At 34.6% G+C, this 461373-nt stretch carries 402 protein-coding genes, 2 tRNA genes, 2 pseudogenes and 2 riboswitches (2 of these 408 cut by a window edge); of the genes and pseudogenes, 139 read left to right on the forward strand and 267 right to left on the reverse strand.

The genetic code is table 11. The features are described from left to right. The 9 genes from CLV73_RS07170 to CLV73_RS18890 form a co-directional block, all read right to left on the reverse strand. Positions 1 to 113 carry the 5' end (the start) of a hypothetical protein gene (locus tag CLV73_RS07170; RefSeq protein ID WP_100376158.1) on the reverse strand. It extends 121 nt beyond the left edge of the window, so the window shows 113 of its 234 coding nt (coding positions 1-113); its start codon is at positions 111 to 113; its stop codon lies off the left edge, out of view. A 301-nt stretch (positions 114 to 414) separates the two neighbouring features. Continuing rightward, on the reverse strand, positions 415 to 1263 hold the full coding sequence (locus CLV73_RS07175) for a hypothetical protein (protein WP_100376159.1): 849 nt from the start codon (positions 1261 to 1263) through the stop codon (positions 415 to 417). Between the two features lie 395 nt (positions 1264 to 1658). Next, positions 1659 to 2519, reverse strand: coding sequence for a hypothetical protein (locus tag CLV73_RS07180; RefSeq protein ID WP_100376160.1), 861 nt, complete (start codon positions 2517 to 2519; stop codon positions 1659 to 1661). A 271-nt stretch (positions 2520 to 2790) separates the two neighbouring features. Continuing rightward, positions 2791 to 3201, reverse strand: a complete 411-nt coding sequence (locus CLV73_RS07185) for a 5-fold beta-flower protein (protein WP_100376161.1) — start codon at positions 3199 to 3201, stop codon at positions 2791 to 2793. A 125-nt stretch (positions 3202 to 3326) separates the two neighbouring features. Continuing rightward, positions 3327 to 4448 (reverse strand): hypothetical protein, encoded by a 1122-nt coding sequence (locus CLV73_RS07190; protein ID WP_100376162.1) that lies wholly within the window; start codon positions 4446 to 4448, stop codon positions 3327 to 3329. Beyond that, positions 4445 to 8479: a phage tail protein gene (locus tag CLV73_RS07195; protein WP_100376163.1), complete on the reverse strand. Its 4035-nt coding sequence runs from the start codon at positions 8477 to 8479 to the stop codon at positions 4445 to 4447. Before CLV73_RS07195 ends, CLV73_RS07190 begins: the two co-directional genes overlap by 4 nt. A 405-nt stretch (positions 8480 to 8884) precedes the next feature. After that, complete coding sequence (locus CLV73_RS07200; protein WP_100376164.1) at positions 8885 to 9262, reverse strand: hypothetical protein; 378 nt, start codon at positions 9260 to 9262, stop codon at positions 8885 to 8887. 45 nt (positions 9263 to 9307) lie between these two features. Further along, positions 9308 to 9469 carry a hypothetical protein gene (locus tag CLV73_RS07205; RefSeq protein WP_157798747.1) on the reverse strand — a complete coding sequence of 54 codons (162 nt, stop codon included), beginning with the start codon at positions 9467 to 9469 and terminating at the stop codon, positions 9308 to 9310. A 296-nt stretch (positions 9470 to 9765) separates the two neighbouring features. Then, positions 9766 to 9924, reverse strand: coding sequence for a hypothetical protein (locus CLV73_RS18890; RefSeq protein ID WP_157798748.1), 159 nt, complete (start codon positions 9922 to 9924; stop codon positions 9766 to 9768). Positions 9925 to 10710: 786 nt separating this feature from the next. On the opposite strand from CLV73_RS18890, the gene CLV73_RS07210 reads away from it, so the two are divergent. Next, positions 10711 to 11373 carry a S24 family peptidase gene (locus CLV73_RS07210; protein ID WP_100376166.1) on the forward strand — a complete coding sequence of 221 codons (663 nt, stop codon included), beginning with the start codon at positions 10711 to 10713 and terminating at the stop codon, positions 11371 to 11373. A 44-nt stretch (positions 11374 to 11417) separates the two neighbouring features. Here the strand turns inward: CLV73_RS07210 and CLV73_RS07215 are convergent, their stop codons facing one another. The 17 genes from CLV73_RS07215 to CLV73_RS07290 all read right to left on the reverse strand — a co-directional run bounded on the left by CLV73_RS07215 (position 11418) and on the right by CLV73_RS07290 (position 34814). Further along, positions 11418 to 12347, reverse strand: coding sequence for a hypothetical protein (locus tag CLV73_RS07215; RefSeq protein WP_100376167.1), 930 nt, complete (start codon positions 12345 to 12347; stop codon positions 11418 to 11420). Between the two features lie 94 nt (positions 12348 to 12441). Beyond that, positions 12442 to 15108 (reverse strand): PKD domain-containing protein, encoded by a 2667-nt coding sequence (locus CLV73_RS07220; protein ID WP_157798749.1) that lies wholly within the window; start codon positions 15106 to 15108, stop codon positions 12442 to 12444. Positions 15109 to 15207: 99 nt separating this feature from the next. Continuing rightward, on the reverse strand, positions 15208 to 18192 hold the full coding sequence (locus tag CLV73_RS07225; RefSeq protein WP_100376169.1) for a PKD domain-containing protein: 2985 nt from the start codon (positions 18190 to 18192) through the stop codon (positions 15208 to 15210). A 13-nt stretch (positions 18193 to 18205) separates the two neighbouring features. Continuing rightward, positions 18206 to 21031 carry a hypothetical protein gene (locus CLV73_RS07230; RefSeq protein WP_100376170.1) on the reverse strand — a complete coding sequence of 942 codons (2826 nt, stop codon included), beginning with the start codon at positions 21029 to 21031 and terminating at the stop codon, positions 18206 to 18208. Between the two features lie 24 nt (positions 21032 to 21055). Then, the gene (locus tag CLV73_RS07235; protein WP_100376171.1) at positions 21056 to 24109 is read right to left on the reverse strand and encodes a baseplate J/gp47 family protein; all 3054 of its coding nucleotides are present in this window, start codon (positions 24107 to 24109) and stop codon (positions 21056 to 21058) included. 84 nt (positions 24110 to 24193) lie between these two features. Next, positions 24194 to 24607, reverse strand: a complete 414-nt coding sequence (locus CLV73_RS07240) for a GPW/gp25 family protein (RefSeq protein ID WP_100376172.1) — start codon at positions 24605 to 24607, stop codon at positions 24194 to 24196. Between the two features lie 126 nt (positions 24608 to 24733). Then, positions 24734 to 25024: a PAAR domain-containing protein gene (locus CLV73_RS07245; RefSeq protein ID WP_228424277.1), complete on the reverse strand. Its 291-nt coding sequence runs from the start codon at positions 25022 to 25024 to the stop codon at positions 24734 to 24736. A gap of 2 nt (positions 25025 to 25026) precedes the next feature. Further along, a complete protein-coding gene (gene vgrG, locus CLV73_RS07250) occupies positions 25027 to 26772 on the reverse strand; it encodes a type VI secretion system tip protein VgrG (protein WP_100376174.1) in 1746 nt (581 codons plus the stop codon). Position 26773: 1 nt separating this feature from the next. Next, a complete protein-coding gene (locus tag CLV73_RS07255) occupies positions 26774 to 27508 on the reverse strand; it encodes a CIS tube protein (protein ID WP_100376175.1) in 735 nt (244 codons plus the stop codon). After that, complete coding sequence (locus CLV73_RS18995; protein WP_169925741.1) at positions 27508 to 27669, reverse strand: DUF5908 family protein; 162 nt, start codon at positions 27667 to 27669, stop codon at positions 27508 to 27510. The genes CLV73_RS07255 and CLV73_RS18995 overlap by 1 nt, the downstream gene beginning before the upstream one ends. Positions 27670 to 27869: 200 nt before the next feature. Beyond that, positions 27870 to 28337, reverse strand: a complete 468-nt coding sequence (locus CLV73_RS07260; RefSeq protein ID WP_100376176.1) for a phage tail protein — start codon at positions 28335 to 28337, stop codon at positions 27870 to 27872. Positions 28338 to 28339: 2 nt separating this feature from the next. Beyond that, a complete protein-coding gene (locus CLV73_RS07265) occupies positions 28340 to 28771 on the reverse strand; it encodes a phage tail protein (protein WP_100376177.1) in 432 nt (143 codons plus the stop codon). 32 nt (positions 28772 to 28803) lie between these two features. Further along, positions 28804 to 30180 carry a phage tail sheath family protein gene (locus CLV73_RS07270; protein WP_100376178.1) on the reverse strand — a complete coding sequence of 459 codons (1377 nt, stop codon included), beginning with the start codon at positions 30178 to 30180 and terminating at the stop codon, positions 28804 to 28806. Between the two features lie 22 nt (positions 30181 to 30202). Further along, positions 30203 to 30634: a phage tail protein gene (locus CLV73_RS07275; protein ID WP_100376177.1), complete on the reverse strand. Its 432-nt coding sequence runs from the start codon at positions 30632 to 30634 to the stop codon at positions 30203 to 30205. Between the two features lie 32 nt (positions 30635 to 30666). Further along, a complete protein-coding gene (locus tag CLV73_RS19115; protein ID WP_100376179.1) occupies positions 30667 to 32388 on the reverse strand; it encodes a phage tail sheath family protein in 1722 nt (573 codons plus the stop codon). Between the two features lie 79 nt (positions 32389 to 32467). Beyond that, positions 32468 to 34186 (reverse strand): phage tail sheath family protein, encoded by a 1719-nt coding sequence (locus CLV73_RS07285; RefSeq protein ID WP_100376180.1) that lies wholly within the window; start codon positions 34184 to 34186, stop codon positions 32468 to 32470. 46 nt (positions 34187 to 34232) lie between these two features. Further along, a complete protein-coding gene (locus CLV73_RS07290) occupies positions 34233 to 34814 on the reverse strand; it encodes a DUF4255 domain-containing protein (protein WP_100376181.1) in 582 nt (193 codons plus the stop codon). Positions 34815 to 35350: 536 nt separating this feature from the next. Here CLV73_RS07290 and CLV73_RS07295 point away from each other — a divergent pair. The 9 genes from CLV73_RS07295 (at position 35351) to CLV73_RS07335 (ending at position 47207) form a co-directional block, all read left to right on the forward strand. Continuing rightward, positions 35351 to 35671 carry a hypothetical protein gene (locus CLV73_RS07295; RefSeq protein ID WP_100376182.1) on the forward strand — a complete coding sequence of 107 codons (321 nt, stop codon included), beginning with the start codon at positions 35351 to 35353 and terminating at the stop codon, positions 35669 to 35671. Positions 35672 to 35715: 44 nt separating this feature from the next. After that, positions 35716 to 37158 carry a contractile injection system tape measure protein gene (locus tag CLV73_RS07300; protein ID WP_100376183.1) on the forward strand — a complete coding sequence of 481 codons (1443 nt, stop codon included), beginning with the start codon at positions 35716 to 35718 and terminating at the stop codon, positions 37156 to 37158. A 313-nt stretch (positions 37159 to 37471) separates the two neighbouring features. Next, the gene (locus CLV73_RS07305; RefSeq protein WP_100376184.1) at positions 37472 to 41452 is read left to right on the forward strand and encodes a hypothetical protein; all 3981 of its coding nucleotides are present in this window, start codon (positions 37472 to 37474) and stop codon (positions 41450 to 41452) included. Next, positions 41442 to 41861, forward strand: a complete 420-nt coding sequence (locus CLV73_RS07310) for a hypothetical protein (RefSeq protein WP_100376185.1) — start codon at positions 41442 to 41444, stop codon at positions 41859 to 41861. Before CLV73_RS07305 ends, CLV73_RS07310 begins: the two co-directional genes overlap by 11 nt. Further along, complete coding sequence (locus CLV73_RS07315; protein ID WP_100376186.1) at positions 41858 to 42223, forward strand: hypothetical protein; 366 nt, start codon at positions 41858 to 41860, stop codon at positions 42221 to 42223. Before CLV73_RS07310 ends, CLV73_RS07315 begins: the two co-directional genes overlap by 4 nt. A gap of 252 nt (positions 42224 to 42475) precedes the next feature. After that, a complete protein-coding gene (locus tag CLV73_RS07320; RefSeq protein WP_100376187.1) occupies positions 42476 to 44881 on the forward strand; it encodes a hypothetical protein in 2406 nt (801 codons plus the stop codon). Positions 44882 to 45321: 440 nt separating this feature from the next. Then, the gene (locus CLV73_RS07325; protein WP_228424279.1) at positions 45322 to 45876 is read left to right on the forward strand and encodes a hypothetical protein; all 555 of its coding nucleotides are present in this window, start codon (positions 45322 to 45324) and stop codon (positions 45874 to 45876) included. Between the two features lie 75 nt (positions 45877 to 45951). Beyond that, the gene (locus CLV73_RS07330; RefSeq protein WP_100376188.1) at positions 45952 to 46647 is read left to right on the forward strand and encodes an ABC transporter ATP-binding protein; all 696 of its coding nucleotides are present in this window, start codon (positions 45952 to 45954) and stop codon (positions 46645 to 46647) included. A gap of 128 nt (positions 46648 to 46775) precedes the next feature. Further along, on the forward strand, positions 46776 to 47207 hold the full coding sequence (locus CLV73_RS07335; RefSeq protein ID WP_100376189.1) for a hypothetical protein: 432 nt from the start codon (positions 46776 to 46778) through the stop codon (positions 47205 to 47207). Between the two features lie 37 nt (positions 47208 to 47244). Here CLV73_RS07335 and CLV73_RS07340 read toward each other — a convergent pair whose 3' ends face one another. From CLV73_RS07340 to CLV73_RS07430, 19 genes and pseudogenes are all read right to left on the reverse strand, one after another. Beyond that, positions 47245 to 48045 carry a patatin-like phospholipase family protein gene (locus CLV73_RS07340; protein ID WP_100376190.1) on the reverse strand — a complete coding sequence of 267 codons (801 nt, stop codon included), beginning with the start codon at positions 48043 to 48045 and terminating at the stop codon, positions 47245 to 47247. Between the two features lie 125 nt (positions 48046 to 48170). Further along, a complete protein-coding gene (gene lpdA, locus CLV73_RS07345) occupies positions 48171 to 49559 on the reverse strand; it encodes a dihydrolipoyl dehydrogenase (RefSeq protein ID WP_100376191.1) in 1389 nt (462 codons plus the stop codon). A 227-nt stretch (positions 49560 to 49786) separates the two neighbouring features. After that, on the reverse strand, positions 49787 to 50047 hold the full coding sequence (locus CLV73_RS07350; protein WP_100376192.1) for a hypothetical protein: 261 nt from the start codon (positions 50045 to 50047) through the stop codon (positions 49787 to 49789). A 111-nt stretch (positions 50048 to 50158) separates the two neighbouring features. Then, entirely contained in the window at positions 50159 to 52822 is a 2664-nt protein-coding gene (locus CLV73_RS07355; RefSeq protein WP_100376193.1) for a beta-glucosidase, read from the reverse strand. Between the two features lie 257 nt (positions 52823 to 53079). Next, positions 53080 to 54522, reverse strand: coding sequence for an alpha-L-fucosidase (locus tag CLV73_RS07360; RefSeq protein ID WP_100376194.1), 1443 nt, complete (start codon positions 54520 to 54522; stop codon positions 53080 to 53082). A 125-nt stretch (positions 54523 to 54647) separates the two neighbouring features. Further along, positions 54648 to 55505: pseudogene (locus CLV73_RS07365) on the reverse strand (TIGR01777 family oxidoreductase); the annotation flags it as partial. A 185-nt stretch (positions 55506 to 55690) separates the two neighbouring features. Next, positions 55691 to 56395 (reverse strand): YqjF family protein, encoded by a 705-nt coding sequence (locus CLV73_RS07370; protein WP_100376195.1) that lies wholly within the window; start codon positions 56393 to 56395, stop codon positions 55691 to 55693. A gap of 111 nt (positions 56396 to 56506) precedes the next feature. Next, positions 56507 to 56983: an SRPBCC family protein gene (locus CLV73_RS07375; RefSeq protein ID WP_100376196.1), complete on the reverse strand. Its 477-nt coding sequence runs from the start codon at positions 56981 to 56983 to the stop codon at positions 56507 to 56509. A 71-nt stretch (positions 56984 to 57054) separates the two neighbouring features. After that, a complete protein-coding gene (locus CLV73_RS07380) occupies positions 57055 to 57867 on the reverse strand; it encodes a thiol-disulfide oxidoreductase DCC family protein (protein ID WP_157798750.1) in 813 nt (270 codons plus the stop codon). A gap of 11 nt (positions 57868 to 57878) precedes the next feature. Next, positions 57879 to 58241, reverse strand: a complete 363-nt coding sequence (locus CLV73_RS07385; protein WP_100376198.1) for a hypothetical protein — start codon at positions 58239 to 58241, stop codon at positions 57879 to 57881. Positions 58242 to 58278: 37 nt separating this feature from the next. Further along, the gene (locus tag CLV73_RS07390; protein ID WP_157798751.1) at positions 58279 to 58620 is read right to left on the reverse strand and encodes a hypothetical protein; all 342 of its coding nucleotides are present in this window, start codon (positions 58618 to 58620) and stop codon (positions 58279 to 58281) included. A gap of 80 nt (positions 58621 to 58700) precedes the next feature. Continuing rightward, positions 58701 to 59105, reverse strand: a complete 405-nt coding sequence (locus CLV73_RS07395) for a hypothetical protein (protein WP_100376200.1) — start codon at positions 59103 to 59105, stop codon at positions 58701 to 58703. A 7-nt stretch (positions 59106 to 59112) separates the two neighbouring features. Then, the gene (locus CLV73_RS07400) at positions 59113 to 59457 is read right to left on the reverse strand and encodes a hypothetical protein (protein WP_100376201.1); all 345 of its coding nucleotides are present in this window, start codon (positions 59455 to 59457) and stop codon (positions 59113 to 59115) included. 51 nt (positions 59458 to 59508) lie between these two features. Next, positions 59509 to 59889, reverse strand: coding sequence for a hypothetical protein (locus CLV73_RS07405; RefSeq protein ID WP_100376202.1), 381 nt, complete (start codon positions 59887 to 59889; stop codon positions 59509 to 59511). 79 nt (positions 59890 to 59968) lie between these two features. Further along, a complete protein-coding gene (locus CLV73_RS07410; RefSeq protein ID WP_100376203.1) occupies positions 59969 to 60469 on the reverse strand; it encodes a GbsR/MarR family transcriptional regulator in 501 nt (166 codons plus the stop codon). A gap of 152 nt (positions 60470 to 60621) precedes the next feature. Next, positions 60622 to 65139 carry a TonB-dependent receptor plug domain-containing protein gene (locus CLV73_RS07415; RefSeq protein WP_100376204.1) on the reverse strand — a complete coding sequence of 1506 codons (4518 nt, stop codon included), beginning with the start codon at positions 65137 to 65139 and terminating at the stop codon, positions 60622 to 60624. A 40-nt stretch (positions 65140 to 65179) separates the two neighbouring features. Next, positions 65180 to 67945 carry a TonB-dependent receptor gene (locus CLV73_RS07420; protein ID WP_100376205.1) on the reverse strand — a complete coding sequence of 922 codons (2766 nt, stop codon included), beginning with the start codon at positions 67943 to 67945 and terminating at the stop codon, positions 65180 to 65182. Positions 67946 to 68020: 75 nt separating this feature from the next. After that, positions 68021 to 70375, reverse strand: a complete 2355-nt coding sequence (locus CLV73_RS07425) for a TonB-dependent receptor plug domain-containing protein (RefSeq protein ID WP_100376206.1) — start codon at positions 70373 to 70375, stop codon at positions 68021 to 68023. 12 nt (positions 70376 to 70387) lie between these two features. Continuing rightward, the gene (locus CLV73_RS07430; protein WP_100376207.1) at positions 70388 to 70906 is read right to left on the reverse strand and encodes an RNA polymerase sigma factor; all 519 of its coding nucleotides are present in this window, start codon (positions 70904 to 70906) and stop codon (positions 70388 to 70390) included. A 236-nt stretch (positions 70907 to 71142) separates the two neighbouring features. On the opposite strand from CLV73_RS07430, the gene CLV73_RS07435 reads away from it, so the two are divergent. Continuing rightward, the gene (locus CLV73_RS07435; RefSeq protein WP_100376208.1) at positions 71143 to 72345 is read left to right on the forward strand and encodes a C1 family peptidase; all 1203 of its coding nucleotides are present in this window, start codon (positions 71143 to 71145) and stop codon (positions 72343 to 72345) included. Positions 72346 to 72476: 131 nt separating this feature from the next. After that, positions 72477 to 72638, forward strand: coding sequence for a bacteriocin-like protein (locus CLV73_RS18895; protein ID WP_157798752.1), 162 nt, complete (start codon positions 72477 to 72479; stop codon positions 72636 to 72638). A 182-nt stretch (positions 72639 to 72820) separates the two neighbouring features. Here CLV73_RS18895 and CLV73_RS07440 read toward each other — a convergent pair whose 3' ends face one another. Beyond that, positions 72821 to 73882: an NADH:flavin oxidoreductase gene (locus tag CLV73_RS07440; RefSeq protein ID WP_100376209.1), complete on the reverse strand. Its 1062-nt coding sequence runs from the start codon at positions 73880 to 73882 to the stop codon at positions 72821 to 72823. 122 nt (positions 73883 to 74004) lie between these two features. Between CLV73_RS07440 and CLV73_RS07445 the strand changes: the two genes are divergently transcribed. Beyond that, complete coding sequence (locus tag CLV73_RS07445; RefSeq protein ID WP_100376210.1) at positions 74005 to 74394, forward strand: winged helix-turn-helix transcriptional regulator; 390 nt, start codon at positions 74005 to 74007, stop codon at positions 74392 to 74394. Positions 74395 to 74406: 12 nt separating this feature from the next. On the opposite strand, the gene CLV73_RS07450 is transcribed toward CLV73_RS07445, so the two are convergent. The 12 genes from CLV73_RS07450 to CLV73_RS07510 all read right to left on the reverse strand — a co-directional run bounded on the left by CLV73_RS07450 (position 74407) and on the right by CLV73_RS07510 (position 88067). Further along, positions 74407 to 75693 carry a hypothetical protein gene (locus CLV73_RS07450; RefSeq protein WP_100376211.1) on the reverse strand — a complete coding sequence of 429 codons (1287 nt, stop codon included), beginning with the start codon at positions 75691 to 75693 and terminating at the stop codon, positions 74407 to 74409. A 118-nt stretch (positions 75694 to 75811) separates the two neighbouring features. Further along, positions 75812 to 78244 carry an alpha-ketoacid dehydrogenase subunit alpha/beta gene (locus CLV73_RS07455; protein ID WP_100376212.1) on the reverse strand — a complete coding sequence of 811 codons (2433 nt, stop codon included), beginning with the start codon at positions 78242 to 78244 and terminating at the stop codon, positions 75812 to 75814. Positions 78245 to 78675: 431 nt separating this feature from the next. After that, positions 78676 to 79653 (reverse strand): polyprenyl synthetase family protein, encoded by a 978-nt coding sequence (locus CLV73_RS07465; protein ID WP_100377014.1) that lies wholly within the window; start codon positions 79651 to 79653, stop codon positions 78676 to 78678. Positions 79654 to 79726: 73 nt separating this feature from the next. Beyond that, positions 79727 to 80635 carry a hypothetical protein gene (locus CLV73_RS07470; RefSeq protein WP_100376214.1) on the reverse strand — a complete coding sequence of 303 codons (909 nt, stop codon included), beginning with the start codon at positions 80633 to 80635 and terminating at the stop codon, positions 79727 to 79729. 73 nt (positions 80636 to 80708) lie between these two features. Further along, on the reverse strand, positions 80709 to 81650 hold the full coding sequence (locus CLV73_RS07475) for a sterol desaturase family protein (protein WP_100376215.1): 942 nt from the start codon (positions 81648 to 81650) through the stop codon (positions 80709 to 80711). A gap of 76 nt (positions 81651 to 81726) precedes the next feature. Further along, a complete protein-coding gene (gene rlmN, locus CLV73_RS07480) occupies positions 81727 to 82761 on the reverse strand; it encodes a 23S rRNA (adenine(2503)-C(2))-methyltransferase RlmN (RefSeq protein WP_100376216.1) in 1035 nt (344 codons plus the stop codon). Positions 82762 to 82802: 41 nt separating this feature from the next. Then, positions 82803 to 83150 (reverse strand): four helix bundle protein, encoded by a 348-nt coding sequence (locus CLV73_RS07485; RefSeq protein WP_100376217.1) that lies wholly within the window; start codon positions 83148 to 83150, stop codon positions 82803 to 82805. 48 nt (positions 83151 to 83198) lie between these two features. Continuing rightward, a complete protein-coding gene (gene queA, locus CLV73_RS07490) occupies positions 83199 to 84248 on the reverse strand; it encodes a tRNA preQ1(34) S-adenosylmethionine ribosyltransferase-isomerase QueA (protein WP_100376218.1) in 1050 nt (349 codons plus the stop codon). Positions 84249 to 84383: 135 nt separating this feature from the next. After that, positions 84384 to 84872, reverse strand: coding sequence for a DNA-deoxyinosine glycosylase (locus CLV73_RS07495; protein WP_100376219.1), 489 nt, complete (start codon positions 84870 to 84872; stop codon positions 84384 to 84386). Between the two features lie 166 nt (positions 84873 to 85038). Further along, entirely contained in the window at positions 85039 to 87033 is a 1995-nt protein-coding gene (locus tag CLV73_RS07500) for a S9 family peptidase (RefSeq protein ID WP_100376220.1), read from the reverse strand. A 189-nt stretch (positions 87034 to 87222) separates the two neighbouring features. After that, positions 87223 to 87567, reverse strand: coding sequence for a phage holin family protein (locus CLV73_RS07505; protein ID WP_100376221.1), 345 nt, complete (start codon positions 87565 to 87567; stop codon positions 87223 to 87225). Positions 87568 to 87644: 77 nt separating this feature from the next. Then, on the reverse strand, positions 87645 to 88067 hold the full coding sequence (locus CLV73_RS07510) for a PaaI family thioesterase (protein WP_100376222.1): 423 nt from the start codon (positions 88065 to 88067) through the stop codon (positions 87645 to 87647). A gap of 117 nt (positions 88068 to 88184) precedes the next feature. Between CLV73_RS07510 and CLV73_RS07515 the strand changes: the two genes are divergently transcribed. Together CLV73_RS07515 and CLV73_RS07520 are read left to right on the forward strand one after the other, a co-directional pair. Further along, the gene (locus CLV73_RS07515) at positions 88185 to 88937 is read left to right on the forward strand and encodes a helix-turn-helix domain-containing protein (protein ID WP_100376223.1); all 753 of its coding nucleotides are present in this window, start codon (positions 88185 to 88187) and stop codon (positions 88935 to 88937) included. A 24-nt stretch (positions 88938 to 88961) separates the two neighbouring features. After that, entirely contained in the window at positions 88962 to 90128 is a 1167-nt protein-coding gene (locus CLV73_RS07520; protein WP_100376224.1) for an FAD-dependent oxidoreductase, read from the forward strand. Positions 90129 to 90181: 53 nt separating this feature from the next. On the opposite strand, the gene CLV73_RS07525 is transcribed toward CLV73_RS07520, so the two are convergent. The 5 genes from CLV73_RS07525 to CLV73_RS07545 form a co-directional block, all read right to left on the reverse strand. Beyond that, entirely contained in the window at positions 90182 to 92305 is a 2124-nt protein-coding gene (locus CLV73_RS07525) for a type IA DNA topoisomerase (protein ID WP_100376225.1), read from the reverse strand. Between the two features lie 262 nt (positions 92306 to 92567). Next, positions 92568 to 94019 (reverse strand): serine hydrolase, encoded by a 1452-nt coding sequence (locus CLV73_RS07530; RefSeq protein WP_100376226.1) that lies wholly within the window; start codon positions 94017 to 94019, stop codon positions 92568 to 92570. A gap of 302 nt (positions 94020 to 94321) precedes the next feature. After that, positions 94322 to 95068, reverse strand: coding sequence for a metallophosphoesterase (locus tag CLV73_RS07535; RefSeq protein WP_100376227.1), 747 nt, complete (start codon positions 95066 to 95068; stop codon positions 94322 to 94324). Positions 95069 to 95133: 65 nt separating this feature from the next. Then, positions 95134 to 95877 (reverse strand): pirin family protein, encoded by a 744-nt coding sequence (locus CLV73_RS07540; protein ID WP_228424340.1) that lies wholly within the window; start codon positions 95875 to 95877, stop codon positions 95134 to 95136. 322 nt (positions 95878 to 96199) lie between these two features. Next, on the reverse strand, positions 96200 to 96496 hold the full coding sequence (locus tag CLV73_RS07545) for a GNAT family N-acetyltransferase (protein WP_100376228.1): 297 nt from the start codon (positions 96494 to 96496) through the stop codon (positions 96200 to 96202). A 416-nt stretch (positions 96497 to 96912) separates the two neighbouring features. Between CLV73_RS07545 and CLV73_RS07550 the strand changes: the two genes are divergently transcribed. The 4 genes from CLV73_RS07550 to CLV73_RS07565 all read left to right on the forward strand — a co-directional run bounded on the left by CLV73_RS07550 (position 96913) and on the right by CLV73_RS07565 (position 102148). Continuing rightward, the gene (locus CLV73_RS07550; protein ID WP_100376229.1) at positions 96913 to 97941 is read left to right on the forward strand and encodes a methionine ABC transporter ATP-binding protein; all 1029 of its coding nucleotides are present in this window, start codon (positions 96913 to 96915) and stop codon (positions 97939 to 97941) included. Next, complete coding sequence (gene metI / locus CLV73_RS07555; protein ID WP_100376230.1) at positions 97934 to 98590, forward strand: methionine ABC transporter permease MetI; 657 nt, start codon at positions 97934 to 97936, stop codon at positions 98588 to 98590. Before CLV73_RS07550 ends, metI begins: the two co-directional genes overlap by 8 nt. A gap of 203 nt (positions 98591 to 98793) precedes the next feature. Further along, positions 98794 to 99606 carry a methionine ABC transporter substrate-binding lipoprotein MetQ gene (gene metQ, locus CLV73_RS07560; protein WP_100376231.1) on the forward strand — a complete coding sequence of 271 codons (813 nt, stop codon included), beginning with the start codon at positions 98794 to 98796 and terminating at the stop codon, positions 99604 to 99606. Between the two features lie 280 nt (positions 99607 to 99886). Continuing rightward, positions 99887 to 102148: a glycoside hydrolase family 3 C-terminal domain-containing protein gene (locus CLV73_RS07565; RefSeq protein ID WP_100376232.1), complete on the forward strand. Its 2262-nt coding sequence runs from the start codon at positions 99887 to 99889 to the stop codon at positions 102146 to 102148. 50 nt (positions 102149 to 102198) lie between these two features. Here the strand turns inward: CLV73_RS07565 and CLV73_RS07570 are convergent, their stop codons facing one another. Both CLV73_RS07570 and CLV73_RS07575 read right to left on the reverse strand, forming a co-directional pair. Next, positions 102199 to 102984, reverse strand: coding sequence for a hypothetical protein (locus tag CLV73_RS07570; RefSeq protein ID WP_100376233.1), 786 nt, complete (start codon positions 102982 to 102984; stop codon positions 102199 to 102201). Between the two features lie 59 nt (positions 102985 to 103043). Next, positions 103044 to 104546 (reverse strand): carbon-nitrogen hydrolase family protein, encoded by a 1503-nt coding sequence (locus CLV73_RS07575; protein WP_100376234.1) that lies wholly within the window; start codon positions 104544 to 104546, stop codon positions 103044 to 103046. A gap of 172 nt (positions 104547 to 104718) precedes the next feature. On the opposite strand from CLV73_RS07575, the gene CLV73_RS07580 reads away from it, so the two are divergent. From CLV73_RS07580 to CLV73_RS07595, 4 genes are all read left to right on the forward strand, one after another. Beyond that, positions 104719 to 105261: a helix-turn-helix domain-containing protein gene (locus CLV73_RS07580; protein ID WP_100376235.1), complete on the forward strand. Its 543-nt coding sequence runs from the start codon at positions 104719 to 104721 to the stop codon at positions 105259 to 105261. Between the two features lie 86 nt (positions 105262 to 105347). After that, on the forward strand, positions 105348 to 106259 hold the full coding sequence (locus CLV73_RS07585) for a hypothetical protein (RefSeq protein ID WP_100377016.1): 912 nt from the start codon (positions 105348 to 105350) through the stop codon (positions 106257 to 106259). A gap of 175 nt (positions 106260 to 106434) precedes the next feature. Continuing rightward, positions 106435 to 107406, forward strand: coding sequence for an SDR family oxidoreductase (locus CLV73_RS07590; protein WP_100376236.1), 972 nt, complete (start codon positions 106435 to 106437; stop codon positions 107404 to 107406). Between the two features lie 150 nt (positions 107407 to 107556). After that, a complete protein-coding gene (locus CLV73_RS07595; RefSeq protein ID WP_100376237.1) occupies positions 107557 to 108351 on the forward strand; it encodes a helix-turn-helix domain-containing protein in 795 nt (264 codons plus the stop codon). Between the two features lie 118 nt (positions 108352 to 108469). On the opposite strand, the gene mnmE is transcribed toward CLV73_RS07595, so the two are convergent. Together mnmE and CLV73_RS07605 are read right to left on the reverse strand one after the other, a co-directional pair. Then, complete coding sequence (gene mnmE, locus CLV73_RS07600) at positions 108470 to 109855, reverse strand: tRNA uridine-5-carboxymethylaminomethyl(34) synthesis GTPase MnmE (protein WP_100376238.1); 1386 nt, start codon at positions 109853 to 109855, stop codon at positions 108470 to 108472. A 313-nt stretch (positions 109856 to 110168) separates the two neighbouring features. Next, on the reverse strand, positions 110169 to 111938 hold the full coding sequence (locus tag CLV73_RS07605; protein WP_100376239.1) for an aminopeptidase P family protein: 1770 nt from the start codon (positions 111936 to 111938) through the stop codon (positions 110169 to 110171). 158 nt (positions 111939 to 112096) lie between these two features. Between CLV73_RS07605 and CLV73_RS07610 the strand changes: the two genes are divergently transcribed. The 7 genes from CLV73_RS07610 (at position 112097) to CLV73_RS07640 (ending at position 117681) form a co-directional block, all read left to right on the forward strand. Then, positions 112097 to 112534, forward strand: coding sequence for a DUF6526 family protein (locus CLV73_RS07610; RefSeq protein WP_100376240.1), 438 nt, complete (start codon positions 112097 to 112099; stop codon positions 112532 to 112534). A gap of 26 nt (positions 112535 to 112560) precedes the next feature. Continuing rightward, positions 112561 to 112728: a phosphatidate cytidylyltransferase gene (locus CLV73_RS07615; RefSeq protein WP_100376241.1), complete on the forward strand. Its 168-nt coding sequence runs from the start codon at positions 112561 to 112563 to the stop codon at positions 112726 to 112728. An 11-nt stretch (positions 112729 to 112739) separates the two neighbouring features. Then, positions 112740 to 113843, forward strand: a complete 1104-nt coding sequence (locus tag CLV73_RS07620; protein ID WP_100376242.1) for a DNA topoisomerase IB — start codon at positions 112740 to 112742, stop codon at positions 113841 to 113843. 80 nt (positions 113844 to 113923) lie between these two features. Continuing rightward, positions 113924 to 115549, forward strand: a complete 1626-nt coding sequence (pruA, locus tag CLV73_RS07625; RefSeq protein ID WP_100376243.1) for an L-glutamate gamma-semialdehyde dehydrogenase — start codon at positions 113924 to 113926, stop codon at positions 115547 to 115549. Positions 115550 to 115799: 250 nt separating this feature from the next. Next, positions 115800 to 115982 (forward strand): cytochrome C551, encoded by a 183-nt coding sequence (locus tag CLV73_RS07630; RefSeq protein ID WP_100376244.1) that lies wholly within the window; start codon positions 115800 to 115802, stop codon positions 115980 to 115982. A gap of 143 nt (positions 115983 to 116125) precedes the next feature. After that, on the forward strand, positions 116126 to 116341 hold the full coding sequence (locus CLV73_RS07635; protein WP_100376245.1) for a hypothetical protein: 216 nt from the start codon (positions 116126 to 116128) through the stop codon (positions 116339 to 116341). Positions 116342 to 116520: 179 nt separating this feature from the next. Then, on the forward strand, positions 116521 to 117681 hold the full coding sequence (locus CLV73_RS07640) for a thioredoxin fold domain-containing protein (RefSeq protein WP_100376246.1): 1161 nt from the start codon (positions 116521 to 116523) through the stop codon (positions 117679 to 117681). A gap of 62 nt (positions 117682 to 117743) precedes the next feature. Here CLV73_RS07640 and CLV73_RS07645 read toward each other — a convergent pair whose 3' ends face one another. Next, positions 117744 to 118766: a 3-oxoacyl-ACP synthase III family protein gene (locus CLV73_RS07645; RefSeq protein WP_100376247.1), complete on the reverse strand. Its 1023-nt coding sequence runs from the start codon at positions 118764 to 118766 to the stop codon at positions 117744 to 117746. 72 nt (positions 118767 to 118838) lie between these two features. Between CLV73_RS07645 and CLV73_RS07650 the strand changes: the two genes are divergently transcribed. From CLV73_RS07650 to CLV73_RS07675, 6 genes are all read left to right on the forward strand, one after another. Further along, positions 118839 to 119738 (forward strand): magnesium transporter CorA family protein, encoded by a 900-nt coding sequence (locus tag CLV73_RS07650; protein ID WP_100376248.1) that lies wholly within the window; start codon positions 118839 to 118841, stop codon positions 119736 to 119738. 198 nt (positions 119739 to 119936) lie between these two features. Continuing rightward, positions 119937 to 121523, forward strand: coding sequence for a patatin-like phospholipase family protein (locus CLV73_RS07655; protein WP_100376249.1), 1587 nt, complete (start codon positions 119937 to 119939; stop codon positions 121521 to 121523). A 26-nt stretch (positions 121524 to 121549) separates the two neighbouring features. Then, entirely contained in the window at positions 121550 to 122053 is a 504-nt protein-coding gene (locus CLV73_RS07660; RefSeq protein ID WP_100376250.1) for a DUF2199 domain-containing protein, read from the forward strand. Positions 122054 to 122172: 119 nt separating this feature from the next. Further along, positions 122173 to 122517 (forward strand): hypothetical protein, encoded by a 345-nt coding sequence (locus CLV73_RS07665; protein WP_157798753.1) that lies wholly within the window; start codon positions 122173 to 122175, stop codon positions 122515 to 122517. Then, positions 122510 to 122938: a hypothetical protein gene (locus tag CLV73_RS07670; protein WP_157798754.1), complete on the forward strand. Its 429-nt coding sequence runs from the start codon at positions 122510 to 122512 to the stop codon at positions 122936 to 122938. Before CLV73_RS07665 ends, CLV73_RS07670 begins: the two co-directional genes overlap by 8 nt. 46 nt (positions 122939 to 122984) lie before the next feature. Beyond that, a complete protein-coding gene (locus CLV73_RS07675) occupies positions 122985 to 123491 on the forward strand; it encodes a hypothetical protein (RefSeq protein WP_100376253.1) in 507 nt (168 codons plus the stop codon). Between the two features lie 395 nt (positions 123492 to 123886). Here CLV73_RS07675 and CLV73_RS07680 read toward each other — a convergent pair whose 3' ends face one another. From CLV73_RS07680 to CLV73_RS07715, 8 genes are all read right to left on the reverse strand, one after another. After that, the gene (locus CLV73_RS07680; RefSeq protein WP_100376254.1) at positions 123887 to 124438 is read right to left on the reverse strand and encodes a DNA-3-methyladenine glycosylase I; all 552 of its coding nucleotides are present in this window, start codon (positions 124436 to 124438) and stop codon (positions 123887 to 123889) included. A 184-nt stretch (positions 124439 to 124622) separates the two neighbouring features. Then, the gene (locus tag CLV73_RS19120; RefSeq protein ID WP_157798755.1) at positions 124623 to 124865 is read right to left on the reverse strand and encodes a hypothetical protein; all 243 of its coding nucleotides are present in this window, start codon (positions 124863 to 124865) and stop codon (positions 124623 to 124625) included. Between the two features lie 221 nt (positions 124866 to 125086). Further along, on the reverse strand, positions 125087 to 125986 hold the full coding sequence (locus CLV73_RS07690; RefSeq protein WP_100376256.1) for an EamA family transporter: 900 nt from the start codon (positions 125984 to 125986) through the stop codon (positions 125087 to 125089). 158 nt (positions 125987 to 126144) lie between these two features. Beyond that, positions 126145 to 127719: a DHA2 family efflux MFS transporter permease subunit gene (locus CLV73_RS07695; protein ID WP_100376257.1), complete on the reverse strand. Its 1575-nt coding sequence runs from the start codon at positions 127717 to 127719 to the stop codon at positions 126145 to 126147. Between the two features lie 189 nt (positions 127720 to 127908). Next, positions 127909 to 129012, reverse strand: coding sequence for an HlyD family secretion protein (locus CLV73_RS07700; RefSeq protein ID WP_100376258.1), 1104 nt, complete (start codon positions 129010 to 129012; stop codon positions 127909 to 127911). A gap of 18 nt (positions 129013 to 129030) precedes the next feature. Next, positions 129031 to 130350 (reverse strand): TolC family protein, encoded by a 1320-nt coding sequence (locus CLV73_RS07705; protein ID WP_100376259.1) that lies wholly within the window; start codon positions 130348 to 130350, stop codon positions 129031 to 129033. Next, a complete protein-coding gene (locus CLV73_RS07710; protein WP_100376260.1) occupies positions 130334 to 130960 on the reverse strand; it encodes a TetR/AcrR family transcriptional regulator in 627 nt (208 codons plus the stop codon). The genes CLV73_RS07705 and CLV73_RS07710 overlap by 17 nt, the downstream gene beginning before the upstream one ends. Before the next feature lie 261 nt (positions 130961 to 131221). Further along, positions 131222 to 132340, reverse strand: coding sequence for a DNA polymerase III subunit (locus CLV73_RS07715; protein WP_100376261.1), 1119 nt, complete (start codon positions 132338 to 132340; stop codon positions 131222 to 131224). A gap of 222 nt (positions 132341 to 132562) precedes the next feature. Between CLV73_RS07715 and CLV73_RS07720 the strand changes: the two genes are divergently transcribed. From CLV73_RS07720 to CLV73_RS07730, 3 genes are read left to right on the forward strand one after another with little or no spacing between them, the layout of a single operon-like run. Continuing rightward, positions 132563 to 133885 carry a hypothetical protein gene (locus tag CLV73_RS07720; protein WP_100376262.1) on the forward strand — a complete coding sequence of 441 codons (1323 nt, stop codon included), beginning with the start codon at positions 132563 to 132565 and terminating at the stop codon, positions 133883 to 133885. 3 nt (positions 133886 to 133888) lie between these two features. Next, positions 133889 to 134479: an LPS export ABC transporter periplasmic protein LptC gene (lptC, locus tag CLV73_RS07725; protein WP_100376263.1), complete on the forward strand. Its 591-nt coding sequence runs from the start codon at positions 133889 to 133891 to the stop codon at positions 134477 to 134479. Between the two features lie 9 nt (positions 134480 to 134488). Beyond that, entirely contained in the window at positions 134489 to 135532 is a 1044-nt protein-coding gene (locus tag CLV73_RS07730) for an anhydro-N-acetylmuramic acid kinase (RefSeq protein WP_100376264.1), read from the forward strand. A gap of 30 nt (positions 135533 to 135562) precedes the next feature. On the opposite strand, the gene CLV73_RS07735 is transcribed toward CLV73_RS07730, so the two are convergent. Beyond that, positions 135563 to 135952 carry an orotate phosphoribosyltransferase gene (locus tag CLV73_RS07735; RefSeq protein WP_100376265.1) on the reverse strand — a complete coding sequence of 130 codons (390 nt, stop codon included), beginning with the start codon at positions 135950 to 135952 and terminating at the stop codon, positions 135563 to 135565. A gap of 36 nt (positions 135953 to 135988) precedes the next feature. On the opposite strand from CLV73_RS07735, the gene CLV73_RS07740 reads away from it, so the two are divergent. Next, entirely contained in the window at positions 135989 to 136597 is a 609-nt protein-coding gene (locus CLV73_RS07740) for an NUDIX hydrolase (RefSeq protein WP_100376266.1), read from the forward strand. Positions 136598 to 136674: 77 nt separating this feature from the next. On the opposite strand, the gene CLV73_RS07745 is transcribed toward CLV73_RS07740, so the two are convergent. Together CLV73_RS07745 and gldJ are read right to left on the reverse strand one after the other, a co-directional pair. Next, entirely contained in the window at positions 136675 to 137946 is a 1272-nt protein-coding gene (locus CLV73_RS07745; RefSeq protein WP_100376267.1) for a UDP-N-acetylmuramoyl-tripeptide--D-alanyl-D-alanine ligase, read from the reverse strand. 63 nt (positions 137947 to 138009) lie between these two features. Beyond that, positions 138010 to 139611, reverse strand: coding sequence for a gliding motility lipoprotein GldJ (gene gldJ / locus CLV73_RS07750; RefSeq protein WP_100376268.1), 1602 nt, complete (start codon positions 139609 to 139611; stop codon positions 138010 to 138012). A 163-nt stretch (positions 139612 to 139774) separates the two neighbouring features. On the opposite strand from gldJ, the gene porU reads away from it, so the two are divergent. From porU to CLV73_RS07765, 3 genes are all read left to right on the forward strand, one after another. Continuing rightward, positions 139775 to 143671: a type IX secretion system sortase PorU gene (gene porU, locus CLV73_RS07755; protein ID WP_100376269.1), complete on the forward strand. Its 3897-nt coding sequence runs from the start codon at positions 139775 to 139777 to the stop codon at positions 143669 to 143671. 61 nt (positions 143672 to 143732) lie between these two features. Then, on the forward strand, positions 143733 to 144896 hold the full coding sequence (porV, locus tag CLV73_RS07760) for a type IX secretion system outer membrane channel protein PorV (RefSeq protein ID WP_100376270.1): 1164 nt from the start codon (positions 143733 to 143735) through the stop codon (positions 144894 to 144896). Between the two features lie 76 nt (positions 144897 to 144972). After that, positions 144973 to 147255: an FUSC family protein gene (locus tag CLV73_RS07765; protein WP_100376271.1), complete on the forward strand. Its 2283-nt coding sequence runs from the start codon at positions 144973 to 144975 to the stop codon at positions 147253 to 147255. On the opposite strand, the gene CLV73_RS07770 is transcribed toward CLV73_RS07765, so the two are convergent. Further along, a complete protein-coding gene (locus CLV73_RS07770; protein ID WP_100376272.1) occupies positions 147236 to 147850 on the reverse strand; it encodes a 4'-phosphopantetheinyl transferase family protein in 615 nt (204 codons plus the stop codon). The genes CLV73_RS07765 and CLV73_RS07770 overlap by 20 nt on opposite strands. A 237-nt stretch (positions 147851 to 148087) precedes the next feature. Between CLV73_RS07770 and ahcY the strand changes: the two genes are divergently transcribed. After that, positions 148088 to 149401 carry an adenosylhomocysteinase gene (gene ahcY, locus CLV73_RS07775; protein WP_100376273.1) on the forward strand — a complete coding sequence of 438 codons (1314 nt, stop codon included), beginning with the start codon at positions 148088 to 148090 and terminating at the stop codon, positions 149399 to 149401. A gap of 116 nt (positions 149402 to 149517) precedes the next feature. Next, positions 149518 to 149910 carry an inner membrane protein YiaA gene (yiaA, locus tag CLV73_RS07780; RefSeq protein ID WP_039367415.1) on the forward strand — a complete coding sequence of 131 codons (393 nt, stop codon included), beginning with the start codon at positions 149518 to 149520 and terminating at the stop codon, positions 149908 to 149910. A gap of 38 nt (positions 149911 to 149948) precedes the next feature. Here the strand turns inward: yiaA and purE are convergent, their stop codons facing one another. Next, a complete protein-coding gene (gene purE, locus CLV73_RS07785; protein ID WP_100376274.1) occupies positions 149949 to 150452 on the reverse strand; it encodes a 5-(carboxyamino)imidazole ribonucleotide mutase in 504 nt (167 codons plus the stop codon). 159 nt (positions 150453 to 150611) lie between these two features. On the opposite strand from purE, the gene CLV73_RS07790 reads away from it, so the two are divergent. Then, positions 150612 to 151526: a DMT family transporter gene (locus tag CLV73_RS07790; protein WP_100376275.1), complete on the forward strand. Its 915-nt coding sequence runs from the start codon at positions 150612 to 150614 to the stop codon at positions 151524 to 151526. Positions 151527 to 151621: 95 nt separating this feature from the next. On the opposite strand, the gene CLV73_RS07795 is transcribed toward CLV73_RS07790, so the two are convergent. Beyond that, the gene (locus tag CLV73_RS07795) at positions 151622 to 152734 is read right to left on the reverse strand and encodes a 5-(carboxyamino)imidazole ribonucleotide synthase (protein WP_100376276.1); all 1113 of its coding nucleotides are present in this window, start codon (positions 152732 to 152734) and stop codon (positions 151622 to 151624) included. 135 nt (positions 152735 to 152869) lie between these two features. Then, complete coding sequence (locus tag CLV73_RS07800; RefSeq protein ID WP_228424281.1) at positions 152870 to 153430, reverse strand: DUF1543 domain-containing protein; 561 nt, start codon at positions 153428 to 153430, stop codon at positions 152870 to 152872. A gap of 72 nt (positions 153431 to 153502) precedes the next feature. Here CLV73_RS07800 and CLV73_RS07805 point away from each other — a divergent pair, with 72 nt between their 5' ends. Both CLV73_RS07805 and CLV73_RS07810 read left to right on the forward strand, forming a co-directional pair. After that, positions 153503 to 154333, forward strand: coding sequence for a sulfite exporter TauE/SafE family protein (locus CLV73_RS07805; RefSeq protein WP_100376277.1), 831 nt, complete (start codon positions 153503 to 153505; stop codon positions 154331 to 154333). Beyond that, positions 154330 to 154713, forward strand: a complete 384-nt coding sequence (locus CLV73_RS07810) for a DUF1634 domain-containing protein (protein ID WP_100376278.1) — start codon at positions 154330 to 154332, stop codon at positions 154711 to 154713. The genes CLV73_RS07805 and CLV73_RS07810 overlap by 4 nt, the downstream gene beginning before the upstream one ends. Positions 154714 to 154716: 3 nt before the next feature. Here CLV73_RS07810 and gloA2 read toward each other — a convergent pair whose 3' ends face one another. Further along, positions 154717 to 155094, reverse strand: coding sequence for an SMU1112c/YaeR family gloxylase I-like metalloprotein (gene gloA2, locus CLV73_RS07815; RefSeq protein ID WP_100376279.1), 378 nt, complete (start codon positions 155092 to 155094; stop codon positions 154717 to 154719). A 1-nt stretch (position 155095) separates the two neighbouring features. Then, positions 155096 to 155539 carry a nuclear transport factor 2 family protein gene (locus CLV73_RS07820; RefSeq protein ID WP_100376280.1) on the reverse strand — a complete coding sequence of 148 codons (444 nt, stop codon included), beginning with the start codon at positions 155537 to 155539 and terminating at the stop codon, positions 155096 to 155098. A gap of 135 nt (positions 155540 to 155674) precedes the next feature. Between CLV73_RS07820 and CLV73_RS07825 the strand changes: the two genes are divergently transcribed. Next, on the forward strand, positions 155675 to 156760 hold the full coding sequence (locus CLV73_RS07825; RefSeq protein WP_100376281.1) for an endonuclease/exonuclease/phosphatase family protein: 1086 nt from the start codon (positions 155675 to 155677) through the stop codon (positions 156758 to 156760). A gap of 82 nt (positions 156761 to 156842) precedes the next feature. On the opposite strand, the gene CLV73_RS07830 is transcribed toward CLV73_RS07825, so the two are convergent. From CLV73_RS07830 to CLV73_RS07855, 6 genes are all read right to left on the reverse strand, one after another. Next, the gene (locus CLV73_RS07830; protein ID WP_100377018.1) at positions 156843 to 157895 is read right to left on the reverse strand and encodes a diphosphomevalonate/mevalonate 3,5-bisphosphate decarboxylase family protein; all 1053 of its coding nucleotides are present in this window, start codon (positions 157893 to 157895) and stop codon (positions 156843 to 156845) included. A gap of 58 nt (positions 157896 to 157953) precedes the next feature. After that, on the reverse strand, positions 157954 to 159723 hold the full coding sequence (locus CLV73_RS07835; RefSeq protein ID WP_100376282.1) for an AMP-dependent synthetase/ligase: 1770 nt from the start codon (positions 159721 to 159723) through the stop codon (positions 157954 to 157956). Beyond that, entirely contained in the window at positions 159720 to 160736 is a 1017-nt protein-coding gene (locus tag CLV73_RS07840; RefSeq protein ID WP_100376283.1) for an NAD-dependent epimerase/dehydratase family protein, read from the reverse strand. Before CLV73_RS07840 ends, CLV73_RS07835 begins: the two co-directional genes overlap by 4 nt. Before the next feature lie 393 nt (positions 160737 to 161129). Further along, a complete protein-coding gene (locus CLV73_RS07845; RefSeq protein WP_100376284.1) occupies positions 161130 to 161909 on the reverse strand; it encodes an alpha/beta fold hydrolase in 780 nt (259 codons plus the stop codon). A gap of 49 nt (positions 161910 to 161958) precedes the next feature. Continuing rightward, a complete protein-coding gene (locus CLV73_RS07850) occupies positions 161959 to 162684 on the reverse strand; it encodes a pyridoxine 5'-phosphate synthase (protein WP_100376285.1) in 726 nt (241 codons plus the stop codon). A gap of 10 nt (positions 162685 to 162694) precedes the next feature. Continuing rightward, positions 162695 to 163963: a mechanosensitive ion channel family protein gene (locus CLV73_RS07855; RefSeq protein ID WP_100377019.1), complete on the reverse strand. Its 1269-nt coding sequence runs from the start codon at positions 163961 to 163963 to the stop codon at positions 162695 to 162697. 262 nt (positions 163964 to 164225) lie between these two features. Here CLV73_RS07855 and CLV73_RS07860 point away from each other — a divergent pair, with 262 nt between their 5' ends. From CLV73_RS07860 to CLV73_RS07870, 3 genes are all read left to right on the forward strand, one after another. Further along, the gene (locus CLV73_RS07860; RefSeq protein ID WP_100376286.1) at positions 164226 to 165413 is read left to right on the forward strand and encodes a carboxypeptidase regulatory-like domain-containing protein; all 1188 of its coding nucleotides are present in this window, start codon (positions 164226 to 164228) and stop codon (positions 165411 to 165413) included. Between the two features lie 87 nt (positions 165414 to 165500). After that, a complete protein-coding gene (locus CLV73_RS07865) occupies positions 165501 to 165992 on the forward strand; it encodes a DUF456 domain-containing protein (protein WP_100376287.1) in 492 nt (163 codons plus the stop codon). A 10-nt stretch (positions 165993 to 166002) separates the two neighbouring features. Next, positions 166003 to 166500 carry a hypothetical protein gene (locus tag CLV73_RS07870; protein WP_100376288.1) on the forward strand — a complete coding sequence of 166 codons (498 nt, stop codon included), beginning with the start codon at positions 166003 to 166005 and terminating at the stop codon, positions 166498 to 166500. Here CLV73_RS07870 and CLV73_RS07875 read toward each other — a convergent pair. Both CLV73_RS07875 and CLV73_RS07880 read right to left on the reverse strand, forming a co-directional pair. Next, complete coding sequence (locus CLV73_RS07875; protein WP_100376289.1) at positions 166487 to 167128, reverse strand: uracil-DNA glycosylase; 642 nt, start codon at positions 167126 to 167128, stop codon at positions 166487 to 166489. The genes CLV73_RS07870 and CLV73_RS07875 overlap by 14 nt on opposite strands. 158 nt (positions 167129 to 167286) lie before the next feature. Further along, complete coding sequence (locus tag CLV73_RS07880; protein ID WP_100376290.1) at positions 167287 to 167787, reverse strand: GNAT family N-acetyltransferase; 501 nt, start codon at positions 167785 to 167787, stop codon at positions 167287 to 167289. A 59-nt stretch (positions 167788 to 167846) separates the two neighbouring features. On the opposite strand from CLV73_RS07880, the gene CLV73_RS07885 reads away from it, so the two are divergent. Together CLV73_RS07885 and CLV73_RS07890 are read left to right on the forward strand one after the other, a co-directional pair. After that, positions 167847 to 169994: an endonuclease MutS2 gene (locus tag CLV73_RS07885; RefSeq protein ID WP_100376291.1), complete on the forward strand. Its 2148-nt coding sequence runs from the start codon at positions 167847 to 167849 to the stop codon at positions 169992 to 169994. A 6-nt stretch (positions 169995 to 170000) separates the two neighbouring features. Continuing rightward, complete coding sequence (locus CLV73_RS07890) at positions 170001 to 170492, forward strand: YcxB family protein (protein ID WP_100376292.1); 492 nt, start codon at positions 170001 to 170003, stop codon at positions 170490 to 170492. Between the two features lie 49 nt (positions 170493 to 170541). Here CLV73_RS07890 and CLV73_RS07895 read toward each other — a convergent pair whose 3' ends face one another. Continuing rightward, on the reverse strand, positions 170542 to 172104 hold the full coding sequence (locus CLV73_RS07895; RefSeq protein ID WP_100376293.1) for a T9SS type A sorting domain-containing protein: 1563 nt from the start codon (positions 172102 to 172104) through the stop codon (positions 170542 to 170544). Between the two features lie 478 nt (positions 172105 to 172582). Between CLV73_RS07895 and CLV73_RS07905 the strand changes: the two genes are divergently transcribed. The 3 genes from CLV73_RS07905 to CLV73_RS07915 all read left to right on the forward strand — a co-directional run bounded on the left by CLV73_RS07905 (position 172583) and on the right by CLV73_RS07915 (position 174802). Beyond that, on the forward strand, positions 172583 to 173245 hold the full coding sequence (locus CLV73_RS07905) for an ATP-binding cassette domain-containing protein (RefSeq protein ID WP_100376295.1): 663 nt from the start codon (positions 172583 to 172585) through the stop codon (positions 173243 to 173245). A 33-nt stretch (positions 173246 to 173278) separates the two neighbouring features. Next, on the forward strand, positions 173279 to 174076 hold the full coding sequence (locus tag CLV73_RS07910) for a hypothetical protein (protein WP_100376296.1): 798 nt from the start codon (positions 173279 to 173281) through the stop codon (positions 174074 to 174076). 45 nt (positions 174077 to 174121) lie between these two features. Further along, positions 174122 to 174302: riboswitch (cobalamin riboswitch) on the forward strand. Positions 174303 to 174418: 116 nt separating this feature from the next. After that, positions 174419 to 174802 carry an acyl-CoA thioesterase gene (locus tag CLV73_RS07915; RefSeq protein WP_072952759.1) on the forward strand — a complete coding sequence of 128 codons (384 nt, stop codon included), beginning with the start codon at positions 174419 to 174421 and terminating at the stop codon, positions 174800 to 174802. Between the two features lie 132 nt (positions 174803 to 174934). On the opposite strand, the gene CLV73_RS07920 is transcribed toward CLV73_RS07915, so the two are convergent. Then, complete coding sequence (locus tag CLV73_RS07920) at positions 174935 to 175525, reverse strand: HD domain-containing protein (RefSeq protein WP_100376297.1); 591 nt, start codon at positions 175523 to 175525, stop codon at positions 174935 to 174937. Positions 175526 to 175838: 313 nt separating this feature from the next. Here CLV73_RS07920 and CLV73_RS07925 point away from each other — a divergent pair, with 313 nt between their 5' ends. From CLV73_RS07925 to CLV73_RS07960, 8 genes are all read left to right on the forward strand, one after another. Then, a complete protein-coding gene (locus CLV73_RS07925; RefSeq protein WP_029295092.1) occupies positions 175839 to 176168 on the forward strand; it encodes a PadR family transcriptional regulator in 330 nt (109 codons plus the stop codon). Between the two features lie 11 nt (positions 176169 to 176179). Continuing rightward, entirely contained in the window at positions 176180 to 177901 is a 1722-nt protein-coding gene (locus CLV73_RS07930) for a PspC domain-containing protein (protein WP_100376298.1), read from the forward strand. A 315-nt stretch (positions 177902 to 178216) separates the two neighbouring features. After that, positions 178217 to 178813, forward strand: coding sequence for a 1-acyl-sn-glycerol-3-phosphate acyltransferase (locus CLV73_RS07935; RefSeq protein WP_100376299.1), 597 nt, complete (start codon positions 178217 to 178219; stop codon positions 178811 to 178813). Between the two features lie 45 nt (positions 178814 to 178858). Further along, positions 178859 to 179290: a PaaI family thioesterase gene (locus CLV73_RS07940; protein ID WP_100376300.1), complete on the forward strand. Its 432-nt coding sequence runs from the start codon at positions 178859 to 178861 to the stop codon at positions 179288 to 179290. Positions 179291 to 179403: 113 nt separating this feature from the next. Further along, positions 179404 to 180477: a hypothetical protein gene (locus tag CLV73_RS07945; RefSeq protein WP_157798756.1), complete on the forward strand. Its 1074-nt coding sequence runs from the start codon at positions 179404 to 179406 to the stop codon at positions 180475 to 180477. 4 nt (positions 180478 to 180481) lie between these two features. Then, complete coding sequence (locus tag CLV73_RS07950) at positions 180482 to 181576, forward strand: RNA polymerase sigma factor (protein ID WP_100376302.1); 1095 nt, start codon at positions 180482 to 180484, stop codon at positions 181574 to 181576. A gap of 12 nt (positions 181577 to 181588) precedes the next feature. Continuing rightward, the gene (locus CLV73_RS07955; RefSeq protein ID WP_100376303.1) at positions 181589 to 182482 is read left to right on the forward strand and encodes a hypothetical protein; all 894 of its coding nucleotides are present in this window, start codon (positions 181589 to 181591) and stop codon (positions 182480 to 182482) included. A 20-nt stretch (positions 182483 to 182502) separates the two neighbouring features. Next, complete coding sequence (locus CLV73_RS07960; RefSeq protein WP_100376304.1) at positions 182503 to 183471, forward strand: chorismate-binding protein; 969 nt, start codon at positions 182503 to 182505, stop codon at positions 183469 to 183471. A 151-nt stretch (positions 183472 to 183622) separates the two neighbouring features. On the opposite strand, the gene CLV73_RS07965 is transcribed toward CLV73_RS07960, so the two are convergent. The 10 genes from CLV73_RS07965 to CLV73_RS08010 all read right to left on the reverse strand — a co-directional run bounded on the left by CLV73_RS07965 (position 183623) and on the right by CLV73_RS08010 (position 192498). After that, positions 183623 to 183817 carry a hypothetical protein gene (locus CLV73_RS07965; protein WP_100376305.1) on the reverse strand — a complete coding sequence of 65 codons (195 nt, stop codon included), beginning with the start codon at positions 183815 to 183817 and terminating at the stop codon, positions 183623 to 183625. 5 nt (positions 183818 to 183822) lie between these two features. Continuing rightward, positions 183823 to 184425, reverse strand: coding sequence for a MarC family protein (locus CLV73_RS07970; protein WP_100376306.1), 603 nt, complete (start codon positions 184423 to 184425; stop codon positions 183823 to 183825). Positions 184426 to 184468: 43 nt separating this feature from the next. Next, on the reverse strand, positions 184469 to 186211 hold the full coding sequence (locus CLV73_RS07975) for a BatD family protein (RefSeq protein ID WP_100376307.1): 1743 nt from the start codon (positions 186209 to 186211) through the stop codon (positions 184469 to 184471). Further along, positions 186211 to 186954, reverse strand: coding sequence for a tetratricopeptide repeat protein (locus CLV73_RS07980; RefSeq protein WP_100376308.1), 744 nt, complete (start codon positions 186952 to 186954; stop codon positions 186211 to 186213). Before CLV73_RS07980 ends, CLV73_RS07975 begins: the two co-directional genes overlap by 1 nt. A gap of 98 nt (positions 186955 to 187052) precedes the next feature. After that, positions 187053 to 188060 (reverse strand): vWA domain-containing protein, encoded by a 1008-nt coding sequence (locus CLV73_RS07985; protein WP_100376309.1) that lies wholly within the window; start codon positions 188058 to 188060, stop codon positions 187053 to 187055. Beyond that, positions 188060 to 189052 carry a VWA domain-containing protein gene (locus CLV73_RS07990; protein ID WP_100376310.1) on the reverse strand — a complete coding sequence of 331 codons (993 nt, stop codon included), beginning with the start codon at positions 189050 to 189052 and terminating at the stop codon, positions 188060 to 188062. Before CLV73_RS07990 ends, CLV73_RS07985 begins: the two co-directional genes overlap by 1 nt. Next, positions 189045 to 189941: a BatD family protein gene (locus tag CLV73_RS07995; protein ID WP_100376311.1), complete on the reverse strand. Its 897-nt coding sequence runs from the start codon at positions 189939 to 189941 to the stop codon at positions 189045 to 189047. Before CLV73_RS07995 ends, CLV73_RS07990 begins: the two co-directional genes overlap by 8 nt. Positions 189942 to 190062: 121 nt before the next feature. Then, entirely contained in the window at positions 190063 to 190926 is an 864-nt protein-coding gene (locus CLV73_RS08000; protein ID WP_100376312.1) for a DUF58 domain-containing protein, read from the reverse strand. A gap of 109 nt (positions 190927 to 191035) precedes the next feature. Next, positions 191036 to 191494 (reverse strand): GNAT family N-acetyltransferase, encoded by a 459-nt coding sequence (locus tag CLV73_RS08005; RefSeq protein WP_100376313.1) that lies wholly within the window; start codon positions 191492 to 191494, stop codon positions 191036 to 191038. Further along, positions 191494 to 192498, reverse strand: a complete 1005-nt coding sequence (locus tag CLV73_RS08010) for an AAA family ATPase (RefSeq protein ID WP_100376314.1) — start codon at positions 192496 to 192498, stop codon at positions 191494 to 191496. The genes CLV73_RS08005 and CLV73_RS08010 overlap by 1 nt, the downstream gene beginning before the upstream one ends. 251 nt (positions 192499 to 192749) lie before the next feature. Between CLV73_RS08010 and CLV73_RS08015 the strand changes: the two genes are divergently transcribed. The 7 genes from CLV73_RS08015 to CLV73_RS08045 all read left to right on the forward strand — a co-directional run bounded on the left by CLV73_RS08015 (position 192750) and on the right by CLV73_RS08045 (position 199797). Next, positions 192750 to 193220 carry a DinB family protein gene (locus CLV73_RS08015; RefSeq protein WP_100376315.1) on the forward strand — a complete coding sequence of 157 codons (471 nt, stop codon included), beginning with the start codon at positions 192750 to 192752 and terminating at the stop codon, positions 193218 to 193220. 35 nt (positions 193221 to 193255) lie between these two features. Beyond that, the gene (locus tag CLV73_RS08020; RefSeq protein WP_100376316.1) at positions 193256 to 193648 is read left to right on the forward strand and encodes a four helix bundle protein; all 393 of its coding nucleotides are present in this window, start codon (positions 193256 to 193258) and stop codon (positions 193646 to 193648) included. 91 nt (positions 193649 to 193739) lie between these two features. Beyond that, on the forward strand, positions 193740 to 194483 hold the full coding sequence (gene rlmB / locus CLV73_RS08025; RefSeq protein WP_100376317.1) for a 23S rRNA (guanosine(2251)-2'-O)-methyltransferase RlmB: 744 nt from the start codon (positions 193740 to 193742) through the stop codon (positions 194481 to 194483). A 27-nt stretch (positions 194484 to 194510) separates the two neighbouring features. Beyond that, positions 194511 to 195563 carry a DUF6263 family protein gene (locus CLV73_RS08030; RefSeq protein ID WP_100376318.1) on the forward strand — a complete coding sequence of 351 codons (1053 nt, stop codon included), beginning with the start codon at positions 194511 to 194513 and terminating at the stop codon, positions 195561 to 195563. 71 nt (positions 195564 to 195634) lie between these two features. Continuing rightward, positions 195635 to 195865, forward strand: coding sequence for a hypothetical protein (locus CLV73_RS08035; protein ID WP_100376319.1), 231 nt, complete (start codon positions 195635 to 195637; stop codon positions 195863 to 195865). Positions 195866 to 195897: 32 nt separating this feature from the next. After that, positions 195898 to 198432, forward strand: a complete 2535-nt coding sequence (locus CLV73_RS08040; RefSeq protein ID WP_100376320.1) for a hypothetical protein — start codon at positions 195898 to 195900, stop codon at positions 198430 to 198432. A 6-nt stretch (positions 198433 to 198438) separates the two neighbouring features. Further along, complete coding sequence (locus CLV73_RS08045; RefSeq protein WP_100376321.1) at positions 198439 to 199797, forward strand: glycosyltransferase family protein; 1359 nt, start codon at positions 198439 to 198441, stop codon at positions 199795 to 199797. A 50-nt stretch (positions 199798 to 199847) separates the two neighbouring features. Here the strand turns inward: CLV73_RS08045 and CLV73_RS08050 are convergent, their stop codons facing one another. After that, the gene (locus tag CLV73_RS08050) at positions 199848 to 200486 is read right to left on the reverse strand and encodes a hypothetical protein (protein WP_100377020.1); all 639 of its coding nucleotides are present in this window, start codon (positions 200484 to 200486) and stop codon (positions 199848 to 199850) included. Positions 200487 to 200622: 136 nt separating this feature from the next. On the opposite strand from CLV73_RS08050, the gene CLV73_RS08055 reads away from it, so the two are divergent. Continuing rightward, positions 200623 to 201588: a YpdA family putative bacillithiol disulfide reductase gene (locus CLV73_RS08055; protein ID WP_100376322.1), complete on the forward strand. Its 966-nt coding sequence runs from the start codon at positions 200623 to 200625 to the stop codon at positions 201586 to 201588. A gap of 72 nt (positions 201589 to 201660) precedes the next feature. Here CLV73_RS08055 and CLV73_RS08060 read toward each other — a convergent pair whose 3' ends face one another. The 4 genes from CLV73_RS08060 to fbp all read right to left on the reverse strand — a co-directional run bounded on the left by CLV73_RS08060 (position 201661) and on the right by fbp (position 207024). Beyond that, positions 201661 to 202839 carry an MFS transporter gene (locus tag CLV73_RS08060; RefSeq protein WP_100377021.1) on the reverse strand — a complete coding sequence of 393 codons (1179 nt, stop codon included), beginning with the start codon at positions 202837 to 202839 and terminating at the stop codon, positions 201661 to 201663. A 153-nt stretch (positions 202840 to 202992) separates the two neighbouring features. After that, complete coding sequence (locus CLV73_RS08065) at positions 202993 to 204666, reverse strand: glutamine--tRNA ligase/YqeY domain fusion protein (RefSeq protein WP_100376323.1); 1674 nt, start codon at positions 204664 to 204666, stop codon at positions 202993 to 202995. 322 nt (positions 204667 to 204988) lie between these two features. Then, complete coding sequence (menC, locus tag CLV73_RS08070) at positions 204989 to 206008, reverse strand: o-succinylbenzoate synthase (RefSeq protein ID WP_100376324.1); 1020 nt, start codon at positions 206006 to 206008, stop codon at positions 204989 to 204991. After that, positions 206008 to 207024 (reverse strand): class 1 fructose-bisphosphatase, encoded by a 1017-nt coding sequence (gene fbp / locus CLV73_RS08075; protein WP_100376325.1) that lies wholly within the window; start codon positions 207022 to 207024, stop codon positions 206008 to 206010. The genes menC and fbp overlap by 1 nt, the downstream gene beginning before the upstream one ends. A gap of 314 nt (positions 207025 to 207338) precedes the next feature. On the opposite strand from fbp, the gene CLV73_RS08080 reads away from it, so the two are divergent. The 3 genes from CLV73_RS08080 (at position 207339) to CLV73_RS08090 (ending at position 210623) form a co-directional block, all read left to right on the forward strand. Continuing rightward, complete coding sequence (locus CLV73_RS08080) at positions 207339 to 208577, forward strand: aspartate kinase (protein ID WP_100376326.1); 1239 nt, start codon at positions 207339 to 207341, stop codon at positions 208575 to 208577. Positions 208578 to 208599: 22 nt separating this feature from the next. Then, complete coding sequence (locus tag CLV73_RS08085) at positions 208600 to 210441, forward strand: lysophospholipid acyltransferase family protein (RefSeq protein ID WP_100376327.1); 1842 nt, start codon at positions 208600 to 208602, stop codon at positions 210439 to 210441. Positions 210442 to 210550: 109 nt separating this feature from the next. After that, positions 210551 to 210623, forward strand: a tRNA-Phe gene (locus CLV73_RS08090). A 125-nt stretch (positions 210624 to 210748) separates the two neighbouring features. Here the strand turns inward: CLV73_RS08090 and CLV73_RS08095 are convergent. The 9 genes from CLV73_RS08095 to CLV73_RS08135 form a co-directional block, all read right to left on the reverse strand. After that, positions 210749 to 211915, reverse strand: coding sequence for a hypothetical protein (locus CLV73_RS08095; RefSeq protein ID WP_100376328.1), 1167 nt, complete (start codon positions 211913 to 211915; stop codon positions 210749 to 210751). Between the two features lie 59 nt (positions 211916 to 211974). Beyond that, entirely contained in the window at positions 211975 to 212259 is a 285-nt protein-coding gene (locus tag CLV73_RS08100) for a hypothetical protein (RefSeq protein ID WP_100376329.1), read from the reverse strand. A gap of 236 nt (positions 212260 to 212495) precedes the next feature. Further along, complete coding sequence (locus CLV73_RS08105) at positions 212496 to 213689, reverse strand: hypothetical protein (protein ID WP_100376330.1); 1194 nt, start codon at positions 213687 to 213689, stop codon at positions 212496 to 212498. Between the two features lie 52 nt (positions 213690 to 213741). Next, entirely contained in the window at positions 213742 to 214962 is a 1221-nt protein-coding gene (locus tag CLV73_RS08110) for a hypothetical protein (RefSeq protein WP_100376331.1), read from the reverse strand. 11 nt (positions 214963 to 214973) lie between these two features. Then, on the reverse strand, positions 214974 to 219269 hold the full coding sequence (locus CLV73_RS08115) for a hypothetical protein (RefSeq protein WP_100376332.1): 4296 nt from the start codon (positions 219267 to 219269) through the stop codon (positions 214974 to 214976). Between the two features lie 17 nt (positions 219270 to 219286). Continuing rightward, positions 219287 to 220081 (reverse strand): hypothetical protein, encoded by a 795-nt coding sequence (locus tag CLV73_RS08120; RefSeq protein WP_100376333.1) that lies wholly within the window; start codon positions 220079 to 220081, stop codon positions 219287 to 219289. Between the two features lie 34 nt (positions 220082 to 220115). After that, positions 220116 to 220598, reverse strand: a complete 483-nt coding sequence (locus tag CLV73_RS08125) for a hypothetical protein (RefSeq protein ID WP_157798757.1) — start codon at positions 220596 to 220598, stop codon at positions 220116 to 220118. Between the two features lie 38 nt (positions 220599 to 220636). Continuing rightward, a complete protein-coding gene (locus CLV73_RS08130; RefSeq protein ID WP_100376335.1) occupies positions 220637 to 221995 on the reverse strand; it encodes a DUF3289 family protein in 1359 nt (452 codons plus the stop codon). 1 nt (position 221996) lies between these two features. Beyond that, positions 221997 to 223877: a type VI secretion system Vgr family protein gene (locus CLV73_RS08135; protein WP_100376336.1), complete on the reverse strand. Its 1881-nt coding sequence runs from the start codon at positions 223875 to 223877 to the stop codon at positions 221997 to 221999. 293 nt (positions 223878 to 224170) lie between these two features. On the opposite strand from CLV73_RS08135, the gene CLV73_RS08140 reads away from it, so the two are divergent. From CLV73_RS08140 to CLV73_RS08155, 4 genes are all read left to right on the forward strand, one after another. Next, a tRNA-Phe gene (locus CLV73_RS08140) sits at positions 224171 to 224243 on the forward strand. A 98-nt stretch (positions 224244 to 224341) separates the two neighbouring features. Continuing rightward, entirely contained in the window at positions 224342 to 225517 is a 1176-nt protein-coding gene (locus CLV73_RS08145; protein ID WP_100376337.1) for a thioredoxin family protein, read from the forward strand. An 8-nt stretch (positions 225518 to 225525) separates the two neighbouring features. Continuing rightward, positions 225526 to 226176 (forward strand): DUF3575 domain-containing protein, encoded by a 651-nt coding sequence (locus tag CLV73_RS08150; RefSeq protein WP_100376338.1) that lies wholly within the window; start codon positions 225526 to 225528, stop codon positions 226174 to 226176. Between the two features lie 6 nt (positions 226177 to 226182). After that, positions 226183 to 226389, forward strand: a complete 207-nt coding sequence (locus CLV73_RS08155; RefSeq protein WP_100376339.1) for a hypothetical protein — start codon at positions 226183 to 226185, stop codon at positions 226387 to 226389. 42 nt (positions 226390 to 226431) lie between these two features. On the opposite strand, the gene CLV73_RS08160 is transcribed toward CLV73_RS08155, so the two are convergent. Beyond that, entirely contained in the window at positions 226432 to 227622 is a 1191-nt protein-coding gene (locus CLV73_RS08160; protein ID WP_100377022.1) for an exo-beta-N-acetylmuramidase NamZ family protein, read from the reverse strand. Positions 227623 to 227626: 4 nt separating this feature from the next. Here CLV73_RS08160 and CLV73_RS08165 point away from each other — a divergent pair, with 4 nt between their 5' ends. Beyond that, positions 227627 to 228856, forward strand: a complete 1230-nt coding sequence (locus tag CLV73_RS08165) for an ABC transporter permease (RefSeq protein WP_100376340.1) — start codon at positions 227627 to 227629, stop codon at positions 228854 to 228856. A 67-nt stretch (positions 228857 to 228923) separates the two neighbouring features. Further along, entirely contained in the window at positions 228924 to 229907 is a 984-nt protein-coding gene (locus tag CLV73_RS08170; protein ID WP_100376341.1) for a PLP-dependent cysteine synthase family protein, read from the forward strand. Between the two features lie 55 nt (positions 229908 to 229962). On the opposite strand, the gene CLV73_RS08175 is transcribed toward CLV73_RS08170, so the two are convergent. The 3 genes from CLV73_RS08175 to CLV73_RS08185 form a co-directional block, all read right to left on the reverse strand. Then, positions 229963 to 230490: a hypothetical protein gene (locus CLV73_RS08175; protein ID WP_100376342.1), complete on the reverse strand. Its 528-nt coding sequence runs from the start codon at positions 230488 to 230490 to the stop codon at positions 229963 to 229965. 70 nt (positions 230491 to 230560) lie between these two features. Next, a complete protein-coding gene (locus CLV73_RS08180; RefSeq protein ID WP_100376343.1) occupies positions 230561 to 230863 on the reverse strand; it encodes a chaperone modulator CbpM in 303 nt (100 codons plus the stop codon). 3 nt (positions 230864 to 230866) lie between these two features. Then, positions 230867 to 231802, reverse strand: a complete 936-nt coding sequence (locus CLV73_RS08185) for a DnaJ C-terminal domain-containing protein (RefSeq protein ID WP_100376344.1) — start codon at positions 231800 to 231802, stop codon at positions 230867 to 230869. A gap of 93 nt (positions 231803 to 231895) precedes the next feature. Between CLV73_RS08185 and CLV73_RS08190 the strand changes: the two genes are divergently transcribed. Further along, positions 231896 to 233095: a dicarboxylate/amino acid:cation symporter gene (locus CLV73_RS08190; RefSeq protein WP_100376345.1), complete on the forward strand. Its 1200-nt coding sequence runs from the start codon at positions 231896 to 231898 to the stop codon at positions 233093 to 233095. A 68-nt stretch (positions 233096 to 233163) separates the two neighbouring features. Then, positions 233164 to 233637: a hypothetical protein gene (locus CLV73_RS08195; protein ID WP_157798758.1), complete on the forward strand. Its 474-nt coding sequence runs from the start codon at positions 233164 to 233166 to the stop codon at positions 233635 to 233637. Here the strand turns inward: CLV73_RS08195 and CLV73_RS08200 are convergent, their stop codons facing one another. From CLV73_RS08200 to CLV73_RS08215, 4 genes are all read right to left on the reverse strand, one after another. Then, positions 233638 to 234021 carry a DUF779 domain-containing protein gene (locus CLV73_RS08200; RefSeq protein ID WP_100376347.1) on the reverse strand — a complete coding sequence of 128 codons (384 nt, stop codon included), beginning with the start codon at positions 234019 to 234021 and terminating at the stop codon, positions 233638 to 233640. It abuts the gene before it with no gap. Positions 234022 to 234070: 49 nt separating this feature from the next. Continuing rightward, positions 234071 to 234715, reverse strand: a complete 645-nt coding sequence (locus CLV73_RS08205; protein WP_228424285.1) for a GNAT family N-acetyltransferase — start codon at positions 234713 to 234715, stop codon at positions 234071 to 234073. Positions 234716 to 234926: 211 nt separating this feature from the next. Further along, entirely contained in the window at positions 234927 to 235961 is a 1035-nt protein-coding gene (gene adhP, locus CLV73_RS08210) for an alcohol dehydrogenase AdhP (protein ID WP_100376349.1), read from the reverse strand. A 352-nt stretch (positions 235962 to 236313) separates the two neighbouring features. After that, positions 236314 to 237843, reverse strand: coding sequence for an aldehyde dehydrogenase family protein (locus CLV73_RS08215; RefSeq protein WP_100376350.1), 1530 nt, complete (start codon positions 237841 to 237843; stop codon positions 236314 to 236316). A 181-nt stretch (positions 237844 to 238024) separates the two neighbouring features. Between CLV73_RS08215 and CLV73_RS08220 the strand changes: the two genes are divergently transcribed. Beyond that, positions 238025 to 238948, forward strand: a complete 924-nt coding sequence (locus tag CLV73_RS08220; RefSeq protein WP_100376351.1) for an AraC family transcriptional regulator — start codon at positions 238025 to 238027, stop codon at positions 238946 to 238948. A gap of 39 nt (positions 238949 to 238987) precedes the next feature. On the opposite strand, the gene CLV73_RS08225 is transcribed toward CLV73_RS08220, so the two are convergent. The 11 genes from CLV73_RS08225 to CLV73_RS08275 form a co-directional block, all read right to left on the reverse strand. Continuing rightward, a complete protein-coding gene (locus tag CLV73_RS08225; protein WP_100376352.1) occupies positions 238988 to 240316 on the reverse strand; it encodes a hydroxymethylglutaryl-CoA synthase family protein in 1329 nt (442 codons plus the stop codon). A gap of 216 nt (positions 240317 to 240532) precedes the next feature. Next, complete coding sequence (locus CLV73_RS08230) at positions 240533 to 241369, reverse strand: T9SS type A sorting domain-containing protein (protein ID WP_100376353.1); 837 nt, start codon at positions 241367 to 241369, stop codon at positions 240533 to 240535. A 183-nt stretch (positions 241370 to 241552) separates the two neighbouring features. Further along, positions 241553 to 244066 (reverse strand): M1 family metallopeptidase, encoded by a 2514-nt coding sequence (locus tag CLV73_RS08235; RefSeq protein ID WP_100376354.1) that lies wholly within the window; start codon positions 244064 to 244066, stop codon positions 241553 to 241555. Positions 244067 to 244118: 52 nt separating this feature from the next. Then, complete coding sequence (locus CLV73_RS08240; protein ID WP_100376355.1) at positions 244119 to 245438, reverse strand: serine hydrolase domain-containing protein; 1320 nt, start codon at positions 245436 to 245438, stop codon at positions 244119 to 244121. A gap of 110 nt (positions 245439 to 245548) precedes the next feature. Continuing rightward, the gene (locus CLV73_RS08245; protein ID WP_100376356.1) at positions 245549 to 246343 is read right to left on the reverse strand and encodes a thymidylate synthase; all 795 of its coding nucleotides are present in this window, start codon (positions 246341 to 246343) and stop codon (positions 245549 to 245551) included. A gap of 164 nt (positions 246344 to 246507) precedes the next feature. Then, on the reverse strand, positions 246508 to 247257 hold the full coding sequence (locus CLV73_RS08250) for an SDR family NAD(P)-dependent oxidoreductase (RefSeq protein WP_100376357.1): 750 nt from the start codon (positions 247255 to 247257) through the stop codon (positions 246508 to 246510). A 216-nt stretch (positions 247258 to 247473) separates the two neighbouring features. Further along, entirely contained in the window at positions 247474 to 247914 is a 441-nt protein-coding gene (locus CLV73_RS08255; protein ID WP_100376358.1) for a hypothetical protein, read from the reverse strand. 98 nt (positions 247915 to 248012) lie between these two features. Next, on the reverse strand, positions 248013 to 249362 hold the full coding sequence (locus CLV73_RS08260; protein WP_100376359.1) for an alpha-amylase family glycosyl hydrolase: 1350 nt from the start codon (positions 249360 to 249362) through the stop codon (positions 248013 to 248015). Between the two features lie 149 nt (positions 249363 to 249511). After that, positions 249512 to 250108 carry an IS1096 element passenger TnpR family protein gene (locus tag CLV73_RS08265; RefSeq protein ID WP_100377023.1) on the reverse strand — a complete coding sequence of 199 codons (597 nt, stop codon included), beginning with the start codon at positions 250106 to 250108 and terminating at the stop codon, positions 249512 to 249514. Positions 250109 to 250240: 132 nt separating this feature from the next. Beyond that, positions 250241 to 251272: a sensor histidine kinase gene (locus tag CLV73_RS08270; RefSeq protein WP_100376360.1), complete on the reverse strand. Its 1032-nt coding sequence runs from the start codon at positions 251270 to 251272 to the stop codon at positions 250241 to 250243. 44 nt (positions 251273 to 251316) lie between these two features. Continuing rightward, the gene (locus CLV73_RS08275; protein WP_100376361.1) at positions 251317 to 251994 is read right to left on the reverse strand and encodes a response regulator transcription factor; all 678 of its coding nucleotides are present in this window, start codon (positions 251992 to 251994) and stop codon (positions 251317 to 251319) included. A gap of 185 nt (positions 251995 to 252179) precedes the next feature. Between CLV73_RS08275 and CLV73_RS08280 the strand changes: the two genes are divergently transcribed. Both CLV73_RS08280 and CLV73_RS08285 read left to right on the forward strand, forming a co-directional pair. Then, positions 252180 to 254648, forward strand: coding sequence for a TonB-dependent receptor domain-containing protein (locus tag CLV73_RS08280; protein WP_100376362.1), 2469 nt, complete (start codon positions 252180 to 252182; stop codon positions 254646 to 254648). A gap of 23 nt (positions 254649 to 254671) precedes the next feature. Beyond that, positions 254672 to 255883 carry a hypothetical protein gene (locus CLV73_RS08285; protein WP_100376363.1) on the forward strand — a complete coding sequence of 404 codons (1212 nt, stop codon included), beginning with the start codon at positions 254672 to 254674 and terminating at the stop codon, positions 255881 to 255883. A 112-nt stretch (positions 255884 to 255995) separates the two neighbouring features. On the opposite strand, the gene CLV73_RS08290 is transcribed toward CLV73_RS08285, so the two are convergent. From CLV73_RS08290 to CLV73_RS08330, 8 genes are all read right to left on the reverse strand, one after another. Continuing rightward, positions 255996 to 257234: an amidohydrolase gene (locus tag CLV73_RS08290; RefSeq protein ID WP_100376364.1), complete on the reverse strand. Its 1239-nt coding sequence runs from the start codon at positions 257232 to 257234 to the stop codon at positions 255996 to 255998. A 77-nt stretch (positions 257235 to 257311) separates the two neighbouring features. Continuing rightward, entirely contained in the window at positions 257312 to 258157 is an 846-nt protein-coding gene (locus tag CLV73_RS08295) for a helix-turn-helix domain-containing protein (RefSeq protein ID WP_100376365.1), read from the reverse strand. A gap of 52 nt (positions 258158 to 258209) precedes the next feature. Continuing rightward, positions 258210 to 259541, reverse strand: a complete 1332-nt coding sequence (locus tag CLV73_RS08300; RefSeq protein ID WP_100376366.1) for an amidohydrolase — start codon at positions 259539 to 259541, stop codon at positions 258210 to 258212. 349 nt (positions 259542 to 259890) lie between these two features. Then, positions 259891 to 260442 (reverse strand): hypothetical protein, encoded by a 552-nt coding sequence (locus CLV73_RS08310; protein ID WP_157798759.1) that lies wholly within the window; start codon positions 260440 to 260442, stop codon positions 259891 to 259893. A 30-nt stretch (positions 260443 to 260472) separates the two neighbouring features. Beyond that, on the reverse strand, positions 260473 to 260838 hold the full coding sequence (locus CLV73_RS08315) for a hypothetical protein (RefSeq protein WP_100376369.1): 366 nt from the start codon (positions 260836 to 260838) through the stop codon (positions 260473 to 260475). A 446-nt stretch (positions 260839 to 261284) separates the two neighbouring features. Next, positions 261285 to 262571: a glutamate-1-semialdehyde 2,1-aminomutase gene (gene hemL / locus CLV73_RS08320; RefSeq protein WP_100376370.1), complete on the reverse strand. Its 1287-nt coding sequence runs from the start codon at positions 262569 to 262571 to the stop codon at positions 261285 to 261287. Between the two features lie 84 nt (positions 262572 to 262655). Further along, complete coding sequence (locus CLV73_RS08325) at positions 262656 to 263714, reverse strand: glucosaminidase domain-containing protein (protein ID WP_100376371.1); 1059 nt, start codon at positions 263712 to 263714, stop codon at positions 262656 to 262658. Positions 263715 to 263729: 15 nt separating this feature from the next. Then, positions 263730 to 264632 carry a 1-aminocyclopropane-1-carboxylate deaminase/D-cysteine desulfhydrase gene (locus CLV73_RS08330; protein ID WP_100376372.1) on the reverse strand — a complete coding sequence of 301 codons (903 nt, stop codon included), beginning with the start codon at positions 264630 to 264632 and terminating at the stop codon, positions 263730 to 263732. 73 nt (positions 264633 to 264705) lie between these two features. Here CLV73_RS08330 and CLV73_RS08335 point away from each other — a divergent pair, with 73 nt between their 5' ends. After that, complete coding sequence (locus CLV73_RS08335; protein ID WP_100376373.1) at positions 264706 to 265317, forward strand: hypothetical protein; 612 nt, start codon at positions 264706 to 264708, stop codon at positions 265315 to 265317. Positions 265318 to 265322: 5 nt separating this feature from the next. Here the strand turns inward: CLV73_RS08335 and CLV73_RS19125 are convergent, their stop codons facing one another. Next, positions 265323 to 265649: a hypothetical protein gene (locus tag CLV73_RS19125; RefSeq protein WP_100376374.1), complete on the reverse strand. Its 327-nt coding sequence runs from the start codon at positions 265647 to 265649 to the stop codon at positions 265323 to 265325. A gap of 40 nt (positions 265650 to 265689) precedes the next feature. Here CLV73_RS19125 and CLV73_RS08345 point away from each other — a divergent pair, with 40 nt between their 5' ends. Together CLV73_RS08345 and CLV73_RS08350 are read left to right on the forward strand one after the other, a co-directional pair. Continuing rightward, positions 265690 to 265872 carry a DUF5522 domain-containing protein gene (locus tag CLV73_RS08345; RefSeq protein WP_066441318.1) on the forward strand — a complete coding sequence of 61 codons (183 nt, stop codon included), beginning with the start codon at positions 265690 to 265692 and terminating at the stop codon, positions 265870 to 265872. A 1-nt stretch (position 265873) separates the two neighbouring features. Further along, positions 265874 to 266401, forward strand: a complete 528-nt coding sequence (locus tag CLV73_RS08350; protein WP_100376375.1) for a DUF4136 domain-containing protein — start codon at positions 265874 to 265876, stop codon at positions 266399 to 266401. A 114-nt stretch (positions 266402 to 266515) separates the two neighbouring features. On the opposite strand, the gene CLV73_RS08355 is transcribed toward CLV73_RS08350, so the two are convergent. Beyond that, on the reverse strand, positions 266516 to 267331 hold the full coding sequence (locus CLV73_RS08355; RefSeq protein WP_100376376.1) for a T9SS type A sorting domain-containing protein: 816 nt from the start codon (positions 267329 to 267331) through the stop codon (positions 266516 to 266518). A 184-nt stretch (positions 267332 to 267515) separates the two neighbouring features. Here CLV73_RS08355 and CLV73_RS08360 point away from each other — a divergent pair, with 184 nt between their 5' ends. Continuing rightward, positions 267516 to 269312: an endonuclease gene (locus CLV73_RS08360; RefSeq protein WP_100376377.1), complete on the forward strand. Its 1797-nt coding sequence runs from the start codon at positions 267516 to 267518 to the stop codon at positions 269310 to 269312. 95 nt (positions 269313 to 269407) lie between these two features. Here CLV73_RS08360 and tssD read toward each other — a convergent pair whose 3' ends face one another. The 4 genes from tssD to namA all read right to left on the reverse strand — a co-directional run bounded on the left by tssD (position 269408) and on the right by namA (position 271779). Then, a complete protein-coding gene (gene tssD / locus CLV73_RS08365) occupies positions 269408 to 269812 on the reverse strand; it encodes a type VI secretion system tube protein TssD (protein WP_185116762.1) in 405 nt (134 codons plus the stop codon). A 242-nt stretch (positions 269813 to 270054) separates the two neighbouring features. Then, a complete protein-coding gene (locus CLV73_RS08370; RefSeq protein WP_100376379.1) occupies positions 270055 to 270387 on the reverse strand; it encodes a CCC motif membrane protein in 333 nt (110 codons plus the stop codon). A 22-nt stretch (positions 270388 to 270409) separates the two neighbouring features. Beyond that, the gene (locus CLV73_RS08375) at positions 270410 to 270700 is read right to left on the reverse strand and encodes a DUF2752 domain-containing protein (RefSeq protein WP_100376380.1); all 291 of its coding nucleotides are present in this window, start codon (positions 270698 to 270700) and stop codon (positions 270410 to 270412) included. A 26-nt stretch (positions 270701 to 270726) separates the two neighbouring features. Beyond that, the gene (namA, locus tag CLV73_RS08380) at positions 270727 to 271779 is read right to left on the reverse strand and encodes an NADPH dehydrogenase NamA (protein WP_100376381.1); all 1053 of its coding nucleotides are present in this window, start codon (positions 271777 to 271779) and stop codon (positions 270727 to 270729) included. 102 nt (positions 271780 to 271881) lie between these two features. On the opposite strand from namA, the gene cdd reads away from it, so the two are divergent. Beyond that, positions 271882 to 272364, forward strand: coding sequence for a cytidine deaminase (gene cdd / locus CLV73_RS08385; RefSeq protein ID WP_100377024.1), 483 nt, complete (start codon positions 271882 to 271884; stop codon positions 272362 to 272364). Positions 272365 to 272409: 45 nt separating this feature from the next. Here the strand turns inward: cdd and CLV73_RS18905 are convergent, their stop codons facing one another. After that, entirely contained in the window at positions 272410 to 272580 is a 171-nt protein-coding gene (locus CLV73_RS18905) for a hypothetical protein (protein ID WP_157798760.1), read from the reverse strand. A 65-nt stretch (positions 272581 to 272645) separates the two neighbouring features. Then, a riboswitch (cobalamin riboswitch) is annotated at positions 272646 to 272822 on the forward strand. Between the two features lie 30 nt (positions 272823 to 272852). Between CLV73_RS18905 and CLV73_RS08390 the strand changes: the two genes are divergently transcribed. Further along, entirely contained in the window at positions 272853 to 274682 is a 1830-nt protein-coding gene (locus tag CLV73_RS08390) for a TonB-dependent receptor plug domain-containing protein (RefSeq protein WP_100376382.1), read from the forward strand. Positions 274683 to 274697: 15 nt separating this feature from the next. Continuing rightward, positions 274698 to 275762 carry a hypothetical protein gene (locus tag CLV73_RS08395; RefSeq protein ID WP_100376383.1) on the forward strand — a complete coding sequence of 355 codons (1065 nt, stop codon included), beginning with the start codon at positions 274698 to 274700 and terminating at the stop codon, positions 275760 to 275762. 151 nt (positions 275763 to 275913) lie between these two features. Here the strand turns inward: CLV73_RS08395 and CLV73_RS08400 are convergent, their stop codons facing one another. Beyond that, positions 275914 to 277335 (reverse strand): CCA tRNA nucleotidyltransferase, encoded by a 1422-nt coding sequence (locus CLV73_RS08400; RefSeq protein WP_100376384.1) that lies wholly within the window; start codon positions 277333 to 277335, stop codon positions 275914 to 275916. Positions 277336 to 277467: 132 nt separating this feature from the next. On the opposite strand from CLV73_RS08400, the gene CLV73_RS08405 reads away from it, so the two are divergent. Continuing rightward, on the forward strand, positions 277468 to 278442 hold the full coding sequence (locus CLV73_RS08405) for a hypothetical protein (RefSeq protein ID WP_100376385.1): 975 nt from the start codon (positions 277468 to 277470) through the stop codon (positions 278440 to 278442). 34 nt (positions 278443 to 278476) lie between these two features. Here CLV73_RS08405 and CLV73_RS08410 read toward each other — a convergent pair whose 3' ends face one another. The 8 genes from CLV73_RS08410 to gldB form a co-directional block, all read right to left on the reverse strand. Beyond that, positions 278477 to 279025, reverse strand: a complete 549-nt coding sequence (locus CLV73_RS08410; protein ID WP_100376386.1) for an L-threonylcarbamoyladenylate synthase — start codon at positions 279023 to 279025, stop codon at positions 278477 to 278479. 209 nt (positions 279026 to 279234) lie between these two features. Beyond that, positions 279235 to 279660 carry an IS200/IS605 family transposase gene (gene tnpA / locus CLV73_RS08415; RefSeq protein WP_100376387.1) on the reverse strand — a complete coding sequence of 142 codons (426 nt, stop codon included), beginning with the start codon at positions 279658 to 279660 and terminating at the stop codon, positions 279235 to 279237. 124 nt (positions 279661 to 279784) lie between these two features. Then, positions 279785 to 280288, reverse strand: coding sequence for a DinB family protein (locus CLV73_RS08420; protein ID WP_100376388.1), 504 nt, complete (start codon positions 280286 to 280288; stop codon positions 279785 to 279787). A gap of 70 nt (positions 280289 to 280358) precedes the next feature. Next, a complete protein-coding gene (locus CLV73_RS08425; protein ID WP_100376389.1) occupies positions 280359 to 280805 on the reverse strand; it encodes a GNAT family N-acetyltransferase in 447 nt (148 codons plus the stop codon). Positions 280806 to 280810: 5 nt separating this feature from the next. Then, positions 280811 to 281290, reverse strand: coding sequence for a nuclear transport factor 2 family protein (locus CLV73_RS08430; RefSeq protein ID WP_100376390.1), 480 nt, complete (start codon positions 281288 to 281290; stop codon positions 280811 to 280813). A 100-nt stretch (positions 281291 to 281390) separates the two neighbouring features. Continuing rightward, positions 281391 to 282530: a cystathionine gamma-synthase gene (locus tag CLV73_RS08435; protein ID WP_100376391.1), complete on the reverse strand. Its 1140-nt coding sequence runs from the start codon at positions 282528 to 282530 to the stop codon at positions 281391 to 281393. 121 nt (positions 282531 to 282651) lie between these two features. Continuing rightward, positions 282652 to 282978 carry a gliding motility protein GldC gene (gene gldC, locus CLV73_RS08440; RefSeq protein WP_100376392.1) on the reverse strand — a complete coding sequence of 109 codons (327 nt, stop codon included), beginning with the start codon at positions 282976 to 282978 and terminating at the stop codon, positions 282652 to 282654. A gap of 25 nt (positions 282979 to 283003) precedes the next feature. Continuing rightward, positions 283004 to 283981: a gliding motility lipoprotein GldB gene (gene gldB / locus CLV73_RS08445; protein ID WP_100376393.1), complete on the reverse strand. Its 978-nt coding sequence runs from the start codon at positions 283979 to 283981 to the stop codon at positions 283004 to 283006. Positions 283982 to 284173: 192 nt separating this feature from the next. Here gldB and nadE point away from each other — a divergent pair, with 192 nt between their 5' ends. Genes nadE through CLV73_RS08460 form a run of 3 tightly spaced genes read left to right on the forward strand, consistent with a single transcriptional unit; the run spans position 284174 to position 285843 of the window. Further along, the gene (gene nadE, locus CLV73_RS08450) at positions 284174 to 284968 is read left to right on the forward strand and encodes an NAD(+) synthase (RefSeq protein WP_100376394.1); all 795 of its coding nucleotides are present in this window, start codon (positions 284174 to 284176) and stop codon (positions 284966 to 284968) included. A 52-nt stretch (positions 284969 to 285020) separates the two neighbouring features. Continuing rightward, the gene (locus CLV73_RS08455) at positions 285021 to 285524 is read left to right on the forward strand and encodes a ribonuclease domain-containing protein (RefSeq protein ID WP_100376395.1); all 504 of its coding nucleotides are present in this window, start codon (positions 285021 to 285023) and stop codon (positions 285522 to 285524) included. A gap of 19 nt (positions 285525 to 285543) precedes the next feature. Then, positions 285544 to 285843 (forward strand): barstar family protein, encoded by a 300-nt coding sequence (locus CLV73_RS08460; protein ID WP_100376396.1) that lies wholly within the window; start codon positions 285544 to 285546, stop codon positions 285841 to 285843. Positions 285844 to 285923: 80 nt separating this feature from the next. On the opposite strand, the gene CLV73_RS08465 is transcribed toward CLV73_RS08460, so the two are convergent. After that, positions 285924 to 287237, reverse strand: coding sequence for a T9SS type A sorting domain-containing protein (locus CLV73_RS08465; RefSeq protein WP_100376397.1), 1314 nt, complete (start codon positions 287235 to 287237; stop codon positions 285924 to 285926). 212 nt (positions 287238 to 287449) lie between these two features. On the opposite strand from CLV73_RS08465, the gene CLV73_RS08470 reads away from it, so the two are divergent. Further along, positions 287450 to 289039: a helix-turn-helix domain-containing protein gene (locus CLV73_RS08470; RefSeq protein WP_228424287.1), complete on the forward strand. Its 1590-nt coding sequence runs from the start codon at positions 287450 to 287452 to the stop codon at positions 289037 to 289039. Further along, complete coding sequence (locus CLV73_RS08475; RefSeq protein WP_100376398.1) at positions 289036 to 290166, forward strand: tetratricopeptide repeat protein; 1131 nt, start codon at positions 289036 to 289038, stop codon at positions 290164 to 290166. The genes CLV73_RS08470 and CLV73_RS08475 overlap by 4 nt, the downstream gene beginning before the upstream one ends. A 52-nt stretch (positions 290167 to 290218) precedes the next feature. Here the strand turns inward: CLV73_RS08475 and pafA are convergent, their stop codons facing one another. Continuing rightward, the gene (gene pafA / locus CLV73_RS08480) at positions 290219 to 291865 is read right to left on the reverse strand and encodes an alkaline phosphatase PafA (RefSeq protein ID WP_100376399.1); all 1647 of its coding nucleotides are present in this window, start codon (positions 291863 to 291865) and stop codon (positions 290219 to 290221) included. Positions 291866 to 291993: 128 nt separating this feature from the next. On the opposite strand from pafA, the gene CLV73_RS08485 reads away from it, so the two are divergent. Next, positions 291994 to 292533: a GNAT family N-acetyltransferase gene (locus CLV73_RS08485; protein WP_100376400.1), complete on the forward strand. Its 540-nt coding sequence runs from the start codon at positions 291994 to 291996 to the stop codon at positions 292531 to 292533. 231 nt (positions 292534 to 292764) lie between these two features. On the opposite strand, the gene CLV73_RS08490 is transcribed toward CLV73_RS08485, so the two are convergent. Beyond that, positions 292765 to 293640 carry a helix-turn-helix domain-containing protein gene (locus CLV73_RS08490; RefSeq protein ID WP_100376401.1) on the reverse strand — a complete coding sequence of 292 codons (876 nt, stop codon included), beginning with the start codon at positions 293638 to 293640 and terminating at the stop codon, positions 292765 to 292767. A 214-nt stretch (positions 293641 to 293854) separates the two neighbouring features. Then, entirely contained in the window at positions 293855 to 294781 is a 927-nt protein-coding gene (locus CLV73_RS08495; protein WP_100376402.1) for a malate dehydrogenase, read from the reverse strand. 381 nt (positions 294782 to 295162) lie between these two features. Between CLV73_RS08495 and CLV73_RS08500 the strand changes: the two genes are divergently transcribed. Genes CLV73_RS08500 through CLV73_RS08525 form a run of 6 tightly spaced genes read left to right on the forward strand, consistent with a single transcriptional unit; the run spans position 295163 to position 302232 of the window. Next, positions 295163 to 296212, forward strand: a complete 1050-nt coding sequence (locus tag CLV73_RS08500; RefSeq protein ID WP_100376403.1) for a linear amide C-N hydrolase — start codon at positions 295163 to 295165, stop codon at positions 296210 to 296212. Positions 296213 to 296245: 33 nt separating this feature from the next. Further along, positions 296246 to 297400, forward strand: coding sequence for a porin (locus CLV73_RS08505; protein WP_100376404.1), 1155 nt, complete (start codon positions 296246 to 296248; stop codon positions 297398 to 297400). A gap of 17 nt (positions 297401 to 297417) precedes the next feature. Continuing rightward, the gene (locus CLV73_RS08510) at positions 297418 to 298848 is read left to right on the forward strand and encodes an anion permease (protein ID WP_100376405.1); all 1431 of its coding nucleotides are present in this window, start codon (positions 297418 to 297420) and stop codon (positions 298846 to 298848) included. Between the two features lie 16 nt (positions 298849 to 298864). Next, a complete protein-coding gene (locus CLV73_RS08515) occupies positions 298865 to 299521 on the forward strand; it encodes a succinate dehydrogenase cytochrome b subunit (RefSeq protein WP_100376406.1) in 657 nt (218 codons plus the stop codon). A gap of 11 nt (positions 299522 to 299532) precedes the next feature. Beyond that, complete coding sequence (locus CLV73_RS08520) at positions 299533 to 301449, forward strand: fumarate reductase/succinate dehydrogenase flavoprotein subunit (protein WP_100376407.1); 1917 nt, start codon at positions 299533 to 299535, stop codon at positions 301447 to 301449. A 33-nt stretch (positions 301450 to 301482) separates the two neighbouring features. Continuing rightward, positions 301483 to 302232, forward strand: coding sequence for a succinate dehydrogenase/fumarate reductase iron-sulfur subunit (locus CLV73_RS08525; RefSeq protein ID WP_100376408.1), 750 nt, complete (start codon positions 301483 to 301485; stop codon positions 302230 to 302232). A gap of 65 nt (positions 302233 to 302297) precedes the next feature. Here CLV73_RS08525 and CLV73_RS08530 read toward each other — a convergent pair whose 3' ends face one another. Both CLV73_RS08530 and CLV73_RS08535 read right to left on the reverse strand, forming a co-directional pair. After that, positions 302298 to 305054, reverse strand: coding sequence for a T9SS type A sorting domain-containing protein (locus tag CLV73_RS08530; protein ID WP_169925742.1), 2757 nt, complete (start codon positions 305052 to 305054; stop codon positions 302298 to 302300). Between the two features lie 713 nt (positions 305055 to 305767). Then, positions 305768 to 306781: a nucleoid-associated protein gene (locus CLV73_RS08535; RefSeq protein WP_100376410.1), complete on the reverse strand. Its 1014-nt coding sequence runs from the start codon at positions 306779 to 306781 to the stop codon at positions 305768 to 305770. 456 nt (positions 306782 to 307237) lie between these two features. On the opposite strand from CLV73_RS08535, the gene CLV73_RS08540 reads away from it, so the two are divergent. Continuing rightward, positions 307238 to 307591, forward strand: a complete 354-nt coding sequence (locus CLV73_RS08540; RefSeq protein WP_228424289.1) for a DUF7674 family protein — start codon at positions 307238 to 307240, stop codon at positions 307589 to 307591. Between the two features lie 50 nt (positions 307592 to 307641). On the opposite strand, the gene CLV73_RS08545 is transcribed toward CLV73_RS08540, so the two are convergent. The 10 genes from CLV73_RS08545 to CLV73_RS08590 all read right to left on the reverse strand — a co-directional run bounded on the left by CLV73_RS08545 (position 307642) and on the right by CLV73_RS08590 (position 320912). Continuing rightward, positions 307642 to 308157 (reverse strand): thioredoxin family protein, encoded by a 516-nt coding sequence (locus tag CLV73_RS08545; protein ID WP_100376412.1) that lies wholly within the window; start codon positions 308155 to 308157, stop codon positions 307642 to 307644. 269 nt (positions 308158 to 308426) lie between these two features. Then, positions 308427 to 309944 carry a RagB/SusD family nutrient uptake outer membrane protein gene (locus tag CLV73_RS08550; protein ID WP_100376413.1) on the reverse strand — a complete coding sequence of 506 codons (1518 nt, stop codon included), beginning with the start codon at positions 309942 to 309944 and terminating at the stop codon, positions 308427 to 308429. A gap of 10 nt (positions 309945 to 309954) precedes the next feature. Continuing rightward, positions 309955 to 312864: a SusC/RagA family TonB-linked outer membrane protein gene (locus tag CLV73_RS08555; protein ID WP_100376414.1), complete on the reverse strand. Its 2910-nt coding sequence runs from the start codon at positions 312862 to 312864 to the stop codon at positions 309955 to 309957. A 279-nt stretch (positions 312865 to 313143) separates the two neighbouring features. Beyond that, the gene (locus CLV73_RS08560; protein ID WP_100376415.1) at positions 313144 to 315345 is read right to left on the reverse strand and encodes a peptidase domain-containing ABC transporter; all 2202 of its coding nucleotides are present in this window, start codon (positions 315343 to 315345) and stop codon (positions 313144 to 313146) included. Positions 315346 to 315418: 73 nt separating this feature from the next. Continuing rightward, a complete protein-coding gene (locus CLV73_RS08565) occupies positions 315419 to 315904 on the reverse strand; it encodes a GIN domain-containing protein (RefSeq protein ID WP_157798761.1) in 486 nt (161 codons plus the stop codon). A gap of 61 nt (positions 315905 to 315965) precedes the next feature. Then, positions 315966 to 316715 (reverse strand): hypothetical protein, encoded by a 750-nt coding sequence (locus tag CLV73_RS08570; protein ID WP_169925731.1) that lies wholly within the window; start codon positions 316713 to 316715, stop codon positions 315966 to 315968. Further along, on the reverse strand, positions 316702 to 318057 hold the full coding sequence (locus CLV73_RS08575; RefSeq protein WP_169925743.1) for a radical SAM/SPASM domain-containing protein: 1356 nt from the start codon (positions 318055 to 318057) through the stop codon (positions 316702 to 316704). Before CLV73_RS08575 ends, CLV73_RS08570 begins: the two co-directional genes overlap by 14 nt. Positions 318058 to 318128: 71 nt before the next feature. Further along, positions 318129 to 318275 (reverse strand): hypothetical protein, encoded by a 147-nt coding sequence (locus CLV73_RS18910; RefSeq protein WP_157798762.1) that lies wholly within the window; start codon positions 318273 to 318275, stop codon positions 318129 to 318131. A 218-nt stretch (positions 318276 to 318493) separates the two neighbouring features. After that, positions 318494 to 320605 carry an outer membrane beta-barrel protein gene (locus tag CLV73_RS08585; RefSeq protein ID WP_100376420.1) on the reverse strand — a complete coding sequence of 704 codons (2112 nt, stop codon included), beginning with the start codon at positions 320603 to 320605 and terminating at the stop codon, positions 318494 to 318496. Between the two features lie 70 nt (positions 320606 to 320675). Beyond that, positions 320676 to 320912 (reverse strand): hypothetical protein, encoded by a 237-nt coding sequence (locus CLV73_RS08590; protein WP_100376421.1) that lies wholly within the window; start codon positions 320910 to 320912, stop codon positions 320676 to 320678. Between the two features lie 463 nt (positions 320913 to 321375). On the opposite strand from CLV73_RS08590, the gene CLV73_RS08595 reads away from it, so the two are divergent. Further along, positions 321376 to 322920 carry an AraC family transcriptional regulator gene (locus CLV73_RS08595; RefSeq protein WP_228424291.1) on the forward strand — a complete coding sequence of 515 codons (1545 nt, stop codon included), beginning with the start codon at positions 321376 to 321378 and terminating at the stop codon, positions 322918 to 322920. A gap of 133 nt (positions 322921 to 323053) precedes the next feature. Here the strand turns inward: CLV73_RS08595 and dnaK are convergent, their stop codons facing one another. Next, positions 323054 to 324946, reverse strand: a complete 1893-nt coding sequence (gene dnaK / locus CLV73_RS08600; RefSeq protein ID WP_100376423.1) for a molecular chaperone DnaK — start codon at positions 324944 to 324946, stop codon at positions 323054 to 323056. A 244-nt stretch (positions 324947 to 325190) separates the two neighbouring features. Here dnaK and ppk1 point away from each other — a divergent pair, with 244 nt between their 5' ends. The 5 genes from ppk1 to CLV73_RS08620 all read left to right on the forward strand — a co-directional run bounded on the left by ppk1 (position 325191) and on the right by CLV73_RS08620 (position 332576). Next, complete coding sequence (ppk1, locus tag CLV73_RS08605) at positions 325191 to 327263, forward strand: polyphosphate kinase 1 (protein ID WP_100376424.1); 2073 nt, start codon at positions 325191 to 325193, stop codon at positions 327261 to 327263. 93 nt (positions 327264 to 327356) lie between these two features. Further along, positions 327357 to 328238, forward strand: coding sequence for a Ppx/GppA phosphatase family protein (locus tag CLV73_RS08610; protein WP_100376425.1), 882 nt, complete (start codon positions 327357 to 327359; stop codon positions 328236 to 328238). A gap of 313 nt (positions 328239 to 328551) precedes the next feature. Next, the gene (locus CLV73_RS08615) at positions 328552 to 329205 is read left to right on the forward strand and encodes an NAD-dependent epimerase/dehydratase family protein (RefSeq protein ID WP_100376426.1); all 654 of its coding nucleotides are present in this window, start codon (positions 328552 to 328554) and stop codon (positions 329203 to 329205) included. Next, the gene (locus tag CLV73_RS18915; protein WP_157798763.1) at positions 329202 to 329354 is read left to right on the forward strand and encodes a hypothetical protein; all 153 of its coding nucleotides are present in this window, start codon (positions 329202 to 329204) and stop codon (positions 329352 to 329354) included. The genes CLV73_RS08615 and CLV73_RS18915 overlap by 4 nt, the downstream gene beginning before the upstream one ends. 180 nt (positions 329355 to 329534) lie before the next feature. Beyond that, on the forward strand, positions 329535 to 332576 hold the full coding sequence (locus CLV73_RS08620; RefSeq protein ID WP_100376427.1) for a choice-of-anchor I family protein: 3042 nt from the start codon (positions 329535 to 329537) through the stop codon (positions 332574 to 332576). Positions 332577 to 332699: 123 nt separating this feature from the next. On the opposite strand, the gene CLV73_RS08625 is transcribed toward CLV73_RS08620, so the two are convergent. After that, a complete protein-coding gene (locus CLV73_RS08625) occupies positions 332700 to 332948 on the reverse strand; it encodes a NifU family protein (RefSeq protein ID WP_100376428.1) in 249 nt (82 codons plus the stop codon). An 18-nt stretch (positions 332949 to 332966) separates the two neighbouring features. Next, positions 332967 to 334070 carry an Mrp/NBP35 family ATP-binding protein gene (locus tag CLV73_RS08630; RefSeq protein ID WP_100376429.1) on the reverse strand — a complete coding sequence of 368 codons (1104 nt, stop codon included), beginning with the start codon at positions 334068 to 334070 and terminating at the stop codon, positions 332967 to 332969. Between the two features lie 130 nt (positions 334071 to 334200). On the opposite strand from CLV73_RS08630, the gene CLV73_RS08635 reads away from it, so the two are divergent. Further along, positions 334201 to 337011, forward strand: a complete 2811-nt coding sequence (locus tag CLV73_RS08635; protein WP_100376430.1) for a GH92 family glycosyl hydrolase — start codon at positions 334201 to 334203, stop codon at positions 337009 to 337011. Positions 337012 to 337239: 228 nt separating this feature from the next. After that, a complete protein-coding gene (locus tag CLV73_RS08640; RefSeq protein ID WP_100376431.1) occupies positions 337240 to 340392 on the forward strand; it encodes an AsmA family protein in 3153 nt (1050 codons plus the stop codon). 44 nt (positions 340393 to 340436) lie between these two features. Here the strand turns inward: CLV73_RS08640 and CLV73_RS08645 are convergent, their stop codons facing one another. Then, a complete protein-coding gene (locus tag CLV73_RS08645) occupies positions 340437 to 341672 on the reverse strand; it encodes an OmpP1/FadL family transporter (RefSeq protein WP_100376432.1) in 1236 nt (411 codons plus the stop codon). Between the two features lie 10 nt (positions 341673 to 341682). Then, a complete protein-coding gene (locus CLV73_RS08650; RefSeq protein ID WP_100376433.1) occupies positions 341683 to 343026 on the reverse strand; it encodes a DUF4270 family protein in 1344 nt (447 codons plus the stop codon). Between the two features lie 227 nt (positions 343027 to 343253). Between CLV73_RS08650 and CLV73_RS08655 the strand changes: the two genes are divergently transcribed. The 4 genes from CLV73_RS08655 (at position 343254) to CLV73_RS08670 (ending at position 346377) form a co-directional block, all read left to right on the forward strand. Next, on the forward strand, positions 343254 to 344234 hold the full coding sequence (locus tag CLV73_RS08655) for a Kelch repeat-containing protein (RefSeq protein ID WP_100376434.1): 981 nt from the start codon (positions 343254 to 343256) through the stop codon (positions 344232 to 344234). Next, positions 344221 to 344529: a DUF4907 domain-containing protein gene (locus CLV73_RS08660; RefSeq protein ID WP_157798764.1), complete on the forward strand. Its 309-nt coding sequence runs from the start codon at positions 344221 to 344223 to the stop codon at positions 344527 to 344529. Before CLV73_RS08655 ends, CLV73_RS08660 begins: the two co-directional genes overlap by 14 nt. A 346-nt stretch (positions 344530 to 344875) precedes the next feature. Next, positions 344876 to 345664, forward strand: coding sequence for a sensor histidine kinase (locus tag CLV73_RS08665; RefSeq protein ID WP_157798765.1), 789 nt, complete (start codon positions 344876 to 344878; stop codon positions 345662 to 345664). 2 nt (positions 345665 to 345666) lie between these two features. Continuing rightward, the gene (locus tag CLV73_RS08670; RefSeq protein WP_100376437.1) at positions 345667 to 346377 is read left to right on the forward strand and encodes a LytR/AlgR family response regulator transcription factor; all 711 of its coding nucleotides are present in this window, start codon (positions 345667 to 345669) and stop codon (positions 346375 to 346377) included. Positions 346378 to 346403: 26 nt separating this feature from the next. On the opposite strand, the gene CLV73_RS08675 is transcribed toward CLV73_RS08670, so the two are convergent. From CLV73_RS08675 to CLV73_RS08685, 3 genes are read right to left on the reverse strand one after another with little or no spacing between them, the layout of a single operon-like run. Further along, complete coding sequence (locus CLV73_RS08675; RefSeq protein ID WP_100376438.1) at positions 346404 to 347150, reverse strand: phytanoyl-CoA dioxygenase family protein; 747 nt, start codon at positions 347148 to 347150, stop codon at positions 346404 to 346406. After that, the gene (locus tag CLV73_RS08680) at positions 347137 to 347685 is read right to left on the reverse strand and encodes a hypothetical protein (protein ID WP_100376439.1); all 549 of its coding nucleotides are present in this window, start codon (positions 347683 to 347685) and stop codon (positions 347137 to 347139) included. Before CLV73_RS08680 ends, CLV73_RS08675 begins: the two co-directional genes overlap by 14 nt. A gap of 28 nt (positions 347686 to 347713) precedes the next feature. Further along, positions 347714 to 348964 carry a dicarboxylate/amino acid:cation symporter gene (locus tag CLV73_RS08685; protein WP_100376440.1) on the reverse strand — a complete coding sequence of 417 codons (1251 nt, stop codon included), beginning with the start codon at positions 348962 to 348964 and terminating at the stop codon, positions 347714 to 347716. Positions 348965 to 349188: 224 nt separating this feature from the next. On the opposite strand from CLV73_RS08685, the gene CLV73_RS08690 reads away from it, so the two are divergent. The 4 genes from CLV73_RS08690 (at position 349189) to CLV73_RS08705 (ending at position 354932) form a co-directional block, all read left to right on the forward strand. Next, on the forward strand, positions 349189 to 349677 hold the full coding sequence (locus CLV73_RS08690) for a BON domain-containing protein (RefSeq protein ID WP_100376441.1): 489 nt from the start codon (positions 349189 to 349191) through the stop codon (positions 349675 to 349677). 5 nt (positions 349678 to 349682) lie between these two features. Beyond that, the gene (locus CLV73_RS08695) at positions 349683 to 350102 is read left to right on the forward strand and encodes an SH3 domain-containing protein (protein ID WP_100376442.1); all 420 of its coding nucleotides are present in this window, start codon (positions 349683 to 349685) and stop codon (positions 350100 to 350102) included. Between the two features lie 86 nt (positions 350103 to 350188). Next, a complete protein-coding gene (locus tag CLV73_RS08700; protein WP_100376443.1) occupies positions 350189 to 352894 on the forward strand; it encodes a TonB-dependent receptor in 2706 nt (901 codons plus the stop codon). Between the two features lie 181 nt (positions 352895 to 353075). Continuing rightward, positions 353076 to 354932 carry a CocE/NonD family hydrolase gene (locus CLV73_RS08705; protein WP_100376444.1) on the forward strand — a complete coding sequence of 619 codons (1857 nt, stop codon included), beginning with the start codon at positions 353076 to 353078 and terminating at the stop codon, positions 354930 to 354932. Positions 354933 to 355178: 246 nt separating this feature from the next. On the opposite strand, the gene CLV73_RS08710 is transcribed toward CLV73_RS08705, so the two are convergent. From CLV73_RS08710 to speB, 3 genes are all read right to left on the reverse strand, one after another. Then, positions 355179 to 355787: an alpha-ketoglutarate-dependent dioxygenase AlkB family protein gene (locus tag CLV73_RS08710; RefSeq protein ID WP_169925761.1), complete on the reverse strand. Its 609-nt coding sequence runs from the start codon at positions 355785 to 355787 to the stop codon at positions 355179 to 355181. A gap of 305 nt (positions 355788 to 356092) precedes the next feature. Continuing rightward, complete coding sequence (locus CLV73_RS08715; RefSeq protein WP_100376446.1) at positions 356093 to 356941, reverse strand: bifunctional helix-turn-helix domain-containing protein/methylated-DNA--[protein]-cysteine S-methyltransferase; 849 nt, start codon at positions 356939 to 356941, stop codon at positions 356093 to 356095. A 66-nt stretch (positions 356942 to 357007) separates the two neighbouring features. Beyond that, positions 357008 to 357865: an agmatinase gene (gene speB / locus CLV73_RS08720; protein ID WP_100376447.1), complete on the reverse strand. Its 858-nt coding sequence runs from the start codon at positions 357863 to 357865 to the stop codon at positions 357008 to 357010. 356 nt (positions 357866 to 358221) lie between these two features. Here speB and CLV73_RS08730 point away from each other — a divergent pair, with 356 nt between their 5' ends. Continuing rightward, complete coding sequence (locus CLV73_RS08730) at positions 358222 to 358881, forward strand: HAD family hydrolase (protein WP_100376449.1); 660 nt, start codon at positions 358222 to 358224, stop codon at positions 358879 to 358881. Between the two features lie 133 nt (positions 358882 to 359014). Here CLV73_RS08730 and CLV73_RS08735 read toward each other — a convergent pair whose 3' ends face one another. The 6 genes from CLV73_RS08735 to CLV73_RS08765 form a co-directional block, all read right to left on the reverse strand. After that, positions 359015 to 360409, reverse strand: coding sequence for a type III PLP-dependent enzyme domain-containing protein (locus tag CLV73_RS08735; RefSeq protein ID WP_100376450.1), 1395 nt, complete (start codon positions 360407 to 360409; stop codon positions 359015 to 359017). Between the two features lie 111 nt (positions 360410 to 360520). Then, on the reverse strand, positions 360521 to 361396 hold the full coding sequence (locus CLV73_RS08740) for a tyrosine-protein phosphatase (protein ID WP_100376451.1): 876 nt from the start codon (positions 361394 to 361396) through the stop codon (positions 360521 to 360523). 3 nt (positions 361397 to 361399) lie between these two features. Then, complete coding sequence (locus tag CLV73_RS08745) at positions 361400 to 362029, reverse strand: thiamine diphosphokinase (RefSeq protein ID WP_100376452.1); 630 nt, start codon at positions 362027 to 362029, stop codon at positions 361400 to 361402. Continuing rightward, on the reverse strand, positions 362019 to 362651 hold the full coding sequence (locus CLV73_RS08750) for a tetratricopeptide repeat protein (protein WP_157798766.1): 633 nt from the start codon (positions 362649 to 362651) through the stop codon (positions 362019 to 362021). Before CLV73_RS08750 ends, CLV73_RS08745 begins: the two co-directional genes overlap by 11 nt. A gap of 1 nt (position 362652) precedes the next feature. Beyond that, entirely contained in the window at positions 362653 to 363222 is a 570-nt protein-coding gene (locus CLV73_RS08755; protein WP_100376454.1) for a cob(I)yrinic acid a,c-diamide adenosyltransferase, read from the reverse strand. Between the two features lie 439 nt (positions 363223 to 363661). Continuing rightward, positions 363662 to 364246, reverse strand: a complete 585-nt coding sequence (locus CLV73_RS08765) for a hypothetical protein (RefSeq protein ID WP_100376456.1) — start codon at positions 364244 to 364246, stop codon at positions 363662 to 363664. 180 nt (positions 364247 to 364426) lie between these two features. Here CLV73_RS08765 and CLV73_RS08770 point away from each other — a divergent pair, with 180 nt between their 5' ends. Then, positions 364427 to 364918 (forward strand): DinB family protein, encoded by a 492-nt coding sequence (locus CLV73_RS08770; protein WP_100376457.1) that lies wholly within the window; start codon positions 364427 to 364429, stop codon positions 364916 to 364918. 205 nt (positions 364919 to 365123) lie between these two features. Here the strand turns inward: CLV73_RS08770 and CLV73_RS08775 are convergent, their stop codons facing one another. The 4 genes and pseudogenes from CLV73_RS08775 to lptB form a co-directional block, all read right to left on the reverse strand. After that, a complete protein-coding gene (locus tag CLV73_RS08775) occupies positions 365124 to 366080 on the reverse strand; it encodes a helix-turn-helix transcriptional regulator (protein ID WP_100376458.1) in 957 nt (318 codons plus the stop codon). A gap of 38 nt (positions 366081 to 366118) precedes the next feature. Further along, positions 366119 to 367846, reverse strand: a complete 1728-nt coding sequence (locus CLV73_RS08780) for an ABC transporter ATP-binding protein (RefSeq protein WP_100377026.1) — start codon at positions 367844 to 367846, stop codon at positions 366119 to 366121. A 174-nt stretch (positions 367847 to 368020) separates the two neighbouring features. Then, the gene (locus CLV73_RS08785) at positions 368021 to 368335 is read right to left on the reverse strand and encodes a hypothetical protein (RefSeq protein WP_100376459.1); all 315 of its coding nucleotides are present in this window, start codon (positions 368333 to 368335) and stop codon (positions 368021 to 368023) included. A 325-nt stretch (positions 368336 to 368660) separates the two neighbouring features. Next, positions 368661 to 369386, reverse strand: a pseudogene (lptB, locus tag CLV73_RS08790) (LPS export ABC transporter ATP-binding protein); the annotation flags it as partial. A gap of 132 nt (positions 369387 to 369518) precedes the next feature. Here lptB and CLV73_RS08795 point away from each other — a divergent pair. Beyond that, positions 369519 to 370247, forward strand: a complete 729-nt coding sequence (locus CLV73_RS08795; protein ID WP_100376461.1) for a hypothetical protein — start codon at positions 369519 to 369521, stop codon at positions 370245 to 370247. Between the two features lie 63 nt (positions 370248 to 370310). On the opposite strand, the gene hemB is transcribed toward CLV73_RS08795, so the two are convergent. Further along, the gene (gene hemB, locus CLV73_RS08800) at positions 370311 to 371300 is read right to left on the reverse strand and encodes a porphobilinogen synthase (protein WP_100376462.1); all 990 of its coding nucleotides are present in this window, start codon (positions 371298 to 371300) and stop codon (positions 370311 to 370313) included. A 120-nt stretch (positions 371301 to 371420) separates the two neighbouring features. Here hemB and CLV73_RS08805 point away from each other — a divergent pair, with 120 nt between their 5' ends. From CLV73_RS08805 to CLV73_RS08815, 3 genes are all read left to right on the forward strand, one after another. Further along, complete coding sequence (locus CLV73_RS08805) at positions 371421 to 371771, forward strand: T9SS type A sorting domain-containing protein (RefSeq protein ID WP_100376463.1); 351 nt, start codon at positions 371421 to 371423, stop codon at positions 371769 to 371771. A 107-nt stretch (positions 371772 to 371878) separates the two neighbouring features. Next, positions 371879 to 372790 carry an ABC transporter ATP-binding protein gene (locus CLV73_RS08810; protein WP_100376464.1) on the forward strand — a complete coding sequence of 304 codons (912 nt, stop codon included), beginning with the start codon at positions 371879 to 371881 and terminating at the stop codon, positions 372788 to 372790. A 4-nt stretch (positions 372791 to 372794) separates the two neighbouring features. Beyond that, a complete protein-coding gene (locus CLV73_RS08815; RefSeq protein ID WP_100376465.1) occupies positions 372795 to 374105 on the forward strand; it encodes an ABC transporter permease in 1311 nt (436 codons plus the stop codon). Positions 374106 to 374185: 80 nt separating this feature from the next. Here the strand turns inward: CLV73_RS08815 and CLV73_RS08820 are convergent, their stop codons facing one another. The 8 genes from CLV73_RS08820 to CLV73_RS08855 form a co-directional block, all read right to left on the reverse strand. Continuing rightward, the gene (locus tag CLV73_RS08820; protein ID WP_100376466.1) at positions 374186 to 374830 is read right to left on the reverse strand and encodes a porin family protein; all 645 of its coding nucleotides are present in this window, start codon (positions 374828 to 374830) and stop codon (positions 374186 to 374188) included. Positions 374831 to 374960: 130 nt separating this feature from the next. Continuing rightward, complete coding sequence (sucD, locus tag CLV73_RS08825; RefSeq protein ID WP_100376467.1) at positions 374961 to 375833, reverse strand: succinate--CoA ligase subunit alpha; 873 nt, start codon at positions 375831 to 375833, stop codon at positions 374961 to 374963. Between the two features lie 90 nt (positions 375834 to 375923). Then, complete coding sequence (locus CLV73_RS08830) at positions 375924 to 376826, reverse strand: UDP-3-O-(3-hydroxymyristoyl)glucosamine N-acyltransferase (protein WP_100376468.1); 903 nt, start codon at positions 376824 to 376826, stop codon at positions 375924 to 375926. Positions 376827 to 376899: 73 nt separating this feature from the next. Beyond that, a complete protein-coding gene (gene efp, locus CLV73_RS08835) occupies positions 376900 to 377466 on the reverse strand; it encodes an elongation factor P (protein WP_027379799.1) in 567 nt (188 codons plus the stop codon). Positions 377467 to 377495: 29 nt separating this feature from the next. After that, positions 377496 to 378287: an acyl-ACP--UDP-N-acetylglucosamine O-acyltransferase gene (lpxA, locus tag CLV73_RS08840; protein WP_100376469.1), complete on the reverse strand. Its 792-nt coding sequence runs from the start codon at positions 378285 to 378287 to the stop codon at positions 377496 to 377498. Then, positions 378288 to 379685 carry a bifunctional UDP-3-O-[3-hydroxymyristoyl] N-acetylglucosamine deacetylase/3-hydroxyacyl-ACP dehydratase gene (locus CLV73_RS08845; protein WP_100376470.1) on the reverse strand — a complete coding sequence of 466 codons (1398 nt, stop codon included), beginning with the start codon at positions 379683 to 379685 and terminating at the stop codon, positions 378288 to 378290. It lies immediately after the preceding gene. After that, positions 379678 to 380709: a UDP-3-O-(3-hydroxymyristoyl)glucosamine N-acyltransferase gene (lpxD, locus tag CLV73_RS08850; RefSeq protein ID WP_100376471.1), complete on the reverse strand. Its 1032-nt coding sequence runs from the start codon at positions 380707 to 380709 to the stop codon at positions 379678 to 379680. The genes CLV73_RS08845 and lpxD overlap by 8 nt, the downstream gene beginning before the upstream one ends. 87 nt (positions 380710 to 380796) lie before the next feature. Continuing rightward, complete coding sequence (locus CLV73_RS08855) at positions 380797 to 382008, reverse strand: HD domain-containing protein (protein ID WP_100376472.1); 1212 nt, start codon at positions 382006 to 382008, stop codon at positions 380797 to 380799. Positions 382009 to 382320: 312 nt separating this feature from the next. Here CLV73_RS08855 and porX point away from each other — a divergent pair, with 312 nt between their 5' ends. The 3 genes from porX to CLV73_RS08870 all read left to right on the forward strand — a co-directional run bounded on the left by porX (position 382321) and on the right by CLV73_RS08870 (position 385146). Then, positions 382321 to 383865 carry a T9SS response regulator signal transducer PorX gene (gene porX, locus CLV73_RS08860; RefSeq protein WP_100376473.1) on the forward strand — a complete coding sequence of 515 codons (1545 nt, stop codon included), beginning with the start codon at positions 382321 to 382323 and terminating at the stop codon, positions 383863 to 383865. A 34-nt stretch (positions 383866 to 383899) separates the two neighbouring features. Next, positions 383900 to 384319 (forward strand): MliC family protein, encoded by a 420-nt coding sequence (locus CLV73_RS08865; protein WP_100376474.1) that lies wholly within the window; start codon positions 383900 to 383902, stop codon positions 384317 to 384319. Positions 384320 to 384381: 62 nt separating this feature from the next. Further along, positions 384382 to 385146, forward strand: coding sequence for an exodeoxyribonuclease III (locus tag CLV73_RS08870; protein WP_100376475.1), 765 nt, complete (start codon positions 384382 to 384384; stop codon positions 385144 to 385146). A gap of 90 nt (positions 385147 to 385236) precedes the next feature. Here CLV73_RS08870 and CLV73_RS08875 read toward each other — a convergent pair whose 3' ends face one another. From CLV73_RS08875 to CLV73_RS08980, 22 genes are all read right to left on the reverse strand, one after another. Continuing rightward, complete coding sequence (locus tag CLV73_RS08875) at positions 385237 to 385608, reverse strand: septal ring lytic transglycosylase RlpA family protein (protein ID WP_100376476.1); 372 nt, start codon at positions 385606 to 385608, stop codon at positions 385237 to 385239. Positions 385609 to 385933: 325 nt separating this feature from the next. Then, positions 385934 to 387235 carry a 30S ribosomal protein S12 methylthiotransferase RimO gene (gene rimO, locus CLV73_RS08880; RefSeq protein ID WP_100376477.1) on the reverse strand — a complete coding sequence of 434 codons (1302 nt, stop codon included), beginning with the start codon at positions 387233 to 387235 and terminating at the stop codon, positions 385934 to 385936. Between the two features lie 107 nt (positions 387236 to 387342). After that, a complete protein-coding gene (locus CLV73_RS08885; protein ID WP_100376478.1) occupies positions 387343 to 388728 on the reverse strand; it encodes an exopolysaccharide biosynthesis polyprenyl glycosylphosphotransferase in 1386 nt (461 codons plus the stop codon). A 95-nt stretch (positions 388729 to 388823) separates the two neighbouring features. Further along, on the reverse strand, positions 388824 to 389369 hold the full coding sequence (gene rfbC, locus CLV73_RS08890) for a dTDP-4-dehydrorhamnose 3,5-epimerase (RefSeq protein WP_100376479.1): 546 nt from the start codon (positions 389367 to 389369) through the stop codon (positions 388824 to 388826). A gap of 146 nt (positions 389370 to 389515) precedes the next feature. Then, the gene (locus tag CLV73_RS08895; RefSeq protein WP_100376480.1) at positions 389516 to 390640 is read right to left on the reverse strand and encodes a glycosyltransferase; all 1125 of its coding nucleotides are present in this window, start codon (positions 390638 to 390640) and stop codon (positions 389516 to 389518) included. Between the two features lie 12 nt (positions 390641 to 390652). Beyond that, positions 390653 to 391927: a GH39 family glycosyl hydrolase gene (locus CLV73_RS08900; RefSeq protein WP_157798768.1), complete on the reverse strand. Its 1275-nt coding sequence runs from the start codon at positions 391925 to 391927 to the stop codon at positions 390653 to 390655. A 52-nt stretch (positions 391928 to 391979) separates the two neighbouring features. Beyond that, positions 391980 to 392717 (reverse strand): glycosyltransferase, encoded by a 738-nt coding sequence (locus tag CLV73_RS08905; RefSeq protein ID WP_100376482.1) that lies wholly within the window; start codon positions 392715 to 392717, stop codon positions 391980 to 391982. Further along, a complete protein-coding gene (locus tag CLV73_RS08910) occupies positions 392714 to 393865 on the reverse strand; it encodes a glycosyltransferase family 4 protein (RefSeq protein WP_100376483.1) in 1152 nt (383 codons plus the stop codon). The genes CLV73_RS08905 and CLV73_RS08910 overlap by 4 nt, the downstream gene beginning before the upstream one ends. Positions 393866 to 393892: 27 nt before the next feature. Next, positions 393893 to 394978, reverse strand: a complete 1086-nt coding sequence (locus CLV73_RS08915) for an EpsG family protein (RefSeq protein WP_157798769.1) — start codon at positions 394976 to 394978, stop codon at positions 393893 to 393895. 207 nt (positions 394979 to 395185) lie between these two features. Then, positions 395186 to 396103, reverse strand: a complete 918-nt coding sequence (locus CLV73_RS08920) for a glycosyltransferase family 2 protein (protein ID WP_100376485.1) — start codon at positions 396101 to 396103, stop codon at positions 395186 to 395188. Continuing rightward, positions 396100 to 397236 (reverse strand): NAD-dependent epimerase/dehydratase family protein, encoded by a 1137-nt coding sequence (locus CLV73_RS08925; protein WP_100376486.1) that lies wholly within the window; start codon positions 397234 to 397236, stop codon positions 396100 to 396102. Before CLV73_RS08925 ends, CLV73_RS08920 begins: the two co-directional genes overlap by 4 nt. Beyond that, positions 397236 to 397817, reverse strand: coding sequence for an acyltransferase (locus tag CLV73_RS08930; protein WP_100376487.1), 582 nt, complete (start codon positions 397815 to 397817; stop codon positions 397236 to 397238). Before CLV73_RS08930 ends, CLV73_RS08925 begins: the two co-directional genes overlap by 1 nt. After that, entirely contained in the window at positions 397817 to 398389 is a 573-nt protein-coding gene (locus tag CLV73_RS08935) for a CatB-related O-acetyltransferase (RefSeq protein ID WP_157798770.1), read from the reverse strand. The genes CLV73_RS08930 and CLV73_RS08935 overlap by 1 nt, the downstream gene beginning before the upstream one ends. A 110-nt stretch (positions 398390 to 398499) precedes the next feature. Then, complete coding sequence (locus tag CLV73_RS08940; protein WP_100376489.1) at positions 398500 to 399981, reverse strand: lipopolysaccharide biosynthesis protein; 1482 nt, start codon at positions 399979 to 399981, stop codon at positions 398500 to 398502. A gap of 73 nt (positions 399982 to 400054) precedes the next feature. Further along, positions 400055 to 402406, reverse strand: a complete 2352-nt coding sequence (locus tag CLV73_RS08945; RefSeq protein WP_100376490.1) for a GumC family protein — start codon at positions 402404 to 402406, stop codon at positions 400055 to 400057. Between the two features lie 185 nt (positions 402407 to 402591). Then, entirely contained in the window at positions 402592 to 403218 is a 627-nt protein-coding gene (locus CLV73_RS08950; protein WP_100376491.1) for a DUF3575 domain-containing protein, read from the reverse strand. Between the two features lie 30 nt (positions 403219 to 403248). Further along, on the reverse strand, positions 403249 to 403821 hold the full coding sequence (locus CLV73_RS08955; protein ID WP_228424293.1) for a sugar transferase: 573 nt from the start codon (positions 403819 to 403821) through the stop codon (positions 403249 to 403251). Positions 403822 to 403923: 102 nt separating this feature from the next. Beyond that, positions 403924 to 406689: a COG1470 family protein gene (locus tag CLV73_RS08960; RefSeq protein WP_157798771.1), complete on the reverse strand. Its 2766-nt coding sequence runs from the start codon at positions 406687 to 406689 to the stop codon at positions 403924 to 403926. Positions 406690 to 406743: 54 nt separating this feature from the next. Further along, the gene (locus CLV73_RS08965) at positions 406744 to 407646 is read right to left on the reverse strand and encodes a hypothetical protein (protein ID WP_228424295.1); all 903 of its coding nucleotides are present in this window, start codon (positions 407644 to 407646) and stop codon (positions 406744 to 406746) included. A 112-nt stretch (positions 407647 to 407758) separates the two neighbouring features. Continuing rightward, positions 407759 to 408562, reverse strand: a complete 804-nt coding sequence (locus CLV73_RS08970) for a fimbrial biogenesis chaperone (protein WP_100376494.1) — start codon at positions 408560 to 408562, stop codon at positions 407759 to 407761. A gap of 80 nt (positions 408563 to 408642) precedes the next feature. Continuing rightward, entirely contained in the window at positions 408643 to 409176 is a 534-nt protein-coding gene (locus tag CLV73_RS08975; protein WP_100376495.1) for a hypothetical protein, read from the reverse strand. Positions 409177 to 409490: 314 nt separating this feature from the next. Next, a complete protein-coding gene (locus CLV73_RS08980) occupies positions 409491 to 409913 on the reverse strand; it encodes a hypothetical protein (protein WP_157798772.1) in 423 nt (140 codons plus the stop codon). 248 nt (positions 409914 to 410161) lie between these two features. Here CLV73_RS08980 and CLV73_RS08985 point away from each other — a divergent pair, with 248 nt between their 5' ends. After that, the gene (locus CLV73_RS08985; RefSeq protein WP_228424297.1) at positions 410162 to 411376 is read left to right on the forward strand and encodes a YaiO family outer membrane beta-barrel protein; all 1215 of its coding nucleotides are present in this window, start codon (positions 410162 to 410164) and stop codon (positions 411374 to 411376) included. On the opposite strand, the gene CLV73_RS08990 is transcribed toward CLV73_RS08985, so the two are convergent. From CLV73_RS08990 to CLV73_RS09145, 32 genes are all read right to left on the reverse strand, one after another. After that, positions 411373 to 414813 carry a sulfatase-like hydrolase/transferase gene (locus tag CLV73_RS08990; protein ID WP_100376497.1) on the reverse strand — a complete coding sequence of 1147 codons (3441 nt, stop codon included), beginning with the start codon at positions 414811 to 414813 and terminating at the stop codon, positions 411373 to 411375. The two genes, CLV73_RS08985 and CLV73_RS08990, sit on opposite strands and share 4 nt — an antisense overlap. Then, positions 414810 to 415883 carry a HEAT repeat domain-containing protein gene (locus tag CLV73_RS08995; protein WP_157798773.1) on the reverse strand — a complete coding sequence of 358 codons (1074 nt, stop codon included), beginning with the start codon at positions 415881 to 415883 and terminating at the stop codon, positions 414810 to 414812. The genes CLV73_RS08990 and CLV73_RS08995 overlap by 4 nt, the downstream gene beginning before the upstream one ends. A 5-nt stretch (positions 415884 to 415888) precedes the next feature. Continuing rightward, positions 415889 to 416245 (reverse strand): response regulator transcription factor, encoded by a 357-nt coding sequence (locus CLV73_RS09000; RefSeq protein WP_100376499.1) that lies wholly within the window; start codon positions 416243 to 416245, stop codon positions 415889 to 415891. A gap of 20 nt (positions 416246 to 416265) precedes the next feature. Next, positions 416266 to 420180: a response regulator gene (locus tag CLV73_RS09005; protein ID WP_100376500.1), complete on the reverse strand. Its 3915-nt coding sequence runs from the start codon at positions 420178 to 420180 to the stop codon at positions 416266 to 416268. Between the two features lie 234 nt (positions 420181 to 420414). Continuing rightward, a complete protein-coding gene (locus CLV73_RS09010) occupies positions 420415 to 421548 on the reverse strand; it encodes an aminotransferase class I/II-fold pyridoxal phosphate-dependent enzyme (protein ID WP_100376501.1) in 1134 nt (377 codons plus the stop codon). Between the two features lie 48 nt (positions 421549 to 421596). Continuing rightward, entirely contained in the window at positions 421597 to 422148 is a 552-nt protein-coding gene (locus tag CLV73_RS09015; RefSeq protein WP_100376502.1) for a sugar transferase, read from the reverse strand. Positions 422149 to 422183: 35 nt separating this feature from the next. Then, positions 422184 to 423098 carry an NAD-dependent epimerase/dehydratase family protein gene (locus CLV73_RS09020; protein ID WP_100376503.1) on the reverse strand — a complete coding sequence of 305 codons (915 nt, stop codon included), beginning with the start codon at positions 423096 to 423098 and terminating at the stop codon, positions 422184 to 422186. 79 nt (positions 423099 to 423177) lie between these two features. Further along, complete coding sequence (locus tag CLV73_RS09025; protein WP_100376504.1) at positions 423178 to 424311, reverse strand: glycosyltransferase; 1134 nt, start codon at positions 424309 to 424311, stop codon at positions 423178 to 423180. Beyond that, entirely contained in the window at positions 424308 to 425396 is a 1089-nt protein-coding gene (locus tag CLV73_RS09030; RefSeq protein ID WP_100376505.1) for a glycosyltransferase family 4 protein, read from the reverse strand. The genes CLV73_RS09025 and CLV73_RS09030 overlap by 4 nt, the downstream gene beginning before the upstream one ends. 22 nt (positions 425397 to 425418) lie before the next feature. After that, positions 425419 to 426498: an EpsG family protein gene (locus CLV73_RS09035; RefSeq protein WP_100376506.1), complete on the reverse strand. Its 1080-nt coding sequence runs from the start codon at positions 426496 to 426498 to the stop codon at positions 425419 to 425421. 4 nt (positions 426499 to 426502) lie between these two features. Further along, positions 426503 to 427285, reverse strand: coding sequence for a glycosyltransferase family 2 protein (locus CLV73_RS09040; protein ID WP_100376507.1), 783 nt, complete (start codon positions 427283 to 427285; stop codon positions 426503 to 426505). Positions 427286 to 427439: 154 nt separating this feature from the next. After that, complete coding sequence (locus tag CLV73_RS09045; protein WP_100376508.1) at positions 427440 to 428666, reverse strand: glycosyltransferase family 2 protein; 1227 nt, start codon at positions 428664 to 428666, stop codon at positions 427440 to 427442. A gap of 4 nt (positions 428667 to 428670) precedes the next feature. Further along, on the reverse strand, positions 428671 to 430167 hold the full coding sequence (locus CLV73_RS09050) for an oligosaccharide flippase family protein (protein ID WP_100376509.1): 1497 nt from the start codon (positions 430165 to 430167) through the stop codon (positions 428671 to 428673). A 1-nt stretch (position 430168) separates the two neighbouring features. After that, positions 430169 to 430672 carry an acyltransferase gene (locus tag CLV73_RS09055; protein WP_100376510.1) on the reverse strand — a complete coding sequence of 168 codons (504 nt, stop codon included), beginning with the start codon at positions 430670 to 430672 and terminating at the stop codon, positions 430169 to 430171. Positions 430673 to 430678: 6 nt separating this feature from the next. Continuing rightward, entirely contained in the window at positions 430679 to 431185 is a 507-nt protein-coding gene (locus CLV73_RS09060) for a GNAT family N-acetyltransferase (protein ID WP_100376511.1), read from the reverse strand. Between the two features lie 2 nt (positions 431186 to 431187). Then, on the reverse strand, positions 431188 to 432249 hold the full coding sequence (locus CLV73_RS09065; RefSeq protein WP_100376512.1) for a DegT/DnrJ/EryC1/StrS family aminotransferase: 1062 nt from the start codon (positions 432247 to 432249) through the stop codon (positions 431188 to 431190). Continuing rightward, complete coding sequence (locus CLV73_RS09070) at positions 432249 to 433337, reverse strand: DegT/DnrJ/EryC1/StrS family aminotransferase (RefSeq protein ID WP_100376513.1); 1089 nt, start codon at positions 433335 to 433337, stop codon at positions 432249 to 432251. Before CLV73_RS09070 ends, CLV73_RS09065 begins: the two co-directional genes overlap by 1 nt. 6 nt (positions 433338 to 433343) lie before the next feature. Beyond that, on the reverse strand, positions 433344 to 434366 hold the full coding sequence (locus CLV73_RS09075; protein WP_100376514.1) for a polysaccharide biosynthesis protein: 1023 nt from the start codon (positions 434364 to 434366) through the stop codon (positions 433344 to 433346). A gap of 191 nt (positions 434367 to 434557) precedes the next feature. Next, complete coding sequence (locus CLV73_RS09080) at positions 434558 to 435550, reverse strand: mannose-1-phosphate guanylyltransferase (RefSeq protein ID WP_100376515.1); 993 nt, start codon at positions 435548 to 435550, stop codon at positions 434558 to 434560. A gap of 76 nt (positions 435551 to 435626) precedes the next feature. Then, entirely contained in the window at positions 435627 to 435971 is a 345-nt protein-coding gene (locus tag CLV73_RS09085; protein WP_100376516.1) for a phosphomannose isomerase type II C-terminal cupin domain, read from the reverse strand. Between the two features lie 74 nt (positions 435972 to 436045). After that, a complete protein-coding gene (locus CLV73_RS09090; RefSeq protein WP_100376517.1) occupies positions 436046 to 437422 on the reverse strand; it encodes a nucleotide sugar dehydrogenase in 1377 nt (458 codons plus the stop codon). 82 nt (positions 437423 to 437504) lie between these two features. Further along, a complete protein-coding gene (locus tag CLV73_RS09095) occupies positions 437505 to 439877 on the reverse strand; it encodes a GumC family protein (protein ID WP_228424299.1) in 2373 nt (790 codons plus the stop codon). 24 nt (positions 439878 to 439901) lie between these two features. Then, complete coding sequence (locus CLV73_RS09100; protein ID WP_100376519.1) at positions 439902 to 440711, reverse strand: polysaccharide biosynthesis/export family protein; 810 nt, start codon at positions 440709 to 440711, stop codon at positions 439902 to 439904. A 123-nt stretch (positions 440712 to 440834) separates the two neighbouring features. Next, positions 440835 to 442790, reverse strand: coding sequence for a polysaccharide biosynthesis protein (locus CLV73_RS09105; RefSeq protein WP_100376520.1), 1956 nt, complete (start codon positions 442788 to 442790; stop codon positions 440835 to 440837). A gap of 243 nt (positions 442791 to 443033) precedes the next feature. Then, positions 443034 to 443270, reverse strand: a complete 237-nt coding sequence (locus CLV73_RS09110) for a hypothetical protein (RefSeq protein ID WP_100376521.1) — start codon at positions 443268 to 443270, stop codon at positions 443034 to 443036. Between the two features lie 8 nt (positions 443271 to 443278). After that, positions 443279 to 446239: a beta strand repeat-containing protein gene (locus CLV73_RS09115; protein WP_100376522.1), complete on the reverse strand. Its 2961-nt coding sequence runs from the start codon at positions 446237 to 446239 to the stop codon at positions 443279 to 443281. 74 nt (positions 446240 to 446313) lie between these two features. Next, positions 446314 to 446775 (reverse strand): regulatory protein RecX, encoded by a 462-nt coding sequence (locus CLV73_RS09120; RefSeq protein ID WP_185116763.1) that lies wholly within the window; start codon positions 446773 to 446775, stop codon positions 446314 to 446316. Positions 446776 to 446839: 64 nt separating this feature from the next. Beyond that, complete coding sequence (glyA, locus tag CLV73_RS09125; RefSeq protein ID WP_100376523.1) at positions 446840 to 448105, reverse strand: serine hydroxymethyltransferase; 1266 nt, start codon at positions 448103 to 448105, stop codon at positions 446840 to 446842. 106 nt (positions 448106 to 448211) lie between these two features. Beyond that, positions 448212 to 448628 (reverse strand): arsenate reductase ArsC, encoded by a 417-nt coding sequence (locus CLV73_RS09130; protein WP_100376524.1) that lies wholly within the window; start codon positions 448626 to 448628, stop codon positions 448212 to 448214. A gap of 132 nt (positions 448629 to 448760) precedes the next feature. Beyond that, positions 448761 to 449234 carry a DUF6428 family protein gene (locus CLV73_RS09135; RefSeq protein ID WP_100376525.1) on the reverse strand — a complete coding sequence of 158 codons (474 nt, stop codon included), beginning with the start codon at positions 449232 to 449234 and terminating at the stop codon, positions 448761 to 448763. A 59-nt stretch (positions 449235 to 449293) separates the two neighbouring features. Beyond that, positions 449294 to 449620 carry an ArsR/SmtB family transcription factor gene (locus tag CLV73_RS09140; protein WP_100376526.1) on the reverse strand — a complete coding sequence of 109 codons (327 nt, stop codon included), beginning with the start codon at positions 449618 to 449620 and terminating at the stop codon, positions 449294 to 449296. Positions 449621 to 449756: 136 nt separating this feature from the next. Beyond that, complete coding sequence (locus CLV73_RS09145; protein ID WP_100376527.1) at positions 449757 to 450656, reverse strand: NAD(P)/FAD-dependent oxidoreductase; 900 nt, start codon at positions 450654 to 450656, stop codon at positions 449757 to 449759. Positions 450657 to 450740: 84 nt separating this feature from the next. Here CLV73_RS09145 and CLV73_RS09150 point away from each other — a divergent pair, with 84 nt between their 5' ends. Further along, complete coding sequence (locus CLV73_RS09150) at positions 450741 to 451115, forward strand: Fur family transcriptional regulator (protein WP_100376528.1); 375 nt, start codon at positions 450741 to 450743, stop codon at positions 451113 to 451115. 30 nt (positions 451116 to 451145) lie between these two features. Here the strand turns inward: CLV73_RS09150 and CLV73_RS09155 are convergent, their stop codons facing one another. The 5 genes from CLV73_RS09155 to CLV73_RS09175 form a co-directional block, all read right to left on the reverse strand. Further along, positions 451146 to 452672, reverse strand: coding sequence for a glycosyltransferase family 39 protein (locus CLV73_RS09155; RefSeq protein WP_100376529.1), 1527 nt, complete (start codon positions 452670 to 452672; stop codon positions 451146 to 451148). A gap of 130 nt (positions 452673 to 452802) precedes the next feature. Further along, positions 452803 to 454005: an efflux RND transporter periplasmic adaptor subunit gene (locus tag CLV73_RS09160; RefSeq protein ID WP_185116764.1), complete on the reverse strand. Its 1203-nt coding sequence runs from the start codon at positions 454003 to 454005 to the stop codon at positions 452803 to 452805. Between the two features lie 81 nt (positions 454006 to 454086). Then, a complete protein-coding gene (locus tag CLV73_RS09165) occupies positions 454087 to 455355 on the reverse strand; it encodes an ABC transporter permease (RefSeq protein WP_185116765.1) in 1269 nt (422 codons plus the stop codon). Between the two features lie 51 nt (positions 455356 to 455406). Further along, the gene (locus CLV73_RS09170; protein ID WP_100376531.1) at positions 455407 to 456636 is read right to left on the reverse strand and encodes an ABC transporter permease; all 1230 of its coding nucleotides are present in this window, start codon (positions 456634 to 456636) and stop codon (positions 455407 to 455409) included. A gap of 86 nt (positions 456637 to 456722) precedes the next feature. Then, positions 456723 to 457412, reverse strand: a complete 690-nt coding sequence (locus CLV73_RS09175) for an ABC transporter ATP-binding protein (RefSeq protein WP_100376532.1) — start codon at positions 457410 to 457412, stop codon at positions 456723 to 456725. Between the two features lie 430 nt (positions 457413 to 457842). Here CLV73_RS09175 and CLV73_RS09180 point away from each other — a divergent pair, with 430 nt between their 5' ends. From CLV73_RS09180 to CLV73_RS09195, 4 genes are all read left to right on the forward strand, one after another. Next, a complete protein-coding gene (locus CLV73_RS09180) occupies positions 457843 to 458817 on the forward strand; it encodes a ribonucleotide-diphosphate reductase subunit beta (RefSeq protein ID WP_100376533.1) in 975 nt (324 codons plus the stop codon). A gap of 129 nt (positions 458818 to 458946) precedes the next feature. Then, positions 458947 to 459234, forward strand: a complete 288-nt coding sequence (locus CLV73_RS09185; RefSeq protein ID WP_100376534.1) for a hypothetical protein — start codon at positions 458947 to 458949, stop codon at positions 459232 to 459234. 49 nt (positions 459235 to 459283) lie between these two features. Continuing rightward, on the forward strand, positions 459284 to 460951 hold the full coding sequence (locus CLV73_RS09190; protein ID WP_262496332.1) for a ribonucleoside-diphosphate reductase subunit alpha: 1668 nt from the start codon (positions 459284 to 459286) through the stop codon (positions 460949 to 460951). Positions 460952 to 461077: 126 nt separating this feature from the next. Beyond that, a protein-coding gene (locus CLV73_RS09195) for a hypothetical protein (RefSeq protein ID WP_100376536.1) crosses the window boundary here: on the forward strand, positions 461078 to 461373 show its 5' portion. 163 nt of this gene lie beyond the right edge of the window; the window shows 296 of its 459 coding nt (coding positions 1-296); it begins with the start codon at positions 461078 to 461080; its stop codon lies off the right edge, out of view.

Genomic DNA, 461373 nt, shown 5'->3' on the forward strand with positions numbered 1-461373 from the left:
ATTGGAATTTTTGTGCTTTTGTGCCTAAAAGAAGAAAATGTTTGCTTAAATTCTTCTGCTGTAGGCATATCGCCGGTTTGAAACCAACTTAATATTGTTTCTAAATCTGTCATGGTATTGAAAATTTTATTTTAATGAAAATTGATGATCTGAGTATGTTTACAGATTGAAAACGACCATCCGTATTTGCTGTGGTGATTTTATTTTTTGAAATATTTTCATCAATCACAAGAGAATATTTTTACTGATTCATTAGATCATTGGTTAACTGAACACCAGTATGTTTTGTGTAAATTTAAAAATGCAGCTTCGTAAAAAATTTTCTTTTAATAGCTTTTTGAAGCATAATACATATTTTAAACTGAAGATCACATTGTATTATACAGCACATTTTATGATTTATGGTTTCTCCGTTTACTGATAATCGCATTCTATTCTAATATTTCTGATTTGTTTGGCTTCACCATTCCCCCAGACTTCCTTATTATCCTGTCCTGCCAATAAGGAGGCTGTTATTAAAAGCTGATCATTATCTGCATTGTAAACCCTACATTCTATATTCCGATCGATTTTCTGAAGGTCTGCCTTATAATAGAAATACAAATTATCCCACATATCGTAATGATCTGTAACAATATCTCTACCTCTATATATATCAGTCCAAATGCCTGCTTGTGCTCTATACTGAATAGCTTCTTCTGTTTTATTAACAAACTTAATACTTGTATTTACGATGTTAATTTGTTGGTCCATAGGGTATTTATTTATACCACACATAAACCCTACTCCATTATAAGTTCCAAATTCAAGTCCGTCAGGAATTGTAGGCAGGTTATTTCCAAATAGTCTCTCAAAAGGGAGGAAATCTACAGAACAGGTAAAATGATAATATTCGTTTATCCCCAATCCTTCTGCCGGGAATTCTTTTGTTTTAAAGATAAAAGGTACCTTGCCAAAGATCTTTAACTTTTCACTACCGTTAGAAGTATTCTTCAACTCTATTACCAGATCCTCCGCACCTTCTGAGCTCATAACTATAGAAAATTTTTGATCTCCAACATCGATAACAGAATATTCAATATATCCACTATCCAAAGCTTCCAATCTATTAGCAATATTTACAATATCTCTATAACTAAGGGCATCCGCTTTATGCCTTAAAGAATCTATCAACTCCGCAAACTGAATTTGTGTGGGATATTTACCTGTTTCAAAATAGGTTTTTAATTCCTCCCTTTCGGTTAATTTATTTATTTCTTCCATAATCTTTTGTATTCTGTTTATTTTTAGAGCCCAAATAACTAACTTATTATCTGATATTTAAACTTTTAAAAATCCATTTTTGGGCATTGGAATCTTATCAGCTGCTACTGTTTAAGAAAGTCTCTTTTATCGGAATTCTACTTTTAAGAGGTCAATCTCACTCTTAAAAAAATGATTGAGGTGTTATGAATTAGTTATAAATTGATTATCTGAAGTCGTCATACGATCTCCAGATAACTTTATAGTAATAGGATTTGGCTTGTCATTTAATGGTTCAAAATTCTTTCTTTTTTTCTTATTATAAAAGTTTTTTGACTTCACTATTCTGTAGTTGCAGTAGCTCCTGAAATTTTAATCTATAATTATGCGCAATTATTTTTAAAACATTTTGCTTATTATTTTTCTCCTACATGATAGCTGCATTCAATTCTTATATTTCTGATTTCTCTCAAGTATTGACTACCGCCCCAAGAGTTGCTGCTTTGTCCTGCCAAAAGAGAGGTAGTCGATAAAAGCTTATTATTATCTGCATCATAGATTTCGCAGTTTACAGACTGACTGCTTCCACTAAGGTCTGCATCATAATAGAAGAATAAATAATCCCAAAGGTCATAATGATCGGTGACTGTATCTTCTGCTTTAAATCCATCACCCCAGTATTGTGATTCTATTCTGTACCGGATAGGTATCTCTGTATTATTATTGAACCTAACATCTGTGTTTATAATATTGATTTGTTTTCCAAAATCTCGTGTGTAAATTCCCACAGACATCTTTTTGTCACTCAGTACTCCAAGCTCAAATCCATCTGGAATTGTTTGAAGGTTATTTCCAAACAGCCTGGTAATCGTATAAGTGCGATCAAGCTGGTATTCTAGATTATAATATTCGTTTACATTTAGTTTTCCACCTAAAAACTCTTTTACTCTAATCGTGTAAGGCGCACTTCCGAACAAATATCTTCTTTCAAAGTCTCCTAAAGTTTCTTCAAAAGTGATTATTTGATCTTCTTCATCCTCTGAACTGATAACAATCGGTAATTTTAACCCCTTAACATTACTTGCAAAATAGTAAATAAATGTGTTCTCAATGGCTTCCAAACTATTGGCAAGGGTTACCAGTTCTCTATTCGTTAGGATATCTTCTTTAAGTCTCAAAAGATCTATCAGATCCGAAAATTGACTTTGTGTGGGATATTTGCCTGTTTCAAAATAGGTTTTTAATTTGTCTCGGGTGGTTAATTTGTTTTTTTCCATATGCTTTACTATTTCTGACTGTTTTTTTAATATAATCGTCTTTATTTAAAGCTCAAAATTCATTCTTTTTTCTTTCTTATTAAAGCTTTTTACCTTCCCGATCCTGTAGTTGCAGTAACTAGAATAAACCGCCGGAAGCAACTATCTAATTCACGCCCAAATATTTTATATAAATTCACATTTATCCAAAAACAAAAGGCTCGGATTTTACAATCCGAGCCTTTTGTTTTGACTTATAATTAATGAGAAACCTTCTCTCAATATTCTGATATTAATCTAGCTTAAAGAAGAAAAAAGCTATCGCTGCCCATTCTTTTTTAACTCCTCTTGCATAACCAATCGTACTATGACTGCTGTTTTCGACCGTTCCATCATCTTTGATATAACCAATAGTTGAATGACTGCTGTTTTCTACTGTCCCATCTTTTTTAACATAACCAACAGTAGAATGACTCTTGTTTTCAATCGTACCATCACTTTTGATGTAGCCAATTGTACTGTGGCTTTTATTCTCTATCGTACCATCAGTTTTGATATAGCCTACTGTAGAATGGCTGCTGTTTTCAATTGTTCCATCGCTTTTGATGTAACCTGTTGTATTATGGCTTCCTGATTCTATAGTTTGGGCGCTTATGAAGGAAAAACTGAATAAAAAGGTGCAAATGAATAGTGTTTTTTTCATTATTTGTAAATTTTCGGGGTGTTATTATAACTTTTCAATGTTATCTAAAGATAGTGAGTTTTATTGAATACAAAAAAGCGAAATTTCTATTTCTAGAAATTTCGCTTTTAATTTTAATAAGCTGGTTAAATTTTGTCTTTATAGTGATTATAAAATTCTAATTGATCTATTAAAACCTCATTAATCTCTGTCCAGCCATGCTTTTCAGATAAGTCAATGGCAGCTTTCCACGCATTCATATTTGGCTGACCAAAATTTACACCACCCCAGTATCCCGCACTCACTAAAGCATCCCATGCCATAAGAGGATCGTTTAATTCTTCATCTATAGCTTTAGCAGCTTTTATATGAGCGTCTCCATCGTAAGTGTTTTTATTTTTACTAAGAATTTGACCTACTTCATACAGTGGATGATTCTTCATTTTTGAAAAATAACTTAACTCAGGATTAAATTTACTTATTATTGTATCTAATTGAAAATTAGATGACGTTGTATAAGGAATAAAACCAAAATCAAATTCTACCGGGTCAAAACCATGTGATTGAATAAAACTATGCCAAAATTGGTTTTCTTTTTTTTCAGTCTCTATATCAATTAAATTATATGCTCTTTGTCCGATAGCATTACAAGCTCTTGTATTCCATATACCGTAATTATTTATTTCAAATTCAGGAAGATAGGAATTATCTTTTATCATCAAATTCATTAACTCAACATATTTTTTCTGTTCTGGAGTATCATAATAATGATTCCAAAAATCTAAATATATTTTGGTATAAAATTCCGAGGGATTTTCCAAATATTTTAATTTATCATCATTATGTAGATATTCTTTTAGAAATTCTAATGAATCTAAGCTATTTGTATATTGTCTAAGCGGTAATGAAAGTTCTTCAAGTAATTGCCAATCATCTAAAATATATTGGACAAAATCTGAAGTATCCAACATTTTCAACTGTCTCATCGGCAAAAAATTTGCTAAATTATTAGAAAAAAGAGAGTGATCCCATCTACTTCTTAAATAAACAGGAGATTCTAATATTTTTTTATTAGGTGATAATTTAATAGCATAGCTATCATATGTTTCAAAAGAAAATGGTGCTACATACCATTGCCCAACTTGTAATATTTTGGTATAAAGTTTAGCTTCTTCTTGATGGCTAAATTCAACTCCTACAATTGTATTTAATTTTTCTTTGCCTTTATACAGTTCTTTTAGATCTTGGTGTATTTTATTTAGTCTCATAAATTAATTTTTTTAATGATATGATTTCTCCAAATTACATTGGCAATTTCTTTTAATTTATCTAATGCTTTTGGATGTTCAGATTTATCTCCATCGTTATCACTTTTGCTAAGAGCCGTAGCTACAGTCTGGAGACCTACAGTTAAAGCACTTTCATAACTTTTTTCTGCAATATCATTTATTGTTTTAAGAATTTCTCTCTTATACGACTTCAATTCCTCTCTATATTCTCTAGTTGTACTTGCGTCGGTAAATTTATTAAATAATTCTTGAATTTTCTCAGCAATATCTTTTGAAATTACATCAAACGCACCAGCTTTATTACCTGGCGATTTTATAATAAAACTACCTTTATTTTCTACTACAAAACTATCCAAATCAATATTACCTCTCTTTAACAAAAGATGCGCCTCTTTAATATAATTATCCCAATGTGATTTTCTCATTTGGGCTCGTTTTGTTTTTTTTGTACCATCATAGCCCATAATTACAATTTCTTTATTTTCCATGGAATATTTTTCCAAATCTTGGATAACATCCTTTTGTAACTCTTTACTATGAACCGCCTCATCAGACTCTCTATGGGTATCTTTATGCAATAAAATTGCTGATAAATTATTTCCATGGTTAGGGAAGTTGACTGCTATATCAGCTTCTCTTTGTAGAAGCTTCTCAGCTATATCCTGAAAGTCTTTAACCTCTTTAGATTTTTCTTCTTTATTTATTTTTTTTCCAATACGTCCATAAAACTTTTCTATTCTATCCATAAATTTATTTTCTGGAACATGATGTGATTCTCTATCCTTCCCCTTTAACGGATGCTTTCCGACAGCCAATTCACCAAAAGATTCTTTTTTGATATCAATTTTCACTGTTACTCCCTTTGGATTTACTTCTCCTTCAAAATGTATTGTTTTCAAATTTTCATTTTCTCCGTCAATAACCATCTTAAGAGACTTCATATCATATTGCTCTTTTATTTCCGGAAGTTTTTTTCTTATTTTTTCGGCATCTTGAGTATTTTTTGCATATTCTTTTGCTTCATTCAATCCATCTCTTAAGTCTTTTTCTTTTTCAGCTGTAGTACGCTTATCTTCTACTTTTTTCTCCTTCTTATCTTTCTTGCCGCCAAAACCAATTTTCCCAAACAATCCTTTAGCTTTAACTTTCACAAAATTCCAGAACTTCACAATCGCATTCTCAATACGCTGGCGTATTTTTCTGATAACGCCCAATACTTTATCTGCCAATCCTCCAATTCCTAATAAGGAAGCTAAAAAGCCAATCAGTACAGGAACCGCTCTGCCCAATGCATTTTCTATCGACTTGGCTACAGCGCCTACATTTCCGCTGGCAATAGCTTTGATGCTATCACTAAAAGCCTTTACCAATTCCATAATTTGTGCTGCTCGCTGGATGAAGAATTTCACCACATCAATAATTGCCATTGCCGCTTTTATAAATGCTCCAACCGGAGTCAATAAGCCCATTACCCATTTGATTCCTGCCTGGATCACCTGCGTTTGAACAATATCCATAATAGTATCCATCACCGTAGCTTTAAGATCGGCAAACTGGTCTTTCAAATATTCCCAAAGTCCGGCAGCACCCTCTTTACGGACAACCTGTACTATTTCAAGACCTTTTTCTGAAGCAGTCTCAAGAACTTTCATTACAGGTTCACCTATTACTCTGGCTCCAATTGATCTGATTCCTCCCCATGTTAAACCAAGAACCTGTGTGGTAATGGAGAAAATTCCTTTTAACGAGAATACATCTTCCGGCATTGTTAAAGAAATACCTTTCATTGCCCCGGTTAACCATCCAAAGAAGCCTGTTTTAAGGTGAGTCCAGATATTGGCTCCGAAATTGGTAAATCCTTGGGAAACTCCGGCAATAAGGTTTCTGAAGAATCCTATCGGATCCATGATAATCGATTGAATCGCACTGATAACCCCTGACAATAAATTGGTAAGCGTATTTTTGATTTCAATAATGATAGCAAACACGCTGTTCTTAAGCACATCAAGAACCTGATTAACCAATCCGCTATTTTGCGCTTTTAAATCTGCAATTCGGGTATCGATACTTGCAATATTATCAGCATACTTCTTAGCCAACACATCGATTAAGGCATCTTTTTTATTGTTTACGCTTTCTTCCAGTGCATTAAATTTGGCTTGAATTTCTGTAATCGCATCTTTCCCAATTTTCCTCAAGCTTGGCGATAAACTGTTTACATAGGTCTGAACGTCCTTTTTCCCCTTAGCAATTCTGGTTTTGGCCGCGTTAAGCTGATTGGTAACATGGCCTGCAATATCATCGATATATTTATCCATTGTTTTAATGTACAGAGCCTTACCGCTTACAAAGTATTTATTGACTTCAGGCGGTAAACCGACAACTTGGTCTTTCACCCATTTACCAGCCAAACCTAAAAGACCATATTTCGCATATGCATCTCCGTAACGTTTCTTTTTATAAGCCTTCATTCCTTCATTAACATGAACTTCAAATGCTTTTTTAGCATCCACACTACCTCTTGCAAATTTATCCGCAACCGTTTTATCCAAACTATTTAAAATGGAATTCACGTCCGTTTTAGAACTTTGATAAATACTATTGATATGATCTGCAATTTCTTTTCGTTTTTGGCTGTCTTTTCCGGAAGTTTGCTTTTGCTCGCCATGTACATTGCCCAGTCCGCCTTTTCTTACATCATGCATTCCACTAATATGACTTGCCGCTTGTGCCTGTGCATCAGTACGGGTTTTTGACAATTCCTTATTTTCTTTGTCTCTAAACTGTTGAGTTGCTTCAACACTTTGGGTTTTGGCTTTATTCTTTTGTGCCAAAGCATCTGTAAATGTAGGTTCATTCGATTTTGCAAGCATATTGTCAGTCACCCCATTCGCTTGCATTTCATTATCGATACTTGCTGTTTGTTCCTTAATAGGCTGTTCTACACTTTCTACATTTCTTTTCACAGGCATTGCTTTCGCTGCATTTGGTATCCCTGGAGCTTTACCAATGTTCGGTGTCGGCATTTTGGCAACGGCACGAGTTGGCTGAGCGTTAGTATTCGGCTGTGCAGAAGTTGCAGAAGCAATATCATTAGATGCTATATTCTTCTCTTTTTTAACATCTCCCACCGCTTTCTGATTAACCTCATCTATATTGTTATGCTTTTCAAACTCATCTGCTTGTTCTTCATTTTCCGGAAGTGTAATATTCTCTATTTTTTCAGTCAACTGCGCTTTAAAATCTTTTTTGCTGAACATCCCTGCTTTCTGCTCGTCCATTGTGTTCACCTGACTCGCCTGTGCCATACTTTGGCGTTCGTTGGAAGGTGATGGCGCTGCAGCCTGTGCATCGTTGCTTGCTTTTTGTGATGGCTCGTGTTGTTTCTGCAACTTGGCCGTATTAGCTATATTTCCGCTTAATGCTGTAAATTCAGGATTACTATTTGCATTTGGCGATACTTTTTCAATTTCGCCTGCTTCAGCTTTGTCAGGATTAACTGCCTGAGACTGGTTTGCATCCGATTTAATTGGAGTATCTTTTTTATCTACTGGTTTTACTGCCGGATTTGTTTCTTCAATTTTTTTACTTTGTTGATGAACCATTACCTGTTCTTCCAACATCTTTGGTAAATACGTTCCGGATTTAAGATCATTATAATTCTGCGCCTGATTTGTATTTAATGTGGTTAAATAGTCTTTTTCGGTCTCTTTTGTATCAGGATGGTTGATATCTCCTGTTTGAGTCAAACTTTCCTGATGTTTTTTATGCATCATTTGCGAGCCTTGGTCATAGATCGTTTGCGAACCATGAACAGCCATTACATTACTATTAAGATTAAACTGATTCGGATTTGCCGATCCAGCTATACCTTTTAAATCTCCAGAATTTTGCTTCTTTGCATTGGTTATTTCCACCTCAGATAGAGGTACCACCGATTCTTGCTGCCTTTGCTTTCGGCTTGGACTTTGGTGGGCATTGTCTTTTTCTACAGGAGTTGCTGCTTTCATTGACTTAGTTTTTTAATTTCATATTGATTTTTTGAAGGCATACAAAACGCAATTAATACAATTGCGTTTTATACTACCTGTTGAATGTGAAAATCTGACCGCGTGAGGGTAGATTTTTTAAAGAATGTAAGTAATCGGAAGTGGCATTTGGCTGGTGATGAGAAACAGGTAATGCTGGAACCACTTCAAGTTTTTCTCTTGTTATCTATTTTCGAGTTTTCAGTTTTTCTAGTTCAAATTTGACTCTTTTCCGGAAGAATTCATTAATTTTTAAGTGATGGATTCTGTAGTTGCAGTAAAGAGTTTTTCATGATTGTTTTACTTTAATGACTTTGTTTTCGCAAGCACTTTCAAATTATCGTTTTCGGGTATGAACTGCCTTCAATATCATTATTTACTTATTTTTTATTGAGCCGGATTATCTGTATTTTCTTCTTTGTCAGCTTGTCTTTCTGTATTTACGCCATATCGGTTTTCAATAAAAAGGTTCACTGCTTTATCAATCCAATTGGGCAGGTTTGTTGTTATCATTTTCAGAAATTTATCATAACCATAGCCGAGTACAAACAGTACGCCTGTTGAATACCATTTATCGTGCAGCTCAGCTCTGTTCATTAGATAACTCATGGTAAAGCCGACAATTATCACGATCAACAATGTGATAAAGTGTTCCCATGGCTGTTTTTTCTCTTTGTTTTGTATAGAGACCAATACTCTTAGTAATCCGCCTGAAAATGCAATTGCCGTTCCTATTAACAGGGCTTTTATACTATCCAGATTCATCCTTTTTATATATTATTAATTAAAGATTTTGATTTTTTCATACTTCTAAATATCCTGATCCAGTATGTACATATCATCTAAAAATCTTTTACTTTTTCGAATATTTCCATTTTTATTTACATAAGCCAGCTCATCAATAAGATCATAAATGTCCTTCGCTGGCTTTTCTTGTTTTTCCTTATTTTTTTTCTTTTTTTTCTTTTTCATGGTTCTAAAATTTTTGTATGAACAATTCTTTTTGTCTTTGTAAGATTGATTTTTTTTCATCATCTGGTTAGACGGCTTCTGCTTTCCGGTTCATATTGCACCCGAAACAACAGGCCTTAAAAGCAGAAACCGTTTTTACCTTAGTATTTACCTATAAACTTAAATTTGAGAGGTATCGAACAGCCCATTATGATGTATGGGTTAGTTATGAGAATAACTTTGAGTCCTTTTACCTTTTTTAGAATGTATAATTACAAGATCTAATTTCTGAGTATATTGTTCAGCAAGGCTGAACTTTATGCCTGAAGAATAATATTATATATTGTTCTTTCGGATAAAAACAACATTTCTGTTAACTCTGTGACAATCACTTTCATCTGTTTGTTTTGATTACGTTTTACATATTCAATAACAAAATCTTTTCTTTTTTCTACTAATTCTTTGCTACGTTTCATTTTGGTTAGGAGTTTTATATATTAATGTTTTATTTTGTTTACATTTTTATTCTTTAATTAAGTCAATAAGAGTCCCCAAAGACAATATTTAAGTCTTTGAAAGGGTGTCTAATCAGGTATTAATTTTGATTTTAAGAAGTTGATATCATGTATTTTTCGATAGAAACAACACACCAACTTATTACTGTTACTTGTAGTAAATGACTTCCTTATGTTTACAAATAATCGATATTTTGTTAACATTAAGCATCATTACTTAATTTGTTTAAAAGAGCTCAACATTTAATTTATTTTATCCTTAGATATTTTAACAATTTTACTGCTAATAGTAATTCATTGATCATGTTATTCTAAACAGCAGTTTTACGTTCCTGGTTTAAGCCCAGCATCTTATTTAGTCATATAAAAGCGCATTTTTATCAACAAAAAACATTTAAAAATGCACAAAATTCACATAAAACCCCTCTTTAAAAATGCAATTTTTACACTTAAATAGGTTAAAAAATTTCTTATTTATTTAATTTATGCTATAAAAAGCTAAAAAAACAAGATCCGGATATAAGATACCTGCAACATAAACCAATTATCAAATCCCTGTAAAAAATCGCAAACAACTATAAACAGGACATTTAAAAATCAAATAAATATTAAATTATAAATATAATTTGTATATTTGTGCTGTACCATTTTAACAGCGAAACAAATATACGAACATTGTTCGTTTTTCAAAATAAAAAACGAATTTTTTACGTATTTATTTTTAAAAGTAACCCTAAACATATCAAAATGAACTATTTAGAATTCAAAGAAATCAGGAAGAAGCTAAACATGAAGCAGGCTGATATAGCAAAATCCATAGGAGTTGGTACTAGAGCTGTACAATATTGGGAAAAAGGCGAACGAAAAATACCAGAAACAACTGCTTATTTTGTGACCAATCTACTTCAGGAACAACAAAAGAAATTAAATAACAGTGCCTCGCCCGTTGTTTTTTCAGATTTAAAAATCATGAATGTTCCTCTTGCGAATCAATATGCACAGGCTGGTTATTTACATAACTTTGCAGATGAAGAATACATCGAGAGCTTACCTACTATTCCTTTTACGGATGATGTGGAGCACCGAGGCGAGTACATGTGTTTTGAAGTAAAAGGGGACAGCATGGATAACGGATCCTACGAAAGCTATCTTGAAGGTGACATTATATTATGCAGAAATATAAGACAGGATTATTGGCTGAGTAAGCTACATTATGATAAATGGGATTTTGTGATCGTCCACAAAGAAAAAGGAATCTTGGTAAAACGAATCATCAACCATGATGTTGAGAAAGGCATTATTACTCTTCATTCTTTAAATGAATATTATGAAGATTTTGAAATCCACCTGAAAGATGTTGCCAAGCTTTTCAATATTATAAGTACGAGACGTAAAAATAATAGAAGATAGAGTGAATAAAATCCTCAAAAAAATTGAGGATTTTTATTTAGTCTTTAATTAACTTCACAGTGGTATATTGATGAAACACCAATGATCCGACCATCTTTTTCTACCTCATAGATTTTATTTTCATTATCATTTGCAAATCTCACCCATCTGATTCCATTTTCATTGAATCCTACACTTACTCCACCTGTATCAAAACTACTTAAGTATGGGGGCAATGCAGGGGTTGTACCATCAGTCAAATAAATAAAACTTCCCACTTGCGGAGTAACTGTATTAAGATTGATAGTTTTGAGTAATGTGCTTCCTGTCAAACAAATTTTAGCATCTGTGTAAACTGGGTCTTCAAATTTTCCCGATACACAATATGCATCGAAAGTATAAGGAGCTTTTTGCATAGACCATCTTCCGGACGTAAACTTAACCACATTAGACCAACCAGAAACACCTGAAATCCCTACAGATTTAAAGAAACAATGCTTTCTTACCCTAATGTATAATTCTCTTGAATAAGTATAATTTCCATTATTCATAAAAACATTTTCGATTGGAGTATAATCAAAGTCTATTTTCATCTGAATAATATTGTTGAAGTACTGATCTGTTGCTATCTGATATTCCGGTGTAGCAAGATCCGTAGGGTCAACAAAATAATCCATTACGATCTGGCCATTGTTTTTTATTTCTATTTCATTAATCTGTGGTTCTTTACAGGATAATGAACTACAATTTCCTATTGTAAAGGAGCCCGTTTTGGTAGCAAGAACTCCGCCAGCGGACAATTCTACTGTCAAATCGTAATCACCAGGAGTCTGAATGACAGGAAGCTCTACCACACTATTGGGATCTATATTACTTATAACTGTCGGATTTCCAGATCCCTGAATTCCGTACGACACAGTTGCAGCCGTATTTGTTACTGGCACGGAAGATGTATAATCTATTCCAAATGAAATTTTGCATTCTGCTGTTGCCATTATTTTATTTTTATTGTTATTATATTTTTATTGATGCATAAGAGGTGATTTTAATTTAAATTTCATAATCACCCCTTTTAAATGCAGTATCTTATCATTCATACACATTTACTTCTACTTCCTGAGTAGCAAATGCTCCGCTATCAGCATCAACAACCGTAAGCTTGAATTTATATGTTTCAATACGAAAATCTGTTACCAATAGATCTGGTTTAGTTATTCCGGAAAGCGTTACTACCGGACCATAGGTCTGAACCCATGAATAAAGAGGCGTTTGCACTCCCGGATTTTCCCCTTTTAATGTAAAGGAATTACCTTGGGACAGATAAAATTCCTGCGGACTTTTTAGATTAAGCTTAATAACAGGAGGAATACTCTCGCAACATTGGACACCTCCTGTGAAGTCAATATTATTTATTACAACAGAAGGAGCAACAGGAAAATCATACCAATTGTTGATATTTATGCTTTGAGAGCATCCGCTTCCGCCCACATTTATTCTTATTGTCGGAATTTTTGCAGGAGACAGATTATAAAAAGTATAGCTTACCAATCCTTTTGCATCCGGATTCTGGGTAACCCAACCGCCATTATCCAGGAAATCCCAACTATACGTATAGTCTGCAAAATTTTGCCCGTTTTTTCCTGAAACTTTAAGGATTATGGTTGTTGCATTAGAACCGGCTTCCGGATAATAAACAGAATCTACAACGATATTTACATCTGGCTGTGAAGTAACTTTTATATTGCAAGTGGTAGGTTTCCCGTTTACAGTAAAGGTAATTTCCTGACCATATAATTCAGGACTTACTACCTGGGGATCAAAGAAATACAATCCGTTTCTTACTGTTACACCTCCGTTTAATTTAGCATCCACAACAGCTTTTACTATTCCATTCGTAGGGAACACCGTAAAAGGTATAGGTTCAGATTTGGCACAGATAACCGTATTCGGTAAACTCAATTTAATTACAGATTTCGGAGTACAACATATATATGGCAGTGAAAAATCTGCAATAACTGTTGAATCTCTTCCAATAGTTTCATAAACCATTACAAAGGTACCTCCTCGCTCTACACCTCGTTTATGTTCCAATCCCGGATGTTCTTCTACATAATCATTGAAATACGCTTTAAACAGATCTTTATTATCTACCAATTCTTCCAGAGACAAAACCATAACATCAAATCCCAGCTGCTGCTTATCCCTGATTTCTTTTATTTGTTGAAGAGCATCCTCATAAAACATTCCCTGATGACCTTCAATATTATAAAATGAATTTTTATCTATATTAAAATTTAAAGGACTATCAGGCATTTGTGTATTGGGTGAAAAGAAATCAATAGCATACCCTAAATTATCTGCAGCCGATCGATTGCTTGTTTTATCAAAATTCCAGGCTTTTAGCAATTCTCCTGTAACCTGATAGTAGAAAGGAACTGCTTTATTACTTAAAGGATTTAATTTTTGTGATGGAATAATTTTAATTCTTGCTTCTTCCTCATAACTAATTGAAAACCTAACATTCTGTGCCTGCTGAACGAAACGACTGATTAGCATTTTAACTCTTTCCATTGCTTTTTCATCATCTAAAACAGGAGAATTATAAAACTGATGCCTAAACGAATCTAGATGGATATTTGATGTTAATTTCCCTAGCAAAACGTGTTTAGGAAAAGAATCTAAATCCGGAAAGCCTTTAGTAAAAGATTTGGGAAGCAACTTTATAATTTCAGAATAGGTATCCATTACATCTTTCACAACATCATAAGCATACTGAAAACCAAAACGTTGAACAAAAAACTCCTGCAATCTATTTTTAAAAGATGCATGATCTGCACCCTGAACTCCTATTATTTCTGAGATTTTATTGATTTTATCAAATACAAACTCACCATAATTAATTTTTTCCAAAGCAGCAACATACAGCTCCTTTACGTCTGAAGAAGTAAATTGCGTTTCCACTCCTTTTTCTAAAATAAGCCGCTCTACAATCACCCGTTCTTGCTTTTCAGCCTTCAATATTTTATCTATAAACAAAGGATGAGGATGGATAAGATCTTTTATTTTTTTCGGAATTGTACCATCTATATCAGGTAATGGCAACAGGTTATCTCCAATAATATTATTAATTCCTGCCGCCGAAGTAAGCAATACTTTAAGGTTACGAATTTGTTGAACTCCATGGTTATCACAATCCACTCCTCTACAAGGCTTAACTTCTTTTTCGTAATTTTCTAAATACAGCAACAGGTATTTGTCATCCAAATCTGAAAGGTTACTGATGGGCTGAAAGTCCGAATTAGCTTCCTGGGCCGTTGCCAATTCCCACAGCTCAACCTGGCTTCCTCTGCCGTTGTTCACATGAAATGCAGGATAGTGTACTTTGAAATTATCATATATTTTAAAATGGGTATATTTTTTATTTTCTATCTTGATGGTTTTCAAATCACTTACGTACAATTCTTCACTTACCACACTCGTATTATTCAGGGTCAGTAAATCTCCATCAGTAGTGAGCGCCACTCCCTGAGAAAGCTGTATACCGCTCAACAGCCTATTTGAATACGTAAGACTGGGCTTGAGACCACATACCACACCCACTCCCTGCAACATTACCCTGGATAAACGGTCCTGGTCTTCAAAAAAATCCAAAAACTCGTTGAACTGGGTATACTCTATATATTGTCCTTTGCTGAATTTGCGGTATTGAGTCGATATATTACGTAGAGATGATATATCACTTAATTGATTATTCATTATTATTAATTTTTTAATGATTTATTAAAGTCTTTTAGTAAACTTCACAGGCAGAGTGACTGCCCATGAAGTTATACACTTACTCCTTTTCAGAATTTCTTATCTTGTTACTCCCGTACAAGGATTTATTTCTAAGAAGTTACCATTCGGATAACCTGAGTAAATAGGTGTTGTAGCATTTGCCAGGAAAATCTGAGTAAAGGCAACACCTGTATGACAATAATCTAATGCACATTCAAGAGAGAACTTCACAAAACCATCTGGTGATAGCAACGCGATTTGCTGTGCTTCCGCCTGTGTTATAACAATTGTATTTTGTCTGCTAAACCCACTTGTTGCATTTGTAGGATAATAATTTTTTGCATCTTGGCTTCCCAACGTATTACTTAAATGGATATTCCCTTTGATAATTCCTCTTGGATCATTGTAAGGAGTTGCACCCTGAATTAAAATACCGTTTCCTTTTAAATTAAAACTAGCATCATTACAAGTGTGTCCCGGATCTATACCATCTCTATAAAGAATCACCACCTTCATTCCATTTAAACACACAACCGTCATTTGCCCTTTTAATTTTAATGGAGCTACAGCAACTGTTTTACTACAGCCATTTCCGTTAGTTACAGTAAGCGTTGGATTGAATACATCCTCCTGCCCTGCAACAAGATTGTATTTATGCTGAACAATTCCATTACCTGGTAAAGCACTTAAAGATAACGGTGCTGTTCCGTCCCCAAAGTTAAATACATAAGTAAGTCCTGTACTGCCACTAGGAACACTCACATGGAAATCTACCGTAGCATCCGGATCTGACGTATCTACTCCGTAGCTTATATTTCCTGCAGTTACAGATACGTTTGGTTGTTCGTAGACAACCAATTGTGCCTCAACCTCATCATCATTAACCGTGAAAGTAATGGTCTGTCCGAAATACGCTGCATTCACCAGAGAAGGATCTAAGAAGCTCTGACCTCCGGATTGTGTAATTGCCGGTATCTGAGTACCATTTACAAAAGCTTTCACCTGACCATCTAACGGAACAGTCGTAATAGCCATCGGAGCATCGTTTTGACATAATTTGCTTTCCGGTAGTGCCAGGAATACAGGATCTTTTTTAGAACAGCACAAGTAAGGCAATGAGAAATCGGCTAAAACCTGATTGTTTGTTTCTGATTCATAAATTAAAACAAAAGTTCCCCCCGGCTCTACACCAGCCACATGCTCTAAACCTGACTTTCTCTCTAAAAATTCGCTTAAAAGCTCACTTACAACATCGTCTTTTTTAGGATCCTGTCTTACAACGGTAACACTTTCGGATGATGTTTCTTTTGCGAATTCAACCTGATTCAGCAATCTTAATTTATCGTCTAACTTGGAGATGTTTAGTAAACTTTGTGAACTAATTTTCTGATTACTAATATCACTGGAAATGGATAGCAATTGCTTTCTAAGATCTTCTATTGATACTGTTTTTTCTTTCACCGGCACTTCTTCACCAGGTTTTTCCCCTTTTTGCAATACCAATGCAATAACATCAAAAGCCAATCCATATTTTGTTTTAAGATCGTTGATGTTTTGTAATGCTGTTTTATATGGCAACCCGAGATGCCCCTCAATTCTATAGAAATCATTGTCATCAATATTATAATTCAACGGATTCTGAACAAAGTCGTCTCCCGCTAAATTGGCTGTATGATAACTTAAATTATAGGCTTCTCTATCAGTTTTTGTTTTTTCATAATTCCACTGAACCAATAGTGGCTTATCAACACGATAATAATACGGTATTGCTTTATTCCCCAATCTTACATATAGATTAGAAGGAATAATTTTAACAGGCCCTATGAATGATTGAAATCCATTAATTTTCTGTACAAAACGATTGGAAAGCATTATAACTCTTTCGTAGTTCTCATCATCATTTGTAGTTACAGGTGAATTATAAAAACTGTGACGGAAAGGAGTATGATCTCCTAATTCCAACCTTGCACCGACAGGACCTAACATGAGATGCTTAGGGAATGATGCTATACTCGGGCAGCAATCAACATCCAGATGCAATATCAATTCTTTTATTTCGTTGTATGTATCGATTAAATCTTTCAGCAAGTCATATCTGTATTGATATTCATCTAATACCCCTGCCGTTTTAGGATACATTAAAGAATTCAATTTGCTAAACAATGATTCACCTCCTAAATTAACACTTATATTAAAAGTTTTCGCAATGGCACCAAAACCATCAGTCAGATCCGTAACAGTTCCAATAGCATTTTGAAATCTTGATTTTAAATCGGATGCTTTTGTAATGCTCGGATCTAAAATAACTCTTTTAGCTTCTATTTTAGGTAAGTGATCAAAAAGTTCTTCGTAAGTATTGTGAAGTTTATAAAGGGTATCTTTTGCATCACCTTTATCCATAAGATCAACCACAGACTGCGAATCCGCCAGAAGCACTCTAAGATTGGATACCTGCTCTGCTCCCGTATTGTCACAGTCAGCGTCCTGACATGGTGTCTCTTCATTGGAATAGCTTTCCAAATACAGAATAATAATTTTATCATATATATTCTGAATGGTTCCGAATAGCTTAAAATCTGCTGCATTAGCGCCTCCTGCTATCAGCTCGCTATATTCTTCTTCAGTGATCAGCTCTATAAGAGGTATTTGCTGACCGCCAATACGGAAATGCTCATATCTGACGACATCCGTATAATCTCTATAGTATTTATATCTTACATCGCTGAAGTCGATTAAAACTTCTGATGCATTCGCTCCTTTTTTACGCAGCGTTATCAGATCTCCGTCTGTAGTAACTCCGGCTCCCTGTGCAATTAGAATAGTCTGAAGGAAAGGATCATCTAATCCTGCTTTTCCCACCATATCAATTTCAGTCGGCAACAGCAGATTCGTGTATTCTGATTTAAAACCACATACCACTCCTACACCACTCAATCGTGTTCGTGACAGCCTGTCCTGATCCTCGAAATAATCGATAAATTCATTGAGTTGCCCCTCGGTTAGTACCTGATTTTCGTTGAACTTCCTATATTGGGTTGTTACATTATCTAATTTAGTATTCATTGTTTGTCAATTTTTATATGTTTGATTGTCCTAATATGATTTTTCCGTCTAAATCGTCATCATCTTCCATTGCACAGTCCAAAAGTCTTCCCGGTCGGTAAATATTGTTCAGATTGGTAAGAGCAATCAATAAATCATGAATGCTGTTTCCAAGATTAGCAGTATTGTTTTTCGACTTATCTGAAAGGTATTTTTTAAAGGCAACTTCAAATTCCGCAAGGTCATTCTGAGCCGCTTCTTTTTCGCTCAGCCGATCTCCTACCCAGCAAATTTTTGCCAGAACATGGGCCGGAATTTCTTGTCTGATAACTGTTTCTGCATAGCGTCTAAAATCAGGATCCTGAAAACGATAAGCAAAACCCGGAAGTACTACACTTACTCGATAGGAATAAGGATCGAAAACATCTGTTTCGCAGTCTTCTTCACACGAAGACATGAACGCTTCCGAATATTCCACCGATTCCGTTGCTGAATCTTCGGTTTCAATATCGTACATCACTTTGAAGGTTTCTTCTATCGACATACAACCAATGCCACCCACGATTTTATAATCTTTAGCCGTTGGTTTAAGCAATAAATGCTCGACAAGAAAAATTCCCTCTTCGGTAAAGTCATATTTAAAATATCTTACAATCTCCCTGATTCCATCTTTCAACTCTTGCAGCGTGGAATAAGGATTGGTCATTTTATGAGTGGCAATCACATTTTTCTCAACGGTATCATCTACAATTTCAAAATAGTAGTTACCTCCTGCCGAAACACGGATTTTAATATTTCCAATCAGACAGTAATCATCCTGGCAGTTTTTTAGTTTTTCTATGGTATCTGGATCATCTTCATCCAATTTCTTCAATGCATTTTCCAGATCTTCCTGATCGATCTGAATCGTTTGATAAATTGCTTCATTAAGATTCTTGGTTGCAGCATACTCAATCTGATAAGTATTGACAGATGATAAGATAATATTGCTCTCTGCATCTTTTATTTTCCAGGTATAGCTTGCCTTCCCTTCACTATTTTCTGTTTTGATAATCGAAACTGGTGATTGGGATAAGCTCCTTTGCTGATAATTTTTAATTCCCAACAAACGGGCTATTCTTTTCTGTACCCCGGAAATATTATCTGTATTCCAAAGATCTGAATCTGCAAACAGGATATAATTATAGCCTAATCCGCGGTCTTTACTTAATGATTTGTATTCACTCAGGAATTTTTCTTTGTTGCTCAGTACAATTTCATCGGTAGATTTTCCGTATAATGATTTCATTAAGAAAGTATAGTCACTGAATGTTTCAGCAAAACGGGAAATCAAATGATCCAAAACTTCATTTCGGCGTTCTACACTATTATCCAGCTCCTCATACAGGGAATCTGTAAGTTCATCATCATTTTCAGGATAGTTAGGAACCAATTCATCAAAACCTTTAATATTTTTAAGAGCCTGTGTAAAGAATGTTCTTTTTAAACCACCATTAATACTCAATACTTCTTTCACTTTTTCAAGATGTTTGAAGTAACCGGCAAGTATCTGATCAAAAAACAATAAATATCCTTTTAGCTGCTTTGCCAAAGCTTCTCTTTCGGGAGTCTTATTCCCTATAATCCCTGATATTCCTACTCCGTAAGTATCCGGAAATTCATTTAAAATAGTAGCATAGCTGGCAATATCATAGGATGTTCCCTGTGGTAAAGCCAATTCTTTATTTAATCTGGCATTATCTCTCAGTACTTCTTCTTCTCTTTTAAGAGTTTCTAAATAATCCTGAACTTTTTTGTCATTGATATTTAAAGGAAGAGAACCTTTACTGTAGCTGAATGAACTTAGCTCACACAATTCCGGTTTTCTGCCTTTTTCAATACAGATCAGCCAATCGTTGGTCTGCTTGATCACATTATCACAGCCTGCAATAGAGATTTCATGGATTTCTTTAACCCCATCAATTTTCATAATTTCACTGATGATATCGGAAACACGGACTTCTCTTCTCAACTGGCTGTTTTTAAGTTCTTCAGTATCAATAAAACCATTATCCAAAAGCGGTCCTTCAAAAATCTGATCCGTAGTCAGCCCTTTTTCCAGCATTTGTTTTAATGAATAAAAATGAACTTCCGGAGATAAGTAATTGTTGATTGTTCGTATTACTTTGGCATGTACCAGCTCTTCATCAGCTTTGTTTACCAGTCCGATACGGGCACATACAGCGACTTTTTGGGTTTCAACTTCTTTAATTTCGGCTAAATCTTCGCAAAGACTTCTATTGGCGTGATAGCGATCTAATATCTGAGTTTTGATATTAGATTTTTCGCATCCTGTACCTACTTGATCAATATCTTCAGCATAATCCACATACAGATCATATAGCCCTTTTATATTGAAGTACTGTGTCTTTTCCCCAATAGGCTCGAAGTCTATCTGCCCTGTTTTACAATCCACATACAATGTTTCATTTTTAGGGACCAGCCAACAGTTGCGGATGGGTCTTTTATGACCCGCTACTGAACTGATATCTATAAATAGTTTTCTGTAATCAAGCTCGTTAAGAGGTCTGGAAGGCAAAATTTCTGTAGCTTTTAGAAACTGCGTATGAATATCTTTGTTTACATCTTCGGATGCTAAGATATCTTCCATATTCAGATTCATTCTCATCCCAAGATCTGTTATGGCATAGCTCAACACTTCTAAAGTGGTAATACCGGGATCGTGGGAGTTATAATCTGTCCAAAGTTTTCCTCCCAGTTCTTCTATGTATTCAATACCTGTTCTGCGTAGAAAATGAAAATCGGTCTGATCTCCGGTTTCTATATTTTTTGATATACTAATGTGCTTATTTTCTGACATAATTATGTTCTCTTCTTTTTATTATTAAATACATACCTGATCTGTAATCGTAATATTATGCTGTTTAGCAGATACCAGGATAGATTTCGGATCCACTTCGATCAGAGATTGTCTTTGCAAAACATTATTCACCAGTATTTTGATCTCATCGATATAATCCACATAGTACAGCTGCTCCAGGTAGCTTACCAACTGATTGACATTTAATTCTACATTAAAATCAATGTCCTTTGAGTCTGTAAAAGCCCAGGGAGAGATATATTTTTTAATATCTTCATCCAATTGTCTGATATAGAACGTTTCATCGTATTGTTCGAAGAATTTAACCCTTGCTTCTATTTTGGCTTCTTTATAATTAGGATTGATTACCTGAGCAGTAACATGCATCGTATTTAATTCATTTACATAATTTTGAATTCTGTTCAGACTGGCTCTACTCACTCTTGGCTGGTAGATATCAAAAGCATTTTTATTTTTAATGTTCGGTACTACCATCAGGGTAACATGGCCGGGAGCCATATATGAAGTTTCAGAAGTATGGTTTAAGCATTTTACCTTAAAAACTTCCGGGAATTCCTGCAATACTAAACTTTCATAATCCCATTGCGTAATTGCTCTGTGTTTATGTCTCAGCCGTTCACTTACACGTCTGTAAAACTCCGCATCTGCTTCCTTGTATTTACCATCGAATGAATTATAAGGCTGGTTAACCGATTTTACCTGAGGTACTCTGGTAATAAGCTTCTTGATGGTATTCGCTTCTAATCCGTTATTTAAGTGGGACAAATCATTATCCTGATTCTGGAATGTTGCCAAAACAGCCTGACTATATATTCCCTGAACTTTACATACGGCATCATAGCTCCTTCTTGATTTAGCCCTGATCCAGACTAATCCATCGGTGAATCTTGTGTGGCTGGTATTGATATCTTTAGGAATTTTAAACTTTACAATACCTGATTCCAAGAACTTTCTCGTTTCGTTTTTCAGCATACTTTGTGAAAGGTCGATCCATGTATTGCCGGACAGGATATGCCATTCGATGAACTCTTTTTCATCGAAAGTATCCACTAAAGGGTTTTCACTTCCTTCCAGCATCTGGATCAGCAGGGAAACGGTAGTTTGCGGTACCGCTTCGAGGCCAATGTACAATTCGCCTCCATTTTCATGTACGGGAACAATGCTTTTCGTTTCAGTTTCTTTTTCATATTGCCCGAATACGTCTTCGTGGTACAACTGTACCCCTTTGCTTTTGGCAGCTTTTCCGTTTGAATCTTTATCTAAATAAGAATATGCAATTTCTCGTGCACTGTAGCTCAGTTCGATATCTTCCGCGAAAGGAATATATGGTTCGTTCGGAACAAGTTTATTTTTACCGGGATCGCTGGATAATGCCAATGTGTATAATTTAGGGTACACATCCTGTAATGCCGACTGGTTGAGCGTCAATCTGATTGCCTCGCTCGTTCCGGGATCCGTACTGGTGTTTAGAATGGAAAATTGTGTTTGATAACCGTTTTCCATTTTTCTGAACAGTTCAATATTATTGCCTTTCTCGCGCCACACCTCTTTTTCCAATATTGCTGTATCTGCGGTGAAATAAGCATCTGAACGAACAACCGACGGGCCTTCCAACGATTCAAATTGTTTTACACTGATGTTTTGATTCGGCTGAATTACATACCCCCTGTATAAATTGGTTATTGAATCCGGTGTATTTTTCCAGTTGATGATGATCGCTGCATTTTCCCATTTTTTGGAAAACATTTCAGGATATTTGATGTAAAAATTAGATCCTTTAACCGGTTGTGCGGTGAACGGATAATACGGTTTTTCAGCATTTAGTGAGCTGCTGTCGTTTTCGATCTGAAGAGATCTTACACCTTTTACATCTACAGCTACTTCTACATTTTTCACCGACTTTTCCGCAAGAGCTTCGTAAATATCGTAATACTGTGGTCCTTCGATCATGAATCTTACCACAGGGAAATCCGTCTGAAAAGTTTGTAACAAAACATCCTGATTGTATTTTACCACGGCAGGAGCCTCTTTCGTTAATGTAAAAGAAAGCACCAGCTGGTCTGCGCTTTTTCTTATACATCGTAAGGGCATTCCGGAGAGCCATTCTTTTTCTCCGCTGCACAGGACTTTAATATTGTTTTCAATATCTCCGGCTGATAAACCCTGAAATTTCTGTGCTGAATTTTTATTAAAGTCTATGGTAAGCGTTACTGTTCGTTCACCTTCGTTCAATTCAAATAATGAAGATGCCACCGAAAAGCCCAGTTTAGCTGTTGGAAGCTCTTTATAAATAGACTTACCTGAAATTGTTTCATCAGAATTATATCCAAACGGCCACCAATAGTTGCTGTCTTCCGGCAATTTATCACCCAGACCATCGGCTGTGTCGGCAACCGGAGCCATTTTCAGTTCTCCTTTTTCAACGTCGTTTAAGAAACTTTTGAGCTCGACTACTTTTGCCTGATTGGCGATAAGCTCTTCGCCTGTTTTGTAAATACGTTTTTTTCCGTTCGCATCTTTATCACCATCCAGCAATGTACCGCTTGGTATTCTTTCCTGAATTGCTTTTTTGGCCAATTCAAAAATCACATAGACTTTGTCTTCTTTGGCATCATTTTTTTCAATCTGAAGAATTTCGTTATAATAGAAATCCAGATGTCTTTTTGTTAAATTATTGAAGGCTTTTTTTGAGAAATCCAATAATTTTAAAAAACAAACAAATAAAGTGAGGTGAGGCGTTAAATTACTGTCTTGTTCAAACTGGGAAATAAGGTCTGCAACCTGTTTTTTCATACTTTTATACTCAACACTCTCTCTACGTGGTATAGTATCAGTATCATCATCACCCAAGAAAAAGTTTCCCCAGTTTCCTTTTGGTGTTGTATTATCATCTTTATCAAAATATTTTACACGCTTCGCAAAATTGTTTGCAAATAATAGCCAATCAAACAAATCGAAATCGTGTAATTCAAGATTGCCAGGATCTAATTCTGCTAAAAAGCGCTGCATTTGTGATTTTCCTTCACGATAATGTGAAAATGTATCTGTTTTTTTCATTTGTTTATATTTATCTTTCTATGGTCAGATGCAATACTTATTGTAATGTTGGTAGTATTCAAAATGGCTACAGACATCCCGTAATCAGTAAATTTCAGTAGCTTCCTCTTTATAAAAAGGAAAAACAATATTGCTTCTTGTATTCGTATTTCTTACTTCGTAGTCAATTTTTATCAACACTTCGCCTTCAAGTTCTTGCTGGGTATCAATATCAATACTTAAAATGTTGATTCTAGGTTCGTGATATAAAATCGCACGTTCGATGATTCCTTTCATCTGTGTAATAAGCGTTAAATCTAACGGCTTAAAGAGCATTTCCTGCAAATCACATCCATAGTCCGGAAACATTACCCGTTCCCCAGGACGTGTTGACAATAAAATAATAAGGCTATTATTGATGTCTTCCACATCGGTGGTCATTGCCAGTTTTCCTTCAGTTTCATTAAACTCAGGCGGAAAGCTCCAGCCTATTCCTAAAAAATCTGTATTTATTTTCATACGTTATTTTGTATTATATTTAGTTGTAACATCTTGCATCTGTAGCATAGAGTTTGGTTTGTTCTAACCGTTTTATTATTGATGTTTATTTAAATGGCGTTATTATCATATAAAACCTTTCTCTTATTATCCGCCTATTAAAACAGTAGTTTCACCTGCGCTTATTACGCCTCCATGAGCAGTGGAATCCCCCATTCTTGCGGCAGGTTTTCCGCCTATCAAAACACTTGAAGAACCTGATGCAATAGTATCTATGGGACCTGTACACACTGCTTTATCTCCTACTCTGGCTGCGGGTTTTCCACCGATAAGCACGGTAGGTTCTCCTGCAGGGATAATGGGTCCGCCTACATGCGGAACATTTCCTGTCACCATAGGACAGGTATGCATATCTGTAATTCTTGCTGCCGGTTTCATGATTAATTGATTTTTACCTGAGATCCTTTTACAACAGTCACCGCACCTGATTTAAGTTCAGAACCTGAGCTTCCCTCTGCTTTTAACTGAGCACTTGCTTTGATATTGATATTAGTTCCTTCCATCTTGATATCGCCTTTTGCTTTCATCTTGATGTCTTTCCCACTTTCTATACTAATGCCGTCTTTATTAAGCGTAATTATATTGGAATGTTCATCTTCTATTTTAATGATGTCTGCATCTTCATCCAGGATCACTTTTTTTCCTTTTGGTGTTTCAAGGGTGTAAGAGATTTTGTCGTCATTAAAGATCATTTTCATTTCGCTTCGGGTAACAAATCCTTTTTCGTTGTTCTCATCAGAAGCTACAAGCGGAGCGGGTTTTGTGCTGCTGTTCAGCATTCCCAGTACCACTGCATCATTAGGATCATCATTAATAAAACCGATAATGACCTCATCCCCGATTTCCGGTCTGAAAAATGATCCTCTGTTTTCTCCGGCATCAAGAGTGGCTACTCTTGCCCAAATTCCCTCTTCTTCGTTATTAATAATGGGTATTTGTACTAAAATTCTGTCTTCCCCATCCGGATCCGATTCTAACTGTGATACAACACCGATATGCAATCCGCTTATGGAAGGAATAATTCCTGAGCCCGGCATTTCGCTTATATCATAAGTTTCTGAAAACCATGTTGGAGAAAGCCCAAACTGAGCATCTACCAACCAGTTTCCATCGGCTATTTCATGACGGACACCTGTAACGTATATTTTCCCGTTAAATCGGTTCCCTACTCCCTGGAGCGTTAATGAAACTCCCGGTTTTACTGATGGAATTCCCTGGAATTTTACCCTTCCTCGTGTTTTTGCTAATTGTTGGAAAGTTGCTTTAGCATCACTCCAATCTTGTAGTTCGTTTTGAGTAAGATTTCCGCCGTGTTTAAGCTGAAGATCTTCAATTCCGAAAACTTTCGCTAAATCTCCGGATGAAAGATTTCCGTTCAGGTTAATAGCCGGATCCTGAGCTTCCACTTCTGTCAGTTCCTGATCGGTATAGCTCCAGGTTTTAGCTGTAATTTTGTTGAATTGATCTCTTGCGTCAATTTCACCATCAAACTCATGTACAGAAGATCCGTAAACAACGGTTTCCACTTCTTTTCCACTAAAATCAGGTTTCGCTACTTTCACCGTTCCATCTTCAACAAAACATAATTTACCGTTTGCCTGTGCTCTGGTTAACATAAAATCCCAATCAGAAGCTTGATACTGAACCAATTCTTTATGTGAATTTGAAGTCGCTTCAACATCGGCAGTGGCACCGCTGTTACCAATCAATTCTTCAATGATATCACTGTCTTTGCTGTCGTAGAAATATTTGCTTTTTCTTCCTAAAGTCATTTTTACAGCTTTATCTTTGCATTCGATAATCAGGTAAGAAGAGCCACTTCTGACTTTTATATTATGTTTTACAACAACTCCTTTAAAAATGGTTTCTTCTTCAGAGTGATATCCTGCTGTAATTTCGATTTCTTTTCCGGGTATTAACAGTTCTTCATTACTTAGCTTGAAATCCTGTTCTGGTACGCTTCCATCTAAAATAACGATACGAGCATAAGGGATTCTGTTGACTTCTTTTTCTACAACAATGCTTTTAACTCCGTATTTACCAGGCAATTCGGTACCTCCGGACATCACCTTAAAAGTTATTAAATCGGAAGTCCTTGCTGTTTGTATGTATCCGCTATTGTTCATTTTATGATGTTTTTTCTATAGGTGGAAAGTAGAGCTCGCTCCCGGGTTTTAACTGTCTGAAATTGATAAGGCCATTTATTTTAGCGACTTCCAGATAGTATTTAGAATCTCCGTAAATTCTTTCGGTCATTAGAGGAAGTGTATCTCCGTCTTGTACAGTTCTTTTATGGGTAAGGTCTGGAGAAGTTGTTTTTGCAATTTTTGCGGCAAGTTCTTTACTAATTGATCCGCCGAAATTTGCTTTTCCGATAGCTCTTAAAGGAGTCCCATCATTATTAAATAATTTATAATCTATTGTAAATTCGTTAAGGATTCCCTTAAATTCAAATTTTCCCCAAATAATGATGACATTATACGGTTTATGAATTGTACCATCATATTGTCCAGTTGCTTCATAGAAGTCATACAACTGCTGGGTAACAGATGTTTTACTGAAAGGATCTTTTTTTCCTAAACCTTCTTTTATCTTATTTATAAGCTTATTACCAGGGTTATCTTTTACTACTCCTGTACCGTCGAATAAAAATTCCAATTGTAAAGACGGAGCGGAAGTCTTATCAAATTTTTGTTCACCATCACTTGCTCCGCTTGCCTGTTCCTTATTAAAATCGTTTTTACGTGTAAAAGAAAACCCAGTTGGATTAATAAGGGCTTTAAAAGCCCCTCTGGTTTTTATTTTTTTATAACTAGAATCCTCGTAAGAATCTATTTTTACTTTCATAATTTCTCCTCCCATTATCTTTCTTTTTTACGTTTTTCAATATTTGACATTTGTTCTACACTTTCACTAATTGCCCGCATAATTTTTGCTTCATCAACTGATGTTGCATTTGTTGTTGCTGCTGCTTTTTCATCCACATTTATTTTAATGTGAAGCTCTTTTATTTCTATTGGCATTTCGTTTGTTTTTTTATCAATTATTAATATCCAAAAACACTAATAACCAATGATTTAACATATTTATTTTAAAAAATCTAAGCACATGAAAAGTGCGTTCAGTCTTACTATAGACCAATCTCTTGTTATTTATCTGAAAAATTTTGCTGAATGTTATCTGAAAACTAACACACTTCCCGTGCTTAGATTAGATTTAGAAATTACAAGCCTAAGCTTGCTAATGATGAGGGTATTGTGAAATATCTGTATTTCAGTTCTATGGTTTCAATAGCAAGTTTGCTTTCTTCTGCGTTGAATTCTGAAACTTCCCATTTTACAGGATATGCTCCAACTACATTCCAAACCATTAAAGGTGCTGTAGATTGTAGACCTCCTGAAAGGGTAATGATCAGATCTCTTGGTTCGAACTCGAAGTTTTCCATCGCATTTCTGCACCAGCTGATCAATCCGGAACTTACGATCAATCCACGTTTAAGAACTAAATTAGGATATTTTGGTCTCAAAGGAAGCTGATGAGTAAATCTGTTTTCGCCTCCTTCGGCATATTCTTCAGTTGGAATTTCTGTTGATAAACCGGAGATCGATTGAAATCTGGAGTCAATACCCTCTGTTGTCGAGATCCCATTAACAATAAAAGAGAAACTGGTTGGAGGATATAAAAGAGCCATGATTAGTTATTTTCGATAGTTAATCCTTCGTGTGCAATTTCCAGTGTCTCAATGGCAACTTCATTTCCTTCTGCTTTCAGATCTGTTGAATTCACTTTAAGAACGAATGCATTTTTTACTTTCCAGGTTACTGCAGGCTCTCCATTCTCATCCAAAAGAGAAATTGTAATGGATCTTCTCTCTACTGTATTGAGCTGAATCGTCTGAAACCATTCAAAAAATTCATTATCTCCTTTGAAAGTCCCTCTCTTTAACGTAAGGTTGCTGTAAGTTTTCAATCCCGGCATTTTAATCTTGCTGAAATCAGGACTTGCTCCGTGTCTGTATTCAATCAAAGCAGCTTCCGCATTTAATCCCGATACTTCCTGGAATCCTACTTTTGTTCCGCCCCAATCTACTTCAAAGGCAAACTTTACTAATGGATATGTACTCATAATGTATGTATATTTATTGTTATTAATTTATTTTATGCTTCCTGTAATTTGTGTGAAAAACGAAGGACAATAAATTCAGCCGGACGTACTGCTGCCATACCGATTTCGATGTTCATTTTTCCTTCCAGGATATCCTGAGCTGACATGGTTTTGTTTAAACCTACACTTACGTAATACGCTTCTTCAGGCTTACTTCCTGCCAAAGCTCCGTCCTGCCACTGCTGATTCAGGAAATTCTCGATCATAGTCTGTACACGGATCCATGTATTGGCTGTATTCGGCTCGAAAACGAAACGTTCTGTAGCTTTTTTCACAGATTCTTCCACCATGTTGAAGAAACGACGTACGGAGATATATCTCCATTCATTGCTGTTTCCGTCTAAGGTTCTTGCTCCCCAAACCAAGGTTCCTTTTCCTGTGAACGTTCTGATCGCGTTGATTGATTTTCCAGCAGTTGGATCTACGTTAAGACTTTCCTGGTCTTCGTGAGAAATTTTTACGGTAGGAGCTACTACATAATTAAGCCCAACATTAGCTGGAGCTTTAAATACTCCGGAAGTACTGTCTACTTTAGCATATACTCCTGCCATTGCAGATGATGGGGCTAATACTAATTTTTTAGACTCAATTAATTTTTTAGCTTGGTTGTAGAAATCTGAGTTTGTTGTTTTTAACCATGCTAAATTATCTTGATTTACAGGCATTGTAACATTTACAAGAGTTCCTGAATTATCTTTTTCTTTATAGCTAGCTATTTTAACAGATTTATCTTCAAAGCCATAGTTTAAAACTGTCTCTAATTTTGGGTAATAAGCTGCTCCATATTTTAAACGCTCACCACTTGGTCCAGAACTAGGACCCGCAGTTCTAAATGTAGAAACATCTCCAAGAACATCCATAATAACGAATCTGTCTTTCAAATCTTCTGCCTGATCTAAAGCCAGATTATACAATTGATAAGCATCTGCCGCAGCTAAAGCTTCAGCATCCGGGAAAATAATAAGAGTTGGCTCGTCTTCTTTTTCCAATGTATCAAGACTTGCTTTTAAATCAGGCTGTTTCGCTACTCCATCTGATGGGTATAATCCTGCAGAAACGATATAACATGGTCCGCCACCGTTTGCAAAATACATTTGCATAGCATAGTACATTTTGAAAGTACCGAATTTATTTCCGTAAGTTGCAGTGACAACAGTATCCTCAATTGAAATAGAGATTTCTCCACCTTCATCTTTTGCTTTTCCGAAAATTGTTTCGTACTCTAACATAGAAGAGATTCTTGTCGGTTCATTTTTTGGCCCTTGTGTTGTATATCCAATAAAAGCAGGAATAGCCGTTTCTACTTGTGCTACAGAGGGTGGGAATTTTGCAATTTCCTCTACGTAGACTCCAGGTGTTTTGTAATTCATTTTTTTTAATTTAAAGTTAATATTAGTTATTTTCGATAGTTAATCCTTCGTGTGCAATTTCCAGTGTTTCAATTGCAACTTCATTACCTTCTGCTTTCAGATCTGTTGAATTCACTTTAAGAACGAATGCATTTTTTACTTTCCAGGTTACTGCAGGCTCTCCATTCTCATCCAAAAGAGAGATTGTAATGGATCTTCTTTCTACCGTATTCAATTGAATTGTCTGGAACCATTCAAAAAATTCGTTATCTCCTTTGAAAGTCCCTCTCTTCAATGTAAGGTTGCTGTAAGTTTTCAATCCCGGCATTTTAATCTTGCTGAAATCAGGGCTTGCTCCGTGTCTGTATTCAATTAAAGCAGCTTCGGCATTTAATCCACTCACTTCCTGAAATCCTACTTTTGTTCCGCCCCAATCTACTTCAAAGGCAAACTTTACTAATGGATATGTACTCATAATGTATGTATATTTATTGTTATTAATTTATTTTATGCTTCCTGTAATTTGTGTGAAAAACGTAACACAATAAATTCAGCCGGACGCACTGCTGCCATACCGATTTCGATGTTCATTCTTCCTTCCAGGATATCCTGTGCAGACATGGTTTTGTTTAAACCTACACTTACATAGTAAGCTTCTTCAGGCTTGCTTCCTGCCAATGCTCCGTCCTGCCACTGCTGGTTCAGGAAATTCTCGATCATAGTCTGTACACGGATCCATGTATTGGCTGTATTCGGCTCAAAAACGAAACGCTCCGTTGCTTTTTTCACAGATTCTTCCACCATGTTGAAGAAACGACGTACGGAGATATATCTCCATTCATTGCTATTTCCGTCCAAGGTTCTTGCTCCCCAAACCAAGTTTCCTTTTCCTGTGAATGATCTGATAGCGTTAATTGATTTTCCAGCAATTGGATCTATATTAAGCGCATCTTGTTGTCTGTTAGAAATTTTTTCTGTTGGTGCTTCTACAAAATTAAGTCCTAAGTTAGCGGGTGATTTCCATACTCCGGAAGTACTGTCTACTTTAGCATACACTCCTGCCATTGTTGATGATGGAGCCAATACTACTTTTTTAGACTCGATTGCTCTTTTAGCCTGATTATAGAAGTCAGAGCTGATTGATTTCAGTCCTGCTAAAGTTGAGATACCGAATGCACCTGTAACCAAAACATCAGCCTCGTTAAAATCATAACTCAAAACTGTTTTTAATTTTGGATGATAAGCTGCACCATATTTTAAGCCTGCAGCAATTACTTTACTTCTAAAATTAACTTCATCATCTCCAAGAACATCCAAGATGACAAATCTGTCTTTCATGAGTTCTGCCTGATTCAAAGCAGTGTTATAGACAGAGTAAGCCTTAGTAATATCAACCTCATCAATTTCATCAAGATCTAAAGCATAATTAGCAGAAGCTTCGGCATTATTTGTAGCCGTATTAAAAACGGTATTAAAAACAGCAGCGGCAGCCTGAACAGCATTTTTAACACTACCAACAGTAGCATTTGAAGCCGCAGCAGCAATCTCTGCAGCATCCGCAACAGCCTGAGCCGCCTTATTAGCCGCAATCTCAGTAAGATTATTAACATCAGTAACAGGATAATCATCAACTTTAGCAACAGCAGCATCTACGGCTTCTGCTACAGTTCCGCCTTCGACAGCTTCAGCAACAGATATGGCTGCTGCTTTAGCAACAGTTGCTATATTCTCATTACCTTCTGCCACACCTGCAGCAGCCTGAGCAGCTGTAACGTCGGCAAGAGTCGGCACTAAGCCTTGAAGATCAGGGAAAACGATAAGAGTAGGCTCGTCTTCTTTCTTTAATAATTCCAAGCCTTTTAATAAAGTTTTATCTGATGTAGCAGATTCTACCAGAACAGGGTCTGTATAATCTCCTACTGATACAATATAACAAGGACCTCCTCCATTTGCAAAATACATTTGCATAGCATAATACATTTTGAAGTCGCTGACTTTGGTTTGTGTTGCCGTTGCAACGCCATCTTTGAAAGCTACAGCAAAAGCTTCAGGGTTTGCTTTTCCAAAAAGAGCTTCGTACTCCAACATAGAAGAAATTCTTGTCGGTTTGTGTTGCTCTCCTACTTCTGTATACCCGATAAAAGCAGGAATAGCAGTTTCAACTTGCGCTACGGAAGGCGGAAATGTCTCCTTCTCCTCCACATAGACTCCAGGGGTTTTGTAATTCATTTGTTAAAAATTTTAAATTAATATTAATTATTCCTCGAAGTACACCTTCGAATGTTCATTCATAGCTGAATGTTGAGAATTATTGTAATTGGTGTGAAAAGTTCAGTACGATAAACTCAGCCGGGCGTACTAATGCTATTTTGACAGTTACGTCCATTGTTTTAGGCTCATCTTTATTGCCATGTACTTCAACATGGTAAGCTTCTTTCGGAATACTTCCTGCTAAGGCACCATCCAGCCATTGTTGGTTCAGAAAATTCTCCAGCATTGTCTTTGCCCGTAACCATGTATAGGATATATTAGGCTGATCAATGAACTGTTTAAGAGCTTCCTTTATTGATTGTTCAACCATATCATAATATCGACGCACATGCACATATTTCCATTCGTTATCTTCCTCTTCGTTTTTATCTTTTCCATCCAGTGTTCGTGCTCCCCAAACCAAAATCCCTTTTCCTGTAAAGTTTTTGATCGCATTGATCGATTTCCCGGTATCATGGATGTTTAAATCTGACTGTTCTTCTTCAGAAACTTTTTCTGTCGGAGCAATTACATAATTAAGACTTACGTTTGCAGGAGCTTTCCATACTCCTCGTACACTGTCTACCCTACCATATACTCCTGCCATTGCTGATGATGGTGGCAAAACAATATGTAAGGATCTTATTTCGGTTTTTATCTGATTATAAAGTTCTGAATTGGATGATTCTAAATTTTTAAGTGTTATTCCGTCTGCAGCTCCTTTTTTGTCTTTTACATTGAGAATTGCAGCTTTTAACGCATCAAATTCTCCACTAAAGACCGGTGCATTTTCATCTAAATCATCAGGGACCATAAAATCGTCTATTGTTCCATCATATATAGCGTCTAGTACAATTTTGGCTTCTTCAATTGCTTCCGTTAAAACAGCTTTTGTATCAGGAATTTCTCCATGTGTATTATCGGCTGAGTCATTAATTTCTTCTGCAATTGCAACACCCTGACCTAACAAGTCTGCAAGAACAAATGCATTTGCTGATCCGCTTGAGATTTCTTCACTTGCCAGTCTTTTTAATTCTTCTAAAGCAGCAATTTCGCCCGAATAAAAATCGGCACTGGTTTGTCCTTCATTTTGTAAACCTATATGGGTAATAGGGGTTTCATTCTCATCAAAAGTATAATTCAATATGGTTTTTAAATGAGGGAAATAAGCGGCTGCATAGCTGGATGAGGTTACTTTATCTCTAAAATACTCAATCGTATTAAGATCTCCCGATGTCGTTGTAGAATCTCCGTAATAGGTATCCAGAATGACAAATCTGTTTTTTACCCGTTCTGCCTGAGCTATTGCTTCATTATAAAGAGTATAAAATTCCTCCTGATTTTTTAATGATATGGCATCAGGAAAAACAAGAAGTGTCGGTTCATTTGAATTTTCAATCTTATCTAAACCTGTTTTTAAGTCGGTATATTGTACTTCTGCTGATGTATAATTCTCTACTGAAACAATATAACATGGTCCGCCACCATTCGCAAAATACATCTGTAATGAATAGTACATTAAAAACTGTACCGGAGGTGCCACAATAGTTACTCCTTTACCTTCTACATCTTTTAACTGAATACTTTCTTGTTTGGCTTTTCCAAAATATTCTTCATATTGCAAAAAAGAACTGATTTTGTACGGCTTATTGTAGCCGACAGTTGCAAAGTCTGTATACCCAATAAATGCAGGTATAGCTGTATCGGCTAATGTAACTGAATAAGGAAGTCTTGTAATTTCTTCAACTGAAACACCTGGTGCTTTTAGATTTAACATGTCTTGAAAATTTAAATTGATGGTTATTTGTTTTTATTTTTTATGATTAATCGACTTTAATACTTTCTATATTTACTTTATCAATTAACTTAACAGGAACTTCGTCTACGGCCTCTATTTTTATCACACTGATCTTGTATAAAACAGAAGGCATCACTTTTCCTCCGAGTAATCCCCAGATATAACTTAGCTGATCAAAAGGAACAGGGTGCAGTTCTATCCTGAACCTGAAATTTTTTTCCACATCAGAATCAACATATTCCAATACATTGTTTGTCTGGAAAATCTCGATGACTTTTGATATGTTTGTCAAAGCTTTGTCATAGGCAGTTCTGTTCGCGGAGATCATCAGGTATAAGTTCAAATAAGCCGGAGGATTCTGCTTTTTCATGTCATACACAGGAGGATTTCCGCTTATTGTTTTTCTGGTGTACCAAGATTTGTTCTTCAATGTTGATTCTTCCTCGACGTTTAGTAGGGTAATTACTACTTTATTATCAAGCTCTGAGGTGTCATCATCATGTTTTGCGATGTCATCAACAACTGCGATTTCGCCGTCATCATCCATCAAGCCTTTTAACGGATCATTCAGCTTATTTTTTAAAATCGTCAATACTTCTTTAATCATAATTTTGTTCTTTGTTATTATGGTGCAAACATACAATAGCCCCCGTCCAAAAGACAAATATTTTGAGGGGTCAAACCTGTCTTTGCAGTAAATATTATTTCCAATATTTTTGAAAAAAATTAGAATTAAATTAAGCAAAATACTGAAAACCAAATATTTAAAAATAAATAAAATAAATATTAGCTTCAAATAATCTAATTTTAGTGAAATACAGCTTCCCTATTGAAGTTAAATTTTATCATTTCAAGACAAGCATATCTCTACACCTATGGCAATAATTTAATTGTCATTTTTTGTTTTTTGAAATCAATATATATTACCAATGATTTTGCTTCAAAATTAAGTGTCATTTGAAGTACTCGTTCTCAAAATATGTTTGAATATTTCCTTAATCAGAAGGACCTTTAAATTATGACCTGTGCATTAATACTTTATTTTATCTTTTACTGCAAAGACTGAATAGACAGACCTCATAATTCGTAAAAGGATTTTTCTTCCTCTAATTTTGACCCCAATAATTTTAAAACTTTAATCACATGAATATCAAAAAACTTTTTAGCAAGCGTAATGAAATTATTGGCGGTCATTTCAATGAACTCCGGTCAAAAATGGGTATGGCCAATCAGGATGAAGAATTTATTTTTTCCGTAAGAGAAGAAATCTGTAATCAGTGTCCTTTGAAAAGTGGTAATAATTGCAACGCCATGAAATGGATGAATCCGGAGACTCTGGAAGTTTCAGATTCTTCAAAAGACGGATTTATAAGAGGTTGCGGATGCAGACTGAGCGCAAAACAAAGATCAAAACTGAGTCTTTGTCCTGCAGGATTTTGGGGAGGTGAATTTGATAAAAAATAAGCAATTCAGTATTTATAAATATTGTATAATTAAACCCATTTGATGTGAAGCAGGATCATATAATTCAGAGAGTTTTTGTCGAAATTGCAGTCAACAACAAAGAAAAAGCACTGAATATCAAAGAAGATATTAACAGCTTTTTGTCTGTTGATGTTTTTCCACAAATAGAAAAGTATATCAATGCTTTAGAATATAAATTAGAGGGCTATACCTTACAAATTCCCCGGTTAGAACTGGATCTGAATGTAAAAAGCAGTTCATTAAATGCCGAATTAAAAGATAAAATTGTTCAGCTCTTTGAAGAAAAACTGTCAGAAATGACCGGGCCTATTGAAATTTTAAATCAAGAAGCAGAAAACGATTCAAAAGCTTATTGGATCAGCAATCAGGAGAAGATGGTTAAGACTTTCATCTATTTTTTAGAGAAAGGAGATATGCCCTGGTGGAATCCTGATAAAAAAGGTTTTTCTTTTTTGGAACCTGAGGTTTTTGATGCCATGATTCACTCTACTAATTTTGAAAAGAGCATAATAAATGTTCTGCCAAAACAATATGTTCAAAATCGAATAATCAATCAGCTTTCAAACGAGCAGATTGCACAGTTATGTCTGATAATTTTAAAAAATAGGGAATTAAAAATCAACTTAGAATCCGATATCATCAACTATATATCAAAGCTGGATCATACAAACAGATTGATTATTTGGAGTCTGATATTAAATGTAGTATCAGAATATCTGACCTCATCAAATAACAGCCTTCAGGATTATATTGTACAGCAAATATCAAAGTTAGAAGCGGCTGATTTTTTACAGATAAAAACCAACCGTCAGAATCTAAAATCCATCATTAAAATTTTCCCTTTTATTAAAGAAAGTGAAATTATTGAAAGCATAAAAAATAATGTAATAAACAATCCTGAAAACAAGGAAAACCCGATTGGGACAATTAATGAAGAAGACAAAACAATCCACGAAGATTTAAACCCGAACGAAGGACAGTATATTCAAAATGCGGGACTTATTATGCTACATCCTTTCCTCAAAATCTTTTTTGAACATTGTAATCTTATTCATCCGAAAACCCAGCAACTTACAGATCCCGAATTATGCGCCCATTTATTACATTACATCGCTACCGGAAAAACAAACGCTCCGGAATATGAGATGGTTTTTGAAAAATTCTTATGCAATATCCCAATGAATCAAAGCATTAACAGGCATATTAAGCTTTCGCGTAAACATAAAACACAGGTTAAAAATTTAATAGAAAGTGTTCAGCAAAACTGGAAACCGATGAAAAAATCATCTATAGCATTATTACAAAATGAATTTTTTCAACGTTCGGGCAAATTAGTGGTTACCGACCATGATTACACCCTCACAGTAGAACGAAAAACACAGGATATTTTACTTGATAAACTTGCCTGGGGAATAAGCCTTGTAAAACTGCCGTGGAAAGAAAATTTCATGTTTGTAAACTGGTAATAGACACTTTTTCTCAAATACTTCAAAGCTGATTTTGAATCAGGAACGATGTCTTTACTATTGAAGTATAACCAACTTACCAGCTTGAACTTTGAATCTGTAAATCAAAAAAGTAAGAAGAAAAGCCAGAAATAGCTTAGCACAGCCTGTTTCTCCTAATAAAACTGAACACTACTCCCGGCTACTCAGATTCTAAAAAAAATCCATCATCACAATCTGTTTTTCACATTCAACAGGTAGTATAAAACGCAATTAGATTAATTGCGTTTTGTATGCCTTTAAAAAATCAATATGAAATTAAAAAACTAAGTCAATGAAAGCAGCAATTCCTGTAGAAAAAGACAATGCTCACCAAAGCCCAAGCAGAAAGCAAAGGCAGCAAGAATCGGTGGTGCCTCTATCTGAGGTGGAAATAACTAACGTAAAGGCACAAAATCCTAAAACATCATTCATTAAACCTGGATCATCGAACACGGATAATAACCGTCTCAGTATCAATGGCGGTATTGCATCAGTTCATGGTTCACAAACTATTTATGATCAAGGTTCAGAAATAATGTATGGAAGGCTTCAGGAGAGTTTGTCTCAAACTGGCGATATCAATCATCCTGATACAAAAGCGACCGAAAAAAATTATATAGCAAGTTTAAATGTCAATCAGGCACATAATTATAATGACGTTAAATCTGGTACGTATCTTCCGCAGACGGTACAAGAGCAAGCAGTAGTTCATCAGGAAAACAAAAAAAATCAAGAAGCAAAGCAAAAGCCGATTAGTAAAGGTAATGCTGATGTATCTTTAGCTGATTTGTCAGCTACTCCGGCTACACAACTGGCTGATCATTTTAATACTGTACAGAATAATAGTACTTCACTTTTAAATAGTCAGTCTGAAAAAGCAACAGGAAAGCTTCCGAAAGTGAATGCTAAGACAGGTAGCGCTTTTCCAGGATCTAAAGCAAAAAGTAAATCCGGCGCAGGTAAAACGGTAGCAAAATCAAGTAAAAAAACAGTTAAATCTGCTGGGCAAAAATCGAAGCTAAAAGAAATTTCGTTTCCGCAGAACGAACCGTTGAAAAAAACAAGCTACTCTTTCAATACAACTGGAAATAAAAATGGTGAACTGGAAAAACAGGCAACACAACAGTTTAGAGCTGTTAGTCTAGATACTTCGTCAATTCCTACAACAATGCAGCAAAACGCAAATGTAGATCTTACAGGTGAAGCAGATACAGAGCATTTAGCAATCGAACAGAAAGATGTAGCACAAGATTTAAGCATCAAAAAAAATCAGGCAGCAAAAGATATCCATAAGGATCATGGTGAAAACAGTATTATTAAGAAGCCAAAAGATGAAATACTGAAACCTTCTCGTAAAATAAAATCCAAAGCCATTAAGAAGCAACCGCTTGATGTACTAAAGCTGGAAGGTATTGATGAAGCAAATATCAATGCTCAGTTTGATCCCATTATTCAATCAAAAATAGGTGCGGAAAATGAAAAATATGAGGCCGCAGAATTAGAGCATAACCAGAAAGTGCTTGAACATGAAAAAGCTGCCGAAACACAGATTGGTATCGAAAAAGACCAGTCTCAGGAAAAGCAGAGGAAATCGGTAAAAGATGCACAGGCAGATGTGCACAATTCAAGAGTTGAGTGGCAAAATGCACTTAATAAAACAGAAACTGATTTTGCAAAAAAATCCGGCGACCAGGCTAAAGCTACTCTTGGAAATATAAAGACAGAAAAGAGTAAAGGGGAAGAACAGGCGCAAAAACACATTAATAAAGCCAATGAAGATGCATTAAAAGAGAAAAAAGAAGCTGATAGAAAAGCGGCAGAGAAAAAATCAGAAATGGAGGGAAAAAGCGGAGGTTTCTTTGGTTGGCTGGCTGATAAAGTTTCGGATTTTATCAATGCGCTTAAAGATGCTTTAAATGTTGTTTTCACGGCACTCAGAAAAGCTGTAAAAGCCATTTTCGAAGCGGCTAAAAAATTAGTTTTAGACGCATTAGAAATAGCCCGAAAGGCGATAGTAGGGTTTATTAAAGGATTTGCTTCGTTGTTGAAAGGATTCTTAGACATTGCTTTGGCCGCATTTCCCGGTATCAGAGACCGATTGAAAGCCAAAATTGATAAATACGTGGCTGCTGCCGAAAAATTCGTAAACCAGACTTTTGAAGCCTTTAAAAAGGCGGTTGTTGCAGCAATTGACTTCCTTGCAGATGTAGTGGATACATTACTGGGAACGTTACAGGCAGTATATAATTTTGCACTTGATGCAATTAATACTATTGCTTCAGGAATAATTAAAATGCTTGAATTTATACTTGATATAGAAAAGCAATACAATCTTTTCAAAAATTTAATTACCGGAATTCAAGAAATTTGGAATAATCCTAAGATTTTAGAAAATTATGTTATTGGTTTTATAGCTCCGTTTATAGATAAAATACCCGGAGAAGCGAACAATCAGTTTAAAAAATTCTTTGCTCAATCCGGAGTTTCATTTGCAAAACATATCACAGGAGTCTGGACTCATCTGCAACCCATTTTAGCCTATATGTCAGGCAACTGGTGGAGCGAAATGAAAAAGATGATCTGGTATTTAGTTTGGCCTTTTGCTGAAGGGGGACCTGTTTATACAGAAGCTCCAAAATTATGGACACTTATCCCGGAGATATGGAATAATGTCACTAATAATAATTTTAGCAAAGCTGTGGATGGCGGACTAGCTTGGATGCAGGCTTTAAATAATGTTGTTGGTGCATTCTCTGGTTGGATAACTATTGGAAGTGTTTTAATTGGGGGTATTATTGGAGCATTTTTTGGCGGAGTTGGAGCAATACCAGGAATAATGGCCGGATTAGAATTTGCAATAGCATTAGGTGAAGGCTTATTAATATCAATGTTAGCAACAGAAGGCAGTATTATAACAAAAGCTGTTTTTGATATACTAACTGTTGATGATGATGGTGTAGAAGGAGAGGCTATTAAAAAGAAAAGAGAAAATAATGAAAGCGGGCAAGATGGTGAAGCATCTAAAGATGACAATTCAATGGTCAATTACGAAAGTAATGATGTTGAAACCGGTCATGATCGCTTACAATATGCTTATCAACGTATTGCCAACAGTGGTTTTGCATTGGCTATAATTGGTGTATTCATGGCTTTAGGGGCTTTAGCGACCCAAATAGTTAAAGCGTTAAAACCTAAATTCTCACCCAAATTTGCTAATTTTAAAGCAAAGATTAAAAATACTAAAGCAGGAAAGGCTTACAGTAAATTCAAAGGAAAAATTATTGAGAAAGGGAATAATGATTATCGCCCTGAGTGGATGAAGGAGAAAGGAAAATCTAGTATTCGCGAAGAAGATGTAAAACCTATTCAAACCGAACATGGAAGATCTTATGGACAGGCAAAAACCCATGAAGGACATACAGTTACCATTACTGAAAGAGGAGAAATATATATTTGTGCTTCGCCTTGTGCACCCATTCGTGAAAAATATGTGTTGGAATTGGAAGATAATCCTGAACTAATGCATCAAATTGAAGAGCTAGAAGCGGATACTATGCTAACCGATCAGGAAAAAGCAGATTGGATTGCGGAAGAAATAGAACCAAAACTTTCGAAGATAAGAAAAGAGAATAATGCTAAAATAGAAAATGACCTTAGCAAAGCTACCAAAACTTCACGATTTAGTCCTAAAGGTACAGTTCGGAAAATACGAGATAGAGAAGTCATTCAATCAGAAGACATTAGCCCAGCTGGAAAGCTGCCTATTGGGAAGTCAAGAATTGGAGAAGTTAAAGAGATTAAATTTACACAATCTTCAGTTAATAATGAGACAGGTGATTATTTTGTACTCGGAAATGCTTACTATCTGTCTATCGGTAAACCAGTGCCAGTAAAAGATATTAATGTCTTCTATAATTTAGTAGAAGACATGGAAGGTCTTATCACTGCAGATAACCGTCGATTAGTTGCAAATAAGATTGCAGGAAGAGAAACTATAAGATTTCAATATTTGAATCCTGAAGAACTTATGACCAAACATGCCTTTAAAATGACAACATTAACTAAAGGAACTGATATAGATATATTTGTTTATTTGGATAAGAATGGTAAATTTGTTAAAAAGCCTAAGCCAAGAACTCCAGAAGCTAGGACGGTTATATTTGAAACATGGAAATTAATTGAGCAAAAAGATGGGAGTTTGATAATTAAAAATCAACAAGGAAGAATAGTGCCTTTAGAAGAAATAAAAAATTATTTACCGAATGAAAAATAAAATATTAGAGAGATTTAACAATATAATATTAGATAGTTATTGGATAAGAGTTGTTGATGATCATGAAGATCCGACGTATTATTTAATTGATATAAGAGTTGTAAGTGAGGGCAATTTAAAATCCTACTATTTTTATGGTTTAGCTGAAATGTATCAAAAAAACATACATATTCAGGAACAAAAAAATTATTTAATAATTAATGAAACAAGCAACTGGTCTGAGATATTTATTGATAAAAATAAAAAGGAAATCTCTGCATCTCTGAATATTAATGAGGAACTTTTGAAGCATTATATATTTCAAATAGGAGAAATCGAATTCAATATACTTGCAGAGGGGTACAATATTGATGATAATTTTAGAGAAATGTTTAGAGAGCAGGAAAAAATCAAAAATTTAGTATCATGATAGCAAAACCATTATTTCCTCATTTATCAGAAGGAAGCATAATGTATAGATATAAAGCCATAGAATATTTTAATTCATCAAAAAAAGTATTTACCACCGTGAATATGTATGATGAAGAAAAGAGAAAATCTATAGTAGCGGGATTTCTATTTACTGGAGTGGAAGAAGTGAGCCAAAAATTAAAGACAGAGAATATGCTTAGAGAATTTGGTCTAGAAAACAACCCTATGTTTGAATTTATTTTTTGCTCAAACATTGATAAAGAATTAAAAACATATATATTAGCTATTGGTGTTGCAGTTCTGATAATAAAAGCGAAAAAAGTTGAATTAATTACTGAAGGTATCTATTATATGGGATAACAAATAATTAATATTTAAACTTCAAAGAGGCTGTTCGAAAAGTTCGGATAGTCTCTTTTATGAATTTAACGATATCTATATTAATTAAGTCACTACCATTTTTTACTACTTATAAAAGGTCAAAGTTTACTTATTTAAAGTAACGCTTTCCCGTTATTATTGTTAAAATCTCCTAATTTTTGAAATTAGAAAACTTTAAAGTCTTTAATTGAGTAATTTAGCATTGGATTAAAAAATGTGTTAAGATTTTCTATGAAAAACATCTTCTTTTTATTGCTTGTTTCAGTGGTACAACCTGCATTGGCACAAACCAAACTGGAAAAAGCAATTACCAGTCTTGAAAATAATTACGAACAGGAAAAAGTATACATCCTTACCGACAAATCACAATATGCAGCTGGTGACCAGATATGGTTCAAAAGTTTTGTTTTTGATGGTTACAATCGTTCTGCACTGTCTACTACTTTATTTGTTGAATTATATGATGCTGATAAAAAATTAATAGACTGGAAAACGGTACTTCTCACGAATGGTGAAGGCAGCGGAGACTTTAAACTTAAGGAAGATCTTCCTGAGCAAATTTATTTTGTAAGAGCCTATACGCCTTACATGACCAATTTTAACGAAGATTTTCAGATCGTTAAAACGATTCCGGTTTACAATCCCAGTTCTACTAAAACATTAGAAATTGCAAAAAGTACAGACTGGTCTGCAAAAGCTTTCCCGGAAGGAAGAACTTTCATTAATGGAGTACCTACAAAATTTGCCGTAAGATTATCCAGCAATACTTCTTTACCGGAAAACTGGAGCGGAAAAGTAATAGATACACAAAATCCGAGTGTACCTGTAACTAACTTTACATCTTTTGATAAAAATGTTGCCTCATTTACAATAACTCCGGCTTCAGGAAAAAAATATCAGGCTATCATTCAGGATAATGCAGGAAAAAAGCAAACCATAGATTTACCTGAGGTCGTAAACAGTGGTGTTAGTCTGCAAGTTTCCAGCTCTAAAGATGGAATTAAATACAGTTTAAAAGGGATCAATTTAAAGCAACAGCTTCAAAATTATAAAATTGTAGGAACCATCAACAATCATTTGGCATATAGAGCTAATATCAATCAGCTAATTAATGAAGCTTCAAGTCTTATTCCTACCAAAATAAGCAACGGAGCCAACGGTATTTTACAATTAGCCATTTTCGATGAGCAAGATAATCTAGTTGCTCAAAGGCTTTGCTTTATCAAGCCTAATAATTTAAAGATTGAAAAGGCAGATATTATTAGTAAGAATTTAAAAACCACGCCAAGATCTTTCAACAGTATTGATCTTTCCCCGGAATCATATTTTAAAAACTACACCGTTTTGGTAAGCGAAAACGATGGCAACAATACACCGGAAGAAGAGAATCTTCTGAGCGGCCTGTGGTTGACGGGAGATTTTACTTCAAAAATAGACAGTCCCGCGCAATATTTCTCCAGCAATGCCAATAGTGAAGCTTTAGACGCTTTGCTTATTTCTGAAAACTGGAACAAATTTGACTGGAATTCTGTTCTTAACGGATCTGTGCCATCCATTAAAAATAATTCTCAAAAATTTCTTTCTTATAGGGTAAAACCTCTTAAAAACAACGCCATGCTGAAAGACACCAATGTGACTTTAGCATTAAAACTAGGGAAGAATGAACCTACTGTTAATTTATTTAAAACGGATCAGAACGGATATGTCTATCTGGATAATCTCAGCTTTGATGAGCCTTTGAGTGTTTCATTATTTGTAAATGCAGAAAAAGATAAAGAATCAAGTACGGATAACTTATTCGTCACCGTAGAACCACTGGTAGTTCCTACACCATTTAAAGGCAACTTTCCAACCACAAAATACAGACTGGTAACAGCAGCAGCAAACAGAAAACTTTCCACAACAATTTCCAGAGCCATCAATACACAGAAGAATATTAAAAAGACTGAGAATGTTGATGTACAAATTGAAGAAGTAAAATTAGTAGGAAAGAAAAAAGATCCCAAAGAAGAATTGGATAAACAACTTTCTACCGGGATGTTCAGTTCTATAAATTCTACTATATTCGATTTCGTAAATGAAGACCAGCATGTTGGAGGATCCAACAATATTTTTGACTGGCTGCAGGGAAGAGCGGCCGGTTTAACATTTCAACGGGACAATTCAGGAGTGAATGTACCCTATATTCGTGGCAGTCAGGCAAAACTCTATTTAGATGAAGTTCAAACCGATCCCAGTATGATTGCAAGTCTCCCCGTAACCAATATTGCTATGGTGAAAATTATTAAAGGAGCCGGATTAATAGGTGATGCCGTATTAATCTATACCCTGAAAGGAAATATGAAATCCAAAAGCAATGAAAGTGAAAAAGCAACACAAAATAATAATCTGGCCATAGTAAAAGGATACGATAAACCTTCGGAATTCCCTATTGAAATGATTGATAATGATTCTCCGGCTAAAATTGAAAATGATACCCGAGAAACATTGTACTGGAATCCTAATTTGTTTGACAGTGATTATGTTCCTCCAAGAATTAAGTTTTTCAATAATGACTCTGCAAAACAATATAAAATGCTTATCATAAGCTTTGATGAAGACGATAACCTTCTTTATGATCAGGAAATTTTAAAATAAAGCTAAACGGCATTACTTTCAAGATAGTAATGCCGTTTTAATTTTATAATCAGTAATTATTAATTCTATTTTGATGTTTTCACTCCCTGAGGTAATATTTTTCTTTGATTTCAAAATCACTGATAACGATCTCCGGTCCATTACAAGATGAAATATATTGCAAGAACTCATCATTACGGAGGAAATACACAAATGTTATCCAACTTTATAAACAGTAATCTGCAATGATTTCGTTAAATCATCTATCAACAAAACAGGAGTTTTGAAAAATAAAGTATTTAAAATCAACTACAAATGTTTTGATTGCAATAACCTAGCATTCTTTCCAATAGCAATATTAAAAAAAGTACTATTTTTGTGAGGAATTATAAATGTTGTCTAATAGCAGATTTATTATTACATTAGACATACCAATTTATGAAATATTAAAATTCACCCAAATGAAAAAATTAATTCTACTCCTTACTTGTTCGTTCGGTATTTCAGTTTTTTCGCAAATTAAAGTACTAAAAAACGAGACTTTAGTAGAAATTGGAAAAGATAATTCTGTAGGTTTATTCAAAAAAGACGATAAATTCACTATTAATTATCAGGACCTCAATACGAGTAATCTCAATACATTCAGATCATTTTCATTTTTAGATGTCAATGGGGATGTAGAAGGTCTCTATAAATTAATTACCGGTGGCCTTATCGATCAACCAACAGGAAACATTACCCTGGAGCTTCCTAATGACATTATTGAGCTGCACTATGAAAAAAACTACGGCCAGCCTACCGTTCAGTTTATTCAGTACATCAATAAAAACAGGAAATATGTAGGGAAATCCCAATTCTTAAATAAGAAACAGGTTGATAAGATCTTTGGTATAGGAACAGCCAAATCGGCATTGTACAAACCTGTTGCAAAGAACAATCTGACCCCTGTAAATCCAATGCCTGCTCCCGAAACGGCAAAACCGGCAACCACAAAAGGAAAGAAATCAAAAAAATAATCAATAATACTTAACTCATTCTCTTAGGATGAGTTTTTTATTTTTATTTTTGTAAAAAAAGATTCTCATCAGATTATGTCCCTTCAAATAACTCAATTAACAAAAAAGTTTGCAGAACAAACTGCGCTTAACAATATTAATATTTCAATTGATAAAAATGAGATCATTGGTCTTCTGGGCCCAAACGGTGCCGGGAAATCAACACTTATGAAATCCATTGTCGGTGCACTTACCATAGATGAGGGTGAGATTATTTTTAACGGGAAAAACATTACAGAAAACGAAATAGAAAGCAAGAGAAAAATTGGCTTTTTACCAGAGAACAATCCACTTTACCTGGAAATGTATGTGAAGGAATATCTGCAATTTGTAGCCAATATTCATAAAATTCCTACATCAAGAGTAGATGAGGTGATTGATTTAGTAGGAATTACACCGGAAAAATCTAAAAAAATAGGACAACTTTCTAAAGGATACAAACAAAGAGTAGGTCTTGCGCAGGCCATCATTCATCAACCGGATTTATTGATCCTGGATGAGCCGACCAACGGTCTTGATCCCAACCAAATCATCGAGATCAGAAATGTGGTAAAAGAAATCGGTCAGCAAAAAACAGTTTTACTTTCTACCCACATCATGCAGGAAGTTGAAGCACTTTGTTCCCGTGTAATCCTTATCCATAAAGGAAATATTCTTCAGGATTGTCCTATTGAAGAGTTTAAAGGTAAGTTTGAAAGCCTTGAAGAAGCTTTTGCAAGCTATACTGCATAAAAAGAAGAACGCCCGAAAATTTCGGGCGTTCTTCTTTTCTTTAACAATTAGCCATAAAATATTCTTGTAAAAAGAACTTTAATTAGCTTTAATTTGATAAATTTAACATCACCAATAAAATATTAAAAATGATCAAAAAACTTTTATTTACAGCACTTTGTATTGCTCAGTGTTCATTATTTACAGCACATACAATCCATGAGAATCCTGTTTCAAAAGAAAATTATAAACAGGAAAAAGTACCAAAATCAGTTATTATTAAAACAAAAAAGTTCAAGCTGAAAATAGATAAGCAACCCAACGGGAAATATCTTTATCAATCTTGGGCAGCGACCGGAAAAGTAACTTCAAAACCGAGTATGATTATTTCTGACGGAGAGTTGATCCCTGACGGAACCGGAGGAAACTATTATTATGAATTTAACAATAATGGCTATACTTATCAGGTCTGGAGAAATTATTTAACCGATTCGCCTAAAAAAGCACCTTATACTCTTGTTGTGACTGATCAAAACGGAAAAACAATCGTCAATCAGGATGGACAAATCGTAAAAAATTAAAATAAAAACTCTCACTATTTATGTGAGAGTTTTGTTTTTATGTACCTGCTGGTTTTATTTTCAAATAAAAATTACTTTCATCAAAACTTTCTTTGGCCGCATTATAGCCTATATTGAAAATCTGCTCAAGGCGGTCTTTTTTTCTTTCAAAGGTTCCGAAACTGGATAATTTTTGAGAGGAAATGAACCAGTCACAATACTCGAATTTTACTTTTTCAATTCTGTAAGAAAGAAGATCATAAGAACGTGAAACAATAGCTTTTATCGACTTCAAATCATTGATTTTAATATCATGAGGCGGAGAGACAAAAACCCCGATCAGTCTGTCGCAATCATCGCGGATAATATCAGCAGGAAAGTTATTAAGAACTCCTCCATCACAAAACATTTCTTCCTCCAAAATATAGGGTGTCGTAATTCCCGGAATAGAACAGGACGCTATAATGGCGTCGGTAACCAGAAAATCATCATCAAAGATCTTTTCAGTTCCGGAAACCAACTCTGTGGCCACAATCTTGACCTGTTTCTCCAAATCCCCAATTTTCATATCCCGAAAAATTGGTTTCAGATAATTGTTAAAAATAACGGAAGAAACCAGCCCCGGCTGATTGAACGTAAAATGTTTCCAGTTGAAAAAGTATACCGATTGAAAAAAATCAAGGATTTCTTCCGGTGTTTTCCCTACTGCATAAAGGCATCCCACAATAGAACCTGCACTACAACATGCCAAAATATCTACATCAATATTTTTTTCAAGCAAAAATTTTAAAACTCCTGCATGAGCAATACCTTTGGTACCACCACCCGATAAAACCAATCCTGTTTTTTCAAAGTTCATTGAATAAATTTAAGAAAACATCGTTACACAATGTATTTAATAATCTAAATATTTTGTTAATTTTTCGGAAAATAAAAAACCACAGAAGAATCTGCGGTTTTAATATTTAAAATAATAATCTCAGATTAAATGTGGATCACTTCTCCGTAAGCAGCAGCAGCAGCTTCCATAATAGCTTCAGAAACTGTCGGGTGCGGGTGAATAGACTTAATGATTTCGTGACCTGTAGTTTCTAATTTTCTAGCCACAACAGCCTCAGCAACCATATCTGTAACTCCTTCTCCGATCATGTGGCAACCTAACCACTCACCGTATTTAGCATCGAAAATCACTTTGATGAAACCATCCGTATTTCCGTTCGCCGTAGCTTTTCCACTTGCAGAAAGAGGGAATTTACCCACTTTGATTTCATATCCTTTTTCTTTAGCCTGTTTTTCAGTAAGACCAACAGAAGCCACTTCAGGATGACAGTACGTACATCCAGGAATATTGCCGTAGTCGATTTTCTCAACGTGCATTCCTTTGATTTTCTCAACACAAGTAATCCCTTCAGCAGAAGCAACGTGTGCTAAAGCCTGAGTCGGGATGATATCTCCGATTGCATAGTATCCAGGAACTGAAGTTTCGTACCATTCGTTGACCAAAACTCTTCCTTTATCCGTCTGGATTCCCACTTCCTCAAGACCGATGTTCTCGATATTTGCAGCGATTCCAACAGCAGATAATAAGATGTCTGCCTCAAGAACGATATTTCCTTTCGCAGTTTTTACAGTAGCTTTTACACCTTCTCCACTTGTATCAACACTTTCTACAGAAGCATTCGTCATGATTTCGATACCTGATTTTTTCAAAGACTTCTCTAAGTGTTTAGAAATTTCCTCATCCTCAACAGGAACGATGTTTGGCATAAATTCAACAACAGTTACTTTCGTACCCATTGTGTTATAGAAATCAGCAAATTCTACTCCGATAGCTCCGGAACCTACAACAATCATAGATTTCGGTTGCACAGGAAGAGATAACGCCTGTCTGTATCCAATTACTTTTTTACCATCCTGAGGTAAGTTCGGTAATTCTCTTGAACGGGCTCCTGTTGCGATAATGATGTGAGTCCCTGTATATTCAGTTACTTTTCCTTCTTTATCTGTAACAGAAACTTTTTTACCTTTCTGCACTTTAGCCGTCCCTAAAATAACGTCGATTTTATTCTTTTTCATCAGGAATTCAATCCCTTTGCTCATTTTGTTGGCAACACCACGGCTTCTCTGAATTACGTTCGGAAATTCAAAACTTCCTTCCACTTTGTTCAAACCATAATCTTCAGCATGGTTAATATAATGAAAAACCTGAGCCGACTTCAACAAAGCTTTAGTTGGAATACATCCCCAGTTAAGGCAAATCCCCCCTAAATTTTCTTTCTCGATAATTGCAGTTTTGAAACCCAATTGTGCCGCTCTAATTGCAGTAACATATCCACCAGGACCACTTCCGATGACAATAATATCGTAATTCATTAGCTTAAAATTTTTATGCGAATTTAAGGAAAAATATTGGATGAAGCACGTTTCTGAAAATTCGTGAAGCAATGCATAGTAAATGTTGTTTCTTTTAATTTAAACTAAAAAAGAGAACACGAAAGCATTCTCTTTTTAATAAATTTTATTTTACTTTAAAAATTTCATAAAATCGAATCTACAACAATAAGTTTCTTCAATTTTAATATTTTTGAAATTATTTGATATTACATCTTTTTAAGTAATCGCTTCTGTTCCTGATATTTTTGATTTAAAGCTTTTAGCTGATCCCTTTTCATTTGCTTGGTCGCCAATGGATGATTCAAAATTGCCTTTTTTTCCTGATTATATCTCTTATCAAGTTCTTTCGATTTTATAGCGATCAGCTCGCTTTTCGAAGGATGCGGTGGTACAGGCGGATGTTGTTGCGCAAACGCACTTGTTGATAAACCTATCAATAAAATCGTTGATATAAAAAACTTTTTCATGACATTTACTTTTTATGAATGGTTTTAATTAAATAACAATCTTCAATTAAATTCATTCGAATTCAATGTAAATATTACATATATCGTACCACAATTATTTTTGCTAATAATTTATTCAACATCAACATTTTGTTTTAGAGGCAGGTTCTTAGATGAATTTCCAACAAAAACCCTGTATGTTCCCTTTTCAATAACCCAGTTCATTGTTGAATCTAAAAACTGTAGTTCCTTCACAGGAACTTCAATTGAAATTTGTTTTGATTCTCCCGGCTTTAACTCTACTTTTTTAAAACCTTTCAACTCAATGATCGGTCTTGAAACCGAAGCTAACAAATCTTTGACATACAGCTGAACAACTTCACTTCCTGCTTTTGAACCTGTATTTTTCACATTGACTTTTGCAATAATAATGTCATTTTCAGCAAATTTTGTTTTATTTAACTGTAAATCAGAAATTTCAAAAGTCGTATAATTTAATCCAAAACCAAAAGGATATAAAGGTTCTCCACTTAAATCGTAGTAATCATTTCCTCTCCCCGTCGGATGATGATTGTACGTCAAAGGCAGTTGTCCTTCTTCAATAGGAAAAGTGACCGGCAATTTTCCCGAAGGATTTTCTGCACCGAAAAGCACTTTTGCCACAGCATTTCCACCCTCTTCTCCAGGATACCAAGCATCCAAAATCGCACCGACCTTATCTTTCCAATCCGTAGTTTTTATGGCGGAACCTCCTATTAAAACAACGGTTGTCGGTTTATTTAATTTTGAAACTTCCTGAATAAATTTTTCCTGATTTCCCGGAAGACTCAAAGAGGAACGGTCCTGAAATTCTCCCTCATGAATTCCGGCTGTAACGATGATGTAATCCGCATGTTGAGCGAGTTTTAATGCTTCATCAAAATCTTTCTGATAGTCGTTTAAACCATAATTCCAGATCAGTTCGATATTGGCTTCTCCCCTGTTTTCGTGGAATTCTACAGCAATATCATATTTCTGACCTTTTGTAAAATCAATATCAACTGTTTTGGTTGAATAACTCAATTTTTCCCAATTATCAATCAATAATTTGCCATTTATATATAATCTGAAACCGTCATTTCCCCTTAAACCCAACTTATATTTTCCGGAATTAGGAGCTTCCAGTTTTCCTTTCCAGCGAATACTGTAATTGTCGGGCTGCAGCTTATCCGGATTTGGAGAGTACAATGTCCATTTAAAATTTAATTGCTCGTCCCGTTTTTCAAATGCCGGATTTCCTTTTAAATCAGAATTGGAAAAATAATTTCCTTTCAGTCCTTTTTGATTTTCGGAAGACAAAAATTCTGCCGGAACTGTTGTAAAATTTTTCAGATTCCAATCAATTCCTTTTGAGTAATTGACTTCTATATTTTTGTTTTTAACGAAATTTTTAATTCCATCCAAAATACTCACCTTTTTATTTCCTGGCCCTGAATAACCGCCCAATCTTGCATCGACAGCATCTGTTCCAACCACCAAAATCTTTTTATAATTTTCAGAAATCGGAAGTGTTTGATTATTGTTTTGGAGCAAAACAAAAGATTCAATCGCCGCTTTTTCCGCTAAAGGCTTGTGATTGATTTTCTTTAATTCATCAATATCTTTACTGGAAACATAGGGCTTTTCAAACAAACCGAGCTCAAATTTTGCTCTCAAGACCCGTGCTACTGCATCATCAATTCTCTCCTTTGGAATTCGTCCATCCAAAAACGGCGGAATAAATAACTTATAATGCTGATATTCGGTCTGGAAAATCACATCAAGACCAGCATTTATGGCCTGTGCGGAAGCATCATCGTAATCTTTTGCCGTAAAATGCAAAACGTTTGCTCCACCAACTGCACTTGCATCGCTGATGACAAAACCTTTAAAATTCCATTCTTTTTTTAATTTTTCAGTCAATAACCAATGATTTGCCGTTGAAGGTTTTCCATCCAACAGATTATAAGAAGTCATTACAGATCGGCTTTTTCCTTGCTGAAAGGCTTTTTGAAAGGGAATCAAATGAGTTTCTTCTAAATATCTTTTACTCCAATGAATCGGATATGAATCTCTCCCACCTTCACCAACATTTGCTAAAAAATGTTTCGGAGTCGTAATAATTCCCTGATTTTCAAAAGAACTGACGAAATTCACACCCATCACAGAAGTTAGAAAAGGATCTTCGCCGTACGTTTCTTCTGTTCTTCCCCATCGAACATCACTTGCCAAATTCACAACCGGCGTCAAAATCTGACGGATTCCTCTTAATTTCGATTCTTTGGCAATTGCTGTGGAAACCTCCTTCATCAACTCAGGATTGAATGTCGCCGATAAACCGATCGCCTGCGGAAAAGCTGTCGCGCCTTCCCGCATCAATCCGTGCAAAGCTTCATCAAAAGGGATAATCGGAATTCCCAATCGCGACTCTTCCACGAAATATTTCTGAATGGCATTTATTTTTTTCACCAATCTTTCCGCATCTTCATTTGCATTGTATTTCAGCAATTGTCCGGCAACTCCGCCACCCTGATTCCCTGCACTTACCTGCAAACCAAAAATTCCGTGAGCATATTGCCCTTTCGGAACATGATCCAAATCTCCGGGAATCATGAAGCATTGCCAGAATTTTTCTTCTGGAGTCATGCGTTTTAACAAATCCTGAATTCTGGCTTCTACAGGTTGTTTTGAGTCTTTGTATAATGGTTTTTGAGCGGCAATAAATGTAGTGCTCAGTAATGAAATTGCTATGATTTTAAAACAAAATTTTAAGAACATAAATAATTTGATTTAATTATTATTCTTTTGTCTTGAAACAAAAGAACCAAAAAGTTCAAGACTTGGAACTCTCCGCTAAAAATTAAAATTTAATCCTAAAATTCCCAAAACTTGCGCGAATTCAATATTTTTTCTTCGTTTCAATATTTGTGTCACGCTTCAAACAATGGGAATTTCTTAACGGATTAAATTTTAATTTTCTTAACGCTCCGATTTCCTATGTCGTTTTTTGATATAAAAGTAGTCCACAATTTGAACTATTGTGTAATTTGGATTACGGTGGAATATTTTAACTGGTTTCTTTCTTTCGGTAAATTAATTTCAATTGAATTTCCTGTCTTTTTCCATTGGATTTTATTGGATAATCCTAAAACTTTTAATGATTTCGGTTTAAAATTTTCCGGAATTGTAAAACTTAATGTTGATGGAGATTCATACTTTGGCTGATCATCTAAATGAAAAATATTCACTGTTTTTCCGTCTTTGCTTTGGGTGTAATAAAAATTTCCATTGTGATAAGGTGCAACACTTCTCGTCGCAAAAACTGCTGACTGGTTTTTATCCATCCAACCTGAAATTTCCTTTAATCTTTCATAAACAATAGCATCATAATCCCCGTTCGGTCCGGGCGCAATATTCATCAGGTAATTTCCGCCTCTTGAAATAATTTTCACCAACGTTTCAATAATTTTTTGAGAGGATTTGTAGTTATCATTTGGAACATATGAAAATGAATCGCCCATGGTGATGCAGCTTTCCCACGGAATCGAAAGTGGCTTTTCAGGAACGGCCTGTTCAGGCGTCACATAATTTTCCCATTTTCCGGGAACCGTGCGGTCTACAACGATGATTCCGGGTTGATTTTTCCTGGCCATCATCCCGATTTTATCCATATCGATATCCTGTTCAACCTTAATGGTTCTCTGCCATTCAACATTGGGATCGATCGTTTTGAACGGACGAACCCAGCCTCCGTCTAACCAAAGAATATCGATCTTACCGTAGTTTGAAGTAATTTCATTCAGTTGATTAAAGGTAAAATTTTTGAAACTGTTCCATCTTTCAGGGTATTTTTTCGGATCATAGTTTACATTTCTGTCTTTTGGAGGAAAATAGGACCACCAGTAATCATCAGAATGCCAATCGGGTTTTGAGAAATAAGCTCCGATCCTGAACCCTTCTTTTCGGAATGTATTGAAAATTTCCTTCGTCACATCCGCTTTTGGATTTTTGGAAAAAGGCGTTTTTGTAGAAGTTATCTTATAATCAGACTGTTTCGTGTCAAACATAGCAAAACCATCATGATGTTTTGTTGTGAACACCACATATTTCATTCCCGCTTTTTTCACTGCATCTGCCCATTTCTGAGGATTGAACTGAGTCGGATTGAAAGTCGTCTGAAGATTTTCATAGTTTTTTACATATTCGCAGTACGATTTTCCGTGTTCCGGTTTTCTCTGCGTCCACGATTCATCTTCCGGACATAGGCTCCAGCTTTCGACAATTCCCCATTGGCTGTAAATTCCCCAATGCATAAACAATCCGAATTTAAGATCCTGCCAGTTTTCAAGATTCTGGATAACAAGCGGATCTGTGGGCTTTTGGTAGCCTTCCGAAACATTATGAGCCTGTGAAAAAAGTGTGACCGATGTAAATAATGATGAAAGAAAAAAGGTTTTAGCTTTTGGTCTGATGAACATTAAGTTTAGTTTTTGCTAATTTAATCATCATTTATTAAACTGCAAAAAGCATGAATTATTTAGGTTAAGGTTCGGTTTACGACAACCTGCAAAACTCAGAATCAACAAAAATATATTATCATAATTTAAACCAAGTCTTTAAATGCATCATCTATTTTAGAATAATTAAATTTAAAGCCGCTTTTCATTAATTTTTCAGGATATACACTTCTACTTTTCAACAATAATTCTGTTTCTGTATTTAAAAATATGGAGACAATTTCCAGTTGCCAAACCGGAGCATTCAATCCAAATGGAATTTTCATTCCTTTTCTTAATTTTCTCATGAATTTTTCATTTGGTAAAGGGTTGGGAGCTGTAATATTAATTTCACCCACAATATTTCCATTATTGATAATGTGTTCGATAGCTCTGCAAAAATCATCAATATGAACCCAACTTACGTTTTGATTTCCTCTTCCTTGTTTTCCGCCTAAACCTAATTTCGTGATCGTTTTCAGCTTTGAAAAAGCGCCGCCATTATTCCCCAAAACGATGGAAGTCCGCAAAGCTACTTTTCGCACATTTTCTGTTTTTACTTTAAAAAATTCTTTTTCCCAGCTTTTACAGATATTCATTGAAAAATCGTCCCCAATGATTCCGTTTTCTTCTGTGTTTAAATGAGTTTCTGAATGAATATAAATGGTTGCCGAACTTGCATTTAGCCAAACTTTAGGCTTATTGGTACATTCATCAATGGCGTGCTGAAGAACTTTTGTGCTTTCAATTCTCGAATTGTAAATCTCTTTTTTATTCTTTTCCGTATATCGGCAATCGACAGACTTTCCTGTGAGATTGATTAAAACATCAGCATTTTCGAGTAAATTTTTCCATTCGCCCAATGTCCTTGCATCCCAATGAATTTCATTCTTACGTTTTGGATTTCTGGTTAAAATATAAACCTGATTTCCTTTGTCTGTAAAATATTTTTCGAGATTTTTTCCGAGGAAGCCGGTTCAGGCGGCGATGATTATTTTCATTTGGTTGATGGAATTTAGTTGATGGTTGATGGATTTAAATATTGAGATGCTTCGACAAGCTCAGCATGACATCGCTAATACTAATTGTTTGTAAAAGCCCGAAAAATATCCGCATGAATATTTTACTTTTTATTTGTTTCTTTTTACTTTTAGATTAAATACTTTCTTGTTTTTACTTCAATTTCAGAACCTTCTGCTAGCATGACGGAGATTGGTTTCCGATGATTTAAACATTCGAAATCGTTACCATAGACTTTTTGAAAATCTATTTCAAGCTGATGGTTTTTTACTAAATAATAATCCCATTTTGGATGATAGACTTCATACTCGGAAGTTTTATTCTCTTTTTTTGTGAAACCATAATAATGTTCAGTTATGAATTCAAATTCGGAATTGCTTTCCATTTTTAAAGGTACATTTTCTGCAGTGATTTCAATGGAATGCCAGGTTTTATCTTTCCAAGAGTATTTTATTAATAGTTCTTCGTCTTTTTGATGCATTTTATTTTTCATTGGCTTCGTTATATAATTTTCTTTATAAACCGAATTAGCAACAAAACTCAAAGCCGGTTTCGGAACAATTTCTTTGATGAAGACGACTCCTCTTTTCCAGTTATTTTCTTCTTTTTTCTTTACATAAAATCTCAGATTCACTTCTTCAAAATTTCTGTGAAAGGGAATGGGAAGTCCGAGTAACTTTGTATTTAAAAACATAAATCCGACTACACTTACATAACATTTTCCCTGGTAAAAATCGAGTTCTGTTCCTTTGGGAAGATATTTTTCTAAAATCTTGGGATTGATTTCATAGTTGATGATGGCTAGTTTTCGCCATTCGGCTTTTAGGAAGTTCATTTTATTTTAGTTGATTGTTGTTGGTTGTTAGCTTTTAATGTTGAGATGCTTCGACAAGCTCAGCATGACATCGCTAATACTGACCGTTTTGACGCTCGCTTCGCTCGCGCTTTATCCCTTTTTTTCCGTTAAGTTTTCATTATTTTCTGCGGTTTCTTTAATTAATTTGTTTCGTTCCAAGAGGAAGTTTTTCATATAATTTTTAAGATAGATTGTATTGAAAATTTTTCCGATGATTCCGAGCGGAGATTGAAATTCGAAAATATCTGTCATAATTGTGTTTTCACCTTCCTGCCTGAAAATATGCTGATGTTTCATAGATTTAAATGCACCTTTCAGCATAACATCCGTGAAATGATGAGGCTTTTTCATGCTGATAATTTTTGTTGTTAATGTTTGTACAACTCCTAAGTGTTTTGCTTGCCAGGTTACGGTTTCTCCCAGCTCGATCAATCCTGAAGTTCGTCCCGCAATTGCTTTTTCCCCGGTTTTAAAGGTTGATTTTTGATGAAGATCAATATCTCTTGCCAAATCAAAAACGGTTTGAATGTCGGATTTGATGATTGTGTCTAAATAAATTGTTGACATTTATTGGTGTTATTTATAGGAGTTGAGATGCTTCGACAGGCTTAGTATAACATTGCTAATACGAACTGTTTTTATTGATTTAATAGGATTAAAATGATTATCGTTGTCATTCTGAAAATCATCCACGAAAGTGTCGGAAGAAAGTTTAATTTTAAAATTCTACATCTTCTGATGTGTTCGAGAAACATGATGAATACTATAATTCCGAAGTAAATCACTGAGAAAACCTGATTTAGATTTAAAAATAATGCGGGAATTAAGAGTAAAGTCCCTATCAAAGAAACAGTCATCATATTTCCCAGATAATTCCAGGTTTTGTCTTTTAAATAAGATTTTAAAAACACAGTCTGCCAAACGATTTGTCCAACACAAATTGTAAGTTCTCTCCAAAAGTTCAGCCTTAAACCTAATCCTAATTTTACTGAAAATAAGCTTAAAATATATCCCGAAATAATTACAACAAAAGCCATGTAAGCTATTCTGTATTTTAAATTAAAATCCGGAACACAAGCTTCTTCCGTATTATCTTTTCTTGAAGGAATAATTTGTTTTCTGTTGTAAGAAACAAAAGAATACAGCTTTTTGAAAAGCCAATATAGAGGTTTTATTCTGGCAATCTTTTCTAATGACGGAAATGAATTTCCGATAATTAATAATAAACTATCCAAACCATAAATCACTTTATTTTTTTCGTGATCAACTAAAGCGATCTCGTTTCTTGCACGATTAAAATCAATCAGGTTTTTATTTTTAAAACTTACTTCTGTAAAAGCTTCTCTTCCGCCTTTATCCAACATTCCGGATTTTATAAAACCTTTTGAATAGATGTTGCACATCAGGCATTCGTTGTCGTAGATGAGCGTGCGATTTTTGAGGGTTTTCATTGTGTTTGTTTTTAAAATTTATAGAGTTTATAACAATCAAAAATGTAGAGAAGTGCTAAAATCGGACTGTAGAAGAAACCAAAAAATGGAATTGCTATGAATAAATTAGAAAGCTCATAAGAATATGATCCAAAAAGCAAATATAAAATCAGAGAAATCCAAACTGGTATAATAAAAAATCCATAAATAAAAAAAATTAAAGATTTTTCTACATCAAAGAAGAGCTTAATTATATAACTGACAATTTGCGGAATTCCCACTAAAAAGTAAAATGATAAACCTCTAATATAAGATTCGTCTATAAAAATTGAAACAATTCCTGTTATTAAAAATAAAATCTGAATGTAAAAGTCATATTTTATGAAAGTTTTCATGGTTTTTGTTTTTGAGATTTATAAAAACTGTGACAATCTATGAGATAGAGAACCGCCAATATTGGGCTATAAAAAAAGAAATTATAGGGATTACAATAAAAACTCCAGCTGCAGTATCAATATTTCCAAAAATAGCCAGTAAAATCAATGATGGAAAAATAGGCAAGATTAAATAGCTGTATACTTTAAAAATCAATGATTTTTTATAATTGTAAGAACATCTTATCAAATAGCTTACAAGCTGTGAAATTCCTATTCCAAAATAAAAAAGCCAAATAATTTTTTCATTTCCTGCCAATAATGCAATTATAACTGTAATCGAAATAACAACAAAAATTGTTAACTGAAAGTAAAAATCGTTTTTAGCAAAAGTTTTCATGGTCATTAATTTTTTAAAGGTTCAAAAAATCTCCTCTCGTTCTTTTATTCTGGATTTTGAAGGTGAAATACATCCAGATTTTAAATATCAATGTTTTCATTTTTGATGATTTTATCTTTATTCATAGCGTGTTTACGGCCTTTCAGGAAAAGTAACAGATTCAACAGCATCATTACTCCGAGATAAATAGAGAATCCGCCAATTTTCTTACTCAGAGCAACGACTAGCCTTTCCACCGTTTCAATTTGAAAAAATTCGATAATACAAAGTGCAAAACCAATATTCAAAAGATAGAAACCGATTTTGAACAGTGAATTTGTTGCCATCGCGATATCTTCTTTTTGGTGGAAAATATCGATCATGAAGGTTTTAGAATTTTTAAACAAGAACTGAGATACACAAATCGTCAAGATAATGGCAACAGGTAAATAGATCATGTAGGCAGAAAAATTATAGGTTGCTGTGGTTAAAATTGTTGCATTCATAGTAGTATTATTTTATAGTTAAATTTTTTCTTAAAAAGTAAAGGGTAAAAATGTTTATAAAATGTAAAAAGCAAAGGATTAAAGTGATATATCCTATTTTAATGGCGGTAACTGTAAGAACCTGTTCCAAAGAATTCACCTTATCCCAGTTGCTAAGATTAATTGCAATATAACCGAGATTGATCAGGTAATAACATCCCAGCAGTATTCTGTTGATTGTCAAACAAAGGTTTGTATCGTGAATGAGATAATCCAGATAATACTTTCCTGAATTATAACATCTTCTTCCCACATCAATCGTGATGTATGAACTGACGAAAAGAAAAAGTACGTATGAAATTATATTGAACATTTTAAAAATATTATATTTTCAATAATTTATGAAATATAGATTCAAAAAAATTTATTCTGCTATCTTATTTTGTTTCATCGTTTTAATAAGACAAAAACCATAAACCAAATAATAGACGTTAAAAAGCATTCCTCCAACTCCCATAAAATATATCGCAAATTCTATGTGGGAATCAACTGTTAAAGAAGTTATGCTATATAAAATGAGAAAAAATAAAATAACCCCAAAGAAATAATAGCGATGAAATTGACTTCCAACGAGAGAAATTCTCAATAAAAAACCCAGCAAATTTGAAACTCCAATAAAGAAAAGTGCAATAAAAAATTCTGTCCCTTCAGTTTTTTGAACATAATCAAAAATAACGTATGTAAGGCTTATGAAGGTTAATAGAGTCTGAAATATCACTTCCGCTTTTAAAATATTTAGTTTCATTTTCAAAGTTTTTAATATTATAATATTTTCAATATTTTTTGAAAGTTTATTTGAAATAAAAAAGGATTTGCAGTCCTTTCTATTTTAATAAATTAGTAATTTTTCCGACGAGCCAGTGATCATCACTCTTTATGGCAAGATCCATGATGTTGAATACTTTTCCCGTTACGTTTTCCATTTCCCCCATTAAAGCGGAAAATCTTTGGGCTTCTTCGGTATTTTCATCTATATTTTTTAATTCGGAAATTGAGCTTAAAACAGGTTCGATTTCCCTTTTCTTACGTTCTTTCACCAACTGTTTAAAAAGATACCACATATCTCTTTCTGCAAAAAAATATTCTTTTCGGTCACCTTTCATCAATTCTTTTCTTACCAAGCCCCAATCCATGAGATTTCTTAGATTCATATTGGCATTTCCTCTTGAAATTGAAAGCATTTCCATCACCTCATCTGTAGAAAGTGGTTTTCCTTCAGCCAAAAGCAAAGCATGAACCTGAGCCATCGTACGGTTAATTCCCCAGTTGGTTGCCAAAGTTCCCCAAGTCTGAATATATTTTTCTTTAGCTTCTGAAAGTTGCATTTTGTATTGCTTTTAATTTCTGATACAAATATAATTATAATTTTTGAATTTTCAATAATTTTTGAAAATTAAATTTTAATATTTTAACTTAAATTTAAATGGTTGATTCTTAAAACTAAAATCAACCATTTATATAAACAAGATTTTTAAAATTACGGATTTATTACTGCTCTGATTCCTTCGTTCCAAAATTTAGACTCCGGCATATAATAAAGATAAACATTGCTTGCTTTTCCTGTATATTCGCCGGCAAATTCTACTTTTAAATCCAGATTAATGGTTTTCGTTTCGTTGGCATCAAAATGTTCCCAATACAACACGAGATAATTATCAAAAATTTCATAATAAGAAACCTGCTTTTTATCAATTAAATCTTTCAGCAAGGCATTTTGCAAAGTCAGACCTGCAGGAATTCCGATTTTTGCAGTCGTCATTGGTAATTGTGAATTCACTTTATTTTTAACAGTAACAGTCAATCGATTCGTTTCTCCTACTTTTGAGGATTGAGATTTTAATTTTGTTTCCATTGTTACAGGAATATTTTCACTTTTCGGAGGTTCTAAAGTATAAAACTGATAGTCCAACTTGTATGGCAAACCTTTTTCACATATATATTCAACCGTTACATCATTATTTCCTTTTCTAAAAGCCGATGCAAAACTGTTGTTTTTATCCAAAACGATCACATTATTCACTTTAATTGCTGGCTTATCAGTCCCATACAGTTTCTCATTTTTAGCAAAGAAATTAGATAATGTTTCCAAAGCTAAAGCCGTTGCCTGAGTCGATCCAAAACCGTAATAACCGTTGTAATTAATTAATTCATCAGCAACTTCAGCGATTTTCAATTGATTTGGTAATTCATTTTTCTGCAATGCCATCATGTAAAGTGATAGCGTTTCTGCATTGGCGGAAATTCCTCCTGAACCCGTAAAAGTTGCCTTTGATTTGATATTTTTTCCGGCATATTGTTCATTAAGAATGGTAACCAAATTATTGTAGTCTTCATTTTTTCCAAGGTTTTTTGCCGTATTGGCCATCAAAGCCAATTGGTAAGAATCTTTTGTCGCCAAAACTCTTTTTAAGCTGTAATCATAGTTTTGAAGCAGTTCATTTTTAAAACCAATTTTAGAAAGTGCATACAGAACATACATATTTCTCGACCATGAATATTCGGAATAACCCGCTCTCATTTCGTAACTTTTTCGTACCTCAAAAAGTCCGTTTGCATCTCTTTTAGACAAAATAAATGAGCTCAAATTCTGAATTAATTTTGTGTCTACATTCACATATTTTTTCAAATCTTTAAATTCCAGCAAAGCAAATGCAGAAAGAGCAACATCAGATTCGTTTCCTCCAAAGTAGGAGAAACCACCATCTTTATTTTTATAGGATAACATTTTCTGATATCCTTTTTTCATATTTCGGATGACGTTAGATTCAGTATTTGCGTCGATTTTTTTAATTGATTTTAAATAATCTAAAATGAAAATATTCGGATAAACTGTTGAGGAAAGCTGCTCAAAACATCCGTAAGGTTCTTGTTTTAATCTTTCTAAATCTTCAAACATCTGCAATGCTGAATTTTCATAGACGTAATAGGATGCCATCAAACTCCCGTTGATATATTCCGGAATATTGATTTTGAAATTTTCGTTTTTATTATTAATGATTGAAAAATGATGCGGAAAACCTTTTTCTTCAACTTTTAAAGGCAAAATCATCGTTTCTCTGAATTCTCCCGATTTAACAGCAAACTGAACATTAGAATTAACCAGTTTGTCTGCCTGCATGGTTACAAATAATCTTCCGAATTCCAATGGTTTTAAAGTGATTAAGCTATCGGCTTTCATTAGTTTTATATAATTCGGAACAATCACATCCATCGTTAAAGTTCGGGTTTCCGATGAATTATTTTTAATCACCACGGGAATTGTCATTTGGTCTGTCCGGGTTAAATATTGTGGAATTTTGGAATCGATAGAAATCAAACTTTGTGCAGCATAAGTCGTCTCGTCTCTTCCGATTAAGCCGTTTGCTGAAATTCCTTCTGTCATAATTCTGAAAGCTGAATTGGCATCCGACTGGTAAAACTCAATTTGAGCTTTTCCATTTTTATCAGTTTCAACGACCGGATTCCAATATAATGCTTCACGATAATCGTGCCTGTAAGCCGTATTTGTTGACTCATAAACCGGATAAGAAAACTGGCGTGAATATTCATAGCTGACTAAACTGTCATTCGGAATATTTTTTACCGCAAAATAGGTTTCGGGAGTGATATCGAATCTTATATTTGAACCTCTGCCATTTTTAGAATTAATAATAATGACGCCGTTTGCTCCACGATTACCATAGACTGATGTTGCGGCTGCATCCTTCAAGACTTCCATAGAATTGATTCCATTTGGGTTTATACTTCTAAACCCAGCACTATTTGTGGGAATTCCATCAATAATATATAATGGCTCTATATTCATGTTTACTGTACCAAATCCTCTTATTAAAACAGTTGGTTTAGATCCAGGTTGTCCACTTCCTGTAGAAATATTCACTCCTGCAAGCTGTCCTTGTGCTATATTCATAAGAGGGGGGGTTGGCCTTTCATCAAAATTTTTAATTGTTGAGGAAACAGCCCCTTTCTTAATCATAGATTTAAGACCTAAAACAACAACTTCTTCAATATCCTTGCTTTGCGCTGAATCCTTTTTAGAACTAATCGATCTTATAATATTTTCACTTCCATTATTAATTATTTTTAGCTTATCCTTTATTTCCGCTTCTTTAACAATCTCATCTACATTAATATTTTCTGAGGATTGCTTAGCTAAAGGATTTATATTGAGTTTATAAGAAAGAATTCTCACGCTCACTTTATGTTTTTTATCTGCAGCTTTTGCAATGACAGAGTAATATTCATTTCTGTTTAAATCTGAATAATAAAACAATCCATTTTCTGAGGTCAACTGTTTTTTAATTTCAGAATTACTTCCGATTAAATAAACTTCTGCTTTTACAGGTTGTTTATTTTCATCTTCAACGATGCCGTAAATTGGGTTTTTCTTTTCAGGAAGATATTTGTAGTTTCCTGTTTTTTCAACTTCAGGATTCATTGCAAAGTATCGGTAACCGTTCGTCAGCATAACCAAATCTAAACTTTTGGTAGCTTTTTCTTCTTTTTTATCAAAATAAAACTGCGGTCTCTCAATTTTGCCTCTCAACTCTGAATCCATTAAAAACCAGGAAAGAATATGGTTCTGCTTGTCATCTGCATACGTCCACAATTTATCGTCAACTACACTCACCGCAAGATTCGCAGGAATCGGCTGGTTATTTTCATCGGTCGTTTCAATGTTGACAACTGCTTTTTCTCTCGGTAAATAATTTTTCTTGACCGGAGTAACCTTTACTTTCATCTGTTTATTCTCATTTGTGAAAACAATTCTTTCGGCAAGCGGAATATTGTTTTCAGAAACGGTGAACCTGCAGATTCCGATTGGAAGTTCTTTTTCTGAGATTTCAACCTGATTTACCCCCTTTTTTAAACTTAAATTTTTAGAATAAATCTCTTTCTCACGGAAATTTCCGGAGATTACAACATTTCTCTCAGAAGTCGAGTTGATGAATAATCTGATATTTTGGTTTTCTTTTTTTAGATTAAAAACAATTCCGTCATTTTTTGCAACTGGAAGTTGATAAATTTGTGTGATATTTTCCGGTTTTAAAACTTTAGCATAATATGTTTCGCCATTTTCTGGAGTTAAATAAAAGCTTCCCATTCCAAAATTATATGCAGAAACTTCAGTTATTTTCTGATGATTCTGATTGTAAATTCCTAAAAATGCATCCACAGGTTTTTCAAATTCATCCAAAACTTTGAAAGCGATATTTTGTTCAATTCTGTTAATGAAAGTTCCGCCTTCCGGCATAAATTTTAAATCAAGATTATTTAAAACTATGGGAATATTTCTCGAAATAGATTCTGTGAAACCGCCAAAATTTACTTTAACATTCAATAAAGCGTCAGAAGATTTCAAGACTTCAGGAAGTTTAAATTTCAGCAGATATTTTCCATCTTTATCGGTAATTAAATTACCTTCCGTAATTTTTTCACCTTGATGCATTACCGTGTAATACGCCTCGTAATAAGGAATCGGAAGATTACTCAAACTTCTCATCGAGAAATCTGCCAAGACCTCATCGCCCGCTCCGTACCCTTTTTTAGGAAAATCGAGTTTCATTAAAATTCGTGGTGAAACAATTTTCTGGAGCGTAATTTCTTTTTCAAAAACATTTTTTCCTGCTTCATTCTGCATCCAGGCTGTAAAAGCTCTGATTTTATAAATTCCACCTTTCATGTCATCTCCAAAGTAAAAATAGCCTTCTGAGTGACCATTTTTAACTTCATACTTCGATTTTTTCACCACTGTTCCGCTTGGATCAACGAGTTCAAAATTTACCACTTTAGATTGCTCTGTCGGTAGTTGGTTTTCTGCCTGAACAACATAAATTTTAAAAAACATTTCCTCCCCTGGTTTATAGAAAACATGGTTGGTCTGTATATACGTTTTTTCCTTTTTGAAATCATTGAACTTATTTTGTGCTTTAAATAACAAGTTTGAAAGCAAAATAAAAACAGGAATGATATAGGATAAAAATTTGAATTTCATAGGTTCGTTTTAGTTGAAATACTTTTGATTATACATTCAATTAAAATTTAAAAGAAACCGTACAACCATACGTTTTAAAAGACGGAAGATTGAAAAAATCCAAACCCCTGCTGTTATCAAAATCATAAAAATTCTGATCAGAATCTACACCGTTGTTTGCCTGCCAAAGGAAAATATTGTTCACATAAAAACTTACGCCCAAAGCTCTTCTGAATTTTCCGACATCAAAATAGGCAGAAAATGTAATATCATTGATCCTTACATAATCGGATTTTTGCACATAATTTTCGGCAACACCAAGGAAACCATATCTCGTCCATCTATTCTCACTGACTGATTGATTAGGATTGTAAAAATCAACCGGAATCTGATTGACATTTCCGTTAGAATTTACACCCTCAAAAACATAATTTTTAATATTCCTTTCATCTCCCGAAGCCTGAGAACGGCCATAATAATCGAGAGCAGCCTGAGTTCCGTTCCAGACTTGTCCGCCCTTTTTCCATTCCCAATTGATGTCTAAAGCAAACATTTTATAAGTGATATTATGGGAAAACTTCATCACAAAATCAGGAGTCGGGTCTGCAATAATTTTTGTTCCTGAAGCTTTTATGGGATAACCATTATCATCAATAATCATCTTTCCTTCTGCATTCCTTTCATAATAGCTTCCTACAATCACACCTAATACCTGACCTTCTGACAAAGTTTTATAAATATTGCTGAAACCTGAAATCATCAGATTATTGTAACCCGAATTTACACGATTGACAACATCCCGATATTTAAAAAACGAGGCTTTACTTCCAATAGCAAAATCAGGACTGCGGAAAATATTATCATAATTGAAATTAACTTCATAACCCTTGTAAGTATGGTCTGCAAGATTTTTTAACACCAAATTCTGATTTTCAAAAAGAGGAAATACATCGTCTTTAATTTTCCGATCGAAATATTCTGCAGTCAAATTCATTTTATAATTAATCATAAATTTGAATCCTGTTTTCCATTCTTTCACATTAATATTGGTGAGATTTTTAAATGTTTCGACCTCTTTTAAAGGAAAATAAAACCGGGAATCCTGGGCAGAAAACTGAGTTGTTGTATACGAAGAATATGATTTTGAAATTTCCGGCTCGGCAGCTAATTGCGTGTAAGCTCCCAAAACCTGAAAGTCGGTATTATTCCAGCCAAATATATCTTTAAATGTAAAATATCCGTTTGCCTTTGGCAACCAATAATTGTTTTTTAGAGAAGTATTTGAAATATAAAATGAGTTTCCAAGATTTACTCCGAATTCTATATCATTATAATTGTCGTAATCTAAATTATAATTGAAAATATAATCCTGCGATTTTCTCTGATAAAAATAATTACTGTCTAAAATATGACTCACATCAATTTTACGGTCATTTAAAATATGATTTAAACCAAATTTATTCGTCAAATGTCTTCCCTGAAATTGATAACTCGCAGAAATATTTGAATTATAAAACTCATTTTTCTGATTTCTTATATTGTAAAGTCCGTTTTGGAAACCAGTTGTTGAAATCTTATAGACATCACGATACATTACATCCTGATTGTCATAAGCTTGACTGATATTGAATTTAAAACCTCTCCACTGTCTGCTCAGATCAAAATTAAGCTGTCTTACATTTTCGTAATAGTTGTACTTACTTTCCTGCCTAAAAAGAAATTCGGGGTTGTCTGCAAACAAACCGTAGCTTCTCTGTAAGCCGTTATTCAGATAAGCATTCTGGTGATTTGAAAAAGAAACCGGAGCCAGAAGAGAATTCTGATACGACCGATTGAAAAGTCCGATTCTATTGGTATTTGTCGCTTTATTTTCTTCATAATTAAACCCTGCATTGATTTTAAATTTTAAAATTTCAGTGCTGAATTTTGCTTTAAAAGAATTGACAATATCAAACTGATCCACAAAATACATCTGATCTTTTTGTTGCCCGATACTTAACGAAAGTCGTGCATCTTCATTATAACCACCACTTTTAATGATTGCATTTACATTCAACTGATTGCTATAACCAACTGTCGTTTTGAAGAGATTGTTATTATAAGCCTTTGCAGGGGAAATTCCGTCAGATAAATTGATTAATTTTCCGTTAATATCATATTCGTAAGGTTGTCCGCTATAACCCAACGTTGAAATATCGGGTCCGAAACTGAACATTTCGCCCATTTCAGGACCTTTCCAAACCAAAGAACCATTTTCTGACCTTCCCTGAACATATCTGTTTTGAGTTTTAGGAATACGGTTCCGATTTTTTATATCCAATGAGGTGCTGAAACTTCCATTAAAAACAAGAAATTTTTCAGGCTGCCTTTTAAGTTTATACGTAGAATCTGACTTTAATTTTAGTTTTCTGACCGCAGAAACACCATATCCAGCATTCTGTCTTAGAGAATCGTAAGATCTCTCAATACTGAAGTCATCTGCTTTAGGCTTTTTAATCAGATTGTCATAATCTTTTGAACTGATATTTTCAACTGATTTTCTCTTTATTTGCCTCTCAAGAATATTTTTTAATTCATAAACGCCATAAACAACCTGAATATTTTTGCCGTTATTCCAAACCAAGGTATCGCTTACATCAGCCTGAATAATCGCAAAACCTTTTTCATCCGTCAATTCATAAACTCCCTTGTTTTTATTGAAAATTTTTAGGAAGTTTTGAGGCTTCTTTTTTTCATTATAAAATGTACCTGAAAAATAACGTTGAGAATCCTGCGAAAATGCAAACTGGACTGCAAAAACAGGCAATAACAGATAAACTTTTTTCATCTTTGATAATATTTCTAAAAATAGAGAAAAAAAAGAAATCTCCGAAGAAATTTCTTTTTTTGCGCCTGCATGTTATTAATTTTTAATCACTTTAAAAGTTTCCCATCCTTTTTCTGTTCTGGCTCTGATGAGATAAACACTTTGTGGATAAGATGAGATATCAATAGCACTTTTTCCGGATAGCTTTTCTTTTTTCATAATAATTTTTCCAGCCAAATCAAAGACGTATAGCTCATCAACCGGAAGATCTGAAATAATGTTTATCGGACCTTTGGTAGGATTTGGAAAAACTTTTATTTGATGCTCAGTTTCGCTACCTGCTTCGGTTTCCAGTTTTTTATTCAGATAGTTGTGAGAAGTATTTTTATCACATTCTGTAAGTGTTGCACGTTGTAAAATAAGTCTCAAAAGAAGATCATTCAACTTTTCAACTTCATAAGATTCTACGGTAGGTTCAATGTGATTGTTCCCGATTCCGCTGTGATTGGTAAGAAAAGTATATGTACCGTTCGTCATCAGCGCAAAAGTTCTCATCAAATATTCTGTTTGCTTATCAATATCGCTTGCAGACAGAGGAATGACTGTTATTCCTTTCTGAGATGCTATTTTTATGTATCTAAAAAGCTTGTCAATATTTTCTTCTGATTGATGTGGAGGTGCATCAAGAATCAAAAACATGATTTTGGTAGAATTTTCTGTGCTCCATTTCAGTTCATTTACAGAGACATCCATTGCTTCAACTACAGCTTCCGGAAAATCACCACCGCCTGAAGCATTCTGCTGTTTGATAAAACTTAAAAGCTGGCTCGCATCCTCATTAAAATCAAACTTTTTGGTTACATATTCATCTCCCCTGTCTCTGTAAAAAACAGAACCATATCTTACCTTCGTATTTTTCAGGTTAGATTCTACTTTTTTTAGAACATCCAAAAGTTCAGACTGTAAATAAGCAATTTCGTCTCCCATGGAACCGGTCGCATCAACTACAAATGCAAGATCTAAAGCTCTCTTTTCAATACATGGTTTATCTACAACAATAAGATTTTGTCCGTTTTTGAATTCTTTAGGATTATTACTGATTATGTTATTTGATTGATCTTTCAAAATATATTTTCCTATATTTTTCTCGTCGTTAGTTATTGGATTAATCCATAATTCTGCATTTCCAAGATTATCAGTAACGGATTCCCAGACTACTTCATTTTTATCATTAACCAACTTTAGTTTTTCTCCTACTACAGGCTTTTTATTTTTATTCACCAGTTGTACAGATACCCTTCTTTCAGGGAAAAATTTCCATTCATTTTTATATCTTTCTAAAGCAGGCACAGCAATATCCATCCAATAATTCCATTTAGAAAAATCGTTTACTTCTCCTGCAGTAAGCTGTCCCGCTTTTGGAAGTACTTCTTCTTTGTCTACAGGTTTATCTACAATATCGGTTTTTGCTTTTGGGAAAAGCTTTTTCATGAATTTACCAAACTTTTTATTTTTTGATTTTGAAGCATCTTTAGTAGAAATTACAATTACGCCATTTGTCGCTCTGCTTCCATATACAGAAGTTGCAGCTGCATCTTTAACCACTGAAACTTCTTTAATGTTTTCAGGTTTTAATTTTTTAAATTTCTCTCCGCTTGCAATCTCACCGTTAATAATATATAACGGTTCTGAACCTTCTTTAATTGATGCAACTCCACGAATACGAATAGCACCTGTGTAAGAGCCCGGCGTTCCGGAAGAAGAACTGATTGATAATCCTGGAGCTTCTCCACTTAAAGAATTTAAAAATCCTGCACTTGATGAATTATTAGCAATAAGATTTCCGCTTACAGTTGAAGATGATGCTACAGATTTAGTTACTGTTTTACTGTACCCAAGCGCTACAACCTCTTCAATATTTTTTTCTTTATAGCCACTGTCTACAGGAACATAAGGAACTTCTTTATTAATTGCGATTGGTTTAATTTTATAATTTTTAGCACTAATAATTAATGGTTTTTCTTCAAAAATAAAATCCAATTCTATATTATGGCGATTATATAATCTTTTTGCCTCTTCATAAGCTAATACTTTTTGGTTTCGATTCTCTTTTAAAGCATTAGCTTCTTTTTCAATATTAGACTTTACCGTACTGTCAATCGTCTGAACATTTGAATTTGCATTTGATGAAACCGTATTCTGAACAATCGCAGGCTTTTCAATTTCAGAAACATCATTTTTATTGATAAAATAGAATGCTCCCAAACCAATAATCAAGCTCGCTGCAATTCCATAAGGAATCCAAATCGGAATGATTCTTTTTTTATTTTCTTTCTTATCCAGTTTTTCTTCAACCTGAGCCCAAACTTTATCAAAACCAGGAAAAGTCGCTGGTTCTTCTGCTTTAGAAGCCTCATTGAATTTTTTATCGATATCGTGATTATTTTCCATTGTTGTAAAGTTTTAAATGTTGTGATTGACCAAGAGTTCCTGAAGTTTTTTTCTTGCGAAATTCAGTTGAGATTTTGATGTTCCTTCACTGATGGAAAGCATGGTTGCGATTTCCTTGTGCGGATATCCTTCAATCGCGAATAGATTGAAAATCGCTCTGCAGCCTTCCGGGAGGAAATTAAGTAACTTAAGAATATCTTTTTCGAAAGAGATGCTTTCTGCGGGTATATCCGAAGATTCAACCAAGTTTTCATCCAGAGAAATATGAAGCGCTTTCATTACTCTCAGTTTCTGCAAGCATTCATTCACCGTAATTTTCTTTGCCCAGGCTTCGAAAATATCAGGATTCTGCAACTGATCAAGTTTAGTAAAGATCTTATAAAAAGTATCGGCCAGTACTTCTTCTATATCTTCATCATTTTTCAGGTAACGTCTGCAAACCGAGTAAAGTTTACCCGCCATCTTTTCGTAGACCTTCCGCTGTGCATTGCGGTCATTCCGTTGACATGCTATTAGTAATTCGTGTTCCATATGTTGGCTTTATACTCTAATAGATGCAGAAGTTTTGAATTGGGTTGGAAACATCTAAAACTTTTTTTAAAAATATGAAATTTCTTTTCTTCAATAATTAATCTAGTATAGCCTAAAAAACAAAATAGGAACTGAAAGACCCTTTTCATAAAAATAAAATCTCTCGTTTAACTTTTCCCTTTGTAACAAATCTGTAATATGAACGACTATTCATATAAATAATCTTTTTTATAGTAATGAAAAATACCAAAATTGTGTCATTACTTTTTGTTTTGTCTGCAGGAAGTATGATGTTTGCTCAGGATGACTTAATCAACAAGTTAAAAAACAACCAATCTCAAAATGCTAATTTCCAGTTCACAACGTTGAAAGATGTAGGAGCAACTTCGGTAAAAAATCAGGGTTCTTCAGGAACTTGCTGGAGTTATTCAGGAAACTCTTTCCTTGAATCTGAAATGCAGAGAATGGGAAAAAAACCTGTCGATTTAGCGGAAATTTTCACTGCAAGAAATTCTTATCATGATAAAGCAAAATTATATGTTTTAAATAATGGTGCGATCAGCTGGGGTGACGGAGGAGAATTGCACGACGTTATTAATATGTATAAAAAATACGGAGCAGTTCCACAAGATGTTTATACAGGGTTAAAACAAGGACAGACTCTAAATAATTTCTCTGAAATGCAGGGTAAATTAAAACCCGTTTTAGATAGCTTGGTTCAGGCTGGTTCCAAAGGAAAATTAACCGATAATTGGATGGCTTCTGTTGATGCTATTTTGGATGAATACTTAGGAAAAGTTCCAACCAACTTTACGTATGAAGGGAAATCTTATACACCACAAACCTTTGCTAAGGAAGTTGTAGGGATTAATCCTGAAGATTATGTAGAAATTTCTTCTTACAAAGATTATCCTTATTATCAAAAATTTGTAGTTCCGATTCCTGATAACTGGAGCCACGATTCTGACTGGAATGTCCCAATGAAAGATTTAACTGCAATTATTGATAACGCTGTCAACAAAGGATATTCCGTAGGTTGGGCAACTGACGTTTCTGAACCGTATTTCTCTTACAAAAACGGGGTTGCATATGTTCCGGATATGGATCTGGATCAGATCACCAAAGACAACAAAGGAACTTTATTTACAGAGCCTAAAAAAGACAAAACGATCACTGAAGATATGCGTCAAAAGGCCTTAAATAATCTTTCCACAACGGATGATCACGGGATGCACATCGTAGGTCTGGCAAAAGATCAGTCTGGTAAAGAATATTATATGGTGAAGAATTCTTGGGGAGTAACGAATGATTTTGAAGGCTATATCTATGTAACAAGACCTTATGTTGAGTACAAATCTACAGCAATTCTGGTTCACAAAGATACACTTCCAAAATCTATTAAAAAGCAGTTAAAGCCAACTAAAAATATTGGATTGTAAGAATCACTTTTTGCCTTTTACCGGCAATTTAGATATTTAAATCTGTTAAGACCGTTTTCAAATTGAGAGCGGTTTTATTTTTTCAATCAATAGAGAAATATTATATTTGATCTTCATCAAAATTATTTACTATGAAAAATTTAAGAAAATTAGTAAAATCAGACTTAAAAAAGATCAACGGAGGAAATGCTCCGGAATGTCCGGTGGATACAGTTGAATGCTATTATCCGCCTAAAAATGGAAATCCCGGATACTGGAAATGTGTTTCAATAACTTTTGGCTGTCCGAATTAAAACTGAAAAACCGCTTCAAGATCATTCCTGAAGCGGTTTCGTTTAAAAATAATTGATAGGTAAAAATTTAAATATAAAAAAGTGAATTGCTAAAAGTTACTTTTATTTTTCCTACGTCAAGCCAGAAAAGTTGTAAAATTGAAGGCAAAACAAAATCACGATTTACAATTCACAGTATTTTTTTAATAAAGAGTTGCCATACTTTCAGCTTTGAAATCTAAAAGATCTTCCGTTTTCCCTTCTTTCACTTTTCTCACCCATTCCGGATCCTGTAAAAGCGCTCTTCCAACAGCCACAAGATCAAAATCTCCCCGGTCTAATCTTCTCGTTAATTCCGTTAGATCTGCTTTTTCTGTTCCCTGTCCGGCAAATGCTCCCATAAAATCTCCTTCAAGACCTACAGAACCTACAGTAATTGTTGGCTGACCTGTAATTTTCTTTGCCCAACCTGCAAAATTTAAGTCAGAACCTTCAAATTCAGCTTCCCAGAAGCGTCTTTGTGAGCAATGGAAAATATCAACTCCGGCTTCTTTTAATGGTAATAACCACTCTTCCATTTCTTGCGGAGTATTCGCTAATTTCGTTCCGTAATCCTGCTGTTTCCATTGAGAAAGACGGATGATAATTGTAAAATCCTCTCCTACTGCAGCTCTGATTGCTTTTACAACATCTACAGCAAATTTGCTTCTTTCTTTCAGTGTTTTTCCTCCGTATTCATCGGTTCTTGTATTGGTAACTTCCCAGAAAAACTGATCAATTAAATAACCATGTGCTCCGTGAATTTCAACCACATCAAAGCCAAGATCTTTTGCAGATTTTGCCGAAGCCGCAAACTGGGCAATCGTATCCTGAATATCCTCCAATGTCATTGTAGAAGCTTTTTCCATATCTACCAAAGGATAATCTTCAGACATCCTCGTATCTCCGACATGCCAGATCTGAGGTCCCATTTTTCCACCATTTTCATGAACAGCATCGATTACCTTTTTCCATCCGTTTAATGCTTCTGTTCCGTAAAAATCGGGAATATTCTGCATGTTTTTTGATCCCGGTCTGTTGATCACAGTTCCTTCAGAAAGGATCAATCCTACTTCCGAAGCCGCTCTTCTTGCATAATAGTCTGCAATTTGCTGAGTCGGAACTCCGTTATCAGACTGAGCTCTCGTCATCGGGGCCATTACGATTCTATTTTTTAGTTCTAAATTCTTGTATTGAAAAGGTTTAAATAATGATTCTGTGCTCATTTTTAAATATGTTTTTTATATTTGTTACACAAAGTAACTAATAATAGTTCATTTTTGTATCTTTTACATTTAAAAAAGTGGTAACTTTGCAGTAACCTACATTAGTAACGTAAAAGTAACATATGAAGCAAAATGAATTAATGGCTTACAGCTGTCCTTTAGGAAAAGCAATGTCTGCCTTAGGAAGCAAATGGAAACCGATCATCGTATTGGTCATTAAGGACCGAAAATTACGTTTTGGAGAACTTGCGGTACGAATTAATGTAATTTCCAGGAAAGTCTTAACCGACCAGTTACGTGAAATGGAAGCCGACGGATTGGTAATTCGTGAAGAGTTTAAAGAAATTCCTCCAAGAGTTGAATACTCGTTAACAGAAAAAGGATTGGCATTGTTACCCATTTTATATCAGCTGGAAGAGTGGGAAAGGAAATATCATGTGCATGATCCGGATAAAGAGAAAGATTGTAAATTTCTTCTGGAAGAGAAGAAAATAAAAAAGGCTGTCGTTTGATGGTCTTTTTAATTAATCAGGAAATTCTTTATTAGTGTATTTTTCTTCTGTTAGATTTGTAAACCAGCCTAAAATATTTATATCATGAATTATTTGTTGTTCATATTCTTTTGGATAAGGGACTATGTCCTCCACTAAACCAAATTTAAAGCGATGATGTTTGTTTGTAGAGATGAGAATAATTGTTTTGTATTTATATTTCCCATATAAATTGAATGATTCAATCGCAAGTTGATTCAAAGTACTAAACATTTCATCTGACATTTCATCAGTGTAGCTAGTAAACAAAACACCAACTCCATTAAAGTTTCCTATTCTCCTTCCAAAATAAAGGCCAGAATTTTTTGTATTTTTTTCATGGAAATCAAAATAGCTTTGTGAAATCGATCGTCTAGTTAGTCTATCAAACGATAATAAATATTTTGCTATCTTCTCTCGGTCATCAGTTATATTTATAAGTAATTCGTTTTCAACAAATTTATCTATAAAATAACTAATTCTATCCGCTTCTTTTTTATTTTCAAATAACTTCTGATTTGTAAATTCCTCCCATTTACCATCAATAGTTAAATAATAATCTGTAATTTCTTCATCGTGTAAAACTTTAGGAAATTCTCTTTTATTTAATAAAAAGTATGCTAGTAAATCATTTTCAGATCCAGAAACTAACATTGTTTTCATTGATGTATTTAAATTATCATCAGTTAAAGAAAAAAAATCTTTTTGAGTTTCTGCAGAAAAATCGTCGTCACCTGCTGGAAGAATTATTGTAAATCTATCTTTAAATAACTCTTCTCTTTTTTGAAGATAATCTATAAAATCCGGAATAGTATCAAGCTCTTTAATTATTGTCTTAAATGTTATCTTATCAAAAACCGTAACAAAATCATTTTTATTAGTTAGAGAATTAAAAGGATAAAATTTTACGTTTTCACCCAGATTAACTACTATTCTAAAAACTTTTTGAATTTTATCTTTTATAAAAATTTCTTCTATTTTGTCAGGATGCTTAATTTTTATTTCTTTATCACTGAAAAGAGTCTTAAAAGCACCTGCTATTTGTTTAGTCGCTTTTGAAATTGTATTATTAAAATATCGTAGATGATTTCCTTTAAACTCATAATTTTTAACCGAAAAAATAATCAAAACATCATTAAAGATAACAAGCAAATCACATATTTCCTTTTTGTCACCATTCTCGTATTTTGGGCTTGGATAACACCAATATTTAAAAAATGAAGAAAATGCTAATTCGTTAACGAAGTCTTCTCCTTCTGTTCCTTTAATTTGACTATCCATAATTTTTATTAAAAGCTTATATACATAAAATTAAGGAAATTAATGTTATTCTAATCATTCAAAACAAAAAACCGCTCCCAAAAAGAAAGCGGTTTCCAAATTTATCTAAAAATCCCAATTAAAATATCGCAGGATATTTCTGAGGATTTGTTTCATTGAACATCGCATAGATTTTTTCAACCATATCGTCTGCAGATGGCTTAGAGAAATAGTCTCCGTCACTTGCATACGCTGGTCTGTGATCGTTTGCAGAAATCGTCAACGGATCAGAATCTAAGAATCTGAATGCCTTTTGTTTTTCTAAAATCTGCTGAAGGATAAACGCTGAGGTTCCACCTTCCACATCTTCATCGATGACAACCAATCTGTTTGTTTTCTTTACCGATTCAGCAATTTCGTGAGTTAAATCAAAAGGAATTAATGACTGAACATCAATAACTTCTGCAGAAATTCCTAATTTTCCTAATTCTTCTGCTGCTTCCATTACAATTCTCCAAGTCGAACCATAAGTTACCAATGTAACATCACTTCCCTCTTTAGTAACCTCGATTTTTCCAACAGGAACAGTAAATTCACCTAAGTTATCCGGTTGTTTTTCTTTTAATCTGTATCCGTTCAGACATTCAACAATGACGGCAGGATCATCACTTTGAAGCATTGTATTATAGAATCCGGCAGCTTTAGTTAAGTTTCTTGGAACCAATACTAAAATCCCTTTTGAAAGATTAAGAATTCCCGCCATTGGAGAACCTGAATGCCAAACTCCTTCTAATCTGTGCCCTCTTGTTCTGATGATTACCGGAGCTTTCTGACCACCTTTTGTTCTGTACTGAACGGTTGCCAAGTCATCGCTCATTCCCTGTAAACAGTATAAAATATAATCTAAATACTGGATTTCGGCGATTGGTCTTAGACCTCTCATTGCCATTCCGATTCCCTGACCTAAAATCGTTGCTTCACGGATTCCTGTATCGGCAACACGAACGTCACCGTATTTCTCCTGCATTCCTTCAAGACCCTGGTTAACGTCACCAATATTTCCGGCATCTTCACCAAATACTAAAGTTTCAGGATATTTTTCGAAGATTTTATCGAAGTTATTTCTTACCACTACTCTTCCGTCCACATCTTCAGAACTATCTGAATAGATTGGTTTAACTTCTTTTACATTCTCCGCTTTCCACTGAGACTGAGAATACAAATGAGAAGAATAATTGTCTTTTTCAACCTCAAAAATCTCATTGTATTTCTGCATCAACTGATTTCTTTCTGCAGAGTTTGTCCCTCTTGTTGCCAATAAAGATCTTCTTACCAAATGGAAAACATCTTTTTTAGCTTTTGAAACTAATTTATTGAACTGATTGATATAATTTTCAATTTCAGCGTGTTGTCCTTTTAGATTTTCAACTAAAGGTAACACTGAATTGATTAAATCTGTGATTGTCTTCTGATAGTTTTCCCAAGCCTGTTTTTGTCCGGCTTTTACCGTTTTTTTAGCTTCTTCATCAATGGCATCCAACTCTTCCGCAGTTGCCAAAACTTCTTCTTTACCGTCAATTTCAATGGAATAATTTAAAATCCATTCTTTGAATTTAACTAATCCGTCAAACTGAGATTCCCAAGCCAAACGTTCTTCGTTTTTATATCTTTCATGAGATCCCGAAGTTGAGTGACCTTGAGGCTGCGTAACTTCAATAACATGAACTACAACCGGAACACTTTCCACTCTTGCAAATTGTTCTGCTCTTGCATAAGCATCCAGTAATGCAGCATAATCCCATGCTTTTACCTGAATAATTTCACAACCTTGAGCTTCTCCGTCCTTTCTTTGGAAACCACTCAACATTTCAGCGATATCGGCTTTTGCTCTCTGATTTTTTGTAGGAACTGAAATTCCGTAACCATCATCCCAAATTGAAACCACCATCGGAACCTGAAGCGCACAGGCAGCATTCAGAGTTTCCCAGAAATGACCTTCTGCTGTAGAGGCATCCCCGATCGTTCCAAAAGCAATTTCGTTACCTTCTTTTGAGAATTTTTCAGAACCGTCGAATTTAACTGATTTATATATTTTTGAAGCCTGAGCCAACCCTAATAATCTCGGCATTTGTCCCGCCGTAGGAGAAATATCCGAAGAAATATTTTTCTGAGCTGTTAAATCTTTCCAGCTTCCGTCCTCATTTAAACTTCTTGTCGCAAAGTGCCCGTTCATCTGTCTTCCAGCCGATGCAGGCTCTCTTTCAACACTTGTATCTGCATATAACTGTGCAAAGAAGCTCTCTACTGTCAACGCATCTACAGCCAATGCAAAAGTCTGATCTCTATAATATCCTGAACGGAAGTCTCCATTTTTGAAAACCTTCGCCATTGCAAGCTGAGGAAGCTCTTTACCATCCCCAAAAATACCAAATTTAGCTTTTCCTGTAAGAACTTCTCTTCTTCCTAAATAGGACATTTCACGAGAAATCCTCCCCAACTTGTAGTCTTCAAGTATCTGATTTTTAAAATCTTGAAAGGAAATTTGCTGTGTTTCAATATAGGTTGTTTGCATAGCCAAATATAAAATTTTTAAATTCTCGAAGTATTTTGCTAATATACACTTTTTAAATTAATTTTAATTTTTATTAATCTTTTTTAAAAATTTGATAATAAAAAAAATTGTGTTTTATTTTGGTTAAATTTGTATGAATGGAAAAAAAATCTACACATATCTTAAACGCATCGAGCAATCTTTTGGGGTTTTCTTTATTGATAATAACGTCATTAAAGATCTCCAGAATCAGCCACAGCACCTATTTAGATGAATTTGCTGGGGTAGCATGCTTATGTTTTGCCTTCAGCTGCTTTTTTTCTTTCCTATCGATCAGAACAAGGAACGAAAAGCGTGGAAACAGGTTTGAAACTATTGCGGATTATTTATTTTTAACCGCTTTATTTTGCATTGTTTTAGCTGTTATTATTGTAACAATGAAAATTATTTAATTAAAATTTTCTTTCAATTACATACTCAAGCATCAAATGTAAAGCTTTTTTAGCCTCAGAATCAGGGAATTCATCAAGAATGTCTTTTGCTTTCTGCTGAAAATCTTTCATCACAGAAATAGCATAATCAAGCCCTCCAGAAGATTTCACGAAATTTATCAACTCTTTTACACGTTTTTGGTTGTTATTATAACGTTTTATCGTATTGAAATAGTATTTTTTATCTTTTTCGTTAGCAGTTTTTAAGGTATGAATCAAAGGAAGTGTCATTTTCTGCTCTTTAATATCAATTCCCACAGGTTTTCCGATCACATTTGAGCTTAGATAATCAAAAAGATCATCTTTAATCTGGAAAGCCAATCCAGTGTAAGTTCCGAAGTCCATCATCTTTTTAGCTAAATTTTCATCAGCATTGTTAGATAGTACCCCGATCTCGCAACAAGCAGCAATTAAAGTAGCTGTTTTCTGGCGGATAATTTCGTAATATACCTCTTCTGTAATATCTAATTTTCGGGCTTTTTCCAACTGAAGAAGCTCACCTTCAGACATTTCCCTGATAGTTCTGGAAATTACAGCGAGCAGGTCGTAATCTTTGTGATCCGTAGAAAGTAAAACGGCTTTTGACAATAAAAAATCTCCGACCAAAACTGCAATTTTATTTTTCCATAATGCATTGATGGAGAAAAAATTACGTCTTTTAAAGCTTTCATCCACCACATCATCATGAACCAATGTCGCAGTATGAATTAGCTCAATCATTGAAGCTCCACGATAGGTTTTTTCGTTGACATCTCCGATAAGCTTTGCACAAAGGAATACAAACATAGGACGCATCTGCTTTCCTTTCGTCGTAACGATAAAACGAGTGACTTTATCTAATAAAGGTACTTTGCTCTGCATTGATTCATAAAACTTCTGTTCAAAAAGTTTTATTTCCTCATTGATCGGTTGCTTGATTTCTTCTACGATGTTTGCCACAATCTGCGAATGATGGATAAAATAATTATTAATTCTCACAAAGATAATTTTTTTCAGGCAATTTTAAGAGAAATTAATCTTTGAGTTTGCCTTCAGGAATAAAATATAAGCTTTGTTTTGCCCCTCCCAATGGAGAATGGAATTTCTCGCCTGAAATATAAATACCTGACTCATCGGCAGCAACCCCCTCAATTTGACCTATTGAAAGTGCGCTTCCCAGATAAAAACGCTTCGGATCTTCTTTAAAGAATATTCCGGGTTCTGTTTCTCTGAAAATATTTAAAAAAACTTCTGTTTTCTTTGTATAGCCTACCAAATACAGTTTTTTATCAAAATAAGCAGCATCTGTTACTACAAAATTAGTTTTAAAAGCTTCGATTTTTTTAGCCTCCTGCTTTTCAGAAATTGTAGGATCTACAGTATAATGTGTTGTAGATTTTGATGCCCATTCTTTAGTAAAAAGATGAATTTTACCGTCTAAAAAAATCATAGCCTCTGCATCGAAATCGGTTTTTAAATTCTTAGGCGTAAAATCAGTTTGCTCAGGATAGAAAAACGGGATTGAAGTAACATCTAAAGCTGTTTCTGAGAAAGAAACCTGATTAGCATTCGCTTCATGAAGTTTTTTATAAGATATTTTATAAATGGTAAGATCTTTTCTTGTACCAGCATTATTACCGAAATCGCCTACATAGAAATTTTCACCATCATTCGTTAAAGCCTCCCAATCGGTATTGGTTAAGTTTGTTTTGAATATCCTGATTATTTCACCATTATCTTTATTGAGTTCAAAAAGATCAGGAACATTGCCACTATCGTTAAAGGTGTAAAGCTTCCCATTTATCATACTTAATCCTGATGTTTCCTGAACTTTTGCATCCAAATAGTTCACTCTGTATTTTCTGATTTTAAAAATATCCGGTTGCTGAGAGAGTAAAAATGTTGAGACTGAGAGAAAGACGATTGAGAAGAACTTTTTCATACAGCAAAATTAGCTTTTTCCGATAAAACAAAAGACAGGCAAAAGCCCGTCCATTTGATATTATAGTTTTTCGTTACGCAGATTTCTCGTGAATCTGTTCTTTTTTCCTGTTCTTTTTCTCCCAATATTCCCGTTGGTAATCCTTAACGGTTTTTCCTGTTCCGTCATGCCTCCATCCCGGCGAATTGAATATATAATTAAAGCGGTCTTTAATAGTAAGATTGGGTTGCTTAAGATCTTTTGCTATTTTCTGCCATTCGTATAGTAAAGTCGTTATCGGCCCATCATCCGGCATTTTAGGATAAATTCCGAATTTCACAGGAACTTTAGGGTCTTCAGGTTCAAAAGTCCCGAAAATTTTATCCCAGAATATAAAAACCATTCCCATATTTCTATCCAAATATTTGATATTGCATCCATGATGAACTCTATGGTGAGAAGGCGTCACCAGAATGTATTCTAAAAAACCCATTTTTTTTACAGTCTGTGTATGCACCCAGGTTCCATAAACCTGACCAACAGCATAACAAACCATAATTGTCCATGGATTGAAACCTAAAAAAGCCAAAGGAGAGAAAAAGAGATAACGGTACAAAGGCTGAAAAACCGGGCTCCGGAATCCAGTTGTTAAATTAAAATATTCAGAATTATGGTGAGTAATATGTACTGCCCAAAAAGCCCTGGATTTATGATCTACCAAATGATGGAAATAATAGGCCAGATCTGTTGCAAGGAAACACAATACCCAATAATACCAGGTTCCCATATCAAAATCGAACAGTCTGAAACTAAAAAAGAAGAACATTACGCCCATCGCAAAAGCCTTCATCACCAGATCCAGACCGAAGTTCATCAGTGCAAGATATATATTGGTAAAGAGATCTTTTCGACTGTACAAATGCGCCTGTGCTACGCTGCTATAAATCATTTCCGCTAAAATAACGGCAGCATGAACAGGAATAGCCCAAGCATAAACGCTTTCCAATCCATTCTCACTCATAAAATAATCCATCATCTGTTACTTAGTTTAAGTACAAATTTAGAATTTTAAGAGATCATTAAGAATATTTTTTGATTTTTTTAATGAAATTTTAATCTACCGTCTTATTGGCAAGCTGACCGCAAGCAGCATCAATATCACCGCCACGACTTTTTCTCACCACACAAACAATTCCTGCATTTTCTAACTGACGAATGTAGTTTTCTTCTGCTTGTTTGTTGCATTGATCATATTTTCCGTCACCAATAGGATTATACTGAATAAGATTCACTTTAGAAGGAACCTGTTTGCAATATCTGATTAAAGCTTTGATGTCTTCATCACCATCATTGATTCCTTTCCAGACACAATATTCAAAAGTGATTACAGAACCTGTTTTCTTGTACCAATATTGAAGAGATTCCATGATTTCTGTTAAAGGAAATTTATCCGAGAAAGGCATGATGTCGTTACGCTTAGATTCAATTGCCGAGTGAAGCGACAAAGCCAGTTTCACTTTCAATTCTTCGTCAGCCAACATTTTGATCATCTTTGGAATTCCCGAAGTAGAAACGGTGATTCTTCTCGGAGACATTCCTAGACCTTCCGGCTGGGTGATTTTTCTGATGGCTTCCACAACATTTTTGTAATTCATCATCGGCTCTCCCATTCCCATAAAAACAATATTGGAAAGTGGTCTGTCGAAATACATTTTACTCTGGCTGTCTATTAAAGCAACCTGATCTACGATTTCTGCAACTTCAAGATTTCTCATTCTTTTGAGTCTCGCTGTTGCACAAAATTCGCAGTTCAGAGAGCAGCCTACCTGTGAAGATACACAAGCCGTTGTTCTGGTTTCCGTTGGAATTAAAACGGATTCTACCATTAAACCGTCATGAAGCTTTACTCCGTTTTTAATGGTTCCGTCAGAACTTTTCTGAAGCAGATCAACTGAAACAGGGTTTATGGTATATTCTTCAGAGATTTTATCCCGAAGCTGTTTTGAAAGATTCGTCATCTCATCAATCGAATGGAGGTTTTTACTCCACAACCAGTCATACACCTGTTTCGCGCGAAACGGTTTTTCTCCTAAAGACACAAAATAGTCCTTAAGCTGGTCTAATGATAATGTACGGATATCTTTCATATTATTTAAAGAGCCAAGTTAAAAGTAAAAATTAAAAAGTTTTAAAGTTTGGTATTATTAACTATTGCAGCTAAAATATTCTTTAATTCAGCACTTTCATTTAATAAAGCTTTAAATTCTTCAGAATCATAGCCTTCTAATTTTTCTAAAATCCGAAGCCAAAAATTACTTTCTCTGGCTTCTCTTAAAGCAATTTTCACTTTATTTTTAAAATCTGCTTTAGAAGATCCGGCTTGTGATTCTTCATAATTAGCTCCTATTGAAGTTGCTGATTTACCAAGTTGAAATCTTATTAATTTACTTTCAGGATCATTTGGAAGTGATCTTAAAAACTTAAGACAATTCACTCCAAATATAAAAGTTCTTGTAAGTAAATCATTTTCTTTCATCTCAACGTATACTTTTTACTTTTAACCTGGTTCTTTTTACTTATTTTGTTATAAAATCAACATTGCATCTCCGTAAGAGTAGAATTTATACTTTTCTTTTACGGCTTCTTCGTATGCGTGCATTACGAAATCTCTTCCTGCAAACGCAGCAATCATCATAATTAATGTAGATTTTGGCGTGTGGAAGTTAGTGATCATACAGTTGGCTACTCCGAATTCGTGTGGAGGATAAATGAATTTATTCGTCCAACCGTGGAAAGCAGAGATTTTCTTGTTTGAAGAAACTGAAGTTTCCAATGTTCTCATTGTTGTAGTTCCAACAGCACAAACTCTTTTATTCGCTTCAACTGCATTGTTGATGATCTGAGCGTTTTTCTCATCGATGAAGATTTCTTCAGACTCCATTTTGTGCTTAGAAAGATCTTCCACTTCAATCGGGTTGAATGTTCCCAAACCAACGTGAAGCGTAACCTCAGCAAAATCGATTCCTTTGATTTCCAATCTCTTCATCAAATGTTTTGAGAAGTGAAGACCTGCAGTAGGTGCAGCAACCGCTCCTTCTACTTTTGCGTAGATCGTTTGGTATCTTTCTGCATCTTCCGGCTCAACATCTCTTTTGATATATTTTGGAAGCGGAGTTTCTCCTAACTCCTTTAATTTAGCTCTGAATTCTTCGTAAGAACCATCGAATAAAAATCTCAATGTTCTCCCTCTTGAAGTTGTATTATCGATAACTTCTGCTACCAAAGATTCATCTTCTGTGAAGAATAATTTGTTTCCAATTCTGATTTTTCTTGCAGGATCTACCAAAACATCCCAAACACGAGTTTCTTTGTCAAGCTCTCTCAACAAGAAAACTTCAATCTTAGCTCCTGTTTTTTCTTTATTTCCATAAAGACGCGCCGGAAAAACTTTAGTATTGTTGAAAATAAAAAGATCCCCTTCATCGAAATAATCAACAACATCTTTGAACAGTTTATGCTCAATAGTTTCGGTTTTTCTGTTCAAAACCATTAATCTCGCTTCGTCTCTGTGCTCGGATGGGTGTTCTGCCAATAATTCTGCAGGAAGATCAAAATTAAAATCTGATGTTTTCATTTTTTAAATTACGGTTTAAAAATTATTGAAATTACAAGGTGTAATTTTCGAGGTGCAAATATACGACATTAAATACCCCTTTGTCAAGTGTTATTTTATATCATTACAAAAAACAATTCCAGATATAAATTATGACTACACAAAATTTATTATTTTTTTCCATTCTTCTATTTTTTTCTCAAAAGAAATCGTATGTAGCGGACTTGTTGAGGGTAATAAAAATACAGGAATTTTATAATTCTTACCTAAAATTTTCTGCAAATTCTTGTAAGATTTCCCACCATTACAAAAGATTGCGTGGACATTCGGATATTCTTCCAAAAGCTCTTCAATCTGATTTGCTTCTTCATTTCTTATTTCTGAATCAAGACTTCCTTTTCTTTCACAGGAATCGATAACATCCCAAAGTGCAATATGGTGTTTTTTTAAAACATTAATCTTTTCCTCATAATCATCAGTGAAGCTTTCATTAAATAATTCAAAGATAATCTTCCAGAATTTATTTTGAGGATGGCCATAATATTGTTGTTTTTCCAGAGATTTCACTCCAGGAATTGAGCCTAATATTAAAATTTTAGAATGATTATCAATGATGGGCGGAAAAGAAAAAATTCTGTTTTGCATAGATCAAATGTATTATTTTTTTGATTTTGAATTAAAACAAAAAACGGACAAAAATGCCCGTTTTTATTTATAGTTTCTGGTAATTTCAAAATATTACCTGGTTTTTAACCACCCGTCAAAAATTCTAACGAATTTTCGACACTTCTCCAGAGGAGGGGAATTGGAATTACAAAGTTTCTTTCAACCAGTCAAAGAATTCTCTCTGCCAAACCAACCCGTTTTGTGGATGAAGAACCCAGTGATTTTCGTTCGGAAAGTATACCAGTTTGGATTTCAACCCTCTCAATTTAGCAGCCTGGAAAGCTTCCTGACCTTGTTCGTAAGGAACTCTAAAATCAATTCCTCCCTGAACAATCATAATTGGCTTATTCCATTTCTCTACATAATTACTCGGATTGAATTCCGTATATGCTTTTGGCAAAGGTTTTTCCCAAGGAGAACCTAAATCCCAGTTTGCAAACCAAAGTTCTTCAGTCGTTAAATACCAAGATTTCATATCAAATAATCCATCGTGAGCGATAAATGTTTTGAATCTGTTCTCATGAATTCCAGCCAACATAAATACGCTGTAACCACCATAACTTGCTCCTACAGCTGCTACCCTGTCTCCATCTACGTAAGGTAAAGTTTTAGCATAATCTGTAGCTGCCAGATAATCCCTCATCGGTTGTCCACCCCAATCTCTCGAGATTTCTTCATTCCATTTTGTTCCCCAACCCGGCATTCCTCTTCTGTTTGGCGCCACAACAATGTATCCATTTGCTGCCATTAAAGCAAAATTCCATCTTGTACTGAAAAACTGGGTTAATGCAGATTGCGGTCCCCCTTGACAATATACCAAAGTCGGGTATTTTTTATTCGGATCGAAGTTCGGCGGGTAATGGAACCATACTCCCATTTCTTTTCCGTCGGAAGTTTTCACCATTTTCAGTTCAGATTTTCCTTGAGCTAATTTTGAATACATATCTTTATTCGCTTCAGTGATCTGCTTCATTTCTCCGTTTTTAATATTGACAGAGAAAATATCCGTTGCATGGTTAATGTCAGTTCTTCCTACTAAAAGTGAGCTTTTCTGATCTGCAAAGATTTCATTCACGTCAAAATCACCTCTCGTAATCTGCTGCACTTTAGCACTTTTCGGATCTAATGAGAACAATTGTTTTGTCCCTCTGAAAGCTGCAGTGAAATAAATCGTTTTAGAATCTCCGCTCCAGAAAACATCTCCGGAAACGCTTTCATCCCAACCGCTCGTTAAGTTTGAAATTTTTCCTGATTTCCAGTCCATGATTTTCACATCGTTCTTATCCGCTTCATAGCCGTCTCTTGCCATGCTCTGCCAGATTAAAGATTTTCCGTCCGGACTGAATTTTGGGTTTACATCATATCCTTTATTAGCTTCTGTCAGGTTTTTTGTAGTTCCTGAAGCCAAATCATAAGCGAAAATATCTGTATTGGTACTTGTAGAATATGCTGCGCCGCTTTTAGGTTTTGTAACGTATAAAAGTTGTGCAGAATCCGGGCTCCAGATGAAATCTTCTGCTCCGCCAAAAGGCCTTTGAGGAGAATCCCACATTTTTCCTTCCAATAAGTCTTTTGCAGCATCCACTTTATCTGAAGTGTTGACTACAAAAACATGATTGTATTTCCCTTCGTTAAAGTAATCCCAATGTCTGTGGTTCAAATCTGTATACACTTGCGCCGTAGTTTTGGGAGTATCAGAATATTTGTCTTTTCCCATTACTTTTTCCACCAAAACCTGCTTACTGAAAGCAATTTTTTTACCATCAGGAGAAATTACCACATTATCAGCTTCCCCGATTGTGTAAAATTCCGACCATGTTTTACCACTGTCTTTGGAAAGAAAAATCTTGTCACCTTCCTGGGCATAGATTCCGTTTTTATCCCACTGAATAAGTGCTTTTTTACCAAAATCAATTTTTGTGGACTGATTATTAAGAACATTTAGGAAATAGTTCTCACTTTTTGTTTTTTCGGTTTTAAGATCAACCTGCCCCACTTTATAGATAAGTGAGGACTGATCCGGTGAAACTGCCTGTACTCCAACTTTTTTCAAAGTCCATAGGATTTCAGGCGTCATTACTTGTTGTGCATTCATTAAAAGCGGAGCTGCCAAAGCCAGCAGACTGTACTTAAGTTTCATATTCTGATATTCATTTTTAACGGATCTATAAAATCTTACTCGATTTCATACTCCTAAATTCAAAGATTGCCAAAGTTAATATTTAAAATAAAAATGAACGAAAGAATTAACATTTAAGTTATTTCTTATCTCAAAAGAAAAATCCGCCTGTTAAAAACTGACGGATTTTATATTGTTTAAGGTATTTTTTTAATCTCCATCTGAAAACATTGAATTGGCCAAAGAAGTAATAATTGACAGCAAAATACTGAAAAGAAATGCCCACCAAAATCCATCGATTTCCATGCTATCAATAAAATAATCTGCTAATAAGATAATTAAAGCATTAATTACCAAAGCGAAGAAACCTAATGTAATAATAGTAAGTGGCAATCCGAATAAGCTTAGTATCGGTTTTACGATTACATTCAGCACCCCTAAAACGATGGCAAAAATAATGGCTGTGCTAAATCCTTCAAAATGTACTCCCGGCAAAATTTTAGTGAGAAGATATGCTACAATGGCAGTGATCAGTAATCGGATAATGAAGTTCATGTTATTTATTTTTATTATTTGTAGTAACTAGCGAACAAAACTCATTCCATTTTCATGTAAAAAAGGTTTATTACTGCTTATTTTATCTTCATCATGGTCACTAATGATGTCGCTACATGGCTTTCATTTCCCCCATTTTCATCCACAACATAAATCTCTGTTCTTACGACACTTATCTTTCCTCCTCCTTTTACCACATAAGATTTTGAAACCAATGCCTCTCCTATTGCCGGTCTTAAATAATTGACTTTCAGCTCAACCGTCACCACATAGCAGTCTTCTTCATAATGACTTACAGCAGCATATCCCGAAGAAACATCCACCAGAGAAGCGATCATGGCTCCGTTGAACATTCCTGCTTTTCTGGTCATCATTTCCATCTTTGGAATTTTAATTGAAATATAATCCGTTTCCACAGCTAATAATTCTGCTTTGTAAAATTTCAGGGTTTCGGAGCGGCTGAAGCTATCTAAAATGAGCTGTTTTTTTTCTGAAGTCATTATTTTAATTTAAAACAAATGTAGCATAACCTTAAAAAACGTGAAAATTTTCAGACACTATTCATCTATAAAAACAATAAACTGTAAATTCGTTCAACTAAAACCTGGAGATATCCCATGAGCAACGAATTAATCTACCGATTCATCAAACCTGAAAAATCTCTTACCGATTTTGTGTATGGTTATTCCTCGTTGCAAAACCTGTCAACATTCAAAGAAGGAGTGATCATTCCCAACGGAAAAATCGATCTGCTATTCTGTAAAACCACCGATAACCGGTTTCAAATTGTTTTGATGGGACTGGAAACTCAACCTAAACCAATGCCGGAAACGGAATTTTCAGATTTTTTCGCGATCAGTTTCAATCCTCTTGCATTAGAATATATTCTTCATCAGTCCATTGCAGAATTTGTGAACAGCGGAAAAGAATTACCCAATAATTTCTGGGATTTCAGTATTGATGATCTTAACGATTTTGAACAATTTTGTGCGAAAGCTTCTCGAAAAATAAAAGCCTTATTGCCTGAAGACATTGATGAACGAAAACGCAAATTATTTGAGCTTATTTTTGCAACCCATGGAGAAATCACGGTTAAAGACCTCTCGGAAAAGATCTTTTGGAGCGAACGTCAGATCAACCGCTATTTTAATAAACAATTAGGAATCTCTTTAAAGTATTACTGTAAAATTTTACGTTTTCAGGCTTCTCTTCATCATATTAAAGATGGAAACCTTTTTCCGCAGCTTAATTTTACAGACCAGTCTCATTTCATAAAAGAAATCAAAAAACTTTCCGGAGTTTCTCCTAAAGAACTATTTAAAAATCAAAACGACCGATTTTTACAATTTCTGGTGTATCACACCTCCTAATTTTGCAGCATAAAATTTAAAATTATGCTTATAAAAGATAAATCAATTGCCATTGTGGGCGGTGGTCCGGGAGGATTAACATTAGCAAGACTGTTACAGCTAAAAGGTGCCGATGTAAAAGTATATGAAAGGGATCTTAATAAAAATGCACGCGTTCAGGGAGCTCCTCTTGATCTACATGACAACTCAGGATTGGCTGCAATCCGTAAAGCAGATCTGCTGGAAGAATTCAAACAGAATTATCTTGTGGGAGCCGACAGAGAGCTTATCGTTAATGAAAATGCAGAAATATTTTTCAGTGACCATGAAGGCAAACCTGAAGAAAATTTCGGGCATCAGCATTTCCGCCCGGAAATCGACCGTGGAACATTAAGGAAGATCTTACTGGAATCTTTACAACCTGAAACCGTAGTTTGGGACAGCCATTTCGTTTCTATGGAAAAACAGAATGAAGGATGGCTTTTACATTTCAAAAACAACACAACAGTATACGCAGATATTGTGATTGCCTGTGACGGAGCCAACTCAAAAATCCGTCCTTATATCACTGACAGCAAAGCTTTCTATACCGGTATCATCATGCTTGAAGGAAATATTCTGCAGGCCAAAAAGAATGCTCCAAAAGTTAATGCCTTATTGAAGGGCGGGAAAATAATGGCCTTCGGAAACAAAAAAAATCTTCTGATGGGCCAAAAAGGAAACGGTGATATTGGATTCTACGCAAGCTTTAAAACTGATGAGAGCTGGGTAACAAAAAGCGGTTTAGATTATAATGACAAAGCTCAAATGCTGGATTGGTTCAAATCTACTTATCCGGAATGGAATCCTATGTGGCTTGAATTATTTGAAAATGCAGAAACGCCCTTTATTCCACGTCCGATTTACTGTATTCCTTTTGATCAGACTTGGGAAGCCCAATCCAACTTAACCTTAATCGGAGATGCTGCTCACGTAATGCCTCCGTTTGCCGGAGAAGGCGTTAACATGGCCATGCTGGATGCATTGGAATTAAGCGAATGTTTGACATCAGATCAATATAAAACTTTACAGGAAGCTATTTCCGAATATGAAATTCAGATGCGAAAAAGAGCTGCTCTTATTGCAAAAGAATCTCTCGACAATGGAGAATTGATGCATGCTGAAAACGCTCTTGAAAATATGCTGAATTTTTTCAACGGGCCTCATGAATAATAAAAAAGAAACGGTTAATACCGTTTCTTTTTTATGTTGTATATATTTTGACTTTAAGGAATAATGACAGTAAACTGATCATTAAAAGATAAAACTCCTTCCGTCACACTTTCAGGATGTGAGCTGAACCCTTTTAATTTTGATGTTTTGCCTTTTAACACTAAATCCATCAACTGTTTATCCGATAATTTTTTTCCGAAGATTTCAAAATTCACTTTAAATCCACAATTCTTAAAATCTGAGCAACCGACAGCTGTTTTCCCTTTCATTAAATGATGAGCTTTGCATTTCGGGCATTGGGTTTCTTCCCAGGATTGAAGTTCTTTTTTAACGGCAGGTTCCCTCTTTTTCTTTTCTTTAACCTCCACTTTTTCTTCTTCCAGGGTAATCACTTTTCCTTTTCCGTCCACTACTTTTTTAGTGAGTTCGGTTACCATCTGGATCAGTTCTTCTTTAAACTGATTGGCTTCATATTCGCCGCTTTCAATTTTACGAAGTTTCAATTCCCATTCCCCTGTCAGTTCGGGACTTTTCAGCAATTCATCTTCAATCGTGTCAATTAATTGAATTCCGGTATGAGTGGCAATTAAGTTTTTCCTTTTCTTTTCAATATATTTTCGTTTGAAAAGGGTTTCGATAATGTTGGCTCGCGTTGATGGTCTACCAATTCCATTGGTTTTTAGCAATTCCCGGAGTTCTTCATCTTCCACCTGTTTTCCGGCCGTTTCCATAGCTCTCAAAAGGGTTGCTTCCGTATAAGGTTTTGGCGGTGAAGTTTTCCCCTGATGAATCATCGGATCGTGAGGTCCCGTTTCTCCAACGGTGAATTCCGGAATCGTTTGTTCTTCTTCCTTCTCTTTTTCTTTATCGTTGGATTCTTCTTTGGGTTCTTTAGCATAAACGGCTCTCCATCCCGGTTCAAGAATCTGTCTTCCACTGGTTTTGAAAGGAATTGTTCCCACTTTTCCTTCTACCAAAGTATTTGAAATTTTACATTCAGGATAAAAAACAGCAATGAAACGTTTGGCAATCAAATCATAAATCAGCTTTTCTTCCCTGCTCAGATTTTGAGACGGTGGAACTTCAGTTGGAATGATCGCATGGTGATCGGTAACTTTGGTATCATCAAAAACCGCTTTTGACTTCGGAATCGGAGCTTCCAGCAGAGGTGATATTAAATCCTGATAGAAATACATTTTTCGCAAAATCCCTTCTATTTTAGGATATAAACTTTCGGATAGATAGGTTGTATCAACACGGGGATAGGTCACGTGCTTTTTCTCGTATAAACTCTGAATATAATTCAACGTATTCTCTGCAGAATACCCATATTTTTTATTGGCTTCGACCTGAAGTCCCGTCAAATCGAAAAGTCGCGGATTTTTTTCTTTTCCTTCTTTAATTTCGAAAGAAACGATCTCAAAAGGATTTACTTTCAGATATTCCAATCCTTTTTCAGCACGTTCCAAGGTTTTTAAACGGTCGATCGCCGCGTTGAAAATAACATCCCGGTATTTGGTTTTAAGTTCCCAATATTCTTCGGTGGTAAAGGCATCAATTTCTTTTTGACGCTGAACCAGCATCGCCAATGTAGGCGTCTGAACTCTACCGATGGAAAGAACCGCTTTATTCCCTCCGAATTTTTTCGTAAAAAGTCGTGTCGCATTGATTCCCAATAACCAATCTCCGATCGCTCTTGCATTTCCTGCTAGATACAGATTTTTGTAATCTTCGGCTGGTTTTAAGCTTGCAAAACCTTCTTTAATCGCTTCTTCGGTAAGAGAAGAAATCCACAAACGCTGAACCGGCTTGTTGCATTTTGCCTTCTGCAACACCCATCTCTGAATCAGTTCTCCCTCCTGACCGGCATCCCCACAGTTAATGACCTCATCACATTCCTCGACTAACCTTTCAATCACTTTAAACTGGTTTTCAACGCCTTTATTGGGAATTAGTTTGATCCCAAAGTTGTTAGGAATGATCGGCAACAAAAACAAATTCCAGGATTTGTACTGCGGGCCGTAATCATGAGGTTCTTTCAGGGTACAAAGATGTCCGAACGTCCATGTCACACAATAGCCGTTTCCTTCCATATAGCCCTGCTTCGGAGTGGTAGCGCCCAATACTTTAGCGATATCTCTGGCAACACTGGGTTTTTCGGCAATACAAAGTTTCATGAATGTTCGGAATTATAGAAGAGGGGCAAAATTCGGGATTTTTTTTGGATTTTGCTAATTTGTTGATAGATGGTGGCTGATAGTAGTTAGTTGATGGTTTAGAATGAGTGTGATAAATTTTTAGTTATAGTAAGGCTTTACGGCTATAAGTATATATTTTAATCTATAATTTTCTACTGCACCATCCTTTTTACTTAATCTGATAGTCGGTAATTTTACTTATATATTTTAAAGCGATGTCAGGATTATTTTCCTGGCATTTTTATTTAGGATTTTTCAGCCCTTCATATTTTAATAATGCCTCTTTATCGCCGGGTTCTTTTTCGATATAGATTTTCAGAAACTTTATAGCTTCATCCTTGCGACCAGACAGTCTGTAGGCCTCACTGATATTGTAATAACCATAGGCAGAGCCTGGAAAAGTATATATATTCAGTTTAAACAAATCTATTGCCTGATTGTATTTCTTTTCAAATAACAGCTTATATCCATATCTTTCAATAAGGTTTTCCCTTAAGTTTTTTTTCGGATTGCTTTTTATTTTTATAATGGCGGCTTCATAGCCTCTATCACAGGCTTGCTTAATCATTTCTTTAGTATAAAAAAAATTATCAATGGAAGGCGTTGAACCTGCTAATTGTTTTTTAATAAGATTACTTACTTCCCAGTAATTTTCAACTTCTCCGTTGGTGAGAATTACAACAGTATAGCCTGAATCCGGAAAAATCATCAGTTCATTTGCAATGCCCAAATGCCCGCCGGTATGCCCGATCATCCGATGGCCGTTTATTATGTTTTCTATGATTCCGTAGGCATACATTCCTTCCCTGTACTTCACTTTTCCTGTGGTATAGAGTTTTACACTTTCTTTATTTAAGAGGATATTGTTTTGTATGGCATTGGCAAATTTCAATAGATCGTCGGCAGTGGAATAACCTCCTCCGGCAGGGGTTCCTTTCACAACATTTGAAAAGATATTGTTTTTCCATTGCCCCGGCTTTTCTGTCGACATGGTGTATCCTGTAGCTAAATTGGGAACAGCTTCATCCAGCTCATAAGCATCTGTATCCAGCATTTTTGCAGGCATATAAATATTTTCCTTTACAAAATCAAAATAACTTTTGCCTGTTATTTTTTCAATAATTAATCCAAGCACCATATATCCGGAATTGCTGTACAGGAAATCGGATCCCGGCCTGAAAGCCAGTTTTTGATCAATAAACAAAGGAAGATAATCTGCAACTGTTCTGAACTTTTCCTTTGCTGATTTCTCATGCTCTGCCCAAAAATTCCCCATTCCTGAAGTATGAGTTAATAATTGATGTATTGTTACCGAATCAGCAATGGATTGGTTGGGAAAATCCGTAAGGTATTTACCTACTTTATCGTGAAGCGAAACTTTCCCTGCTTCCGCTAACTGCAAAACAGCCATAGCCGTAAACATTTTATTCATTGAAGCTAGGTTGAATTTTGTATTCGTTTTGTTAGGAATACTGTCCGCGAGATTTGCAAAGCCGAAAGCTTCCTTATATATAGGCTGCCCATTTTTAGCGATAAGAACAACCCCGCTCAGATAATTTTCTTTCTCAAGCTTTTTTAATTGCTGGTTGAGCTCAATTATATTAATGCCAGGTTTCTGTGCATATACGAAATGAGCAAAGCTCAGGCAAAACACAATGATGACAGGCAGTAATTTTAGTTTATAATTTCTCATATTCAGCTTTTTGAGAAAATAAAATTACTCACCATTTCTATAAAAACATTGTAAAAATGTAAACCGTTAGTTATATAATTTTGCAGCCAGATGGAATGATCCGAATTTTATTATTTTCAGAAACAATATTTGCATTCTGGCATACAGTTACAATACAGTTATTGCTGGGAAATGCCCAGTATTTATTTGATTTCGGAGGATCTTTTTCGGATATAAAATAATACCCTTCAATATATTTTTTAAAATTTCGTTTTGGGGTGTAAAAAAATTGAACCTCCATTTTATTAATACTTATTCTTTTCTTAAATCTCAATAATTAATTCTTTTTCATAGCCGTTATATTTTTCATCAATATACCCATGCGGATTACAAATAATTTTCGTATTCCCGATTTCATACTTTGAAGGTGCGTGAATATGACCGTGAATCCAATATAAAGGCTGATATTCCTGAACTAAATCTTCAAGATTAGAAGCATAAGCCGACGTTACCGGATCATTTTTATATTGTTCCGGAACTGAGTGAATACTTGGAGCATGGTGAGTCACCACAATATTTTTCATTCCTTTTGCCTCTTCTAAACTTTCTTGTAACCATAATTTAGATAACTGATGAATCTTAAATATGTCAACAGTCCTCATTTTCGAATAAGAAGGATCACGTTTTATTTTTTTATAATCATTCATTACCGACTGACAAATCATTCCGTATTCTATCGGATTTCCGAAAATTGAGAAGTCTGTCCACAACGTAGCTCCATGAAAGCGAATTTCTTCAATATCCACAAATGAATTTTCCAGTACAAAAATATTGGAATCCAGGGCTGCCTCTTTTATTTTATGTAATGTTTTTGGATAGGAACCCTTATAATACTCGTGGTTTCCCAGAACATAGATTACAGGTTTACCGGGAATTTTAGACTTAATCCATTCAATCCCTTTTGTTCCTAAATTTACATCTCCTGCTAAAACAACTATATCAGCATTATCAAATAGTATATCGGTATATCCAAATTCCTGGTGCAGATCACTTATGATTTGTATTTTCATTTTTACAAATTACAGAAAAACTCCCTTAAATAAGAGAGTTTTCTAACAATATTTATAAAACAAAATTAATTAATTTCCATCGGAACTTCCATTAAAAGGATCTCCGTGTTTTCTGAAGTTGTTTTTATCTTTAATTCAGAAATATCTTGGACTCCTAAACCATCTCTTTCTTCCAGTTTCTGCCCATCAATTTCTGCGCTTCCTTTAATGATAAATGCATAAACGCCATTCCCTTTTTTCTTAATCTGATACTGGGTTTCCGTAGTATTTTCAAAATTTCCTAAATGAAACCATGCATCCTGATAAATCCAGACTCCCTCATCATCCACGTCGGGAGAAAGAATCTGCTGAAATCTGTTTTTGCTTTTTGTTTTGTCTAATGTAATCTGGTCGTATCTCGGGTTCACATTCCTTTTTCTGGGATAGATCCAGATTTGCAGGAACTTTCCTAGTTCCTCATCACTTTTGCTGAATTCACTGTGCATCACTCCGGTTCCGGCACTCATTACCTGAATTTCACCACTTTTTATAACCAGTTTATTGCCCAGACTGTCCTCATGTTCCAAACTGCCTTCAAGAGGGATGCTTATAATTTCCATATTATCATGCGGATGCACTCCAAATCCTTTTTCTGCTTCTAAAGTATCATCATTTAATACTCTCAAAGCACCAAATTGAATTCTTTCAGGATCGTAATAATCTCCAAAGCTAAAAGTCTTTTCACTTATCAACCACTCATTCTCAGTTTTTCCTCTGGAATCAGCTTTATGCAAAACATTTTTAGTTTCATCCGGTTTGGAAAAAGCAATATTCACTTCACTCTGTAATAATCCGCTTCCGCCTCCGTAATGTTGTATTACCTTAACTTCCTTGTCTAAATTTTCACAAAAAGCTTTAATATCCTGTTCAAACTGATCTTCCAGCCCGGAACTCAATAAAACAATATCAACTTTATTGTTGCTGATATAATCATAAGCTTTATTTTCAGAGCTTAAAAGTTCAGCTTTCCAACCTTCATTTTTTTCTATAATTCTTTTTAAGACAACAAGAATTTCCTGATTTTTTCCGAGGACTAAGAAATTAAGCATTTTCATTTCAGACGAATTAAGGGTTAAATTAAAGTTCAGTTTCCTATAATGTTTCTTTGAACCAGACGTCATTATATTCTTCCGGATGACGCTTGAACTGAGCATGAACATAAGGACATAACGGAACGATCATTAAATCATGTTCTCTGGCATAAGAAACCAGTTTTTCCAGTAATATTTTTGCAAAACCTCTTCCTTCATATTCCGGATTCACTTCTGTATGGTAAACCGTTAATTTGTTACCAATAACTGAAATATCCATTTTTCCGGCTTTGTTGTCGTCTGAGAAAAGCTGAATTTCTCCTCTTACGTTTCCTAAAACTACTTCTGTTCTTTCCATTGTTTTAATTTTTAATAATAACAAAGTTAAGGCCTCTCACAAGATTATATCATGATCTATGATAATTTCGGTAAAAGTTTTTCATTTTTCCAGATTATCAGCATGCACAAATAACATATTACAAATCAACATATTATAAAATAAACTTAAATTTTTTTTCAAAAAGTCTACTTTTTTAGTGGACTAATAAAAATTTATCCCTTATATTTGCAACCGTAATCAGGACATTAAAAATATAATGAAATCGAATTTTAGAAATCAATCCATTAAAAAGCATACCATCAATACTATGATGATGTATTGCTGTATGCCTGGATTACGAAATTGCTGTGGTTGACCTTACTTTTATATGACATATTTTTAAAGGCTTTACCACGTTGTAGAGCCTTTTTTGTTTAATAAGAATAGCATCAAAAATGATAGAGATAAAGAACATTTCAAAAACATTTCACCATAAAAAACAGTCTTTTAAAGCGCTGGATAATGTAAGCCTGACTATTGAAAAAGGCGACATTGTCGGAATCATCGGATTTTCAGGAGCGGGAAAAAGCACCTTAATCCGAACGGTGAATCTTCTTGAAAAACCGGATAATGGTGAAATCATTATTAACGGAAAGGATTTTACAACATTAAATTCCAAACAATTAGCCCGAGAAAGAAAAAAAATAGGAATGATTTTTCAACATTTTAATCTCCTTTCTTCAAGAACGGTTTTTGAAAATATTGCTCTTCCATTGGAACTGGACCATGTCAACAAAACGGAAATCCATCGAAAAGTCAATGAACTGTTGAAAATCGTAGGTTTAGAAGATAAAGCCAATGACTATCCTAAAAGTCTTTCGGGCGGACAAAAACAAAGGGTTGCCATTGCAAGAGCCTTAGCCAATGATCCGTATCTCCTGCTTTGTGATGAAGCAACAAGTGCGCTAGATCCTGCAACCACTCAATCCATTTTACAGTTGTTGAGGGATATTAATCAAAGGCTGGGAATCACCATTTTGCTGATCACTCACGAAATGGAGGTCATTAAAACGGTCTGTAACCACGTTGCTGTAATTGACAAAGGAAAACTGGTAACCAAAGGAACTTTAAGCGAGATTGTCTCCAACAAAGAGAATCCTATCATCAAACAATTTTTAAACTCTAGTGTTATGACTATACCACAGGAACTGAATAAAAAACTACAAAAAGAACCGCAAGACGGCTTGTTCCCTCTTGTTGAGGTTGAAATTAATGAACAAATCTCTGTTGAAGAACTGCTTTCAATAGTATATGATAAATATAAAATTCCGTACAAGCTTCTGAAGGCCGATGTTGAATACTTAGGAGATTCCAACTTCGGAAAACTATTGTTACAGCTTCAGGGTGAAGAGGAAAAAAATCAGCAGGCTATCTATTATTTCAACCAGAACAAAATTCAAAATACGGTAAGAGGATATGCTTAGTGATACGGTGATTTCTCTTTTATCAAAAGGAATTTGGGAGACAGTTTATATGACATTCGTGTCAGGATTTTTTGGATTTGTATTAGGTTTACCGGTTGGAATTCTATTGTTTTTAACTAGAAAAGGACAGCTTTTGGAAAATGCAGTTTATAACAGGATTTTATCTGTTTGGGTGAATATTTTCCGTTCCATTCCTTTCATCATTCTGATCGTATGGATGATTCCGTTTACAAGAAGTCTGGTCGGAACATCAATTGGTGTGAATGCCGCTTTGGTTCCTTTAAGTATTGGTGCTGCACCTTTTATTGCAAGATTGGTAGAGAACAGTTTGTTGGAAGTTCCTTACGGATTGATTGAAACCGCAAGAGCGTTGGGAGCAACTCCACTTCAGATCATTCGGAAGGTTTTGTTGCCGGAAACACTACCATCCTTAATTAACAATGCTACGATCACACTGATCACCCTGGTCGGGTATTCCGCAATGGGAGGAGCAGTCGGAGCAGGAGGATTGGGACAAATCGGTTATCAGTACGGATATATTGGTTATGATGCACTTATCATGAATCTGGTATTGGCTTTATTGGTGGCTATCGTATTTATTATTCAGTTTTCAGGTGACCGATTAGCCAAAAGATTTGATCATCGTTAATTGAAATTTAGACAAGAATTATAGTGTGTAAGCACTTTAAAAATATAGTGTGAATGTGAAATAGTGTGGTGGTTTGATCATTTCAGCCATCGATCCGGCGAAAAAGGTAATTCAAAAAGGTATAAAGCCATATTTTATTATTATCAAAGAATTTAAAGATTGCCTTTTTGCTTTTTCGCCATTTTTTAAGAAAATAGTTGACAATGAAAAAAATAAAGATTTTAGGAGCATTAGCAGCGGGATTGTTATTATTTACAGCCTGCAGTTCACCGAAAAAAGATGATCCGAATGTGATTAAAGTAGGCATCACTTCCGGTCCGGAGCAGGAAATTGCTGAAGTGGCTAAAAAGGTGGCCAAAGACAAATACAACCTTGATGTAGAACTGGTTTCTTTCAATGACTATGTTGTTCCGAATGAAGCGTTGAATAACGGAGATATTGATGCGAATGCTTTTCAGCATGTTCCTTATTTAAATGAACAGTCCAAACAAAGAGGCTATAAATTGGCTGTTGTAGGAAATACTTTTGTCTATCCGATTGTTGCCTATTCAAAAAAGATTAAAAACATTGGTGAGCTTCAAAACGGAAGCACCGTTGTCATTCCTAATGATCCGACAAATGGAGGACGTTCTTTACTTTTATTACAGAAAAACGGATTGTTGAAACTGAGAGATGGGATCGGTCTGCTACCTAAAGTGACTGATATTGTTGACAATCCTAAACAATTAAAAATCCTTGAAATAGAAGCTCCACAATTGCCAAGAGTATTGGATGATAAAGAAGTTGTAATCGCTGTTATTAACAACAATTTCGCAGCACAGGCAGGATTGGATGCCGAAAAACAGGGAATTTTTAAGGAAGATAAGGATTCACCTTATGTGAACGTAATTGTTTCCAGAGAAGACAACAAGACTTCCGAAAAAGTAAAAAACTTTGTAAAGGCTTATGAATCCGATGAGGTCGCGAAAAAAGCGGAGGAGATTTTTAAAGGAGGGGCCATTAAAGGCTGGAACTAGTTTAGTGAATTGCCTATGAGTGAATTTTTCCATTATTCTGCAAAATTCACTATTCACTTTGACTATTAAAGAAGTCTATTATTATATATTGTTGGCATTGTTTCATATATTTTGAAATGATGCCTTTTCTTTTAATTTCATTTTCCTATTTGATTAATTTGATTTACTTTTTGATAAAAGCTGATGATAATTAGACATTTATTAAAAAAATATATTTTCTCAATTTGAGATAATAAATATTTTTTGCTATTTTTGTTACCAATCAAAAAAGAAGGCTTTTATGTTAAAGAAAACCGCCATTGTAAGTTTATTTACTTTTATTTCTGCTTCGTATATGGCTCAAAATACTACTCTACCCGTTTATTTAGATGAATCAAAACCCGTTGAGCAACGAGTTCAGGATGTACTTTCCAGAATGACTCTTGAAGAGAAAGTGGCCATGCTTCATGCACAGTCAAAATTCAGTTCTCCGGGAGTTCCAAGACTGGGAATTCCTGAATTCTGGACAACAGACGGACCTCACGGAGTTCGCCCTGAAGTAATGTGGGACGAATGGAACCAGGCAGGCTGGACGAATGACTCCATTATTGCCTATCCTGCTTTAACAGCACTTTCTGCAACATGGAACAAAAAAATGTCATGGAACTACGGAAAAGCACTTGGAGAAGAAGCCCGTTACAGAAAAAAAGATATTCTTTTAGGACCCGGAGTAAATATTTACAGAACTCCACTGAACGGAAGGAATTTTGAGTATATGGGGGAAGATCCTTATCTGACTTCAAAAATGGTGGTTCCTTATATTAAAGGAGTTCAATCCAATGGCGTTGCAACTTCTGTGAAACATTTTGCACTGAACAATCAGGAAATGTTCCGTCATACAAGTAACGTGAAAGTGGATGACAGAGCGTTGTATGAAATTTATCTTCCGGCTTTCAAGGCAGCTGTAACAGAAGGAGATTCCTGGACCATCATGGGAGCTTATGACATGTACAAAGGTCAGTATGCAAGCCAGAACCAATATCTTTTGAATGATATTTTGAAAGGAGAATGGAAATATAAAGGCGTTGTAGTTTCTGACTGGGGTGCTGTAAACAATACTGAACAGGCTATTCATAACGGATTGGATCTTGAATTCGGAAGCTGGACTAACGGACTTTCCGCAGGTACAAAAAATGCTTACGACAATTATTATTTAGCAAAACCTTACTTAGATTTAATAAAATCCGGTAAAGTGGGGACAAAAGAGCTTGATGACAAAGTTTCGAGACTTTTAAATTTAGCTTATAAAACAACAATGAACAGAAACAAGCCTTTCGGAAACATCGCTTCTGAAGAGCATAAAGCGATTGCCAAAGAAATCGGCGAAGAAGGAATTGTTCTGTTGAAAAACCAGGGAAATGTACTTCCTATCGATATCAATAAAGCTAAAAAAATTGCGGTAATTGGTGAAAATGCAATCAAGATCATGACTGTTGGTGGAGGTTCTTCTTCATTAAAAGTGAAATATGAAACACTTCCTTTAGACGGAATTAAAGCAAGATTCGGAAAACAGTCGGATGTACAATATGCAAGAGGTTATGTGGGAGATATCGGCGGAGAATACAACGGTGTAAAATCCGGACAGGATTTAAAAGATGACCGTTCTCCTGCTGAATTACTGAATGAAGCTGTTGAATTGGCAAAAAAATCTGATTACGTCATTTTTGTCGGAGGATTGAATAAAGCCGATTTCCAGGACAGTGAAGGAAATGACAGAAAAAGCTACGGATTGCCATACAACCAGGACAGCGTGATTGCTGCATTAGCAAAAGCAAATAAAAATTTTGCAGTAGTTCTAATTTCAGGAAATGCAGTAGCAATGCCTTGGATCAAAGAGGTTCCAACCGTTTTACAATCCTGGTATTTAGGCTCAGAAGCAGGAAATTCCATTGCTTCAATTTTAGCCGGAGATGCTAACCCTTCAGGAAAATTGCCGTTTACTTTTCCTGTGAAGCTGGAAGATAATTCAGCCCACCAATTGGGAGAATATCCGGGAAATAAAGAGGAATTGGCAGCCGGAAAAGGAAAAGATCAGAAAAACCCTATCAATATTACGTACAACGAGGGAATTTTTGTAGGATACAGATGGCATGATACGAAAAAAATTAAGCCATTATTCAGTTTCGGACATGGTTTGAGCTACACTACTTTCGAATTTGGAAAAGCAAAAGCTGATAAAACAACAATGTCTCAGGACGACAAAATTACGTTTACAGTTTCTGTGAAAAACACAGGAAAAAGAGCCGGAGCCGAGGTTGCTCAATTATATATTTCTGATTTGAAATCTTCTGTTGAAAGACCTACCAAAGAACTGAAAGGTTTTGAAAAGGTATTTTTAAATCCGGGAGAAGAAAAAGAGGTAACATTTACTATTGATAAATCTGCTTTAAGCTTCTTCGATCCTCAAAAGCACGATTGGGTAGCTGAGCCGGGAGATTTTGAAGCGCAAATCGGAAATTCTTCTGATGCAATCAAGACGAAAGTTAAGTTTACATTGAAGTAATTTTACTTATATATATTTCTAAAACGAGATGCCTGAATTTTCAGGCATCTTTATTTTCCACCATAAAAAATTTGTCTTACTTCTTTTAATATCCTTTTCCCTTTTTCTATTTCAAATATCTTTACAACATTCCCTTTTTCATCAAGTTCTTTTTTATGTATCACGAATTTAGTTTTTTTAATCTCTTCAGTTTTCCCTTCTACTTCAAGTTTTCCTTTCACCGAAATTGGATCTCCATATTCATCTAATTCATAATCTCCAATAAATTTTTGTCTAGGAAAAGTAAATTGTTCAGACTCTAATCTATAACCACTTCCCTTTGAATACCAAAAATATTTTTCAATATCACTAAGAACAATATCATTATCTAAATACAAAGTATTAATAATTTCTGTCTTTCGTCCTTTTCCATCCATTATTTGAAATTCTTTTTTTGAAAGTTTATTTTTTGAATCATAATAAAACTTTTGAATATTGTTTTTTTCGTAGGAATATTTCGTAACTAAGTTTACTAAAGTATCTTTTAAATCATTATTTTTTATTTCCAAACCTTTATAAAACTTCTTCTCTTCAATAATTTTATAATCATTGCTAATTTTAAAAATAGTAAACAAAACATTAGACTTTTCAGCATTATCCTTATCATTGAGGCAAATTTCCTGTTTTTGTTTATCATAACTAATAATTTTTGTCAGAAGTAATTTGCCATTTTTATTAGCATAGATATGAATACTATCAAATTTACTTTTAATCAAATTCTCAGTGAAAATTTCTTGCATTTGAGAATAACCATACAAACTGAAAAACATTAATATAAAAATCAAAAATTTCTTCATAGTTATTAAATCAGAATGCAAATTAAAGCAAAATATTCAGTATGTTAATTTCATGTCATCTATTTCAAATAAGTTTCATATAAATCCGTTCTCCTGTCTTTCAAAACCTGTACAGAACCATTATAATGCAAATCTTTCAGAAGATTCAGATCAACATCAACAATTAAGGTCATTTCTGTATTGGGTGTTGCTTCTCCTTTTACCGCATTAGAAGGAAATGCAAAATCTGACGGCGTGAACACCGCTGCCTGTCCAAACTGAATATCCATATTATTAACGCCCGGAAGGTTTCCTACACAGCCTGCAATGGCAACATAGCATTCGTTTTCAATCGCTCTGGCAGCCGCACAATGTCTTACTCTGATATACGCATTCTGAGTATCGGTAAGATAAGGTACAAACAGGATTTTCATTCCCTGATCAGCCAGTATTCTCGGAAGCTCAGGAAATTCGACATCGTAGCAGATTACCAATCCTATTTTGCCACAATCCGTATCAAAAACCTTGATCTCACTTCCTCCTTTCATCCCATAATACTTTCTCTCATTCGGGGTAATATGAATTTTTCGGTATTCATCAATTCTTCCGTCCCTGTGCAAAAGATAGCTTACATTATACAGATCATTATTCTCAAATACGGGCATACTTCCTGAAATAATATTCACATTGTAGCTGATCGCCAATTCGGAAATTTTGTTTTTAATACTTTCAGTCATTTTTGCCAGCTCAATCATACTGTCCCTTCCCGATAAGTTATTGAATGGCGCTAATAAAGGCGTATTAAAAAGTTCCGGAAACAGAACAAAATCCGATTTATAGTCTCCCATTACATCGACAAAAAATTCTACCTGCTCATAGAAGGCATCAATATCTTTAAACTGTCTCATCTGCCACTGCACGAGACCGATCCTTATGATACTGTCCTGCATCGTATTCGGCTTTTTACTGTAATAGATATTATTCCATTGCAGCAAAACAGCATTTTCTCTGGACGATTCATCTTCCGGAAGGTATTTTTTCAGCACCTTGATAGGCAGAAAGTTATTGGACAGCTGAAACGAAAGAACCGGATCATATATCTCTTTATCTCTCACCTTGCGAATATAATCTCTGGCAGAAAGTTCGTGGCTGTATTCGTGATAGTTAGGAATTCTTCCGCCCAATACAATAGATTTCAGATTCAGCAATTCACAAAGCTCTTTACGTGCATCATAGAGCCTGCGTCCCAGTCTCAATTCACGATACTGCGGATCTACAAAAACTTCGATACCATATAAAACATTTCCCGTAGAAGAATGGGTATTAAATGTATAATTTCCTGTAATATCGCTGTAGGTATGATCATCTCCAAAATCTTCATAATTTACTATAATCGAAAGAGCGACTGCCGCCAGTTTTCCGTCTACTGTAATACAAATCTGGCCCTGAGGAAAAATTTTAGTAAGCTTGGCAATGCTTTTCTTTGCCCAAACGTATTCTGACATTTTTGGATAGGCAAGCTTCATAACTTCTACCAGTTCATCGTAATCTTCAAGCTTTAACGATCGTGTTTCAATTTGCATATTATTTCTTTTTTATGATTTGTAAAAGTGTAATAACTATTCCATATACGGCTAACTGCTAATACAACTAAAATATACGGAATTTTTGATTTTTAAGATTAATATTCTTGTGTTCTTTTTAATTATTTGTTAAGTTTAACTTATTGAAATTTATTTATTGAACTAATACAAAATGAGCAATCAGGTTAAAACCTTCAGAGAACAACAGCATATGACCCAAGCAGAGCTTGCTGAAAAATCAGGACTTTCATTAAGGACCATTCAGAGGATTGAAGCAGGAAGTACTCCTAAAGGTTTTACTTTAAAAGCTATTGCAAAAGCTCTAGAAATTGAAACCGAAAAGATCGTGCCATCTGTTCAGGAAAAGGGCCCAAACAATAGAGCTAAACTTATTAATCTCTCTTCTTTAGTTGGTCTCATCATTCCATTCGGAGGAATTATTATGCCTCTGATTCTAACCCATAAAACCCGAGACCCTAAAACCAAAGAAATCGGAAAAGATATTATCAGCATACAAATTTTATTAGCCGCCGTTCTGTCTCTTTTTATGATTATCAGTCCGTTTATTCAGCACCTTTCAGGCATCCGGTTTCCTCTTTTTCTCATTCCTCTTATCAGTTTACTCGGTGTAAAACTGTTCATCATCATTAGAAATGGCATCAGTTTAAACCAAAACAACACTTTACATATCAAACTGAAAACCAATTTTTTATAGTTTAAAAACTTTAATTGTCGTAAAATTGTCGCCTTATTTTTGTAAGAATTCTGTTGAAATCCACGAATCTTGCAAAAAAAATAACAATGAAAATTTTTAAGAAAATTGTACTGGCTTTTTTAGTCACTTTAATTCTGGTATTGATTGGCACATATTTTTATTTCAATCAAAAATTCACTCCCGAAAAAAATTATTTAACGGTAAAAAACGAAAGCGGAAAAGTTCCTATGATATGGTTAGGAAATGATAAAAATGTTTTGCTTGTCCCTATTCATTTTCCAACAGATTCCACTACTTATTATTTACAGTTTGATACCGGTTCTCCTTCAACAGTGCTATACACACAGGCTATTAAAAACATTAAAGCAATACAAATCAGTCGTGGCCGGGCAAAAGCATCCTTCACTTTAGGAAAAACTGAAATATCTTCAAATCGGTTTAAGCTCATCAATCAGGGTAAAAACGATCACAAAGACACTTTTCCTATTATCGGAACTTTGGGAGCTGACATCCTGGAAAACAACAGAACTCTCATTAATTTTAAAAACAGTTATCTGGTTTTTAATCTTACTAAGGCTCCCTCTCAATATACTGATCAACTAATGGATTTTAAGTTTAAAAAGAGAAAGATTATTTTGAAAGGAATATTGAAAGGAAAAGAAAAACAATTTCTGTTCGATTCCGGAACGAGCGCTTATGAATTGCTTACCCAAAAAGAAGAATGGACGAATTTAAAATCTCCTCATTCCCGTGTAGTCATCGAACAAGCCCGATCATGGCAGAATATCCTTACCAGCTATACTGCAACTTGTGATCAGAATATTGAATTTCAAAACAAAAAGATTCCACTCGGCCATGTTACCTATGTAGAAGGATTTTCACAAACACAATACGCACTTATGAAATTTTCAGGAATGACAGGAATGCTAGGGAATAAAATTTTTCTGAACAATGTTTTATATCTGGATTGTAAAAATGAAAAAATAGTTATAGACTGATTAAAAAATCTAAATACAACTTGGCGAAATATGAAGTGCAAAAAATAAGTTTTTATTACAAATGTAAAGCTATGAATAACATTATCATTTGGACTTTACAACAAATAAATTTTGAACTCCACAACAAAATGAACGATTAAAATAATCCTCAACTTTGTCCTGTAAATTTAAAAAAATGGAAAACGCACAAAAAACAAAAGTGTTGGTAACCGGCGGAACAGGTTTTTTAGGAGTTCATACTGTTTTGCAGTTATTACAGCAAGGCTATCAAGTCAGAACAACCCTTCGTTCACTTTCAAAAAAAGATCAGATAATTAAAGCATTGGAAGAATCAGGAATTACAGATTTTTCACCTCTTTCTTTTATTGAAGCCGATCTAACAAATGACTACAATTGGGATGAAGCGGTAAAGGGTTGTGATTATGTCCTTCATGTTGCATCTCCCTTCCCTGCAAAGGATCCAAAGGATGAAAATGAGCTTATAATTCCGGCAAGAGACGGAGCATTACGGGTTTTAAAAGCATCACGTGACGGAGGAGTAAAACGGGTGGTATTAACTTCTTCATTTGCTGCAGTCGGCTACAGTACTGATATTGAAAATTATATTTTCACAGAAAAAGATTGGACAGATACGAATATTGATCTTCCCGCTTACATTAAATCTAAAACTGTAGCTGAAAAATCTGCATGGAAGTTTATCGAAGAAGAAGGAAATAATCTGGAAATGTCCGTCATTAATCCTGTTGGTATATTTGGTCCTGCAATTGGGGGTATTACTTCCGCTTCCCTGGATGTTGCCGTTATAGGAATTTTAAACGGAGATCTTGAGTCAACACCTCATTTTACTATGGGCGTAGTGGACGTGAGAGATGTAGCAGACATCCATATCAAAGCAATGCTTCATCCTAATGCTGCCGGTGAACGTTTTATTGCAACTTCAGAGGGTACAATGAGTTTTTATGATGTAGCTGAACTATTTAAAAAAGAAAGACCGCAGTTTACCAAAAAAATGAAGAGGCTGGAACCTATTGACAGAGTATATTACAAACAAATGTCCAACGAAAAGGCCAGATCTGTACTTAATTGGAACCCGAGAAGCCGGGAAGAAGCGCTCTTGGCAAGTGCAGACAGTGTAATGAATGTTTGATGAAATTTTGTTAGATTTAAAAGCAATAAAATTACTGTATCGGAATTTTGGTGAAACACTTAATTTTTCGGTACAGTTTTTTTCAAAATCCATATTGAGTAATCATGCCCGAAATCTTATTCATTTAACTGATCAAAGAAAATTAACATCATGAAATTAAATAATCTACAATCCTGCCATTTAGGGCCAGAGATATCACCCGAACAGTTTATTCCGGAGCATTTTTTTCTGTTTTTACTTAAAGGATCCATGATTTCATATGACGGCTACAAACATTACGAGATGAAACCCGGAGATTACTGTGTCGCAAGAAAAAATCATTTTGTTCGTTATACCAAACACAAAGACGAGGGACAGTTTGAAAAAGTAATTATTGCTTTTGATGAAGTCTTTTTAAAGAAATTTCTTGCACGCCACCCTTATCAAACCGAACCATCTACCAGTAATGACGCATTTTTATTTATCAAGGAAGATAAGCTGATCAATAATTTTATACAGTCTCTAGAGCCTTACTACAATGGAACCGAACAATTGGATGATGTTTTTGTTGATATCAAACGTGAAGAATTGTTGATGATTTTGCTCAATAATAATTCTGAACTAAAAAATATATTTTTCAATTTCAATGTTCCGCACAAAATTGAGCTGGAATCTTTTATGAACCAACATTATAAATTCAACATCAGTATGGAAAGGTTTGCATTTATGAGCGGGCGGAGCTTATCAACTTTCAAAAGAGAGTTTAAAGCCATTTTTAATACCACTCCAGGAAAATGGCTGATGAAAAAACGTTTGGATGAAGCTTATTTTCTGTTAGATAAAGAGCACAAAAAGCCCACTGATATTTACACTGAACTTGGCTTTGAAGATCTTTCCCATTTCTCTTTTGTTTTCAAAAAAGAATTTGGGGTATCTCCGTCAAATATTGGAAAACGTAAAAAATAACAATATATGCTAATTCTATATTTTTAGTGGTAAACTTAGATCAAGAAAGGATAGGAAAATGTAAATTTAATACTTCTTTTCTTGATTAATGAGTATAGTTTTATGGTATAGAGAATCGTTACTTTCCGATACAAAACTTAGAAAATATATTCCCCAAAACCTCATCATTTGTTACCTCACCGGAAATCTCACCAAGATGTTCCAAAGCGTTTCTAAGTTCATAGGCCAATAATTCCGTAGAGATTTGGAAGGTAATCGCTTCTTTTACTTTATGCACAGCATCCAAAGATTTCTGTAAAGCTTCGAAATGACGCTGATTGGTAATAACCACGTTATTTTCGGATGCTTTTAACTGTTCAACATAAGAAGACAATTCGTTTTTCAGATCCTGAATATTCTGGTTTTCTACGGCAGAAATTTTAATAAAATCGAAATCATGTGTAATCTCATTTCTGAAAATATCTTCTACTTTTTCATAGATTGACGGGGAAACCTCATCAATTTTCGTTGAACAGATAATCAGTTTCAGATCCTCTCTCAATAAAGATTTTATCATCTCAATATCCTCAGAAAAATCTTCAGTTCCTGCATCTGCCAAGTATACTAGAATGTTAGCATTTTCTACCTTTTCTTTGGCTTTTTTTACACCAATCGCTTCAATTTCGTCCACTGTTTCACGAAGTCCGGCTGTATCGATCAATCGGAATGCATGACCTTTAATATGTAAAACTTCTTCAATAGTATCTCTTGTGGTTCCCGCAATATTACTTACGATCGCTCTTTCCTCCTTCAACAAAGCATTAAGCAACGTAGATTTTCCTGCATTCGGTTTTCCGATAATGGCTACTGCAGTTCCGTTTTTGATGGCATTTCCGTACTGGAAACTTTCGATCAATAAATTTAATTTTAGTTCGATTTTATTCAATAGCCCTACCAATGCGGACCGGTCAGCAAACTCCACGTCTTCTTCAGCAAAATCCAGCTCCAGCTCAATTAAAGAGACAAAATTGAGTAGATCAGTCCTTAAAAAAGAGATTTCATTGGTAATTCCCCCTTTCAGCTGATTGATGGCTACTTTCCTTGAAGCTTCATTTTCAGAAGCAATAACATCGGCAATCGCTTCAGCCTGAGAAAGGTCAATTCTCCCATTAATAAAAGCACGAAGAGTAAATTCCCCTGCTTTTGCCATTCTCGCTCCGTTTTTAATCAAAGTCTCAAGAATACGTTTTCCAATGTGCGGAGAACCGTGAAAAGCTATTTCCACAGAATTTTCCGTGGTAAAACTTTTTGGTGCCAGAAATATTGAGAGCATGACTTCATCTATCACCTCTTCCCCATCTACAAAATATCCGTAATGAATGGTATGAGACTTCTGCTTCGCCAGCTTTTTTGCAGGAAAAGATTTTTGAACGACTGATAAAGCATCGTTCCCCGAAACTCTGATAATCCCTAAAGCTCCTACTCCATTGGCTGTAGCCAACGCACAAATGGTATCGTTATTCATGCTGCAAATTTACGTTTTTTAATTGCAAAGAATTATACCGTTTATCTATTGTCACTATTTCATTTCTTCTTAAAAATATCAGGAATACTAAAAAGCTTATTAAATCTAAAAATCACCCCCAAAAAGGGATGACTTACTGCTTTTGAATTTACTAATGTATATGAAAGGTGTGATTTGGTATTTTTGCTACACAAATATAATATTTATTTTTCACAAATTAGAGAAAAATAAATAAATTATTATTATCCCTATTTCAATTAATAAAAAAAGCCTTGTAAGTATTATTACAAGGCTTTTTATTATTTTTAATGTATTAAAGCGGGCTTACCAGGTTCAGGAACCATTCTTTAATATCACCTTCCAAAAACGGAGCGAGCTTATCTTCACAGGTTTTATGATAGCTGTTCAACCAGTTAATTTCACTTTCTGAAAGTATTTCTTTTACAATCGTATCTTTAAAGAAAGGACAAAGCGTCAATGTTTCAAACTCATAGAATGTTCCATGGATCGTTTTTTCTGCTTCCTTCACTGCGATCAGGTTTTCGTGACGGATTCCGTAGTCTCCTTCAAGATAATACCCAGGTTCGTTTGAGCAAACCATTCCTACCAAAAGATCCTGTGGATTCATATCTTTTCTGATATTCTGCGGTCCTTCATGAACATTCATAAAGCTTCCTACCCCATGACCCGTTCCGTGGTTAAAATCTTTTCCTTCCATCCATAATGGTAATCTTGCAATAGCATCTAAATGAACTCCCTTTGTTCCTTTCGGGAATTTAACCATTGATAAACGGATCATTCCCTGTAAAACTAAGGTAGAATTTCTTTTGAATTCTTCAGAAACTGTTCCTAAAGCCAATGTTCTTGTAATATCAGTAGTTCCTTCAAGATACTGACCTCCGGAATCTACCAGAATACTCGCGTCATTCGTTACTTCTTTGCTTCCTTCGCTTTTTGCAGAATAATGCATAATGGCACCATTGTCTTTATACCCAACAATGCTTCCGAAACTCTCTCCTACAAAATTTTCTCCCTCAGCACGGAACCTTCTCAGTTTTTCCCCGATTGAATATTCATTCATTGCTTCTTTTCCGGCACTGTGAGTCAGCCAATACAGAAATTTCACCATGGCAACTCCGTCTCTCACCATTACTTTTCTGAAACCTTCCAGCTCTGTTTCATTTTTCTGAGCTTTCATTAAATTTCCGGGAACCGGAGCTTTAATAAATTGATTATCGGATTTTAGTGCTTCAAAAATAGATTGGTTGCTGTTTGGGGAAACCAAAACTTTTTCATTTTTGAATACTTTTAAATGATTGTAGAACTCTTCATAAGGCATCATTTTTACAAAAGATTCATCCATTTGTTTTCTGGCTTCAACTTCTAATTTCTCCAGACCAGTAAACAGGATTGCATCATTTTTGGTGATAATGATATATCCTAAAAATACAGGATTGCTTTGTACGTCACTTCCTCTTAAATTCAGTGTCCAAGCAACATCATCCAGACTTGAAATAATGTGAACGGTTGCTTCCTGTTCTTCCATTTTCTGGCGGATAGCAGCAATTTTATCGGTAACCGATTTCCCAGCCCATTTTACAGGATGCACAAAAATCGGATTATTTGATGGTGTACCTCTGTTAACCCAGATTTGCTTCAAAAGAGGGTTATCAACCAGCATTATATTTTTTGAATTTAATCTTTGAGTTAAAATTTCCCAGTTGGCATGTGCTGTTGCCAATGCATTTACAGCTACTTTTCCGTTTGCAGGAATTTCGGAAATAATCCAGTCGATATAATTAGGCGTTCCTTCCATACCGTCTTTGAAAAGATCAATTCCTGAACCTTCCAACTCAATAGCTGCTTGTGTAAAATATCTTCCGTCTGTCCAAAGTCCGGCTTTATCTTTTGTAACCACTACAAAACCTGCAGAACCTAAAAATCCGGACAGCCAAGCCCTCTCCTGCCATTCTTCGGGCAAATATTCGCTCATATGCGGATCTGCAGAATATACTATAAATGCATCAACATTATTTTTCTGCATTTCTTCGCGAAGCGCAGCTACTTTTTCCTTTGAAGTCATTTTTATGATTTTTAAAGAGGGAAAGTTACAAATTTTTAAGGTTCTAACATGAAAGTTCAGCGTCCAATTTACAGCAGGTTATTATCAAATCAATTACGTATTAAAAGATGAATATCTAATTTTTATTTTTTTGGAAAGATTCTTGCAGTATTCGCAGTATGGAAAGACAGAATTACAAAAATCACAAAAAATTTTATCCACCACACCATTTTATCTATCTACCCGTTCTCATTATTTTAGAAATTCTGGGTATTTATAAAGTTTTTAACGACAGTACGAATCAGCTACTCTGGATATTATTTTCGATTATTATTTTCCTGCTTTTCTATCTGGCTCTCATGCTGAGACAACATTATGCTTTAGGACTTCAAAACCGGTTGGTAAGACTTGAATTCAAACAGCGGTATTTTGAAATTTTCGGAAACAGATCTGATGAGGTTGAAGAAAAACTGAAATTTGATCAAATTGCAGCATTGAGATTCGCTTATGATGATGAATTTAAAGAATTGCTCTATAAAGCCCTTCATGAAAATATTTCAGGAGATGAAATCAAGAAGTCAATTCAAAATTGGAGGCCCGATCTGCATAGAATTTAGAATACTAAACACCAAAATAAATTATTATGAAAAAATTAAGTTTATACAGTCTCGCAATGTTCAGTTTGCTATCATTAACAAGCTGTGAAGCAGTAGAAACCATCTTTAAAGCTGGAATGTGGTGGGGAATTATTTTAGTAGTAGGAGTTATTGGTATCATTTTATGGCTATTCTCCAGAGGTAAAAACTCTTAAAATGATGCAGAATGGATAATCCAGACTTAGATATCATTTCTCATCTGAAACCTTCTAAGATCCTTAAAATCCTGAAAGACCCGGAAGCTTCTGCGAAAGCGGTAAATCTTATCTATACCTCAGATACGGAATCAGCAGGTATTATCAGAAAAAAACGGGGTAAAAAATATTCCTATTTCAAAGATGGGGAAAGAATAAAGGATAAAGACGAGATCAAAAGAATAAACGGACTGGTAATACCTCCAGCCTGGGAAAATGTATGGATTTGCGCATTGGATAATGGTCATCTTCAGGCTACTGGTTTTGATGTAAAAAAGAGAAAACAGTACCGTTATCATCCGCTTTGGAATGCATTGAGGAATCATACGAAATTTTACAGAATGCTAAAATTCGGATACGCCTTACCTGCTATGAGACTTCATATTGAACAGGATCTGGCTTTAAGAAATTTTGAAAAGCGGAAAATCCTCGCTTTAATTGTCAGCCTAATGCAAAAAACAAACATCCGGATTGGCAATAATGTCTATGAAAAATTGTACGGTTCGTTTGGCTTAACGACTTTAAAAGATAAACATGTAAAAATCAAAGGGCAGAAAATCACCTTTTCATTCAAAGGAAAAAAAGGTATCATGCATAATGTGGATCTTAAAAGCAAAAGATTGGCAAAATTAGTCCAGAAATGTAAGGATATTCCGGGAAAGGAATTGTTTCAATATTATGATGACGAAGGCAATCATCATTCTATAGATTCGGGGATGGTGAATGAGTACATTAAAGAAATCAGCGGCGACGATTTTACAGCAAAAGATTTCCGGACGTGGTCGGGAACGGTAAATGCTTTAATTGCTTTTAAAGAAATCGGGTACGCTGAAACCAACACCGAATATAAAAGAAAGGTGAAGGAAGCTCTCGAAATGGTGGCTTCTCATCTCGGAAATACAAGCACAGTCTGTAAAAAATATTATGTCCATCCTTTGGTCATCACTTTGTATGAAAACAACAGCATCAAAAAATATCTTGATGAGCTGGAAAAAATAGAAGAAAATGATGGTAAAGCGGGCTTAACTCAGGAAGAAAAACTGGTTCTCAAAATATTAGAAAACGAAAAGATGTAAATAGGTGCTATCGATTTTTTGTCAGGATTAAATGTTGTAAATTTGTATCATTAGCAAATTAAAAAATAATACAACGTAATATGTCTAAAGCAATTTCGCAAGTACCATTTGCAGTAAACGAACCGGTAAATTCTTATGCACCGGGAACTCCGGAAGTAAAAAGCCTTATCGCTCAATACAAGAAAATGTGGGCCGAAAAAGTAGAAATCCCAATGATCATTAATGGTAAGGAAGTAAGAACTGATGATAAGGTTCAACTTCAGTCTCCTCAGGATCATGCTCATGATTTCGGATTTTACCACAGAGGAACAATGCAACATGTGGACGATGCTATCAACGCTGCATTGGCTGCAAAAAAAGAATGGAACGAGCTGGGTTGGGAACAACGTGCAGCAATTTTCTTAAAAGCTGCTGATCTTTTAGCGGGTCCTTACAGAGATGTAATCAACGCTGCTACCATGATCGGACAATCGAAAAACGTACACCAGGCCGAGATTGATTCTGCTTGTGAGTTTATTGATTTCTTAAGATTCAATGTTGAATTCATGACGGAAATGTATTCTGAGCAGCCGGTTTCTGATGCTGGAATCTGGAACCGTGTAGAATACAGACCATTGGAAGGATTTTGTTTTGCAGTAACTCCGTTCAACTTTACGGCAATTTCAGGAAACTTGCCAACTTGTATGGCCATGCTTGGAAACGTAGTGGTTTGGAAGCCTTCTGATAAGCAAATCTATTCTGCAAAAGTAATTATGGATGTTTTAACTGAAGCGGGACTTCCTGCTGGGGTAATCAACATGATCTTTACAGACGGAAAAGAAACTGCTGAGAAAGTTCTGGCACACAGAGACTTTGCGGGTCTTCACTTTACAGGTTCTACAAAAGTATTCCAGGGAATGTGGAAAATGATCGGTGATAATATTCACAATTACAGAACATATCCAAGAATCGTTGGGGAAACCGGTGGAAAAGATTTCGTTATCGCTCACCCTTCTGCCAACGTAGAAGCAGTAGCTACAGCTTTGGTGAGAGGAGCTTTCGAATATCAGGGGCAGAAATGTTCTGCGGCTTCAAGAGCTTATATTCCTCAATCTCTTTGGGCTGATGTGAAGAAAGTAATGGAAACCCAGATTGCTTCCATTAAAATTGGTTCTCCGGAAGATCCATCCAACTTCGTAAACGCAGTAATCGACAAAAATTCTTTCGAAAAATGTAAAGGATATATCGACAGAGCCAATGCTTCAGGTGAAGCCAATGTAGTAATCGGTGGAACTTGTGATGATTCTAAAGGATGGTTCATTCACCCAACAGTTATCGAAACTACAAATCCTCAGTACGAAAGTATGGTTGAAGAAATCTTCGGTCCAATTTTATCTATCTACGTGTATGAAGATGCAAAATGGGCTGAAACTTTACAACTAGTAGATTCTTCTTCTCCTTATTCATTGACAGGTTCTGTGTTTGCTCAAGACAGATATGCTATCAACGAAGCATTCAAGGCATTGGAAAATGCATCCGGAAACTTCTACATCAATGACAAACCAACTGGTGCAGTTGTTGGTCAGCAGCCTTTCGGTGGTGGCAGAGCTTCAGGAACTAATGATAAAGCAGGTTCTAAAATGAACTTACTGAGATGGACTTCTGTAAGATCTATTAAAGAAACTTTTGTTTCTCCTAAAGATTATAAATATCCGTACTTAGGGTAATCAGCAATACATAATGAACAATGATTACTTGTTGTTCATTTGAAATACAGCCTCGGAACTTCGGTTTCGGGGCTTCTTTTTTGTAAAGCAGGAAGAAATGTTTTATAACTACATTCAAATAAAGGCATCAATAAGAAGATTTTGTCCACTTTTAACAAAATTTAGTCTATTTTATTGATATTTAATACTATACCATCCCAAATCGGAATAATAATTGGACTTTATCATCTACACCAAAAAATAAAATAGTATGAAAAAGTTTTTGTTACTAGCCATAGGGTTAGGAATTTTTGTCGTGAGCTGCGGCACCAAAGAATCATCTATGCAGAATACCAATCCGAATTCAACTTCTGTAGATACTACAAGGTCAACCCCTGCAAAAATTGATACTCTAAAGGTTGATTCTACCGCAGTACCACCTGCAACAAGATAAGGATAAGTTTAATCTTAAAATAGCTCAGCCGCGGAACTTCGTTCCGCGGCTGAGCTATTTTTATTGCTTCAAGCCATTGTCTTTTATAATTATTAAACATTTATGTTTTATTATTATATTTGAGTAACATTAAAACAATCAATATGAAAAAACTATGGATCGTTACCGGCTTAGGTTTACTGTTTTTAGGAAGCTGTGCAGACAAAAAAGAAAACAGAGAAGAATTTAAAGAAGCTCATAATAAAGATTCTATCAGGAACTCTATGGGAGACAGCGCTGTGGCAAATTCTGAACCTTCGCAAACAACGGCAGATACAGCCAAAATCCCTAAAGACAGCCTTACTTCTCCAAAGAAATAAAAAATTTAATTACTTCCTAAATTGGGAGCCAATGATACAAATCCGTAATGCATATTGCGGATTTTCTTGTTGTTTTATCTTTTTAATTTCCTTTCCGTAAATACTTTGCAATATTTTTCAAATAATCAAATAATATAATGCTCTTAATGATTACATTTGTAGCGGTCAAAAAAATTTAAATGAAAAAATTAGCAATATTATCTTCCCTGTTTATCGGAGCACTAGCATTTGCTCAGGGAATGAAATTTGAAGAAGGCAATTTCGCAACTATTTTAGCGAAAGCCAAAAAAGAAAAAAAATTGGTGTTCATAGATGCATATACTACTTGGTGTGGACCTTGTAAGCTGATGGCAAAGAATATCTTTCCGCTTCAGGCTGTTGGTGATTATTATAATAGCCACTTCGTGAATGCAAAAATCGATATGGAAAAAGGGGAAGGAATTGAACTTGCTAAAAAATACAATGTAAAAGCTTACCCGACTTATCTTTTCGTAGACGGAAACGGAGAAATCGTGCACAGAACTTTAGGATATGTAGAAGAAAAGGATTTCATTCAGTTTGCAAAAGATGCGGAAGATCCGAGCAAAAGATTAACCGCTTTGAAACAAAAGTTCGAGAACGGAGAAAAAAATCCTGAGTTTTTGAAAAACCTTGCTGGTCTTACAATCTATAGCGACACTGAATTTGCAGGAAGAGTTTTAGAGCGTTATTTTACTGCTAAGACTGAATTAGACAGAGATGACGTACAGATGCTTCTTTCCGGAGCTCAAACATCAGACAGTCCGTTATACAAAATTTTCCAGTCTAAAAAGACTGAGATCACAAAGGTTATTCCGACTGAACAATATGATGCGATTGATAAAAACATCAAAGTAAGTACACTCTTCAAAAAGTCATATAATAAGGATACAAAAACCTGGAATGATAACTATTTCCTGACGGAAGCTCAAAAATTCTTATCAAAAGAAGAAGCTGAAAAAACCCTTAAAAAGGCACAGGCAGGAAGAGCATTAAGAGATAAAGATTTTGCAACCTATGAAAAACTGACGATGGAGCTTTACAAAGATACTTCAGCTCTCTCTTCAGAAGAATTGAACTCTATCGCCTGGAATTTCTTTGAAAACGTAAGCAACAAATCTTCTTTGGAAAAAGCATTAGCATGGGCTCAAGAGTCTGTAAAGAAAAATGAAAACTATGCCAATACGGATACCTTAGCAAACCTTTACAATAAAATAGGTGATAAAAAGAATGCTAAATTGTGGGCGGAAAAATCAATTGAACTGGCAAAAAGCACAGGACAGGATTCTGCAGATACTGAAAAGCTTCTAAAAACTCTTTAAGAGTACAAGAATTATAAATAAGAAAGCCGAAGAAAATTCTTCGGCTTTTTATATGGTATAATTTAATATTCAAATAAAACGCTACCCCAGGTAAATCCGCTTCCGAAAGCGGAAAGAAGTACCAAATCTCCTCTTTTGATCTTCCCTTCTTCTATCGCTTCACTTAAAGCAATCGGAATAGAAGCAGCCGTTGTGTTTCCATATTTCTGGATGTTGTTATGAATTTTTTCATCCGGTAATCCAAACTTCTGCTGAACAAACTGAGCAATTCTCAAATTTGCCTGGTGCGGAATAAACATATCCAGGTCTTCTATGGTTTTTCCAGCTTTTTCCAAGGCTTCCTGCATTGTTTCAGGAAATCTTGTTACCGCATGTTTGAATACAAAGTTTCCGTTCATAATTGGATATACCTCTTTATTCGTAACATTTTCCGGTTCCTTTCTCATTCTGTCGCTCCAACCGAATTTAGAACCCGGAAACTGGGTACACAGCTCATCGGCATACTTTCCTTCAGAATGCATATTGAAAGACAAAATATCTCCCGCATTTTCATCTTCAGTCGCAGAAAGTACGATCGCTCCTGCTCCATCTCCGAAAATTACGGAAACTCCTCTTCCCTCATCAGAAAAATCTAATCCGAAGGAATGAATTTCTGCACCAACCACCAGAATATTTTTGTATGTATTCGACTTAATAAAAGCATTGGCAACGCTCATGGCATAGACAAAACCTGAACATTGATTTCTTACATCCAATGCTCCAATGGTATCACAACCTAACATATCCTGCAACAGCACCCCACATCCCGGAAAATAATAATCCGGTGAAAGCGTTGCGAAAATAATATAGTCGATATCTTTAGCGGTCAAACCTGCATTCTTTAGCGCTTTCTCAGACGCTTTAAAGCCCAAATATGCCGTGGTTTCCTGACTGTCATTTCTGTTTTTTCTATGTCTTCTTTCTTTGATTCCCGTCCTCTCCGTAATCCACTCATCATTGGTCGTCATTAATTTTGCTAGATCATCATTCGTAACAACGTTGTCCGGAACATAAAATCCAATCCCTTTTATTGTACTTTTAATCATATAGTTTTTTAATTTTGGCAAAGATAAAATTTATTTAATACATAGGATTTCAAAATATTACTATTTTTACTTATGCCAATTAACACAATATATAGAGACTCCCTGTGCGAATGGGTAGATGTGGAAGCTCCTACCGAAGAAGACCTAAAATTTCTTCATGAGAGGTATGAAATCAACCATCTGCTATTGGAGGATACCTTAGACCCGAACCACTTACCAAAGTATGAAGAAGACGGAAGCGTGAAGTTTTTTCTTCTGCGGGAAAGTACAGAACTGGAAAGAAAAACGCTCAATACGATAAGTGATATCAGTACCAAAATAGGGATTTTTCTTATCAACAATACTATTATCACCATTCACCGGATGAAGACCAAAAGTATTTTTCATACCAAAAAAGAGCTTTCTTCCACAGAGGGCAATACTACTCCTGACAAAATTGCTTTAATGATTGCTTTACTGATCATGAAAAGTTTCGATGATGAATCGGTGAGTCTGATGGAAACCATGGATAATATTGAGAATGAAATTTTCCTTAAAAATACTAACCACACCAATCAGATCAGAAGACTTTATAAATTAAAAAGAAAATCAGGCCTTAATTCCAGGGTGCTGACAATTTCTACAGATGCTATTGATAAATTCAAATTATTGAATTTGCAGGATTCCGAAGTAGTGGATTTAAAGGATAAGCATAAGGATGTTGTAGCAGATTTCGACCATTTAAATATTCAAATCACCAACCTTATCTCCATGTTTTTGGCTCTTTCTGATCAGAAAGCCAATCAGGTCATGAAAGTTTTAGCCATCTATTCGGTCTACTTTTTACCTATCACTTTTATTGCCGGAGTGTATGGAATGAACTTTGACCATATGCCTGAACTGCACCATAAAAACGGATATTTTTTCACCTTGGGACTGATGGCTGTTGTAGTGATCTGCACTTTTATTTATGCTCGCAGAAAACAATGGTAACTTCATTAATATCGTGAAAACACTGGGAATAAATATTTCAAACATAATTAACTTTGAATGGTAAAAAAATATATCATTGTAACTGTCATCCCGACGAAGGAGGAATCTCATAAGTATTTAAAGATTCTTAGTTTTAGTCCCTTTCATTCAGAATGACAGACTACCTTTGAAATAACCATTTCATAAAAACACCAAACCATGAAACCTGAAACTTTACACAAAATTCTTGAGGAAGATTTCCTTTCCAAAGATTCTAAGGAAAAACTTGCTGCATTGTATGATAAAATATCCTGCAAAGAGTTTTCGGATCTGTTGGATGCTAATGGCAATCAATATGTGGAATTCGTACAGGAAGGAGGCGGAGTCTGGGGAAGTGCATTGGTGGGCTATCTGTATGGTCTTGAAATCTTCGGGATCCGTTTTCTGAAAGTTGCAGGAACAAGTGCGGGAGCTATTAATACGATGCTTATTGCCGCCTGCAAAACTAAAGAAGAAGCCAAAAGCGAAGTGATAAAAGGCATCCTTTTCAACTGGAATTTTGCAGATTTTATGGATGGAAAACCCTATGTAAAGACAACCATCCATGCCATGCTGAATAACAAGAATTTTATTAAAATAAATGCAGTCTTAGCTGTCATTCTCATGCTCATTCTTGTCATTATTCCCTTTGCCGTTCCATCAGAAACTACCTTACGAGCCAAACTGCTTTTTCTGATCCCTTTAATCCCCATACTTATTGCTTTGATCTGTTTGAAGAAACTGTATAATGACTTTAAAAAACAAAACAGCGGCTTCAATCCGGGAAATGCTTTCCTAAGCCAGATGAAAGAAGTCCTGAACAACTTTGGAATAAAAACCGTAGCAGAACTGAATAAAAAATTTATTCAAAAAGAAAATGAGCTAGGTTTACATTACCGATATGGCAACGGACAGGAATACTATAATAAAGCTTTACAAAGCATTGAAAGCATCAAAGAGAAAAACTTAGAGCATATTGATTCTACCCGGTATAAAATATTCTATGAGAGTTCTGTAAATAATGACTATTATAAAAACAATCCTTTTTATCAGCTAAAATCTGAATACGTTATTGTTACGACAGATATTAATGCCAAAATAAAAGTTGAGCTTCCTACCATGGCCAATCTTTATTGGTCTGAAGAAGAGCTCAAACACATCAGTCCCGCGGAATTCGTACGGGCTTCCATGTCGGTTCCGTTCTTTTTTGGACCCATGCAAAAACGCATTAATAAAGATGATGATTCGGTAAAATATGCCTGGAAATTCTGGATGAACACCAAAAAGGAAGACATCAATCCTGTAGGAGTTTTTATTGACGGTGGAAGTATTTCCAACTTTCCCATCGATCTCTTTCATGCCAATGATGTTTTCTATCCAAGGATGCCTTTATTCGGAGTACAGCTGACCAGTGATTCTGATATTGCCTCCGAAAAAGGAAAAACCAGCGAGGTGATTTTAAAATCACCATTTTCTTACGCCGGAAATATCATCAGTACTCTAAAAGGATTTAATGATAAAACTTTTCTTACCAAACACTCGTTCTACCGTCTTTTCAGCATTCAGACCGTAAATTGCGGAACGAGCAGCTGGCTGAATTTCTTCATGAAAAGAGAGGAAAAAGAAGAACTTTTCAACCGTGGCTTCCAGGCTGCTCTCGATTTTCTCAATCACTTCGACTGGGAAAAATATAAGTATGAAAGAATGATGCTCTCTATGAAAGAGAAAAAGATTTTGAAAGAAGAGGATACACCAACTGTAGGGTAAATCTTACACTTTTTAATTTTAAATATATGACGAAATACATCTGCCAATGTTGTGGCGAAGAAAAAGAAGATTGGCCTGCAATCGCTTATTCTGCACCTTATCCATATTTCCAATTATCTGAGGAAGAACTTAAAAATTCTGAATTAACTCCAGATTTATGCATCATTAGATATCCTGATGAAACATGTTACTTTGTTCGCGCAGTTCTGATTCAGGAAGTCAATGAAAGTTGCCAGGATCTTGAATATGGAATCTGGGTTTCCTTAAGTGAAAAAAGTTTTAACGAATATGTGGAAAATTATGATAATGAAGAATTCGAAGGTGGATATTTCGGATGGCTTTCAAATTATTTTCCTGATTATGAATTCAGTGAAAGTATTCCTACTGATGTGATCGTTAACAACAAAATAGGAAGACCATTTGTTTATCCTCATGAAAGTCATGAACATCCATTTGTAAAAGATTTTTACAGCGGAATTTCTAAAGAGGAAGCTGAAAGGAGGGTTAATGTAGTTTTAAATAAAAACTAATGTACAAGCTAGCCTCTATAAAAAAGTTCACTGATAAGTATTTTGTCATTATCCTTTTTGTATTCCTTGCTTTATTTATCATTTTTTGTTTAATTGGTTCAGCAATAGAAACAAAAAATATGCTCAAAAGACCAAAGTTCACTATTGCAATTGCCATTACAGATTGGCATCATAAAAATAATAATGGTGTAGGGACAGATTATATGTATAAACTTGATGGTGTAACCTTTAGAAGAACAATATCAGATTCCTATAAAAAAGGAGATAAGTTTTTAATAATTTATGACTCTTTAAAACCAGAAAAATCTCAAAGCTTACCTTTATATCCTGTAAAGCAGGATTATATAGGACTAAAGATTCCCGAAAACGGATGGAAATATGAAGAAGTTCCTTTTAAAATCGATAGCAATATTATCAGAGAGTATTTAAATGATTGGAATGTTGAACCTTATGAATATGATTAAAAAAATTTACTTAGATATTGATGGTGTTATTTTAACATCAAAACAAACGCAGCCCGCTAAAAACATTGAAGAGTTTATGCATTTTATAGTTGAAAATTTTGACTGTTATTGGCTAACAACGCATTGTAAAGGAGATATAAATCCTACAATTAAATATTTGAGTAATTACTTTAGCAAGACTACAATCTATATCTTTAAAAATATTAAACCTACCAATTGGGAGACTTTAAAAACAGAAGGTATCGACTTTTCTTCGGATTTTATTTGGCTAGATGATTATCCTTTATATTCAGAGAAATTGATTTTAGAAAAAAACAATTGCTTAGAAAATTTAATTGAAGTCAATTTGAACAACAAAGACGAATTATTAAGAATAAAAGATGAACTAATTAAAAATGTTTTATCAAATACATCGATATAAATCCAATCGCTTTTCTTAACTTTAATAGCACCAAATACAATAATTTATGAAAAACTCATTACTACTAGCCTTAGTTATCTTTTTAGGATTTGTAAGTCATTTAAATGCTCAAAAAATATCAGACGGACAATCTGTTGATATCAACGGGATGAGCGTCACTTTTAATATTTTAAATAAGGAAAGTGTTGAAGTCGGAGGAAAACCTTTTGACCGCTATAAAGTTTCGGCAACGGTAAAAAATAACTCGGACAAGTCTTATAATATCAGGCTTACTTCATTTCCTCAAATCGTAAGTAATATTGGCATTGTAGAACTGGACTGCATCAATGCTACCGGAGCCAAGCTGACTTCAAAGAAAATCCAGCTGAAAATGAAAGCGCAGATCATTAATGTTACATATTCAGCGTATGATAAATCCGGAAAATTCATGAACTCTACCATTCCTGTCACCGGAAGCTATTATTTTGATGCAGGAGATTCTATCAGTGACAATGCTATTTTCATTGTTCCGCAAGGTGAAAAGCCCGATGTTTCGGTGAGAAGTTTAAAATAAATATTGAGACTTAAAATCTAATATAGTATTTCGGCTGTCATGCTGAGCGCAGTCGAAGCATCCCTAGATTTTATACGAAAGATTTCTTCGATGTCGAAATGACAACAGTGAATGTTTTCAGAAGCCATTACTTCCTTCGGCTCTTTAGATAGAAAATATAGAGAACATATTCTAATCCATGCAAGGTGTTAAAGCTGAGCGTCTCTAGGTATTGAAGTCGTCCATCTAAAGATGTTAGGATCGCTCGATTCTAATGCTTAGAATTTTTTATAGTTGTCAGAGTTCAACTTTTCTCAGTTAATAAAAGCTTAGAGCTGTCATGCTGAGGAATCGAAGCATCTATTGTTTATATGAAAAGATTTCTCCGTTGTCGAAATGACAGCAACGAAATTAATCTATTTTGTATACCATTTAGGATGATGCTTTAAAACAGTATGATACACAGGACAGCTTTCTGCATGAGAACCTTTCAGATAGCCGATACTCATCAGGAATTCATTCACAATTTCACCTCCTGTAAACTTAAAGGTTTTCTTAAAAAGCTTCATCCATTCCGGTAATGTTTTGGGATGATGATGCTCCAGCCATTTTTCAAATGAACCGAATTCTTCTTGCAAACTGAGGATCGTTTTTGCATTTTCTATGGCCGCATTTACTTTTAATTTATTTCTGATAATTCCGGGGTCGTTCAACAGCCTTTCACGGTCAGCTTCTGTATAATGGGCTACTTTTTCAATTTCAAAATTGCTGTACGCCTCTCTGAAGCTTTCCTCTTTTTTAAGAATTGTTTCCCAGCTCAATCCGGCCTGATTGATCTCCATAATCAGCCTTCCGAATAATTCATTATCATCATGAATCGGGAAACCATAATGGTTATCATGGTAATTTTTGTGAAGTTCTCTCCTGCTTTCAGGCTGCATTCCGTCGATGGCTAAGCAATAACTCATTTTTGTTTTGATTATAATTGATGATGTAAAGATAATGGTAAGTATTGACAACTGTTTGTCAGGAATCAATTTCAAGTCTTCAATTTCTATTTTTAAACAGAAACAGGTTAAATAAAATACACTTCTTGAAGTTCTTTTCCATTGTATTTGTATATAAGATCATTTAATTAGCCGATCTTATTTATTATCTACAGTTTTCATCCCAACACCGATTGTTTATTTTCATCAATTCCAGAATACGATTAGTAAGCTCTTCATCATGAACATATCTTCCTACACCTACCCTATAAACAACACCGTTTTTGTATGTGAAAATAGCCTGAATTTTCCTAGTATTCAGATATAAATCAATCTCACCATAACTGTAGGCTATTCTTACTTCTTCTCCTTCAGAAAACTGATTGATCCTTTTACAGATAAATGCCAAGTCAGTCTTATTTTTTATGTTTAGATTTCTTATTCCACCATTGGATTCACACCATCGGTTTTCTATTTGTATATCTACCCCTTCACACTCTATAGGTTTATTTTTACAATTAATCAGAAATAAGAGGATAAGGATAAAGGATATATAGTTGTTATACATTGTTCTCATTATTTTTAGTTTTATTTATTTCTCCCAGAAGTAAATTGTTTGGTAGACATTGTTTATAGTGCCACATCCTTTTGTAATCTGAAAATTTCTTTTGCATTGAAAACAATGACCGCCAGGAATATGATTGAATAGGCGAGAACCTGAATTCCTCCAAGTGCTTCATGATAAACCGCTCCCGCCAGAATAAATGCGATAATCGGATTGATATTCAAAATCATTCCTACTTTTGAAGAAGCAATTCCGGACAAAGCATATAAATTTAACAGCAAAGGCACAATGGTATACATAACCGCAATGATTTCAATATACAGATAGAATTTGAAACCGGTAGGAATAGCCCCTGAATACGACGGAAAGAACGGCAACAGAATGAGTGCAGCCAAGATAATATGGAAATTCAGAATCAGGAATTTATCAAACTTGGAATTGACGCTTTGAGTAATCAAATAACAGGCGTAGGTGGAACCAATAATACTGCTGTACAGCATATCTAAAAGGTTAGAATAAGATAATAGAATACATCCTAGTCCACTCAGAAAAACAGACAGCCACTGAAGTTTAGTTAACTTTTCACGAAGAATAAAAAACGCAAGAATAGTTGTAATAATAGGGCAAACAAGATAAGCCACCGAAGTAGCTCTTACACTCACATGATTCATGACATAAATAAAGGAAAACCAGTTCCCGGTGAGCAGAATACTGCTCAGAATATTGAGTCCTATTATTTTCTGCTTATTTTTTTGATCGAGGCTTTTAAAATATTTAAAATTGTCCTTCAGCTTCAATCTTCTGAAAAGCACCGTTACCAAAGTCATAATAATCGCGCAGCTAAACACCCTGTAAAACAAAATATCCAATGAAGCATAAGCATGTAATGGTCTTAGAACCAAGCTAAAAGTTCCCCATGTCGCAAAAGCAAAAATAGCAGCTAAATAATATTTCAGGTTTTTCAAGTGAAATTGGATTTATGAATTTAAAATGAAGGCAAAGATAGTCGATTATTAGCCATTCTAAGTTCTTTATCACTTTATAATATATAACCGTCACTTCTTGATAAGCACAAAAAACCCTCTGAAAATATTCAGAGGGTTTATATAATTAAAAATAAAATCTAGTGTACGCTACTTAAATCTATTTTCTCTTTACTTTTTCTTTCTTTAATGAAAAGGATAAACGGAATACAAATCAGGAATATTACTCCTAAATAAAGGAACACATCCATATACGATAATACAGTTGCCTGTTTTGTTACAGATAAATCCAGCATTTTGTAAGCCGCATTCAATGCTGCATCCGGAGTCATTCCTTTGGCGACAAAGCTCGCTTTTAATGCATTCACCCTCTGCTGAACATCAAAGTCGGTGGAATCTAAATGGGTAATCAGATTCACCCTGTATTTCTGACTCGCATTAGCGATAAATGTGGTAATCGCTGCGATTCCGAAAGATCCTCCCAACTGTCTCATCATACCGGTGAACGCCGCTCCCTGACCAATTTCCTGACCTTTCAATGTACTTAACGATAGTGAAGTAATCGGAATGAATAACAATCCAAGACCTGCTCCCCTTACAATCAGCATCCAGAAGAAAGCATCTTTACCGGTATCGGGTGTCAGAATTTTATAGCCCCAGAAACTGTAAATAAAGAATATAAATAATCCTAAAGAGACAAGAATCTGTTGTTTGGCACCTTTGGATAACAATCTACCAATGATAGGCATCATAAAGGCGGTAGTCAACGCGGCAGGAATCATCAAAGCTCCCGACTGAAGCGCCGTCCATCCCAAAATACTCTGGGTATACAACGGAACAATAAAGGTAGAACCATACAATCCAAATCCTAATACAAAGGACATCACGGTACCGATCCTCAAATTACTGTTCTTCAATACTCTTAATTCCACAATCGGATATTTGAACGTAAGCTCCCTCCAGATGAATAATATAAATCCTAAAGCTGCCGATATTGTAAATACAACAATCCACTCACTGGCAAACCAGTCTTCTTCATGGCCTCTTTCCAGAATATATTGTAATGATCCAACAGTAACTGCCAGTAAACCAATTCCTATCCAGTCAACATCCGAAGCTTTACGCTTTTCAGCATATTTTGGACTTCTCACAAACTGAAGCGTCATTAAAGTTGCTGCAATACCGATAGGAATATTGATATAGAAAATATACGGCCAGCTGAAATTATCTACGATATATCCCCCAAGAGGCGGTCCTAACGTGGGACCGATAATTACTCCCAGACCATAAATCGCTTGAGCCATACTTCTTTTTTCAATCGGATAAGATTCCGTAATGATCGTTTGAGAAGTTACCAGGAGAGCTCCTCCTCCGATTCCCTGCATCAATCTGAAAAATACCAATTCCCAAATATTCGTCGCGTTTCCGCATAAGAATGAAAATACGGTAAAGATGATGATGGAAGCCGCGAAATAATTTCTTCGCCCGAACTGCTGGGAAAGCCAGCTCGTCATTGGTACAATAATTACGTTACCTATGGCATACGCCGTAATTACCCAACCTACTTCAGAAAGTGTAGCTCCCAGATTTCCCTTCATTTCATTGAGGGCAACGTTTACAATCGTGGAGTCCACAATTTCCAGTAGTGCACAAAGAATAGCCGTAATCGTAATGATTACTCTTCGGGCACCGTATTCTACTAATGAATCCTGCATAGTTATTTTTACGATGTAAAAAGTGAATTGTCAATAATCAGTCTACTTTGTTGTCAATTTTACTACTTCATTTCACACTGCATCACTGACCTCTCTTATAAAACCTATCCCAACTTCATCTCAATTTCCGGTCTTCATTTCATGTTCATCATTGACCTGCCTTCGCAAAATTGACAATTCACTTATATATTATTTCAACGAAACTTCTGCTTTCACGTTCATTCCTGTTCTCAATCTTTTTGCAATATCCTTATCAAGATTTACAAAGTCTATTTTTACAGGAAGTCTCTGAACCACTTTTACGAAGTTACCACTTGCGTTATCCGGAGGCAAAATTGAGAACGTAGCTCCTGTTGCAGGAGAAAATGAACTTACAACTCCTTCAAATTCTCTATCAGGAAAAGCATCAATCTCGATCTTCACTTTCTGGCCTTCCACCATTTTATCCACCTGGGTTTCCTTGAAGTTGGCCACTACCCATTTCTGGTCATTTTTAACTAAGGCAAATAACTGAGAACCTGCCTGTAAATATTGTCCTGCCTGAATTGGAACTTTTCCAACATATCCGTCTTCCGGAGCAACGATTACTGTATAAGATAAGTTTAGTTTTGCATTTTCTACATCTACTTCTCTTTGTTTTGCAACGGATCCTGCAACACTAATCTGTTGAGAGCTTGCTGCTGTCTGAGAAGACGCAACATTAGTTTGCTGGGCAATCTGATTTTTCTGGTCAATTAAAACCTGTAACTGTCTGTCGGCAGATTGTTTTGCTGCTAAAGCCTGCTCATATTGTTGCTCGGTAATAGAATGATCTTTTACCAATACTGAATATCTTTTTAAATCCTGACCCGTTTTCCAAACATTTACTTTTGCTGCTTCAATTTGCGCATTGGCAGTAGTAACTGCTGCTTCTGAAGTATTGATGTTTTTAGAGGTTGCTGTAGTAGTAGCTTCTGCGTTCGCGATATTGCTTTTTGCCGTTACCAAAGCAGCCTGAGCTTGTTCAAGCGCCATCTTCTGATCTCTGTTATCTAAAATAACCAAGGTATCTCCTTTTTTGACGAATTGGTTATCTTTTACTTTAACTTCCGTTACATATCCTGAAATTTTAGAAATTACAGGTGCTAAGTTTGAAGCGATCTGAGCATCGTCAGTTTCTTCGTGAACCTGCCCGTAAGAATAAGTTTTATATCCGTAGATTCCTCCACCGATTAAAACAACCGCCAAGATTATTGGGAAAACTAAACTTTTTTTCTTTTTAGGTTCAGTCGCTTGTGTAGTATTATTTTCCATTGTTGGTATCGTTCTTAATTATTTAATTGTTAAAGTTCCTGTAGTTTGTAATAGTTTTCTGTATGCCAACGCAGCGTCTGCCTTTGCATTGATTACTCCAACATTGGCCTCAATCTGAGCCGCATCCGCATCCAGTAATTCCGTCATGGTAGCCAGACCGTTGTCATATTTATTTTTTGTGATTCTGTAATTTTCATTAGCCTGTTCCGCAGATTTTTCGAAAACAGCAATTCTCTTTTTAGAATAATCTGTATTCTGATATTCTCTGTTTACATCAAGCTTGATGTTATCATTTAACAACTCGTTGGTTGCTGCCAATTGCATTTCTCTTGCTTTCGATTGCTTATAAGCTGAATTTTCTTTCCAGATATTGGATAAGTTATAAGAAATCCCCACTCCAACGTTTACGGCATTATAGATTGTTAAAAACTTAGGAATATCAGCTGCAACATAGCCTCCTGTAAATGCAAGGGAAGGAAGATTTTCCGCTTTTGCTGCTTTTGTTCCCAAAGCGGCTGCCTGTCTTTGCTTATCAAGAGCCTGAAGATCTTTACGGTTTTCTTTGGCTGCGTTTACATAAAAATCTACAGGCTTTACATCTTCTCCTTCCTCAATATAATTTTGATCTACTTCAATTTCTGTAGTTTCGGGAAGACCCAATAATAAATCCATATTGATATTGGCAATATTGTAGTTATTTTTTGCTTCCAATAATTGCAATTCTATATTTGAAGTCTGAAGATTCGCTTTTAAACGGTCATTCCTTGCAATAACTCCATTATTTTCAAGTTTAAGGAAAGTCTCGTCTCTTTTTTGAGAAGCGGTAAGGTTTTCTTCTAAAACTTTAATGGACTGGTTGGCTTTAAATAAGTTATTGTATGCCTGAGCAACGTTGTAAGCAATTGCCGTTTTGTCATTTTCAGTCGTTAGTCTGGATGCTTCCACCAAATATTTTGCAGATTGGATTCCGTATTTTATTCTTCCACCGCTGTAGATCGGAACACTCAGGTTAGCCGATCCGTAAAGAACTTGATGTACCTCCGGACTGCTACCCCCTTCCGCTGAAACTCCCGGAAGCTTTATATTTACATTCGGTTTATTGGGAAGATACATATAACTTCCAGAAACTTTAAGCTCCGGTAATTGTTTGTTTTTTGCTTCCAAAAGGTCTGCTGTAGCTTCTTCAATCTTTGCAGCATCAATCTTCAGATTTTTACTGTTCTGGATTCCCAATTGCACAGCTTCATCAAGAGTAAGTGTTTTTTTCTCCTGAGCATTTGCGTTTGCAAACCCTACGAATAGAGCTAATGCAAGGACTGAGTTATTTATTTTCTTCATAACCTAAAAGGTCTTTTAGTAAATATTTAATATGTTTATTAAGTTCTGAGTAATATTTTTCATCGAAAACTTCTTCATCCTCAGTATCATTCAGGAATTCTTTATACATTTCTTTGGCATTGGATGCATAAAATAAAGTTCCGCTCACTGTAGCATGTAAAAGATAAATAGGAGGATTCTTTGTAAAAATTCCTTTTTCTAATCCACTTTCCAGGATTTTAGAATACATCGCAATGAATCCCATTTTTGTCTGCTTCAGAAATTCAACAATCTGAGGATTCTTTGTATGAAGCTGTTCCCGCTGCATAATTCTGTAGAAACATTTATGGTTTCTTACCCTGCCGGCAAACTGATCTACTATTTTCTCTATTTTTTCCCATTCGTTGATATCAGTTCTTTCAAGGATATCCTTCGAAAAGAATTGCCCCTCATTCATCCTGTATTCAACTAATTTTTCATAAAGCTTTTCTTTTGAACCAAAATAATAGGAAATCATAGAGATATTCACATTTGCTGCTTTTGCAATCTCACGGGTAGAAGTACCTTCGAACCCAAGCTCTGCAAATAATTTTTCAGCAGCATACAATATATTTTCTTCTTTTGATAACATTTCTATGTTCTATTTTCAGGCTGCAAATATACTACCGATTTTTGATAAATCAAACGATTGATTGATTTTTAATTTAATTTTAATTTTTTGTTAATAAATGAAATATTAAAACCCTAATAATCAAATATTTAAATTTTATTCAAAAATTAATTAAAATGATAGATTTTGTGTTTATTAATAATTTTAAAGACAAAACAGCTTTCTAATTCAGGCTTCAGAAAGAGATTTTTAAGATAAAAAGAAAAAGTTTTCGATACTTATTTATGAATTCTTGTGTATATGTCTTGATAATTTTATTCCTAAATCTGTCCAGACTATTTTAGGATTTCCGTTTCTGGTAAGGTGCAGATCAGCTGTATTGATTTCTTCCAGAATACTTTCAATATTGGCTCCGCTTATATATTTTGAAAATCCTTTCCAGTTAAAGCCATTGGCATCAATCTTCTTATACACCAAAGCCTCGGATTGGTAATTTTGAAGCAAAGCCAATCTGAAAATTTCAGAACAGTAATTTAAAAAGTTTTTCTGCTTCTCCCTGTTCCATCCCGCAATTTCTCTTGCCCAAATAATGATACTTCTCAGAAATTCAGGCTTCTTTTTCACCATAAAAGCGTCACGAACCCATTGTACAAAAAGTTTTTCAAACTCTTCGTTCTTGTTTCCGGATTCTAAAAGTTTAAGAGCATCGTTCAGATCTCCCTGAGCTTCATGAACGATTTCTTTTATTTTTTCATCTGAAATATTAAAATTAGTTTTCAGATACATCTGAATATCTTCATCATTAATTCTTGGAACTTCTACAATCTGGGTTCTAGAAAGAATAGTCGGAAGAATATCGTTGGAAGACTCTGCTGTCAATAAAATAACTGTTTTTGCAGGCGGCTCTTCGAGGAACTTAAGAAATTTATTGGAAGCGGCAACGTTCATCTTATCAGCTCTCCAGACGATCAGAATTTTGGTTCCGCCTTCAAAACTTTTAAGGGAAAACTTCTGGTTTTGGTCATCTATTTCATCTGCTGAAATAAACAGCTGCTTATTTTCAGATTCAAGAAAAGCCGTCCAGTCATCATAGCTTGAATAGGGAGACTTAAGAATCATTTCACGGAATTCTTCAAACTTATTTTTGCTTAAAGAATTTTTATTATCCGTAAAAACGGGAAAACTGAAATGTAAATCCAGATGATTTAAGTGCTCCACCTTTGAAGCAGCGTGTTCATTTTCCCGGCTCAAAACTTCTTTTGCATAGGCTAAAACCATAGGCAATGTGCCATATCCTTCTTTTCCTACGAAAAGCTGGGCATGGCTTACTCTGTTTTCGGTAATACTGTCTCTTAGAAGTTTTTTCAGATTTTCTTGTCCGGCAATGTTCTCCCAATTCATGGCCCAAAGATAAAGAATTTTTAGAACGGATGATTTGTGAGATGTGAATTTTACTTCGCAAATAAATCATGAATTTTATGTAAAAATCAACAGCAAAGCGAATTGGCAACTCACTATTCACCATAATTCTCTCTATTAATCCCCTTAACAAACTTTAACCTCTTATAATTTTTACAATTCATTAATATTTAAGATATTTGCGCATTGTTTTAAAAATATAGAATGAAAAAAATCTTTGTACTATCATTCATATCAGTTGGATATTTCTTACAGGCGCAAAATCTAGGTAACTCACCTTATGCAGCTTATGGAATTGGAGATGTAAAATATGATAATACGATTGAAACTTCCTCTATGGGAGGTATATCAACAGCTTATATCAGTGATTTCACCAGCAGCTTCAACTTTGCAAACCCTGCTAATAACGCTAATTTTGAACTGACAAGTATTAAACTTGAAGCGACTAACGAAAACAATTATTTTAAAACTGATTACAACAGTACAAAGTCTACCAAACATTCTACGTATCTGTCTAATATCTCTTTAGCGTTTCCCTTGTCTTCTAAGGTAAAGATGGGATTATCTTATCAGCCATATAGCTCTAAAAGCTATGATATTACAAACAGTTATGAAGTTACTAATCCTCAAACTTTAGAAAAAGCTACCTATACCAACCAATTTAAAGGAAGCGGTACGTTAAATACGGCACAGATTGCTTTGGCTTATAAAGTTGCTCAGGAATTCTCAGTAGGTTTAAGAGCCAACTATTATTTCGGAAATCTTTCTGATCTGGATGAATTCCACACTTCTAATGCTGAATTATACAATGGATATGAAACGACTACCAATGTAAGAAACTTCAACTTCACTTTAGGAGCAAATTACCAGCATCTTAACACAAGTACAGATAAAAAGTTAACCATTGGAGCAACTGCTACTTTTGGAAACACCAGCAATATGATTACCAGCTATAAAAATAGTACTTATTTTTATACAGATGCTTCGATGGAAACAAAAAGCTACGAAACCATTATTGAAGAAAAGCAGTCAAATGCTAAAAACCTTTTACCTTTACAGGCTTCTTTAGGAATAGGATATGGAAGTGAAAACCAATGGTTTGCCTCTGCTCAGGTTGACTACAAAAAAGGAGAAGAAACTTTATATTTTGGTCAGACAAGACAATTCCAGGATTCTTACAGAGTTTCTGTAGGGGGGTGGTATTTGCCGAACTATAATAACTTCAGAAATTATTTTTCAAGAGTGGTTTACAGATATGGAGCATTCTATGAGAAAGGAAGTCTTTCTATAAACGGACAGGGTGAGCTTGATCCAAACGGGAACAGCATTAATAAGTTCGGTATTTCTGCCGGTGTATTGCTACCATTCAAAAACAGCAGTATTACAAGGATGAGCGGTCTTGAAGTAGGAGTAGAATTAGGAAAAAGAGGAACATTAAAAAACAACTTGATCAATCAGAATTATATCAATTTAAAGATAGGATTCAATTTTGCGGATAAATGGTTTAGAAAATCATTGTATAACTAAAAAATGAATTTGAATTCAAAAATAAAATTTAAAAATATAGCATATCTTCTCAGTTGTGCTATATTTTTTATCATGACATCCTGTGAAGAGGATCTCACAAAAGGAAACGATAATAAAAATAAAAACTTTCCTTCACAAATCATCAATAACGCTCATATCATACAGAGAGATTCGGGGATGGTCACTTTAAAAGCAACCGCTCCTATCATTGAAAAGTATGAACTGATAGACAGTCCTTATATCGTAGCTAAAAGGGGGATCAATATTGAGTTCTTTGATAAAAAGAAACCTAAGACTCCGGGAAGGATTACGGCAAAATATGCGCGCATTTTTGAGTATAAAAAATTCTATGAGGCAAAAGGAAATGTAAGGATCACCACCAATGAAGGTCAAAGATTTGCCATGCAAAGTATTTACTGGGATCAGAAGAAAAACAGGATTTATACACGGGACACTGTTTTTGTAACCATGGAAGACGGTTCCACTTTGGTTGGAGCTAAAGGTATGACGGCTAAAGATGATTTCTCGGAATATACTTTCTTTAATAGTTCCGGAGATATCAATTCTAAAAAATTATCCGAAAATCAGAAATAAATCTCTACTATGATTTTTCAAGCCATTGGATTAATGTCGGGAACAAGCCTGGATGGTTTGGATATTTGCTTTGCAAAGTTTGAAAAGCAAAAGGCGTGGGACTTTGAAATCATAAAAGCCGAAACAATACCTTACTCTAAAGCATTAGAAGATCAGCTTAAAAACTCGATCTATCTTTCACCCGAAGAACTGCTGGAACTGAATTCGGAATATGGCTTTTATCTAGGGAAAACTGTAAAAAACTTTATTGAAAAATATCAGCTTCAACATCTTGATTTAATTGCTTCTCACGGTCATACTGTTTTTCACCAGCCACAAAAGAAATTTACCCTACAGATTGGAGATGGAAGAGCCATTAAAATAGAGACCGGGCTACCCGTAATCTATGATTTCAGAAGTCAGGACGTTTTAATGAAAGGGAATGGCGCTCCCCTAGTTCCGATTGGTGATGAACTGTTGTTTTCACAATATGACGCCTGTCTGAATCTTGGTGGTTTTTCCAATATTTCTTTAAAAGTCAATAATAAAAGAATAGCTTTTGATATTGCTCCGGTAAATATTGTTTTAAATAAATTTGCGCAAGAGTTGAATAAAGACTTTGACGAAAACGGTGATCTGGCTAAAACAGGTAAAATCCATGAGGATTTACTATCTCAGTTAAATTCATTGGAGTTTTATCAGAAGCCTCATCCGAAATCTTTAGGAATTGAATGGTGTAATGAAAATATTTTCCCATTATTCCGAGGTGTTGAGGCCATTGATATTCTGGCTACCTTTACGGAACATGCAGCACAACAGATTTCCAATGTTTTTAATAAAAATAAATTAAAAAATGTTTTGTGTACCGGAGGCGGAACTTTTAATCAATATCTGATTGAAAAAATAAGAAACAAAACGACTACAGAAATCATCATTCCCCCCAAAAAACTGATAGAATATAAAGAAGCTTTAATCTTTGCTTTCATGGGCGTTTTAAGACTCAATAACGAAATTAATGTACTTTCATCTGCAACAGGCAGTTCTCAGGATCACAGCTCCGGAATTATCGCATAAAAAAACCTTCATTACTGAAGGCTTTTCATTTTATTTATAAGCTTCGATCTTATCTGTCAAAGTATTGATAAAGTTCTGAAGAGGTTTTTCTACCATCATTTTGATAAACGGATTGAATTTCCCTTCAAACAACATTTGTACTTCCGTCTGATTTTCGTTGATAGGGTTTATAGTTGCCGTTAATGCAAAGTCTAAACTAGAGCTTGCAGATTTCAAAACTGCTTTTTGATCATTCACTTCATCAATTTTTAAAGCAATTTCCGGCATCCCTTGCAACCCGAATTTAAATCCGTCTTCTCTGGTTTCAAACTTTTGAAGACCATCTGGCATAAAATCTTTATAGTTTTCCGGAGATTTCAGGAGTTCTACCAGTTCTTTGGATGATTTATTGACAATAATCTTTCGTCCTTCTAAATTCATTTTTTATTTTTGTATTTAAATTCTTAATTATTACAAATGTATAAAGTTTTTGTGAACGAAAAAAAATTATTGCTATCTAAGCAACCTGAAAACCTGGAAAAAATGCTTGGTTATGAAAACGTCACATCATTGGAGATTGCGCTTGATCTTCTTGAAAATACATCTGTAAAAGAATTGAATGTTTTTGGAGAAAATATAGATGAGATCTGGACTGAATTTCAGAATCTTTTCAGAATCATTGAAGCTGCAGGAGGAATTGTAAACGACGCCGACGGAAACATTCTGTTCATCAAAAGGCTCGGAAAATGGGATCTTCCGAAGGGTAAAATGGAAAAAGGAGAATCCCGCGAAGAATCTGCCGTACGTGAAATTGAAGAAGAGACCGGTCTGAAGGATGTAGAACTGGTACGATTTATCAATACTACTTACCATATTTATATTGAAAGAAATGGGGATAAAGTATTGAAATGTACACATTGGTTTGAAATGAATTTCAACGGTGAAGACACCTCAAAACCGCAAATAGAGGAAGGAATTACTGAAGTTGCATGGAAAAATACCTCTCAGATTGAAGAAGAAGTTTTTCCCAGTACTTTTAAAAATATTAAGCTGATTATAAAAGAATTCTGGAATACAAGAGCGTAAGTCTCTTTTTACATTAATAAAAGTTCACATAATTTTTCTTATGTGAACTTTATTTTTTGTACATGATGCAAATCTGCTTAAATAAAATCTATGGATTTTTCCAGTGCGATACCTCTTGAGCCTTTTAAGAGGATATTTTCAGACTGGATTTTATGTTGCTTTAAATATTCAATCAGTTCTAAAGTATTTTCAAAAGAAACTGTAGACGAATTGATCTGCTTGAAGTTTTTCCCTACTGTGATAATTTCATCGAATCCTAATTTCTGAGCTAAATTGAGAATATTCTGATGCTCTTTTTCGCTCTCCTCTCCCAGCTCCAGCATATCACCAATAATAATTGTTTTTGAGCCTTCAAAAGTGATGAAGTTCTGCAGAGAAGCAGTCATTGAACTTGGATTGGCATTATAGGTATCCAGTACCAACGTTCTGCCATCTTTTTTAACGATCTGAGAACGCATATTGGTGGGAGTATAGTTTTCTATCGCATTTTTAATTTGGGTAAAACTAATCCCGAAATGAAGTCCTAAACTCGCAGCTGCACATAGATTGGTAAAATTATATTCACCTGTAAGCTTTGAAACTGCTTCTTCATTCCTGTAGAGTAAACCCACAAAATGCTCTTCAGAAAATGATTCAAACTCATAATCCGAGCTTTCTTTTCCAAAAGTAATTTTAGGTAAATAACCTTCAGTTTTTTCTACCTGGATAGGATCATTCTCATTAACAACAATAGTTTGCTGATGGTTTTTAAGGTAATCATACAATTCGGACTTTCCTTTGATCACTCCTTCAAAACCTCCAAAACCTTCCAGATGCGCTTTTCCGAAATTGGTAATGTATCCGAAGTTAGGTTGAGAAATTGAACACAGAAGCTCGATTTCCTTTTGATGATTAGCTCCCATTTCAATTACCGCCATTTCATGCTCCGGCTTGATGGAAAGAATCGTTAAAGGAACTCCAATGTGATTATTCAGATTCCCTAAAGTATACTGAACATTAAATTTCTCTGAAAGAACTGCATGAATAATTTCTTTTGTAGTCGTTTTTCCGTTGCTTCCTGTAAGACCTATAATGGGGATCTGTAACTGACTTCTATGATAAATTGCCAGCTGCTGCAAAAATTCTAAGGTTGACGGGACATAAAAAATATTTCTATCTTTATTTTCAAAATCCTTTTGTTCTACAATAACTGCCAAAGCTCCTTCATCAATAGCTTTTTCAGCAAAAGTTGCCGCATTGAAATTTTCACCTGAAAAAGCAAAGAAGATATCATTATTTCCTATTTTTCTGCTGTCAATAATCGCCTTTTCAGATCTTAAAAATAAAGGATAAAACTGTTCTACATTCATACATCAAAAATAAAAAAACCTTCCAGAATTCTGGAAGGTTTTTGAAAATTATTTTGATAAATATTATCTTCTAGTTCTATTCTTATCATTAGTTCTAGCATCCTGAGCTACACGGAATCCAATCCAACCATAAGCTGTATTTTGGTCCTTATATCTTCTTTGCCCCGGATCTAACCAATAAGCAGTATCTTGCCAAGAACCTCCTTTTACTACTCTTACATCGTTTGAGATAGCAGATGTTCTGTCTTTAGTATCCTTCTGCATGATTACTTTACCATTTGCATCTACAATAAATCTCTTTTTAGGAGAGTTGTACATATCAAAAGTAGTAGCAGAATCTGATGCATTTCTATAATCTAGAGAAGATTGTCTATCACCATCTCTAAAGTTTCTATAGTCAGCAATAGTTTGTCTTTCAAATTGACCAGGTAAATTTTTGTAAACTAATCTACCATCAGCCAGTGTATCGTATTTAATATTACTTTCATCAACCACTTTGTAAGTACCGTCTCCGTTTCTTACAATTGCCTGAGGCATATTACCTCTGTAGTAGTTGAAATCACTGTAATCTTCATCAATAATAGGTCTGTAAACATCTGCAGTCCATTCAGAAACGTTTCCGTACATACCATAGATACCTAAGTTGTTAGATGGATACTTTCTTACATCAGCTGTTAATGCAGAACCGTCATTTTTCCATCCAGCAGGTCCGGAGTAGTCACCTTTACCTTGTTTGAAGTTTTCAAGCAACATTCCTTTTTCTCTACCTTTTGTACCTCTTAAAGATTCAATTCCTGGAGCTTTACCTTGATAGTTATTATATTCTCTGTTTTTCTCCATTCCTAATGCTGCATATTCCCATTCAACTTCTGTAGGAAGTCTGAATTTCTGAACCATTGCAGAACCAGGAGAAGCGTTTGCAGCAAGAAGTCTTTGGTTGGTAGTTTTCATACCAGATTTCTGCTGTCTTCTTTGCTGATTGATATATCCCTGCATCTCAGGATCATTCGATTTGAATTTATCCATATTGAAAGCAGTACCACCCTGATTATTAGACTCGTTGATATACAAATCCTTTGCGATGATACCAGCATTCATCAATGCCTTTTCATTAGCTCTGTCTGTTAACCACTCACAATATCTGTTTGCTTGTGTCCAAGAAACTCCTACTACCGGATAGTAGTCATATTCCGGAGAACGGAAATAAGTTTCATTGAAATCATTTCTAGATAGTTTGTTGTCCCACAACAAAGTATCCGGCAATGCGCCATTGTAAATTTCTTTGAAGCTTGGATCACTTGGTGGGAATACATACTTCAACCATGTAAGGTATTCGCGGTATTCGTAGTTAGTAATTTCAGTTTCTCCGATAAAGAATGAACTTACCTGCATTCTGCGAGGCGTGTTATTCCAATCATGCATAACATCATCTTTCACTAATCCCATTGTAAAAGTTCCACCTTCTACATATACCATTCCCGGCCACCCTTTCTGCTGCTGTTGCTTTCCTGCAAAAAACCAACCTTGTTTTTCGTTTGGTTTCCAACCTGTCTTGCTGACAAATTTTTTAGTACCACCTCCTTTGCTGGTACCTGACCCTCCACAACTGGTTAATGCAAGTGTAGAACTTAATGCTATTAATGAAAACAACTTTAGTTTTTTCATAGTCGATTTAAATATTTTCAAAGTACAAAGAAAAAATAAATTATTCAATAAATCAAGAAAGATTTGATTTTTTTGAAAAACGATAACAAATTAATTTTATTGTATCACAATTTAATTATAAAATTTTCATTTATTTTGTAATTCAGAAATTTCAATAATAAATATGAAACAAAAAGTATCGATTTTATTCCTATTCGCTTTTGTATCATCATTTTGGGCTCAAAGAACAACCATTGAATGGAACGGCTCTAAAATCCAAGATTTTGGTGAAACAAAACTGAATCTCCCAAATTTCAAAAACGAGGGGTTTTCATTTGGCCAAAATAATATTTTTATATCAACTAAACAAAAAATAGGAGAAAGAGATTTAAAAGTTTCAAATCTAAACTGGGAAGCCGTTTCGTATAAAGAATTGTATGAAATTAAAAAGGATCTTCTTCCTAACCGTGATATTGCCGATATCAGTTATTATTATTTTGAAGGGGAAAGATATGCGAGCATTTCTGTTGCTTTATTTAAGAACGAAAAGGGAAAAATACTAAGGCTTTCTTCATTCGACGTTAACGAATCCACTGTCAGTACAAAAAATATTGCTGCTAAAGTAGGAACTACTGCCAATCCTCTTTCTACCGGTACTTTTTACAAGATAAAAGTAGACAAATCAGGTATTTTTAAAATTACTACTCAATTTTTAAAAGATAACGGAATCAATCCTAGTTCGATAAACCCTAAGAACTTCAGAATTTATGGAAACGGAGGAATTATGCTTCCTGAACATAACCAAGATGTAAAATATAGTGCTCTTCAGGAAAATGCCATCCAGGTTGTAGGAGAAGATGACGGTGTGTGGAATGATAACGATTATGCTATTTTCTATGCGCAAGGGCCTAATGGATATAATCTGTATGATAAATCCAACGGGAATGGTTTTAAGAGATACGAAACAAGAAATAATGTGAGTAATAACGTAAAAAATATCTACGAAGACTATTCTTATTATTTCATCAATTTTGATAAAGGAGCCGGAAAAAGAGTTCAGTCAGCGGACATCAACCTTCCTTCTACTCCACTAATTACGAGATACGATAGTTATCAGGTAGTTAATAATGACCAAAAAAACCTGTTAAAAATAGGTAGAATCTGGGTGGAAGATTCTCCTTTTACTACCGATAAAACTGTAACATTCACCACCAACTCACCAATACAGGGCGGAGATATAATACGATATAAAGCACAGGTAATCGGGTTTAAGTCCCAGCAGAATTCAGTTGAATTTAACATTAATAATCAAAATTTCGTAACACGTTTGGTTCCACCAAACGATCCAAACTATGTATATGATTATCTTCCATTGAAATATGAAGGAACCTTAAATAATTTACAAGGAAATCAAATTACCCTTACCTGCAAACCTAACATCAGTACAAATCCTAACGGAGTATTTTATTTTGACTACCTGGAAGTTCAGTATAAAGAAAACTTAAGTTTCAACGGTTCACAAATGAACTTCAGAGATTTTTCTCTTGTAAGCGGGAGCAATACATCATACGGGTTTAGCATTAATAATGCATCAGCTATTGAACAAGTCTGGGATGTTACCGACATTACAAATGCAACAAGGAGAGTAAATAAAGCCACAGGAAATACTATTTTTAATTTTGGATATGTTGCTTCTGACCAGAATTTCAATAATGAATTTGTCGCTTTCAGATCTGATGCGGCTTATTCTCCTCAATTTGTTGAAAGAATCGGAAATCAGAATCTATCAGGATTACAAAATGTGGATTACCTGATCCTTACCACTCCTGAAATGATGGGACAGGCGCAAAGATTAGCGAGTTACCACCAGACAAAAAACAGTTTTAATGTACAAATCGTAGATATTAATAAAGTATACAATGAATTTGGCAGCGGAAGCAGAGATCTTACAGCGATCAGAGATTTTGTTACTAAACTTAATACTCCACTGGGAAGTTTAAAATATGTTTTTATATTGGGAGATGCTTCTTATGATTATAAAAACAGAATTCCAAACAACACGAATGTTGTTCCAAGTTACCAGAGTGAAGAGTCTCAGGATTTTGTAAGCTCGTTTGTAACAGACGACTATATTGTGATGACCAGCACGCAGCCTCCAACAAATTTATTAATTTATAACACCTTGCCAGATCTTCCAGTAGGTAGAATTCCTGCCGCAAATGTAACCGAAGCTACCAACATGATAGACAAAACGCTGGCTTACTATAATTCTTTATCCGGTCAGTCCACTCCTTTCGGAGAATGGAAAATGAAGCTTGATTTTGTAGTAGATGACGACAACGATGGTGGCACTCCTTTCCATACTGTAATGAATAATACACTGGTAAATACATTTGAAACAGGAACGCTCCTTAAAGAATACAATGTAAGAAAACTGTATTTAGATGCATTCCAGGCTCAAAGTACCGCGGGGGGACAGCGTTATCCACAAGTAAACCAAGCTATCTCTAATGATATAGGAAACAGTCTGTACCTGTTCTATTTTGGGCATGGAGGAATCAATGGCTGGTCACAGGAAAGAGTATTAACTTCTGATGAAGTACAAAATGCCAATAATTTTTCTAAAGTTTACAGCAGATTCCCATTTGTTTCCACTATCACCTGTGAATTTACGCTTTGGGATGAACCAAGTACTTTTTCTGTAGGAGAACAATTTATAAAGCTAAAACAGGGAGGAGCTGCTGCTATGATTACTTCCAGCCGCGCTGTTGGTGTAGATTATGGAATACAGTTCACCAATCTTTACACACAGCAGATGTTTAAACTTACCAATGATGATTTTATCACTATTGGGAATGCACATTTAAATGCAAAAAAACTAAAACCCGGAGATTCGAACCATTTAAAAGTAAACTTTCTGGGAGATCCGGCTATGAAATTGAGCAGACCTCAAAGATTATTGGTAATAGATAATATAGAAACTCCTGTTCCGGGATTAATAAGAGGGCTTGATTTTGTTAAAATAAAAGGACACATCAACAATCCTAACGGAACTACCAATACTACGTTTAACGGAAGGGTTGTTATTAATATTTTCGATAAGAGACTCAATAAAGCTACCTTAAACAATGATGGAAACCTAACTCCTGTATTAAACTATACTGAAGAAGGAAGTGCTATCGTAAAAGCTTCAGGAATGGCTGTAAATGGAGTTTTCACTATTGAATTCTATGTTCCGAAGGATATCAATTATGCAGTAGGTGAAGGAAGGCTATTAGGCTATGCAGACAATAAAGCGACTGATGTTTTCAATAATCAGGCTGTACAGGTAGGTGATATTAATCCTAACGGAATCAATGATAATGAACCACCAAAAGTAAAGTTATACATGAATAACACTAACTTCGCGGATGGAGGTATTACAGATCAAAATCCTATGTTGCTTGCCTGCGTTACTGATGATACAGGAATAAATTCTACAGGATCTGGTATTGGTCACGATATTACCGTATATTTAGACGGTCAAATTATTAATACCGTTGTATTGAATGATTTCTACGCTTCAGGAGAAGGAAATGGATGCTTAAGTCCTAGTTTGGCAGATTATCAAAAAGGAAATGTAACATATCCTTTCCGGAATCTGGCAATAGGTCAACATCAATTAACATTTAAAGTTTGGGATATAAACAATAATTCGACAACTGCTACGTTAAATTTTGAGGTTAAGGATGAAGCCGACCAGCATTTAATTATCAACAGACCATTAAACTGGCCAAATCCGTTTACTAATAAGACCTATATACAATTTGAGCATAATTGTGATGATATTTTAGATGTACATGTTCAAATTTATACCATAACAGGAAAATTAGTAAGAACTTTGTCTCAGGCAGTGGTTGCAGAACCCTTCTTACAGGGCTTTAGAACACCTCGTCAAGCAATAGAATGGGACGGAAAAGACGATTTTGGTGATACAGTAGCAAAAGGTACGTATATTTTTAAGATATTTGCAAAAAGTCAAAATCAAGAAAAATGTAAAGGAAGTGCTACAGCTGTAGAAAAAATGGTACTTTTGAAATAATTTTAAAATGACAAAAACAATAATATTAATAAAAAACTGATAATATATTAAAAGACAACATATGAATTTAACTACTAAACTGCTATTAGGAATAGGTTTAAGTGCTGGTTTTTTAGGCTATTCACAAGATTTGAGCAAGGTGAATCCTGTATTAACCGGAGCTCCTTTTCTAAGAATTGCACCAGACGCAAGAGCCGGAGGTATGGGAGATCAAGGGGTTGCTACTTCTCCAGATGCATTTTCTCAATTTTGGAATGCCGCAAAATATCCTTTTAGCAGAACAAGTTCTTCCTTTGGTATAAATTATACACCATATATGGGAAAGCTTACGAATGATGTTTTCCTTCTTTATGCAGCTTTTCATAAGTTTTTAGGACAAGAAGAAAGATCTACTATCTCTGCGAGTATTTACTATTTCAATATGGGAGAAGTTAATCTTACCTCTTTCGTAGATAATCAGGTACAGTCTAACGGGGTTTCTAAACCAAACGAATTCTCTATTGACGTAGCTTATGCTCTAAAGCTTTCTGATTCTTTCTCAGGAGCTGTTACCGGTAGATTCATTCGTTCAGACTTAGCCGGAGGATTCAATACTGATACAACGTTGAAGCCTGCTAACTCTTTTGCAGTTGATATTTCTGCATATTATACCTCTCCTAAGTTTTCCAGCTTTGGAGGTATGGACGGAAAATTGAATGGAGGTTTTGCTCTTCAAAACTTAGGCCCGAAATTGGATTATACAGGTAATGAAGAATCCAGATCTTATCTTCCTACAATGGCAAGATTAGGGGTAGGTTATGATATGTATCTTGATGACATGAACAAAATTGGTCTTAGTGTAGAAGGTTCAAAAATTTTGGTTCCTGGTTCTGAATTTACAGGTCAGTATGATGTTAACAGAAATCCAATCTATGCAGTTCCAAATGTAGGACCTATTGCAGGGATTGGAAAATCTTTCAAAAACAAAAACTCTATCATGTATAGCGGTGCATTAGAATATTCTTATGACAACGCTTTTGCAGTGAGAACTGGTTATTTCCACGAAAGTGAAGAACAGGGAGCAAGACAATATGCGACTGCAGGTATCGGATTAAAATACCGTTCTTTCGGACTTGACGTATCTTACCTGATCAATATGTCTAAAATTAATACGGCTCTAGATAATACGCTTCGTTTCGGTTTAACCTGGAACATCGGAGAGGAAACATCTAATGTAGATTATTAAATAAACATAATATAAAAGCTCAAAAAAGTCTCATTTTTATGAGGCTTTTTTATTTTTCAATAATTATTTTTGTAATATGAACTATTCATCGGAGCTCAAAAAATTCGTCACCAGCCAATACGTGTATTCTGCTATCAGAATTACGCTGGCGACAGTTTTACCATGCTTAGTTCTTGCGCATTTCGGAATCTTAAAAGAATACTTTTTATTTCCTCTGGGAACCAGTTTTGTAGCTTTAACAGATCAGCCCGGTCCCTTTATTCGTAGAAGAAATGCTTTAGCTTTTGCTATTATTTGCTTTGTTGTCGTTGCTCTTATTGCCAGTCTGGTAATGACCGTTAAAATCCTTGTTTTTGCAGAGATTATTGTTTTCGGAATGTTTTTCTCTTTAATTGGAGTTTACGGACAGAGATTAGCAGCGGTCGGTTCTCTTTCTTTAGTTGTACTCGCTATTTTTATTGACGGGCATCTTACCGGAACTAACATCCTTAAAAGTTTACTGATCTTCGCTTCAGGTTGTATTTGGTTTTTATTGATATTCTTAATTGTAACAACCATTCAGCCTTATAAACTGGCAAGCCAGATGATTGGGGAAAACTACCTTCAACTTGCCGAGTTTTTAAAGATAAAAGCGAATTACTATCAAAAAAATCCGGATTTTGATAAGCTTTCCATTCAGGTAATAGCCAAACAGATTGAAATCAAAAATCTGCAGGAAGATACCCGCGAAACGGTGTTTAAGACCAGAACCATTGTCAACGAATCTACCACAACCAGCCGTTTGCTGATGTTGATGTTCCTGAATTCAATGGATCTCCATGAAAAGCTGATGACTTCAGAAAGTGATTATCAACAACTTCAGCAAAGTTTTGATGACAGTATGATTTTGGTAAACATTCATGATTACCTGAATCTGCTTGCCGAAGAGATCACCAATATCGGAATCGCCCTTCAGATCGGAACAAGAGCAAAACCTATGTTCGATCTGGAACTCGAATTAAAAAAATTAAATCACCTTTATTTTGATCTGAGAAACGAGCGAATTTCACCTGATAACTTTGAGAATTTCATGATTCTGCGCCAGATATTAATGCGTATTGATGAAATCACCAAAGAGATCAACGAAATCTATAAGGTCTTTTCCCAAAATGTAAAACTGGCAAAAAGTCTGTCTACCGGCTTAGATCTTAGAAAATTCATGCCGAATGAAGAGAAGATTAATTTTAAAGTTTTAAGAAACAATATATCACTTTCTTCCTTACACTTCCGTCATGCTTTAAGAATCACCATTGCCTTATTGCTCGGATATTCATTTTCTTTATTTCAGTTTTTGGGAATCGGTCATACTTATTGGATTTTGATTACCATTACGGCAATTTTAAAACCCGCTTACTCCATCACCAAACAAAGAAACCTTCTCCGTTTGTACGGAACGATTGCGGGAGCTATTATTGCGTATGGAATCCTGCATTATATACATATTAATGAGGTTTTGTTTACCATACTTCTTTTAAGTATGGTGATGTGTTTCAGCTTTTTAAAAGGAAAATATTTTTGGGCAGTTCTATTTATGACCATTTATGTTTTTCTAAGCTTTAATTTTCTAAGTCCCGGAAATGTAAATATTATCTTTAAAGACAGAATTCTGGATACGATGATTGCCGGAATTATTGCTTCCTTGGTTTCTTATGTTGTGCTTCCTGTTTGGGAGCATACCCAGAATTTAGAATTAATGAAAAAATCAGCAGAATCTAATTTCCTTTATTTTCAAAGCGTTATTTCCAAATTTTTAGATGAAGATTTTGATATTGAGGATTATAAAATGAAGCGTAAAAATGCGATCATCTCATTAGCCAATCTTTCCGACAGTTTCCAGAGAATGATCTCAGAACCCAAAAATCAGCAGAAAAAACTGGAAGTGGTTCATCAGTTTGTAGCAACTTCACATCTGATTACCGCTTATACTGCTTCGCTTTCCCAGTATGTAAAAAATGATGAAAAATACCCTGAAATAGATTCGGAAGGATGGGGTAAAAAAATAGAAGCAGAGCTTCAGCAGATTTCCAATCTTTTGAATGGAGATAAAATCAGCGAATCCCTAAAAATGAAAAGCCGTATTGAGCCTGAAGATTCTTCTTTTGACGATCTGATCTTAAAAAGAAAAACCGAGCTTGCCGAACACGAAGCCAGAAACTACAGGGATCCCAGCAAAATTTCACATCTAACTGAGCTGAAAAACGTTCATGATATCCTGGAGCTTATTTATGATGTGGCCAAAGAACAGCGAAAAGTAATTGAAAAGTACAGAAATGAATCAGAAGGCGCAGCAGCTTCTGAACCTATTCCTCAACAATCGTAAAGCAATACTCATCAAAAAATTCTACTCTGGCTTTCAATTCATCGGAGATATGATCATCATGTACTCTACATTTGATGTGATGAAGATGCTTTAATTCGAATGGTCTTACTTCATAATGTTTTTTCAAAGACCAGTGCTTGGAATGGTGAATTTTATACATACTTTCCTTTACACTCCAAATAATGGTATAAAAAGTAACTTCATTATCAAAAGGAATAAACCCCCGCTCGTTTTCATAAGTGAATTTATCAATTACCCTTAAAATCTTAGGATTAAATTTTTCCAGATCAATCCCTATTTTATTTTTGGAAATGGCAATGGCAGCAAAAGGAAAAGAATGGGTAATGGAAATTTCTGCATCTTTAGGAGAAAGAAATGGTTCTCTTTCTTTATATAATATTTTAGAATTTGGCTTCAGACCTTTCAATAGTTTTCTCACCATTAATACTTCCAATAATTTTTTCGGATGATAATCCTTTACTTTTTCGGCATTTTCAGGCTCTAAAAGTTCATCAGGATTCAATTCTTCGTTTTCATCATATTTCCAAACAAGAATTGTAGCAGTGTCATCAGAAAAATCACGATAAAGAGGCATTCTTTTTTTCGATAAAAGTAATGAAAAGAAATTATATAAAAATTAAAGACTAAAAAACGAAATGAGGCCGCTTAAAAAACATGTAAAGATTATTGAAAACTTGAATAATTTTCTTCATATAGCATTCGGTCTACCTATTTTAATATTTTTTCATCTCAAAACAAGATGTTTTATATCTAAATTATATGTTGTAATTTTGCAATTCGTTATAAACCGAAATAAAATTATTCATCAGATATGAGTACTACAACACAATACATTCCTTACAAAGTAAAGGATATTTCCCTGGCAGAGTGGGGAAGAAAAGAAATTACCCTTGCAGAAGCAGAAATGCCTGGTTTGATGGCAATCCGTGAAGAATACGGACCATCTCAGCCATTAAAAGGTGCTAGAATTGCAGGATGTCTTCACATGACAATCCAAACTGCAGTTTTGATTGAAACTTTGGTTGCTCTTGGAGCTGAGGTTACGTGGTCTTCTTGTAATATTTTCTCTACTCAGGATCACGCTGCTGCTGCTATTGCTGCTGCAGGAATTCCTGTTTATGCTTGGAAAGGCCTTAATGAAGAAGAATTCGACTGGTGTATTGAGCAGACTTTGTTCTTTGGTGAGGACAGAAAGCCATTGAATATGATTTTGGATGATGGTGGAGATTTAACAAACATGGTTTTTGATAAATATCCTGAGCTTACAAAAGACATCAAAGGACTTTCTGAAGAAACAACAACAGGTGTTCACAGATTGTACGAAAGAATGAAAAACGGAACTTTGGTAATGCCTGCAATCAACGTAAATGATTCAGTTACTAAGTCTAAATTCGATAACAAATACGGATGTAAAGAATCTGCAGTAGATGCTGTAAGAAGAGCGACAGACGTGATGTTGGCTGGAAAAAGAGTGGTAGTTTGCGGATACGGAGACGTAGGGAAAGGTACTGCTGCATCTTTCAGAGGAGCAGGTTCTATCGTTACGGTAACTGAAATCGATCCGATCTGTGCTCTACAGGCTGCAATGGACGGTTATGAAGTAAAAAGATTAGATACTGTGGTTGATAACGCCGATATCGTGATCACAACAACGGGTAACTTCAATATCGTAAGAGGAGAGCATTTCCTTAAAATGAAAGATAAAGCGATCGTTTGTAATATCGGTCACTTCGATAATGAAATCGATATGGCTTGGTTAAACAAAAACTACGGTCATACCAAATCTGAGGTTAAACCACAAGTTGATCTTTATACAATCGAGGGTAAAGAAGTAATCATCCTTGCTGAAGGAAGATTGGTAAACTTAGGATGTGCTACTGGTCACCCAAGTTTCGTAATGTCAAACTCTTTTTCAAACCAAACTCTGGCTCAAATTGAGCTTTGGAACAATTCTGCAGCGTACAAAAATGAAGTATATACGTTGCCGAAACATTTGGATGAAAAAGTAGCTGCTCTTCACCTTAAAAAATTAAGCGTTGAACTGGAAACTCTTTCTCCTGAACAGGCTAAATATATTGGTGTAGAGGTTGAAGGTCCGTTCAAACCTGAATATTACAGATACTAATATCTAATATTATTACAGATAAAAAGACTCTTCAATTTTTGAAGAGTCTTTTATTTTTCGGGAAATATTATTAAAAAACAATATATTTGACCTCACTATACAAAAAAATATAATTAATGAAAAAACAAGGAGTATCGAATGCATTTGTTGCCGCATCCTGGATTGCTTTAGGAGCAGGAATGATTGGCTTTATCGTAGGCTTGGCAAGAGCAGAAATGCAGCTTAATGAAAAAGGGTATTATTTTACCATCTTATTATACGGGTTATTCGCCGTGGTTTCTCTCCAGAAAGCTGTTCGTGACAGATTAGAGAATATCAAAGTGACAGATATTTATTATGGTATCTGCTGGTTTGCAACCTTATCATCTATTGTTTTATTAGCAATCGGGTTGTGGAATGCTACTATTCTGCCAAGTGAAAAAGGCTTCTATGGGTTTGCTTTTTTGCTGGCTTTATTTGGAGCCATTGCCGTTCAGAAAAATACAAGGGACAATATGATACAGGAATAAAAAACGAAGCTCTCCAAATTGGAGAGTTTTATTTTGTATTATTTATCGTAATGATTAGGGTGATGGGCTTTAATATCATCCACGGTTCCCAACACTTTATCTTTTAAAGAATCCTGATACTTCTGAAGGTTCTCTGCAACGTTTTCGTCGGAAGCTCCCAAAATTTTCACAGCCAAAATCCCGGCATTTAAAGCTCCGTTCAAAGCAACTGTCGCTACAGGAATTCCTCCCGGCATTTGAAGAATCGACAAAACCGAATCCCATCCGTCAATAGAATTGCTAGACAAAATAGGAACGCCAATTACAGGTAATGTTGTACAGCTTGCTACCATTCCTGGTAGATGTGCCGCTCCTCCTGCTCCCGCAATAATCACTTTCAGCCCTCTTTCTTTTGCCGTTTTTGCGTATTCAAACATTCTTTCCGGTGTTCTGTGAGCTGAAACCACCGTTAGTTCATACGGAATGTCTAAAGATTTTAAAAAATTTGCAGCCTGTTCCATAATTGGCAAATCACTTTGACTGCCCATAATAATTCCTACCATCTTCAATTTTATTAGATGTTCAAAGATAAAGAATTAATAAGTCTGAATACAAAAAGCCAAAAGTAAAATTCAAATTCTGTTCCCTAAAAAACATGATCAACTGTACCCATTAAATTGTTTCTAAAATAAATATCTTTGTTATTACATTGATATCACAAATTGAAAGATTATAAGCTTCTTTTTGCCATTCTTACCGTTGCTATTGTCTGGGGTACGACATTTTTATCCATACGTGTGGCTGTAGAAACTATCCCAGCCTGGTTTGTAGCAGGTATACGTCAGTTTTTGGCAGGAATAATTATGTTGATTATTCTTATATCGAGAAAACAGTTTCACTGGATCGGATGGAGAAATCTGTCTTATCAGCTGATGGTTTCTTCATTAATGTTAGTGATTGCCAACGGAATGACCACTGTTGCTGAAGAAACCGTAACCAGTAGCTTGACATCATTAATAAGTGCCTGTTCTCCTATCCTCATATTTCTTGGAAGTGTTGCTCTTGGCTTGCAAAAGTTCAGTATAAGAGCATTGATAGGAGTTCTGATGTGCTTCAGCGGAATTGTCGTTATTTTTTGGGATGGTATTCAGGATCTCCAAAACCCTGATTATGCAATGGGAATATTATTTTTATTCATTGCCATTGCAGGTTGGGCTTCAGGAACTCTTATTACAAAAAAAATGAATATTAAGAGTCATAATATTTCACTGAGCTTATTTTACCAGTTTATATTTGCTGGTATTGTACAGATTATTTTTGCCTTGCTTTTCTCAGAAAATTACAATTTTGGAAATTGGAGCATAAAAAGCATTTCAGCTATGCTGTATCTGGCTATATTCGGTTCTGTAGCTGCTTTTTTTGCCTATCATTATGCGCTCACAAAAGTTTCTCCTGTTCAGGTTTCAATTTTAGCTTATATCAACACCATTATCTCCATATTTTTAAGCTGGCTTATTTTGGATGAAAAAATTTCCGCTAAATTTATCATCGCAGCTGTCCTGATCATTGTAGGAGTATTTGTGACGAATTATAACAGGGAAATGTTTAAAAAACAGAGGATTGGTGATGCAATATAAAAATAAGAGAGAAATTTTTCTTCAATTGATCGCCAAAAATTTATAAGTAAAAAGACTGCTTTTCAGCAGTCTTTTTTTATCTCATCGGTTAATAATTACTCAGCAATCACTCTTACCATTCCTTTCACCATTACCAGTTTTTCCATTAACTCTTCTCTGGAATCTGCCAATACATTGATGTGCCCCATTTTTCTTCCCGGCTTGGTTTCCGTTTTTCCGTATAGATGGATATAAGTTTCAGGAAGCCTTAACACATCTTCCATTCCTTCATATACCACTTTCCCTGAAAACCCTTCTGCGCCTACCAAATTCAGCATTCCGCTGTAGATAATCGCATCGGTATCTGCTAAAGGTAAATTTTTCACGACTCTGTACATTTGTTCAAACTGAGAATTGGCATTTCCTTCCTGACTTTGATGTCCTGAATTGTGCAATCTTGGAGCCGTTTCATTTACCCAGACTTTACCTTCTTTGTCCAGAAATAATTCGATCGCAAAAAGCCCCGGAGAATTGATGGCGTTTAAGAATTTTTCTGTGATAGAATTAATCTGCTCCTCAATATCCTCTTTTAAAAAAACCGGACAAACATTAAAATCCAATAAGTTTAATTTAGAATCGGCAACCATTTCCGTTACAGGGAATGTTTTGGTTTCTCCGTTTTCGTTTCTGGCAACAATTACGGAAAGTTCTTTATCGATATCAACCAGTTTTTCAATAACAGAATCCTGTACCCAAAGATTTTTCATGTCTTCAGCAGTACGGATTACCTGTACTCCTTTTCCATCGTACCCACCTGTATTCATTTTCTGTACAAAAGGAAGCGGCATTTTAATCTCGTCGGAACTCCCATCCATCACCTCAAATTCCGGACTTGGAATATCATGAGCTTTATAAAATTGCTTTTGAAGAATTTTTTGTTGAATGGTTTTAATGATTGTAGAATTCGGAACCACTTTTATTCCCTGACTTTCCAATTCGGCCAAAGCATCTGTGTTGACGTGTTCAATTTCGATTGTTACGACATCTTTATCTTTCCCGAAATTCAAAACGGTTTCATAATCATTGAAATTTCCTTGCGTAAAGTAAGAAATATTATGGCAGGGCGCATCTGAAGCCGGATCCAATGTATAAAATTCATCATCATATTTTAATGCTTCCTGAATCAACATTCGACCTAACTGCCCTCCTCCTAAAATTCCTATTTTCATTTTTTTACTTTTATTTTTCTATTAGATTTATTTTAATTTAAGCTTACGATTGTCATTCCGACGCAGGAGGAATCTCTAGAAATTTATTGTTGAGATTCTTCACTTCACTTTATTTCATTCAGAAGACATGAAACTTTATATTTTATTAATATTTAAATACCCTAAACCCATCGGATTTTCCTGGTTTTCTGCATCAGATTTTTTCAACACAATAGAATATTTGTCCTTCATTTTTTGAGGAAGAATATCCGTTACATTAAAAATATCATCGATATCTACTCCGTGTTTATCATCAATATGACTTACGGCTCCTTCAAACCCCATCGTTTCATAAAACCTGGTAGTTTTTGCTTTTTTCACAATATCTCCCATAGAGGTTCCGACCATCAGATGTTGTTCATGAAATTCTTCAAAAAAACCTTTCTTATAGCCTCCCAGATTAATAAAATACAGCTGTTCTCCAGAAGTCTTTTCATTCTTCTCAACAATTTTCACCTCGTATCCGTCAGCAAATCTTACTTCCTGATAACAGTCTATGTGAATTTTACCATCTGCCTCTTTCCAGAACTCTTTCATATCCGGAATCAGATCTTTTAAATTTTCCGCAATTCCGAAAAACACGTCGTGTTGCTCAATATTTCTGCCTTTAGGCGTTGCACCAAGAATAATATAGAATAATTTCAGATCATTTTCCATGCTGCAAAAATACGTTAAATTTATCTTTTTTAAACGTTTGGCAGACTAACGCAATAGTTTTATATTTGTAACATGTCAGAAATCATTATTCTCTTCCTTGGAGCAATTTCGGCAGGACTATTAGGTTCACTGACCGGTTTAGGAGGAGGAGTCATTATTATTCCTTTATTAACGCTGGGTTTCGGCGTTCCTATGCATTATGCAATTGGTGCTTCTTTAATCTCTGTAATCGGAACTTCTTCGGGAGCTGCCGTTGCTTTTGTCAAAGAAGGTTTTACCAATATGAGAATCGGAATGTTCTTGGAGATTGCCACCACAGCCGGAGCGATCATCGGAGCCTTAGTTTCCGGAATGCTGAATCCGAATACCATCGGGATTATTTTCGCCAGTATTCTTCTTCTGACTGTTATTCTGAATTTAAAAGGTAAGCCGGATCATCAGGAACCTGTGATAAAAGGCAGTCTTGAAGATAAATTAAAGCTATATGGAACTTTTCCTGATAAAGGGATTTTAAAAAGCTATTCCGCAAGAAATACAGTACCCGGATTTTTAATGATGATGTTTGCAGGTGCCATGTCTGGTCTTTTAGGAATTGGATCCGGAGCTCTGAAGGTTTTGGCGATGGATAACATGATGAAGCTTCCTTTCAAAGTTTCTACTACTACAAGTAACTTTATGATTGGAGTAACGGCGGTTGCCAGCTCGCTGATCTATTTTCAGAGAGGTGAAATTATTCCGGTTATTGTTGCTCCTGTTCTGATTGGTGTTGTGGTTGGAAGTTTTATCGGATCAAAAACTTTAATGGTTTCAAAAACTAAAAAGCTGAAAACCTTTTTTGCAATTGTTATCACAATTCTTTCGATTTATATGATGTATAACGGTATTAGAAGCAATTTCTCATGAGAAAGAATTTTACAGATGCTGATCTTAACCGTTCTGTTGGAAATCTTCTCCGATTGGGCGTTATTTTATCGGTTGCCACTTCACTGATAGGCTTTATCAAGCTCTTCTCAGAAGGTTTTCAAATGCCTAAAAAATACAAACTTCTCGATATGGGAAACTCTTCCGAAAAGGTATGGGGACACTTTTGGGACTCGCTTTGTAAAGGGGAAGGAATGGCCATTATTCAGCTGGGAATTTTACTCTTGATCTTCACACCTTTAATGAGGATTATTTTTGCTTTAATAGGCTATATGAAAGAAAAAGACTACGTATATGTAATCATTTCCTCCATTGTTTTAGCAATTATGGCCATAAGTTTCTTTACAGGGTACGCGCATTAATTATTACATTTCGTAAAACTCTAACGGAAGTTGATCCGGATCTTGGGTAAAGAAGAATTCCTTACCTGTAAATTCGTCTGTTCTAATCTCCTCACAGTTTAATCCTTTTTTAATTAATTCCTGACGTTTTTCATCTACATTTTCAACAGAGAAAGCCAGATGCCTCAAACCACAGGCTTCCGGACGTGAAGGTCTTGCCGGAGGGTCTGGAAAAGAAAAAAGCTCAATCACATACTGATCCCCAATAGCCAAGTCCAGCTTGTAAGACTGCCTTTCTTCACGGTATACTTCACGAATAATGTTCAACCCTAATGCTTCAGTATAAAACTTCTTGGAGACCTCATAGTTGGAACAAATAATGGCAATATGATGGATTTTCATTCTATTTGATTTCTTTACAGTTATCTTTTCTTCTTGTATCAATGATATATTGGATTTTCCATTCTCCGTTTTGTTTTATTAATTGGAAGCTATTGGCTCCACAATGTGAAAATTTTCCTTTAAAATAAAACGAATACTGAGTAAAAACACTCGCCAGGTTTCCATCTACATGAATAGCTTCAATACTAATTCTTTCGTCCAGGTCATTTTTTTCCATTTTAGAAACTGAAGCTACAAAATCTTTTATTTCTTCATTTCTTACCCCAGTTTTTGTAATCGTCTGAAGAATTGCAGTCTCCGAAAAGGCCGAATTCAGCAATTCCGGATCAGCATTTTTCATTCCTAAAAATAAGTTTCGAATAGGCTTTTCAATTTCCTGATTCTGATTTTGCTGTCCGAAGTAAAAACTTCCAAATAGCAAAGCAATAACAGCTATTTTATTCATACTATATATTTGCTAAGTGAATAATAAAAATGACGAAAACTACCTTTTAAATTCAAATTTAATGAATAAACTTTAAAGCACAATCCATTTGAAAACTTATAAAAATTAATTACATTTATCTGCTTATTAAAAAATATGTGGATATTCTACCTGAGTCTAACTGTTTTGTTACTGATCTTAACCTTATTGCCTAAAATTCAGCATTCTCATTGGGTTTTTCGTGTTCCTGAGTTTGGGAAAATTCAAATCACTTCTCTTATACTTTTTACCATAGGATTAGGATTTACGATTCATTCATCCGAAAAATTCTGGTACTATCAATGTCTTCTTTTTGTGATGTTTATTCACCATAGTGCCACTCTTGTAAAATATACACCTCTATATCCTGTTAAAAAATATTCCCGGAAACATCATTCATCTGAAAAACTGCATTTTATCTCGGCAAATGTTTATCAGTTTAATAAAGATTATGGTCGTTTTATTCAGCTTGTAAAAAAATATCAACCTGAAATGTTCCTTACCATGGAAAGTAACGGAGATTGGGAACAAGCACTTAAAACGCTAGAAAAAGATTATCCTTATCACCATAAGATAACTCTAGAAAACACGTATGGAATGCATTTCTATTCGAAAATAAAGATAGAAATTTCACACACCCATTATTTTGTAGCAGACGATATTCCCAGTATTGAAGCGCATCTTAAAACTAAAGACGGATTTTCTTTTGTCTTTTTTGGTGTTCACCCTCCCCCTCCAAGTCCTACTGAAGAAAAAACTTCTAAAGAAAGGGACGGGGATCTTTTAAGTACCGCAAAAAAAGTGACAGAAATAAAAAAACCGGTTATCGTTGTTGGAGATTTCAACAATGTGGCATGGTCAAAATCATCTATTCTTTTCAGAAAAACAAGCCACCTCATTGACCCCCGAATCGGAAGGTCATTTGTATCCACTTTTCATGCAAAATATCGTTTGCTAAGGTTTCCAATTGATTTGATGTTTCATAGTGAAGACATTTTTATTGAAAACCTGAAAACACTAGATAATTTTGGATCAGATCACCTTCCGGTATATTGTGAATTTTTTATTGATCATGAGCAGGAAGAAAAACAGGAAGAAAGAATAGATTATGCCACACAGGAAGAAAAAGCTGAAGCTAAAGAAATGATCGAGGAAGGTAAAAAAGAAGACGGACAACGTGATGCCATCGTAACAGAGGATTAATTAAAATACTTTTCCTATTATACTATTATAAAAGAAAAACGGACAAAAGTCCGTTTTTTTATCACTATATTTATTTCTTAATTTAAAACCTCATCACATCCTTCACCACCCCGTTTTTCTGGGTAAATGGTAAAAGTTCCTGATTGATAAAATCTTCAATTTTGTTTTGTTCCAGGTTATTAGGGAACAGTAAATGTACGTTTGCACCGGCATCAAGCGTAAAAAACAGTGGTAAACCTGTAATTCTTCTGAAATCCCAGACTCTGTTGATTACTTCCAGTGTTCCCGTTTTCATCAGAATAAACGCAGGATCACTCATCATCATCATCGCGTGAAGTGTTAACGCTTCGTGTTCTACCAACTTGATAAAGCTCTCCATATCTCCATTTGCTAGAATTTCTTTCATAGGTCCGAAGTTTTCTCTCGCCTCCTGAAATCTTCTTTCTGCATAAGGGTTAGTGTTCATTAAGCCATGTCCAACGGTAGAAGAAACACTTTTCTGCCCTTCGTGAATCAGTAAAACCCAGTCATTAAAGTTTTTGAAAATATCGTGAATTTCATCATTCGGATATTGAACTGCGAATAAATCAGAACTTCCTTTTACCTGAGATTCTCCCCAAACGACCAGCCCGTTGTATAAGCTTCTGCAAGCACTTCCGCTTCCTAATCTTGCCAGAAAAGATGCCTTTCTTAATGATTCTTCATCTGAATCTTTTCCTGAAAAAGTTTCATCCAATTTCATCAGACATTTTGCAATTGCTCCGAATCCTGAAGCCGAACTGGCAATTCCAGAGCTGTGAGGAAACGTGTTTTCTGTTCTAATCATATATTTTCCCTGTAAAATCCAGGGAAGGTACTGTTCTATATTTTTGAAGTACTTTTCTATTTTCTCGGCAAATTTCACTTCTTCGTTTCCGGCTAAAAAAGTCTGAACAGAAAATGGTTCTTCAGCTACAAATTCAATGGTTGTATTGGTTTTACAATGATTTAATGTATAGCTGATACTTGGGTTCGCAGGAATCTGATTGTCATATTTTCCCCAATATTTGATAAGGGCAATATTTGACGGGCAGCTTTCCGAAACCGTCTGATTATTTATTATAAAATCTTTCTTTCCTAAAAATTCTTGTGCAATCATAATTTAGCTTAATAATAAATCTACTTGTCTATAAAAGGATCTTGTAGTTAATATTTTAGTACATTTTTTCGATAACATCTGCGTACTTTTTCAGTACTACATTTCTTTTTATTTTCAATGTAGGGGTGATCTCTCCGGAGTTAATTTCAAATTCTGCAGGCATTAAAGTGAATTTTTTCACTTTTTCAAAATCTGATAAATGCGACTGTAATTCTTGTATTTTCTCTTTGTAAAAATGAAGTACTTTTTCATTCTTCACCGCATCTTCCCAGTTCGTAAACGGAATATTATTTTTCTTAATAAAATCCTGTAAAAATTCAAAGTTGGGAACAATTAATGCCGAAACAAACTGTCTTGCTTCTGCAATTAAAACAATTTGCTGGACGAAATTATTATTCGTTAGTAAATTTTCAATCTGTTGTGGGGCGATATACTTTCCATTGGAAGTCTTCATCAGATCTTTCAATCGGTCTGTAATGGTAAGGTTTCCATTCTCATCAATTTTTCCTGCATCACCGGTTTTAAACCATCCGTCTTCGGTAAAGACCTTTTGAGTTTCCTCTGGTTTGTTGTAATACCCTTTCATGATTCCGTTTCCTCGGGCCTGGATTTCATCATCCTGACCAATACGGATTTCTACTCCCGGTAAAGCTTTTCCGCTTGTTCCGTGCTCGAAATGAGTTAAAGGAAACAATGTTAAAGTTGCCGTAGTTTCCGTCAATCCATACCCTACCGTAACATGAATTCCTACAGATTCAAAGAATTTGGTTACCTCCGGTGATAAAGATGCACCACCACAAGGTAAAAACCAAAGCCTTCCTCCCATTCTTTCTTTTATTTTACTGAAAACAAGCAGATCCGCAAAGGTTTCTTTTATTTTTAATCCGAAAGGAATTTCCTTTTCGTTTCTTCTTAATTCCGCCGTTTGCCATCCTATTTCTCTTGCCCAATTAAAGATTTTTTTCTTTAATGATGAACCTTCTTCTGCTTTTTCCAGTACACCTGCATAAATTTTTTGAAAGAATCTCGGAACGGCACACATCATCGTAGGCTTTACTTCTTCAAGAGCTTTGGCTATATTTTTCGGATCTTCAAGAAAATAGACACGAGCACCTCCGTATAAACATAACAAGCTCCAGCTTCTTTCGAAAACGTGACTTAACGGTAAAAACGCCAGCGAAAGTTCTTCTTCAAAGTTTTTAAATTTAAAAAATTCAAAATGAGCATCGAAGGCTTTAATGAAATTTCCGTGTGTTAGCATTACACCTTTTGGAGTTCCTGTTGTCCCTGAAGTGTAAATTAAAGTGGCAACATCTTGTTCTTCTTTTTTACAAAATTCAAATTTTGGAGAAGATTTAGCAATAAAGTCTTCCAGATAAAAACTGCTGAATTCTTTTTTGATCCAGACTGCTTTTTTAGAAATAATAATGGTTTGAAGCCGGTTGTCTTCCTTCTGCAAAAGCTCTAAGCAAGCATCATACTGAGCCTGATTGCCAACCAAAATGGCTTTTGAATCGGAATCTTTAATGATATACTCTGCCTGTTCAGCATTATTGGTTGAATAAATCGGAACCGTAATGGCACCGATTGACATCGCTGCAAGATCAAAAATCATCCATTCAGAAGAATTATCAGAATAGATTGCTACTTTATCATGCTCCTGAACTCCTGCTTCTTTAAGTGCATTTGCCGTTTTATAAATAATTTCACTAAATTTTTTCCAGCTTAATTCTTTCCATGCGGCTTCTTTCTTTTTGAAGCCAATAGCAGCTTTTATAGCATGTTTCTCTATATTTTTATGGATAATTGCTTCTGCAAGATTCATTTATTCTTCAGCGTTTTGTCGTTAATATAATTGTTCAAATGAAAATCAACACTTTCCGATAAAGGAATAAATTGATAATCAAGCCTGTCTTTAATTTTCCGGTTTGAAATCACATTCAATGCTGATATAGACTCGATATTGGATTTGGTAATAATTCTCAGCGAAGGAATCAGCCATCCGAAAAATATATTGGCTAACCAGCCTATGTTTAATTGAAATTTCGAAAGGATTTTGGCTTCCTTCAACCCTAGTTTTGATCTGATCTGACGGCCCAGTTCAGCATATTTTCTATTTTCAGAAATAATAACAAACCTTTCCCCGAAAATATTCTTCTCCATCAGTTCTACAGAAATTTCAGCAACATCTCTTACGTCTACATAGCTTGTTCCACCGGAAAAAGTAAAGCTGTTTTTCTCAAAAGTTGGGAAAATATCTCCACTGCTGTTTCCCCAGTTTCCGCTTCCTATAATCATCCCGGGATTGATGATGATCGTGTTTAATCCTTCTGCCGAAGCTCTCCAGACTTCCATTTCGGAAAGGTGCTTTGAAATTGCATAGGCAGAATGTTCTTCTTTAGGATTAAAGTCTGATGTTTCGTCTAACTCTCCTTTTTCGTTAAAATTATCCAGTACTGCAATGGAACTTACATGAAGAAACTTTTTCACGTCCGAACCGTCACAAGCATATAACAGGTTTTCCGTACCTTTTACATTCGTATGATACATTTCTTTTTCATCTCTGGGATGAAAGCTTACCTTTGCAGCGCAGTGGTATACTTCCTCCACATCTTTCAATGCATTCTGAAGCGAATGGATGTCATCAAAATCTACATCTACCCATTCAATCCTGTTAAAGAAATCATCAGGGTTTTCCGTATAATAGCTATACGAATGTTTTACTTCATTTAAATTGCTTACCGGTCTTTTAGAAGCACGTACATTTTTTCCTTTTTTAAGAAGTTCCAAAACGATTATCCTGCCTAAAATCCCGGTTGCCCCCGTTACAAAAACCATCAGTTATTTTTAATTGATTGCTGGCTAAATTATGATAATATTTTCAATTGTAATTCTTCATTTCTAATAAAAAAATGAAGAAAAATTATGTATTGCAAATTTGCGACTTTTAAAACATATAATAGAAATTTTCCCATATTATTAAAATAAAAAAGGAAACTTATTGCTAAGTTCCCTATAAATATAATTTGTTAATATGTTTTCCTAGAAATTTTACAGCTACTACGTATTTAATTGTTTTTTATCAATAAGTCTTAAAATTCATTTTATTTTTTATCACAATAAAAGATTATTTTTAAACTTTTAATAAAACTAATTTAGTTCTTTTTTCCCACATTAAAGAATAAATTAAATTTTTAAGAAAATTTTAACAAATATTAATCCTTGAAGGCATTAGTGGATTTGTAAAAAATCTTTAACCACAGTCATAAAATCAACAGGATTATCTGCCTGAACCCAATGAGCTGCATTTTTAATGATTACAAACTGTGCTTTAGGAAACTGTTGTTTTATCGCAAAATGGTCCTGAGGAAGGATATAGTTAGATTTTTCACCTGCAATAAAAAGTGTTTCTCCATCAAATACACCATATTTTATAGCATTAGAGACAAACTCATTGTACTTTTCTGAAAGCGTTTTAAGATTAAACCTCCAGTTCAATTTTTTATTTTCATCCCAATACAGGTTTTTGGTAAGAAACTGAATGGTAGATCTTTCAGGAATATACTGACTTAAAACCGCCTCTACTTCACTTCTTGAACCAACCGTATTAAAATCAACGGTTTCCAAGGCTTTAATAATTCCCTGATGATGTGGAGGATACGCTTTTGGAGAAATATCAACCACAATAAGCTTTTCTACTTTTTCAGGATATTTTATCGCAAACTGCATTACAGCCTTTCCTCCTAATGAGTGACCTAAAACAAAAGCTTTTTCCATACCATAGTGATCCATATAATTTGCAATATCATCTGCCAGATCATCATGAGACATATTCTCAGAGTGAAAGCTCCTGCCGTGATTTCTCAAATCGATAAGATGCACTGGCAAAAACTCTCCCAAATCTTTCCCGAAACTTCCCCAATTATCAAGCATTCCAAACAACCCGTGAAACACTAAAAGCGGTGTAGACGAAAGGTTTTCGCCAAATATTTTTGAATTTAAAATTTCCATAATTTTATCTATCAAGTTAGAAGCTAGCAAATATTCTACTCTCAATAATCTACTGAGCCCATTTCGCCAATCTCTTCAGATACGCCTGAACCGTATTTTCCAATCCCATATACAATGCCTCAGAAACCAAAGCGTGGCCAATAGAAACCTCCAACAGATTTGGAATATGATCTGCAAAATATTTTAAATTGTCTAAACTTAAATCATGACCTGCATTTAAACCCAATCCATAATCAGATGCAACTACTGCGGTTTCGTAATAAGGTTTAATAGCCTGTTCTTTATTTAACGTATAATTTTTTGCGTAAGCTTCTGTATACAGTTCTATTCTGTCCGCACCGGTTTTTGCAGCATATTCTACCAACTCAGGATTCGGATCCAGGAAAATAGAAGTACGGATCCCGGCATTTTTAAATTCTGAAATGATTTCAGTAAGAAAATCTAAATGTTTTATGGTATCCCAACCTGCGTTTGACGTAATTGCATCATCCGCATCCGGAACCAAAGTTACCTGCTCCGGTTTTACCTCTAAAACCATATCAATAAACGGGCGATGAGGATTTCCTTCAATATTGAACTCTGTAGTCACCAGAGGCTTCAGATCATACACATCTTTTCTTGTAATATGTCTTTCATCAGGACGTGGGTGAATGGTAATTCCCTGCCCTCCGAATTCCTGAATTTTAACGGCTGCTTCCGTCACACTTGGCGTTTCGCCTCCTCTGGCATTTCTTAATGTCGCTATTTTATTGATATTGACACTTAATTTTGTCATTTTTACTATTTTAAATTTTAATATTAACCTGCATCACTTCCAGATCAAATTCTCTGGAAGCTACCAGCAGATGGTCAAAAATATCTGACTGAATCTGTTCAAAGTTTTCCCATTTGGAATCGTTGGTAAAACAGTAAATTTCCAGAGGTAATCCCTGCGATGTAATTTCCATCTGCCTTACCAAGACAGTTCCATCCTGATCTATATTTTTGTTATGTCTGAGATATTCGTATGCATATTTCCTAAAAGTCCCAATATTGGTGAGCTGCTGTCCGTTAATCAGTTTTTCTGCATGACTGAGGCTACTTCTTTGTTTATTGATTTCTTCTTTCTTTTGCAGAAGATAATCTTTCAGTAAATTAATTTCCACCAGCTTATTAAACATCTCATCATCTAAAAACTTAAATGATTTTATATTGAAAATAATAGACTTTTTTATTCTCCGGGTGTTGCTTTCAGACATTACCTGCAGGTTTTTCACTTCCGTACTCATCAAATCATACGTCGGAATAGTGGAAACCGTTTTATCAAAGCTCTGGATTCTGGTTGTAAGCAGAGTAATATCTTCTATTGTTCCTTCCAGATTGTATTTGGGAATTCCGATCCAGTCGCCGACTTTCATATTCTTAGAAGTTGCTACGTGAATACCTGTTACAAATCCCAAGATAGTATCCCGGAAAACCAGGACCAAGACCGCAGTAATTGCCCCTAAACTCCCTACAATCGTAGTTCCTTTTATTCCGAAAATAACACAGATTCCTACGATTGAAAAAATGAAAATCCCGAGAATCTTCATGGTTTCTGAAATGGCATTCAGTGCCATGATCTTGTAAAAATCCTGTTTGATGCTAAAATAATTTCTAAAAGCCGTTAATCCCCGATACAACATTCCCGCAAATATCAAAACAACTCCTAAATTAATAGATCTGATGATAAATGTGTTAGTTATAGGGATTGCTCTTGGAGGAAATATAAAAGCCTGTATACTCGCTACAACTCCTAAGGCAACAAAATGCGCTACGGAATTACTTACTTTGGACTCATAAATGGACTTAATGATCGGATATTTTTTTTCATTCTGAAAAAAACGGAAAATAAAATTAATTACTGGCTTTAGTATAAAATCTACCAATAAAAACAAGGCTACAAGTAATGCCAGTTTTACAATTAAATGAACAACCCAGTCAAAACCGGCAGGGGAAATCTTGCTTATATAAATATAAAGCTGATAGCTAAGATCCTGTATAAAGTTTCTTGTTTCTTGTAGTTGATCATTCATCACAGCAAATTTAGGAAAATTAAGACTGAGTTTTATTACAATTTTTCTATCAATTTTCGTCCCAAAACTGATTATCATATACTATTTATTTCAGATATTTTGAGAATATCAAATTCACTACATCAACGACAAACAAATAGAAACTTAACTAAAAATAAGCAATATAAATTAATTATTGTAAAAATATTTAAACATTTAACAATTTTATATTAATTATTTATTTACATTTGAATAAAACTAAACAAATCAAAATCAAATACATATGAGAAAACACTACTTACTTATTATGCTGTGTGTCTTCACACTTTTAACCAATTGTTCAGGAAACGACGATTCGACATTAACTTCAGAAAATACTACTTCTGCAACTGTAGAAACTGGAAAACTTTCAGGAAAAGTAATGTCACAAAACGGAACAAAGCCCATTGGAGGAGCATCGGTTTTTACATTTGATGACAAGTATAAAATCTACTACACGACATCGGATTCAGATGGAAAATTTACATTGGATGCCCCTGTTGGAAACCACACTATTTACATACAGACCGGAAATGGAAGTAACTTCCGTACGGAAATTTCTGCAACGGTAAAAAATAATGAAACTTTAAATCTTGACGTAAGCCAAACCAAGCTGAATCAGGTGGCAAAAATTGCCTACGTAAAAGGGACTTACGACAAGATTGAAGACATTATACAGATTTTAGGCTATACAGCTACCGAAATAACCAATAACGATCTTGCCAATCTGGCAACAATTGCACAATATGATATTATTTTTCTAAACTGCGGCTCAAGAAGTAACTATTCTTCAAACCCAGCGCTTTTTGCAACAATCGATATCAATCTGGCCACTTTCGTTGCTAACGGAGGAAGTATTTACGCTTCAGACTGGGATGTTGCTTACTTAGTCGGCGGAACAACCAATACTAACAATTGCTCCCTTGCCGGAGGATTTGTGCCTGACACAAAACTTTGTTCTAAAAACATCGGAACAGTGGGAATGGTAGGCGCTACGGTAAATAATGCGGGACTTACTACTGCTTTAGGATTCAATACCCTTAATATTGATTTTGACTTAACAGCTTGGCAAAAAATAATCAATTACGATCCGGCTTACTGGGAGGTTTTAGTGAAAGAAACTTCTACAAACGATGCTTTAATGATCAGAACGAATCATTTTACAGCGACAGGTACAACAACTATACCGATTGGAAATGCTCCAACAACAACATTTGTGACCGTTTGCATTACACTTCCGGGAAATATCCAGATCAGCCTTTCGGTTCCCCAAGCTTTGGTTCCTTATTTAGTTGCGTTAGGAGCAACAGTAGGACCTTGCTCAGGATCTTCAACAAGTGGATATATCTATTATACGGCTTTTCATAATCATGCTTCAGGAAATATTGGAAATGCAGGTGTTATTTTACAATATGTAATCTTAAATCTTTAGTCTCATCATAAACGTAGTGTAAACATGCGAAGTGGCTTTTTCTTTAAAAGCCACTTTTTTTATATCTTGCATAGACAATTAAAAAAGATGGATACAGCATTAATCAATATTCTTTGTCTAATTCTACTGATCATAGGAATTTTAGGAACCTTTCTGCCTGTTTTACCCGGATTACTACTGAGTATCTGCGGATTATTAATTTACAAATTTGGAACAGATTCCGATTTACCGATGATCTATATCTGGGCTTTTGGCATCTTAACAGCTATTTCTGTGGTCCTGAGTTATGTAATTCCTGCGAAAACCACAAAAAAATACGGAGGAACCCGTTGGGGAAGCATCGGATCTGTGATAGGAACCATTGTAGGAATGTTTTTACCCATTCCATTAGGCTTTTTGATTGGTATGTTCGCCGGAGTGTTTATAGGAGAATTATTGCACGACAGCAAAGACATGAATAAAGCCCTAAGATCTACAAAAGGAGCTTTCATTGGATTTATTTACGGAACAGGCTTCAGCTTCGTAGTAGGTGTGGCAATGTTTTTGGTTGTAGTTTTGGATATGCTCAATATCATTTAAAAATAAAATTATGCTTAATAAAACCATCATACTCAGTTTAGGATTATTGTTTTTAATCAACTGCAATACCCAAAAAGAAACTAAAACCTCAACAAAAGTGGACACTGACGAAAACGGAGCAACTAAAGTAATCAATAAAGACGGTAAGGTCATCTATTTCAGCGAAGGTGAAAACAAATTCCTGAAAGAATACCAAATGAACGTTACCTTCAAAGGAATCTCTGAAGACAGCCGTTGCCCTAAAGATGTAAATTGCGTTTGGGCAGGAGTTGCCGTAGCGCAGGTTGAAGTAATGGGAACTGCAACGCGTCCTATGACTCTGAATCTTGCAAGTATTGATAACAAAGGTAGAAATTACAATACATCAGCAGAATTCAATGGATATACGATTTCGTTAATCGATGTTCAGCCTTATCCCGGAGCAGCAGAAGGAACAAAAGCGCTCAACGGAAAATACAAAATCGGAATTACCATCAAAAAAGCAGGAGAAAATCCTACCACGAAATAGGCTTCTTTCCTTTTGAAACCAGATATTCATTAATTTTTGAAAAAGGTTTGCTTCCGAAAAATCCTCTGTGAACGGAAAATGGAGACGGATGCGCAGACTTTAAAATAAAATGTTTAGCCGGATCGATGAGTTCGGCTTTTTTTTGTGCAAAAGCACCCCACAATACGAAAACCACATTTTCTTTTTTATCCGATATTTCTTTAATAATAAAATCCGTAAACTTTTCCCAGCCCAAATCTTTATGAGAATTCGGAGAATGGGCACGAACCGTAAGTGTAGCATTTAATAATAAAACGCCCTGTTTTCCCCAATCATCAAGTTCTTTTGAAGTTCTTACTACGCCCAGATCATCTTTTAGCTCAATGAAAATATTTTTAAGAGATGGCGGTGCGGCAACCTGCTCAGAAACAGAAAAACACAAACCATTCGCCTGATAATCATTATGATAAGGATCCTGCCCGATAATCACCACTTCAATATCCTCAAAAGGTGTAATTTCCAACGCTCTGAAAATCTGGTTTTTTGGCGGAAAAACTTTTGTCGTTGCGTATTCTTGTTTTACCTTTTCCCAAAGATTTTTGAAGTATTCTGTTTTTTTTATTGGGGCTAATATTTCTGTCCAGGTCATTTTTTAATTTGAAAATTTGAGAATGAATTAATTTGAAAATTCAAATCTATCCGCTTGTCATTCTGAATGAAACAAAGTGGAATGAAGAATCTCTCATCAGACACCAAATTTAACAATAAAAATTTAGATTCTTCCTTCGTCAGAATGACAGACGGGTCTTATTTCTTCAAGCTAAACACCAAATTGTCCGGAAAACCCTCATCTTCCCTCCCCTCTTCCAACACAAAATCATATTTTAAAAGAAGACCTTTAGAATTTTCATTGAATTTATTGGTCATAGCAACCATCTCCTGCAAATATAAATCATCAAAAGCAAAATCTACTACAGCTTTCAAGGCTTCTGACATTATTCCCTGTCTGTGATAATCGGGCAATAGTTCGTAACCGACCTCAGCAACTTTCCGATCTTCAGAAAAGTTATACAGGCAAATGGTTCCAATTAAATTCGACTGATCTTTAAACGAAATACCCCAATAAAATGATTGATTATCTTTAGTTCTTTCTTTAATGGTTAAAATAAACTGAAGCGCATCATAATTATTTTTCGGAGAATTTCTCTGCACATATTGATTGATGACTTCATTACTTCGTATTTTAAAAATATCCTCAACGTGATTTTCGTTGATTTCTTTTAACTGTAATCGTTCTGTTTCAATCATAAATTTTGTAAATATCTCAAATATACATAATAATCACATTTTCTCACTAAATTTGCATTGTGTATATAAATAAAGAAGATTTAAACGAATTAGAATTTCCGCAATTGCTCGCGGAAATTTCTTCCTTTGCGTATTCTCCGAAAACAAGAGAAAAAATTCTTCAACTTCGTCCGATGGAAATAGACGAGGCAGAACTCTCTTTGAAAAAAACTTCCGAATATTTATCAAGTTTTGAGAGTTCGAATGCGATTCCGTTTGATGAATATGAAGATATTGAAAGTGAGTTGAAACTCATGCTGATTGAAAATTACCGTCTGGAAAACAGCGCTTTCATCAAAATCAAAACCATCACGGAACAAATCGGGAAACTGCAGAAGTTTTTTCCAACCATGCCGGAAACCTTTCCTACTTTAATTCAGAATGTTTCTGTGTTGGAATTCAAAAAAGAAATTATTGATAAAGTTGATAAAGTTTTTAACCGTTTTGGTGAAGTAAAAAGTGAAGCTTCACCCATTTTAAAAGCTTTGAGAGCTGAAATACAGGTTGCCAAAAAAGCAATTCAGGAAAATTTCAATAAAGCTTTATTCAACTACGGACAGAGTGACTTTTTGGATGATATTCGCGAAACGATCATTGATGATCAGAGAGTATTGGCGGTAAAATCTGCCTATAAGAAAAGAGTTGCGGGAAGAGTTTTAGGACTTTCAAAAACGGGTTCTATCACCTACATGCAGCCGGATTCTGTAGTAAAACATCATTTTAAGCTTAAAGAAAGCGAGGAAGAAGAGAAAAAGGAAATCGACAAAATCCTTAGGAAATTAACAGCCGAGCTGGCGGAATTCCAACCTCAGCTTTGGAGATACCAGAAGTATATTTTCGATCTTGATTTAACAAGGGCTAAAGCTAAATTTGCTGAACTCATCAACGGAGTTTTACCGAAAATCAACCGTCATAAAACCCTACGATTACGAGAAGCTTTCCATCCTTTGTTATTTTTAAGAAACAAAGCGGAAAATAAGACCATTTTCCCTCAAACCCTGACTTTAACGGACCATAACAGAATTATCTGTATTTCCGGACCGAATGCGGGAGGAAAATCTATTACCTTAAAAACTGTAGGACTGCTTCAATTGATGATCCAGAGTGGAATTCTGGTTCCGACTCACCCGAAATCCGAAATGTTTTTCTTTGATAAGATCATGACGGATATTGGGGATAACCAATCCATTGAAAATCATCTTTCGACGTATTCATCAAGACTGAAGAAAATGTCGGGGATCATTCGTGAAGCGGATGCCAATACCCTTTTATTGATTGACGAGTTTGGAACAGGCTCCGATCCTGAATTGGGTGGCGCTTTAGCGGAAAGCTTTCTGGAATTCTTCTATGATAAAAAGAGTTTTGCAATCATTACAACCCACTACACCAACATCAAACTGGTTGTGGAGCAGCTTCCGAATGCTCAGAATGCAGCGATGCTGTTTAATGAAGAAACACTGGAACCGATGTATAAACTTGAAGTAGGACAAGCGGGAAGCTCATTTACTTTTGAGGTAGCGGAAAAGAATAAAATTCCAAGATTTATCATCCATTCTGCAAAGAAAAAAGTAGAACATGATATTGTGAATCTGGACAAAACGATCGTAAAGCTTCAGCAGGAAAAGTTTGAAGTTGAAAAATTAAAGTCTGATCTTGCGGAAAGAAAAGAATCTGTAGAAGACAAACGTGACAACCTGCAAAAACTGAATGAACAGCTTCAGCAGAAGTTGTACAATTTCCAGAAATTATATGAGGAAGAACACCGTAAACTACAATTCGGAAATAAGATTGAAACATTTATTGACAGCTATACGAAAGGGAAATCTAGAAAAGATGTGGTGAAGGATTTCGTAAAGCTTCTGGAGCAGGAGAAATTCAGGAAACTAGGTACAGACAAGGATGAAAGCAAGAAACTTCAGGTGGTGAAAAGAAAAATCACGCAACAGCTGAAGAAAGAAGAAGTGATCGAAAAAATTGCCGAAACCAACGAAAAGCTGGAAGAAAAACGCAAAACCGACCGTGCACTCTGGATGAAAGTAGGGCAACGAGTACGTATTTCAGGAAGTACAAGCGTAGGAACGATTGAAAAGATCTCCAGAAACAAGGTAATTGTGAATTACGGAACCTTCAAGACGACGATTGACGCAGATGAACTGGAAAGGATCTAATGAGAAATGATAACGGTAAATACGCATATCACTTTTAAAGATTTCCTGATGTTCAATGTGAAAAATTCATTAACAAGGATTCTTGTTTTTCCATTATTAGCTTTGATCTTTTTCGTGGTAAAGCAATTGATGGAAGAAAGTGAAGAAAGAGATATTTTAAGCTCTGCTTCGATATGGTTTCTTTTTGTATTTGTTTTTATTGTTATCCGTTCGTATTTCCGTTTAAAAAATGCTTTTTATTCCAACAAGAAAATTCAGGAAAATATTTCTTATACATTTACTGATGAAAATGTTCTGAACAAAGGAGAGACTTTTGAAGGAGAATTCGGCTGGGATACCGTTTATAAGGTTAAGGAAAACAAAGAATGGTTTTTAATTTACCAAACTGCTCATGTGATGAATATGGTTCCGAAGAAATATTTCAAAAAGGATCAGATTTCAGGGCTTAGAAACACCATCCGAAATAATCATGTGAAAGCCAAGCTTAGAAACGATTAAAAATCAAATCCAACATAAAAATAGAGCGTCATAATTGACGCTCTATTTTTTATTTTTTGATGAATTTTAATTTCATAGAATTTTCTTTGTCTTTTATCTGAATAAAATAAACTCCTTTTAGCAAATGGCTTACATTTATTGTTTTATTTTTAATTTTTCCTTCAGTTAATTTTTGCCCGGCTGCATTGTAAATTTCAAAACTTGAGTCGGAGGTAATTCCTGAAATATTTAGAATGTCAGCAACAGGATTGGGAAAAATGCTAAATCTTTCGAATTCGGTTTCATTCGTTGACAAAACTTCAGGTCCTAATTTAACCACCCAGAAATCCGGATAGGTTGGAATTCCATAATGAAGAGAGACATCACCGTCGTTAGAATATGAATATCCCGTCATGATAAAGCCTCCATCGGATGTCTGGCTCATTGACTGTCCGAAATCACCTAAACTGCCACCCATTGATTTTTGCCAGATTACATTTCCGTTATTATTAATTTTTACAATCCAAAAGTTTGCTGAACCTGCAGGATTTCCTGCTGCATCTCCATCATCCGATGAAGAATATCCGGCAAATACATATCCTCCATCCGACATTTCTTTAATAAAAGTAGCAACATCATTACCTGTTCCTCCTTTAGATTTCTTCCATATAATATTGCCATTTCCGTCCAGCTTGATGATCCAGGCATCATTAGTAAATAAATTTCCGTAGTGATCATGTACAAGACCATTCCCCGACCTTGAAAGTCCGGCAACCATATATCCCCCGTCTGATGTTTGTATTACAGATTGTGCATTATCGGTACCACTTCCCCCGAATGTTTTCTGCCATTGTAAATTCCCTGTACTATCCAGTTTTAACACCCAATAGTCATATTCACCATAGAGTTGCGTTACATCGCCACTGTTAGAATCTGTAGCTCCTGCAACAATGTATCCGCCATCAGAAGTTTGTTTGGCATCAAAAGCCAGTTCTGAATTATAACCACCAAATGATTTTTGCCATTGAATATTACCCGTATTGTTAATTTTTACCATCCAGAGATCTGTATTATTATAAGGCAAATGACCAACAGCATCCCCATCTGTAGAAGATGACTCACCTGCCACGATATAGCCTCCGTCTGAAGTTTGCTTGATTGAATATGCTACATCCTCACCATTTCCACCAATTGCCTTTTCCCATTGAATATTTCCGTTAATATCTAACTTAACAATCCAAAAATCAGAATAAACACTTCCGTGATATCCGGTGACATCACCGTCATTTGAGTCTGTTCTTCCGGCAACAATATAACCTCCATCTGAAGACTGCTGTATAGAATAAGGATAATCATAACCACTTCCCCCTAATGATTTCTGCCACTGAATATTTCCACTGTTATCCAATTTCACTACCCAATAATCACCTCCTCCGTGATTTCCTGTCACATTACCGTCCGTTGAAGGAGAATAGCCCGCTACAACAGAGCCTCCATCTGTAGTTTGACATACTGAAGTTCCCTGATCCCAATTGCTTCCTCCAAGGGTTTTCTGCCATTGAATAGCAGGAGCTGTTTGCGCTGTTATTACAAGTGAAAGCATGAATGCCAAAAGTGAAAATATATTTTTCATTGTTTATGAGTTATGAAAAGTAATTTAGAGAACTTACTTTTCTTCATGATTAATTATGGTCAAAAATAAGTTTTTTACAACAAAATAAATAATTTGAAACGGATGAGAATCAGAGTTTGAAAAATTTAAGTAAATAGTTTCAAAGCAAAAAGTATTGTTTCTATGAAATATCTAATTTATATATTTGAATGATAAAAATCAAAAATGGTCAAAAGTCTAAAGATTTTATGGATTTTCTATTTTAAATTGTTAATTCCTGCTGTCCTATTTTCTTTGCTCATAAATACACAGCTTGGTTTCACGGCCGGTAATTTCGGATTATGCTTTCTTCTCTTTTTACCGGCGTTCCATTTTTTGATATATGAATTAAGGTTAAAAGATGAATATTACTTTTATGCTAATTTCGGATTCTCAAGATTATTGCTTTGGGGGATTACAGTTATAGTAAGTCTAATTATAAATATAGGTTGCCAATTTTATGAGTAAACTACATATAGACAGTCTGATAAAATCTTTTAACGGAAAGACAATCTTAAGAGACATTTATCTTGGTTGTGAAACAGGGAAAATCGCAGGAATTTTAGGAAGAAATGGCTCCGGGAAATCTACTTTACTCAAAATAATTTTCGGAACAATGAAAGGAGATCATCAATATATAAGAGTTGATGATAAAGTTCTCCAAAATCAGTGGGACAGAAAAAATAAGATTGCCTATTTGCCACAACATTTTTTCCTTCCAAAAGGTATTAATATTAAAAATTTGATTCCAATTTTCTGCAATAAAGAAAACTCAGAAAAGCTAACTGAGTTGGATTTAATAAAACCCTTATTGAATGAGACTTCAAGAAATCTTTCCGGAGGTGAGAAGAAAATTGTTGAAGCCTTACTGATTATTTTCTCCGAGTCAAAATTCATTTTACTGGATGAGCCCTTCAACGGACTTTCTCCGAAAATGACAAGCGAAGTGCAAAAACTCATCAAAGAGCAATCCAAAGAGAAAGGAATAATCATTTCAGATCACCGATATCAGGAAGTATTGGATATTTCGGATGAAATTTATCTGCTTTCCGATTCTCATTTAAAATCCATTAAAGATTTAAAAGAATTGCAACGCTATAATTATCTCCCGAAAAACATTTAATTTATATATTTGAACTATCAAAAAATTTTCAAGATGATTTCTCTGAACAAAGCATTTTATATATCTATTTTCAGTCTTTTTTCTTTGGCTTCTGTAAAGGCTCAGAATAAAGTTCCTTTCGGAGTGGTAAAAGCAGAAGAAGGCTATGCAATGGTGCGTGTTCATAAAGATGATTATCGGAAAATCGTTGATAAAATCCGTATGAAAACCGGTGATGTGTTTGTCTATGTAAAACCTGCTCCGGGAGAAACAGAATGGATCTGGATCAAATATCCTGAAAAAGATGATACAGACAAACCTTTCGTAAGATACGACAGCATTACCAAGGAAGGGATGGTAAATAAAAACCGTATTGTTTTTGTAGACCAGTTACCTAAATTTACCCCTTCTAAATCTAAAAACGGGAAATCTTTAATTTTCACAGACGATACCAATCCTAAAATACCCGGAAACCAAAGAACCAAAGTTATTATTGACATTTACCCTTCTTATGCTCACATTAAGAAACAGGAAAAAGATGCTGAAGGAAATATCATTAAAATTGACAAACAGAAAACCTGGGGAATCGGTAAAGAGCTTCCAGAAGGAATGACTGAAATAAAGTCTATCCGTGTACAGCAACCGGGAAGAGGCTCCGTTTTTGTAAGGGATGCCATAAAAAACCTGTTTCAGCCTACGATGGATTTTGATAATGTAGGAGTCACCGCTTTAGATCAGGATCATATCTTCTTATATATGATTAATGGTTCCGGAGAAAACCGTTATGTCACCTTCTGGTCTATCAAACAGGGAGCGGCAATTAGTCAGATTATTTACAAAAACCCGGAATAATCTCTTAATTATTCTTATTTTTGCCTTCGAAAAAGTTTAACGACTTTATTCATCATAGAAATTGGTTCTGCTTAGCTGCTGATTAATAGGGAATCGTGTGAAAATCACGAACTGTCGCGCAACTGTAAGTAACTGAAGTCTTTATAAAATATTCCACTGTGCTACCGCATGGGAAGGAAATAGAGATGTTACAAGTCAGGAGACCTGCCTTTTTCTTTAAACAAAAAACTTTCGCGATCTGAAGTTTATTGATCTGATGGATTTTAACAGGTATATTTTATGTCCCTGCTATTCTTCTGTTATTTTAATCTATTTCATTTCGCCTTAATTTAATAATGAAATATGACTACAGAAGAAAGAATTGAAGCATCAGAAACCCGAATTTTCAAAGCAGTTTTCCCTAACACAACCAATCATTACGATACGCTTTTCGGAGGTACAGCGATGCAGCTCATGGATGAAGTGGCTTTTATTGCAGCTACACGATTTGCAAGAAAACGTGTGGTAACGGTAAGCAGTGATAAAATTGATTTTAAAAGATCTATTCCCGCAGGAACGATCGTAGAACTAATCGGAAAAGTTTCCCATGTCGGAAAAACAAGTATGAAAGTCAATGTTGAAATCTATACGGAACAGATGTATTCCTATGAAAGAGAAAGAGCTATTGTAGGGGATTTTACTTTTGTAGCCATAGATGAATTTAAGAAACCAATCTCAATATTATAAAAAAGGTTGCGGCGACCTGCGGTCGCCGCAACCCTATATTTTCAGCATGTTTATTATGAGTTTCGGCGGGCAAAGCCCGCCGAAACTTTTTATTTACCTTCCTTCATTGTGGACTAAAACTTATTTTACAAATTACCTCAACACCTTTTCAGATTCAAGGCTAAGGTTCAATAAATGATGGAAAGCCTCTCCCATTTCATCGGAAGCTCTTACGATGGCATTCTCCAACATATTTCTGATTTGTTTTTCCGTTACTCCGGCTTCTGTCCAGCTTTTTCCCGAAGTATGGGAATTCAGGATGAAAGGCATGATTCTGTCGATGGCACAAGCAAAAATGGCATCCGGAGTTTTTTCTTCCTCAAATTCAAGCCACAAATTAAAGAATTCCGTACGCAAAGGTTCATCTAAAATCCCGAAGATCTTTTGGGCAGAAAGTTTTTCTCTTTCAAATTTCCCTACCATAGCAGCTTCATCAAATAAAAATGTATCTCCTGCTTCAATCTCTACCAGATCATGAATGGAAAGCATTCTTATTACTCTCAATAAATCAATATCTGCCCTGTTTTTCGCGTAAGGAAAAAGAATCTGAGCTAAAATAATTATTTGCCAGGAATGTTCTGCCGTATTTTCTCTTCTGGTATCATCCGCATTATAGTTTCTTCTTTGTACATTTTTCAGGGCATCTACCGCCAGGATAAAATCAATCTCCTTCTGTATTTTCATTCTTTATTGTTATTTACATGATCATATTTTGAATTCATTTATAAAATGTCGATCAAAATTTCTGACCTAAAAATACGAAAATTTAAAATTTTTGGAAAATTTTAAGGCTTAAATAAAACTAAGATGAAAATCAACAAAAATTTATTTTACTGATTATCAATATTTTAAATAATAAAATTAAAAAATTACACTACTTTGTATTGCATAATACCATTTTATTTACATATCTTTGTAATGTAAAATCGAAATAGGATCAACTAGCTAGGTTCCGAACTTCGAAAATTATATAACTAATTAACAAAACTTATTAAAGATGAATACTGAAAATACCAAAGCGCAAATGCGAAAAGGAATTCTGGAATTCTGTATTTTAAGTCTCATCAATCATCGTGAAATGTATGTTTCCGACCTAATAGATGAACTGAAAAAAGGAAAACTGGATGTAGTAGAAGGAACACTCTACCCTCTTTTAACAAGATTAAAAAACGGCGAGTTCCTTTCATACAGATGGGAAGAATCTACAGGAGGACCTCCGAGAAAATATTACCAGATCACCGAAAAAGGTAAATTATTTTTAGATGAACTTCAAAATACCTGGAACGAACTAACAGATTCCGTAAACCAAATCACTCAAAAAAATTAAAAAACAAAGCTATGAACAAGACACTCTCAATAGGACTCGCAGGTTTTTCTTTTACCATAGAAGAACACGCATATATAAAGCTTAGCGATTACCTGAATGCACTGAGAAGCTCGCTGGATGCTTCGGAAGCTGATGAGGTAATGCATGACATAGAAATCAGAATGGTAGAAATCTTCAGAGATTCTTTAGGAAAACGTGAAGTAATTAATGATACTGATGTAGAAAAAGTAATTGCTCAGATCGGATCTCCAGAAAAAATCGAAGAACAGGAAGAAGCTTATTATTCTGAAAAAAACACAAAAAAAACATACTCTTCAGGAACTGAATATACGGATAAAAAACAATTGTTCCGTGACCCTGAAAGACAAAAAATAGCAGGTGTTTGTGCAGGTTTGGCTCATTATGTAGGAATGGACATTACAGCAATGAGAGCGATCTGGTTAGGGATTTTCATCTTAGGGATTTTCACAGCAGCCGTTTCATCAACCCTTGTTTTCCTACTTTACGTAATCCTTTGGGCGGTATTACCAAAAGCAGAGACAGCAGCAGATTTCCTGAAAATGAAGGGAAAGCCTATGAACTTCGACAATCTTAAGAATGAGTCTAATAAATTGGTACAATTTGCCAACGAATCTACTCAGAGGGTCGGAGAAATCTATAACGAGAACAAACCTTATATCAATAACGCAGGAAGTGGACTTTGGAATGTATTCCGTTATATCTTAGGTGGAATCTTCGCATTCATGTCCTTATCTTGTTTAATCGGAGTATTTGTAGTATTCGGCTTCATGGGAGCAGACAGCGACTTCCCTCCTGTCAGCGAAATGAATTTCTATTTTGACAATGACAGTATGAAATACATCATCATGGCATTGATCACCTTAGGAAGCTTGATTCCTGCAATGATCTTCGGATTATTAAGCATTAAATTAATTTCTCCTAAAACGAAATTAAGAAACACGGGATGGGTAATCGGAGCATTATTCCTTGCATTGATCTCTTTAGGCACTTATTTCGGAGTTAGCATGGCAAGACAGGAAATGTTCCTGAAAGGTCATAAGGAAGACACGGAAGAAGTTGCTATCAACACACAATCTGACAGTATTTATGTAGATGTAAAGCAAGTGACTATTCCTCAAAATTTCAAAGGGTACGATAACGATCTTTATTCCGATAAAATCTCTGTATTCAAAAAAGACTGGATCCATGTGGATGTAACAAGAAAAGCAGATATCAAAACTCCATATTTGATTATTAAAAAAGAAGCTAAAGGATATAATCTTCCATTAAATGTAAGTGTTCCGGTAGAGGTGATCAATAACAGAATCGTTCTTCCCAACTTTGTAAAATATCCTTATGAACACAGATTCAGAGATTACAGCATCGATTATGAATTGGTAGTTCCTTTGAAGACCATTGTACTTCCTGCAAAACATGATCTTATCAACTTTGATGGAGACTTAAATGCAGACGGAATCAATGATAACGATCAGGAAAAAGACGAAGACGGAAACATCAAGATTGAAAAAAACAAGATTACTGTAAACGGCTCTACCATTGAATATAATTCTGATGATGAAGACAGCATCATTGTAAACGGTAAAAAAGTGCCGAGCAACCAGGCTGACAAAGTAATTGATTCTATGAAAAACAGCATCAAGAAGATGAAAGGAGGTAATCTGGACATCAAAGTAAACGAAGGTAAAAACGAAATTTCCATCCAAACTAAATAATTAACTGCAGAGAGTGGCAGAAGGTGTGAATGAATAACACAACCGTTTGAAATTCACACTCTTCTTCTCTCACAGAAAATAAAAAATATAAATATTTAGTTCTCTATGTAAATAAAAATCTTTACATTTGTATAACAAAAAATCATAACCAAAAACACTCAATAAAATATCAATAATCATGGTACAACTGGCACTAGAAATTGTAATGAAAATCGTTGATTTAATCAGCAGTTTATTTTAAGAGCGATAATATTTCAATATATTTGTAAAGTATAACCACTTTGGTTATACTTTTTTGTTTTTAATTCAAACGATATGAGAAAGCTGATTGGCAAACTGATGTTAAAACTAATGGGTTGGAAAGTTGTCTTACAAGGCGATGTAAACAGCCTGAACAGATGTATTCTGGTGGTTGCGCCCCATACCCACAATATGGAATATATCCTGGGAAATCTTGCCTATTGGTCATTGGAAAAGCCTTTAAAAGTAATCATTAAAGATGCTCATACAAAAGCTTGGTATGGCGGATTGGTAAAGGGACTGGGAGGAATTGGTATTGACAGAAGCCAAAAGAATGACCTGATAAATTTCGTGGCCAAACAATTTGCAAAAGAGGACTTCAGTCTGGTAATCACCCCGGAAGGTACAAGAAGCTGGGTTCCAAAATGGAGAAAAGGCTTCTATCATATGGCTTTGGCAGCAAAAGTCCCTATCGTTTTAGCAGCAGGAGATTTTAAAAGAAAAATAATTTATCTGGGTTACACGATTCCTTACGAGAGAATTGCTTCAACATCTTTTACTGATATTATGGAAGAAATCCAGAATTATTATATTAAAAATGATATAGTGCCGAAAATTCCAGCCAACTGGAATCCGAATATTATGGGGAATGATACCGATGCTAAAAGTTAGAAGCAAAATTATTTACTTATTACAACAAAAAGCTATACTCTCGCAATGTATAAAGATAAAACTAAAGAAGAAATATTAGCATTCATCAATAACTGGGGAGGCGAAACATTTGCCAAAACGCTCGAAATAAAATTCACCGATATTGATCTTGAAAATGAAACATTAACGGCAATCATGCCTGTTTTGCCAAGAATACATCAGCCTTTCGGAATTATGCATGGCGGAGCAAGCTGTGTGCTGGCTGAGACAATGGGTTCAAGCCTGTCGAATATCTTCATTGACGGAGAAAAATATTACGGCGTAGGTACCAATATTAATACCAATCATTTAAGAAGTAAAAAAGACGGTATCGTAACAGCTGTTGCCCGCTTTATTCGAAAAGGAAGAACAATGCATGTTTCTGAAATTGAAATTCGTGATGAAAAAGGCCAATTGGTAAGCCACACTACAATGACGAATAATATTATCAACAGATAAGAAATTTCAAACAAAATACATAAAGACTCAAAATATTGAGTCTTTTTTTATATACTTGCTGCAACCTTTTTATTTTTTTGCATCTTATATATAGAAATTAAAAATCTATTTATATGAAAAAACTATTATCCCCTTTTCTTGTCTTTGCTCTATGCATTTTTAATTCTTGTACCAATAACGCAAGTACAATGAATGACGAAGTTGCCAAAACACTTACACCATCTTATGATGTATATGTCGCAGGTAAAGAAAACAACAAGGCCAGTTATTGGAAAAACACTTTAAAAACAGAACTTACGAATGGAGAAGATATAACGCCTTTAGAAATAATCGTTCAAAGCAATAATGTGTATGTAACAGGAACTAAAGGCCCAACCCCAACTTCACTTAAGCCTATTCATTTTTTTTGGAAGAACGGAACAAGATATGAAATCAAACAGTACCTTAATCTTCCGAGCACTGGGCTAAGTGATATTACAGCCTTTACAGTCTATGAAGGCAATGTTTATTTTGCAGGTTATGTAGAAAACCCTAACGCAGTAAACCCATTGGAGAAATATGAGCTTTGCTACTGGAAAAACGATTCTAAGAACATTCTCTATAAAAGTCAGTATATCCCTTCCGCAGAAGGCATTACTGCTGCAAATTCAGTTACAGGTACAGAGGTTTATGTATCGGCTAGAATTACCGATAATAATCAAAATACAGACAGAGGATATTTTAAAAATTTAACTTTCAATTCTTTAGGACAATCCAATAATGTATATAACTTTGCAAAAAATAACAACGGACTTCATCTTTTATATCTTAAAAACGGCGTCCAATATTACTCCAAAAACATTTTCACCAATTCAGATATATATATTGGAAATAATATAAACCCAGTAGGGGCTCTTGGTCATTTAGTAACCGATAAAGCATCGAACGATTTCTACACTTATGAATTAGGAAATAATTATTACAAAAACAATACTTTAATTTCTACCAATTTTTCATCTCTAACTAATATTCAAAATATGTTTGTGCTCAATAATAATATTTATATGATTAAATATAGTATTTCTAATGGCACTTATACCGGAAAAGTATTTGTAAACGGAGTGGAAGCCCAAACGATTACGAGTACACAAAACAGTTCACAAAACTTCACTGGGACCTTCAATGCAGTGTACGTTGTAGAAAATTAAATGAATGGCAAAAATAAAAACTGACTGGCAAAAAATCTATCTCGACTATTCCCCAAAACTTTTGGGGATTTGTCGCAGATATATCCAGGATATTTACATTGCGGAAGATATCATACAGGATAGCTTCATTACTGCCATGCAGAAAGACCATCAGCTTCATGATGAAAAAGCTCTTTTTGGCTGGTTAAAAAAAATTGTGGTCAACAATTCTTTACAATACCTAAGAAAATTCAGCAAAGATAATTTTGTGAATACCGAAGCTTTAGAAATTCCAGATACATACTCAGAAATGGAACATCATTCCCGGGAAGAGAAAAACATCTTTATTTATGATTTCTCGAATGAAGAATTATTGTCATCTATAGACAATCTTCCACCTCACCATAAATCTGTTTTCAATTTATACTTTATTGAAAACCATTCCCATGCAGAAATTGCCGGTTTATTAGGGATTACGATAAACACTTCGAAGTCTCATCTTTTGCGGGCGAAAAAATCCATTCAAACGTATTTACTCAACAATATAATCAATCACAATACTCCTAAAAATAAAACAGCACAACTGCTTGTTATTTTCGGATTGGGAGGACTATTGTGGGCACAAACCTTTAGAAGTAAATTTTCAGATTTTCAAATTGCAACCTCTAAAAAATTAGAAATTCCTGAAAATATCACAATCAAAACCTCTACATTTCATCCTTATCGATCAAGCCTGAAAAAGAAAGTAATCATCGCTTCAACCTGCATAATCATTATTCTTTCTTCTCTATTTTTATTTAATACAAAAAGTCATTTCTTTCTCCAGAATCAATCGATTACTCAGGATTCAATACTGGAAAAGAATAACGAAACATCCGGAAGCCAGTATTCAAAAGAAAAATCCGTTTCCGAAAGAAATGTATCAATAAATACAGTCAATCCATCCATAAAAATGAAACAGGATACATCAGAAAGCCTTGATAGTACTGAGAAAAAAAGCATTAAAAACAAAGGAAAAACACAAAAAATACTTCTTAAAGACACCGTAAAAGAAACTTCCCAAAAAGTGATTGTTGTGAAAAAAATCATCAAAAGAGATACTATATTTGTAGAAAGATAAACTTATCGAGCCATGTTTTTAAAAAAGACTATTTTCCTCTTTTCTCTCATCATAATCAACTTTTCATGGGCACAAAAAAAGAAAAAAATAGATACGGTATATGTTTATGAAAAAGTGATTGTACACGATACGGTTTATCTGGAAAAACCTTTACGGCTAAAATCAGCCAATCTGGTTATAGCTCCGTTAACGATTTCTCAAAAGGAAATAAAAGACATATACCAGGAAAATATCAACAAACAAAAGTCTGAGAAAAAGATCAAACGTAAAGTCTTCAATGCATTCCAATATGGTGTGGAAGCCGGGATAGGATTTAAAAACTCGGACTGGACAGCATTTATATCCAAAAATAAACAACAGTTCGGCGAAAATTTAGGGCTCTGGATTTCCAAAAACTTATTCGCCTCTCCTTTATCTCTGATACTTTCTGCAAATGTTTATCATTGGAACTCCTCTTTTGATCTGGATGCCAATAAAGAAGATACTATTCTCAATGGATTTTATTTTACGACAGACCAACAGCCTTTATTATTTCAAAGATTCAACAATAAACATTTTGAATACGCTTTACGGTTAAAAATTGCCTATGAATGGAAAAATATCCGCCCATTTGCCGGTATTTTAGTCAATCATAATGTATACAAGATGCAGTTTCTGGTTCCTGAAAATAATGTTTTGAATTCATTGGAAGACTTTAAAAGTCAGCAAACCAACATTGGATTTTCATTCGGACTACAATACAGGGTTTTAAAACATTTTATTTTTTTTGCGGAATATCAACACTACCAGATGAAAAACATTTCGCTAAAAAACAACGCATTTGATTTTGACATTTTTAAGACTAATAATACCTTTGCAGAAAGTAAAATCAACTTCGGAATTTCCTACATCATCTCCAAGATCTGATTTTAAAAATGTAGTACATAATGATTTATTTCAAATTTCCATTCGACGAAAAACTCTATTCGACAGACGAAAACTCAAGTGAAAACCATATTAACTTTTATTCTTTTGACGGATTAAGGCAAGTTGACTGCAGTGGAAAAATTGTTGAAATAAATCAGGACAATTTCGATAAAATAACAATTTCAAGTAATGATTTAAAAGAAGATAATAATAAGTTTACGCCAGAAACCAAAGACGAATATCTGAATAATCTGAATGAGGTAATTGAAGTTATCAAAGACAACCAACTTCCTAAACTGGTTTATTCCAGAAGAAAAATCTTTACCGATTTTAATCAGATTGCCCTTAAAGAAAGCTTTAAAAACCTTTGTAGTGCTTATCCAAATGCATTCAGCTATATCTTAATCAATGGTGAAAATTCGTGGATGGGCGCTTTTTCAGAAGTCCTGGGGAAATTCAATAAACAAACCCATATTTTTGAAACAATGAGTCTTGCCGGAACACTTCCTGTCTCAGAAAGCTGGTCTGAGAAAGAAATTGAGGAACAAAAACCTGTTTCAAGCTACATCAGAGATATTTTAAAAAAATATTCAGAAACTCTTGATGAATCTGAAACCTATGATCATATTTCAGGAAATATAAAACATCTCAGAACAGATTTTAAAATAAAAATACAACCTGAAGACTTAGATACTCTCATTCAGGAATTGCACCCTACCCCGGCTGTTTGTGGGATTCCGAAAGATTTCTGTAAAGAAAACATCCAGAAATTGGAAAAATACCCACGCGAATTGTATGCAGGTTATATCAAAATAGAAACCGAAGAAAGTATCCAGTATTTTGTTAATCTCCGTTGTTCTAAACTTTACAAGAATGCCGTTCATCTTTTTGTGGGAGGCGGAATCACCGCTCAAAGCAATCCGGAAAAAGAGTGGATAGAAACTGAACTGAAATCGGAAGCTGTGCTTAAAAATCTTGTGGTTTCTTAAATTCACATTTTTATAGATTCGCATAATAAGATTGGGGGAGATTCTTCATTCTATTCAGAATGACAAGCTTATATTTAGTGATAATCATAAAACGAAAACCTCTTTCAGACTGAAAGAGGTTTTTGTTTATGATAGTATAATTAAAAAATAATTATTTTCTTACTCCTATTTTACTCCAGGTATTCATTACAAAAAGTAATATTAACCCTATAACACCTGCTCCAATAGAGAAAACGAACTTCAAATTATCTTCTGATAAAAGATCTGTGTTGAAATCTATTGCATATACATTGATTCCGATAATGATAACGAAAACGATCAAAAATACTTTATAAAACTTCTGCATAATTTTTAAAAATTAATATAATTCTGCACCAATTGGGCAAAGTTTGCGGTAAATAATTTGATTGAAATCGCCAGAAGAATAATTCCAAAAACTTTCTGTAAAATAGCTAATGTTGCTTCCCCCATTTTCTTTTCCAGCCAAGTAGCAGATTTCAGCACCAAATATACGAAAATTGTATTGAGAATGATTCCAAAAATGATATTAATATCATGGAATTCAGCTTTTAAAGATAAAGTGGTCGTTAAAGTCCCCGCTCCTGCTACCAGTGGGAAAGCAATAGGAACAATAGATGCCGACTTTGCTTCAGACGTTTTATTAATTTCAATTCCTAAGATCATTTCCAATGCAATAATAAAAATGACAAATGCACCTGCAATGGCAAACGAATTGACATCTACTCCGATAAACTTCAAAATTTTGTTTCCTACAAAAAGAAAAACAAGCATAATTCCACCTGCTGTAATGGATGCTTTCCGGGCTTCAATCTGTCCGAATTTTTGCTGTAAACTTACTACAATAGGAATAGAACCAATGATATCAATCACGGCAAAAAGTACCATAAAACAGGTAATAATCTCTTTAATAGAAAAATCTTCAAATACTCCCATTACGTTAAATTAAGAATTTCGCAAAAATATGAAAAATAATTAATTATTTGCTAATACTGGAATATAATTTAACAATTGTGTTATATAGCTCATCAATTCCTTCTTCGGATTTTACCGGAGCATATTTTTCTATCTGAATTTTTTGTGAAAGGGTTCTGTATTCCTCCGCAATATTATTCCCTTTATAGTTTTCTAAAAACATCGTAAAATCCTTTGTCGAACTCTGAAAATATTGATTTCTGACTTCTGAGTCAAGCTCTTCCACCGTTTCAAAAAACTTAGTATAATCGTTGTTTTCCTTCAGGTTTTTCAAATAGTTAAAATAATCCGTAATATCTGTTTTCAGCATAGTCCGGATTTCTTCCTCCGTTTCTGCCACAGAACCTAAAGACTGTGTAGATGTTGTTTTGCTAACCAAAGAACGCTTTTTTTGCCAATTTCTAAATACCAGATAAGCAACACATAAACTCAGCAGAATGGCAATATTTACAAATAAGATATTCCAGTTAAACTTATTTTTTTCTTTTACTTTAAATGAAGTTGTTTTTAAAACCGGAGTATTTACCGTCTCTAAAAAGTTATTGGTATATTCATTTACCTTTTCTACAGTGGAACGGGATTCCATCATCTGTTCATGAGAAAATGAGTGAATACTTAATTGTGCAACAGGAACTTCAACATATTCTTTTTTTTCAGGATCAAAAAACGAAAACTCTTCGGTTTTAATTGAAATCGCACCCTGTTTTTTAGGAATTACAATATAATTAGCAAAAATTTCGCCTTTCATCCCCACTTTTCCGGGATAAACTTTTGAAGTAATTTTCGGATTAAAAAACTCATAGTCCTGGGAAGCTTCAATACCCGGTAATTTCATATCCATGATATTACCTTCTCCTGAAACTTTTACCACCACATTCATCGGCTTTTCCACCTCCGTTTTTCCTGCGGTTGGACAATAAACATCTACCTTAAAGTTTCCGACAGCATTTTTAAAGCTTCCGGGAGCCCCTTCCGGGAGTTTCTTTACATTGAGCTTTACTTTATTGGAAAGTATTTTATTCTTGCTTGAAAGTGTATTTACAGAAGCAGAAACAGCTGGTACTTCTACATAACCTGCATGATTAGGAAAAACCATAAAAACAGCAATTATCTGGGAAGCCATACTTCCACCCATATCAGAAGGATCGATCTCTGACTTTCTAAAATGTACCGGATGTACATTAATGTTGTCCTGCTGAGGAAGCTGTATATTCCTAACCTTTCTTAAGTTGTCTATATTTCTTGAATATACTTTTAATACGGCAATGGTAGGCTGATCCTGATAAACTTCTCTATCCTCAATCTCCATATTCAGAAACACTTCATTCTGTGCTGCGATATGAGCAGAAGATCTTCTATCAATATCTTTTATAACAATATCAAAAGGTTCTGTTTTATAAATTTTGTTACTTACCGTAACGAGAACCGACCCAATTCTGATTTTTCCTTTCTTTTTGGGTTCAAGTGCTAATCGGGTAATTTTTTCCGTAATGACCGTATTGGTCAAAGGATCCATAAAACTGTTGGTTACAGATCCGCTACCTATAATGGTAAATTTGGAAAGATCCGGCAATTGAAATACAGATTGCTGTTCCAGATCTCCACCATTTAATTCCAACACAATGGTAAGATTAATAATGTCTCTTCCATTATATTCTGCTTTATCAGATTCCAGAGAAAGGCTTACCTGTCCATAAGAAATTATGGAAATAAATAGGAGTAATATGTAGATAAGCTTTTGCTTCATCACCAATCTTTCTCGTTGCTTTGCGGCATCGAATAAGAATTTTTATTTAAAATTCTTCTGGCGGTTTCTTTTTCTTTTTCGCTTACTTTGTTTAATATGGCATTTTCAAGATCTTTTGGAATTTTGCCTTCATGACTCTGGTTCTGATCAGGATTATTTCCTTCCTGATTTTTCCCTTTATTTTGCTGGCCTTTTCCCTGATCCTGTTTTTGATCTTTAGGATTTCCGTTTTGATCATCATTTTGTTTTTGGTCACCGCCGCCTCCTTTGCCTGAGTTATTCTGCTGGTTCTTCTTTTGTTGGTTTTCTTTTTCCTTCAGTTTGGCAATTTCATAGTTTTTTCTTGTTGCCTCGCTTTTCGGATTTTGTTTTAAGGATTGCTTATAATAATCTGCAGCTTTTTCGGGCTGATTCATTTGCATATAAGTGTTTCCTAAATTATGCAGAGCAGCTGCCTTATCCGGAAGAGTCTGAGAAAGCGCTTTTGCCTTTTCAAATTCTGCCTTTGCTTCTTCATATTTTTTGCTCTTATATAAAGCATTTCCCAGGTTATAATGAGCTGTAAAATCTTTATTATTCCGTTTTACCGCTTCCATATATTTGGAAGATGCACCCTCATAATTTTTATCATTAAATTTTTGATTGCCTTCATACACCAGAGTTCTGTAACTCTCCTGTCCGAACAAACAGCCTGAAAAGCTTAAGACAAAAATAAACGATAAAAAAATGATTTTAGTATTCATCAAATGCAAAATTATTCCTTTATATGTTAATAAACAGATTCTAATTTGTTAAAATTGGGTTAAAGTACAACTTAATAGCCTGTATACTAAACAGAAAATTAAACATTAAAATCTCTTTTAGGATTAAATATATAAATTAAAAAGAAGAATAAAATTGAAACTCCCAAGAAATATTGATAATAATGATTAGCATTTTGCGATTTCACCACCGTTTCCGAAGAGAATGATTTTTTACTCAGAATATCAAGGATTTTATTGGGGGTTTCATTGATATTATTTCCGTCAATATAATCTCCACCTGTCGATTCAGCTATTTTGTGGAGAGCTTCCGTTTGTCTTTTAGAGATTACGGTTTCTCCGTTCATGTTAGATTTATACCCCATTAACTGCCCAAAAGAATATTCAGGAACAGGAGCTCCTTCTTCTGTTCCGATTCCAACGGTGGTTACCACAATTCCTTCTTTATTGGCCAGCCTTATGGCAGCTGCATCGTTGCCTTCATTATCTTCCCCGTCACTTAGCAAAACCACTTTTCGGGCTCCTTTACTTACATTTTTAAACTTTTCTGCAGCCACTTCCATCGCTTTCAGAAAATCCGTTCCCTGAATCTGCATAGAATTGGTTTCAATGCCGTTAATATACGTTTCCGCAGAAGAATAATCAGTTGTCAAAGGCATTATGGAGGTTGCTTCCCCTGCGAAAATCACTACTCCAACTTTATCACTCTTCATTTTCTGCATGGTATTGATCATCACATTTTTGGCTTCCATTAAACGGTTGGGTTCCACATCTTCCGCATTCATAGAATTGGAAACATCGAGCATAAAGATCACATTATTCAGCCTCTGCTTGGTCTCAACTTCATTGGAACCACTCAGCAGATCAATGATAGAAAAAATAAGAAATAAAGTCCCTAAAAGATATAAGGCGGGAAAAAATTTTGTAAATCCTGAACTTTTTTCAAATAATTGCTCATGAAACTGAGCTTCGGCAAATACCTCTCTCCTTTTCTTTTTCCATTTAAAAAAACGGATCAGCAGTATGGCCAGAAACGGCAATAGCAAAAGCAACAACAAATACCAGTAATTTCCTAAATACCAATCCATCAGCTCAATAATTTATAAAATACCCATCTCAACAAAGCATCAAAAACCAACATTCCCAATGCAATCCAGAGAAAAAACTTAAAATATTCTTCGTAATTGTATAGTTTGGAAACCTTGATATCAGATTTTTCCAATTGATTAATCTCATCATATACTTCTGCCAGTCCAGAATTCGAAGTTGCTCTGAAATATTTTCCTCCCGTCATTTGTGCAACTTCTCTCAAAACAGGCTCATCAATCTTAACCTCAGTTTCTGTAAATACCAGATCTCCAAATATATCGGTCTGTGTTGGCATTAAAGCATATCCATTCGTTCCGATCCCAATAGAATATACTTTGATATTATTATTTTTGGCAAGCTCAGCAGCAATTTGTGGCGGCATCGCATTTTCGATCGTGTTGACACCATCTGTCATTAAGATAATAATCTTACTCTTTGCCTTACTGTTTTTAAGATGATTAACCGCAACGGAAAGTCCTTCTCCGATTGCTGTTCCCGGCTGAAGTTCCATTGGATTCAGATTTTTCAGCTCATCTATAACAACCTGATGATCGGAAGTTACAGGAACTTTGGTAAACGCCTCCCCTGAATACGCAACTAAACCAATTCTGTCATTCGGCCGTTTTTCAACGAACTTAACTGCAATATCCTTTAAAGCCGTTAAACGGTCCGGAGTTAAATCCTTTGCCAGCATACTTAAAGAAACATCCACGGAAAGCATAATATCGACTCCTTTCGTATCGTCTCTGTCCTGAGAAATGGTAAAGGTTCTTGGTCTTGCCATAGCAATGATCAAAGCGGAGAGAATGATATACTTCGATATCTTCAGCAAAAAGAGCACAGGAAGAATACCGTTATTACTTCCCATATTTTTTACGGTAGGAACTTTGATTCCTTTTCTTTTCTGCTTCCTTATATCTTTAAACAAAAGAGGAATAAACAATAAGAAAAGAAGCAAGAACCACGGACTATAAAATTCAAAATCAAACATCCTTTCTCAAGTTTTCAAATTCCAGATCTTTTGAAGACCTTTTCACAAATTCTCTGATATTTGCAAAATCTTTCTCCATTGCTTCCTGATCGGGAAAGGTTTTGGCAAATTTCACCAGATCTCCGCGCAAGAAGACTTCTTCCACTACTTTTTCGTTTTCCTGAGAAATGGTATTATTTTTTTTCATCAAATCAATTAAATCATCCGTCAATAACACATCTGCAGGCAAATGGTATTGTCTGGAAATAAACTTTCTGGAAATATCGATCAGCTCCACATAGAATGAACGGTAATCTCCACTTTCCACATATTTTTTCTTCTTTAAAGAATCCAGTTCCTTTAAAGTCTGGTTGGTCGCTACTACAGGAGAATCTTTCGCTTTTCTGCCCCATTTAATGAACATAATAATGGCAATTATTAAAGCAATGACCGATAAAGCGGCTAAAATATACCATTTATAAAGCTCCCAGTAATCTTTCACTTCCAGATTTACCTCTTTATTGTTCATGATATCATTAATCTGGTCGCCTTTTTTCGCCGTATTAATGACATCTATTTCATAAGGAATCGTTTTTAAAACCTTTCCATCCACTTTGAATTCCAGTTCAGGAATTTTAAAAGTCCCTTCTTCAAATACTGCAAATTCAATTCTTCGGTAATAAATATCCTTAGTCTGGGCAATACTGTCTTTTACTTCTTCAAAATGAAAGGGCAGAAGCTCATTCTCGGGAGCAGCAGAAACTTTTTTATCATGTAAATTATTAATGGTAATAACAATATGATTGAGTTCTCCCAAAGCAATGGTTTTCTTCTCAACACTGGAAGAAAGTATCTGCGAAAAAGCATTTGCACAGATCAAAAAACACAATATGAATAGTAGTTTTTTCAATTTTATCTTTAAATTTTAACCTTTCATCTGTCGTTCTGACGAAGGAAGAATCTTCAGTAAACACAATAGATTCTTCATTTCTTTTACGCTACATTCAGAATGACAACAGAACGTTTATTTTTTATTTCTTCTGAAAATAATTATACAATAATTTTGAGTAATCCGAACCTGTATTAATATTCATAAAACTCGCGGAACTATTCGCAAAATCTTCTTCCAGATCTCTCAGTTTCTGCTTCTGAGCCTCCGCAAAAGTATATCTCCATCTTGCACTGGAGGTATTTGCCCAGACCTGTTTTCCTGTTTCCGCATCATACAATAAAGTATAGCCAACATCAGGAATTTCATTATCCTTTTCATCAAAAATCCTCATTCCCAGCAACTGATGCTTTTTTGAAGCCACTCTCAGCATTTTGGAATCATACTCATCTTCAAAATCCGAGAAGAGAAATACCAGAGATTTTCTTTTGAAAATTCCCATCATATATTCCATGGCTTTGTCAATTCTTGAAACCGCAGGAACGTAATCTGCTGTGAGAATATTACTGATAATGGAAAGAATATGTTTTCTCCCCTTTTGCGGAGGAATTACTTTATATACCTTATCCGCAAATAAAATCAATCCTACTTTATCATTATTCCCTGCCGCCGAAAAGCCCAAGCTTGCCGCAATTTCTGCAACATATTCTCTTTTCAGCTGAGTTTTTGTTCCGTAATCCATCGAAGCGGAAATATCTACGAGCAGCATCATGGTCAATTCCCTTTCCTCTTCCATCACTTTCACGAATGGCTCACGGAAACGTGCTGTTTTATTCCAGTCAATTCTACGGATCTCGTCACCAAACTGATACGGACGAACTTCCGAGAAAGTCATTCCCTGCCCTTTAAAAGCACTGTGATATTGCCCCATCAAAGTAGCTTCCGTCTTCTTTCGGGTACGGATTTCTATTTGCTTGACTTTTTTTACAATATCTTTTATCTGCATATGATTAATTTAAAGTTTAAAGTTTTCTGTTCCGAGCTTTTAGCTTAATGTATATCTTGTTCAATTTAAATCAACTGTATAGTCACCAATAAACTTTAAACCTCAAACATTAAATCTTGAACTCTATGGAAACATTAAACCATTCATCATCAAATTTCGGGTTGTATTTTTTATAGAAATTAATCGCCGGTTCATTCCAGTTCAACACCTGAAAAACCATTCCGCTGTATTGATTGGATTTCCCATACTCCATGGTTGCTTCAAACAATTTCTTTCCGATTTGTTGGCCTCTCAACTTTTCCGTCACCACCAAATCCTCCAGATATAACCTTCTCCCTTTCCATGTTGAATATCTGTCATAATACAATGAAATACCAACAATTCCACCATTATATTCAGCAACAAAAGCTCCCCAAACAGGAGAATTTCCAAATCCGTCTTCAGTAAATTGCTCTAAAGTTAAAGTAACTTCAGGCAAAGCCTTTTCATAATCGGCCAATTCTTTGATCAGCTCCAACATGGGAGCACAATCTTCGTGAACGGCTTTCCTAATAATCACCTCACTCATTACGGAGCCTGTATTTTTGCTAAAATTCTATTGATAATTTCTTCTGTTGAGATTTCTTCCGCTTCCGCCTCAAAGGTCAAACCAATTCTATGTCGCAATACATCTTTTGCCAGCTCTTTTACATCTTCAGGAATCACAAACGCTCTTCCTTTCAGGAAGGCATAGGCTCTGGAAGCAATCGCAAGGTTGATCGAAGCTCTTGGTGAAGCTCCGAAACCGATATAGTTTTTCAGTTCCGAAAGACCGTAATTTTCCGGGAAACGGGTTGCAAATACCATATCCAGAATATATTTTTCAATCTTTTCGTCAAGATAAATCTGATTAATAAGCTCTTTTGCATCTACAATATCCTGTAAAGAAATCACTGGTTTTACTGTAGGTTGATGCGCAGTTGAAACCATTCTCATCACCGTTCTTTCATCTTCAAATTTCGGATAATCAATCGTACATTTCAGCATGAAACGGTCGCTTTGAGCTTCGGGTAAAAGATAGGTTCCTTCCTGATCGATCGGGTTTTGTGTTGCCAACACCAGGAAAGGCTTTGGAAGCTTCATCGTCTCATCACCAATGGTTACCTGTTTTTCCTGCATTACTTCCAGCAAAGCCGACTGTACCTTTGCCGGAGCACGGTTGATCTCATCCGCCAATACAAAATTGGCAAAAACAGGCCCTTTTTTTATTGAAAAATCATTGTCTTTAACATTATAAATCATTGTTCCGACAACATCTGCTGGCAATAAATCCGGAGTAAACTGAATCCTTGAGAAGTCACCATGAACAGCATCTGCCAATGTTTTGATTGCCAATGTTTTTGCCAAACCCGGAACACCTTCCAAAAGAACGTGGCCATTCCCCAGAAGTCCGACTAATAGACGGTCTATCATATATTCCTGGCCGATAATCACTTTATTGATTTCCTGTCTCAGAAGAGAAAATAAGTAGTTTTTTTCTTTTACTTTTTCCGTCAGCTGGCGGATGTCTTCTGCTTGATATGTATCTGACATAACTTAATTTAAAATAATTGGTAAATTTCTAATAAATACTTGCATTAATCAACACAATAGATGCCATTTTTGAGTTAAAGTTTGTTAAATATTCCTGCACTGATGCGAGATTCAAAATAGTTGAAACCTTAAAACTCAATATAATTATTCTATTTTTTCATAAAAATATATAAATTTTACTTCAATCTGCCGTACAAAAATTGTCATTTCCAGTTTATTAAACTATTTTTGGTGATTAAAATTTTTGCAAAATGAATTATCATTTTCAAGCTCACAGACAAGTAAGAAAAAACCTTCTGGAAATCCTCCAAAACACTTCTCACGAAGACCTTTTGCTGATTCCTGACGGCTTCAACAATAACATATACTGGAACATTGCACATACCGTTGCTACCCAACAGCTTTTGCATTATTATCTGAGCGGAAATCCTTTCAGAATAGATAAATACTGGATCGAAACCTACAAAAAAGGTACATTACCGAATCTGGATGTACAAAAATCGGAAGTAGAAGATCTGGAATTTTTATTAACTGAAACTTCAAAGATTTTAATGAAAGATTATGACAGTGATTTCTTTTCGGATTACACTCCTTACACCACAAGCTTTGGGATGGATCTGAAAAGCATTCAGGATGCCATCATCTTCAACAATATGCACGAAACCCTGCATTACGGCTACGTAATGTCCCAGAAAAGAGCAATTTTAGGAGAGAAATATTAATTGGTTCAATGTTTTTAGTTTAAAGTTCAAAATTTATGGCAACAATAAACAGATTTGAAGATTTAGAAATTTGGCAATTGTCCAGAGAACTTTGTAAAGAAATTTATACTATTATTGAATCGACAAATCTTAAAAACAACTATAAACTTAGTAATCAAATTGATGGTTCTTCAGGTTCGATTATGGATAACATTGCTGAAGGATTTGAAAGAAATGGCAATAGAGAATTTATTCAATTTTTATCTATTGCAAAAGCTTCTTGTGGAGAAACAAGGTCACAATTATACCGAGTTTTTGACAGAAATTTCATTTCACTAGAAAAATTTGAAATACTAAAAGAACAAACAGAGGTATTAAGCCGAAAAATTAGTTCATTTATTAAATATTTAAATATAACAGATTTAAAAGGAACAAAGTATAAACTATAATAACGGTTTTAATGTTCATATTAAAGTAAAATAGCTTTAAACACTGAACTCAAAACCTTAAACTTTGAACCTTAAACATAAAACTTATTCAATGAAAGACGATTTTATTTTCGGGCTGCGTCCCGTGATTGAAGCTATTGAAGCGGGAAAAACGATTGACAAGGTGTTTGTGCAGAATGCATTACAAGGACCAATTTATGCTGAATTAAAAGCAATTTTAGCTAAAAATAAAATCCGTCCCAATTATGTTCCGGTTGAAAAACTGAACCGTTTTACAAGAAAAAATCATCAGGGTGTTGTTGCTTTTATTTCGGATGTTCCGTTCCATAAAATCGAAGATATTGTTCCTCAACTTTTTGAAGAGGGAAAAATTCCGTTTTTATTGATTCTGGACCGACTAACGGATGTCAGAAATTTCGGAGCCATTTGCAGAACGGCGGAATGCGTAGGAGTTGATGCTGTGATTATCCCGGAAAAAGGAGCCGCTCCAATTAATTCTGACGCGATAAAAACTTCTGCAGGAGCACTTTATAATGTAAAGATATGTAAAGAGCCGAATTTAGCACACGTGGTAGATTTCCTTCAACAGAGTGGAATTTCCGTATATGCAGCAAGCGAAAAAGCCCAAAAGCTAATTTATGATGTGGATTTCAAAGAACCATGTGCCATTGTAATGGGGAATGAAGAGACCGGAATTTCCAAGGAAGTACTTCATCATGCGGATGATAAGATAAAACTACCGATTGAAGGAAAAACCCAGTCTCTGAATGTTTCTGTTGCATGCGGAGCAATTTTATATGAAGCGGTGAGACAGAAATTCACGGCAGCAAATTAATTCAACAACACTTAAAAAAACTCTGAAATGAAAAACGTAGCAGCATTAGCGCTAATTTCAACTATAGCTTTGGTTTCTTGTAACAAAAAAGAAACCGCAACCATCACAAAAGTAGACCCTAAAACAGGTAAAACGGTTACTGTAGAAGTTCCGGCAGACTCTGTAGTAAAAGTAGAAGCAAATCCGGCTATAAAAGACTCGGTTGGGATCTTCAAACAATCTTTTAAATTAGAAAAAGGGAAAACCTATCCGCTTACCACTTACCAAAGAGATGTAAAGACGATGACGGATCCACAAGGAAAGTCGATCACTGCAACCAGCGAGTCCACTGATGAGATGAACTTTGTAGTGAATGACATCAAGGGAAATGTATATGACATGACTTTAAATCTTGTCGCTAAAAGAAATTCACAGTCAGCTCAGGGGAAAACATTGGTGGTAGACACCAAACTTCCGGAACCTAAAGAAGAAGAGCTAAAGATGCTTTGGGTTGTTAACAGGGCTCTTACCAGCAATAAGCTGAATGTGAAAATGGACACCAAAGGAAACGTGATCTCCATTACAGGTTTCGAGCCTATCTACACAAAAGTAGCTAATGCAGTGGGAGCCTTGGTGAAGGATCCCACCCAGAAAGCGGGTGTAACAGCCAATTTAAAAGAAAGCTTTAACGAAAAAATATTAAAAGATCAGCTTTCAAAAAACCTGACTCTTATTCCTAAAAAAGGAGTGAAAATAGGAGAAAAATGGACGAGCAGTGAAAACGCAGATCCTAATGGTAAAATAAAAGTAACGTCTAACTACACTTTGAAAAGTGCAGGAAATGGTATTGTAGAGGTTTCTATTTCAGGAGGAATTCCTAAAAAGACAGAAAAACAGGCTCAAGGTCCTATTACGCACAGCATGAGCAGCGAGCTTGTTCAAAACGGAACCATTAAGTTTGACCAAAATACAGGATGGATTACTAACCAGAACATCAATGTAAAAACATCACAGATTGAAACAATTTCAGACGGAAAACAATCTCAGTCTATGAAAAGCGTTTCAAACTCTTCTGTAATGGTAAACCCTTCCGGTAAATAAGAAAAGAAAGAGTTTGAGGGAAGTGATTTTTTAAATCATGAATTTTAAACTTTGAACAAAAATCAAAAATTATGAAGTACATTCTTGAGTTAGTACTCTCTGCTATTATTATTTTCTTTGTCTGGAACATTCTGAAAAGAATTTTCTTCAAAACTTTTTACAGTTACAGATTTAACAATAATAATGGCTCAAACCACAAACAGCAGGACATTCATAGTTCAAACAAAGGAAAACAGAATCTTAACTGGGATGCAGAAACCGTAGATTTTGAAGAAGTAAAAGAAAGCAAAGATAAAAGGTAATAATTCCGAAATAAAAGATAATAACCATCAGCATGGCGAAAAATAAAAACTTAATTTATATTGCAATTTCATTAGTTGTATTTATAGTTTTAGCATTTTTATACTCCACTCCTGTTTTCACAGGAAAACAGCTTTTCCAGCATGACATTGTACAATACAGAGGAGGAGCAAAAGAGCTTTTGGACTACAGAGCAAATACAGACAATGAGACCTACTGGAGCGATTCCATGTTCGGCGGAATGCCTACTTACCAGATGGGAAGTAGATTTAATGGTGATACCATTAAGAAAATTGACAGTTATCTGAACATTCTTCCCAGACCCGTCAATTATATTTTCTTACTTTTTTCAGGCTTTTTCCTTTTAGGAATGGTGGTCGTCAGAAACTGGAAATACGCCCTTCTGGGAGCAACATTCTTCGGACTTTCTACCTATTTTTATATTGCTATTGCGGCAGGGCACAATGGTAAGATCAATACACTTGAGTATTTTGCACCGCTTTTAGCTGGGATCTTACTTGTTTACATGCGGAAACAATACATTTGGGGATTCATTGTCACCACGCTTTTCATGGGGCTTCAGATTGCAGCGAACCATCCTCAGATGACCTACTACCTATTCATTGCATTAGGTTTCTTATTCATTTCAGAATTAATAAGAGTTATTCAGAAAAAAACTGAAGTTAAACACTTTCTGATCTCTTCGGGAATCGTTGCAGCTTCATGTTTAATTGGAGTAGGAATGAACTCTCAAAGAATCATGGCCAACTCAGAATACATCAAAGAAACGGTTCGTGGAAAACAGATTTTAACCAACGACAGTCATACTGGAGGAAATTCGGGGATGGATAAAGAAAGTATGTTGATGTGGAGCTACGGAAAACTGGAGACCTTAAACCTTTTTATTCCAAGATTAATGGGTGGCGGAAGCCAGGAACCGGAAGGCAAGGAAATGATGGCCAAAATCCAGGAACTGGTTCAGCAAAATGTAGATTCTCAGGCAGAATATGACAGAATTTCCAAAGGATTCGGAAGCCTTACCTATTGGGGAGATCAGCCGGGAACTTCGGGACCTGCTTATCAGGGAGCCATTGTTTGTTTCTTAGCTGTTTTAGGATTCTTTTTTGCCTCTAAAAAATACCGTTACTGGATTTTAGGAGCTTCCATTCTGACTATATTTTTGGCGTGGGGGAGCAACTTCATGGCACTTTCAGACTTCTTTATAGACTTTGTACCGTTTTATAATAAATTCAGAGCGCCATCCTCTATTTTGGTGGTGGTTGAATTGCTATTCCCGTTAATTGCCATTATCGGCTTGTATAAATTCTTTACGGACGAAAAACTGACGGAAGAATACAAACAGAAAATTCTTACATATGTAGGTGGAGGAACATTAGGATTGATCTTAATCCTGCTTATTTTTGGTAAATCTCTGCTAGGATTCCATACCGATAACGAACAGGCTTATTTACCTCCATTCCTACTGGATTATCTTACAGAAGAACGATTTAAATTATTCAGAATAGATGCAATTAAAGCATTTATTTATGTCGCTATTACTGTTATTGTTTTATTCTTAAGCTTAAAGAAAAAACTGAATCAGAATATTGCTTTAGTTGTTATTGGAGTGGTAAGTTTATTTGACCTATGGTCAGTTAACAAACGTTATTTAAATGACGAAAACTATGTCGACAAGATTTTTGCAGAGAATCCTTTCCAAACTGAAAGTTCAGATCTTCTGGCTGAAAAAGTTCAGGGTAACCCGAATTTGGAATCGATTATTGCCAATGTAAATGTCAACAAAACGCTTGAAACTATTGCTGAAAAAGACAAAACTCATTACAGAATTTTCAATAATATTTTAGGAACATTCAGTGAAACCAACACTTCTTATTTCAAATCTTCGATCGGAGGCTACCACGCCGTAAAACTAAGAAGATATGATGACGTCATCAACGAATATTTCCAGGTAATGGATTCTGTAAAAGTTCCGAATATCCTGAACCTTCTGAATGCAAAATATTGGGTAGTGGGATCACCGGAGCAGCCTCAGGCGATTCCAAATCCTACAGCCAACGGAAATGCATGGTTTGTAAGTGATTTAAAATTTGTAAACAGTCCGAACGAAGAAATCAAATCTATTGGGATTATTGATAGCAAGAAAACAGCGGTAATTGCTTCTTCTGATAAAGAATATTTCAACAATAAACCTGTTCAGGCAGACTCTGCTGCAACAATCAGCTTAACGGGATATCAACCGAATGAACTTGAATTTAAATCAAAATCAAGAACGCCTCAGTTGGCGGTATTCTCCGAGATTTATTACCCTCATGGCTGGAAAATGTTTGTAGACGAAAAAGAAATCCCATACATCAAAGCGGATTATCTGCTTCGTGCCGTTCACGTTCCTGCAGGAAATCATACTATAAGAATGATTTTTGAGCCGGAAGTTATTGAAAAAGGAAAATGGATTTCTCTTCTGTGTTTCGGTCTGTTCATCGTGCTAAGCGGACTCGGAATTTTCCTTTTGAATAAAAACAAGAAGAAAGAAATTATTGAAACTGTTTAGAACTTAATGGAACAGAAAAAAATATTGATCATCACCTATTACTGGCCTCCTGCGGGAGGTCCTGGTGTTCAAAGGTGGCTGAAGTTTGCAAAATATTTACCCGATTTCGGATGGAACCCCATCATCTATACTCCGGAAAATCCAAGTTACCCTTTGCTGGATGAAAGTCTATTAAAAGATGTTCCTGAGAATATTGAAATTGTTAAAACTAAAATATGGGAACCTTATCAGCTGGCAGAAAAGCTGAACAAAAGCAATAAAAAATTCAAAGCCGGGCAATTTGATGTGGGTAAAAATCAAAGCTGGAAATCAAAGCTTTCGATTTGGGTAAGAGGTAATTTTTTCATTCCTGATGCGCGCGTTTTCTGGGTAAAACCTTCGGTACAATTTCTTGAGAAATATTTAAAAGAAAATAAAATTGATGTTGTAGTGACTTCCGGTCCACCACATTCTTTACATTTGATCGGTTTAAATTTAAAAAAGAAACTCCCACATTTAAAATGGATTGCCGATTTCCGTGATCCATGGACGGAAATTTCTTATTACAAACATTTAAAACTTACCAAAAGTTCAGATCAAAAACACCGTCAATTAGAAAATCAAGTTTTCAAAAATGCCGATATCACTTTGGCAACGAGCTATACAGATGCAGAAAATTTCAAAAAAAACGGAGCCAATGCAGTTTGTATCACCAATGGATTTGATGTTGAATTAAATGTTAAGTCGTTAAATCGTAAAGATGCTCAATCGCCTATTGAAAGCTTTACAGCTCAACAACCTAACAATTTAACTCCTTCACAACTTACCGGCACAACTCAATTCACGTTAAGCTATATCGGTGTTTTAGAGCAATTGAGAAACCCTGAAAATCTTTGGAAAGCCCTTGATGATCTGGTAGCAGCAAACTCAGATTTTGCAAAGAACTTCAGCTTAAAATTTGTGGGAAGAATAGATGATAAAATCTTACACGAAATTGAGAATTCAAATTTAAAAAATCACATTCTCAATTTAGGATATTTATCTCATGATAACGCAATCCATGAGATGCAAAGCTCTGACATCTTATTAATAACAAACTTTCCAAATGAGTCTTCGAGAGGGATTATTCCCGGAAAGATTTTCGAATATCTGGCAACCGGAAAACAGGTTATTTCATTTGGACCGGATGATGCCGATGTTTCAACAATTTTGAATGAAACCAAAGCGGGAAAACATTTCAGTTATAATGATTCAGAAAATATCAAGAGCTTTATTTTAGAAAAATTTGACCTGTGGAAAAACGGAAACCTTTCTGAAAACACTCAGAATATTGAGCAGTTCTCCAGAAAAAATCTGACCAAAAAATTGGCTGAAATACTGGGTTAAGAATTTTAAAACGCAAAGATTTATTCAGATTAAATCTTTGCGTTGGTATTTTATATCGTCCATTGATCATTTACTACCGCAACCAGATAGTATTTTCCGTTAAGCTTTTCTAAAACCAGACGAAGACTTTTCCAATCCATCTCAGCATTAGCTTCTGATCCTTTCATATAATTCTCTGTAAAGTCCGCCTTTGGATAGATTACCTTCAGATTGTTCAGTGAATTCCCCTTCCCTAAGAACTCATTAAAAGCAACCTGCCCTGTTGCAAAATCTTTTGAATACACCCATTTTGTAAGGTAACTGTCTATAGTAGCTTTATAAAGCTCACCAGAACCATCCAATGTTCCCCATGTAAAGAGAGTTTTAGTCGGTTGATATTTTATAAAATCGGATTTGGAAAATTTTTTATCTTCCTTAGGGTTTACAAAAGCATACATCGAAAAACGCACTCCTTTTTCCGGATGAATAAAATCGGAAAACCTTTTATAATCCTTATCCTTTAGAGCCTGAATAATCTCTTCATTAAGCTGTTTTAAAGCCTCATCTTTACTTACCTCAACCTGAGTAACTTTTGTAGCATCCGTTTTTACAAACTCGGTAGAATCTGTTCTGTCATTAATAAACTTTTCGGGATTTTTCTTACAGGCAATTACGCACAGAATAAGTAATGAAATAAATAGTTTTTTCATATTTTTTAATGTTTGATGTAAAAAATTCACCAAAAGCAATGCCATATCCGATCGCAGGAGGATAAGATACAGATCGATGATTACTTCTATAGTTTTTTTATATATCACTGAAAGTGGTTTTTTGTAATTTTGTTCTATGGAAATTTTGGATATTCTTATTATCGGCGGAGGTCCCATCGGACTGAATTGTGCATTAGAAGCTCAAAAAAACAATCTTACTTATTTAATTATTGAAAAAGGGACCATTGTAAATTCTTTATATAATTATCCTTTATACATGAGATTCTTCTCAACCGCAGAAAAACTGGAAATTGATAATATTCCTTTTATATCAACGGCACCAAAACCCGGCAGACAGGAAGCTTTGGAGTACTATCAGGGAATTACAAGACAACGAAATTTAAATATTAATTTGTATGAAAAGGTTGAAAAGGTGTCTAAAGAAAATGAAATTTTTAAAATTGAAACATCCAAGGGAAAATATTTCTCTAAAAATGTGATCATTTCAACGGGATTTTATGATATTCCGAATCTGATGAATATCCCGGGAGAAAATTTGCCTAAAGTAAAACATTATTATACGGAGCCCTATCCATACGCCCAACAGAAAATTGTGGTGATAGGATCTAGTAATTCTGCAGTAGATGCAGCATTGGAAACTTATAGGAAAGGAGCGGAAGTTACCATGATTATCCGCCATTCTGAGATTTCAAAAAGTGTAAAATATTGGGTAAAACCGGATATTGAAAACCGGATTGCTGAAGGAAGCATTAAAGCTTTTTTTAATTCAGAAATGATGGAAATTAAGGAGCATTCTGTCATTTTTAAAGATGAAAAAGGAAAAATCAATGAAATTGAAAACGATTTTGTATTGGCTATGACTGGCTATCTTCCTGATTTTAATTTTCTGAAAAACTCCGGAATCGAGCTACAGGGTGACTCCCAAAATCCACTTTACAATCCTGAAACCATGGAAACCAATGTTTCCAATTTATATCTTGCCGGTGTGGTGTGTGGTGGAAAGGATACCCATCTCTGGTTTATTGAAAATTCAAGAGTACATGCCGAAATGATTGTGAAAAATATCCTTTCGAAATCCTAAACTATTTATAAAATTTAGATGACATAAAAAGACAAGCTTTAAAAAGCTTGTCTTACGTATAAAGTTTAGTTTTTACCCTTCAATTTCCAGTTCTTTTTTATCCTTAATCAGCCAGGGAACAATAAAATAAAAAGCAATGGCAATAATTGTAGCCAATATTCCCGTTCCAACCCATAACACATTGAATCCGAATTTTTCAGCAATTAAAGTTCCCAAATACGGAGTGACAATAAATGCCACGGAAAATGAAATTCCGTTTAATCCCATATAAGCTCCTTTATTGTTTTTGCCGGATCTCAACGCTGTAATGGTCGACATAAAAGGTAAGGTCCAGATTTCTCCTATACAAAGTAATGTCATGGAAATAACCAAAGTAATCATGCTGTAATCAAACGCCATCATGGCATAGGAAAACCCACAAATAAAGGTTCCCAGTAACATTGTTACGGCCAGGTTAAAATACTTTTCGGCAATCTGTACAAATCCCATTTCGAGCAATACAATCAGAAAACCACTATAACCTAAGATATATCCTATATTCTGCTGACTCTGTTTCGCTGTATCTTTATAGAAAATCGTTAATGTACTGAACAGCTGAAAGAAGCAAATAGAGAACAGCATACAAAAGAAACAGTATATCAGGAATTTACCATCACGGTACGGCGAGTTCTCTTTCTTTATTTCAACCGCTTCTTTTACCTTCTTCGCCTTTAATTTAGCAATTTTATTACGTTTTCTGAAAAATATAATATATAGAATTCCTGCTAATAAAGCTGCCAAAGCATTGGAGAAAAATAAAAATTCATAAGAAATTGCAGACAATATTCCCCCCAAAGCAGGACCTATCGAAAATCCTAAGTTGACCGCCATTCTGTTCAATGAAAATGCTCTGGTTATATTTTCTGGTTTTGCATATTTTGTAATCGCCACCGAGTTTGCCGGGCGGAATGCATCACTTATGATACTCTGAAACAAAATAATTGTAGCCACTCCAATTTCTGTTTTAAAAACAGGAATCAAGCAAAATAAAGGAACGCTCAGCAGCAAACTTATATACTGAACTTTATATTCTCCGATTTTATCAGTAATATAGCCTCCCAGCCACGATCCAATTACAGATCCTATACCAAAAAAGCTGAGAACGATTCCTGTATTTTCTATACTGAATTTCAAATGATCAGTCATATAAACTCCCAAAAACGGAAGTACCATAGAACCTGCCCGGTTAATAAGCATTACCAATGCAAGCATCCAGCTTTCCCGAGAAAGCCCTTTGAAAGAATTTGTATATAAATGTATAATTTTCACAATTTTTATATTTTATAGTGATTTGATAGGGTTTAAATAAAAAACAGGACTTAAAAAATTAAGCCCTATTTTCATTTTATATAAAATAAATAATTTTTACTCCGGCTTATAAGAGTCTTTTAAAGTTACAGTTCTGTTGAACACAAAATTGGTATCCGTAGAATCCTGATCCTTCGTAAAATAGCCAATTCTCTGGAATTGAAGAGGTTCTCCAACTGCCACATCCTTTAAGCTAGGCTCAGCAAACCCCTGAACTGTAGTTACAGAATCTGGATTGATGAAATTCAAGAAATCCACATCTTTCTCAGCATCAGGCTGTTCCACAGTGAATAATTTATCGTAATTTCTTACTTCCACAGGAATTGCATGCTTTGCCGAAACCCAGTGGATCGTACCTTTTACTTTTCTTAAACTTTCTTCAGTTCCACTCCCCGACTTAGACTTTTCGTCATAAGTCGCATAAATTGTCGTGATTTCTCCGTTTTCGTCCTTTTCTACTCTTTCACCTTTAATGATGTAAGCAGATTTCAAACGAACTTCACCACCTAATTTTAGTCTGAAGAACTTATTATTCGCTTCTTCTTTAAAGTCTTCACGTTCAATATATAATTCTCTCGAAAAAGGAATTTCTCTGGTTCCTGCATCTTCCTGTTCGGGATTATTTTCAGTTTCCAGCCATTCTTCCTGTCCTTCAGGATAGTTTTCGATGATTAATTTGACCGGATCCACTACCGTCATCACACGCTTCGCCACTTTATTCAAATCTTCACGAACACAGAATTCCAATAACTGAAGTTCAATTAAATTTTCTCTTTTGGCAACCCCAACTTTTTCAATAAAATTCCTGATAGAAGTCGGTGTGAAACCTTTTCTTCTCATTCCGGAAATCGTAGGCATTCTTGGGTCATCCCAACCGTTCACTACATTTTCAGCGATCAGCCTTTGCAGCTTTCTTTTAGAAGTGATCATATAAGAAACATTCATTCTTGCAAATTCTCTCTGCTTGTTTCTTACTTTACTTTCATCATATACCTGATCCAGATACCAGTCATAAAGCGGTCTGTGATTTTCAAACTCTAGAGAACAAAGTGAGTGTGAAATTTGTTCAATATAATCGGATTCACCATGTGCCCAGTCGTACATCGGATAAATTTTCCAGTCTGTACCGGTTCTGTGATGAGGTTTATTCAAAATTCTGTACATAACCGGGTCACGCATATTCATATTCGGCGAAGTCATATCGATTTTTGCACGAAGAGACATGGAACCACTTTCGAATTCACCGTTTTTCATTCTTTCGAATAAGTTTAAAGACTCTTCGACAGGACGGTTTCTGTATGGAGATTCAATTCCCGACTCTGCAGGATTTTTTCTTTGCTCTGTAATCACTTCAGACGGCTGCTCATCTACATAAGCTTTTCCGTCTTTAATTAACTGAACTGCCCAATCGTAAAGCTGCTGGAAGTAATCGGATGCGTACAAAACTTTATCCCATTTGAAACCCAACCATTCAACGTCTTTCATGATAGAATCTACGAATTCCTGCTCTTCTTTTTCAGGGTTCGTATCGTCGAAACGAAGGTTTACGGGAGCATTGTATTTTTCACCCAAACCAAAATTGATGCAGATCGCTTTGGTATGACCTACATGTAGATAACCGTTTGGTTCAGGCGGAAAACGGAAACGGATCTGATCTCTTTTTAGACCGTTTGCCAAATCATCTTCGATAATTTGTTCAATAAAATTGAGTGATTTTTTTTCTTCTTCCATTAAAATTCGCTTTAATCTGTCGAATACTACGACAATTTGCAAATTTAAGAAAATTTAAGGGTAAAAAAAATTGAATCTCATTACATAGAACTTAAAAAATTCACCAATTTGTTATTTTTTCTTAACCTTAGATAAAAAACCTTAAATAATTGTTCAAGTAAAGATTTTTAATCTTATTTTTGTACTTCAAGAATAACACTCACAGTGTGGTACCGTTTTTGAAAAAAATATCACTATAACATGAAAAAAATAAAATCTAAATTCTCACAGTTTGTTGATTACATCAAAAAAGTCATTTTTGTAGAAAACGTAGTTTAAGATTTTAGGCTTTTTGGTTATTCAATTTAAAATAAAGCTCTTCACCGCTCAATTTTAGCTGTGTATCGAAGTTATTTGTGAACAATCCTCCAGTTCCCAATCCTTGAGGCATTTTATTATTTTTGGTAAATGTATACTGAGCAATCGCATTTAAGCCAATATTACTTTCCAGAGCAGACGTAATCCACCAACCTATGCCTTGCTTTTCGGCAAGAGAAATCCATTCATTACTGCCCTCAAAACCACCAACCAGAGCCGGTTTCAAAATAATATATTGTGGCTTTATAGCTTCTAATAATTCTTTCTTTTTATTAAAATCAATAATCCCTATTAATTCTTCATCTAAAGCAATCGGAGTCGGAGTTTGTTCGCATAAATCTGCCATATCTTTCCAATTCCCTGCTTTGATTGGCTGCTCAATAGAATGAATATTCAAATCGGCTAATTGCTTCAAAACCACTTTCGCTTCGTCTTTACTGAACCCTCCATTGGCGTCAACACGAAGTTCCAACACTTCTTTTGAGAATTTTTTTCTCAATTTCTGAAGAACTTCATGTTCGGATTTCCAGTCAACTCCTATTTTTAATTTAATGCAGTGAAAGCCTTTCTCCAGTTTATCCTGAATCTGTTCTTCCATATAGCCCACGTCTCCCATCCAGATCAAGCCATTGATGATAATCGGAGTTTTTCCTTTTGTAAATTCACTCGGAAAATATAGGTTTTCTCCATGTTTTAAATTTAAAACAGCCTGTTCATATCCAAACCAGATAGACGGAAACTCTCTCAACTTTTCTTTTAAAAATTGGGAATCTTGATTAATATTTTCACAAAGCCATTTGAGCTTTTCTTCATAATCCGGTCTGTCATCAAAACTTAACCCCCTGAAAATCGCGCACTCTCCTGTTCCTTTTTTCTCATTTTCGGAAACTTCCAGGATAAAGGTTTCTTTTTCATGCAAAACGCCGCGAGATGTTCCACTCGGGCGCTTGAATTGTAATAAATATCTTGAATATTCTGCTTTCATTATTTTACGCTATCGATTCGCATAAACTCTTCTGCTTTCTCAACCATTTCAACACTTCCACAGAAGAAAGGAATTCTTTGATGAAGTTCTGTCGGTTCAATTTCCAGGATTCTTCTGAAACCGTCTGTAGCTTTTCCTCCAGCCTGTTCCGCTAAGAAAGCCATCGGATTACATTCATATAGTAATCTCAATTTTCCGTTTGGAGCCTGTGAATAAGACGGATAAATATAAATCCCACCTTTCAGCATATTTCTGTGAAAATCTGCTACCAATGAACCAATATATCTTGAAGTATAGGGCCTATCTCCTTCCTCCATCTGGCAATATTTAAGGTAATTTTTAACACCTTGAGGGAATTTAATATAATTTCCTTCGTTGATGGAATAAATTTTCCCTGTTTTCGGAAAAGTCATATTCGGATGAGAAAGATAATACGTTCCTAAAGAAGGATCAAGCGTAAATCCGTTCACTCCATTTCCTGTCGTGTAAACAATCATTGTTGAAGAACCATAAATTACGTATCCTGCAGCAATCTGATTGATTCCTTTTTGTAAAAAGTCTTCCAGCTGAACCGGAGTTCCCGGTTCGGTAACCCTTCTGTAAATTGAGAAAATTGTTCCTACAGAAACGTTTACATCAATATTTGAAGAACCATCCAAAGGGTCAATCAAAACAACATATTTGCTTAAATGCCCGTTTTCGCCACATTTAATATCAATAAAGTCATCATTTTCTTCCGATGCAATCCCACAAACTACCTCTCTTTGAGATAATGCTGTAATAAAAATTTCATTAGCAATCACATCCAGTTTTTGTTGCTCCTCTCCCTGAACATTTTGGTTTCCGGCAGCACCTGCAATGTCTACAATTCCTGCTTTGTTTACTTCTCTGTTTACAACTTTTGAAGCCAATCTTATTGCACTAAGGAGACGAGAAAACTCTCCTGTAGAATACTGAAAATCATCTTGTCTATCAATAAGAAACTCTCCTAAAGTTTGTAATGGTTGCTCTGACATATTTTTCTTTTTACGTTTTCTCCAAATTTCGTAAAATTTATCACAATTAAAAAAAATTATCAAGAAAAGACCTTACCATCTGTTTATCAATCCAATACAGCCTTATCTAATAGATATAACAACACCTTATCATAAAAAAAGCCTCCCTTTTTCCTGAAGCAATCTGAATGATTTCACCCAATTCTTAATTTTAATAAAATCTTAAGCCTGTACAAAAGCAAGACTATTTCATATCTCGCCGTAAATGTATAATTTTGTCACCCGTAAAAAACTCTCATAAATTTTTATCTAACAATTTTATTATTAACAATTTAATGAAGATTTTCAAGTTTGGTGGAGCATCGGTAAAAGATGCTGAAAGTGTAAAGAATGTCTCTATGGTATTAAAAAGCCAGGGATTTTCAAAATGTCTGCTGGTAATTTCAGCAATGGGCAAAACAACTAATGAATTGGAAAAAGTGGTAGAACTTTATTTCAAGAAAGATAACTATCAAACTGAAATTGAGAAAATAAAACAAAAGCATATAGAGATTGCTGAAGGTTTGTTCCCCGAGAAGCATGCGGTTTTCGCAGAGATCAATCTGTTTTTTGATGATATAGACTCTTTTTTAAGAAGAAATAAATCTCCTAACTACAATTTTGTTTACGATCAGGTAGTAAGCTGTGGAGAGATGATTTCTACGAAAATTGTAAGTGAATACTTAAATGAAATTCAGTTTACCAATCAGTGGTTAGATGCAAGAGATTATGTAAAAACAGATAACTCTTATAGAGAAGGGGTTGTAAACTGGGTAAATACCGAAGAGTTAATTTCACATCTGAATAAAGAGAACTGCTACGTTACACAAGGTTTTATCGGATCGGATGATAACAACTTTACTGTAACACTGGGAAGAGAAGGTTCTGACTACTCTGCTGCCATCTTCGCTTATTGTCTGAATGCAGAAGCTATGACGATATGGAAAGATGTTCCGGGAGTTATGACCGGAGATCCGAGAAAATTCCAGGATGTTTCCTTACTGTCAAATATCTCTTATGAAGAGGCTATAGAAATGGCATATTACGGGGCAAGTGTTATTCACCCGAAAACATTACAGCCGCTTCAGCAAAAAAACATTCCATTCTATGTAAAATCTTTTGTAGATCCTACCAAAGAAGGAACAAAAGTAGGAGCTTCAGATAAAAACCAAAACGAAGAATCATATATTTTAAAAGAAAATCAGACTTTACTGAAAATCTCTACCAGAGACTTCTCTTTCATTGCAGAAGATCATATGAGTTTAATTTTCGGGTATTTATCTAAATACAAAATTAAGGTTTCTTTGATGCAGAATTCAGCTATTTCATTAGCTTTATGTCTGGAAGATAAATTCAATACCATTGATGAGCTTAATAATGAACTTCAAAAAGTATTTGAAACTGAAGTTGTAAAAAATGTATCTTTATTTACTGTAAGAAATGCGAAGATGGAGAACATTGATAAATTTTACCAGGAAAAAAGTGTATTATTGGAGCAGATTTCGAAGAACACACTTCAAATGGTAACAAAATAACGCAAATTGCGACTAAACACACATGAGTTTAATATCGAAAAACGATTTGATTAAAGCTTCCGGCTTAAATAAAATGGGGTTCCTTAAGAATCCTATTGCAGCTGCTGTAATGAGCATTGCAAAAATAAATGAAGTCAACAAATTATACGATAAACTAAAAGACAAGGAAGATAAAGACTTTTTCGACTCATTTGTGAGAGAAAGAAACTTAAGTTATATTGCTTTTGAAGAAGATTTGGCAAAAATTCCTAAAACAGGACCGTTTATACTGGTTTCCAACCATCCGCTTGGTGCCATTGACGGAATTTTAATGTGTAAAATCTTATCAGAAATCCGTCCCGATTTTAAGGTTATGGGGAATTTCCTTTTGGAAAAGATCAAACCGATGGAGCCGTATGTGATTTCAGTAAATCCTTTTGAGAACAGAAAAGATGCTTACAGCAGCTCTTCCGGAATGCGTGAATCATTGAAGCATTTACAAAACGGAGGCTGTATAGGTATTTTCCCGGCAGGAGAAGTTTCCAACAAAAACAATCCATACGGAGAAATCTTAGATAAAGAATGGGAAAAACCGGCATTAAAGCTTATCAGAATGGCAAAAGTACCGGTAGTTCCTATGTATTTTCATGCAAAAAACAGCCGTTTGTTTTATCAGGTAGCAAAACTTCATCCGAATTTGCAAACCCTGATGCTTCCTGCGGAAATGATGAATGACAGGGAAAAGCCTATCAGAATCAGGATAGGAAGACCTATCGCCGTGAAAGCAATGGATGATATGGAAACCATTGAAGAATTGGGTGAATTTCTGAAACGTAAGGTTTATATGATGAAATCTTACTATGAAAAAAGGAAATCTTTGGCTCAAAGTATTAATCTTCAAAATCTGTATGTAAAATTCCCTTTACTTAAAGAAGAAAATATTGTTCAAAACATCATCGACGAAACTCCAAAAGAGGATATTCTTAAAGACATCAATAAACTGAAAGGCACTGATAAAATGTTTTTCAGTAATGGAAATTACGAGGTATATTTCACTTCTTACGAGGAGATCCCTTCTATCATGAGAGAAATCGGACGTCAGAGAGAACTCACTTTCCGTGCAGTAGGCGAAGGAAGCAATCTTCCTTTCGACTTGGATGAATATGATAAGCACTATCATCACCTTTTCCTTTGGGACAATGCAGAGGAAAAATTAGTAGGAGCTTACCGAATGGCTTTAGGAAAGGAAGTGATGAAAAAATTCGGTATCAAAGGATTCTATACCAGTTCTCTATTTGAATTTGAGCAGGACATTCATCCTTTCTTTAAAAAGGTTATTGAAATGGGACGTGCTTACATCTGTCAGGAATACCAGCAAAAGCCACTTCCGCTTTTCCTTTTATGGAGAGGAATCGTGCACGTTTGTCTGAGAAATCCGGATCATAAGTTCTTAATGGGAGGAGTAAGTATTTCCAATAAGTTTTCCGAGTTTTCAAAATCCCTGATGATTGAGTTTATGCGTTCCAATTATTATGATTCTGCCGTGGCTCAATACATTACTCCAAGAAATGAATATAAAGTAAAACTTAGAGACAGAGATAAAAATCTGTTCTTTGATGAAATGGAATCTGATTTAAATAAATTAGATAAGATTATTGATGACCTGGAACCGGAACTAAGGCTTCCTGTCTTGATAAAAAAATACATCAAACAAAACGCAAAAGTAATTGCCTTCAATGTTGATCCTAACTTCAATGACGCAATTGACGGGTTGATGTATATAAGAATAAGTGATCTTCCCGAAAACACGATAAAGCCTGTATTGGAGGAAATGAGCGAGCAGATAAGAAAAGAACAGGAAAATAATTCATCTGAGAATCAATAGGTTTTTAAGTTTTGTTAAAAAAAGTCCGGTTAATACTTGCTTTGTATACCAAAACTTACTACTTTTGCATCACTTTAAAACAACGAAGTAAGTCAAACAAAAATATAATGGTTTCTTAGCTCAGTTGGTAGAGCAATGGATTGAAAATCCATGTGTCCCTGGTTCGATTCCTGGAGAAACCACTTTAAACCCTCTAATTTATTTAGAGGTTTTTTTTATATCAATACAGTAAAGGTTTATAAATTTCTATAAAAAGTTAATCACAGTCATGTCGGACTGTGATTAACTTTTTATGAAATAATGATTATTACTCGGAAGAATGCTCAATAATTCCCTGTATCCTCATTAAACTATCTTTTAAATCGGGAAGGTCATAATAATTATTCTTTTGAAATACTGAAATAATATTTCTATCTTTTACTATGCTATTGTAAAGAACGCTCTCAGCATTCCATACAGCATTTCCTGAATTTACTCCCGCAAAATTCAGATAAAAAGGATCAACTGTATTTCCAATGTAAGCAAGTATCTTATATTTTTCATCTGGCGTAAAGCTATTGTTGTCTTTCAGAGCATATCCAAAATTCTCTAAGGCAGTCAAAAGCCTATTTTCATCTGACTTTGTATGCTCTTTTATATATTTTAATAATTCGGTTCTTATTTCTAACTTTCCATTACAATTTTTTGTAAAAATAACATCACCAATATCGGAAGAGGTCTGATAATTGTTCAGATAATCATTCATTATAAGATCATTGAACTTCGGCTCTTCAGTGTATCCAAATTGCTTTACCAAAGTTTTAACAAAAGTCGGATCTTGAGTAATCAACCATGTTACATATGTTTTATTATCATTGAATAGATACATATTTCTAGCAACAATTGTCTTAATATTTTGCTTTCTTATATTTTTTAAATCAGCTATATCTTTCCAATAATATATTTTTACATCTTTTATATGATTGTTATTCTCAGCATCTTTTTCAAACCGGAATAATTCAGGATTTTTAGTATAATCCATTATTTCTGGAATACTGTATAAATCTGAAATGAAACGTCCATTCTTAAAAACATAAGTACTATATGGATTAACATCTATACTATTCGAATTTTTAAAAAGCTTAAAACCTTTAGAACATTTATCTTCAAAATTGATATGTAAATATCTAGATTCAGATTTGGGATCAATTATCCTTTTAAAGACTGTATTAATCCTAATAATGAATTCCTCTGTACTTGGCTTTTTATATCCATTATCCTTTAATTCTTTTGATATAATAGATTCAGTAGCTTCTAAATCTTTTAATGTAAACTTATAGGTTGGATAATCCGTTTCATTTTTCTCTCCACTTGCTCCAGCTATCAATTGTGATTTAAGGATAACCATAAAAGAACTTTCAGAATTTTCCGGGCTTTGTGACTGAAATTTATTTAATAGCAATACAGCCAAAAAAATTGCAATTCTTTTTATCATTTTGTGTTTTTTAAAATAAAAGCATAATATATGATAACTGTGCTTTCGGTATTTATTTTTTAGGATTTTGCTTTCTCCATTCTGTATAATCTAGAGGTTAGATCAGTGATAAAGTTCTGATTTTTAACTACGAATACCCCGTTATTTTCGGCATCATTTGGAAAGAAATCCAGCTGCTTGTCACACTGATCAATAAAATTGATATAAAGAAATTTACTGTTTGAGTTTCTATCAATAATCCGGTTAAAAATCTGTTTTATTTTATTACTAAACTCTTCATTATTGATAGCTTTATAACTGTTATCTAGAAGTAATTGATTCAGTATTGGAATTGTTACTTCCAAATCTTTATCGGAATACTGGTATGAATTATCAAAAGAAGGTTTTCCATATTCTAATTGTTTCTGTAGTATAGTATTAACATTGAGTTAACTTGTTCTGCCAATCCCTTTGACCATATATTAATCCATTAGTTGTTAATAGTATTAATAATAACTTATATTTGTTTTTCATCAGTAAAATTTGTGTTTAGAGGGTGGAAAAGTACATCCAGAGATATGCTTTTATTATTTTATCAAAACTAATCCGGTGCTCCTACACTATCAAACTCCTCAGCATAGTTTATTACTTCTTTTAAGTTTGGTAGATTATAGTAATTATTCTTTTGCATCTCTTCTTTCATTTGCGACCATTTAACTCTACTTCTTGAATCATCCTCAAAATAAGCTCCTAAGATATTCCATCTAGGATCCCAACCCTCTTGATTTCTATGATTCTTTTTGAACAACAAATCATACGTATTAGCCAAATAAGCCACCATTTTTATTTTTTCTTTTTCTGAATAATTATTGTATTCATCTGTTTCTAATAATTTCGAACAAAAATCCATCAATCCGAATAAATCTTTAGGGTTTGAACTCTTTTGATAAATTTCCGTTAGACTCTGTAATATTCGATCATGTATTTCCAATTCCTTATTACAGTTTTTGGCAAAAATAAGTTCACCTATTTTATATTTATCCTTAGATTGAACATATTCATTAATGATCATTTCATTGAATTTAGGTTCATCATCATATCCGAAATTTTTAACTAACAGTTTTATAAAGTTCTTATCATGGGAAAGCAACCAGATTATATATGTTTTATTGTTATTGAATAAATACATATTTCTGGCAACAATTCTCTGAATATTTTGCTTTCTTATATTTTTTAAATCAGCTATATCTTTCCAATAATATATTTTTACATCTTTTATATGATTATTATTCTCAGCATCTTTTTCAAACCGGAATAATTCAGGATTTTTAGTATAATCCATTATTTCTGGGATACTATATAAATCTGAAATGAAACGTCCATTCTTAAAAATATAAGTACTATATGGATTTACATCGATACTGTTTGAATTTTTATACAATTTCAAGTCTTTCGAACATTTATCTTCAAAATTGACTTGTAAATACTTTGACTCTGATTTAGGAGCAATTATTCTTTTGAAGATCATATTAATTTTATTAATGAATTCTTCTGTACTTGGTTTTTTATACCCATTATCATCTAATTCTTTTGCTATAATAGATTCAGTCGCTTCCAAATCTTTTAATGTAAACTTATAGGTTGGGTAATCCGTTTCATTTTTCTCTCCACTTACTCCAGCTATCAATTGTGATTTAAGGATAACCATAAAAGAATTTTCAGAATTTTCCGGACTTTGTGACTGAAATTTATTTAATAGCAATACAGCCAAAAAAATTGTAATTTTTTTTATCATTTTTGTGTTTTAAAAAATAAAAAGCACAGTAAATAGAGCTGTGCTTTTCATATTATTTTTTACTATGTTCTTTTCGCCATTCATTAGGATTTAAAGGGCGATTCACATTTCCCCATTCCCCATTATATTCTCCATCAGCAATATAAGCATCATAATCCGCATTATCCCACCATTCTTTAAATTTTGGAAGGTTGAAATAATTGTTTCTTTTTAAAATTTCGAAATCTTTCTCATTGATAAAATAACGAAATCTTCCCATCATTATTGAAGCATCATTATATGAAGGATCGTACTTATATTGTTCTACGAAGTAAACTAGATTAGCCATTATTTTCAATTTTTCTTCCAAGGCTAAATTATTTTGTGGACTTCTTATATCTGTCCCCAAATACTCTACATAACCTTTTATATTATCTAAAATGAATCTATTATCTGATGAATCATTCGGAACATATAATTTTTGAAGAACTTTAAAAGTATTGGCATGAAGCTTTAAACTTCCGTCACATTGTTTAATCCAAAACAGTTTTCCATAATCCTGTGGATCGTTCTTATTAAACTTCGTTCTTTCAATAACCCATTTTAATAAATCAGGATCTTGTGTATATCCGAAAGTTTTAACTAAACTTTCCATAAAATTTTGATCATTTAAAATAAGCCATTTGAATTGTGGCTTACTATCATTAAAAAGGTACATATTACGTGCAATAATATATCGTGGAACTTTAATTTTATAAGAATTATCACCATTAATATTTATTAATTCCCTTAATAAAAGCATTGGAAAAATAAATTGTTTATTAGTATTGATGAAAATATTCTGAGTAGTTGAATAAAGTTCATACTTATTTTGTTCAAGTGTCACAGGATTGCCATCAAGGCGATTACCAAATACTGCTATGTATCCATGTTTTTGATCAATACTCACACATTTATTAGAACTATGACTGATTGAAAAAATAGTTTCAATCTTGTTGTTAAAGGACTCAGCTTTGGGTTCAATATAACTGTTACTGATCAAATCATTATAGATTATAGAAGAAGCTAATTTTAGATCCTCTATAGTTAAATTATAGGGATCATCATACTCCACTTCATCAGACTCAATTTTCTCTTGTAGTTTAATATGTTTTTTAATGTTTTTAACATCAATTTTATTTGCTTTCTCTGATATGTTATATTGTTTCTCTTTAGAGTTCATATTATTCTCTTGACTTTTGTTATTACAACCAATAAATAATAAAATGAATATAGAAATATTTAAAATTTTCATAAATAAATATTTTAGTTTGTTGAACCTGTATTATTTCCTGTACCAATTCCAAATTTAGCATTAATAATATCTCCATCGTCGTAATTACTATTATTTCCATCATCATAATAATCCGCTGCTGTTAGTTTATCTTTTTCAGTGGGTGTATAATCGACTGGAATATAGAATCCCCATAATTTTTTCTTTTTAGAATTACTGGTGTATTCATCATAAGAGCTAAATTTAACTGTCTGATCTTGGTTACCTCCAAGAAGTATATATGCTCCTTTTTTAGTCATTCCATATAAAAAACCAGTATGCCCCTTCCATTTAGTATTATGTCTGTAGACCACAAGACATCCAAAAATTGGCTCAGAAATCTGTTTGTAGTTTTTCCCTGCAATACTATCAATAGGTGCTAGAGATGAAGCTGATTTAGCATGTTTATATGGTTGATTTGTTTCAGGATTGGTTGTTTGGCCTATACACCAGTTCATATAAGCTGCACACCATGGTCCATTATCCGGATCTGTAGGTTCATATGTATTCCCACAATATCTAAGGTAAGATTTTGCTTTTGAATACATTGGCTCTTTTGATTCCTCACATCCTTTCATTTCTTTTGCAATTTTCAATGCAATAGTCATCCATGGCGCACGATCAGCAAGTTCTGGTAATACAATAGCTTCTCCATTACAAACATTTTTATCATATTTAAACCAAGACTTTAATGTTGCAAATGCTTTTTTTCTATTTGCCCATCCATGAGGATCTTTGGTTAATGTATGTGATTTGGGATATCCATTCAACATTTTTGCTTGTAACCAAAAATATTTTTCTTCTTCATCCTCAATTAGTAAGCCTAGTTCAATTAAATTTTTGCCTAATCCTTTGCTAAAGTATTTTTGCTTTTCAATCCTTAAAAAATCGTATTTTGCATCATCTCCACTCCACGGTGTATTCCAGGTCCCTGCTTTTTTAGTTTGAAATATCCACCCTCCTACATCAACTGTATAATGTAAATTTGAAGATATCAAATCTGCCTTAGTTTCACCAACAAATTTATCTTTGTCTCCAAAACGATCCTTTCCATATGTTTCGTATGGTCCCGGGTCATTATAGAATCCATTACTCATTTTAGCACCTGTTATTTGTAATATACCACGTCCTTTATATATACTTTGACTGGATAAATTATCACTTAATTCTTCTTTACTTTGTTTAAAAAAGCCTGTTTCTTCAGCAAGATTTGCTAAAAAAGAAATCTTTTGCATACAACGATTAATTGAATAGTGAGCAAACATAGCGTTTACCTCAGCCGTTAAACTTTTAATTGTCTTATCTGTAATATCACAGCTTTCCTTTATTCCTTTCCAAATTTCAGTACCTCCCGTCATTGTTTTAATAAGGTCTTCCATTTCTTTTTCGGTAAAACCACGATTACAATAACACGTTTTTTGTTTTCTTACCTCCGCCATTTCCACAACCACAGGCATCACATCATTCTCAATAGCTTCTGGAGTTTCTTTCTGAGATACTTTTAAACAGCCACTTTCGTAAAAGATAAATTGTTTCCGTAGTTCCAGCATCTCGTCATTCGTAAAGGGAGTTCCATCTTTTTTATAAGCCTTAATTCCCAGCTTTTCCATATCTTCCGTTCTAACAAGATTCGCAGGAAGCGTACTATTAATCGTAAACTGACTTTTTTCTATTTTCCAGACTTTCTTTTTCGGATCAGCGGGATCCTGAACCTGGCGAGAAACCTGTGCTATATAATAATCAAAGTTTTTCGGTGGATTTTTCCATTCTTCTTTAGGTGTGAAAGAAACTTCAAGTAAACCATCTTTTCCGGTTTTTTCTTCGTTATAACTTTGTTTACTTTCGTGAGTATAGGTAATGTGATCATTTTCATTCATCCCTTCTTTAGGAATTTCTTTGAGCACATCAATTTTAAGGGTTTCTTCCGTCATGTTAACAGTATGTACCCAAAGCTTATGAGTCTTTCCATAGAAAGTCTGCATGCGCTGGATATCTTTACCATCTTCCGTAGAAAACATTATGGAAACAATTTTCTGTTCGGAAGTGATCACCAGTTCTTCATTAGAATCCAAAACTTCCAGATAAGCTGTGGTTCCGTCTACCACTACCGGACGTGTTCCCTGAATAGAAATAGCAGATGGCAGGATAACTTCTGTGGATGATCCGGGCTGAAGCTCCACTGTGAATATCAAACGATAAGACGGATTAGAATTCTCGGTCGTTTTAGGAATAGCTGCTTCCATTTTTTTCTTATAATCATCATTGGTAGTGATCATAAAAGACGCCTTTCCTTCATTATTAAGAGTCACATTTTTCTCCTCCAACATGTATTTATCTTTCTCTTTGTAAAAATCGTCACCTTCTCCTTTCACCCAAATTTTCACTTTTAATGCCTGATTCTGGAGTCCATCAATTTCCAGGAAGCCATATGTTTCTTCCGCAAATCCTGTTTCAGTACGTTTCACACCAGTTCCGTATGCCCAAAGTGCTCTTTTTACAGACGGTTCTGATACTTTTATTTTAGCTTCAATCTTTTTATTGTCGGTATAATCCCCAGTCAAATAAGCTGAAATAGTATACTCGCCGAGTTCATTAAAAGTAAGGGTACCATCTCCGTTATCGGTAACATTCTGCGGAACTTCTACTTTTATAGCCTCATTTCCGGAAAGAGTGGCAATTCTTGCAGTGGCAGTATATTTTACTTTTGTTCCTTTAGGAATGTTTCCAGCCGGAAGAGTAAATTTATCTACAACATTTTTAATGACTTCAAAATTAAAACAGTCGGATCCTGAAAAAGCAGGCTGTTTTCCATTTCCTAATGGATTAGCATAGGCTTCCAGTGTATATTTACCAAAATATTGGCTATTATCAAGGTGAGCGTCATTATAAAGCAGTTCTGAAACTTTCTTATTGATAGCTCCTGTTTTAAATGATGATGAACTTTCAAATGTAGTAAGCCTTCCGGTGCCTTCTTTTTTTAGATACCAATACACAGAAGTTGTTGCAGGCATATAGTTAACATTAAACCTCGAAGCTTTCACTTTGAGCATATCGCTAAACCTCAACAAACCCGCATCTCCCGTAACGCCCATTACCCCTAAAGAGTTTTCTATTTTAACCTGTATAGATTCAGGTTTCGGATCGGAAAGATCTGTAAATGCCTCTACGGTATAGGTTCCGGCATTCTTAAAAGTCAGCAATACTTTTCCAGCTATATTACTTACACCAACAAGGTGAGAAGCAGAAACACCTGTAGAACTGTTATACAATACTGTTGTTCCTTGCTTTACCCTCCATTGAGCCGAGGTCACAATAGGATTGAAAACATTTCGATTTAAGATTTTCAACTGATCAGCACTTGTATTAAGCTTCAACTCAACAGATAAAGGAAAAGGGATATTAACCAAAGTTGAGGTACCGGGAGACACAATCTTTTTAACAAAGTCCTTAACAACCTCAATAATAATGGAACAATTATTATCACCCGGCTTCTTTCCGTATGCTTCGATGCGGTATTTTCCTTCTTCAAGTCCGCTAAAGATCTTACTCATAGACTGATTAAAAACACTTCCTAATCCGATGAATGTTTTAATCTTATCTTTAGCCCCATCACCTTTAAAAAGCGCCCAGATAATCTTTGTACCATCTCCTTTAAACTGTGCAGTAAGAGACAGATTATCAATCGCTATAGGGTTCATAAATGAATTGAAGATTCCCCCTGTCATCTGAATATAATAATAAGTTCCCGACGGCTTGGCCACAGAGAAGGGCAAGGTCATGGAAATGGAAGCTACAGATATGGCAGAGGCAGAAGCAGATGAGGTAGACCATTGCGGTGAAGTGTTGGCTACTGAAAATTCGTCCGCTTCTTTAACATCAATCTGTGAAACATTATTCGCTTGTCCGGTTGTTGCAAAAGCTATGGTTCCCGGAACTCCATATCCTGGGCAATTGCCTGTAGAAACATCCAGCAGGATTTTCATGCTTTTATTGAATTCTACATTTTCATAGTAATCTTTATACTTGATATTGCATTTACCTTTACACGGATAAGTTTTTCCATCTGATCCTTTGCAGTTTCCAAAGCCATTTCCACCACCGAAGCTTTCTGCTTTATCGTCCAGATAAGTTGCCACAGGTTTATTCTGAGCAAAATATTTGTTTTTACCTAATTTTTTTTTCTGGCTTTTCACTTCCATCGGAACGGCAGTTCCACTAGAATTATTGGTTACGGAGCTGCTACAGTACGCAGTGGCTCCTTCTATAATGATATATCCTTTATCTGCCATGTCATTTGTTCATAAGGTTAAGTCATTGTAACCGTTTCCCGGTATACTGTTCTTTCTCCGCCCGTCAATATAAATTCAGCTCTTTTCGTGAAATATTGCTTTTTTGGGGAATTGTATTCCATTTTAATAATTAATTTTACCTGATACTGCTCTGTCTGATACTGGTATTTTTTATCTAATTCTTCTTTTATGGAATCTGAAACTTTGATTTCTGATGTAAAAAGTGCTTCAAAGCCGTAATTTCTCTGTTCGGCACTGATTGTTCCTTTACATTCTATATCACCAATCCCTTTGATATTCCATACAATGGACTCATAAGTTTTTTCTCCGTTGTCTACGTAATGCGGTGCAAACAAAAGAATATTCCAGAAAGGTTCCTTCAGTTTATTTTTATAAAAAACAGCTTCATTTTCAAAAGTCGTCAGATATTGATTTCTGAAAATATCTACATTATTATATTTTTCCTGAAGACCTGCTGTTTTTGATTTCCAGTTTTCTATATTTTTCTCATGGTCTACAGCTTCTAAAAAATTGCCTTTTTCATCAACTTTTATTTCCAATGGATAAGAACTTTGCTCCAATACATGAAGGATTTCCATAAATTTATTTTCAGACGGAAAAGAAGAATCTTCCACTTTATCTATTAACCAGTTTTTCGTCTGGTCTTCATTTATTTTTTCCTGTAGTGTGATTCTATAAGATGAATAAAATCCCTTTGCTTCTCCAAACTGTATTTCAAGAGCATTTTCCACATGATAATCATGGATTCCTGAGGTATATTTTTGAAAAGGTTGTACTCTTGTTTCTACCATGCGGTTTTATGATTATTTAGAAAACTAAACGATACTATTTATCACAATTTTTACTTGCCACAGTCTCTTCAGGCAGATTATAGAGATATATTTTTTCTACTGTACCGCTTCCACATTTGCTTACCAGATAATTCGCTATAAAATCCTGCTGGTAATGTGATATTTCTTCTCCCAATAGTTCTCCAGCACTTTCCTTATGAGTTATAAAGTATGAAGTATTATCTGTTTTTCTATAAAAAACAAAATTGAGTGATGATATTTCCGGCTTTGTTAATGCCTTATTTTTTTTTAATCTGTTTTCTACATATTTTACAATTTCTTGTTTCAGCATATTTTCAGCAGGTTCCGGATTGTCTATAAGAATATAGTATGAAATCTTGACAGCATTCTTGTAATAAGCATTGGTAAACGTCATATGCTCAAGTGGAATAAAGTCTTTTTTTTCCCTGTCACAGCTAATCGCTATTAAAAGAAGACATACTATCGTGATCATTTTTACAGATTGTAAATACTTCATTTTATGTGTAATTCCTATTAAGTTTACTATTTAATCATTTAATATTCTCCCGGTCTCCTTCTGCCCATATTACGAAGACGATCTTCTCTTTCTTTTTCAGTCCGTCTTTTACTTTGACGTTCTGCTTTACCGTTATTAATACTTTCTTTAAAAGTTTTTTCAAACTCCACTTTCGTGATAAAAGGTTTATATCCTCTTATATGTTGCAAAATAAACCAATATCTGAAACCAAGCAGATAATAATATTTCTTTTCTATATCCGGCATATCCAATCCGAAATGATCATACAAAACAACTTTGTACGTTGCATCATAAGTACCATTACCCGATTTATTGAATTTTGTCAACTGTACCTCATATGCCCAGGTATCGTTCATACAGATGGTGAGTCCTCCCATAAAAGTATCTTTCATCGTTGAAAACTGTGGATGTCCCCATCCTCTTCTTCCAAACTTTCCTATCTCGTCATCTGTGAAGTGTATTTCATTATCTTCAATGGATGCTATACTTCCATGGTTTTTCTTAATCCTGTCGGCAATTTCATCTTCCATACTTAAACAGAATCTTTGGTTTGAAGGATGCTGCAACACATGTTTTGTAAGGATAGGACTGGTGTATTCACCGCCTTCACTTCGTTTAAATTTCTCGATCATATCAAGGGCAACAGTTTCCAGTTCACCAACTGAAAAAAGTGTACCTACCATGCGTTTAAAGCCAGCCCACAATTCTTCATCTGTCTTATCTCTTATCTCCGACTTAATCCAAATCCCTTTACTTTCCACATCCTGCAAAGTGTACCGCGAAGGATATTGATTGGAAACTCCCAGACCGTAACACATATCATCTGCCATATTAATTCCCTTCCTGTCTTTTCCTTTAATTTTAAATCTGTCAATATAAAGAGGTAATGGATTGGCTATTTTAACCTCAACACTGGCTTTGTCAATTGGAGTTTTAAAATAAGCATATACACGCATATCATAACACGGAAGTCTCACCTGAATTGTTGCTGTGTTTCCCGTGAGTGAAGAATAATCAAAAAAGAAGGGAGCAGATATCCCGTTTATCTTTTCCTTCCATTGAAGTTTTTTATACTCGCTTTTTGTTGCAGTCCTGTTAAAAGTTGCTTTGAACCAATATTTTTCTCCTTCTTTAGGTTTTGCTATTTTCCCACCATTATCATCTAAAGGCCCTTCAACTTTTGTTACGAGTAATATATTGTCTTTTTTCGGCTGATATTCATCAAATTTCTTACCTCCTTTTTTTCCATAAAAGGTATTTTCCTGAGGAGATTTAAAATCCAGTGTTCCTTTGGAAGCATCCTTCATGATGTGTTCAGCCTCTTTATAAGACTTTCCGAAGACATTTCGTACAATATTTCCACCCTCACCTGCCATATTATTGCATTTTTACCTGTTTCCCACTATTGATAAGAACTTCCTTGGCACTTTCTACATTGATGGCATCTTTTGTACTAATGTAAGAACCAGCTTCCATATTTTCCGTAATATTTTTTGCTCTGGAGCTTCTTCCTACCTCTGCAGTTTCGATAATGTTACTTGCCGTCAGATTATAGTCATCATTAGCCGTTTCTGTAATATCTTCTCCGGCCATAATATTTATATTTCTCTGAGCGGAAGCAATGATATTTTTCCCGGCATTAATCTGTACATTTTCTCCGGCAGTAAAGGTTATATTTTTAGGTGCATTAACGGTAATATTACCTTTTCCGTCCATAAGATAGGTATTTCCACTCGGATCTTCAATAAAAATACTTCCCTCCTGATCGTTAAAGATCACTTTATTACCGCTTCTTGTCTGTATTGATTTAATATGATTGTTAATACTCCCCCCTAAAGCTACCTGCCCATGGAACATTCCTCCCATAGCGAAAGGAAAGTCAGGATGGTTATACTCAAACCCCACCATTACCTGATCCCCTACTTCTGGAATTGCTACAAAACCCCTGTTTTGAGTAATCATATCGGTTCCTCCTGCATCCGGACTCATCATTCTTATGAAATGAGTCGTATCAGGATTTTTCTGCCAGTCAAACTGCACCTGAATACGTCCTTGATTAAGTGGGTCCGTATTGGAAATTACAGTTGCTACCTGTGGCTCTGCTTTAGGCTGTATAAAATCAGGTTTAGGCATAAAGCCTGTTCCGTCGGCAATAGCTTCAAAACTTCCTGTGTAATCCCCCCGCTCTTTGACTTCATGATAAACTTCCGTAACAGTAATTTTTGTAAAATAAGAAGTCTGATTGCTATCAGGCTTTCTCATTTCGATATCAGCAAGACATCCTGGATATAAAAAAGGAACCGTAGTTTTCCCTGAAACAGTAAAAACTTCTACAGCGGCACTTCCAGCAGCACTTTTTTGGGAATCGTCCACATCTACGAACATGTTGGGATTAATGGGAGCCGGAGAAAGTGAACGGGTCTTAAAGATATTATTATTAAGCTCATAAGCTTCAGAGGGAATTCCTCCTATATGACTAATATTATTTTTAGAACCCTCCATTCTGGTATGGCTGCTGCTGTTGTATCCAAAAAATTCAGGATGGATATGTACCGCATTCAATTCAACCTGAACATCAGTTGCATTACTCCCATAGACGAGTCGAATCGGCTTTTCAGAAGGGGGAAGCTTTCCAAAATGAAGAACTTCACCATCATAGTAGAACTGTTCTCCGTAAGCTTCAGCAGTTCTTGCAAGGTAATTGTAATGGGTTTCGTTATATTGTGAGCTATAATTAATATAGCTTTTATTCTGGGCTTCCACCCTGAAATCAAATTTTCCTGACCCAAACGCCTCTTTAATTATTTTATTGGCAATAATACCTGTATTAACAGCCTGATCTCCTCCAAAACTTTGTGTATGAGGTGCGGCATCCATAAGAATAGTCGGGCTTTGGCCTTTGAGAACTATATTTCCGAGGCTCATTTTTTCCTGGCTGAAAGCTACTTTGGTAATAATTCCTACAAAATTTCTTTCAGGACTTTCACTTTCATAATCTTTATATTTAAAAACAATTGTGATACGTTTTCCCAGAAAATGCTTTGCCTGTTCTAACGTATGATTCTGAGCTTCTCCCAGAGAATCATGAGCAAGAATAAGCTCGAAGTTGTGGTGTCGCCTTACACTTTGTTGCAGGCGGAAATACTTGAAGTGTTTGATAATCTTGCCTTCAATCACAATATCCAGTTTCACCACTCGATTGATTCCCGGAATATGATTCTCAGAAATCTTATCAGAATTCGAAGTATTTTTTTTCATAAATAATGTGAGGTGTTTTCTATATCACCAAATATAGATGTAATTATAGATTAAAAATGAAATTTCTCATTAAATTTTAAAAAATGTCGTAGTTCTACGACTAACAATTATTAGACAACACAAATCCTAAAAATCAGTTATTTATAATCATCTTCGGAAACTTTTATTTTACTATTAAATTTGAGAACAGTATAGAAAAAAAGATTTTTTCTCGAAAAAAAAAACGTTTAAAACTTGTATGGTATTATAAATTATTATACTTTTGCACCACTTCAAAAAAGAAGTAACCTAATGGTTTCTTAGCTCAGTTGGTAGAGCAATGGATTGAAAATCCATGTGTCCCTGGTTCGATTCCTGGAGAAACCACTTAAAACCGTCTCAATTGAGATGGTTTTTTTGTTTTTAACATCAATTTACATTCATTTAAAATAAGTATCTTCGCTTTTTTAAATTCCAAATTGAAAATGAAAAGTATCGTTACCGGACTATTTATATTTATTTCTCTTTTTAGCTTCGCTCAGGATGGAATTCAGTTTCAGGAACTTCCTTTTAAAGATTTAGTGGCAAAAGCAAAAAAAGAAAAAAAATTGGTTTTTATAGATGCTTATGCCTCTTGGTGCGGACCTTGTAAAATGATGGAGAAAAATGTTTTTGTTACAAAATCAGTAGGTGATTTTTTCAACAAGAATTTTGTAAATGCCCGAATCGATATGGAAAAAGGGGAAGGAAGAGAAGTTGCCGCTAAATTTGGTGTCCGTTCGTACCCTACTTATCTTTTCTTAAACGGTGACGGAGAACTGGTTTCTCAAAACTATGGATACATGGAAGAAAGCATGTTCCTGCTCATGGCACAAGATGTCAATTCTCCCAACAACGCTAAAGGTTCCTTAAAAGAAAGATTTGCTAAAGGAGAGAAAGATCCTGAATTTTTAATTAATATCATTAAACTCAACTCAACTTCTGATTTTGAATTTGCTAAAAAAGCATCCGAAAGATATTTTGAAAACAAAAAGAAAACAGAGGAACTTACTAAAGACGAAATTGGTTATTTATTGTACTTTTTAAAATCTACAGAAGATCCCAATTACAAAGTATTTGTTTCAAGAAAAGCGGAAGTGATTAAATTCTTACCCGAGAAAACCTATTCAGATTTTGATCATCAACTCATTTTATCTAAAATTGTCGCACAGTCTATAGATGAAAAAAACAAACAGATTAATGAGGATTACTTCATGAAAACTGCCGAGCCTTTAGTTGGTAAAGATGAAGCTATAACAAAACTAAATCAGACCAAATTAGCCTATTACGAACAGACGGCTAACTTTGCGGAATATGAAAAAACAGCACTGGAATATTATAAAAAAACGGATTCATTTGATCCTAATGAACTTTTAAAAGCAGCATGGATTTTTTCTGAACATGTAAAAAACAAACCCTCATTAAAAAAAGCAGCCGAATGGGCGGAACAATCTGTAATGCGTGGTGAAACGTCTGAAAACACTTATATTCTGGCAAAAATTTACTTTTTAACCGGAAATATAGGACCAGCTAAGAGCTTCGCTGAAATGTCCAGAAATATAGCTGTTCAAAACAACAAAGATGCCGGTCTTGCAGAAGAATTATTAAAACAAATCAAATAATAAAAGTCTTGAAAAATAAAATTCTAATCTCCTTATTTGGATTATTTGCTCTACATACAATAAGCGCACAAACAGCTGAAGTACCTGAACAAAAATCTGAAACAAAAGTATATATAAAAGGAAATGCATTATTCATTCCTATTGGCATTGTAAATGTGGGAGTTGAACATCAATTAAACAAAAAAATAACGCTGCAAGGGGATGTTTTTATTTCTCCTTGGAAATCCTTTGCGGGGCATGAACTTCAGTATTATTCTGTTTCTTTTGATGGTAGATATTACTTTGATGAAGCTTTCAAACACTGGTTTGTAGGAGCAAACATTGGAGCCTCTTCTTTCGTTTTACAAAAATGGAGCTATTGGAATGACGACATACATTACGACCAAGAGACAATGTTACCAACTAAATACATAAGTTCTCAACTTTATCAAAAGGGATATTCAATTCTTTTAGGAATTACTGCCGGTTACCAATTTAATCTTTCAGAAAGATGGAATATGGAATTGTATGCAACTGTAGGACATTCTCAAGATTTTTATAAAGGTTATGTTCGTGGAACCGACGAGAAAGAAAGGTATGACCGTATTGAAAACTATAATAAAAGTGGGGAAATTATTCCTTACCGTGGTGGTATAATGATCTCTTATAAATTAAAATAATTCTGTATGAAATTATTCGGAAGAAATCATATCCTAGTTTGCGTGTTCACTTTCGTGATTCTGTTCTTAATGAATTATTTAGGAAATGAGGAAGCTGATAAAATAGAACGGGCTTTAATGACTGCTTCGGCAGGAGTAATAGGACTAACGATAGGCCTTCTTATTATGAATAAAGGAAAAAATGATAAAAATCCTCCCCAGGATTTTGATTAAATAAAAAAGTCAATTGTAAATGTACAATTGACTTTTTACTAATTAGTTCTCGTAAAGAATATACTTGCTTCTTATCTTTTCAAAATCTTCCAAATCAGATTTCCAAGATTCCTTAATCTCTTGGATTGATTTTCCTGATATAATTTGTTTTCTCAATTTATTCGTTCCGGCCAAAGTATCAAACCATAAATTCTTCAGAAAAAAATCCAGTTCCTGATTTTTATAATTTTTATATGCTTTAATTAACCATTCTAAATTGATCTCTCTTAAATCAGTCGGATAATTTGATAGATTTTCACCATAACATAACTTCCCATTCAAAAATGGATCTTTTGCTCCAAAATTAGGTTTTGGGGTAAATTCATACGGTAAATCCGGCGTCCATGGTGAACCATAAATTTGAAACGGTAAGTCTGTTCCTCTTCCTACAGATACCTGTGTTCCCTCAAAAAAACATAAACTTGGGTACAGATTAATGGCTTTATCATTCGGCAAATTCGGTGAAGGTTTATCTAAAATCGGGTAACGTTGTTTTTTATGATAATTCTTCATCGGAATAATGGTATATTTTGCCTGAACTTCATTTTTCAGCCATTTTTCTCCATTTACCATTTTCCCATATTCTCCTATCGTTAAACCATACACAACAGGAACTTCATGCATTCCTACAAAACTTGCCCATTTTTTCTTTAAAACAGGACCGTCTGTATATCCATCATGCGGATTGGGTCTGTCCAAAACCATAACTTCGACATTATTTTCTGCTCCTGCTTCCATCAAATAGGTCAATGTTGAAATATAAGTGTAAAATCTTACTCCTACATCCTGAATATCAAAAACAACAATATCAATACCCTTCAATTGTTCCGCAGTTGGCTTTTTATTTTTACCATATAAAGAAATGATAGGAATCCCGGTTTTTACATCTACCCCGTTTTTCACCTTTTCACCTGCATCTGCATCTCCACGGAAACCGTGTTCAGGAGCAAAAATAGTCTGAATCTTAATCCCGTTTTTAACTAAAAAATCCACCAAATGCGTCCGATCATTCATAAGTCCCGTCTGATTCGTCACAACACCGATTGTCTTATTCTTCAATAAAGGAAGATAAAGCTCCGGCTGATCCACCCCAGTTTTGAAATCTGTTTGAATCTGAGAAGAATAATGATTGAATACTCCTAAAAAAATTAGGCAAATAAGAAGTAAATTTTTAATTTTGAAATCTAAATTCATAAGCTTGAAATTTCCTTTATATTTCTCTAGAAAAATAGCGTTTTCCAAAGATAACAAAAATAATCTCTCAAGGGTTATCATCTTCATCGGCAGACTTTCCGTAGCTTTAGGGATTATTGTTTCCCTCATTACGGTTTCTACGGGCTTTGGTTCTAAGAAAGCGATCAAGGAAAGACTAGCGGATTTCAGTGGGCATATCACCATAAAATCTACCAAATCCAATTCCTCTTATAATACTTCAGTTCTGGATAATCAGGGACTGCAACTTCAGAAAATAAAGGAGCTTCCGGATGTAGCAAGCGTACAGAAATATGCTACCGTAACCGGGATTATGCGTAATGAACATAATTTTGCCGGAATTATCTTTAAAGGAATCGGAAAGGATTTTGACAGTCTGCGTTTCAAAAAATTCTTAATTGAAGGACGTACTCCCATTGTTACAGAAATAGGCTACAATCACGGAGTAACTATTTCCCAAAAAATCGCCAATGATCTTCATCTCAAACTGAAAGACAGTATTGTTACGATATTTTCTAAAGTTGATCAAAAACCAATTTACAGAAAATTTGAAGTGGTTGGAATTTACAAAACTGATATTAAAATGATTGATGAACAATTCGTTATCGGAGGCATCAATCATGTAAGAAAAATTCAGGATATGAAGCCTGATGAAGTGGGTGGAATCGATATTTTCCTGAAAAATGTGAATGATATTGACAAGGACTATCCTGAGATTGAAAAATTGATTGGCTATAAAAATTATGCCGAGAAAGCAACCGAAAAGTTTCCTCAGATCACGGATTGGATAAGTATTTACGACACCAATATTGCTCTTATTATTATCATCATGCTGATTGTTGTGATTATCAATATCATTATGGTTCTTTTGATTCTTATTATTGAAAGAACAAATTCAATTGGTTTACTTAAAACTTTAGGAGCAAGCAATTCTCAGATCAGAGCAACATTTATCAATTACACTTTAATTATTATGATTCCCGGACTTTTGTATGGAAACGCAATCGGTCTCGGATTGATTCTGATTCAGAAGTTTTTTGGGGTGATCAAACTTAACCCTGAGAACTATTATGTAAGTACAGTTCCCGTAGACCTGAACCCTATTGCAATTATATCCATTTCAGTGGGAATCCTGATTATTTCGGGATTGGCACTAATTATTCCCAGTTATCTGATCAGTAAAATATCACCCGTTAAAGCGATTAAATACAACTAAGCATTTTCTCCATCTAAATTATCCTTAAAATTTAAAATCCTATCTTTGCAGGGCTTATAAAACATTTATGAAATACGCAGAAAATATTCTTGAAACTATAGGAAATACCCCATTAGTAAAGCTTAATAAAGTTTTAGGGGAAGACTTTCCTGCATTAGTTTTAGCAAAAGTAGAAACTTTCAATCCCGGAAATTCTGTAAAGGACAGAATGGCTCTTAAAATGATTGAAGACGCAGAAAAGGATGGAAGATTAAAACCCGGAGGAACCATCATTGAAGGAACTTCAGGAAATACAGGAATGGGACTAGCTCTTGCTGCAATCATCAAAGGATACAAATGTATTTTTGTGACCAATTCTAAACAATCAAAAGAAAAATGTGATATTCTTCGTGCCGTTGGAGCTGAAGTGATCGTTTGTCCGACAGACGTAAAACCTACAGATCCGCGTTCTTATTATTCTGTGTCGAAACGACTGGCAAAAGAAACGGAAAACGGATGGTACGTGAATCAATATGATAATTTATCCAACAGAGCAGCTCATTATGAATCTACCGCTCCTGAAATTTGGGAACAAACGGAAGGGAAACTGACTCACTTTGTAGTGGGAGCCGGAACAGGAGGTACCATTACAGGCTGCGGAAAATTTTTCAAAGAGAAGAATCCTGAGATTAAAGTAATTGGTGTTGATACATACGGTTCCATCTTAAAGGAAATTCATGAAACAGGAGAAGTAAATTTAGGACATGCTTACACCTATATCACTGAAGGGATCGGTGAAGATATTCTTCCTGAGAACTATGATATGTCTGTCATCGATCATTTTGAAAAAGTTACGGATAAAGACGGCGCCGTGTACGCCAGAAAACTGGCTAAAGAAGAAGGAATTTTCTGCGGATATTCTGCAGGAAGTGCAATTGCTTCTCTGGTACAGATGAAAGATCAGTTTACAAAAGATGATGTGATTGTTGTTTTACTACATGATCACGGTTCAAGATATGTTGGAAAGATCTACAATGATGATTGGATGAAAGAAATGGGCTGGTTGGATTAATCAGCTTTTCATGATAAAAATAAAACTCAGAGTATTTTGCTCTGAGTTTTTTGTTTTATTCTTTAATATTTTGCTTTAAAACCTGTTTTAAAATACTGTAATCTTTCTCGCTCATCGATTTTCTGGGAAACATGTAACTGTACTTCCCTTCAACTGTAATAAATTCATTATTGCTATTGAAATACTCAAAATCTTTCCATTCACTGGTTTCTTTTTCATTATCAATATTTACCGTGAAGAAATTTTGATCGAACCGAATTTCATATATTTTGCAGTTTTCAAGTTTGTTTAAATAGGCATTTACCTGTTTTTTCCACCTTGAAACTTTATTAATGCTTACTGAAAGAAAAATGGCACAAATCAAAAACAGAAAGCTTACAAAATATAAAATTCCGAATTTTTCTTTGGTGAAATCATCTTTAAAGAGAAACATAATCATTAAAATCAACCCTACAACCATTGTTGTAATTGTTTTTCCTCTTGTTGTTGATGAGAAAAACAGACTTCCCTGGTTTCCGCTAAAGTATATTTCCTCGAAATCCTGCCTTTTAGGTTTTAAAACAACTACTCTTTCTTCACTCATACTTATTAATTTCTGTGCACAAAGATAGGATTTTCAATTTACCAACATCTTCACCCTACTTCATTATTCCTTACCCATCTTCATATTTATCGCTAATTGCAGAAAGCTTATTCATCAATTCCCGGTTTTTCTGTTTTAAATCTTCCATTTTCTTCAGCATATCATGAATAACTTCCAAGCCGGGAAGGTTGATCTCCAGATCGTAATGCCAATTGGCAAACCTTTCAAAAGAAGGTAAATCTTCATACCTCAGATACCTGATTTCATTTTCGGTCTGAATATGCAGCAAACCGGAATCTACCAGTTCATCAAAAAAAGTGACTTCAATATTATATATTTTTACGAGTTCTTCTCGCGATATTCTTTCACTCATGACTTAGGAATTTTTAAGTTGTTCAAAAAGTTCTTTTTGTTTTTCGGTGAGATTTGTCGGCAGTTTCACTTCGTAAGTCACAAACAGATCACCAAAATCGCCTTCTTTTTTATATGCCGGAAAACCTTTTCCTTTCAGCCTTACTGTCGTTCCGTTTTGGGTTTCAGGTTTTACTTTTAAATTAACACTTCCTGTCAATGTATTTACTTTTACATCACCACCTAAAACAGCAGTATATAAATCTATCGAAACTTTCGTTTTCAGATCATCACCTATTCTTTCAAAATTCGGATCGGCAGGAATAGTAAAAGTGATATATAAATCCCCATGAGGCCCTCCATTAAAGCCTGGATTTCCATGACCTTTTAATTTAATTTGCTGGCCGTCATATACTCCGGCAGGAATTGTAATTCTTACTTTCTTACCATTAATATCAAAAGTCTGCTGATGCGTTGTGGCTGCATCTTTTAAACTTAAATTCAACTCTGCATGTACATCCTGTCCTTTAAATTTTCCTGAAGCACTACCTCTCGAACTTCTCCCAAAACCGCCTCCGGCTCCGCCAAACATGCTCTGGAAAAAATCTGAAAAATCTTCCCCCTCTCCAAAATCAGCACCGGAAAATCCACCTCCGAAATTTCCGCTTTGACTTTGACTTTGACTTTGACTTTGATATTGTCTTTGCTGTTGCTGAGCTTTCTCGTATTCTTCCCCATGCTTCCAGTGTTCCCCATATTTATCGTATTTTTTACGATTTTCAGGATTGCTGAGCACTTCATTGGCTTCATTCAGTTCTTTGAATTTTCGCTCGGCCTCTTTGTCATCAGGATTTAAGTCTGGATGTAGCTTCCTCGCTAATTTTCTGTAAGCTCTTTTAATGTCATCTTGCGTCGCATTCTTATCTACACCTAAAATTTTATAGTAATCTATATACGCCATAGGAACGTTTTTACTCAAATTTAAGGAATTTATGACTGAAATTAATACTATTGAATGTTAAAAATAAGCCTATCTTTGATTAAAAAGCACCCTATGAAAGAAGTGTTGAAAAACTATTCAGGAATCATCCTTTTATTGCTAGGAATCACCATTGGAAGCATTATCGGAATTGTTGCTCCCGATGTTGTTTATTATATCAAACCTTTAGGTGATATTTTCCTGAATCTTCTTTTTGTGAGTGTGGTTCCATTGGTATTTTTTGCTGTTTCCAATTCTATTGCATCATTGGAACAGCAATCCAAATTCGGAAAAATCATGGTAACGATGGCTTTTACCTTTCTGTTCTTTATTTTAACAGCCGCTGTTTTTACCATTTGTGCTGTTTATGTATTTCCTGTATCCGGAGTTTCCGGAAGCAACGAAATTATTGAAGAAGCAGCGAATAACGACAGCTGGGGAAATAGAATTGTAGGGTTCTTTACGGTTGGGGAATTCACACAGCTTTTTTCAAGACAAAATATGTTAGCGCTTTTAATTTTTGCTTTCATGACAGGGTTTTCAGCCAGAAAAGCAGGAGAAAAGGGTTCGGTTTTCAGATCATTTATTGCTTCCGGTTACGAAGTGATGAAAGAACTGCTTTTATTAATAATGAAAATCGCTCCAATTGGTCTGGGAGCTTATTTTGCCTATCAGGTGGCAACTTTAGGACCTCAACTTTTTGGATTTTATGCTAAACCTTTAGGGTTATACTATATTGCAGGAGTTGTTTATTTCTTAGTCTTTTTCTCACTTTATGCTTTTATGGCAAAAGGGCAGAATGGAGTAAAAAGTTTTTGGACCAATGCTATTTATCCGACTTTAACCGCTTTGAGTACCTGCAGCAGTTTTGCAACAATGCCTGCTAATTTACAGGCCGCTTCAAAAATTGGAATTCCAAGCCAAATTTCAAATATTGTGATTCCGATTGGAACGACCTTGCATAAGAATGGCTCATCAATGTCTTCAATTATTAAGATTTATGTAGCTTTTTTAATTATCGGAAGAGATTTTTTTGATCCGATGAATTTACTTTTAGCGTTAGGAATTACGGTTTTTGTAAGTATTGTCGCCGGTGGAATTCCGAATGGCGGATATATTGGCGAAATGTTGATGATTTCTGTTTATAAATTGCCACAGGAAGCCATTCCGGCAGTGATGATTATCGGAACACTCGTTGATCCTTTAGCTACAGTTCTGAATGCTGTCGGTCAATTGGTAGCTTCCATGTTTGTGAGTAGGTTTGTGAAAGTTTAATTTTTATTAATATGAATTCTTTTTATAAAAGTATCGGGCTTTATGATAGTCTCAAATTCGATATTGACATGAACACATCTGAATTTGTAGAAAGCCTGAAGAAGATCACCTATAATACTAATACGTCTTTCATATCTCTAATTCCTGATAACGGGATTCCTACAAGGTTTGAATATCGGGGAACTGTGAACAAGAATGATTTTACAATTAAAAGAAGGCTGCATTTCTTCGATTTTAATATTCTACATTCGGTTATAATGGGAAGTATTTTGGAAGTGAATAATAAAACATCACTTGAAATAAAATTTAAACCATTCTTTTTTCATTTTATAACAATGATCATCTCAACTGTTTTTACCATGTTTATTGCCAGCCAAATTAGTAAAGACGAAAATAATTATTTTATTCTTGTTCTTCCGTTCTTTGTGGCTATTATCCAATATTTCATACTGAAAAGAAGCATCAAAAGAGGCAAATATGACTTTTTAAGAGAATTGAATTTTATTGCTCAAAAAAATAATTCCTTAAAAAATATACGATAATTATTCACTTCTTTTCACAGGTTCCAGATTTTGTAATTCTTCCTGTGTGAAAAGTCTGTAATTGACTTTAAATGTTTTTCCTAAAGGTGTTTCCAAAGAAAACCCTCCCGGTCCGAAACCATCTACAGCATCCAATGTGAAATGCGAATATTTCCAGTATTCGAAAAGATCACGGTCGATCCAGAATTCATGGCCGTTGATGGTGCCGATCATGGCATCATTCATTCTTGGGAAGATTCCTCCTTTCTCGAAACATTGAGGTTGTGTTCCTTCGCAGCAGCCTCCTGCTTGATAAAACATCAAATCGCCATATTTTTTTTCTAATTCCCAGATCACTTCTATGGCTTTTTCCGTGGCTGAAAGACGTGATATTTTGGTTTGCATAATTTTTTCTTTTGTGATAATTTAAATATCGACATTACTTGTTTCTAATTTAAGGTACAATAACAATCGAAGTATAAAGCGTGTAAAGTTTCCAGCCTAATTTTTCATAAAGAGACTTCCCTTGCTGGGTAGCTACTAAAAAATTCTTCCGAATACCATTCGAGATTGCAATATTTTCCAATTCTTTCATTAGAATGGTAGCAAGTCCTTTCCCCCTATGCTCCTCGTGTGTTACAATTCTATCATAAATTGCCAAATCATCAACAAGTATAAGACGGCCTTCCGAGGCAATTTTATTTTTATCCGTCAGAATTTGAGCGATAAATACTGAGTTTAAAACCTGAACTTTTAGATTATAATCGTCACTTAACTCAAGATGAACAGCTTTCATTGGTTCAAAGCAATACATCATGTAACCCTGAGGCTGGATCTCCCATCTTGCCGGAATCTTATCTTTTATGTCTTCCGGAGAACCACAGAATTTAAGATAAATCCAAGTATCATCAATTTCATTTGATAATTGAAAAAAATCATCATTAAGTTCTGGAAAAACATAACGTTGTTTTTGATCCGGATATCCAACATCTACTTTAAACCCTGATTTATATTCGGCTGGCAAAGGCAAATCACGTGATATACACCAGGCTTTCAACCAATTCAGGATTAAATCTCTTGAAATTAAATCTCCCATCATGCTTTTAATTAGAACTTCAAAAATAAAATTTCTCCTAATATCATATTGGAAAACTCTGCGTGAGTTGACGTATTGTTATATTTATTCTTCTTGATAACCCTTAGACAGTTTAATTTCGTACAATTTAACTATTGCTTTTTTTACCATTTGACTACAGTAAAGTTAAAAAAGTTCGGCGAAATTTCATTTCGCCGAACCCACTCATCATCATTTAATTTGAGCCTGCAATATCGAGAACGATTCTGCCATCAATCTGCCCTTTTTTCATTTTATCAAAAACATTATTGATATCTTCTAATTTTGCAGGAGTCACCGTTGCCTTTACCAATCCTTCATTGGCAAAGTCCAGGGCTTCCTGAAGATCTTTTCTGGTTCCTACAATTGAACCCCTTACAGTTATTCTCTTCAGCACCGTTTCAAAAATCGGTAATTCAAAGGAGCCCGGAGGAAGACCATTCAAAGCAATAGTTCCTTTTCTTCTCAGAACATCAATCCCCTGTTTAAAAGCAATGGGAGAGACCGCCGTAATCAACGCGCCGTGCATTCCGCCGACTTCTTTATGAAGATATTCTCCAGGATCTGTGTTTTTTGCATTGACCACTAAGTCTGCTCCCAATTTTTTCGCTAAATCTAATTTGTCATCTGCAACATCAATCGCCGCAACATGCATCCCCATGGCTTTTGCATATTGTACCGCAACGTGCCCCAATCCTCCAATTCCTGAAATAGCTACCCACTCTCCTGGTTTTGTTTCGGTTTCTTTTAAACCTTTGTAAACCGTTACCCCCGCACAAAGAATAGGTGCGATTTCTAAAAAGTTAACATCGGATTTCAAATGGCCAACATATCGTGAGTCTGCAATAACATATTCTGCAAAACCTCCATCAACACTATAACCTCCGTTTTTTTGGGCTTCACAAAGGGTTTCCCAACCCGTAATGCAGTAATCACAACATCCGCAAGCGGAATACAGCCATGGAACTCCTACCGCATCACCCTCCTTTACATAAGCTTCCGGTCCGCAAGCGATCACAATTCCGACCCCTTCATGCCCGGGAATCAATGGCATTTTAGGCTTTGCAGGCCAGTCTCCGTCAACAGCGTGTAAGTCTGTATGGCAAACTCCACATGCAATTACTTTTACCAAAACTTCATATCTTCCGGGCTCTCTTACCGGAACTTCTTCTATTTTTAAGGGTTGTCCATAGCCTTGAACAACGGCAGCTTTCATTGTTTTTGGAATCATATCTTGATTTTTTGATTAGTTTTTAGTTTAATGTTTCATCTTTTAATTTGATGATTTTTTTTAACGCAAAGAGCCCAAAGACTTTTTTTGCCAATTAGGCTGTGTATTTTAAGCTCGCAAAGCGTTTGACTTAGCCAAGATCACTAAGAATTTTATCTTATGAATTTTTACAAGATCTCCGGCTCACCTGAATTTCAGGCAAGAAGTACTATTGTTTGCGTGAGGGATAGGAAGGGTCTCGTTTGAAAAAACGAGAGTGCGAAGCACCGAAACGAAGTGAAGCCCTGGATAGCCCGACCGTTTTTCCCCGTTGTCGAGACGGGGAAAACGGGCACGCCCTAATATTTAAAAATTAAAAGAAACCTAATTTGTTTTTGTTGTATGAAATCAACATGTTTTTGGTCTGACGGTAGTGATCCAACATCATTTTATGGTTTTCACGGCCGATTCCCGACTGTTTATAGCCTCCGAAAGGCGCCCCTGCCGGATAAGAATGATACTGGTTCACCCAAACTCTGCCTGCCTGAATCTGGCGCGGGATATTGTATAGCTGGTGTGCATCTCTTGTCCAAACTCCAGCTCCAAGACCATAAATAGTATCGTTTGCAATTCGTAATGCTTCCTCTTCATCTTTAAACGTGGTAAAAGCCAATACTGGTCCGAAAATTTCTTCCTGGAAAATTCTCATCCTGTTGTTTCCTTTAAAAATAGTCGGTTGGATATAGTATCCGTTTTCCAAACCTTCACCAACATTGTTCACATCTCCACCAACAAGCACTTCTGCTCCTTCTTCTTTTCCTAACTGAATGTAAGAAAGGATTTTATCTTTTTGAATCTTAGAAGCCTGAGCTCCCATCATTACGGTTTTATCCAGTGGGTTACCTACTTTAATCGCTTTTACTCTTTCGATCACTTTCGCGATGAAAGCATCTGCAATATCTTCCTGAACTAATAATCTTGACGGGCAGGTACAGATTTCACCCTGATTTAGAGCAAAAAGAACCGCTCCTTCAATCGCTTTATCTAAAAATTCATCATCGGCATCCATTACCGAACTGAAGAAAACGTTCGGAGATTTTCCTCCCAACTCCAATGTTACAGGGATAATATTTTCTGTTGCATACTGCATTACCAAACGACCTGTGGCTGTAGAACCCGTAAATGCTGCTTTTGCCACTTTTGGATTTGTCACTAAAGCCCTTCCTAATTCTGCTCCGAAGCCGTTCACAATATTTACAACTCCAGGAGGAAGTAAATCGCCAATTAGTTCCATCAAAACCATAATGGAGATCGGTGTACTTTCGGCAGGTTTTAACACCACACAGTTTCCTGCTGCCAAAGCGGGAGCCAGCTTCCAAACCGCCATTAAAATTGGAAAATTCCATGGAATGATTTGAGCGATAACGCCAAGAGGTTCATGGACAATAAGAGAAACCGTATCTTTATCCAGTTCATTATGAGAACCTTCTTCAGCCCTGATTACCGAAGCAAAATACCTGAAATGGTCAATTGCCAGAGGAATATCTGCTGCTAAAGTTTCTCTTACAGCTTTTCCGTTGTCTATCGTTTCAACCGTTGCGATGTACTCTAAATTCTGCTCGATTCTGTCTGCAATTTTGTTTAAAATAATACTCCTTTCTGTAGAAGAAGTATCTTTCCAGGTCTGAAATGCTTTTTCTGCAGCATTTACCGCCAATTCCAAATCTTCTTTTGAAGAGTGAGCCGCCTGTGTGAAATTTCTTCCATCAACAGGAGAAACTACGTCAAAATACTGCCCGTTTACAGGTGCTGTAAATTTTCCGTTAATATAGTTATCATATCTGCTTTTAAATTCAGGCCACTGTAATAAAGTACCTGATTGTAGTTGTGCTGTAGTGCTCATATTTATATAGTTTTAATTTTTCTGTAAAGCCAAATTACACTTACCAGCAACATTCATATAGCAAAATCGTACAAAAAAATATCAAAATCGTGCAGAGTGATAATTTTATTATTTCATTAACATTTATTTAAGTTGATTATTTTCTATATTTGAGTAAACAGGTTATAAAAAATGTTTAGAAATGAACAATAACAAGATTTTATTAGAAACTCCCGAATTAAAAAGGGAAAACCAGCTATTACATCTGGTTGAAAATCAGACAAAATTCAATCTAAACAATTGTGAATTTAGCATTTATGAAACCCATAAGGCTGCATTTGATGTAAAACTGCATTTTGAAACAATAGCATTCACCGCAATGCTCCGTGGAAAAAAACATATGAAACTGGATAATAAGACGAATTACTTTGACTATTATCCTGGAGAAAGTGTGCTTGTTTCACCGGGAGAGACAATGGTAATTGATTTTCCTGAAGCAGATGAAACGCCATCACAATGCATTTCTTTGAGCCTGAATCCTGAATTTATTGAAAATTCTCTGAATCATTTAAACTATCATCTTCCTAAAGTAGATGAAACTTCCCGGTGGAATATTGAGCTGGATGAATATTTTTTGTTTAACAATCAGTCTTTGGCTTCGGCTACCAATAATATCATGAGAATTGCGATGGATGATAATTCCCAAAAAGATATTATGGCCGATTTCGCCTTAAAAGAACTTTTGATCCGTCTGATGCAAACTCAGGCGAGAAGTATGGTGGAAAAGAATATTGTAAAGAATAAATCCAGAATCGGCTTTGCTGTAGATTATATCAGAAAAAATCTTCACCAGAAATTATCGATTGAGAGTATTGCCAAACTGGCTTATGTAAGCAAATCAAATTTCTTTAAAATGTTTAAAGATGAGCTGGGAACTTCTCCGAATGATTTTATTTTACAGGAAAGAATTAATAAGGCAAAAGAATTGTTAGCGAGTCAGAACAGTATTAAAGAAACGGCTTACCAGACCGGTTTTTCGGATACCAATTACTTCACAAGAGTATTCAAGCAACTGGTAGGAGTTACCCCAAAAAACTACCAGGATAAGGTTTTATTTTTAGAATAAAAAAGACCTCAATTTGACATTGAGGCCTTATTAATTTGATTACCCTTGATAATTGTAATATCTTGCTCCTTTCAAAACAGGGCTTTCCAATTCTACAGATTGTAATCCGAAACCTTTATAGTTGTTGTTCACAGAATTTTCCAATTGCTTTCTATGTAGCTTTTCATAGGTATCAAAATCGATTGCCTTTCTGTTTTTTAATCCTTCAAATAAATCCCATTTTGCCACCACATTTTTCCAGTTTTCAGAAACTTTTCCGGCAAAGACTTTAGACTTGGAACCGCTTCCATAGCCTAAAAATCCGATTTCCTGCCCAGCTAATTCTTCATTTTCGTTGAAAGAAGTCTGCAATGCGGAAAGTAAAGCCATAAAAATAGAGGCTGTATACATATTTCCAATTTCTGAAGAAGCTCTTTGGGATTTCTCAATTTTATCATTGATAAACTGAATATATTCCTCAGATTTTGCAACCGATTTTTGCTCATCAGGAGTTTCATAAGACAATCCGTTTTCTAAGCTGTAAATTTCAGTGAAAACTCTTTTTCCGTGAAAAGCATAAGGAAGATGGAAAATGAGATATTTCCAGATCTCATAAGGTTTATTTTTTCCGGTAATCTCTTTATAATGATTATAAGCTTCTCTGATTCTGTCCTGATAACATTGGTTGGAATATTGTCCGTCAAAAACAGGTTCATCCGTAAAAACTTCAATTTTCTCAGGGAAATTTTCGGGAGCATTTGTTAAATCTTCTTTTGTAAAATGGCGTCTCGGCTTGAAAAAGTCGAAAACAGATTCTGTAGCTACTCCCCAATTGTTTTCAATTTCTATTAACTCAGGCTTGGAAGATACTAAAACAGCAACAGCACCTCCACCCTGCGTATATTCACCGGAAGAAACCAGCTCATATTTTGCGTAATCACTCGCAATAACCACCGCTTTTTTGTCAGGATTTGCTCTTACGAAATCTAAAGAATTGTGAAGAGCGTCTACTGCTCCGATACAAGCAAAAGTCATATCTACCACGTCACAGTTTTTGAAACATCTTTCTCCGAATTCTGCTTCTAAGACTTTTTCAACCATCTGCATGGCGTAAGAAGCCGTTGGTTTTGCCGCATCCAGAGCACTTTCTGTTCCCAGATAAATTCTTGATATTTCTTTTGGATTGATATTGTAATCTTTAATCAGTTTCAGCAAAGCTTCGGCTGCAAAGGTTGCTGCATCTTCATGAACATCAGGAAAACCCATTTTATGCAATCCTAGTCCTTTTTCCAGTTTTGCAGGTTCAATTCCTCTTTTTTCTGCTAAATCCTTAATTTCCAAATATAAGGAAGGTACATAATAGCTTGCTGCTTCGATTCCAAAAGTCATATTATTTTAATTTTATACGAATTTAAAAAATGTAAACGTTTAATTAGTTATAGTTTTTGCTAAATATTTAAAATTTTTAAGTAAAACAGTAAAGTCATAAAATTTTAATCTATTTTTTCAAGCAAAATTCTGAATCTGACAAATTATTTAAAAAGCACCTCTGGGGAGAGATGCTCCGACTAATAAAAAATTTAGTTTTTTATGCAACCTTATTCTTTATTTTTTTATCATTTTAAATGTTTTTATTTCTCCATTCTCAGTTTTACCTGAAACAATATACATTCCACCGCTTAAAGCAGAAACATTCATACTCCCCTGATCAGCTTCAACCTTATTGGTCTGAACCTTTTTCCCTGATTCGTCATAAATACTGATTTCCTGTATTCTTTCTTCTCCTTTAAAGTTCAGAATATCCTTTACCGGATTCGGGAAATATTTAATCTGTGTATTCGACAGCTTTGAAATTTCTTTGCTGCTTAAAACATCATTACTTATGGTAACATTATCTATTAATGTAGAATATCCCTGAGCATTTTCACATTCTATAGCAACCTGATAAATATTGGGCGGCATCCCGATATTGGCAAAAAGATACCAGGAAGCGAAAGGAGGCTGAAATCCCATCAATGTTGACCAAGGATCTGTAGCGGACATTCTATAATAAATTCTTACCCAGTTTGCATTGCCATTCTGTTGCGGATTGATAAGATAGAAACTGATTTTAGGAGAAGTAAGATTCGCAGAGTTTAAAGGAGGACTTACCAGTTTGGTTTTGTCAGCAGAAGTGGTATTTGCAGGAAAATTGGCAAATTTAGTTCCTGCAAAAGCTGTAACTCCTATACTTCCCGTAGTTGCCGCAGAAGTAAAAGTCCAGCTCACATTATTCGTTTCATATATTTGCGTCCAGCTTGCTCTGGTTGGCGAACTGTCTTCGAAAGTTTCTGTCCAGGGAAATGTAGAAACCTGCGCATTAAAACCAATTACAAAAAGCATCAATAAAAAAGAAAAAAATTGACGATTCATCATCAATTTAAAAAATAGACTTGTTTTCATTTTCAGTTATTAAGTATTAAATTCATAACAAATCTACAAATTAACAATTAAATAAATACCATAATTAATAAATATTTAATATTAAATCAATAATAAATTACGATATAAAATTAAAATTAATTTAAAAAACCACTATAAAAATAGTGGTTATCATAATTTAAAACAATATCTTATCTTAAATATTTATTTAAAATCTTCAATCGTTTTATTGATCACATCAATCTGCTTATTAATACTCGATGCACTTTGTGGATTCTGTTTCAAAAGCTCCATTTTTTTACTTAAACCATCTTTTAACATCTGGCTTATCATCATTTTCGCCTGTGGGTTATCCCCTAACTGCCCTTTTGCATGTCCCAACATCTTTGTAATGCTTTCGGTTGCCTTCAAATTATCGGAACTCATGATCCAGTTGTATCCTTCTTCCGCAGATTTTCCCAGTTCCGGATTCTGAAATTTGACAAACGGATAAAAAGCTGCCACCTGAGCAATATTTGACATTTGGGAAGTCACTTTATTCTTAACAATAATTGGCAACAGTTTTTCTAATAAGTTATCAGGAGCACCTTCCAAATCGATTTTATCAGCTAAAGCATTAGCTCTTGACGGATCAACATCAATAATTGCGCTTACAGAACTTGCCTTTACCGCATTCGAAACCGCATTCACTCCTTTTTCGAAAACCGGAAGGTATTTTTTATCTTTTGTTTTTGCCAGGGCAGAAATTGCTGACGCCTGAACCAATGTTTTCGGATCATTTGAAGCCAGTTTTTCAACTTCAACACCCATTGCTTTTAATTGTTCTGCATTGGATAAATCCATCAACTGTAAAGCTTTCATCCTTACCCTGAAAAAAGGATCTTTAATCGCAGCTGCTAATAATTTTGTAGCAGCAGGATTTTTCCCCACCTGGCTTTTAATTCCATTTAATGCTTCATACCTGCTTTTGAATTCTTTTGAACCCAGGAACTGCATTAAATTTTGTTCTGGAGTTTTTTCATCAGTAATATCTGCCAATAACACTCCATCCGCATTGATATTAACCAAGTCTGCGTTTTTAGAAACATCAAAATTGAATGTATTTTTTGCCTCCGCATTTACCCAAACGTTATATCTCTTCGGCTTTCCATTATCGTAAACATCAATTGCCAAAGGAAACTGGAATGGCAATTCCTGAGTCTGCTCAATAACAACTGCCACTTGTTTTTTAACAGGTTCGAAAGTGTAAGAATATTTAATTTTCGGATTTCCGCTTCCAAAGTACCATTGATTAAAGAACCAATTCAAATCTTTTCCCGAAACTTTTTCCAGAGACAATCTCAACTGATGAGCTTCTGCATTCTGATATTCATATGTTTTCAGATAATCATTCAACCCTGCAAAGAAAGCATCATCTCCCAAATAATTTCTCAACATATGAAGGATTCCACCTCCTTTCTGATAGGTAACCAGATCAAAAACATCTTCACGGGAGTCATAATTAAATCTTACAAGATCCTTCTTAAAATCTCCGGGATTATGCAGATACATATTAACATCCGTCATCTGATGATAATCCGCCTGGTCTTTTCCGTATTTATATTCGTTCCAAAGATATTCTGAGTAGTTAGCGAAAGATTCGTTTACCGTTAAATTACTCCAGCTTTCCGCAGTTACCAAATCTCCAAACCAATGATGGAATAGTTCATGAGCAATGGTATCTTCCCAGGTATTTTCATCAATTAATTGTCCCGGCTTTTGTAAAATATCGCTTCCATGAAGTGTTGCCGTGGTATTTTCCATTGCCCCACTCACGTAGTCTCTTCCGGAAATCTGCGCATATTTTGCCCATGGATAATCATAACCCAGTTTTTTAGAGAAAAACTCAATCATTTCCGGAGTATTTCCGTAGATCTGTTTTGCATAAGGTTCGTATTCTTTTTCGATATAGTAATCAACCGGAATATTTCTCCATTTGTCCTTCACAATCGCATACTCGCCCACTCCCATGAAAAAAAGATAAGTAGAATGTCTCTTATCCATTACCCAATGATCTGTCCTCAATCCATTTGCTTCTTTCTGAGAATCTTTTAAAAGTCCGTTAGAAAGAGTTACATACTTATCAGGAACCGTCATATAAATTTCCTGAGTTGTTTTTTGGTTGGATTTATCAATGGTAGGAAACCATGCGGAAGAAGATTCCGTTTCTCCCTGTGTCCAGATCTGAGTCGGCATATCCGGATCTTTTCCCTGAGCATTAATGAAATACAATCCTTTGGCATCATTAATTGCCGCACTTCCCTGTTGCTTTACTTCATTCGGACGTGCTGTATATTTAATATAAACCGTGTAATCCTGATTTTTCTGGTAGGTTTTATCTAAAGTAATCTTCAGAATATCATCCTTATAATCATATTTTAAAGGAGACTTCTTACCATTGGTATCCAAAGCGACTTCATGAATCAACATTCCTTTTGCATCAAGCGTCAATTCGTTGGTAGAATAAAAAAACGGAGCAGCAGTCAGCCATTCTTCACCATTCAGCTGTTCTTTCTGATAATCGAAGTTTACTTTTAGCTTGGTATGCTTTAGTTCCGTTACTTTTGTATGGGTAGCTCTGTACACCTTTTCTCTGCCTGAAGTTTCGGTTTGCGCTGCTATAGTTGTGGAAAAGAAAATCCCACCCAAAAGAGCAATCGATAAAATGGCTTTTTTCATTAGTATTATTTAGAGTTATTTTTATTTAAATGTTGAATAATTTTCTTTTGTTTTATTCTTTCGTAAACGTATTTTTTGTTCCTCTCTGAATGATTACAAACTGTTTTTTCGCAGGGTAAAAATCGATGACAATTCCTGCCATGTCGAATTTAAAGCTCGTCTCTGAAGTTGCCTCCAAAGGAAATGCACCTTGTCCTGTTGCCTGTGCCATTAGTTTTTTGTCCTTGATAAAGATATTAATTTTTAAAGGGACATCCGGACTAGAATAATTTCCTACAAATTTCTGTAATTCGCTTTCCGGGATTTCCAGAGTTTTAAAACTGGGCATTTCAAAATCTTTTCCCGTTGCAGTTTCCATCATTTTGATGGAGATTTCGTTAGTGTCCATATCCGCCTGGTTCGCTGTAAAGCTTACCGCTGTTTTTACATCCGGAAAATAAAACAATGCCGATCTGAAATTATCAATTCCGCCGGTGTGCCCAAATCCCGAATATTTGCCAAACGGAACTTTTACCAATCCATATCCGTAATTATCCACAAAGTTTTTCATTTTTTCCAGACTTTCCTTTTTGATTAGTTTCCCATGCTCCAGCCCAAGAATAAAACTCAAAAGATCTCTTGGTGTCGAGATAATATTTCCGGCTCCGATCGGAATACTCATGTCGGTTTCATTCGAAACTTCATATTTTCCGTTGGTAAACTGATAAGATTTTGCCTGATCTTTCGAAGTATCAATTTTTCCTCCAACTTCAGTTAAGGTCAGCTTTAAAGGTTTGGTAATTTTAGCTTTAATTAATTCCGCATAAGATTTTTTGTACACTTTTTCAAGGATAAAACCCAACAGGATATAATTTGAATTGCTGTATTCGTGTTTTGCACCCGGTTCAAAATCACTTTTATATTTTTTAATGATATTAACCAAGCTAGTCTCTGTCTGAGGTTTTGTATTGTATTGCCAATATTCGGCCTCGTTGGTTAAGTTGTGGATTCCCGTTCTGTGCTGAAGTAAATTCTCTATGGTGATTTTATCCGCATTGGGAATTTCAGGATAAAACTCAGAAAGTTTTTGATTTAAAGAAATCTTTTTTTCCTCAACTGCTTTCATAATTAAAACGGCCGTGAAAGTCTTACTGATTGATCCGATTCGATATTGTGTGTTTACATTCGCTTTTTGATTTTTTTCAACATCGGCAAATCCGATTACTTTCACAAAAGTCGGGCGGTCATTTTCTGCAAATGCAAAACTCCCCATTACTTTATGATGTACAAAAAGAGAATCAAAATAATTCCCCAGCTTTTCTTTGACATTGTTTTGGGAAAATGCAAGACCAGAAATACTGATTGCCGACAGAAAAAATAACTTTTTTAACATATTCTGAGATTTGCTTTAATAGGTTGAAAAATTTCAAAAGATGTTACAAAAAAAGTGAAGTTTACACTTCACTTGATTGTTTATATTTAATTTTTATTGAGTTAAAATCTTTAAATCGCAACAGGAGCTTTAATTCCCGGATGCGGATCGTAATTTTCCAAAGTAAAATCTTCAAAATCGAACCCGAAAATATCTTTAATTTCAGGGTTTAATTTCATGGTAGGAAGAGGTCTCGGATCTCTGGAAAGCTGCTTCTGAACCTGCTCAAAATGATTGTTATAGATGTGGACATCTCCAAAACTGTGAACATAATCCCCAACTTCAAGATCACAAACCTGCGCTACCATCATCAATAATAATGCATAGCTTGCTATATTAAACGGAACACCCAGAAAAACATCCGCACTTCTCTGGTACAGCTGAAGCGATAATTTTCCATCCGCCACATAGAACTGGAATAAAGCATGACAAGGCGCCAAAGCCATATTAGGGATTTCAGCAACATTCCATGCAGAAATAATCAACCTTCTGGAATCCGGATTTTTTTTGATCTGATCGATCACTTCAGTAATCTGATCGACCACTTTTCCGTCTGCTCCATGCCAACTTCTCCACTGAGCTCCATAAACCGGTCCCAAATCTCCATTTTCATCCGCCCACTCATCCCAAATAGAAACTCCATTATCTTTTAGGTATTTGATATTGGTATCACCCTTCAAAAACCACAACAATTCATAAATAATAGATTTCAAATGCACTTTTTTGGTGGTTACCAAAGGAAATCCTTTTGACAGGTCATATCTAAGCTGATATCCGAAAACACTTCTTGTTCCGGTTCCCGTTCTATCTGTTTTGTCGGTTCCTTTATCTAAAATATGCTGTAAAAGGTCTAAATAATTTTGCATTTTGAAAGCGATTTATAGTGTCCAAATTTAGAAAAAACTTAATGATTTTTTGTTATTGTAAGTTATAAAAAAAGCATTCACAACCATGAATGCTTTCTATTATTTTTTTATATTCTTTTGTCCCAAAACCGATGGTTTAAGATTATCAAATATAAAGTTTAAGTTTAAACTGCAGTATAACCACCATCTACAAGGTAATAACCTCCTGTCATAAATGATGATTTGTCAGAACTTAAGAATAAAACCAATTCTGCCACTTCCTGAGGTGTTCCCAGCCTTCCCATCGGATGTTTTGCAATCAGTGCCTCTTTCATATCTCCGCTTGCACTTTCCAGAAGCGGTGTTTCAATATAAGCAGGACCGACTGCATTACAACGGATATTTTTTTGCCCGTATTCGGCGCCGATATTTTTTGTAAGTCCTACAACCGCATGTTTTGCTGAGGTATAAGCTGACGAAAGCGGTGCTGCAACCGTACCGTGAATAGATGCTATGTTTACAATCACTCCGCCTCCGTTTTTATCCATTTGTTCCAGTTCATATTTACAGCCGTAGAAAACACCATCTAAGTTTACACTTAATACTTTTCTCCAACTATCCAGACTATAATCTCCCGTCAGTTCCTGCTCTCCACCAATTCCCGCATTGTTACAGGCAATATCCAATCTTCCGTATATCTCAACTGTTGATTTTACCAAAGCTTCCACTTCTTCAGGTTTCGAAGTATCTGCTTTTACAAATGAAGCCTCACCTCCTGATGATTTTATTTTTTCCACTACCTGTTTTCCGTGTTCTTCATTAATGTCTGAAACAATCACTTTTGCCCCTTCTTTGGCATACGTTTCTGCAATAGCCAATCCGATTCCTGAACCGGCACCTGTAACAATAGCTACTTTATTTTCTAAAATTCCCATATTGATAAAATTTTATATATTTCTTTAAATAACTACTAACAAGTTACGAAGAAACCATACACGTCTTAAAATTTTAACAATAAAGTTTTCTTAATTTTACAACAGTTACGTTAATTTATCTAAAACTATTTTATAAAACACTATAATTTCCTAGAAAAACAAAATAAAAAAATAGCATTTCATCATTTTTAATTACAACAAAACAATAACATTTAATTACCAGATCTCCTCAATAGTCTGCAGCATAGTATTGATCATAAATTGATCGTCTTTTGTTTTTCCGGACATTGCTTTTATTAATGGAGATTCTACCGAAACGGTCATGATCTTTTGATCATTGAAAATAATTTCACCTACTGAAACCGAAACGTAGAACAAACCTTTATCAGTTTTCACCAATGCTCCGTTCTGTACTTTCAAAGATGGCTCTGAAGTGATTTTCTGAAGTACAGCCTGCTGACTCAATGTTTCGTTAAGCTGTCTCTGAAGATTATTAATTTCCTGCTGAAGCATTTCTCTTCCCGTTTCGTACTTATCTCCCATCGAACTTTTGGTATCATTATTTGATGCCCTGGTTTCCGCGATAAGTTTTTCGAAAGCATGAACTTTCTCTTCTACCTTTATTTTTATTGTATTTAATATCTGTTCTTTATTCATTTTTTTCTTTTAAGGACAGCAACTCGTTATACAATATACAGTAACGAGCTCTCAGTCTTTCATAATCAAGAGTATACTAAAGTATTTCGGTATAACCACTATTTCTCAAAGACAGCATAGTCTGATATCTGAAAAAGAAAATTCTTTCCTTGATTAAAATCACGCTTTGTCCCTTCAAAAACATTGGTAAAAACACCTGATAAACGATCGTCTTCAATAGTAAAGTCAACGGCTTCCTTTGACATATTTAATACCACTAAAACTTCATTTTCCCCATTTTTTCTGAGATAAGCTAAAATTTTATCATTTGCTGTCGTATTCAGAAGCTGGGTAGAAGCTGCAGGATCACCACCTCTTAAAGCAGGATTGGAAGACTTTAAATTGAGTAAGGTTTTATAGAAATCTGCATTTTGATAATTATTAGTCCATTTTATAGGGTCTTTTTCAAAAAACTCCAACCTTTTGTTATTAGGCAGCTCCTGTCCTGAATACAACAACGGAACACCATTCCAGGTTGCTGAAAAAACTGCCATTGGCTTGGTAATAACCCCATATTTTTCATATTCTGTTCCATTCCAGGAGTTTTCGTCATGATTGGAGGTAAACCAAGCTCTCATCGAACCGTCTCCTATTGCTGTATATTTTGCCAGTAAATCTTTAAGATTCTGCAAAGGCTGGTTTTGGTTGTAGTAATCATTCGAAGCATGCATCCATTTCCAGGAATAGCTTGCATCAAAGACTTTTCCGTATTCAGGGTTTTCGAGTTCATCAAATTCCCCTAACCAGAAAAGAGGCTTTATGGTTTCTACTTCCGGTCTTGCCTGTTCCCAGAAATCTACTTCAACCCAGGATGCCAAATCACATCTGAAGCCGTCTATATTGGTTTCCTTTACCCAAAACTTCATGGCATCAATCATGGCCTTTCTCATCTCCTGATTTTTATAATCCAGCTCAATGATATCATCCATCCCTGAAGCAATATGAAATTTTCCATCCGGATCTTTTAGATAAAATTCAGGATGTGTCTTTGTCCAAATATGATCCCAACCCGTATGATTGGCTACCCAATCTATAATAACTTTAAAGCCTAATCTATGGGCAGCGTTTACCATATGTTTAAAATCTGCCATCGTTCCAAGTTCAGGATTGATAGAAACATAATCCGAAGCCGCATACGGACTTCCCATGCTTCCTTTTTTATTTTGTTGGGCAATAGGAGTAATAGGCATGAACCAAAGTGTTTTTACACCCATCGCTTTCAGTCTGGGCATTTCTTTTTCAAATGCTCTGAAGGTTCCTTCTTCTGTATATTGTCTTACGTTTACTTCGTAGATATTAGTAGTATGCTTCCATTCTTTCGGGAAATCCATAGTGTTCTTATTTATGTTTTGAGTAGTACAGGAAATCATTCCTATACCGGTTAAAGCCGATAAAATCCATTTTTTCATTTTATCTATTTTTAACAAAAGTAACGAATTGAGTGATAATAGAAATGAACTGTAAATGATAAATTTTGATTAAAAACTATTTTCTGCTTCTGTTTATTGCATAAAAAACCCTGAATTTTCATTCAGGGTTAATATATTGTTTAGATATTTTATCTTTCATCATCGTTATCATCTTCATCATCAAAAACATCATCATTGTAGTCTTCTTCCTCATCGTCAAAGTTATCATCATCTTCATCCACAAAGTTGCTGCTTCCTCCAAAATCATCATCAAAGCTGAAATCATCATCCATCAAAGGCATTGCAGATTTTTTCTTTGATCCTCCTGAAGCACCGTTTTTGCTAGGAGCTTTTAAAGGTACATTACCAAATCTGTATACAGTGATAGGGTAATTTACTCCTTTTGTCTCTTCGATTACTTCTACCAATTCACAGAAGAATTCCCAAAGATCAAGAAGCCCGTATTGGAACTGTGCTTTATCTCCTGAGTTTTCGAAGGCTTCATCAATGTATACATCAGACATAATTTCGCCATCACCGTCGTCACTCATATCTTCCAACGGAACACTTTTCACTATCGTTCCATCTTCTTCAAGTAAATTAAAAGTAGAAAGCTCGTCACCCTGCAAGCTGAATGCACTCTTAATACCTAAATGTAAGTTCCATAGCGTCTGTTTCCCTTTAACTTCGATATCACGGAAAATATCTTCTTTCGCATCTAATATTACGCGGATTTTGTAAACCATATCAGTTTTTAAATTACTTTTTGCCTTTTTTATTATGATAAATCTCTGCTGCAAATATATAATAAATGACATGTGACAAAAAAATATTTCAGAATTTTTTAAAATATTTTTTTTTCTTACATTTTGCCGGAGTTATTTACTTTTTTCAAGCATAAAACTGAACTTTGTTCCTTCAAGATATACGCTTTCCACCGTAATGTTTTCGTTATGAGCTTCCAGAATATGCTTCACAATTGCCAAGCCCAGACCAGAACCTCCTTCCCTTCTGCTCCGGCTGGTTTCGACACGATAAAATCTCTCAAAAATCCTGGGTAGGATTTCAGATTTTATCCCCATTCCGTTATCAATAACTTCAATAAGAACTTTATTTTTAAGAATACTTGTTTTCACCACCACTTTAGCTTCCTGCCTATTGGCATAGTGAATAGCATTGGAAATTAAATTAATAAAAACCTGTGATATTTTTTGTTTGTCGGCATCTACAAAAATCTGAGGATGCAAAGTCTGAATCTGTAATGTAGTATTGCGTTTTTCCGCTTCAAGATCGAGTAAATCAAAGATCTCTTTAATCAGGAGATTCACATCAAATCTGGAAACCGTAAGATTGATCTCTCCGGCCTCTAATCTGTTGATCATATCCAAATCTGTCACAATGGCAATGAGCCTTTCAACAGACTTATCAATTCTTTCCAGATATTTATCACGAATAGCAAGATTATCGACTCCCCCATCTCTCAATGTTTCCACATATCCCTGGATAGAAAACAACGGAGTTTTAAGCTCATGGGAAACATTTCCGATATATTCTTTACGGTAGCTTTCCATTTCCTTCATCATGTCAATTTCAGAAACTTTCTGCTGATTGAGGTCAGAAAATCTCTCCCCCAATTCTTTAATGGTAATATTCTCATCGTTATCCTGTACAATTTCCTGAGGTAAGAGCTGAGAAAGTCCACGAACCTGCTTTTTTCCATAATAATTGAAAAGCAGCTCCAACACCAGATAATTGATAATGAAAATAAGAATCAGACAGATGAGAAGTCCTATTCTGAAGAATGGAGTCTGATCATAAAGATCCTTTAGCCAATCAAAAGTGATGACCAAAAGAAACATCACCACTGTAAGTAAACAAGAGGTGGCGAGAGTAAGTCTGTAAAATTTCAATTTTACAAATATTTAATAATTAGTTGTATATCTAAAGTTTCAGATTAAACAATAAGCTTATATCCTATTCCTTTTAAGGTCTGAATAGTATTAATTCCTAATTTTTCTCTTAATCTACGGATGTGAACATCGATCGTTCTTTCCCCTACAATTACATCATTTCCCCAAACTTTTTCAAGAATCTCTTCTCTTTTGAATACTTTTTCTGTATTGGAAGCTAAAAGATACAACAAATCGAATTCTTTTTTAGGTAATAAAAACTGTTGCCCGGCTTTTGAAACTCTGAAATTATCCTTGTCAATTACCAAATCTCCGATTTCAATTAATTTAGTATTATCCGAAACCTGAGAAGTGAGTTGTAATAATGCATTTACTTTAGAGGTAAGGATTTTCGGTTTGATTAATTTCACAATATAATCATTGGCTCCTGCCTGAAAACCTGCTAATTGTGAGAATTCTTCGCTTCTTGCAGAAAGGAAAACAATTAATGTTTTTTGAAGTTCTTTTATTTTACGAAGTTCCTGACAGGTTTCGATACCGTCTTTTTCCGGCATCATGACATCTAATAAGATAAGATCTGGAATAATTTCCTTGGCTTTGTCAATTCCTTCGTTACCATTGGTAGCGGTATAAATATCGTAGCCTTCTTTTTCTAAATTGTAAGACAGAATCTCTAAAATATCCAGTTCATCGTCTATTAAGAGGATTTTCTTTTGGTTCATTTTTAATTTTTACGAGTCAAAGTTAATAATTTTTAAAGCACAGATTAACAAATCACACATCGTTCACATAAAGTTAACAATTATATTCTTTTCTTAATGTTTAGTTAAAAAAAAATTAAATTTTACTAAACCATTTACCCCGACAATCTTTTATTCCTTTGCACCGAAAGAATATAGTAAAAGAAATGAATTTTAGAAAACTGAGTATTGCAGTTTTGTTTTTAACAACATCGGGAACTGTACTTTACGCTCAATCGAGCAAAAACGATACCGTAAAGAAAGAAAAAAAAATTGAGGGGGTAATCATTAAAGGATCTACTAAAAAAGGAACTGAAGCCAACCTTATCAATTTACAAAAAAAATCTGTAGAAGTAATCGAGCGTGTCGGTTCTGTGCAGCTTGCCAAACAAGGTGTAGGAGACGCTGCAACAGCTGTAACCAAAGCTACGGGAACTACTAAGCAGGAAGGAAGCGGACAGATATTCGTAAGAGGTCTAGGAGACAGGTACAACAGTACAACATTAAACGGATTACCAATTCCATCAGACGATCCTGAGTACAAAAACATCAATCTTGAGATCTTCAAAACCTCAATGATCGAATATATTTCACTAGATAAAGTATACAATCCTAAAATGCTTGGTGATTTTGGCGGTGCAAACGTGAATATCGTTTCTAAAGAACATTCAGGAAAACCTTATTTTAAGGTTGGTTTAGGAAGCAGCATCAATCTTCAGACATTTGACAAAAAAGATTTCAAAGTACAGGATGGTGCTCCTGGATTCTTCGGGTATAAAGAAACTACTTTTACTAAAGGGAATCCATATCAAAAATATCCTTTCCAGACAAGCTGGAATTTCAAAAACGCAGACAATCCTTTCAATACAGATATGAATATTGAAGGAGGTGCTACTTTCGGTAAGCTTTCATTATTTGCTTATGCAGGATTTGAAAACTCATATGAGTACAGTAAGGGACAAGAAGGCTATTATTTCTTCGATAATACACCAAGTAAAAACTATACAAGTGTAGAACGTTTTAATTATAAAACCAATACAACGGCTTTAGTTAATTTAGGGTATAGAATTAATGCCAATCATAGAATCAGTTTCACATCCAATTATATCCACTCTTCTGATCAGTCATCAAAAATTTATCAGGGATATTCTTATGATGTAGACAGAAATGTGATCATCAACAGAGGCGATAATAAAATTACTACTACTTGGGTCAATCAATTATTAGGAACGCATAAATTTGGTGGTACATGGTCTGCAGACTGGGCTTTAGGTTACAATATGCTGAACAGCAAAAGACCGGACCGTATGCAGAATACTATCGATGCCACAAACTTGCAGCTTATTGCGGGAAGTGCAATCAACAACCACAGATATTTTGATGAATTAAAAGATAACACGGTTTTAGGGCATGCTTATCTTACTAAAACTTTCGAAAAATTCAAAGTTACTGTAGGATATGATGGTCAGTATAAGGACAGAAAGTTTGAAAATACGACTATTGGTATGAACTTCAGTAATGTAGTACCTGTAGATCCTAATAATATTGACGGATATATCAATGCAGGGAACAACTCATTATTCAGTTATATTACGTTCCAGCCTACTGATAAATTGTTTAAGCCATTTTATTATACCGCAAAACAAAATATTCAGTCCGGTTTAGCCAATGTAGATATTACTCTTTCTGATAAATTCATCGTTCAGGTTGGTGGCCGTTTTGATTACATCGATATGCAGATGAAATGGCTAGATCCAATTGCAGCTGAAGGCAAAAAGAATAAGCAATACAACAAATTCTTACCTGCTTTAAATGCCAAGTACAGTCTAAATGACAAACAGAATTTAAGATTAGCTTTTTCAAAATCATATACATTACCACAGGCAAAAGAAATTATCCCGATTGCTTACTACGATGTAACAACCAATACTTATGGTAATCAATTCCTTTATCCTTCCGATAACTATAATGCAGATCTAAAGTGGGAATTATTTCCGAAATCAGGTGAAGTTATCTCTGTAACTGCCTTTGGAAAGTACATTCAGAATGCTATTGCAAGAACAAGTTACGCGAGTTCTGCACCAAGTGACATGACATATTTCAACATTTCAGACTGGGGATATATCTTCGGAGCTGAAGCGGAATTCAGAAAGGATATCTATTCTTGGAATAATTCTAAAATCTACACTTTCCTTAATGCAACCTATATGCATTCTGAGCAGGAATTTAAATCTGAAAACGAAATTGCAAAGGAAAACGGAGGTAAAACAATCGTATTCAACACGCCTAAAGATAAAATGCAGGGAGTTGCGGATTTCATTGCAAACGTAAACCTAGGATATAATTACAAATGGAATAATATCAACAGTTTAGATTTTGTAGTTTCCTATTCACATATTGGAAAAAGCCTTTATTCAGTAGGAACAGGATTCATTGGAAACTTCTACGAAGTTCCAAGAGAAATTCTTGATATGAACTTAAGCTTTACCTTGAATAAAATAGGAATCGGAATTTCTGCAAAGAACCTGCTAAATCCTCACTTCAAAATCGAACAGGAAAACACTACAAAAACATTCATTCACAAAGACTATACAAAAGGTCGTCAGGTTGGATTAAGTCTTTCATATAAATTCTAATAATATTTAAATCTATAAAAGTTATGAAAAAAACAATTTTAAAAGCTGCTCTTTTCTTTTCATTAGCTGCGGCATTTTCATCAGCTGCGATCTCTTGTAGCAACTCTGATGATGATTCAACAGAAACAATCTCAACAATCGATCCAAGCAATTTCAAAGGAAATATTGCTGCCGGAACTACAGTAACATTGGATCCTTCTAAAGTATATACAATCACGGGTAAAGTAATGGTAGAAAATGGTGCAAGCCTTATCATCCCTGCAGGAACAAGAATTACGGTTGCTGAAGGTGCTAATTACCTTATCGTAGACAGAGGTGGCAAAATCTTCGTTAACGGTACGGCTTCAAACCCGGTAGTTTTCGAAGGTACAGCTCACAAACAAGGACACTGGGGAGGTATTGTTATCTTAGGTAACGCTCCTTCAAACAGAACTGCTGCAGGAACGTCAACTTCTGAATTAGGTGACTTAACTTATGGAGGTACAAACACTGCTGATAACTCTGGTATCATCAAATATCTTGTAATTAAAGATAGCGGATTCAAATACAATCCTGAAAAAGAATTCAACGGGCTTTCTCTTTTCGGAGTTGGTAGCGGAACAACAATTTCTTATGTATATGTAACTATTGGTGCTGATGACGGTGTTGAGTGTTTCGGTGGGAACGTAAACTTGGATCACATTGTAGTAACAGGTGTTGGAGATGATTCTTTCGACTGGACTGAAGGATACAAAGGTACTGTAAACTATCTTTATGCTGCAAGAATGAAAGCTTACCAAACTGCTGCTGAACCAGGAAACAGAGGTATTGAAGCAGATACTCAGGATACAAACCCTAATACAACTTTCGGAAACGGAGTTTCTAATCCTTCAATTAACAATGCTACTTTCTTAGGAAATGCAGGAGGGTCAGAATCTCAAGGAATGAAAGTAAGAGCAGGATCTAACGGTCAATTCGATAATATCGTTTTAGCGAACTTTACTACAGGTCTTGATTTTGAAACTGACAGAACTTTAGCGTGGTTCCAGGCAGGATCTTATATTAAAAACTTAAGATTTGTAAATATTGCTACAAAATCTAAAGCTAAAAACACTGCAGGAACAGCTGTGGATATCACTTCTGTTTACTCTGAAAATTCAGCTGCATTGGGAGCAGGAAGCGGAACAGCTTTACCTGATTGGGCTAAAGGATGGACTGGTCTTACAAGCTTCGACACAACTGATGCTATGAACTAAGCATATAGTAACAATTCTTCATATCAAGTTAAAAAATAATCCATCTCATTATCGGGATGGATTATTTCATTGATAAAAACAAGTATTAAAAAAACACAACTATATATTATATTTACTTTTTCCAAAATAGATTTCCTTTATTCATCAAACCTTCCACATGGGAAATCCTTGAGACCGCTTCTGCGGAACAGCTCGCATCCACTAAAACGACATTGGCTTCATCACCGGTTTTCGGCCATTGCTGCTCTCCTTTATTATTTAATGGAAGAATGTTTTGAGTCGCAAATTCCAATGCTCTGGAAAGCTCAAATTCAGATTCGTAGCCATAAAGCTCTGCAATTAAATTGGCTTTCTGCAGCATATTTCCTGATCCGAATGTACTCCAGTAATCCTGGACATTATCGTTTCCGATCAAAACGTTCACTCCATATTTTTTCAAAGTCGGAATAGGCATCACTTTCCCTCTAAAAGGTACAGAAGAAGCAATTCCCACTTTTGCAGCGGATAATTTTTGAGCAATTTCTTCCGCTTCTTTTGTATTTAAGTAAGCTAAAGCAAACGCGTGGCTTACAAAAGTTTTCCCTTGAAGCTCAGGATTCTCAATGGCTTTATCTATTAAATAATTGATTGTTTTCATCCCTGATTCTCCGCTTTCATGCAAATGAATGTCAATCCCTTTTTTGTTATCCAAAGCCAGCTGAACCGTAAAATCCAATACTTTTTCAATACTTCCGTCAATACTTAAAGGATCCAAGCCTCCGATAAAGTTTACATTTTTCAGCTTTGCTGCTTCCTCCATTAAAGGAGCAGACTTTGTATAGTAAACACCGTGCTGAGGAAAAGCAACCAATTCTGCCTTAAAAGAATCTTTCTTATTTTCTAATGCTTTTTCTAAATTTTCTAATGATTTTAGCCCCGAAGTAGGATCAATATTAAAATGCGTTCTTGCAAAATTCGTCCCGTAGCTTTGTAACAGATCAATCAACTGTTCCGCTCTTTCTACAGAAGTTTTCAAAAGCTTCGGAATGATTTCCTGTTCGTAGGCAATCATATCTTTTACCGTTCTTCTTTTGGGTGAAAGCGCCTGCCACGGAAGTCCGTACAAAGTTTTATCCAGATGAATATGCATATCTTTAAAAGCAGGAAGCATCAGTTTCCCCTTTGCATCAATTGCTTCTAAATCAGGATTGTTTGACTTTACCAATTTTATTTTCCCATCTTCAATTTCGATACAAAACAGATCTGTTTTCGTCCGGATTACATCTTCATCATCATATTCAAATCCTGTTTCCAAACGGATATTTTTCAGCGAATAATTTCCTTTTGCTATAAATTGATAAGACGATTGCATAACTCTCATTTAGTCATACAAAATTACACCGGCAAAATTTTAAACAGGTGTATAAATTATTTCAGATTTTGTACAGATTATTCTTTGAATTGTGAAGGTGTCATTCCGGTCTGTGCTTTAAAAAATTTAGAAAAACTGGCATGATCGTAAAAGCCTAAATCGTAAACAATATCTTTTACAGACATTTCAGAGACTTTCAGCAAACGTTTTGCTTCCAGTAGAATTCTATCCTGAATTAATGAAGATGCCGATGCGTTAAGAATTTTCTTGCAAACAATATTGAGATAATTTGCTGAAATATTTAATTTATCCGCATAAAAAGAAACCGAACGTTCCGTTTTGAAATATTCATTAATTAAATTCAGAAACTTAGAAATAATAGGATTAGAATTATAGATCTCAAAATCTTTAAAAACCCCTTCTACTGATTTACTTACCAATAAACCGATAAGTTCGCTTCTTTTCTGAATTAGCTCCCAGAATATTTTTTCTTCGCTGAGCTCTTTTTTTATAGCCTGAAACTCATGCAGTAACAATTGATAAATTTCCTTTGAAACCGTAAAAGCAGGATGCTGAAAATAATAAGATGAAGAAAACCTTAAAGCGGGAAGAAAACTCTCATACCATTCTCTGCTGATCATCAATTGATAGCCAATGGTTTCTTTTTCAATTGTCCATTGATGCACCTGATCCGGAAAAACCAGATGAATCTGATGATTCTCAATTTGATATTCAACAAAATCGATGATATGAACCCCTTTTCCTCTTTCAAAAAGATTAATGATAAAAAAATCATGTTTATGAGGTTCATCAATCCTTCTTTCACCGCTCAATTCATTAAACAAGAGATCACAGGTTTTTGACTGCTTCTCCGCAAATTCATGAATACCGAGAATAGGAAAATAATCTGACTGATGGCTCATTCCATAATAATTTACCCTAAAATACGTAAATTTTATCAGAATGAAATTCTTTTTAAAACACAATATTCCCTTGATGAATCAAAGATTCCACATGAGAAATTCTTGAAACGGCTTCCGCAGAACAGCTTGCATTTAAGAACACCAAATCTGCCTGATCGCTAACTTTTGGCCACTGCTGATTCCCTTTATCATCCAATGGTAAAACATTTGCCGTCGCCAGTTTCAGGCTTCTTGATAATAAGAATTCTGTAGATTGTCCATACAACTGAGCCATTAAATTTGCTTTTTGCAACACACTTCCCGTCCCGAATGTATTCCAGTGATCAACAATACTGTCATTCCCGGTCAATACTTTCACGTTATGCTTATATAAAGTCGGAATCGGCATAATTAAGCTGCCAAAAGGAATCGTAGAAACAATCCCTATTTCCGCATTGCCCAGCTTTTCTGCAACTTCTTCCTGTTTTATTTTCTCCAGTTTACCTAAAACAAAACAATGACTTAAATAAGTTTTTCCTTTCAACGAAGGATTTTCGTTGACTTTATCAATTAAATACTCAACCGTCTTCAAACCGGATTCTCCGCTTTCATGCAAATGAATATCAATTCCCTTTTTGTTATCTAACGCCAACTGAACCGTAAAATCGATTGTTTTTTCTATCGCTCCGTCAATAGTAAAAGGATCTACTCCACCAATGAAGTCAATATCCATTTTCGCGGCTTCCTTCAGATACGGAACAGAATCCGTATAAAATACTCCGTGCTGTGGAAAAGCCACCAGTTCCGCTCCGAACGTTTCCTTTTTATTTTCTAAAGCTTTCTGCAGATTCTTTAAAGACTGCAATTTGGAGGTAGGCTCAATATTCACGTGGCTTCTTGCAAAGGAAGTTCCTTTTGACTGCAATAATTCAATCATCTTTTCTGCCTTAAATGTTGAATTTTTCAATAACTCAGGCATCATTTGCTGTTCGAGAGCAATCATTCCTTTCACTCCGCCGACTCTCCTTCTTACAGCCTGCCATTTTTCACCATAGAAAGTTTTATCCAGATGAATGTGCATATCTCTGAAAGCCGGAAGCATTAGAAATCCTTTTGCATCAATAACCTTTGCATTAGGTTGATTGGGAGAAATCTTTGTGATTTTCCCATTTTCAATTTCAATATAAAATAAATCGGTTTTTGTAGCTATCACTTCACCTTCTTCATATTCAAAACCTGTTTCAAGCCGAACGTTTTTTAAAGCTAATTTTTCCTTTGAAGAAATAGCTACATCATTAAAAATTGAAGTTGCCCCCATCATATTTGAAGTTAAAGCCAATCCTGCTATTGCCAAAGCTGAATTTTTAAGAAAATCTTTCCGTGATATGCTGCCTGAAGTGTTCATTTCCAAATTATTTAGAACAAATCTAGAAAGAATGAAAAGGAATTATTGGTATGAATTATTGTATTCTCTGTACGATTTATCAGAAGTAAATTTTTCTTTTTATAAAAGATATACTAATCAATTATTTTCAGAATGCATTATTGCTCATCATAATCTTAGAATCAGTAAAGTGAAAATAGTAATAGTTTACACAAAAGAACAATAGCTTGATGATCTCTGGCAACAGTATTCCTCAGGTTAGATTTAAGATTTCTTGAGATATAAGAAATAAATGTTAAACATAAAAGAATACTTCTCATTGAAGAAGTATTCTTTTTTACTCTGCTTGTTTTAAAAGATTGGAATATTTTTAGGATATAACCACAATATAATCATTATTTGTTCCACCTGTATAAAAAGAAGTTACAGATATATTAGCATCAGAATACGTCATCGGGTAAGTTAGTATCATATGCGTTCCACCAGGCGATTCTATTCTTGCATCATAGTTCACAGAAAATCCTCCTGATGGCAAACCATTATTAGGTTCCCAGTATTCCACTTGCATACCTCCCCAACCCGTTAAAGTTCCAAATGGAGTGTTTAATGCCGGGCTTATAGATGGTAGAGTTAAATAAGATGTTGTAGCAGCTGTTGCTATCCACCAATTATTTATTGGAACAGATGACAGATGAGAATTCATATATTTTCTGTAAGAAGTTATATTACGCCCCAAAGGATCTCCTACAGGATAAATATTATCACTAAATGGGCCACTCAACGCAGGAAAAGAACCGTTATTAGTAGCACTAACGTGCCCACCCATCATAAATTTACTATAATTCAGAATCTGCATCTCATCGGTCGCAGCATACGGAGGACCTTGAGCATTAATAAAATAAATTGAACCTGATGCCAGCAAAAGTGTTAATAGCTTTTTCATAGTAGTATTTTAATTATTTGATTTTACTTTTGTTCTATATATTGCGATATTTTCCTGATAAATTCTTAGTCCTTTTTCTATTATATCCCTTTTACTAAGTCTTTGTAATTCCACCTCAGAGATCCCTTTATCCAAAGCCAATTGTGTAGCAGCAGGTAAAAGAATCTTGATTCCCTCTTCATTAAGCAACTTATTTTCGCCAACATATCTTTCACCTCCTTTGCTAATAGCTTTTAAAGCACTTTCAAAATTATTGACAGCATCAGCTTTAAGGGTTTCTACTGTTTCTGGAGTTTCTACAGCTTGTCTTTGCTCATTTTGGCAACTCACCATGAGTGTACCGATAACTAAAGCAATAAATGCGATTTTTTTCATGATTTTTAATTTTGTAATTAATATTTTTTAAAGTTCTATTTTAAAAGAATGATGTCTATTATTGATACTAGGATAATTGAAAAGCCAAAAAATTAGAGCTTACCATTGCAACAAAATTGTTAGTGGAAATTTTAGATCAAGAAAGATTTTATTAAAAGATATGTTGTGATTCTCAAGGAAGGAATCATCTTTCGAAGCAATAAAAATTAGATATAGTTTTTTACTATACAATTTAAACAAAATTGTATTTCTCATATTATGATTTGGTTATGGATATTAAAGTTTTATCATAAGTAAAACTCTTTTCAAAAATATATAAAATAATTCACTTATGAGTAAATTATTTTATTTTTAAACAAAAAAAAACTCTAAAGGAGCTTTGTACCAATGCACAGCAAACAAGTGCATAAAAAAGGATGAAGTAAAAACCTCATCCTTTTGATATCTTAATTCGAATATTCAAATTTTCTGACTGCTTCCAACGTCATATCAATTTCTTTGTCTTTAATTGCATCACTAATGAAATACGTTTCATAGCCACTTGGCGGAAGATAGATTCCGTTTTGTAATAGCTGATGGAAAAAATTATTGAACAGCGAATGATTCGCATTCTGAGCTTCATCAAAATTGGAAACTCTGTTGATATGGAAGAATACAGACATCATAGATCCTTTTCTGTTGATCTTATGCGCGATTCCTTTTTCATTTAAAATTTTCCCGATTTCAAAATCTAAGGTTTCTGTCGTTTTGGCTAATCTGTTGAAGAATTCAGGATCGTTTTTGATAATCTGCAAAGTTTTCAAACCAGCTCTCATTGCCAAAGGGTTTCCGCTCAATGTTCCTGCCTGGTAAACTCCTCCTTTAGGTGCTAAATGATCCATGATTTCATTTCTTCCTGCAAAAGCACCAACCGGAAGTCCGCCTCCGATTACTTTACCATATGTTACCAAATCAGCTTTTACATTGAAAAGCTCCTGAGCACCTCCAAAAGCCAATCTGAAACCTGTCATTACCTCATCGAAAATCAATAAAGTTCCATTCTCATCACAGATTTTTCTCAATTTCTGAAGGAATTCATTTTCAGGAAGAACACACCCCATATTTCCGACTACAGGTTCTATAATTACCGCTGCAATCTCGCCCTGATTATGTCTGAACAGATCTTCCACCTGCTCAAAATCGTTATATCTTGCCAATAAAGTATCTTTTGCTGTTCCCGCAGTCACTCCCGGAGAATTTGGATTTCCAAATGTCGCTGCTCCGCTTCCTGCCTTAATCAGAAAAGAATCTGAGTGACCGTGATAACAACCTTCAAATTTTATAAATTTATCTCTTCCTGTGAATCCTCTTGCCAATCTGATGGCACTCATACAAGCTTCGGTTCCTGAAGAAACCATTCTGATCTGGTCGATATTCGGAACATTCTCAGTAATAAATTTTGCGATCTCAGTTTCCAGTTCAGTCGGTGCTCCGAAAGAAAAACCTTTTTCTGCCTGGATTTTTAATTCTTCCAACACTTCCGGATGGGTGTGCCCCAAAATAGCGGGTCCCCAGGAATTTATATAATCAATATACGTATTATCATCAGCATCTGTAAGATAAGCGCCTTTTGCAGATTTCATAAAAACAGGAACTCCTCCTACTGATTTGAATGCACGAACCGGAGAATTGACTCCGCCGGGAATGTATTGGTAAGCTTCATCAAATAAAGCCGAGCTTCTTTGGTATCTCATATCTTTTATAGTGGTAAAATTAATAATTGCTAGTCAGTGGTCAATATTAACCATCAACTAGCAATCATCAATATATAAATTAAATTAGTTTCTGGGTTTTTTATCAATTAAATAAATCAGCTGTCCGGCTGAAGGTTTCTGTCCTTCATCCATTCTGTTTTTTGCATATAATTTATTCAATTTAATTCCGAATTTCTGAGCAATGTCATGCATATTTTCGCCTGATTCTGCCTTGTAGGTAGGAGTGTTTCCGTCTGAGTTTTTAGATTCAAGGAAAATAATATCGTTTTTGTGCAACACATCAGATTCCAGTTCATTCCATTTTAAAAGTTTGCTTTCGCTTATTTTAAATTTATTGGCAATGAACTGCACATTGGTATCTTCCGGAATGATGATATATTTTAAGCCGTCATTTGGGTGGCTTTTAATCAGAATTGAATTAAGGATTTCCGCTTTTGTTTTAATCTTCTCTACCCTTTTCTGCTGCTGAGCATAAGAAGTCGCCTTATAAGGAACTTCTACCGTAACCGGCTCTTTCGATTTTTTTACAGCTTTTGAAGGCTCAAGCTGTGCCATAAACGTTCGGTCATCTTTCAGATCCGGATACATTTTCAGAACAGCGTACAGAACTTCTTTAGAATTGGTATCATCAAATTCATATAACCTATACTTTTCAATTTTCCCGATCAGGATTGAAGCATAACGCGGATTAGTAGCATAACCTGCTTTTTTCAAACCTGTTGCCCATGCTTTATAATCTTTCATATCAAGATTAAACAGATTCGCATAATACTTTCTTGTTGATAAAAATATGGAGTGATCTTCGTATGATTGCCTCGGATCATCGTATACACGAAAACATTCGTTGGGAGCATCATCGGTATGCTTCATTGTTTTCCCGGTCCAATCTTCTTTACACTTTATCCCGAAATGATTTTTTCCCTCCTGAGCCAGCCGGCTTTGACCGCCTCCGGTTTCCAAAAGTCCCTGTGCAAGCGTGATAGAAGCCGGAATTTTATATTTTTCCATTTCCTCTACCGCGTATTTTGCAAATTTTTGGATATATTGATCTTCAGTTGCCCAGGTCTGAGCTGAGAATTTTGATAAAACTAAAAGGCTAATTAGTAAGAAAAGTCTTTTCATGTTTTTCAATTTTACTTATATAATTAAATTTCTATTCTGTTTTCGTAAAAGCAGATTTGCTCCCTCAATTCCCTGCAATCCACCGGTATGAAAGCACAAAATCCTGCTATTTTCAGGAAAATATCCTTCATCAATCAGTTCAAAAATCCTCTGCATCATCTTTCCTGTATATATCGGTTCCAAAGGAATTCCGTATCGCTCTTTAAAGCCATTGATAAAACGGATGTTTTCATCATTTATTTTACCATAACCTCCAAAACTTGAATCTATTAGATCAAAATTTCTTTTCAAAGTTAATTCAAATATTTTATTCTCCAATGAAGAATCCTTTACCGCCTTAAAACCTATAACTTTCTGATTGTCTTCACAAAATTTTAAAATTCCGGCAATCGTTCCTCCGGTTCCAACGGCGGTGCAAAGATAATCAAAATCTTTTGTTTCATCATTCAGCATCATTTTCACCCCGTTTACGGCATCTTCATTGGTTCCTCCTTCCGGAACAATTAAGGCTTCAGGAAATTCTTCCTGTAAAGATTGGATAAGTTTTTCTTTATCCCGGTATTCTTCGCGGGTGACAAATCTGAAACTCATCCCGTTTTTCTCTGCAAAAACTAAAGTCGGATTATCTCGCCATTTATCCTGCAGCTCTTCTCCTCTGATAATTCCCAGAGAAGGAATATTCAACATTTTTCCTACTGCAGAAACCGCAGAAATATGGTTGGAAAAAGCCCCTCCAAAAGTTATTATAGCTGGATTTTCAGGATTTTTTTCTATATAGTTGTTAATATTAAAAAACAACTTCCAATACTTATTGCCCGAAATCTGAGAGTTGATAAGATCCTCTCTTTTTATAAAGAGTTTCACCTTTTTCACAACAGGAATTTCAATAATAGGGATATGTATTTTCGGGAGTTTCATTTACTACAAATTTCCTGAATTTATTTTAAATGATAATTTTTAAATTAGTTAAACAAAACTTAAAAATGTAATTATGAAAAAATCTGCTGTTTCCATTCTTACTGTACTTATTATTCTTTCTATTACCGGAGCAATTTTCTATATGGTTTCGGGAAATTATTTTCCTTTGAATTCAGAATTGGATAATTCCGATAAACAAAACGATAAAATGATCAGTATGTTTAACACCGAAATTGACAAAGAGATACAGGATCATACTCAAAGTACCATGCATCCGGGTTACATTCCCGAAGCCAGACAACATACAATTGATTATCTAAAAACCATACGATCGATTGAAAGCTATGCCCGCTACGGCGCAAAATCTACCCAGCCCAGAAATTATATCGAATTAAAAATCACTTTTGCTGACGGAACTGTTGCAGAAGACATTTATACCGGGCATCCCTGTAATGCTTATATGGGACCTTGCTTGGTGATGAAGGTGGAGATGCAAGATGGAAAAGCAGTGAAAGTCTTCACAAACGGACAAGAGAAGAAAGGTTCGCCCGACTGGGTAAAGCCTGATATTAACATCATGATTGACAAAGCAATTTCATATGATATTGACAGAAATCATGACCACTATTTTGAGCCTCAAAAGACTCAGCAAGATTTTGATAAGGAATGGGAAAATCAGAAGTAAACTGATTACAAATATTTCCGGAATCCCCACAATCTCCTTTTACTAAGATAAGCCAAATCCGACTCATTCGTATAAGCTTCCCTCTCAAAAGAGATTCTTCTGTAGGCTAAATCCTTATTTTTTAGCTTGAATAGCCAGTAATAATATTCAAACACATAAAAAATGTAGAAAAAAATCACCAAAAGCTCTATTTGTTGTCTTAAATGGATTTTTTCATGATTGATAAGTATATTATTTTGTTTATCTTCGGGTTTCCTAATGAAGATAAAGGGAAAAAGAGCAATGCCATTAATTTTTAATCTTTTTAAAGGCTTTTGGCATATAATTATCATAATAACAAATATAAAGTTTTTTGACTTAGAGATTTAACCTATGGCACTTTTTGACATCAAAGAAGGTGAAGATTTTTACTACAATGAACAAGGGTACAAAGTTTTTACAGAAAAATTTCACCTGAAAAGAGGATATTGCTGTAAGAGTGGCTGTAGACATTGTCCTTACGGATACGATAAAAAGACCGATACATTCATTAAAAACGATAAAAAAAATAAATAAAATGAAAAAATATATTTTTATTTTGTTAGCCACGGCTACTTTGGGTTTAACATCTTGTAGTCCGTTCAACGTACGTTCTGATTATGCTGATACAGCAAATTTTACTTCATATAAAACTTATAAATTAAGAATTGATGATCTAAAATTAAATGACATTGATAAAGACAGAGTTTTAAATGAATTGTCGAGACAGCTTCAAAGCAAAGGTCTTCAGTCCGGTGAAAATCCTGATCTTATCATTAATGTAAAAGCAAACCATAAAAAGATTACCGACATCACGAACAATTCTCCTTACGGAATGTATGGTTGGGGTGGTCCTTTCGGATGGGGTGTCGGAATGAGCAGAACCTGGACCAGCAATTACAATGAAGGAGCCATTATTGTAGATTTCGTAGATGCAAGAACCAACAAATTGGTTTGGCAGGGGATCGGAAGCGGAATTTCTGTAGATTCTCCGAAAGCAAAACAAAGACAGATTCCTGAAATCATGGCAGAAATCATGAAAAACTACCCTCCTCAGAAAAAATAGATTTAAATCAATCAAATATAGTAAAGTCAATACAGCTTTTGTATTGACTTTTTTTGTGGTAAAAAGAAAAGACTGCTCAATTGATGACAGCTTTTCATATGAAATTTAAAAAAATTAGTTCTTGATTGATTTGAACGACTTACTCGTTCCGTTTTTAAAATGCAAAATCACAAAATAGACTCCTTTTTCCAGCTCTGATAATGCTATTGCTTCAGATGGTTTTTCGACTGTTCTTATCAGTCTTCCTGCAGCATCTGTAATGGTAACGGTTTTCAGATCTTTAGTTTCTGAAATATTCAGCACATCATTAAACGGATTTGGATAAACCGTTATTCCTGTCTGAATTGTACTTTCGCCTGTAGACAAATTCTGGATTTGCTCCCAAACGGCATCGTCCCAATAATGGCCGGCAAAAGAAGTTCCCGGATTTCTGATTGCCATTCTCGCTCCGGGAGGAACAGTAGTGGGAACCGTAAATATTCTTTCTGCTGCAGCGTCATTATAACTTGTATTATTGATATTGATCGGCTGAAGGGCTACAAAGGTATTGGCATCAGCAGCATCTGTAACATACCCGAATTCAAGGTAACCGGCTGAGTTCGCTTTCATCTTCACTCTGAACTGATGAGTTCCTGCATTGATATTTGAAACCGGGGGCATGACAACGATAGAGACCGTTCCCGTCCCATATCCGAACTGATAGATCTGGCTGGTTCCTGATGCAGGTTGCGTACTTGAAATAATCTGACTTGCATTATTCAGTCTTATGCTATTCCAGCATGTAGGTACAACTCCCATCGTACAGCAGGAGTAAGCATCAAAGTTTTCTGAAAATTCAGTCACCGGATTGCATTGTGCATTGATGAACAAAACCCCACAAAATGTACCGATTATGGGTAAATAAGTTCCATGTAATAAATTTTTAATCATTCTAAATAAAAATAATAATGCGAATTTATGCAATACATTAGATGTGGCAATATTAATTTTACATGATTTTTATCAACAATAAAACCTTATTTCTGTTAGAGAATTAAAATAAATAATGTAAAATATTAACAATTTTGTAATTTAATATTTATAAAATTGTATTAACCTTACAAAAATAAATATTATGAAAAAAATCTTCTTTTTCTTAGGCTTTGCCTTTCTGGCAAAAGCTCAGGCTCCGGCCGGATATTATAATTCTGCCAATGGCTTAACCGGAGCTAATCTAAAAACGGCTTTAAGCACCATTATTACCAACGGACATCAGGATAAAGGATACAACGGGCTTTGGACAGGTTATAAAACCACTGATATTGATAAAAATTATGAAAATGACGGTTCTATTTTAGATATCTATTCAGAGAAACCGACTACGACAGATCCTTATAAATATACACCGGTAACCAATCAGTGCGGAACGTATTCAGTAGAAGGAAATTGCTACAACAGAGAGCATATTGTTCCACAAAGCTTATTTAATGAAGCTTCACCAATGGTTTCAGATATTCATTTCATCAGAGCTACAGATGGGAAAGTAAATGGAATGAGATCTAATTATCCGTTTGGAAAGGTAGGAACAGCTACTTTCACTTCTAAAAACGGTTCAAAACTTGGCAGTTCTGCTTCTTCGGGATATTCAGGAACAGTTTTTGAGCCTATTGATGAGTTCAAAGGGGATGTAGCCAGAATGATTTTTTATTTTGTAACCCGTTATCAAAACAAACTTTCATCTTTTACTTCAGGAAATATGTTGGGAAGTTCTGCTTATCCGGGATTACAGACCTGGGAGCTGAATGTGCTATTGGCTTGGCATAATCAGGACCCTGTTTCTCAGGCTGAAATTAATAGAAATAATGCCTCATATACTTACCAGGGAAACAGAAATCCTTTTATTGATAATCCGAGTTATGTAAATTTAATCTGGGGGTCTCAGCAACCTGCTACGGACACACAGGCTCCAACCGCTGCTACAGGTCTGGCTGTTTCAGGAACTACATCAAGCAGTATTTCTCTTACATGGAATCCGTCAACAGATAATGTGGGTGTGACTTCTTATAATGTTTATATGAATGGAAGTTTGAAAACTACGGTAAGTTCTACTTCGGCAACAATTTCAGGCTTATCTTCTTCCACTACGTATAGTTTTTATGTTGTAGCCAAAGATGCTGCAGGAAATTCTTCTTCCAACAGCTCAACCGTTTCAGGGACGACATCAGGAACCATAACTCCGCCAACCAATTGTGTGAATGAAACTTTTGAAAGTATTCCAACTTCAAGCTCATCATCTTACCTGACTAGAACATGGACAAATAATGGAATTTCATGGACAGCCACCGATGCAAGAACGGATCAGACAATATCTAATTTAGCAATTACGGTAAGAGATGGTTCTCTAAAATCAAATACATCTGCTAATGGAATCGGTTCATTAACTGTGACTACCCAGCTTAAATTTACCGGAACCAATGGAACATTTAATGTTCAGGTAAACGGCGTAACGGTAGGAACAATTCCTTACAGTACAACAGCAACGACGACAACAATCAACAATATTAATACTTCCGGAAATGTAGTTGTTACTTTAACTAACAGTTCATCCACCAACCGAGTAGCCATTGACAATTTGAGCTGGACTTGCTATAGCGGAACTTCAAGAATAGCAAACAGCAATACACCTAATTTAACCACTGAAAATAATAGTTTAAAGATTTCTCAGAATCCTATTTCTAATCAGGAAATTTTTGTAAAAGGTGAAACGGAGAATATTCAAAAAGCTGAGATATACAATCTTCAGGGAAAACTAATGCAAACTATTAATCAGCCTTTTAAAAATAATAGAAATTCAATTAAAATTAAAAATCTGGAACAAGGAGTTTATATTTTAAAATTAGATCAGTCCCTATTAAAGTTTATTGTGAAATAATATTAAACTCAAAAACTAATAACCTTTTAACATAAAAAAGACTGTCTATTTCTAGGCAGTCTTTTTTTATGAATGTTGATTGTGGTGTGTATTTCTTAAGCTGATGGCCAAAGTCCTTCATAAGCAGAGTTACCATAGTTGATTTTCTCTGCACTTACCGTAAAACTAATCAGCATAGAGTTTTCATCTACTGCATCAAAGTCTACTTCATGCTGAATTACATACCCGTTTTCCCAGTTCAAAGTAATCAGTGTTCCTTCTTCGTGAGATTTGTTGAATGTAATTTCTCCACTTGTAGGCTTATATTTTCCGTTCAGTAAGCTTTCCAGGATATCAGATTTTTCTGTTGCTTCTACAGTAAGCTTAATAAGTGCGTTAGAAGGATCTGAAGCTACTCTTCCCGATACGTCTGTTGATCTGGATACGCTGTAGTTCAGCTTTAATAATTTTTGACCTTCTCCTCCGTTGAATTTTAGAATTCCTCTTGAATTTGCTGCCATGATCTGTAAATTTTAATCGTTAATATTTCGTGATTTGGTGATTTTAATGAGACAAAGATATAGTCACTCATCTGATCGCGAAAACTTTTAACCATCAATTTCAAATTTTGTAGTAATTCTACGATTCTTTGTAGTAATTCTACGATTGCACACTATTTCGGTTATTTGGGAAGTTCGGAGCTACTGTTTTTAACAACAAAAGACCACTTACTGTGGTCTTTGTTGTTGAATTATAATTTAAATTAACGTCCCTGTATTTCTCTAATCCTTTCTTGTAGCAGCTGCGGATCAGAAAGTGCATCTACGCCAATTACAGTAATAACATAAATAAAATAAATAATTGAAAGAATGTTTAAAACCAGTCCAATTATACAAAGAATTCTACCTGTATTTAAATTACTATAGTTATCATATTCGCCGGGATTCTGTTTATACAGCTTCAAATCTTTTCCGGCAAGTACAAGTCCGATGATTGAAGCAATAAGTCCTACAACACCATAACAGCAACAAGTTATGATAGATACAATTCCTAAAACAAGTACTGCCGTAGCATTAGGTAATTTTTGTTGATTCATAGTTAAAATTTTAATGTTTGTGTTATATATAAATAAAAAAATGTTTATAAAAATAAGCAACCACCATGATTACTGAATTAATAATTGCTAAAGAAATAATTGCAGTGCCATAATTTCTTTTCTTATCAATAAAATTTACCCCAACCACGCACAAAAAAAGTAATAAAGTGTACACAGCCGGGAACATATGAAAAGCATCAGCAAACCGACCTTCAAAAACCATTACGATTGCTCTCTGAGCACCACAACCAAAACATTCTATTCCCAGAAATTTTTTGCTTGGGCAAGGCAACATAAAGTCTTCGATTTTCATATTTAATTTATTTTGACGGCTCTAAATTAAGAAGAAATTTTTGCCCTCAAATACTGATGTGGAAAAAAAGATTCTTCATTCATTTCAAACGAACCTTGTACTGCAATATAAGGATTCCTAAGAATTTCCCTTGCTACGAATATAAGGTCAGCGTCTCCTTTCTGCAGAATTTCTTCAGCCTGTTTTACTTTCTTAATCAGTCCTACTGCTCCTGTTTTTACTTCCGCTTTGTTTTTAACTTCAGAAGACAAGGGAACCTGATAACCATCAAAAACAGTAATTTTTGCTCCGTGAATATTTCCCCCACTGGAAACATCAATCAGATCTACACTATACGATTTTAGGATTTTTGCCAACTCTACACTATCTTCAATATTCCAGCCGTTTTCAGCATATTCTGTTCCTGAAATTCTGACAAAAAGAGCTACATTTTCATTTAATTCCTCATTTACGGCTTCTACAATTTCAAGTAAAAACCGAACCCTGTTTTCAAAGCTTCCCCCATATTCATCTGTTCTGATATTAGAAAGTGGTGATAAGAACTGGTGGACTAAATATCCATGAGCCCCATGAATTTCAACAATGTCAAAACCTGCTTTCACAGCTCTTCTTGCCGCATTTTTAAAATTCTGAACCTGTTCTTTAATTTCATCCACTGTCAAAACATGAGGAATTCTTTCAGTAGGATGATAAGGAATAGGACTTGGAGCTACGGTTTCCCAACCTTCTTCCACCGGAATCTGAATATTATTCCAGGTAGAGCCTTTTCTCCCTGCATGAGCAAGCTGGATTCCTATTTTACTTTCAGAATTCTGATGCACAAAATCAACGATTTTCTGAAGTTTTTCGGCCTGCTCATCATTCCAGATTCCCATACAGTGATTCGTAATTCTTCCCCGAGGTTCTACTCCGGTTGCTTCCACCATAATAAGTCCTGTTCCTCCTTGTGCACGACTTCCGTAATGCACAAAATGAAAATCATTAGCCAATCCGTTTTCGCAAGAATACATACACATTGGAGACATTACCCAACGATTCTTCAATTCCACATTTCTAAATTGTATTGGTGAATATAACATTGTTTATTTTTTAAGTTTTAAAATTACAAATTTAGTCTAGTAAAAATGTATTGCCTACGTTACGAAAAAGGATTAATTTTATCCCCCTTTTTTAAAGAAGACATGAGAAAAGATATACATATTGGTTATGAGCATTTCAAAAACAGCAATGAGCTGAGTGAAATCGAACAGGCGCTTTTTGAAAAAGCCAAGTCGGCAAGAGAGAAAGCTTATGCTCCTTATTCGGATTTTTTTGTGGGATGTGCCATACTTTTGGAGAATGGAGATATCTTTTCGGGAAGCAATCAGGAAAACGCAGCGTTTCCTTCGGGGCTTTGTGCGGAAAGAACAACGCTTTACTGGGTTGCCGCAAATTTTCCTAATGAAAAAATTAAAAAAATCTTTATTGTAGGAGGTCCTAAAGAATTTTCTGAAAACAACCCACCTATTCCACCTTGCGGATCATGCCGACAAAGTATCATAGAATATGAAACCAAGCAAAATGAAAATATTGAACTTTATTTTGCCAATTTAAACGAAGAAACCATCAAAGTACATTCTATAAAAGATCTTCTTCCTTTTTCTTTTGACGGAACTTATTTATAGGCCTTTTAAACATTTTTTTGAACAGCTAATTCCTTCACATTACTTCTAATTTGGAGCTATTTCCTGCTTTCCGTTACAATCTTTTTTTTCAAAAAGGATTTCCACTGCAATCAGGGCTAGGAAATTGTGACTATGAAAAGAAAAACCCGTACTACAGAACCACCCCGTCGAAAATTCTTTGAATTTTCGCCACCTCTCCAAAGGAGGGGAATTCATTGTGAATATTTTTATCTTCGATTTTTATAGCTTTTCATCTTTTTTGCATTTTTGATGAATAAGTTTATCTTTGCAAAAATTTTGGTTTCCAATTATTTGGAATGAAAAGGGAATTGGGTGAAAATCCTAAACTGTCCCCGCAACTGTAGATCGCATTAGAAAATTTCTACGAGAAACCACTGTGAAAACGGGAAGGTGTAGAAAGCGAAAGTCAGGAGACCTGCCAAAATATAATCAAATAAACATTGCTTTCGGAGGAAAAGTAAAAGAAAATGGATATTAAAAGATCTTTAGTACTGCTTTTTGCGTCTTACGGTTGTTTTCTTTTTGCACAAGAGAAAACGATTGATACTATTTATGTCTTCGACAGCCAGATGAATAAGGTAAAACTTTTCCATAAAGTCAATACCCTTAAAGCTGAAGACGTCGAAAAAAATTCTACCAATCTTTCCGAAACATTACGTTTTCAGTCTCCCGTTTATATTAAAGAAAATGGCCGAGGTGCGGTTTCTTCGCCTTCATTCAGGGGAACAACAGCGCAACAGACTGCTTTTGTATGGAACGGAATCAACATAAACTCTATGTTTTTAGGACAAGGAGATATCAACAATATTTCTTTATCCGGGTTTGAACAAATGGATATTAAGGCAGGCGGCGGAAGTGTAATATATGGAAGCGGTGCCATTGGAGGAAGCATACACTTAAACAACATTTTGGATTTTAATAAAGGGATTCATGCCTCATTATTTTCTGAAGCAGGATCTTTTGATACGTATAATAACTTTGCAAGGGTTTCTTTTAGTAATGATAAATTAAGCTTTAAAGTTTCCGGAAATTATTCAATCAGCCAAAATGATTATGAAGTTGAAGAAGTAAATTACAGGAACAGAAACGGACAATATAATAACTCAAATATCAATATTGCCGTTGCTTATAAAATTGCACCTCATCATCAAATTTCCTGGATCTCGGAGTTTTTTAACGGAAATCAGCACTACCCTGTTTTTTTTGCAGATATTCAGACCAAAACAAAATATGAGACTCAAAATATCCGAAGCCTGATTGCCTGGGACTGGAATACTTCCAGATTTACCAATGCCTTTAAAGCGGCTTATACAGAGGAAAACTTTCAATATTTCAATAATATCGACCAACCAAAATCCAGTGGCGGAACAGGAAAAAATTATATCTTAAAAAATGATCTTAATTATTTTCTTTCATCCAAATGGAACTTAAATCTCATCACAGAGTTTCAGGTAAATGACGGTGAAGGCTATCAGTCAGGGATCAAAAAAGTCAGCAGAAATATCGGCTCCGTTTCAGGGTTAGTCCGTTATTTTGCTACTAAAGATCTTCGTTTTGAAGGTGGAATAAAAAAAGATTTTGTTGAAAACATTAGTTCACCTGTTTTATTTTCTCTTTCAGGAAACTGGAAGGCTCTGAAATGGTATGAGACCAGCCTTAATATCTCCAGAAATTTCAGATATCCAACATTTAATGATTTGTACTGGTACCCCGGAGGAAATGAAAATTTGAAGCCTGAAACGTCTTATCAGTTTGAATTAAGAAATCAGTTTAAAATTTCAGATATAAAATTATCTGTAACTCCGTACTATATGAAAATCTACGATATGATACAGTGGCTTCCGTCTTCACTGGGAAATCATTCTCCTGTGAATACCGATGAAGTGGAATCTTATGGTCTGGAATCTCAGATTGAATATGCGAAAAAGTTTGGCAATCATGCCCTGAAAGGAAACCTGGGATATTCTTACAGCAAGTCCGTCAATATGGAAACGCATAAACAGCAAATGTATGTTCCGCTTCATAAATTCTTTGGAAATATTGATTATCAGTATCAATTCTTAAGAGTATATGTTCAGGGAATGTTCAACGGACTTACCTATACAGATACCGATGAAAAAAGAAGCGCCGCTATTGATCCTTATTTTGTGATGAATGCAGGAGTTTCCGGAACAGTTTTGAAGAACTACACTTTAGGATTTAAAGTGAATAATATTTTCAATCAGGTTTATCAATCGACCGCATATTATTATATGCCACAAAGACATTACAGCATTAACCTTACTATTAATTTTTAAATAAATAATTATATAATGAATATCAGAAAAATTTTACCTCTGGCTTTAGTATCAACATTTCTTTTCAACATAGCTTGTAGCAGTGATGATGAGATTATCGAAACACAACCAAAAGGCGCTTATCAGGAAGGAATCTTCATCAGTAATGAAGGAGGCTTCACTACTCCGACTGCCGAAGTTTCTTTTACAAGTAATGACCTGTCCACTGTAGGAAATAAAATTTATTCTGCTAACAATAACGGAGAGGTTTTAGGAAATGTTTTACAGACAATAGGCTTCAACGGAGATTACGCTTATTTGGTATCAAACGTTCCGAATAAAATAGATATCGTTAACAGATATACTTTCAAAAAACAGGCAACCGTAACATCTAATCTGGATGGCGCAAGATATATTGCTTTTTCGGGAAATCAGTATTATGTTACCAACAACAACTTTAGCAATTCTATTAAACTGAATGTTTACAGCACAGACAATAATTCTTTTGTAAAAAGCATTAGCTTTAGCAGAGCTGCAGAAAAAGTAGTGGAAGCCAATGGAAATATCGTTGTACAAACAGACGGAATTACCTATGATGCCAATTATAATGAATTGCCGACAGGATATACTGTTACCATCGTAAAGCCTTCTACAAATACAGTTGACAAAACAGTTACCTTACCAAGCAACGGAATTATCAGAGACCTGGTTTCTTATAATGGTGATGCTTATGCTCTGGCTTCAGACAACACCAATTCTTATATCTATAAAATCAATTCAGCTTCAGGGGCTTTTACGACCACTACACTTACAGGAATTCCTAAAGTACAGAGATTAAAAATAGAATCTAATAAATTCTATTTTGTAAACAGTACCAACAAAATTTATTCGATGGACATCAACTCCACTACAGCTCCAACTGCTCCACTTTTAACTGCACCTGGCTATCTGTATGGTTTCAATGTAATTGACGGCAGAATTTATACTTCTGATGCAAGTTTCACAGCAGACAGCAAAGTATATGTTTACAGTGCAAGTAACGGATCTCTAATTAAGTCTTTTAATACAGGAATCGGAACAAACGGTTTCTATAAAAATTAATATTCCGCTCACTAAGCGAATAACAAACTTTTTATTTTTATATTATGTTGTCCGGGCGGTTTCTTCGAAACCGCCCGGATTTTGTTTGTATAATAAAAAAGTAACAGATTAATAAAATCCTTTGCTTTATAATTTATTTCAAAACTTATTTTTAGGCTAAAGTCAATCCCAGCTTCTCTGCTTCAGCAATTACAAAATTGCGGGCCTCTTCACTGTCATTCCCGATTTCGCCTTCAAGAATGGCTTCTTTTACTTTTTCCTTTAAAATACCGATTTCGCGACCGGGTTTCAGATTAAACATTTCCATAATTTCTTCCCCTGAAATAGGCGGCTGGAAATTTCTCACCTGATCTTTTTCCTCCACTTCTTTGATCTTCACCGCAACATATTCAAAATTTTTCTTGAATTTCTCCTGTTTTTTAGAATTTTTTGTAGTGATATCGGCTTTACAAAGTGTGAATAAATCTTCAAGATCTTCTCCGGCATCAAACAATAATCTTCTCAGGGCAGAATCTGAAGCATCATCTGTAATTAATGCGATCGGGCGCGATGATAGTTTTACCATTTTCTGAACATACTTCATATCAGGTCCTAAAGGCAATTTCAGTCTCTGAAATAACGTTTTCACCATTTTTGAACCTAAAAACTCATGTCCGTGGAAAGTCCAGCCTGTTCCTTCAACGAATTTTTTGGTCGGAGCTTTTCCTATATCATGAAGCAATGCCGACCAACGCAGCCACAGATTATCTGTATTTTCAGAAATGTTATCAACAACTTCTAACGTATGATAAAAATTATCTTTATGAGTCTGTCCTTCCACTTCTTCTACTCCTTTCAGATCTATCAATTCAGGAATAATTAATTTCATTAAGCCCGTTTGCTCCATTAATTTTAATCCAGTGGAAGGCTTTTGGGAAAGCATGATTTTGTTGAACTCAACCATAATTCTTTCCATAGAAACAATCTTGATCCTTTCTGCTTCCTGCTTAATGGCTTCCAAAGATTTCTCTTCAATATGAAACTGTAATGTTGATGCAAAACGAATCGCCCTCATCATTCTCAAAGGATCATCAGAATAGGTTTGAGCAGGTTCTAAGGGAGTTCTTAAAATCCCTTTTTCTAAATCATTAATTCCGTTAAAAGGATCTATCAGTGCTCCGAAATTGTCTTTATTTAAGGAAATCGCCATTGCGTTCACCGTGAAATCTCTTCTCTTCTGATCGTCTTCAATAGTCCCTCCTTCCACTTCCGGTTTACGGCTGTTTTCAGTATAGCTTTCCTTTCTTGCTCCTACAAATTCCAGCTCAAGATCTTTATATTTGATCATTGCCGTTCCGTAGGTTTTAAAAACAGAAACTTTCATTTTAGGATCAATTTCCTTTCCTACATTCTGAGCGAGTTCAATACCGCTTTGTTCTGTCACAAAATCAATATCCGTTGAAGCTTTTCTTTTCATCAGTAAATCCCGGACATAACCTCCAACAACATATACAGACTGGTTATTTCTGTCTGCAACCTCAGAAATTATTTTGAAAAGCTTTAAATTTTGATTTTGATTTAAATTGATTGTCATTATTAAGGATATAGGATTTCAGATATTAAAATGAAATTTTTTGCAAAGATAACAATTAGATTAATCTTTTAGCAATTACAAAATCGTTTATAAATTTTACTTAACTTTATACAATTACTAATACCTAAGGCCATGAAAAAACTATTCTTACTTATTTTGCTGTATTCTTTTTCGATTCTTTCCTCTCAGGCTAAAAATGTTCATTATACAGATTTTATCGATTTTACCGACAATTCGGGAGTAAAATATAATGTAATGATGGTTACTGATGAGCATAATGATAACGACAGACGTGCAGATGCTACAATAAGAGTTCTTTATACCACCGAAGGAAATGAACACTTAATAGAATTCTATTCCGACTGCTACGCAGAAAAATTGAAAAACGGGAATACAAAAATTTCTTTTATCCCTGTAAAAAACAGCAAAGTGCAGATCATCAAGGGAAAAGATGTGAGCTACAGTCCCGATACTTTTGTTTATGAGGTTGACCCAAAAACAAGTAAAATAACAGGAACACAATCTGATCAAAACAGTACAAATCTTACACCGATTATTCACAGAAATGCATCACTGCAGACACAGGACAGGATAGATGAAATCGACAGGTTTTATTTCCGAACAGAGCCTATGTACAGCCTTCTTAAAGATTTCTATAATAAAAAGCTTGAAGTCGCGGAGAAGCCCTATTATGACGTAGTAGGCTGGTTTGGAAGCGACGGAATTGCATATCAGGCATTTATTATTTCTTATCTTAAAGAGAAAGGAAACCTGGATTCTGTAGTTAGGGTACGTTACGAAAAAAACGGTCAGATTAATATTGTACAATTTGATACCCTATCTGAAGTTATCCTACAAAAGGATGATACAGTCAGTATTTCCATAAAACCCAAAAATAAAACGGTAAAGAATATAAAAGGAAATTCTAGCTATGATCCCGATAGCTTTTCCTACACTTTGGACGTTAACGATGAGTTTATAAGCGGAAAACAGTATGATGACAATTCTTCGGCAGACCTTTCTTATATTAAAGTAACTAATAACAAGGAATTTGCGCTGAAATTCTATTCAGAAAATGACGAAATCTACCAGAAATATTTCAAATAATCCAATAAAAAAACGCTGTTAAACAGCGTTTTTTTTATTCTCTCAAAACTTTTATCCTATTATCGCTCCAGATTTTTATTACCGAAGAACCGGAATATTTTGAAACTTTCTCTCTTTCTTCTTCCACCGCATAATCCACAAGACTGATGATTTCCGGAGAAATATCTGAAAATTTCAATGGGCTTTTATCACCACTGAAGTTGGCAGAGGTTGAAACCAACGGTTTATTTAATTTGGTAATTAATTTCTTACAAAAATCATTCTTCACCAAACGAATTCCTATGCTTCCATCTTCAGCCAGTAATTCCTTAGGTAAACCACGTGGATTTTCATAAACGATTGTTACCGGTTTTTCACTCAAGTCAATAATTTCCCAAGCCATTTCGGGAACATCTACCAATTCCTGCAATCTCTTTTCAGATTCCACCAAAATAATCATGGATTTATTCTTTTCACGCTTTTTGATGTCAAAAATCTTGTTGACCGCTTCTATATTCGTGGCATCACAACCTATTCCCCAAATTGTATCTGTTGGGTAAAGGATTGTTCCACCGGATCTTAATATTTCTATGATGTTTTCCATTAATAATTAAGTTTTAAGTTGACTAAAGCCAGCAATATGTATTTAATCTTGAACAAACAGGTTAAAACTTCTTCTTCTTGATTTTTCCAGTCGTAAATTTACAAATCTTTGTGCAAAATCCATTTGAAATCATGGTATGTATTCAATAGGAATGGACTTTAGTCCATTTTACAAAAAATCATAAAATCAAATTTGGCTTTAGCCAAAACCTATTTAAAATTATATTTCTCAATAAATTCCTGATACTCCTCTGTAAATGGTTTCTTACTATGATGGGTTTCTTGATTTTTAATATACTGCCTAACTGATTCAACCATAGATTCAGAAACAGAAACTGCAAAATATTCATCCTGCCAAGCAAATTTTTCTTTCGTCAATTGATTTTTATTTATCCAATGCGAAGATTCTCCTTTCAATAATTGAACAACTTTTTCAATATTTTGATTTGAGCTGAGAGAAATTAAACAGTGACAATGATCCGAATAACCATTAACAATATCTAGAAAAATTCCTTTTTCAGTCGCATTTTCTTTAATATGTTTCCAAACTTTTATTTTTAATTCTGAAGTATTGAAATAAGGTATTCTATTTTTTGTCGAGAAAACGACATGAATATAAATTTTAATAAATGGCATTTGTGTTGTTTTGCCAAAAATATAAAATTCTTTCTTAGTTTGGCTAAAGCCATATTGATTGTATTAAAATTGGAAACGGGCTAAAGCCCGTTCCTATTGATAAAAATTAAGTTTAATTTTTGCATCACAAATTAGGCAAATATCTTTCCTCAATAATATTCAGGTGATGGTAATTGTGTCCGATAATCAGTTTACCGATGGTTTCTACGGAAATCTGATTTCCGTTAGCCGTTCCTATATTATTTAGAACTGACGGATCCAATGTTTCCAGTAAAATTTGTGAAGATTTTCTAACAGTTTTATATTCTTCCAGTAAAGACTCCAAGCTTCTTCCATTAGCAAAAGACTGATCGGCATACAATTCTTCATCAAAACCCGGTAATTCATTTTTATCACCTCTTGAGAATGCTAAAATTCTGTATTGAAAAACTCTTTCTGTATCTGATAAATGCAAAAGCAACTCTTTCAGAGTCCATTTTCCGTCTGCATAAGCAAAAAGCGATTGCTCCTCCGTAAGATTTGAAAAAATTTCAACTGTTTTTTCTCCCGATTTTTTTAATTCTCCCAACCAGTCTTCGGATGGAATATTGTCTAAATATCTTTGTACGTATTTTTGAAAATCAGTCATTTTTTAGTTATAAGTTATTAATTATGAGTTATAAGCAGCCAAAATTAACGATTGACATTTGACATTTATATTACTTATTTGTCCATTCGTAGAAATTCACCTCATCATAAATTTCGAATCCGCAAGATGGGTATAGTTTATTTCCGATATCATTGGTTTTTCCTGTTTCAAGAAGAATCCCCGCAGCATCAGTTAATTTTGCAAGCTCTTTAGCATTGTCTATCAATTCTTTTGAAAAGCCTTTGCCACGATAATTTTCATCGACATATAAATCATTCAGCAGCCAATACCGTTTCATTCTTGTTGATGAAAACAATGGATATAGCTGGACAAAGCCAACTAACATCCCTTCACTTTCAGCAACAAAAATTTCAGAATCTTTGGTTTGAATTCTTTCAGTTAAAAAATTTTTAGCTGCCGGGATATCCGAATCTTTATGGTAAAAAATCCTGTACTGGTCAAACAATTCAGCCAATTGTTGCAAATCCTGAATTGTAGCTTTTCTGGTGTTTTTCATATTAATTATAAATGATGATCGTAGCTCAGCACGCGTTTCATTTTCCAGTTCTTTCCGTCCAAAATCCAGAGAATGGTAAATTTAGCCCGGCTTCCTTTATTCCATTTTCCCTGATAAAGTTCAGCAAAATCATGTTCTCCTTCCTGGATAAAAGCATACAACGTGTTATTGCTATACAAAGGATACACTTTCATACTGTTCGGAACCAGCTCCCGTTTTACCTTGTTAGGTCCACCACATATATTATTCTTAATAGAAGCTATAAAAGCCTCCTTTCCGGCAGTGATTCCACCTTTATCGTGGTAAAATTCAAGATCATCACTCACGATAGCATCATAATGAGAAAGATCACATCTATTGAATCCGACATCAAATATCAGACTATCTAACTTTTTTGCTGTTTTATACAATTCATCAGAATTTTTTACCTGAGCGTATGCAATCTGACCTAAAATCAATAACAATATAATCTGAATCTTTCTCATGATGTTTTATTTTAAATATTTTCAATACCTTGTCATTCTGATGGAAGTAAACGTATAGATTCTTCACTACGTTCAGAATGACAAGGTGCTACTTTAAAAATTAAGAAAAAGCTTTTTCCAAATCTGCAATAAGATCTTCCGCATCTTCAATTCCAACACTTAAACGAACTAAATCATCCGTAATTCCCAATTCAGCACGTTTTTCAGCAGGAATAGAAGCGTGTGTCATCAAAGCGGGATGATTCGCTAAAGACTCTACTCCACCAAGAGATTCTGCTAAAGTGAAAACCTTTACTTTTTCCAGGAATTTGATTGCATCTTCTTTTTTACCGGATTTGAAAGTGAAAGAAACCATTCCTCCGAAATCTTTCATCTGAGATTTTGCCAGTTCATATTGCGGATGAGATTCCAATCCCGGATAAATTACTTTGTCTACTGCGGGATGAGACTCCAAATATTTCGCTACCGCCATTCCGTTTTCAGAATGTCTCTGAACTCTTAAAGCCAATGTTTTAATTCCTCTCAATACCAAATAAGAATCGTGTGGACCTAAAATTCCTCCACTCGCAAATTGGATGAAGTGAAGCTTATCTCCCAATTCAGCATCTTTTGCAATCAAAGCTCCTGCAATAACATCAGAGTGACCTCCTAAATATTTAGTTGCAGAATGCATTACAATATCAGCACCCAAATCAATCGGCCTCTGAAGATATGGCGTTGCAAAGGTATTATCAACCGCAACTAAAATATCTTTTCCTTTTGCAACTTCTACCACCGCTTTAATATCAACCAGTTTCATCAATGGATTGGTTGGAGTTTCCACCCAGATTAATTTCGTTTTATCGGTAATAATATCAGCAATCTTTGAAGCATTATCAAAATTCACGAATGTAAATTTCAACTGATATTTTTCGAAAAGTCTGGTGAACATTCGGTAGGTTCCTCCATATAAATCATCCACTGCAATAACCTCATCACCCGGATTTAATAATTTCAAAACACAATCAATCGCAGCTAAACCTGAACCGAAAGCCAAACCTCTCGCTCCGTTTTCGATGCTTGCCAAAGAGTCCTCCAAAGCCTGTCTTGTAGGATTTGCAGCTCTTGAATATTCATAACCGGAATGTACTCCCGGACTTTTTTGTGCGAATGTAGACGTTAAAAATACAGGAACATTCACAGAACCTGTAGCCGATTCGTGGTGTTGTCCTCCGTGTATAACTTTTGTATTAAAATTCATAATATTTTGCTTTTAGCTTATTGCTTTTGGCATTTAGCTTTACAACTAACCTGCCAAAGTTCTATTATTATTTGCTTAATACTTTTAGCAAAAAGCCAATTGCCAATTGCTAAAAGCGGTTTTACATTTTTATGGCAGATTTAATAGCAAATTCTTCTGCTATCTGCTCCATCCACTGTGCCACATCTTCTTCCCCTGTCGCTCTTTGATACGTATTTCCAAGAGAAACCAAAACCTGATGAATAAACATTTTCATTTGGTCAACCGGCATTTCCTTGGTCCAAAGATCAATTCTTAATGCTTCCATTGCTTTATCATCCCAAACAGAGATCATGGTTGCTTTGGTTTCCTCTTTTTCGATTCCTCCATCCTGCGCATTCCAGGTAATAGTTTCCGGAATGTGGTTTTCATCTAATTCTACATCTATCGTAATCTGAGTTTTTCTCATTCTTTCTATTTTTCTAATTCTTTAATTAATTTTTAGGCTTATATCCTGATTGGTTGAAAATGGTCTGTGCATCTATTTTTAAGAAATCCACCAGTTTCGTTTCCGGATTTTGTTTTAAGTAAGATTTACAAATCTGCCACCCAGTAAAAATACCGATCTGAGGAGAAGATTCATTATCTATTTCTGTATAAAATTTTGAGAACGGTCCCGGAGAAATAAAACGTTCTACCAATCTGGGATCATCGCTGAACACTAAATTACTCTCCACAAAATAATTCCAGATATTCGCTTCATTGGTAACCGCCCAGTCGTATTGTTTTTGAGTGTAATTCATTTTAAGATAATCCGGGAAGTTTGGTAAAAAGGCATCCTGAAGGGTCATAATCTTCCCATTAAGAATCAGCTGATCTACAAACTTCTGTTCTGTTGGAGCTGTTACTATATTCTCTGCAAAAATTTGGGAAACTTTGGGCACAATATTAGCCGGGTTCATAGATTTTTGGAAATATAGTTCCAATCCTTTATAATTAGGGTTTCCATCTCCCATAAATCCTGTAATATCAATAAACAAGAACCCAGTTTTTTCATCATAAATAATCGGATCCTGAGCCATTTGCAAAGCAGACGAAAATAAGTATACTTTCGGGCTGTTAAATTTGGGGTAATAGTATTTTATGTGTGAAAATAATTCCTGAAGCTCAGTCTGAAGTTTGTTAACATCTATTTTATGAATTGCCTCATTGTAGATTTTAATTTCATTCCCATCCGTTCTTCTTTTTGCAAAATCTTCATCAGGCACTGTTCCCTGAAACCACGGAAATTGAGTTTTAAACTGCTCCAACGGAACATTTTTATCATAAAACATTTTAGAAATATCCACCACCTGCACTTTTTCTGCCGGCTTTTCGATTTCTACCTTCCATTGTGACTCCTGCTCTTTTTTACACGAATCTAAGCTTAAAACTAAAATGGAAGAAAGTATAGCAATTCGGAAAATCTTCATTATTTTTACATCGTTTTTAAACACACAAAAATAAGGAATATAATCGGAAAATATTCAATTGTGAGGTTGATAAGTTATCGGAAGACAAGGTAGCCATATTGTTTTTTAAAGCAACAAATTATCACCATAACAACCTGTAAATCAATTGCAATTTTAACTAATTTAACGATTCAACGATTTAACAATAAAAATATGCAGACACAAAAAGTAATAGATCATATCGTAAACTGGCTGAAAGATTATGCCACCAAAGCAAATGTAAAAGGATATGTAATAGGAGTTTCGGGCGGTGTAGATTCCGGTGTGGTTTCTACCTTATGTGCCATGACCGGGCTTGAAGTTTTGCTTTTGGAAATGCCGATTAGGCAAAAGCAGGATCAGGTAAACCGAGCTCAGGATCATATTGAAGATTTAAAAAGAAGATTTCCGAATGTTCAGGGAAAGAGAATTGATCTGACTCCCGTTTTTGAAACTTTCGAAAACAGTGTAGAAGACCATGTGGAAGGAAGATGGAGCAACAATTTATCTTTGGCCAATACAAGATCCCGTTTCAGAATGGTTACTCTATATTATTTTGGTCAGCTTCACGGACTTTTAGTTTGCGGAACAGGAAATAAAGTGGAAGACTTCGGGATTGGTTTTTACACCAAATACGGAGATGGCGGTGTAGATGTTTCTCCAATTGCCGATCTTTATAAAACTGAAGTTTACCAACTGGCAAAAGAATTAAACCTTATTGAAAGTATTCAGAATGCAATTCCTACGGACGGACTTTGGGATGCGGAAAGAACCGACGAAGATCAAATTGGTGCAACTTATCCTGAGCTTGAAAAAATTCAGAAAGAATACGGAACTAAAGCAGTGGAAGACTATGAAGGTCGCGATAAAGAAGTCTTTATGATTTTTGACAGAATGCATAAAGCGGCAAAACATAAAATGGTTCCGATTCCTATCTGTGATATTCCGGAAGAGTGGAGAGAAGGGTAAAATTAATGTAGGAATGCCAAATTGATGATTACCACATTCAAATTTTTAAACTATGAATGCTAAAACAAGATCTCTTTTCTTCATCTGCTTAGGACTGCTTTTCGGAATGTCCGTTATGTATGTCTATAATAACTTTATTAAAGATAAAAATTCTCCTCAACAGGAAAAGATAATTAATAATGAAAGTTATTTTCAAACGAAACAAGGGAATACATCTGAAAACAGTAGTGAAATTTATTCTATTACAGAAGAAACAAAAGTTATTTCTTATGTAAAACAAAATCACAAGCTTCCTGATTATTATATTACAAAAAATGAAGCAAGGAAACACGGCTGGAATCCTTCAAAAGGGAATCTTTGTGACGTTTTGCCAGGAAAAGCTATTGGCGGAGATCATTTTGGAAACAGAGAAGGTAAACTCCCTAAAGGACAACAATATTTTGAAGCTGATGTGAATTACCATTGCGGAAGCAGAAATGCAGACCGTATTATTTTCACCAAAAATGGCGATGTTTATTTAACGAAAAACCATTATAAAAGCTTTGAGAAGCAATAACAAAAATTAAAAAAGTAATATGCACACAATATATATAGATTTTACGGACATAGGAGATTATGAAGATTTCTATGCTCAATTAAAAGAAAAGCTACCGCTTCCCGAGTATTTTGGGGAGAATCTGGATGCGTTAGCTGATGTCATTACCGGAGAACTGGAAATGCCTCTTCATTTAGAGTTTGTGAATATGAGTATTGACCAACTGGAGATTTTCGAAGATTTATTAGCAACATTGGAAGACATCGAGGATGAGATGGAAGATTTTACTTTCACTTATTATTTGGAGCAATACGAGGATAATGACGAAGAAGAAAAATAAGGCTAAATATAACAAAACTCGCAGATTGCTCTGCGAGTTTTTTGGTCTAAGGTGTCAAAGTGAATCTGTCTAATACTTATTTACCGCTTTATGAATTTATAATTCTGTTGTTTTCCCCCCTTAACAGAATATTGCAATAGATAATCTCCACTTAATAAAGACGACACGTCAATCTGATGATCTACCGAGTTGAATGATTTCACTTTTTGCCCGACCATATTATAAATTTCAACCTTATCAATTTTTTCAACACCTTTAAAATAAAGGATATCCGTTACCGGATTTGGATAAATTCCTATATCATTATTATCCTTCACATGATCCTTCACCGATAAATATTGTGTAAGATCCAAATAAAAACCTACGATTTGCCCCGATGCATTCAAACCTGTTCCTGCAATTTTTTTCCCGTCCTGGGAAATTGCCAAAGGTAATCCCATCGTTACTCCATTGGTTGCTATTCCCAATGATGTTGCATAATCGTTAAGGTTAACACGCCCATTGGCCGCAGTCCAAATAAAGCCTTCTCCAGACATCGGAGGTGCAGAAAACGCCCTGAAAAACCCTACTACAGTTGTTCCATCAGCAGATATTCCTGTTGCACCACCCCTGAAGAAGACCGAGGAATTTGGATGTGTTATATATGTTACTCCCGATGTTGTATTCCAGACATAAGGATTAGGCAATGCTGAACCTATAATTGTATTTCCATCTGCAGAAACTGCTCCGGCTTCACCTAGATTATTTCCACCACTATCCGTAATAAAGCTCTCCACACCATTTACCCATCTTGCTCCGCTTCTCGTTCCCGTTGTTTCATCTTGCCAGCCAACAATTACAGTTCCGTCGGTATTCACGGCATTTGCTCTTGAACTTCTTCCTGAAACAATACTTCCTAAATCTACCACTCCACCTGCAGCATCCCATTTTACTGCGTGCGCAGTAGCCGCAGTAAGCCAGCCCAAACCAACCAATATAGTTCCATTCGCGTTCATTCCCCAAGTGGAACTTACAGATCCGTCCCAACCTGTAGGAACAAGTCCTCCCCTGTTCGTCCACGTAGAAGTAGCTACATCATAAGTGGCTATTTCGTTAAACCCTGTCGCAGAGTTCGTTGTTGAAGATGCAATTTTGGTCCCATCATTGGAAACAACCGTTCTTCCTGCTGCAGGGTAACCATTTGTAAGCGCTCCTATCTGTACAAGCCCACCGGCTGCAGACCATTTATAAATTGCACCTGCACTGGTATGCATACTTACAACCCCATTATCAGAAACAGCACCTACATTGTAATTGCCAGTTCCCATTACAGTAAGCTGTGCTTTTGTAATTCCAAAATTCAACAAGCAATACTCCGCCAATACTTTAATTGAAAGATTGTAAATTTTTTTCATACTTTGTTATATTTAATATTTTGAATTGGTGGGAACAATATTAATATTATATTTACCCAATTAAAAGAAATTGTCTTTTATAATTCGTGAAATTCAAAAGAATAAAATATATAAAAATCTAAAAACCAACCACATAAACGAATAGCGTATTGAAGATAACTTTTAACAAGATTATTCACAAAAACAAAGAAAACAAATTATTGCTTCAGAAAATGCCGAAAAATAAAAGGAATATTTTACTGTTAATTGTCGTTTTTTGTTCCATTTTTATAAACGGACAGTCCGGCCCCGACTTTACGATTTTGGCAGATAAAGCATTTCAAAAACTGTATCAAAATCCCGATGACTGCATCAGCTATTCACAAAGTCTTCTTCTCAGTGATCAGAATATTGAACATAAAATAGTGCTGCAAAATATCATCTCGCAAGCGTATGCCATGAAGGGAGATTATGTACAATCTGTAAGCACCTCTATCCAGAAAGAAGATTTTCAGCAGAAAAATCTTTCTTATTTTATGCAGGTTTTTGGAGATTATAACCTTGCCGAGCAATATCAAAACCTGGATTTATATAATCAGTCAAAAAAAATCATCACTCATCTTCTGTCTGATCAACGTCTTTTAAAAAGCAATGATCCAAGGTTAAGAATCACAACGGCCAAACTTTATCAGCTGCAAGCTCTTAATTTCGGAATCAACCGAGAATACAAAGCTGCTTTACAATACCTCAATAAAAGCGATAAGTATACTAATAACAGTAACGAAGAAAATACCATAACAAAAATTGAGAATAAGATTTTCTGTTCAACATATTTGATAAAACTGAACCGTTTAGAAGAGTCTAAAAAACTAATAGACAGTTTGATTTATAGTCTTGAAAAATATAAAGACCGTCCGTTTTTATTAGGATTAGCTTATGAAACTTTATCCCGCTATTATTTTCTTAAACAGGATTATAAAACGTCGATTGCCAAATCAGAAACAGCACTTTCGCAAATTGTAAATCTCCCTTTCAATAGCTTAAAAATTAAAATTTACGAATCGTTATCCAGAAATTATTTTACACTGCATGATAATGTTAAATATCACCAGTACAATAAACTTTACACTGATTTAAAAACACATGAAGATTCTAATACCAAAGAAGGAATCCGTTATATTGTAAAGCTTGTAGAGACCAATCTGAATAAAAATATTGAATTCCAAAAACAAAGCTATTCACAGTCTTTTTGGATATTAACATTAATCTTAAGCTTTTTAATTCTCGGATTACTCATTTATTTGCTCATTATTAAAAATGAAAACAGAGATTTAAAAAAACAATTTGACTTTTTTGAAAAGCAAAGAAGACAAAAACAGAAAATTGCCTCTTCCTTGTCTATTATAAAAACAATTCCGGCTATTGACAAAAACCCGGAAAAGGATTCCAATAAAATATCAAAGGAAAAAGAAGAAGAAATCCTCCAAAAGCTTGAAGAATTTGAACAATCCGACCGGTTTCTGAATAAAAACATGTCTCTCTCTCTGCTTTCCTCTCAAATGGAAATCAACACAAAATACCTTTCGGAAGTCATTAACAGCAGCAAAGAAAAGAACTTCAATGGCTATATTAATGAATTAAGAATCAATCATATTGCTCATTTATTGAGAACCAATCCGATATTTCTTAATTATAAGGTTAGTTATCTTGCAGAATATTCAGGATTTTCATCTCACAGCACATTTACAACCGTATTCAAATCTGTTACGGGAATGTCTCCCAATGCTTATATCCAGGAAATCAGTAAAAGTAAGTCATCATGAAATTCACATTAACAATACTTTCATTTTTATTCCTGAGCTTCTGCATCTCTATAAATGCTCAAAAAAACGCTACGGATTCTCTGATGAAAAAGGCTTATAACGAAATCTATGATAATCCGGAGAATGCTATTAAAATAGGAAAGGACCTGTTGGAAAAAGACAATGATATCAATACTTCTATCAAGATCTACATGCTTCTTTCTACAGCCCATATTGCCAAAAGAAATTTTGATGAGTCTTTGAAATATATTTTAAAAGCAAAAGAACTTTCGCAAAAAACAAATGACGCGAAAAACCAGGCAAGCGTTCTCATCGCTGTTGCCATACAATATCAGCAAATGGAACTTTTCAGCAAAAGCCTTGAAACCCTCAACGAAGCAGATACATATCTAGCGAAAACCCCTGATTCACCTGAAAGATATCTGGAAACCGCCAGAAGTTATGCTATACGGGGGATGATTTACAAAAGCCAGTCCAACTCTGAAATTGCTCTTGAAAAATTTCTGATTGCTCTGCAAAATTTTGAAAAGGCTCCTTTAAGTAAAACCGCTTCTTCTAATGTAAGCGTAGTATATTACAACATTGGTTATTGCTACCTTAATCTCAATCAAATAGACAACGCACAAAAGGCGTTTTTACAATCTGTGAATTATGCCCGGAAAAATCATGCAAAAAGTCTTGAAGCCTTTGCTTTAAAAGGAATGGCAGAAATGTACAAACAGAAACGTGAATATCAGACCGCTATAGATCTTTTACAGAAAGCAGAAAGCCTAAGTAAAAATACAGGTGATATTGTTCTGAACGAAGGAATTTATAAAGAAATGTCTGATAATTATCTTGCTTTAAGGCAGCAGGATCTTTACCAGCTTTACAATAGAAAATATTTTGAAATGCGCTTCAAAAGAAAAGAAAATGAATTAACCTCCATCAATCGGGTTATTGATAATCATAATAAAGATACTTCGGCCAAGAATAAAGAAATTAAATCTTACTATATTTATCTAATGATCATTTCGTCTGTGATAAGTTTAATGATCATAAGTGTTTTTTTATACTTGATCTTAAAAATAAAGAAGCAGAATAAAAAGTACCAAAGAGAAATCCAGCAGATTATACACACTTCATAATATAAAAAAACATTCCAAATTGGAATGTTTTTTATTTATAACAATGAGAAATCTATTTGCCAATAGCTTCTGTAATTGGGTTTCCTACATTTCCGCTGGGAAACTGAATTTTCAGTAAAGATGAAACAGTAGGAGCAATATCCGTCATATAATAAGGTTTGTTACTTTCTCCATGCTGAATTCCCCATCCCATAAAGATTAACGGAATATGAGAATCATACGAATTCCAGACACTATGTGTAGTTCCTGTTCTTGAATACGGAGGCAGCATAGAATCATGAGAGATCAGCTGAATATCACCACTTCTCTGCCTGTTAATACCATTAATAATTCTCTGTTTGATAGGCTCCGGAATTGTCGCTTCCTGAACTTCCGTTACTGAAACAGCATACAGTACAGTAGGATCTTTTTCCAATTCCTTGATGGTAAAATCTCTTACATCATCCAGTTCCAGTTTGTTATCTTTCAGTAACTTTCTGTCAAAATAAACCTGGTAATTATCAACCGCGTTAATCAGCTTATCAACCCCGAATTTCTCTTTCAGCTTCTCATTGATATTTTTTTCCATTCCTTCCCCAAAGAAACCTGTCGCGATTTTATGTTCCTGTAAAAATCCTACAGAATGTGCTCCTCCGTGATCTGCAGAAAGGAAAACCGTATACTGACCTTTACCAACTTTTGAATCCAGATAATTGAAAAACTGAGCTAAATCCTGATCTAACCTTAAATACACATCTTCAACTTCAATAGAGTTCGGACCGAATTTATGACCTGCATAATCCGTTGATGCCAAATTGATGGCTAAAAAGTCTGTAATATCGTCTCCACCAAGTCTTTCTCCTTCCACAGAAGCTTCTGCCAATTTCAAAGTCAGGGTATTTCCGAAAGGTGTGTAACGGATATTATCTTTTTTCGCTTTATAATCAGCCGCTAAATTACTGTAAGGAAAGGTAGGCGTTTTCGCACTTCCCAACAATCCCTCCCAAGGAGAATTGTCCGGAGAACTTTCTGTGTACTGGCTGATCGGCAATAAAGTATTCCAACCATTTTCCACCAATTTATCCGGCAAATTCTGAGAATTGAACGTCTTTATCCATTGTGGTAAATCATTCATATACCAAGTACTCGTAATAAAATTACCTGAAGAATCATCAAACCAGAAAGCTCCATTCGGATTGTGACCCGCCGGAAGAATAGATGCACGGTCTTTTAAAGAAACTCCGATTACTTTTCCCTGAAAATTGGTTGCTAATCTCAATTCGTCGGTCACTGTAGTCGACCAAAGGTTTTTCGGAGAATGGCTTCCAATTTTTGCATTGGTTGTTCCTACCGGTTTTACATTCTCATCTGTTGTACAATATACATTTTGTCCTGTTTCCTTATCCGTCCAGTCATTCCCTGCAATCCCATGAATTGCCGGAACCGAACCTGTATAAATACAAGTATGCCCTAAAGCTGTAACGGTAGGAACATAAGGAATATGTACATTATTCAACGAATAACCTGTTCCCAATAGCCTTTTGAAGCCATCATTACCGTATTTATTATAAAAACGATACAGGTAATCCCACCTCATCTGATCTACCACCAAACCTACGACCAGTTTTGGTCTTTCTAACTGTGAATTTTTGTTCTTCTGCGCATTGATTGTAAAAACGGACAAAAAAGTAACCGCTGCAATCGAAATTTTCCTAAGCATTCAGTAAAATTTTATTGGGAACAAATTTACGGGTTTTGAAAACTTTGATGTGTGAAATTTTGATTAAATTTGAGATAATACTGTTGATACATAATATTATAGTTTAATACTCATTTTTTACCGTTTAAATGGAAATCAAAAAACTAGAAAAACTTATCTCCAACCCTACTCTGAACTGGGGTTTCAACGGCTATGAAACCGATAAGATCTTCAGCGTTTCTACCATTGAGATCGGAACTTCTTTTGAGTTTACTATAAGAGAAAAAAAACAATATTATAAAAAGATCTGGGAAACAAATACTGAAGGCATCAATGATCTGAATGAAATTATTGAACAGGGGAATTCTTTCGGAGTTTTTGAAAATGACGAGTTAATCGGTTGGGCAATCTGTGATTTTAGAGCATGGAACAACAGTCTTTTTATTGAAAATATTCTGATTGATGAAAAATTCAGAGGCCAAAATATCGGAAGATTACTCATCAAATATGTCAATCGTAAAGCCAGAGAATTACAATGCAGAATGGTAGAACTCGAAGTTCAGAACACCAATTATCCCGCCATACAATTTTATCAGAAGGCAGGATTTTCCATCACTGGGATTAATACAAAGCTGTATAAAGATTCTTCAGAAACCGCTTTATTCATGAGTTTTGAGATATTTATTTAGGTTGATTTATTCCGTGATAAGCAACAGATAATAAGTACATACGAAATACTACCAAAAATAAAATCTACTTGGTAAATCTGTTCAAAATTTATCGGAAAACGAAATTTTTATCCTGACAATTCTCAATCAGCAAATGGAATTATATGAAAAGTTACCTTTAAAAGTAATAGAAAGATAGTTGTTTAAATTTGATAAGTTTCATGGAGTAGTTAGTTTTTAAGTTTCAAAAAATCAAATGGAGAATGGAAAAACACAGCTGACAAGGCTTCGGAATTCCGTAGGTTTTTTCCCCGTATGTTTTTTAATGAAGTTTGTAAAGTTGGCTTCATCCGAAAATCCTAACTGGTAAGATATTTCAGAAATCGTAAGTGTTGTATATTTTACAGATTTCTCAAATTCGCTGACCAGTTTATCGATAATCATTTCTTTGGCAGACTTCCCAGCTATAAACTCAGTCATACTGGTAAGCTTTCTTGTAGTAATATGAAGAGCATTGGCATAGTATGAAACTTTTTTCTGCGTTTTAAAATCTCTTTGAAGCATGACCCTAAATCTGTTAACATAAGACACATATTCCAGCTTTTCATCTTTTTCGATCTCTTCTTGATTGGTTGCCAACAATGCGTCAAGTATTATAGTTTCCACGGTATTGTGTGCTGCCGAAACAAAAAGTCTTTCATCTTTTTTCTGAAACTCCTGAAGTCTGGTGATCAGAAAATACCTCATGATATCTTTAGGAACATCGCCTGTGTAATGAGAAATAAAGACATCTCTTCCATAATTAAAAAATAAGGCAGAATTTAAAAAAACCGAATCGGTTGAACACTGCTCATAAAAAATAGATGAAAAAGAAAAAGCATAGGCCTCTTTCCCTTTGCATTCTCCAAAAACCATACTTTTATGTGGTCCAATAAAAACAGTACTAATTCCTTTTACTTCATAACTTTGTCCTTCTATGATCATTTCAAGATCATCAAATATAAACCAGATATTAAAATACTCTAAGGTATTGAAATCTCTTTTGCCTCCATTTCTTTCTATAACATAACTTAACGGATTCATGCTGAACCCTGTTTTTTTTAATCTGTCTGTAATTGTATACGTCATTTTCCCTCTTAAAACTATTCGTCTATTAAATTAATAAAAAAATATAAAAATCCCAACCTTTTTCTCAACTATCCTTGTTTTTAGGAATCAAACAAAAGATTTATTGAATTTCGGCTAATATATAACGTTTTTTTATTATAAAAACTTATTTTCATTTCCTTCACAAAAAAGCCGCGCCCTTCGGGCGCGGTTTTATTATAACTAAGCTTAATAATTAAAACTTCAAATCACCATTTACATCTCTTACCGCCTGAGCTGCTTCTGCAAATTTCAATTGCTCTTCTGCAGTAAGGGTAATATTTACGATTTTTTCCACACCATTTGCTCCGATAATTGCAGGAACACCTAAACAGATATCGTTTTGCCCGTATTCACCCTCTAACATCAATGAGCAAGGAATCATTTTCTTCTGATCACATGCAATTGCCTGAACCATTACAGAAACTGCAGCACCCGGAGCATACCAAGCTGAAGTTCCTAATAATTTCGTAAGAGTTGCTCCTCCTACTTTAGTTTCCTCAATTACATATTTTTGTTTTTCTTCGTCTAAGAATTCTGTTACAGGAACACCATTTCTGGTTGCTTTACTCAATAAAGGAAGCATACCTGTATCACTGTGAGCCGCAATTACCATTCCATCAACATCAGAAATAGGGCTTTCCAACGCTTCTGCCAATCTGTATTTGAATCTTGCAGAATCTAGTGCACCTCCCATTCCGATGATTCTGTTCTTAGGAAGTCCAGAAGTTTTGTGTACAAGATAAGCCATTGTATCCATTGGGTTAGAAACCACGATAATAATTACCTCAGGAGAATGTTTTACTAAATTTTCAGTAACTTCTTTTACGATTCCCGCATTAATACCGATTAACTCTTCTCTTGTCATTCCAGGTTTTCTTGGAATACCTGAAGTAATAACCGCTACATGAGAACCTGCAGTTTTGCTGTAATCACCTGTTGTTCCGGTAATTTTTGTATCAAATCCGTTCAACGATGCTGTCTGCATCAAATCCATTGCTTTTCCTTCAGCAAATCCTTCTTTAATATCTACTAAAACTACTTCCGAACAGAAGTTTTTCATAGCGATGTATTCTGCACAGCTAGCTCCTACAGCTCCTGCTCCTACTACAGTTACTTTCATAATGTATACTTTTTTAAAATTTATTTTTAAAGTTTAGTTCAAAATTTTAACTCCCAAATTTAATGATTCCTGAAAAAGTGGGCAATTTTTCAGGAATTTTAATTGTATTTTTAATAAATCCATTAATGCTCACCAAAAGTACTCCCTACTTTATTATTAAAAACCTTTTTCTGAGTTAATAATTATTAACATCAATATTCTTTACTTCAATAATTAATTAATGATTATTAACAGGTATTCATATAAAATTTTAGAAAAAAAGTGTTAATTAAATAAATTTTCATTAAATTTATATCACCAAATTTTGAAAATTATTGAAATTTCATCGAATGTTTTTCTTTTAGAATTCAAAAATGACTCAACCCCACAAAAAATATTATCATGAGAAAATTTCCCTTAATTCTCTTTTCATTAATTCTTTCAATAGGATTGTGGAATCCTTCTGAAGCATGTACAAGAGTTGTATACAAAGGTCCTGAAAACACTATTATTACAGCCCGTTCTATGGACTGGCGTGATGAAATTCCCGCCAATTTATGGATTCTTCCAAAAGGAATTGCAAGAACAGGAGAAGTAGGATCCCTTTCTGAAAAATGGACCTCCAAATACGGAAGCGTGGTCAGTACTTCCTGGGATATTGCTTCTTCAGACGGAATGAACGAAAAAGGACTGGTCGCCAATCTTTTATGGCTCGGAGAATCAGAATATCCGAAATTCGATCCTAAAGGCCGGAAAAAAGGCATTGCCATTTCATTATGGGCACAATATTTTCTTGATAATTTTGCTACTGTAAAAGAAGCCGTGGAACAGGCCAGAAAAGAAAAATTTGTTATCGTAAGTGACTATATTCCAGGAACCGAAAGATTCACAACCGTACATCTTTCTCTTTCCGATGCTTCAGGAGACAATGCTGTTTTTGAATATCTCGGCGGGAAACTTATCATTCATCATTCTCCGGAATATACTGTAATGACCAATTCTCCTGTTTTTGATGAACAATTAGCTTTAAATAATTACTGGAAGGGAATTCCGGGAACCGTAATGCTTCCGGGAACCAACCGTGCTGCAGACCGATTTGTGCGAGCCTCTTATTATATCAATGCAATTCCGCAAACTGCAGATCCGAGAACAGCGGTAGCAAGTGTTTTCAGCGTGATCAGAAACTGCTCTGTACCTTACGGAATTACTACAGAAAACGAACCTAATATTTCTTCTACAAGATGGCGTTCCGTTTCCGATCAGAAAAACCTGGTATATTATTTCGAAACGGTTTTTACTCCCAATACGTTTTGGGTAAACCTTAAAGAATTTGATTTAACCGAAAAAGGGAAAGTAATGAAGTTAGATTTAAGCAATTTTCAAACCTACAACGGAAAAGCAAATTCGAATTTCAAAGAATCTACACCATTTAAGTTTTTAGGATTGAATTAATTCAAAAAATACGCTCATCAAAACACAAACAATATGACTTTTTTTTCAATAAAAAAGAGTCTGTTGCTTTGCTTTATGCTATTTTGCTGTAATGCAATCGCACAGATTCCGGATTCTATACAAACCGAAACGAAAGAAGATAATGTGAAATATCCCATTCTCCAGATCAAAGGTCTTTTTCAGGCAAGATATCTCGTCGGAATGTCTAAAGATGTTGATGTCAACGGTCTTCATCATTCCGATGAATCCGGAGTCAGCAATAATTTCATGGTAAAATATATGAGGGTTCAAGTTCGTGCACAAATCAGCAAACGTACAGAGGTTGTTGCCCTCGCCAATTTAGCCGATTTTAAAAACGACCCGAAAGGCAGGGTTCTTGAAAATGCTTATTTAAAATACACCTTCAATCCTAAATTAGCTTTTACTGTGGGACAATTCAGGCCCTGGTTCGGAATTGAAGAGACCTATCCTATTGATATTATCAAATCTTTGGACTGGTCAAATCAGTACACCGAATTCGGAAAATTGGGCTGGACAAGCTTCCAGATCGGACTTTCTGCAACCGGGCAGTTACAATTAGGACAAATCCCATTTCAATATGCAGTTTCTGTAGTTAATGGAAATGGGAAAAACCAAGTCAATGACAATGATAACGGAAAACAATATTCAACGCGGTTGGTTTTTGGTTTAGCTAAAAAATACAATTTAAATCTTGGTTTAAACGGTGGTATTGGTGAGGTTTTAAGTAAAAAAGTCTATGCCGTAGGAATTGATTTGAGTTCACTTGTTCAGTTTGATACTAAATGGAGTTTAGATATGCAGCTTGAAGCCAAACAGGCAACCAATCATCCTTTATATTTTGCGGCAGATCCTGAAACAAGACCATCAAATCCCGATGCCTACCTGATTCGTGGAGCCTATTTTCTTCCGAATTTACGGTATGAAATCAACCATAGAAATCTGAGTGCTTTCGAATTATCTTGTCGTTATGAATATTTAGACACTAATTTCCGGCTAAATTCCAATCCGAGACAGACCATCACACCAATGTTCGGCTTAGAATTCTTGAAAAATTACGGGGCGAGAATACAGCTTGGAATGCAGTTCGATCGCTACAAATATCAGATAGAAAACACCTCTCAATACAACAATAATCTATTCATTATACAGGTACAAAGTAGATTTTAAACATTAAACTAACTATTATGAAAGAAATCAATATTAAAGCTGTCGCAATTACATTTGCCATCGCTCTTATCATATGGTTTATTCCTGCTCCGGAAGGTGTTGCAGAAAACGCATGGCATTTATTCGCCATCTTTGCCGCCACTATTTTAGGAATCATTTTAAAAGCTGCTCCCATGGGAACCATGTGTATGATGGCTATTGGATTTACCGCCTTAACGCAGGTTGTAGCTCCGGGAGACGCAGGAAAATCAATTACAAAAGCACTTTCAGGGTTTGGAGATAAGGTAATCTGGCTGATCGGAATTTCATTTTTTATCGCAAGAGGATTTATCAAAACAGGTCTGGGTAACAGAATAGCTTTCCTGTTCATCAGAATTTTTGGAAGAAGTTCATTAGGATTAGCCTACGGATTAGGTTTGGCAGACGTATGTTTAGCTCCTGCTATTCCTAGTAATACAGCAAGAGGAGGCGGAATTATTTATCCGATCATGAAGTCGATGGCCATCAGCTTTGATTCTGTACCTGATAAACCCGAAACGCATAGAAAACTGGGATCATATCTAACATTAAACAGTTATTATATGAACCTCATCTCCTCATCTATGTTTCTGACAGGAACAGCAAGTAACCCAATGTGCCAAAAATTTGCCGCAGGCTTCGGAATAGATATTACATGGATGTCCTGGGCTGCAGCAGGTTTCGTCCCAGGATTGGTAGCTTTCTTTGTAGTACCGTTAGTATTATACAAATTATATCCGCCTGAACTGAAGAAGACAGGGGATGCTCCCAAAATGGCAGCTCAGAAATTAAAAGAAATGGGGCCAATTTCCAAAAATGAGTGGCTCATGTTATTAGCATTCTTCATTTTACTGGTACTTTGGATCTTTGGCGGAACATTATCAATTGATGCAACCACAACGGCTTTCATAGGTTTAACATTACTTTTATTAACTTCTGTTCTCACCTGGGAAGATGTAAAATCCGAAAAAGGAGCCTGGGACACGATTGTTTGGTTTGCCGTTCTAGTAATGATGGCAAGTTCACTGAATGAGCTCGGATTTATAGGCTGGTTCAGTGATTTAATTAAAGCCAAAATCGGTCATATGACCTGGACTGTGGCTTTCCCCGTTATTATTCTCGTTTATTTTTTCAGTCATTATATTTTTGCCAGTGCTACAGCCCATGTTGCAGCAATGTATGCCGCTTTACTGGGAGTTGGCGTTGCCGTAGGAATTCCACCGATGCTATTGGCCATGATGCTCGGGTTTTTAGGTTCTATCTATGGAGTATTGACTCATTATGGACACGGTCCCGCTCCTGTATTTTTCGGAAGCGGATATGTTGACCTGAAAGCCTGGTGGCTTCGAGGTCTAGAAATAGGGATTGTTTTACTCGTTATCTACATGGTAGTGGGTGGACTTTGGATGAAAGTGTTAGGCTATTATTAATTTTAAAATAAAAAATATGCTATCAACATTGTCAAGAAAAATGTGGATGTGTTTTACAGGTCTTTTTCTGAGTTTCTTTCTGTTGATTCATTTTTTAGGAAATCTTCAGCTTTTTTTACCACAGCAGCAGGCTCACCTTCAGTTTAATGCCTATTCACATTTTCTATCAGGAAATATTGTGATTAAAATAGTCTCCTATATTCTGTATTTAAGTATAATTCTCCATGCCTTAGATGGGTTAATTATTACTTTGAAAAACAAAAAATCAGGAGGAAGTTATCAGTCCGATCATCGTGGAAGAGCCAGTAAATGGTATTCGAGAAATATGGGAATCTTAGGAACGTTAATTTTAATTTTCCTTGTCATTCATTTCCAGAATTTCTGGTATGTCTACAAGTTCGGGAATCCCCCATTGGATGAAAACGGGAACAAAGATCTTTATATTTTGGTGGTAACTGTCTTTAAAGAATGGTGGTATGTGGTTATTTACATCATTTCAATGATTGCTTTATGCTATCATTTAATTCACGGGATTCACAGTGCAGTCCGGACCTTGGGCTTATTTCACCCGAAATTTGTAAAATGGTTTAAAACTGTTGGAATAGCTTATTCTGTCATTATCAGCACCGGATTTGCTTTGATGCCGATTTATGTATTCTTCACTTACCGTTAAATTGAAAAATCATGATTTTAAATTCAAAAATACCGGAAGGCCCTCTAGAAAAAAAATGGGACAACTATAAAAAAACGGCCAAACTCGTTAATCCGGCCAACCGAAAAAAACTTGATATAATTGTTGTCGGCACCGGATTAGCCGGAAGTTCAATTGCCGCATCATTGGGAGAAATGGGATATAATGTAAAATCCTTCTGTTTCCAGGATAGCCCGAGAAGAGCGCATTCTGTAGCCGCTCAAGGTGGTGTAAATGCTGCCAAAAATTATAAAAACGATGGTGACAGTGTGTACCGAATGTTTGTAGACACTTTAAAAGGCGGAGATTTCAGAGCCCGTGAAGCCAATGTATACCGAATGGCAGAATGCTCCTTAAACCTCATCGACCAGGCAGTTGCACAAGGCGTTCCTTTTGGCAGAGAATACGGAGGCTATCTGAATAACCGTTCTTTCGGAGGTGTCCAGGTAAGCCGGACTTTCTATGCGAGAGGGCAAACCGGACAACAATTGCTTTTAGGAGCTTATCAGGCATTGATGCGACAAGTAGGTAAAAAAAGTGTTCAGTTATTTTCAAGACATGAAATGCTGGATTTAGTTACGATAGATGGAAAAGCAAGAGGAATTATCGTCAGAAATTTAGATACAGGGGAAATTGAAAGACATTCTGCACATGCTGTTGTTTTGGCAACGGGTGGTTATGGTAAAATCTACTATTTATCGACTTTAGCGATGGGTTGTAATGGTTCTGCCATATGGAGAGCCCATAAAAGAGGAGCTTTAATGGCTTCTCCCAGCTGGATCCAGGTGCATCCTACTTCCCTGCCGCAATCCGGAGACTATCAGTCAAAACTAACGTTGATGTCCGAATCTCTACGGAATGATGGCAGAATCTGGGTTCCGTTAAAAGAAAATGAAACCCGAAATCCCAATGATATTCCTGAAGAGGAAAGAGATTATTATCTGGAAAGACGATATCCTGCTTTTGGAAATTTGGCGCCAAGAGATATTTCCTCAAGAGCTGCCAAAGAAAGAATTGATGCAGGTTTCGGAATCGGTCCCTTGAAAAATGCAGTATATCTTGATTTTTCTAAAGCTATTAAAGAACAGGGAAAAGAAAAAATTAAGGAAAAATATGGTAATTTATTTGATATGTATCTTAAAATTACCGGATATGATGCCTATAAAGAACCCATGATGATTTCGCCTTCCGCACACTTTTCGATGGGCGGACTTTGGGTAGATTATGAATTGATGACCACTATTCCCGGCCTATTTGCTTTAGGTGAAGCTAATTTTGCAGACCACGGAGCGAACCGACTGGGTGCAAATTCCCTGCTTCAGGCATCTGTTGACGGATATTTTATTGCGCCTTATACCATTGCCAATTATTTATCCAATGAAATCCATACCGGAAAAATTTCTACAGATGATACTGAATTTGAAAAAGCGGAAAATCATGTGAAACAGCAAATCGAAAGTTTTATCAATATCAACGGAACAAAAACAGTTGATTTTTTCCATAAGACACTCGGGAAACTACTTTATGATTATTGTGGTTTAGCCCGAAATGAGCAAGGATTAAAGTTTGCTATTGAAGAGATCCGAAAACTGAAGCAGGAATTTTATAAAGATGTAAAAGTTTCAGGGAAGGGAAATTCAATGAATACCGAACTAGAAAAAGCAGGCCGCGTTGCGGATTATTTTGAAATTGGTGAATTGATGTGTTATGATGCTTTAACCCGTAATGAATCCTGTGGAGCACATTTCCGTGAAGAATACCAAACACCGGATGGAGAAGCTTTGAGAAATGATGCCGAGTTTCAATTTATCTCTGCATGGAACTGGACGGGTGAAAATAATGAACCAGAACTCATTAAAGAACCTTTAATTTTTGAAGAAATACAGCCAACAGTGAGAAGTTATAAATAAATTTTTATCTATTTAACCTAAAAACGCAAGATTATGGATTTACATCTGAAAATATGGAGACAGGAAGACCATCAAAGCAAAGGAAAACTGGTAAATTATGATTTGACAGGTTTAAATCCTCATATGTCTTTCCTTGAAATGCTGGATACGCTGAATGAAAAACTCATCATTGAAGGTGAAGAACCCGTAGAATTTGATCACGACTGTCGTGAAGGAATCTGCGGACAATGCGGAATGATGATTAACGGATTGGCTCATGGACCTTTAGAACACACCACAACATGCCAGCTTCATTTGCGTTCTTTTCAGGATGGAGAAACTATTGTAATTGAACCTTTCCGGGCAGCAGCTTTTCCTGTAAAAAAAGATTTAAAAGTTGACCGTTCTGCTTTTGACAGGATTATTTATTCAGGCGGTTTTGTTTCAATAAACACCGGACAAGCTCCCGACGCAACAGCAATTGCGGTTACTCATCAAACTGCTGAAGAAGCTTTTGATTCGGCGGCGTGTATTGGTTGTGGTGCTTGTGTTGCGACTTGCAAAAACGGAAGCGCCGCTTTATTTACCTCAGCAAAAATTACCCATATGGTACTTTTGCCACAAGGCAAAGAAGAACGAAGCGAGCGCGTTCTCAATATGGTAAAACAAATGGACTCTGAACATTTCGGCCACTGTTCCAATACTGAAGCCTGCGAAGTGGAGTGTCCACAGGGAATTTCCGTGCTGAATATTGCAAGAATGAATTATGAATATAGCAGAGCCTTGTTTTTCAATAAAAAATAAACTCCCAAGAAAAACCCTCTGTATTCCAGAGGGTTCCATAAAACTGAATTGTAGAATAATAAGAATTATTTTCTTATTATAATCTTATATGATTTTTCAAACTTAGAAGCTTTTACGGTTAAAATATAAACTCCTTCCAGTAAACTATAGTTTTGATAGCTAATCATTACTCTGCTTCCATTTCTTGAAACATTTTTACTTAGATCTGCAACCATTCTTCCACCGGAATTAAACAGATAAACGCTCACATTTCCGCCTTCCTCATTTTCAAAACTTAGGTTAATATCTCCTCTTGTCGGATTAGGATATACTTTAGAATCTTCATTTGCAGCAATATTAGGTTTACTCAACGCAGCTCCGCTCTCTGCAGAATTTCTTGCCAATGAGCTGGTAGGAGTAGACGTACAAGGACAGCCTAATATTCCTAAATTTACAGTTCCATTATCATAATTGTTGTTAATTGCATCAACTATTGAATTCATTTGATCCGGAGAATAACTTGATGCTACTCCTCCCAAAACATTATTAGCTTCTGCTAATACCTGACTAACAGTCCAGCCTGTAAACGTTCCTGAAATCACAATAAGATCACCCAACCATGTTGATGAAGATGAGAATGAAGGATTCACCTGATCAAATCTAAGATTAAGGGTTAATGCAACAACCTGTCCCGCCAACACATTTTTGTAACTGCTTCCTGGATTTACAAGTGTTCCTGCATTTAATGCTCTCGCCGTAGTTCCGCTCGGTAAGAAGTCGTCTACAGCTTTTGCAGTCGTAAGTTTAAGGAATCTGCTTCCCGCACCAATTGTTAAACCGGAAGGAAATGCTGATGCAAAATTCAGGTCACGATAGGTTCCCCAGTTCTCTCCGGATGCTTTTGCACCCCATCCTCCTTGTGTAACGGTGGTAAAGCCATTACAAGTAAGCATTTTTACTTCAAATGATTGAGAAATTGTACAACCATTAGCATCGGTTACTGTCACAGAGAAATTGCCTACTGGTAAGTTTACCGTTTGAGTCACAGCTCCGTTAGACCACAAATAGGAATAAGCAGGAGTACCTCCCGTTACATTAGCACTTACTGCGGCAGTTCCACCTACACAGGTAACATCTCCTTTATTAATAATTAATCCTAAAGGTTCCGGTTGGGTAATAGTTATGGATGCATTGGCTGAACATGAATTCTGATCTGTAATACTTACGGAATAAGTACCGGCAGAAACCTGAATACTTTGAGTCGTTGCTCCATTTGACCATAAATAAGTATAACTTCCGGTTCCTCCACTTGCATTAGCAGTTAATGTAGACATACCTCCATGACATAAAATCGGAGTGCTGCCAATATTAACAGCCAACTGTTCAGGTTCAGAAACTGTAACGGAAGCCGAAGAACTACATGAGTTCGCATCAGTCACGCTAACTGAATAAGTACCTGCAGAAGCCTGAATACTTTGAGTAGTTGCTCCATTAGACCATAAATAAGTATAAGTTCCGGTTCCTCCACTTGTATTTGCCGTTAATGTAGACATACCTCCATGACATAAAATCGGAGTACTGCCAATATTAACAGCCAACTGTTCAGGTTCAGAAACTGTAACAGATGCTGAAGAGCTGCAGGAATTTATGTCAGTGACATTTACAGAATAAGCACCCGCTCCAGCCTGTATGCTTTGAGTAGTTTCTCCATTAGACCATAAATAGCTGTAACTTCCGGTTCCTCCACTTGCATTAGCCGTTAATGTAGACATACCACCATGACATAAGATCGGGGTACTTCCAATATTAACAGTCAATTGTTCCGGTTCGGAAACTGTAACTGACGCTGAAGAATTACATAAGTTTGCATCGGTTACATCTACAGAATAAACACCTGCTCCAGCCTGTATGCTTTGAGTAGTCGCTCCATTAGACCATAAATAGCTGTAACTACCGGTTCCTCCGTTTACATTTGCCGTTAATGTAGACATGCCTCCATGACATAAAATCGGAGTGTTTCCAATGTTTACTGTTAAAAGAGAAGGCTCTCCTATAACAATTGAAGCAGTATCCGTACAGTTTCCTTCAGTGATAGTATAATTATAAGTTCCGGCACCCACAATAAAGTCGCCGACTCCCTGTACATTTGAACCACCTCCTGTTGCTGTTACATGTACTGTAGTTGTTCCACCATGACATTTGATAGGATCATAGGAAACATGAATTTTTAAGGAACAGCAAGACAGATATCCCAGATCCACATTTCCTTCGTCAAAATTCTGATTAATAGCAGTCGCTGCTTCATTAAACTGTGATGCTGTATATTGAGATGCTCCGCATCCTCCGATAAAGTTATTAGCCAAAACCAAGAACTGAGAAACCGTCATTCCCTGAAAAGTTCCTGAAGTAAAAACAAAATCGCCTAAATTGGCAGCTGCAGAAGAAAACCCTTCGTCATAATTATCAAAACCTACCGCAAGCGTTACTGCAACCAATTGACCAGCCAATACATTATTATATCCTGATCCAGGATTCACATAGGTATTATTTAAAGGAGAAGCCGTTCCTCCTGAAGGAAGGAAATCTGTAACAGCCTGTGGAGAAGTCAAGGAAAGAGTGTTTCCACCTGAACAACCAACTACAAGTCCGTTAGGAAACGCACTATTAAAGTTAGTATAAAGATAGCTCACATTAGGATTGGAAGTATTTGATGACCCCCAACCCCCAATGGTTAATGTTTTTCCCTGACAGTTTTGTGCAGAAACAGGGTTCGCCATATATGTGAGCAATACCATGAAAATAAGAATTTTACATGTATGTTGAATGAGTTTAATTGTTTTCATTGAATTAAGATTTGAATTCGCACCGAATAAATAGTAGAAGGAATTTTTTACAGAAATTACCTGTAATTCCATAACGGTTTTACCAAATCAATGAACATCGTATGTGTATTGATTTAGCTAATGAAAAGTCGAATGAGATTATAGTCACATTTTACAAAATCTCCGGAAAAGTCATTAAAAATGCCTGCTTAAATAGTAAGTTTTCATTGTCTTAATTATTTAAAAATTCACAACGAAACAGAGTATAGAAAAGTACATCTTCTACAGTGGTTACTATAATTTCATCATCTTATTGAATCAACAAGCCAACGAATCATGTTCATTGAATCATCAAATAAGAGTCAGGTAAAATTATAGTTGAATCTTACAAAATCTAAAAAGATTTATTCCAAGAAAAAGTGGTTAAAGTATTGATTTTTCATTGGCTTTAGTTGTTTAGTTTAGACAAATGTATGACAAAAAAACATACAAGAGTTTAAAAAAATAACATTTTTTAGTTTTAAAATTAAAAAAATCCATAAAAATACCACCAATAAAGGATTTAATAAAACTAAAAACAAAATAACTCCAATAAAAAAAATTAGAATTATTATTAAAAAACATGGAGAAACCAACACTTATAAAATGTAAAAAGCACCAATAACTCTAATTTTTTTATCTAAAGTTATTGGTACTCTTATCACTAAAAAATGATTATTTATGCTTAAAAAAATTTAGACTTCCTTATCAAAGTATAACATATAATATTTTCCTTTTTCATCTTCACCTGTAGCGATCTTCTGGCGATCACCATGAATATAAATATGGAAGTTTTTATCCAGTTTAATGATACTTTTGAAATGTCTTTGTGTTTTTTTCACCGCAGCTTCACTGATGGGGAATTCTTCCGCAATATTAATTTGCATATCCTGCTCATAATCCGTTTTAAAATTATTAAAACTTTCGATTACGTGTTCGTCTCCCAATACTTCATTGGCAAATTCATCCAGCTTGAATTCTTCTTTTTCTTTAAAAAAGTTAATCGATTTATTTAAAAAGTCGGCCTGATCTGCTTTGGAAACTTCAAATTCCTGAGGTAACTGCTTTGTGATATAGTCTTTATATACCATTAAAGCTTCCTGTGTATGAAAATATTCATCGTCACGCTGCTTTACTTTTAAAAAATCTTCGAACCAATAGTACATATCCCCGTTTTTGTTGTTATCAACTACAGAAAGTACATATCCGGTTTCCTTATCATTATTGTAAATGAGAGCTGCTTTATCAATTTTCGATAAACCGATTCCCATATCTTTTTCAATTTCAAAGCCTTCTTCCTGAGGCGATATTTTCAGAAAAGATTCTCTTTTTTCGGTTTTAAAAATACCGATTTTGTCTACTTTTTCACCATTTTCTCTTTCATCTTCAAAATAAGCCACAAATAGTTCTCCTCCTTGAACTCTTGGGTTTTCCGCAGCTTCAAAAAGGTGTTTTGCGATGTTTTCAGATTCCCAAAGAAATTTCGCTTTATCATCAAAAATTTCAGATACCGCACTATAAACAGGATTGTTTACCAAATAGGAATCACTATAGAAATGGAAAGTCTCTTCGGATTTGAACGAACCCAGAAAGTAATTCTCCAGCAATTCTGCCATCCCTTCATCCAGCTGCAGCTCTTCCTGAGAAAGCATTAAAGATTCTCCATTGATTTTATTTCCGACTCTGTGTACTACGATTTTTGAAAACATTTTCGATTTTTATGGATTGCAAAGATATTAATTATCTCAGATACTCCACAGTTTTTCATTTTTAGAAACCTCATCATTCAGATATCTTAAAAAAACTAATATCACAATTTACAAGTGATTTTCTGTCAGATTTTTTGGCAACAATTTTACACTTCTGCCACATTTGCTTTCATTACATTTTTAATCGGTTACATTACAAAAACTGAAAACGGAAAAGCCTAAAACCGAATTAAAAATCAACATCTTATAGAATGTAAATAATAATTTAAAAACTCAGAATCAGTTATAAATAGAGAGATTGAGGTCATTTTTATTTGAGTAATTATCGTGATTATAAAAAATAGTTAATTATTTATTCTGTCTTTATCTTGGTATGCTTTTCGCTGCAATACTGATACTTGAAAAATATAAATTATGGTGAACGTGAATATGCAAGCTATTAATCAAAAAACAGCTATGGAGTATTTAAAATTTTTCTATCCCCCTCTTCGAAACGAAATCACGCAATTATCTTTACAGGATAATTTTGCCGGGGTCATTCAGGCAACGATTAATTATTTAAAAAGACTTTTGCAGGAATCTAAGGTCAACATCATTGCCCATCACATTAAGCTTATGGATATGATTTATAAAAACGGTGATTCTTATGTAAAAAGCATCATAGAAAATATTTTTGTAAGATCGTTTGAAAGCTTTAAAAAGCACGGAAAAATCCAGCACTGGAAACTTCTTTATCAGAATATGCCTGTGAGCTTTCAGATCATCTACAATGAACAGAGAAAACAGGATAAGATATTTTTTGGTAAATAATAGTTAATATAATATTTTCGGCGGCACCTTTGGTGCCGCCGAAAATATTATTAATTCTTTTTGGTAAAAGCCGTTTCTATAGTTTGGAGTTCGCTTTTATTCATTTTTGAAGATTTCTCCAGTTTTGCAGTAAATGTGGCCACCTCTTCTGTTGTGGATGGACAGCCCAGATTATCTCCTTTCTGATCAAAAGAATCGGTAAGAACTTCCCCTTTAGGGTTCAAAACCAGCCAGAATGGAAGCCCTGTATTTTCCCCGTTGTATTTATTCATCAGTTCCTGACCTCCGGGATTTTCAAGTTTTTTCTTTTCTCCCGTTTCCTGAACATCTACATAGGCTGTAACGAATTTTTTTTCAAAAATAGGCTTGGTTTCCGGAAGGTTCATATTCTTTTCCATCACATGACACCATTTGCACCATGAGGCATGGAACACCAGAAGTACGTTTTTATTCTTTGATTTTGCTTCACTAATTGCCTTATTTAATATGACATCAGCTTTTTCCTGTGCGAAATTTAATTGAAAAAGGAATAACCCCAGTATTATAAGTATTCTAGAAAACTTCATATAATTTTGTTTTTGATTTAAAGTGATACGAATGTAAGATTTTTATTCTCAAAATAAAGCAACTATATATAATTTTACACCATTGTCATTTTGACGCAGCAAGAATCTCATGATATCTTAGATTCTTCATTTCACTTCGCTACATTCAGAATGACATAGTCATAATAATTACGATAGCAAGATTAATGTAAAATTGTAATAATTATCCAAAATAAAATTCCCCTCGCTTTCGCTCGGGGAATTCAACAAAAACTAAATAAAGAATATTTTTAAGGATTCTGTTCATAACCCGCCACCTGAATTTGGGATAAAGGGATCTGATACAGATAATCATTGGTTGTAATGGTATAATTATAATTAAGATCTGCTGCAGCCTGATTGATAACACTCACTGCAATATTCCAACGTACCAGATCATGCCAGTACACTCCTTCTCCTGCAAACTCAACCCTTCTTTCTTTACGGAGTGCGGTCGTAAAATCCGAACTTGACATCGAAGTAGAAAGTGCTGAAAGACCGGCTCTCTGGCGAATTCTGTTTAAATAAGGAACTGCTCCACTGGTATTCCCTTCATAATTTAAAACTTCTGCATACATCAAGAGAACATCTGCATAACGGATAATCGGGAAATTAATAGGCCAGTCGTACCGGTTGGTGATAACAAGACCTCCTTCACGGAATTTCACAAAATAATTGGCATAATCCACCTGCCCGTTTTGTGCGATAAATTGAGTTTTAACCGTTACTGCTTTTCTCACATCTCCGGCTTCATAAGCATTAAGTAAAGACTGAGAAACTCCCAATTCACTGGAACTGTATAAACTCCCCTGCGCATTATATAAAGGATCGGCAGTCCCAAATGTCGGTGAAACATAACTCGGCAAATAGGATCCCTGTGAAAGGCCACCACTGATATGCTGAATTTCAAAAATATGATATTTATTATCATTAGCGCTTTTAAACAAGTCCGCATAATTGGGTGCAAAAGTTACATACTGTCCTTCCCCTTGAATTATAGCGAATAAATGCTCCTTTGCTTTTGTCAGATAAGAACTGTTATTAAGAGGATAACCGTATCCTGTAAGATACATCCTGCCCAACATCGCATGAGCCGCCGATTTGGTAATCCTGCCTTTATTCTTTGAATCATACGTGTTTTTTAAACCACCTATGGAGGCTTCAATTTCTGAAGTGATAAAGCTATAAAGAGTACTTAGATCCGTTCTTGGGATAGAAGCCGCCTCCGACGGACTTACCGGATGGTCTACCAAAGGAACTTTTCCGAAATTACGCATAAGCTCAAAATAAGCATATGCTCTTAAAAAACGGGTTTCAGAGCGATATTGCTCTTTTGTGGCAGGATCTGCAAAGGGAACCGCATCAATTCTTGCTAAAATATTATTTGCGTAAGAAATAAGCTGATAAGCATCTTCCCACAGAATTTCGACTTCTTCTGTTGAAGAAGTATCCTGAAAACGGTTGATGGCATAATAATCCCTGTTCCCGTTTTGTGAAATTGCGTTAAAATTATTCGAACGAACTTCTGATGCCAGTAAATAAAAGTTAACATCAAATCCTCCTCTCGACGAGGAATTAATCATTGCAGAATACACTCCTGACAGTGCTTGCTGGATCTGAAGCTCCGTAGTGTAAAAAGAGGTTTGGGTGATATTATTCTCGGGTTCCAACATCAGATCTTTTTCACAGCCCATCATTCCCAATAGAAATGCTCCCAAGACTAATGTTTTTCCAAAGGTTCTTATTTTTTTATTGTAAGTTATTTTCATTTTTAAATTTTTAGAAGTTAAAGTTTAGGCCCATCATATAGACTTTTGCATTGGGATATGCTCCGTAATCGGTTCCGTCTGACTGTACGGATTCCGGATTGTAACCGCCATAGTAATGATCTTTTCTCCAAACGTTTTCCAGGCTGACATAGACTCTCAGACTAGAAATTTTAAGTCTGTTCACCAGATCTTTAGGAAAATTATATCCTAAGGTTACATTCTTAAGCTGAATATAAGTGGCATCATACAGCCATCTTGTATCTAATAAACTTCCTGTAGTTCCATCTAATCTGGGAGTTTTCCCATCTCCCGGATCAGCATCGGAACGCCAGCGGTTTGCCCAGTTTCCCATTACGTTTGTCGTTGTACCCATTCCCGTGCGATCGATTGCACGACCTAGCAAAGCATAGCTATAACCACCTTTTTGTCCCTGAAAGAATACGGAAAGGTCGAAGTTTTTATACGAAAAAGTATTGGTAAAGCCCCAATAATAATCAGGAGTCGGTCCCCCGATAATATGACGGTCATCTTCGTTGATCACCCCATCTCCATTGAAGTCTTTGTATTTAACATCTCCGGCAATTGCTCCGCTGGTTTTAGCAACATTCGGGTTATTGATGTCTGCTGTAGAAAGTACTCCTATCGCTTCATAAAGATAGAATGCATTCAGTTCCTGACCGACCTGTATGATATTTGTGCTATTGCTGAAACCCGTATAAATAGGCGTGTTATCGCTGCCTAACTGTAAAACTTTATTCTTATTGAAAGCAATATTGGCAGAAGTATTCCATCTGAATTCCCCGATTAAGTTTTTTGTATTTAATTCTAATTCCAATCCTTTATTTTGAACTGAACCCACATTACTCCACATGGTAGTATATCCGGTTACAGCTGCTACAGGCTGTTCCAAAAGCAGATCTTTAGTTTTTTTGATATAATAATCTGCCGTAAAATCAATTCTGTTAAATAAACCTAATTCAAGACCAAAGTCGGAGGATTGAGTTTTTTCCCAGGTTAAATTGCGGTTTTCAATGGTGTTGGGAATTAAGCCATTAGACAAATTTCCTCCGAATGAATAATTTCCTCCTCCTAATGTTCCAAAAGCCCTGTAATCTCCGATGGAATTATTTCCGTTCTCTCCCCAACTGTATCTCAACTTAAGATTATTAAGCCAACTTACATCTTTTAAGAAATCTTCCTTATCTACTTTCCAACCTGCCCCAAATGCCGGAAATACCCCCCAAAGGTTATCCCACCCGAATCTGGAAGAACCATCTCTACGAATACTCGCCAACAACATATATTTCTTTTTATAATCATAGTTTACACGGCCGAACATTGAAATCAGCATCCATTCTGACGCCGTATATTCCGAATTAAGTACAGATGCGGATTGTGTAAAATTGAAGGTTTTTAAATCGTCATTCGGGAAACCTTTGTTCCGGTTGTATTGAGTCGTAGTCCTGTAATTTTCGGCGCTGTACCCTGCAATAGCTGCAATACTGTGGTCTCCAAAAGTCTTTTTATAATTTAATAAGGCCTCTCCCAAATATCTGTTGTAATTTACAGTTCTACGACTCGCAATACTCACCTGTCCCGGAGTATTGGTGATTAAATCAAAAGTTGGCGTGTAACCGTTATTCAGATTAAAGTTATTGGTAGCTCCTCCTGAAATTTTAATATTTAAATCAGGCAAAATATCGTAAGAAACATATAAGCTTGATAATAAGCGGAACTCATTGGTATTATTGGTTGTATTTTCCATCACTCCAATCGGGCTTTGAGTAGAGCCAGCCCATCTGTATCTTGTATTTTTCCAGAAATTGGTGTACAAACCTGCACTCAATTCCGCTACAGGAACCATGGAAAGCATTTTGTGAGCTAAATTATCTTTTCCGTCAACGGTTGCTCCATAACTTTTTGAATAGCTCGGACGAAATGAAATTCCCGCCTTCCATTTATCCGAAATATTAAGATCAATAACAGCGCTTAAATTGAATCTTTTAAAGCCTGTATTAATTGCTAAACCTTCCTGATCAAAATAGGCACCCGAAATGAGATACTTCACATTTTTATTCCCTCCCCTTGCCGATAACTGATAACTTTGAACAGATGCAGGCCGATAAAATACATCCTGCCAGTCAATATTAGCCACTTGATTGGTTCCCCATCTAGGATCAATCATGTAATTGATATTCGCTAAATTATAATCTGTTGTATTGGCAAGATTAAAATAGTTTGCCCTCACTGCATAGCTATCAGATGCAGAATTACCCGGAGCAAGTGCTTCCCATTTTTTATTAATTGCTTCGGTCGCATAATCAATCCATTCCGAACTTGTCATGATATCCAGCTTTTTTTCGATAGTCTGAATTCCATAATACTGCGAAAAGCTGAAGGCAGGCTTTCCGGATGCCCCTTTTTTGGTGGTTACAATCACAATTCCATTGGATCCTCTAGACCCATACATGGCAGTAGAGGCGGCATCTTTCAAAACTTCAATCGATTGCACATCATCGGGAGAAACATTGGCCATATCATCGACAACCATCCCGTCAACTACATAAAGAGGAGAATTACTTGCCGATATTGAAGCGGAACCTCGAACTCTTATTTCTAAAGGCTCCCCGGGTTTTCCCGTAGTAGACCGGGTTTTAACCCCGGCAATCTGCCCCGTTAATGCCTGATCTACTCTTGCAATAGGACGGTCCTTGAAGGTTTCGGCATTTACTCTACCTACAGAACCTGTGACTTCACCCTTTTTCTGCGTACCATAAGCAATAACAACAACTTCCTCGATATCTTTAGTTTTATTCGTTTTTGCACTATCCTTGGCAGTGCCGGTAGTTTGTTTTTCCTGTCCGAAGATAAAAGCAGTGGTACTTAGTAAAATACCTAAAGTAACTATGGATTTCTTCATTCTATGATTCGTGATTATAATTATTGATGTATCCGTGAAATCAAAACATTAAGAAAACTTAATCTGAAAAAGACATGATATTTCTCATGTTTTAATTTCATAAAAGTATACTTCTCATGAATTTCTGCTATCCTGTAGTAACCTGTCAGTTTCTCTTTTTAGAGAATACTAAGGAATCATTTAGAAAAAATAATATCAAAATGTCAATTTCTAAAACAAAAAGCCCCAAAGGAGGCTATTGAATAAGGTAATAAAATACTTCTGAATAAGCATTTAAAATTAACTCCCAAGTTCCAACTGATTTTTCACTAAATTATAATAATCAGCCTTTTTATCAACCAAACTCTGATGGTTTCCTTGTTCAGCAATTTCTCCATTCTTCAATACAATAATCTGATCGGCATTTTTTACGGTGCTCAGTCTGTGTGCAACAATAATTACGGTCTTTCCTTTGAAAAAAGACTGAAGATTATCATGAATTATTTTTTCATTTTCAGCATCTAATGCAGAAGTGGCTTCATCGAAGAAAATAAAATGCGGGTTTTTATAGACTGCTCTTGCAATTAAAACTCTTTGTTTTTGTCCACCTGAGATTCCGTTACCTGAAGCACCGATTTTAGTGCTCAATCCTAACGGCAATCCATCAACAAAGGAGTTAATATTAGCGGTTTGCAGTGCTTGTTCAATTCTATTGTAGTCAATATCTTCATCACTTGTCGCGATATTTCTTTCGATGGTATCTGAAAAAATATAACCGTCCTGCATGACAACACCACAGTTCTTTCTTAAATCTATTGGCGATATATCATTAATATTGAGATGATTAAAAGTAATTTCTCCGGAAACAGGCTCATAAAACTTCAAAAGCATTTTCATGAGAGTCGTTTTACCACTTCCACTGGCTCCTACAATGGCAGTCACTTTACCTTCCGGGATAAACAGATTAATGTTTTTTAAAACATAAGGCGATTGAGGACCTTCATACTGAAAGGAAACGTCTTTAAAATAAATTCCTTTTTCAATCCCGTTTTGTTCCGTATATTTTTTACTTAATAATGGCACTTGTTTTTCCTGTTCTTCTTCAGGATTATTCTGAACTTCATTCAGCCTTGCCAAACTTAATTTTGCATCCTGTAAAGAGCGAAAAAAACTTATCAGCTGGTTTACAGGCGAATTCATCTGACCAATAATATAGGAAACGCTGAGCAATGCCCCTAAAGTCATATAGCCTTGTATCACAAAATAGGCAGAAAGAAAAGTAACGATAATGTTTTTGAGCTGGTTTATAAATTCGAAACCTGAAAGTTGTATCTGATCTAATTTTAGAATTCTGATATTTATTTTAAATAGTTTTTCTTGGATACTCTCCCATTCTTTTCGTTTAAAGTCCTCAAATTGATTAAGCTTCATTTCGGAAACACCATTAATGATTTCATAGATAGATTCCTGATTTTCGCTTCGCTGTTGAAAACGGAAGTAATCCAAAATTTTACGCTTCTTCATCCAGTAAAGAGACCAGAGTACTGAAACTGTGGTAAGCACCATATAAACAGTTAATATTCTTACATCATAATACCACAAGATTCCGAAGAAGGCTGTAAATGTAATAATTGAAAACAACGTCAGGAGACTTTGTGAGGTAAGAAAATTTTCAATCCTTTCATGATCCTGAATCCGTTGACTAAAGTCTCCCATCAGCTTGGTATCAAAAAATTTAATCGGAAGTTTCAGTAGTTTTTTAAGGAAATCAGAAATAATCTGAATGTTTATTTTTGTTCCAACAACAAGAATAATCCAGTTCCGGAAAATATTGATCACAATGTTTCCCAAAAAGAAAGCCAATTGTGCCAACAGGATATATACTATGATAGAAAGATTTTTTTTATTTACCCCCTCATCTATCAATTTCTGAGTAAGAATGGGAAATATTAAAGTAATAAGTGTACCTAAAGTAAGCAACAAAAGCATCCAATAGATTTGCTTTTGATGAGGTTTTAAATATTTCAATAAATATTTAATGGAAAGTGTTTCTTCCTGTAAAGGGGTATGCTGATAAAAATCTTCGGTCGGTTCTAAAAATAAAGCGATTCCCTTATTTCCTTCCGAAATCCAGGATTTTTTAAATTTTTCTTCACTTAAAGAGACAAAACCATGCCCCGGATCTGCAATTTTATAAGTACGTTTGCCTGTAATAATGTTTTTAGAAATTTTGTAAAGAACGACAAAGTGATTCTGATTCCAATGAAGAATGCAGGGTAAAAGTTCTTTTGAAAATCCCTCACTCTCTGTTTTAAGTGCTATAGTTTTATAGCCTGTATTTTCAGCAGCTTCACAAATTCCTAATAATGATACGCCTTCTTTAGTTATAAAACTTTTACTTCTTAAATCCTGTAAACTGAAATTTTTACCATAATGAGAAGACACCATAGCTAAACAGGCAGGACCACAGTCCATTTGATCATATTGGGCAATGAAACGCATTATTTAATATCTTTCTGACAATAAAAATTATTAATAGCATTTACACGGAAATGTTCCTAGTAAATAATCTTGATTAATTATTTTTAACCTTAAGTTTTCTCAAATTACTAAGTATCACATTATTCTTTTGTAAAGTTAATGCATCCGTTTGACCGCCAATTTTCAAGGAAAACACATTTTGAAGATCAAGGAATAAAGACTGGGATGCAACAAGTAAATTTATATGACCGCAGTTAATGATTTTAAGTTTAATTGTTTTAAAATCGGCTTTATCTTCAGTTTGAAACGATCCTAGATTCAAGGCATTTATTGAAATGTTTTCATTTTTAACAGTAAGATAAATATTGTAATTATCCTTTTTACTTTCTTCAGTGCTATGAACTGAATTGAGAAAGACTACACCATCGACTATTTTGAAGTCAATATACTTATCGTCATCTGAATTCCTTTCTATTATAAAAGAGTTTGCCTTTCCCTTTGAAAGAAATACCTTTCCGAAATTCTTAATGTTAATTTCATTGAAAACATTGTCATTTAAGCTGAGTTCACTTTTTATCATCTGGGAATAATAATTTTGAAAAGGTAGAAATGTAATTATTACTACAATTAGTTTTAATGTGTTATACGTGAAGTTCATTTAAATTAAGATCCGGATTATTAATTATTTCATTACAAAAATCCAGGATATAATCTCTTTTAGCTTCTTCATGCTTCTCTCCGGTAGCTACTAATTCATTAAATACATCATAGATCATAGATTTCCTTAAACCTTCATTATTTCTTTCTAAAAAGCTAGGATGATAGTGTACATCAAAATAGGTTATTTCAGTTTTATTGATCAGAAGACTGAATATTAACTTTAAGACCTCCAGCGCCTCATTTATTTTCTGTTCTCTGAAATAGATTCTTGATATATTTTGCATCTGCTGAATCTTATGATAAAAAACAATGGGAAATTGTTCTTCAAAATATGAATCTAAAATCATTGTTTCTTTCGTCATCTTTATAGCAGTCACATAATCCTTTTTTTTGTAAAATAAATAAGCATCCACCGGTGTACAGATCAGATCATACAACTTATTTTCTTCTTTACTTAAAACAGATTTATCAATATATTTTTTGGCCCTCGAAATTAACGCTTCAGCGGCCAGTATATTACCGCTCCTAGATTCTTTCAATGCACCACTGTAATTTTCATAATAAAACAGAAAATTCCTTTTATATTCGCAGATTGAATTGATCATCTGAGTAATGCCTTCATCGAATTTCAAATGATCTTTATAGCTTTTCTTGTTAGATTGGGCAAGAAGTTCCAGACCACTATATAAATCATCATATTTTCCCATAATAGAATAATTAAAAAGTTTCAAAAACCTCCGCTCCTTTTTGAGAAATCAAATAGGATAATGCTATTCTGTCTTCAATATTAAATTTGATGGGTGGGCAAGAGAAAATCCCCTCCTTCCAAGTTTTAGGACATGCTCCTCCGCAAATAGGAAGTATTTTACATGTATGACACGGAGAGTTCGATTTGTTTTCTCTAATCAAATCATACCAGTTGATGAAATCTCTTTTCGGTAATAAATCGTCTGGTGATAAAGTATCCAGGTTTCCTAATATATAACCAGCATCATCATAACTAGGAACATATGATATCTCTGTACAATTATAAATATTTCCATAAGCATCCACTAATTCCGCTTTGGGATCAACAGCCATACAGGTCTGCTTTTTTCTTTGCGGTAAGATAGAAGCGGAACTAAATTCATTTTTCAGACAGTACATTAACCATTCAATTTCTTTATCTGCAAAATTTTCAACTTCTAAAGATTTTAAGTGAGCATCATTACCCCATGAGTGAATGGGCGCAACATAAAAGTTTGTAATTTTCTTATGAAGTCCTAAATTCTTTAATTCATCAATCAAAAGAATGGCTGCTTCATCATTCATTTTGTCAACATTACATCGAATACTGATGACCGCGTTTAATTTATCAAATTCCTCATGGTTTAAGATGCTGATAAGGTTTTCCATAATGATCTTATAACTCTTTTCGCCTGATTTCAGAAACCTTCTCTTATCATGAAACTCCTCTGTACCATCTAAAGTGATTTCAAAAAACCGGATATGATGATTTTTAACCAAATCTAAAAAAACATTCAGCTTCAAAGAAAGGCCGTTGGTTACCATCTTAGAAGAATATCCTAAGTTATGTTTATCAGCCAGTTCTTTTAATCGCGGAGTCATACTTTTTATATTACTTAAAGCCATTAAAGGCTCTGCGCCAAACCATCCAATTTCTAATGTATTATATGAATGTTCATTTTCTAATTTATATTTCAGCCTCTCCAGTATCGCATCCATTTGCCCCTCATTCAGAAGTGCTTTAGTATGGTTTTGCCCGCAATATCCGCATCCCAACTGACAGTTGGCTGTAGGCTGTATAACCTGATATAATGTTTTACTGTCTAAAATTGAATTTTTATTTTCCTGTATTACCTCTTCCAATTCGTTCTCCTGGCTGGGAACAATTAAATAAGTTGACAATAATTTTGAAAAGATATTCTCGGGTAAACTGTCATAGTCTTCTCTTTCATATATCGCTGCAGTATCACTTTCTAATGCTATCGTTTCTCCACTTCTGGTCGAGAAATACAGAACGGTATCATTTCCAGCGTCTGTTTTTATCCTGTAATATGAGTTTCTAAACATAATAAATTGGTTAAATGAAAAAAACCCCATAACATAAAGTTATGTTATTATGATTATGGGGAAATTTAGTATTACAAACTAGTTGTAGGTTGCGTTGGTTGTGTTGGTGTTGGCTGCGTAGGTTGTTGTGGACCGCAAGAATTGTTAACTGTACATGAGTTATTAACAGTACAAAGCGGCTGCCAAGCCAAAGCAGCTTGTCCTCCTCTGATAGCCATTTGTTCGTTAACACTAATTATTTCTCCTTTTTTTAGGGAGTCTAGTTTTGCAACTTCGAAAGCATTCTTTAATTTAGAATTTCTCATTTTGTTTAATATTAAAATTTTAAGATTTGGTTAAAGTTTCGATACATTAAACCCTAATTGGTATCGCTTGCAAGCATTAATCCATATGATATCCATATTGCGCACTATAAATACATGTGAATTAAATATTTTTAGAAAGTACTGGCCGGAGCTGTACTATTATTCAGTTTCTTTTGAATCTGCAGTTTTTTCCCACTAGAGAAATCATAGCTCAATCCTAATACAAACATGTTTTTGTTATTATAGATATTTGTTTTATTAGTATATGCTACCCAATCACCGGGTAAACTTTTCGTATAATACTTAGAAGGTGTTCCTACCCAGTACATACCGGTTGTGAAAGTCCAGCTCCTATGTTGGTAAGCTATAAGGAAATGACTTTGGTTTTCGTCTTTAGTAAGGAAAGAACCATTTAAAGAAAAGACCGGGATATTGAATTGATAATAGGCAGAAAAATTTTTGTATTGAGAGATTAATGCAAAATTATTCCTTACAAAATTCCTTGTATACTCCGTTCCGTTTACGGAAGTCAGTTTTGTGGCAGTAGGTGCAATATAAGTTTTGAGAACAAGCAAACTATTTCCGAAAGGTTTTATGGAACCACTGATCTGAACTCCTTTCTCACTATAGCTTTCGGCATTTTCATAAGTTAATGCATATCCTTCTGTTTCTGGATCTAATTGATAAAACTGCGCAAAATATTTGTCAGCAATATTATAAAAAAACGTAGTATTTAAATCAAAATATTTACTACTGAAAGAATAAATTAGACTATTTTTGAAAACATGCTGTGTCTTAAGATAAGGATTTCCCTTCTGGACAATATTGGGCACAACCTGTACAACATTACTACTTAAAGCTGATGCGAAAGGACTTTGAGAAGTATATTGAGTAACAAATCTCAAAAACTGATTTTTAGGTAATTCATAGCTCAAAACCACTTTCGGGGTTGGAGCCCAATCATCCTGTGTAATTTGTGCACTCTTATTGTGAATTTGAGTAAGCCCTATTCCCAACCTATAAGAAAGCTTATCCTTTTTACCGGAGTACTCAGTGTAAAGGTATTGTTCTAAATAATTTACAGAATATTTTGCTGCCCCTAAAAGATTGACCAGATCGTTATCAATTGAGGTATTGGAGACCCGATATCCTGAACTTAATTTTCCTTTTTCAAAATTATGAACATGCGCGATTTCCCCTACAATTCCGGTTTGCTTCGCTTTCAAATTCATATCATTATTGAAAATATCCGTATAATTACCGACTTTCCATTCATGGTCAAACTGATAAGATTTTGTATTGAAATAGGAACCTATGACATTCAAGCTCAATTCATCTTTTTTTCCAATGTTTTTAGAATAGTAAAGATCCAAAGTAGGGTTCGTATAATTAGAATTGCTATTATGAACGGTATGATGCAGTTCATCATTATTATTCATTGTAAATATACTTTGCCCTGTTCCTTTTAAAAAACTTGAATTCAAAATCATATTCAATTTTGCCTGAAATACATACTTACCTGAATCAGTATTCGAATATCGTAATCCTATATTTTGATAAGTATATCCAAAATGATCTTTTTGCTGCTCTGCAGAGCGGTAATGAATTTGATTCAGATCATATTCATACGTCTTATCAACAATCCTATTATTATAATCCCTAAGATTGATGGTATATTCCAAGCCGAAATCATTTTTCCCTTTTGTATAGCCACCATACGCAGAGCCATTAACAAAGCCCGTTGTAAATGCAGAAGTCAGATCCGCCCCGAATGAATATCCAACTTCCGGATTTTTTGTAATGATATTCACAACCGTATCTGCTCTTTGTAAATACCTTGCAGGCGGAATATCAAAATACTCTACTCTTACAACATTTGTTGGTGCAACACTTTTAATTTGGTTATCGGTAGCCTCAACTCCATTGATAAGAAACAGGATTCTTCCTCCTTTAATACTTATCACCGTATTAGAAATAGGATCAAGTTGCAACTCAGGCAGTGTAATAAGCAAATCTTTAGAATGTCTGGCTTTTTCAAGAGCTTCTTTGTCAAAAGTATAATTTGCGTGATCCGAAAACTGTTTCTTCTTTTGGGCTTTAATAAGTACCTCTTGAATTTCTTTAGCTTTTATAGTATCAACTGCATTGTCTGATATTTTATTTTCATTAGTCTGTGCAAACATACCTGTTGCCATCAATGCTAAGATCACCGTAAAATATCGTTTATTATTCTCTTTTATCATAATTTCTTCTCAGTAAAAAACCAATATTTACTTTATTTCATGCTATAACATTTTTTGATAAGTGTAAGTATTACCACTTAATTTCATCCTTCTTTGGTGGCGGATCACCTTCTGGCCCATCTGATAAAGTGGCCTCATTCGGTGGCAGAGTCACAGACTTTATGCCAACAGAGTCTTTTTTGATTTTTGTAGCTATCGACTGATTTTGCATTTCATCAGCAGTTGTTGTTAATTCTTCTGCTTCTCTACAGCTAACTACTGTAATGAATACAACAATTGTTGATACCCAAGAGATAAACTTTTTCATAATATTTTCTTTGAAGTTTATCCCGGCGCCGGGAGTTTTTTAATTGAATTCGGACGCTAAATTATTTGGGTGAAACGTTTTTTCCTAAAAAAGCAAGTCTCTAATTGAAAATTGACAAATAAAGACGTCCTAATAAAGAAATTAGGACCGTTTTTCTGGAATTAAATATCTGATAAACATTAATGTAAATTTTATTTATAATTTGTATAAATAAAATTTACATTAATGTTTTTTTAACCTGTTTAAGTAGTTTTGTAATATAAAATATATTTGAACCAAGATGTTCTCTAAAAAGATTCCGTTTTATTTTTTTTATCTTTTTTTGTTTTTTTCTTTTGAAAAAATATACAGTCAGCAGAGTTATGAAGATTTACGAAGTAGATATGAGGCAAAAAATGAAAATGATAGTACTGCATTAAAAGGTATAAATCTTTACCTTCAGAAAGCAAAACGGGAAAACAATTTGACCGAACAAATCCAGGGATATAGGGATGCTACATTTTTCTCTCCGGATAAAGGAACAAAATTAAAATATGCTGATAGTGCCATAGCTATTGCAAAAAAAACGGATAATAAAGAATTAACATCTACAGTCTATCTTCTAAAAGGCAGTCTGTATTATTTTTACTATAAAAATTATCAATCCGCTTTAGCAGAATATTTAAAAGCTTACCAATATTCTAAAGACAGTAAGGATGATTACCTTACTTATAAGATCATTTACCAGATGGGACTGGTAAAAAGTTATTTAGGATATTATCATGAGGCCATTGAACATTTTAAAGAAAGTATTTCCTATTTTGAAGCAAAAACAAAAGGAGACTACCATCCTAATGCTTTATATAATGCCCAAAAAGGCTATCTCAACAGCTTACATCAACTTGCAGTATGCTATAAAAATACACAGGATTACAAGAAAGCGGATTCTATAATCAATATAGGATTACACATTTCTTCCAAGTCAACAGACTTTTCTTTAGAAAAGGCATACTTTCTGAAATGTAAAGGCATTTCTGAATTTAATCATAAAAACTATAATGCCTCCCGCAATTTTTTACTACAAGCATTGCCCGTATTAAATAAAAATGAGGATTTTTATTGGTCATCCGTCTCCGATTTTTATATTGGAAAAAATTATTTGAGCTTAGGAAAAGAAGATTTTGCAATAAAACAATTTGAAAAAGTGGATTCTATTTTTCAAAAAAGAAAATTTATTGTCCCCGAACTTCTTGAAAATTATCATTTTCTGATTAAATATTATCAGAAGAAAAAGAATGTTGAAAAGGAACTTGAGTACTCAAAAAAACTTTTGAAAGCAGATAGTATTTTTAGCAAAGATTTCAATTATTTGTCCGCAAGAATCCATAAAGATTACGATAAGCAAATCCTGGAAGAGTCTAAAACTAAATTGGAAGCCCGTAATAAACTAAATATTGGAACTATTATACTTCTTGTTTCAGTATTGATTTTGTTGGCTATACTAGCCTGGAGGTTTTACAATAATGCACAATCAATAAAGCTGAAGTACCATGAATTAGAAAAAAAACTTCAACAGCAAACAAAGCCAGTTTTACCTTCTTACGAAAATATAACTAATTATGGAAAGTCTGTATTGAGTGAAGACATATTTATGGATTTACAAAATAAATTAAAAGAGTTCGAAGCTACAGGAAATTTCAAGGAAAATGGGTTAACAATTGACCAGCTTGCCACTACTTTCCGTACCAACAAGTCTTATCTTTCACAATATATCAATGATGTAAAAGGAATGAACTTCAGCAAATATCTTTCCACTCTTCGCATCAATTATATTACTAAATTAATGTATGAAAATCCCCAGTATCTGCGCTTAAAAATACAAGGATTAGCAAATGAGTGTGGAATAAGTTCCCGTCAAAACTTTTCAGATCTCTTTCTGGAAATCAATAATATTCGTCCTACAGATTTCATTAAGCAAAGAAGAAAAGAATTAGAAGAAGGGAAAATATCCGGCTCAGCCGGATCTTAGATAAATTAATATTATGCAACTTCTGCTTCTGATTTGATATCCTTAACTCACAAACTTTAAAAATATAAGCGGCTATAAATATAATATTTATAGCCGCTTATTAAATTCTATTTAAATTACTTTTATTCAGTAATTATTTTACTTCTTCGAAGTCTGCATCCTGTACATCATCACCTCCTGCATTTCCAGCATTCTGAGCTCCTGCATCTGCACCTTGAGCACCTTGTCCTGCTGCATACAATTCTTCTGAAGCTGCCATCCAAGCTGCATCTAAAGCTTCTGTTTTAGCTTTTACATCGTCAGCATTTTTAGCTTCGAAAGCTGTCTTCAATTCTCCGTGAGCTGCTTCGATTGCTGCCTTTTTATCTGCAGATAATTTCTCACCAAACTCTTTCAATTGTTTTTCAGTCTGGAAGATCAATCCGTCAGCTTTGTTGAAGATTTCAACTTCTTCTTTTCTCTTAGCATCTGCTGCAGAGTTTTCCTGAGCTTCTTTTTTCATTCTTTCGATTTCTTCTTCAGAAAGACCAGAAGAAGCCTGGATTTTGATAGACTGCTCTTTACCAGTTCCTTTATCTTTAGCAGATACACTTAAGATACCGTTAGCATCAATATCGAAAGTTACTTCGATTTGAGGAACACCTCTTGGAGCTGGTGGAATATCTGTAAGGTCGAATCTACCGATCTCTTTGTTATCGTTGAACATTGGTCTTTCACCCTGTCCTACTCTGATGCTTACAGCCGGCTGGTTGTCAGAAGCTGTAGAGAATACTTCAGATTTTTTAGTTGGGATCGTAGTGTTCGCTTCAATTAATTTAGTGAAAACAGAACCCATTGTTTCGATACCTAAAGAAAGTGGTGTAACGTCAAGAAGTAATACGTCTTTTACATCTCCTGTTAATACACCTCCCTGAATAGCTGCACCAATTGCTACAACCTCATCCGGGTTAACTCCTTTAGATGGTTTTTTACCGAAGAATTTCTCAACTTCTTCCTGAATGATCGGGATTCTTGTAGAACCCCCTACCAGGATTACTTCGTCGATATCAGAAGTTGATAAACCTGCATCTTTCAACGCTTTAGCAACCGGTTCCATAGATCTTCTTACTAGATCTGCAGATAATTGCTCAAATTTAGCTTTAGTTAAAGTCTTTACTAAGTGCTTAGGACCTGTAGCAGTAGCTGTGATATATGGAAGGTTGATCTCTGTTTGTGGAGAAGAAGAAAGCTCGATTTTAGCTTTTTCAGCAGCTTCTTTCAATCTTTGTAATGCAATGGCATCAGATTTTAAGTCAACACCTTCTTCAGCTTTGAATTCATCAGCCATCCAGTTGATAATTACATCATCAAAATCGTCACCTCCTAAGTGCGTATCACCGTTTGTAGATAATACTTCGAATACACCATCTCCCAAATCCAGGATAGAGATATCGAAAGTACCACCACCAAGGTCATACACAGCGATTTTCTGATCTTTATGGTTTTTATCAAGACCGTAAGCTAACGCCGCAGCTGTAGGTTCGTTGATAATTCTTTCTACTTTAAGACCGGCAATTTCACCCGCTTCTTTAGTAGCCTGTCTTTGTGCATCGTTGAAGTATGCAGGAACAGTGATTACCGCTCTTGTTACTTCCTGACCAAGATAATCTTCAGCAGTTTTCTTCATTTTCTGAAGAATCATTGCAGAAATTTCCTGTGGAGTATATTCTCTATCGTCGATTTTTACTTTTACTGTATCATTTGGTCCTGATACTACTTTATAAGGTACTCTTGAGATTTCAGAAGCATCATCTTTAAAGTGTGTTCCGATAAATCTTTTGATAGAATAAACTGTTTTTGTAGGGTTTGTTACCGCCTGTCTCTTTGCAGGATCTCCCACTTTTCTTTCTCCATCTTCTGTAAATGCTACAATAGACGGTGTCGTTCTTTTACCTTCTGCGTTAGGAATTACAACAGGGTCTTTACCCTCCATTACAGCAACACAAGAGTTGGTTGTTCCTAAGTCAATACCAATTATTTTACTCATAATATTTATATTTTTTCTAATTTTTAAATTAATTTACACTCTCAATTTCTCAATATCTGTACCATTCGAAAGGATATGACAAAATGACACAATACAATATAAAGAGACCTATACATCTTGTAAAGACTGCACTATTCAAGACACTTTGGACATTGACAGCTGTAAAAATTAATCAAAGTTTAACCTATTATATAGGAATCATAATCTCCTGAATTATTATTTTTGATAAAATATAAACCAGAGAATGTCATTACACTTCAATCCGAGAGATATTACATGGCTTGCTTTCAACGAAAGAGTTTTGCAGGAAGCTATGGACGAAAATGTGCCTTTACATTTAAGAATCCGTTTTTTAGGAATTTTTTCTAATAATTTAGATGAATTTTTCAGAGTGCGTGTAGCTGGACTAAAGCGCGCGATGGATTTTAAAGAGAAAGTAATTGCAGAATCGTTCTACCAACCTCCGTCAAAAATCCTTCAGAAAATTAATGACATTGTTATAAAGCATCAGCAGAATTTTGACAAAACCTGGAAGAAAATTCAGGTTGAAATGGCTGATCATAAAGTTTTTATTAAAACCGCAAAAAATTTAACGGCCAAGCAGAAAGAATTTGTCAGAAATTATTTTGATGAAGTCGTGGAATCCAATGTCATTCCTATCCTTCTGCATGAAAATACTCCAATGCCTTATATGAGAGATAAAAGTCTTTATCTGGGTGTTGCGATGAGAAAAAAAGACTGGCAGTATTCCAGTAACTATGCAATTATTGAAATTCCGTCAAGGTTTGTAGGAAGGTTTCTTTTGCTCCCGACGGAAGATCCTGAAGAAAAAGATGTCATGCTGTTAGAAGATGTCATTACTTTCAATTTACCGCACATTTTCTCCTATTTCGGGTATGATGAGTTTGCCGCCAACGCTTTTAAGGTAACCAAAGATGCAGAACTAGATCTGGATAATGACATTAGAACCAATTTTGCGGAAAAAATTGAAAAAGGATTAAAAAACAGAAGAAAAGGGAAACCCACCCGTTTTGTCTTTGATAAGGATATGGATAAAGCTCTTCTGGAAATGCTGATCCGAAAACTGAACTTAACGAAGAAAGACAGTATCATTCCGGGAGGAAAGATTCATAACTTCAAGCATTTCATGGATTTTCTGGATGTTTTTGAAAAATACGAAAGACCTGTAGAAAGAACCTCTTTTATGCATCCTGCTTTTGAGCATGGAGAAAGAATAACGGATGTGATTTTAAAACACGATGTTCTGCTTACCTTTCCTTACCATAAATATAACCCGGTAATCGATCTTCTGCGTGAAGCGGCAATGGATCCTGATGTAAAATCTATTCAGATTACCGCTTATCGTTTGGCAAGCAGCTCAAAAATCATCAATGCACTGATTAATGCTGCAAGAAACGGAAAAGAAGTAACAGTGATGCTTGAACTTCAGGCGAGATTCGATGAAGAATCTAATCTGGAATGGAAGGAAATGCTGGAACCTGAAGGAATAACAGTTTTAGTTGGAATTCCTGACAAAAAAGTACATGCTAAATTATGTATCATTAAAAAACGGGCTCATAATAAAACAATCCAATATGGATTTATAAGTACGGGTAATTTTAATGAAAAAACGGCCCGAATTTACGGAGACCATCTTATTATGACTGCAGACAGAGGAATAATGGCAGATATTAATAAAGTTTTCAATGTTTTGAGAAAGCCGAAAGAAGACTATCTTCCGGTATTAAAAACCTGTAAAAATCTTTTGGTCTGTCCTCAGTTTATGCGTGAAAAAATTATCCATCATATTGATAAGGAGATTGAAGAAGCGAAAGCAGGAAGAAAGGCCGAAATGATCATTAAAGCCAATTCTGTAAGCGACCGTATTCTTATTACCAAGCTTTATGATGCTGCAAAAGCGGGTGTTGTAATAAAAATGATCGTGAGAGGAATTTACTGTGCCGTCAACCAAAAAGATTTCAAAGAAAAAATAAAAGCGATAAGTATTGTAGACGAGTATCTGGAACATGCAAGAGTGATGTATTTCTATAATAAAGGATCAGAAGACCTGTATATTTCTTCGGCAGACTGGATGACCAGAAACCTAGATTACAGAATAGAAGCAGCCGCAAAAATCACAGATAAAAATTTAAAAACCGAATTGAAAGATATTCTTGATATTCAGCTTCGTGATAATGTAAAAGCAAGAATACTGGATAAGAAACTGGGTAACGAATACATCCGGAACAATAAAGAGGAATGCCGTTCCCAGGTAGAAACCTACAAATACCTAAAAGCAAAGGCTACGAAAAAGTAATTGTTTCCTAAATCTTTGCTTTCAACATAAGTAATAATATATTTTTGTAAATTCAATTCATTAACTGAAATTTAATAGAAATACGTACGAATAATGATCATCGCAGCGATAGACATAGGAAGTAATGCAGCCCGACTTTTAATAAACGAAGTAAAAACTCAGCAGAAAGAGCCTGAATTCATCAAGCTTAATCTTCTAAGAATCCCTTTGAGACTAGGTATGGATGTTTTCACTATGGGAAAAATCGGTACTGAAAGAGAAAAAATGGTGCTTGATGCTATGAAAATCTTCAGCGATCTGATGAGAATTTACAATGTACAGCATTACAGAGCATGTGCAACAAGTGCAATGCGAGATGCAGCAAACGGCCAGGAGATCATTAAAGAAGTAAAAGAAACTTCAGGAATTGATATTGAAATTATTTCAGGGGACGAAGAGGCAACACTAATTTATGAAAACCATGTCGCAGAAGGGCTCGACAAAAATTTCGCCTACCTGTACGTAGATGTTGGTGGAGGTTCCACTGAACTTACTTTCTATGAAAATGGAAAAATGATGTATGAAAAATCGTTCAATATCGGGACCATACGTCTTCTCAATGACCTGGTGACAGAAGCGAACTGGAAAGAAATGAAAGAGGAGATAAAGGCCAATATTATAAGTAAAAAACCTATTGTTGCCATTGGTTCCGGAGGAAACATCAATAAAGTGTTTTCTTTAAGCAAAACCAAAGACGGAAAACCCATGTCTGCTTCCTATCTGAAAAAAGCGTATAAAGAATTTGCAGGACTTACCATCGATGAAAGAATGACCCAGTACAATTTGAGACAGGATCGTGCCGATGTTTTGGTTCACGCTTTGAAAATTTATAATAATGTAATGTCATGGTCAGACATCAGCCGTATTTTTGTCCCGAAAATATCTGTTGCAGATGGACTTATCCATAATATTTACAGTAAGTTACAAGCTAAATAATCAATTTCTTTAATTCATAAATTATAAAACCGATCATCTTTTTGATCGGTTTTGTTTTTAAACCATAATTTAATTGAGATAAAAAAAATTAAACATTAAGAAATTAAGCTTCATTAAGATCAGTACCAAACCTATTTTAATAATTTAATGAATAAATTTTAATTTTCTTAATACCTTAATGGTGTATATAAATTAAAAATCTATTTGGAGCACTTTTGTTCAGCCAATGAACTTATTACTATAAATTAAATTTAATTTAAAAATTTTTAAAGTAAAACTCAATCAGGGAACGTCATTAAGAAAAACAACAGAAATGGACACACTCAAAATAATTCTAACAGGAGCAACAGGAATGGTAGGGGAAGGAGTTTTAATGGAATGTCTTGAAAACCCCAATATATCAGAGATATTAAGCGTAAGCAGAAAACCATCCGGAAAGAAACACGCAAAACTTAAAGAATATATTGTTTCCGACTTTTTAACAATCGATATGAATGACGAAAATCTGAAAGGCTACGACGCAGTTTTCTTCTGTGCCGGAATCAGCAGTGTAGGAATGAGTGAGGAAGAATATATTAAAACAACCTATGACGTAACATTACATTTTGCCAAAGCCGTTTTAAACCAAAACCCGAACATGGTTTTCAATTATGTTTCAGGAGCTCATACCGACAGTACGGAAAGTGGAAAAGTGATGTGGGCAAGAGTAAAAGGGAAAACTGAGAACGCATTAAAGAAGTTGGGATTAAAAGCGGCATACAATTTACGTCCCGGATTTATGAAACCTGTTGAAGGTCAGGAAAATGTAAAATGGTTTTTTAAACCTTTTATTTGGCTGTTCCCTATTTTTTTACCGTCAAAATCATTAACTTTACACGAGGTGGGAAGAGCAATGATCAATGCTGTACAGAAAGGATACCCAACTTCAACATTAGAAATTAAAGACATTAAAAATCTCGCGGTATGAAAGATATGTTAAAAAGAATTTTCCTGGTTATCTTTGTATTACTGGTTCTGACGGCTATTTCAGGGTTTTTCTTTATGCAGAAACATCCTTTGGGAGGGAAACAACCTGTAACGAAAACTCATACTCCATCAGGACAAACGGTTAAATAGTACAATTATTTACCTATAAATATATCATACCATCTTTACGGTATGTCTATTTTCCTGCCATCTTATACCATTGATTTTATATTAAATACAATTACCTATTTATTAAACATTTATTAAAATTACCTTAAAATGTTTACAAAGTAGAAACTTCATTTTTGCATAAACTTAATATCAGTAAAAATGATTAATAACTACTTGTTAAAAGGGTCTGTCATTGCTGCATTTTTTCTTCAGGGAAATATTTTCGGGCAAACCTCTCTTATCCACTACTGGAATTTCAATAACAACGCTTCTGCTGCAACCATCACCACCCCAACCTCAACTTTGACAGGCGGTTCCATGACTGCATTTACAGGAGGAACCACTGAAATCGATTTTGCAGGGGGAACAGGACAGAACTTTAATGTTGACAATTTAAATGCAAGAAACGGAGATGCTTCCGGTACGCATTTGAGATATAATATTCCTATTGGAGGAAATTTACAGTTCAATTTACCAACAACCGGATACAATAATGTAGTTGTAAAATTTACAACGAGAAGATCCGGCTCTGGAGCAGGGACTCAGACCTGGACCTATTCTACAGACGGAACAACATTTTTACCTTATCAAACGGTTTCACCGCTGGATGCAAATCCTCAATTAATTACCTTTGATTTTTCCGCAATTGCCGGGGTTGCCAATAATCCGAATTTTAAACTTAAAGTTGAGTTTGCTGCCGGAGCAGGAGGAACGGTAGGAAACAATCGTTTTGATAACTTCACTGTAGATGCAACAGCAGTAAGCGGAACTGATACTACACCTCCAACCGTAACTTATCTTCCCGCAAACAACACAAATAATGCTTCCACAACTGTGAATCCGGCCATTTCTTTCAACGAAAATGTAAGGTTGACAGACAACTCAACGATCAACGATTCTAATGCACAAACGCTTGTTGATTTCCGTCTCGGAAATGCTTCAGGCACGCAAGTTCCCTTCGCCACCACTTTCTCCAACAACAAAATTACCGTAATCCCGACTTCCGGTTTAGTTCCCAACCAGACTTATTATCTGGCCTTAAAACCAAATATGGTGGAAGATATAAGTGACAACGCCGTGACGGCATCAACTTCAACCACCTTTACTACAGCAGGAACTGCAATTTCTCTGGATAAAAACTTTATTAAAGTAAATGAAAACGCAGGAACTTTAGCATTTAAAATAAATATTGCCAATCCTTCGAATTCAACAGTAAATCTGGTAGTAAAACCAGCTCCTTTCAGTACTGCGGACAATAATGATTTTACTTTAGCTAACCAAACAATTACCCTTACTCCGTCAATGACAAGTTACACGGTAAATATTCCGATCACTGATGATACCTTAGAGGAACAGCAGGCTGAATATTTTGTGGTAAGTCTTGAAAACCCTGTGGGAGCAACAATTTCTGGTGATAATAATGCAACGGTTTATATTGTTGATAATGATAAACCTGCACCGGTTCCATCCAACCAAATCTCATTAAACTATATCGGAAGCTTTGATCCTTCCGGAACAAACACAAGCTCTACGGAAATTGTAGTTCACGATCCTGCCACGCAAAGGCTATTTACGATCAGCTCGATTACTGATGTTTTTGACATTATTAATTTCAGCAACCCAGCCGCACCATCTGTAGTAAGCACTGTCAACATGGCACCTTACGGAGGAATCACGAGTATAGCCGTGAAAAACGGAATCATCGCTGCCGCTTCTCCTAATGCAAATCCTCAGCTGAATGGTTCCGTCGTATTTTTTGATACCAGCGGAACATTTTTAAAGCAAGTTACTGTAGGTGCATTACCGGATATGATCACTTTCTCTCCGGACGGAACCAAAGTAATCACCGCTAATGAAGGCGAACCGAATGATGCTTATACGGTAGATCCTGAAGGTTCTATCAGTATTATTGATATTTCCGGTGGAATCAGCAACCTTAGCCAAACTAATGTCACAACGCTTAACTTCAATGCTTTTGATTCTCAGGTTGCTGCTTTAACAGCAACAGGTCTGAGAAAAGTAAGAACCAATAATACGCTTTCTCAGGATCTGGAACCTGAATATGTAACAATAAGCTCAGACAGCCAGAAAGCCTGGGTTACTCTTCAGGAAAACAATGCCATCGCAGAAATCAATTTAGTCACAAAAACGATTACCAACATCTGGGGGTTAGGTAAAAAAGACATGAGCATTCCAGGAAACGGTTTTGATGCTTCTGATAATAATGGAGAGGTTCTCATCGCAAACTGGCCTGTAAAAGCTTATTTTCTTCCGGATGGTGTTCAGAATTTCAAGGTAGGAGGAACAAACTATATTGTAACGGCTAATGAAGGGGATGAAAAAGATCTTTCAGGATTCAGTGAGAGAACTACAGTTGGAGCAAATACTTATACCTTGGATCCTGCTATCTTCCCTCAATCAAACATTCTCAAAGCCTCTTATAACTTAGGAAGATTCAGGGTTTCCAATGCCACAGGAAATACGGACGGAGACGCCGATTTTGAAGAAATCGCTGCATTAGGTGCCCGTTCGTTCTCCATCTTTAATGCAGATACAAAACAGATCGTTTATGACAGTGGCGACCGATTTGAAAGATATATTGCAGCTAATCATCCATTGATTTTTAATGCCGACAACGAATCAAACGGAGCTAAAAACAGAAGCCGAGCAAAAGGTCCTGAACCTGAAGGAGTAGCTTTAGGTGTTATTGGTGGACAAACTTATGCTTTTATAACGTTAGAAAGAACAGGAGGTGTAATGGTTTACAATATTACAGATCCTAGTAATCCTACTTTCACAGATTACAAACATTCCCGAACGACTTCGGCGTATGGCGGAGACAACGGCCCGGAAGGAATTATCTATATTGCTCCCGAAAATACAACAACAGGAAAAGGTTATATAATTATCGCCAACGAAATCAGTGGAACTTTATCGATGTATGAAGTAGCCAATGCACCAACTTTAGCAACAGGTGAAGTAAAAACTGAAAAAGCCACCTTCAATATATTCCCGAACCCTGTTACCAAAGGGAATACACTTTACTTCAACAGGATGCAAGGATATGAGTTGTATGATATGTCCGGAAAATTTATTGGAAAAGAGAAAAATGCTTTAACTATAGACACTTCGAAATTAAATACCGGAGTTTATTTAATCAAAACTTCTGAAGGAGAGGTGAAGAGAGTGATTGTAAAATAATTTTACTTAATAAATTTATACCTGGAGCCTCAGATTTTTTCTGGGGCTTTTTTTTATTTAAAGACAACAAAAAAAGACAGACTTCAAAGAAATCTGCCTTTAAAAAATATATCGTCTTATTTTTTACTCCACATTCACAACCTTCTCAATCTCAGGAGCATGCTGTTTAATGGTATTTTCAACGCCTAATTTCAATGTTGAGAAATTAAGAGAACACCCTGAGCAGTTTCCTAAAAGTTTTACAAATACTGTATTCTCCTTTACATCGATCAGCTCAATATCTCCCCCGTCTTTATTAAGAAACGGACGAATGCTTTCCAACGCTTCCATTACTCTGGTTACAGTCTCTTCGTGTGTTGTATTTATCTCCATATTTGGGTTTGGTTTTCTTTATTTTTTTGGTGAGCAACCCGCCATTGTCGTAATTTTTACTGCTTCAGTCGGTGGAAGATTTTTATTTCTTTCCACCAGGCTTTCTATCATTTTCTGTACAGTCTCAGTATAGATATCAGAAATTTTAGAATTTTCCTGTAATGCGGCAGGTCTTCCTACATCTCCCGCTTCCCTGATACTCTGAATCAAAGGAATTTCGCCTAATACAGGAATTCCAAGATCATCTGCCAGATATTGCGCTCCCTGGTTTCCAAAGATATAATATTTATTCTCAGGTAATTCTTCCGGAGTGAAATAGGCCATATTTTCTACCAATCCAAGTACCGGAATATTGATACTTTCCATCTGGAACATCGCAATTCCTTTTCTAACGTCTGCCAATGCAACATGTTGAGGGGTACTTACAATTACCGCTCCTGTTACCGGAACTTCCTGAATGATTGATAAATGAATATCCCCTGTTCCCGGAGGAAGATCGATCAATAAAAAGTCAAGTTCTCCCCAGGCTGCATCTCTGATCATCTGATTTAAAGCTTTCGAAGCCATCGGTCCTCTCCAGACTACTGCCTGGTTGGCTCCTGAGAAATATCCGATCGAAAGCATTTTTACCCCGTAATTTTCAATAGGTTTCATCAAGCTTCTGCCGTCCACTTCTACCGTCACCGGTTTTTCCCCTTCTGTATCAAACATAGTAGGAACTGATGGACCATAGATATCTGCGTCTAATAGCCCTACTTTAAAGCCCATTTTTGCTAAAGTAACTGCGATATTGGCAGAAACTGTAGACTTTCCTACTCCACCTTTACCGGATGCAATAGCGATAATATTTTTAATCCCCGGAATTTGCTTTCCTTTGATCTGGCTTTGTTGAATTTCGCTTGGCTCCGGTGAAACTATTTTAAGTTTTAAATTAATCTCTTCTCCGAATTCACTGGCAAAAGCCTGTTTCATGGCAGCTTCCAGTTTCTTTTTTTCGTGCATTGCCGGTGAATGGGCAGTCATATCAATATATACTTCTGTACCCATAATCTGAAGATTATTCACCAGGTCATCTACTTCTATCTCTTTAAGGAAATTTTGTACCTTTTCTTTAGTCAACATAAAAAAATAAATTGTCTACAAATTTACGGAAATTTTAGCTATTTAGAATAAGTAAACTTACTGATAGATAAATTCTTTTGCAGAATAAAATTTTGTGGTACTTTAGGGGAATTTTTAAACTTAAATCTGAATGAAAAAAATAATATTCGTTCTTTTAGGATTGGCAGCCTATCATTTGTCTGCACAAAATTATTCACAATATGTAAATCCATTTATAGGAACGGGCGGTCACGGACACACATTTCCCGGAGCCATAGTTCCTTTCGGAATGGTACAGCTTTCTCCCGATACAAGAATTGATGGAAGCTGGGACGGATGCAGCGGGTATCATTACTCAGACTCTGTGATCTACGGATTTTCTCATACCCACCTGAACGGAACAGGGGTTTCTGATTATGGGGACATCATGCTGATGCCAACCATGGGAAAACCAAGCCTGGACAGTAAAGATTATTCATCCAAATTCTCTCATAAAAACGAAAAAGCAACAGCAGGGTTTTATACTGTTAAACTGGATAAGCATAATATTGATGTTCGTTTGACTACAACAAAAAGAGTCGGTTACCACGAATACACCTTCAACAATGCCGGAAATGCAAATATCATTTTAGATTTAAATCACAGAGACAAGCTCCTTGAAGGTGAAGTAAAAATCATCGATAGTAAAACAGTTGAAGTTTTCAGAAGAAGTGAAGCCTGGGCAACCAATCAATACATTTATGCCCGAATTGAGTTCTCTAAGCCTATGTTTGAAAGTATAAGTCAAAAGGGAAAAGATGAAGTACAAAGAGGTATTCAAGATGATAAATGGACTAAATTACAAATTGCATTTTCCACTAAAGTTAAAAAAGGTGAGAAAATTCTTGTAAAAGTTTCAATCTCTCCAACTGGCTATGAAGGGGCAGAAAAAAATATGTTGGCAGAAGGAAAATCCAATGACTTTAATGCTATTCAAAAACAAGCTGTAGCAGATTGGGATAAAGAATTATCAAAAATTGAAGTAAAATCTTCTGATAAAGATAAACTTTCTGTTTTCTACACAGCCATGTATCACGTTTTCACACAACCTAATATCAATATGGATGTTGACGGAAAATACAGAGGTAGGGACAATAAGTTATATTATGCTAAAGATTTTGATTATTACACCGTCTTCTCGCTTTGGGATACTTTTAGGGGAGCTCATCCTTTAATGACATTAATCGAGAGAAAAAGAACAGCTGATTTCATTAATACCTTTATCAAACAATACGAACAAGGCGGAAAACTTCCGGTTTGGGAACTGGCTTCCAACGAGACAGAATGTATGATCGGCTATCATGCCGTTTCTGTAATTGCAGATGCAATGGCAAAAGGAATTACCGGTTTTGATTATGAGAAGGCATTCCAGGCTTCAAAAAATTCCGCCATGCTGGATATTTTTGGATTAAATGCTTACAAGCAAAACAATTATATCGCTATTGATGATGAACACGAAAGTGTTTCCAAGACAGTAGAATATGCTTATGACGACTGGTGCATTGCTCAAATGGCTAAAATTTTAGGCAAAAAAGAAGATTACCAATATTTCATGAAACGCTCACAAAACTGGAAAAATTTGTACAATCCAAAGAACGGATTTATGCAGCCCAGAAAGAACGGAAACTGGTATGAACCATTCGAACCGAGAGAAGTTAACAACAACTATACGGAAGGAAATTCATGGCATTACTCTTACTCTGTTCAGCAGGATATTCCGGGATTGATAACTGCTCACGGAGGAAAGGAAAAGTTTGAACAGTTTATAGACGCTATTTTCTCTGCTCCCGATAAAACAACCGGTAGAGAACAGGTAGATATTACAGGTTTAATTGGCCAATATGCTCAGGGAAACGAACCAAGCCACCACATCGCCTATCTTTATAATTATGTGGGAAAACCTGAAAAAACAGATGCAAAAATCAAATATATCCTAGATAATTATTACAAAAACGCTCCGGATGGGTTAATCGGAAATGAAGACTGCGGACAGATGAGTGCGTGGTATATTTTGAGCGCAATGGGAATTTATTCTGTAACTCCAGGATTACCTGAATGGCAAACGACAATACCTTATTTTGATGAGGTTAAGATTCATCTGGAAGACGGAACAACAAGAACCATCACGAAAAATACAGGTAGAGAAGAGCTTAAAAAATTAGGTTTTGAAAATGCCAAATCATTTAAAGATTTCAAATATGATGAATTAACGGCAACACCTGTTATTGCTGCAGCAAGAATTTTTGATTTAAATACAAAAGTAGAAATCACTGCTTTGAATCCTGATGATAAAATTTATTATATGACATTGGATGAAGGGGATGCCAATGTAAGAAAGACTTTCAAAGCATACAGCGGACCTTTTACCATTACAAAAACAACTCAGGTTTCAGCATACGCAGAAAGAAAAGGTGAGAAAAGTTCAATCGTAACTGCCAGCTTTAACAGGAGACCGAATAATTGGGACATCACGGTAAATTCTACTCCTACTCCGCAATACACTGCAAGTGGAAAATTATCTTTAATCGACGGGATTGTAGGAGATACAAACTGGAGAAAAGGTGAATGGCTGGGTTATCAGGGGCAGACTTTTGAAGCAATCATCGATATGAAATCACCTCAGCAGATCACGCAATTGTCTTCATCATATCTTCAGGACAGCAAAGCATGGATTTTAATGCCGAAAAGAGTAGAATATTACGCTTCCAATAACGGAAAAGATTTCATTTTATTAAAAACGGTTGACAACACGCTTGATCCGAAAGACGAAACCGTCCAGAAGAAAGACTTCACAGCCGAAATCCTTCCGACACAGGCCCGTTATATCAAAATAAAAGCTTATCATTTCGGGAAACTTCCGGAGTGGCATCAGGGAGCTGGTGGTGAGGCTTATATTTTTGTTGATGAGATTTCTGTAAAATAATATTTTACTGGTCAATATAGAAGAAGCGTTTCGGAAAAATCCGAAACGCTTCTTCTTTTATAAAATTTTCTGTTTTAAGTATAAAAGAAAAGATTGAGTTGATTTTCTTTCCATTAAATTATTTCCCTAAAATTCATAAATTTATCTATAAATGACCGATGTTAGTCGAAAATATTTCGTTTTCCTCTTCTTTATCAGTTATTTTGTAGATTGATAGTAAAGACGCTTATGAAGAAGGAAAAAACAAAAGTTTCCCGTTTATCCAAGATTCTGAAAATTTCCGGAATAAGTTTAGGCAGTGTCGTATTGATTCTGTTTATAACTCCTTATTTTTTCAAAGATACCATCAACAGTGGCATCAAAGAAGTTTCCAAAAGCTACATAAAAACGGATGTAGATTTCAAGGATTTAGATATTTCTTTCTTTACTCATTTTCCTAATCTTACGGTTACCCTTACTAATTCTTCTGTAAAAGGGAACAGTCCTTTTCAGACGGAAAATTTGATTGATGCAGAAGAAATTGGCTTAGGAGTAGATATTACCAGTCTTTTTGACGAGAAGATCATTTTCAACAAACTCTATATTGAAAATGCAAATATTAGAATGAAGGTGGACAGTTTAGGAAGAAATAATTTTGATATCCTAGTCTCTGAGGAAGAAGCTAAAGAGAAAAATGATTCTAAACTGGCGCTGGCTTTACAGAACTTCAGAATTTCCAATTCTAATTTTATTTATGATGATCAGCTGAGCAAAACTCATTTAAAATTAGACAATTTGGAATATGACGGTCTGATCGATCTTTCGAATGATATTTTGAGCTTAAATGCCAATACGGAAATTAAAAATACTCTTTTCAGGTTAGATAAAAATATTTGGGTTAAAAATTTACCTCTAAAAGGAAAAATCAATACAAAAATCAATATCAGTCAGTTAGGATTTTATTTTACGGATAATCCTTTGATTTTAGGTGGATTTCCGTTTAATCTTCAGGGAAGTTTAAAAATGCCGAACGAACAGCAGGTCTATGATCTAAAAATCATAACTAAGAATGCTGACTTAAAAGCCATTCCTGCCATTATTCCGGAAGCTTACCAGAGTTATGCAAAACAGGTTGAAATGAAGGGAAAGGCTGATCTTTTATTTACGATGAAAGGAGTTCTGAATACTTTGAAAAAGCAGAGTCCGGATATTCACGTTGAAGCCAATATTAATAACGGATTTTTCAATTATCAAAAATCTAAATCTCCTATTAATAATGTAAGTTTGGCTTCTGTCATTGATATGCCTGCATTGGATCCCAACCGGTTGAAAGTAAAGGTAAATGAACTTGATTTCAGTTTATTAAACGGCTATACCAGAACCAATTTTGTTTTTGAGAACGGTTCTACGATGTTTTCTGAAGGAATAATCGATTCAAACGTAAACCTTGAAGCCTTAAAGAATGCAACCGGATATAAAAAAATTGATGCCAGAGGAAATCTTAAACTGAACGGGAACTGGAAAGGTTTTATTTCGATGTCTGCGAAAAAAAAGCTGCAAAAAGTCCCATTATTTGATATAAAAGCGGATCTGAAAGACGGATATTTCAAGATGAGGGAAATGCCTGCTGCTTTGGATCATATCAATTTGGATATGGCGGTTCACAACACAGATGGCAATTTTAAAAATACAGCAGTTTTAGTTCATCATATTGATGCGAAAGCACTGGACAACTATGCGAAAGGAAAAATTGAGGTAAAAAACTTAAACAACTACCCTATTGATGCAGATTTCACTGCTAAAATCCATCTACAGGATATTTATAAAATTTATCCCGTAAAAGGCATTGAGCTTCGCGGCGATCTTTTTGTCAAGTCTAAAGCTGTGGGAACTTATGAACCTAAGCGTAAGAGAGTTCCTGTGAGTAACAGTACCTTATCTCTGAAAAACGGTTTTATAAAATTCGCCGATTATCCTGAACTTCCTTTAGAAAATATCAACGTAGAAACTCATGTAAAAAGCGGAAGGGGCTCTTTTAATGATTTAGATATCAGCGTTCTTCCTATTTCCTTTACCTTAGCCGGAAAACCTTTCACTGTAAAGGCCAATCTGAAGAATCTTAATAATCTCAATTACAGATTGCATTCCAAAGGACAGCTCAATCTGGGTGATCTGTACAAGCTTTTCCCTATTGAAGGTTTAGATATTAACGGTGTTGTTTCCACGGATGTCGGATTAAAAGGACAGAACGGAGCTGCTTTGGATAATATTCAGAACAGAGGTTTCGTAAAAATTGAAAATATCACCATACATTCGAAGTTTTTCCCAAGTAATTTTGTGGTAAAAGAAGGTTTGTTTAAACTGAACGGAAGCCAATTGACATTTGAAGATGTAAAAGCCCGTTATAAAAAAAATGTATTTGTTTTTAATGGAAATGTCTCCAATTACATCAATTATATTCTAAAAGATCAGAGTTTAAGCGGAAGCATCAACTTTACTTCCCCAAAGGTAAATATTGATGATTTTATGGCATATAATTCCGGAGTATCTTCTAATTCCACTTCTGCGGAAGAAGGTGTCATTTTACTTCCTAAAAATCTGGATATTACCATTAATGGTAATGCGAATGAAATATTATTCAAGGATATTAAGCTCAATAACTTTAAAGGAAACCTGTCTTTAAAGAACGGTAATTTAGCCCTTAATGAAACGGAATTCGGAATGATTGGTTCTACTTTTAACGCTGACGGAACTTATTTTCCGATCAATGCTAAAAAAGCAAAATTCAGCATTAATACAAAAGCTAAAAACTTTGATATCCAAAGAGCATATAAAGAAATTACGTTATTCCGGGAAATGGTTTCTGCCGCAGAAAAAGCACATGGGAAAGTTTCTCTGGATTATCATCTGGAAGGTGATCTGGGTGCTGATTTCTTCCCAAGACTGAAGACAATAAAGGGAGAAGGAGTCTTGACTTTGGAAGACATTCAGTTTCATGGGTTTAAAGTATTTAACTCTGTGGCTGAAAAAACCTCAACCGATGCACTGCATGATGCTAAAGTAAGTAAAGTCAACATTAAAACAAGCATTAAAGACAACGTAATCACCATTGAAAGAACGAAGTTTAAAATTGCAGGTTTCCGACCGAGAATTGAAGGACAGGTAAGCCTGGATGGGTATATCAATGTCGGAATGCGTTTAGGGCTTCCTCCTTTCGGAATTATTGGTATCCCGATTAAAATCACAGGACCTTCAGATACATTTAAGGTAGAAACAGGAAAATATCAGAAAGAAGACCTTAATGAAACTGATGATGACTACAAAGATTACCAAAAATCTTTAGAAGAAGAGGCTGCTAAAAAAGCAGAAGGAGAAAAAACAGATTCTAAACCAAAGTCATAAAGAAACCCCATCACAATGATGAGGTTTCTTTTCACAAAACTAATTTAATCGAGGTATCTTTTTGTAAACCATGTATCTAAGAAATTAATACTCAGATTGAGCATATGATAATTCTCCCGTATCGGAATATTATTCTGAACGCCATGAATTCCGTAGCCGTAATTTACATTCAGAATAATTTTATTAAATGGAATTCCAAGTCCTACCGTAGCTTCCATTTTATCGATCTTGGCATTATTTACCTTGTAATATCCTGTATCATAATTCAGTCCGAAACGGTAGATAAGTGCTTCTGATAATGATTCTACCCTTCCTCTTTTGGGAAGAATCTCAAAACCTAATCCATAGGTATTCTGTCGGTAATATTTTTCAGGAGTTACGGAATTGGCCACCTGATCCCACTGGCTTTGCATAAAGTCAAAAGTTGCGCGGTATCTATCATTTTTCAGAATACTGATTCCGGCTCCAAACTCAAAAGGCAAAGAAGAATCTTTTGTTGAGAGCTTACTGGTAACGGTATTGGCGTAATCTTTATTTTCAGTATAGCCTACTTCTCCTTTGGCCACCAATTTACTCTTGAAGTTTACTACCGCACCCAAATTTAGCAGAAGCCCGCTGTCTTCAAATTCTTTTCTGTATTGTGTTCCCAAACCATAGCTAAATCCTGTATAACGTATATCCCTGCTTAGCTCTATTTCTGAAGTAGTCGCTATGGTTTCTTTACGGATAATGGTTCCGAAATTATTTTTCACTTTTCCCCCAAAGCTCCAGTTATCATTTACTTTATAACCAAAACTGGCTCCCCAATTGGAAAGTCCTCCGCTTCCTTCATAAGTAATAGGATATTCACCAGCCGTTCCTTCGATAGGAATAGTAGATGAGATTTTATAATCTGAAGAAGTTGTAGGCTGCATACTTAATCCTACAAAAGCATTTTTCGAGATTCGTAAAGCAGCTGAAAAATTGGTAAAATTGGAGCTCAGCCTTTTATCTGTCCCTAAATTACTGGAAATGGTATTGTATTTCATAAGGCCACTTACATCAAAAACGACATTTTTTGTAGAAATACTGGTCATGGCCGCAGGGTTTTTAGAATTGACATAATCCGGTGCCTCCAAGGCAATCCCTGTATTTCCCAGTGCTATGTTCCGGGAATTGTCTACATTGTTGAACATTCCTATTCCAAAATAGGAATAGGGTGAAGCATTCTGAGCCGAAAGCTTCTGACCTCCTACGCAGGCAAAAAGTATAGCAATGAGTATTGTTTTATTCTTCTTCATACATTCTTAATTAATATCCCAACATATAAACTTTCAGCTTGGCAGGATTTGTTTTATTTTTTTGATCTCCAAATACTACTTTTCCTGATAAAACATCTGTATAGGAAGAAGGATAGATCAATGTATTATAATTTGAATCCGCCGATTCGGATAATATGGTATTCACATAAGTTTTGAAAGAGAAGTCATAAGAGTGTTCATTTTGAAACTCACTGGCATTAGAAAGACTTGCCGTAATCTCGCTGGATCCGTCACTTTGTGAATATGAACCTACAACATGGTTAAGCTTATCTCCCCAATAGTAATACAATGCACCTGGATTATAGAAGCTGTTAGAATAATATCCTGCAACCGGGCTTAATGAAAGTGTAGCATCTATGACTTTATAATTTTGATACAGATTTTTCAGTGACTTGAGATAAGGAACTTCAACCTTAGTAAATACTCCGATCCCTGCCATGAGATATGTCTTATTTCCTAAATTTTGGGAAGGTATTGGCGTTTTGGGAGTAAGATTAGCAAGTTCAGAACCCGAAAAATCATATCCAATTTTATTGTAACTATAGGTTGAACTTGGTTTCAAATCTAAAGTATATTTTAGCAATTCTGTTCCGTTTTGTGAGGTTGTATGATAATATAGCCTTACTGTATTTGATACTTTTTCTTTAGTACTTTTATTAATCTGAATTTCATAGGTAGAATTCATCTTGAAACGCATCATAGCATTATTATCGCTGGAAGGAACAAGTGCCAATCCTTTAAAAAAGTTCAGGAAATTTTCCTGAGTCGCCACATCATTATTTTTCAGCGTATTAAAAATACTCAGTCCATAAGACTGGTCAAGACGCATCTTCACATAACTACTGTCTGTTCCGGGTCTTGGATAAAATTCAGCACTTCCTACTGAATTGGGAGAATAATTAAAATTACTTTTATTATATAAATATCCGTTGTTTAGCTTTATTCTATCTTGTAAAGGATAAGCATTCAGTTTAAAACTTTTCAGTGTATCTCCGTAATAAAAATCAGTATTGGTAAGATACATTACGATAGAATCAAAAACGGCTGATGAAGGGGAAGTTATTCCATATGTAGAAGGCGTAAGCTCGAAAAGAGAAGAAGAAGTTACCTTTCCAAATGTTTGATCCTTTATGTTTCCGATAAGCATCACATTTTTTCCTGAAGTCGTCACAGAATCCATTATGATGGTAGACATTTTCATGGTAAGGGTATCAATCATTACCATCTTAGACTGAGCACTCGTCCAGGAACTCCCTACTTCATAAGTATTGCTTTCATTTTCACAGGAAAAAAGAAACAACATTAAAATACATAATAAAAGGTATTTGTACATTTTTTTTCCGCAAACATATAATGAACAAGCAATGGCTTAAAATTTTTTCTCCCTTTCATCATGAGTTGTAGACCATATCAAAATCTGTGTCGATATTTAATATATTTAAAATCAGCATCATATTTATCTAAAAAAAACAACCGTTCGCCTACAAAAAATATGTGTTCGTCTAAAAAATTTTCAAAATACAATGAAATGAAATTTTTTTGCAGCAAAAAGAATGAATAATGAATCGTAAACTTTCAATCTTCGCTCTTACTATTGTAGGAACATTTTTAGTAACAAGCTGCAAAAATGATGATGACGAGGAGCTAATGGGGAATTGGGTAAGAGTATCTGATCTAGATGGTAAACCTCGATCTAATGCATCTGCTTTCGTAGTAAATGGAAAAGGATATATCACAGGAGGATATGATGGGGAATATTATTATAATGACTTATGGAGTTATGATCCTTCTCTGAATGCCTGGACACAAAAGGCTGACTTTCCCGGTTCAAAAAGAAGCTCTGCAGTAGGTTTTGCGACTAATTCTTATGGATATGTAGGAACAGGATATGACGGATTGAACAAGCTAAAGGATTTTTACAAATACGATCCTTCCTCTAATACCTGGAGCCAGATTGTAAACTTTCCGGGAACAGAAAGATATGCCGCGTTAGCTTTCGGGATCAATAACAAAGGATATGTAGGAACAGGCTATGATGGAAGTGAGCTGAAGGATTTTTATAAATATGATGAATCTTCTTCATCTTGGAGTGCTATCACAAGTTTAGGAGGGTCTAAAAGAAGAGACGGGGCTGTTTTTGTTATTAACAATATTGCTTATGTAGGTTTTGGAACCAACAACGGAAGCCTTGTTTCAGACTTCTGGGCATTTGATCCTAACGCTGAAACATGGACGAGAAAAGTAGATACCAGCAATGATGATGATTCACAAAACCGTACTTCTACAGCAGCATTTGCAGCCGGAGGTTTGGGTTATGTTTCTACAGGATCTACAGGTGGGGTTGTCAATACAACTTGGGAATACAATCCTGCAACAAATGACTGGACAGAAAGAACAGGCTTTGAAGGTTCTGCCAGAGAAAGTGCTTGTTCATTTTCAATAGGAAATTACGGATATGTACTTACGGGGAACAGTGGTTCATCTTATTTTGATGATATCTGGGTTTTCCATCCAAACGAAAGTGAAAATGATGATGATTAAAAGATTTAGGAAGTTCCTTTTTGTTTCGGGGATTATTATGGTTGGCTGCCAGAAAAAAAACAGTGATTTTGAGATCAAGATTACTAAACAGGACGCCGGATATGGTTATCAGATCATTAAAAAGAAGAGGATTCTTATCAACCAGCCATATATTCCCGCTATCAATAAGCAACTGCCTTTTAAAAATAGTATGGAGGCTCATAAAACAGCCAATCTTGTGATGAGTAAAATAGGAAAACTTTCTTTACCGAGGGTTTCCGTACAGGAATTGGACTCTATGAATATTACGTACTGAATTCTATATTTTTTGTAAAACAATGGATTCCTTCAATACCAAATTGAAGGAATTTTGTGCTCACGAGCCATAAAAAAACACACCACCTATGACTGCATTTTTTTAAACTTTCCGAACCATATACATTTACCACTGGGTAATATGGATTATTCTCATACTCTTTAAGCTGTGTATGGATTATGCCGTTTTTGGGAACTTCCTGTTTTTCATCAATTTTAAAATTTTTCTGGTATTTTTTATTCTTTTTTACCTTAATTATAGTGTATGCTTACCTTTTATCATTAAACAAAAGCCCAATACGATACTTGCCTTCACTATTTCATTTATTGTAATATATGTGGGTTTAATGATCGCTTTCTTTCCTCCTTTACGAAAACCTCCGCATTTTCCTCCGCCGGGAGGCTTTATGAGGCCTGGAAGAATGATGAAATTTAATCATGATCTTAATTTTTATGATATTTTCTTCAAAATAGGTCTTTTCTCAATTGTTTTCAGCACTCTGCTTTTCTTTGTCGATAAGTGGACGGAAAACGGCAAAAAAATAAAAGAATTGGAATTCGAAAGACAGTCAAGTGAATTAAAGATCCTTCGTGAACAGATTAATCCTCATTTCTTTTTTAATGCTTTAAACAGTATTTATTCGCTTTCGATTGTGCAATCTAAGGAAACACCGAGAGTTATTCTTATTCTGTCTGATATTATGCGTTATGTGCTGAGTACGAAAAACAGGCAGAAAAACAATCTGGAAGATGAAATAAATAATATTAAAAAATATATAGAAATACAGTCTATCCGTTTTAAGAAATATAACAATATCCATTGTGTATTTGAAGGCAATTTCAAAGCGTATGAAATAGAACCTCTTCTGCTTTTAACCTTTGTAGAAAATGCATTTAAACATGCAGATATAAGAAAAGGACCTCTAGATCTCTTTGTCTATATGAAAGATGATATATTAGGTTTTAATATCAAAAACTTTTATGAAAAAAAGAATGCAGATACCTTTAGCAGCAATAAAATGGGAATAAAAAATACCAAAATGAAACTTGACCTGATATATCCTGAGAAATATCAGCTTTACATTAATGATAACGGCTCCGAATATCAAATTAAATTAAGACTTCAACTGAACTAATCATGAATTGTATTATTGTAGACGACGAAGAACTTGCCCACAACGTCATTGAAGAATATATCTCGAGAATTCCTTTTCTGAATCTGGTAAAAAACTGCTACGATATTCAGGAAACCATTCAGGTCTTACAAAACAACAGTGTAGACCTTATTTTTCTTGACATTAATCTTCCCAATATTTCCGGAATCGAATTTTTAAAAAGCTTTAATAAACTTCCTAACGTGATTATCACAACTGCTTATGACGATTGTGCTGTTCAGGGGTTTGAAATGGATGTTATCGATTATTTACTAAAGCCATTTTCCTTTGAGCGTTTTCTGAAGGCTGTTTATAAAAGCTATAATCTTCAGACTAATACTAAAATAGTACAAGAAAAAAACAATCAGAATCTCTTTAGCGAATCTTTTATTTTTGTGCGTTCCAACAATGAAGATGTAAAACTTAATTTAAGTGAAATTGTGAGAATTAATGCGCTGAAAGATTACATTATAATCTATACAGAAACCCGCAAGCTCATTATCCATCAAACCATGAAATCTATTTCGGAAAAGATAGACGCTGAGAACTTTATCCGTGTTCACAATTCACACATCATTTCACTCCGTCATTTACAGAGTATCGGAAAAAACAATCTGCTGATAGGAAACGAAAGAATTCCCGTAAGTGAAAAGTACAAGGCTTATCTCAACAAAACCATTGAAAAATATAAATAATATCTTTTTTTTAGATAAAAATCTTTTTATTCCACCCTTTCCTTTTCAGACCATTGAATTTCCTCAGGAAGTTCTCGATCTGAGAATTCTATGTGAATTACCCTTCTTTTCTTTCCATTTGTAGTCCGGTTGGAGCCATGAAGAATCAATGGTTTCATAATCATCACTCCTCCTTTATCCACATTGCAGATGTGTTCGGTTTCCGTATTCCAGTCGATTGTTTCCGGTCTGTAAATTCCTTTGGCATGGGATCCCGGGATAACTTTCAACGCGCCATTTTGCTCATCCGTATCATCAAGATGAATTCTGATCGTATAAATATTTTCAAGCATATCTAATGGAGGTTGAACGGCAAACTGATTCTGTTTCGTTGTCCATGGTCCGAAGTTAGGTAATACTGTCTTATTATCCACAGAAATCGTTAAATCCTGATGATAGGCAACATACCAATTTGATTTTTCAGGTTTATCAAAGTAGATACTTTTTACCACAAAATACTGCTCACCGAAAACTTCTTTGATGAGTTTTTTAATATTATCATTAAAAATCAGGTCTTTTATTTCCGGAATTTCCTTTAAAAACTGTCTGATGGCAAAAAGATCCTCAGATTTTCTGAACGTTTCTTTTGAGGTATCAATCTGACCGATCATCTGGCCGATTGTTTCAATTTCTTCCTCAGAAAAAATATTGCTGATAACAGAAAACCCATTATCAGCAATTTGACTTTTATAATTTATGAAATCTTCTCTTTTTTCAGCATCATCTTTTTTCATAGCCTTTTACAATTTCAAATATTTTAATAATTGTTTTATGCGTTTCAGGATTTGAAAAATAAATTTTTTCTAATTCCATGGAACTTTCAGGCAAATTTATAAAAAATTGATGCGATGTTAAAACATCTTTCATTGTGTAATGATCTTCAGTAATTTTCGAAAAAAAAGGATGTTCATTCCCATCAAAATAAATTTCATATCGCACTATTTCAGAATTTTGAAAAGGTTTATCAATATGAAGAGTGGAAGAGTAATCAATTTTTTTGAGTTTATTATTAGATTTATTTCTAATAGTATAAACTGAGAATCCACCACTTCCAGTTTGTTTATGATTTTTATTGTAAGTTGTACTGGATCCTTCTGTTATTGATCTCGAAAAGCTATCTTTATTTGCAATAATTGAACTATCAATTTTTTGTGAAAGTTTATTTTTTTCTTCAAGTATTATTTTACTTTCTAAATATGTCTTCTTTTGCTGAGAATAAAATAATTGGAAAAAGAATACCAACAAAATCATGAAGTTTAATTTCATCATAACAATATTTGCGAATAAAATTTAATTTTTAAATATCCCCGCCATGATTTTCCAGCTGACCTTCCCATTTAGAAACCGCTGAGGTTGCCAAAGCATTTCCTAAAACGTTGGTCATACTTCTTCCCATATCGCAGAAATGATCAATTGGTAAAATAAGTGCAATTCCTTCCGGCGGAATTCCGAACATGGAACACGTTGCCACAATAATTACCAAAGAGGCTCTCGGAACTCCGGCAATTCCTTTTGAAGTAAGCATCAATACTAAAAGCATGGTAATTTGCTGTCCGACTGTCATTTCAACCCCGTAAATCTGTGCAATAAAGATCGAGGCAAACGTCATATACATCATACTTCCATCCAGATTGAATGAATATCCCAAAGGTAAGATAAATGATACCACCCTATTATTACATCCGAATCTTTCCAGTTCTTCTACCAGTTTCGGGAAAACAGCTTCAGAACTTGTGGTAGAAAATGCAATTAATAAAGGCGCTTTTATTCTTCTCAATAAATCGAAAAGACGGTTTCCCAAGATTAAATAGCCTACCAATAATAAAACCAGCCATAAAACAGCCAAAGCAAAGAAGAAATCTCTTAAATAAATAGCATATACTTTAAAGATCTCAAAACCGTTGGTAGCCACTACTGCTGCAATAGCTCCCAACACTCCAAGAGGAGCAAACCACATGATATACCCCACCATTTTAAGAATTCCATGTGCAATAATATCAAATAACTTGATGACCGGCTGCGAGTATTCTTCACCTAAATTAGCCAAAGCAATCCCGAACATAATGGAAAATACCACAATCTGAAGTACTTCATTGGTTGCAAAAGCTTCAAAAATACTTTTAGGAATTACGTGCTTTACGAAATCTTCCATAGAAAATCCTTTGCTGCTTTTGAGCAATTCTTCAGCAGAAGCAGCATCCTGTATCGGAAGTTTGGTAACATGTCCCGGTTCCAGCCAATTCACTAAAACCAGTCCGATGAAAAGGGAAACCAGAGAAGCTGAAATAAACCATAACATTGCTTTCGTCCCTACTCTTCCGATCATTTTAATATCGCTCATCTTAGCAATACCCACCACAAGCGTGGAGAAAACTAAAGGGGCAATAATCATCTGAACCAATCTGATGAAAACTGTTCCTAGCAGTTTTATGTTTTTTGAAAATGGCTCTGCACTTTCAGGGTAGTTCAAATGAACGAAACCGCCAATTCCGACTCCTAAGATAAGGGCAATGATGATTGCAAAAAATAGTTTATTTTGTCCTTTCATATATATAATTCAAGTTGCACAAATATAATGTTTTTAAACTTTTACCTGTATTTATTCTTTTTCAGGCATTATCATGAGATTTTGGTGTAGGGCTTTTCCGTTTTTCATGATGAATCTTTTAAGGAAATAAAAAATAATTAGCAGAATTTTAATCTTTTGGTATAAATTTTATTATTACATTTACGTATAACATTAAAACCTAAACAACAAAAAATAACTCTATTATGAAAAAAACAATCGCAATGGCTGCGTTGGCAATCGCAGTATCTTTCGGATCGATTTCGTGTAAGAAAAAAGTCTCTGATGCGGAACTTCAGACTCAGGCAACGACTATTGTAACTTCAAATCCAAATGCTTCCGTTGAGGTAAAAGACGGTGTAGCACATTTAAGCGGAACTTTTGCCGATGAACAGTCTAAAAATGCTATGATTGCTCAGCTGAAGACCGTAAACGGTATTAAAGACGTAATGGATATGACAAAAATTGAAGCTCCGGCTCCGGCAGCTCCTGTTGAAACGACATCTGCAGTAGACCCTGCTGTTCAGCAAAAAGTACAGGACGCTGTAAAAGATTTCCCTTCAGTAAAGGTAGAAGTTGTAAACGGAGAGCTTACGCTTACAGGAAATGTATCTTCAATACAGGCTAGAAAAATCAAAGAATCTATAGACGCTTTGAAAATCGGGAAATACAATAATAACTTAGTCGTAAAATAATTAATATGAGCACATTACAAGACAAATATTCAAGCGTAGTTTCTGCTGCCCAGTCTGCAGGAATTTCAAATCTTCAGGTTCAGGAGCAGGACGGAATTTTATATGTTTCCGGAAATGCTGCTAATACAGCCGCTAAAGATGCAGTTTGGAATGCTTTAGGAGCAATAGATTCTACTTATTCTGCATCCGATATCAATATCGATGTACAGGTGAGCGGATTGGCTTCGGGAGCTTCGTTAACAGTAGCTACTGAAGAATCGAACTTAAACATCAGACAGGAACCATCTACGGAAGCAGCTGTTGTAGGTAAAGCAGCAAAAGGAGCATCTGTAACTTTGGTTGAACAAACTTCCGACGATTGGTGGAAAGTAAAAACCGCTGACGGACAGGAAGGCTATGCTTATTCAAGATATTTAAAAGCTTAACGTAAGACTTTTAACATTATTTAAAATACAACATCCCTATTCAGGGGTGTTTTTTTATATTTTAGCACCTTCAAAAGAAACATTTAATGAAGAATTTTTTTTTGGTACTGTTATTTTCATTCAATTGTTTACTGCTTAGTGGACAGAAATTAAACATTGATGGTAAAGTTTCAGATTTTGAAAACAAGCCTGTCGAAAATGCATCCATTCGTCTTATCAAACAAAGAGATTCATCGCTTATAAGCTCTACTCTTACCAATAAAGAAGGAAACTTTTCTTTAAAGTTTAATGAGTTCAATGAACCTTCCATTTTAAAAATAGATGCACACAAATTAATTTCCTATTCTAAAAGTTTCGATAAAATAAATAAATCTTTAAGACTGGACGAAATTAAGCTTGATAAAGACAAAATTTCTGATATTGAAGAAGTTGTTATAACTGCTTCACCCGTAAAAATAAAAAAAGATACGATTGAATTTAATGCCAATGCCATTAAAGTGCGTCCTGACAGCAATATTCAGGAACTATTAAAAAATATCGACGGAATAGAAGTCGACAGCGATGGGAAAATTACCGTAAACGGAAAAGAAGTTGACCAGATCATGATCAACGGAAAGCCGTTTTTTGATACCACCGGAAAAATTGCCCTGGAAAATATTCCGGCGGATATTATTAAAAATATTCAGGTTACCTCTACCAAAACCAAAGAAGAGGAACTTATGGGAAAAACTCCGAAATCTGAAAAATCTACGATCAATTTTAATATTGACGAAAAGAAAAATCAAGGGTTTATTTCCAGGATTACCGGAGGATACGGCAGCGATGAAAGATATGAAGCCAGTGGTTTTTTAAGCTATTTTAAAAATAAAACGAAAATCAGCCTGCTCGGTTCATCCAATAATATCAATACTAAAGGTTTTACCAACGATGAAGCTCAGAATTTAGGCGGCAATACAGGAGGAAGAGGCGGGAATAATATGAAAGGAATCCAGAAATCCACAACAATCGGAGTAAATTATAGTGATCAGCTAAGTTCAAATGTCGATTTGGAATCTCTGGGAGCAACGCGTAATGAGACGAATCTGGAAACAGCCTCTAAAGTTTCCAGAACGACTTTTCTTCCTGATTCAACTTTAAAAACAAACTCTGAAAATCATGCCGACAATAATACGGAACAGTATAATTTCAATTCGGCAGTAAAAATAAGGCCAGATTCTTTAAGCACCATTTATTTTTCACCCAGACTTTCACTTTCCCAAACAACAAATGAAAGGACCTCAAAATCCATTACCTATAAAAATGATGAACTGCTGAACGAAAGTGAATCTTCCAACCATTCAAAATCAGAAAACAATTCCTTCAGCCCGAACTTGTATTATTCTAAAAAGTTTAAAAAGAAAGGGAGATCATTATATGCAAGTTTAAACACTTCAATTTCGGAATCAAAAAATGATAATCTTACAAGATCTGCTACAAAATTTTATCAGAGTTCGGACCCCGATGATATTAGAAATCAGTTATCCCAAAGCAAAAATCAGAATAATAATTACTCATTTAATGCAAAATATTCTGAACCGGTTTCAGATTCTTTAAATATAAGTTTAGGATTAAATTATAATTCCAAAAATCTTTCAAACATCAGAAACGTAAATGATTTTGATGAAAATACGGGGCAATATTCCAATTACAATATTCTTTTATCTAAGAGTTCCGATCAGAAAAACAATCAGCTCTCACCGGAGATCAATATTGAATTGAATAAGAAAAAATACAGCATTTGGGCTTCTACAACGGTGAACTTTTCAGATTTAAAATATAATGCAGTTTTCAATGGGCAACATTACGATCTTCAGAGAAATTTTACGTTACCGGATTATAATGCAGGACTTCAGTACCGCATTTATGAAAACTCAAAATTAAGTATTTACAATTCGGCGAGCTTCACCGTTCCTACTCCGGAGAATGTGATTCCGTACAGGGATGAATCCAATCCTTTGATCACGTATGAAGGAAACCCTGATCTTAAAAATACATGGAGCAACAGAACGAGTGTGTACTTTACGAATTTTAATACCAAAAAGAATTTTAATTATAACGTTAATGTAAGCTTCACCTACAACAATAACGATATTACAGATTTTTCGTTTTATGACGAATCCGGAAAACAGTTTGTCAGCTACAGGAATATCAGCGGAAACAAAAGTGCCACATTGGGAGGAAGTCTTGGAAAAACGTATAAATGGAATGATAATAAACTAACAATCAGACCCAAAGCTAATCTAAGCTACCGGTACAATAAAGGCTATATCAACGGCCAGGAATTTTTAGGAAATTCTTATACGTTCACTCCGGGAATCAGTTTTACGTATGATAAAAAAGACAAAATCAATATAAAACCTTCCTATAATGTAAATTATACTCTCTCAAATTATGAAAATTACAGCGTTGAAAGTATAAAAAACACCTATCAGACTTTCAGGCTTGAACTCACGAATTATTTTCTGAAAACCAACCTTATTTTCGAAAACGATTTTGAATACAATAGAAGCTCAAACATTACTCCCGGCTTCAAAAGAGATTTTTACTTTTGGAATACAAGCATTGGATATACATTTTACAAAAAACAATTAACTGCACGAGTACGGGTTTATGATATATTAAATCAAAACCAGAGTGTGAGAAGAACTATTTCAGCGTCTTATGTGGAAGATCGTGAAGACCTGATTCTGAAACGGTACATTATGTTTTCCCTTACTTTGAAACTGAACAAATTTGCAGGAAGAAAAATGTGATTTAAAAATCTAAATTCACCTATTTTATCCGAAATAAATGTCATTCCGAATGAAATGAATATCGTGAAAAATCCATAAATTATTTAAAAAGATTCTTCCTTCGTCAGAATGACAGGCATCTCTTACAATTGGCATTTAATAAAAGCATTTTTATGTTTAAATTAGCGTCAAATTTTATATAATGAAGATTCATTTTTCAATTGTACTTATTTTCCTGTTTGTTTTTGGAAATTCACAATCGCCACAACCTGATACTTTTGTAAAAGATAATTTTACCAAAAAGGAATTCTATATTCCCATGCGTGACGGAACAAAACTCTTTACTGCGGTCTATATCCCAAAAGATATTTCCAGTAAAAACAAATATCCGTTTCTGATGCAGAGAACGTGCTACAGCATTGCTCCTTACGGTGAAAACGAATACAGAACCAAACTTGGCCCGAATCCTTATATCATGAAAGACAAATATATTTTCGTCCTTCAGGATGTTCGTGGAAGATATATGAGCGAGGGAACGTTCACCAATATGACACCACAGGTTGAAAGAAAAACAAAAAAAGACATTGACGAAAGTACAGACACTTATGACACGATAGAATGGCTTTTAAAGAACATTAAAGACAACAACGGAAAAGTGGGTCAATACGGAACTTCTTATCCTGGATTTTACACCGCCGTCGGAATTTTAGCACAGCATCCTGCTTTGGTAGCTTCTTCTCCTCAAGCGCCTATTTCGGATTTCTGGAACGACGATTTTCTTCACAACGGAAGATTTATGTTAGCTTATTTCAGAACATTCCCTGTTTTCGGGGTTCAGAAAACAAAACCTGAAAATAAGGCTTGGTATAACGATTCTATGATTAAAATAACTTCTGAAGATGGTCTGAAATTTTACAGAGATATGGGAACCTTGAAGGACGGTTATGAAAAATATTATAAGAACAATTTCTTTATGACGGAAGTTATGAATCACACCAATTACGATGAATTCTGGCAAAAAAGGAGCCTTTTACCTCATCTTAAAAATGTAAATCATGCCGTGATGACTGTTGGAGGATGGTTTGATGCAGAAGATCTTTCAGGACCTTTAAATATTTATAAAACGATAGAAAAAACAAGTCCTAAAGCCAAAAATATGATTGTAATGGGACCTTTCTCCCATGGAGCCTGGGCGTATGAACAGGGAAAGCATTTTCATAACCAGATTTATTTTGGAGACAGCATTGCCACCTATTATCAGAAAAATATTGAAACGAAATTTTTCAATCATTATTTAAAAGGAAATACAAAACAGGATGCTGGTTTACCGGAAGCTTTAATGTATGACACCGGAGCAAAACAATGGAGAGAATTTGCAACCTATCCTCCAAAAGAAGCGAAAAAAATTAACTTCTATCTATCTGACGGAACATTGAAAAATACGGCAGGACAAGGTTCATCGGAATACTACAGTGATCCGAACAATCCGGTTTTAAGTTCTGATAATTTAAAAGATTTTAATGGATTTACTCCAAGAAATTATATGTCGGAAGACCAAAGGTTTGCAGAAGGAAGACCCGATGTTTTGACATTCACAACAGATGCTTTAACGGAAGATATCACTTTCGCCGGTGAAATTATGGCTAAATTAAATATTGCTTCCACTTCCACTGATGCAGATTTCGCAGTAAAATTAATTGATATTTATCCTGAAGATTTCAAACCTACTGAGAAAAAAGACGGTGTGGTCTACGGAAATTATCATCAGATGGTAAGAAGTGAGATCATGCCTGCCAGATTCAGAAATTCGAGAGAAAAAGCTGAAGCTTTGGTTCCGAATCAAAAAACAGCAGTGAATTTCAGATTACAGGATGTTGTTCATACCTTTAAAAAAGGGCATAAAATCCAGATACAAATTTCTTCTACATGGTTCCCGTTATTTGCGATCAATCCACAAAAATTCTTAGACAATCCGAATTTTGCCACGAAAGAAGATTATACGAAAGCATTTATCAAGGTTTTTGATGATAGCGCGATTGAAGTTGAGGTTTTAAAATAAATTTAAAAAGCTGTTCGGTTTAAACAGCTTTTTTTGTCTCTCGCTGGTTTTGCAAATTAGGCAGATGATTGTGTTTAAAAAAATCTGCGGCATCTGCAAAATCTGCGAGAGATAATATACTTTATTTTATTTGTCATGTCTTAAGGAGGAATCTAAACAAAGTATTTTTAATCTCCAATCTCTAATAAAATGAGCCTAGATTACTACGGAATGACAAACTTCATGGATAAAGACTGAGTAAAAAAATTATTCCTCAATTGTTCTAAAGGTAAGATTTACTCTTGGAGTTTTTATTTTTGTTGTTGGCGGAAGCCTGTGAAGCCAATGGTCCTGCGTTGTTCCTTTCATTACCAATAAGCTGCCGTTTTCCAGAAAAATTTCTACTTTTTCTTTTGTGGTTTTATGTTTAAACAGAAACTTTCTTTCTGCACCAAAAGTCAGGGAAGCAATTGCACCATGTTTTTTCAAGTCTTTTTCTGCATCGCTGTGATAAGCCATCCCTTCACTTCCGTCATGATATAAATTCAGCAAACAGGAGTTGTAGGTTTCGCCGGAAATTTCTTCACATTTTTGCTTTAATGCCAACAATTCGGGAGTCCAAAACTTGGCATATTTTGTTCGCTTTGAATAAGTATATTCAAATGGTCTTTCTCCAAACCATGCCACTTTTCTTTTGGTTAAAATCAACTTGCCAAAAATGATGGCTTCATCATTTTCCCAGGGAATCTGCTTGAATAGATAGCCATAATAAAAATCCGACTTCTCTTTGGAGAATATTTTTCCGTAATAGTGAACAGTTCCGTCGTTGGGAAGAATATTTGAAGGGTAATCTGATATGTCTTCGAATAGATTCAGCATGGGAATTTGTAGTTTAATATTTTTATTAAAAATTTAATTTATAGCATTTTTGTCACTCCGTAGGAATCTAAGCAAAGCATTTTTCAAATTTTAATCTCTAATAAATAAACCAAGATTCCTACGGAATGACAAAATGGTGTTGATTTTTTATACTAAATAATAAGTTTGGCTAAAGCCAATTGATTCAATCTCTTATTTATTTAAACGGGCTAAAGCCCGCCCCTATTTATGGAATAATTTGATTTATGAAATTTTAAACAAAGTATTCGTGTTTATTCGTGAAAAAATTCGTGTAATTTGGTTTAAGAATCAGAGTAAATTCGAGAACTCTCCCACCCCACAATCAACTGTTTTCTCTCACTACCCCATCGGTAACGGCCAAGATTTCCGGAAGACTGAATTACCCGATGACAGGGAATTAAAAAAGCTACAGGATTACTTCCAACTGCAGTTCCGACCGCTCTTGAAGCATTAGAATGGCCTATTTTTTCAGCTAAATTTCCATATGTTGATAATTTTCCCATCGGAATGGTGAGAAGGCTTTCCCAGACCTTTAACTGAAAATCTGTTCCTTTTAAATGTAATTTAATGGTATTAAGCTTCGTCCAGTCTTTATTGAAAATGGACAAAGCATTTTTCTGAAATTCGTCCTGTCTTTCAAAAAAAGAAGCATTGGGAAATTTAGCCTGTAAATCCCCCAATGCTTTATTGGTATCGGTTTCAAAAGCCATAGAACAGATTCCTTTCTCTGTGGAAGCTGCAATTACATTTCCAAAAGGAGTTTCTGAAAAACTGTAATTAATATGAAGACTTTTTCCTCCGTTTTTATATTCTGCCGGAGACATTCCCTCAATTTTCACAAACAGATCATGCAATCTGCTTGTACTCGAAAAACCTGTCTCGTAAGCCGTATCAAACAAACTCGCTTTTTCTTCCTTCAACAAATTTTTAGCATGCTCAAGACTGATGAACTGCAAAAATTTCTTCGGGCTTGTTCCCGCCCAGTCAGAAAACATCTTCTGAAAATGAGCCGGACTTAGATGAATTCTCTCTGCCACTTCATCCAAACTTGGCTGAAGCTTAAAGTTGCTCCGGATATACTCTATCGCTTTCGCAATTCTTTCGTAATCTATCTGATTTTGTGTGGACATAACATTGAATTTACCTCACAAATTTCCGAAGAATACACGGCAGAAAAAATCCGATTCTTGCGGAATTTAGTTGTTGTTATAAAGATGATAGTAAGCAAGCATTTTGTAATATAACTTCGCTGCAAGGAACGCGCTTGGCTTTGCCATCGGAGAATCCATTAATTCTACAATATCAAACGCTACAACGTTACATTTTTCGAATACTTTTCTTAATAACTCCAATGTCGGATACCATTGTAACCCACCCGGTTCAGGAGTTCCTGTTGACGGGCAAAGTGAAGGATCAAAAGCATCAAGGTCGATGGTGATATACACGTTTCCTGAAACTTTTTCCAATACATCATTCACCCAATTTTCGTTGTTGGCTATTTCGTGAGCAAAAAATACTCTTCCTTCCGGTAAATACTGAGCTTCTTCGATATCCATTGAACGGATTCCCACCTGAACCAGATTATGTTTCTGATTCGCCTCAAAAACCGCACAGGCGTGATTGGAAGTAGAACCATGGAATTCCGGACGAAGATCCGTGTGCGCATCCAATTGAAGAACTGTTAAGTTTTCAAATTTTTCCCCAACCGCACGGATCGAACCGATGGAAACGGAGTGCTCTCCCCCGAAAAGTGTGAATAATTTACCATCATTATTCAAAAGTTCTTTTGTTTTCTGGTAAACGGCTTCTGTCATGGCTTCAGGAGTAGAATTTTCAGCAACTTCTCCAGCCAGGTAAACTCCATCCAGATAAGGTTCTGTCTGAGTTTCGATGTCGTAAAGCTCCATGTTTTCAGAAGCGTTTAAGAACAATTCCGGACCTTTATCCGCTCCTTTTCCCCAAGTTGAGGTTCCGTCGTAAGGAACCGTTACCAACATTACTTTTGAGTTCTCTAATGATGCATTTTCTTCAGGAATTCCTGCGTATGTTTTCATGTTTTATTTAAAGATTAAATGATTTAAAATTAAAAGATTTCACAAAGATACAAAATAGTACTCGAGTTATAAATCATGAGTTCTGAGTTATAACTTTTTAATTTTGTTGGTTTTCCGCAAAGGCGCAAATTGTTTAAAAATCTCAGTATAAAAGGCGCAAGGATTTTATCTACGATAAAATTTAAACGTAAATAATCTCCTGAAAGTCTTTGATTTTCTTGCGCCTTAAAAACAACATAATTCATATACCTTGCGTCTTTGCGAAAAACCAACAATCTCTACAACAAAACTTTAATTAATTTTAAAATCTTTTAATCTTTAAATTTTAAAAGTTATTTTTGTAAAAAATTCAAAATATGCCTTTAAAAGCTGTTCTTTTCGATATGGATGGAGTGATTGTAGACACAGAGCCATTGCACAGGAAAGCTTATTTTAAAACCTTTGACGAGTTGGAAATTACGGTTTCCGAAGAATTATATACCTCTTTTACAGGAGCTTCAACAAAAAGAGTTTGCGAAACATTGATTAATGAATTTAATCTAAATCAAACTCACGAAGAAATTGCCAAAAGCAAAAGAGATTATTTCAAGGATTATTTTTACAATGATGAAGAATTTGATTTGATTCCCGGTGTAAAAGATCTTATTCAGCATTATTTTGAAAACGGAATCAAACTAATTCTAGCTTCTTCAGCCACCATGACCACCATCAATATGGTTTTTGAAAAATTTGACCTTGAAAAATATTTCAGCGGAAAAATAAGCGGTGCCGATTTAAAAGAATCAAAACCCCATCCGGAAGTATTTTTGTTAGCGGCAGAAATGTCGGGTGAGCCTGTTGAAAACTGTATGGTCATTGAAGATTCCACCAACGGAATTTTAGCAGCACACCGGGCAAAAATTTTCTGTGCGGCATACAGAAGCCCACATTCTAAAAATCAGGATTATACTTTGGCAGACACCGTAGTTTCAGATTATGAAGATCTTCAATTAGATAAAATTTCAAAGTATTTTTAAATAGAAAAAGCTCTCAAAATTTGAGAGCTTTGTTTTTTATTGAGTCTGTCATTCTTAATAAAATAAAATAAAATGAATGAAGATTCTATTTTTAGATTTCTCCTATCGTCGAAATGACAGTGATATGTTTAGGTTATTTATAGCCAAGAATTTTCAATACATCTTCTGGTTCCTGCTTTTCACGGAAAATTTCATATTGTAATTCGCCATTTTCATCTTTCTGAATCAAAATGTGTCTTGGCTGTGGCATCAGACAGTGATGAATTCCCCCAAATCCACTGATGGTTTCCTGGTATGCTCCTGTATGGAAAAATCCGATATATAAAGGCTTTGTATCACTGAAAACAGGTAAATAAATGGCATTTGTGTGCTGTTCAGAGTTATAATAATCATCCGAATCACAAGTTAATCCTCCTAAAAAAACTCTTTCATAAGTATCTTCCCATCTGTTCAGTGGAAGCATAATGAAGTGTCTTGAAATCGCCCAGGTATCAGGAAGAGTGGTCATGAAAGATGAATCAATCATATTCCATTTTTCTCTGTCATTCTGACGTTTTTGGGAAATAATTTTATAAATATTCGCACCACTTTCTCCAACCGTAAAGCTTCCAAACTCAGTATAAATATTTGGTTCCTCAACTCCTTCTTCTTCGCAGAATTTCTTGATCTGAGAAACAATTTCCTCCACCATATACTGGTAATCGTAATCGAAATTCAAAGAAGTTTTGATCGGGAAACCGCCACCAATATTTAATGAATCAACTTCCGGAGCAATTTTTTTCAAACGTGCATAAACACGAAGGCATTTATACAATTCATTCCAGTAATAGGCCGTGTCTTTGATTCCCGTATTAATGAAGAAGTGAAGCATTTTCAGCCTTGCATTCGGATGTTCAGCAATTTTCTGGCTGTAATAAGGAATAATATCTTTATATCCGATTCCTAATCTTGAGGTATAAAATTCGAATTTCGGCTCTTCTTCAGAAGCAATTCTGATCCCGATATCGAATGTTGTATCGATGCTTTCTGTAAGTTTATCCAACTCCCGGTAATTATCCAGGATTGGAGTAATATTTTCAAAACCATTGTTAATCATATCCGAAATTTTCGCCAGATAATCATCAGTTTTAAAACCGTTACAGATAACTTCAATATTTTTATCTACTTTTCCGTTTTCGTAAAGAGATTTTACGATATCCATGTCATAAGCAGAAGAAGTTTCTATAGAAATGTCATTTTTCAGCGCTTCTTCCAGTACAAATTTGAAATGACTTGATTTTGTACAGTAGCAATAGGTATAATTCTTCTTATATTCGGTTTTCTCAAAGGCTTCCTTAAACCAGCTCTTAGCTTTCTGGATATTTTGAGAAATTCTCGGCAGGTAGCTAATCTTTAGCGGAGTGCCAAATTTTTCAACAACATCCATCAACGGAATGTCGTGAAACAACAAATTGTTCTCAGAAACATTGAACTCCTCAGTAGGGAAATACAACGTCTGATCAATAAGTTCCGAGTATTTTATTTTCATTTCTAAACAAGTGAATTAAGAAATGCAAAATTGCTAAAAAAGTTTGATTTTTTAACGTTAAATTTATTATAAATTTTCAGGCGTTTTGTAATGAAAATTTCACTCTGATTATTAATATGTAAACTTCTGAATATATTCTTGTCGCTTATTTTCAGAAATTCCTAAAACCTTTTGAATATAGTTATCAATCGAGCCGTATTCTTTATTAATTTCGTTAAAGGCAGCATCCAGATAATCTGTTTCTACCCAGCTCAGTTTTTCTAATACTTTGACATCCATTTTCGGATAGAAAAAGTGGAGATTATTAGCCAGATTCAACCTTTTATCCACTAATTTTTCCCTGTAATTGTTAGACAAAAGGTAATCATTATAAATCGTTTCTTTATCGAATTTTAAAATGGTCAGAATCAAAGCCGTTATAATTCCCGTTCTGTCTTTTCCTGCGGTACAGTGGTATAAAACAGGCTGATCCGAATCTAAAATTTCAGTGATTACTTTTTTGATAATTTCAGGATTTTCCGTCACATAATTCCTGTAAAATTCAAGCATTCTTTTATCTGCATCTGAACCATCAACTTTTCCTTTTAAAACCAGTTTTTTAGCCTGGTCCAATTGATCGCCTTCATCTTCAAAAGCAGAATAGTTCTTATAAACAATATCACCTGGAAGATTATCCGGTTTTTGAGCAATTTCTTTTGAATTTCTGAGATCAATAATTTGTTTGATTCCTAATTTTTCAAGCTCGTCAAAAGATTTTTTCTTTAGCTTATTGAGATGTGCGCTTCTGTAGAATTTTCCTTCTTTTAAAGTTTGCCCGTCAATATTTTTAATATTTCCAACAGTTCTGAAGTTATGAACCTTTTTAATTTTAATATCATTTTCTATTTCATTTTTTCCGTATTCCGGTACGGAAAATTGCTGCGTTTTACAGGAGAAAACACAGACTGATACAATAAGTAGAAATGATATTTTAATAACTTGTTTCAAAGATTATAAATAATTTTTCCCGATAAAAATTAACAGATCTCCATTTTCATATTCAATAGAAACTTCATCTTCAATGGCAAAATTTCTTGTCCCGATTCTTGAAGTGATGCTTAAACTTCCGTTTGTTAATGGCCAGTTTAATCCTTTTGTGGTAATGTTCTCAACTGCCGGAAATGGGTACAGTGAAATCATTTTATCTTTTACGCCCTTTACACTATATCTTTTAGGGATAAAATAATATTCAGAAAATTCGTCATAAAACTTTATATTCAACTGACCTTTAAAGCTAAAGGCAACGGTAAGATTTCCTAAAAAATGATCCTGCTCTCCTCCGCTTCCACCAAACACATCAACATGGGTAAAGCCTTTTTCCAAGATGATCTCCAAAGCTTTATAAAAATCTGTACAGTTCTGATCTGGCGTATGAATAAACTTTTCTTCATAAATATTTTCATCGGCACCAGAATGGGAATCAAAATCTCCGGAAATAAAATCCAGTCTTTTCAGTGGGAAATCCAGATTTTTCAAATAGTGAAAAGCTCCGTCCGTACAAGCGATCAATCCATAATTTTCAAGACCCGGAAAAGATTTCGGAGCATCCCCGTTGATGAAAAGTAATGCTTTATTTCCCATTTAACTCCTTTTTTATTACTTCCACTACATTTGGGTTTGTAGTAATTACCCATTTTTCAACATTTCTTCCAGGTCTGTTATTTTCTATTTTTTCTACAAAACTTTTAACATTAATAATATTTTCTGCGTCAGGTTGTAATTCAATATATTTCTTATATGTTTCTATCATCCTGTCAACTTCATCATAGGATAAACCTTCCGTATAAAGCAAATTTTGATAGGATTTTCCCAAATAAAAATTTACGGCAAAATACTGTTTTGAATGTTTGTCAATCAAATTATATGATTTTTCAAAATAAGATATAGCTTTTCTAAAATCCGATTTTTTTTTCGAAAAATTATTAATTCCTCCATACCAAAGAGCAGCCGGGAATGATGGATCTTTTTTTAAAACTTCAACAATTACTTTTTCAGCCTGATCATTTTTATTTTGCTTTATTAAAGTTAAAGCCAATTGCGATTTAAAAATCAAATTATCAGGTTCATGCTTTAATCCTTCACGAAAAACATTTTCAGCCTCTGAAAATTTATTTTCAGATATAAGAACATTTCCATTATCAAGATAATTCTGTGAAAAAGACATTCCAGAATAAAATACTAATAATAAAAATATTTTTTTCATTTTATCTTTCATTCGGATTCCAGTATTCTTCCGGTTCGTTATTGATTTTTGAAATATACCTTGCTAACACAAACAGGTAATCTGAAAGTCTGTTCAGGTATTTAATCAGTTCCGGACGTACTTCCTCCGATTCGTTTAAGAAAACTAAAGAACGTTCTGCTCTTCTGCAAATCGTTCTTGCGGCATGTAAAAACGTTGCCGATTTTCCACCTCCGGGAAGAATAAAATATTGTAAGGGTTCCAATTTTTCATCAAAAGCATCCATCCAGTTTTCCAGTTCTTCAATTTCAGTTTCAGAAATAATTAATGGTAAACGGGATTTTCCATTCGCCAACATCAGTTTATCTACGGGAGTTGCCGCTTCTGAACCTACCGTAAATAAATCGAACTGGATTTTCTTTAATTGCCTTAAAACGTCCTGATCCTCAATATGGCTTTTGGCAATTCCAATGAATGAATTCAGTTCGTCTATATTTCCGTAACTGTCAACTCTTGCACTTGCTTTTGAAACCCTTGTTCCGCCATACAAAGCAGTCTGACCTTTATCTCCTGTTTTCGTGTAAATTTTCATAGTACTAAATTACTTTTTTCTCATTAGGCTGACAAATGTTTTTGCTACTCTTACTTTGCAGACAAAATTCAATACAACGTTATATTTAGATGTAAAATATTTTATATTTGTAATGTAATCTATCAATTTTAGTATGAGTTCCATAGAGTTAGTATTGCTTATAATTTCTATTCTGACATTTATGTTTTTCAGCTTTTTTAGTTTATTTAAAGCCAAAAAGAAAATGAAAAGTAAAAAAATAGGAGAAAAAAAGGAGGGCATCCAAAAACTTAAAAGTGTAGCAAATGAAAGTTCTACACAAAGCGTACTAGAAATAGGATTAAATATTTTTAAAAATCTATTTTAAACTAAACAATCCAATGATGCTGATTTCTAATTATACTCAAACTACAATACTTTCAACAAATAAAAATGACCGATTTATTCGGTCATTCTCAAATTATTTATTTACCTCTACGTATTGTAATACGGTCTGGTTCTTGGGATTGTAGATAATCGTACTGTTGTTTGGAAATCGTTTTAACCTGTAATATTCAATACTTTTATCATTTTTAATATCATCCAGAAAACCGGAATCAACTGTATTTTCAGGAAGAAATTTTTCTATAAAACTGATTTTATCAATGATGCTTTGCCCGTCAATTTTTCTCGCAGTTTTATCCGATTTGTTTTCATCAGTAGTCGGCTGACTTTCTAAAAATGGAATTAAAGTCGCTTTATCCGCCTTATATTTGAAAACAAAACCTTCTGAACCATTTGGAAATCTGAATTTCTTTCCTGTTCCTTCCGAAATTATTGCTTTGTCAGCTCCCGGAAAAACCTGATTAAACTGAACATCCTCAGAATTGGTTAGGGAATTTATAGATTCGTTGACGGTCTTTTTTACTGTCTCTTCAACTGCTTCCTGAGCTTTTTGCTGAACAGTTTCAGTTGTTTTCTGGACAGTCTGATCAATTTTTTCTTCAATTTTATTACATGACATTAATAAAAATGCAGGTACAATCGCCAAAATAAGCTTCTTCATATTTTTAAATTTCGTTACAATTTACAATTTTATTAATTCATTTGTTTATCTAACGGAAAAGTACAAACAGATATTTTAGTAAAAAAATAAATTTTTTTTCATTGCCAAAATCCTACTGACAAACTGTTGTCATAACCCCGGTTTATCTTTGTATCAACAATAACAAACAATATTAAAATTATGACAACTACAGCAACCATCACAAAACAATTTATGACCTCTGAACAATTATTAGAGCACTGGCAAGGTCACAGAAATCTGACAAGAAGGGTCATCGAAATGTTTCCTGAAAAGGAATTATTTGAATTTTCTGTGGGAGGAATGAGACCATTCGCAAAACTGGCGATAGAGCTAATCAGCATCGGAGGACCGGCTTTGAAAGGAATCGTTGACAAAAACATGGAGGCTTATAACGAAGAAGGTTTTGCCCCGAAAACAAAAGAAGATATTCTGAAAAAATGGGATGAAGAAACTGAAACCATCAATACTTATTTTGCTCAGATTTCGGAAGAACGCTTCCAGGAGACTTTCAATTTATTTGGTCAGTATGAATTCCCGGTGTATCAGAATATTTTGTATTTCGTAGATAATGAAATCCATCACCGTGGACAAGGGTATGTTTATTTAAGAGCTTTAGGAATTGAACCTCCTTTTTTTTGGGAGAGATTTTAGGACCTTTAATGTCTTTATGGAGACTAAAATCTTTAATTAAATTTAATCTTAAAAATCAATCCTGATTAATTAAAGGGCGGAAATGCATGCTATACATTAAATTTTGACAAACCATTTTGTAATTGCAGATTCGCCTTTTTTGCTTGAAAGCCATCTTCAATTTAATTAATATTGCTAAAAAACCTCAACAGTTTTTGTTGAGGTTTTATTGATGTTTACCGGATATTTTGATTAATAACTCATTCAGTTTTTCTTTCAGACTTTCTGGTTCTAAAATGGTCGCATAATCTGCAAATGTAATCAGCCAGCGAGGAAATCCATCTTTAATCGACTCTGTTTCGAACGTCAATTCCACCATTCCATTTTCCGCATCAGTTTCTTTAGTTAATCCATAATATTTTTTAGAATTCACCAGAAATCCCATGATTTTTTTCTCGACTAAAAGCCTTACAGTCGTTTTATTACCATTACTGTTTTTCCTGTAATCGTTGATTTGTCCATACTCACCCAGAAACGGATTCTGCGTTTTTGAAATTTTTAAGATTCTGTCAACCCGGAATTGCCTGAAATCATTTCTCAACGTACAGAAAGCCATAATATACCAATAATTAAACTCAAAGAAAACACCTACCGCTTCGATAGTTCTTGTTGAAATGTTATCGTCAACCGTTTTATATTCTATGATTAACTGGTGTTTTTCTGCGATACTTTCCAAAATAGTCGGAATCACATCTTTTATAGTGTCTTCCGTTTTTGCATGATACTGAAAGATATCAATCTGTTTTTCAATATTCTGAATTAAATTCCTATCGGAATATTTTAATACGGAACGTACTTTTTCCATCGCTGTCTGATAATGACTTCCCAAACTCTGATGGGAGAATTTCTGCATCAGTTTTTCTGCTGTGATGAAGCTTAAAACCTCTTCTTTCGTAAACATTACGGGCGGAAGTTTGTAACCATCCATAAGAGAATAACCGCTTCCGGCTTCCCCAACAATTGGAATCCCTGCATTTTCCAATGTTTTTACATCCCGATAAATGGTACGGACACTTACATCAAATTTTTGTGCAAGATCCTGTGCTCTTACAATCGGTTTTGATTGTAATTGAGTGAGAATGGCAGTAACCCGGTCGAGTTTTTTTAGGTAATGGTCGTTCATTAACTGTTTTAATATATAGCAAAAATAATTTCTAAAAATTAATTATCTTTAAAAGTATTCACCAGTTTATCCAAATTAAGACTTCTGGCAGAAGCATCAAAAATTTCTCTGTAAGTCCCATTGATTTGTACCAACTCATCATGAGTTCCGCTTTCCACTACTCTTCCTTTTTTCATTACATAAATTTTATCGGAATCCAAAATCTGAGATAAAGAATGAGAGATGATAATTACCGTTCTGCCTTCTTTTATGGCATCCAGAGAGTTCTTAATCTGTTCGGTGGCAATTGCATCAAGACTCGCAGTAGGCTCATCAAGGAAAATAATCGGTGGATTTTTCAGGAATAATCTTGCAATGGCAATTCTCTGTTGCTGCCCTCCTGAAAGTTGGGTTGCATCATGATTGTATCCATCAGACAAATCCAGAATTTGTTCATGAAGATAGGCCTTTTTTGCTGCTTCCTCAATTTCTTCAAAAGTTGCATTCATATTTCCGTAACGGATATTATCTTCAATACTTCCCTGAAAAATATGGTTTTTTTGAAGTACCAATCCGAGATCATTACGCAGAAATGTATTATCAAAATCATTCAAATTAACATTATCCAGAATAATCTCCCCCGAATCAGGCAAATAAAATTTACATAAAAGATTAATGATGGTTGATTTCCCTGCTCCACTAAGACCAACCAGAGCAGTAGTTTTTCCGTTTTCAATCCTCATGGAAACGTTATGTAAAGCCTGTGTCCCGTTGGGATAGGAAAAGTTGACGTTTTTTAATTCAAAATTCCCTTTGATTTCTTTTTCTACAAAAGGTCCGTTAGGTTCTTTTTCATTGTCTGCATTTAGAATATCAAAGTATCCTTCCGCATAGATCATCGCATCGTTCATATCATCATAAATTCTGTGAAGCTGACGAATGGGAGCCGAAACATTATTAAAAAGCATGATATGAAGCATAATAGCTCCGATGGTCATTTGCTGATCCAATACCAGATAAACCGTTAATAGGATAATTAAAACCACTCCAAACTGTTCGATGAAAGTTTTCAGCCCATCATAAATAAAGTTTGTTTTTCGGGTGAACATCTGGCTTTCCATCAACTGCATCTGTAAATCGTACTGTTTTTTACCTTCAAATTTTTCGCGGACAAAACTTTTAATCACCATGATAGAGTTAATTAAATTCAAAAGCCCAGAAGTTTTTTGCTCCCGCTGATTTCTCAATGTTCTTCTCACTCCGCTCAGTTTTTTTGCCTGCAATGAGCTTACGTAAAAATATATCGGAACAATAACCGTAGAAACAATTCCTACATACACATTTTGCAGGTACATAATGATCAAAGCAATAATGGCATTGGAAAATAAAGGTAACATATCGATGAAAAAATTCTGAACCAGTCTTGTCAGACTCTCAATTCCACGATCAATTCTTATCTGCAGCTTTCCGGACTCGTGGTTTTCATCATTAAAATAAGCCACTCTGTATGTTAAGATCTTATCAATGGCTGATTGCGCTAAAACTGAACTTACATTGATTCTAATTTTTTCTCCGTAAAATTTCTGTCCGAAGTTGATAAAAATATTCAATAATTCTTTCCCTAGTAAAATTACAGAGATCAATACCAGAACGTGAATTCCTTCTGACATAGGATGCGGAAGATGGGTCAGTTTTGTAACTTCATCTACGGTATATTTTAGTACCAACGGATTGACCTGTGCCGCCAGAGCTCCTAAAAATGTAAGAAACAGAGTTCCATAAATCATTAATCGATAAGGCCTGATAAACGGGACAAGCTGTTTGTAAATACCGAATAAAGTGATGGTTCTGTTGAAGGGTTTTACCATGGGAATTATTTTAACTAAAAAACGTACCGTTTTACAGAGAAAAAGGTACGAATTATATTATTCTTTTAGTTTTAAATTATATTCTTAAAAAAATTATTGATCTTGCTTCCATTTATCAACAATTTCAAAAATCTCTTTTCCAAGCTTTAATCCTTTATCGCCAGTAAAAATATTCCATTCCGCAGTGGGTTTAAACCAACTCCACAATTGTGTAAAATCAGCCACATTAGAACCTTCCGCCTCATAAAATTCATCGATAAAATTTTCTTTAAAAACAGTAAATTTTCCATCAGAATTAGATAAAGTTATTTCATTTAAAAGACTCTCTGCCAAATATAATTTAGCAAACAATTCTTTAATACGATATTCTTCAAAATAATGTTGTTTAGAATAAAATTTACCCTTCAAAAGCTTCTGTTGTTAAGTAATGTAATTCAGGCTTACTTGCAGCTTCAGATTCTGCTTTTGCCTGTTCTAAGGAATAAAGAGAGTTAATTTCTTTCTTCTGAAAAACAAAGGAGTTATTGGCATTTTTATCTACCACATCATTGAAAATATACTGAATCTCCGAATTTCCCAATGAAGCAAAACTGATATCTTCAAAGCCATGCATCAATCTGAGATCATCAAACTGGGCAAAATTTTCATTAACAAAACTTTGCAGCTGAGCTTTTGAATCAAAATTTCCAGCCCAGATATTATAAGCGTAGCTTTTCTTCTTCGGTTTGTCGAAAATACTTTGGTAGACGAAGTTTTCTCCCAAATAAGCTTCCCTTACCTGCGGATCGTTTGCCAGTTCTTCAGGAAGTCCTTCTTTCAAAATTCTTCCTTCAAACATGATATAAGTTTTATTGGTAATTGCCAACGTCTGCTGTACATTGTGGTCGGTAATCAGAATTCCGATATTTTTATCGGTAAGGCTTCTTACAATCTTCTGAATATCTTCCACCGCAATCGGGTCTACCCCCGCAAAAGGTTCATCCAAAAGAATAAAGCTTGGATCTGTTGCAAGACATCTTGCAATTTCGGTTCTACGTCTTTCTCCTCCGGACAAAAGGTCCCCCCGGTTTTTACGGACGTGCTGCAAAGAAAACTCTTCAATCAGCTCATCACATTTCATCTGCTGTTCACGTTTTGAAAGTTTCGTCAGCTGTAGAACACCCATAATATTATCTTCTACAGAAAGTTTTCGAAATACGGAGGCTTCCTGAGCCAGATAACCGATTCCCTTCTGGGCTCTGCGGTACATAGCATCTGTTGTTATCTCCTGTTTATCCAGAAAAATTTTACCGGAAGTGGGCTTAACCAATCCTACAATCATATAGAATGATGTTGTTTTTCCTGCTCCGTTGGGACCAAGCAATCCAACAATCTCACCCTGCTGAACCTGTACTGAAACACCTTTTACAACCTTTTTAGGACCGTATTCTTTGATTAAGTTTTCTCCTCGTAAAATCATAGCAGCAAAGATAAAGTTTTTTTGAATGTAATTTTTAGATTAGCGTATACCGATAAAAGTTTTATGATATTTTAAAATTGAACCCGGTAATTTTTAATTAATTTTATAAACTAATCAACAATCACAATACATATGGAAAATAATCAGCAGTTAACCGAACTTTTAGCCTTGGATCTGGGCATCAATATTACCAACCGAAGGCCATATGCAAAAGAGGTTTTCAAATGGCAGGACATCGATCTCCTTCCGCATTCTTCTGCAGATACGCTGCTCTGTGAAATTTTTGAATGGAACGGAAGAAACTGGCGAACTACAGGAAATAATCTTATCGGCTTTTTATTCTCAGATACCAATCTTAATACTATTAAAAACCAACTGATCAATGCTCCCAAACATCCGGCTTTGATTCCTGATTTTGAGTTTACCAAGGACAGCATGATAGAATACGGACTTTCGCTGCCATCATTATTTAATATTGGTGTGAATGGAAATATTAAAAGTGCCAAAAGCTTTTCGGTACGGGTAAACGGAGTTACCAAATCCAGAATTACCAATATAGATTCTCCCGGAATTGAAATTTTAAGAAGCTATTCTGAATTTACCCAAAATAAACCTAAAACTTATCGAAAAAATATCAAGTTCAATTATTTAAGTACCTCTTTATTCTATGCAGAAAGCGTGGAAATTTATCTTGAAAAAGAATCCGGAGTAGGATTAGACGTAAGTTTTCAAACCCAAGATGTAGAAGTAGATGCGAAAATTGATACGGATACCAAGAAACATTTTGTATTAAAATATTCAGGAAACCAGTCGCCTTTTGCTGCAAAATTTACCAAAGGAAAAGATTTCAATATTTCTTAAAAAAATGGGGGAATTTCAAGATTGAAATTCCCCCATTTTTTTTATGTTCACATGCCTGTGTTATTATCTATTTAAAATCATAGCAGCTTCTTTTGCAAAATATGTAAAAATCATATCTGCTCCTGCTCTTTTAAAACATGTCAAGCTTTCAATAATCGTTTTATCATTATCCAGCCAACCGTTTTGAGCCGCTGCCTTTACCATGGCATATTCTCCACTTACATTGTAAACCGCTATCGGAAGATCAATTGCTTTACGAACTTTCGAAACGATATCCAAATACGGAAGTCCCGGTTTGATCATAATAATATCTGCTCCTTCTTCCACATCTTTGAACACTTCGTTCAGTGCTTCACGGGAGTTGTGAAAATCCATCTGATACGTTTTTTTATCTTTCGGAATTTCCATATTATCTTTTGGAGCACTATCTAAAGCACTTCTGAAAGGGCCATAGAAAGAACTGGCGTATTTTGCAGCATAACTTAAAATCCCCACATCGGTAAATCCGTTGTCTTCTAATGCCTCACGAATCGTCAGAACTCTTCCATCCATCATGTCACTTGGCGCCACAATATCAGCTCCTGCCTCAGCATGAGACACCGACATTCTTGCCAATGCATCATTTGTAGCATCATTCAGGATTTTTCCGTTCTCAATAATTCCGTCATGTCCGTAAATTGAATAAGGATCTAAAGCCACATCAGGCATTACAATCATTCCTGGAATCGCATCTTTAATTGCTTTGATCGTATTCTGCATCAGCCCGTCTTTATTCCATGCCTCTTTACCTGTATTATCCTTAAGATGATCTGACACTTTCATATACAAATTGACAGATTTTACTCCTAAAGAAAACAACTCTTTACATTCTTTTACCGTAAGATCTATGCTCCTCCTAAATATTCCCGGCATCGACGGAATGGGTTCCTGCTTGTTTTCGCCCTCCATTACGAAGATTGGCATTACAAAATCATCGGTGGTAAGTGTATTTTCTCTTACTAAACTTCGGATAGATTCGTTTACTCTAAGCCTTCTGTTTCTTGAATGTATCATTTTTGGAATACTTTTTGAATAAGTTTATGCAAATTTAATACAAGTTCTATAAAAAAGTATTGCAAGAGATTATAGAATTAGTTATTTTTGTTATGATATATTACGAGAAATTATAATTGAATGAAAAAATTTTTACTTTTATTTATATTCCTAGGCGTATTTGTTGGATTTTCTAGCAATTTACAAGCTCAACAAAGAGAGCCTTCTTCCATCTCACAAAAGTCTGATGATGGTATCATCGTAGCCTATCCAAATCCTGCTAAAGATTATCTGGTAGTAAGAGCAAAAGATGCATCTCTTAAAGTAAAGAATGTAACTTTTTACTCTATCCTGGGAACTCAGGTAGCCAGCTATAGCATAAATATGAACTCCGGAGAAATCAATATTGAGAAATTAAAACCCGGAAAATATCTGATCCGCTACATTTTAAGCGATAATACTCAAAAGGTAACACAAATCGTAAAACAATAATAGTAAATCCTGATAATCATCAGGATTTTTTCTTTTCCCATTAATTCTGTTTTAATAATTCCGTAACTTTCGGAACTTTATTATACTAATTAAGTAAAAACAAATTAATGCTAAAAGCTGAACATATTAGAAAGACCTATAACGCCGGTAAAAAGGTGGCTTTGGATGATTTCAGCATCCATGTTCCGAAAGGAAGTATTTATGGTCTTTTGGGCCCGAACGGAGCCGGAAAAACTTCTTTCATCCGTATCATTAACCAAATTACTCAGGCTGATTCAGGAGAGATTCAAATTAACGGAGAAAAGCTGAATCCCAACCATATCAAAAACATCGGTTACATGCCTGAAGAAAGAGGGCTATACAAAAACATGACTGTTGGTGACCAGCTTCTGTATTTCGGAGAGCTGAAAGGGATGAGCAAAAATGATGCTTTAGCCGAAGCAAAAAAATGGTTTGACAAACTTCACATCGACCAGTGGTGGAAGAAAAAACTGTCTGAACTGTCTAAAGGGATGGCTCAGAAAATCCAGTTTGTAGTCACTGTACTTCACAGGCCGCATCTTTTAATTTTAGATGAACCTTTTTCTGGTTTTGATCCTGTAAATGCCAATTTGATTAAAGATCAGATTATCGATCTTAAAAATAACGGAACTACGATCATTCTTTCTACTCACAGAATGGAAAGCGTGGAAGAAATGTGTGATTATGTTGCATTGATCAACAATTCTAAAAAGATCATTGATGGAAGGGTGTTTGATGTGAGAGAAAAATTCAAGAAAAATATTTTCGGGATCACGCTTTCTGAAGTCAATGATTCTCAACTGGAGAGTTTCAAAAATAAGTATGGGATTTTTAATATTACCTCTGAAAACAATCTGGTTTCTTTTGATTTAAAAAATGAAGCCGATCAAAACAATATTCTTTTAGATCTTGTACATCTAGGAAAGGTACGTGCTTTTGAAGAGAGAATCCCGAGCATGAATGAAGTGTTTATCAATGCCGTAAGTAACCATTCTTAATTTTATGAATAATATTTTTTTAATTACTAAAAGAGAGTTTCTTACTCAGGTTAAGAAAAAATCTTTCATTGTGCTGACTTTACTGGCTCCTATCCTATTAATTGCATTTGGGGCGGTAATCGGACTGATGTTCAAAGCCAATGAATCTCACAATATCATTGAAGTGGTAGATAACAGCGGTCTTTTTAAAAATGAACTGAAATCTACCGACAAAATAGAATATAAAATCATCCCATCTTCTGAAGAACAGTCAAAAGTAAATACTCTTAAAAGCAACGAAGCAATAGATGGAATTCTCGTTCTTCCTCAGGTACAGAATGGAAATTATGATGAGTTTCAGAAAAATACCAGGCTGATTGTCAATACCAAAATCGGGCTTGATACTAAGCAGCGTATCATTTCTGATCTCAGCAATGTCATTAAAAAAGAAAAAATAAAGCAGTTGGGAATTTCTGAGACTCAAATTGATGATCTTGATAAAGGTTTTACCCTTAAAACGATCAATGTTTCAGAAAACAATAAGGAAGATTCCGATCTTGCTTTAGGGGTAAAAAGCGTATTGAGTATGCTTTTAATGTACGTTACCTTCATGTTTATCATTATTTACGGGGTAAGAGTGATGAGAAGTGTTTTAGAGGAAAAAAACAACCGTGTTGTCGAAATTATTATTTCTTCGGTAAAGCCTTTTGAACTGATGATGGGAAAAATCCTCGGGGTAACCTTAGTTGCCTTAACTCAATTTATCGTTTGGATTACGATGTCTGTAGTTGGAGCTTTGGTTTTAAATACAGGATTTTCTTCCATGCAGAAAAATATTCCGGGGGGTGAGGATGCGGTGATGAGTAAATTGGACATTACTCAAATTGCCACTCAGGTTTCGCATAGTTTATTAGAATTAAACTTCCCTTTAATTATTTTTGTATTCATCATCTTTTTCCTTTTAGGATATATCTTTTACAGTTCAATTTATGCAGCAATCGGTTCAGCTGTAGATAATGAAACGGAGACGCAGCAGTTTACTTTATTTGCTGTATTACCTTTAATGCTGGGAATGTATGGAAGCTTTTCTTTCATCAATAATCCGGACGGGCCTCTTGGTTTCTGGTTATCAATCATTCCGTTTACTTCTCCTGTGGCTATGATTGCAAGAATTCCTTACGGAGTTCCTGTATGGCAAATTGCTTTGTCTATTGTATTGCTTTTAGGAACTACTCTTTTCATGATATTCCTTGCAGGGAAAATCTACAGGGTAGGAATTCTGATGTATGGAAATAAAGCGACTTTAAAAGAAATCTGGAAATGGATTAAAAGTTAATCATAAACATATCTTTATCTAACAATAAAAAAATCCCGGAAATTACTTTCCGGGATTTTTTTATTTTTTACTGAAATAATTTAATTAAAAATATAGCTTAGGCCTAAGCTCAATACCTGTTCAGATTTTTTCTTAGAGGAATTGGGATCCAATTTTGATTCATTCAAATCAGGATATGTATTAGACAGTCCTAAATCATATTTAAAAGCCACTTCCAGCTGTCTTTTGTAGCTATATCCTATTCCAAGCCCAATTCCGAAGTTAAAGGAATTCGCTTTTCCTTGCGCGTCTTCTCTATAAATATCTTTGGACTCATTTTTTACAGTTTGATCTATCAAGAAATTAAATCTCGGGCCTACCAAACCAAAGAACTCAGATTCAGATTCTGAGAAATACCCTTTAAAAAATACAGGTACACTCAGATAATTATTGGCATATACTGCATCATAACCCTTCATCCCTTTAGCGTCTTTATCCTTTCCTGTTTCTCCGGCGCCATAGTATAGCACTTCAGGTTGAAGATAAAACTGATTCGCTTTTCCAATAGGAATAAGGGCCAAAACACCGCCCTGGAATGTAAATCTTGGTCCGGAGGGATTATGTGCATTTTTAACTCGGGAATAATTAAGTCCGCCCGTAACTCCGAATCTTGTACTACTGAAGTCTATTTGTGCAAAAGATAAAGTAGACAGAGCCAATGCTGAGGTTAATAAAAGTTTTTTCATTTTGATATTGAGTTTTTGTATCGTTTATTTTTTTAATTGTTTAAAGATAGTAATTATTCTAATTTTCTGTATAAAAATTCAAAAAAAAGCCTCGTAAAAACGAGGCTTATACTTTATTTTTAAGAAGAAATTATCCTAATATTTTTGCTACAGTAGCACCAATATCAGCAGGAGAATCTACAACGTTGATTCCGTTTTCTCTCATGATTTCCATTTTAGCCTGAGCTGTATCTTCTGCACCACCTACGATAGCACCTGCGTGTCCCATTGTTCTTCCTTTAGGAGCAGTTTGCCCAGCGATAAACCCTACAACTGGTTTTGTAGAACCACTAGCTTTATACCATCTTGCCGCTTCAGCTTCTAATCCACCACCAATTTCACCAATCATTACAACCGCTTCAGTTTCCGGATCGTTGATGAACAATTCTAACGCTTCTCTTGTCGTTGTTCCGATGATTGGGTCACCACCAATACCAATTGCAGTAGAAATACCGTAACCAGCTCTTACAACCTGGTCAGCAGCTTCATAAGTAAGAGTTCCTGATTTAGAAACGATTCCTACTTTACCTTTTTTGAAAACAAAACCTGGCATAATACCAATCTTAGCTTCTTCAGAAGTGATGATTCCAGGACAGTTTGGTCCGATCAATCTGCAGTCTCTGTCAGCAATGTAAGATTTTACTTTTACCATATCTGCTACAGGGATCCCTTCAGTAATACATACGATAACTTTGATACCTGCTTCTGCAGCTTCCATAATTGCATCTGCAGCAAATGCAGGCGGTACGAAAATGATACTTACATTAGCTCCAGCTTTTGCTACAGCATCAGCAACAGTATTAAATACAGGCTTTCCTAGATGCTCGCTGCCTCCTTTTCCCGGAGTAACACCACCTACTACGTTTGTTCCGTATTCGATCATCTGGCTTGCGTGGAAAGTACCCTCGTTCCCTGTAAATCCTTGTACAATTACTTTAGAATCTTTGTTTACTAAAATTGACATTTTATTGTTGTTTTAATTTATTTTTATTTTTTATTAATGCTCACAAATTTACTTATTTTTCTTTGATTTCGGATAAAACTTTCGATTTGTTTATTTGAGATTTCTCAGTTTTACTTCTTTCTTCAGATATGTTTTAAAATCTTCTGCAAACATCCCGATATAGGTTCCTTTTTCAAGATCTCTGTTGACCCCGGTTTTCCCTAAAAGCACAGATCCGCTCTCAATTTTATTTCCGGAAGCAATTCCTACCTGTCCCCACAATGTAACCTCATCACCGATTACACAGCATCCTGCAATTCCTACCTGTGAAGCGATCAGACACTTTTTACCAATAATTGTATCGTGACCGATCTGAATCTGATTATCTAAAACAGAACCTTCGCCAATAATCGTAGAATCTGTAACTCCTCTGTCAATCGTACAGCCGTTTCCGATTTCAACATTGTTTTCGATGACAACATTTCCTACGGAAATCAAACGATCGAAATTTCCATTTAATTTTCTGTAATAGAAGGCATCACCACCTAAAACGGTATTGGACTGAATGACAACATTATCACCAATAACGGTTCTGTCACCGATCACAACATTTGGGAAAATAAGGGTATTTTTTCCGATCTTCACATTGTTTCCGATCACTGCAGAATGGTGAATATGTGTCCCTTCTCCAATTTCAGCATCATGAAGCTCTTCCCTGAAATTATATATTCTCGTAAAATGGGTATTAATCTTATTGAAATCTCTGAAAGGATCTTCAGAGATTAAGAGAGCCTTCCCTTCCGGGCAGTCTACTTCTTTATCAATTAAAATAATTGTTGCCGGAGAATTTAAAGCTTTATCGTAATATTTAGGATGGTTTACAAAAACTATTTCTCCCGGTTTCACCATGTGAATCTCATTAGTTCCTAATACTTCAAAGTCTTCTGAACCAACAAATTTTGAACCGATAAGATCTGCAATAGTTTTCAGTTTTTGTGGAGAATGAAATCTCATAACAATTGATTTTCTTATAAAACAAAATTCGGAATGCAAAGGCAAACCGAATTGATGTAAATTTTATTTAAAATTATTCTTTTACTCTTTCAAGGTAAGAACCATCTTCAGTGCTTACTTTGATTTTGTCTCCCGGTTCAATGAACAATGGAACCATTACTCTTGCTCCGGTTTCAACGATAGCATTTTTCAGGGCATTTGTTGCTGTGTTTCCTTTTACTCCCGGATCTGCTTCTACAACTTCTAAATAAACAGACTGTGGTAATTCAGCAGAAAGCGGAGTTTCATCAGCTTCTTTCAGGATGATTGTAACTTCTTCACCTGCTTTCATCAGGTTTGAATTTTCAATCATTTCTTTATTTAAATATAATTGAGAGAAATCATCATTATTCATGAAGTGGAATCCATTCTCATCATCATAAAGATACTGATATTTTCTTGTGATCACTTTTACCTCATCGATTTTGTGTCCTGCAGAGAAAGTGTTATCAATTACTTTTCCGTTTGTTACAGACTTTAATTTTGTTCTTACGAAAGCAGGTCCTTTTCCTGGTTTTACGTGAAGGAACTCGATTACTTTATAAATATCATTACTGTACTCAATGCACAGACCTTTTCTGATATCGTTACTTGTTGCCATTAATGTATATTATCTTTTTGTTTTTATATTTAGTTTTCCTTTCCTGTTCCGTATCCTTTCACGATACCTCTAGGTGAGTTTTGAATGAACTGAAGAATCTCGTCTCTTTCAGCAGTAGGAAGCATTTCTTTTTCAATATGAGTGATTGCCTGAGAAACATTCATCTTCATTTGGAAGATCGCTCTGTAAATTTTTTGAATTTCGAAGATTTTTTCATTGGTAAATCCTCTTCTTCTTAAACCTACTGAGTTAATTCCGGCATAAGACATCGGCTCTCTTGCTACTTTTACGTAAGGCGGAATATCTTTTCTCACCAAAGTACCACCGGAAATCATTACATGCTTTCCAATTTTGCCAAACTGGTGTACAGCTGATAAACCTCCCATCACCGTATAATCACCAATTTCAACATGACCTGCAATACCGCAACCGTTTACAATGATAACATGATCTCCGATTACGCAATCATGAGCAATGTGAGATGTAGCCATAATCAGACAATTTTTTCCGATCTTAGTATGTCCTAAAGCTTTTGTACCTCTATTGACTGTTACACACTCTCTGATCGTAGTATCATCACCTATAATAACCTGTGTATCTTCACCATCGAATTTTAAATCCTGAGGAATTGCAGAAATTACAGTCCCGGGAAAAATCCTACAGTTTTTACCAATTCTTGCTCCATCCATGATGGTAACATTGGGCCCAATCCAGGTTCCTTCTCCTATTTCCACATCTCCTGCAATGGTAGTAAAGGGTTCTACGATTACATTTTTGCTGATTTTCGCACGTTTATCTACGGCTGCTAATTGATGGATCATTTAATCAACTTTATTTTTTGCAACTTGGGCCATTAGTTCTGCTTCTACCGCTACTGTATCTCCAACATAACCGTAACCTTGCATATGTACAATACCTCTTCTGATAGGTTCAATTAATTCAATCTTGAAAATAAGTGTATCTCCAGGAATTACTTTTCTCTTGAATTTTACTTTATCAATTTTAATGAAATAAGTAGAATAGTTTTCAGGATCCGGAACACTTGCCAGTACAAGAATTCCACCTGTCTGCGCTAAAGCTTCTACCTGAAGAACTCCCGGCATTACGGGCTCTTTCGGGAAATGTCCAACAAAGAAAGGCTCATTCATTGTAACATTTTTAAGACCTACAACATGAGAGTCTGAAAGCTCAAGAACTTTATCAATCAATAAGAACGGAGGTCTGTGAGGCATTAATCTCATAATTCCGTTGATATCGAAAACAGGCTCTTTGGTTAAATCAAAATCAGGAACGTTTTTCTTTTTCTGCAATTTCCACTGGCGGTTCAGTTTTTTTGCAAACTGAGTATTTACGTAATGTCCTGGCTTATTAGCAATTACTTTACCCTTTATTTTCACACCAGCCAAAGCCAAATCTCCGATTACATCAAGTAACTTATGTCTTGCAGCTTCGTTTGGATAGTTTAGATTTAAATTATCAAGAATTCCGTTAGGTCTTATAGAAACATTGTCTTTCCCAAAAGCTTTCTTTAATTTTTCTGTAGTTTCAGGAGTAAGATCTTTATCTACATATACAATGGCATTAGAAATATCTCCACCTTTAATCAAACCGTGATCTAAAAGCATTTCTAATTCGTGTAAGAAGCTAAATGTTCTTGCTGATGAAATTTCTTCTTTAAACTCAGAAATATTTTTTAGTGTAGCATTTTGAGTTCCTAAAACTTTGGTCCCAAAATCTACCATAGTAGTCACTTCGTAAGTATCTGAAGGAATGATTGTGATTTCTGATCCTGTTGCCGGATCGCTGTAGGTAAGAACTTCTTTTACAACAAGGTATTCTCTTGCGGTATTTTGTTCTACCACTCCAACACTTTCGATGGCTTCAACAAAATACTTCGACGATCCGTCTAAAATAGGAGGTTCAGAAGCATCCATTTCCAAAATGGCATTATCGATATCACAGCCTACTAAAGCCGCTAAAAGATGCTCGCAGGTATTGATCTTTACTCCTAATTTTTCTAATGTTGTCCCTCTTTCTGTAGCTACTACATAATTCACATCAGCTTCCACCTGAGGATGTCCTTCCAAGTCTGTTCTTACAAATACAAAACCTGTGTTTTCCTTTGCAGGTTTGATGGTTAGTTTTACTTCTTTACCCGTATGAAGTCCGATTCCGGAAAGTGTCACTTCTTGCTGAAGTGTTTTTTGCATATCACTCATTAGTTTTATCTTTTGAGTTATTCTCAAGATTGTTTATTCTGTTTACAATTTCAGGTAAATTTCTGAAATGTACATAACTCCTTAAATAGTCGTTATAGCTGATTGCCGGCGAACCATAAATAGTTTCCTTATCATTCACACTGGAGTTTACTCCGCTCTGTGCCTGAATTTTTACCTGATTTCCTATTTTAATATGCCCTACAACACCAACCTGCCCTCCAATCTGGTTCCAGTCGCCAATGATTGTAGATCCTGCGATTCCGGCCTGTGCCGCAATCACATTGTTTTGTCCGATTTTTACGTTGTGTGCAATTTGGATCAGGTTATCGATTTTAGTTCCTTTCCCGATTATAGTAGAACCAATTGTAGCTCTGTCTATACTACAGTTTGAACCAATCTCAACATCATCTTCAATGATGACATTTCCTAATTGAGGAATTTTTTTGAAACCTTCCGGAGTCGGCTGGAAACCAAATCCGTCACCTCCAATTACAGTATTGGAATGAACGATGCAGTTATCACCAATGATACAATAATCGTAGATTCTCGCTCCACTGTCAATTTTGCAGTTTTTACCGATTTTCACCCCTTTTCCTATGTAGACATGAGGATAAATCTGAGTTCCTTCTCCAATTTTTGCCTTTTCAGATACATAAGTAAAAGCACCGATATATACCTTATCTCCGACTACAGCAGTATCATGAATTGAAGAACCATCTTCAATCCCTTGCTTTTTACCCTGCATTTCCTGGTACAGATTCATTAAAACCTGAAAAGAAAGGTAGGCATCCTTTACCGCAATCACGGTAGGATTATATATATCTTTTGATAAAAGTTTTTCTGAAACGATGATAACGGAGCATTTGGTCGTATCCAAATAATGGGAAAATCTATCTTGTGCTATAAAAGAAAGATGTCCTGTTTCCCCTCCTTCAATAGGTGAAACTCCAGTAATAAGTGCATTCTCATCACCTATTATTTTCCCGTCAATAAAACTTGCAATTTGCGAAGCTGTAAATTCCATATTCTGCAAAGATAAGAAATTCTATAATTCGCAAACATTTTTTAATTTTCGGATTGTGAATTTTAATATTCTTTAAGAAATTATGTGCTAAATATCTCTTGGAAACATAAGAATATATCGGGTGGTCTTATTAGTAATTAATCCCGATAGAAGCTGGTCTTCCGATTCTTCAAGCCTTATCTTTTTTCCATTTTTCTGCAATAGAAAGATCGGCTGTTTTTGAGTATCGTAAGGCAATAGTTTTCGTTTAATTTCATGCACCAATTCATTTCCGTTATCGATTCCGAAAAATTCATTGGTGTTTTTTACTTTTTCTTCAATAAACTCTGCTTCAAATGCATGTGACGAAATAATGGTCTTGGGCAGGTTTCTCTGGATTACACATTTGCACCAGTATGACAGAATAAAATCACCAGCCGACTGCCAGTTTTTCATCGCCTGAATAACATCGTTATCGTCTAATTGTGTAAACCTTTCCACGTCTTCGTCTGTAGCAGAATTTTTACCTCTATGCAAAAAATATCTCAGATTTTCTGTTGCCGGGAGATCAACACCTTGTGAAACCAGATATTTTGCTCGCTCTAAAATTTTCACCAAAAGAAATTCAGCCAACGCCGAAGTTTTATGATAGTAAACTTGCCAATACATGAACATTCGCGCAGTAAGAAAATTCTCAATAGAATAAATACCTTTTGCATCGATTACCAATTCACCTTCTTCACAGACATTCATCATGGAAATAATTCGTTGTGTATTAATATTCCCCTCCGAAACTCCTGTAAAAAAGCTGTCTCTGTTCAGATAATCCAAACGATCGACGTCCAATTGTGAAGAGATAAGCTGATTAAAGAATTTTCTATGATACTTCCCCTGAAACATTTTAATAGCAACAGATAGTTTACCTTCAAACTCATCATTCAGTTTGTTCATCAAAAGCAGTGAAAGGTTTTCGTGATGCCAATCATCCATCAGCATACTTTCTAAGGCATGGGAAAACGGACCATGTCCTATATCGTGCATCAAAATCGCCAACATAGCGCCTTTTTCTTCGTCCTCAGAAATCTTCACTCCCTTTTGTTTCAATGTTTCCAGTGCTGTAAACATCAGATGCATTGCCCCTATCGCATGATGAAATCTTGTATGGGTAGCCCCGGGAAAAATCAAATTTAAAAGACCGGTCTGTCCTATTCTTCTCAATCGCTGGAAGTAAGGATGCTCAATAATGTCAAATAATATTTCGTGTGGAATTTTGATAAAACCGTGAACAGGATCGTTGATAATTTTTAGCTTATTCTGCATTGATGTCGATATTGTAACAAAGTTAGGGAAAATTTAACTTTAGCTTTTATTTAAATTTCATTAATCTTAAAACCTTATTTCTATTTTTTGCTCCTTCAGTACAGTTGCTATCGGAGTGGATGATTCTATCCTATAAGGAATACAGAAAGAAAAAGACGAAGTCATCGAAAGAGTGCTTGACTATGCAAAAACAGGGAATTAATAAACAATATTTTGATTTAACTAATATTTAACTATTAAAAGCACTATTTTTATTGTTTGAAAAGAAATTTGGTCGAAATTTTGATACAATAACCATGAAAAATAAATATTATGTCGGAAAAGATATTATGGATAGATGATGAAATAGATTTACTAAAACCTCATATCGTATTCTTAGAAAAAAAAGGGTATCAGGTAACCCCTGTTAATAATGTAAATGAAGCCTTGGAATTGATGGATTCCGAAAAATTTGCACTGACCCTTATTGATGAAAATATGCCCGGAATTTCCGGACTTGAAGCCATTCCTATGATTAAAGAAAAAGATAATTCTTTAAAAATTGTAATGGTTACAAAAAGTGAAGAAGAGCACATCATGGAAGAAGCCATAGGCTCTCAGATTGCGGATTACATATTAAAGCCTGTAAATCCCAACCAGATTTTGCTTTCTCTTAAAAAGAATCTTCAGGAAGATAATTTGGTTGAACAGAAAACCATTTTACAATATCAGCAGGAATTCAGAAACCTTTCTATGGAGCTTTCTTATCTGAGAACATACCAGGATTGGGCGGAATATTACAAGAAAATTGTGAATTGGGAACTTAAATTTGATAAGGTTGCCGATAATGAATTTGCCGATCTGCTTCAGTCTCAAAAGGAAGAAGCCAATATTCAGTTTGCAAAGTTTATAGAAAACAATTACGAAGACTGGTTGAACGGTTCTGAAAAACCTATGATGAGCCATACCTTATTTAAAGATAAAATAAAAACTGAAGTAGAAAAAGAAAAAGTTCTTTTGCTGATGGTAGACAATCTGAGATATGACCAGTGGAAAGTGATCGAACCTCTATTCACCAAACATTACAATAAGGTTTCCGAGGATTATTATTACAGTATTCTTCCTACCGCAACTCAATATGCAAGAAATTCATTTTTTGCCGGATTAATGCCTTCTGAAATAGAAAAACGTTTTCCGGACAAATGGTTTAATGATAATGAAGAAGGAAATAAAAACGAATTTGAACGTGACTTTTTAGAAGATCAAATGAAAAGAATTGGTTTAGCATCTAAATCAATGAAGTATTTGAAAGTTCTTAATGCAGATTTTGAGAGAAAGATCTATGATGATTTTAATCAGCATAAAAATAATGACCTTTTAGTGATTGTTTATAACTTTATTGATATTCTTTCTCACGCAAAAACCGACAATCATATAGTAGATCAGCTGATCAGAGATGATAAAACTTTCCGTTCCCTTACCTTAAACTGGTTTGAAAATTCATCTTTATTAAAAATAATTAAGGTTGCTGCCGAAAACGGTTTCAAACTTGTGATTACTACTGACCATGGAACAGTATATGTAAAAAAACCAAGCCGTGTCGTGGGTGACAGAGAAACATCTACAAATATCCGTTATAAAACAGGAAAAAGTTTAACGTACGACAGCAGCGATGTCTGGGCAATTTCAAACCCGGAAAAACTGTTCCTTCCTAAAGGAAATTTAAGCTCAAAATATATTTTTGCGAAGAACAATATTTTCTTAGCGTATCCAAAGAACTATAATCATTTTGTAAACTATTATAAAGAAACATATCAACACGGAGGAATTTCATTGGAAGAATGTATCATTCCAATCAGTATTTTAGAGCCTAAGTAATCTTTGAATCAAATACACCATTAAAAATATAAAAATGAAAAAATCAATTTTAATTTTACCTGTATTGGCAGCGTTATCAATTGTTTCGTGTAAAAAGGAAGGCAGTAAGAGTTCAGAAACTTCATCTGATTCTACAGCGGTAATCAGTTCAGATTCGATAAAAACAAATACTTCAGATCTATCTGCAGCTACACCAACAGATTCTGCAGCTGTAAATAAAAATCCTATTGTAAAGGCAAAATCTACTGATGCTGGGGGAAAAAGTATTGATATGACCTTTGATAATAATAAAAATACAGCTACCATTGTTTATGAAGGTGAAACTATCGAATTGAAAGGGCAGCCAACCGGTTCAGGAATTCATTATAAAAATGACCATTGGGAGTTAAGAGGCAAAGGATTGGAAAACGAACTTTCGAAAGACGGAAAAGTAGTTTTTAAAGGAATTAAATAAAATTGCATGTCGGCTTTCAGCCGACATTTGTTTTTTAGACCGGCTTTTGATATATTTCAAACATGAAATTAATTACTTACAACGTAAACGGAATACGTGCCGCCTTTACCAAAGATTTTTTAGGATGGCTGAAAACTGCTGATCCGGATATTATCTGCATTCAGGAAAGTAAGGCTGGTAACGATCAGATTGATATAGAAAGCCTTGAAAAGTTAGGATATCACAGTTATTGGCATTCTGCGATAAGAAAAGGCTACAGCGGTGTTGGAATCGCGTCAAAGATAAAACCTAATCACGTAGAATTTGGCTGCGGAATCGAAAGTTATGATAATGAAGGGCGAATCATAAGAGCCGATTTTGATGGCTACTCTGCTATTTCAGTCTATGTACCTTCTGCATCCAATATTGAACGACTGGATTTTAAAATGCAGTTTTGTCACGATTTTTTAGATTACATTAAAGATTTAAAACAAACGATCCCTAATCTAATTATTTCCGGTGATTTTAATATTTGCCACGAAGCCATTGACATTCACGATCCTGTACGTTTAAAAAACGTTTCCGGCTTCCTTCCTATGGAAAGGGAATGGATGAGCGATTTTATCAATGAATGTGAACTTATAGACAGTTTCAGATTTTTCAATCAGGATCCGGACAATTATACATGGTGGAGCTACAGACAAAATTCGAGAGAAAAAAATAAAGGATGGAGACTTGATTATAATTTTACAAGCCACACATTAAAGGATCAACTTACAAGAGCGGTTATTTTAAAAGAAGCGGTACATTCTGATCACTGTCCTGCTTTGGTAGAATTAAATGTTTAAAAAATATATTTAACCTAATTGATTTCTGAAAATCATAAAAATAAAAAGCCAACTGTATTCAGTTGGCTTTTACCTTTTAAAATCATAAGTTTAATCGACAATTTCATATTCAACCGGAATAGTACCATGATTGGTATTTCCGATCTCATCGAACGCGGCTTTAGACATATCTAATGCTCTTGATGAATGGTAAGGTCCTCTATCATTTACTCTCACTACTACTGACTTACCATTGTCCAAATTGGTCACTTTAATATTAGTTCCAAATGGAAGCGTTCTGTTTGCTGCTGTGAACTTTGAATTATCAAATACTTCACCGCTGGCTGTTTTTCTACCATTAAATTTATCGTGGTAGTACGATGCATAACTTGTTTTTTTCGCATCTGTGGTATTGCTCGTAAAAGAGAAAATACCAAAGGTTGAAATCATCATTATGATTACGAGAATGAATCTTTTCATCATTTTGAATATTTTGGGGTTTATGACGGAGCAAAAGTAACAGGATTATCTATATAGACCTATTCGAACTGTTAAAAAACGTTAATAAAAAATTAATAAAATGTTAATTAAGTCTATAACTACCTATTTTTAGGGACTTTAGATCATAGTGTTAAAAAATGTTAAAAAAAAGAGTAAAAAGTTAATTTAATTAACTCGCTACAGCATAATTCATTCTACACAATGCAACAAATCCTTTAATAATCAACAATTTAAAGTATTAAAATCTTTATTATAATTAATAAAAAAAACCAATGAAACAATCATTGGTCTATTTGTATTAAATATTCTATACCAGTTCTCCGTACAGATCAAACTCTTCGGCTGAGGTAATTCTTACATTGGCAAATTCCCCGATAGAGATATAAGTATCTTCAGCGGACACCAAAACAGTATTATCTACATCCGGAGAATCATATTCTGTTCTTCCGATAAAATAGTTTCCTTCTTTTCTGTCAAAAACACATTTGAAGGTCTTTCCGATTTTCTCCTGATTCTTTTCCCAAGAAATCTGTGATTGAAGTTCCATAATCTCCTCTACTCTGGCTTCTTTTACCTCCTGTGGAATATCATCTTCCAAAACATAAGCTGTAGTATTTTCTTCATGTGAATAGGTAAAGCATCCTAATCTATCAAACTTTTGTTCTCGTACCCAGTCTTTTAACTCCTGAAATCTTTCTTCAGTTTCTCCGGGATACCCTACAATAAGCGTAGTTCTGATTACCATATCCGGAACTATCTCTCTGAACTTAGCCAATAAGGCATCCGTTTTTTCATGAGTCGTTCCTCTTTTCATGGATTTAAGAAGATCGGAATTAATGTGCTGTAAAGGAATATCAATATAGTTACAAACTTTAGGCTCTTCTCTGATAATATCAAGTACATCTTCTGGAAATCCACTTGGGAATGCATAATGTAATCTGATCCATTCGATTCCTTCAACCTTTACCAATTCTTTCAGAAGATTACCCAATGCTCTTTTTTTATAGATATCTAATCCGTAGTAAGTAAGATCCTGAGCAATAAGGATTAATTCTTTTGTTCCTTTTTTAGCAAGTTTAGCCGCTTCATTCACCAATTTTTCGATCGGAGTGGAAACATGCCCTCCTCTCATTAATGGGATAGCACAAAACGAACAAGGCCTGTCACAACCTTCGGATATTTTAAGATAAGCATAATGCTTGGGAGTAGTCGTTAATCTTTCTCCTACCAATTCATGCTTATAATCTGCCCCTAAGTGTTTCAAAAGGATTGGCAAATCTCTCGTTCCAAAATATTGATCTACATCGGGAATTTCCTTAATCAAATCCGGTTTATATCTTTCAGAAAGACATCCGGTAACAAAAACCTTTTCAACCTCTCCTCTGTTCTTTGCATCCACATAGTCCAAAATAGTATTGATAGATTCTTCCTTGGCATTATCAATAAATCCGCAAGTATTGATCACCACGATATCTCCTCTGTCTTCATGAACTACTTCTTTACCATTGGCTTTCAGCTGGCTCATTAAAACTTCAGAATCATACACGTTTTTAGAGCATCCCAGTGTGACTACATTAATTTTCTTCTTACCTACAGATTTTGTTCGCATCTTTCTATTTTTCAGGGTGCAAAGATACAAATATTAAAAATGATAATTAAAAAAATAAAACCACCTTAAAAAGTGGTTTTTAATATTCTTACAATTAAATATTTGCATTAATAAGCTTGTTCGTCTCCCTTCACTATATTATATAAGGTAAGAAAGATAATTTTGATATCCAGGAAAAAAGACCAATTCTGGATATACCAGATGTCTTTTTCAATACGCTTCTCCATATCTTTGTGTGAAAATATCTCCCCTCTGGAACCCATTACTTGTGCCCAACCTGTAATTCCAGGTTTTACAATATGCCGCGTCATATACTTCTTAGTAATCTTTGAGTACATTTCGGTTTGGGATAGCATATGTGGTCTAGGACCAACAATAGACATATCACCAAGAAAAACATTAATAAACTGAGGCAGTTCGTCTATACTTGTTTTTCTCATGAATGCACCAAACTTTGTTACTCTTGCATCATTCTTTGTGGTTGTTATAAAATCAGCCTTAGCATTAGTTGTCATACTTCTGAATTTAATACATTCAAATGGTTCATTATTCAATCCTGATCTTTTTTGTCTAAAAAACACAGATTCATTACTCTCTAATTTTATAATTAGTGCAATAACAGGTATAAGCCAGGATAGGATGAATACAATCACAAAAAGTGAAAATACAATATCAAATGTTCTTTTTAATATTTGTTTTTTCGGATTTGCTAATGGCTCCCTTATAAGCTTCAGAAATGGTATATCATGAACAATATCATAATAATGTGGCACAAGATTGACGTATTTAAAATCCGGAGCCATATAAATTCTTACCATTTTATGCTCAGCTACCTCAACGATTTGCTTATATAGACCGACATCAATTTTATTATCACAAAAAATAATATTATTTATTTTGGAACTTTCCAAATCTTCAAATAATTTATCTATTCTGCCTAAGTATTTATTTTTAGTTTCCGTATCTCCTGATGTATAAGTTCCTCTTATTCCCATAGACCTTCTCAAATCGTCATTTGACAACAATGATGTCGCCAGCTTGTTCTCACCAACAAGTACGGTATTGAAAGAATAAAATTTTCGTCCAATTTTAATCCTGTTCTTTTTTCGATACAGAAAAAGTACGAATCGGGTAAGCGTCATGAAAAAACCTATAATCAGGAAATAGAGCACAACATATCTATAATTGATTTTTACAGGCAGAATAAGACTAAAATAAATGGCAGAAAACACAGCTAACAAAATAAAAGATTTTGTTAGAGCATTAAAGTGTAATGAAGATTCTTTTATTGCAAGGCATTTATAAGGTTTAGTCATCGACGTGATAACAAACCAAGAAATATTAAGAAGGATGAACTGAGTAATATATCCCTGAGCAAAATCTTTATCCAAGTTAAAAAAATATAACTTTCCTAGAATCAAAAAAAGATTGATAATAATATAATCCCCAATAAGAAAAATTTTGGGTAAATGTTTAAAAAAATAAACTAACATAATCCGGTAATGATTCTTCTAAATTTTTAAAGTTGCTGCATATTCAACGTAAATTAAAAATTGGGTTATTAATTATTATTCTGTTTTCGAATATATTAAAAATTTTTCAAAGAAAACATAGACTGAACTTTATCTTTTTCTGAAAGTATAATATCCTCTAAGGGTAACTGCCAATCAATATTTAAATCTGCATCATTCCAAAGAACACCGCCTTCAGAAGCTTTATCATAATAGTTATCGCACTTATAAGAAAATATCGCAGTTTCGCTCAAAACGGAGAATCCGTGCCCAAATCCTCTGGGAACATATAATTGTAATTTATTTTCTGCCGTTAATTCGATTGAGAACCATTTTCCAAAAGTTGGCGAATCTACACGTAAATCAACTGCCACATCAAGAACTTTCCCTTCTAAACAAGAAACCAGTTTTGCCTGAGCCTTATCTCCTTTCTGTAAATGTAGTCCTCTAAGAACACCATAGCTCGATTTAGAAATATTATCCTGAACAAAATGTCCGTTCATTCCAGTCAACTCTTCAAATCTCTGCTCATTGAACTTTTCGTAAAAGTATCCTCTGTCGTCTTCATAGACAGTGGGTTCTATAATATAACAGTCTTTAAGCGGTGTAGATTTTATTTTCATAAAATATTGAAAATTTTTATTTATTAATTTTATTCAGTTTTGAAACAGTTACAAATATAAATCTTAACATTCTATAAATAAAATTTCATTTTATTACTTTTGTAATAAATTATTAAATAGAAATTTTTATCATTTTATATCTGAGATTATATTTTTTCTTTCATTAAATTACATTCTGCTAAATAAGATTTAAATTTCATTTTAAATACTTCCGCACTAAATTTTCGGGAATGTTCTCTGATTAGAATTGGATTGAAATTGAATATTTTATTTTCAAATTTCTTTACAGCTTCTTCTATTTCCTGCACATTTTGAGAATAAAAGAAAACACCCGTTTTATTTTCTAAAACCGTTTCTAAAGTTCCTCCTCGTCCATATGCTATTACAGGAGTACCACAAGCTTGCGCTTCAACCGGAGCAATTCCAAAATCTTCTAAAGATGAAAAAACAAAAGCTTTTGCATTGCTTATATAATGATTAATTTCATTCGAGTTTAAAAATCCTTTAAAAATAATGTTCTCATTACCTTTTGATAATTTTTCAAGTTTTGATTTTTCTGATCCGTCACCGATAATAATTAATTTTTTATTAAGATTGATAAAAGCCTTAATTAATAAATCAAACCTTTTATACTGTACCAACCGTCCTACCGTTACATAATAATCTGAATCCTGTATTTTTGTAGTCCGTAAGTTAAAATGATCAACAGCAACAGGAGGATAGATTACCACCGACTTTCTATTATAATGTTCCTCAATCCAATCCTGAACATATTTAGAATTAGCAATTATATAATCAGGGTTCTGAGCCGTCCGTTTATCAAAAGACTGAAGATATTTTCTCAATGGCAGAAAAATCACTCCCAAAATACCTTTAAAATAATTATCATATTCATCCCAAATGTATTTAAAGTTTCGGGCTTGTATATAGCTGATATGTTTCTCATTATTAATCCTAAAGCCTTTAGATAAGCACCAGGAAGAGCTGATTATCCAATCAACAGGAAGATTTGTAAATTGTTTGTTAAATAATTTACTCACAATGGGAAAAAATGGTAGTGCATAACGAAAATTTTTACCCAAAAGTTTTAAAAGCCGACTTGTTAAAACTTCCGGCGTTTTACCATTAAACATTTTTAGCTTGTCCACGTCACTCATTATGTCTGCATAGGCAAAGTAATAATCAAAATCAATGAAATCATTCATTGAGGTTACAACCCGTTCGGCGCCACCATATTTATCCAGCCAGTCATGGATTAAAGCTATTTTCATTGAATAAATACTTTATTTAAAATTATTTGAAACGGTCAGATAATAAACTGTTTTAGGAGTCATACTTGGTATCTTGAGTGCTATCATATTTTTCCCAATACTAATTTTCTGTTTCTGGATCAAAATCATACTTTCCAACACAGATTCATTAGTATTGGGTACCTCATAAACTTTCAATTCCAAAGTTTTGCCGTTTTTATAGAACTGAAATAAATTTTTCAGATTAATTTTCGTATTGATAACCTTATTACCACTATTATTATTAATTATTACATATTGACCTTTATTATCATAAGAGGCAAATGCAGAAACATATTCATAATTGGAAATATATTTCACTCTGTTTTTAATACTTTGGCCGTATAGCTTATAAGCCCACCAAACAGATCTGGGATTTCCGTTTTTATCTAATAGTCCATTCATTGAATTATTACAATTAAAAACGCCATTACTTTCTGCCCAACACCCTTTACATGCACCATCTATACCGTTATTTTCCAGATATCTAAAAACTTCCAGTATTTCCGATCCTGAAAATTGTGAATATTGATTAATAATTTCACCTAAAACGATTTTCTTAATTCCCACTTTAGGATATTTAGGCAAAAGTACTTCTTTTAATTTCTTAACATCTTTCGCAAAATCTTTCAGATAATCCTGATCCCTCCATTCGTGCCAGGATAAAACATCAACTCTTATATTATTTTTATTACAAAAATTCAAAAATCCTTCTATTTCTTTTTCATCATAACGGTCAAAAGAAGGTCCTGTAATCAGAGCTTTATCTCCTCCAGGTAAAGATCTAATGATGTCATGAGCCTTTTTAAAAATCTGATAGTATTCATCCCTATCGAAATCACCAAAACCTTCCTGATGAAAGGGTTCATTCCAAATATCATAGATGACTGTATTTTTGAATTTCTGATACTCGGCAGTTACTATATTCTTTAACCTATCTGTGTATAAAGGATGAGGCCATTCCCTATTATTTTTTTTCCCAGGATATGCATAAATATCCGACAAAACCAAAATGGGAGTAATATTAAAACTTCTCAGATAATTGATATCAGAAATAGATTTGTAAGACCAACCTATCCTCCAATACTTTGGTTGTAATGCCATGATATTATTCTGAAGTGCTCTGATGTCATCATAGTGTAGGAAACCAGACATTGATTTTACATGCAAGCTTTTTTTATTGAAATCAATATCGACACTTACCGAGTCTTTTATTCTTTGACTGTTCGTCATACAAAAGATAAAAACAGAAATGATCGTAAAAATCATTCTCCGTTTTTTGCAGCTCATGTTTAATTTCATTTATTAATTTAGTATTAGGTTATTTTTTCAGCCCTAATTTATGCAAAAACGCAAATTTTAATATGGAAGTTAATAATATCCATCTTTTATAAAGCTTCATAATGAATGGTCTATCACTTCTATTCAATAAGCTTCCCAACTGAGTGACCGTATTTTTTGATCTTCTATAGAGTAAATAAGGCTGCTCTATAAATTTCACTTTGCCTGTGACTTCCGCAACTAATCCCATCCAAAGGTCAATGGCCACTTCCTCATTTTTAGGAAATGGCATAGAATGCCTTAAAACTTTTCTGTTAAAAGCCATACAAGAACCATAATAGGTACAACAAATGATATTTTTCAGAATACCTGTTCCGGAATTGTATAAGCTGAAAAAAGAAGGATTGGTAACATTCAAAAGCTCATCTGTAACCATAGAATTCGTTACCACCAAATCATTTTCCTTTAAACCTTCTAAAACAGTATTATATTTACCCGGCATCCACACATCGTCCTGATCTGACAAGAAAATAATATCTCCAACTGCTGCCCTCAATGCGTTCTGAAAATTTGGAGTATATCCTTTCTTTCCTTTGTTAATTACTATTTTTATTCTGCTGTCATTAATATTTCTGATAATTTCCAACGTCTTATCGGCAGACCCGTCATCGGAAACAATGATTTCATCATTTTGACCAATCTGCTGCAGTATCGAGGTAATTTGCTCTGATATAAACTTCTCCCCATTATAAGTCGCCAGGCATACACTTACTTTCATTTCTTTATTATTTTTGTAAATGCCTCCATAAATTGATCTGCCGAGCTACCCCAACTTTTTTCTCCAAAAAAGTATACTTTCTCTATATTTCGGGACATTTCTTCCAATATATTTTTATTATTGTAAAGCTCCAATATAGCATTGTAAATAGCATCGGAACTTTTGGGCTCAATTATTAATCCTGTTTTCTTATCTTCCACCATCTCGGGAAGTCCTCCTACATTAGTTGCAATCACAGGCTTTTTAAACGCATAAGCAGACATAATCACCCCGCTTTGGGTAGCATCTGTATATGGGCAAACGACTACCGAAGCCTGAGAAATAAGATCTGCTAAACTTTCAGGGTAAATATACTCATTAAGGATATTTATTTGAGGATATTGTTTATAAACTTCAATATCAAAATCAAAATTTCCGCTTCCAGCAATTGTAAGCTTCATATCTATATCCGGATGAGATGAAATAATCTTTACAAAAGCATCCAGCAAAAATTTGATTCCTTTATAAGGTGAAATTCTGCCAAAAAACAAGATATTAAATTCTGTCGAAGATTGTGAATTATTATCTGTTTTACAATATCTTAAATAATCATATACGCTTAAAAAAGAGGTAAAAATAGTATTTGGATTGTATTGGTAACGTTCTATAAAGTCTTTTTTCTGATTTTCATTTAACAGTATTTTGTTATCTATAAGATTAAACTGTAGCTTGCGTAAAAATCTATCAATAATGAAATTTTCACCAGAATGTAAAAACGGATCATGTACAATAAGCAACATTTTTTTGCGGTACGATAATGTTGAAAAAAAATATGTAAGCATGTAATTATCTGTAATAATCACATCGGGATTGATTTTTTTTAGATACTGATTTATTTTATATGAAACATAAAGCTTTCTGAAAATATTTACTGTGCGTGTTCCCTTTATGACATACGTCTTATCAAGATCTATAAGCTCATGGAAACGGGTGAGTTCACCAACTTCTGTCCCCTTCGAAATATTTTTTGTTAATTTTTCTTTGTTTAAAAAATTATAAACTTCATGAAGCGCTTCTGTAAAAAAATATACATCATTTTTTTTCCTGAGTGCATGAATCAAAGAAATATTGGCATCTAGAGCGAATGTAGATAAGAAAGCAACCTTCATTGTAAAATTTTCCTTTTTATATCCTATTTATTTCTTTGGGGTAAGAATCTTATCTATATGTTTATTAAATATAAAGTAAGCTCTACTGATAGTAGGTTTATTCCATAAGATATTTTCATATTTTCTAATAATAAAATTATTAGCTTTATACATCTTCAAAATCCCAAACAATAACAATACAAAAGTAAAGATAATTTTTACCACCCGATTGAGTACAACATATAAATAAGGGTACAGTATCCAATAGGAAACTACAAAAAGTGTAGTCATCCTGTCAATCAGAACGGAATATTCAGATAAAAACAAATAGGTTGTCGTAAATATAAAGAACAGGTTGAAGAAAATATTAAGTAATTTTTCATCTTTTATATATTCTCCTATTTTATCGTAGGATTTATAAAATATAATAAAGGTTAAAAATTTTTCCAGGTATCCTATTGTAATTCCATATCCATCACTGTACATACTGCTTTTTGAATAGGCTTCTGCCATGATAGCATAAAATCCTCCGAAAAAATTACCTACTCCAATAACTATCGGGGTAATAAATTTAATTTGTCCCAGATACAGCACATTTCCAAGAATAAAAGTTCCCCAAACAACCTGAGGAGGAAGCTTTTTATGCAGGAAAAAGTAAAGTGGAAAATAAAAAATCGAAGAGGAGTGGAAAAGCAATCCTATTCCATTGCATATAAAATATTTAAGAGCATTCCTCTCTTTAATAAACTGTAAAGAATAGATAAAAAGAAATATCGCTTTTGAATTTCTAATCAGATTAATCTCTATGACCAAGCCTGAAAAAATCAAAAACATTATAAAACCCAGTATATATTGAGGAGAATATTTCTTAAAAAAATAGTTGAGAAACAATACATCTATAAAAGAAGAAACGATTTGAAGTAAAAAATAACTTTTATTAATACTCTTAAGAAGAACCAATATGACTTTAAAGCCTGGCTCCACTTTCAAAAGAAAATCTTCACCTCCGGAGAAAAAATCTGAGATTCCACGAAAGTCAGAAAGGGTAGGCGCTGTTTCATATAATGGATAATAAACAGCAAAGTCCGTATCAATATATCCTCTAAATCCAAAAAAAATAAAAAATATAAACATCCCCAGGTACCTGATTATTTTTATATCTCTGTCACTATTTCTTAATTTATTTTCCCAAAGAAAAAGAACAAAATAAATCAAAAAAAGAATAATGTATGGTATTGAGTATGTAAAACTAAAAGTAGGCTCCATGAATTATCACATTTTCAGATATTTTGTTAATTGCAAATATAAATAAATGAATAACAATCAATTTCTATAATTAATTTAAAAACTAGCATTCTTTTTTGAAAATTTATTATCTAAATATAATTTCAATCCTTCTTGATAGGCTTTCAATGCGATAAACCACTGATGTCTAGAGTATCTAAAGTATAATATGATCAATATATATAAATAATTATATACTACAACATATGCTGCATATAAAGGATTATAGTTTTTCAAAGCAAAATAAACTAGGTTTCTCCATAAGAATCTCACTGAAAAATCACTCATTTTACCTGTTGAAGTAGATTCGTTGTGATAAACAGCCGTATCTGAGATATACCACAACTTTTTTTTATGCTTGTTGAGTGCTCTATATACAAAATCTGTATCATCATAATATACGAAATAGTTTTCGTCCATCATTCCGACATTATCAAACACCTCTTTTTTCACAAGCATAAAACAAGTAGGAGCATATGCTATTTGTTTATCTACATTAAATTGGCCATTATCCTCCTCTTCCTGTCCATATTGCATAGTGATACCATTACGTTTATTGTATCCCCCTCCAGCAGCCCAAATTTTATGTGTTCCATAAAAATATATTTTAGGTACTGCCATATCTGCATGGTACTTATGTAACCCATTCAGTAATTTTCTGATGGTTTCATTCTCAAGCGCAATATCATTATTAGACAGGAGTACAAAATCACACTGGTCTTCAATAGCCTTTATGATTCCGATATTATTGCCTTTTGCCACCCCGTAGTTTGCTTCATTTTTAATAATTACAGTTTCAAACTGATATTTTGAAGCTAATTTTATACTTAATGATAAAGAGCTATCCGGAGAAAGATTGTCTACGACATACAATACAAAGTTTATATAGTCCTGTTTACTTAAGGTCTCAAAAAATTCTTCAAGAACAGATTCGCTATTATATAAAACGGTTACTATACCTATTTTTTCATTCATTTATATAAGCCTTTGTTTTTCATTTCCTCGATAGATAGATCATACCTATCTTCAGGAATTTGTTGCTTATTAACCCAACTTGTAAACGCTTCTATACCTTTTTCAAAACTCCACTTCGGTTCAAATCCTAATTGTTGCTTTATTTTGGAAATATCCGCATAATTGTGCCGTATATCTCCTAATCTATAATTCCCTGAAACCAGTATGGGTACTTGCCGTTGATAAAACATCGATAACGTTTCAGCTACTGTCATCACATTTGTTGCAACACCAGTTCCTACATTATAAACTTCACCATTGGCTTCTTTTTTTTCCAATCCCAAAATGGTGGCTTCTGCAACATCATCTATAAAAACAAAATCTCTTGTTTCTTTCCCATCTTCAAAGATATTAATTGAATTTCCATTTTTAATCCGGGTTGAAAAAATAGATAATATTCCTGTATAAGGATTCGCTAAAGATTGTCCCGGCCCATACACGTTTTGAAACCGATATCCTACTGCTGCAATTCCTAAAGATCTACATACTGTTAATACTAATTGTTCCTGATTTTGTTTGGTAATACCATAAACAGAAGTGGGATGAATTTTACTATCTTCGGTAGTAGGAAGTATTTCAACAGTTTGGCGGCATATAGGACATTTACATAAAAAATCTCCCTTTGCCATATCCTGATCTAGTCTTTCGAACGGATATACAATCCCATGCTCTCGACATTTATATTTACCCTCTCCATATATAGCCCGAGAAGAAGCAATAATAACTTTTTTCACTTGATGGGATGTGTTCGCAAGTATATCGAGCATAAGAGCGGTTCCTCCGATATTTACATCAATATATTTTTGAATTTCATACATTGACTGCCCTGTTCCTGTTTCCGCCGCTAAATGAATGATTGCATCTTGTCCTTTTATAGCATTCATCCAGTCTTCTCTCAATGTCACGGAACCTTTTATAAATCTTACCCTATCATGTATACTTTTATAAAGAGGTGAGGTGATTTCCGGTTTATCACCATGAATTTGTGGTGACAGATTATCTAAAACTGTCACATTCCATCCTCTTTTTATAAGTTTCAACGCTATATTTGAACCTATAAAACCGGCCCCTCCCGTAATTAATATATTTTTCATCACTCAATAAAATTGCCTTTAGCATCAGTTTTTAGCCATGCCTGTTTTTCAAATGAATAACGCTTTATAATTTTTGCCGGTGCGCCTACCGCAATACAATAATCAGGAATATCTTTTGTCACAACAGAATTTGCTCCTACAATGCTGTTTTTACCTATACTGGCTCCGGAAATGCAAACATTTTCTCCGATCCAAGAACCTTCCTTTATCACAACATCAGAAAGCTGAACAATTGGTTGCTCAATGATAGGACGTCTAATATCTTTATATCCGTGCTGATTATCCGAAATATAAACTCTGTCTGCAATAAGCACAGACTTTTCAATTATAATACTTTTGGTACAATAAATGTGAGCAGAATTTCCTATATAAGTATTGTCCCCTATTTCCAATTTACAATTATCATAGCCCGTTAAAGGATTAGCGGCTAACCATGCGTATTTACCAACAGAAACATTTTTGCCTATAAATATATTTTTAGGTTTTTCTATCCGGATAAAATTTTTGACCGAAGATCTATATCCAAAAGCTCCGAATTTCAGTTTATTTAGTGGATATAATACTAAATTATAGTAAATCATTACAGCAATGGATTAAGGTTAATCAATTTCTTTATATCGCACAAATTTTCAGAATTTAGTTGTATCCATTCGTGGCTTTTATCCCACCATTTTAATTTTAACAAATAATCAATTTCTTCCTCCGAAAACCTATGTTTCACCAATTTACTGGGAGAGCCAACAACAATTGCATATGATTCTACATCAGATGTAACTACAGTATTTGCTCCGATTATGGCCCCATCTCCTATTTTAACTCCATTAAGTATAATTGCATTTGCCCCAATCCATACATCGTTACCGATGACTACATCTTTTTTATATTCAAAAATATCTTCTTTAGAAAAATTTTTTAAAAGATTATATGGATTCGAATAGATAGAAGGATGCGTACTGGCAAATGTATGGGTAGGATGTTTTCCCGGCGCTATTCTGACATTGGGTCCTATGGAACAAAATTTTCCTATTTTAGTTTCACAAATTACCGAACCCTCAGCAATGTATGAGAAATCATCAACTGACGAATTTATGATCGTCACATTAATCCCAATCCAATTGTATTTTCCGAAAACAACATTTATTAATTTAGACATATAACCCAGTCTAAGATGCTCATACTTAGATTGGTATTTTATTTTCGTAATCAACCATTTCAAATATGTAGAAAAGGGATTTTGCAAATAAGATCTATCAAACATTCCTTTTATTTTTTTATGGATGAAATTAATTGCCTAACATTTTCATTTTTAAAAATAACAGGTAAATATAAAAAAAGTGAAAATATGCCTAAAATCATTTTCAGACTATTTCTTTCAGCCGAAATAAACTGATATGAAAGAATATTTAAGAAAATAATTAAAAAGCTAACCAATAATAATTTCGCTTCTTCTTTTCGGAAAATATCAAAAAAACTAATTTTTAAAGATTTATTATAGTTAACAATAACAACTAGCGATCCTATAGAAAGAGCAATAGCCCATGCTAAAATAATTCCGTAACCTTCTGCATATAAACCCAAAATTATTCCTAAAATAATATTAATAATAGCCATGCTTACATGAACTATCACTAAAACATTAAGCTTACCTTCTCCCATTGAGCTAAAATAAGCCGGTCCACACATAATATTAATAAAAGTGGATATCACTAAAACAAACATTGAAAAAATAAAATCAAAATTAAAGCTACCAAGCCACAATAAAGAAATTATGGGAGTTGCTAAAATTAAAAAAGTAGATAAAGGTAGATTAAATAAAAGTAAAATACGATTCATCTTTATGTAAAAGCTTTGTAAAAAAGAAGAATCTTCTGTTTTAGCTTTTTCTGCAACAACAGGTACCACAACCTGGTTAGCACTTGTTAATAGAGCACGAAACTGATTGACTGCTTTGGTTGCCATTTCATAATGTCCAAGCAACACAAGTCCACCATACTTACTCAAAAGCAGTTTGGTGGCCGGTTCATATAAAAGCTGGCTTATTGAAACAAACTGAAATTTATAACCGTAATTAAACAATTCTTTAAAAGATTGTTTATGCCATTTCCAATAACGGATTTGATTATTCGGGCTAATTTTCACTGTAAATACTAAGGCAGCAAAAAAAATAAAACCAGACTGTATAAGCTGCGCAATAGCAACTCCTTTAAGATGATAGGTCGAAGTTAATAAAACCGTTCCCCCAAACATAATAATTCCAGAGATGATATAAATAAAATTTCTGATATAGTTTTTTTGATATCCTTCTAAAACTGAAGTAAATACCCCTCCTATTGCGTTAATGCAAAGTGAAGCTAAGGAATAAGGAAGTATTTCTAATGCAATATTTAAAAAATGTTCATCAATTACATATTGTAAGAAAAATTTTGCACCTAAAAGAATAATCAGACTTAAACTTACAAAAAGAAATGACATTGATAGGACAGAGGTGAATATCAGTTTCCCCAGTTTGCTCTTATCATTTTCCAAAATGTATTCTGCAACAAATTTTACTAGTCCCGAAGTCATTCCTAAATTCGCCAAATTAGCAATGGAAGAAAACGATAATATTAATGACCATATGCCTAATTGCCGTACTCCAATTGTAGCCAATAAATACTTATATAAAAAAAAATACAATAAAGCTGTAAATACAACTTGTACTACTGCTGAAAAAGCATTTATTGTAATTTTTTTGGAAGAAAGCATTATTTAAATTTCTTTTTGTTACAGATGTACAACTTTCATACATTCTTATAAAGATAAATCTTTTTAAATCTTATTAAAAAAATTTATGCCACCATTTTTTTTCTTCAGCGTGATATCCGTATCCATGTTTATTTCCGTATCCGAAATTAGATTCTTTTATTCCGTTTAAGACAATTCCCACATTTTTAAGCTTATTATCTTCAACAGAATGATTTAAAAATTCCATATAGCTTTTCTCAGAGACTTCAGACCTTGTAACATATACAATCGCATCACTTTTATCAGCTATCAAGAAAGAATCTGTTACCAATAAAAGAGGAGCAGTATCTAAAACGATATATTTATATTTATTTTTTGCCTTAACAGCCGTTAAGAGTTCATCCAGTCTACCATTCTGTAAAAGGTCTGTGGGGTTAGGTGGTATAGAACCTGAATAGATAAAATCACAATTCTCATTGTATCCACTTGGATGAATAATTTCATTAACATCCAAAACATCTTCACTTAAGAATTCAGTTAACCCTTTTGCTGATTTCATGGAAGGATTATAACGCTGAAGCTGCGGGTTTCTGACATCTGCTCCGACTACCAATACTTTATCTCTTGAAGAAGCCAATATAATTGAAAGATTGGTAGAAATAAATGTTTTCCCTTCTCCTTTTACGGATGAAGTAACCATAATAGTATATGGAGATTCTTTACCAGGTAATAAGAATCTTAAATTTGTGACAAAGATTCTGAATGCTTCAGCCATAGGTGAAACATCGTTAAAGCTTACGAGAGTATTATCCTTGCTCGTCAATTTTGGAATTTCAGCAATTACTGGCAGGCCAGTTAATTTTGTAATATCTGTTCTCTTGACAATTGTACTTTGAAGAATACTCCTTAAATAAATCCATGAAAATGGTATTAGTCCTCCTATTAAAAGGAATACGCCCAATATCATTAATTTTTTAGGAGCAACCGGTTTTTTAAACACAAATGCTTTATCAATCACTCTAGCTTTTTCCGCAGTAATTTCCATACTGATAGCGGCTTCCTCTCTTTTTTGTAAAAGTAATAAATAAAGATTTTCTTTTATTTGCTGTTGTCTCTCAATACTTCTAAATAGTTTTTCCTGAGTCGGTATTTTACCTATCATATGCTCCGAACCTCCTAATTGACTTTCTACTTTTCTTTTTGCCAATTCTAAAGTAGTAATGTTTTTTTGTAAAGATTGAGATAAAGAAGATTTCATCTCCTCAATTTGTTGATTAACATCTTTTACCAAAGGGTTATCCGGAGTAGCATTTTCTAAATATTTATTTCTTTGTAAAACAAGAGTATTATAATCCTGGATTGACTTTGCAGCCGCTTCACTTTCTAATCCTATATTGATTGGTAAAACATCTCCCTTACCTTTTTTATTTAAAGTATTTTGAAGAATCTTATTAAGTTCTAACTGGGTTCCTAGTTCCAATATTTGAGCCTTACTTTGCTCTTTTAATTGAAGATTAATTTTAGCTTCTGTAGGCAAATCAACTATATTATTACTTGCCTTATACCCTTCTTTCTGAGTTTCAACATCTCCTAACTCGTTAGAAATAAGTGCAATTCTTCTATCAATAAAATCTTTGGTCTTTTTAGATTCAATATTTTTATCATTAATTGCATATACATTATATTGTCTAACTAAACCATTAAGAAAGTCTTTTGCTTTTGATTTATTTTCAAAGTCTACAGAAAGACTTATAATAGTACCATCTTTATCTAATAAATCAACTGCTAAAGCTTCTTGAAAATCATTTACAGTGTTGTCAAAATTATTATAACTAAAAAAAACCTCTGTTAAATTAACTTTTTTAGGAGCTTTATACATCGGATTTTTTCCTATCATTATCGTTGCAAAAGGTAAAATCGTTGTTTTGTTAAAAGATGTTTTTATCTCATCTTTCCATTCGTCAGACGATAATATAATTCCTTCTCCTTTCGATTTAATAAAAATAGGTTTTTGAGGTAACTCGGCATCTTCTTTTTCTTGAATAATATGGATGATATAAGGATTCGTAACACCATAAAGTTCGAGATTATAAAATGTTTGCTTAGCATATACCGGCGTCTGAAAATTATGTTCTCTCAAAACATCTTCTACAATCGCTTTAGATTGAAAAACTCCCACTTCATTTTCAATACTATTAGTTCCCATTCCGCTCAATCCCCCTAAACTTTGAAGTACTCCAATATCTCCAGAAGCAACAGACATCTTTTTAGCATCTTTAATGAGGACCGAAGTTTGAGCTTTATAAACTGGAGGTGTAGATTTTATATACAGAACAGCCAGAATAAACATTAATATTCCTGAACCAACAAAATATTTCCAATTTTTTAAATATGGAGCTATAAGCTCTTTTACGTTAGTCTCTTCCTTTAAATATTTTTTATCCATTTTTCCGGATTATCACATCAATTTTATATATTTTCAGAATTTCATCTGAAATCCTGCAAATATATATTTTTTTTATAAAAAGCCTGTGCTATTCTGCTTCTAAATTGTTTTTTTAGTTATCATTTCCAAAATTAGATTTATCGTATAAAAGATAAGAGTATTTTACTGATAACAATCTATTCTGCTCACTCCAATTTATATGTCAACATCACTCCTGCTCTTGTGGGCAAAACTTCCCCGCTTTTATTCCATTTTTTGGCTCCGTCATACCTTTCATTATTGTCTTCAAAATAGCCTTTGTATAGTGACTGAGTAAAACCTGCACCTGCAAAAACATCCAGCCCCCATTTTTTGTCTAATACAAAATGATAACCTGCGCTTATTCCCCATATAAATGCTAAACCTTTCTGATATCTTTCCGTAAGACGAACACTTCCATCCGGCAATAGTTCAGGGATACCGTTTTCATCTTCTACGGTTGTTTTACTCCAATAATTCCATTTTTGAAGGTTGAAAGCAGCCATAGAAAGATAAGTTCCGACATACCATTTATTTCCAGTTTCTTTAAAGTAATATCTTCCCTCCATTGTTCCCATATAAATCTGAAGGTTTTTCCCAAGAAATGATTTCCAGGGAGACACAAAAACTTCAGCTTGTAAAGAAATTTTAGAATTTACCGGTTTTTCAATACCTACATTATAAATTCCCATAGGAATAAATACAGTATTGACTTTTAATTCCGTTTGTGCATTTAACATGGCTGTAGAAAACAAGCCAATTATTAGCGAAATATCTTTCAACATAAAACTCATACCCCTAATAACTTTTTTTTCTTATAAATATTATCCTTTGAGAATTGAAAACGTTTTGAGCAGAATAAGAATATCTGTTTTAAACGAAAGCTGATGATAATACTCCAAATTCATTTTCATTTTATCTGGAAAAAGTACCTCATCATTATACTTCAGTGGATCTGGTTGATTTTCAAGAATTTTTGATTCATTTCTGTATTTAATACCTGCTTCGGAGGTAAGTCCGGGCTTTAAACCTAACACCAGCCGATCATCATCTTTCAGTACATCATAATAACCAGGTATATCAGGACGCGGACCAACAAAAGACATTTCTCCTTTAAGGATATTGAAAAGTTGAGGAAGCTCATCCAGTTTGGTTTTACGCATCCACTTTCCAAAACTAGACTTTTGAGAAGTGTGTGAATGATAGGTCTGGAATTTATAGATTACAAACAGCTTTCCTTCCCGTCCAACTCTTTTTTGTGTAAAAATGCCCGGAAAGCCGGTGTCAATAGAGGTTAATATTACCAATATTACAAACAAAGGAAGAAAAAGCACTACCATTATTAATGCTAAACCATAGTCCATTAAAGCTTTCCACCAAGGATATTTTTTCACCATTTCCGAATTACCAGCAAAGATATAAAATATGACAGATATAGTTTTAAACACTATATTAAATATCAACCCCATCTGCGAAGATGAGGTTGATAAGATATAAATCTAATTGCCGAATTTTTTCACCCGGATATTCTTTTCTTTTACTTTTATGACGAATGGATTCAGTACAGTGATTTTACCCGCAATACTTTCCATATCTGTATACGTCTGTTCACAATATGTATTGACAGGAAGTGTACTTTCATTTAATGAAATTCTGTACTCTCCGGTTCTCAGAAATGCTAAAAATTCCCCATTATCATCTGTAGAAATTCTTTGTAAGAGTTTTTCTCCCTGAAAAATATTAATGATAATACCTCCTAATTTTGGATTGAATTCCTGTGCGGTTTTTGCATCGAAGTCATACGTTATTTTTCCACGAACGGTTCCGTTTCTGTGAAGCGGTATTTCTAATGAACGTCGGTGCGAGTCCATTTCTATATCCATCTCATCATAGTACCATCCCTGCTGAATTACCTGCTTCAAACGATATTTTCCGTAAGGAATCTGTTTATATTCGATATTTCCATCTTTATTGCTCTTGAATGAAATAGTATTGATCATAATAACATATCCGTCAGCTGCTTCATCCCCTTCATCATATCTGTTATTATCATTATTATCGTAATAAACAAAAGCTTTTATACTTCCTTTTTTACCCGGATCCAACGTATTGGTTGGAAGATTAAGCGTAACGCCGGCTTCAATCGTCAGCATATTAGTGTGTAAACTTCCTATAGAATATTTATACCAGGATGAGTTTAAATAAAGCCCATATTGCTTTCCTAAATATTTCAGGTTAAAAAACGCAGATGGCGCTTTACCATACAAAATATCATCCGTATAAGATACTCCGGAAGTAACGTTAATCTTATTCTTAAAAAGAGTCTTATTATAAAAAGCAGATAAAGAAAGTTTTTTATAATCTTCCGTCTTGTTCATCACTTTTGAAAAAGCATATTCGGAAAGGAAATAGGCTCCATACTGATAAATATAACTGAAGCTGAATGCCTTATATCCGTAATTTCCTGATAATTTCATCTGGAGTCTCGGTTTTTCCATATCCGGATAGGTAACCAATCCTGCTTCAATTCCTAAAATTGAGGAATGTTTTTTATCCGGACTTGTCCAGTTCGTATATTCTGTTAATCGCTGAGCTTTTAACTGATTCTGCTCAAAAGAGTTAAATATCCCAAGAAAAGAATTATAATTATTTGATGTCTCTTCCTGATACTGATACCCTATTCCCCAACCGAAATCTCCTTTTTTAGCAAAATTAATTCCGGTATCCAACCTCAGATTCTTAGATCTTGTATTGTAATCATAAGAAAAATATTTAGGAGAGAAATCGGAAACCAGAATGTTGGCATACCAATAATGTTCTTTAAAAATATTCTTTGAGAAACTTTGCTGTATCTGCAAAACCCCTCTTCTGTTTCCCGGATAATAATCTGTACTGTAGAAATAACTTCCATTAAGATTTATTTTACTAATCACTCCCGAATATTGAGATTCCACTCCAAGGGAAGGTTTCGTAGAACGATCCGCCTCATAAAAACTCATTCCGGAATACAGCTTAGCATTCAGTCTCCAGTCTTTACTGAAAAGATATTGAACATCTGTACCCAAGAGATTATGATCTGCTTTTTCGTAAGGGTCATTCCTGAAAACATAGACTCCAGATATGCTTCTGGAAGTATTTTGAGCTCCAATAGTCCCTTTTGCATACAAACCATAACCATTTTGCAGGAAAGGCGTTTTTTCGATCAGGTTAAAACTTTGATCAATAAATCCAATCTCTACTTTTTTATCTTTGTCAGCCGAGGTAAGACTATATTCTGCACCTCTACCAAACAGAGGCATTTCGAGCATTCTATTCACATTTCCCAATGTGACTGCAGAATTTCCCCTATGATAAGAAATATAGGTATTATTCACTATCGGATCATCCTGATTGTTCATGGTATATATATTTCCGCTAATGAAAATATAACCTGCAGGAAGATTAAATCCCCCCGATCCAATCAACTGATACATATCCGCATTATCACCAATTCTTCTGTAGCCTGCTGTAATACTGTTTTTTGCATAACTAGAATAGCCCATCAGAGGCTGCATATCACGATAACGCTGTGTAGAAGAAATATTCTGTACAGAAACGGAAGTATTTCCGAAAATTTCTTTTTCAGGTTCTCTAAATCCGGCTATGTTTATCGTCATCTGTGTCGATTTCAAAATATGGGCGGGAATAAATTTAAAGCTGAACACAGTATCTTTCAATACATCAACACTTCCCTTTCTCTCCACGAAAATAGTTCCCTGAGCTGTTTCGGGGATTTTAAACACCACTGTAATATCCTGCCTCTTGTTCCCCATATTGGTTACTCTTGCTTTTACCTCTACAGAATCGTTGATATTATTCTCATTCATGTAGATAAGAGGGTTTTCGGCATTCAGTCTAAGAGTATTATTCTCCTGAACCCTATAGATGAGCTTCTTTTTTACGATGAGTTCGTTTGCTGAACTTTTACAGCTAAAGACAATTTCTTCATCTCCGTATCCTGCATCATTGCTTACCAGTATCTTTACAGGTAAAAATCTTTTTTCTCCGACGTTCAGCTCTAGTTTTATCTGATTTCCGGAAACACTTCTAAATCCTTTAGGAACATCAATATAAATGTTACCCTCAAATTTTGAAGAAGTTTCATTTTTCACCAATACCACAAGATCTACAATATTGGGTTTATCTGTAGTAGATTCATTACGGATTTCCATGTCTATTCCGGAATAGACCTGTGCCGAAGTAAAAACAAAAGAAATTGATATCAAAAAAATAAGAACTATTTTCCTGAATAAATAATGAAACATTTTGGATTAGTTTTTTTATTGAGGAGTTATCTCATACTGAAGAGTAGTAGCATAATCCTCCATTTTCGCCTGAACAAATCTATTGTCGTTGGCTGATGTAGAATATTTTATATCGTAATATACATCGGTACTTTGGGTAGTTCCTCCTTTCGCAACCAGCTGAGAAGATGTACTTAATGATACAGGAAAAATACTTCCTGTATTTCCTGAGACAGGACTCAATACCATCTTTACAGCATCTAGCGGCAATGTGCTTCCTGCTGCAGAAATAAACTGGCTCTGCAACGATTTCACTTTCACCTGATAATTAGTATTGCTTCTTACAATAAGCCCGCTTGGATAAGACACACTTACACCATTGGTATAGTCCTGGATTGTTTTAAATTCTAACGTCCCATTCACGGCATTAGACCCAAGCTTCAAAGACATTTCAGTAGAATTAGGGGGCGTACCCGAAAGCTGTGCAATCTGAAGTTTAAAATAAATTACCGATTTGCCCATTAAGTTATTGTACTGATCATACGCCGCCATTTCTACAGGAACTGTAAATTCCGTCCAGGTGGGATAGTTACCAAGATATGCTCCACCGGCAACAGTCAGGCTAAATCCCATTTCCATATAGAAGGGGCCATTTGAATTAGAATTATTTGACAGAGGAGCATTTGAGCTCGGCACCAAATATTTTTCCGTATTCACCTGTAAAAACACACTTGCAGGCATTCCGATCTGCTGAATGGTAGGAACCGGCCCCGGACTCGCTGCTCCTGTTGTAAAAACCGGCTGAAGAGAAACTTTATCTGCAGGAAATGTATATGCTCCGCTAGTAATAGCACCCTTTAATCGTGCAGAAACTCTCCATTTCGGTTCATAGATATTTCCATTTCCGTCAAATCTTATCGTACATGCATTCTGACTCATATTCCCGTTATAGGAGTTAATTTGAAGAAAACTATTATTCTCCCAAGATTTAAAAGTCACATTACCTGCAAAGCATTGAATTGAAATGAACAAGAATATAATAAATTTTTTTTTACTCATAATTAAAGTTTAGTTCTCCAACTTCCAAATTATTGGCATCGCCATAGTCAATCATCACAGAGGCTGTATATTTTCCTTTCTCCAATTTTGTAGGAAGAACAATATCCATCTCTCTTTTGTTTCCGGGCATGGTATAAAAAATAATATTATCCAATGTGGTCTTTTTACCGGTTTGCGTATTAACCAGATCAGTATATACTTTCCCGTCTATCCATACATTTCCCTGATTTTCAAAAAACAGCGAAAGCTTATTTTTGGCTTTATCATAAACCAGATTCTGAATTTCCACCTTTTTGATGTTTGCAGAAGACAGTTTATGAAAAAGTTTAATTCCAGAACGGATGCTTACTTTTATGTTGGCTCCCTTACTATCCACATCATCTACCGGATTCATCTGACTTACATATAAAACTGCAGTATGAGCAGCCAGCTTATCCGACAATGTATTGGGAACCGTAATGGTAACATCGATATCCTTTCTTTCCCCTGGAGCCAGAGTAAAATAAGAATCCTCCTTTTTTACAGAAATCCAATTGGCACAAGAAGTAGGTAATGTATTGGCAGGATACATCAAGTTTTCACCTTTACCGTCATATTCCCAATCTCCTAAACTTACTGCTAAGTCTAAGGAATTTTTCACACTTACATTAGTAATGGTAATCTGCTGTGTATTGCTGCGTCCTAAATCTGACTCAAAATATAATCTGGGAGGAGAGACTGAAACACCGGTTTGTGCATTTATTTTACACAAAACTGAAACCATAAACAACAAAAAAGTTACAACCCGTATTTTCATTAAAATATTTTTTGTAATAATACAGAAAAAGTGCCACATTTCTCTGCAACACTTTCCCCTTCATATCCTAATTATATATTTTATTTTGCAAAAATTGTATATGTTAGTGTAGTTGTATATGTTGTTGGCGTTTGACCAGCGATATAGTTATTAACATAAGTATCTGCACCAGCACCTGCATAAGTAACGTTAATATTTTTATTTACACCTCCTGTAGCAGAAGTAGCAATCACCTGATCGTTATTAGAAAGCGATACCGGTGTATAAGTAGCACCTGTAATTGAGTTATTTGATCCGTTACTAGCTGTAATAGTAATTGTATTTGCTGCAATATTTTTTGATCCGCTTACTATGTTAGCATCACCACTTTTTACTTTTACTTCAAAACCACCTGTACTGTATACTGTTAAATGATCTGCCTGAGTAGAAGAAACACCCCCTGAATAATCAGTAGCCGTTGTATAGAGTAAGTCTACTGATTTTTGAGCCGGGTTTACTACAAGAGTCTGAATAGGTTTTAATTTAACGTTTAATGTAACGTTATCAGTAGATGTTTGAGCGCTTACTGTTGCAAATCCTAAAAGAGCGAATGAAGTTAAGATAAATTTTTTCATTGTGAAGTTATATTTTCTGTTTATTAATTATTCATTAAATTATCGGTTGCAAAAGTAGAGGCAATAAATTAGAGTTATTTTGTGAAAAAAGACTTTAAACTTGTAATTTTAAACAAGTTTTCGAATCTTATCTCACAAATAAAAATTGAGAATAATTAAGATAAAAAGAAAAATTTAAAGACAATTTCACAATCATAAAAATTTACAAGTGCGAAATCACAATGTTATCATCACAAAACATTAGATATGCAATAAATAAAAAATCACAATATTATTATCCCACGCATAATTAATGTGCGTAAAAAATTAAAATTTTATTGCGAAATAATTGTATATACTAGTGTGTGATATATAGAATTTGATTCTGAATTAATTTTTTCAACTTCATTTCCTGAAAGAAAATTACTATCGATAGCAATTCTTTCATCAATTCCGCCTTTACGTTGATCAATAATTGCATATCCATTATTGTTATTTTCTCTGGTAAAAGCTTTTTTTTCGGCATTGTACACTTCCTTATGCATTTTAACCTGAAAACCTGAAAGGCTTGATACTTTAATATATCTTGATTCTGACACTACAGATGTTTTATTTTCCACTGGAGCTTCAGAATTGTTGCTGGGAACTGAAATGGTCTGGATAGGATACAACTTTATATTTAACCTCACTGTTTCTTGTGCAAGGCATTTCAGCGATGCAAGCAAGAAAAATATCAATACAAAGTGTTTACAGTACATATCCTCCAGATTTTTCACCAATTAGATACTTAGTAAATATAGGAAAAAAAAATTACTATTTCATATTTTAGGGATATTTTTATTCATGTTTTTTAACACTTTTTTTTAAATCCTTATTCAGCACCGACTTAGTTTTCAAAAAAGACATCAATAAGTTGAGAATCTACCTAATCTTTATTATAATTTCTGTAAAATATATTAGCTTTACGGTATTATTTATTTCTATGATGAAAGCATTTTTTAGTTTTTTGCTCCTCCTATTATTACCTTTTACCTTGTACAGCCAAGAAAATCTGACTTCAGATGACTTGTTTGCTAAAGCCAGAAAAGCAGCTTTTGAAGAAAAAGACTATCCTACTGCGATCAAATTTGCCCAGCAGGCTTTGGAAAAATCACCGGATTATACAGATATATCCATATTTTTAGGAAGAGTATATACCTGGAGCGATGATCTTACCTCTGCAAGACAGGTTTTCGAAAAGCTTGACCAAAGAAATGTTAAAGATGAAGATTTTTTTATCGCCTATGCTTCTCTTGAATACTGGAATAATCAATATGATAAAGCAATCAGTATTATTGACAAGGGACTTGGTTATCATCCTCAATCAGAAGAATTGTGGATGTTGAAAGCAAAAGTGTACAACAGCAACAATCAATATGCTGAAGCTGAAAAGGCTACCTCATCGGTCTTGGAAATCAACCCTAAAAATACTGAAGCCAGAACCCTTTCCAACAGAATCAAAGATTTAACTTCTAAAAATGCTTTGGGAATTACTTATAATTATTCCCATTTCGATAAGCAGTTTGATAATGACTGGCATATAATAGGAGTCAGCTACAAAAGAGCGACCTCTATAGGTTCTTTTATCATTAGAGGTAATTATGCTAATAAATTTGCACAAAACGGAACTCAAATTGAACTGGAAGCTTATCCCAGAATCTCAAAGACATTTTATCTGTATGCAGGAGCAGGGTATTCTAATGATGTAGGCATATTCTCCAAATACCGTACCGGAGTTTCTCTTTTCGCCAATCTTCCTCACAGTTTTGAAGGAGAACTTGGATACAGACAGCTTTATTTCAGCAGTAATATATGGATGTACACCGCTTCTGTAGGAAAGTATTACAAAAACTTCTGGTTCAATCTTCGTACTTATATTTCTCCGGATCATAAAAACATTTCCCAGTCTTATACAGGAACAATGCGTTATTATACCAAAGGAGCCTATGATTATTTTGGGTTCCAGATCGGGACAGGAATAAGCCCGGAAGAGAGCATCAATAACCTTTTGGAAAACGAGACCTATAAATTAAAAACGTTTAAGGTGGGTGGAGAATATAATTTCTCTGTTAATAAATCCAATCTGTTCTCGGTTTCAGCCACCTATTACAACCAGGAATACCGGCCGGACGAAAAAGGAAATCAATTTGATATTAATATAGGATATACCAAAACCTTTTAAGGTTTTGGTATTTTTTTATTCATAAAGTTCGACACTACAGAATCCGGTAACAATTTCTTAGAAGAATGGAACCTATTGTTTTTAGCTTTAAATAAGTTAAAACGTTTGGTCATATCATTTTTAGCAGATTCGTTATTTATCAAATCTTCGTCAAGATTAGGCTGCAGTTCGAACAATTGATTATCTACAAAATGGTATTTTCGATATACATAGTCAATCAGCTTATCTTTGGTCTCCATTAGAGGAGTTTCTTCATTATTATCTTCATCATCATTAGTCAGTCCTTTTCCGATCCATGCTACAGAAGATGGAGTATGCAGCTTATAATTTGTTCTGTAGTAAGCCAAAATAGATGGAGCGAGATCAAAATGACTGACACGTTTTTTAAAACGTTTCGCTTCTTTTAATAAAGGCGAGTAAATAATCAAAGGAACATGATACCTGTCAATTTTTGTTTCAAAAGGAATTTCCGGCATACTATGATCTCCGGTAATCACAAAAATTGTATTATTGAAATCCTGACGCTTTTTATAGTTTTCAAAAAATTTCTGTAGTGCATCGTCAAGATTGAGCACAGAAACCAGCTGCTTTCTGTTTTCTAACGCCCATTTTTTCTGTGATGCTGAAATCTGACCTGACTGCAGCCTTTTATCAAACAGCTGTTCGTAATATTTTGAATTGTTAATTAAAAACGGATTATGAGTTGAAAGCGTAAGAAGCATATTAAAGTAAGGCTGATTCTGCATCTTCTGCACTTCCAACATTTTTCCGAAAATTGCCTGATCTTCATATCCCCAACTTTCACCGTTATTCTGAGGTAACTTACGATAGGGAGCTTTAAACAACTGCTGATCTATGATATGATCTACTTTACTATACTCTAAAAACTCTCTCATACGGTCAAAAGAAGAATTTCCGCCGTAATAAAAGCCGGTTTCAAATCCGTTCTTTTTCAGAATATTGAATAGGTTGAAATGTTCAGGAGTTTTCTCAATTTCCAGAAATCCGTTTTTTCCAAAAGGCAAAGAGCCTGTAAGAGTAGGAATTGCTCCAAATGTTCTTCCTGATGAGCTCAAATTAAATTCCCAATATAAACTTTCACCTGCCAAAGAGTCTATAAATGGTGTGAAATTACCAACATACCCGTTAGGCGAGCTGTAAGCATGACCAAGCCCTTCTACCGTAATGAATACTAAGTTTGGAGCTGTTGCTGCCTGATTAAGATAAGCACCTAAAAAGTCTTTGGTCTTTTCTTTTCTCCAGAACGGAAATGCCTGATTGAGCATTTCAGGATCTGCCGCTAATGTTTCTGAACCATTAATAAGGTCTGATATTTCCGGATGGTCACTGATAAAATTCTCAGTATTCGAAGTAAGAAAATAAGCCCATTTACTTTGTCCTGCTTTTTGTTCAAATTCGTTTTCATTTTTTGCCTCTAAAGAGAACAAAGTGTCTTTGGGAATAAAAAATGCCGATAACCCTATCACCAAAGTAATTGCACCTATATAAAATGATTTAAAACTTGATTTGGCTGCAAACCAGAAAGGAATGAATATACCTACTATTAAGAGGCACATTAATGCAATATTTTTAGTATTCAGCATCCCGCTTGCCTGAAGGATCTGCTTCATCTCATCTTTACTGTAGTACAATATATCTGCCCCTAATATATTATGAGACTCAAAGAAATATAAAAACAGTACATATTGAACGACTACAATCGCTGTACAAAGTATAATTATTAAAGTTTTAGCCCATTTTTCTTTTATAAAGTTCAGAATCAAATACAAGATCCCCATTCCGAAAATAATCTGGAATACAAACAGTATATTATTTACGAAAAGGCTTTTTATTAGTAAAAAAGTGTCAAAGGTTTTAAAATTATACCGGTACCAACCCCATTCTGCCAATACTCCTAACAAAAATAAAAACAGAAATACTACAGCAAATACTCCCCACTGTCTAAGTCCAAGTTTAAATATGGCCACAACACGCTTCTTCCATGGTAAGTTTTTATCTTCCTGGCTAAAGCCCTGTCTTGTCATTTCACCCCAGGCATGGGATTTTTTAAAATAATCTACAAAACCTTTCACTCCTGCTTTTACCACTACCGGATGAAAATAGAAAGGTTCTATTACGGCCGTAAAAATTAAGGTAAGAAAATCCTTTCTTTTGGTATAGACCTGCCTGCTTATAAGATCTACAAGAATGGCATAGATGGAATAAAGGATCCCGGTGGAGATGACTAATGCAAAAAGTACCATAAAGAACGGCCAGTTGACTATTCCAAGAATTAGAAAAATAAAGAATATAATAATTCCTGAAAATTCTACCAATGGACCTAAAAATTCAAAGAAGAACCAATATGGAAGACTTACCATTCCCAATTTCCCATAATTAGGATTGAACATAAGCTTTCTATGCTTCCACAGGGTTTCCATTGTGCCGCGCATCCAACGGTTTCGTTGTTTTTTCAGAATATCTTTGGTTTCCGGTACTTCCGTCCAACACAAAGGATCCGGGATATTCACAACTTCATAGGGTTCTTTCTTTTCTTCCATGTACCTTCTCATCCGCACTACCAGCTCCATATCTTCTCCAACGGTATTTCTGTCATATCCTCCGCAAGCCAATACAATACTTCTGTCGAAGGCTCCGAAAGCCCCTGAGATCAAAATCAGTCCTGATGCTCTGGACCACGCCATACGACCTAATACAAATGCTCTGATATATTCTAATGCCTGACTTCTTCCCAGCCAGGTTTTAGGGATATTCACATCGGTAACTTTACCATTTTCTATTTTACAATTGTTTGCTAATCGGATTACTCCTCCACAAGCAATTACTTTTTTATCAGTCTGCTCAAGGAATGGTTTTGCCAGCCTTAGAACTGCATCCTGCTCAAGAATACAATCAACATCTATACATACAATATATTCTCCGGAAGAAATATTGACTCCCACATTCAAAGCATCGGCTTTTCCTCCGTTTTCTTTATCTACAACAATAAGCTTTTTAAAAGCCGGATTTTTACTTTTATAAATTCCACGAGTCGGTTTTGTTTCGATATCTCCCTGTACAAAGAAGGAAACGGATTCCAGTTCATATGCCTGAATCAGCTTTTCCATGGAATCGTCTTTGCTTCCATCATTGACAATAATTATTTCCAGGTTATGATAATAGAGCGACAATAGGGATCTTACATTATCAACAATGGTCATCCCTTCATTGTATGCAGGAGCAATAAGACTGAAAACTGGAGCATTCGGATTGGCAGCGATGATACTGTAATCTGTAAAAGTATTCTCATTTTTATACCGTACAACAGCTCCGAATGCATAAATTCCTATCCAGGCATAGATGAGAAAAACAGCTGCCGAATAGAGTAAAAACAGCCAAATAACAATCTCATAAATAATATGGGAGAATTCTATCATATTTTTTCCTGTAATGCGTGTTTAATAATCTGAACCAATTGAGGACATGAAGCATCATTTTCAATGATTTCAAGAAGATAATCATGATATCCTAAAGCAAGAAGTGCTTCAGCTGCAGCAATCTTTACTCCCGGAAGATTCGTTCCGTTCAGTTTTTCCTTATAAAAATCGGCACAACGAGGATCGTGAGACAATTTCATAGCCTTCAGTATTTCTATTTGTACTTCTAAAGGCTGCTCTTCATAGATTTCTTTAAACTCGGCAATGGTAGAGGAAGTTTCCAGTGCCTGCAATGCTTTTACCGTTTCTATACGAACATCAATAGCCGGATGCATTAGTAACGCTTGTGCTTTATCATAAAAAGCCAGCATCTGGAATTTTCTCAGCAACCTCAATGCAAAAATAATCACTGAAGTATTCTGGCTGTCTAACCAAACATTTACAACCTGCTGACACTGATCTGGATCTAGATTGATAGACCGGAGTAAACGAAGCTGCTGCCAGTCTGAGATTATATAAGTAAAGTCATTAAGAAAATGTAACCCCTGAAATCCTTTAAAAACTACCATTGCATACTGAGCCTCCTGATATACCTGAGGAGAAGGATGCTTAAGGAATGGCATAATTTTAGGAACTGCTGATTCTACTTTCATCGCTGTAAGCTCCTGTATACCTTCTGCAATAAGATGAGGCTTTTTTTGTCCTAACTTTTTGAAGGCTTCTTTCTGAAGGTTATAATCCGTAAAAATTTTTTTGATCTCATCCTGTGCTCCTCCGGAAAATTTTTTCTCGGAAGCCACCAATCTTTCTAAAAACAGATTTCTGAATGAGGATTCCCGGGAATAGGTATTAAAGATTTCATTATCTTTTTGGTCTTCGGGGCCATACACAATCGCTTCTGAAACTTTTTCATCTATCATTTCAGACCATTGATGAATATGATTCAGGGTTTTATACTGATAGAAGCTGTATGAGAGTACGACTATAATTAATATAAGTACCAATATTAATATTCCTAAAAAAGTAAGGAACAGCTCATGTACCGAAACATATAGAAATAGTGTGGTCATTTTTTCTATTTAGCGGTGAGTCTTTTTATACGTAGTATTAATTCATTAGGACTAAAAGGCTTTACCATAAAATCTGAAGCGCCTAAATCGAAGGCCTCCAATACCACTTCTTCCTGTCCTAAACTGGAAAGCATGATCACCGGTATTTTTTTACCGAACGATCTTACTGCCGCAAGTATTTCCGTACCTGAAGCAAAAGGCATCATAATGTCTGTAATGATGAGGTCTATTTCTCTTTCTTTAATGGCATCAATAGCGTCTTTACCATTGCGTGTAACCACTACTTCGTACCCTTCTTTCAAGAGTTTGTGTTCTATTGTTTTTAATATCAGCTCATCATCTTCAGCAATCAAGATTAACATACTTTATTTATTTTTAGTTTTTATTGATTTATTAGTTTATTTATTAAGTTTTCTCCTCTTGTTATTTCCTCCATTATGTCAGCTTCCATTACCGTGTAATCAGAATTCTGATCTATATTTTTTTCCCAGTCTGCTGCTAATTGTGCCAGTTTGAATAAACCGGCGGTTCCGGAAGTTCCCTTTAATTTATGTAAAAAGGCCTTGGCTGCATCCAAATCCCTTTCTTCCGCAATCTTTTTTAGTTTTTCTGAGGACTGGGTAAGCTCCTGAATGACCAAATTTAAGAAGAATGTTTTAAACCCTTCATCGTCTCCGATCTGCTCTTTCAGCATATCCATATTCAGATATTCTTCAATCGGTAGATCATCCTCTTTTGTTGCTTCTCCTTGTTCATGAGCCAAATATTTTTTCAGCATATTCAGAAGATCATTCTGTCTAAGAGGTTTAGGCAGAAAATCTGACATTCCAGATTCTAAGCATTTTTCTTTTTCCCCCGTAATGTTTCCTGCGGTTACCCCAATAATCGGAACGTTTTTATAATCTGGCAATAAACGGATGTGTTTTGTTGCTTCAATTCCGTCCATTACCGGCATCTGAACATCCATCAGAATAAGATCAAAAACCTGCTGCTTGCATTGATCCAAAGCTTCTTGTCCATTCATTACCTCAACCAATTCTGCATTAGGAGTAAGTGAACTCATCATTCTTAAGTTGAGTGCCATATTCACAGGATTATCATCTGCCAGTAATACTCTAAGAGGCTGGGTGAATACAGATTGGTCGATATCCTTTTTAGCAACCGGGATTTCAGAATTCTTTTTGGTATGTTGAATTGCCCGGCTTAATGCTGTATAGAGTTCGTCAGATTTAATAGGTTTTAATAAACAGTATGATTTTTCGTCTTGTCGGAAAGAGGAAATCACTTCATGTTCTTCTGAAGAAGTATGAAGCACAATAAGAGGAGTCATTTCACCCTGTTTTTTAAACAATTCCTTTATTTTTTCTATCGTTTCAAGTCCGGATAATATCGGCATATGATAATCCATCAGAATCACATCAAAACGTTCACCTTGCATCAAAAGCTGAATAGCTTCCAGTCCGTTTGCTGCTAATTCGGATTTTATATTTTTATATTCCAGCATGTGCTTAAGGATCATTCTGTTATTTTCATTATCATCCACAATAAGCACACGTTCTATTTCTAAATCTGAAATATCTTCAATATCTTCTATCTCATAAGGAATTTCAAGATCAAAGAAGAATACGGAACCCTCTCCTATTTTGCTGGTCAGTGACAGATTACTTCCCATATATTTCAGGATATTGTTGGAAATAGTAAGTCCAAGACCTGTTCCTCCATATTTTTTACTTACCGAACTGTCTTCTTGGGTAAAGGCATCAAAAATACGCTGCTGTTTTTCCAAAGGAATTCCTATTCCTGTATCTCTTACAGAAAAACGAATTGTGATCATCTTCTCGTCATTCTTCAGTTTTTCAATCTTAAGCTCGATTTCTCCCTGTCCTGTAAATTTCACAGCATTTCCCAACAGATTGATCAGTACCTGCTTGATTCGCGATTCATCCAGCCATAGTGTTCTCGGTAATCCCTGCTCTATATTCAGAAGCAGCTCCAGATCTTTCCTTTGCGCCTGATACAGCACTACATTTACGACCTGGTTTGCCAGATCATAGATGTTATATTTATCAATTAACAGTTCCAGCTTGCCCGATTCTATTTTGGAGAAATCAAGGATATCGTTGATGATGTTTAGCAGACTATTCCCTGATTCGTTGATATAATTCAGATACTGAACCTGTGTTTCATTTAACGGAGTTTTTAGCAAAAGATCTGAGAACCCTATCACTCCATTCAGAGGGGTACGGATTTCATGACTCATATTGGCCAGAAATTCAGATTTTGCTTTGCTTGCCAAGTCAGCAAGCTGCTTTGCTTTTTTCAGCTCTTCATTAATTTTTACTGAACTTGTAATATTCTGTGTAAAAATAATCACCCCACCTGTTTCACCGTCATTCATATTCCAAGGAATGACTTCCCAATTAAAATGCTGAGGTTCATCAAATCCTACGATCTCAAATACCTGGTTTTCATTTTTATATGGAATACCCTTTAATGCATCTGCATAGATCTTTCTTCTTTCTTCCGGTACATTAGGATAAATACTAAATAGATTTTTGCCAATAATATCCTGGGTTTCCTGATGAAACTCTTCCTTCCACCTTTTGCTTACTGAAACATGATTCAGATCTTTATCAAACATTGCAACCGCTGCAGGTACATTATTAACAAAAGACTGAAGCATAGCTTCTTTACGTTCCAGTTCCAGATATGTTTTTTTAGCTTCATCAATATCCTGAATAATCCCGAAAATCCTTACACAATCATCTCCCTCAAATTCAGGAATTCCCTTTACTCTTACCCAAATAATTGTTCCATTTGCTCTCTTAAGCTGAAATTCTTCATCAAAAGAAATACCTTTTTCTATTGCTCTTGTCAGCAAAAACCTCATCCTTTTTTCACTTTCCCTTTCATAAAATGCAATCAGGTTCTCAAAATCCGGAGTAAAGTTTTTATCGACTTTATAAATCTCCTTTGTCGATTCCGACCACAGCATTACACGTGATTTAAGATTCATTTCCCAGCCTCCCACCTGAGCGACAGAACTCGTTTGTTCCAGTATTTTTTTTGTATTGATTAAATCTCTTTCCAGCTGTATACGTTCAGTCATATTGAGCGCGGTACTTACTACATATGGAGCACCTGTTTCGTCAGTCTCTACCATATTGTGGTACATCCAGTAGATCTGCTCCCCATCTTTTGCCTGAAGAATCATCATCCCCGAATCTTCTTTATTAGCGGTGATACGTAATAAATACTGATCCAGTAACCCCCGATGATCAGCAGGTACCAAATCTTTTAGGTTTAAAGAAGTAACCTCATCTTTGGCATATTTCAAAACTTCCCGCCCTTTTTCATTAACGGACAGAATATTGCCTTCCATATCATGCATGCTCATCAACCCAATGGCATTTTCAAAAAAGTTTCTGAATCTTCTTTCCGAGCTTTCCAATTTCTGGCGTTCCTGTCTTTCCTGGGTAATGTTTCTCCCAAAGCAGAAAATTTCTGTTTTCCCTATATTCTGCTTGAGTTGCCATTCTATAATTATTGCTTCAGTTTCAGAGATTGTGGTATAAGTAGTGTAATCTATACCAATTTCATTTCCAGGCAGATCTCTGCATAATTCCCTCAGCTTTTCATTATTTTCTCCCAAAAGACTAATAAAATCTTTTTCAATGGCGAGATTTTTATTGATATGAAAAGCATTTTCAAATGCAGGATTTACATTCTTCAATCTAAATCCGTTATCTAAAACACAAATGATGTTATTGGTAATCGTAAAGGTTTCAGAGAAATATTCTGCCTGAATATTTTTCCTTTTGCTTATCAATATTTTGGTAACTGCCTCACCCAGTTTTTTCAAGGAATGTATCTGCTTCTCGGAAAGGGTTTTAGGTTTGTAGTCTATTACACAGATGGTTCCCAATATAAAACCCATATCATCAATCAAAGGAACTCCCGCATAAAAACGGATTCCTCCTTCTCTGATAATCTGGTTAGAAGAGGAACGATCATCTAAAAAAGTATCGTTAATCACCAACACTTCTCTATCCATGATCGTATATTGGCAAACCGTGTCTCTACGGGCTACAAAATCCAGAGAAATTCCCACGCAGCTTTGGATGGTCTGTGTTTCCAGCTCCATCATAGCAATTAATGAAGCCGGACAATCGGCAATAAGGCAAGCTGCCTCTGCAAATACATCCAGGTCTGGATCTTTTCCCAGATTTAAAAGATCATATATCTTCAATCTTTCCAATCTTTCTGCTTCATTTTCAGGAACAGGATATTTATTCATACAGTATAAGTTTGTATTTTATTCAATTTAAGCATTAAAATTAAACATTAAAAATTGTAAAAAGACTAAAAATTCATTCTAGAAAATATCAAAATATTTTTATGAAACATAATTTCTCAATTTTCTATAAAAATAAGGAATTAAAAAATATCACCAGTATCAATCATCATCATGACCCTTTGCACAAAAAAATCTGTAGTTTCCCACAGATTTCTAGTATTAATGCTAAATATTTTAGTTAAAGAAATTTTTTATCACATTGGCGATCCTTTCACGATCCTTGTCAGACAAATTAGAGCCCGAAGGCAAACACAGTCCATTATTGAATAATTCTTCCGCAACATTTTCACCGTAGTATGGAGCATCTGCAAAGACCGGCTGCAAATGCATTGGTTTCCACAAAGGGCGAGATTCAATATTATTTTCTAACAATGCCAATCGTAATTCTTCACGGTTTCGTCCTGTTATTTCCGGATCAATAATAATAGCGGACAACCAATGATTGGAGTAATAATCAGATGTTGGCTCCGAAAAGACATCGACTCCATTTATTTCACTAAATAGCTCTACATAAAATTCATGCATTTTTCTACGGGCTTCGATTCTATCTGGCAAAACTTCCATCTGTCCACGCCCAATTCCTGCAGTAATATTACTCATCCGGTAATTATATCCTATATGAGAATGCTGATAATGAGGTGCATTATCTCTTGCCTGAGTAGAAAGAAACACCGCTTTATCCTTATCTTCTTTGGTATTACAAACCAAAGCTCCTCCACCTGAAGTGGTAATAATCTTATTTCCGTTAAAGGACAGAATCCCGAAATTTCCCAAAGTTCCGCAAGCCTGTTTTTTGTATTTTGAGCCTAGTGCTTCTGCTGCATCTTCAATCACCGGAATATCATATTTTGCTGCGATTTCATTAATCTCTTCCATTTTTGCAGGCATTCCATATAAATGCACAACAATGATCGCTTTTGGCTTTTTCCCTTTCTGAATTCGGTCTTCAATAGCTTCCTGTAATACTTTCGGGCACATATTCCATGTCTCTTTTTCTGAGTCTAAGAATACGGGAGTCGCTCCGCAATAGGTTATGGGATTGGCTGAAGCAACAAAGGAAAATGTAGAAGTAAGGACTTCATCATCTTGTGTCACATTCAACATCACCAATGCCAAATGGATTGCGGAAGTAGCAGAATTTAATACCACCAATTCATGGTTATTCCCTAAGCATTTTTTTAAATCCTGTTCGAAACCATCAATATTTTCTCCAATTGAAGTTACCCAATTTTTCTCAAAAGCATCCTTTACATAAAAAAGTTCTTTTCCTGAAAGATGGGGTGAAGAAAGCCATATTTTATCCTGCATTTTACTGTTTTAAAGTAAATTTAATTGATTTAAAGCAAAATGAGAAAATTATTTCTGGATTCTGTCTCCCTGACCTTTTCCGCTAACGGTTGCAAAAATATACTTGAAATAATCTGAAAGTGTAAGGTTTTGAATCATTTCAGCATCTTTAATAGCGAGTTCAACAGGAGTTGACATATCAATTTCATTGATCTGCGAAAGGCCTGTAATTCCAGGTACTACACTATAAACCCCTCTTTTATCTCTCTCTTCAATCAATTCAGTTTGGTTGAATAAGTTGGGCCTTGGTCCAACTAAACTCATATCTCCGGTTAAAACATTAATCAATTGCGGAAGTTCATCAAGTTTAGATTTACGTAGAAAGCTTCCGAATTTTGTGACAGATGCCTGATTCGAAAGATGGGTCGCCACAGATTTAGTATTCACATGCATCGTTCTGAATTTAATCAGTTTGAACGGTTTTTTATGACGTCCCACTCTCTCCTGCACAAATATGGGTGAGCCTGTATCAAATAATCCTATTATATATAAAATTACCAGAATTGGCCAAAGAAATAAAAGCCCGAAAAATGAAAATAAAAAATCGAATATGCGGATCATAATTTTTAAGTGTAAGTGTAACAGTTTATTTAAGTTTACTTTTCTCTTTTAAAGCTTTTAATGGTCTTTATAAGACCTTCTTCAGCTGATAAAGGAAGTTGTTCAATTCCTAGAGCCGATTTTATTTTTTGATTGGAAACCGTAAGATCTGAAGTCATTTTTTTTAAACGTAAGCTATTCAAAGGTATCGGGATGATATCTCCAATCTTTGCCAAACCTTTTACAAAAAATTTAGGGAGACTCAAATCCGGTGTATTCTTCTTTTCAACTTTTTTGATGATATCAATAATTTGGTTTGTTGAGATTAATTCATCATCTGAAATATGATAAATTCCACTAACCAGCTTTCCCTCATTTTTAATAATTTCATCTATAAAGAAACAAAAATTATCTATTGAAATAAATGACCTTTTATTTTCAAATGAAGATAGAGGATAAGGTATTCCTCTTGAAATTAATTTATATAACAGGCCTAAATTCCCTTTATCTCCTGGGCCATGAACCATAGGGGGTCTAAGGATTATTAATTTTTTATTTTCTGGTAGTCTCTGTTCTAATAGCCATTTTTCAGCTTTCCTTTTGGATTTTCCATACCATGAATTCGGATTACAGCTATCCTCTTCCGTTAATGGTTTTAAAGATTCAAATTCTTCTAGTGCTGCTAAAGAGCTTATGTGGATGAATATTTTAGCTTCCGACTTTATAAAAGCATTAAAAATATTTTTTGTTAGGTCTACATTCACATGGTAAAAGTCTTCTTCGGAAGCTGTTTTATTATGATCATGAGCCTTGCCTACAAAATTTAAATAGACTTCATAATTAGAAAAATCTATATTGGATTCCTTTGTTCTCAGTGAGCATGTAGTGACATTGTATTCCTTTTTTAAAAATTGAAATACATTCTTACCAATAAAGCCATTAGCTCCAAATATTAAAACTGAAAAAGCCATTATTTTATAGCTGAAAAATTCTTACTAGTTAAATTATGTAACATATATATCCACATTTTTTATATACTAAAAATAACATTTAATTTTTTTTAGTATATACATGAAGAATATTTTTATAAATTGAAACAGTTTTATATATCATAATATCTCTTGTCAATTCATTCTTATATCTATTAAAAGCATTTTTAGAAAACGCCTTATATAATTCTTTATCATTTATTATTTTATTGATGGCTTGTCCCAATTCAACAGCATTCATTATTTCAACGGTAATTCCTGTCAAATTATCAAGATTTACCCAATCAACACCAGAACCCGGAATTTTAGTAGAAACTATAGGGAGTCCATAAGACAATGCTTCTACTTGAACTATAGCATACGCTTCTGTTTTAAATATTGAACTTAAAGCAAAAATTTTTGCATTTTTAAATAGAAAATCCTTCTCTGCATCTGTAATTTTGCCGGGCAAGATTACCTTATGTTCCAGTTTATTATTTTTAATAATCTTTTCTAATTTTTCTCTTTCTTCACCCTCGCCAGCTATAACAACAATAGAGTCTTCCGGTAATAATGTTGCTGCTTGAATAAGGTACTCAAATCCTTTATAATAAGCCAATCTTCCCAAGGAAAAAATAATGTTTTTCTCTTTTAAAAAAAGAAAACGATTCTCTTCAATTTTAAAATCAGATTTCTGTATATTAATTCCTATTGGAACTACTTGACATTTATCTTTAAATGAATTTAATAGCTTAGAGCCTTTAATATAGTTTGGGCTAGTAGCAATGATTACTGAGGACCTTTTCATCATCCATTTTAGCAAAGGTGTATAGAAAAATAAAAAAAATTTTTGTCTTAATATGTCGCTATGCCAATGAAGTACTATAGGAACTTTTGGTCTCGTTAAAAATAATGCTATTGCTGCCATAGGATCTGGCGAGTGAACATGTAAAATATCATAGTTATTCTGAATTTTTCTTAAAATCTGAATAACTTGTAAAGAAAATAATGTTGAAAATTTCTTTATTATCAATTTAGATTTATAAATGATACCATTCTTATAGGTCTCTTCTTTATATTCTGCTTTATCATTAACTCCCAAAGCATCACATACTATATTACTATCATTAAGACCCTCTGTAAGTAATTGTATTACAACTTCAACTCCTCCTAAATTTGCTGGTGGATAAGCTTTTCCAAACTGCAATATTTTCATCTCATTAAAAATTTTTCATGTTTTTCTCCTGAAATCTCCCAAGTAAATTGTTCTAAAAATAATTCATAATTTTTATAGTAATTATCTTGGAGTAACAACTTGTTTATTTCACTTAATAAACTATTTTCATTATCTAATTCAAAATAATTAATTCTATTTTCAAAAATCTCCTTGAAAACAGCAATATTAGATGCAATAATTAGTTTATTAAAATACATTGCTTCAAGAATGGGTAAACCAAATCCTTCATACCGTGATGGAAGTACCAAAAAAGAAGATTTTTCATATACGTATTTTAAAGTATCTTCATTTACAAAACCCGTAAAAAAAATGTTGTTATTTTCTGAAGTATTAATTTCTTCATTTATAAAAAAAGCATCTTTTTTTCCAACTATTAACAATAATACATCTTGTCTTTGTAGTTTATTAAATACACTTACTAAAAATTTTAAATTTTTATGTGGTTTAACGTTTCCCACAAATAATATAACTTTCTCATAATCATCTATTTTTTGTTTAATAAGTGGGTCAATAAACGTAGTATCAAATTTATTTATTTGCTTGTAACCATTATAGATGATTTCAACTTTTTCAGGATTTACCTTAACAAACTTTAATATTTCCGATTTAGAGAACTTTGATACTGTGAAAATTTTATATGCATTTCTTTTTATCATTCTAAAGAGAAATTTAAAATAAAAAATTGCAAATTTAGAATAGTATTCAGGATTAGCTAAATGGAAAGTATCATGAACTGTAATAAACAAGCTTTCCTTTTTAACAAAGAAAGGTATATTAATATGTGGAATAAAAACTTTTACATTTTTAGGTAACTTAGTAAAATACTCATACTGTTCTTTCAGTGAAAAAGGCATTGATTTGAAAAAAATAATATCTACCTTTCTTCCCGAATCGCTGACTATTTTTCTTATTTTATCATCACTTAGGCTATTTGTTATTAGTTTTAAAGATTTTTTTTTATCTTTTAGAAAGAAAATTAATAATTCTTCAATATAGGTTCCTATTCCAGAATTATTAACCATTCTACAGTCAATTACTAAATTTATATTATTTTCCACTTTCATATTTTAGTTATAAAAATTATTTTCAATTAAACATTGAATTTTGATAAGGAACTAGTCCATTGAAAGGTAAACTAAGATTAGTGTTCACACCCAAAACAGCATATAGGAAAATGATAAGCAACACCAACATTTTGGATTCGAATTTTTTAGGAATTGTAATAAAACTTGCGATTATTAAAATATCAAAGGATCTATAGTAAAGACTACCTCGCGAAGCAATGATTTCAATTGCTGAGAATAAAAAATACAATACTATAGATATAAGATATGAATTTAACAAAATATTTTTTAATCTTGGCTCTATATTTAATTTATCGTAGAAAATAAAGAACAAATAAAAAATTGCTAATCTATGAAAAGTCGAAAAACCTAAAGATAAGCCCTTTCCAAAGTTTTCATTAATTGAATAACTTGATACTTTCTGTGCAAAAACAGATTCCAGTCCACTAAGTTTTGGTAAAACATATGCTAGAATCATATCTTGTAATAAGAATCCTAAAACAACACTTGAAAATACAATAATATGAATATACTTATCCTTTATCTTTATATTGGCAATAAAATAAAATGGAAAAAAAATAGCTGCACTATAATGGCAACATGTTGCCAATGTAACAATTGCTAAAAAAGGCAATAATTTCTTTTCCAATAAATAACCAACACTCCAAAATGTTATACCAATTGCTAGCCCCTGCCTAATTCCATTAATATCATAAGTCATGAATTGAATAGGAAAATATATTAACAGTGCGGCAAAAAAAGAGTTTGAATATTTAAACAGAAAGGTAAACTTCAAACATGTAGCAACAGTAAAAATAAAAAATACAAAAAATAAATAATCTAAATTAAAATGTTTAATACAAACAATAAGTAAATTAAAAAAAGGTTCAATTCCTATTTGAAACAAGTTATCAAATGTAGATTCCTGAAAAATAGATTCGTAATTGTACCAGTCAACACCCACCTGATATCTTAAACCACCGAAAAGAACTATAAAAAAGAATGCAATTAATGCAAAAAAAAATTTTGAAGTTTTTTTCTTATCAATAAGAGCAATAATTCCGAATATTAGAAATAAAAATAAAAATAAAAAATATTCCATTTAATTATTGATTAGATATTTTCCACTTTAAAATCTTAAAAGCACTTTTTATTTTCCGAAGCACTATTTTTGGACTGTAGCTATATTTTATAAATTCATCCTTCGAAATCAGGGCATGCTGAAAAAAATCTATTAAATATTTTTCATTAATAGCATTTCCTGGTAAAAAATTTAAACCAAAATCAATAACTGATCCACCATCATTATTAGTCCCAATTATTCCTATGTGTTGCACATAGCTCCTCTTAGAAACATTTAAATGATATCCTTTTTTGACTAAAAAATTAGACCAATCCCAATCATAACTACGTGAAGGAGGCACATTCTCTATAATCTCCTTAACTATATTTCTTTTAAAAATGGTTCCTGCAGCACCTATATGAAGTTTGTGTATTATTTCTTCATTTACAGTTCCCATTACCTTATGTGAAACAGAATTGTATAAAGACAGAATATCAAAATGAGAATATCTTTTGAAAAACAGAAACCATTCAGGATGGAAAATTAAATCCGAATCTGCAACAAATAAATAATCATCTTGAGTATCTAAAAAATCTAAAAACATTTGGTACATATTGCGATCAGCACCTAAGTTTTTATCTCTTACTATTATTTCTTTTGCATTAGGGAATGCACTTTTAATATCATCTAGAGAAATTTCAGAACTCTTATCATCATATATTCTTATATTACATAATTCTATATCATTAGAGGTGTTTAATGATGAAGACATTCTTTCTATCAGGTCAAGCCTGTTATATGTTGTTATTCCAACGCAAAACTTCATAATATTATCCTTAAATTATTTTAACTAATGTACACTTTCAATTTTGTATGGAATAAACTGCAATTCAAATAACCGTCTTATATTATTATTTCTAAAATTCGCAAACTTAAGCAATCCGAAATTCTATGATATATTCATACATCATTTTAACAAATTATTTAGGCAAGTATCTATTTAAATAATAATGAACAGGTTTTTGATACTCTTCTTTTAAATAATCCGTTAAGGCAAGCATAGCTTCATTTATTGTTGGTAAATCATTAATATTTTTAAATTTAGAGATTTTTAATATTATTTTTAATCTTCCAACAGCTCTTTTAGTTATAAATTTAAAAATTGGACCTTTTAAAAATGCTTGATTTAATTTGATTCGATTCCTGAGAGTTAATTTTTTTGTGGAATTTAGATCAGCAATATGCTTGTAAACCATATTTTTTAAGCTTTTATCAGCATAAATGATATTTGCAAAAAGCATATATTGATCAAAAAGCTGAATAAGATCAGATCGTCCCATTTCCCTTAATGCTGCAAATCCAGAATCCGCCCAGATTGTTTGTACACAGTATATGCGAGGAACTTCTTTACTCCATACATAATCTCCCCGATCTCGAAAATGAGGAGCGTCCTCTATTTTTTTTGAATGTTTTTTTACTTGTCCTTCAGAAACAGTTGTGCTCTGACCACAAACACCAGGTATGGTTAATGGATAATCAATTACCACTAATTTGTTTACATAGCAAGATAATGCAATTGCAGAATAAATATCTGGACTTAAGCCTTTTAAATAATCTCCCGTATCCTCTTTTATTTTATCTAAAATACTTTTTCTGATAATACCATGATATAATTTGGGAAAATCAAATTCAGAGTAGTTTGTGCATCCATTAGCCATTAGCTTTTTTAAAGAGTCTTCTAAATTAACCTGATAAACACGAGCGCTAAATTGTAAAACACTTAAGTTAGAACCAACATTCTTCGTAAAAAAAGTACCCGGAGCACCGGTGTTTTCCCAAGTATAATTTGCTGATAAACTACCCGTTAAAGCATCTACATCATTTTCCTTAGCCCAAATCGTCGCATCAATTATTTCAGGATTGATACCATCATCATCGCCAATCAAACACACATACTCTCCAGCAGCTAATCCTATTGCAGCATTAAAATTATCAATTGATGAGAAAGGTGGCGCCGTATAATTATAAATAAGCCTAGAATCATCAAAATGTTTTTCTAATAATAGTTCTAAATTCCTGTCATCACTATTATCCTGAACTATAACTTGTATACTATAATTGTTTAAAGATAAAATGCTTTCTACCGCACTTCTACAATACGTTTGTCTGTTTTTTGTTGCTATTGCTATAGATAATAACGGTTTCATCCTTTTAATTTTTAATCTTTTTAAACTTAATTAAGGTAAATAGTTCTGTTTTAGGTACTAAAATTCCTAAGCTTAAAATAAGTGTAGTGAAAGTAATAAGTCCAATCCATGTTAATGATAAAATTCTATTGTCTTCAAAATAGTTTGGTATATATGCTAAGCATAAAACAATTAATCCAATTACGAGTAATGGAAATATAAACCTACGTAACATTATATCTATATAAAAATTTAAAAATAGATATTTTTTATTTATAAAATAAAAATAAATCAATGTGACGAATATTTGAACAAAACAAAAAACACTTGCTGCCCCCATAGCACCATACTTTTTCGTAAAAATATAATAACCAGGAATTGTTAAGACTAAACTAGTTATACCTAAAATATTATTAAATTTTGTATTACCGTTCGCAATAGCAATGTTATATGGTAAAATAGCCAAGGCTAACATTGTGTAAGATAATAATATAATAGGTACTATATGATAACTTTTTTCTGCAATTTTTTTATCTCCGGTCCAAATCCAGATAATATCTTTTGCAAAAAAAGACATTACCATCATTATTGTAAAAATAATTACAGAAATAATTAATGATGATTTGGCAAATAACTCGGAAGCTTCCTTTTTTTTAGATATAGAATAAAAAGCTGTAAACCTAGGCAGTAAAGCTGCCGAAAATGGATTTACTAAAATTATTAATCCTTGCGCAAGTGCAAGCGCTAATGTATAATATCCTAAATTTTCAATTGAAAGTAGCTTACTGATTGTTATTTTATCTAATTGGGTATTCAATATAGAAACTAAAGCAATTAACATCATTCCACCTGCAAAACTTCCTACATCTTTTAAAATCCCTTTATCAATTTTTGTTTTAAAAGAAAACATATTATTTCCCAATCTTTTCTGTAATATCATTTTCAACAAGATTGTGAACAAGATTGTTGTAACAGCTTGCCAAATGAAAAAAACATCTAATTGAGGGAAGTAGTACAAAGGAATTAGAACTATTGCATTTCTTACAACTCCCCAGGCAATTTGATATAGATTTGCCTCTACCTGTCTTTCTAAACCTAAAAATCCCCCTAGATAAAATCTTAAAAGTAATTGAAAACCGACTTCAAAGCTTAAAATTCTTAAAAAATAAGTAATTTGATTATCAGTAAAATAGGGTGTATTAATCCATTGTGTTGCAATAGTTTTAGAAAACAAAAAAATGATTGTTATACATAAAACAACTAATATATAATAAATAGTTTCAAGTGTTGTAAAAATTTTTTTTTTCTCTTCCTCATTTTTATCAGTTCTAGCAAATTCTCTAGAAAGTGTAGCAGTAAGTCCAGCATCTAGAACTGCCATGATTCCTGCTATCATTAATGAGAAGCTTATAATGGAATAACTTTCGAATCCAAGTAATTTAATATAAAATGGAATGAATAGAAAATTAGATAAAATCCCCCAAAAACGCCCTATTAAATTGGCAATGATATTTTTCTTCATATTATCTTTTCCTTATCAATTTAGCAGGAACACCACCTATAATTGAAAATGGCTCAACATCCCTATTAACAAAAGAGTTTGCAGCAATTATAGAACCTGTTCCAATAGTCACCCCATTTCCTATTGTACAGTTCGCTGCAACCCATACATCATCTTCAATTACCACTTTAGATTCTGAATTATTTTGTTTGGACATTGGAATACCATTATTTTCAGTCCCATGGCTAAAAGCAATGATTACAACATTTGGTGCAATCATTACATTCTTTCTTATCTCAATACCTTCATTTCCACCCGATAATACACAATTATGTGCCAAAGAAGAACCTTCCCCAATAGATACCTTTCCCTTTATATTACAATTTGAAGCAATGTAAACTGAAGAATGAATATCATATCCTGATCTCCTATAGTACTTAACTCTTAATACAGTAAATTCTTCTTGCAATTGAACCAATATTGATTTCAGCAAATAGTTTAATACATTTTTTATTTTTTTTAACATCTATTATCAAAATAAAACATTATTATATTCAAAAAAAACAATTTTGGAATCTAAATTAAAGGTTAAAGTATTGATGGATTGTAACTGTTTCGAAAAAATATTATTTTTATCAACCAATATCCATCCATATTTTTCATAATAGCCAACTAATTTGTCTTTGCAAAGCAAGACACCATTCCAGTTATGTGTGATAATGACTTCGTTGATACTTTTCATTAGTAAATCTCCTAAACCTTTTCCTGATTCTGCTGTACATACATTACCAATACCCTTGAAAGGAATCGGCTGTTTGTTTATCCCAACCTGAATATCAACAAAATTCGTATAGGCTACAAGCTGATCAGTAACATAAATCAATAAGTGATAATCTTCATTTTTAAGATTATCATTCATCCATTTCAATTGATTTTCTAATGAATAATTCCACCGAATTGATTTTAATTCAGCAATTTGTTTTAACAGTACAACTGTGATATCTTTGTGCTTAATTAATATGGTCTTGATCTGTTCCATCTTTATTTTCGAAACCACCAACCCGACGGAATTGCCACGAATTTTCTCATAAATTCGTTCACTCCGAGCAAATTGATTTTGTTGTTAAACACTGAGTAAATATTATTATTTACATGCACTCCTGTCGCATAATAGCCTGAATCTTTCATATCTTGAATAAATTTCAATTTATCTTCCGCCAGAACACCATATATCCAAAAATTAGGCTCGCATTTTGCATGAATTTTCAATGGCATTGCATCTTTTCTATTTTCAAAAAGAACAGACCATTTTTCAGCATTATCTTTCTGAATTTGCAGTAAATCTGAAATATTCTCCATCTGTTTCAAACCAATATAAGAATTGATTTCGGACATTGTTGCACCATATCCTTCTAATTTAATGTCGCAATCCGGATTGATTTCTCCATTGGAAAGCCTGAAATTGGTTCTGTCAATTCCATAATCTCTTATCAATTTGGTCTTTTCATAGAGCTTTTCATCTTTGAAGACTAAACCTCCCCCGTCTATAGTATTCGGTAAACGCACCGTTTGGAAAGAGAAAACTGTTACATCCGCCCCTGTATTTCCTGTGTAATTTCCGTTGAATTTTGTTCCAAAACCTTCAATACAATCATCTATTACAGGAATCCCAAATTCTTTTCCAATCTTATAAATTTCTTCTAAGTCACCTGCATATCCGCAAAAAATATTATTGAAAATAGCTTTAGTCTTCGAACTAATAAGATTTTTCAACAAGCTTATATCCATGGTACTGGTTGCAGGGTCTACATCAATCCATTTAATAGTCAAACCTTTAATCGCAAAAGGTTGATTACTTGCCAGACAACTTACCGGGCTCGCAATGATCTCATCTCCAGGTTTTAAATCTAAAGCTGATAAAACTATCAGTAAAGCCTGATTATACGTAGCAGTAATAAGAACTTTTGAATTTTGAATAAAATTTCCTAATTCCTGCTCAAAATTTTTACCATGTTTACCATATGCTAATTGTCCAGAATGTAGGATATTACCTAAATCCTGTTCAATTCCTTTTGGCATATAAGGTTTAAATATAGGAATCATTACCAGCCTTCTTTTATTAAGGAAATCATTTTATCACAATCTTCTTTATTAACCCACCATCCACAAGGTAAATGTACCATTTTACTGTAGAATTGATCTAAATTGGGAAGCTCTGAGTTAAAATCATTCAAAAAAGTATGTAAGTCATTTCTTTTATGCAGTTCAGAGGCCATAATTCCATTTTCAGCCATTTTCTTAATGAATCTGTCTCTATTTTCTACTTTAAGGGTGTAAAGCCAATAAGAAGCTTCGGTATTAGGGTAGTATTTAATCGTCTCTACTCCCTGAACACCTTTTAGATTCTCATCCAAATATTTTCCGTTATTTATATATTTTTGAACAAGCTCTTCAATATTTTCCAATTGGGCCAATCCAACTGTAGCATTCACATTATTCATGTGATATTTATATCCCTGCATAGTAATATTATTATCCATTCGGCTTAATTTTTTATCTAATCCGAACCAACGAATAATTTTGCCTTTTTCATAAAGATCATTGTCTAAAATTTGTAATGCTCCTCCGTCAATTGTTGTTAAATGTTTTATTGCTTGGAAGGAGTATATGGTAAATGGAAAATGATTTCCTGTTTTTTTTCCATTAAACTTAGCTCCCAAAGCATGAGCCGCATCTTCAATTACCGGAATGCCATATTTTTCTGATATTTCTTTGATTCGCTTTACATCTACAGGAATACCAGCATAGTCTACAACAATAATAGCTTTGGTGTTTTCGTTAATATTCTTTTCAATAGAATCTGGAGAAATATTTCCGGTCTCAATGTCTACATCAGCATATCGAATTTTTGCTCCTACAGATTTTATAGATGTATTAGTAGGTTCTGCTGTTAAAGCAGTGCTAATAACTTCATCTCCTTCTTTTACTCCTGCTAAAATAAGCGCAATATGTAAGGCTGCCGTACCCGAATTAAGTGAAAGTGTATTTCCACCTCCTATATATTGTTCAAACTTTCTTTCAAATTCTTCTACAGCTTCACCTTGAGCTATATAGCCACTATATAAAATTTCTTCTAATCTGGGCATCAATAATTCCTTAGCTGGAATAGAGGTTTTTACTAACGGTAACATTTCTATTTATTTTATATGAGTGGCTAATTCGTCTTTTACGTAATCTAAGGTAAGTAATAATTTTTTTAGTTCTTCCACGGAAAGTCTCTGAGTATTGTCAGAGTTGTACTCATCGTCTACTAATTTTGGCCCATCTTCCTGAACATATTTTGTATAATTAAGATCTCGAAAATCTGCAGGGACGCGATAAAATCTCCCTAGATCTTCAGCTTTAGCCATTTCTTCTTTAGAACATAAGGTCTCATATTTTTTTTCAGCATGTCTTTCTCCTATAATATTAATTTCATTATCAGCATTAAATAATTCTTTTAAAGCTTGTGCTAAAACCTGAATAGTAGCCCCTGGAGATTTTTGTACAAAAATATCCCCTGGATTTCCGTTTTTGAAGGCAAACATTACCAACTCAACTGAATCATCTAACGACATCATAAAACGCGTCATTTCAGGATTAGTAATTGTTAATGGTTTTCCTTCCTTAATTTGTTTGATAAATAGTGGTATGATGGAACCTCTGGAGCACATTACATTGCCATACCGTGTTGCTGTGATGATCGCTTCGTTTTTCTGTATGCGAGGATCCCTAGCTTTTGCAACAGCTAGTTTTTCCATCATTGCTTTAGAAATTCCCATTGCATTGATAGGGTATACAGCTTTATCAGTGCTTAATACAACCACCCTTGAAACGTTGTTTCTTGCGGCAGCTTCCAAAACATTTTCAGCTCCCTGAATATTGGTCTGAACAGCCTGCATAGGATAAAATTCACAAGAAGGAACCTGTTTTAAGGCAGCAGCATGAAATACAAAGTCAACATCCATCATTGCCTGATTTACATCATCAAAATTACGAATATCACCAATTACAAAATTTAATTTGTCATTTTTATATTCAATTCGCATATCTTCCTGTTTCTTCTCATCACGAGAAAAAATTCTTATTTCTTTCAAATCAGAATTTAAAAAGCCTTTCAACATGGCATTACCAAATGAACCTGTTCCACCGGTAATTAAGAGAACTTTATCTTTAAACATTATTTTAAATCTTTGTTATAATTTTCATAGGAATTTTTAAGCTGCAATTTTATTATTACTTCTATCTATACATCTAATCATAATTCATCATTTCCATAATCAAAATGCAGACTATATTTTTAATTATCTAACTACGATTTAAACACTAGAAACAATTAATCAATTTTTTGATCCTTTTGAAACTATAGTAATTATCGTAAAGTAGATTTATATTTTTCAAGTTGATTATAGACTTTTTTAACATCTTGAGATTTTTCTTTATGAAGAATCAACAATGCATCCGGCGTATGTACTAATATAGAGTCCTTAAGTCCAACAAAAGCTGTAAAGATTTCTGTGCCAATTACCATATTTCCATTTTCATCCACAGGATGTCCCGTAGAGCGTAAATAATCATATAATGATTCAAAAGATCCTAGATCATTCCATCTGAAATGGGCTGGAACTACTTTTATTTTCTTAGATCTTTCCATCACCGCATAATCAATACTAATGGATGGAATCTGCAATGAAGCATCTGCATCTAAACATTGATTTTCAGAATTTTGCCAAGTTTCACTACATTTATCAAACACTTCAGGCTGATATTTTTTTAATTCTTCTAAAAGTACTCCGGCTTTAAAACAAAACATCCCAGAATTCCAAAGGAAAGTTCCTCTTTCTAAAAATTCCTGAGCCGTTTCAGTATTTGGTTTTTCTCTGAATGAAAGTACATCTTTGCCCTCATATTCTATATATCCATAACCGGTTTCCGGTTTTGAAGGAACAACTCCAAAAGTTACCAAAAAATCTTTTTTTGCTAATTCGACAGCTTCTTTTATAGCTTTTTCATAAGCATCTTGATTTTGAATTAGGTGATCGGATGGGGTAATAATCAATATATCATCCGGATCAACCGCTAATGCAGCAAAAGCAATAGCCGCCGCTGTATTTCTTGCTGCTGTTTCTGTAATAAAGCTTTTAGGAAGAGTAATATCATTAAGAAGCTGCTTACTCCATTCAATATGATCTTTGTTTCCTACGACCATAATCTGATCGACTACTTTCTGATTACGTTCAGCAGTTAATTCAAACAATGCCTTTCCAGAAAACAATTTAAGAAACTGTTTAGGATGTTGTTTACGGGAAAGAGGCCAAAGCCTGCTACCAACACCGCCTGATAAAATTACATTATATATTTTCATATAAGATACCTCTTTAGAGTCTTGGAAATTGTATATTATTTTGTCTCATCTTAAAATGCAATAATAACAATCAATATTATGCTCTGTTATAATCATCTTCAACTCTCACAATATCATCCTCTCCAAAATAGCTCCCATATTGTACTTCTATAAAAACGACAGGTTCATTCGTTCTATTTTCGATGCGATGGTGTGCGCCCAGAGGAATTTGTGCTACATTTCCTGCAGAGTAATCTTTAATTTCCTCATTAATTGTAATGGTACCTACACCAGAGACAATTGTCCATACTTCAGCACGATGATGATGATACTGAAGGGAAAGTCTTTCTCCAGGATTAACCAAAATTCTTTTTACCTTATGAGTATCAGCATCTTCCAAAACCCAATATTCTCCCCAAGGTCTTACATCATGTTCTAACATCTTTCTATGTTTTATAATATTTAATATTGCAAAGATATTCTTTTAGAGAAATCTTTCTATGAACAATTCTTAATCTAAAGTCTTTTATCTACCTGATTCTTATTCATTATTCCTTTCACATCGTATATCACTCCTCCTTCTTTCAGGAAATTATTCAAAGATAAATTCAAAAATTCCTGATGGGCAACTGTAAGAATAATAGCGTCAAACTTTTGGAATTCTTCATTAGAATCAGGATGACTTACCGAAAGTTGAGGCAGACAGACTATACCATATTCATCAATCACCTCTTCAGGATTTGCCCAAGGATCATATGTTGTTACCTCTACTCCATATTCCTCAAGATTAGTGATAACATCTATTGCTTTAGAATTCCTAATATCAGGACAATTTTCTTTAAAGGTAATTCCAAGATTCAAAATTTTGGCCCCTTTAATTGGAATATTCTTTTGGATCAACAATTTAATGACTTGAGAAGCAACAAATGCTCCCATAGAGTCATTCAATCTTCTTGCACTCAGAATTAATTCTGAATAATAACCAATTTCTTGTGCTTTTTGAGCGAGATAAAAAGGATCAACTCCGATACAGTGCCCTCCTACCAATCCTGGTTTAAAAGGAAGAAAGTTCCATTTTGTCCCAGCTGCTTCTAAAACATCATGTGTATCAATATTCATCAAAGAAAAAATCTTTGCCAATTCATTCATAAATGCAATATTGACATCACGCTGAGAGTTTTCTATCACCTTAGAAGCTTCGGCTACTTTAATTGTAGGTGCTAAATGTGTTCCGGCAGTAATTACCGATTTATATAAATCATCAACGACTTTTCCTATTTCGGGAGTTGAGCCAGATGTTACTTTTAATATTTTATCTACGGTATGTTGTTTATCTCCAGGATTTATTCTTTCCGGAGAATAACCTGCAAAAAAATCTATATTAAATTTTAATCCTGAAACCTTTTCTAATACCGGAACACATTCCTCTTCCGTAACACCCGGATATACTGTAGACTCGTAAATCACAATATCACCTTTTTTTAATACTTTTCCAGCCGTTTCAGAAGCTTTATATAATGGTGTCAGATCGGGACGATTGTGTTTGTCAACCGGAGTAGGAACAGTAATAATATAGATACTGGCTTGTTTGATATCATTCAAGTTTATTGAACAATACAAACCTGATTTTACTTCGTTTTGAGATTCCTTATTATTATTCAGAATGGCAGCAGCAAGAGTTTCTTCAATAACAAAAGGATTGTCTTTGACTAATACTTCCTGTAGGATTTCATTCCCCACTTCCAATGTAGAGTCATACCCATTATTGAGCTCACATACTCTATTCTGATTGATATCAAAACCTACTACCGGATATTTTGTTGCCAATAGCCTTGCCAAGGGTAATCCTACATACCCCAAACCAATGACTGCTATTTTATGTTTTTTGTACATTTGCTTTTATCAGATGCTAGAAGTGAAAGTCTAGATGTTAACTACTAACTTTCAGCTTTAGTCCTTATTAACCATTCTTATACTAGTTTCCAAAAATTCTTTTCCACCAAGGCTTTTTTACATCTGCATTATAACCATACCCATATTTATATCCATATCCATATCCACTATTTCTTTTTGAAACATCATTCAATACAAAACCTACGTTATGAATCTTTTTGTCTTTAATCTGGTGGTTGGCAAATGTAATTAGTTCTTTCTCGGTATGTCCTGATCTTGTAACATATACCGTAACATCCGCCACATCGGCAATCAGGAAGGAATCTGTTACCAACATTAATGGCGCTGTATCTAAAATAATGTAGTCATAATAAGGTTTCAAGCCTTCCACCAATTCCTGATATCTCCCATTTGACAGCAATTCAGTAGGGTTTGGTGTAATGGCTCCCGAATAGATTACATCACAGTATGGGTTGAAAGAAGTCTGATGGGTAATTTCTGAAGCCTGCATTTGATCATCATACATAAATTCTGAAAGACCAATCATTCCTCTTCGACTTTCATTGTATCTCTGTAATTGCGGATTTCTAATATCAGAACCGATAATGATTACCTTTTTTCTCGGTGTGGCTAGCGTCAATGCTAAATTTACAGAAGTGAAAGTTTTCCCTTCTCCTTTTACTGTAGAGGTTACAAAAATTACATTTCCTTTTTTATTTTTAGGGAGCATGAAATTCAGGTTGGTGATCAGAATTCGGAACGCCTCTGCTAATGGCGATAAATCATTTAACCGTACCAATTCAGGCTCTCCTTTTTCCAAAGAGGGTAACTCTCCAATTACTGTAGCTCCCTCGGATAGTTTTTCAAGATCATGCTTGGTTTTTACTTTATTATTGAATAACTCTACTAAATAAATAATTCCAAACGGAATCAATAATCCAATAATCAAAGCGCCCAAGTAAATAATCATTTTTTTAGGAGAAACAGGTACAGGATTCGTCAAAGCATCATCTACAATACGTGCTTTGGGAGCTGCAATTGCCAATGAAATAGCCGCTTCTTCCCTTTTCTGTAATAATAATAAATATAATTGTTCTTTAATGTTCTGTTGTCTCTCAATGCTTCTGAACATCTTTTCCTGTACCGGAATCTTAGAAATCATCCCCGAAAGACGATTCTGTTCCATTTGAATATTGGATCCCGTAATCTGTAATGCTGATTTACTTTTTTGTAAACTTGCCCCAATCGCAGTACGCATTCCGTTGATCTGTTTGGTGATATCCTGTACTAATGGGTTCGCTGTAGTAGAGTTTTCTAACAGTCGATTTCTTTCAATAACTAGTTGATTATATGTTGCAATATCAGAAGCCGTATTTGAATCCTTTAATCCTACATTCAGTGGTAATACCTGAAAACTTCCCTGTCTGTTCAAATAATTGATTAAGCTATTCACCAATTCTAGTTGGGATTCGTTTTCTAACTGAATGTCACGCGTAGCAGCAACGCTTTTCAAAGAAAGCTCAGCTTCGGTTTGGATATCTGCAATATTATTTTTAACCTTAAAGTCTTCTTTTTGATTTTCCACCTTTCCGAGCTCCTGTCCTATAAGCCTAATACGATCATCAATGAAAGTAGCCGTTTTCTGCGCTTCAGAACTTTTATCCAAAATCGCTTCACGGTTGTAATTTACTGCTAACCGATTTAAAATTGCTTCTGTTTTTTCAGGTACAACATCATTCATCGAAATCTTCAACACTGTTGCTTCTTTCTGTACTAAAGTTACATTCAATTTAGTCAAAAGATTCCTTGTACGGTTCATTCCCGACATAAACTGTAAGGCATACTTTCCTTCATCCTTGGTAGTTTTTTTAAAATGAGGGTTTCTCTGAAAAATTATGATGCCAAAAGGTAATTTTATTGCTTTATTGAAATCTGCCTGCATATCCTGTTTAAAAGACTCTGACTTTAATATAAGCCGCCCATTATGAATTGATGCCAGAACTTGTTTGGTTGGATACTGTGCTTTAGGAAATTCCTGAATCATCCTAACCGTAAACGGTGTAGTTTCTTTATATAATTCCGTATCTTTTACTTTTCCTTTAGCATAAATACTTGTTTCGAGCCCCAATTCCCTCACCACAGAAAGCATTAGCTTTTTGGATTTGAAAATTTCGATTTCATTATCTACCGAGTTGGTTCCCATTCCTCCAATTCCACCCAATTCGGAAATTACCGATAATTCAGGCTGTCCTGATACTGATTTTTTTACTTCTTTAATAAGTAGTGTAGCTTCCGTATTATAAACAGGAACACTATATCTTAAGAAAAACCACGCACCGATAATTGTTATAAAAACACCAATGATAAACCAATACCAACGATGGAGATAAGGCTTAAGAATTTCTCTCAGATTTAAAGACTCTTCCTGATTTTGATTCAAATAATTCTGATCCACTATAAATGATTAGGTGTGTAAAAATTAATTTTTTGTTAATGCTAAAATACCGATCGCCAAAGAAGCAATAACCGACGCTACAGATATATATAGGCCCGTGTTAGGGTCTACCCTTGCCGCTTTTTCTCTATTAGCATTAGGCTGTACATATATAATATCGTTTTGTTTTAAATAATAATATGGCGAATTGATAAACTGAGCACTGGTAAGATCTATTCTTTCCTTTGTAAACTGACCATCAACATTCCTTACCACTAACACATTAGTTCTAACTCCAAAAGAAGTTAGGTCGCCTGCTAAACCTAATGCACTTAACAAGGTAGCATTTCCATCCGGAACTAAATAAGTTCCTGGTCTTGCAACCTCTCCTAGTACAGAAACTCTGAAGTTAATTAATTTTACATCTACTACAGGATCTTTAACATATTCTTTAATCAGTTCTGTAAGTTTCAGTCTGAAAGTTTCAATATTTTCATTTTTGGTATTTACCTTTCCTATTTGTGGGAATATGATGTTTCCATCTGTATCTACGTTATAGGTGGGGCCTGAAACCGGAACCTGCTGAGGAAGATTGTTGGAACTTGGGGTAGAATATTGGGTAATTGTAGTACCTGATGAATAAACCTGATTAAAAGGCTTAACTACATCCATATCTTTTGCAGAAACGGTAATCAACAACTGATCTCCTGGCTGCAGTGTACTTCTACTATTTTTCACTGAATTGTCTAACGCCAAGTTTTCAATATCTTTCATATAGTTAATTTCCTGCCTTGTTCCACATGAAAATAACAACACTGACAACATTCCGCCCAAAATAAAGTTTTTCCAATTCATTCCTGATCTATTTTTCACAAAAATATGATTATTATTTTTAAACTAAAATTTAATTTATTTACTCCTAAAACAAGAATTCAAAGTCTAAATATTTGATTCTTATAATTTATATTATCAATTTCTTTATGGAATTATAAATTCCTCATCTTTACTATCCAACACCTCAAATTCCGAATTATTACTTATAAATTCTGGTACAATCTTCTTTAATATCCTTACTACTTCCAATCTATCCCGCTTAACCGCTGACTTAACAATCTGCAAACATAATATATCAATCTCTTCAAATTCCATTGTCGGGTCCTTAGAAATCATGATTTTCTCATGATGCGTAGGAATTGTTGTTGCATTGTCACTCAGTAATTCTTCGTACAGTTTTTCTCCTGGTCTTAAGCCTATAAAACTGATCTTGATATCTAAATCTGGTGTAAATCCTGATAATTTTATCATTCTTTTTGCCAAATCTAAAATTTTAACAGGTTCCCCCATATCAAAGACGTAAATTTCCCCACCATTCCCCATTGTTCCAGCCTGCAACACAAGTTCACAAGCTTCAGGAATTGTCATGAAGTAACGTATAATATCAGGATGAGTAATGGTAATAGGACCTCCTTTTTCGATCTGTTTTTTAAAATGAGGGATTACCGAACCATTTGATCCTAATACATTCCCAAAACGGGTTGTTATGAATTTTGTTACATTCCCTTTTGAATTCTGTAAAGATTGTACAAAAAGTTCCGCGGCTCTTTTTGAAGCTCCCATAACATTCGTAGGATTTACCGCCTTATCTGTAGAAACCATTACAAAACGGTTAACCTTATATTCTTTTGAAAGCTGAGCTACATTTTTAGTTCCTAACACATTAACAAAAATTGCCTCGTGAGGATTATCCTCTATTAAAGGTACATGCTTGTATGCTGCAGCGTGATACACCATTGAAAACTGATACTCTTCAAATATTTTTTCTAATCTATATTTATTTGAAATATCTGCCAATATAAATTTAAAATTCTGATCCGGAAATTTTTCTACTAATTCCAGTTCAAGCTCATATAAGGGAGATTCTGCCTGATCCAGTACAACAATCAGAGATGGGTTAAATTGAGCCACCTGTCTTACAATCTCACTTCCAATAGACCCAGCCCCTCCTGTAACCAAAACATTTTTACTGAAATGTCTTTTTTTCACTTCTTCATTTTCAATCTTGATAGGCTTACGGTTCAACAAGTCTTCAATCTGAAGCTGACGTATTCCGCCTACCAAATCAGAATCTCTCATTTTACTCAATGAAGGTGCTTTCAAAACTTTTAAGCCATTATCCAATGCCAAAGTCATCCATTCTTCAAGTTCCTGCTTTGTCATGATTTCCTTAATGATCAGTACTGCATCAAACTTTCTAATCAAATTTTCATTTTTAAAGAAATGTTCCTGATTGTATATTTTATGACCTAATAACATTGCACGGTTAGAATCTGATCTTTTTGTCAAAAAACCATAGAGCCTATAAGGATAGCTAGGGTTATGCATGATAGCTCTCGCCACTGAAACTGATGCATCTCCAACTCCTATAACAGCAACTTTTACTTTATATGAAAATCCTTTATAATCGATCAGCATATTGAAAAACTGTTTTGTCACCATTCTAAAAAAGAACATTGCCGAAACAGAAATAAAAAAGTATAGAAATAGATTAGGATAAAGATATGGAGCTTTTCCCAACAGTATTTCTGCACAATAATTAATAGTAAGAAGTGTTATCAGAGTACTTCCTGATGAAAACATGATTTTAAAAAAATCAAAAAAAGTTGAATGCCTTATAATTCCTGCATATGTTTTGTATACAAACATAAACAGTAAGTTAATAAGAATGATTCCTCCTATTTTTTGAAATGTGTATTCCGGAAAACTATCTCTTACATGTAGCTTCTCTAAAAACAGAGAAGAGAGCACTATAGAAAACAGTACAATAAGAACATCTATGATAATAACTAACCAACGAGGGACATATCTTAACTTAGTAATCTTCAATATGTTATCCCCATCGTACAGTACCCTAAAAGCATCAAGCAGCTTTTTCATTCAACATCAATTGGTTTTATAATTTTGGGACAAAGATAATAATATTATTCATTCTTATCACTTAGTCTTGAATTTATTTTTCATTTGGTTAATATAATATTAAAAACAATAAAAAAATCTATATAATAATAGAAATTCATATCTATTTCAACATAAATTAATTAGTTATTTTGGTTATTAATTTAGATCATAAACAATATAAAAATCCCAAAGCTAAGAAGCTTTGGGAAGTAAATATCATCATTAAAAAGAATCAACTGATTTCTTGCGTTTGACAAAAACAATCGCCATTCCTATAGCTGCTACTATCAAAAATGGAACTTGCTCATCTATCGGTGCAGAAGGATCGCCGGGCTCTCCCGGGCTTTTTTCGACTTCCGAAGTTTGTTTTGGCTCATCATATATATAAGGATTATCTGAATCTTGTGCAAAAGTAAGACCTGAAAAAACTATTGAACCTATAATTATTATCTTTTTCATATTCTTTCTTATTTAATTAATTTTTGGGTATACTCTTTACCTGCCGATAATGCTTTCAGAATATACATTCCTTTTATTTCTAGCTTGAATTTAGCAGAGCTAGTGTTTGGTTTTAATTCTACTATTTTTCTACCTGAAGCATCAAATATTTCTATTCTCTCAATATTTTTAGAATTTCTAGCAACAAAATCTTCTCCGTCTCTGTATACTTCAAAAGTTGTTTTTTCAATTTCCTGAGTTGCTAAAGCTCCAAGTTTATATACAATTTCGAATCTATTAGTGAATTCACCTGCGTTAGCTGAGAAACTATAGTTTCCGTTCTGAAGATTGGTATAAGTACCTAATTCTTTATCATGAAGGTAAATTGCCTGTCCATTATTGAAAATACCTTCTTTTTGAGTCAGTGAAATGACAAAGTTACCTCCTTCAAAATGTTTATTTCCTAATGGTACAACATCATCAATAGTAAATGGTGATTTTCCCTGAATTACTAATTTTTCAGCTCCCACAATACTATAGAAGGCATCTGATCCCATTCCCATAGCTCTTGAATCAAACTTATCAAATGTATTTTGTGCTCCTGATTCATAATTAACAGCTAATGTAGTATGACTTCCATAAGGGGTTGCCAGTTTTAACCAAAACTTACCTGTATCATTACCATTCAATTTATTAAATGTATTTCCAGTAGTGGAAACCCTCATTGCGTTGGTAAATGTTGCTGTGGTTCCTGTTGCTTCAACAATGAAACCTTGTCCTACTGCAGCCGAACTTCCTGAATGTGATGCTAAAGAAGACGGAGCTTCTGTCCATGTTCCGGATCCTGCTGCATTGTATGTAGCATATCCAACATTGGTTGTTGTATTTCCTGTTTGTGTAGTTACATTATTGCTTGTATTATCCCAGAACCAGAATGTAGAATTCACAGAAGAGGAGTTTGCGTTATAAAATGCATTCAGATCAAGATTTGACGGATATGGATTTCCAATCAAATTATATTTGTTTGTAGAAGTATTATTTAAGTTAACTGCCACATTTCCATTGTTTGGCTGTGCAGTAGCACCTCCAAAAGTAGCTGCGGCATTTGCTACCGGCATTTTTACTGAGTATCCTACTCCAGGTGTAGAAGTTGCAGGATTACTCAAAGTCGTATAATAGTCTGTATCGCTATTATAAGTCATTACATACTGTGGCGTAGATGTATGAATTCCGTACATATTTTGAGAAGCCGTTGGTGATGCCCAGAATACATATTTATTAGCAGCACTTGTCGTATTTTTCAATACGTTAAAAGCTCCTGTATTAGTTAAAGTAGAACCGTCTCTTTGAATAAGGTTACCACCGTCTTCAATTTTTACGTCAACAGCACTCACTGTATTCCCAGAGGTAACCTCTAGTACTGCTCCACTTTTAACTGTAATATTTTTAGCTGTGATTGGAGGATTAGACGTTGTTGAATAAGTCCCATTGATAATAGCATCTGTTGTTGATGTTGGAGCATTTGACGACCATGCCGTCCCATTCCATACTGTTGAGTCTCCACAAGAGATACTTACGTTATCAATAAACGCTCTCCCGCTCGTTGTAGCAATATTTAAAGTTGACCCAATTGGAACATTTGAAAAAATAACTGATTTATTTTCAAAAGAACCTGAAGATATAATATTACTATATGTTACCGTTTGAGTTTGAGAACCTACTGTTACATTAATATCTCCTTCAACACTACTCCATCCTTTAACCGCGAAAGAAACAGTAATAGTACCTGCAATATTTGATAACACTTTAGAAGTAATTGATCCTGAAGAGCTCCCGGATCCAAGTCTCACCGCTCCACCTGCTGAATAGGCAGAACTTAATGTTGGGAAGTTAGAATTTCCGCCCCAGGCTGTTGAAGAACCTGAAGTACTCGTATTATTACCGGTAGTAATACTACTGAAATCTTCCCCAAAACACGAGTTGCTTGCTATAAATGTTTTAGTAAGGTTTAGCGCATTATAATTGCTATTACCTGCTTGGTTAGCCGTAACTAATACTGATCCTGGCGAAGAAAAAGTAAGAATATTTCCAGATAAACTAGCAATAACAGGATTTGATGAACTATAAACAACAGCTAATCCCTGATCTGTCTGTGATGGCAAAATAACGGAAGAACCAGAGCTTAAATTCACACCTGTGTCTGTAAATCCAGTTAATGTCTGATCTCCTTTAGCAATAGTAAAATTAAATGTTGCCGGAGCTGAAGTTCCAGCTCCATTTGTTGCCGTAATATCTGTTGTAAAAGAACCTACTGTTGTAGGAGTTCCAGAAATAAGTCCACTTGTTGTATTTAATGATAAACCTCCTGGTAAACTACTTCCATTAGCTACAGCATAGGAAGTTGGATTTTCTGTCGCCTGAATACTTTGCGAAAACGCAGTTCCTATTGTTCCGGTAAAGGATGAAGCTGTAACCGTGGGTATTATACTTGATGCTGTTGTTATAGTTACGGATTTGATATAAATACTGTTTGATGTACAAGCCACATATACTTGAACATTTCCTGTTACGGCAGAAGCAGGTGTAAAAGTAGCAGTCTTGTCAGTAGTCCCTCCTGAAGAAGGTGCTGTAATTGTAAAAGTAGAACCAATCTGTGTACCAGAATTGGCTGTTGCCGAAGCCGAAGAAACAGAATTTACTCTGATGCTTCCTGCTCCACTTGATGCATTAGTAGAATATATTACTTCTACTTTCGACACATTGGAAAAAGAAGGGCTATTTCCATATGCACCAGAAGTGCTAGAGGTAATTTGTATTCCTCTGCCAGATTGTAATAAGTTTCCTGAACTCCCAGCTGTCCAGTTAGTAGGAGTTGCCGCCCAATCTTTACTCGTGAAAGTATACGTTGTCTGCCCCCACGTCCAAACCGAAAAGAGCGCCATCAAAAATGCCAAGGTCATCTTTGACAGAGGTTGTAATTTTGAAATCATAGTTTTATTTTTAAGTATGTAGCAAAACTATATATTTTTTCTTAAAAAGCAAGAATATCAAAATTATATAAATGTTAAGTATCAATAAAATGTAAAATTTCATCATATTCAAATCCTCTACTTAAAACATATTTAATAGTTTTTGCTTTTTTTTGAAATTCTTTCAACCCTTTTTGTTTACTGTAATAATCTTCATATATTTTTCGGAGAGTTGCTTCATAATCCGTTTCATCAATTTCATCAAAACAGGAATTGATGAGTTTTTCGGAAATCTGTTTCTGCTTGAGATTCAACCTGATTTTATTCCTGCCCCAATGTTTGATATAAAATTTTCCACGGATATAACTTCGGGTAAATCTTTCTTCATTTAAATAGTTTTCTTTTAAAAGATAAAGCATAATTTCCTCTTTTGCTTCTTCTATCAAAAGGAACTCCTTCATTTTCTGTTCCACTTCCGCATGGCATCGATCCTGGTAAACGCAATAATTTACCAGTTTCAGCTTAATTTCATCAAAAGTAAAAGATTTCTTTTCCATAGTTTAGGGATAAAAAAAGAATGAGCAATTGCCCATTCTTATATTTTGTTGACGAAGATAAATATTAATAATTGAATAATGCTTTACCTTCCATTAATTCATTAACTTTCTTTCTTACAGAAGTAATTACTTCTTCATTTTTGATATTATCAACCACTTCAGAAATAAATCCGGCAATGGTATCCATATCATTTTCTTTCAATCCTCGAGTTGTGATTGCTGCAGTTCCCAATCGGATCCCCGAAGTCGTGAATGGTGATTTATCATCAAACGGTACCATATTTTTGTTACAAGTGATATCAGCAAGAACCAAAGCTTTTTCTGTTTCCTTACCGTTTACATTTTTATTTCTAAGGTCAACAAGCATTAAGTGATTGTCTGTTCCTCCACTTACAATATCAAATCCTCTGTCAATCATTGCTTTTGCCAAAGCCTGTGCATTAGACTGTACCTGTTTTGCATAGGTTAAGAACTGATCATCCAAAGCCTCACCAAAAGCAACTGCTTTACCAGCAATTACATGCTCTAACGGACCTCCCTGAATTCCCGGGAAAACTGCTCCATCCAGAACCTGGCTCATCATTTTGATCTCTCCTTTCGGTGTTTTGTGACCGTAAGTATTTTCAAAATCTTTCCCCATCATGATCATCCCTCCTCTTGGACCTCTTAAAGTTTTGTGAGTTGTAGTAGTTACCACATGACAGTGTTCGAACGGATTATTTAAAAGACCTTTTGCCACCAAACCTGCAGGGTGAGCAATATCTGCCCAAAGTGTAGCTCCTATCTCATCTGCAACCTCTCTGAATTTAGCATAATCCAGATCTCTTGAATAAGCAGAGAAACCGGCGATAAGCATTTTTGGCCTTTCTCTCAAAGCCACTTCTCTCATTTGATCATAATCAATAAGACCAGTCTCTTGCTGAACTCCATAAGAAACCACATCATACTGAATCCCGGAGAAATTCACGGAAGAACCATGAGTAAGGTGACCTCCCATAGAAAGATCCATTCCCATGATTTTATCTCCAGGTTTCAAAACTGCCAAGTAAATTGCCGCATTGGCCTGAGAACCAGAATGTGGCTGAACATTTACATAATCTACTCCAAAAAGCTCTTTTGCTCTGTTGATTGCCAAAGTTTCAACCTCATCTACTACTTCACATCCTCCGTAATATCTCTTTCCGGGATAGCCTTCTGCATATTTGTTAGTCAATACGCTTCCCATTGCTTTCATAACGTTCTCAGAAACAAAGTTTTCTGATGCAATCATCTCAATTCCATGGGTTTGTCTTTGTCTTTCTTTTTCAATCAGGTCGAAAATAATGTCCATTTTACTTTTTAGTTTTGAAATTTTTCACCCCAAATGTACGGAAAATCCTTTGAGATTTTGGTATTACGAAATATGATTTTTTGTTTTAAAATTTAACAAAATCCCATTAAAGCTCCTGATTAATGAATTTTTTACAATAATTTTTTATCTCATCCCGAACCTTTCCAAATACCAGATTGATTTCCTCTTCTGTCCCTACGGCTTTTGCCGGATCCTGGAAATTATAATGAAACATTTTCGCTTTTGTCGGAAAATACGGGCAATTTTCTTTTGCATTGTCACAAACGGTAATCACAAAATCAAAGTCAATATTTTTGTATTCATCAAGAGTATTGGAAGTATGATGAGAAATATCAATTCCATCTTCTATCATCGTGGCAATCGCTTTCGGATTTACACCATGCTTTTCAATTCCGGCACTGTAAACTTCTGCTTTTTCGTGAGCAAAATACCTTAAATAACCTTCCGCAATCTGGCTTCTGCAGCTATTGCCGGTACAAAGAACTAGTATCTTCTTTTTCATATTTTAAACAAATAGCCAAATGATATTAATAATGCAAAACTTAGGATCGAATCCGAAAATCAACTGCAGAACAATCACTGAGGCCGTGATGATTATTGGTTTTTTATATCGAATCAGTTTATCTTTCATAGTTTAGCAGCAACCGGAATTAGGCGAACAAGAATTCTGTTGTTTTCCCGCTAATTCATTTAAACTTATTTTCTGTTTTTGAGGAGGAACTCCGCATGCATCCTGAGCAAGACAAGCGGTTAGTTTATTTTTTAAAACAAAATGTTTTCCGTTGAATTCAAGATCATATTTTCCGATCGTTGTATCCTGATATTCTACTTCGATTTCAAAATCTCCGATGCCTAATTTTTCTTCTGAAAGCTGAATAATACGAAGTAGCTTTCCGGGTTTTAAACGGTGTTCATCATCATTGGCATTCCAAAGCTGGAAATTTACTTTTTCTTCTTTTCTAATCGTTCCGCCACAATCGATAAAGTTTTTAGTAACCATTCCTATTTCTGTTACATGAAAATGTTCGGGTACGAATTGCCCGTTTTCAAGCTCAAATTCTACATTGTCTAATGTCGGAAGAATTTCTTTGATGTCTCCAAGTGTCATAAATGTATATATTTAAATTGTAATATCGCAATATTACGATATTTAGTGTCAAAAATTTTTTAACAACAGTTTTGCTTTTTTACGGTCGAGATGATATTGGAGAAAAATACATTCAAAACTTCAAATGCTTTCTCATCTATACAATAGCAAATTGAATTTCCTTCAATATTCCCTTTAATTAGCCCTGCATTTTTCAATTCCTTTAAATGTTGAGAAACGGTAGGCTGTGCCAATGGAAGCTCATTCACAATATCTCCGCAAATGCATTCATTCACTTTCATTAAATATTCAATGATCGCAATTCTTGCAGGATGTCCTAATGCTTTTGCAAGCATCGCCATTTTATTTTGCTGTTCGGTAAAAAAATCGGTTTTGGTTGCTCCCATATTCAAAACTATATCGCAATATTACGATAATAAATTTTCACAGCCAATTAAATTTCAAAAAATTAATTCAAAGGTTGATAGAATCCTAAAATTATACTTTTTTAAATCAGTTTAAACAGATTAGATATGTAAAATTCTAAAACTCCTCTTCAGAAAGCTCCTTATTCACAACAGCTCCGGCAAAATTCCCCTGTGCAACAGCATTCGCAACCGACCTCATCATCGTTACATTATCTCCACACGCAAAAACTCCCGGAACATTTGTCTTTTGCATCATATCTACTTTAATGAAACCATTTTCATTTAATTCAATTCCTAAATCTTCTGTATTGATATTCTGTTCGAAGCCGATTTTTGCATACAATGCTTTTAAGGAAACTTCTTTTCCGCTTTTAAAGAAGACTTTTTGAATATATCCGTTTTCATGTTGAATATTTTCTATCTCATCTTCAATAATATTGATTTTATTCTGATGAAATTTTTCAGTCTGTTCTTCGGTTAAAGTTGATTTTCCATTGGTAAACAAAGTCACATCTTTCGTTAAATTATAAACGAGCTTAGTAAAATCAAAAGCCAGGTCACCATTTGCCATAATTCCCGTTACTTCACCTCTCACTTCGTATCCATGACAATATGGGCAATGAATCACAGAAATCCCCCAACATTCTGCAAATCCGGAAATATTGCGCATCAGATCTTTAATTCCTGAAGCGAGAATCAGTTTCTTAGTATTAAATTTTTCTCCCGTTTCAGTCTTTATTGTGAAGCCTTCAGATTCTTTTTTCATTTTTACCACTGCTCCGTTATGAAATTCTACTGTTTTATATTCTAAAACCTGGGCTTTAGCCAATTCTGAAATTTCTTTCGGAGTTTTCCCGTCATGGGTAATAAAGTTGTGCGAATGTGGAGTCTGCCTGTTACAGGGTTTTCCGCTATCAATGATTAAAACATTCCGTAATGATCTTCCTAAGGCCATTGCCGCTGATAAACCGGAATAGCTTCCTCCGATGATAATGACGTCAAACTTATTTTCCATAATATTTCTTGTTGATAGTTGCAAAGGTAAAATAAATTTTCACTAATGCGACTAAATCGCAATAATAATTTTTATATTTGCAACATGGCAAAAAGAAACACCGCTACCAAACAGCTGATTCTGGATTCATTAAAAGGTTCAAAATCAGCAGTGAGTCAGGAAATTTTACAGAAGCAATTGGGAGAAGCTGTAGACCGAGCAACGATTTACAGAGTCTTGAATAGTTTTTGTGAAGACGGAATTGTTCATAAAATCTTAGGGGATGACGGGAAATATTATTTTGCAATTTGTTTAAATTGTTCAGAAAAAAGACATAAACACAATCATTTCCACTTCAGATGTTTGTCATGTGGCAAAATTGAATGCCTCCCAAATGAAATGGAAGTTAAATTACCCGAAGGTTATCAATCGGTGAATTTTAATGGCTTTATTTCGGGATATTGTAAAGATTGCTCTTGATCGACTGGATTTAGATATTAGCTTTCAACGTTAATAACCGTTTTTCTCTTCATTAATTTCATCCTGTAATCTCTTCATTATATCAATTTTTGCCCCTTCAAAACTGAAAATGGTAGCCCCTTTTTCTCTTGCAAAAGGATTGGTCACTGAATCTACTATTTCAGATTTTCCGAAAATCGGACCCGTTTCCTTCAACTCATTTTTACCATTACCCGGTTCTTTTACCCGAACTACGTTGGAATATTTTTCACTTAGATCAAACCAATTAAGATAATCTGCATTGAAAGAAACTGCTTTTACGTTTTGTTTGGAATAATAATTAATTGCTCCGGCTTGCCCATAATTATCACAAAGAACTAAAGTTTTTCCGGATTTCGACAGTTTTAAATATTCTTTATCCGCTTTTTGAGCCATCTCCTTCCAACCCTGCATATCCGCGAAATCCTGCGGCAACGCATGATCTTTTCCATCTTCCCAACGAAGCAAACCGAATTTCTTATAATTTTCAGGATGCTCTACAATGTATTGAGGGCTCTTATTGGGGAAAGCTAAGTTGTATAAAGGCAAGAATAACAAAACGGGAATTAAAATACTAACCGGCTCTAAAACACGTCTTTTCCAACCTTTATCAAAAAGACGAGCCAGAAAAACCGAACCTATAGCAATATAAGCAGGATACAGTCCTATCGCATAATAATCTTTGGCCCTGAAAAACAAGAACAGTGCAATCGTAAAAACATATGCCCAAAACAGAAATCTGATTTTTTCGAAAGGCTTATAAAAAATAAGTGCATAAAATCCTGCAACAACCACAAAAATCACCCCAAAGAAAAACAGAATCTGAGATTTCACAAAACTAAAACGGTCAACATTCACCAGCTGTCTTTCCGAAAGCTGCTTCATATGAAGAATGACCGGAAAATTATTATGATACTGCCATAAAATATTAGGTAAAATAATCAGTAAAGCCAATAATCCCGCAAAGTATAAATGTTTTTGAAAGAAAATTTTACGTTGTCGGGTGATCAACATTGCCGGAATTAATCCTAAAACCGAAAATGCAATATTGTATTTATTCAGAAAACCGATCCCGAAAATAATAGCAGCCATGTAAAGCCATTTTACTTTTTCCGAATTAAAATGTTTAATTAAAACATAATATAGCATCGTCCAAAGCAAAACTTCAAGAGATGTCGGCTGAAAAAGCATATTTAAACGGAGCAAAACAGATAATAGAATTCCGGTTGAAGCTAGAATTTGAGAATATAAATTTCCTTTTAATTCCTCAACAATCTTCCAGACAACAACAATTGTTAAAGCCCCGAACATTGCCGGAAAAAATTTAACCCAAAATACAGAATTGCCTAAAGATTTAATAATAAAAGCCAACACAGAATTTACAGGCGGAACCGACAAATATCCCCAAGCTAAATGATCACCTTGATCCAGATGTAAATATTCATCACGGTGAAGTTCGTATTCAGGGCCGATCAGGGAATATTGTAAGATGAATTTTACAAGAACAAAAAGAAAGAGAATCAGGTAGTCTTTTTTCATGGAGCCGGTTATTTATAGATTTAAAATTAAGACATTTTAAATTGTGTTTCTGTTACTTATTATAAATGGAATAAAAAAAATCCTGAGAAGATATCCCAGGATCACAGTTTAAATTTATAGTGTTAGTTTACTATTTTTTTGCTTTTTCTTTTAATTCTTCTTTGTCTTTATCGGACGGATTCCAAACTTTCACTTCAGAATTCTGGTCAATTCCTGATCCCGGAAGAATCTGAACATTGATACCATCACTTGCTCCCAGTTTAATGTATGTCTTTTTGAACTTTCCGTCTTTTTGCTTCACTTCTACAAAAGGGACATCTTTCCCGTTTTTCTTCTCATACTGAACCAAAGATTCATCCAATAACAAAGCGTTCTTTTCAGATTTCAAAACAATTTCTCCGTTGGCAGAAAAACCGGCTCTGATATATTCATTATTCGGGTTTTCAACATCACCTTCTACCGGAAACTTTATCGTTCCGTTATTATCTTTTCCTTTAGGAGCAATCATCGTAAGTTTTCCCGGGAAAGTTTTATTCTGCAAAGCACCAATTACGATGTTCATACTCATTCCCTGCTTTAACTTACCGGCTTGTGCCTCATCAATTTCTCCCTGAAAAATCAATGAATTAAGATCAGCAATGGAGCAAATAGTTGTACCTGCGTTAAAAGAGTTAGCTTCAATCACCTGGCTTCCGACTTTTACCGGTACTTCAAGCACGGTTCCAGATGCTTTGGAACGAATCTGCGTAGTTGCCAGTCCCTGCAATTCGGGTGTGGAACCTGTTTTGGCAATCTGCAATGTTTTTTGTGCAGTCACCAATTGTTGCTGAGCATTTTTAAGGGTCTGTTCCTGAGAATACAACTGTTGTTGAGCATTTAAATACTCCTGTTTTGAAGCCACTCCCTGCTTATATAATTTAGCCTGCATTTCAAACTGCTTTCTCATATTATCTACATTCAGCTTGGCATTGTTGATCTGCAGCTGCGAGTTGGCAACATTTTGCTGGGCATTATTTACATCAGAAAGATTCGGAACGATTCTCACCGTTGCGATCAGCTGTCCTATCTCTACTTTATCACCCTCATCTACTAAAATTTTATCTATGATACCGGCAATATTCGGTTTAATTTCAATTTCTTCTTTTGGAACAATTTTTCCGGTAGCCATCACTTTATCATCCATATTCTGAATGATAGGTTTACGAGTAAGGAAAGCTTCGCTCTCTTTAGAATTTGATTTCACCAAATACCCGATTCCCGAGAATAACGCCACTACAAATAAAAGCCCCAAGAAAATGTAAATGGCTTTTTTCCAAGTGAATTTCTTTTTCATATGTATAGTTTATTTTTTAAATTTTATTAAATTGAAAGATGACTTTCCATCATCAAATTTTCAAATTGATTTATTTTCAAATTATTCTGTTCTTAAAGCTTCAATTGGTCTGATTTTTACAGCTCTCTGTGCTGGAATCATTCCGATGATTAATCCCAGAATAACCATTACCGCCATTGCTGCGAAAACGTTTCCGTAATTTACTGTCGGATTATAAAACGGAAATGAATCCTGTCCCTTTGTAACAATATCTAAAATCATTAATACAAAAATTCCCGATATGAATCCGAGCAATCCGGACGAAAGCGTAATGACCACACTCTCCAGCAAAATCTGGTTTCTCACTTCAGAAGGTTTTGCACCCAGAGCTCTTCTGATTCCAATTTCTTTGGTTCTTTCTTTTACCGTAATTAATAGAATGTTCGAAATAGCAATTACTCCCGCAAGAATCGTTAATGTTCCAACAATGATTGTTAAAAGCTGCATTCCCGATAAAAATCCGGTCAGTTTTTTAAATTCTTTTCCAAGATTAAAAGTTCCGAAAGCATTCGTATCATCCGGTGACACATTATTTTTGGATTTCAATTGTTGCCTTACTTTTTCCTCTACCTTATTTACATCTGCATTTGGTTTGCTTACAATAGCAAAAAAATCCACATTATCACCATTATTATACATTTTTGTAAAAGTTGAAAGCGGGATAAAAACCGTTTGGTCGTTTTCCATTCCTCCTCCTTTTTTCACCCTGAAAACTCCTATCACATTAAAGAAAATACCTTTAATGTTAATGGATTTTCCCAATGGATTTTCATTCTTTTTAGCATCAAAAAAGTTTTTGTACACCTCTTCTCCGATCACTACAACATTTTTATTTTGTGAAATATCCGCATCGTTGAGATATCTTCCGAATATTAATTTTTTCTCTGAGATTTTATTTCCCAAAGGATAATCACCATTCAAAGTATAGGTGGCAGATTTTCCGTTTCTGGACATTTGCTCTCCTGCATTTCCAAAATTTCCCCTTGAATTCTGAGGAGAAATGTAGTCTATTTCCGGAATTTTCCTTTTTAATATTTCAATATCTTCAAGTTTCAGATGAACCTGTCTTCCTTTCGGGAAACCATCGTAAGGAATCGATGTATTCTGAGCCCAAAGGAAAATAGAATTAGTTGCAAATCCTGAAAACAATTTATCGAAACCGTTTTCCATCCCTTTTGCTGCTCCAAGCAAACTTACATACAAAAACATACCCCAACCCACACCAATCATGGTAAGGAATGTTCGAAGCTTATTATTTCTCAATGAATAATAAATTTCCTGCCAAGTATCTTTTTTAAATATTATGTTCACTTTTATTTAAATTATTGATGATGAATTATTAATAATCACTTACAGTCTAAACTATTCTGTTCTTAACGCTTCAATCGGCTTAATTCTCGATGCTCTATATGCAGGTACAAACCCTGCAATCAATCCTGAAAAAACCAACGCGATGAATGCCATAACAATCGTTCCCCATCCTACACTCGGACTTTTAATAAAATATTCTTCAAGATTATTTCCGATTAAATTTAAAGCTAAAACACCCAATCCTACTCCTACAAAGCCTGAAACTACTGTTATCACAACACTTTCCTGAACGATTAAAGCAACAATACTTCTCGGTTTTGCACCAATAGCCTTTCGAACTCCGATTTCTTTAGTTCTTTCTTTCACGATATAAACCATAATGTTACTGATTCCGATAATCCCCGCCAACAATGTTCCCATACCTATAAATCCTACAATTGCCGTAAGAACCGCCATGAAGGTAAACGTATCGTTCATGTTTTGAGCATTATTCCAGACTCTCACACCATTTTCGTCGTTAGGAGAAACATTTTTTCTGGCTTTTAATCTTTCTTTTAATTCGTCACCATATTTTATAGCTTCCTGCGGACTTAATTTATCATTATAAGCGATATAATTTATACTAACCGTATCAGAACCTTTTTTCATTTGCTGCAATGTCGTGATAGGAACTGTAATATGCCTTTCATCCCAGTCACCACCGTCATCGGAAAAAACGCCTACAACTTTAAACATCGTACCGTTTATATTTAATTCTTTTCCAATCGGACTTCCGTTTTTAATTAAATCCCTTTGCACCATTCTTCCAATTACCGCAACATTTTGCTTTCTTTCCAAATCTGTTGGTGTCAGATAACGACCGTCCAGCATTTTCCGATTTTCGATGATTTTCTCTTCAGGTTCTGCTCCGTTAATTTGATAATTCCCACTTTCTTTACCATACTTTACTAATAGGTTTGCGGTATACCTGGGTGTAGAGCTTCCTACTTTTTCTTTATCTACATTTACCAGGAAATCGTAGTCAGAATTATTCATCGTGACAGTCCTGTCAGATTGAAGCCCTTTATAGGCAATGGTTGTTTTTCCTGTAACAATCGAAATCAAATTCTGAGCATCTCTCGCAAAGCCTTGTGTGAAAGCATTCTGAAGCCCTGTCCCAATTCCGAAAAGCACAATAAAAATAAATAACCCTAAAGCCACGGTAAAACCGGAAAGCACCGTTCGCAATACATTACTGCGAATCGAACTGAATATTTCCTGCCAACGATCTAGGTCGAACATTTTTTTATTATTAAAAGATTAAAAAATTGAAATATTAAAGCATCATGATCATGTTTAATATTCAAGCTCTTTCATTATTAAGTTTTCTATAAAACAACTTGCTTTATAAACTCATCACTTTCTATGATCCCGTCACGCAGAATAACATTTCTCTTCGTCTGCGCAGCTACATCAGGTTCGTGCGTTACAACAATGATTGTTTTTCCCTCATTATTAATATCCTGAAGAAGTTTCATAATATCGTGCGTCGTTTTAGAATCTAAAGCTCCAGTGGGTTCATCCGCCAAAACGACTTTTGGATTTGTGATTAAAGCTCTCGCAATAGCAACTCTTTGCTTTTGTCCTCCGGAAAGCTCATTCGGAAGATGATTTGCCCATTGAGCCAAACCTACTTTCTCCAAATATTCCATAGCTTTCTGATTTCTCTCTTTTCTCGATACATTCTGATAGTATAAAGGAAGTGCCACATTATCCAATGCAGTTTTATAGCCGATCAGATTAAAAGACTGAAAAATAAATCCTAAAAACTTACTTCTGTATTCTGCAGCTTTCACTTCAGACAGGTGTTCAATAGGAACACCATCCAGTTCATAAGTTCCCGAATCTTTTTCGTCCAAAATACCAATAATATTAAGAAGAGTAGACTTTCCCGAACCCGAGCTTCCCATGATAGAAACAAATTCTCCTTCATCAATATTCAGATTGATCCCCTTGAGAACGTGCAGTTTACTCTTACCTGTATCGTATGATTTATGTAAATTCTGAATTACTAACATTAAGTGATTTCATTTAGTTTTCTTATAAGTAGAAGATATTTTTATTTTGTTACAAGAATTACAATTAATTAAAATATTTAGTTGTTTAATACTTATATAATTTAAAATCAATATTTTAAATTAAAATGTTTAATTAAAAACATGCTAAATCATTTAATTTTTAAAGCTAAGTATCTCGAAACCAATGATAGAGCAGGTTCCTAACAAATGTGGAAAACTTTTAGCTTTAAAATTCAAACATTTAAGCTTTTCCCCTTTCAAAATAGATTACCGTTTTCTAACTTTGTGCTTCGCAGGTCACAAGAGATGAAGGGAAAATTCAGGTGGATAAGTTTATTAAACAACCATTTGAAAATCAATCCATTATTTATTTCTTGAATGTTATTCACACGGATCGTTTTTTGTAAAATTTTAAAGACATTATTTTAATATGGGAATTTTTGATAAAAGAGTAAGTTATAAACCATTTGAATATCCGGAGGTTCTTCAATTCGTAGAAGCGATCAACAAATCGTTTTGGGTGCATTCGGAAGTAGACTTTACTGCAGATGTTCAGGATTTTCATTCACAACTTGAACCTCATGAAAAACATGCAGTAAAAAATGCATTGCTGGCCATTGCACAGATCGAGGTATCAGTAAAGACATTCTGGGGAAATCTGTACAATCATCTACCAAAGCCTGAACTAAATGGCTTGGGAGCGACTTTTGCAGAATGTGAATTCCGACATTCAGAAGCGTATTCAAGACTTTTGGAAGTTTTAGGGTATAATGAAGAATTTTCAAACGTGGTAGAAATTCCAGCTGTAAAAAAGAGAATTGATTTCTTATCGAATGTTTTGAAACACGCCAATTCTGCAACGCCTAAAGAATATGTGTCTTCTCTTTTATTATTCAGTATTCTGATTGAAAACGTTTCGCTTTTCTCTCAGTTTGCTATTATCCTTTCTTTCACAAGATTTAAAGGATATATGAAAAACGTTTCCAATATCATTGCCTGGACTTCCGTTGACGAGCAGATTCACGCGAATGCAGGAATTTACTTAATCAATAAAATCCGTGAAGAGCAACCTGGTTTATTAACCGATTCAGATATCGAAGACATCTATACTTTGGTTGATCAGTCTGTAGAACTGGAAGGTGAAATCCTTGACTGGATTTTTGAATTGGGCGAGTTAAGCGTTTTTTCAAAAGAAGATCTTCTAAACTTCATGAAATATCGTGTTGACGACAGTTTAAAGAAAATCAACATGAATACAAAATACAACGTTTCTCCGGAACAATACAGACCGATGGTTTGGTTCGAAGAAGAAGTATTCGCTAACTCTATGGATGATTTCTTTGCAAAAAGACCGGTAGATTACACGAAGCACGATAAGAGTATTACTGCAAACGATCTTTTCTAAGATTGAATTGAAAAGCGCGAGCGAAGCGAACGTCAAAGCAGTTAGTATTAGTAATGTCATTCTGAACGAAGTCGAAAAGATCCTTGTTCCTAGAAATGATAAATACCAATCAGCACAAAACACAAAAACATGATCAATGTAATGGTAACCTATACCGTAAAGCCGGAATTCGTTTCAGAAAACAAAGCGAATATTCAGAAGTTTTTGGATGATTTTAAAAAATTAGATCCAGCTGCTTTTGAGTATAAAGTATATCTGAAAGAAGATGGTGTTACATTTTTACATTCTTCAAACTACATCAATGAAGAGGTACAACATGAGGTTTTGAATGTTCCTTCTTTTAAAGAATTTCAAAGATTAAGAGATGAAAGCGGATTGAACGGTTCGCATAAAGTAGAAATTTTACAATCAATATAAAAAGCAACAAAATTCCTGAGCGTATAAAAGCATTCAGGAATTCGAAAATATAAAGACTATGGAAGAACAAAACGCAAATATATGGTGGCTCAATGAAGAGTCTGAGCAAATGCTAAACAGAGGCTATTTGCTGAAAGGTGAAACTGTGGAAGGGGCCATCGACAGAATTACTACTGCTGCTGCAAAAAGATTATATAAGCCTGAACTTCAGCCGGCATTCAAAGAAATGATCACAAAAGGATGGATCAGCTTCTCTTCACCGGTTTGGGCCAATATGGGAACACAGAGAGGTCTTCCTATTTCGTGTTTTAACGTTCACATCCCGGACAGCATTGAAGGAATCACGCATAAAATGGGTGAAGTAATCATGCAGACAAAAATCGGAGGCGGAACTTCAGGATACTTCGGAGAACTTCGTAACAGAGGAACTGCCGTAACAGATAACGGAAAATCTTCAGGAGCGGTTTCTTTCATGAAATTGTTTGATACAGCAATGGACGTTGTTTCTCAGGGAGGTGTAAGAAGAGGCGCTTTTGCAGCTTATCTTGATATTGACCACGGAGATATTGAAGAATTTCTATCCATTAAAGACATCGGAAGCCCAATCCAGAACCTGTTTACAGGAATTTGTGTTCCTGATTACTGGATGCAGGATATGATCGATGGAGACATGGAAAAACGTAAAATCTGGGCAAGAGTGTTGGAAAGCCGTCAACAAAAAGGACTTCCTTACATCTTCTTCACCGATAACGTGAACAGAAATAAACCACAGGTCTATAAAGACTTAGGATTACCTGTAAATGCAAGTAACCTTTGCTCTGAAATCATGCTTCCTTCTTCTATGGAGGAGTCTTTCATCTGCTGTTTATCATCCATGAACTTAGAATTGTATGATGAGTGGAAAGACACAGATGCAGTAAAATTGGCCATCTATTTCCTTGATGCGGTTTTATCAGAATTTATCGACAAAACAGAAGGTAATTATTATCTTCAGGGAGCAAGAAACTTCGCAATGCGTCACAGAGCACTTGGATTGGGAGTTTTAGGATACCATTCTTACCTACAGAAAAATATGATTCCGTTTGAAAGTTTTGAGGCAACTCAGTTCAACGCAAGAGCTTTCAGACATATTAAAGAACAGGCTGAACAGGCATCAAGAGAATTGGCGAACATCTACGGAGAGCCGGAATTACTGAAAGGTTACGGATTGAGAAATACCACAACCATGGCGATTGCTCCTACCACTTCAAGTTCTGCGATCTTAGGACAAACTTCTCCGGGAATTGAGCCGTTTGCTTCCAACTATTATAAAGCGGGGCTTGCTAAAGGAAACTTTATGCGTAAGAATAAGTATTTAGCAAGATTACTGGAAGAGAAAGGTCTTGACAACGAAGAAACATGGAGAACCATCATGTTGAATCACGGATCTGTTCAGCATTTGAAAGAATTGACCGACGAAGAAAAAGCTGTATTTAAAACCTTTAAAGAAATCTCTCCAATGGAGATCATTTCTCAGGCTGCACAGAGACAGCAATATATTGACCAGGCTCAATCATTGAACTTACAGATTCCTTCCACCATGCCTGTAAAAGATGTAAACTACCTTTACATCGAAGCATGGAAAAAAGGAGTGAAAACATTATACTATCAAAGAAGTTCTTCAGTTTCTAAAGAACTGATGGTAAACTTTGTTACCTGCTCAGCTTGTGAAGCATAGCAAATAATAAACAATTGAAAAACTAGGGAACCGCAGAATATTCTGCGGTTTTTATTTTCACAAAAAGTAAAATAAACTTTACATTTTGTAAAATATTTATTACATTTGGATAACCAAAAATAGATTATGAAAAATACATTAAAACTTTTCCCGAACCGTTTCAAAAAAATAGGATGGTTTATTTTTATTCCTTCTTTAATTATGGGAATATTAACGCTGACAAATCTTTTCGCTTTTCCTGAAATTTCTTTACCTGTTTTTTACAATTCAGGATTTCCCCTAAGCAATGAAAAGTCCGGATTCTTTACAAAAGCGGAGATCGATCTCTTTCCGAATATTTTTGGAATACTCATCATTATAGGAGGAATATTAATCGGATTCTCAAAAGAAAAAATTGAAGATGAGTATATTTCAGGTTTAAG

It is taken from the genome of Chryseobacterium geocarposphaerae, assembly GCF_002797535.1.
Classification (GTDB): Bacteria; Bacteroidota; Bacteroidia; order Flavobacteriales; family Weeksellaceae; genus Chryseobacterium; species Chryseobacterium geocarposphaerae.

Excerpts from the sequence above, each read along its gene's own strand:
- CLV73_RS07435 (WP_100376208.1), top strand. The coding sequence starts at position 71,143 with ATGAAAAATACCAAAATTGTGTCATTACTTTTTGTTTTGTCTGCAGGA.
- ahcY (WP_100376273.1), top strand. The coding sequence starts at position 148,088 with ATGAGTACTACAACACAATACATTCCTTACAAAGTAAAGGATATTTCC.
- glyA (WP_100376523.1), bottom strand. The coding sequence starts at position 448,105 with ATGGACATTATTTTCGACCTGATTGAAAAAGAAAGACAAAGACAAACC.
- CLV73_RS09045 (WP_100376508.1), bottom strand. The coding sequence starts at position 428,666 with ATGAAACCGTTATTATCTATAGCAATAGCAACAAAAAACAGACAAACG.
- CLV73_RS07675 (WP_100376253.1), top strand. The coding sequence starts at position 122,985 with ATGAAAAACTCATTACTACTAGCCTTAGTTATCTTTTTAGGATTTGTA.
- CLV73_RS08675 (WP_100376438.1), bottom strand. The coding sequence starts at position 347,150 with ATGAAAAAAGATGATGCTGAAAAAAGAGAAGATTTCATAAATTATAAA.
- CLV73_RS08490 (WP_100376401.1), bottom strand. The coding sequence starts at position 293,640 with ATGACGTATACAATTACAGACAGATTAAAAAAAACAGGGTTCAGCATG.
- CLV73_RS07200 (WP_100376164.1), bottom strand. The coding sequence starts at position 9,262 with ATGAATCTGGATAGTATAAAAGCCCTGTTAATAGGAACGGCAATTGCA.
- CLV73_RS09035 (WP_100376506.1), bottom strand. The coding sequence starts at position 426,498 with ATGGAATATTTTTTATTTTTATTTTTATTTCTAATATTCGGAATTATT.
- dnaK (WP_100376423.1), bottom strand. The coding sequence starts at position 324,946 with ATGAGTAAAATAATTGGTATTGACTTAGGAACAACCAACTCTTGTGTT.
- CLV73_RS19125 (WP_100376374.1), bottom strand. The coding sequence starts at position 265,649 with ATGATAATTATATGCCAAAAGCCTTTAAAAAGATTAAAAATTAATGGC.
- CLV73_RS08870 (WP_100376475.1), top strand. The coding sequence starts at position 384,382 with ATGAAATTAATTACTTACAACGTAAACGGAATACGTGCCGCCTTTACC.
- CLV73_RS08805 (WP_100376463.1), top strand. The coding sequence starts at position 371,421 with ATGAAAAAATTTTTACTTTTATTTATATTCCTAGGCGTATTTGTTGGA.
- CLV73_RS07255 (WP_100376175.1), bottom strand. The coding sequence starts at position 27,508 with ATGGGAGGAGAAATTATGAAAGTAAAAATAGATTCTTACGAGGATTCT.
- CLV73_RS07975 (WP_100376307.1), bottom strand. The coding sequence starts at position 186,211 with ATGAAGCAAAAGCTTATCTACATATTACTCCTATTTATTTCCATAATT.
- porX (WP_100376473.1), top strand. The coding sequence starts at position 382,321 with ATGTCGGAAAAGATATTATGGATAGATGATGAAATAGATTTACTAAAA.
- CLV73_RS07935 (WP_100376299.1), top strand. The coding sequence starts at position 178,217 with ATGAGAAAGCTGATTGGCAAACTGATGTTAAAACTAATGGGTTGGAAA.
- CLV73_RS08285 (WP_100376363.1), top strand. The coding sequence starts at position 254,672 with ATGAAAAAAACAATTTTAAAAGCTGCTCTTTTCTTTTCATTAGCTGCG.
- CLV73_RS09020 (WP_100376503.1), bottom strand. The coding sequence starts at position 423,098 with ATGGCTTTTTCAGTTTTAATATTTGGAGCTAATGGCTTTATTGGTAAG.
- CLV73_RS08535 (WP_100376410.1), bottom strand. The coding sequence starts at position 306,781 with ATGTTTTCAAAAATCGTAGTACACAGAGTCGGAAATAAAATCAATGGA.
- CLV73_RS08820 (WP_100376466.1), bottom strand. The coding sequence starts at position 374,830 with ATGAAAAAACTTTTATTAACCTCAGCATTGGCTCTGTCTACTTTATCT.
- CLV73_RS08590 (WP_100376421.1), bottom strand. The coding sequence starts at position 320,912 with ATGAAAAAGTTTATCTCTTGGGTATCAACAATTGTTGTATTCATTACA.
- CLV73_RS08375 (WP_100376380.1), bottom strand. The coding sequence starts at position 270,700 with ATGAAAATCGAAGACTTTATGTTGCCTTGCCCAAGCAAAAAATTTCTG.
- lptC (WP_100376263.1), top strand. The coding sequence starts at position 133,889 with ATGAATTTGAATTCAAAAATAAAATTTAAAAATATAGCATATCTTCTC.
- CLV73_RS08515 (WP_100376406.1), top strand. The coding sequence starts at position 298,865 with ATGCTATCAACATTGTCAAGAAAAATGTGGATGTGTTTTACAGGTCTT.
- CLV73_RS07510 (WP_100376222.1), bottom strand. The coding sequence starts at position 88,067 with ATGACTTCAGAAAAAAAACAGCTCATTTTAGATAGCTTCAGCCGCTCC.
- CLV73_RS08970 (WP_100376494.1), bottom strand. The coding sequence starts at position 408,562 with ATGAAAATACGGGTTGTAACTTTTTTGTTGTTTATGGTTTCAGTTTTG.
- CLV73_RS08245 (WP_100376356.1), bottom strand. The coding sequence starts at position 246,343 with ATGCAAAATTATTTAGACCTTTTACAGCATATTTTAGATAAAGGAACC.
- CLV73_RS07960 (WP_100376304.1), top strand. The coding sequence starts at position 182,503 with ATGATTTATTTCAAATTTCCATTCGACGAAAAACTCTATTCGACAGAC.
- CLV73_RS08080 (WP_100376326.1), top strand. The coding sequence starts at position 207,339 with ATGAAGATTTTCAAGTTTGGTGGAGCATCGGTAAAAGATGCTGAAAGT.
- CLV73_RS08335 (WP_100376373.1), top strand. The coding sequence starts at position 264,706 with ATGAAAAAATCTGCTGTTTCCATTCTTACTGTACTTATTATTCTTTCT.
- CLV73_RS08505 (WP_100376404.1), top strand. The coding sequence starts at position 296,246 with ATGACTTTTTTTTCAATAAAAAAGAGTCTGTTGCTTTGCTTTATGCTA.
- CLV73_RS07715 (WP_100376261.1), bottom strand. The coding sequence starts at position 132,340 with ATGAATTGGGAGAACATTGCCGGACAAGAAAATCTGAAAAAACTTCTA.
- CLV73_RS07680 (WP_100376254.1), bottom strand. The coding sequence starts at position 124,438 with ATGAGTTATTGCTTAGCCATCGACGGAATGCAGCCTGAAAGCAGGAGA.
- CLV73_RS08915 (WP_157798769.1), bottom strand. The coding sequence starts at position 394,978 with ATGTTTATATTTTTTATTTTTTTTGGATTTAGAGGATATATTGATACG.
- CLV73_RS07980 (WP_100376308.1), bottom strand. The coding sequence starts at position 186,954 with ATGAATACTAAAATCATTTTTTTATCGTTTATTTTTGTCTTAAGCTTT.
- CLV73_RS07315 (WP_100376186.1), top strand. The coding sequence starts at position 41,858 with ATGATAGCAAAACCATTATTTCCTCATTTATCAGAAGGAAGCATAATG.
- CLV73_RS08130 (WP_100376335.1), bottom strand. The coding sequence starts at position 221,995 with ATGGCAGGTGAGGGTGGAAATATTGTACGAAATGTCTTCGGAAAGTCT.
- CLV73_RS07595 (WP_100376237.1), top strand. The coding sequence starts at position 107,557 with ATGAAATTAAATAATCTACAATCCTGCCATTTAGGGCCAGAGATATCA.
- CLV73_RS09080 (WP_100376515.1), bottom strand. The coding sequence starts at position 435,550 with ATGAAAATATATAATGTAATTTTATCAGGCGGTGTTGGTAGCAGGCTT.
- CLV73_RS08460 (WP_100376396.1), top strand. The coding sequence starts at position 285,544 with ATGCACACAATATATATAGATTTTACGGACATAGGAGATTATGAAGAT.
- CLV73_RS08030 (WP_100376318.1), top strand. The coding sequence starts at position 194,511 with ATGAAAAACGTAGCAGCATTAGCGCTAATTTCAACTATAGCTTTGGTT.
- menC (WP_100376324.1), bottom strand. The coding sequence starts at position 206,008 with ATGAAAGCAGAATATTCAAGATATTTATTACAATTCAAGCGCCCGAGT.
- CLV73_RS07650 (WP_100376248.1), top strand. The coding sequence starts at position 118,839 with ATGCCAATTAACACAATATATAGAGACTCCCTGTGCGAATGGGTAGAT.
- CLV73_RS09155 (WP_100376529.1), bottom strand. The coding sequence starts at position 452,672 with ATGAAAAAAGACTACCTGATTCTCTTTCTTTTTGTTCTTGTAAAATTC.
- CLV73_RS07190 (WP_100376162.1), bottom strand. The coding sequence starts at position 4,448 with ATGAGACTAAATAAAATACACCAAGATCTAAAAGAACTGTATAAAGGC.
- gldB (WP_100376393.1), bottom strand. The coding sequence starts at position 283,981 with ATGAAGATTTTCCGAATTGCTATACTTTCTTCCATTTTAGTTTTAAGC.
- CLV73_RS08095 (WP_100376328.1), bottom strand. The coding sequence starts at position 211,915 with ATGATAAAAAGAATTGCAATTTTTTTGGCTGTATTGCTATTAAATAAA.
- CLV73_RS08435 (WP_100376391.1), bottom strand. The coding sequence starts at position 282,530 with ATGAATTTTAATACAAAAGTTATACACGGAGGACAACACCACGAATCG.
- CLV73_RS09185 (WP_100376534.1), top strand. The coding sequence starts at position 458,947 with ATGATCAATGTAATGGTAACCTATACCGTAAAGCCGGAATTCGTTTCA.
- lpxA (WP_100376469.1), bottom strand. The coding sequence starts at position 378,287 with ATGATCCATCAATTAGCAGCCGTAGATAAACGTGCGAAAATCAGCAAA.
- CLV73_RS08980 (WP_157798772.1), bottom strand. The coding sequence starts at position 409,913 with ATGTACTGTAAACACTTTGTATTGATATTTTTCTTGCTTGCATCGCTG.
- CLV73_RS07215 (WP_100376167.1), bottom strand. The coding sequence starts at position 12,347 with ATGGCAACAGCAGAATGCAAAATTTCATTTGGAATAGATTATACATCT.
- CLV73_RS08085 (WP_100376327.1), top strand. The coding sequence starts at position 208,600 with ATGAGTTTAATATCGAAAAACGATTTGATTAAAGCTTCCGGCTTAAAT.
- CLV73_RS18910 (WP_157798762.1), bottom strand. The coding sequence starts at position 318,275 with ATGGCTATCAGAGGAGGACAAGCTGCTTTGGCTTGGCAGCCGCTTTGT.
- CLV73_RS08560 (WP_100376415.1), bottom strand. The coding sequence starts at position 315,345 with ATGCGTTTCATTGCCCAATATGATCAAATGGACTGTGGTCCTGCCTGT.
- CLV73_RS08885 (WP_100376478.1), bottom strand. The coding sequence starts at position 388,728 with ATGTTAGTTTATTTTTTTAAACATTTACCCAAAATTTTTCTTATTGGG.
- CLV73_RS08345 (WP_066441318.1), top strand. The coding sequence starts at position 265,690 with ATGGCACTTTTTGACATCAAAGAAGGTGAAGATTTTTACTACAATGAA.
- CLV73_RS18890 (WP_157798748.1), bottom strand. The coding sequence starts at position 9,924 with ATGAAACGTAGCAAAGAATTAGTAGAAAAAAGAAAAGATTTTGTTATT.
- CLV73_RS07455 (WP_100376212.1), bottom strand. The coding sequence starts at position 78,244 with ATGCAAACAACCTATATTGAAACACAGCAAATTTCCTTTCAAGATTTT.
- CLV73_RS08715 (WP_100376446.1), bottom strand. The coding sequence starts at position 356,941 with ATGTCCACACAAAATCAGATAGATTACGAAAGAATTGCGAAAGCGATA.
- CLV73_RS07590 (WP_100376236.1), top strand. The coding sequence starts at position 106,435 with ATGGAAAACGCACAAAAAACAAAAGTGTTGGTAACCGGCGGAACAGGT.
- speB (WP_100376447.1), bottom strand. The coding sequence starts at position 357,865 with ATGAAAACATACGCAGGAATTCCTGAAGAAAATGCATCATTAGAGAAC.
- CLV73_RS07870 (WP_100376288.1), top strand. The coding sequence starts at position 166,003 with ATGCTTAATAAAACCATCATACTCAGTTTAGGATTATTGTTTTTAATC.
- CLV73_RS08650 (WP_100376433.1), bottom strand. The coding sequence starts at position 343,026 with ATGTACAAATACCTTTTATTATGTATTTTAATGTTGTTTCTTTTTTCC.
- CLV73_RS07730 (WP_100376264.1), top strand. The coding sequence starts at position 134,489 with ATGATTTTTCAAGCCATTGGATTAATGTCGGGAACAAGCCTGGATGGT.
- CLV73_RS08455 (WP_100376395.1), top strand. The coding sequence starts at position 285,021 with ATGAATGCTAAAACAAGATCTCTTTTCTTCATCTGCTTAGGACTGCTT.
- CLV73_RS07535 (WP_100376227.1), bottom strand. The coding sequence starts at position 95,068 with ATGAAAATACAAATCATAAGTGATCTGCACCAGGAATTTGGATATACC.
- CLV73_RS07655 (WP_100376249.1), top strand. The coding sequence starts at position 119,937 with ATGAAACCTGAAACTTTACACAAAATTCTTGAGGAAGATTTCCTTTCC.
- CLV73_RS08685 (WP_100376440.1), bottom strand. The coding sequence starts at position 348,964 with ATGAAAGGACAAAATAAACTATTTTTTGCAATCATCATTGCCCTTATC.
- CLV73_RS08395 (WP_100376383.1), top strand. The coding sequence starts at position 274,698 with ATGAATATCAGAAAAATTTTACCTCTGGCTTTAGTATCAACATTTCTT.
- CLV73_RS07645 (WP_100376247.1), bottom strand. The coding sequence starts at position 118,766 with ATGATTAAAAGTACAATAAAAGGGATTGGATTTTATGTTCCGGACAAC.
- CLV73_RS08410 (WP_100376386.1), bottom strand. The coding sequence starts at position 279,025 with ATGGAAAACATCATAGAAATATTAAGATCCGGTGGAACAATCCTTTAC.
- CLV73_RS07245 (WP_228424277.1), bottom strand. The coding sequence starts at position 25,024 with ATGAAACCGGCAGCAAGAATTACAGATATGCATACCTGTCCTATGGTG.
- CLV73_RS08105 (WP_100376330.1), bottom strand. The coding sequence starts at position 213,689 with ATGATAAAAAAAATTACAATTTTTTTGGCTGTATTGCTATTAAATAAA.
- CLV73_RS08280 (WP_100376362.1), top strand. The coding sequence starts at position 252,180 with ATGAATTTTAGAAAACTGAGTATTGCAGTTTTGTTTTTAACAACATCG.
- CLV73_RS08190 (WP_100376345.1), top strand. The coding sequence starts at position 231,896 with ATGAAAGAAGTGTTGAAAAACTATTCAGGAATCATCCTTTTATTGCTA.
- CLV73_RS08940 (WP_100376489.1), bottom strand. The coding sequence starts at position 399,981 with ATGCTTTCTTCCAAAAAAATTACAATAAATGCTTTTTCAGCAGTAGTA.
- CLV73_RS08555 (WP_100376414.1), bottom strand. The coding sequence starts at position 312,864 with ATGAAGAAATCCATAGTTACTTTAGGTATTTTACTAAGTACCACTGCT.
- CLV73_RS07705 (WP_100376259.1), bottom strand. The coding sequence starts at position 130,350 with ATGAAGAAAATAAATAACTCAGTCCTTGCATTAGCTCTATTCGTAGGG.
- CLV73_RS09140 (WP_100376526.1), bottom strand. The coding sequence starts at position 449,620 with ATGGGAGCAACCAAAACCGATTTTTTTACCGAACAGCAAAATAAAATG.
- CLV73_RS08240 (WP_100376355.1), bottom strand. The coding sequence starts at position 245,438 with ATGTTAAAAAAGTTATTTTTTCTGTCGGCAATCAGTATTTCTGGTCTT.
- CLV73_RS08545 (WP_100376412.1), bottom strand. The coding sequence starts at position 308,157 with ATGAAGTTTTCTAGAATACTTATAATACTGGGGTTATTCCTTTTTCAA.
- CLV73_RS07475 (WP_100376215.1), bottom strand. The coding sequence starts at position 81,650 with ATGATGGATTATTTTATGAGTGAGAATGGATTGGAAAGCGTTTATGCT.
- CLV73_RS08990 (WP_100376497.1), bottom strand. The coding sequence starts at position 414,813 with ATGATAGAATTCTCCCATATTATTTATGAGATTGTTATTTGGCTGTTT.
- purE (WP_100376274.1), bottom strand. The coding sequence starts at position 150,452 with ATGGTAGGAATTATTATGGGCAGTCAAAGTGATTTGCCAATTATGGAA.
- CLV73_RS08995 (WP_157798773.1), bottom strand. The coding sequence starts at position 415,883 with ATGACCACACTATTTCTATATGTTTCGGTACATGAGCTGTTCCTTACT.
- CLV73_RS08370 (WP_100376379.1), bottom strand. The coding sequence starts at position 270,387 with ATGAATCAACAAAAATTACCTAATGCTACGGCAGTACTTGTTTTAGGA.
- CLV73_RS08705 (WP_100376444.1), top strand. The coding sequence starts at position 353,076 with ATGAAGATTCATTTTTCAATTGTACTTATTTTCCTGTTTGTTTTTGGA.
- CLV73_RS08975 (WP_100376495.1), bottom strand. The coding sequence starts at position 409,176 with ATGAAAAAATTTATCTTAACTTCATTCGCTCTTTTAGGATTTGCAACA.
- CLV73_RS08690 (WP_100376441.1), top strand. The coding sequence starts at position 349,189 with ATGAAAAAAACAATCGCAATGGCTGCGTTGGCAATCGCAGTATCTTTC.
- lpdA (WP_100376191.1), bottom strand. The coding sequence starts at position 49,559 with ATGAATTACGATATTATTGTCATCGGAAGTGGTCCTGGTGGATATGTT.
- CLV73_RS08945 (WP_100376490.1), bottom strand. The coding sequence starts at position 402,406 with ATGGATAAAAAATATTTAAAGGAAGAGACTAACGTAAAAGAGCTTATA.
- CLV73_RS08000 (WP_100376312.1), bottom strand. The coding sequence starts at position 190,926 with ATGCAGATAAAAGATATTGTAAAAAAAGTCAAGCAAATAGAAATCCGT.
- CLV73_RS07265 (WP_100376177.1), bottom strand. The coding sequence starts at position 28,771 with ATGAGTACATATCCATTAGTAAAGTTTGCCTTTGAAGTAGATTGGGGC.
- CLV73_RS09015 (WP_100376502.1), bottom strand. The coding sequence starts at position 422,148 with ATGATCCGCATATTCGATTTTTTATTTTCATTTTTCGGGCTTTTATTT.
- CLV73_RS08015 (WP_100376315.1), top strand. The coding sequence starts at position 192,750 with ATGAATTATCATTTTCAAGCTCACAGACAAGTAAGAAAAAACCTTCTG.
- CLV73_RS08930 (WP_100376487.1), bottom strand. The coding sequence starts at position 397,817 with ATGATTTACTATAATTTAGTATTATATCCACTAAATAAACTGAAATTC.
- CLV73_RS09060 (WP_100376511.1), bottom strand. The coding sequence starts at position 431,185 with ATGGAACAGATCAAGACCATATTAATTAAGCACAAAGATATCACAGTT.
- CLV73_RS07360 (WP_100376194.1), bottom strand. The coding sequence starts at position 54,522 with ATGTTCATCAGACCAAAAGCTAAAACCTTTTTTCTTTCATCATTATTT.
- CLV73_RS08255 (WP_100376358.1), bottom strand. The coding sequence starts at position 247,914 with ATGAATAAAGAACAGATATTAAATACAATAAAAATAAAGGTAGAAGAG.
- CLV73_RS09055 (WP_100376510.1), bottom strand. The coding sequence starts at position 430,672 with ATGTTAAAAAAAATAAAAAATGTATTAAACTATTTGCTGAAATCAATA.
- rimO (WP_100376477.1), bottom strand. The coding sequence starts at position 387,235 with ATGCGAACAAAATCTGTAGGTAAGAAGAAAATTAATGTAGTCACACTG.
- CLV73_RS07895 (WP_100376293.1), bottom strand. The coding sequence starts at position 172,104 with ATGAAAAATATATTTTCACTTTTGGCATTCATGCTTTCACTTGTAATA.
- CLV73_RS08735 (WP_100376450.1), bottom strand. The coding sequence starts at position 360,409 with ATGAAAATAAAATACTCGGAACTTATTGATCAGACGTTGTATTTCCCT.
- CLV73_RS07945 (WP_157798756.1), top strand. The coding sequence starts at position 179,404 with ATGAAAAAACTATTATCCCCTTTTCTTGTCTTTGCTCTATGCATTTTT.
- CLV73_RS07990 (WP_100376310.1), bottom strand. The coding sequence starts at position 189,052 with ATGTTTGATTTTGAATTTTATAGTCCGTGGTTCTTGCTTCTTTTCTTA.
- CLV73_RS07770 (WP_100376272.1), bottom strand. The coding sequence starts at position 147,850 with ATGCCTCTTTATCGTGATTTTTCTGATGACACTGCTACAATTCTTGTT.
- CLV73_RS08935 (WP_157798770.1), bottom strand. The coding sequence starts at position 398,389 with ATGTCTAAATTAATAAATGTTGTTTTCGGAAAATACAATTGGATTGGG.
- CLV73_RS07450 (WP_100376211.1), bottom strand. The coding sequence starts at position 75,693 with ATGGATAGTCAAATTAAAGGAACAGAAGGAGAAGACTTCGTTAACGAA.
- CLV73_RS07335 (WP_100376189.1), top strand. The coding sequence starts at position 46,776 with ATGATCAAAAAACTTTTATTTACAGCACTTTGTATTGCTCAGTGTTCA.
- CLV73_RS07235 (WP_100376171.1), bottom strand. The coding sequence starts at position 24,109 with ATGAAAAAAACAGATACATTTTCACATTATCGTGAAGGAAAATCACAA.
- CLV73_RS08815 (WP_100376465.1), top strand. The coding sequence starts at position 372,795 with ATGAATAATATTTTTTTAATTACTAAAAGAGAGTTTCTTACTCAGGTT.
- adhP (WP_100376349.1), bottom strand. The coding sequence starts at position 235,961 with ATGATTCCAAAAACAATGAAAGCTGCCGTTGTTCAAGGCTATGGACAA.
- CLV73_RS08055 (WP_100376322.1), top strand. The coding sequence starts at position 200,623 with ATGGAAATTTTGGATATTCTTATTATCGGCGGAGGTCCCATCGGACTG.
- CLV73_RS08755 (WP_100376454.1), bottom strand. The coding sequence starts at position 363,222 with ATGAAAATTTACACGAAAACAGGAGATAAAGGTCAGACTGCTTTGTAT.
- CLV73_RS08045 (WP_100376321.1), top strand. The coding sequence starts at position 198,439 with ATGGAACAGAAAAAAATATTGATCATCACCTATTACTGGCCTCCTGCG.
- CLV73_RS07720 (WP_100376262.1), top strand. The coding sequence starts at position 132,563 with ATGAAAAAAATCTTTGTACTATCATTCATATCAGTTGGATATTTCTTA.
- nadE (WP_100376394.1), top strand. The coding sequence starts at position 284,174 with ATGCAGACACAAAAAGTAATAGATCATATCGTAAACTGGCTGAAAGAT.
- CLV73_RS07795 (WP_100376276.1), bottom strand. The coding sequence starts at position 152,734 with ATGAAAATAGGAATTTTAGGAGGAGGGCAGTTAGGTCGAATGTTGATT.
- CLV73_RS07985 (WP_100376309.1), bottom strand. The coding sequence starts at position 188,060 with ATGGATTGGTATTTAGGAAATTACTGGTATTTGTTGTTGCTTTTGCTA.
- CLV73_RS07710 (WP_100376260.1), bottom strand. The coding sequence starts at position 130,960 with ATGTTATCAAAAGAAGAAAATATATTGTATGCTGCTGAAAAATTATTT.
- CLV73_RS07605 (WP_100376239.1), bottom strand. The coding sequence starts at position 111,938 with ATGACTTCAAAGGAAAAAGTAGCTGCGCTTCGCGAAGAAATGCAGAAA.
- CLV73_RS08950 (WP_100376491.1), bottom strand. The coding sequence starts at position 403,218 with ATGAGTTTTATGTTGAAAGATATTTCGCTAATAATTGGCTTGTTTTCT.
- CLV73_RS07940 (WP_100376300.1), top strand. The coding sequence starts at position 178,859 with ATGTATAAAGATAAAACTAAAGAAGAAATATTAGCATTCATCAATAAC.
- CLV73_RS07290 (WP_100376181.1), bottom strand. The coding sequence starts at position 34,814 with ATGATTAAAGAAGTATTGACGATTTTAAAAAATAAGCTGAATGATCCG.
- CLV73_RS07410 (WP_100376203.1), bottom strand. The coding sequence starts at position 60,469 with ATGCAACTTTCAGAAGCTAAAGAAAAATATATTCAGACTTGGGGAACT.
- CLV73_RS07275 (WP_100376177.1), bottom strand. The coding sequence starts at position 30,634 with ATGAGTACATATCCATTAGTAAAGTTTGCCTTTGAAGTAGATTGGGGC.
- CLV73_RS09115 (WP_100376522.1), bottom strand. The coding sequence starts at position 446,239 with ATGATTTCAAAATTACAACCTCTGTCAAAGATGACCTTGGCATTTTTG.
- CLV73_RS08145 (WP_100376337.1), top strand. The coding sequence starts at position 224,342 with ATGAAAAGTATCGTTACCGGACTATTTATATTTATTTCTCTTTTTAGC.
- metQ (WP_100376231.1), top strand. The coding sequence starts at position 98,794 with ATGAAAAAAATAAAGATTTTAGGAGCATTAGCAGCGGGATTGTTATTA.
- CLV73_RS08620 (WP_100376427.1), top strand. The coding sequence starts at position 329,535 with ATGATTAATAACTACTTGTTAAAAGGGTCTGTCATTGCTGCATTTTTT.
- efp (WP_027379799.1), bottom strand. The coding sequence starts at position 377,466 with ATGGCAACAAGTAACGATATCAGAAAAGGTCTGTGCATTGAGTACAGT.
- hemL (WP_100376370.1), bottom strand. The coding sequence starts at position 262,571 with ATGAGATACCAAAGAAGCTCGGCTTTATTTGATGAAGCTTACCAATAC.
- CLV73_RS08275 (WP_100376361.1), bottom strand. The coding sequence starts at position 251,994 with ATGAACCAAAAGAAAATCCTCTTAATAGACGATGAACTGGATATTTTA.
- CLV73_RS09070 (WP_100376513.1), bottom strand. The coding sequence starts at position 433,337 with ATGTTACCGTTAGTAAAAACCTCTATTCCAGCTAAGGAATTATTGATG.
- CLV73_RS09180 (WP_100376533.1), top strand. The coding sequence starts at position 457,843 with ATGGGAATTTTTGATAAAAGAGTAAGTTATAAACCATTTGAATATCCG.
- CLV73_RS08955 (WP_228424293.1), bottom strand. The coding sequence starts at position 403,821 with ATGGTGAAAAAATATCCTTGGTGGAAAGCTTTAATGGACTATGGTTTA.
- CLV73_RS08830 (WP_100376468.1), bottom strand. The coding sequence starts at position 376,826 with ATGAGATTTCATTCTCCACAAAAACTGAAAACTATTGCAGATCTTATC.
- CLV73_RS08300 (WP_100376366.1), bottom strand. The coding sequence starts at position 259,541 with ATGAACACTTCAGGCAGCATATCACGGAAAGATTTTCTTAAAAATTCA.
- CLV73_RS07430 (WP_100376207.1), bottom strand. The coding sequence starts at position 70,906 with ATGGAACACGAATTACTAATAGCATGTCAACGGAATGACCGCAATGCA.
- CLV73_RS07305 (WP_100376184.1), top strand. The coding sequence starts at position 37,472 with ATGAAAGCAGCAATTCCTGTAGAAAAAGACAATGCTCACCAAAGCCCA.
- CLV73_RS08220 (WP_100376351.1), top strand. The coding sequence starts at position 238,025 with ATGAACAATAACAAGATTTTATTAGAAACTCCCGAATTAAAAAGGGAA.
- CLV73_RS07580 (WP_100376235.1), top strand. The coding sequence starts at position 104,719 with ATGAGCAATCAGGTTAAAACCTTCAGAGAACAACAGCATATGACCCAA.
- CLV73_RS07700 (WP_100376258.1), bottom strand. The coding sequence starts at position 129,012 with ATGGAAAATAATACTACACAAGCGACTGAACCTAAAAAGAAAAAAAGT.
- CLV73_RS07825 (WP_100376281.1), top strand. The coding sequence starts at position 155,675 with ATGTGGATATTCTACCTGAGTCTAACTGTTTTGTTACTGATCTTAACC.
- CLV73_RS09170 (WP_100376531.1), bottom strand. The coding sequence starts at position 456,636 with ATGTTCGACCTAGATCGTTGGCAGGAAATATTCAGTTCGATTCGCAGT.
- CLV73_RS08465 (WP_100376397.1), bottom strand. The coding sequence starts at position 287,237 with ATGAAAAAAATTTACAATCTTTCAATTAAAGTATTGGCGGAGTATTGC.
- CLV73_RS07640 (WP_100376246.1), top strand. The coding sequence starts at position 116,521 with ATGAAAAAATTAGCAATATTATCTTCCCTGTTTATCGGAGCACTAGCA.
- CLV73_RS08625 (WP_100376428.1), bottom strand. The coding sequence starts at position 332,948 with ATGGAGATAAATACAACACACGAAGAGACTGTAACCAGAGTAATGGAA.
- CLV73_RS07955 (WP_100376303.1), top strand. The coding sequence starts at position 181,589 with ATGTTTTTAAAAAAGACTATTTTCCTCTTTTCTCTCATCATAATCAAC.
- CLV73_RS07485 (WP_100376217.1), bottom strand. The coding sequence starts at position 83,150 with ATGAAAGAAAATGATTTACTTACAAGAACTTTTATATTTGGAGTGAAT.
- tnpA (WP_100376387.1), bottom strand. The coding sequence starts at position 279,660 with ATGCCATTTATTAAAATTTATATTCATGTCGTTTTCTCGACAAAAAAT.
- CLV73_RS07210 (WP_100376166.1), top strand. The coding sequence starts at position 10,711 with ATGAACTATTTAGAATTCAAAGAAATCAGGAAGAAGCTAAACATGAAG.
- yiaA (WP_039367415.1), top strand. The coding sequence starts at position 149,518 with ATGAAAAAACAAGGAGTATCGAATGCATTTGTTGCCGCATCCTGGATT.
- CLV73_RS07310 (WP_100376185.1), top strand. The coding sequence starts at position 41,442 with ATGAAAAATAAAATATTAGAGAGATTTAACAATATAATATTAGATAGT.
- CLV73_RS08540 (WP_228424289.1), top strand. The coding sequence starts at position 307,238 with ATGGAGTATTTAAAATTTTTCTATCCCCCTCTTCGAAACGAAATCACG.
- lpxD (WP_100376471.1), bottom strand. The coding sequence starts at position 380,709 with ATGGAATTTACAGCTTCGCAAATTGCAAGTTTTATTGACGGGAAAATA.
- CLV73_RS08005 (WP_100376313.1), bottom strand. The coding sequence starts at position 191,494 with ATGAGTGAGGTGATTATTAGGAAAGCCGTTCACGAAGATTGTGCTCCC.
- CLV73_RS07440 (WP_100376209.1), bottom strand. The coding sequence starts at position 73,882 with ATGAGCACAGAATCATTATTTAAACCTTTTCAATACAAGAATTTAGAA.
- CLV73_RS18915 (WP_157798763.1), top strand. The coding sequence starts at position 329,202 with ATGAAAGATATGTTAAAAAGAATTTTCCTGGTTATCTTTGTATTACTG.
- CLV73_RS08550 (WP_100376413.1), bottom strand. The coding sequence starts at position 309,944 with ATGAAAATAACTTACAATAAAAAAATAAGAACCTTTGGAAAAACATTA.
- sucD (WP_100376467.1), bottom strand. The coding sequence starts at position 375,833 with ATGTCAATTTTAGTAAACAAAGATTCTAAAGTAATTGTACAAGGATTT.
- CLV73_RS07735 (WP_100376265.1), bottom strand. The coding sequence starts at position 135,952 with ATGAATTTAGAAGGACGAAAGATTATTGTCAATAAATCATCCAAAGAA.
- CLV73_RS08035 (WP_100376319.1), top strand. The coding sequence starts at position 195,635 with ATGAAGTACATTCTTGAGTTAGTACTCTCTGCTATTATTATTTTCTTT.
- CLV73_RS08615 (WP_100376426.1), top strand. The coding sequence starts at position 328,552 with ATGGACACACTCAAAATAATTCTAACAGGAGCAACAGGAATGGTAGGG.
- CLV73_RS07875 (WP_100376289.1), bottom strand. The coding sequence starts at position 167,128 with ATGACCTGGACAGAAATATTAGCCCCAATAAAAAAAACAGAATACTTC.
- fbp (WP_100376325.1), bottom strand. The coding sequence starts at position 207,024 with ATGTCAGAGCAACCATTACAAACTTTAGGAGAGTTTCTTATTGATAGA.
- CLV73_RS07270 (WP_100376178.1), bottom strand. The coding sequence starts at position 30,180 with ATGAATTACAAAACACCTGGAGTCTACGTAGAGGAAATTGCAAAATTC.
- CLV73_RS08750 (WP_157798766.1), bottom strand. The coding sequence starts at position 362,651 with ATGAAAAAAATATTTTTATTATTAGTATTTTATTCTGGAATGTCTTTT.
- CLV73_RS09000 (WP_100376499.1), bottom strand. The coding sequence starts at position 416,245 with ATGTTAATCTTGATTGCTGAAGATGATGAGCTGATATTAAAAACAATA.
- CLV73_RS08660 (WP_157798764.1), top strand. The coding sequence starts at position 344,221 with ATGATGATGATTAAAAGATTTAGGAAGTTCCTTTTTGTTTCGGGGATT.
- CLV73_RS08425 (WP_100376389.1), bottom strand. The coding sequence starts at position 280,805 with ATGAAAAACACCAGAAAAGCTACAATTCAGGATTTGCAACAATTGGCT.
- CLV73_RS09110 (WP_100376521.1), bottom strand. The coding sequence starts at position 443,270 with ATGAAAAAGATAATAATTATAGGTTCAATAGTTTTTTCAGGTCTTACT.
- CLV73_RS08655 (WP_100376434.1), top strand. The coding sequence starts at position 343,254 with ATGAATCGTAAACTTTCAATCTTCGCTCTTACTATTGTAGGAACATTT.
- CLV73_RS08670 (WP_100376437.1), top strand. The coding sequence starts at position 345,667 with ATGAATTGTATTATTGTAGACGACGAAGAACTTGCCCACAACGTCATT.
- CLV73_RS08730 (WP_100376449.1), top strand. The coding sequence starts at position 358,222 with ATGCCTTTAAAAGCTGTTCTTTTCGATATGGATGGAGTGATTGTAGAC.
- CLV73_RS07665 (WP_157798753.1), top strand. The coding sequence starts at position 122,173 with ATGCTCAAAAGACCAAAGTTCACTATTGCAATTGCCATTACAGATTGG.
- rlmB (WP_100376317.1), top strand. The coding sequence starts at position 193,740 with ATGAAAGACGATTTTATTTTCGGGCTGCGTCCCGTGATTGAAGCTATT.
- CLV73_RS08265 (WP_100377023.1), bottom strand. The coding sequence starts at position 250,108 with ATGGTTTACAAAATCCGCGTAATATTAGATGCGAAAGAAGATATTTTC.
- CLV73_RS08400 (WP_100376384.1), bottom strand. The coding sequence starts at position 277,335 with ATGACAATCAATTTAAATCAAAATCAAAATTTAAAGCTTTTCAAAATA.
- CLV73_RS08160 (WP_100377022.1), bottom strand. The coding sequence starts at position 227,622 with ATGAATTTAGATTTCAAAATTAAAAATTTACTTCTTATTTGCCTAATT.
- CLV73_RS08585 (WP_100376420.1), bottom strand. The coding sequence starts at position 320,605 with ATGATAAAAGAGAATAATAAACGATATTTTACGGTGATCTTAGCATTG.
- CLV73_RS08215 (WP_100376350.1), bottom strand. The coding sequence starts at position 237,843 with ATGAGCACTACAGCACAACTACAATCAGGTACTTTATTACAGTGGCCT.
- CLV73_RS07385 (WP_100376198.1), bottom strand. The coding sequence starts at position 58,241 with ATGAAAACTTTCATAAAATATGACTTTTACATTCAGATTTTATTTTTA.
- CLV73_RS09050 (WP_100376509.1), bottom strand. The coding sequence starts at position 430,167 with ATGAAGAAAAATATCATTGCCAATTTAATAGGGCGTTTTTGGGGGATT.
- CLV73_RS07370 (WP_100376195.1), bottom strand. The coding sequence starts at position 56,395 with ATGAACTTCCTAAAAGCCGAATGGCGAAAACTAGCCATCATCAACTAT.
- gldJ (WP_100376268.1), bottom strand. The coding sequence starts at position 139,611 with ATGAAAAAACTAAAGTTGTTTTCATTAATAGCATTAAGTTCTACACTT.
- CLV73_RS08010 (WP_100376314.1), bottom strand. The coding sequence starts at position 192,498 with ATGTCAGATACATATCAAGCAGAAGACATCCGCCAGCTGACGGAAAAA.
- CLV73_RS08700 (WP_100376443.1), top strand. The coding sequence starts at position 350,189 with ATGAAGAATTTTTTTTTGGTACTGTTATTTTCATTCAATTGTTTACTG.
- CLV73_RS09135 (WP_100376525.1), bottom strand. The coding sequence starts at position 449,234 with ATGACACTTGGAGACATCAAAGAAATTCTTCCGACATTAGACAATGTA.
- CLV73_RS07575 (WP_100376234.1), bottom strand. The coding sequence starts at position 104,546 with ATGCAAATTGAAACACGATCGTTAAAGCTTGAAGATTACGATGAACTG.
- cdd (WP_100377024.1), top strand. The coding sequence starts at position 271,882 with ATGAGAAAAGATATACATATTGGTTATGAGCATTTCAAAAACAGCAAT.
- CLV73_RS07840 (WP_100376283.1), bottom strand. The coding sequence starts at position 160,736 with ATGGTTTTTGTAACGGGGGCAACCGGGATTTTAGGCAGGATAATCGTT.
- CLV73_RS08855 (WP_100376472.1), bottom strand. The coding sequence starts at position 382,008 with ATGCAGAATAAGCTAAAAATTATCAACGATCCTGTTCACGGTTTTATC.
- CLV73_RS07865 (WP_100376287.1), top strand. The coding sequence starts at position 165,501 with ATGGATACAGCATTAATCAATATTCTTTGTCTAATTCTACTGATCATA.
- vgrG (WP_100376174.1), bottom strand. The coding sequence starts at position 26,772 with ATGAACAATAGCGGATACATACAAACAGCAAGGACTTCCGATTTAATA.
- CLV73_RS09090 (WP_100376517.1), bottom strand. The coding sequence starts at position 437,422 with ATGTACAAAAAACATAAAATAGCAGTCATTGGTTTGGGGTATGTAGGA.
- CLV73_RS19115 (WP_100376179.1), bottom strand. The coding sequence starts at position 32,388 with ATGAATTACAAAACCCCTGGAGTCTATGTGGAGGAGAAGGAGACATTT.
- CLV73_RS07515 (WP_100376223.1), top strand. The coding sequence starts at position 88,185 with ATGAGCAACGAATTAATCTACCGATTCATCAAACCTGAAAAATCTCTT.
- CLV73_RS08330 (WP_100376372.1), bottom strand. The coding sequence starts at position 264,632 with ATGAAACTCCCGAAAATACATATCCCTATTATTGAAATTCCTGTTGTG.
- CLV73_RS07295 (WP_100376182.1), top strand. The coding sequence starts at position 35,351 with ATGAATATCAAAAAACTTTTTAGCAAGCGTAATGAAATTATTGGCGGT.
- metI (WP_100376230.1), top strand. The coding sequence starts at position 97,934 with ATGCTTAGTGATACGGTGATTTCTCTTTTATCAAAAGGAATTTGGGAG.
- CLV73_RS08325 (WP_100376371.1), bottom strand. The coding sequence starts at position 263,714 with ATGAAAAGACTTTTCTTACTAATTAGCCTTTTAGTTTTATCAAAATTC.
- CLV73_RS09075 (WP_100376514.1), bottom strand. The coding sequence starts at position 434,366 with ATGTTTAAAGATAAAGTTCTCTTAATTACCGGTGGAACAGGTTCATTT.
- CLV73_RS07390 (WP_157798751.1), bottom strand. The coding sequence starts at position 58,620 with ATGAAAACTTTTGCTAAAAACGATTTTTACTTTCAGTTAACAATTTTT.
- CLV73_RS07835 (WP_100376282.1), bottom strand. The coding sequence starts at position 159,723 with ATGAATCTTGCAGAAGCAATTATCCATAAAAATATAGAGAAACATGCT.
- CLV73_RS09010 (WP_100376501.1), bottom strand. The coding sequence starts at position 421,548 with ATGCAGGATAAAATATGGCTTTCTTCACCCCATCTTTCAGGAAAAGAA.
- tssD (WP_185116762.1), bottom strand. The coding sequence starts at position 269,812 with ATGGCAGCAAATTCAAGAGGAATTCTAAAATTCAACGGAGGAGAAGGT.
- CLV73_RS08565 (WP_157798761.1), bottom strand. The coding sequence starts at position 315,904 with ATGATAAAAAGTGAACTCAGCTTAAATGACAATGTTTTCAATGAAATT.
- CLV73_RS08635 (WP_100376430.1), top strand. The coding sequence starts at position 334,201 with ATGAAAAAAATAATATTCGTTCTTTTAGGATTGGCAGCCTATCATTTG.
- CLV73_RS08195 (WP_157798758.1), top strand. The coding sequence starts at position 233,164 with ATGAACACATCTGAATTTGTAGAAAGCCTGAAGAAGATCACCTATAAT.
- CLV73_RS08260 (WP_100376359.1), bottom strand. The coding sequence starts at position 249,362 with ATGAAAAAATGGATTTTATCGGCTTTAACCGGTATAGGAATGATTTCC.
- CLV73_RS08665 (WP_157798765.1), top strand. The coding sequence starts at position 344,876 with ATGATCGCTTTCTTTCCTCCTTTACGAAAACCTCCGCATTTTCCTCCG.
- CLV73_RS07810 (WP_100376278.1), top strand. The coding sequence starts at position 154,330 with ATGAGAAAGAATTTTACAGATGCTGATCTTAACCGTTCTGTTGGAAAT.
- CLV73_RS07220 (WP_157798749.1), bottom strand. The coding sequence starts at position 15,108 with ATGAATAATCAATTAAGTGATATATCATCTCTACGTAATATATCGACT.
- pafA (WP_100376399.1), bottom strand. The coding sequence starts at position 291,865 with ATGCTTAGGAAAATTTCGATTGCAGCGGTTACTTTTTTGTCCGTTTTT.
- CLV73_RS07855 (WP_100377019.1), bottom strand. The coding sequence starts at position 163,963 with ATGAATGATCAACTACAAGAAACAAGAAACTTTATACAGGATCTTAGC.
- CLV73_RS08420 (WP_100376388.1), bottom strand. The coding sequence starts at position 280,288 with ATGACTGATTTTCAAAAATACGTACAAAGATATTTAGACAATATTCCA.
- CLV73_RS09005 (WP_100376500.1), bottom strand. The coding sequence starts at position 420,180 with ATGAATAAATATCCTGTTCCTGAAAATGAAGCAGAAAGATTGGAAAGA.
- CLV73_RS08610 (WP_100376425.1), top strand. The coding sequence starts at position 327,357 with ATGATCATCGCAGCGATAGACATAGGAAGTAATGCAGCCCGACTTTTA.
- CLV73_RS07405 (WP_100376202.1), bottom strand. The coding sequence starts at position 59,889 with ATGAAACTAAATATTTTAAAAGCGGAAGTGATATTTCAGACTCTATTA.
- CLV73_RS07670 (WP_157798754.1), top strand. The coding sequence starts at position 122,510 with ATGATTAAAAAAATTTACTTAGATATTGATGGTGTTATTTTAACATCA.
- CLV73_RS07355 (WP_100376193.1), bottom strand. The coding sequence starts at position 52,822 with ATGTTCTTAAAATTTTGTTTTAAAATCATAGCAATTTCATTACTGAGC.
- CLV73_RS08180 (WP_100376343.1), bottom strand. The coding sequence starts at position 230,863 with ATGAGTGAAAGAATATCGCGAGAAGAACTCGTAAAAATATATAATATT.
- CLV73_RS08485 (WP_100376400.1), top strand. The coding sequence starts at position 291,994 with ATGGAAATCAAAAAACTAGAAAAACTTATCTCCAACCCTACTCTGAAC.
- CLV73_RS07470 (WP_100376214.1), bottom strand. The coding sequence starts at position 80,635 with ATGAAAAAGTTCTTCTCAATCGTCTTTCTCTCAGTCTCAACATTTTTA.
- CLV73_RS07820 (WP_100376280.1), bottom strand. The coding sequence starts at position 155,539 with ATGAATAAAATAGCTGTTATTGCTTTGCTATTTGGAAGTTTTTACTTC.
- CLV73_RS07520 (WP_100376224.1), top strand. The coding sequence starts at position 88,962 with ATGCTTATAAAAGATAAATCAATTGCCATTGTGGGCGGTGGTCCGGGA.
- CLV73_RS07620 (WP_100376242.1), top strand. The coding sequence starts at position 112,740 with ATGGATAATCCAGACTTAGATATCATTTCTCATCTGAAACCTTCTAAG.
- CLV73_RS07845 (WP_100376284.1), bottom strand. The coding sequence starts at position 161,909 with ATGGAAATTTTAAATTCAAAAATATTTGGCGAAAACCTTTCGTCTACA.
- CLV73_RS08290 (WP_100376364.1), bottom strand. The coding sequence starts at position 257,234 with ATGCAATCGTCTTATCAATTTATAGCAAAAGGAAATTATTCGCTGAAA.
- CLV73_RS09100 (WP_100376519.1), bottom strand. The coding sequence starts at position 440,711 with ATGAATTGGAAAAACTTTATTTTGGGCGGAATGTTGTCAGTGTTGTTA.
- CLV73_RS08920 (WP_100376485.1), bottom strand. The coding sequence starts at position 396,103 with ATGAATGAAAAAATAGGTATAGTAACCGTTTTATATAATAGCGAATCT.
- CLV73_RS07175 (WP_100376159.1), bottom strand. The coding sequence starts at position 1,263 with ATGGAAGAAATAAATAAATTAACCGAAAGGGAGGAATTAAAAACCTAT.
- CLV73_RS08780 (WP_100377026.1), bottom strand. The coding sequence starts at position 367,846 with ATGATTTATGGAACTCTGTTTCTTACATTTTTAGGAGCTCTGGCGGCA.
- gloA2 (WP_100376279.1), bottom strand. The coding sequence starts at position 155,094 with ATGAAAATCCATCATATTGCCATTATTTGTTCCAACTATGAGGTCTCC.
- gldC (WP_100376392.1), bottom strand. The coding sequence starts at position 282,978 with ATGAGAAAAACTCAGATTACGATAGATGTAGAATTAGATGAAAACCAC.
- CLV73_RS08205 (WP_228424285.1), bottom strand. The coding sequence starts at position 234,715 with ATGATGGGAGATTTAATTTCAAGAGATTTAATCCTGAATTGGTTGAAA.
- CLV73_RS07205 (WP_157798747.1), bottom strand. The coding sequence starts at position 9,469 with ATGAAAAAGAAAAAAAAGAAAAAAAATAAGGAAAAACAAGAAAAGCCA.
- CLV73_RS07860 (WP_100376286.1), top strand. The coding sequence starts at position 164,226 with ATGAGAAAACACTACTTACTTATTATGCTGTGTGTCTTCACACTTTTA.
- CLV73_RS07915 (WP_072952759.1), top strand. The coding sequence starts at position 174,419 with ATGACTACAGAAGAAAGAATTGAAGCATCAGAAACCCGAATTTTCAAA.
- CLV73_RS09040 (WP_100376507.1), bottom strand. The coding sequence starts at position 427,285 with ATGAAGTTTTGCGTTGGAATAACAACATATAACAGGCTTGACCTGATA.
- CLV73_RS07225 (WP_100376169.1), bottom strand. The coding sequence starts at position 18,192 with ATGAATACTAAATTAGATAATGTAACAACCCAATATAGGAAGTTCAAC.
- CLV73_RS08430 (WP_100376390.1), bottom strand. The coding sequence starts at position 281,290 with ATGAGAAAGATTCAGATTATATTGTTATTGATTTTAGGTCAGATTGCA.
- CLV73_RS07330 (WP_100376188.1), top strand. The coding sequence starts at position 45,952 with ATGTCCCTTCAAATAACTCAATTAACAAAAAAGTTTGCAGAACAAACT.
- CLV73_RS07615 (WP_100376241.1), top strand. The coding sequence starts at position 112,561 with ATGAAAAAATTAAGTTTATACAGTCTCGCAATGTTCAGTTTGCTATCA.
- CLV73_RS08905 (WP_100376482.1), bottom strand. The coding sequence starts at position 392,717 with ATGAAAGTAAGTGTATGCCTGGCGACTTATAATGGGGAGAAGTTTATA.
- CLV73_RS08925 (WP_100376486.1), bottom strand. The coding sequence starts at position 397,236 with ATGAAAAATATATTAATTACGGGAGGGGCCGGTTTTATAGGTTCAAAT.
- CLV73_RS07970 (WP_100376306.1), bottom strand. The coding sequence starts at position 184,425 with ATGGGAGTATTTGAAGATTTTTCTATTAAAGAGATTATTACCTGTTTT.
- CLV73_RS07800 (WP_228424281.1), bottom strand. The coding sequence starts at position 153,430 with ATGGAAAATGATCTGAAATTATTCTATATTATTCTTGGTGCAACGCCT.
- CLV73_RS08500 (WP_100376403.1), top strand. The coding sequence starts at position 295,163 with ATGAGAAAATTTCCCTTAATTCTCTTTTCATTAATTCTTTCAATAGGA.
- CLV73_RS08235 (WP_100376354.1), bottom strand. The coding sequence starts at position 244,066 with ATGAAAAAAGCCATTTTATCGATTGCTCTTTTGGGTGGGATTTTCTTT.
- CLV73_RS08910 (WP_100376483.1), bottom strand. The coding sequence starts at position 393,865 with ATGAAGGTTGCTTTCTTATCTACATTCGCTCTAGATGCCAATATTTCT.
- CLV73_RS08510 (WP_100376405.1), top strand. The coding sequence starts at position 297,418 with ATGAAAGAAATCAATATTAAAGCTGTCGCAATTACATTTGCCATCGCT.
- CLV73_RS07545 (WP_100376228.1), bottom strand. The coding sequence starts at position 96,496 with ATGGAAAGAACAGAAGTAGTTTTAGGAAACGTAAGAGGAGAAATTCAG.
- CLV73_RS08845 (WP_100376470.1), bottom strand. The coding sequence starts at position 379,685 with ATGAGTGATATGCAAAAAACACTTCAGCAAGAAGTGACACTTTCCGGA.
- hemB (WP_100376462.1), bottom strand. The coding sequence starts at position 371,300 with ATGATACATTCAAGAAACAGAAGGCTTAGAGTAAACGAATCTATCCGA.
- CLV73_RS07585 (WP_100377016.1), top strand. The coding sequence starts at position 105,348 with ATGAAAATTTTTAAGAAAATTGTACTGGCTTTTTTAGTCACTTTAATT.
- CLV73_RS08355 (WP_100376376.1), bottom strand. The coding sequence starts at position 267,331 with ATGATTAAAAATTTATTACATGGAACTTATTTACCCATAATCGGTACA.
- CLV73_RS07530 (WP_100376226.1), bottom strand. The coding sequence starts at position 94,019 with ATGAGAAATTATAAACTAAAATTACTGCCTGTCATCATTGTGTTTTGC.
- CLV73_RS07395 (WP_100376200.1), bottom strand. The coding sequence starts at position 59,105 with ATGAATGCAACAATTTTAACCACAGCAACCTATAATTTTTCTGCCTAC.
- CLV73_RS09105 (WP_100376520.1), bottom strand. The coding sequence starts at position 442,790 with ATGAAAAAGCTGCTTGATGCTTTTAGGGTACTGTACGATGGGGATAAC.
- CLV73_RS07420 (WP_100376205.1), bottom strand. The coding sequence starts at position 67,945 with ATGAAAAAAGTTTATCTGTTATTGCCTGTTTTTGCAGTCCAGTTTGCA.
- CLV73_RS07745 (WP_100376267.1), bottom strand. The coding sequence starts at position 137,946 with ATGAATGTAGAACAGTTTTATCCTTTATTTTTAAGATCTGAAAAGGCG.
- CLV73_RS07930 (WP_100376298.1), top strand. The coding sequence starts at position 176,180 with ATGAACAAGACACTCTCAATAGGACTCGCAGGTTTTTCTTTTACCATA.
- CLV73_RS07635 (WP_100376245.1), top strand. The coding sequence starts at position 116,126 with ATGAAAAAACTATGGATCGTTACCGGCTTAGGTTTACTGTTTTTAGGA.
- CLV73_RS07285 (WP_100376180.1), bottom strand. The coding sequence starts at position 34,186 with ATGTTAAATCTAAAAGCACCAGGTGTTTCAGTTGAAGAAATTACAAGA.
- CLV73_RS07350 (WP_100376192.1), bottom strand. The coding sequence starts at position 50,047 with ATGAAAAAGTTTTTTATATCAACGATTTTATTGATAGGTTTATCAACA.
- CLV73_RS08640 (WP_100376431.1), top strand. The coding sequence starts at position 337,240 with ATGAAGAAGGAAAAAACAAAAGTTTCCCGTTTATCCAAGATTCTGAAA.
- CLV73_RS08200 (WP_100376347.1), bottom strand. The coding sequence starts at position 234,021 with ATGCAAACCAAAATATCACGTCTTTCAGCCACGGAAAAAGCCATAGAA.
- CLV73_RS09145 (WP_100376527.1), bottom strand. The coding sequence starts at position 450,656 with ATGGAAAATAAGTTTGACGTCATTATCATCGGAGGAAGCTATTCCGGT.
- CLV73_RS07950 (WP_100376302.1), top strand. The coding sequence starts at position 180,482 with ATGGCAAAAATAAAAACTGACTGGCAAAAAATCTATCTCGACTATTCC.
- CLV73_RS08050 (WP_100377020.1), bottom strand. The coding sequence starts at position 200,486 with ATGAAAAAACTATTTATTTCATTACTTATTCTGTGCGTAATTGCCTGT.
- CLV73_RS08135 (WP_100376336.1), bottom strand. The coding sequence starts at position 223,877 with ATGAAAAAAAATACTTCGAATTCTGATAAGATTTCTGAGAATCATATT.
- CLV73_RS08900 (WP_157798768.1), bottom strand. The coding sequence starts at position 391,927 with ATGATTTTTACGATCATTTCTGTTTTTATCTTTTGTATGACGAACAGT.
- CLV73_RS09120 (WP_185116763.1), bottom strand. The coding sequence starts at position 446,775 with ATGGAAAAGAAATCTTTTACTTTTGATGAAATTAAGCTGAAACTGGTA.
- CLV73_RS07695 (WP_100376257.1), bottom strand. The coding sequence starts at position 127,719 with ATGCAGGATTCATTAGTAGAATACGGTGCCCGAAGAGTAATCATTACG.
- CLV73_RS07805 (WP_100376277.1), top strand. The coding sequence starts at position 153,503 with ATGTCAGAAATCATTATTCTCTTCCTTGGAGCAATTTCGGCAGGACTA.
- CLV73_RS09030 (WP_100376505.1), bottom strand. The coding sequence starts at position 425,396 with ATGAAAGTGGAAAATAATATAAATTTAGTAATTGACTGTAGAATGGTT.
- CLV73_RS08765 (WP_100376456.1), bottom strand. The coding sequence starts at position 364,246 with ATGAAGAAGCTTATTTTGGCGATTGTACCTGCATTTTTATTAATGTCA.
- CLV73_RS08575 (WP_169925743.1), bottom strand. The coding sequence starts at position 318,057 with ATGTTTAGAAACTCATATTACAGGATAAAAACAGACGCTGGAAATGAT.
- CLV73_RS07965 (WP_100376305.1), bottom strand. The coding sequence starts at position 183,817 with ATGCAGAAGTTTTATAAAGTATTTTTGATCGTTTTCGTTATCATTATC.
- CLV73_RS07195 (WP_100376163.1), bottom strand. The coding sequence starts at position 8,479 with ATGAAAGCAGCAACTCCTGTAGAAAAAGACAATGCCCACCAAAGTCCA.
- CLV73_RS08745 (WP_100376452.1), bottom strand. The coding sequence starts at position 362,029 with ATGGGAAATAAAGCATTACTTTTCATCAACGGGGATGCTCCGAAATCT.
- CLV73_RS07740 (WP_100376266.1), top strand. The coding sequence starts at position 135,989 with ATGTATAAAGTTTTTGTGAACGAAAAAAAATTATTGCTATCTAAGCAA.
- CLV73_RS08405 (WP_100376385.1), top strand. The coding sequence starts at position 277,468 with ATGAAAAAACTATTCTTACTTATTTTGCTGTATTCTTTTTCGATTCTT.
- pruA (WP_100376243.1), top strand. The coding sequence starts at position 113,924 with ATGTCTAAAGCAATTTCGCAAGTACCATTTGCAGTAAACGAACCGGTA.
- CLV73_RS07320 (WP_100376187.1), top strand. The coding sequence starts at position 42,476 with ATGAAAAACATCTTCTTTTTATTGCTTGTTTCAGTGGTACAACCTGCA.
- CLV73_RS08350 (WP_100376375.1), top strand. The coding sequence starts at position 265,874 with ATGAAAAAATATATTTTTATTTTGTTAGCCACGGCTACTTTGGGTTTA.
- CLV73_RS08530 (WP_169925742.1), bottom strand. The coding sequence starts at position 305,054 with ATGAAAACAATTAAACTCATTCAACATACATGTAAAATTCTTATTTTC.
- porV (WP_100376270.1), top strand. The coding sequence starts at position 143,733 with ATGAATTTAACTACTAAACTGCTATTAGGAATAGGTTTAAGTGCTGGT.
- porU (WP_100376269.1), top strand. The coding sequence starts at position 139,775 with ATGAAACAAAAAGTATCGATTTTATTCCTATTCGCTTTTGTATCATCA.
- CLV73_RS09130 (WP_100376524.1), bottom strand. The coding sequence starts at position 448,628 with ATGAAAAAGAAGATACTAGTTCTTTGTACCGGCAATAGCTGCAGAAGC.
- queA (WP_100376218.1), bottom strand. The coding sequence starts at position 84,248 with ATGAAAACATCAGATTTTAATTTTGATCTTCCTGCAGAATTATTGGCA.
- CLV73_RS09160 (WP_185116764.1), bottom strand. The coding sequence starts at position 454,005 with ATGAAAAAGAAATTCACTTGGAAAAAAGCCATTTACATTTTCTTGGGG.
- CLV73_RS08470 (WP_228424287.1), top strand. The coding sequence starts at position 287,450 with ATGCCGAAAAATAAAAGGAATATTTTACTGTTAATTGTCGTTTTTTGT.
- CLV73_RS07525 (WP_100376225.1), bottom strand. The coding sequence starts at position 92,305 with ATGAAACTTTGTATTGCCGAAAAACCCAGTGTTGCCAGAGATATCGCT.
- CLV73_RS08295 (WP_100376365.1), bottom strand. The coding sequence starts at position 258,157 with ATGAGCCATCAGTCAGATTATTTTCCTATTCTCGGTATTCATGAATTT.
- CLV73_RS07880 (WP_100376290.1), bottom strand. The coding sequence starts at position 167,787 with ATGATTGAAACAGAACGATTACAGTTAAAAGAAATCAACGAAAATCAC.
- CLV73_RS07570 (WP_100376233.1), bottom strand. The coding sequence starts at position 102,984 with ATGAAGAAATTTTTGATTTTTATATTAATGTTTTTCAGTTTGTATGGT.
- CLV73_RS07550 (WP_100376229.1), top strand. The coding sequence starts at position 96,913 with ATGATAGAGATAAAGAACATTTCAAAAACATTTCACCATAAAAAACAG.
- CLV73_RS08110 (WP_100376331.1), bottom strand. The coding sequence starts at position 214,962 with ATGAAAATTTTAAATATTTCTATATTCATTTTATTATTTATTGGTTGT.
- CLV73_RS09085 (WP_100376516.1), bottom strand. The coding sequence starts at position 435,971 with ATGTTAGAACATGATGTAAGACCTTGGGGAGAATATTGGGTTTTGGAA.
- CLV73_RS08040 (WP_100376320.1), top strand. The coding sequence starts at position 195,898 with ATGGCGAAAAATAAAAACTTAATTTATATTGCAATTTCATTAGTTGTA.
- CLV73_RS07380 (WP_157798750.1), bottom strand. The coding sequence starts at position 57,867 with ATGAAAACCCTCAAAAATCGCACGCTCATCTACGACAACGAATGCCTG.
- CLV73_RS08315 (WP_100376369.1), bottom strand. The coding sequence starts at position 260,838 with ATGAAAAAAATCGCATTTATTGCTTTAGTTATCGGTACACTCATGGTG.
- CLV73_RS08775 (WP_100376458.1), bottom strand. The coding sequence starts at position 366,080 with ATGAACGACCATTACCTAAAAAAACTCGACCGGGTTACTGCCATTCTC.
- CLV73_RS07445 (WP_100376210.1), top strand. The coding sequence starts at position 74,005 with ATGAAGCAAAATGAATTAATGGCTTACAGCTGTCCTTTAGGAAAAGCA.
- CLV73_RS08810 (WP_100376464.1), top strand. The coding sequence starts at position 371,879 with ATGCTAAAAGCTGAACATATTAGAAAGACCTATAACGCCGGTAAAAAG.
- ppk1 (WP_100376424.1), top strand. The coding sequence starts at position 325,191 with ATGTCATTACACTTCAATCCGAGAGATATTACATGGCTTGCTTTCAAC.
- CLV73_RS07660 (WP_100376250.1), top strand. The coding sequence starts at position 121,550 with ATGACGAAATACATCTGCCAATGTTGTGGCGAAGAAAAAGAAGATTGG.
- CLV73_RS08495 (WP_100376402.1), bottom strand. The coding sequence starts at position 294,781 with ATGAAAGTAACTGTAGTAGGAGCAGGAGCTGTAGGAGCTAGCTGTGCA.
- CLV73_RS08520 (WP_100376407.1), top strand. The coding sequence starts at position 299,533 with ATGATTTTAAATTCAAAAATACCGGAAGGCCCTCTAGAAAAAAAATGG.
- CLV73_RS08865 (WP_100376474.1), top strand. The coding sequence starts at position 383,900 with ATGAAAAAATCAATTTTAATTTTACCTGTATTGGCAGCGTTATCAATT.
- CLV73_RS07230 (WP_100376170.1), bottom strand. The coding sequence starts at position 21,031 with ATGTCAGAAAATAAGCACATTAGTATATCAAAAAATATAGAAACCGGA.
- CLV73_RS07180 (WP_100376160.1), bottom strand. The coding sequence starts at position 2,519 with ATGGAAAAAAACAAATTAACCACCCGAGACAAATTAAAAACCTATTTT.
- CLV73_RS07495 (WP_100376219.1), bottom strand. The coding sequence starts at position 84,872 with ATGCAAAACAGAATTTTTTCTTTTCCGCCCATCATTGATAATCATTCT.
- CLV73_RS07765 (WP_100376271.1), top strand. The coding sequence starts at position 144,973 with ATGAACTATTCATCGGAGCTCAAAAAATTCGTCACCAGCCAATACGTG.
- CLV73_RS07905 (WP_100376295.1), top strand. The coding sequence starts at position 172,583 with ATGAGTAAACTACATATAGACAGTCTGATAAAATCTTTTAACGGAAAG.
- CLV73_RS08680 (WP_100376439.1), bottom strand. The coding sequence starts at position 347,685 with ATGATGAAATTAAACTTCATGATTTTGTTGGTATTCTTTTTCCAATTA.
- CLV73_RS08185 (WP_100376344.1), bottom strand. The coding sequence starts at position 231,802 with ATGGCGTATATAGATTACTATAAAATTTTAGGTGTAGATAAGAATGCG.
- CLV73_RS18895 (WP_157798752.1), top strand. The coding sequence starts at position 72,477 with ATGAAAAATTTAAGAAAATTAGTAAAATCAGACTTAAAAAAGATCAAC.
- CLV73_RS08795 (WP_100376461.1), top strand. The coding sequence starts at position 369,519 with ATGGAAAATAATCAGCAGTTAACCGAACTTTTAGCCTTGGATCTGGGC.
- CLV73_RS08230 (WP_100376353.1), bottom strand. The coding sequence starts at position 241,369 with ATGAAAACAAGTCTATTTTTTAAATTGATGATGAATCGTCAATTTTTT.
- CLV73_RS09175 (WP_100376532.1), bottom strand. The coding sequence starts at position 457,412 with ATGTTAGTAATTCAGAATTTACATAAATCATACGATACAGGTAAGAGT.
- CLV73_RS07610 (WP_100376240.1), top strand. The coding sequence starts at position 112,097 with ATGGAAAGACAGAATTACAAAAATCACAAAAAATTTTATCCACCACAC.
- rlmN (WP_100376216.1), bottom strand. The coding sequence starts at position 82,761 with ATGAAAGATATCCGTACATTATCATTAGACCAGCTTAAGGACTATTTT.
- CLV73_RS08225 (WP_100376352.1), bottom strand. The coding sequence starts at position 240,316 with ATGACTTTTGGAATCGAAGCAGCAAGCTATTATGTACCTTCCTTATAT.
- CLV73_RS07500 (WP_100376220.1), bottom strand. The coding sequence starts at position 87,033 with ATGAAACTTAAGTACAGTCTGCTGGCTTTGGCAGCTCCGCTTTTAATG.
- CLV73_RS08360 (WP_100376377.1), top strand. The coding sequence starts at position 267,516 with ATGAAAAAAATCTTCTTTTTCTTAGGCTTTGCCTTTCTGGCAAAAGCT.
- CLV73_RS08250 (WP_100376357.1), bottom strand. The coding sequence starts at position 247,257 with ATGGGAATTTTAGAAAATAAAGTAGCTATTGTTACAGGTGCCGGTTCA.
- CLV73_RS09150 (WP_100376528.1), top strand. The coding sequence starts at position 450,741 with ATGGCAAAAAGAAACACCGCTACCAAACAGCTGATTCTGGATTCATTA.
- CLV73_RS07400 (WP_100376201.1), bottom strand. The coding sequence starts at position 59,457 with ATGTTCAATATAATTTCATACGTACTTTTTCTTTTCGTCAGTTCATAC.
- CLV73_RS08125 (WP_157798757.1), bottom strand. The coding sequence starts at position 220,598 with ATGAAGTATTTACAATCTGTAAAAATGATCACGATAGTATGTCTTCTT.
- CLV73_RS08645 (WP_100376432.1), bottom strand. The coding sequence starts at position 341,672 with ATGAAGAAGAATAAAACAATACTCATTGCTATACTTTTTGCCTGCGTA.
- mnmE (WP_100376238.1), bottom strand. The coding sequence starts at position 109,855 with ATGAATAACGATACCATTTGTGCGTTGGCTACAGCCAATGGAGTAGGA.
- CLV73_RS08875 (WP_100376476.1), bottom strand. The coding sequence starts at position 385,608 with ATGATGAAAAGATTCATTCTCGTAATCATAATGATGATTTCAACCTTT.
- CLV73_RS08170 (WP_100376341.1), top strand. The coding sequence starts at position 228,924 with ATGAAATACGCAGAAAATATTCTTGAAACTATAGGAAATACCCCATTA.
- CLV73_RS08020 (WP_100376316.1), top strand. The coding sequence starts at position 193,256 with ATGGCAACAATAAACAGATTTGAAGATTTAGAAATTTGGCAATTGTCC.
- namA (WP_100376381.1), bottom strand. The coding sequence starts at position 271,779 with ATGTTATATTCACCAATACAATTTAGAAATGTGGAATTGAAGAATCGT.
- CLV73_RS08965 (WP_228424295.1), bottom strand. The coding sequence starts at position 407,646 with ATGAGTCAGAATGCATGTACGATAAGATTTGACGGAAATGGAAATATC.
- CLV73_RS08770 (WP_100376457.1), top strand. The coding sequence starts at position 364,427 with ATGACAACTACAGCAACCATCACAAAACAATTTATGACCTCTGAACAA.
- CLV73_RS08695 (WP_100376442.1), top strand. The coding sequence starts at position 349,683 with ATGAGCACATTACAAGACAAATATTCAAGCGTAGTTTCTGCTGCCCAG.
- CLV73_RS08155 (WP_100376339.1), top strand. The coding sequence starts at position 226,183 with ATGAAATTATTCGGAAGAAATCATATCCTAGTTTGCGTGTTCACTTTC.
- CLV73_RS07920 (WP_100376297.1), bottom strand. The coding sequence starts at position 175,525 with ATGAAAATACAGAAGGAGATTGATTTTATCCTGGCGGTAGATGCCCTG.
- CLV73_RS07505 (WP_100376221.1), bottom strand. The coding sequence starts at position 87,567 with ATGAACTTCATTATCCGATTACTGATCACTGCCATTGTAGCATATCTT.
- CLV73_RS07185 (WP_100376161.1), bottom strand. The coding sequence starts at position 3,201 with ATGAAAAAAACACTATTCATTTGCACCTTTTTATTCAGTTTTTCCTTC.
- CLV73_RS08895 (WP_100376480.1), bottom strand. The coding sequence starts at position 390,640 with ATGAAAATAGCTTTAATCCATGACTGGCTGGATAAATATGGTGGCGCC.
- CLV73_RS08475 (WP_100376398.1), top strand. The coding sequence starts at position 289,036 with ATGAAATTCACATTAACAATACTTTCATTTTTATTCCTGAGCTTCTGC.
- CLV73_RS08060 (WP_100377021.1), bottom strand. The coding sequence starts at position 202,839 with ATGCTTGCATTGGTAATGCTTATTAACCGGGCAGGTTCTATGGTACTT.
- CLV73_RS07910 (WP_100376296.1), top strand. The coding sequence starts at position 173,279 with ATGATTTCTCTGAACAAAGCATTTTATATATCTATTTTCAGTCTTTTT.
- rfbC (WP_100376479.1), bottom strand. The coding sequence starts at position 389,369 with ATGAAAATAAAATCTACACCGCTTAAAGACTGTTATATTATAGAACCC.
- CLV73_RS09025 (WP_100376504.1), bottom strand. The coding sequence starts at position 424,311 with ATGAAAATATTGCAGTTTGGAAAAGCTTATCCACCAGCAAATTTAGGA.
- CLV73_RS07260 (WP_100376176.1), bottom strand. The coding sequence starts at position 28,337 with ATGGCTCTTTTATATCCTCCAACCAGTTTCTCTTTTATTGTTAATGGG.
- CLV73_RS08175 (WP_100376342.1), bottom strand. The coding sequence starts at position 230,490 with ATGAGTGAAGAAAGAGTAGTTGTTTTAAAACCTAAAAGGCAGGATTTC.
- CLV73_RS08525 (WP_100376408.1), top strand. The coding sequence starts at position 301,483 with ATGGATTTACATCTGAAAATATGGAGACAGGAAGACCATCAAAGCAAA.
- CLV73_RS08120 (WP_100376333.1), bottom strand. The coding sequence starts at position 220,081 with ATGGTAGAAACAAGAGTACAACCTTTTCAAAAATATACCTCAGGAATC.
- CLV73_RS07850 (WP_100376285.1), bottom strand. The coding sequence starts at position 162,684 with ATGACAAAATTAAGTGTCAATATCAATAAAATAGCGACATTAAGAAAT.
- CLV73_RS08065 (WP_100376323.1), bottom strand. The coding sequence starts at position 204,666 with ATGGAAGAAGAAAAAAAATCACTCAATTTTATTGAACAAATTATCGAA.
- CLV73_RS18995 (WP_169925741.1), bottom strand. The coding sequence starts at position 27,669 with ATGCCAATAGAAATAAAAGAGCTTCACATTAAAATAAATGTGGATGAA.
- CLV73_RS07415 (WP_100376204.1), bottom strand. The coding sequence starts at position 65,139 with ATGAAATTCAAATTTTTATCCTATATCATTCCTGTTTTTATTTTGCTT.
- CLV73_RS18905 (WP_157798760.1), bottom strand. The coding sequence starts at position 272,580 with ATGAATTCCCCTCCTTTGGAGAGGTGGCGAAAATTCAAAGAATTTTCG.
- CLV73_RS07890 (WP_100376292.1), top strand. The coding sequence starts at position 170,001 with ATGATAACGGTAAATACGCATATCACTTTTAAAGATTTCCTGATGTTC.
- CLV73_RS07340 (WP_100376190.1), bottom strand. The coding sequence starts at position 48,045 with ATGAACTTTGAAAAAACAGGATTGGTTTTATCGGGTGGTGGTACCAAA.
- CLV73_RS07425 (WP_100376206.1), bottom strand. The coding sequence starts at position 70,375 with ATGGAAAATAATCACGATATCGATAAAAAATTCAATGAGGCTTCTAAA.
- CLV73_RS07375 (WP_100376196.1), bottom strand. The coding sequence starts at position 56,983 with ATGTCAACAATTTATTTAGACACAATCATCAAATCCGACATTCAAACC.
- CLV73_RS08390 (WP_100376382.1), top strand. The coding sequence starts at position 272,853 with ATGGATATTAAAAGATCTTTAGTACTGCTTTTTGCGTCTTACGGTTGT.
- CLV73_RS08115 (WP_100376332.1), bottom strand. The coding sequence starts at position 219,269 with ATGGCAGATAAAGGATATATCATTATAGAAGGAGCCACTGCGTACTGT.
- CLV73_RS07630 (WP_100376244.1), top strand. The coding sequence starts at position 115,800 with ATGAAAAAGTTTTTGTTACTAGCCATAGGGTTAGGAATTTTTGTCGTG.
- CLV73_RS07565 (WP_100376232.1), top strand. The coding sequence starts at position 99,887 with ATGTTAAAGAAAACCGCCATTGTAAGTTTATTTACTTTTATTTCTGCT.
- CLV73_RS08630 (WP_100376429.1), bottom strand. The coding sequence starts at position 334,070 with ATGTTGACTAAAGAAAAGGTACAAAATTTCCTTAAAGAGATAGAAGTA.
- CLV73_RS07325 (WP_228424279.1), top strand. The coding sequence starts at position 45,322 with ATGAAAAAATTAATTCTACTCCTTACTTGTTCGTTCGGTATTTCAGTT.
- CLV73_RS07925 (WP_029295092.1), top strand. The coding sequence starts at position 175,839 with ATGAATACTGAAAATACCAAAGCGCAAATGCGAAAAGGAATTCTGGAA.
- CLV73_RS07240 (WP_100376172.1), bottom strand. The coding sequence starts at position 24,607 with ATGAAAATAAATACAGATTTTTTAGGAATAGGCTGGAGCTTTCCGCCT.
- CLV73_RS09065 (WP_100376512.1), bottom strand. The coding sequence starts at position 432,249 with ATGATTCCTATATTTAAACCTTATATGCCAAAAGGAATTGAACAGGAT.